Source organism: Enterococcus sp. AZ196, assembly GCF_050498845.1.
In the GTDB taxonomy this organism is placed as follows: domain Bacteria; phylum Bacillota; class Bacilli; order Lactobacillales; family Enterococcaceae; genus Enterococcus_A; species Enterococcus_A murrayae.
The window spans coordinates 1,755,001-2,216,373 of the sequence record NZ_JBIPAM010000001.1; the positions used below are offsets into that span (position 1 = coordinate 1,755,001).

383 protein-coding genes, 2 rRNA genes, 1 other RNA gene, 6 pseudogenes, 2 riboswitches and 1 other annotated feature (2 of these 395 cut by a window edge) are annotated in these 461,373 nt (G+C 40.2%); of the genes and pseudogenes, 91 read left to right on the top strand and 301 right to left on the bottom strand.

Annotated elements, in window-relative coordinates; translation table 11 throughout:
* From IGI67_RS08575 to IGI67_RS08590, 4 genes are all read right to left on the bottom strand, one after another.
* A 23S ribosomal RNA gene (locus IGI67_RS08575) occupies positions 1 to 473 on the bottom strand; it reaches 2,440 nt to the left of the window's first position.
* 244 nt (positions 474 to 717) lie between these two features.
* Positions 718 to 2,276, bottom strand: a 16S ribosomal RNA gene (locus IGI67_RS08580).
* Together the 16S and 23S rRNA genes form the textbook arrangement of a ribosomal RNA operon.
* A 355-nt stretch (positions 2,277 to 2,631) precedes the next feature.
* Positions 2,632 to 2,994 (bottom strand): hypothetical protein, encoded by a 363-nt coding sequence (locus tag IGI67_RS08585; protein WP_347401827.1) that lies wholly within the window; start codon positions 2,992 to 2,994, stop codon positions 2,632 to 2,634.
* 79 nt (positions 2,995 to 3,073) lie between these two features.
* Positions 3,074 to 3,460 carry a CvfD/Ygs/GSP13 family RNA-binding post-transcriptional regulator gene (locus IGI67_RS08590; protein WP_207110828.1) on the bottom strand — a complete coding sequence of 129 codons (387 nt, stop codon included), beginning with the start codon at positions 3,458 to 3,460 and terminating at the stop codon, positions 3,074 to 3,076.
* Between the two features lie 77 nt (positions 3,461 to 3,537).
* On the opposite strand from IGI67_RS08590, the gene IGI67_RS08595 reads away from it, so the two are divergent.
* The gene (locus IGI67_RS08595; RefSeq protein ID WP_429957417.1) at positions 3,538 to 4,704 is read left to right on the top strand and encodes a MalY/PatB family protein; all 1,167 of its coding nucleotides are present in this window, start codon (positions 3,538 to 3,540) and stop codon (positions 4,702 to 4,704) included.
* Between the two features lie 26 nt (positions 4,705 to 4,730).
* Here the strand turns inward: IGI67_RS08595 and IGI67_RS08600 are convergent, their stop codons facing one another.
* The gene (locus IGI67_RS08600; protein ID WP_207110830.1) at positions 4,731 to 5,318 is read right to left on the bottom strand and encodes a peptidylprolyl isomerase; all 588 of its coding nucleotides are present in this window, start codon (positions 5,316 to 5,318) and stop codon (positions 4,731 to 4,733) included.
* Between the two features lie 130 nt (positions 5,319 to 5,448).
* Between IGI67_RS08600 and IGI67_RS08605 the strand changes: the two genes are divergently transcribed.
* Together IGI67_RS08605 and IGI67_RS08610 are read left to right on the top strand one after the other, a co-directional pair.
* The gene (locus IGI67_RS08605; RefSeq protein ID WP_429957418.1) at positions 5,449 to 6,432 is read left to right on the top strand and encodes an NAD(P)/FAD-dependent oxidoreductase; all 984 of its coding nucleotides are present in this window, start codon (positions 5,449 to 5,451) and stop codon (positions 6,430 to 6,432) included.
* A gap of 18 nt (positions 6,433 to 6,450) precedes the next feature.
* On the top strand, positions 6,451 to 6,960 hold the full coding sequence (locus IGI67_RS08610) for a phosphatidylglycerophosphatase A family protein (protein ID WP_207110832.1): 510 nt from the start codon (positions 6,451 to 6,453) through the stop codon (positions 6,958 to 6,960).
* Between the two features lie 18 nt (positions 6,961 to 6,978).
* Here IGI67_RS08610 and IGI67_RS08615 read toward each other — a convergent pair whose 3' ends face one another.
* The 4 genes from IGI67_RS08615 to IGI67_RS08630 are packed head-to-tail and all read right to left on the bottom strand — an operon-like array spanning position 6,979 to position 10,413.
* Entirely contained in the window at positions 6,979 to 7,614 is a 636-nt protein-coding gene (locus tag IGI67_RS08615) for a TIGR01906 family membrane protein (protein ID WP_429957419.1), read from the bottom strand.
* The gene (locus IGI67_RS08620) at positions 7,604 to 8,374 is read right to left on the bottom strand and encodes a TIGR01457 family HAD-type hydrolase (protein WP_207109900.1); all 771 of its coding nucleotides are present in this window, start codon (positions 8,372 to 8,374) and stop codon (positions 7,604 to 7,606) included. The genes IGI67_RS08615 and IGI67_RS08620 overlap by 11 nt, the downstream gene beginning before the upstream one ends.
* Positions 8,375 to 8,378: 4 nt before the next feature.
* The gene (locus tag IGI67_RS08625; protein WP_207109899.1) at positions 8,379 to 8,999 is read right to left on the bottom strand and encodes a YutD family protein; all 621 of its coding nucleotides are present in this window, start codon (positions 8,997 to 8,999) and stop codon (positions 8,379 to 8,381) included.
* Positions 9,000 to 9,033: 34 nt separating this feature from the next.
* Positions 9,034 to 10,413, bottom strand: coding sequence for a bifunctional metallophosphatase/5'-nucleotidase (locus IGI67_RS08630; protein WP_429957420.1), 1,380 nt, complete (start codon positions 10,411 to 10,413; stop codon positions 9,034 to 9,036).
* Between the two features lie 95 nt (positions 10,414 to 10,508).
* Here IGI67_RS08630 and IGI67_RS08635 point away from each other — a divergent pair, with 95 nt between their 5' ends.
* A complete protein-coding gene (locus IGI67_RS08635; RefSeq protein WP_429957421.1) occupies positions 10,509 to 10,988 on the top strand; it encodes a methylated-DNA--[protein]-cysteine S-methyltransferase in 480 nt (159 codons plus the stop codon).
* A gap of 45 nt (positions 10,989 to 11,033) precedes the next feature.
* Here the strand turns inward: IGI67_RS08635 and IGI67_RS08640 are convergent, their stop codons facing one another.
* The 17 genes from IGI67_RS08640 to IGI67_RS08720 all read right to left on the bottom strand — a co-directional run bounded on the left by IGI67_RS08640 (position 11,034) and on the right by IGI67_RS08720 (position 27,975).
* The gene (locus IGI67_RS08640) at positions 11,034 to 11,528 is read right to left on the bottom strand and encodes an LURP-one-related/scramblase family protein (protein WP_429957422.1); all 495 of its coding nucleotides are present in this window, start codon (positions 11,526 to 11,528) and stop codon (positions 11,034 to 11,036) included.
* A gap of 11 nt (positions 11,529 to 11,539) precedes the next feature.
* Entirely contained in the window at positions 11,540 to 12,409 is an 870-nt protein-coding gene (locus IGI67_RS08645) for an SPFH domain-containing protein (protein ID WP_429957423.1), read from the bottom strand.
* Positions 12,410 to 12,658: 249 nt separating this feature from the next.
* Positions 12,659 to 12,859, bottom strand: coding sequence for a cold-shock protein (locus tag IGI67_RS08650; protein ID WP_090407834.1), 201 nt, complete (start codon positions 12,857 to 12,859; stop codon positions 12,659 to 12,661).
* A gap of 330 nt (positions 12,860 to 13,189) precedes the next feature.
* An RNA gene (gene ffs, locus IGI67_RS08655) (signal recognition particle sRNA small type) lies at positions 13,190 to 13,273 on the bottom strand.
* A gap of 26 nt (positions 13,274 to 13,299) precedes the next feature.
* Positions 13,300 to 13,803 carry a tRNA adenosine(34) deaminase TadA gene (gene tadA, locus IGI67_RS08660; protein WP_429957424.1) on the bottom strand — a complete coding sequence of 168 codons (504 nt, stop codon included), beginning with the start codon at positions 13,801 to 13,803 and terminating at the stop codon, positions 13,300 to 13,302.
* Between the two features lie 92 nt (positions 13,804 to 13,895).
* Positions 13,896 to 14,231 (bottom strand): hypothetical protein, encoded by a 336-nt coding sequence (locus tag IGI67_RS08665; RefSeq protein WP_207109893.1) that lies wholly within the window; start codon positions 14,229 to 14,231, stop codon positions 13,896 to 13,898.
* Between the two features lie 175 nt (positions 14,232 to 14,406).
* Entirely contained in the window at positions 14,407 to 16,047 is a 1,641-nt protein-coding gene (locus IGI67_RS08670) for an SWIM zinc finger family protein (protein WP_429957425.1), read from the bottom strand.
* 144 nt (positions 16,048 to 16,191) lie between these two features.
* Positions 16,192 to 16,902, bottom strand: coding sequence for a zinc metallopeptidase (locus tag IGI67_RS08675; protein WP_429957426.1), 711 nt, complete (start codon positions 16,900 to 16,902; stop codon positions 16,192 to 16,194).
* A gap of 223 nt (positions 16,903 to 17,125) precedes the next feature.
* The gene (locus IGI67_RS08680; protein WP_207109890.1) at positions 17,126 to 17,449 is read right to left on the bottom strand and encodes a zinc ribbon domain-containing protein YjdM; all 324 of its coding nucleotides are present in this window, start codon (positions 17,447 to 17,449) and stop codon (positions 17,126 to 17,128) included.
* A 219-nt stretch (positions 17,450 to 17,668) separates the two neighbouring features.
* Positions 17,669 to 18,658, bottom strand: coding sequence for a hypothetical protein (locus IGI67_RS08685; protein WP_429957427.1), 990 nt, complete (start codon positions 18,656 to 18,658; stop codon positions 17,669 to 17,671).
* Between the two features lie 344 nt (positions 18,659 to 19,002).
* Complete coding sequence (nagE, locus tag IGI67_RS08690; RefSeq protein ID WP_429957428.1) at positions 19,003 to 20,961, bottom strand: N-acetylglucosamine-specific PTS transporter subunit IIBC; 1,959 nt, start codon at positions 20,959 to 20,961, stop codon at positions 19,003 to 19,005.
* 3 nt (positions 20,962 to 20,964) lie between these two features.
* Positions 20,965 to 21,816 (bottom strand): PRD domain-containing protein, encoded by an 852-nt coding sequence (locus IGI67_RS08695; protein WP_207109887.1) that lies wholly within the window; start codon positions 21,814 to 21,816, stop codon positions 20,965 to 20,967.
* Between the two features lie 201 nt (positions 21,817 to 22,017).
* Positions 22,018 to 22,974, bottom strand: coding sequence for a DHH family phosphoesterase (locus tag IGI67_RS08700; RefSeq protein ID WP_429957429.1), 957 nt, complete (start codon positions 22,972 to 22,974; stop codon positions 22,018 to 22,020).
* A 14-nt stretch (positions 22,975 to 22,988) separates the two neighbouring features.
* Positions 22,989 to 24,320: a DRTGG domain-containing protein gene (locus tag IGI67_RS08705; protein WP_207109885.1), complete on the bottom strand. Its 1,332-nt coding sequence runs from the start codon at positions 24,318 to 24,320 to the stop codon at positions 22,989 to 22,991.
* Between the two features lie 344 nt (positions 24,321 to 24,664).
* Complete coding sequence (locus IGI67_RS08710) at positions 24,665 to 24,871, bottom strand: hypothetical protein (RefSeq protein ID WP_207109883.1); 207 nt, start codon at positions 24,869 to 24,871, stop codon at positions 24,665 to 24,667.
* Positions 24,872 to 24,995: 124 nt separating this feature from the next.
* Positions 24,996 to 26,675, bottom strand: coding sequence for a ribonuclease J (locus IGI67_RS08715; RefSeq protein ID WP_207109882.1), 1,680 nt, complete (start codon positions 26,673 to 26,675; stop codon positions 24,996 to 24,998).
* Between the two features lie 253 nt (positions 26,676 to 26,928).
* Positions 26,929 to 27,975 carry an aspartate-semialdehyde dehydrogenase gene (locus tag IGI67_RS08720; RefSeq protein WP_429957430.1) on the bottom strand — a complete coding sequence of 349 codons (1,047 nt, stop codon included), beginning with the start codon at positions 27,973 to 27,975 and terminating at the stop codon, positions 26,929 to 26,931.
* A 297-nt stretch (positions 27,976 to 28,272) separates the two neighbouring features.
* On the opposite strand from IGI67_RS08720, the gene IGI67_RS08725 reads away from it, so the two are divergent.
* Entirely contained in the window at positions 28,273 to 29,091 is an 819-nt protein-coding gene (locus IGI67_RS08725) for a hypothetical protein (protein WP_429957431.1), read from the top strand.
* Between the two features lie 299 nt (positions 29,092 to 29,390).
* Here IGI67_RS08725 and IGI67_RS08730 read toward each other — a convergent pair whose 3' ends face one another.
* From IGI67_RS08730 to IGI67_RS08740, 3 genes are read right to left on the bottom strand one after another with little or no spacing between them, the layout of a single operon-like run.
* The gene (locus IGI67_RS08730) at positions 29,391 to 30,587 is read right to left on the bottom strand and encodes an MFS transporter (RefSeq protein ID WP_207109879.1); all 1,197 of its coding nucleotides are present in this window, start codon (positions 30,585 to 30,587) and stop codon (positions 29,391 to 29,393) included.
* A gap of 15 nt (positions 30,588 to 30,602) precedes the next feature.
* Complete coding sequence (locus IGI67_RS08735; RefSeq protein ID WP_429957432.1) at positions 30,603 to 30,890, bottom strand: hypothetical protein; 288 nt, start codon at positions 30,888 to 30,890, stop codon at positions 30,603 to 30,605.
* The gene (locus IGI67_RS08740) at positions 30,887 to 31,066 is read right to left on the bottom strand and encodes a hypothetical protein (RefSeq protein ID WP_429957433.1); all 180 of its coding nucleotides are present in this window, start codon (positions 31,064 to 31,066) and stop codon (positions 30,887 to 30,889) included. The genes IGI67_RS08735 and IGI67_RS08740 overlap by 4 nt, the downstream gene beginning before the upstream one ends.
* A 196-nt stretch (positions 31,067 to 31,262) precedes the next feature.
* Between IGI67_RS08740 and IGI67_RS08745 the strand changes: the two genes are divergently transcribed.
* Positions 31,263 to 31,958, top strand: coding sequence for a Crp/Fnr family transcriptional regulator (locus IGI67_RS08745; RefSeq protein ID WP_429958623.1), 696 nt, complete (start codon positions 31,263 to 31,265; stop codon positions 31,956 to 31,958).
* A gap of 39 nt (positions 31,959 to 31,997) precedes the next feature.
* On the opposite strand, the gene IGI67_RS08750 is transcribed toward IGI67_RS08745, so the two are convergent.
* A complete protein-coding gene (locus IGI67_RS08750) occupies positions 31,998 to 33,407 on the bottom strand; it encodes a L,D-transpeptidase family protein (RefSeq protein ID WP_429957434.1) in 1,410 nt (469 codons plus the stop codon).
* A 176-nt stretch (positions 33,408 to 33,583) separates the two neighbouring features.
* Entirely contained in the window at positions 33,584 to 35,881 is a 2,298-nt protein-coding gene (gene pflB / locus IGI67_RS08755) for a formate C-acetyltransferase (protein WP_242550422.1), read from the bottom strand.
* 651 nt (positions 35,882 to 36,532) lie between these two features.
* On the opposite strand from pflB, the gene IGI67_RS08760 reads away from it, so the two are divergent.
* Positions 36,533 to 37,996 carry a helix-turn-helix domain-containing protein gene (locus IGI67_RS08760; RefSeq protein ID WP_429957435.1) on the top strand — a complete coding sequence of 488 codons (1,464 nt, stop codon included), beginning with the start codon at positions 36,533 to 36,535 and terminating at the stop codon, positions 37,994 to 37,996.
* 19 nt (positions 37,997 to 38,015) lie between these two features.
* On the opposite strand, the gene IGI67_RS08765 is transcribed toward IGI67_RS08760, so the two are convergent.
* The 6 genes from IGI67_RS08765 to IGI67_RS08790 all read right to left on the bottom strand — a co-directional run bounded on the left by IGI67_RS08765 (position 38,016) and on the right by IGI67_RS08790 (position 46,486).
* A complete protein-coding gene (locus IGI67_RS08765) occupies positions 38,016 to 39,416 on the bottom strand; it encodes a glutamate decarboxylase (protein WP_429957436.1) in 1,401 nt (466 codons plus the stop codon).
* A 33-nt stretch (positions 39,417 to 39,449) separates the two neighbouring features.
* Positions 39,450 to 40,961: a glutamate:gamma-aminobutyrate antiporter gene (gadC, locus tag IGI67_RS08770; RefSeq protein WP_429957437.1), complete on the bottom strand. Its 1,512-nt coding sequence runs from the start codon at positions 40,959 to 40,961 to the stop codon at positions 39,450 to 39,452.
* 246 nt (positions 40,962 to 41,207) lie between these two features.
* Positions 41,208 to 41,906, bottom strand: a complete 699-nt coding sequence (locus IGI67_RS08775; RefSeq protein ID WP_207109873.1) for a helix-turn-helix domain-containing protein — start codon at positions 41,904 to 41,906, stop codon at positions 41,208 to 41,210.
* A 68-nt stretch (positions 41,907 to 41,974) separates the two neighbouring features.
* Positions 41,975 to 42,628, bottom strand: coding sequence for a hypothetical protein (locus tag IGI67_RS08780; RefSeq protein WP_207109872.1), 654 nt, complete (start codon positions 42,626 to 42,628; stop codon positions 41,975 to 41,977).
* A gap of 1,411 nt (positions 42,629 to 44,039) precedes the next feature.
* Positions 44,040 to 44,744 carry a helix-turn-helix domain-containing protein gene (locus IGI67_RS08785; RefSeq protein WP_207107734.1) on the bottom strand — a complete coding sequence of 235 codons (705 nt, stop codon included), beginning with the start codon at positions 44,742 to 44,744 and terminating at the stop codon, positions 44,040 to 44,042.
* 428 nt (positions 44,745 to 45,172) lie between these two features.
* Positions 45,173 to 46,486: an NCS2 family permease gene (locus IGI67_RS08790; RefSeq protein WP_429957438.1), complete on the bottom strand. Its 1,314-nt coding sequence runs from the start codon at positions 46,484 to 46,486 to the stop codon at positions 45,173 to 45,175.
* A 346-nt stretch (positions 46,487 to 46,832) separates the two neighbouring features.
* Here IGI67_RS08790 and IGI67_RS08795 point away from each other — a divergent pair, with 346 nt between their 5' ends.
* The gene (locus IGI67_RS08795) at positions 46,833 to 47,744 is read left to right on the top strand and encodes a UbiA family prenyltransferase (RefSeq protein WP_429957439.1); all 912 of its coding nucleotides are present in this window, start codon (positions 46,833 to 46,835) and stop codon (positions 47,742 to 47,744) included.
* Positions 47,745 to 47,791: 47 nt separating this feature from the next.
* On the opposite strand, the gene IGI67_RS08800 is transcribed toward IGI67_RS08795, so the two are convergent.
* The 9 genes from IGI67_RS08800 to IGI67_RS08840 form a co-directional block, all read right to left on the bottom strand.
* Complete coding sequence (locus IGI67_RS08800) at positions 47,792 to 48,568, bottom strand: DeoR/GlpR family DNA-binding transcription regulator (protein WP_429957440.1); 777 nt, start codon at positions 48,566 to 48,568, stop codon at positions 47,792 to 47,794.
* Between the two features lie 68 nt (positions 48,569 to 48,636).
* Complete coding sequence (locus tag IGI67_RS08805; RefSeq protein ID WP_429957441.1) at positions 48,637 to 49,683, bottom strand: alcohol dehydrogenase catalytic domain-containing protein; 1,047 nt, start codon at positions 49,681 to 49,683, stop codon at positions 48,637 to 48,639.
* Positions 49,684 to 50,706 (bottom strand): Gfo/Idh/MocA family oxidoreductase, encoded by a 1,023-nt coding sequence (locus IGI67_RS08810; protein WP_429957442.1) that lies wholly within the window; start codon positions 50,704 to 50,706, stop codon positions 49,684 to 49,686.
* An 8-nt stretch (positions 50,707 to 50,714) separates the two neighbouring features.
* Entirely contained in the window at positions 50,715 to 52,091 is a 1,377-nt protein-coding gene (locus IGI67_RS08815; RefSeq protein WP_429957443.1) for a PTS fructose transporter subunit IIC, read from the bottom strand.
* A 15-nt stretch (positions 52,092 to 52,106) separates the two neighbouring features.
* Complete coding sequence (locus tag IGI67_RS08820) at positions 52,107 to 52,553, bottom strand: PTS sugar transporter subunit IIA (protein WP_207107741.1); 447 nt, start codon at positions 52,551 to 52,553, stop codon at positions 52,107 to 52,109.
* Positions 52,553 to 53,236: a deoxyribose-phosphate aldolase gene (deoC, locus tag IGI67_RS08825; RefSeq protein ID WP_429957444.1), complete on the bottom strand. Its 684-nt coding sequence runs from the start codon at positions 53,234 to 53,236 to the stop codon at positions 52,553 to 52,555. The genes IGI67_RS08820 and deoC overlap by 1 nt, the downstream gene beginning before the upstream one ends.
* A gap of 189 nt (positions 53,237 to 53,425) precedes the next feature.
* On the bottom strand, positions 53,426 to 53,725 hold the full coding sequence (locus IGI67_RS08830; protein WP_429957445.1) for a rhodanese-like domain-containing protein: 300 nt from the start codon (positions 53,723 to 53,725) through the stop codon (positions 53,426 to 53,428).
* Positions 53,718 to 55,367: an FAD-dependent oxidoreductase gene (locus IGI67_RS08835; RefSeq protein WP_429957446.1), complete on the bottom strand. Its 1,650-nt coding sequence runs from the start codon at positions 55,365 to 55,367 to the stop codon at positions 53,718 to 53,720. The genes IGI67_RS08830 and IGI67_RS08835 overlap by 8 nt, the downstream gene beginning before the upstream one ends.
* Position 55,368: 1 nt before the next feature.
* On the bottom strand, positions 55,369 to 55,680 hold the full coding sequence (locus IGI67_RS08840) for a rhodanese-like domain-containing protein (RefSeq protein ID WP_429957447.1): 312 nt from the start codon (positions 55,678 to 55,680) through the stop codon (positions 55,369 to 55,371).
* Positions 55,681 to 55,857: 177 nt separating this feature from the next.
* On the opposite strand from IGI67_RS08840, the gene IGI67_RS08845 reads away from it, so the two are divergent.
* Genes IGI67_RS08845 through IGI67_RS08855 form a run of 3 tightly spaced genes read left to right on the top strand, consistent with a single transcriptional unit; the run spans position 55,858 to position 56,700 of the window.
* The gene (locus IGI67_RS08845; protein ID WP_207107746.1) at positions 55,858 to 56,118 is read left to right on the top strand and encodes a metal-sensitive transcriptional regulator; all 261 of its coding nucleotides are present in this window, start codon (positions 55,858 to 55,860) and stop codon (positions 56,116 to 56,118) included.
* A gap of 9 nt (positions 56,119 to 56,127) precedes the next feature.
* Positions 56,128 to 56,442, top strand: a complete 315-nt coding sequence (locus tag IGI67_RS08850; RefSeq protein WP_207107747.1) for a DsrE family protein — start codon at positions 56,128 to 56,130, stop codon at positions 56,440 to 56,442.
* Between the two features lie 45 nt (positions 56,443 to 56,487).
* Positions 56,488 to 56,700: a hypothetical protein gene (locus IGI67_RS08855; RefSeq protein WP_429957448.1), complete on the top strand. Its 213-nt coding sequence runs from the start codon at positions 56,488 to 56,490 to the stop codon at positions 56,698 to 56,700.
* A 111-nt stretch (positions 56,701 to 56,811) separates the two neighbouring features.
* Here the strand turns inward: IGI67_RS08855 and IGI67_RS08860 are convergent, their stop codons facing one another.
* The 5 genes from IGI67_RS08860 to IGI67_RS08880 all read right to left on the bottom strand — a co-directional run bounded on the left by IGI67_RS08860 (position 56,812) and on the right by IGI67_RS08880 (position 61,426).
* A complete protein-coding gene (locus IGI67_RS08860) occupies positions 56,812 to 57,126 on the bottom strand; it encodes a PTS lactose/cellobiose transporter subunit IIA (protein WP_207110121.1) in 315 nt (104 codons plus the stop codon).
* A gap of 35 nt (positions 57,127 to 57,161) precedes the next feature.
* Positions 57,162 to 57,482 (bottom strand): PTS sugar transporter subunit IIB, encoded by a 321-nt coding sequence (locus IGI67_RS08865; protein WP_207110122.1) that lies wholly within the window; start codon positions 57,480 to 57,482, stop codon positions 57,162 to 57,164.
* 79 nt (positions 57,483 to 57,561) lie between these two features.
* Positions 57,562 to 58,992 (bottom strand): 6-phospho-beta-glucosidase, encoded by a 1,431-nt coding sequence (locus IGI67_RS08870; RefSeq protein ID WP_429957449.1) that lies wholly within the window; start codon positions 58,990 to 58,992, stop codon positions 57,562 to 57,564.
* A gap of 27 nt (positions 58,993 to 59,019) precedes the next feature.
* Positions 59,020 to 60,375, bottom strand: a complete 1,356-nt coding sequence (locus tag IGI67_RS08875; RefSeq protein WP_207110124.1) for a PTS sugar transporter subunit IIC — start codon at positions 60,373 to 60,375, stop codon at positions 59,020 to 59,022.
* 292 nt (positions 60,376 to 60,667) lie between these two features.
* Positions 60,668 to 61,426, bottom strand: coding sequence for a MurR/RpiR family transcriptional regulator (locus tag IGI67_RS08880; RefSeq protein ID WP_207110125.1), 759 nt, complete (start codon positions 61,424 to 61,426; stop codon positions 60,668 to 60,670).
* A 138-nt stretch (positions 61,427 to 61,564) separates the two neighbouring features.
* Here IGI67_RS08880 and IGI67_RS08885 point away from each other — a divergent pair, with 138 nt between their 5' ends.
* The gene (locus IGI67_RS08885) at positions 61,565 to 62,185 is read left to right on the top strand and encodes a GyrI-like domain-containing protein (protein ID WP_429957450.1); all 621 of its coding nucleotides are present in this window, start codon (positions 61,565 to 61,567) and stop codon (positions 62,183 to 62,185) included.
* A gap of 27 nt (positions 62,186 to 62,212) precedes the next feature.
* On the opposite strand, the gene IGI67_RS08890 is transcribed toward IGI67_RS08885, so the two are convergent.
* The 8 genes from IGI67_RS08890 to IGI67_RS08925 form a co-directional block, all read right to left on the bottom strand.
* Positions 62,213 to 63,289, bottom strand: a complete 1,077-nt coding sequence (locus IGI67_RS08890) for a hypothetical protein (protein WP_429957451.1) — start codon at positions 63,287 to 63,289, stop codon at positions 62,213 to 62,215.
* A gap of 19 nt (positions 63,290 to 63,308) precedes the next feature.
* Positions 63,309 to 63,575 (bottom strand): rRNA processing protein, encoded by a 267-nt coding sequence (locus IGI67_RS08895; RefSeq protein WP_429957452.1) that lies wholly within the window; start codon positions 63,573 to 63,575, stop codon positions 63,309 to 63,311.
* A 61-nt stretch (positions 63,576 to 63,636) separates the two neighbouring features.
* Positions 63,637 to 65,286: a hypothetical protein gene (locus IGI67_RS08900; RefSeq protein WP_429957453.1), complete on the bottom strand. Its 1,650-nt coding sequence runs from the start codon at positions 65,284 to 65,286 to the stop codon at positions 63,637 to 63,639.
* A 179-nt stretch (positions 65,287 to 65,465) separates the two neighbouring features.
* Positions 65,466 to 66,662, bottom strand: a complete 1,197-nt coding sequence (locus IGI67_RS08905) for an MFS transporter (RefSeq protein WP_207110130.1) — start codon at positions 66,660 to 66,662, stop codon at positions 65,466 to 65,468.
* Positions 66,663 to 66,943: 281 nt separating this feature from the next.
* Complete coding sequence (locus tag IGI67_RS08910) at positions 66,944 to 67,600, bottom strand: methionine ABC transporter permease (protein WP_429957454.1); 657 nt, start codon at positions 67,598 to 67,600, stop codon at positions 66,944 to 66,946.
* A complete protein-coding gene (locus IGI67_RS08915) occupies positions 67,593 to 68,567 on the bottom strand; it encodes a methionine ABC transporter ATP-binding protein (RefSeq protein WP_429957455.1) in 975 nt (324 codons plus the stop codon). Before IGI67_RS08915 ends, IGI67_RS08910 begins: the two co-directional genes overlap by 8 nt.
* Before the next feature lie 11 nt (positions 68,568 to 68,578).
* Positions 68,579 to 69,379: a DUF169 domain-containing protein gene (locus tag IGI67_RS08920; RefSeq protein ID WP_429957456.1), complete on the bottom strand. Its 801-nt coding sequence runs from the start codon at positions 69,377 to 69,379 to the stop codon at positions 68,579 to 68,581.
* A complete protein-coding gene (locus IGI67_RS08925; protein WP_429957457.1) occupies positions 69,372 to 70,184 on the bottom strand; it encodes a MetQ/NlpA family ABC transporter substrate-binding protein in 813 nt (270 codons plus the stop codon). Before IGI67_RS08925 ends, IGI67_RS08920 begins: the two co-directional genes overlap by 8 nt.
* A gap of 681 nt (positions 70,185 to 70,865) precedes the next feature.
* Here IGI67_RS08925 and IGI67_RS08930 point away from each other — a divergent pair.
* The gene (locus IGI67_RS08930) at positions 70,866 to 71,753 is read left to right on the top strand and encodes a LysR family transcriptional regulator (protein ID WP_207110135.1); all 888 of its coding nucleotides are present in this window, start codon (positions 70,866 to 70,868) and stop codon (positions 71,751 to 71,753) included.
* 115 nt (positions 71,754 to 71,868) lie between these two features.
* Positions 71,869 to 71,995: riboswitch (cobalamin riboswitch) on the bottom strand.
* Positions 71,996 to 72,024: 29 nt separating this feature from the next.
* Here the strand turns inward: IGI67_RS08930 and IGI67_RS08935 are convergent.
* From IGI67_RS08935 to orr, 8 genes are read right to left on the bottom strand one after another with little or no spacing between them, the layout of a single operon-like run.
* Positions 72,025 to 73,422: a GlmL-related ornithine degradation protein gene (locus IGI67_RS08935; protein WP_429957458.1), complete on the bottom strand. Its 1,398-nt coding sequence runs from the start codon at positions 73,420 to 73,422 to the stop codon at positions 72,025 to 72,027.
* Entirely contained in the window at positions 73,422 to 75,647 is a 2,226-nt protein-coding gene (oraE, locus tag IGI67_RS08940) for a D-ornithine 4,5-aminomutase subunit OraE (protein ID WP_207110137.1), read from the bottom strand. The genes IGI67_RS08935 and oraE overlap by 1 nt, the downstream gene beginning before the upstream one ends.
* A gap of 1 nt (position 75,648) precedes the next feature.
* On the bottom strand, positions 75,649 to 76,020 hold the full coding sequence (locus IGI67_RS08945; protein WP_207110138.1) for a D-ornithine 4,5-aminomutase subunit OraS: 372 nt from the start codon (positions 76,018 to 76,020) through the stop codon (positions 75,649 to 75,651).
* A 12-nt stretch (positions 76,021 to 76,032) separates the two neighbouring features.
* Positions 76,033 to 77,433 carry a 2-amino-4-oxopentanoate thiolase subunit OrtB gene (gene ortB / locus IGI67_RS08950; protein ID WP_207110139.1) on the bottom strand — a complete coding sequence of 467 codons (1,401 nt, stop codon included), beginning with the start codon at positions 77,431 to 77,433 and terminating at the stop codon, positions 76,033 to 76,035.
* Positions 77,433 to 77,732: a 2-amino-4-oxopentanoate thiolase subunit OrtA gene (gene ortA / locus IGI67_RS08955; RefSeq protein ID WP_429957459.1), complete on the bottom strand. Its 300-nt coding sequence runs from the start codon at positions 77,730 to 77,732 to the stop codon at positions 77,433 to 77,435. The genes ortB and ortA overlap by 1 nt, the downstream gene beginning before the upstream one ends.
* Positions 77,733 to 77,754: 22 nt before the next feature.
* Positions 77,755 to 78,810, bottom strand: a complete 1,056-nt coding sequence (ord, locus tag IGI67_RS08960) for a 2,4-diaminopentanoate dehydrogenase (RefSeq protein ID WP_207110141.1) — start codon at positions 78,808 to 78,810, stop codon at positions 77,755 to 77,757.
* 45 nt (positions 78,811 to 78,855) lie between these two features.
* Positions 78,856 to 80,271, bottom strand: a complete 1,416-nt coding sequence (locus IGI67_RS08965) for an amino acid permease (protein WP_207110142.1) — start codon at positions 80,269 to 80,271, stop codon at positions 78,856 to 78,858.
* A gap of 14 nt (positions 80,272 to 80,285) precedes the next feature.
* Positions 80,286 to 81,362 carry an ornithine racemase Orr gene (gene orr / locus IGI67_RS08970; protein WP_429957460.1) on the bottom strand — a complete coding sequence of 359 codons (1,077 nt, stop codon included), beginning with the start codon at positions 81,360 to 81,362 and terminating at the stop codon, positions 80,286 to 80,288.
* Positions 81,363 to 81,607: 245 nt separating this feature from the next.
* Here orr and IGI67_RS08975 point away from each other — a divergent pair, with 245 nt between their 5' ends.
* The 3 genes from IGI67_RS08975 to IGI67_RS08985 all read left to right on the top strand — a co-directional run bounded on the left by IGI67_RS08975 (position 81,608) and on the right by IGI67_RS08985 (position 83,333).
* Entirely contained in the window at positions 81,608 to 82,177 is a 570-nt protein-coding gene (locus IGI67_RS08975) for a cob(I)yrinic acid a,c-diamide adenosyltransferase (RefSeq protein ID WP_207110144.1), read from the top strand.
* Positions 82,145 to 82,284: riboswitch (cobalamin riboswitch) on the top strand. Its footprint overlaps the gene before it by 33 nt.
* Positions 82,285 to 82,378: 94 nt before the next feature.
* Positions 82,379 to 82,786 carry a DUF4430 domain-containing protein gene (locus IGI67_RS08980; protein WP_429957461.1) on the top strand — a complete coding sequence of 136 codons (408 nt, stop codon included), beginning with the start codon at positions 82,379 to 82,381 and terminating at the stop codon, positions 82,784 to 82,786.
* Positions 82,749 to 83,333, top strand: coding sequence for an ECF transporter S component (locus tag IGI67_RS08985; protein WP_429957462.1), 585 nt, complete (start codon positions 82,749 to 82,751; stop codon positions 83,331 to 83,333). Before IGI67_RS08980 ends, IGI67_RS08985 begins: the two co-directional genes overlap by 38 nt.
* 111 nt (positions 83,334 to 83,444) lie before the next feature.
* Here IGI67_RS08985 and IGI67_RS08990 read toward each other — a convergent pair whose 3' ends face one another.
* The 13 genes and pseudogenes from IGI67_RS08990 to IGI67_RS09050 all read right to left on the bottom strand — a co-directional run bounded on the left by IGI67_RS08990 (position 83,445) and on the right by IGI67_RS09050 (position 105,852).
* Positions 83,445 to 86,579 carry a 5'-nucleotidase C-terminal domain-containing protein gene (locus IGI67_RS08990; RefSeq protein WP_429957463.1) on the bottom strand — a complete coding sequence of 1,045 codons (3,135 nt, stop codon included), beginning with the start codon at positions 86,577 to 86,579 and terminating at the stop codon, positions 83,445 to 83,447.
* A gap of 234 nt (positions 86,580 to 86,813) precedes the next feature.
* Entirely contained in the window at positions 86,814 to 87,602 is a 789-nt protein-coding gene (locus tag IGI67_RS08995; protein ID WP_429957464.1) for a helix-turn-helix domain-containing protein, read from the bottom strand.
* 106 nt (positions 87,603 to 87,708) lie between these two features.
* The gene (locus tag IGI67_RS09000; protein WP_429957465.1) at positions 87,709 to 88,812 is read right to left on the bottom strand and encodes a hypothetical protein; all 1,104 of its coding nucleotides are present in this window, start codon (positions 88,810 to 88,812) and stop codon (positions 87,709 to 87,711) included.
* 23 nt (positions 88,813 to 88,835) lie between these two features.
* Positions 88,836 to 89,576: a hypothetical protein gene (locus IGI67_RS09005; protein WP_429957466.1), complete on the bottom strand. Its 741-nt coding sequence runs from the start codon at positions 89,574 to 89,576 to the stop codon at positions 88,836 to 88,838.
* A 42-nt stretch (positions 89,577 to 89,618) separates the two neighbouring features.
* Entirely contained in the window at positions 89,619 to 91,223 is a 1,605-nt protein-coding gene (locus IGI67_RS09010; protein WP_429957467.1) for a hypothetical protein, read from the bottom strand.
* Positions 91,223 to 91,996 (bottom strand): hypothetical protein, encoded by a 774-nt coding sequence (locus IGI67_RS09015; protein ID WP_429957468.1) that lies wholly within the window; start codon positions 91,994 to 91,996, stop codon positions 91,223 to 91,225. The genes IGI67_RS09010 and IGI67_RS09015 overlap by 1 nt, the downstream gene beginning before the upstream one ends.
* Before the next feature lie 28 nt (positions 91,997 to 92,024).
* The gene (gene lepB, locus IGI67_RS09020) at positions 92,025 to 92,603 is read right to left on the bottom strand and encodes a signal peptidase I (RefSeq protein WP_429957469.1); all 579 of its coding nucleotides are present in this window, start codon (positions 92,601 to 92,603) and stop codon (positions 92,025 to 92,027) included.
* 114 nt (positions 92,604 to 92,717) lie between these two features.
* Positions 92,718 to 94,899: pseudogene (locus IGI67_RS09025) on the bottom strand (glucosaminidase domain-containing protein).
* A gap of 55 nt (positions 94,900 to 94,954) precedes the next feature.
* A complete protein-coding gene (locus IGI67_RS09030; RefSeq protein ID WP_429957470.1) occupies positions 94,955 to 96,724 on the bottom strand; it encodes a class C sortase in 1,770 nt (589 codons plus the stop codon).
* 69 nt (positions 96,725 to 96,793) lie between these two features.
* Positions 96,794 to 97,501, bottom strand: coding sequence for a pilin N-terminal domain-containing protein (locus IGI67_RS09035; protein WP_429957471.1), 708 nt, complete (start codon positions 97,499 to 97,501; stop codon positions 96,794 to 96,796).
* A 2-nt stretch (positions 97,502 to 97,503) separates the two neighbouring features.
* Positions 97,504 to 102,246 (bottom strand): SpaA isopeptide-forming pilin-related protein, encoded by a 4,743-nt coding sequence (locus IGI67_RS09040; protein ID WP_429957472.1) that lies wholly within the window; start codon positions 102,244 to 102,246, stop codon positions 97,504 to 97,506.
* A gap of 158 nt (positions 102,247 to 102,404) precedes the next feature.
* Positions 102,405 to 104,234: a SpaH/EbpB family LPXTG-anchored major pilin gene (locus tag IGI67_RS09045; RefSeq protein ID WP_429957473.1), complete on the bottom strand. Its 1,830-nt coding sequence runs from the start codon at positions 104,232 to 104,234 to the stop codon at positions 102,405 to 102,407.
* Positions 104,235 to 104,748: 514 nt separating this feature from the next.
* On the bottom strand, positions 104,749 to 105,852 hold the full coding sequence (locus IGI67_RS09050) for a tyrosine-type recombinase/integrase (RefSeq protein ID WP_429957474.1): 1,104 nt from the start codon (positions 105,850 to 105,852) through the stop codon (positions 104,749 to 104,751).
* Between the two features lie 558 nt (positions 105,853 to 106,410).
* Here IGI67_RS09050 and IGI67_RS09055 point away from each other — a divergent pair.
* From IGI67_RS09055 to IGI67_RS09080, 6 genes are all read left to right on the top strand, one after another.
* A complete protein-coding gene (locus IGI67_RS09055) occupies positions 106,411 to 107,127 on the top strand; it encodes a hypothetical protein (protein WP_429957475.1) in 717 nt (238 codons plus the stop codon).
* 291 nt (positions 107,128 to 107,418) lie between these two features.
* Positions 107,419 to 107,628, top strand: a complete 210-nt coding sequence (locus IGI67_RS09060) for a hypothetical protein (RefSeq protein WP_429957476.1) — start codon at positions 107,419 to 107,421, stop codon at positions 107,626 to 107,628.
* A gap of 19 nt (positions 107,629 to 107,647) precedes the next feature.
* A complete protein-coding gene (locus tag IGI67_RS09065) occupies positions 107,648 to 107,860 on the top strand; it encodes a DUF2922 family protein (RefSeq protein ID WP_429957477.1) in 213 nt (70 codons plus the stop codon).
* A gap of 65 nt (positions 107,861 to 107,925) precedes the next feature.
* Positions 107,926 to 108,309 (top strand): hypothetical protein, encoded by a 384-nt coding sequence (locus IGI67_RS09070; protein WP_429957478.1) that lies wholly within the window; start codon positions 107,926 to 107,928, stop codon positions 108,307 to 108,309.
* A gap of 49 nt (positions 108,310 to 108,358) precedes the next feature.
* On the top strand, positions 108,359 to 109,045 hold the full coding sequence (locus tag IGI67_RS09075) for a DUF2922 domain-containing protein (RefSeq protein ID WP_429957479.1): 687 nt from the start codon (positions 108,359 to 108,361) through the stop codon (positions 109,043 to 109,045).
* Between the two features lie 100 nt (positions 109,046 to 109,145).
* Positions 109,146 to 109,238, top strand: coding sequence for a type I toxin-antitoxin system Fst family toxin (locus IGI67_RS09080; RefSeq protein ID WP_178981148.1), 93 nt, complete (start codon positions 109,146 to 109,148; stop codon positions 109,236 to 109,238).
* A gap of 261 nt (positions 109,239 to 109,499) precedes the next feature.
* Here IGI67_RS09080 and IGI67_RS09085 read toward each other — a convergent pair whose 3' ends face one another.
* Positions 109,500 to 109,979, bottom strand: coding sequence for a hypothetical protein (locus IGI67_RS09085; RefSeq protein WP_429957480.1), 480 nt, complete (start codon positions 109,977 to 109,979; stop codon positions 109,500 to 109,502).
* Between the two features lie 192 nt (positions 109,980 to 110,171).
* On the bottom strand, positions 110,172 to 110,657 hold the full coding sequence (locus tag IGI67_RS09090; RefSeq protein WP_429957481.1) for a hypothetical protein: 486 nt from the start codon (positions 110,655 to 110,657) through the stop codon (positions 110,172 to 110,174).
* A 560-nt stretch (positions 110,658 to 111,217) separates the two neighbouring features.
* On the opposite strand from IGI67_RS09090, the gene IGI67_RS09095 reads away from it, so the two are divergent.
* Positions 111,218 to 112,414, top strand: coding sequence for an IS110 family transposase (locus IGI67_RS09095; protein ID WP_207110030.1), 1,197 nt, complete (start codon positions 111,218 to 111,220; stop codon positions 112,412 to 112,414).
* A 177-nt stretch (positions 112,415 to 112,591) separates the two neighbouring features.
* Here the strand turns inward: IGI67_RS09095 and IGI67_RS09100 are convergent, their stop codons facing one another.
* The 12 genes from IGI67_RS09100 to IGI67_RS09155 form a co-directional block, all read right to left on the bottom strand.
* Positions 112,592 to 113,134 carry a hypothetical protein gene (locus tag IGI67_RS09100; protein ID WP_429957482.1) on the bottom strand — a complete coding sequence of 181 codons (543 nt, stop codon included), beginning with the start codon at positions 113,132 to 113,134 and terminating at the stop codon, positions 112,592 to 112,594.
* A 181-nt stretch (positions 113,135 to 113,315) separates the two neighbouring features.
* Positions 113,316 to 113,657, bottom strand: a complete 342-nt coding sequence (locus IGI67_RS09105) for a DUF2185 domain-containing protein (protein ID WP_429957483.1) — start codon at positions 113,655 to 113,657, stop codon at positions 113,316 to 113,318.
* A gap of 118 nt (positions 113,658 to 113,775) precedes the next feature.
* Entirely contained in the window at positions 113,776 to 114,228 is a 453-nt protein-coding gene (locus tag IGI67_RS09110; protein WP_429957484.1) for a hypothetical protein, read from the bottom strand.
* Between the two features lie 10 nt (positions 114,229 to 114,238).
* Complete coding sequence (locus tag IGI67_RS09115) at positions 114,239 to 114,667, bottom strand: DNA/RNA non-specific endonuclease (RefSeq protein WP_429957485.1); 429 nt, start codon at positions 114,665 to 114,667, stop codon at positions 114,239 to 114,241.
* Between the two features lie 232 nt (positions 114,668 to 114,899).
* Positions 114,900 to 115,499, bottom strand: a complete 600-nt coding sequence (locus IGI67_RS09120; protein WP_429957486.1) for a hypothetical protein — start codon at positions 115,497 to 115,499, stop codon at positions 114,900 to 114,902.
* A gap of 1 nt (position 115,500) precedes the next feature.
* Positions 115,501 to 117,057, bottom strand: coding sequence for a T7SS effector LXG polymorphic toxin (locus tag IGI67_RS09125; protein ID WP_429957487.1), 1,557 nt, complete (start codon positions 117,055 to 117,057; stop codon positions 115,501 to 115,503).
* Complete coding sequence (locus tag IGI67_RS09130) at positions 117,047 to 117,406, bottom strand: DUF3958 family protein (protein WP_429957488.1); 360 nt, start codon at positions 117,404 to 117,406, stop codon at positions 117,047 to 117,049. The genes IGI67_RS09125 and IGI67_RS09130 overlap by 11 nt, the downstream gene beginning before the upstream one ends.
* Complete coding sequence (locus tag IGI67_RS09135) at positions 117,406 to 117,684, bottom strand: TIGR04197 family type VII secretion effector (RefSeq protein ID WP_207110360.1); 279 nt, start codon at positions 117,682 to 117,684, stop codon at positions 117,406 to 117,408. The genes IGI67_RS09130 and IGI67_RS09135 overlap by 1 nt, the downstream gene beginning before the upstream one ends.
* Before the next feature lie 63 nt (positions 117,685 to 117,747).
* The gene (locus IGI67_RS09140) at positions 117,748 to 118,044 is read right to left on the bottom strand and encodes a WXG100 family type VII secretion target (RefSeq protein ID WP_010742512.1); all 297 of its coding nucleotides are present in this window, start codon (positions 118,042 to 118,044) and stop codon (positions 117,748 to 117,750) included.
* Positions 118,045 to 118,658: 614 nt separating this feature from the next.
* On the bottom strand, positions 118,659 to 120,491 hold the full coding sequence (locus IGI67_RS09145) for a DUF4365 domain-containing protein (RefSeq protein WP_429957489.1): 1,833 nt from the start codon (positions 120,489 to 120,491) through the stop codon (positions 118,659 to 118,661).
* Positions 120,492 to 120,941: 450 nt separating this feature from the next.
* A complete protein-coding gene (locus IGI67_RS09150) occupies positions 120,942 to 121,430 on the bottom strand; it encodes a rhodanese-like domain-containing protein (protein WP_207109175.1) in 489 nt (162 codons plus the stop codon).
* 434 nt (positions 121,431 to 121,864) lie between these two features.
* Entirely contained in the window at positions 121,865 to 122,791 is a 927-nt protein-coding gene (locus IGI67_RS09155) for an FAD:protein FMN transferase (protein WP_429957490.1), read from the bottom strand.
* Between the two features lie 146 nt (positions 122,792 to 122,937).
* On the opposite strand from IGI67_RS09155, the gene IGI67_RS09160 reads away from it, so the two are divergent.
* The 3 genes from IGI67_RS09160 to IGI67_RS09170 are packed head-to-tail and all read left to right on the top strand — an operon-like array spanning position 122,938 to position 125,763.
* A complete protein-coding gene (locus IGI67_RS09160; protein ID WP_429957491.1) occupies positions 122,938 to 123,924 on the top strand; it encodes an ornithine cyclodeaminase family protein in 987 nt (328 codons plus the stop codon).
* A gap of 45 nt (positions 123,925 to 123,969) precedes the next feature.
* On the top strand, positions 123,970 to 124,182 hold the full coding sequence (locus IGI67_RS09165; RefSeq protein ID WP_429957492.1) for a tautomerase family protein: 213 nt from the start codon (positions 123,970 to 123,972) through the stop codon (positions 124,180 to 124,182).
* 12 nt (positions 124,183 to 124,194) lie between these two features.
* A complete protein-coding gene (locus IGI67_RS09170; RefSeq protein ID WP_429957493.1) occupies positions 124,195 to 125,763 on the top strand; it encodes an L-serine ammonia-lyase, iron-sulfur-dependent, subunit alpha in 1,569 nt (522 codons plus the stop codon).
* 219 nt (positions 125,764 to 125,982) lie between these two features.
* On the opposite strand, the gene IGI67_RS09175 is transcribed toward IGI67_RS09170, so the two are convergent.
* Entirely contained in the window at positions 125,983 to 126,522 is a 540-nt protein-coding gene (locus IGI67_RS09175) for a prolyl-tRNA synthetase associated domain-containing protein (RefSeq protein WP_429958624.1), read from the bottom strand.
* A gap of 137 nt (positions 126,523 to 126,659) precedes the next feature.
* On the opposite strand from IGI67_RS09175, the gene IGI67_RS09180 reads away from it, so the two are divergent.
* Together IGI67_RS09180 and IGI67_RS09185 are read left to right on the top strand one after the other, a co-directional pair.
* Positions 126,660 to 127,526, top strand: coding sequence for a LysR family transcriptional regulator (locus IGI67_RS09180; protein ID WP_429957494.1), 867 nt, complete (start codon positions 126,660 to 126,662; stop codon positions 127,524 to 127,526).
* 120 nt (positions 127,527 to 127,646) lie between these two features.
* A complete protein-coding gene (locus IGI67_RS09185) occupies positions 127,647 to 128,522 on the top strand; it encodes a sulfite exporter TauE/SafE family protein (RefSeq protein ID WP_207109169.1) in 876 nt (291 codons plus the stop codon).
* A 68-nt stretch (positions 128,523 to 128,590) separates the two neighbouring features.
* Here IGI67_RS09185 and IGI67_RS09190 read toward each other — a convergent pair whose 3' ends face one another.
* The 6 genes from IGI67_RS09190 to IGI67_RS09215 form a co-directional block, all read right to left on the bottom strand.
* A complete protein-coding gene (locus tag IGI67_RS09190; RefSeq protein WP_207109168.1) occupies positions 128,591 to 129,016 on the bottom strand; it encodes a phosphate-starvation-inducible PsiE family protein in 426 nt (141 codons plus the stop codon).
* Positions 129,017 to 129,184: 168 nt separating this feature from the next.
* On the bottom strand, positions 129,185 to 130,063 hold the full coding sequence (gene scrK / locus IGI67_RS09195) for a fructokinase ScrK (RefSeq protein WP_429957495.1): 879 nt from the start codon (positions 130,061 to 130,063) through the stop codon (positions 129,185 to 129,187).
* A 26-nt stretch (positions 130,064 to 130,089) separates the two neighbouring features.
* Positions 130,090 to 132,765, bottom strand: coding sequence for a mannosylglycerate hydrolase (mngB, locus tag IGI67_RS09200; RefSeq protein WP_429957496.1), 2,676 nt, complete (start codon positions 132,763 to 132,765; stop codon positions 130,090 to 130,092).
* Between the two features lie 345 nt (positions 132,766 to 133,110).
* On the bottom strand, positions 133,111 to 134,211 hold the full coding sequence (locus IGI67_RS09205; protein WP_207109165.1) for a PTS fructose transporter subunit IIC: 1,101 nt from the start codon (positions 134,209 to 134,211) through the stop codon (positions 133,111 to 133,113).
* A gap of 18 nt (positions 134,212 to 134,229) precedes the next feature.
* Positions 134,230 to 134,553 carry a PTS fructose transporter subunit IIB gene (locus tag IGI67_RS09210; protein ID WP_010746876.1) on the bottom strand — a complete coding sequence of 108 codons (324 nt, stop codon included), beginning with the start codon at positions 134,551 to 134,553 and terminating at the stop codon, positions 134,230 to 134,232.
* On the bottom strand, positions 134,550 to 135,011 hold the full coding sequence (locus IGI67_RS09215; protein ID WP_429957497.1) for a PTS sugar transporter subunit IIA: 462 nt from the start codon (positions 135,009 to 135,011) through the stop codon (positions 134,550 to 134,552). Before IGI67_RS09215 ends, IGI67_RS09210 begins: the two co-directional genes overlap by 4 nt.
* 254 nt (positions 135,012 to 135,265) lie before the next feature.
* Between IGI67_RS09215 and IGI67_RS09220 the strand changes: the two genes are divergently transcribed.
* Positions 135,266 to 137,200 (top strand): BglG family transcription antiterminator, encoded by a 1,935-nt coding sequence (locus IGI67_RS09220; protein WP_429957498.1) that lies wholly within the window; start codon positions 135,266 to 135,268, stop codon positions 137,198 to 137,200.
* A gap of 142 nt (positions 137,201 to 137,342) precedes the next feature.
* The gene (locus tag IGI67_RS09225) at positions 137,343 to 137,675 is read left to right on the top strand and encodes a hypothetical protein (protein WP_429957499.1); all 333 of its coding nucleotides are present in this window, start codon (positions 137,343 to 137,345) and stop codon (positions 137,673 to 137,675) included.
* Positions 137,676 to 137,744: 69 nt separating this feature from the next.
* Here IGI67_RS09225 and IGI67_RS09230 read toward each other — a convergent pair whose 3' ends face one another.
* Positions 137,745 to 139,163, bottom strand: coding sequence for a glycoside hydrolase family 1 protein (locus IGI67_RS09230; protein WP_429957500.1), 1,419 nt, complete (start codon positions 139,161 to 139,163; stop codon positions 137,745 to 137,747).
* A gap of 222 nt (positions 139,164 to 139,385) precedes the next feature.
* On the opposite strand from IGI67_RS09230, the gene IGI67_RS09235 reads away from it, so the two are divergent.
* A complete protein-coding gene (locus IGI67_RS09235; RefSeq protein WP_207109160.1) occupies positions 139,386 to 140,099 on the top strand; it encodes a GntR family transcriptional regulator in 714 nt (237 codons plus the stop codon).
* A gap of 333 nt (positions 140,100 to 140,432) precedes the next feature.
* Positions 140,433 to 141,728, top strand: coding sequence for a PTS sugar transporter subunit IIC (locus IGI67_RS09240; RefSeq protein WP_242550370.1), 1,296 nt, complete (start codon positions 140,433 to 140,435; stop codon positions 141,726 to 141,728).
* 76 nt (positions 141,729 to 141,804) lie between these two features.
* Here the strand turns inward: IGI67_RS09240 and IGI67_RS09245 are convergent, their stop codons facing one another.
* Positions 141,805 to 142,956 carry a hypothetical protein gene (locus tag IGI67_RS09245; RefSeq protein ID WP_207109158.1) on the bottom strand — a complete coding sequence of 384 codons (1,152 nt, stop codon included), beginning with the start codon at positions 142,954 to 142,956 and terminating at the stop codon, positions 141,805 to 141,807.
* A gap of 332 nt (positions 142,957 to 143,288) precedes the next feature.
* Between IGI67_RS09245 and IGI67_RS09250 the strand changes: the two genes are divergently transcribed.
* Positions 143,289 to 143,855, top strand: coding sequence for a hypothetical protein (locus IGI67_RS09250; protein WP_429957501.1), 567 nt, complete (start codon positions 143,289 to 143,291; stop codon positions 143,853 to 143,855).
* A gap of 133 nt (positions 143,856 to 143,988) precedes the next feature.
* On the opposite strand, the gene IGI67_RS09255 is transcribed toward IGI67_RS09250, so the two are convergent.
* From IGI67_RS09255 to IGI67_RS09315, 13 genes are all read right to left on the bottom strand, one after another.
* Complete coding sequence (locus IGI67_RS09255) at positions 143,989 to 144,870, bottom strand: IS3 family transposase (RefSeq protein WP_429956747.1); 882 nt, start codon at positions 144,868 to 144,870, stop codon at positions 143,989 to 143,991.
* Between the two features lie 17 nt (positions 144,871 to 144,887).
* Positions 144,888 to 145,571 carry a transposase gene (locus IGI67_RS09260; RefSeq protein WP_429956748.1) on the bottom strand — a complete coding sequence of 228 codons (684 nt, stop codon included), beginning with the start codon at positions 145,569 to 145,571 and terminating at the stop codon, positions 144,888 to 144,890.
* An 85-nt stretch (positions 145,572 to 145,656) separates the two neighbouring features.
* Complete coding sequence (locus IGI67_RS09265) at positions 145,657 to 146,448, bottom strand: MerR family transcriptional regulator (RefSeq protein ID WP_429957502.1); 792 nt, start codon at positions 146,446 to 146,448, stop codon at positions 145,657 to 145,659.
* A gap of 72 nt (positions 146,449 to 146,520) precedes the next feature.
* Positions 146,521 to 147,744 carry a glycosyltransferase gene (locus IGI67_RS09270; protein WP_429957503.1) on the bottom strand — a complete coding sequence of 408 codons (1,224 nt, stop codon included), beginning with the start codon at positions 147,742 to 147,744 and terminating at the stop codon, positions 146,521 to 146,523.
* A 13-nt stretch (positions 147,745 to 147,757) separates the two neighbouring features.
* Positions 147,758 to 148,450: an aspartate/glutamate racemase family protein gene (locus IGI67_RS09275; RefSeq protein ID WP_429957504.1), complete on the bottom strand. Its 693-nt coding sequence runs from the start codon at positions 148,448 to 148,450 to the stop codon at positions 147,758 to 147,760.
* Between the two features lie 59 nt (positions 148,451 to 148,509).
* Positions 148,510 to 149,334, bottom strand: a complete 825-nt coding sequence (locus IGI67_RS09280; RefSeq protein ID WP_429957505.1) for a class I SAM-dependent methyltransferase — start codon at positions 149,332 to 149,334, stop codon at positions 148,510 to 148,512.
* 276 nt (positions 149,335 to 149,610) lie between these two features.
* Positions 149,611 to 150,720, bottom strand: coding sequence for a hypothetical protein (locus IGI67_RS09285; protein ID WP_429957506.1), 1,110 nt, complete (start codon positions 150,718 to 150,720; stop codon positions 149,611 to 149,613).
* A 272-nt stretch (positions 150,721 to 150,992) separates the two neighbouring features.
* Positions 150,993 to 151,922, bottom strand: coding sequence for a nitronate monooxygenase (locus IGI67_RS09290; RefSeq protein WP_429957507.1), 930 nt, complete (start codon positions 151,920 to 151,922; stop codon positions 150,993 to 150,995).
* 15 nt (positions 151,923 to 151,937) lie between these two features.
* Positions 151,938 to 153,554 carry an HAL/PAL/TAL family ammonia-lyase gene (locus IGI67_RS09295; protein WP_429957508.1) on the bottom strand — a complete coding sequence of 539 codons (1,617 nt, stop codon included), beginning with the start codon at positions 153,552 to 153,554 and terminating at the stop codon, positions 151,938 to 151,940.
* A gap of 103 nt (positions 153,555 to 153,657) precedes the next feature.
* Entirely contained in the window at positions 153,658 to 154,896 is a 1,239-nt protein-coding gene (locus IGI67_RS09300; protein WP_207109149.1) for an L-lactate MFS transporter, read from the bottom strand.
* Entirely contained in the window at positions 154,883 to 156,457 is a 1,575-nt protein-coding gene (locus tag IGI67_RS09305; protein ID WP_429957509.1) for an acyl CoA:acetate/3-ketoacid CoA transferase, read from the bottom strand. Before IGI67_RS09305 ends, IGI67_RS09300 begins: the two co-directional genes overlap by 14 nt.
* A 206-nt stretch (positions 156,458 to 156,663) precedes the next feature.
* A complete protein-coding gene (locus IGI67_RS09310; protein WP_429957510.1) occupies positions 156,664 to 158,016 on the bottom strand; it encodes a sigma-54 interaction domain-containing protein in 1,353 nt (450 codons plus the stop codon).
* Positions 158,017 to 158,267: 251 nt separating this feature from the next.
* A complete protein-coding gene (locus IGI67_RS09315; RefSeq protein ID WP_429957511.1) occupies positions 158,268 to 159,005 on the bottom strand; it encodes an AAA family ATPase in 738 nt (245 codons plus the stop codon).
* A gap of 122 nt (positions 159,006 to 159,127) precedes the next feature.
* On the opposite strand from IGI67_RS09315, the gene IGI67_RS09320 reads away from it, so the two are divergent.
* Positions 159,128 to 159,928, top strand: a complete 801-nt coding sequence (locus IGI67_RS09320; protein ID WP_429957512.1) for a hypothetical protein — start codon at positions 159,128 to 159,130, stop codon at positions 159,926 to 159,928.
* 56 nt (positions 159,929 to 159,984) lie between these two features.
* On the opposite strand, the gene IGI67_RS09325 is transcribed toward IGI67_RS09320, so the two are convergent.
* The 13 genes from IGI67_RS09325 to IGI67_RS09385 form a co-directional block, all read right to left on the bottom strand.
* Positions 159,985 to 160,287: a DUF2089 family protein gene (locus tag IGI67_RS09325; protein WP_429957513.1), complete on the bottom strand. Its 303-nt coding sequence runs from the start codon at positions 160,285 to 160,287 to the stop codon at positions 159,985 to 159,987.
* A 30-nt stretch (positions 160,288 to 160,317) separates the two neighbouring features.
* Positions 160,318 to 165,804, bottom strand: coding sequence for a Spy0128 family protein (locus tag IGI67_RS09330; protein WP_429957514.1), 5,487 nt, complete (start codon positions 165,802 to 165,804; stop codon positions 160,318 to 160,320).
* A 15-nt stretch (positions 165,805 to 165,819) separates the two neighbouring features.
* A complete protein-coding gene (locus IGI67_RS09335; RefSeq protein WP_429957515.1) occupies positions 165,820 to 166,359 on the bottom strand; it encodes a hypothetical protein in 540 nt (179 codons plus the stop codon).
* Positions 166,352 to 167,791 (bottom strand): helix-turn-helix domain-containing protein, encoded by a 1,440-nt coding sequence (locus IGI67_RS09340; protein ID WP_429957516.1) that lies wholly within the window; start codon positions 167,789 to 167,791, stop codon positions 166,352 to 166,354. Before IGI67_RS09340 ends, IGI67_RS09335 begins: the two co-directional genes overlap by 8 nt.
* 335 nt (positions 167,792 to 168,126) lie before the next feature.
* The gene (locus IGI67_RS09345) at positions 168,127 to 168,312 is read right to left on the bottom strand and encodes a hypothetical protein (protein WP_429957517.1); all 186 of its coding nucleotides are present in this window, start codon (positions 168,310 to 168,312) and stop codon (positions 168,127 to 168,129) included.
* Positions 168,313 to 168,457: 145 nt separating this feature from the next.
* Positions 168,458 to 168,817 (bottom strand): hypothetical protein, encoded by a 360-nt coding sequence (locus IGI67_RS09350; RefSeq protein ID WP_429957518.1) that lies wholly within the window; start codon positions 168,815 to 168,817, stop codon positions 168,458 to 168,460.
* A 129-nt stretch (positions 168,818 to 168,946) separates the two neighbouring features.
* Complete coding sequence (locus tag IGI67_RS09355; protein WP_207109138.1) at positions 168,947 to 169,609, bottom strand: TetR/AcrR family transcriptional regulator; 663 nt, start codon at positions 169,607 to 169,609, stop codon at positions 168,947 to 168,949.
* 99 nt (positions 169,610 to 169,708) lie between these two features.
* Entirely contained in the window at positions 169,709 to 170,539 is an 831-nt protein-coding gene (gene msrA / locus IGI67_RS09360; protein ID WP_429957519.1) for a peptide-methionine (S)-S-oxide reductase MsrA, read from the bottom strand.
* A 129-nt stretch (positions 170,540 to 170,668) separates the two neighbouring features.
* Positions 170,669 to 172,888: a beta-glucosidase BglX gene (gene bglX, locus IGI67_RS09365; protein ID WP_207109136.1), complete on the bottom strand. Its 2,220-nt coding sequence runs from the start codon at positions 172,886 to 172,888 to the stop codon at positions 170,669 to 170,671.
* The gene (locus IGI67_RS09370) at positions 172,888 to 174,165 is read right to left on the bottom strand and encodes a PTS sugar transporter subunit IIC (protein ID WP_429957520.1); all 1,278 of its coding nucleotides are present in this window, start codon (positions 174,163 to 174,165) and stop codon (positions 172,888 to 172,890) included. Before IGI67_RS09370 ends, bglX begins: the two co-directional genes overlap by 1 nt.
* Positions 174,166 to 174,261: 96 nt before the next feature.
* Positions 174,262 to 175,095 (bottom strand): AraC family transcriptional regulator, encoded by an 834-nt coding sequence (locus IGI67_RS09375; protein WP_429957521.1) that lies wholly within the window; start codon positions 175,093 to 175,095, stop codon positions 174,262 to 174,264.
* A 152-nt stretch (positions 175,096 to 175,247) separates the two neighbouring features.
* Positions 175,248 to 177,347 carry an FtsX-like permease family protein gene (locus tag IGI67_RS09380; RefSeq protein ID WP_429957522.1) on the bottom strand — a complete coding sequence of 700 codons (2,100 nt, stop codon included), beginning with the start codon at positions 177,345 to 177,347 and terminating at the stop codon, positions 175,248 to 175,250.
* The gene (locus IGI67_RS09385) at positions 177,328 to 178,089 is read right to left on the bottom strand and encodes an ABC transporter ATP-binding protein (protein WP_429957523.1); all 762 of its coding nucleotides are present in this window, start codon (positions 178,087 to 178,089) and stop codon (positions 177,328 to 177,330) included. Before IGI67_RS09385 ends, IGI67_RS09380 begins: the two co-directional genes overlap by 20 nt.
* 146 nt (positions 178,090 to 178,235) lie before the next feature.
* Between IGI67_RS09385 and IGI67_RS09390 the strand changes: the two genes are divergently transcribed.
* Both IGI67_RS09390 and IGI67_RS09395 read left to right on the top strand, forming a co-directional pair.
* The gene (locus tag IGI67_RS09390) at positions 178,236 to 178,928 is read left to right on the top strand and encodes a LytR/AlgR family response regulator transcription factor (RefSeq protein ID WP_429957524.1); all 693 of its coding nucleotides are present in this window, start codon (positions 178,236 to 178,238) and stop codon (positions 178,926 to 178,928) included.
* Between the two features lie 8 nt (positions 178,929 to 178,936).
* On the top strand, positions 178,937 to 180,196 hold the full coding sequence (locus IGI67_RS09395; protein ID WP_429957525.1) for an ATP-binding protein: 1,260 nt from the start codon (positions 178,937 to 178,939) through the stop codon (positions 180,194 to 180,196).
* A 45-nt stretch (positions 180,197 to 180,241) separates the two neighbouring features.
* On the opposite strand, the gene IGI67_RS09400 is transcribed toward IGI67_RS09395, so the two are convergent.
* The 12 genes and pseudogenes from IGI67_RS09400 to IGI67_RS09455 all read right to left on the bottom strand — a co-directional run bounded on the left by IGI67_RS09400 (position 180,242) and on the right by IGI67_RS09455 (position 196,292).
* Complete coding sequence (locus IGI67_RS09400; protein WP_429957526.1) at positions 180,242 to 181,213, bottom strand: diaminopimelate dehydrogenase; 972 nt, start codon at positions 181,211 to 181,213, stop codon at positions 180,242 to 180,244.
* A 204-nt stretch (positions 181,214 to 181,417) separates the two neighbouring features.
* Positions 181,418 to 183,190, bottom strand: coding sequence for an oleate hydratase (locus IGI67_RS09405; RefSeq protein WP_429957527.1), 1,773 nt, complete (start codon positions 183,188 to 183,190; stop codon positions 181,418 to 181,420).
* Between the two features lie 268 nt (positions 183,191 to 183,458).
* Complete coding sequence (locus IGI67_RS09410; RefSeq protein ID WP_429957528.1) at positions 183,459 to 184,550, bottom strand: hypothetical protein; 1,092 nt, start codon at positions 184,548 to 184,550, stop codon at positions 183,459 to 183,461.
* A 305-nt stretch (positions 184,551 to 184,855) separates the two neighbouring features.
* Positions 184,856 to 185,611, bottom strand: coding sequence for a type I methionyl aminopeptidase (gene map / locus IGI67_RS09415; RefSeq protein WP_429957529.1), 756 nt, complete (start codon positions 185,609 to 185,611; stop codon positions 184,856 to 184,858).
* Positions 185,612 to 185,700: 89 nt separating this feature from the next.
* Positions 185,701 to 186,363, bottom strand: a complete 663-nt coding sequence (locus IGI67_RS09420) for an endonuclease III domain-containing protein (protein ID WP_429957530.1) — start codon at positions 186,361 to 186,363, stop codon at positions 185,701 to 185,703.
* 50 nt (positions 186,364 to 186,413) lie between these two features.
* Positions 186,414 to 187,043: a CatA-like O-acetyltransferase gene (locus tag IGI67_RS09425; RefSeq protein ID WP_429957531.1), complete on the bottom strand. Its 630-nt coding sequence runs from the start codon at positions 187,041 to 187,043 to the stop codon at positions 186,414 to 186,416.
* A 109-nt stretch (positions 187,044 to 187,152) separates the two neighbouring features.
* Entirely contained in the window at positions 187,153 to 191,961 is a 4,809-nt protein-coding gene (locus IGI67_RS09430) for a SpaA isopeptide-forming pilin-related protein (protein WP_429957532.1), read from the bottom strand.
* Between the two features lie 460 nt (positions 191,962 to 192,421).
* A pseudogene (locus tag IGI67_RS09435) lies at positions 192,422 to 193,279 on the bottom strand (PTS system mannose/fructose/sorbose family transporter subunit IID).
* Positions 193,279 to 194,046 carry a PTS mannose/fructose/sorbose/N-acetylgalactosamine transporter subunit IIC gene (locus IGI67_RS09440; protein WP_207110403.1) on the bottom strand — a complete coding sequence of 256 codons (768 nt, stop codon included), beginning with the start codon at positions 194,044 to 194,046 and terminating at the stop codon, positions 193,279 to 193,281. Before IGI67_RS09440 ends, IGI67_RS09435 begins: the two are co-directional and overlap by 1 nt.
* 26 nt (positions 194,047 to 194,072) lie before the next feature.
* Entirely contained in the window at positions 194,073 to 194,546 is a 474-nt protein-coding gene (locus IGI67_RS09445) for a PTS sugar transporter subunit IIB (RefSeq protein WP_207110404.1), read from the bottom strand.
* A gap of 202 nt (positions 194,547 to 194,748) precedes the next feature.
* Entirely contained in the window at positions 194,749 to 195,180 is a 432-nt protein-coding gene (locus tag IGI67_RS09450) for a PTS sugar transporter subunit IIA (protein ID WP_207110405.1), read from the bottom strand.
* A 38-nt stretch (positions 195,181 to 195,218) separates the two neighbouring features.
* Positions 195,219 to 196,292, bottom strand: a complete 1,074-nt coding sequence (locus tag IGI67_RS09455) for an alcohol dehydrogenase catalytic domain-containing protein (RefSeq protein WP_207110406.1) — start codon at positions 196,290 to 196,292, stop codon at positions 195,219 to 195,221.
* 382 nt (positions 196,293 to 196,674) lie between these two features.
* On the opposite strand from IGI67_RS09455, the gene IGI67_RS09460 reads away from it, so the two are divergent.
* Positions 196,675 to 197,448, top strand: coding sequence for a DeoR/GlpR family DNA-binding transcription regulator (locus IGI67_RS09460; RefSeq protein WP_429957533.1), 774 nt, complete (start codon positions 196,675 to 196,677; stop codon positions 197,446 to 197,448).
* A 65-nt stretch (positions 197,449 to 197,513) separates the two neighbouring features.
* On the opposite strand, the gene IGI67_RS09465 is transcribed toward IGI67_RS09460, so the two are convergent.
* Positions 197,514 to 198,026, bottom strand: coding sequence for a DNA-3-methyladenine glycosylase I (locus IGI67_RS09465; RefSeq protein WP_429958625.1), 513 nt, complete (start codon positions 198,024 to 198,026; stop codon positions 197,514 to 197,516).
* 68 nt (positions 198,027 to 198,094) lie between these two features.
* Complete coding sequence (locus IGI67_RS09470; protein WP_207110409.1) at positions 198,095 to 198,451, bottom strand: VOC family protein; 357 nt, start codon at positions 198,449 to 198,451, stop codon at positions 198,095 to 198,097.
* Positions 198,452 to 198,862: 411 nt separating this feature from the next.
* On the opposite strand from IGI67_RS09470, the gene IGI67_RS09475 reads away from it, so the two are divergent.
* Positions 198,863 to 200,329, top strand: a complete 1,467-nt coding sequence (locus tag IGI67_RS09475; protein ID WP_429957534.1) for a helix-turn-helix domain-containing protein — start codon at positions 198,863 to 198,865, stop codon at positions 200,327 to 200,329.
* A gap of 41 nt (positions 200,330 to 200,370) precedes the next feature.
* On the opposite strand, the gene IGI67_RS09480 is transcribed toward IGI67_RS09475, so the two are convergent.
* Positions 200,371 to 201,072: a DUF975 family protein gene (locus tag IGI67_RS09480; protein ID WP_207110411.1), complete on the bottom strand. Its 702-nt coding sequence runs from the start codon at positions 201,070 to 201,072 to the stop codon at positions 200,371 to 200,373.
* Positions 201,073 to 201,154: 82 nt separating this feature from the next.
* The gene (locus IGI67_RS09485; RefSeq protein WP_207110412.1) at positions 201,155 to 202,021 is read right to left on the bottom strand and encodes a LysR family transcriptional regulator; all 867 of its coding nucleotides are present in this window, start codon (positions 202,019 to 202,021) and stop codon (positions 201,155 to 201,157) included.
* 107 nt (positions 202,022 to 202,128) lie between these two features.
* On the opposite strand from IGI67_RS09485, the gene IGI67_RS09490 reads away from it, so the two are divergent.
* Together IGI67_RS09490 and IGI67_RS09495 are read left to right on the top strand one after the other, a co-directional pair.
* On the top strand, positions 202,129 to 202,692 hold the full coding sequence (locus IGI67_RS09490) for a chromate transporter (RefSeq protein WP_429957535.1): 564 nt from the start codon (positions 202,129 to 202,131) through the stop codon (positions 202,690 to 202,692).
* Positions 202,692 to 203,240 carry a chromate transporter gene (locus IGI67_RS09495; RefSeq protein WP_429957536.1) on the top strand — a complete coding sequence of 183 codons (549 nt, stop codon included), beginning with the start codon at positions 202,692 to 202,694 and terminating at the stop codon, positions 203,238 to 203,240. Before IGI67_RS09490 ends, IGI67_RS09495 begins: the two co-directional genes overlap by 1 nt.
* A gap of 396 nt (positions 203,241 to 203,636) precedes the next feature.
* Here IGI67_RS09495 and IGI67_RS09500 read toward each other — a convergent pair whose 3' ends face one another.
* From IGI67_RS09500 to IGI67_RS09540, 9 genes are all read right to left on the bottom strand, one after another.
* Positions 203,637 to 212,774, bottom strand: coding sequence for an InlB B-repeat-containing protein (locus IGI67_RS09500; RefSeq protein ID WP_429957537.1), 9,138 nt, complete (start codon positions 212,772 to 212,774; stop codon positions 203,637 to 203,639).
* A 273-nt stretch (positions 212,775 to 213,047) separates the two neighbouring features.
* Complete coding sequence (locus IGI67_RS09505; RefSeq protein WP_429957538.1) at positions 213,048 to 213,758, bottom strand: winged helix-turn-helix domain-containing protein; 711 nt, start codon at positions 213,756 to 213,758, stop codon at positions 213,048 to 213,050.
* Positions 213,759 to 213,804: 46 nt separating this feature from the next.
* The gene (locus IGI67_RS09510) at positions 213,805 to 214,218 is read right to left on the bottom strand and encodes a hypothetical protein (RefSeq protein ID WP_429957539.1); all 414 of its coding nucleotides are present in this window, start codon (positions 214,216 to 214,218) and stop codon (positions 213,805 to 213,807) included.
* 2 nt (positions 214,219 to 214,220) lie between these two features.
* Positions 214,221 to 214,676, bottom strand: a complete 456-nt coding sequence (locus tag IGI67_RS09515) for a LytTR family DNA-binding domain-containing protein (protein ID WP_429957540.1) — start codon at positions 214,674 to 214,676, stop codon at positions 214,221 to 214,223.
* Between the two features lie 54 nt (positions 214,677 to 214,730).
* Positions 214,731 to 215,819: a class C sortase gene (locus tag IGI67_RS09520; protein WP_429957541.1), complete on the bottom strand. Its 1,089-nt coding sequence runs from the start codon at positions 215,817 to 215,819 to the stop codon at positions 214,731 to 214,733.
* An 83-nt stretch (positions 215,820 to 215,902) separates the two neighbouring features.
* The gene (locus IGI67_RS09525) at positions 215,903 to 217,612 is read right to left on the bottom strand and encodes a SpaH/EbpB family LPXTG-anchored major pilin (RefSeq protein WP_429957542.1); all 1,710 of its coding nucleotides are present in this window, start codon (positions 217,610 to 217,612) and stop codon (positions 215,903 to 215,905) included.
* A gap of 112 nt (positions 217,613 to 217,724) precedes the next feature.
* Entirely contained in the window at positions 217,725 to 219,296 is a 1,572-nt protein-coding gene (locus tag IGI67_RS09530) for a SpaA isopeptide-forming pilin-related protein (RefSeq protein WP_429957543.1), read from the bottom strand.
* Entirely contained in the window at positions 219,293 to 222,682 is a 3,390-nt protein-coding gene (locus tag IGI67_RS09535) for a SpaA isopeptide-forming pilin-related protein (RefSeq protein ID WP_429957544.1), read from the bottom strand. The genes IGI67_RS09530 and IGI67_RS09535 overlap by 4 nt, the downstream gene beginning before the upstream one ends.
* Positions 222,683 to 223,155: 473 nt before the next feature.
* Positions 223,156 to 224,814, bottom strand: a complete 1,659-nt coding sequence (locus IGI67_RS09540; RefSeq protein WP_429957545.1) for a MutS-related protein — start codon at positions 224,812 to 224,814, stop codon at positions 223,156 to 223,158.
* Between the two features lie 334 nt (positions 224,815 to 225,148).
* On the opposite strand from IGI67_RS09540, the gene IGI67_RS09545 reads away from it, so the two are divergent.
* On the top strand, positions 225,149 to 226,066 hold the full coding sequence (locus IGI67_RS09545) for an ABC transporter ATP-binding protein (protein ID WP_429957546.1): 918 nt from the start codon (positions 225,149 to 225,151) through the stop codon (positions 226,064 to 226,066).
* Entirely contained in the window at positions 226,059 to 226,829 is a 771-nt protein-coding gene (locus IGI67_RS09550) for an ABC transporter permease (RefSeq protein WP_207110423.1), read from the top strand. The genes IGI67_RS09545 and IGI67_RS09550 overlap by 8 nt, the downstream gene beginning before the upstream one ends.
* 37 nt (positions 226,830 to 226,866) lie before the next feature.
* Here the strand turns inward: IGI67_RS09550 and IGI67_RS09555 are convergent, their stop codons facing one another.
* The 17 genes from IGI67_RS09555 to IGI67_RS09635 all read right to left on the bottom strand — a co-directional run bounded on the left by IGI67_RS09555 (position 226,867) and on the right by IGI67_RS09635 (position 243,709).
* Entirely contained in the window at positions 226,867 to 227,493 is a 627-nt protein-coding gene (locus IGI67_RS09555; RefSeq protein ID WP_429957547.1) for a Type 1 glutamine amidotransferase-like domain-containing protein, read from the bottom strand.
* A gap of 89 nt (positions 227,494 to 227,582) precedes the next feature.
* Complete coding sequence (gene truA, locus IGI67_RS09560) at positions 227,583 to 228,320, bottom strand: tRNA pseudouridine(38-40) synthase TruA (protein ID WP_429957548.1); 738 nt, start codon at positions 228,318 to 228,320, stop codon at positions 227,583 to 227,585.
* Between the two features lie 122 nt (positions 228,321 to 228,442).
* Positions 228,443 to 229,630, bottom strand: a complete 1,188-nt coding sequence (locus IGI67_RS09565) for a MalY/PatB family protein (protein ID WP_429957549.1) — start codon at positions 229,628 to 229,630, stop codon at positions 228,443 to 228,445.
* Positions 229,623 to 230,690 carry a M24 family metallopeptidase gene (locus IGI67_RS09570; protein ID WP_429957550.1) on the bottom strand — a complete coding sequence of 356 codons (1,068 nt, stop codon included), beginning with the start codon at positions 230,688 to 230,690 and terminating at the stop codon, positions 229,623 to 229,625. Before IGI67_RS09570 ends, IGI67_RS09565 begins: the two co-directional genes overlap by 8 nt.
* 16 nt (positions 230,691 to 230,706) lie before the next feature.
* The gene (locus IGI67_RS09575; RefSeq protein WP_207110428.1) at positions 230,707 to 232,032 is read right to left on the bottom strand and encodes a PTS sugar transporter subunit IIC; all 1,326 of its coding nucleotides are present in this window, start codon (positions 232,030 to 232,032) and stop codon (positions 230,707 to 230,709) included.
* A 24-nt stretch (positions 232,033 to 232,056) separates the two neighbouring features.
* Positions 232,057 to 232,398, bottom strand: coding sequence for a PTS sugar transporter subunit IIB (locus IGI67_RS09580; protein ID WP_207110429.1), 342 nt, complete (start codon positions 232,396 to 232,398; stop codon positions 232,057 to 232,059).
* 28 nt (positions 232,399 to 232,426) lie between these two features.
* Positions 232,427 to 232,732 (bottom strand): PTS lactose/cellobiose transporter subunit IIA, encoded by a 306-nt coding sequence (locus tag IGI67_RS09585; protein ID WP_207110430.1) that lies wholly within the window; start codon positions 232,730 to 232,732, stop codon positions 232,427 to 232,429.
* A 15-nt stretch (positions 232,733 to 232,747) separates the two neighbouring features.
* A complete protein-coding gene (ypdE, locus tag IGI67_RS09590) occupies positions 232,748 to 233,788 on the bottom strand; it encodes an aminopeptidase (protein ID WP_429957551.1) in 1,041 nt (346 codons plus the stop codon).
* Positions 233,778 to 235,643, bottom strand: a complete 1,866-nt coding sequence (locus tag IGI67_RS09595) for a BglG family transcription antiterminator (protein ID WP_429957552.1) — start codon at positions 235,641 to 235,643, stop codon at positions 233,778 to 233,780. The genes ypdE and IGI67_RS09595 overlap by 11 nt, the downstream gene beginning before the upstream one ends.
* A gap of 508 nt (positions 235,644 to 236,151) precedes the next feature.
* Positions 236,152 to 236,661, bottom strand: coding sequence for a DinB family protein (locus IGI67_RS09600; RefSeq protein WP_429957553.1), 510 nt, complete (start codon positions 236,659 to 236,661; stop codon positions 236,152 to 236,154).
* A gap of 97 nt (positions 236,662 to 236,758) precedes the next feature.
* The gene (locus tag IGI67_RS09605) at positions 236,759 to 237,109 is read right to left on the bottom strand and encodes a hypothetical protein (protein ID WP_207110434.1); all 351 of its coding nucleotides are present in this window, start codon (positions 237,107 to 237,109) and stop codon (positions 236,759 to 236,761) included.
* Between the two features lie 4 nt (positions 237,110 to 237,113).
* A complete protein-coding gene (locus tag IGI67_RS09610) occupies positions 237,114 to 238,727 on the bottom strand; it encodes an FAD-dependent oxidoreductase (RefSeq protein WP_429957554.1) in 1,614 nt (537 codons plus the stop codon).
* Between the two features lie 224 nt (positions 238,728 to 238,951).
* On the bottom strand, positions 238,952 to 239,368 hold the full coding sequence (locus tag IGI67_RS09615) for a hypothetical protein (protein ID WP_429957555.1): 417 nt from the start codon (positions 239,366 to 239,368) through the stop codon (positions 238,952 to 238,954).
* A gap of 165 nt (positions 239,369 to 239,533) precedes the next feature.
* On the bottom strand, positions 239,534 to 239,920 hold the full coding sequence (locus IGI67_RS09620; RefSeq protein ID WP_207110437.1) for a C-GCAxxG-C-C family protein: 387 nt from the start codon (positions 239,918 to 239,920) through the stop codon (positions 239,534 to 239,536).
* 27 nt (positions 239,921 to 239,947) lie between these two features.
* Positions 239,948 to 240,385: a GNAT family N-acetyltransferase gene (locus IGI67_RS09625; RefSeq protein WP_207110438.1), complete on the bottom strand. Its 438-nt coding sequence runs from the start codon at positions 240,383 to 240,385 to the stop codon at positions 239,948 to 239,950.
* Between the two features lie 28 nt (positions 240,386 to 240,413).
* Complete coding sequence (locus IGI67_RS09630) at positions 240,414 to 242,561, bottom strand: ATP-dependent helicase (protein WP_207110439.1); 2,148 nt, start codon at positions 242,559 to 242,561, stop codon at positions 240,414 to 240,416.
* Between the two features lie 131 nt (positions 242,562 to 242,692).
* On the bottom strand, positions 242,693 to 243,709 hold the full coding sequence (locus tag IGI67_RS09635; protein ID WP_429957556.1) for a PocR ligand-binding domain-containing protein: 1,017 nt from the start codon (positions 243,707 to 243,709) through the stop codon (positions 242,693 to 242,695).
* A 170-nt stretch (positions 243,710 to 243,879) separates the two neighbouring features.
* On the opposite strand from IGI67_RS09635, the gene IGI67_RS09640 reads away from it, so the two are divergent.
* From IGI67_RS09640 to dhaL, 4 genes are read left to right on the top strand one after another with little or no spacing between them, the layout of a single operon-like run.
* A complete protein-coding gene (locus IGI67_RS09640; protein ID WP_207110441.1) occupies positions 243,880 to 245,016 on the top strand; it encodes a glycerol dehydrogenase in 1,137 nt (378 codons plus the stop codon).
* 41 nt (positions 245,017 to 245,057) lie between these two features.
* Positions 245,058 to 245,456: a dihydroxyacetone kinase phosphoryl donor subunit DhaM gene (dhaM, locus tag IGI67_RS09645; RefSeq protein ID WP_207110442.1), complete on the top strand. Its 399-nt coding sequence runs from the start codon at positions 245,058 to 245,060 to the stop codon at positions 245,454 to 245,456.
* A gap of 1 nt (position 245,457) precedes the next feature.
* Entirely contained in the window at positions 245,458 to 246,441 is a 984-nt protein-coding gene (dhaK, locus tag IGI67_RS09650; protein ID WP_429957557.1) for a dihydroxyacetone kinase subunit DhaK, read from the top strand.
* 30 nt (positions 246,442 to 246,471) lie between these two features.
* The gene (gene dhaL, locus IGI67_RS09655) at positions 246,472 to 247,068 is read left to right on the top strand and encodes a dihydroxyacetone kinase subunit DhaL (RefSeq protein WP_207110444.1); all 597 of its coding nucleotides are present in this window, start codon (positions 246,472 to 246,474) and stop codon (positions 247,066 to 247,068) included.
* Positions 247,069 to 247,271: 203 nt separating this feature from the next.
* Here dhaL and IGI67_RS09660 read toward each other — a convergent pair whose 3' ends face one another.
* Entirely contained in the window at positions 247,272 to 248,624 is a 1,353-nt protein-coding gene (locus tag IGI67_RS09660; protein ID WP_207110445.1) for a PcsB-like coiled-coil domain-containing protein, read from the bottom strand.
* Positions 248,625 to 249,085: 461 nt separating this feature from the next.
* Between IGI67_RS09660 and ypfJ the strand changes: the two genes are divergently transcribed.
* Complete coding sequence (gene ypfJ, locus IGI67_RS09665) at positions 249,086 to 249,982, top strand: KPN_02809 family neutral zinc metallopeptidase (RefSeq protein WP_429957558.1); 897 nt, start codon at positions 249,086 to 249,088, stop codon at positions 249,980 to 249,982.
* Between the two features lie 130 nt (positions 249,983 to 250,112).
* Here the strand turns inward: ypfJ and IGI67_RS09670 are convergent, their stop codons facing one another.
* The 3 genes from IGI67_RS09670 to IGI67_RS09680 form a co-directional block, all read right to left on the bottom strand.
* A complete protein-coding gene (locus tag IGI67_RS09670; RefSeq protein ID WP_429957559.1) occupies positions 250,113 to 258,104 on the bottom strand; it encodes a VaFE repeat-containing surface-anchored protein in 7,992 nt (2,663 codons plus the stop codon).
* A gap of 100 nt (positions 258,105 to 258,204) precedes the next feature.
* Positions 258,205 to 258,912, bottom strand: coding sequence for a helix-turn-helix domain-containing protein (locus IGI67_RS09675; protein WP_429957560.1), 708 nt, complete (start codon positions 258,910 to 258,912; stop codon positions 258,205 to 258,207).
* Positions 258,913 to 259,405: 493 nt separating this feature from the next.
* The gene (locus IGI67_RS09680) at positions 259,406 to 260,302 is read right to left on the bottom strand and encodes a glycerate kinase family protein (protein WP_429958626.1); all 897 of its coding nucleotides are present in this window, start codon (positions 260,300 to 260,302) and stop codon (positions 259,406 to 259,408) included.
* Between the two features lie 182 nt (positions 260,303 to 260,484).
* Here IGI67_RS09680 and IGI67_RS09685 point away from each other — a divergent pair, with 182 nt between their 5' ends.
* The gene (locus tag IGI67_RS09685; protein ID WP_207108639.1) at positions 260,485 to 260,652 is read left to right on the top strand and encodes a hypothetical protein; all 168 of its coding nucleotides are present in this window, start codon (positions 260,485 to 260,487) and stop codon (positions 260,650 to 260,652) included.
* A 274-nt stretch (positions 260,653 to 260,926) separates the two neighbouring features.
* On the opposite strand, the gene IGI67_RS09690 is transcribed toward IGI67_RS09685, so the two are convergent.
* The 21 genes from IGI67_RS09690 to IGI67_RS09790 form a co-directional block, all read right to left on the bottom strand.
* A complete protein-coding gene (locus tag IGI67_RS09690; protein WP_429957561.1) occupies positions 260,927 to 261,733 on the bottom strand; it encodes a DUF4931 domain-containing protein in 807 nt (268 codons plus the stop codon).
* 208 nt (positions 261,734 to 261,941) lie between these two features.
* Positions 261,942 to 265,472, bottom strand: coding sequence for a SpaA isopeptide-forming pilin-related protein (locus IGI67_RS09695; RefSeq protein WP_429957562.1), 3,531 nt, complete (start codon positions 265,470 to 265,472; stop codon positions 261,942 to 261,944).
* Between the two features lie 324 nt (positions 265,473 to 265,796).
* Complete coding sequence (locus IGI67_RS09700) at positions 265,797 to 266,267, bottom strand: PTS sugar transporter subunit IIA (protein ID WP_429957563.1); 471 nt, start codon at positions 266,265 to 266,267, stop codon at positions 265,797 to 265,799.
* 256 nt (positions 266,268 to 266,523) lie between these two features.
* Complete coding sequence (locus IGI67_RS09705) at positions 266,524 to 267,984, bottom strand: glycoside hydrolase family 1 protein (RefSeq protein ID WP_429957564.1); 1,461 nt, start codon at positions 267,982 to 267,984, stop codon at positions 266,524 to 266,526.
* Position 267,985: 1 nt separating this feature from the next.
* On the bottom strand, positions 267,986 to 269,362 hold the full coding sequence (locus IGI67_RS09710) for a PTS transporter subunit EIIC (protein ID WP_429957565.1): 1,377 nt from the start codon (positions 269,360 to 269,362) through the stop codon (positions 267,986 to 267,988).
* Positions 269,363 to 269,454: 92 nt separating this feature from the next.
* Positions 269,455 to 270,231 carry a MurR/RpiR family transcriptional regulator gene (locus tag IGI67_RS09715; RefSeq protein ID WP_429957566.1) on the bottom strand — a complete coding sequence of 259 codons (777 nt, stop codon included), beginning with the start codon at positions 270,229 to 270,231 and terminating at the stop codon, positions 269,455 to 269,457.
* Between the two features lie 288 nt (positions 270,232 to 270,519).
* Entirely contained in the window at positions 270,520 to 270,741 is a 222-nt protein-coding gene (locus IGI67_RS09720; RefSeq protein ID WP_429957567.1) for a hypothetical protein, read from the bottom strand.
* A gap of 183 nt (positions 270,742 to 270,924) precedes the next feature.
* Positions 270,925 to 271,284: a hypothetical protein gene (locus IGI67_RS09725; protein ID WP_429957568.1), complete on the bottom strand. Its 360-nt coding sequence runs from the start codon at positions 271,282 to 271,284 to the stop codon at positions 270,925 to 270,927.
* Positions 271,285 to 271,639: 355 nt separating this feature from the next.
* The gene (locus IGI67_RS09730; protein ID WP_429957569.1) at positions 271,640 to 272,032 is read right to left on the bottom strand and encodes a hypothetical protein; all 393 of its coding nucleotides are present in this window, start codon (positions 272,030 to 272,032) and stop codon (positions 271,640 to 271,642) included.
* Between the two features lie 12 nt (positions 272,033 to 272,044).
* Positions 272,045 to 272,320 carry a deaminase domain-containing protein gene (locus tag IGI67_RS09735; protein ID WP_429958627.1) on the bottom strand — a complete coding sequence of 92 codons (276 nt, stop codon included), beginning with the start codon at positions 272,318 to 272,320 and terminating at the stop codon, positions 272,045 to 272,047.
* Positions 272,321 to 272,753: 433 nt separating this feature from the next.
* Complete coding sequence (gene fic / locus IGI67_RS09740) at positions 272,754 to 273,413, bottom strand: protein adenylyltransferase Fic (RefSeq protein ID WP_429957570.1); 660 nt, start codon at positions 273,411 to 273,413, stop codon at positions 272,754 to 272,756.
* A 233-nt stretch (positions 273,414 to 273,646) separates the two neighbouring features.
* Positions 273,647 to 276,385: a Spaf_1101 family AAA-like ATPase gene (locus IGI67_RS09745; protein WP_429957571.1), complete on the bottom strand. Its 2,739-nt coding sequence runs from the start codon at positions 276,383 to 276,385 to the stop codon at positions 273,647 to 273,649.
* 366 nt (positions 276,386 to 276,751) lie between these two features.
* Complete coding sequence (locus tag IGI67_RS09750; protein WP_429957572.1) at positions 276,752 to 279,151, bottom strand: restriction endonuclease; 2,400 nt, start codon at positions 279,149 to 279,151, stop codon at positions 276,752 to 276,754.
* 165 nt (positions 279,152 to 279,316) lie between these two features.
* A complete protein-coding gene (locus tag IGI67_RS09755) occupies positions 279,317 to 279,580 on the bottom strand; it encodes a transposase (protein ID WP_429957573.1) in 264 nt (87 codons plus the stop codon).
* 147 nt (positions 279,581 to 279,727) lie between these two features.
* Positions 279,728 to 279,928: a transposase gene (locus tag IGI67_RS09760; protein WP_429958628.1), complete on the bottom strand. Its 201-nt coding sequence runs from the start codon at positions 279,926 to 279,928 to the stop codon at positions 279,728 to 279,730.
* A complete protein-coding gene (locus IGI67_RS09765) occupies positions 279,831 to 280,184 on the bottom strand; it encodes a hypothetical protein (RefSeq protein WP_429958668.1) in 354 nt (117 codons plus the stop codon). Before IGI67_RS09765 ends, IGI67_RS09760 begins: the two co-directional genes overlap by 98 nt.
* A 460-nt stretch (positions 280,185 to 280,644) precedes the next feature.
* Positions 280,645 to 281,313 (bottom strand): Fic family protein, encoded by a 669-nt coding sequence (locus IGI67_RS09770; protein ID WP_429957574.1) that lies wholly within the window; start codon positions 281,311 to 281,313, stop codon positions 280,645 to 280,647.
* Positions 281,314 to 281,394: 81 nt separating this feature from the next.
* Positions 281,395 to 281,586, bottom strand: a complete 192-nt coding sequence (locus IGI67_RS09775; protein WP_429957575.1) for a hypothetical protein — start codon at positions 281,584 to 281,586, stop codon at positions 281,395 to 281,397.
* A 29-nt stretch (positions 281,587 to 281,615) separates the two neighbouring features.
* Complete coding sequence (locus IGI67_RS09780) at positions 281,616 to 282,230, bottom strand: zinc ribbon domain-containing protein (protein ID WP_429957576.1); 615 nt, start codon at positions 282,228 to 282,230, stop codon at positions 281,616 to 281,618.
* Positions 282,231 to 282,289: 59 nt separating this feature from the next.
* Positions 282,290 to 282,592 carry a DUF960 family protein gene (locus IGI67_RS09785; RefSeq protein ID WP_429957577.1) on the bottom strand — a complete coding sequence of 101 codons (303 nt, stop codon included), beginning with the start codon at positions 282,590 to 282,592 and terminating at the stop codon, positions 282,290 to 282,292.
* A gap of 208 nt (positions 282,593 to 282,800) precedes the next feature.
* Positions 282,801 to 283,283, bottom strand: coding sequence for an N-acetyltransferase family protein (locus IGI67_RS09790; protein WP_429957578.1), 483 nt, complete (start codon positions 283,281 to 283,283; stop codon positions 282,801 to 282,803).
* A gap of 701 nt (positions 283,284 to 283,984) precedes the next feature.
* Between IGI67_RS09790 and IGI67_RS09795 the strand changes: the two genes are divergently transcribed.
* Positions 283,985 to 284,650, top strand: a complete 666-nt coding sequence (locus tag IGI67_RS09795) for a CPBP family intramembrane glutamic endopeptidase (protein WP_429957579.1) — start codon at positions 283,985 to 283,987, stop codon at positions 284,648 to 284,650.
* Positions 284,651 to 285,434: 784 nt separating this feature from the next.
* Here IGI67_RS09795 and IGI67_RS09800 read toward each other — a convergent pair.
* From IGI67_RS09800 to rlmH, 4 genes are all read right to left on the bottom strand, one after another.
* On the bottom strand, positions 285,435 to 286,271 hold the full coding sequence (locus IGI67_RS09800; RefSeq protein WP_429957580.1) for an LPXTG cell wall anchor domain-containing protein: 837 nt from the start codon (positions 286,269 to 286,271) through the stop codon (positions 285,435 to 285,437).
* A 350-nt stretch (positions 286,272 to 286,621) separates the two neighbouring features.
* The gene (locus IGI67_RS09805; protein ID WP_429957581.1) at positions 286,622 to 287,482 is read right to left on the bottom strand and encodes a helix-turn-helix domain-containing protein; all 861 of its coding nucleotides are present in this window, start codon (positions 287,480 to 287,482) and stop codon (positions 286,622 to 286,624) included.
* A gap of 247 nt (positions 287,483 to 287,729) precedes the next feature.
* Positions 287,730 to 288,116, bottom strand: coding sequence for a hypothetical protein (locus tag IGI67_RS09810; RefSeq protein WP_429957582.1), 387 nt, complete (start codon positions 288,114 to 288,116; stop codon positions 287,730 to 287,732).
* 128 nt (positions 288,117 to 288,244) lie between these two features.
* Positions 288,245 to 288,724, bottom strand: a complete 480-nt coding sequence (gene rlmH, locus IGI67_RS09815; protein WP_429957583.1) for a 23S rRNA (pseudouridine(1915)-N(3))-methyltransferase RlmH — start codon at positions 288,722 to 288,724, stop codon at positions 288,245 to 288,247.
* Between the two features lie 446 nt (positions 288,725 to 289,170).
* On the opposite strand from rlmH, the gene IGI67_RS09820 reads away from it, so the two are divergent.
* Positions 289,171 to 290,472 carry a S1C family serine protease gene (locus tag IGI67_RS09820; RefSeq protein ID WP_207108624.1) on the top strand — a complete coding sequence of 434 codons (1,302 nt, stop codon included), beginning with the start codon at positions 289,171 to 289,173 and terminating at the stop codon, positions 290,470 to 290,472.
* Positions 290,473 to 290,588: 116 nt separating this feature from the next.
* Here the strand turns inward: IGI67_RS09820 and ytpR are convergent, their stop codons facing one another.
* From ytpR to IGI67_RS09835, 3 genes are all read right to left on the bottom strand, one after another.
* On the bottom strand, positions 290,589 to 291,200 hold the full coding sequence (gene ytpR / locus IGI67_RS09825) for a YtpR family tRNA-binding protein (protein WP_429957584.1): 612 nt from the start codon (positions 291,198 to 291,200) through the stop codon (positions 290,589 to 290,591).
* Positions 291,201 to 291,309: 109 nt separating this feature from the next.
* Complete coding sequence (locus IGI67_RS09830; RefSeq protein WP_207108622.1) at positions 291,310 to 291,765, bottom strand: universal stress protein; 456 nt, start codon at positions 291,763 to 291,765, stop codon at positions 291,310 to 291,312.
* A 9-nt stretch (positions 291,766 to 291,774) separates the two neighbouring features.
* Complete coding sequence (locus IGI67_RS09835) at positions 291,775 to 292,092, bottom strand: thioredoxin family protein (protein ID WP_207108621.1); 318 nt, start codon at positions 292,090 to 292,092, stop codon at positions 291,775 to 291,777.
* A gap of 263 nt (positions 292,093 to 292,355) precedes the next feature.
* On the opposite strand from IGI67_RS09835, the gene IGI67_RS09840 reads away from it, so the two are divergent.
* Positions 292,356 to 292,691 (top strand): hypothetical protein, encoded by a 336-nt coding sequence (locus tag IGI67_RS09840; RefSeq protein ID WP_429957585.1) that lies wholly within the window; start codon positions 292,356 to 292,358, stop codon positions 292,689 to 292,691.
* Between the two features lie 71 nt (positions 292,692 to 292,762).
* Here IGI67_RS09840 and IGI67_RS09845 read toward each other — a convergent pair whose 3' ends face one another.
* Both IGI67_RS09845 and pepV read right to left on the bottom strand, forming a co-directional pair.
* On the bottom strand, positions 292,763 to 293,683 hold the full coding sequence (locus IGI67_RS09845) for a nucleoside hydrolase (RefSeq protein WP_429957586.1): 921 nt from the start codon (positions 293,681 to 293,683) through the stop codon (positions 292,763 to 292,765).
* Between the two features lie 140 nt (positions 293,684 to 293,823).
* Positions 293,824 to 295,236 (bottom strand): dipeptidase PepV, encoded by a 1,413-nt coding sequence (gene pepV, locus IGI67_RS09850; protein ID WP_429957587.1) that lies wholly within the window; start codon positions 295,234 to 295,236, stop codon positions 293,824 to 293,826.
* Between the two features lie 250 nt (positions 295,237 to 295,486).
* Between pepV and IGI67_RS09855 the strand changes: the two genes are divergently transcribed.
* On the top strand, positions 295,487 to 296,326 hold the full coding sequence (locus IGI67_RS09855; RefSeq protein WP_429957588.1) for an NAD(P)H-hydrate dehydratase: 840 nt from the start codon (positions 295,487 to 295,489) through the stop codon (positions 296,324 to 296,326).
* A 2-nt stretch (positions 296,327 to 296,328) separates the two neighbouring features.
* Positions 296,329 to 296,760, top strand: a complete 432-nt coding sequence (locus tag IGI67_RS09860; RefSeq protein ID WP_429957589.1) for an acyl-CoA thioesterase — start codon at positions 296,329 to 296,331, stop codon at positions 296,758 to 296,760.
* Positions 296,761 to 296,805: 45 nt separating this feature from the next.
* Here the strand turns inward: IGI67_RS09860 and IGI67_RS09865 are convergent, their stop codons facing one another.
* The 3 genes from IGI67_RS09865 to IGI67_RS09875 all read right to left on the bottom strand — a co-directional run bounded on the left by IGI67_RS09865 (position 296,806) and on the right by IGI67_RS09875 (position 300,769).
* The gene (locus IGI67_RS09865; protein ID WP_207108615.1) at positions 296,806 to 298,155 is read right to left on the bottom strand and encodes an APC family permease; all 1,350 of its coding nucleotides are present in this window, start codon (positions 298,153 to 298,155) and stop codon (positions 296,806 to 296,808) included.
* Positions 298,156 to 298,538: 383 nt separating this feature from the next.
* Entirely contained in the window at positions 298,539 to 299,540 is a 1,002-nt protein-coding gene (locus IGI67_RS09870) for an NAD-dependent epimerase/dehydratase family protein (RefSeq protein WP_207108614.1), read from the bottom strand.
* A gap of 35 nt (positions 299,541 to 299,575) precedes the next feature.
* Positions 299,576 to 300,769, bottom strand: coding sequence for a glycine C-acetyltransferase (locus tag IGI67_RS09875; protein WP_429957590.1), 1,194 nt, complete (start codon positions 300,767 to 300,769; stop codon positions 299,576 to 299,578).
* Between the two features lie 801 nt (positions 300,770 to 301,570).
* On the opposite strand from IGI67_RS09875, the gene IGI67_RS09880 reads away from it, so the two are divergent.
* The gene (locus IGI67_RS09880) at positions 301,571 to 302,617 is read left to right on the top strand and encodes a hypothetical protein (protein WP_429957591.1); all 1,047 of its coding nucleotides are present in this window, start codon (positions 301,571 to 301,573) and stop codon (positions 302,615 to 302,617) included.
* A 156-nt stretch (positions 302,618 to 302,773) separates the two neighbouring features.
* Here the strand turns inward: IGI67_RS09880 and IGI67_RS09885 are convergent, their stop codons facing one another.
* From IGI67_RS09885 to IGI67_RS09920, 8 genes are read right to left on the bottom strand one after another with little or no spacing between them, the layout of a single operon-like run.
* The gene (locus IGI67_RS09885; protein WP_429957592.1) at positions 302,774 to 303,082 is read right to left on the bottom strand and encodes a DUF2089 family protein; all 309 of its coding nucleotides are present in this window, start codon (positions 303,080 to 303,082) and stop codon (positions 302,774 to 302,776) included.
* Positions 303,083 to 303,101: 19 nt separating this feature from the next.
* Positions 303,102 to 305,861, bottom strand: coding sequence for an LPXTG cell wall anchor domain-containing protein (locus tag IGI67_RS09890; protein ID WP_429957593.1), 2,760 nt, complete (start codon positions 305,859 to 305,861; stop codon positions 303,102 to 303,104).
* An 11-nt stretch (positions 305,862 to 305,872) separates the two neighbouring features.
* On the bottom strand, positions 305,873 to 306,772 hold the full coding sequence (locus IGI67_RS09895; RefSeq protein WP_429957594.1) for a peptidyl-prolyl cis-trans isomerase: 900 nt from the start codon (positions 306,770 to 306,772) through the stop codon (positions 305,873 to 305,875).
* Complete coding sequence (locus tag IGI67_RS09900; RefSeq protein ID WP_429957595.1) at positions 306,753 to 307,988, bottom strand: class C sortase; 1,236 nt, start codon at positions 307,986 to 307,988, stop codon at positions 306,753 to 306,755. Before IGI67_RS09900 ends, IGI67_RS09895 begins: the two co-directional genes overlap by 20 nt.
* A complete protein-coding gene (locus IGI67_RS09905) occupies positions 307,963 to 308,100 on the bottom strand; it encodes a hypothetical protein (RefSeq protein ID WP_429957596.1) in 138 nt (45 codons plus the stop codon). Before IGI67_RS09905 ends, IGI67_RS09900 begins: the two co-directional genes overlap by 26 nt.
* Before the next feature lie 21 nt (positions 308,101 to 308,121).
* On the bottom strand, positions 308,122 to 309,984 hold the full coding sequence (locus IGI67_RS09910) for a SpaH/EbpB family LPXTG-anchored major pilin (protein ID WP_429957597.1): 1,863 nt from the start codon (positions 309,982 to 309,984) through the stop codon (positions 308,122 to 308,124).
* Positions 309,985 to 310,002: 18 nt separating this feature from the next.
* Complete coding sequence (locus IGI67_RS09915; protein WP_429957598.1) at positions 310,003 to 311,568, bottom strand: isopeptide-forming domain-containing fimbrial protein; 1,566 nt, start codon at positions 311,566 to 311,568, stop codon at positions 310,003 to 310,005.
* A gap of 1 nt (position 311,569) precedes the next feature.
* The gene (locus IGI67_RS09920; protein ID WP_429957599.1) at positions 311,570 to 314,599 is read right to left on the bottom strand and encodes a hypothetical protein; all 3,030 of its coding nucleotides are present in this window, start codon (positions 314,597 to 314,599) and stop codon (positions 311,570 to 311,572) included.
* A gap of 415 nt (positions 314,600 to 315,014) precedes the next feature.
* Here IGI67_RS09920 and IGI67_RS09925 point away from each other — a divergent pair, with 415 nt between their 5' ends.
* Positions 315,015 to 316,505 carry a GHKL domain-containing protein gene (locus tag IGI67_RS09925; RefSeq protein WP_429957600.1) on the top strand — a complete coding sequence of 497 codons (1,491 nt, stop codon included), beginning with the start codon at positions 315,015 to 315,017 and terminating at the stop codon, positions 316,503 to 316,505.
* Positions 316,495 to 317,253 (top strand): LytR/AlgR family response regulator transcription factor, encoded by a 759-nt coding sequence (locus IGI67_RS09930; protein ID WP_429957601.1) that lies wholly within the window; start codon positions 316,495 to 316,497, stop codon positions 317,251 to 317,253. The genes IGI67_RS09925 and IGI67_RS09930 overlap by 11 nt, the downstream gene beginning before the upstream one ends.
* A 48-nt stretch (positions 317,254 to 317,301) precedes the next feature.
* On the opposite strand, the gene IGI67_RS09935 is transcribed toward IGI67_RS09930, so the two are convergent.
* Both IGI67_RS09935 and IGI67_RS09940 read right to left on the bottom strand, forming a co-directional pair.
* The gene (locus tag IGI67_RS09935; RefSeq protein WP_429957602.1) at positions 317,302 to 320,769 is read right to left on the bottom strand and encodes a MucBP domain-containing protein; all 3,468 of its coding nucleotides are present in this window, start codon (positions 320,767 to 320,769) and stop codon (positions 317,302 to 317,304) included.
* Positions 320,770 to 321,288: 519 nt separating this feature from the next.
* Positions 321,289 to 322,215 carry an aldo/keto reductase gene (locus IGI67_RS09940; RefSeq protein WP_429957603.1) on the bottom strand — a complete coding sequence of 309 codons (927 nt, stop codon included), beginning with the start codon at positions 322,213 to 322,215 and terminating at the stop codon, positions 321,289 to 321,291.
* Positions 322,216 to 322,384: 169 nt separating this feature from the next.
* Here IGI67_RS09940 and IGI67_RS09945 point away from each other — a divergent pair, with 169 nt between their 5' ends.
* Positions 322,385 to 323,833: a helix-turn-helix domain-containing protein gene (locus tag IGI67_RS09945; protein ID WP_429957604.1), complete on the top strand. Its 1,449-nt coding sequence runs from the start codon at positions 322,385 to 322,387 to the stop codon at positions 323,831 to 323,833.
* Between the two features lie 9 nt (positions 323,834 to 323,842).
* Here the strand turns inward: IGI67_RS09945 and IGI67_RS09950 are convergent, their stop codons facing one another.
* Together IGI67_RS09950 and IGI67_RS09955 are read right to left on the bottom strand one after the other, a co-directional pair.
* On the bottom strand, positions 323,843 to 326,395 hold the full coding sequence (locus tag IGI67_RS09950; protein WP_429957605.1) for an HAD-IC family P-type ATPase: 2,553 nt from the start codon (positions 326,393 to 326,395) through the stop codon (positions 323,843 to 323,845).
* A 156-nt stretch (positions 326,396 to 326,551) separates the two neighbouring features.
* Positions 326,552 to 326,680 (bottom strand): hypothetical protein, encoded by a 129-nt coding sequence (locus IGI67_RS09955; RefSeq protein WP_010747051.1) that lies wholly within the window; start codon positions 326,678 to 326,680, stop codon positions 326,552 to 326,554.
* Positions 326,681 to 327,378: 698 nt separating this feature from the next.
* Between IGI67_RS09955 and IGI67_RS09960 the strand changes: the two are divergent.
* A pseudogene (locus tag IGI67_RS09960) lies at positions 327,379 to 327,531 on the top strand (IS110 family transposase); the annotation flags it as partial.
* A gap of 328 nt (positions 327,532 to 327,859) precedes the next feature.
* Here the strand turns inward: IGI67_RS09960 and IGI67_RS09965 are convergent.
* The 27 genes from IGI67_RS09965 to IGI67_RS10095 form a co-directional block, all read right to left on the bottom strand.
* Positions 327,860 to 328,813: an LCP family protein gene (locus IGI67_RS09965; RefSeq protein ID WP_429957606.1), complete on the bottom strand. Its 954-nt coding sequence runs from the start codon at positions 328,811 to 328,813 to the stop codon at positions 327,860 to 327,862.
* Between the two features lie 56 nt (positions 328,814 to 328,869).
* A complete protein-coding gene (locus tag IGI67_RS09970; RefSeq protein ID WP_429957607.1) occupies positions 328,870 to 330,288 on the bottom strand; it encodes a lipopolysaccharide biosynthesis protein in 1,419 nt (472 codons plus the stop codon).
* A gap of 8 nt (positions 330,289 to 330,296) precedes the next feature.
* A complete protein-coding gene (locus tag IGI67_RS09975) occupies positions 330,297 to 331,661 on the bottom strand; it encodes an O-antigen polymerase (protein ID WP_429957608.1) in 1,365 nt (454 codons plus the stop codon).
* Between the two features lie 25 nt (positions 331,662 to 331,686).
* Positions 331,687 to 332,577 (bottom strand): glycosyltransferase, encoded by an 891-nt coding sequence (locus IGI67_RS09980; protein WP_429957609.1) that lies wholly within the window; start codon positions 332,575 to 332,577, stop codon positions 331,687 to 331,689.
* Positions 332,578 to 332,751: 174 nt separating this feature from the next.
* The gene (locus tag IGI67_RS09985; RefSeq protein WP_429957610.1) at positions 332,752 to 333,576 is read right to left on the bottom strand and encodes a LicD family protein; all 825 of its coding nucleotides are present in this window, start codon (positions 333,574 to 333,576) and stop codon (positions 332,752 to 332,754) included.
* Positions 333,577 to 333,710: 134 nt separating this feature from the next.
* Positions 333,711 to 334,901, bottom strand: a complete 1,191-nt coding sequence (gene cps2T / locus IGI67_RS09990) for a beta 1-4 rhamnosyltransferase Cps2T (protein ID WP_429957611.1) — start codon at positions 334,899 to 334,901, stop codon at positions 333,711 to 333,713.
* An 11-nt stretch (positions 334,902 to 334,912) separates the two neighbouring features.
* Positions 334,913 to 335,629 carry a sugar transferase gene (locus tag IGI67_RS09995; protein ID WP_429957612.1) on the bottom strand — a complete coding sequence of 239 codons (717 nt, stop codon included), beginning with the start codon at positions 335,627 to 335,629 and terminating at the stop codon, positions 334,913 to 334,915.
* A 36-nt stretch (positions 335,630 to 335,665) separates the two neighbouring features.
* A complete protein-coding gene (locus tag IGI67_RS10000; RefSeq protein ID WP_429957613.1) occupies positions 335,666 to 336,433 on the bottom strand; it encodes a tyrosine-protein phosphatase in 768 nt (255 codons plus the stop codon).
* Positions 336,430 to 337,197, bottom strand: coding sequence for a CpsD/CapB family tyrosine-protein kinase (locus IGI67_RS10005; protein ID WP_429957614.1), 768 nt, complete (start codon positions 337,195 to 337,197; stop codon positions 336,430 to 336,432). Before IGI67_RS10005 ends, IGI67_RS10000 begins: the two co-directional genes overlap by 4 nt.
* Positions 337,198 to 337,212: 15 nt before the next feature.
* The gene (locus IGI67_RS10010; RefSeq protein WP_429957615.1) at positions 337,213 to 338,001 is read right to left on the bottom strand and encodes a YveK family protein; all 789 of its coding nucleotides are present in this window, start codon (positions 337,999 to 338,001) and stop codon (positions 337,213 to 337,215) included.
* Positions 338,002 to 338,078: 77 nt separating this feature from the next.
* Entirely contained in the window at positions 338,079 to 338,834 is a 756-nt protein-coding gene (locus tag IGI67_RS10015) for a helix-turn-helix domain-containing protein (protein ID WP_429957616.1), read from the bottom strand.
* A 131-nt stretch (positions 338,835 to 338,965) separates the two neighbouring features.
* Entirely contained in the window at positions 338,966 to 340,066 is a 1,101-nt protein-coding gene (locus IGI67_RS10020; protein WP_429957617.1) for a hypothetical protein, read from the bottom strand.
* Positions 340,067 to 340,098: 32 nt separating this feature from the next.
* Complete coding sequence (locus tag IGI67_RS10025; RefSeq protein WP_429957618.1) at positions 340,099 to 340,839, bottom strand: hypothetical protein; 741 nt, start codon at positions 340,837 to 340,839, stop codon at positions 340,099 to 340,101.
* A 121-nt stretch (positions 340,840 to 340,960) separates the two neighbouring features.
* Positions 340,961 to 342,691, bottom strand: coding sequence for a hypothetical protein (locus IGI67_RS10030; RefSeq protein ID WP_429957619.1), 1,731 nt, complete (start codon positions 342,689 to 342,691; stop codon positions 340,961 to 340,963).
* Positions 342,691 to 343,470 (bottom strand): hypothetical protein, encoded by a 780-nt coding sequence (locus IGI67_RS10035; protein WP_429957620.1) that lies wholly within the window; start codon positions 343,468 to 343,470, stop codon positions 342,691 to 342,693. The genes IGI67_RS10030 and IGI67_RS10035 overlap by 1 nt, the downstream gene beginning before the upstream one ends.
* Before the next feature lie 28 nt (positions 343,471 to 343,498).
* Positions 343,499 to 344,074 (bottom strand): signal peptidase I, encoded by a 576-nt coding sequence (lepB, locus tag IGI67_RS10040; RefSeq protein WP_429957621.1) that lies wholly within the window; start codon positions 344,072 to 344,074, stop codon positions 343,499 to 343,501.
* 92 nt (positions 344,075 to 344,166) lie between these two features.
* Entirely contained in the window at positions 344,167 to 346,464 is a 2,298-nt protein-coding gene (locus IGI67_RS10045; RefSeq protein ID WP_429957622.1) for a glucosaminidase domain-containing protein, read from the bottom strand.
* An 18-nt stretch (positions 346,465 to 346,482) separates the two neighbouring features.
* Positions 346,483 to 348,237, bottom strand: a complete 1,755-nt coding sequence (locus IGI67_RS10050) for a class C sortase (protein WP_429958629.1) — start codon at positions 348,235 to 348,237, stop codon at positions 346,483 to 346,485.
* A gap of 117 nt (positions 348,238 to 348,354) precedes the next feature.
* Positions 348,355 to 349,059 carry a pilin N-terminal domain-containing protein gene (locus tag IGI67_RS10055; protein WP_429957623.1) on the bottom strand — a complete coding sequence of 235 codons (705 nt, stop codon included), beginning with the start codon at positions 349,057 to 349,059 and terminating at the stop codon, positions 348,355 to 348,357.
* Positions 349,060 to 354,078 carry a SpaA isopeptide-forming pilin-related protein gene (locus tag IGI67_RS10060; RefSeq protein ID WP_429957624.1) on the bottom strand — a complete coding sequence of 1,673 codons (5,019 nt, stop codon included), beginning with the start codon at positions 354,076 to 354,078 and terminating at the stop codon, positions 349,060 to 349,062.
* Between the two features lie 173 nt (positions 354,079 to 354,251).
* A complete protein-coding gene (locus IGI67_RS10065; protein ID WP_429957625.1) occupies positions 354,252 to 356,063 on the bottom strand; it encodes a SpaH/EbpB family LPXTG-anchored major pilin in 1,812 nt (603 codons plus the stop codon).
* A gap of 602 nt (positions 356,064 to 356,665) precedes the next feature.
* On the bottom strand, positions 356,666 to 357,778 hold the full coding sequence (locus tag IGI67_RS10070) for a tyrosine-type recombinase/integrase (protein ID WP_429957626.1): 1,113 nt from the start codon (positions 357,776 to 357,778) through the stop codon (positions 356,666 to 356,668).
* Between the two features lie 418 nt (positions 357,779 to 358,196).
* Positions 358,197 to 358,898 carry a hypothetical protein gene (locus IGI67_RS10075; RefSeq protein WP_429957627.1) on the bottom strand — a complete coding sequence of 234 codons (702 nt, stop codon included), beginning with the start codon at positions 358,896 to 358,898 and terminating at the stop codon, positions 358,197 to 358,199.
* Positions 358,899 to 360,638: 1,740 nt separating this feature from the next.
* Positions 360,639 to 361,793: a C39 family peptidase gene (locus IGI67_RS10080; RefSeq protein WP_429958630.1), complete on the bottom strand. Its 1,155-nt coding sequence runs from the start codon at positions 361,791 to 361,793 to the stop codon at positions 360,639 to 360,641.
* 427 nt (positions 361,794 to 362,220) lie between these two features.
* Positions 362,221 to 362,676, bottom strand: a complete 456-nt coding sequence (locus tag IGI67_RS10085) for a hypothetical protein (RefSeq protein WP_429957628.1) — start codon at positions 362,674 to 362,676, stop codon at positions 362,221 to 362,223.
* Between the two features lie 19 nt (positions 362,677 to 362,695).
* A complete protein-coding gene (locus IGI67_RS10090; RefSeq protein WP_429958631.1) occupies positions 362,696 to 362,935 on the bottom strand; it encodes a peptidoglycan amidohydrolase family protein in 240 nt (79 codons plus the stop codon).
* A 75-nt stretch (positions 362,936 to 363,010) separates the two neighbouring features.
* A complete protein-coding gene (locus IGI67_RS10095; RefSeq protein WP_429957629.1) occupies positions 363,011 to 363,193 on the bottom strand; it encodes a hypothetical protein in 183 nt (60 codons plus the stop codon).
* 1,698 nt (positions 363,194 to 364,891) lie between these two features.
* Here IGI67_RS10095 and IGI67_RS10100 point away from each other — a divergent pair.
* From IGI67_RS10100 to IGI67_RS10110, 3 genes are all read left to right on the top strand, one after another.
* Positions 364,892 to 365,515, top strand: a complete 624-nt coding sequence (locus tag IGI67_RS10100) for a hypothetical protein (protein WP_429957630.1) — start codon at positions 364,892 to 364,894, stop codon at positions 365,513 to 365,515.
* A gap of 1,777 nt (positions 365,516 to 367,292) precedes the next feature.
* The gene (locus IGI67_RS10105; RefSeq protein ID WP_429957631.1) at positions 367,293 to 368,786 is read left to right on the top strand and encodes a helix-turn-helix domain-containing protein; all 1,494 of its coding nucleotides are present in this window, start codon (positions 367,293 to 367,295) and stop codon (positions 368,784 to 368,786) included.
* A 530-nt stretch (positions 368,787 to 369,316) separates the two neighbouring features.
* On the top strand, positions 369,317 to 370,525 hold the full coding sequence (locus IGI67_RS10110; protein ID WP_429957632.1) for an LPXTG cell wall anchor domain-containing protein: 1,209 nt from the start codon (positions 369,317 to 369,319) through the stop codon (positions 370,523 to 370,525).
* A gap of 419 nt (positions 370,526 to 370,944) precedes the next feature.
* On the opposite strand, the gene IGI67_RS10115 is transcribed toward IGI67_RS10110, so the two are convergent.
* A complete protein-coding gene (locus IGI67_RS10115; protein WP_429957633.1) occupies positions 370,945 to 371,379 on the bottom strand; it encodes a transposase in 435 nt (144 codons plus the stop codon).
* Between the two features lie 119 nt (positions 371,380 to 371,498).
* On the opposite strand from IGI67_RS10115, the pseudogene istA (IGI67_RS10120) reads away from it, so the two are divergent.
* Positions 371,499 to 372,710: pseudogene (istA, locus tag IGI67_RS10120) on the top strand (IS21 family transposase).
* A gap of 8 nt (positions 372,711 to 372,718) precedes the next feature.
* Positions 372,719 to 373,513: an IS21-like element helper ATPase IstB gene (gene istB / locus IGI67_RS10125; RefSeq protein WP_429957634.1), complete on the top strand. Its 795-nt coding sequence runs from the start codon at positions 372,719 to 372,721 to the stop codon at positions 373,511 to 373,513.
* Positions 373,514 to 373,534: 21 nt separating this feature from the next.
* Here the strand turns inward: istB (IGI67_RS10125) and IGI67_RS10130 are convergent, their stop codons facing one another.
* Both IGI67_RS10130 and IGI67_RS10135 read right to left on the bottom strand, forming a co-directional pair.
* Positions 373,535 to 374,392: a transposase gene (locus IGI67_RS10130; protein ID WP_429958632.1), complete on the bottom strand. Its 858-nt coding sequence runs from the start codon at positions 374,390 to 374,392 to the stop codon at positions 373,535 to 373,537.
* Positions 374,383 to 374,820, bottom strand: coding sequence for a transposase family protein (locus IGI67_RS10135; protein WP_429957635.1), 438 nt, complete (start codon positions 374,818 to 374,820; stop codon positions 374,383 to 374,385). Before IGI67_RS10135 ends, IGI67_RS10130 begins: the two co-directional genes overlap by 10 nt.
* Before the next feature lie 168 nt (positions 374,821 to 374,988).
* Between IGI67_RS10135 and istA (IGI67_RS10140) the strand changes: the two genes are divergently transcribed.
* From istA (IGI67_RS10140) to IGI67_RS10160, 5 genes and pseudogenes are all read left to right on the top strand, one after another.
* The gene (gene istA, locus IGI67_RS10140; protein WP_429957636.1) at positions 374,989 to 376,443 is read left to right on the top strand and encodes an IS21 family transposase; all 1,455 of its coding nucleotides are present in this window, start codon (positions 374,989 to 374,991) and stop codon (positions 376,441 to 376,443) included.
* Positions 376,440 to 376,763 carry an ATP-binding protein gene (locus tag IGI67_RS10145; protein ID WP_429957637.1) on the top strand — a complete coding sequence of 108 codons (324 nt, stop codon included), beginning with the start codon at positions 376,440 to 376,442 and terminating at the stop codon, positions 376,761 to 376,763. The genes istA (IGI67_RS10140) and IGI67_RS10145 overlap by 4 nt, the downstream gene beginning before the upstream one ends.
* A gap of 82 nt (positions 376,764 to 376,845) precedes the next feature.
* Positions 376,846 to 378,125: pseudogene (gene istA, locus IGI67_RS10150) on the top strand (IS21 family transposase).
* A 127-nt stretch (positions 378,126 to 378,252) separates the two neighbouring features.
* Positions 378,253 to 378,873, top strand: coding sequence for an IS21-like element helper ATPase IstB (istB, locus tag IGI67_RS10155; protein WP_429958633.1), 621 nt, complete (start codon positions 378,253 to 378,255; stop codon positions 378,871 to 378,873).
* A gap of 98 nt (positions 378,874 to 378,971) precedes the next feature.
* Positions 378,972 to 379,280 carry an ATP-binding protein gene (locus IGI67_RS10160; RefSeq protein ID WP_429958634.1) on the top strand — a complete coding sequence of 103 codons (309 nt, stop codon included), beginning with the start codon at positions 378,972 to 378,974 and terminating at the stop codon, positions 379,278 to 379,280.
* Here IGI67_RS10160 and IGI67_RS10165 read toward each other — a convergent pair.
* From IGI67_RS10165 to IGI67_RS10180, 4 genes and pseudogenes are all read right to left on the bottom strand, one after another.
* Positions 379,245 to 379,640 (bottom strand): annotated as a pseudogene (locus tag IGI67_RS10165) (IS66 family transposase); the annotation flags it as partial. The gene IGI67_RS10160 and the pseudogene IGI67_RS10165 overlap by 36 nt on opposite strands.
* A gap of 324 nt (positions 379,641 to 379,964) precedes the next feature.
* Complete coding sequence (locus IGI67_RS10170; protein WP_429957638.1) at positions 379,965 to 380,165, bottom strand: hypothetical protein; 201 nt, start codon at positions 380,163 to 380,165, stop codon at positions 379,965 to 379,967.
* The gene (locus tag IGI67_RS10175) at positions 380,141 to 380,287 is read right to left on the bottom strand and encodes a hypothetical protein (RefSeq protein ID WP_429958635.1); all 147 of its coding nucleotides are present in this window, start codon (positions 380,285 to 380,287) and stop codon (positions 380,141 to 380,143) included. The genes IGI67_RS10170 and IGI67_RS10175 overlap by 25 nt, the downstream gene beginning before the upstream one ends.
* Before the next feature lie 913 nt (positions 380,288 to 381,200).
* On the bottom strand, positions 381,201 to 381,461 hold the full coding sequence (locus tag IGI67_RS10180; RefSeq protein WP_429957639.1) for a DNA-binding protein: 261 nt from the start codon (positions 381,459 to 381,461) through the stop codon (positions 381,201 to 381,203).
* Between the two features lie 195 nt (positions 381,462 to 381,656).
* Here IGI67_RS10180 and IGI67_RS10185 point away from each other — a divergent pair, with 195 nt between their 5' ends.
* Complete coding sequence (locus IGI67_RS10185) at positions 381,657 to 382,178, top strand: helix-turn-helix domain-containing protein (RefSeq protein ID WP_429957640.1); 522 nt, start codon at positions 381,657 to 381,659, stop codon at positions 382,176 to 382,178.
* A 47-nt stretch (positions 382,179 to 382,225) separates the two neighbouring features.
* On the top strand, positions 382,226 to 383,434 hold the full coding sequence (locus tag IGI67_RS10190) for a tyrosine-type recombinase/integrase (protein WP_429957641.1): 1,209 nt from the start codon (positions 382,226 to 382,228) through the stop codon (positions 383,432 to 383,434).
* A 41-nt stretch (positions 383,435 to 383,475) separates the two neighbouring features.
* Here IGI67_RS10190 and rplT read toward each other — a convergent pair whose 3' ends face one another.
* The 3 genes from rplT to infC all read right to left on the bottom strand — a co-directional run bounded on the left by rplT (position 383,476) and on the right by infC (position 384,692).
* Positions 383,476 to 383,832 (bottom strand): 50S ribosomal protein L20, encoded by a 357-nt coding sequence (rplT, locus tag IGI67_RS10195; RefSeq protein ID WP_429957642.1) that lies wholly within the window; start codon positions 383,830 to 383,832, stop codon positions 383,476 to 383,478.
* A gap of 61 nt (positions 383,833 to 383,893) precedes the next feature.
* On the bottom strand, positions 383,894 to 384,094 hold the full coding sequence (gene rpmI, locus IGI67_RS10200) for a 50S ribosomal protein L35 (RefSeq protein WP_010747119.1): 201 nt from the start codon (positions 384,092 to 384,094) through the stop codon (positions 383,894 to 383,896).
* Between the two features lie 73 nt (positions 384,095 to 384,167).
* Positions 384,168 to 384,692, bottom strand: a complete 525-nt coding sequence (gene infC / locus IGI67_RS10205; protein WP_207110783.1) for a translation initiation factor IF-3 — start codon at positions 384,690 to 384,692, stop codon at positions 384,168 to 384,170.
* Positions 384,693 to 384,721: 29 nt separating this feature from the next.
* Positions 384,722 to 384,851: a sequence feature (ribosomal protein L20 leader region), on the bottom strand.
* A 134-nt stretch (positions 384,852 to 384,985) separates the two neighbouring features.
* Between infC and IGI67_RS10210 the strand changes: the two genes are divergently transcribed.
* Positions 384,986 to 386,020, top strand: a complete 1,035-nt coding sequence (locus IGI67_RS10210) for an FUSC family protein (RefSeq protein WP_429957643.1) — start codon at positions 384,986 to 384,988, stop codon at positions 386,018 to 386,020.
* A 191-nt stretch (positions 386,021 to 386,211) separates the two neighbouring features.
* On the top strand, positions 386,212 to 387,021 hold the full coding sequence (locus tag IGI67_RS10215; RefSeq protein ID WP_429957644.1) for a Cof-type HAD-IIB family hydrolase: 810 nt from the start codon (positions 386,212 to 386,214) through the stop codon (positions 387,019 to 387,021).
* Between the two features lie 89 nt (positions 387,022 to 387,110).
* On the opposite strand, the gene IGI67_RS10220 is transcribed toward IGI67_RS10215, so the two are convergent.
* Both IGI67_RS10220 and IGI67_RS10225 read right to left on the bottom strand, forming a co-directional pair.
* Positions 387,111 to 388,016, bottom strand: a complete 906-nt coding sequence (locus IGI67_RS10220; RefSeq protein ID WP_429957645.1) for a magnesium transporter CorA family protein — start codon at positions 388,014 to 388,016, stop codon at positions 387,111 to 387,113.
* Positions 388,017 to 388,167: 151 nt separating this feature from the next.
* Entirely contained in the window at positions 388,168 to 388,824 is a 657-nt protein-coding gene (locus IGI67_RS10225) for a deoxynucleoside kinase (protein ID WP_207107554.1), read from the bottom strand.
* 400 nt (positions 388,825 to 389,224) lie between these two features.
* Between IGI67_RS10225 and mvk the strand changes: the two genes are divergently transcribed.
* Genes mvk through fni form a run of 4 tightly spaced genes read left to right on the top strand, consistent with a single transcriptional unit; the run spans position 389,225 to position 393,270 of the window.
* Positions 389,225 to 390,166, top strand: a complete 942-nt coding sequence (mvk, locus tag IGI67_RS10230; RefSeq protein ID WP_429957646.1) for a mevalonate kinase — start codon at positions 389,225 to 389,227, stop codon at positions 390,164 to 390,166.
* A complete protein-coding gene (gene mvaD, locus IGI67_RS10235) occupies positions 390,159 to 391,148 on the top strand; it encodes a diphosphomevalonate decarboxylase (protein ID WP_429957647.1) in 990 nt (329 codons plus the stop codon). The genes mvk and mvaD overlap by 8 nt, the downstream gene beginning before the upstream one ends.
* Complete coding sequence (locus tag IGI67_RS10240) at positions 391,149 to 392,237, top strand: phosphomevalonate kinase (protein WP_429957648.1); 1,089 nt, start codon at positions 391,149 to 391,151, stop codon at positions 392,235 to 392,237.
* Positions 392,227 to 393,270 carry a type 2 isopentenyl-diphosphate Delta-isomerase gene (gene fni / locus IGI67_RS10245; RefSeq protein WP_429957649.1) on the top strand — a complete coding sequence of 348 codons (1,044 nt, stop codon included), beginning with the start codon at positions 392,227 to 392,229 and terminating at the stop codon, positions 393,268 to 393,270. Before IGI67_RS10240 ends, fni begins: the two co-directional genes overlap by 11 nt.
* A 79-nt stretch (positions 393,271 to 393,349) precedes the next feature.
* Here the strand turns inward: fni and IGI67_RS10250 are convergent, their stop codons facing one another.
* From IGI67_RS10250 to tgt, 5 genes are all read right to left on the bottom strand, one after another.
* A complete protein-coding gene (locus IGI67_RS10250) occupies positions 393,350 to 393,823 on the bottom strand; it encodes a hypothetical protein (protein ID WP_429957650.1) in 474 nt (157 codons plus the stop codon).
* Between the two features lie 249 nt (positions 393,824 to 394,072).
* Positions 394,073 to 396,673 carry a bifunctional acetaldehyde-CoA/alcohol dehydrogenase gene (gene adhE, locus IGI67_RS10255; protein ID WP_207107540.1) on the bottom strand — a complete coding sequence of 867 codons (2,601 nt, stop codon included), beginning with the start codon at positions 396,671 to 396,673 and terminating at the stop codon, positions 394,073 to 394,075.
* Positions 396,674 to 396,938: 265 nt separating this feature from the next.
* A complete protein-coding gene (locus tag IGI67_RS10260; RefSeq protein WP_429957651.1) occupies positions 396,939 to 398,546 on the bottom strand; it encodes an MSCRAMM family protein in 1,608 nt (535 codons plus the stop codon).
* 280 nt (positions 398,547 to 398,826) lie between these two features.
* Entirely contained in the window at positions 398,827 to 399,192 is a 366-nt protein-coding gene (gene yajC, locus IGI67_RS10265; protein WP_207107538.1) for a preprotein translocase subunit YajC, read from the bottom strand.
* Positions 399,193 to 399,278: 86 nt separating this feature from the next.
* Complete coding sequence (tgt, locus tag IGI67_RS10270; protein ID WP_207107537.1) at positions 399,279 to 400,424, bottom strand: tRNA guanosine(34) transglycosylase Tgt; 1,146 nt, start codon at positions 400,422 to 400,424, stop codon at positions 399,279 to 399,281.
* A gap of 402 nt (positions 400,425 to 400,826) precedes the next feature.
* Between tgt and adhE (IGI67_RS10275) the strand changes: the two genes are divergently transcribed.
* On the top strand, positions 400,827 to 403,430 hold the full coding sequence (gene adhE, locus IGI67_RS10275; protein WP_429957652.1) for a bifunctional acetaldehyde-CoA/alcohol dehydrogenase: 2,604 nt from the start codon (positions 400,827 to 400,829) through the stop codon (positions 403,428 to 403,430).
* A gap of 75 nt (positions 403,431 to 403,505) precedes the next feature.
* On the opposite strand, the gene IGI67_RS10280 is transcribed toward adhE (IGI67_RS10275), so the two are convergent.
* Positions 403,506 to 406,148: a cation-translocating P-type ATPase gene (locus IGI67_RS10280; RefSeq protein ID WP_429957653.1), complete on the bottom strand. Its 2,643-nt coding sequence runs from the start codon at positions 406,146 to 406,148 to the stop codon at positions 403,506 to 403,508.
* 615 nt (positions 406,149 to 406,763) lie between these two features.
* On the bottom strand, positions 406,764 to 407,795 hold the full coding sequence (queA, locus tag IGI67_RS10285; protein ID WP_429957654.1) for a tRNA preQ1(34) S-adenosylmethionine ribosyltransferase-isomerase QueA: 1,032 nt from the start codon (positions 407,793 to 407,795) through the stop codon (positions 406,764 to 406,766).
* Between the two features lie 465 nt (positions 407,796 to 408,260).
* Here queA and IGI67_RS10290 point away from each other — a divergent pair, with 465 nt between their 5' ends.
* From IGI67_RS10290 to IGI67_RS10305, 4 genes are read left to right on the top strand one after another with little or no spacing between them, the layout of a single operon-like run.
* Complete coding sequence (locus tag IGI67_RS10290; RefSeq protein ID WP_207107533.1) at positions 408,261 to 409,433, top strand: betaine/proline/choline family ABC transporter ATP-binding protein; 1,173 nt, start codon at positions 408,261 to 408,263, stop codon at positions 409,431 to 409,433.
* Positions 409,434 to 409,435: 2 nt separating this feature from the next.
* On the top strand, positions 409,436 to 410,071 hold the full coding sequence (locus tag IGI67_RS10295; RefSeq protein WP_207107532.1) for an ABC transporter permease: 636 nt from the start codon (positions 409,436 to 409,438) through the stop codon (positions 410,069 to 410,071).
* A 3-nt stretch (positions 410,072 to 410,074) separates the two neighbouring features.
* Positions 410,075 to 410,992, top strand: a complete 918-nt coding sequence (locus tag IGI67_RS10300) for an osmoprotectant ABC transporter substrate-binding protein (RefSeq protein WP_207107531.1) — start codon at positions 410,075 to 410,077, stop codon at positions 410,990 to 410,992.
* A gap of 7 nt (positions 410,993 to 410,999) precedes the next feature.
* On the top strand, positions 411,000 to 411,662 hold the full coding sequence (locus tag IGI67_RS10305) for an ABC transporter permease (RefSeq protein WP_207107530.1): 663 nt from the start codon (positions 411,000 to 411,002) through the stop codon (positions 411,660 to 411,662).
* A gap of 45 nt (positions 411,663 to 411,707) precedes the next feature.
* Here IGI67_RS10305 and IGI67_RS10310 read toward each other — a convergent pair whose 3' ends face one another.
* Both IGI67_RS10310 and IGI67_RS10315 read right to left on the bottom strand, forming a co-directional pair.
* A complete protein-coding gene (locus IGI67_RS10310) occupies positions 411,708 to 413,126 on the bottom strand; it encodes a glycoside hydrolase family 1 protein (protein WP_429957655.1) in 1,419 nt (472 codons plus the stop codon).
* A gap of 17 nt (positions 413,127 to 413,143) precedes the next feature.
* Complete coding sequence (locus IGI67_RS10315; protein WP_207107528.1) at positions 413,144 to 414,454, bottom strand: PTS sugar transporter subunit IIC; 1,311 nt, start codon at positions 414,452 to 414,454, stop codon at positions 413,144 to 413,146.
* A gap of 234 nt (positions 414,455 to 414,688) precedes the next feature.
* Between IGI67_RS10315 and IGI67_RS10320 the strand changes: the two genes are divergently transcribed.
* Positions 414,689 to 415,414 (top strand): GntR family transcriptional regulator, encoded by a 726-nt coding sequence (locus IGI67_RS10320; protein ID WP_207107527.1) that lies wholly within the window; start codon positions 414,689 to 414,691, stop codon positions 415,412 to 415,414.
* 141 nt (positions 415,415 to 415,555) lie between these two features.
* Here IGI67_RS10320 and IGI67_RS10325 read toward each other — a convergent pair whose 3' ends face one another.
* From IGI67_RS10325 to IGI67_RS10350, 6 genes are all read right to left on the bottom strand, one after another.
* A complete protein-coding gene (locus IGI67_RS10325) occupies positions 415,556 to 416,491 on the bottom strand; it encodes a sugar-binding transcriptional regulator (protein WP_207107526.1) in 936 nt (311 codons plus the stop codon).
* Between the two features lie 40 nt (positions 416,492 to 416,531).
* Positions 416,532 to 417,338: a Cof-type HAD-IIB family hydrolase gene (locus tag IGI67_RS10330; protein WP_207107525.1), complete on the bottom strand. Its 807-nt coding sequence runs from the start codon at positions 417,336 to 417,338 to the stop codon at positions 416,532 to 416,534.
* A 53-nt stretch (positions 417,339 to 417,391) separates the two neighbouring features.
* The gene (locus tag IGI67_RS10335; protein ID WP_207107524.1) at positions 417,392 to 417,697 is read right to left on the bottom strand and encodes a PTS sugar transporter subunit IIB; all 306 of its coding nucleotides are present in this window, start codon (positions 417,695 to 417,697) and stop codon (positions 417,392 to 417,394) included.
* Positions 417,698 to 417,764: 67 nt separating this feature from the next.
* Positions 417,765 to 418,229 (bottom strand): PTS sugar transporter subunit IIA, encoded by a 465-nt coding sequence (locus IGI67_RS10340; RefSeq protein ID WP_207107523.1) that lies wholly within the window; start codon positions 418,227 to 418,229, stop codon positions 417,765 to 417,767.
* A gap of 14 nt (positions 418,230 to 418,243) precedes the next feature.
* Positions 418,244 to 419,284, bottom strand: coding sequence for a zinc-dependent alcohol dehydrogenase (locus IGI67_RS10345; protein ID WP_207107522.1), 1,041 nt, complete (start codon positions 419,282 to 419,284; stop codon positions 418,244 to 418,246).
* Positions 419,281 to 420,684: a PTS transporter subunit IIC gene (locus tag IGI67_RS10350; RefSeq protein ID WP_207107521.1), complete on the bottom strand. Its 1,404-nt coding sequence runs from the start codon at positions 420,682 to 420,684 to the stop codon at positions 419,281 to 419,283. The genes IGI67_RS10345 and IGI67_RS10350 overlap by 4 nt, the downstream gene beginning before the upstream one ends.
* 212 nt (positions 420,685 to 420,896) lie before the next feature.
* Here IGI67_RS10350 and IGI67_RS10355 point away from each other — a divergent pair, with 212 nt between their 5' ends.
* From IGI67_RS10355 to IGI67_RS10365, 3 genes are read left to right on the top strand one after another with little or no spacing between them, the layout of a single operon-like run.
* Entirely contained in the window at positions 420,897 to 421,550 is a 654-nt protein-coding gene (locus tag IGI67_RS10355; RefSeq protein WP_207107520.1) for an L-ribulose-5-phosphate 4-epimerase, read from the top strand.
* A 29-nt stretch (positions 421,551 to 421,579) separates the two neighbouring features.
* The gene (locus tag IGI67_RS10360) at positions 421,580 to 422,485 is read left to right on the top strand and encodes a transketolase (RefSeq protein WP_207107519.1); all 906 of its coding nucleotides are present in this window, start codon (positions 421,580 to 421,582) and stop codon (positions 422,483 to 422,485) included.
* A gap of 24 nt (positions 422,486 to 422,509) precedes the next feature.
* Positions 422,510 to 423,499, top strand: coding sequence for a transketolase family protein (locus IGI67_RS10365; protein WP_207107518.1), 990 nt, complete (start codon positions 422,510 to 422,512; stop codon positions 423,497 to 423,499).
* A 118-nt stretch (positions 423,500 to 423,617) separates the two neighbouring features.
* Here the strand turns inward: IGI67_RS10365 and IGI67_RS10370 are convergent, their stop codons facing one another.
* Complete coding sequence (locus IGI67_RS10370; protein WP_429957656.1) at positions 423,618 to 424,658, bottom strand: 2-hydroxyacid dehydrogenase; 1,041 nt, start codon at positions 424,656 to 424,658, stop codon at positions 423,618 to 423,620.
* 32 nt (positions 424,659 to 424,690) lie between these two features.
* Positions 424,691 to 425,332, bottom strand: a complete 642-nt coding sequence (locus IGI67_RS10375; RefSeq protein WP_429957657.1) for an L-fuculose-phosphate aldolase — start codon at positions 425,330 to 425,332, stop codon at positions 424,691 to 424,693.
* Positions 425,333 to 425,596: 264 nt separating this feature from the next.
* Between IGI67_RS10375 and IGI67_RS10380 the strand changes: the two genes are divergently transcribed.
* Both IGI67_RS10380 and IGI67_RS10385 read left to right on the top strand, forming a co-directional pair.
* The gene (locus IGI67_RS10380) at positions 425,597 to 426,604 is read left to right on the top strand and encodes a DUF4947 domain-containing protein (RefSeq protein WP_429957658.1); all 1,008 of its coding nucleotides are present in this window, start codon (positions 425,597 to 425,599) and stop codon (positions 426,602 to 426,604) included.
* The gene (locus tag IGI67_RS10385) at positions 426,555 to 427,184 is read left to right on the top strand and encodes a hypothetical protein (RefSeq protein ID WP_207107514.1); all 630 of its coding nucleotides are present in this window, start codon (positions 426,555 to 426,557) and stop codon (positions 427,182 to 427,184) included. Before IGI67_RS10380 ends, IGI67_RS10385 begins: the two co-directional genes overlap by 50 nt.
* A gap of 50 nt (positions 427,185 to 427,234) precedes the next feature.
* On the opposite strand, the gene IGI67_RS10390 is transcribed toward IGI67_RS10385, so the two are convergent.
* The 11 genes from IGI67_RS10390 to IGI67_RS10440 form a co-directional block, all read right to left on the bottom strand.
* Complete coding sequence (locus IGI67_RS10390; RefSeq protein WP_207107513.1) at positions 427,235 to 429,076, bottom strand: ABC transporter ATP-binding protein; 1,842 nt, start codon at positions 429,074 to 429,076, stop codon at positions 427,235 to 427,237.
* A gap of 15 nt (positions 429,077 to 429,091) precedes the next feature.
* Complete coding sequence (locus IGI67_RS10395) at positions 429,092 to 431,473, bottom strand: ATP-binding cassette domain-containing protein (RefSeq protein ID WP_207107512.1); 2,382 nt, start codon at positions 431,471 to 431,473, stop codon at positions 429,092 to 429,094.
* Entirely contained in the window at positions 431,473 to 431,919 is a 447-nt protein-coding gene (locus tag IGI67_RS10400; protein WP_207107511.1) for a MarR family winged helix-turn-helix transcriptional regulator, read from the bottom strand. The genes IGI67_RS10395 and IGI67_RS10400 overlap by 1 nt, the downstream gene beginning before the upstream one ends.
* Before the next feature lie 227 nt (positions 431,920 to 432,146).
* A complete protein-coding gene (locus tag IGI67_RS10405) occupies positions 432,147 to 433,970 on the bottom strand; it encodes an APC family permease (protein ID WP_429957659.1) in 1,824 nt (607 codons plus the stop codon).
* A gap of 330 nt (positions 433,971 to 434,300) precedes the next feature.
* Positions 434,301 to 437,036 carry a YhgE/Pip family protein gene (locus tag IGI67_RS10410; RefSeq protein WP_429957660.1) on the bottom strand — a complete coding sequence of 912 codons (2,736 nt, stop codon included), beginning with the start codon at positions 437,034 to 437,036 and terminating at the stop codon, positions 434,301 to 434,303.
* A 154-nt stretch (positions 437,037 to 437,190) separates the two neighbouring features.
* Positions 437,191 to 437,508, bottom strand: coding sequence for a hypothetical protein (locus IGI67_RS10415; protein ID WP_429957661.1), 318 nt, complete (start codon positions 437,506 to 437,508; stop codon positions 437,191 to 437,193).
* Between the two features lies 1 nt (position 437,509).
* A complete protein-coding gene (locus tag IGI67_RS10420; RefSeq protein ID WP_429957662.1) occupies positions 437,510 to 438,442 on the bottom strand; it encodes an NADP-dependent oxidoreductase in 933 nt (310 codons plus the stop codon).
* Between the two features lie 2 nt (positions 438,443 to 438,444).
* Positions 438,445 to 438,903 (bottom strand): GNAT family N-acetyltransferase, encoded by a 459-nt coding sequence (locus tag IGI67_RS10425; protein WP_207107506.1) that lies wholly within the window; start codon positions 438,901 to 438,903, stop codon positions 438,445 to 438,447.
* A gap of 232 nt (positions 438,904 to 439,135) precedes the next feature.
* Complete coding sequence (locus IGI67_RS10430; protein ID WP_429957663.1) at positions 439,136 to 441,016, bottom strand: ABC transporter ATP-binding protein; 1,881 nt, start codon at positions 441,014 to 441,016, stop codon at positions 439,136 to 439,138.
* Positions 441,006 to 442,745 carry an ABC transporter ATP-binding protein gene (locus IGI67_RS10435; RefSeq protein WP_207107504.1) on the bottom strand — a complete coding sequence of 580 codons (1,740 nt, stop codon included), beginning with the start codon at positions 442,743 to 442,745 and terminating at the stop codon, positions 441,006 to 441,008. The genes IGI67_RS10430 and IGI67_RS10435 overlap by 11 nt, the downstream gene beginning before the upstream one ends.
* A 119-nt stretch (positions 442,746 to 442,864) precedes the next feature.
* Positions 442,865 to 444,319, bottom strand: a complete 1,455-nt coding sequence (locus IGI67_RS10440; protein ID WP_429957664.1) for a helix-turn-helix domain-containing protein — start codon at positions 444,317 to 444,319, stop codon at positions 442,865 to 442,867.
* Between the two features lie 243 nt (positions 444,320 to 444,562).
* On the opposite strand from IGI67_RS10440, the gene IGI67_RS10445 reads away from it, so the two are divergent.
* Positions 444,563 to 445,570 (top strand): class F sortase, encoded by a 1,008-nt coding sequence (locus IGI67_RS10445; protein WP_429957665.1) that lies wholly within the window; start codon positions 444,563 to 444,565, stop codon positions 445,568 to 445,570.
* A 27-nt stretch (positions 445,571 to 445,597) separates the two neighbouring features.
* On the opposite strand, the gene IGI67_RS10450 is transcribed toward IGI67_RS10445, so the two are convergent.
* From IGI67_RS10450 to IGI67_RS10500, 11 genes are all read right to left on the bottom strand, one after another.
* Positions 445,598 to 445,807, bottom strand: coding sequence for a hypothetical protein (locus tag IGI67_RS10450; RefSeq protein WP_429957666.1), 210 nt, complete (start codon positions 445,805 to 445,807; stop codon positions 445,598 to 445,600).
* A complete protein-coding gene (locus tag IGI67_RS10455) occupies positions 445,791 to 446,090 on the bottom strand; it encodes a helix-turn-helix domain-containing protein (protein ID WP_429957667.1) in 300 nt (99 codons plus the stop codon). Before IGI67_RS10455 ends, IGI67_RS10450 begins: the two co-directional genes overlap by 17 nt.
* 292 nt (positions 446,091 to 446,382) lie before the next feature.
* Entirely contained in the window at positions 446,383 to 446,754 is a 372-nt protein-coding gene (locus tag IGI67_RS10460; protein ID WP_010747167.1) for a type II toxin-antitoxin system PemK/MazF family toxin, read from the bottom strand.
* 191 nt (positions 446,755 to 446,945) lie between these two features.
* Complete coding sequence (gene alr, locus IGI67_RS10465; RefSeq protein WP_429957668.1) at positions 446,946 to 448,073, bottom strand: alanine racemase; 1,128 nt, start codon at positions 448,071 to 448,073, stop codon at positions 446,946 to 446,948.
* Positions 448,074 to 448,092: 19 nt separating this feature from the next.
* Positions 448,093 to 448,443 carry a holo-ACP synthase gene (gene acpS, locus IGI67_RS10470; RefSeq protein WP_016179518.1) on the bottom strand — a complete coding sequence of 117 codons (351 nt, stop codon included), beginning with the start codon at positions 448,441 to 448,443 and terminating at the stop codon, positions 448,093 to 448,095.
* 148 nt (positions 448,444 to 448,591) lie between these two features.
* Positions 448,592 to 450,139: a degradosome RNA helicase CshA gene (gene cshA / locus IGI67_RS10475; RefSeq protein ID WP_429957669.1), complete on the bottom strand. Its 1,548-nt coding sequence runs from the start codon at positions 450,137 to 450,139 to the stop codon at positions 448,592 to 448,594.
* Positions 450,140 to 450,469: 330 nt separating this feature from the next.
* Positions 450,470 to 451,825, bottom strand: a complete 1,356-nt coding sequence (locus tag IGI67_RS10480; RefSeq protein WP_207107497.1) for a UDP-N-acetylmuramoyl-tripeptide--D-alanyl-D-alanine ligase — start codon at positions 451,823 to 451,825, stop codon at positions 450,470 to 450,472.
* Between the two features lie 161 nt (positions 451,826 to 451,986).
* Entirely contained in the window at positions 451,987 to 453,051 is a 1,065-nt protein-coding gene (locus IGI67_RS10485; RefSeq protein ID WP_207107496.1) for a D-alanine--D-alanine ligase, read from the bottom strand.
* A gap of 113 nt (positions 453,052 to 453,164) precedes the next feature.
* Entirely contained in the window at positions 453,165 to 453,602 is a 438-nt protein-coding gene (locus IGI67_RS10490; RefSeq protein WP_207107495.1) for a YaiI/YqxD family protein, read from the bottom strand.
* Positions 453,586 to 454,935 (bottom strand): hypothetical protein, encoded by a 1,350-nt coding sequence (locus IGI67_RS10495; protein WP_429957670.1) that lies wholly within the window; start codon positions 454,933 to 454,935, stop codon positions 453,586 to 453,588. Before IGI67_RS10495 ends, IGI67_RS10490 begins: the two co-directional genes overlap by 17 nt.
* Positions 454,936 to 454,949: 14 nt before the next feature.
* Positions 454,950 to 455,849 carry a metallophosphoesterase gene (locus IGI67_RS10500; RefSeq protein ID WP_429957671.1) on the bottom strand — a complete coding sequence of 300 codons (900 nt, stop codon included), beginning with the start codon at positions 455,847 to 455,849 and terminating at the stop codon, positions 454,950 to 454,952.
* Between the two features lie 134 nt (positions 455,850 to 455,983).
* On the opposite strand from IGI67_RS10500, the gene IGI67_RS10505 reads away from it, so the two are divergent.
* Positions 455,984 to 456,385 (top strand): hypothetical protein, encoded by a 402-nt coding sequence (locus tag IGI67_RS10505; RefSeq protein WP_207107493.1) that lies wholly within the window; start codon positions 455,984 to 455,986, stop codon positions 456,383 to 456,385.
* The gene (locus tag IGI67_RS10510; RefSeq protein ID WP_429957672.1) at positions 456,385 to 456,930 is read left to right on the top strand and encodes a TIGR00730 family Rossman fold protein; all 546 of its coding nucleotides are present in this window, start codon (positions 456,385 to 456,387) and stop codon (positions 456,928 to 456,930) included. Before IGI67_RS10505 ends, IGI67_RS10510 begins: the two co-directional genes overlap by 1 nt.
* Positions 456,931 to 456,959: 29 nt before the next feature.
* Here IGI67_RS10510 and gshAB read toward each other — a convergent pair whose 3' ends face one another.
* On the bottom strand, positions 456,960 to 459,221 hold the full coding sequence (gene gshAB / locus IGI67_RS10515; protein ID WP_429957673.1) for a bifunctional glutamate--cysteine ligase GshA/glutathione synthetase GshB: 2,262 nt from the start codon (positions 459,219 to 459,221) through the stop codon (positions 456,960 to 456,962).
* Between the two features lie 174 nt (positions 459,222 to 459,395).
* On the opposite strand from gshAB, the gene IGI67_RS10520 reads away from it, so the two are divergent.
* A complete protein-coding gene (locus IGI67_RS10520) occupies positions 459,396 to 459,602 on the top strand; it encodes a hypothetical protein (protein ID WP_429957674.1) in 207 nt (68 codons plus the stop codon).
* 24 nt (positions 459,603 to 459,626) lie between these two features.
* Here the strand turns inward: IGI67_RS10520 and ftsY are convergent, their stop codons facing one another.
* Positions 459,627 to 460,979: a signal recognition particle-docking protein FtsY gene (gene ftsY, locus IGI67_RS10525; RefSeq protein ID WP_429957675.1), complete on the bottom strand. Its 1,353-nt coding sequence runs from the start codon at positions 460,977 to 460,979 to the stop codon at positions 459,627 to 459,629.
* A 17-nt stretch (positions 460,980 to 460,996) separates the two neighbouring features.
* Positions 460,997 to 461,373: the 3' portion of a Cof-type HAD-IIB family hydrolase gene (locus IGI67_RS10530; RefSeq protein ID WP_429957676.1), read on the bottom strand. Its footprint extends 439 nt past the window's final position; 377 of the gene's 816 nt are visible here — the last part of the coding sequence; its start codon lies beyond the right edge, outside the window; its stop codon occupies positions 460,997 to 460,999.

A 461,373-nucleotide genomic window follows, 5' to 3' on the forward strand; every position in this document is an offset into this window, starting at 1 on the left:
AGTATTTAGCCTTGGGAGATGGTCCTCCCGGATTCCGACGGAATTCCTCGTGTTCCGCCGTACTCAGGATCCTCCTAGGTGCCAGTCAAATTTTGTCTACGGGGCTTTTACCCTTTCCAGCAGACCTTTCCAGGTCCTTCGACTATCTCACTGAACTACCATATTGGAGTCCTACAACCCCAAGAGGCAAGCCTCTTGGTTTGGGCTTTTCCCGTTTCGCTCGCCGCTACTCAGGGAATCGATTTTTCTTTCTCTTCCTGCAGGTACTTAGATGTTTCAGTTCTCTGCGTCTACCTCTAATCAGCTATGTATTCACTGAAAAGTAACATCCTATAAAAGATGCTGGGTTTCCCCATTCGGAAATCTCCGGATCAAAGCTTACTTACAGCTCCCCGAAGCATATCGGTGTTAGTCCCGTCCTTCATCGGCTCCTAGTGCCAAGGCATCCACCGTGCGCCCTTATTCACTTAACCTTATCCTAACTTGCGTTAGGGGTTTGATTGTTTCATCTAGCGATAGACTTCCCAATCAGAAAAAAATAAGCAATTGAACGTATTAAAAAACTCATTCAACGCGGTGTTCTCGGTTTGTTTAAAATTATGTTTCTGTATCCAGTTTTCAATGAACGATTTGAGAGTAGACCTCTCAAAACTGAACGAATAAAAGCAAGCCTGTGTAGTTTCCGTAACGTTCATCTTAGATGAACTGATTCCTTAGAAAGGAGGTGATCCAGCCGCACCTTCCGATACGGCTACCTTGTTACGACTTCACCCCAATCATCTATCCCACCTTAGGCGGCTGGCTCCAAAAGGTTACCTCACCGACTTCGGGTGTTACAAACTCTCGTGGTGTGACGGGCGGTGTGTACAAGGCCCGGGAACGTATTCACCGCGGCGTGCTGATCCGCGATTACTAGCGATTCCGGCTTCATGTAGGCGAGTTGCAGCCTACAATCCGAACTGAGAGAAGCTTTAAGAGATTAGCTTAGCCTCGCGACTTCGCGACTCGTTGTACTTCCCATTGTAGCACGTGTGTAGCCCAGGTCATAAGGGGCATGATGATTTGACGTCATCCCCACCTTCCTCCGGTTTGTCACCGGCAGTCTCGCTAGAGTGCCCAACTAAATGATGGCAACTAACAATAAGGGTTGCGCTCGTTGCGGGACTTAACCCAACATCTCACGACACGAGCTGACGACAACCATGCACCACCTGTCACTTTGCCCCCGAAGGGGAAGCTCTATCTCTAGAGTGGTCAAAGGATGTCAAGACCTGGTAAGGTTCTTCGCGTTGCTTCGAATTAAACCACATGCTCCACCGCTTGTGCGGGCCCCCGTCAATTCCTTTGAGTTTCAACCTTGCGGTCGTACTCCCCAGGCGGAGTGCTTAATGCGTTAGCTGCAGCACTGAAGGGCGGAAACCCTCCAACACTTAGCACTCATCGTTTACGGCGTGGACTACCAGGGTATCTAATCCTGTTTGCTCCCCACGCTTTCGAGCCTCAGCGTCAGTTACAGACCAGAGAGCCGCCTTCGCCACTGGTGTTCCTCCATATATCTACGCATTTCACCGCTACACATGGAATTCCACTCTCCTCTTCTGCACTCAAGTTTCCCAGTTTCCAATGACCCTCCCCGGTTGAGCCGGGGGCTTTCACATCAGACTTAAGAAACCGCCTGCGCTCGCTTTACGCCCAATAAATCCGGACAACGCTTGCCACCTACGTATTACCGCGGCTGCTGGCACGTAGTTAGCCGTGGCTTTCTGGTTAGATACCGTCAAGGGATGAACATTTTACTCTCATCCTTGTTCTTCTCTAACAACAGAGTTTTACGATCCGAAAACCTTCTTCACTCACGCGGCGTTGCTCGGTCAGACTTTCGTCCATTGCCGAAGATTCCCTACTGCTGCCTCCCGTAGGAGTTTGGGCCGTGTCTCAGTCCCAATGTGGCCGATCACCCTCTCAGGTCGGCTATGCATCGTTGCCTTGGTGAGCCGTTACCTCACCAACTAGCTAATGCACCGCGGGTCCATCCATCAGTGACGCAAAAGCGCCTTTCAAACCGAAACCATGCGGTTTCGATTGTTATACGGTATTAGCACCTGTTTCCAAGTGTTATCCCCTTCTGATGGGCAGGTTACCCACGTGTTACTCACCCGTTCGCCACTCCTTTTCTTTCGGTGGAGCAAGCTCCGGTGAAAGAAAAAGCGTTCGACTTGCATGTATTAGGCACGCCGCCAGCGTTCGTCCTGAGCCAGGATCAAACTCTCATATAAAGTGTTTGAAACAGTCGTTAAACTGTTAAGCTCAATTGTATTAATTGACTTGCTAGCATATTGCTTGCTATGTTGTTTGTTTCTATTAAATAGAAACGCCCTACACATTTGGTTTGTTTTATTCGTTCAGTTTTCAAAGGTCTACATTGTTTGTTGCTTTGTTTCAGCAACTTTTATATCTTAACAGGTTGCCAAGTGAATGTCAATGGTTTTTTTGAAGTTTTTTAAAACTCAAATCACATTGTTCGTCTTTAGCTGTATCAGCAACGTTTATTAATTTACCACTTATTCAATCATCGGTCAACTATTTTTTTCAAAAAAAAAGAACTTATTTTCATAAGCTCCTTTTTAATACTTATTCAAATAATGGTACACCTTCGATTTCGATTGTTCCAAGGATTTTTCTTACGCTATCAGGACTTTCCCAAGCGAATCCTTCTGGTAATTCAGTAGCTGTCTCACCAGTCATTTCAAACACATAAAGAGGTAAACTAGCCCCATGTGATTGTGTGTTGGTTAATTCGACTAATCGAATATCATCAACGTTAATATGTAGTGTAGCCTTTAAAAAATTCAAGAAACTAGCTAAAACGGTGTTTTCGGCTTTGGTATCAGTGCGTGCAAATTCCTTATCGTTTCCTATTTCGTGGACTAAAAAACGTTTTGATCCATCTTCTAAATGCAACATGATTGTTCCAGACACTTGTTTTGTCACAATTTTCACCTCTGTAAAAGCTAATCGTAAATCGACCTCATTGTAACATGTTTTCTGAAAAAAAGATATTCTTTGCATAAACCTATGATAAATTTTCAACGCGCTCTTTCAAAAGAAAATCGACTGCTTCATCCGTCCACTTTGGCATATTCTTCTCCAACGAACGGAATCCAATATTTTTGTTGCGATTTGTAAAGTAGCGTTTCCGATGATAAGGCACTTCTGCAGGATGCTCTGCCAGTGTTCGTAAAGACAAACTGATTTTCTTCGTATACTCATCAATATCAATGATCTGAACATTCACCACTTGACCAATTTCTAAAAAGCTATGGATGTTCTTTGTATACCCCGATTGAACCTCCGAAATATGAACTAACCCCTGTGTCTGATCATCTAACGAGATAAACGCACCATAGGGCTGAATCCCTGTGACTCTTCCTTCAATAATATCTCCAATTTTATATTCCATTCGTTTCCCTCTTTTCGCATGTTTTATTATACTGTATTTATAAATAAAATTGAAGCTAGCAAGTAGGAGGAAGAAGAATGTCAAAATTTGAACAACCAATTGATCGTCTAGGCACCAATAGCGTAAAGTGGGATACTATTCTCCAAATGTATCATGAGAAGGAACTGTTGCCATTGTGGATTGCCGATATGGATTTCAAAGCACCAGCAGGCGTATTACAAGCGTATCAAAAATTATTGGATCACGGAATATTAGGCTATGCAGATACACCAGAAGGTCTTTACACAGCCATTATTGATTGGGAAAAAAAGCATCACTGCCTCACCTTAGAAAAAGACGATATTCTTTTCTTCTCAGGTGTGTTAGCTGGGATAGCAACCGCAGTTCAAGCATTTACCCAGCCGAACGATGCCATCTTGATCCATGATCCAGTCTATCCTCCTTTCTCAACTATTATCACAACTAACCAGCGTCAATTGATCCGCAGCTCGTTAATCGAAAAGAACGGGCGTTTCGAAATGGACTTTGCAGATATCGAGGAAAAATTCAAGCAGCACAAGGTAAAAGTCATGATCTTGTGTAATCCCCACAATCCCGGCGGTCGTGTCTGGTTAAAGGATGAGCTGCTTCAGCTAGGAGAGCTTTGCCGAAAATACAAGGTTCTTATCTTCAGCGATGAAATCCATCAGGATCTAGTTTTCGCGCCAAATAAAATGACTTCCTTCTTTGAGGCGGGAGAAAATTTCAGTGATTTTAGTTTGCAATTTACTTCTATGACTAAAACCTTTAATCTAGCCGGAATCAAAAATTCGATCGTCCTAGTAAAAAACGAGCAGTTGCGCAAACAGTTGGTTCACAAGCAAGAACAAAACTTTCAACAGGAGATTAATACATTTGGCTTGGTTGGTATGGAGGCTGCATACAATACTGGCGAAGAATGGTTGGCGGAGCTATTGCCCTATATCCAATCGAACATCGAGTACACAATGCTATTTTTCAAAGAACATTTGCCAAATGTACACATCATGAGTCCGGAAGGAACCTATTTATTATGGCTGGATTTTTCAGAATACAAACTTTCTGACGAAGAGCTTGAAGAACGCTTAGTTCATGGAGGAAAAGTGGTTTTAAACGCGGGAATTAGTTACGGTCCGAGCGGCAAACAGCATATGCGCCTAAACGTTGCTTGCCCGCAAGCAACTCTTTCAGAAGGGTTAAAACGAATCGCTAATGCATTAAAATAAAAAATACGGCCCGCGGGCCGTATTTTTTATTCTGAGATCTCAATTGATTCGATTACTATATCGTGAACAGGTTTGTCTTGTGCTCCGCGTTTAGCAGCAGCGATGTCATCTACGACATCCATTCCTTCAGTCACATGACCAAAAACCGTATGACGGAAATCTAACCACGGTGTTCCGCCTTGTTTGTAGGTTTCGATAATTTCGCCTGGGAACCCAGCTTCTTCTAATTGTGCCATCATATTAGCAGGAACGTTTTGATTGTTTACGATGAAAAACTGGCTGCCGTTAGAGTTTGGTCCAGCATTTGCCATTGACAAGGCGCCACGCAAATTGAACAGGTTCCGTGAAAATTCATCTTCAAATTTTTCACCATAAATACTTTCGCCGCCCATTCCAGTACCAGTTGGGTCTCCGCCTTGAATCATGAAATCAGGAATGACACGGTGGAAAATTACGCCATCGTAATACCCCTTCTTCGCTAATTCAACAAAGTTTTTAACTGTTTTAGGTGCTTCTTCCGGAAACAATTGAACTTTGATGTCGCCCATATTTGTTTTAATCGTTGCTTTAGGTCCTTTTTCTTCGGTTAAGTTTAATTGTGGAAATTGAGTCACTTCAAAATCCTCCTTTATTTTTTGCTGTGTCCATCATAACAAACTTTTCTGATTTTGCCACCTCCCCAAACTAAGCGTTTCTTTCTCTCTCATTTATTTGTTACAATCGATAGAAAGAAAGGGTGTTGATATGGAGATTTTTGATATTACCATCATAGGTGCAGGGCCTGTCGGTATGTTTGCAGCTTTTTATGCTGGAATTCGCCAAGCCAAAACAAAGTTGATCGATAGTTTGCCTCAACTGGGCGGACAATTAACAACACTTTATCCTGAGAAAAATATTTATGACATTCCCGGGTTCCCCATTGTTAAGGCGGCGGACCTCGTTGGCAACCTAGAGAAACAGCTACGAAGTTTTTCACACACCTATTGTTTGGATGAAGAAGTTTTGGAATTAAAGCAGCATGATGACTACCTGGAGCTGATAACCAATAAGGATAGTCACTACACTAAAGCAGTTATACTGGCTATCGGCAATGGCTCGTTCCAGCCAAGACGTCTGCAGATCGATGGTGCAGATGCTTTTGAAAATTATGGAATTGATTACTATATAAATGATTTGATGAAATATGCCGGAAAAAAAGTCGCCATTGCAGGCGGCGGTGATTCTGCGATTGATTGGGCATTAATGTTAGAACCAATCGCTGCGGAAGTTTCGATCATCCATCGCCGGGATAATTTTCGCGGCCATGAGCATAGTGTCCAAAAGTTGAAGGAGTCCTCAGTAAATATCTACACCCCCTACCTCTTAAAAGAGCTGCATGGGGAAAAAGATTTAGAGGACGTGACTTTACAAAAGGCGAAAAGTGATGAGACAATTACATTGAACGTGGATTACTTGATCGTCAACTACGGCTTTTCTTCTTCATTGGATCATTTACGGTCTTGGGGATTGGAAAGCACACGACAAGCGATCCTTGTTGAATCGGACATGCGCACATCGATTCCTGGTGTCTATGCCTGCGGAGATATCACTACCTATGATGGCAAAGTGAAATTGATCGCTACTGGGATGGGCGAAGCCCCCACCGCTGTCAATAATGCTTTGCACTATATAAATCCTAAAAACCGCACACAGCCTGGACACAGCACGAGCCTATTTCCACAAATATAAGTTTAACGGAGGTACGATATGGTATTCGAAACAACCGCTCTTGAACAAAAAGCCCGAGAACTCTTGGAAGAACGCGGCGTTACTATTCGAGATATCGCAGAACTGGTCTTCTTTTTACAAAAAGACTATATTGACAAGTTAGATATTGAATTATGTATCCACAGCGTCAATCGTGTGTTGACTAAACGCGAAGTTCACAACGCGATCATAACTGGGATCGAACTGGATAAGCTGGCTGAACAAAAGAAGCTGGATTATCCCTTGCAAAATATCCTGGAAGAAGACGAAGGCCTGTACGGCATCGATGAGATTATGGCACTTTCCATCGTGAATGTTTATGGCTCAATCGGCTTCACGAATTACGGCTACATCGACAAAGTGAAGCCGGGTATATTGAAAAAGCTTAACGAGCATGACGGTGTACACGTCCACACCTTCTTAGATGATCTTGTTGGCGCAATCGCCGCTTCAGCTGCTAGTCGATTAGCCCACGAGCATCCCCGCAAACTAGATTCTATCGTCAAATAAGAGCATTAAAAAAAGAGCTTACCGCTCTTTTTTTAATGCTCTTTTGCCAATATAAATCGGTAAGAGATAAAAAATTTCTAGTAAAACAAAAAATAAAATAAAACAATGAAGGAAAAATGTCTCCGGCAAGACGTTTATGATCGGATCAGTCGCTGGATTAAAAATCCATGCGTCATTGTTGAAAAAAACACCATGAAAAAGAACGAAAAATCGATCAAAATTCACCGCCATTAAAAACGCGACCACGATCGGAACCGCAACACCTATACGAAACGGTTGAACCATCGTCCACAATCGCTGCTGTTTCACTAGGTGGCGCACATAAAAGATACTAGGTACCATCGTCGCTAGTAACAGGCCATAGTTCAAAAGAAATAATTTCTTCACTTCATAAAAATGCAGTGCTCCGCTAACTGAAACCGGAAAATCATCCATTTTGAGTGTTTCTACCCATGGCAGATTCAAGTAACGCATTAATTGATCAAAATTATGCAGCAGCTCTTTCGTTGAAAGCGTCGTATAGTCCAACAACTCTAAATGTCCGATATCAAACTGATAAAGCCAGCGAGCATTGATTGTCATTGTAATCGCTAATGTAAGCAGCGTTACAATCAAACAAATCAAGCCGATTCGCTCTAGCCATTTATTTTTCATCAAAGCTCCATTCATCTAGTGAATCTACAAGATACGTTGGCGGCACAGGTAGCGTTGGAACATCAGCTTTTTGTGTGAAGCCAGATAAAACTAAGAGAGAATCAATAGCATTATTGATCCCTGCCAAGATATCCGTCGTGTAATTATCCCCCACCATCAAGACATCCGATTTTTCCAGACCTAAAATTTCCACCGCTTTATCCATAATAATTGCTTCAGGCTTGCCGATATAGACCGCTTTTTGTTGCGTAGAGGCTTCTACCATCGCAATCACTGAACCTGCTCCTGGTAACAAGCCGCGTTCAGTAGGGATATTTTTATCTGGATTCGTTCCAATAAACATGGCGCCCTTTTGAATCGCTAATGTTGCTGTGACAAACTTCTCGTATGTAACCTCTGTATCTAAACCAATTACGACATAATCTGGGCTTTCCTCATCCCAAACATACCCGGCAGACAAAATAGGATCGATCAGACCAGGTTCTCCGATGACGTAAACCTTTTTGCCTTTGGAAGCAGCATTCATATAATCAATCGTTGCTAGCGTTGCTGTGTAGACAGTTTCCGGGCTTACATGAATAGAAAACTCATCCGATAATCGATTCGCTACTGTCTCAGGTGTTTTCGTTGTATTGTTAGTCAAAAATAAAAATGGAAGCCCCCGTGCTTGCAGCTGTTCAACAAAACGGCGGCCGGCTGGGATCGGTTCACTGCCGCGATAGATCGTTCCATCTAAATCAATTAAATATCCTTTGTACATCTTACTACTCTTCCCTTTGACGAATCACGAAGCGTTCGTCCTTTTCTTTTGTTTTTGCAGGAATTTCTTTTTTCGGCTGACGGTTTTTGATGATTGGTTTTTTCTTCGGCTTATCCGTCACAAGCTCTTTCTTCTCTTCAATGTATGCTTGCGGCTTATCCTTACGCTTACGCTTGCGTTTTTTACGATTTTGCTGCCGCTTGCCTCCTGTTCGTTCCAACACAAAATAGGCACATCCAAAGTTACAATACTCATACAAGTAATCTTCTAATGTGTCAATCCGTTGTTCCGGCAAGCTTTTTCGATCATCTTCACGGAAAAAACCTTTAAGGCGCAACTGGTCATAGCCCCAATCACCGACGATGTAATCATAGCGTGTCAAGACCTCACTAAAGCGTTCACCTAAACGTTCGGCATCAAAGCCTTCACGATAATTTCTAACTAAGCGATATTGGCGTTCACCAATCAAAAGATTACTATCATCAACAAATACGACGGGTTCTCCTTTTGTCTTTTCTTCAGCGGGGTTCTCAACGATTTCATCTAAAACCTCAGTCAACTCTTCAGTGACTGTTTTTTCTGGATTGTTGTTCTTTTCTTTTCTATCTCTTTTTTCTTTTGCCATCGTTTCACCACCTGTTTGCTATTATACCTTGTTTTTATTTGATTGGATAGTGAGTGTGGAGATAGTCTCCTAAAACACTGCGAATAAAATCTGGAAATAAAAATTCATAGCGACCAGCGATTTCAATCGTTGGAAAGAAAGGAACAAACATGAAATGATCCACTGTCGCTATCGTATAATCCAGCTCAGGGTCGATCGGCTCGCCAAGCCAGCGAACTTGGTGATTGACTCGATCATACTCGATTCCATCATAAACAAGGTGACCAAAAATCTTGCCGCGGAACCCCATCCCTATTACAGGAAAATTGATGAGAAAATGTCGGTTCTTTTCCATCTCTAGAATCAGCCGAATCAGATTATCCCCATCTAGTGTAACCTTGATTAAGTGCATTGGATGCGGCAATGCCGTATGAAGCTGATCTTGATTGACAATTCCTGCTGGCACATCAGTCAAAAACAGACCCGAATTTAAAACGGCTGCTTCTGTGCCCGCCGCTTCTTTTACAGCAGACAAGGTGTAGTCGATCATCGGATGTTCTGCCTGCAGATCTGTACTCAATGTAAAGGGAACATCTGCTACTTTTTTCTCCGCCAATAATCGATGCCCTTCTTGCAGGTAATCTTTGATTTCTTCCTGATCCTCTGGCAAGGCCAGCATTTTTTCAGTAGGAAAAGTATGAGCAGTTGTTTGGAGAATTCGATGGTTTTCATCTACCGTCACATGGACTTCACCAACGTAATAGCCATATTTTCCCGCGGCTGCTAATTGAACATTCCCTATTTTTTCGCCATCCTCGAACAAATGATGCGTATGGGAACCTAAGATGACGTCAATTTCCGGCAGCTCCCGAGCGATTCGCCGATCAACGCTGATCCCTAGATGACTCAGCAAAACTAAAACATCAACCTTTTGACGCAGCTCCGCCACAAGCTCCGGTAAGATATCCATCACTTGACGAATGTCCCAGCCATTAGGACTATAGGTCAACGGGAAAGGCGCGGTGAACGCCAACAGGCCTACTTTGGTTCCTTGATCTGTCGTGATGATTTTAGACTGTTGCGCCCATTCAGGCGGCTGCAACGTTTGCTTATCAAAAAGATTGTCCAATAAAACATCAAAATTCGCTTGATCGTATAAATGGTTTAACTCAGCTTTTGAATTTCCGACCCCTTCATTATTACCGATAGTTGCCGCATCATAATGAATTTGGTTCATCAGCTGGACATTTGCTTGACCATTCGTGGCTTCTGTTAACGGGTGCCAGCGATCGACAAAATCTCCTAAATCAATAGTGATTACCCTTTTTTCTGCAGTCTCTTCTTGTTTTCGATTCAACAGAAAGCGGCGAATCTTCGGCCAATTTTCCAAATGAGAGTGGAGATCATTCGTATGTAAAAGAATAATTTTTTCCATTATTCTACCTCTTTTCAACTCTTCTTGTTCCATCTATAGTAACATATAGCTTAACAAGGCTGAACGAACTCGTTCGCTGAAAAGCAGGTGAAATCATGAAATTTGAATCAACTCTCGGAACCATTTGGTTAGATGCCAACCAATCAGCATTGAGCCGTATATCGTATACCCCGCTCGCTGAAAATCCGTTAGCCAATCAGAAGATCCTTCAAACAGCAAAGCATCAACTCGTAGAATTTTTAGCTGGTGAACGGAAAACTTTCGATATTCCTTATGTTTTTGAGATCGGAACAGATTTCCAGCAGGAAGTGTGGCAGGCATTGGCGGAAATTCCTTATGGTGAAACATGCAGCTACCTTGATATTGCTGAAAAAATCCAACGAAAAAAGGCGGTCCGAGCAATCGGGCAAGCAAATCGAAATAACCCGTTGCCGATTCTCATTCCCTGTCATCGAGTGATCGGAAAAAATGGCAAACTCGTTGGCTATTCAGGCTCAAGCGATGAAGGTCTAAAACTGAAGGAACAATTACTCGCAATAGAAAACCCTATGCTCCAAGAAATAACTCTTTTCTAAAAAAAATACTGTCGTTGACTTTTTCCAGTCAACGACAGTATTTTTTTAGCTGGATGACGATGCCGAAGCTGCTTCATCTTCTTTCACACAATCAATCGCAATCACTAAAGAGATAATTAATTCTTCTAACGTTTCATTCAAAATAGTAATCTCATACGTATCTCCCCATGATATCCAGCGTTTATTTATATCTGCAACCTTCTGTCCTTTTTGCAACACTTCAAAATCCATATCCCACCAGTTGCCGTTGACCGTCAAATCCGCGGCAGAAATTGAATATTTCGCCTTAAAGAAACTTAGTTGCTTTGAAATCTCAATCGTCTCTTCCCCATTCATCTCAACAAAGAATTTCGGCAAAAGACTAATAACTTTCTTCGTGATTCGGCTGATTTCGTGGCCGCGTTCATCTTCAATCGAAAAGGTTTTAGGAATCTTCATAAAACTGCCTTTGACAAAATAGCGCGGCTGCTGCTCCTCATCCATCACAGTAAATTTTTCACCGATACTAAAAACCTTTTGTTTTATATACAGTTTTTTCATCGCGACTCCTCCTATTTTTCTGATAGATCTCCTGTATTTATTACGGGCTGTGTTCCTTTATCCGTAATGATCGAAACCAATAAATTGTTAATAAGCTGAACTTTACGATCATCAGTAAAATGAATGTTCTGCCCATTTTCAATTTGTTCAAGCGCCATCTGGGTCATAGTCACTGCACCTTCAACAATCGTCTGCCTAGCAGATAATATCGCTTTCGCTTGTTGCCGCTGCAGCATTGCATTCGCGATCTCCGTTGCATAAGCTAAGTGATTTAACCGCGTTTCAATCACTTCTACTCCAGCCATCGCCAACCGTTCTTGCAGTTCCGTTGCTAATTCTTCAGAAACCTCAGTCGTGTTGCCCCGCAGCGTCAAATCATCGTCATTGAAGGTATCATAAGGATATTGAGTCGCAATATGTCGGATCGCTGTCTCGCTTTGAATCTCTACAAAATCCAAATAATAATCAACATCAAACAGCGCTTTGGCAGTATCCACTACACGAAAAACCACGACTGCTGAAATTTCAACAGGATTCCCATCTGAGTCATTCACCTTCAAAAGTGAACTATTAAAATTCCGTACCTTCAGTGATACAGGAATCTTGCGTGTTAATGGCGTCGTAATAAACAACCCGTTTTCTTTAATCGTTCCAAGATATTTACCAAAAAACAGAACCGCTTTTGCCCTGTTGGGTCCAACGATTGTTAAGGAGCTTAAAAACAAAACGCCCACGATCCATAAAACAATGCCCAAGAAAATCAACCCGAAACTACGTGATTCGTTTCCAATAAAAACCGCCCAAATACCAAGTCCAAAAAGGACAATCAATCCAACTAAACCTAAATAACCATTAATATGAAAGGCTTTCTTCTCCTTCATCGCTGCACCTCCAAAATCTTCTACCCTCAGTGTACGCCTATTTTGTAAGAGCTTCAATTAATAGTCACTACGCGAAACTTCAATAAAAAAAAGCTCGCGGTTCAATTGTCTGGTTCTATTTGAATAAAACCAAAAAAGGAAACGCCAAAGCGTTTCCTTAAAGTGATTTGATCGAAACAACACGATTTGACGAAGAGCAAAAAAAAACCGCCCCTAGGAGGAGACGGTAGATAAATCAACTAATTTTTATTAAGCTTTTTGGATGTTTGTAGCTTGAGGTCCACGTTGGCCTTCTTCAACATCGAAAGTCACTGCTTGACCTTCTTCTAAAGTTTTGAAGCCGTCGCCTTGGATAGCTGAGAAATGAGCAAATACATCATTGCCATCTTCACCTGTAATAAATCCAAAACCTTTGTCTGCATTAAACCATTTTACTGTACCGTTATTCATGTATGTTTCCTCCTGATACGTATCAAAGTACGTTTTTTTTTGCAATTAATTGTTGATAGTAAAAGGAGTTCAATACGTTTAAATATATACAGTCCAAATCACATTTCAAAATCGATTACTGATATACTATACCATCTATCGGAGAAAAAAGCACGCAAAATAATCAACAATATTATTTAATATTAATGAAGGCCTACACTAGCAACCAAGAAAATCAAGAAAACCAAGGCCAATATAGGGGCGAAATTGAACGAAAAAGGCAAATAGCGTTTGCCCCTTTTGGATTCAGACAAATAAAAAAGCAAGCTCTCAGGCTTGCTGTTACGCAGTTTATATCAGACACATGCCGGATCCCACTTAGTGCTGCTTCCTTCCAGACCTGACACAATTCACAGGCCCGGCATTGTCCTGCCTTTCGGCAAAAAATAGTATAACAAATTCTACTCGTTTTGACTAGTCTTTTTTTTCCGTGCCCGAATCGCTCGAAAGAAATTGGTCAATAGCATCCCACATTCCTCTTCCAGAATGCCTCCCTCGACATAAGCCCGATGATTGAAGCGCTCGTCTGTTAGTAAATTCATCAATGTGCCTGCTGTTCCGCCTTTCGGATCATAGGCCCCAAAATAGACCTCTTCCACCCGCGATAAAATCATGCCCCCGCTGCACATCGGACAAGGCTCCAGCGTTACAAACAGCTGACATTCCTCCAAACGCCAGCTATCCAAATACTGACACGCCTCTCGGATAGCAAACATTTCGGCATGACTCGTTGCGTCCTGACTATGCTCCCGCAGATTATGCCCCCGTCCGATAATCTCGCCATGATAAACGATGACCGCACCAATCGGAACCTCGGCAAGCGCTTCTGCTTTTTTTGCTTCAGCAATCGCTGCTTGCATGAAAAAAAGCTTTTCTTCTTCTGTTAACTGACTTTCTCGCTCCATTTTGTTCCTCACTCATTTAACTGTATTTCTAATCAACTTACTTTAGCATAACTTTTTCAACAAAAAAAGATGCGCCATCGCTGGCACATCAATTACATTACTTTATCTACAAAATCCATCAATCGGTCTTTCAAATCCTCGGTCGTATCTTTGATGGAATCACCATAGACCGATACGCGCTTTTTTCCGCTTTTGATCTTGTCTAAAATACCCATAATATTATCTAAATCTTCATCTGACAGCTTATCTACAATTGCAAGCAATGTTTCACTGCCGTCAAACTTATCACTGACGAAACGTTTTACTTTGCAACGATTTGATACATGACGAGCCTTTTCAATCAGCTTCCCAGAAGCAACGACAGCTGTGGCTGTACTCGCTGCAACAATCACGCCTACTCCGATTTTGACCTTGGTCGATCTTTTCATAGTATCAGCTCCTTATTCGTATTAATGAGCTAATTTCTCTCACGAAAAATTAGACTGTCATCCTTAATTCCATCATACCACACACTCAAAATTATCAGTAATAAGAACTACCGAGAAATGAAAGCGAAATCTTTATGGTTAGATAAACATACAAATCGAACTATTTACATGTTTGCTAAACGCGTTCAAGCTCTTCTAACAGGGCAGGTCGTCTCGGATAAGTCGTCTTCAGCTCCTGGACAAAATCTGTCAGTACCTTTTTACCATCTGGTATCTTCTTCATGTCTTGCAGCAAATAAACAATGTCGCGGTATTTTTTGCGGCTAGAAGATTCATGCAGCACACCACGAATCTCTTTTTTGTATTTCTCCAGCAAACGTTCAGGATAACGGTCCTTCAAGATGACCAGATAAGATTGCGTTTTATAAAGCATAAAGGACTTCTCAACTTCTTCCATCAGCAGGTCGTAGCACTGCTCTTCTACGTACAGATCATCCAGTACGACCTCTCCCGCAAGTTTATTAAAGATTTTATCCCGGATCGGTCGCCACTCATCTGTCGAATACAGCTGTTTCAACTCGCGAAAAGTCTCCAAGCTGCCTGGATCGTCTTCATAAATCAAGTGATACAACTGCTCTACATAAGCCTCTTTTTCTCCTAATTGCAAATAAAGATTTTTTAACTGAATACTGTACTCACTGACCAATCCGCGATACTCTTTGTCCAAAATGATACTTTCCTTTAATACTTCGATCGCTCGATAAAAATTTTTCTGGTCAATGCAGCGCTTAATATACCTTTGCCGGATCTCATTATGGTTCCACATACTTCGATAAAAGGCCTCGATTTCTTCATCTGGTTTTCCCAGCTGCTCCAATAATTCAGCCTTTATTATCCCCCAAGAAGCAAGCGAGTAATCCCTGATAAACTCATTCTGTTTGGCCGCCTCTTCAAGCATTTCTTCAACGCGTTGCAGCTTTTGTTCTGCAAAGTTCAGCTCTTGAAACTCTTCTGCGATGATTTGTTGAATGAGCTCTAATAAAAAATCATGCTCCAGCTCAGCCAACTGACGTGAAAACCAAATAAACATGTCATTCTTCGTATCTGGATCAACCAGCGAAAGAATCCGCTGCCAGATCTCATAGCATTCATTTCCTAAAAAAACGATCTCCCCATTGGAATCATCGATTTCCACCTCACCAATCGTTTGAAAAACAGCGTTCGTTAAATCGAAGGCTTCGTGATACCGCTCTTCATCAATCAACGACTGAACCTCGGCATCCAAAAACGCAGATAGATCAGCAGCAAAGCCAAAAGCATGATCATAATTAATGTAATCAGAATAATCTGTATAGCGATCCACGATCTGATTTACTTGAAAAAACGGATCAGCCGTATTACTGGTAATTCCACTTTTCTGAATCCTGCCCATGAAACGTTGTGCCAAACTCTGATCCTGCTGCAAGCTTTCCAGCAGAAACGCACGCAAGGTCACTTCATCGGCTGCCGCAATAGCTTTTTCCAGCTCAGATTTTGAAAAGACCGACACCTCTTTTGCCGCCCCATTTTCCCAAGCAAAAAAGACTGCCGCCATATGCTTGCAGGTATTCAGATCAGCGGCATAAGGACATTCACAGAACAAGCCTAAGTTATCCTCTTCGCTCAAATCAAGCTCGACCTCGTAATCCTGAGTGCCTGTTACGATTGCGGATAGGACACCAGCTTCATCAATCACGTTAGTAACATGCCCCATCTGATAATAATCCAATCCCCGCTCCAATATCCGCGGTTCAAATAAACTTTGCCATTCCATCATAGGTCTTCCTCCTCTACATCAACTTTTTATCTGTTTTTCTGTCAAAAATCCTTCTCCACTCCCATTATAAAAGAAAAACCTGCAGACATCCTCCCTTTTAGAGAGTTTGTCTGCAGGTTGAAAGAACCGGCGTATTGCCAATACTTAATTTCGATTGCGATTACCGAACAGCAGGATCAACCGCAGCAATTGCAGGAAGGTTGCCAGCGCTGCCGCTACATAAGTCAACGCAGCCGCAAACAGCACTTTCCGAGCCGCCGCCAATTCATCCTCCTCCAACATATTCCCCTCGCGTAAAATACTTAGCGCCCGTCGTGACGCATCAAATTCCACCGGTAAAGTCACCAGTTGAAAAACTAGGGCCAATGAAAAGGCTAAGATCCCGATATTGATCAAGGTTTGGTTCCAGCTCATAAAGACACCCAGCAGGATCAAAGGAAAAGAAAGGGTCGACCCGATATTGGCCACCGGCACGATCGCCGCCCGCATCCGCAGCGGAATATAATTTTTCGCATCTTGGACGGCATGCCCGCATTCATGGGCCGCCACACCAATCGCTGCCACCGAAGTGGATTGTGCAGTCGCTTCGGACAAGCTCAATATTTTATTCCCACTGTTGTAATTATCCGTTAAATCACCAGCGATCTGTTGAACGCCGACGTCATTGATCCCTTGATTACGTAAAATATATTCCGCTGCTTGTGTTCCTGTGACGCCTTTACTGCTGCGGAACTCATCATATTTACGAAAGGTCGAATTGACATAAGCAGATGCCAGCCCAGAGATGACCAGCCCGGCAATCACTAATAAAAACGTGGGATCTAGAAAATTATAAGGCATTCCATACCCATACATAGACATTCTCCTTTTTCGCTATCCTTGATTCTAAAGACTTCTATCAGCCAGCCAATCTTCGCCCGCTTTAAAAAAAGTCACACATCTGTTTCCAACAAACTTGTGAACATGAAATAGTTCGTCTTTAATCAAGGCGGCTGTTTAAAATAATCCGTTTCCTAAGCATAGTTTAGCACGAAAGGCATGAATTTTTTATGAAAACAACTCTAAAAATCTCTCTAGCTTATAACTTCTTTACAAATTCAGATTTTAATTTCATCGGACCAAAGCCATCGACTTTGCAGTCAATATTATGATCCCCTTCAACTAAGCGAATATTTTTCACTTTGGTTCCTTGCTTGATGGCGCCTGACGCACCCTTAACTTTTAAATCCTTGATCACAGTAACACTGTCGCCTTCTTGAAGCAGGTTGCCGTTACTATCTTTGACGACCAATCCTTCCTCGACCTCATCACCTTCAGACCATTCATGACCGCATTCAGGGCAAACAAATAAGCCGCGATCCTCATAAGTATATTCTGATTGACACATTGGACAATTTGGCATAATCTTCCTCCACTAAAATTATTTTCTAAACACTAAGTTTAGCGGAAACACCGTGACTTGAAAAGTCCTACTCAAAGAAAACATCAGCGATGACGTCCGCCTGAGTTCTTTCTGATCAACCATTGAACCTCCAAAGCGCCATTATCCCATACTAAAAAGACCTGATTGTCTGTTTTTTTCAATCACGCTGTCCTTCTTTTTTGCCTGTTCGTTATACTGCTATTTCTTCCTTTTCTGTAGATAGTTCTTTTTCCTTCTTTCGATTCGTCGTTTCTCGCGCTCTTCTTCTATTTGTTCGGCGGTTTTACCATAACGCATGTAGGTGGTGTCCGATTTTTGCGAGATAGCGGCTGATTTTTTTGCCTTTTTCTCCGAAGAAGTCGCTGTGGCCGATTTCATTACACTGCCGTCCTTTTGCGGTGCCGTGGTTTGTTTCGTTAATAGCGCTTCTTCAGGGGCGTTCCGATTCGAATCAACGCTTTTCTTCGGTGCTCCCCCAGTATTTGTATCATTAAAAGCGAGTGCTTCTCCGCTTGTATCCTCAGTGGAAGCGGCTTTCTCCATCAATACTTGCCCTGACTCCTCCGCTATTTCTACGCGAGTGTCATAGGACGTTGTGCTGATTTTTCCTGAACCTTCATAATTGATGAACTTGACGAATTTTCGCACACCGTTTGTTTCAAAAATCGTCAAGGTTGTCAAAATCTGTAAAATATTCGCAATCACGAGCCTAGTTTTATTGGGATCGGTTTCGCGAATCGTCAACTTGTGGCGTTTGCCATTAATATCTTCAAAGAAGGACTCCACAATATAGATGTGATCCGCCTGGCGAATGTCCAGTGTAGCTTCTTCGGTTAAGTAGTCTTTATAGGCACGAGCTTCTTTAGTACAGGCCAAATAATCTGCTTCATTAGAAAACAGGCGATTGAGAATGGTTTCCCAATCGTTTTTACAATATTCTTCAAAATATGGAGCGTACCGACGCAGCATATCATTAGGCTCTGACGTTAAGAACAGTTCTCGCATCAATGCTTGAAGCGTCTCTGAAATCGTGCGGGAACAAATGGCGCTCCGCACAAGAACAGCCACAAGATATTCAACAACCTCTAAAACATTTTGACTCTGTTCATACCGTTTGATTATTCTCTTCTCAAGATTCTCCCACTTCATCAAAAAGAGCTGTCTTTGACCCAATTTCGCTACATCCATTTTTCCTACCCCCGAGTTAAACTATATTAGTATTAAAAAGTAATCGTTTTCATTTTATAAGAATATAATACCGATAAATAACGTTATTGTAAATAGATGAAAGAAAATTCTTTTTCTTTATAAAAAACAAAGGAAATGAATTGTACTATCAATAAGCCTTTAAATCCATTTCTGTAATAACAAAAAACATTTCACACCACCTTTTACAACCGTCATTAAATAACTTAACATGAGAAACTGTTCAATCATTCAGCAAAAAAAGTACTTATTCTGCAAACACTTTGTTAATCGCAGTGATTTAACAAAAAAAGGGCCGTGTCGCAAAGACACAGCCCATTAATTCTTTATTTACTTGTTAATTCACCAATCGTTTCATTCGCTTGAACATCCTTTTGCTCAGCCAATTCAAACTTATCGACTTTATCCATATTGGTCAATGCCACGATCATATCCGTCTTCTTACCTGCTGCAACGACAGCTTCCAAGTCGACCTTCGCAATCATTTGTCCACGCCCAACTTGTTGTCCAGCGGTCACATAAACAGTAAACGGCTTGCCGCCTAGATCTACGGTATCCAGTCCCATGTGCAACAGCACTTCGATGCCAGTAGGAGTGGTAATCCCCACTGCATGTTTCGTAGGAAAGACATTCGAAATCGTTCCTGCCACAGGAGAGAAGATTTCACCAGAAGTTGGCAATACAGCATACCCGTCTCCCATCATTTTTTCTGAGAAAACATCATCAGAAACTTCAGTGATCGGCACCAAACGTCCTTGCGCTACTGCAAATAAATCCTGCGATTTAGGTGCTTCTTCTACCACGGTTTGATCAACAACTGGCTGCTTTCTGCTGTTGCCTCCTTGTAATCGGTTCATCTCATCGGCAACGAATTGTACTTCGGTTCCGACGATTACTTGGATGTTTTTATCGTCTATTACCTTTAATCCAGGAACACCGGTTGCTTTAATCTTGCTTTGATTAACCGTTCCGGTATCCTTGACCTGTAATCGCAAGCGAGTCGTACAATTATCAATTGCTGTTACATTTGCAGCTCCGCCTAACGCGTCATATATCTTTTGCGCCATCACAGCATGCTTACTATCACCAGCTGTAGCGATATCCGGCATTTCCTCACCGTCATCTTCTTCACGCCCTGGAGTCATCAAATTAAATTTGGTGATGACAAAACGGAATGTCACATAGTAGATGACCGCCATAACAAGACCTAAGAGAATCAGCATGTACGGTTTATTGGCAATTGGAACCCGCAAACTTAAGAAGAAATCAATAAATCCAGCACTAAAGTTAAATCCAGCAGTCCATTGGAAAGTCGCTGCAATAAACATAGAGATACCTGTTAAAATCGCATGAACAACATACAATGGCCACGCAACAAACATAAATGAAAACTCAAGCGGCTCTGTAACACCTGTAAAGAATGACGCAAAAGCGGCTGCAATCATTAAAGAAGCAGTAATTTTTTTCTTTTCAGGTCGGGCGCTATGATAGATTGCCAACGCTCCAGCTGGTAAACCAAACATCATAACTGGGAAGAAGCCTGCTTGATAACGACCGGTAATTCCTTTGACCCCTTCACTTGCCCAGAATTTACCAATATCATCAATCCCAGCCAAGTTAAACCAGAACACATTATTCAATGCATGGTGCAGACCAGTTGGAATCAATAATCGGTTAAAGAGACCATATAAGCCAGCTCCTAATGGCCCCATACCGGAAATCATTTCACCAAAGCTTACCAAAGCGTTATAAACTGGCGGCCATACGAAAATCAAACCTGCTGAGATCGCTGCCATTAGACCGGCTGTTACGATTGGTACGAGCCGCTTCCCACTAAAGAAAGAGAGCGCCATTGGCAGTTTTACACCACTGAAGCGGTTATACATAGCTGCCGCTACTAGTCCGGCTAAAATCCCTACGAATACATTTTTAAAATTGATTGCTCCAAAAGCAATGTTCACGTCTTCTACGGCTACTTTCGTAAACATAGCCACCGCATCACTATTGACCAAAGTCATCGGAGTCAAGAAGGCTACTAAACCGGACAAAGCTGCTGCTCCGTCTTTATCTTTAGACATCCCTAGTGCTAAACCAACTGCGAACAACACCCCTAAATTATCTAAGATCGTTCCGCCTGCTTTAATCAAGAAGGCTGCCAATAAATTATTGCCGCCCCATCCGCTTGGATCGATCCAATAACCAATTCCCATAAATAAAGCCGCTACCGGCAAGGTCGCTACTGGCAACATTAATGAACGTCCCATGCGCTGCATATATGCTTTCATATTTTATTCTTCTCCTTCATGTTCTTTCATTTTTCGCAATCGTTCTACATGAATCGCGACATAGCCCAACTCTTCTGTAGTGATCGCTAACTGATAGTGCTTCATCAAAAAGACCCGAATTTTCTTTGCGACTTGATAACTCTCGGGATACTTGCTTCGGACCATTTCAATAATGTCCTGATCCAAAACAGCATAACGTTGATTCTGATACCGTTGCAGTAACAGACGCAGATGATTTGCAAGACGAGAGTAATCCAAAGCCATTTCCTGCGAATGGATATTTATCTCTAGCTCTTGTTCAATCAAATGAATCACATCGGAAATAATCGTCACTTCTCTGATACTGTCATGATTATTATTTTTTCCCGTACGAGCACTATGGATATGGATTGCGATATAACCAGCTTCATCATAGCCATAAGGAATCTCTAGTGTTCGATTCAAGTAATCAACTGCCCATTGCGCAATGCCGAATTCTTCGCTATAGAGGATCTCGATCTCGCTTAACAGCTTGTTGCGAATCACGATTCCATTAGCGATGTTTTGGGCGGCAAAGGCGATATGATCCGTCAAAGAAATAAAGATGTGCTCATTGAGCTTCTCCATCAGGACAGTCTCCGCATGGTCAACAATCGCTTCGGCAGCAAAAAAATAGGATTCATTTATTTGATTTAATAAGGTCTGTAACTTTTGCTGCCCTTCCGGCTCCATCACAAACAAACGCTCGATCTCACGTGAAAAAAGCAGATCATTTCTTTGCTTATTGAAGCCGACACCTTTACCGATGGCGATCTTTTCTTCTCCGCGATCGTCGACAAGCACTGCATTTTGATTCAATATCTTTTTGATTTTCATATGTTTTCCTCATTCTGCAGAATATTCAACTGTTCCGACTAGTTTATTGGCCAAATAAAAAGGGCATGAAAAGAAGCACAAGGAAGCTCCTTGCGTTTCTTTTCATGCCTAGTATGATCTAGTCACATGAAACAGTATTTGTTAACAATTTGAATTGTATAGACCGATGAAGGCTTTGTCAATACTTTTTATCAGTTATTTTCAAACAATTTCATTTTTTTGATATTTTTCACATAACACTTGGAGCTCACGATAGATTTCTTGACACATCGCTTGGTCCTTTGCATTGGCTCCGCTAGCTAACGGATGACCCCCGCCATGATAGCGTTTAGCTACTTCATTGATGACCGGACCTTTGGAACGAAGTCGAACTCGGTAGTAGCCTTCAGGTTGTTCCACAAACACTGCCCAAGCCAGCACGACATCGATCGTACCAGGCAATGGCACAAGCGCAGCAGTATCAGAATCCTTGATCCCATATTTTTTTAAGATCGCCTGATCTAAAAATACGTAACCCGCTCCATTTTCATCAATCTGTAAGTTTTGATATAAATAGCCGGAAAGCTTGGCTACATCCAACGTTATCTGTTCAAGCTCACGATTCAATTTTACAGCATCAAACCCATAGTCCAACAACTTCGCAGCTACTTGCAAAGTATGAGAGGTCGTAGCCGGATATAAAAAGCGGCCAGTATCACCAACGATTCCTCCATATAACAAACGCGCAGCATTTTCCGTCAGTGTTAAATTCTCCGCAAAAGCAAAGTCAGCGATGATTTCACTGCAGCTGCTGGCCTCCGTATTGACCCAAAGCAGATCACCATAAGGATCATCATTGGGATGGTGGTCAATCTTGATCAGCTTATCTCCCAAGCTATAACGCTCACCACTGATCCGCGGCGCATTCGCTGTATCCGTTACGATTACTAAAGCACCTCGGTATAACTCGTCAGGGATTTTATCCATTTTAGCTAGAAAAGCTAAATCCTCTACTGGGCCTCCGACTTGGTAGATTTCCTTTTTCGGAAAATTTGCCCGTAGGATCTCCGCCAACCCGCATTGAGAACCTAATGCATCTGGATCAGGTCGCATATGACGATGGATAATGATCCGATCATATTGTTTTATCATCTGTAAAATTTCATTTGTAATTGTCATGCTGTTTCCTCTTTCTAAGAACGCTCCATCACTTGGCAGACCACGATCGCTTTAGCTACGATCACATTGTCGATATACACTTCCAAATCAACTTTGGCCGAGCGTCGCCCCAGTTCTAATGTTTTCGAATGTATTTCAATTTCGCTTTCCAATTGAATCAAGCGTAAATAATGCAGATTCATTTGTTCAATCAATGTATTTCGGCGTTGATCCATCAGGATACTTCGTTGGGCCACATTCGCTACGATCTCGCTCAGTACACCGAATGAAATCGTTCCAACACTATTGACCATCTGTGGCGTAACCTCAAACTTGAAGTAAGGATTTTCCAACAACTGATCCTCTCGGTCTGTGTCAATCGTTACAATATCACCGACGATTTGATCAGAGATCGTGTTAGACATTTGCGGCTGGCGCTGCACCAGCTGCATTGCCTTCATGACATCTTGTCGACTGACCATTCCCACCAGCGAAAGATCGTCCTTCACCACCGGCATCATTTCAAGCCCATCCCAAATCATTTGATGGCTGACAGAAGCCACGCTCATACTTTGTTTAACCACATTCGGATCACGAGTCATGACGCGGTCAATCATTTGATTTTCAGCTTTTCCTAAAACATCCTTGGCCGTTACGACCCCTAAAACGCGCATACTTTTATTCACAACAGGAAAACGTGAATGTCCCGTTTCATGAGAAAGACGATGGTATTCGGAAATTGTATCCCCCGCCTCTAAATAGACCGTTTTTTCCAGCGGCATGTAGATATCACTAACCTGCATAATATCTTTTTTGATCAGCTGGTCGCTCAATGCTCGATTGATCATAGTAGCCACGGTAAAGGAATCATAGGTCGTACTCAAAACAGGCAGACCTAAATCATCAGCCAGCTTAGCAATCTCAGGTGTGGTATCAAAGCCACCAGTAATCAACACAGCGGCACCATCCTGCAACGCTAACTTTTGTGCGCCTTCGCGGTTTCCGATGATCAATAATGACCCTGGCGTAATGTAACGGCGCATTGCCTCTTCTGTCATAGCACCAATTACAAACTTGTTTAAATCCTTATCTAATCCATTCGAACCGCCTAGAACTTCTCCTTCAATGATGCGGACAACTTCACCAAAGGTTAATCTCTCAATATTTTTTTTCAATTTGCGTTCGATTCGAATCGTTCCCACTCGTTGAATCGTCGATACCAATCCAATATTTTCCGCGTCTTTGATCGCGCGATACGCAGTTCCCTCACTGACACTCAGATTCTTGGCAATACTGCGGACAGAGATGCGCTCTCCCACTGGCAAATTTTCAATATGCTCTAAAATTAAATCATGTTTTGTCGCCATAGTTTCCTCCCGTTAAAGCATTTATCTATCGTATTAGTACAGCTTAGCAAAACCAGTATAACAGAGTACCTAAAAAAAAAGAAGTCAACCGTTACCATTCACGTAACAATCAGCTTCTTTTGTACTAATGATTTTTCAAATTATGGTCTTTTTCTAAAACGCACAAGAGAAATTACTAGAGCAATCATACAGATCGCTAAAGAGGCCACGAAGGTCACGCGCATGCCAAAAATGAAAATATCCGGCCGGCCATCATTAAAAGACCTCCTTCCAATTCAAAAATAGACCATAGCTATTTTAAAGGATATTCTAAAAAAAAAGCAAACCAAAATAAAAACGAGAGATTATTCTCCCGTTTCCTTATCATATTTCCCATCTTCACGATCTTCAAAAGTCATGAAATAGCCATTTGTAATTCTCTTTTCATAAATATGGTGACAATTAGGACATTCCACTGGCATTGCTTCTTTGGGATGTTCTTGCACATTCAACACCTCATCGACAAAAAAATGGATGCCGCAATTTGGACACTTTAATGGTTTTTCCAACATCTGACCAGCCCTCTCTACATTTACTACTAGTACAATAATACTCCTTTTTAACAAAAAAATAGAGTAGTAAGTATCAAAAAAAGCATCTCGAATCAAAAAATGACCAGAGATGCTTTCCGTGTAATTATTTGCGACGTCCCCGACGTTGATTCGCCTCCATGATAACTGGAAGGATCACTGGACGACGTTTGGTTTGTTCAAACAGATAGCGACTCAGCTGATCGCGGATATCTTGTTTTAATTTGCTCCATTCAAAATCGTCAGAATGTAGATGTTTTTCTACGATCTCACTAGTCGTTTCAGCACTTTCTTTGATCAAATCACGGCTGGCCTTGATGTAAACAAATCCGCGAGAAGTAATCTGAGGGGCTGACACGATTTTTTTCTGTTTACGATCGATCGTTACCACAATGACAAAGATCCCATCATCCGACAGTACCTTCCGATCGCGTAAAACAATATTGCCAATATCACCGACACCGATACCATCGATCATGATATTGTCTGCTGGAACACTACCTGCTGCACTCATGTGTTTATTTTTATATTCCAACACATCTCCGCGTCCAGTGATAAAAATATCTTTGTAGGGGATGCCCATCTCATTTGCTAAGCTGGCATGAGCAGCTAACTGACGGTATTCGCCCTGTACTGGAACAAAATATTTCGGCGACATAAAGTTCATCATCATTTGCAGATCCCGAGGGTTAGCATGGCCGGATACGCGTAAATTTTCGGAGATGCTTTTCACAACGCCGCCTGCACGATAAATCATGTCCTCTGTTTTCGCTACAGTCGTTTCCATCGCGATCGTTGGTGTTGTTGTGATGTAAACTAAATCCCCATCTTCGATCTTTAGATTACGATGGGAGCGATTCGCCATTTTTTGCAATGACTTGATTGGCTCGCCCATACGTCCTGTCTCTAAAATGATCAATTCCTCAGGAGAGTATTTCTTCATTTCCTTGATCGTAACCAGGATGTCTTCAGGTACTTCTAATTTATTCAAGCGCATCGCAGTTTTTATGATGCGATCCAAATCCTGTCCGGTCAACACTACTTTGCGTCCAGCCTTTTCCGCTGCATTCAAAATCTGCTGCACACGCTGAAGGTTGCTGGCCACACTAGCAACAATGATTCGTCCATCCCATTCATTGATCGTATCGTAAACCTCGCTGGCAATTTCGCGTTCAGAAGCAACTTGAATTGGATTTTCAGCATTGGATGAGGAGCTCATCAAAGCCAGAACGCCCTCCGAACCAATCTCAGCTAGACGACGATAATTTGTCGCATACATTGGAATTGCAGTCGGATCAAATTTGAAATCTCCCGTATAAACCACGTGGCCTTCATCTGTTTTCAAGCTAATTCCGACAGAATCCGGAATCGTATGAGTCGTTCGGAAGAAGCTGATAACTGCGGTACCAAAATCTATCTCAGTATGCTCATCAATCACATGGAAATCCTTAAATCCCTTGCTTTCTTCATTTTGGCTTACATTTAATTTGGCCAGCTCAATCGTCAGTTCTGTTCCGAAGACCGGTACAGCTACCTCAGATACTAAATAAGGCAGCGCTCCAATCGCATCCGCATGTCCATGAGTCAAGAAGACCCCCGCTACGCGCTCTGCGTTTTCAATTAAATAGGTAAAATCAGGAATCACGACATCGATCCCCAGCAATTCATTTTCTGGATATTTCAGCCCGCAATCTAGGACAAAAATATCATTATCCACTTCAACTGCATACATGTTTTTACCATTTTCACGTACTCCGCTGAAGGGAATTATTTTGACTGTACTCAAAAAATCCACCTCTCTAGTTTATTTATCTATTGTTTCAGCTTACTCAGACCCCGTATTCAGTACGGTCTGTGCCTATACTCAATAGCTATTATACATGATTTTTTCTGAAAAACCATTGATGAGAAATGAATCGTCCCTCTTCCGTTAAAAGAATCGTCCTTTTTGCAGAGTCCCTTTCCCAGAATTCAAATAAAAGTAAGCTGACAGCTGTAATAAACAAAAAAAAGCGTGAATCTCTCACGCTTTCCAAGATTTATTCAAATAGATTCATGTCATACATCGTCTCCGCAATTTGCAAGGAGTTCCAAGCGGCCCCTTTTAATAAGTTATCGGAAACGACCCAAAGATGGATGCCTTTTTCCTCATCTGGATCTTTACGTATGCGCCCAACAAATGTTCCTTTTTTACCAACACTATTTAAAGCCTGCGGATAAATTTGTTGACTCGGATCATCTTCCAATACTGCTCCAGGAGCGTCAGCGATTAAAGCCTGGATCTCCGCTACCGTTGCCGCTTTTTCTGTTTCGATGTAGACAGATTCAGAATGTCCGCTCATCACTGGAATCCGCACACAAGTCGCAGAAACCTTGATCGTGTCGTCTTCCATGATTTTCTTTGTCTCATTAATCATTTTCCATTCTTCATTCGTATAGCCCTCATCAGAAAATACATCAATCTGAGGCAACGCATTGAATGCCAATGGGTAATGCTTTTCGTCACCGCCGCACGGTAGAATATCTGCCTTCCATTCATTGACCGGTTTTTCAGCTAAAAAGTCCCGCGTCTGCTGCTTCAATTCTTCCATGGCTTGATTCCCAGCACCTGATACTGCCTGATAAGTTGAGACAATCACCCGCGTCAAACCATAGGCTTTTCGAATCGGCTCTAAAGCCACCATCATCTGAATTGTTGAACAGTTTGGATTGGCGATGATGCCCTGATGATTACGCAAAGCTGCTGCATTCACCTCTGGCACCACTAATGGCACATCAGGGTCCATGCGAAAATGACTGGTATTATCTACGACGACCGCTCCGCGTTTTACCGCTTCCGGTGCAAACTTAGCAGATATCCCGCCGCCAGCTGAGAATAAAGCAAGATTTATTCCTTCAAACGAATCAGGTACTAATTCTTCGATCGTTTTCGTCTCACCTTTAAATGAAAGCTGCTTTCCAGCTGAGCGCTTTGACGCTAAAAATTTTACAGTACCTAGTGGCAAAGAACTATTTTCTAATAGTTTGATCATTTGTGTCCCTACCGCGCCAGTAGCGCCGACTATTGCAACATTCATTTCTCTCATCGTAATCACTCTTTCATTTCATAGTATTTTAACAGTTTATCATATTCGTTACGAAACGCAAGCCATCTTCCATTTTTCGTTGTCATTCAAATTATTAAAACTTTCGACACAAAACACATCTTATTTTTCAATAATTACTACCTTCTAAATAATTGATATAACACAGATAAAACAAAAGTTCTAATCAAAATATGGTAAAATATTTTAAAAAAACGAAGATTATTGAATATTTTTATTGTGATTTTCTAATAAAAGCTTTAGAATTAATATGGAAGCGTTATTCACAGGAGGGCGATCATGGAAGTTAACGGGTTTATCATTAAGCAAGCACGCGAAGATGCTGGTTTACCACGTGACACTTTTACTACTATTTGTTCATCCGCTGACTTGGAGCAGATTGAAGCGAAAAATGAGGGCACACTGGAAATTATTTTAGATATTTGTGCGAAATTAGAAATACCTTATCACCAAGTTTTTCCAGAGACCATTCTTTTAACGGAAATCTCTCTATTGAACATTGTTCGTTGTCTGCATTTACGTCAAGAGTTTTCTAGCGTTTTATTTTTGTTGGATACTTATGGAAAGAAAATTACTTATGATAATGCACGAATCGTTGGTCACCTGATGTATTTCCGAGCCTACGCAAATCTGTTCGGCATTCGTGATACTCAAAAAGCCGTACACTATTTTCAACGAGCCTATACTTTTTTGCACGATGAAAAACGCTACGAACTACTAGTACTTAAGGGATTAGCTACTTGTTATCAAGCAAACGAAGAAAAAAAGCGCGCACGCATCTTTTTTGAACGCGCTGAACAATTGGAGGAAAAAATGAATACTCAATTACAGTTAGGTCCATCTTATTATCAGGCAGCTTGTTTCTACGCTGATCGCGGAAACCAAGAGAAAGCCAATGCCCTTTGCGATGAAGGCATTCAAACCTTATTGGAAGTGAACATGATTACCGGCTTGGAAGATTTATTTTTTGAAAAGGCCGTCATTCAAGAAAATATGAAGGAACAAATTGAGCTTTTAAAGCAAGCCGACTACTACGCCAACTTAAACGATAATCGCACTCTAAAAGAATTGATTAATCAAAAACTGACAAGTATCTAATAAGAAAGGCTTCGCGAACTCGCTCAGCTTTTGAGCACCAAGTAGGTACTGTTCCACATCAGCTCCAAAGTACGATCGCTGTGTCTCACAGCAATAAGACCAAAATATTTCTAAATTGCTTCTCAAATTTCGAAATATTTTTGCTTATTGCCGATAAAGCTAGTTCGTGAAGCCGGACATGGATATACCTGCTACAAAGCGATTTATTTATGTGAAAATTTTATACTTTCTTTATAGTCAAAAAGAGACACAAGAGAAGCTAAACCCGCTTAGCCTATCTTGTGTCTTTTTATTATGAGCTACGCCTTCGCTTCAATTGATTTCTTTGGTCGATAAAAAACCATGTATAAAGCAGCTACGATTAACGGAATCACAGCGCAGAAAATATAGATATGTTGATAAGAGCCTAAAATCCCTTTGATCGCGCCCAACAAGTAAGGGCCGACTCCTAGACCTAAATCAAGACCAATGAAGTAGGTAGAAAGAGCTACGCCGATTCGAGCTGTCTCCACTAATTTCAATGTGACTGCTTGTCCATTTGCCATAAATGTCCCATAGCCTAATCCAACAAAAGCGCCGGCAATCAATAAGACAACTGCGTTCCCAGTGAAGGCTAAAAGCAGTAACCCGATCGTCAGGCAAATAAAACTAGGATACATCACAGCATTTTCACCATGCTTATCAAAAATTTTCCCTGACATTGGTCGTGTGACAGTAACTACTAATGCGTAAACGACAAAGAAGAAGGCCCCTGCTGTTACTAAATGCAATTGATCTGCATAAATAGATAGGAAGCCTAAGACACTTGAATACGCGATTCCGATCAGAAAGGCGATACCGGCAATAAACAGCACTTTGAATTCAATAAAGCTTTCTAAACTAAACGTATTGATTTTTGCTCGATGTTCCTCTGTTAAAACAATATTATCAACGTTGAATTTAAAACAGGCCGCCGCCGTGACAAGGGCTAAGATGACAGCCAAAACAATAATCGCTTTAAACCCAACTAACGGTAGCAGAAGTAAGCCGATAAACGGGCCAATCGCTGCAGCTAAGCTCGTACTCAATCCGTAATAATTGATGCCTTCACCATATTTTGCTTCTGGAATATACGCCGTGACAATTGCATTAGCCGCTGTCGAAACAGCACCATAACCAAAGCCATTTAAAAAGCGCACACCATCTAGAATAAAGATATTACTGCTGATCAAATAGGCCGCCGTCGTCACCAAATAGAATAGCGCGCCGTAACGCAATACTGCCCGACGACCAAATAATTCTAATTTTTTCCCGATATATAAACGTGCAAACAGTGTACCGATAATGTAAATTCCTACCGCAAATCCTGCTTGTGCGGTTGAAGCCCCTAAACTTTGTGTCGCATATTTAGCTGTAATCACGACAAAACAGTAATAAACTAAAAATACGACAAAATTGATAATTGTAATTGTGACAAAACCTTTATTGAATAATTTCTCTTCTTCCTTAATTTTCATTACCCACTCTCATTATTATGCGATGCTCTCGTTTAATTTCTTCAAATCAGAAATTTTTTCCGCGACCTTATTATAGTTAGACGGGTATCGATCCACCGCTTGACTGATAAATAAATCCCGCGTATGGTCAAACGCCGCCAAAAAGTCTACTAGTGCTTGATCATTTTCCTGCATATCATCTTTTCTCAGCATCAAAGCATTCTGATAAGCATCATTTAGAAAAACCAATACGGCCTCTTTTTCAAACCGTACCTTGTAAGCTGATTCCAATCGTTCGATTATTGCGCATGTCCATTTGTTCATAAATAATCACTCCTTTTTCGTATGAAAGAATTTATTTTTCCAAGTTCAGGAAAAACAGGCTTGCTTCTCAAGTCGTATTTCAGCCAACCAAATGCTTGAACTTCAACTCCTTTAAACTTCTTAGCTCTTATTTCTACAAAACAGAAAAAGTTGGTCTGAAATCTTCTTGCTTCCAAAATTTCTACTCACTAGAGCATTTGGTATGTTTGACTTACCTGATTGATTATACGGATTTAAAAAAAGGAAGAAATCAACTTTAATAATTAGAAATGGCATTGAAAATCTTTAGTAAAAAAGAGCATTAACATTTGTTAGTATCTTTTTTAAACATACTTTTGACCAAAATGAGTGCCCATGTATGATAAAATAGCAATGAAAATTTCAGCAAACCACGGAAGGAACAAAGTAAAATTGGACAATACAGCTTTAACAAACTACTTAGAACAAAAAAAATTTCCTATCGTAACGAAAGAGTATAAGAAATATCTACTCTACGAGGGGATTCAGGATCACCATGTATACATTTTGAAAAGCGGCGTCATCAAAACCAGCGTTATTTCAAAAGATGGTCGTGAATTCAATTTGGAATACATCAATGATCTTGAAGTAGTCTCATTGTTAAAGGATGAATATTCTCAATTTATCGATGCCCCCTTTAACATTCGTGTTGAATCCGAGAAGGCCGAACTTTATCAAATCGATCGGGTCGAATTTTGGAAAGACATCAATCAAAATTTTGAATTACAAATCTACGTCAAAAACTATTACCGCGAGCGATTACTCAAATCGATGAAAAGAACCCAACAAATGCTGATGAATGGGAAATTTGGTGCCGTATGTACTCAGATTTACGACCTGTATGACAAATTTGGTATCGAATTTCAAGGAGGCGTCTTAATTGATTTTGTCGTAACCAATGAAGAGATTGCCCATTTTTGCGGCATCAATGCTGCCAGCAGCGTCAGCCGTATCATGCACGACTTGAAAAGCTGCGGCGCGATCAAAATGATTGATCGGAAAATCTTTATTAAAAACATCGAGTTGATTAAGGACAATATTATTTTCTAAAACAAAAGATCCAGCCAATACTCGATCGGCTGGATCTTTTTAAATTTCTGTTCCATATTCTACTGGTTTATCGAACTCTCCCGGTGCGTCATCATAAATATGACCATAAATGAAGACCGGCATACCAACATAACTATAGTCATAGATTTTGGCCACTTCTGCTTTTGGCGTATTCACACAGCCATAACTTCCTAAATCCGTTCGATAAGCTCCAGGCTGGCCAAAATATTGCAATTTATGATCTGTATCATGCAGGCCGATTTCTGTAATTGTCTGTCCATAGCTCAACAGCGGGAGCCAATACGCCACAGGCACACTATACATGCCGTCCCCAGTCGTCAAAACGCCGCTTAGATCAACATTTCGCCGCTTGTCCATAATCGTATGAAATCCAGGAACAGTCGCAGTCCCTTTGTCATACCTGCCCGTGATTACGTCTGTCTCAACGACTAGCTTGCCTTTGTCAAAGCAGTACATTTTTTGATTATCCAAATCAACTTCGATATAATTTTTTTTCACATGAAGCGGCTGCTTTTTCGTCTCGCCTTTTAAAATGAGCGGAATCATTTTAGTGTCGGACGTTTTCAATTCTTTAGCAATTTTTTTTGCTGATTGTTTGATATCGATGAACCAGCCGTAATTCCCGACATTTTTATAGCGTAAATGCTGTCCGTGAACATTGGTAAAATCGACTGGCTGGTAGATCGTAGAATATTCTCGCTCCAAGTCCGCTACCCACTCTGCAATCAACTCTGGATCAAATTCCCCTTGATCATCAACCGAGGACGCTAACATTTGCTCTGTCAGCGGAATCGTTTTTTTGTTCAGCTTCAACGTGATACCGCGTTTTCTAACTTCTTCCAGCTTCTGAGGAATTTTTTGTTTCTCTAAATCTTGCGCTGTGATTTCCGGTTCACGATAAAAATCGGTTAAATCATACTCCGTCTGCAACGTTCCCTTTTCAAACGCTTCGCAAAGTTCTTTCCGAATTCGAGCGGAATCAATCACATTCCCGCTCTTCTCCGGTTCAATCCGAAATTTTTTATCCTCATAAATAATCCTAGCATCTTTGGCTTCTTTCCCTCCAAGAAAAGAAGCACGATTGATCGCTTGGACTAAATTTTGTTTCGCCTTCTTTTTAAGAGGCAAACTAAATTCTCCTCTGCGAATATTTTTCTTCAAATATTCTGTTTGAACTTTATAAGGAGAAGAAATTTGTAGTTTAACTGTTTGATTCTCCCCTACCATTTTGATCTCAACTCGTTGTGTTTCCTGACGAATTTTTTGTGCGGCCTGACTAACCGACAATCCGCCGACAGCGACATTCGCAACAGTTGAACCAAAATAAAAATGCGAACCGAAATATAAATAAATCAACATAAAAAAGGTCATTGCCCCCGCAACAATACCAACAATCCGCAGCACTACTTGATTTTCATGCTCCTTCAACCCCTATCACCCACTTTATCAAGCCAAATAATTACTCACATTATAAATCAAATAACTAATTATTTATTCTAAAACCATAATTATTAATATTTTTTAACATTTTTGGTTAAATTGACAAAAAAAGGACTCTGAAACTCAACTATGAGCTTCAGAATCCTTTAATAACAGAATTATCTTTACATTTTTGTGTGGTCCGTACGTGAAATAACGTCACGACGTTGTTCAGGTGTTAAGTCACGGAATTTCACGGCATAACCAGATACACGAATCGTAAAGTTCGCATATTTTGGATTGTCGATGTCTTTATCCATTTCTTCTAGCAATTCACGACCAAAGACGTTGACATTCAAGTGGTAGCCGCCTTTATCAAAGTAGCCATCTAATACTTGACGTAAGTTATCCACTTGCATTGCTTCATCATCCGTACGTCCTAAAGCTCCTGGATTAATCGTTTGTGTATCAGAGATTCCATCTTGTGCACAAGAGTAATTCAACTTAGCTGTTGAATTTAATGAAGCCAATAGTCCATTTTTCTCACCCAAGAATTTACCATCTTGATAGCTTGGGTTTGCTCCTGGTGCTAATGGTTTGCCTGCGCGACGTCCATCTGGTGTGTTACCCGTATTTTTTCCGTAAACAACGTTGGAAGTGATCGTCAACAATGACAATGTTGGCGTTGAATCACGGTAAGTGTGCTGACGTTTGATTTGAGTCATGAAGTACTCAAGGATCCAGTTTGCCATATCATCTGCTTCATCGTTGTCATTTCCATAAGTTGGGAATTCATTTTGTGGAACGTAGTCGATTGCTAAGCCATCTTCGTCACGAATAACTTTGACATTTCCGTGTTTGATCGCCATCAATGAATCTGCCGCATGAGAAATACCTGCAATCCCTGTCGCAAAAGTACGTTTCAAGTCAGTATCCATCAATGCCAATTGTGGCGCTTCATATGCGTATTTATCGTGCATGTAATGAATAACATTTAAAGTATTCACATATAATTCTGCTAACCAATCCAAAACATCCTTGTAGCTGTCCATAAATTGATCAAAATCAATACTGTCGCCTTCTAGTGGACGGAAACGCGGACCAACTTGCATCTTCGTCATTTCATCGACACCGCCGTTGATCGCGTAAAGAACTGCTTTTGCCAAGTTAGCGCGAGCACCGAAGAATTGCATGTCTTTACCAATAACAGTAGCAGATACACAACATGCGATGGCTGAATCATCTGAACCCCAGTATTGACGTAATAAGTCATCATTTTCCAATTGGATCGAAGAACTTTGTTTAGCAACTTTCGCCGCATAAGTCCGGAAGCCTTCTGGTAAATGAGAAGAGTACAAAACAGTCAAGTTTGGCTCTGGAGATGGCCCCATGTTTGTCAATGTGTGCAGGATTCGGAAATCGTTCTTCGTTACTAATGATGAACCATCCATGTTCATACCCGCTAATGATAAAGTAGCCCAAATTGGATAACCAGAGAATAATTGATTGTACTCAGGTGTCCGAGCAAATTTCACCATACGCAATTTCATAATCAAGTGGTCGATCATTTCTTGTGCTTCGAATTCAGTAATCACACCGCGGTCTAAGTCACGTTGGATATAAATATCTAAGAAGGCAGAAATACGGCCGATTGACATTGCAGCACCATTTTGTGATTTAATTGCTGCAAGATAGCCGAAGTATAACCATTGAATCGCTTCTTGTGCGTTGCTGGCAGGTTTTGAAATATCATAGCCATAGCTTGCTGCCATTTCTTTCATATCTGCTAAAGCACGGTATTGTTCAGATACTTCTTCACGTAATTGGATTACGTCGTTTGTCATTACTTTACTTCCGACATTTTTCCAATCTTTTTTCTTTTCTTTCATCAAGAAATCAATTCCGTATAATGCCACACGACGATAATCGCCGATAATGCGTCCACGGCCGTATGCATCCGGTAAACCTGTGATAATTTTATTTTTACGAGCTAAACGCATTTCATCTGTATATGCATCAAAAACACCTTGGTTATGCGTTTTACGCCATTTGTTAAAGATGAATGACATCTCATCATCCACTTCAAATCCATTAGATTCCAACGCTTTGTTGGCCATGTTGATTCCGCCAAAAGGCATAAAAGCTTGCTTCAAAGGGACATCCGTTTGCAAACCAACGATTTTCTCTTCTTCTTTGATTAAATAGCCAGGCTCATGAGAAGTGATTGTCGCAGGAATATCATTATCCATGTCATATACGCCGTTTTTCTTGTGCTGTACTTCGAAAAGCTCTTGTAATTTATCCCATAGCTTTTCAGTACTTGGTGCCGCATCTTCCAAGAAGCTGTCGTCACCTGTATATTCTGTGTAGTTGCGTTTGATAAAGTCCAAGGTATTAACCTCATGTTGCCAGCGACCTTCGTTAAAACCTTCCCAAGGATTTTGAGTTTGTTCTACAGTTTTTTTGATTGTTGTAGTTTCCATATGCGCACTCCTTTGTTAAATAGTTTCACAATAATTTAAAATGATTATAACAAAGGAATCTGTTTTAAGAAAGGGCTTTTTTGCTTCTTTTCTCTCCAAATCCTTTTAAAATAATGATAATTTTCTTATCCTTAATAATTATCTGTTACAGTTTTCACTATAACAGATGATGTAATTGATAATGACAGTTTTTACTTGATATCCATGTTTGCTCACCAATATACAATTCCCGTTCATTTATTCAGTGAAAAACAGAAGACTGATACAGACTGGCTTGTGAAAAAAAATCTCCCCTCAAACTCTCATAATAGGAAAAGATTTATTTGAAAAAAATTTTTATCTCATTATTCTAGTAGCTCTTTTTAATTCAAAATAGAATACTTTTGTCGTTATCCTATAATCACTATTACTATTCGATATTTTTATCTTTTCTGCCATCTGGGGATTTGATTCACTAAAATAGTTCTTAAATAAAAATAATTTAATTTATTTTAAAATCATTATCAAAATGTCTTTTTAGCATTCTTCCTAATTATTTTATCTATCTGTCTAAAAAAATGGCGAGTTAGCTCTGTTCAAAATACTTAAATGAGTTAAGTTGGTATACAATATCAACCATATGTATTTTATTATTAATAATGGAGGGACCTTATGTTAGAAAGATATATTGAGAAAAATATTTTTCGCCAAGTTTACCTTTGTCAGCAATTGTATCAAAAGAAAGAAATTGACCTGCAGACAATGGCTAAACGATTGAAGGTCTGCACGATTACAATCAATAATGATCTTCTGGTTTTGAACGAACTCTTTAACCAAGAAATCACTACATTCAAAAAAAATAGAAATATCTGTAAAGTTTCCTTTGATCCGACTTATCCATTATTAGAGTTAACCCAACGAATTTATCGTCGCTCTGATTTCTTACGGGTATTGAATGATTTCCTAATCGGAAATACTCACTGGTCGGAAATTGCTGAAAAGGAATTTCTTTCTACTAGTAAAATTTATCAGATTCGAGCGAACATTTTTTCTTTTAGCGAAGAACTAGGATGCTTACAGCAAAATCATTCCTTCGCATTCTCTGAAAAAGATCTTCGAAACTTATTTTTGGCTATCGCAAGATATACTGGGGATCGTTCGGCAATTCCCTTTAATAAAGTGATCGCCGCTGCGGCAGAAAAATTAATTGACTACGTAGAAGAACATTTTTTTGCTCGCTACTATCCGACCAATGAACGAGAGCTTATTATCTTGGGGATTCAATTGAGCAACCAGCGAGCCAGACACTTCCCTATTCTTTTTTCCGAAAAAGAAAAAGCGAGTGCACGACAAACACCGCTGTTCAAACTATTACGCGAAGGAATTAAAAACTTAGATGCCACTATTTGTGCAAATGAGGATGAATTATTTTATATTTACTCTCTTTTCAACGCAAGAAACTATCTTTGTAATAATTTGGAACTACTGCAAAAGGATTTTGAGGTCGTCTATCAGAATCATATCCAGCGATACCCTGCAATCGAGGAACTGCTTCAAGAATTGCGCTTTTCTCTAAGTATTTCTCCAGAAAATGAGCTTCTCTTAAAAAAGGCCTTTTTACCTTTTATTCGCTCTACTTGGGCGGACATGCAGCTTTTCCAGCCCGACTTGATTTACCTATTAGACAAGGAGCAACAAACGCTCTACCAAACAATTCAAACAATCTTAGAAAAATGGTCTGCTGCCTGTCAAACGACCATCCACTGGAATACTAATCTAATTCGTAAAATGACTTTGATACTTGATTTGCTGCTCAGAAATACCTTCGATGAAAAAATTGAGTTGTATATCGTCGCTCCTTCTGACTTCAACTTTTTATATTACCGAAAACAACTGGAGTCTCTCCTGGATGATCATTTTGTTATCAGTAATATGATTTATAATACGTTGAACGAAGTCGTTGACGATGTGTTTTTCTGTTCAAAACGAGTGATAGTCTGTGATATGGCTCTATATCAGACAGATTTAGGCAGTGAGAATACTTTAATTTTCCCTGTGTCTCTCAAAACAATCGATGAGACCTGTAATGAAATCAACCAAATCGTTCGACCAAATGAAAAAGGCCTGAAAGAATAAGTTTCTTCCAGGCTTCATTTTAGTGAGTAAATCCATACGTCTTGATCTCTTTTTTTTCATGATAAACTAAATATGCTTGATTCAAGGCATCAATCGCTTCTTGCATGTCTTGGATGTAGTCACATGCCATATTCATTCCAAAATCGGCTCGGATCACCAGACGTTGTATAATTTCCTGATCCAAGTTTTTAGGGAGTGGGTAAGCCGGAACTTGCCACCCCTTCATCAAAAGACGATCTGCCAAATCATATAATGTCCATTCATGATTCGTGTCTTCTTTTAATTTGTAGCAAACGATCGGTAGCTGCGAGCCGTCATTAACGATTTCAAACAAACCTGTTTCCTCGATCGCTTTTGCCAAATACAGCGCTACCTTATGTGTCCGTTCATGAATTGATTTATAGCCATCAAAGCCATAACGTACAAAATTGTAGTATTGACCAATCAGTTGCGCCGCACTGTGAGAGAAGTTGATTGCCATTGTTGGCAGCTCACCACCTAGATAGCTGACTTTAAAGATCAATTCTTTGGGCAAATACTGCTGATCGCGCCACAAGACCCAACCAACACCAGGGTAGACCAAACCATATTTATGGCCTGAGGAATTGATTGAAATGACATTTTTTAATCGAAAATCCCAGACTAGATTGGGTTCGGTAAAAGGTGCGTAGAAACCTCCTGAAGCTGCGTCCACGTGGATGTAAACCTTATAATCTGTTTGTCTGTTATATTCTTCAACTAAATCATTCAACCCACTGATATCATCATATCGACCCGTGTAAGTAATCCCCATGATACCAACAATTCCAATTGTATATTCATCAACATAATCCATTACTTTATTTAAATTAATCGACATATGCTCTTTATCTAGAGGGACTTCACGCATTTCAATATCCCAATAAACACAAAATTTTTCCCAGCAAACTTGATAGCCGGAAGAAATGACCAAGTTAGGTTTTTTCGCACTGATATCCAATCCCAGCTTTTCTGCACGCTTCCGCCAGGCGAACTTCATTGCCATACCTCCCAGCATACACGCTTCTGAAGAACCAATCGTTGAAGTCCCCATAAATTTCTCGTTCTCACTTGCATTCCAAAGATCAGCTATCATGTTCACGCATCGATTTTCAATTTCAGTCGTACGAGGATATTCTGACTTATCAATAGCATTTTTTTCTAGCGTTTGACTCATCAATTTGACTGCTTCCGGCTCCATGTAGGTTTGACAAAATGTCGCTAAGTTTAATCGTGCATTCCCTTCATCAAGCATTTCATCTTGGACCAACTGGTATGCTACTCGAGGCTCAATTGATTCTTGATTCAGTTTGTATTTAGGTAAATCGACCTGTTCACTTTCTGAACCAAATATTGGTTCTAAATACTCTGCTTCATCGCGATTTTCTTTTCCATATAACATGTATATTCCTCCTAATTGCTTCATTTGTTTTAGTTAATGCTTTAATGTGTATTCTTCCTTTTGAACGATTTCATGTTCCCCACGAGTTGATGGGTAGATCGCCGTATTCATATCTCCTGCTTTCATATGAACAGGGTTCTCTAATTCTTTTTGTCCATGCTTGTCGTGTAACTCGTAAATTACAAACGGCATAATCACTGTGATAACAAAACTGATCAATAGAATCACTTGGTAGGTTCGGTCCTCACCCTTTGCGATCGATGCGGGCGGAACAAAAGAAATCAATAAAGCAAAAATTGATAATAGTAGTCCAACACCAGCAATAATTGTTTTTCCAATCGTTTTTCCAGGTACATTGTACGTTCGATCTAATTCTTTCTTTTTGTAGACTAAGACGAAATAGCCGATAAAGAATAAAAGATATCCGACTAAATAAATAACTACAGTTAATGAGATCGCTACTAAGAAAGATAGGTTATTGCCACCGCCGCCAAAAGTCAACACCGCACCCCAAATGGTGACGATCACTCCTTGAACCATAATCAACGGTACAGGCACTCCATGCTTATTGGTTTTACGAAAGAAGCTGGGTAATAAACCACGTTGTGCCGCAGCAAACATACCGCGAGATGGGCCAACTACCCACGAACTTACTTCACCCATCACTCCAAAAGCAATCATCAAGGCAATGACTTTGACCAACCACCCCAAGTGTCTGTTAAAATGCAGAATTAATGATTGGAAGGTTTGTATCACTCCAGCGCTTAAAGACAATTCTTTTTGGGGAATCACGGCAGCTACAGAAAAGCCGCCGATCGCATCCAAGGCGATCGCTAAGATAACCAATAGGATCATGGCCAATGGATAATTCTTTTTCGGATTTTCCAACTCATTGATATGTGAGGCGGAAGCTTCGACACCCATGTAAGCTAAGACAAATGATACAAACACTACTAATGTCGATAATTGTGAAAAATCTGGTATAAACGCTTTTTTGCTAATAGCAATTTCAATCGGGTTGCCACCAATGAAATAGGCGATCGCTAAACCAAACAGAATCACAGAAGGGATCAAAATTCCAAGTACAAATCCCGCTTTTGCGATCTTAGCCGTTCGTTGAGTTCCTCCTAATTGTGAGAAGGTTAAGCTCCAGAAAATGACTAATAGACCAATATATTTCATCAACGGATCTGTATTTAATGCCTGGAAATCCACCACATAGGATAATGCTCCCAAAATGAAATAAATCATGGTGACAAATCCAACGGTAATTTGGAACCATTGAAAAAAGATGGCCGCAAAGCCGAAACGTTCACCTAACGTTTGGCTAACCCAACTGAATATACCGCCATTTTGCCAACCTTCTACGGTAGACATCTCGGCTGCACACAAGGCCACTGGTAAAAACCATAAAATTCCACCTAGAAGTAAAAAGAAAACCAGATGCAACTTCGAAGTAGCAAACGTTGGATACTCATAAACCGTTAAGACCATTGAAGCTGTTAAAGCAAAAAAACCGAACAATGATAATTTTTTCTGATTCATAGAACCGCTTCTTTCCCTTTTCTTTAATTATTTTGCGGAAGGAATGTTTCAGGGATAAATATGATAGATCATTTCAGGCACCTCTTTTCTTACACGGAGAAGTATAAATAGTTTCCTCCAAACTTTTTTCCTAATTTTTTTCTTTCACCTATCGATAAACTAAAAAAATATGGAAGTTTAGCCGCAAAAAAAAGCGCTAGTTTTCCTATTTTAGGAGAAAACTAGCACTTTTTTTGCTTATTACAGCTACATACTATATTCCTTAATATGTTCATTCATTAGTCCGTTAGGCACATCATGAAGGCGATAACCATTCCCCCAGTAAGTGATAATGCGGACATTATCAATATGAGCATGAGCAATTTTTTTACGAATATTTCCAACTGCTGTCGACATTTGAACCAAACGCGACTTGCTGACTTCGTTATTCCAAACTTTGTTGCACAGCTCATCTCTGGAAATAATCTTTCCGCTGCCCTCTGCTAATGCACCGATGATTTTCTTTTCGATATTATTTAATGAACTGTAGAAGAGAACTAAGTCCTGCTTCTTCATCTCCGATTGTCTAACCAATCCTTTTGAGATAGACTCTTTTTGACCCTCACGTTTGTCGCTGAGCAATAAGAACTCTCTCAGTTCAGTCAATGTGCAATCAATCGATAAGCAATGATTTTCGTCGATGTTTGGTACTGGTTCATCCGTGCGCCGCAAATAGTGCATATCTTTTTCAATGACGATTGGTAAAATTTCGTTGAACTCCTGATTAGTCAACGTCTCACTAAAAATGACAATGTCAAAAAGAGACAAAATATCTTCAAAATAATTAGGCTTATCTACATCAAAAAATTCTTTTAAGACAAATACTTCGTAATCTAAACGTTGTAATTCGTTTTGAAATTCTTGTTCAATGATAATATTTCTGGTTAGAATGATCACTTTTTTCATCTTTACTCACTCCAGTCTTTAGTAACTTCTGCTTTTTGCACCTTTAATCTCAAAAAACTCAACCGCCTTTATTTTTCCAAGCAATTTAGACCATACCTCAAATCCTTAACAACTTGCTGCGGCAGATTGTGCTCAAACTTTAAAATCCCTTGCAATTGCTCTTTTAAATCCGTTTCAATATGTCGTGCTTGGTCTTCCGCCTGTTGGATGATCCTTCGGCTTAATGCCGTCGCTTCCAACAATGTATCTGCAGCATCTGCTTTTACAAACAATTCAAGAGCAGCGTTTTCTTCCTTTTGGAACAGGTAGTTAAATAATTGCTCATTTTTATCGTGTTCGTACATATACTGCTCTAATAATCGGTCATATTTTTCTTGTAGCTCGTCACTTTCCACCTTTTTTTCAGTAGCAGCAGTACATTTCTTCGTTTCCTGTTGAACCATTTCTTTTCGGATTATGAAGCGTCGCCTCTCTAAATTATCCTTATTATGAAAGATCACCTTTTCTCTTGGGAAAACTGCTTCAACATTATCAAGCTGCCTTGTTACTTCCTTCAAACGATAGCGATACGCCGAGACTTTTTCTTCCAGCGCTCCACGAATACCTTCCAGCTTATCCACCTGATTCAAAAGCTCGCTGTTCTGTTTCTCTAATACGTCAACTTTGACGGACAATTGTACTTCGGTATTATCATTTAATTTAGAAACATCAAAATTTTTCAAGCTGTTTCATCTCTCTTCTTTGTGATTAAGATCAAAAGATTTTTGCTTCCATATGTATGATTTTTGACTTATTATGTAAAACTTTCTATTTATGCCTGAGCAAGTATCATCCATTAATGAAATCATTAGAAGCTTATCTTCTATTTACTATCCATTGATTTTTGCGCTATTTTTATTCGCCTCACCTCCGTATACTGATCAAATAGATCTTTTAGAAAAAAATAGATGCGTCCTATATTTTCGCTTCACTTTCGAATGTCGAATTAATTATTATCAATTTGAATTTGCTGATAGCAAAGAATGCTCATTTATAGGTTAAACATCCCACTACAGTAACTTTTGTTATGCAATCACCAAAGCGCTCCAATCTCTTTCTAATCCAAAAAGAATAAAAATTATTTTTATTTTAAATAAATAATTTTTATGTTTTATTATACATCTATTTTTAAAAAATTATAAAATATTTTTTATAATAAATCAACAGTATATTAACTTTTATACAAACCTTTTTTTAAAATGATTTTTGCATAACGAAATTTTTAACCATTTCCACATTTCTAAAAATTGTTTCCAAGCAAAATCTTAGTCGGTCAAAAACTTCAATAAAAATAGCTACATAATAATAATTATCTGGAGATAATCAACTCGTTACTTTTAATGTTAGAAGAAAATGCCGTTCTATTTTCAGACGGTTAAAAGTAAAATCCCCTTCCTGAATGTTCAAAATCTTCCTCACATTTTTAATCTATTTATCGAGAGAAAATAATAACGCGCTCAAAATCAAAACATATAATAATTAAATATTTATACAAATTCATCTATTTTTATTCAAATGATGAATCGTCCCTTTTCTATTAAGCTAGTTATTTTTCAGATTGATCTCTTTTCAACACCTTTTGTATTTATTCTAATCTACAAAAATTATTCCAATATAATAAAAATATAGCTTGTCATTTTAAGTCGATAAATAGCTGATTCATGCTATTTTATCTCATTCGAAGTTCTTGAATTACTTGATAATAATTATTCTCTCATTGTTATATAAGAGGTTCTGACATCACCTTAATCCACTTCAAATAGCCATAAAAAAAGTCATTTTCCATTATCCAAGATGTATTATTTGTATTATTCTGACTATAATTAGTGCATTAATATAAGCCGTTCTCTTAAAGTCATTGACCACTTCCTATCGATCCATGCCAAGACAAAAAAGACTTCGCGAACTCGCTCAGCTTATTGCCGATAAAGCTAGTTCGTGAAGCCGGACATAGATAGTCCTGCTGCAAAGCTACTTATTCATTTGAAAATTTTATACTTCCTTTATGAGCAAAAAAGCGATTTTCGTTTCCTAATGTAGAAACGAAAATCGCTTTGATTTCTATAGATACTGTTAGAATATATCTACTGGCTATTAATGAATGATGAAATCTTGTTTTTCAACAAAATCATTTTCTAAGTACTCGAAAAAAGTTTTGTTTAAGCGATATCCTTGTCCCCAAACGGTCTGGATCGCTTCATCTCCAAAATTATTCTCCAACTTTTCATTTACTTTTGAAACAACTTTTGAAAGACTCGCTAAAACCGATTTAGTTGGCTCCTTCTCCCAAATCTGGCGACTGATTTCTTCTCGAGGCACCGTGCGATCTCCTGCTTGAATCAAATAATAAACAATTTCTTTTTGCTTCAGCTTCAAATTCAATTCTGACAATTTTTGTTTGACCGTCACCTGTTGAACATGAACCGCATCTTTTGTTGCAAAGTTTGACAACTCGGCGATCAATAAAATTTCGCGTAATCTTTCTAAATCAGAATTTACTGGAATACATGCATCAAAAAGAGACGCATTTGGTTCATCATAACCGCCCCCAATTGTACGACGGAAAACTTTCATATTTCCTTGAGGTAAAAGCTTGATTACTTCAGACACATCGATATCATAAAGTGTCTCACTGAAAATAATCCCTTCAAACTGAGTAAAGAAACTCTTGTCGAAGGAATTTCTACTTAGTTTTGTCATCAAGCTGCTAGAACAATAAACTTCATTTCCTAACTGTTTTAATTGTCGTTCAAAATTTTCTTCGTATAATGGAACCTTGGTCAAAAGTAATAATTGCATACCTTACATCCTCCTTAAAATTACATACTCCAACTAAAAGCTTTTTTCTAACTAACAGTGCCCCATTACCCTCGAATGGATCTAATCACTTAATAAACAGCGGAAATTAATTGGAAATATCATTAATTGTGGCAAAACAAAAAAATAATTATATGGTTTAATTATATTATACAGTTAATTTTAGGTCAATTTTTAATTTTATATAATAAAAACATAGGCAGCTGCCTTTTATGGCCAAAATAACAACCATTAAATCCTATAAATAGCCATTAATGCCGTTTAACGAGCGTGCAAAATAGAGAAAACACTTTGTCAACACATCATTTAAATCCTTGCGCAGCGATTCAGGACATTAAAATAATTTTTTTAAACAACGAAAAAATAAAAAAAAATTGCCCATTTCAAATGAATCGAAATGAGCAATCGTTTTATTTTACATTTAATATCCACATAAATCCGATAAAGACAAAGAACAACCCATACATGATTGGAGAAACTTCTTTGCCACGTTTAGCAGCAATCATCGTGATTGGATAGAAAATGAAGCCCAGCGCGATCCCATCGGAAATACTGTAGGTTAATGGCATCCCAATCAAAATCAAAAATGACGGAATTGCAATCTCTAGTTGATCCCATTTGATTTGGCGCAGAGATTGAGCCATTAGTACCCCCACAATAATCAATGCTGGTGCTGTCACCTGTGATGTAACGACAGACAACAATGGTGAGAAAAATAAACCAAAGATAAAGAATACACCTGTCGTTATTGCAGTCAAACCTGAACGACCACCGACAGCAATTCCAGCAGAAGATTCCACATATGCTCCTACCGGGGATGTTCCTAATAACGAACCAGCCAGCATAGCCGTAGAATCCGAAGCCAAAGCTTTACCTACACGCGGCATTTTATTATCTTTCATGAAACCTGCTTGATTAGCTAAACCAACTAAGGTTCCTGCAGTATCAAAAAACGTGACTAATAAGAAGGTCAAGACAACGACCCAAAGCTGGATCGTATTGATATCTTTTACATGGTTTAATGCAACCAGAAACGTTGGCTTCAAGCTAGGAGCTGCAGAAATAATTTGAGTGGGTGCATGGATCAACCCAGTTGCTAAGCCCAACAAAGTTGTTGCAACCATACCGATAAAAATCCCGCCAGGAACTCGGCGTACCATCAGAATCGCTGTCACAATCAAGCCAAAAACCGTTAGCCAAGTCGTTCCGACACTCATCGAACCTAAACCAACAAGCGTTGATTTATTGGCAACGATAATGCCGCCTTCGCTCAGTCCTAGAAAAGCGATGAATAAACCGATCCCCCCAGAGATAGCAAATTTTAAATCCGCTGGAATCGCATCAATAATCATTTCCCGCAATTTGAAAATAGTGATCAAAATAAATATCAATGAAGCAACAAATACTCCAGCTAAAGCCGTTTCCCATCGAATTCCCATACCGATACAAACAGAATAAGCAAAAAAGGCATTTATCCCTAAAGCCGGTGCGGTCGCAATCGGATAACGAGCAAGTACTCCCATTAAAATACAGCCTAGTGCACTTGCTAAAGCAGTCGCAGTAAATACAGCACCTTCATTCATTCCTGAAGCGCCTAACACACTGGGATTGACAAATAGAATATAAGCCATCGAAATAAAGGTGGTGAAGCCCGCCAGAATCTCTCTTCTTACAGTGGTGTTTAATTTTTCAAGTTCAAAATAGGCATTTATTTTCCCTCTCATAGTGCTCCCCCTACAATCTAAATTGTTCGTAAAATAATAGCATGTTTTTTCAAACAACGAGGATAATCATATAATAAACAAGAAAATAAGTAAACAATAATGTGCAGCTGCATCTAAACCCGAACATTAACAAAAATCCCACTATTCTTTATAGCAGCCCTTTCTCTTAAACTAAACAAACTATTGGACAAATCCCCCAATCCTCGCTATTTTTGAGAAGGACTGCCTGGTTGCCACCAAGGTGATTTTTTGTCGAATGTTACTCGCGGGAAAACTCATGCCTTATCTGTAAAGAAATGAGAAGAGTATCTATAGTAAGAATGAACACATTAAAAGGAGAATTATTTTGAAACAACTAACCTTTAAACAATTTTGGGAATTATCTGAGATCTATACTGCACCATTAAATCTTTTTATTATTTTACTGGGATATGCCATTGCGAAATTCCAATTTAACAGTCTGCCCGGACCGGACCTTTTTCTATTTGTTTTAATCATCGTGATGTTCCATGTCACAGTAAATATTTTTAACCATTATATGGACTATCGAAATGCTTCTGATGAAAATTATAAGCAGCAGACGAATATCATTGGGCGCGATCATTTAGATTTGCACTTTGTAAGGAATTTCTACTTATTTAATTTGGGGATCTCCTTCCTATTAGGATTGCTGTTGGTATGGCGAACGAATTGGGTGATTGGTGTTTTAGGAGTGATCGGCTTTTACATCGGCTTATTTTACTCCTATGGCCGGCGACCGTTGAACAGCCTGCCAATCGCAGAAGCTTTAACAGGTACCGCCAGCGGATTCTTTATTCCGGTTGTAAGCTATTATCTCGCTATCTATCAAACGCATATCATTACCTTAGCTATGATCGGTAAAGTTTTCTTGATCAGCTTGCCGCTAGTATTGATGATGTTCAATAATTTACTGGCGAATAATACGTGTGATTTGGAAGAGGACATCGAAAATCATCGGAAGACACTGGTTTATTATTTAGGCAAGCCCTTAGCGGTCAAGGTCTTATCGAATGTTTATGTTTTCAGCTTTGTCTGGCTATTCGTTCTGGTTATTTCTGGTTTGGCACCTTGGACCGTGCTGTTTTTAATCTTCCTATTTCCTAAAAATTGGCAAAGTCTCAAAAAATATCGTGCGCTTCAAGATAAGAAAACAACTTTCCCAATCGTACTAAAGGCCATGTCTGTAATCATGGTTCTTTATCCCATCCTTTATTTTATCGGAGCATTTTTCGCATAAGAAAAAGCCTGTTTAACTTCCTTTGAGGAAATTAAACAGGCTTTGTTTTATACGATCAAAAAATTGATATTCAACGTATCAAAATCCGTCTGCTGTTCTCTTGTAATATGTGAGTCTGTAATCAAATAATCACATTCATCAGGTTTCGCAAACTGTTTAAAGCTGCGCTGATTGATTTTGTCGGACTCACATAATACGATTTTAATCCGGCTAATGTTGAGTAAACTTTTCTTCATTTCTGCCGTTTCATAATTAGGCGTCGAATATCCGTATTCCTTATCAAAAGAGGTAGTTCCTAAAATGACTTTATCCACGGAAAAACCAACTAACCCAAGCGCAACAGAACTTCCCGACACATATGGATAGCCGTTGCGAATCGCACCGCCAATGACATGCACCTGATAATTCGTCTTTTCGCTCAATAATAAGGCGATTTCCAAGTCATAAGTCAAAATGGTCAAACGCTTCAAAGAACTATTGATCAATTTTTCAGCAAAAGCACGGCAAGAAGTTCCCGTATCAATCGCCAAAATGTCATTTTCTTCAATCAATCGAACCGCTCTATCGGCGATGCGATATTTTTCAGTCGTAAACTCGCGGCTCTTAGGTATTATTTCCACACTGCGCTGAAAATCACGCTTAATAACTCCGCCGTGCGTACGTGTCACCAATCCTTCATTCTCAAGTTCCCGCAGATCATTTCGGATCGTCGAACCGGTTACCTTGAAAATATCCGCAAGTTCTGCAACCTGCATTCGATTTTTTTCATTGACTATATTAACGATTGATTGTTTTCTCTCTTCTGCATACAATTGATCATCCATCTTTTATCACCTTTTTGTGTTTTGTTTCATTATAAAAGAAACTGAAAATGTAAGCAATCAAACTAAAATTATTCGTTAAAAACAATCACATTTTTTAATCCAACAGCATTCTTGGCATTTTCCAAAGCCTCATCGAAGCCATCAATTGAGTAACGTTTAGTAATCAGCTCTTTTAATGGAATTCTACCGCTGGCAACTAGTTGCGCCGATAGTCGATACCCTTTCAGACTAGCACGAGTACAGCCGAAGACCCTTAATTGCTTATAATGAAGGATATTGGTGTTCAATTTAACCTCTTCTTTTTCTTTCGGCAGTCCGCCAAAGAAAAGACAACGGCCATTCATCGCCATATAGTTGAAGCTTGCTTCTTGTGCTTGTGGGGCTGGTGCAGCAATGATGCATAGATCCACACCCTTATTATTTGTTTCAGTAAAAATTTTTTCCTTTAGATCTTTCGAAGTCAATGGAATCAAATCGGGAATCATTTGCTTAGCATCTGCCAAACGAGCTTCTGACAAATCATTCATCATGACTTTGCCAGCACCTCTTGCCCTAGCCAGCATAGCGTGCATGATCCCGATTGGTCCTGAGCCAATTATCAAGACATTATCTCCCGGTTTATTTCCAGCAATTTCTTGACCATTAAACACACAGCTGAAAGGTTCAATCAGTGCCGCTTCTTCATAAGACAATTCATCAGGAATCAAGGATATGTTTCCTTGGCGAACGGCTTTCTCCGGAATTACTAAGTATTCTGCAAAACCACCCGGTAAATTGATACCAAAGGCTTCATAAATTTCACATAAATGTGTGTTTCCACTAACACATTGGTCACAAATTCCGCACCCCATATTCGGAGCGATTGCTACTCGCATTCCTTCTTTATAAAAATCAACCGCCGAGCCTACTTCGACGATGTCGCCAGAGATTTCATGTCCCAATGTTAAAGGCGTTTCTTCACTTGCTGTCGGATAACCATTCTTATACATTCGAACATCTGTCCCGCATATTGAAGCCGCTTTGACTTTGACCAGTACTTCCTTTTCAGTTATTTCAGGTTTTGACACTTCCTTTAATTGAATCTTTTCTTTACCTAATAATTGGATTGCTTTCATTTATCCTTCCACCTCAACAATTCTATTTTCCAGAAGAGAGATCAATCCTGCATTGACTAACCGGACCGACATCAAACCATCATAGCCGGTGCACTGAGGCGGCGTATCATTCAATATACAATCAATAAATGCTTGATCTTCAGCTACATAGGCTTCTCTAAACAAATACATCCAGCTATGCATCGTTGGCTGCGTCAATTGTTGATTGCTAGTAGCCACCACAATATTGTGCTTCCCCTGATCTCCAACTAAAATACTGCCTTTTGTTCCAAGAATCTCCGTACGTGCGTCATACCCGTATTGAACATACTGAGCACCATCGATCAGCCCAAGCTTGCCATCCGTAAATTTCAAATTCATCGCTACCGTATCGTAATATTCAGGAAACTCATCCCTTACTTCAGGCGAACGATAATTACCGCCATTCGCATAGATGCTGCTCACTTCACTACCGGTTAGCCACCGCAAGGTATCTAGATCATGACTATTTACCTCGCCGATCGGCCCATTACTCTTATGAATATCAAACATCCATGGTTTAGGCTCACTTGGACCATGAGTCAATGATTTTACCAGTACGACTTCTCCAATCGCTCCAGAATCCACGACTTTCTTTGCTTCTTGGAAACTGGCATCGAAGCGGCGCATAAAGCCAACCTGCAGCTTTACCTGATTTTCTTCTGCAGCTTTGATCATCTCCAAACATTCTGTTTCATCCATCGCCAACGGTTTTTCACAAAGAATATGCTTTTTAGCAGCGGCGGCGGCCAGCGCGATCTCTTTGTGGTAGGCCGTTGGTGTGACGATTACGACTGCATCGATCTCAGGATTTTGCAAAGCTTCCTGATAATCTTCATAAATGTATTGACAGTCCACTTCCCTTTGAGCCAATTCCAAGCTTTCTTTTGACGGATCACATAAAGCGATCAACTTAGCATTTTCAATTCGGCGGGCGAAATTTTTCCCATGAATCATTCCTGCCCTGCCGGTCCCTATCAAACAAATTCTAATCAATTCTGTCATGCCAATCATTACTCCTTAGCTGCTTGTTTCTTCTGTGAAAATACCTTTACTGCTGTTACTAAAAATCCGCTGACCGCTGTCCCGATCGCTAGCGCTAAAACATATAGCAAGACATTTTCTACTGCTCCTGGGATCAAGAAGACAAAGAAGCCGCCATGAGGAACCGCGATCCCGCACTTGAAGATCATCGATAGCGCTCCAGTAATCGCTGAACCGACCGTGACTGATGCCAACACGCGAAGCGGATCTGCCGCTGCAAAAGGAATCGCTCCTTCAGAAATGAAGGATAGTCCTAAGACCCAAGCAGATTTTCCTGCTTCCCGTTCTTCCTTGCTGTATAAATTTTTCCCCAGTACCGTTGATGACAAAGCCATCGCTAACGGCGGTACCATCCCGGAAACCATTACTGCCGCCATTACCATACTTGTTTCTCCTGCACCTAGGTTGGTCAATGAGGCAACCCCGAAGAAGTATGCCGCTTTCCCTATCGGACCTGCCAAATCAATCGCCATCATTCCGCCTAAAAGCAAACCAAGCAATACAGAGTTCATACCGGATAAACTATTCAGCCAATTTGTGATACCCTCGTTTAATGCCGTGATGGGAATACCCACGATAAATTTCATTACAAGACCAACAAATAAAACCGAAACGACTGGCAGAATCAAAACAGGCAGTAAACCCGAAAAGGCTGACGGTAATTTCAATACTTTTTTCAACCAATGAACGGTATAGCCCGCTAAAAAACCGCCTAGTAAAGCTCCTAAGAATCCTGCATTCATTGATGAAGCAATCATCCCTGCGACCATTCCTGGAACGAGCCCTGGTCTATCTGCAATCGAGAAAGCGACGTAACCGCCTAAGATCGGCCACATCAAGTCCATCGCAATCCCGCCTAGTTCATTGATTGCTGAAGCTAGCTCACCTTTGGCATTAATCCCACCGAACGCAAAAGCTAACGCTATACAAATCCCTCCCGCTACAACAAAAGGAATCATGTAAGAAACGCCGGTCATCAAATGACTATAAATCCCGCTTTTCTCTGCTTTAGCTTCTGACTTAACTTCTGTCGCAGTCGAATATATCGCTGCATTTGGAGCACGATCAAATAAATCATCTGGATGATCGATCGCCTCAGTAACATCCACTTCCAACAAACGTTTTCCATTAAATCGATCCTTATTTACTGAAGTGCTCGCTGCGATAATAACTGCATCCGCCTCGGCGATCTCTTGTTCCGTTAGAACATTTTCCGAACCAATTGATCCCTGTGTTTCTACTTTAATTTCAATATTGCGTTTTTTGGCCGCAATCTCTAAATTCTCAGCTGCCATATAGGTGTGTGCGATCCCAGTTGAACAAGAAGTAATTCCCACAATTTTCATTTTTTTCACCCTTCCCTATTCAAAAATCTGATAGATTTCTTCTACATCAGTGACAGTCATTAACTTTTGACGGACATCCTCATGCATCAATTTACGAGATAATTTGCTAAGAATTCTCAGGTGTTCATCGTTGGATGTTTCTGGTACAGCAATTAGGAACATCAAATGAACAGGCTTGCCATCCATAGAGTCATACTGAATTCCTACATGACTGCGACCAAACGCAAGTGAAGGCTCAGTGACAGCTGCACTTTTCCCATGAGGAATTGCTACACCAAAACCAATCCCGGTTGTGCTTTCTTCCTCCCGCTTCGCCACAGCCTCCAAGTAAACGCTATCATTTGTTACAACACCTTTACGTATAAAGGTGTGGGCAAGTTCACTAATTGCAGCTTGTTTGTCTGTCGCTTTTAAATCAAAATCAATAAATGCTGGCTTCAATACATCACGAATTTCTGTCATTATCCTGCTCCTTGTAATTTTTTATATTCTTCTACAATTTTGATACCTGAACTTGTTCCTAAACGTTCAGCACCTGCTTCAACCATTTTTAATGCTGTAGCCAAATCACGAATACCACCAGCAGCCTTCACTTTTACTTCATCGCCTACGACTTTCTTCATCAATGCTACGTCTTCTACCGTCGCACCGCCTGTGCCAAATCCTGTTGATGTTTTAACAAAATCAGGTTTTACCTCCTTCGCGATTTCACAAACAGCAACTTTTTCTTCATCTGTCAAATAGCAATTTTCTAAAATAACTTTACTAATAATTCCGCCCTCATGAGCTGCATTCACAATTGCTTGCATTTCTTCTCGAATATACTCAATATCTCCTTCTTTCAATTTTCCGATATTGATAACATAGTCGATTTCATCTGCCCCATTTTTAATCGCGTCCTTCACTTCAAATACTTTTGTTTCAATCGTCGTTTGCCCTAACGGAAACCCAATTGCTGCTCCTACATGCACTTCACTGTCTTTCAAGAAATCTCGACACAACGCTACTGGATAAGAATTAATTGCTACCATTTTAAATCCGAAATCATTTGCTTCTTTACATAGCTGTTCAAACCCCGATTTGGTCGCATCAGCCTTCAATAGGGTATGATCGACCATATTCGCCAAATCTTTTAATTTAATCATTCGTTTACTCCTTTTTGTTTTTATTTACACTTTTATATTATCATTTACTTTCGTTTTGTCAATACATAAAAGATAAAAACCAAAAACAAAAGAACTTATCTTGCTTTAGGTCATTACATTACGTAAAAAAACACCAGTTCAGCTAAAACGAACTGGTGTCTCCTTTATTATTTTAAAAGCAAATGAAAATCAACGGGTCAAAGTCCCCGGCCAAGCTGATGTCCCACCTAAAATATTGGTGACTCTATAGCCCTGTCCGCTTAAAAAGGCGCATGCATTTTCAGAACGAGCTCCAGATTGACAAATCAAATAGTACTCTTTGTCAAGTTCAAGCTCATCCGCACTGTCTCCTAGAATGCTTAATGGCACGTTTTTTGCGTCAGGAACATGTCCCATTTGATATTCATAAGCTTCACGAACATCAATAATCGCCAAATCTTCTTGCTTTGTTAAAGGATAAAAATCCTTCATCGCAATCGAACTAGTCATAAATCAAATCCTCCGGTCTCACCGTTTTGTACAAGGCAAATGCGCCATCCAAATTCTTCACCTTCATACCATGTTGTTTTAGCAAACGCTCAGCTACATAGCTGCGTAATCCACTATGGCAGCTGACGATATAATTTTTCGCTGGATCCAGCTCAGATACTCTATCCCGTAATTGATTCAAAGGGATGTTGATGGCATCTGGAAAACGACCATTGGCCAGCTCTTCTGGATTCCGAACATCTAGCAGCTGACTGCCATTTTTCTGTTCCTCCTTCAAATCGTACCATTGGATCGAATCACTGATTCCCTCCGACAGATTGATTGCTGCATAGCCTAGCATATTGACTGGATCTTTTGCAGAACCAAATGGCGGAGCATACGTAAATTCTAACTCAGGCAAATCAAAAATCGTTAATCCACCCTTAATAGCTGTTGCTAAAATATCGATACGTTTATCAATTCCATTAGCTCCGACGCCTTGAGCGCCGTAAATTTTTCCAGTTTTTGGCTCAAACACTAATTTCAAGGTCAGATCACTTGCACCAGGATAGTAGCCAGCGTGGTCTTTTCCAGAAACATGGACCACTTGATAATCTACTCCCAATTGCTTCACTGCTCGTTCGCTCAACCCAGTCGCTGCAGCAGCAAGATCGAACACACGAACGATCGCCGTTCCAATACTTCCGCGATTTGTCCGTTTTAATCCAGCAATGATGTCTGCCACTTGACGTCCTTGACGATTTGCCGGTGAAGCAAGGGAAATCAACGCATCGCTTCCACTGACTTGCTGCTTGACCACGATAGCGTCACCCACTGCAAAAATATCCGCTGCACTTGTTTGGTAGTTCTCATCAACCAAGATACCCCCACCTAAGCCAACTTCTATCCCCGCTTGTTTGGCTAATGTATTTTCTGGTCGAACACCGACAGAAAGAATCGTTAAATCCGAAATCACTTCCTCACCATTAGTCAGCAGGATCTTCTGGCCTCGCTCACTGAAACTTTGAGCAGATTCGCCAGTGATTACGCGAATCCCCTTTTGGATCAACTCATTTTGTACAAAAGCAGCCATTTCTTCATCTAGCGGCGGTAAAACATGCGGGGCTTTTTCAATAACTGTGACCTCTAACCCGCGCGACTTCAGATTTTCTGCCATTTCAAGCCCAATAAAGCCCGCACCGATTACTGTTGCCTTCGCAGGCTGCTTTTCCAGAGCCAGCATGATTTGATCCAAATCAGGGACATTCCGCAAACTATAGACATTGGCTGCCTCAGCTAATCCAGCCATTTCTGGAATCAATGGTTTCGCGCCTGGTGACAAGATCAATTTATCGTAGCCTTCCTCAAAGCTTCCCTGCTCATTCTTAATAGTCACAGTTTTATTCTCTGGCGAAATACTTGTAACCTCATGGAAAGGACGAACATCCAAGTTGAAACGGCCTTTTAGTGATTCCGGTGTTTGAACTAAAAGAGACTCTCGGTCTGCAATTTCCCCAGAAATATAATAAGGCAGGCCGCAATTGGCAAACGAGACAAACGGTCCCTTTTCCAATACCACGATCTCTGCATCTTCCATTAAACGACGTAATCGTGTAGCCGCCGACATCCCACCAGCAACACCGCCAACAATAATAATTTTCATGCTACTTTCCTCCTCTAGTTGGCCCTTGCCAACGATTCATTCCGCCTTGAACATTGGTGGCCTCATAACCCTTTTCCTTTAATATCTTTGCTGCTTGCTTACTGCGCATTCCTGATTGGCAGATCACGTAAACTTCCTTTTCCTTCCCCTGATAACGATTGATTTTATTTAGAGGGTAGTTGACTGCTTTAGCAATATGCCCTCTACGGTATTCTTCGGGGGTTCGAACATCTAATAGTGTGATTGATTGTTCGAGCTTATCAGCCAAATCCTTTGTTGAAATCACTGGGGTCTTTTGAAATAGTTTAAACATTCGATGCACTCCTTATTTCTCTTTATATACCTCATAGGGTATTTTTATCATAAACAATCGAATACTGTCAATCATTCTGTTTACTCAGCAAAATCACCAAAAAACGATCTACTTGACGAACCATACCCTAGATAGGTATATTCTTCTTAAATAATGTAAAAAAGGAAGTTGATCAAAATGGAGATAGAGGAAAAAAAGATTCTCAACCGTTTAAAACGAACTGAGGGACAAATTCGTGGAGTGCAAAAAATGATCGATGATGAGAAGGAATGTATTGATATCATTACACAGCTGAGTGCTGTACGTTCCAGCATTGATCGTGTAATGGGCATGATCGTCGCTGAAAATCTAAAGAATTGCTTTGAACATCCGGATCAAAACCCTGAAGAACAAGCACAAAAGTTAGAGCAAGCAATCAATATGATCATTAAGAAATAAGGTGTAATAATGAAAGTCGTTTTCCATGTTGATGAACTAGAAAAATGGTCGGAAGCAGCCAATAATGTCAAAAACTTATTGAAAGAGCCCCATAAAATAGCTATTATTATTTTAATTAATGGGAAAGCGATCAATGGGTATCTTGCTCCGGAAAACCAAGCATTTATTGCGACTGAAGGGATTTCCTTTCACGCCTGCAACAATGCAATGAGAGCAAACAAGATCGCAGCAGAGCAGCTGCCGGGGAATGTCGTTGTCGTTCCTGCTGGTGTTTTAGATTTGATCAAACTGCAATCTGAAGGTTATGCGTATATCAAACCATGACCTCTAGCTATCTATGATCACGTTAAGCTGCTCAGGGAAGGGAGTATGAGTTTGAACACGATTGAAAATATCAATAAGAAGATGCATGTCACAGGTAGCTTGATTAATTTGAAAACGATCCAAGAAAATTTCGAAAAAATCAATACGAGAGACATTCATTCTGAAGAAGAGAAGCAAGAAATCATGGAGTTTCTAAATGCAATCGAAGCAGAGATCGTTTCTATTGAGGAAAAAATCGGATTTATTCGTCAGATGTGATCGATAAAATGGATTGGTCTATCCTCCCCGCTAATACGCCTTGTGGTTTAAAAAGCACCGTTCTTTACTTATAACTAACAAAAATCCCTCTCCAAATGAAGAGGGATTTCTTTATGCGCTCATTTTTCGATAAACATCAATGATCTCTTTAGCCAAATCAGTAAAAGCGATGGAAGTCATCAGATGATCTTGGCTGTGAACAGTCAGTAAATTCAACTTAAGCTGCTCTCCCTGTGCTTCCTTTGTTAATAGTCCTGTTTGCGAGTGATGCGCTTCAACCAATGATTCTTCCGCCTGCTTGATTTTCTCATCAGCTAGTTCAAAATCGCCGCCTTTGGCCTCTTGAATGGCTTCCATGGCATTGCTTTTAGCATTACCGCCATGAATAATCAATCCCATCACTGCTTCTAAATTTTCTTCCTGCATGTTATACCCATCCTTCATTTTTTCTTACGAATACGTTAGCTAGGGATCATAGCAACTGCTTGCCCAAGCACCTTCTCACCATTCATCATCCCGTAGTCTGTCATATTGATGACATCCACAGGAATTCCCAATGGCGCTAATTTTTCTTCGAACTGTTTTTGCATAAAACGCACCTGTGGTCCTAACAGGACGGTATCGATTTCACGCTCCTGCAGTTTATTTGTCGCATCCGCAGCAGCAATCGCAAAAATATCAACCGCTAATCCTTGATTTTCTGCCGCTTTTTGCATTTTAGTCACTAACATACTGGTGCTCATACCAGCGTTGCAAACTAGCATAATTGTCTTTTTACTCATCATTCCTGCCTCCAATTTCGAGCACTTTTTCATTCATTCAACTTTACGACCAAGTTCTTTGCGACGGTCAAATTAGTCCTTATAATGTTTCTCCGTTACTTGCGATTACCTGTTGGAACCAATGGAACGAATCTTTCTTACTTCGATCCAACGTTCCGGAGCCTTCATTGTCTTTATCGACATAAATGAAGCCGTAACGTTTTTTCATTTCGCCAGTTCCAGCAGAAACCAAATCAATGAATCCCCATGGTGTGTACCCCATCAAATCGATTCCATCATATATGACTGCTTCTTGCATTGCTTCAATATGCTCACGCAAGTAATCAATTCGATACTCATCATGAATCTCGCCATCTTCAGAAATCTCATCAATCGCCCCAAATCCATTCTCTACGATAAATAATGGCAGCTCATAGCGATCATTAAACCAGTTCATCGCATAGCGCAATCCGGTCGGATCGATTTGCCAGCCCCATTCTGAAGCCTTAACATAAGGATTTTCGACCAAATCATTGGCTTCGTCATAATCATAGGCAGGGCCTTTATCATGATCTTTAACTGCAAAAGACATGTAATAGCTAAAGCCGATGTAGTCAACGATTCCTTTCGTTAACTGCACTTCATCTTCATCCGTAATGTCCAACTGAAATGCCTTGCGCTCGAAGTACGCTTTCATATAGCTTGGATAACGTCCCTTGCAATGCACATCGGTAAACCAATAACGACGCTGCATCGCTACTGTCGCAGCCATCATATCAGAAGGACTGCAGGAGTAAGGATAGATCGGAACCATGGCGATCATACAGCCAATTTCAAAATCAGGATTGATCGTATGACCAATCTCGATCGCTTTAGCACTAGCCACCAACTCATAGTGAGCGGCTTGATACATGATTTTTTCCCGATCATCATCAGCTTCGAATTTCAAACCTGAATTGGTAAATGGCGCAAAATCTTCTTTATAGTTGGCCTGATTGTTGATTTCATTAAAGGTCATCCAATATTTTACTTTATCCTTGTAACGAGTGAAGCAGGCTTCAGAAAAACGCGCGAAGAAGTCGATCATTTTACGATTTCGCCAACCGCCATACTCAGTAACTAAATGGTAGGGCATCTCAAAATGTGACAATGTAATGACAGGCTCGATCCCGTATTTTAGACATTCGTCAAAAAGATCATCATAAAATTGCAGCCCCGCTTCATTCGGTTCCGTCTCATCTCCATTAGGAAAAATTCGAGTCCACGCAATTGACGTGCGAAAACATTTTAACCCAAGCTCTGCAAACAGCTTCACATCTTCTTTGTAGCGCCCATAAAAATCGATCGCTTCATGGTTGGGATAATTTTCTCCTTCTAGAACACCGTTAGTGATTCGACGTGGTACGCCATGAGCGCCGACAGTCATTACATCTGCCACACTCACACCCTTCCCGCCATCTTGCCAACCGCCTTCTAGCTGATGGGCGGCAACTGCGCCGCCCCATAAAAAATTCTCTTTAAAAATACTCATGGTCCTACCTCTTCATTTCTTTTTTGATTAAACTGTCGCTTGTCCTTCAGCTTTTTCATTTTTATTTTCTAAGTCTTTTTCGATCTGTTCCATGCTTTCACCTTGCTCTTGCAGGTAGTTCAATGAATCTACCTTGCGGACGAATGGTAAATAGATGAAGAAGCCGATGACTAAAACAACTGCTTGTAAAAGAGCGGTTCTCCAGCCGCCAACTAGAAATCCTGAGATAATCGGCGGTGTTGTCCAAGGTACTTGTACCGCAGTAAATAATGGCACAAGTCCTGTGTATAGTGAGAAGTATGTGATCACTCCTGAAATCATTGGCGTCAAGATAAATGGTAAAGCCATGATCGGATTCATTACAACGGGTGTAGCAAACAAGATCGGTTCGTTGATATTAAAGAATGCCGGCAGCAAGGCCAAGCGCCCTAATTGTTTGAACTGAGCAGAGCGAGCAAACATGACCATGTACATCACGATTCCGATCGTCATACCAGCACCTGTAACAGTCATGAATTGATCTAAAAATTGCTGCGTAACAATATGCCCGCCATTAGCAACAGTTAATTCTTTTCCTGCTTTTAAAATCGCTGTATTTTCCAATGAGTTCGCTGTCAGAATCGGTCCCATGATTCCACCGACTAACGTTGAACCGTGAACACCGAAGAACCATAAGAATGGTACTAGGAAACCAAGCATCATTGCTCCGCCAAAGGTGTCAGTGACTCCTTGCATCGGACTTTGAATAACTTTATAGATGGATTCAACCACAGTCGTATTGAGAAATTTATCAAAGAGTACGTAAACGATTAATGAAACGGTAGTGATTACCGCTGCCGGAATCAAAGCAGTGAATGAGTTCGCCACGTTTGCAGGTACTTGCTCTGGCAATTTGATGCGAATATCGCGTTTCAAGAACCAAGAGTAGGCCCAGCCCACAAATAAACCAACTAAAATGGCACTAATCATCCCTTGACCGCCTGTCCAAGTCTTATCGATGACATTGGTCACGATCGTATTTGTTTCTGCATTGGTTGCACTGGATTTCATCGTTAAAAGGAAAACCACTAAAGCAATCATTCCCGCTGGCAGTCCTTCAAATCCTTCTTCTTTCACATATGAATTAGCGATACCCATTACAGCAAAAATTGACATAATAGCAAATGACGCGCCAAATGCTTCATTAAAATAAACATCCAAGCCACTGCCAGCAACCCATTCAGAAACTGCTGGAATTGGGAAATTCGCTAAAAGCAAGAAAACAGAGCCGACGATCGTAAATGGCATGGTGTACAGCATCCCATTACGTAAAGCAGTAATAGCCTTTGTATTTACAAATTTTAAAATAGGGGGTAATAATTTCTCGTTAATAAAGTTATTCATAAATGATTCTCCTTATTCAATTTAATGTGTTCATTTTTCTTGCTTCTCCTCTTCTACTAATCCTTTATGAAGCAAAAAGTAGAATTGGTATCCAAAAACATGGTGCAGCGATGGCCATTCGCATTTTTTGTATCCGTTTACAGTTTCATCATAATGGATGCTGTCCCCGATTGGAATACTTCCGAAACAGTCAGAAACATGTTCCAATAAAAAAAACAAACTAACTGTTTTTTAGACAGCTAGTTTAGAATAGTTGATAGAATTTTTATGATCACCGAGCTTAATCTGCTAATTATCCCTTCGCATCATTTTCTCTCTGATAAGCCTGGTGCGCTAAAATTTCCAAAAGTGCGATGACCGGGACCTGTGTCGTTAAATTGATAGACTCCTCTGTCGGATCGGGGCCTGCGACCTCTGGCATGTAATAGGAAATATTAAAATCCGCCATTTGTGCGATTGTTGAATGCTGATCGTTGGTGATGCTCAATATCTTTGCCCCGTATCGCTTAAAGGATTCTATCTGCTTAATGATCTCGACTGTTTCACCAGAAACAGACAATGCGATCATCAATGTCGTATCCAAGCCTCTTGTTGGGACGGGAATAAAAGGATCTGTAATAGCGTAAGCATTAAATAGCAAATTAGAAAAATAGCGAGCGCCATAGGTCCCTAATGTACCGCTTGTTCCAATCCCGGAAAAGACAATATGCTTACTGTTCAATATCAGCTCGATCGCCGGATCAATCACCACATGGTAACTTTCATTGTTTACCTTTTTTAAAAAAGCATCAACATGCACATTCGCATCGTAAAAGGCTTCAAAGGATTGTCCCTGTCGTGAAAGGTTCTCTTTTAATGCATATTTAAACTCCGCATAGCCTGAATATCCAAGCTTATTTAAACAGCGCAGGATAGTCGACGTAGACACGTGACAGCTATCTGAAAGATCACGGATCGTCAAACCGCCTATTCGTTCCATATTTTCTACGATAAAGGTATAGACGAGCAACTCCAACTCGTTTAATTCTTTCACCTTTTGCGAATCAAACATCTGCTTTCAACTCCTAATGGTATTCGTACCCTCATTATCCCATAAAAATCAGAAATCACACAGCTTATCGATCATTTTTTGCGTTATTAAATAAAATCACGTAAACTGATTTTAATAACTACAGGGAGGTAGTATCCGATGAAGTACGAATGGCGCAAAGCTGAAAAACACGTTTATCTGCCAAAAAAAATTGACGTCCAAACAATCCCAAATTACAAATTCATTTGCCTTTCAGGAAATGGAAATCCTAACAGCGATTTATTCGCCCAGCAAATCAGTGCACTCTATGCCCTGTCCTATGCGCTTCGAATGAAGCTAAAAAAAGGAGAGCTAGGCGAGCCGTTTGAATACACCGTCTATCCCTTGGAGGGCGTCTGGACCTCTGAAAAAGATCCCGGTGATGGGCCAGTGAACAAAGACGAACTCATCTATCAAATCATGATTCGTCAACCTGATCGCCTCACAAAAGAAGACTTCCTAGCTGTCGTTGAACCGACCTTCCAAAAGAAACAAAATCCGCATATCAAAGAAGCAACCTTCATTGAATACGAAGAAGGTCCCGTAGTGCAAACGATCCATCTTGGGTCATATGATGAGGAACCAGCGACCTTCGCTAAAATCCACGAATTTATGGAGGAAAATAGTCTCACCCATGCGACTACGATGGGAAATTATATTCATCGGGAAATCTATTTATCTGATCCCCGTAAGGTCATTCCGGCGAAGCAAAAAACCCTATTGCGTTATAAACTCAAATAAAAAAAATCCGACACAAATCGGATTTTTTTATTTCTTCTGTTTTCGTTGAATCGCTTTTCGTATACCGATTCGATAGACTTTCGGTATCGCCAAGAAAAAATTCTGCGTGAACTGATATTGCTGATACTTTTCAATGAGAAAGACGATCAACTCCGCATTCCCGTATTTCTTTTGATGAAATATCTCAAAGCTGCGGATCTTCCGCTCCGCTTTATCGGGCTCCTTCAATACGAGTAAAAACGATAATAAATCATCAAAGTAGCGGACTTTTGCTTCTTCATAAGTCTCCCCACCGTGACGTTCTAATTGAATAAAATCAGTCAGCTTACGTCCCCAGAACCTTCGATCCAGATAAATAGAGGTTTGGATATCCTGTTGAAAGTCCCCTAAATAGGCTTCAAAGACTGTTTTATCTGCCAAGAAGTTCTTCTCCTGCCGATCAAAAACTTCTCGATCAACCTGATTGATTTCCGTGACCACGCTCAGATAGTCGCCAATAAACAGCGGCATCTGCGCTTCTCGAAACTGGACGACCCGTTCTGCTAGTTTTTGATTCAAGGGAAGCGGACGGCGGAGAGTGTTGTTTCGATAATAGGCAAAGACGTAACGCTGCCACAGATCTTCAGGAAAAGAAATCTCCTTTTCTGTCAGCCAAAGCAATTCATCCAAGGCCAAATCTACATGCGCAACACCCTTTTTGATTTCCTCTGCCACCTGCTGCGAAATCCCTAAATGATCCTTGAAATGCTGAATTCCTAGACGAATCTCCTGCTGCTTGCTCTTCGATTCAATCACGAACTGATATTTCAGCGGACGACCGCAGGCACATTTCAACTGACTATGGACTCCACGCTCGTATTCGTCATCGATATTCAATGCGACAAATTCCCAGTCCGATGTCTGCAAATACTGCTTCTGTAAAAACAGTGAGCGTACCTCGTATTTTCTCTGCTGATTGATCAGCGCTTGCTGCGCCTCCGTTAATTTTCCAAACAGCAGTTTACGTTCCGCATTCGAATAGGTCACATGACATTCCGTCGGATAATCATTTAACCCGTAGCTTCGCGGATACCAGTGCTCGTAAATCTCTAAATAATTATCCATCGCTTAACTCTTTCACTGCTTATTTCTTTCGATCAATCTTATCTTCAATTTCATGAATGATTTTTTTCGCTTCGTCTTTCAATGAAGTATGAGGTTCTTCCTCTTCCACCGCATTAGAGCCAGAGCGGGCAATCTCCTTTGGTTCGCCAGAATTACTGCCGGCCAGCACTTCCTGCTTATCCTCTGTTTCACTGGAATTTGTTCCAGCTAATGCAACGTCCTCATCTGTCTTAGGTGCCATCGAACCACGTAAACGACGATCTTTTTCGTTGTTATAGTTTGTCATTGTGCTTCATCCTTCCATTTCTTTTTTGTATTTTACCCGATAGTAGAAAAGATTGCCAAAATTAACCTGCATCCATGAAGAACCGATAAGCCCACCAGGATAACACCGCGAACCAGCTCAGCCCACAAAGAGCAAAAATCACTGTTACATAGCCTGGCGGATCATAGCGCAGACGAACAGTATTTCTTCCAATCTTTTGCTTGATTGTAGGTACACCAATAGTAGAAAGTGAAACTGGGGAAACCTCTCGATTCCCTTCCATTATTTTTGTATTTTGATAGACGATCACCGGCAGTTGGACATTCCCAGTTTTTTCCGCTTGCCAAGAAAGCTCCAGCTGATTCTTTTTGACCGTCTTCGTAACGTTTATTTGCGGTGTGAGAATCTGTTTTTCGTAGCTGACGTATTTATTTTTCGTATCTTCACGATAGATCGGTAAATAATCGGGGCTGGATTTTTCAACCAGCTTTAACGCTTTTTGCATGTCCTTATCATAAAAGCTTTGCCTTGCTTCCTTTTCAGAAGCACGGATAAAGGTATGCTTGCTGGTCAAAGTCTGTTGTCCCCATTGATTCAGATCATAAGTTAAAATCCGTAAATTCTGCCCGATACTGATCACACTGAATAAAGCCAAAACGATCGGAAGAAACTTCTTGTTCGCTAACTCACTGCTTAATGAGGCAATGAAGAAAAGAAATAGAACTGTGAATGGTGCAAAAAAACGAAACGGAAATTGGATCAACGATATTAGCGGCACCTCATGGGCAACGAGCCAATCCCACGGAACGACACTCGTTGAAAGTAGCAGGAAGATTCCGCTAAAAATCAAGAGCTGTTTCGTAAAACGCTGCACACTGCGCCAATACACAAGGCAAAGTAGAAAACCGATAATCAGCAATAGTCGTAAGCTCCCCGGATAGTGCAGCCAATAGGCTCCGCCCAAATCGATGGCCTTTTCACTCATTTGCGGATTGGTAAAGGGCATCTTCAAGCGATCCCCTGTGTTGATCAAGAGCAGACTGACCCAGACATTGATTGATAAGCAGCCGTATAAGCCCATCGCTTTTAGTAAATCAAGCAAAGCCTCGCCCCAGCGATTTCTCGCGTAGGAGATAAAAAATGGAAAGTAGATCAAGCCCAGCATCACAGCAGTCAGCATATGCACCTGCGTCATTAGAGCCATACTTGCAGCGATCTTAACGACCGGAAAATGACCATTTTTCAAATCCACCAGCGGGATCAAGCACAGGGGCAGCAGGCTGGTTCCCCAACTAGTAAAGCCCTGATTCAAGATCCAATAATTGATGCTATAGGTTGTCATAAAAATAATTGCCGCAAACAATGCTGGATTTTCTTTAATCTTGCCATAAGTCAGCAGTTTGAATAGCGAACAGCCGGCCACTAAAAGAACGATGAAATTCGACAACACCTGATAACGAAACCAGCTGCCTGCAAGCAAAACCAGTCCGCCCTGCAAATAGGAAAACAACGGTCCATACACTGCGTTGACGATTCGCCCCGACTGCTGAAAGCCGAAGATCGAAATAAAATAGCTGAAATTTCCGGTTTTCATTTGCTCCGCAGTCTCATAAAAGCGATTGTAATGGAATAGGGCATCCGCCCCTAAGATCAGCTTCTGGGTCCAAATTTGCGGAACAACAAAAAGACCAGCGATCACAAGAATAATCAGATAGTAACGATAACGTTTCATAATCGACCTCCTCGTTCATACGAATAAATACATCTCTCTCATCGTATATCAGTCTGTCATGCATAAAACAACTAGACTGACGTCATTATCGATTATTACAAACTTTACTCTATCCTATTTAAAAAAATAAACGAAGTAAAACGCCTATTCCCATTATGGAAATAGACGCTTTCTTAACTTTATTTTTCTACAGACAGCCAAACGATCAGCGTTCCGGCAAGCGAGATCACTGTCCCGATTAAAAGCATTGCCGAGACAGATAAAAAACTCAGCATCTGACCGCCGATAAAGGCGCCAAGAATGCCGCCCATCGTATTAGCAGTCGCCATCAAGGTCTGACCCTTGACTAAATCCTTTTGCGGAATGATCTGATTCGTATAGTAAACAGACGCCATCGTATGCATTGCAAATCCGACCATCTGCAAGCTCTGGGCCACATTGATTAAGAAGATACTGCCTGAAAATAGGATCAGTACCGCTTTGACTGAAAAAAAGAAGGCAGCAAACCGCATGAGCGAGTGAATCTTGAAGCGCCGCAGGACCCAGGTAAAGAAAAACATCGTCGGCAATTCACTAAGAGCTGCAACGGATAAAGAACCACCGGCATTCGCAGCTGTTCCGCCTAATGGCTGCATAATTTGGAACATGTAGCTGTTAATGATTGTATGATAAACAAATAATAATGAGACACCAAATAATAAAAACATAAAGCGTTTATATTTTTTAGTGAAGGCAAGCAGACCGATCGGTTCTTCTAACTGCTTTTCATGATGAGGCTCTGCAATCAAAGAATCGGAGTACTTTCCACCTTGCTTTCGTGTATCGATAAGCAGCGCCATCAAGGCGAAGAATAAAAAAATACCAATCAATAAATACAAAATGATCGTTGGTGAATAGCGCTCGATCAGCATCCCGGTCACAGACGCGGCCGCCGCAAAGGCCAATGAGCCCAGACCACGTGCCACACCAAAATTCAAGCCGTAACCGCGACTGATAAAAAACGTCCCAATAGCGATCGTCAACGGCTGCAAAAGTACGAGACACGCGTAGAGTAACGTATAAATAAATGCAACGATCAAAAATGCTTTCGGCAGTGCCAGCAAAATGCCCGAAAACAAAGTCAATAGGACCGCCATTCCAGCCGCCAGCTGCGACAAGCGAATCCGTATCATCCGATCAGCAAATGACGCCAAAAACGGCTGGACTACTGCGGCAAGTAAATTCGCCAATGACAAGACCATCCCAATCTGACCATTCGTAAAATCGCGAGACAACAAAAATACGGATGTAAAAGTCCCCAATACCGAAAACCCCATCCAGTAAGGAATCTGCATACTGATATATTGCAAATTCAATTTGATATGATTTGTCTCCATAGCCCCTCCTCAAAAAAGCGTTGTTGCCTCATTATACCTGATACCTATTTCAAAATCAGACGATTCTTGAAAAAAAGACCTGCTTTCTCGCTTTTTAGATGCAGGTCTTTTTCCGTTAAAGCAAGCTTTCGACTCTACCGTTCATTAAGAAATTCGTTTGTCGCGCTAAGCAGCGTAGACAACCATCCGTTTCACTTTTCATTGGTTTTATCAAATATACTTACTGTAAAACACGTGACTGACAAAATCAGAGCGCAAGGACGCCTGCGCTCTGATCGAAATCAACCTTTTGCTTTTTTATAACAGAGACTACCGATCCATTGAACGAGCTGCACAAAAACGATCAGTAGAACCACCGTGCTGTACATGATCGTGTTATCAAAATTTTGATACCCGTACGTGATCGCTACTGCTCCCAAACCGCCAGCACCAACAGTTCCCGCCATTGCCGTGTAACCCAACACGGAGATAATCGCTAAGGTCAAGCTTGAAATCATGCTGGGAAAAGCCTCCACCAGCATCACCTTGAAGATAATCTGCATATGTGTCGCACCGATTGATTTCGCTGCATCCAGAGTATAGGGATTAATCTCTAATAAATTATTTTCAAATAACCGCGCCACATACGGAGTCATTGCAAAGGTCAGAGGAACGATCGCTGCTGAGGTTCCAATCGTTGTCCCTACTAATGAACGAGTAAACGGCATCAAAGCCACCATCAAAATAATAAACGGAAAAGAGCGAATAATATTCACGACAAAATCCAACAAACGATAAACCCTTGCATTGGGCGACAACCCTTTTTTATTAGTAATTACTAAAACAACTGCCAAGGCAAAACCAATGATCGTGGCTATCATTGAAGAAACCAGCACCATGATCAGTGTACTGACTAAATTTGGCAGCAGTACCTGCGTGATCAAGACTGTATTACTCACGACCCTTCACCTCCTGACAAATAAAGTGCCCCTGCTCTGCAAGTGTCAGTAATTTCTCAATATCCTCTTTAGGTACTGATACTATCAGTGTTGTTAGGGTCTCCTCTTTAAATTGTTCAGTAGTTGCCTTCAGTAAATGCGGTGCTGCTACTCCCGCTTGCCGCAACATAGCCAAGAGATCCTCTTCCAGATGAGTGACTATTTTTACCAAACAATGATTCGCCTTCAGTTCGCCAAAATCTGTCTGCTGTTCTCCAGTGATCGTCTGCAATACTTCAGAATTATTGAGAAAAACCTGCTGAACAGTGTCTTCTTCTACGATTTTCCCCTTTTGTAAAATGGCCACACGATCACAGATCTTTTTCACCACCTCCATTTGATGGGTCACAACTACGATCGTCAGCCCCATTTTGCGGTTCAACTTCAGCAGCAGCTCCAAAATACCGTTAGTGATGTTGGGGTCTAGTGCCGAAGTTGCTTCATCACAAAGAAGAACCTCAGGATTCATGGTCAAAGCTCTGGCAATCGCCGCACGCTGCTTCTGTCCGCCAGACAGCTGTCGCGGCTTCATGTGCGCCTTGTCCGCGATTCCGACCTCTGCTAATAGCTCTTCTACCCGCTCCTTAATGGCCTCTTTAGAATAGCCGCTGCATTCTAGCGGCAGCGCAACATTCTTATAAATCGTTTTTTGTTCAATCAACGAATTTCCCTGAAAGATCATTCCGATTTTCTTCTTCATTTCTCGTAATTGCTTTTCTGTTAACTTCTCCAACGCCTGCGTACCGATCCTGATACTGCCCGATTGGCTTTGCTCCAACCCATTGATGCATCGCAGCAACGTTGATTTTCCAGCACCGCTGATCCCTAAGATTCCCATAATAGAGCCGGCGGGGATCGTCAGAGATATATTTTCTAGAATCGTTTGTTTGCCATAGCTTTTATTGATTTGATCGATAACTATCTCCATCTGCTCAACACCTAACGTTTTACGCCCTGATAAGCGCCTCTAAAATAATTATCTCTTTTGCGAACATCATAAAAATCCGGCACATCATCTTCTGCGATTTTTTTGATGATCTTGCGTTTCTTCTCCAATAGCTCCATCGGATTCAATGTTTCCTCTAGTCCTTCGATCACGGTTTCAAATTTCTCAAAAGGAATGCCGACACACAGCTCTTCATCCTTCCATCGTGCAACATACCGAGTACCGGAACACATCATTGAAATATTGATCAGACCGGTCTCATAAGGATAGGAGGTGCCCTCCTGACAGATCGCCTGCATCCCCGTCATCTTGATATTTTTCGCCTGTCCGTTAAAATATGCGTTGCCCTGCAATATCCGCATCGCATTAAACGGCGTCGTGATGATCAGAATGACATCCGGCGCACTTTTCCACGCGTCGATTGGTTCGACCGCAATGCCGTAAGAAGGCTCGCGGCAATAGACCATATCATCCGCAATGCCTTTACTCACCTCAATATCCTTATAAACACCCATTTTGGCATGCTTTTGTCCACTGGCGCTATATTCATCATTCTCGATCAGACCTAAGGCAGCCGCAGATGCGGGGCAGCCAAAATTGTCAATCGACATTTTGACGCTGACACCTTCTGTCGCTTGCTGAACCGCGCGGCAGTATGGAACTAATTTTGTTGTCGCTGGTGCATCATAGGCGTCAAAATCCTGCTGGCTTCGCAAGAAACTGATCCCTACGACTTTACGCGGCATTTCCAATAAATAGCTCAATCGCCGATCCAGCTCTTGAAAATTACTCATAGAAAGTAAACACTCCCTTGAAATGATCGTTGATGCCTTTTTTGCTCTCTTTTGTAGCAAGGGACTGATTGATAGCCTTTGCCCAATCCGTATCTTTGCTCTTGTCTTTTACGATCAAGCTGATAGGGAAATCCTCAGCATGCTGGTCGCGAATCAAATAGTCCTTGTAATCCTCTCCCGAGTTAAACATAAAGGTAAAGAAGCAGGTCGCCGCATCTAAATCTTCTAAGCTGCGCACTGTTTGCGCCTGCTCAATCTCAACAAACTTAAAGTTTTTCGGGTTATCAACGATATCTAAAGCCGTATAACCAGACTTCTTCTCATCATTCAATTTAATCAGGCCCGCATCCTGCATCATCAATAAAGAATTGTCACGGTTCATCGCGTCATTCATAATGGCAATCTGCGCGCCATCCGGCAATTCATCGATCTTATCATGTTTGCTAGAATATAAACCGATCCCCGTGTAATAAACATGAGGCTTCATCATTGCCAAATCGCCGCCCTTTTGTTCATTGAAGGATTTCATGAAAGGCTCGTGCTGTGCAAACGAAGCATCCACATTTCCATCTTGAACAGCTTGCAAGGCTTCTATATTATTTGAAAAGACGACGAATTCTGGGGTATAGCCTTCTGCTTCCATTGATTTTTTCGCAGCTTTTAGTGAGTTCTCAGATATTTGGTTACAGGCAATTTTGATATCCTTCTTCTCTTCTTTTTCCGTTGCAGAGTCTTTTTTCGAGCCACATGCTCCTAAAACAAAAACCGCCGCTAATACTGCTAGACCAATTCTAAACTTTTTCATATTCATTCTCCTCATCGTTTTTTATGTGCTGCAGATACTTCATGTGGTTGAGCGCACAAAAAAGAAACATACAAAGTTGTATGCTCCCCCGATCCATAGAAAATAAACGTAAAATCACGCACTAAAGACAGGAGGGAAATTTTGTTTACTCATTGACTTAGAGACTCTAAGTCCACATCTAACTCAAACTCACAGTTGATAAATAAACAAAACTTCCACCTCCCAAAAATTAAAAGCGTTATCATTAAGAGTATAGCGAAAAGGGAAACACTTCACAATGACTCTTCCAAAAAAAGAAAAAATACTAAAAAAACCGAATTCTCCTGTCAAAATCGGTAAGCATTTCTTTTCCTCTATCAGTCATCTATTGATTGAAAAAAATTTGAAAAAAAACTTTCTTGGAGTTTTTCCAACTATTTCTCTATTCCCTCGAGCAGAATAGTCTCTTTTATAAAGATTGATGAAATATCCATCAAATTTCCTCATCATTAATGTGATTATTTTCACTTTAATCATTAAAGATTAGTTTTTTTATTCGTTCCTCCGCGAGGGCTTCAATCACCTTCAGCTCCTATACAATAGGCTATATTTATATTATAATGGGAGTAATGTTAAAAATTATTTTTGTCGGTAGTGTTTTTTTGTGGGAATTATTTTCAGAAAATTATTTGGAGGGAGATTATGGAATTTCGAACACTGCAAACGTTCCAAGTTGTCGCTGAAGAACTAAACTTTACCAGAGCGGCTATCAAACTGAATTATTCACAGCCTACAGTCACCAAACACATCAGAAGTTTAGAAGAGCATCTAGGAACCAATTTATTAGAGAAACGTAGAGGAAAATATGTATTGACCTACGCAGGAGAGCAGCTATATAAGCGTGCTATCAATATCTTAAAAGAAGTGAATCTCATAGAAGGAATTCCGAGTGAGTACGGGAAGAATCATCTGATTCATCTGCAAGGTCACGATTACTATTGTTTTCGCTATTTTTTACCTGCAATTCGTCAAATAAGCAAGAAGAATCCGACTGTTTCTTTTGAATTGCATGGGTCCAGCAACGAAGAGACGATCAGTCAGCTATTGAAAAATGAGATCGATATAGGAATCATCTCAGGCAACATCGCATCCTCTGATTTACGGTATGAAACGATCGATTATGAAAGCGTTGTCTTATGTATCAACACCAACTATTATCGTCCCAACTTTCAGTTAGAGGATTATTTTGAACGCTATCCGATCGTTGTAGACCAATCCGAATATTATAACTACCATAACTCGTTTAAGCAATCGCTCAACACACCACAGATCATTGATTCTACTAGTGATGAGGTCGTACAAGAGGCTGTCTTACACAACAGTATGCTAGGCATCGTTCGAGTAGGAAGAATCCGCCATTTGATCGACTCAAAACAGATTTCAATCATTAAAGAACTATCCACCAATGAACCGGTGAATGTCGTGATCAATAAAGCAAGCAGCAACCATGAAAGTATTCAATATCTGTATTCTGTTATTCGTCAGCAAAGTCAGATTCACTCAAAGACCGCCAAAGTCCAGTGGATCTAAATTACTAAATAGGATTAAAAAGATTGGGGAATCTTTTTAAAACAAAAAAAAGCCGCTTTGTTGCGAGACAAAGCGGCTACTTTCATGGTTATATAGCCACTTTCTTACTCCCGAAAAAGTGATTGAGTACTCACGATGTTCCTGACTTGGACGTGTTCGTCCTTACAGTTGCGGGTACAGCGTTGGCTTTTCACCAACTTCCATCATAATCTTTACGATTATTTACATACTCAATTGTATTCATCTAGTATCAGTCTAACATAAAAGCGCTTTATTGAGAAGAAGTTAAAGCAGGATTTATCTCCTCTGTAATCAACGAGCAGCCCAATGACGCTTCTAGTAATTTTAATGCCGCATCCTCATATTTGCATGCTAAGACACCTAACGAGGACATAATGTAATCGTGGTCGATCAGGATCTTTGGGATACCTGTCGGCAATAATTTTGCTTCCGACTCTTCTTTTCGTATTTTTTTCAAGATATCTGGACCATTATCCAAGCGTGTTAAGGCTCCTCCCGTGCCGATTACATAGCGAATATTTGAGAGATCCTTTCCTTGAGCCAACGTATCTCTTCCAGAAGGGCCATAAACATAACGAATCGCACCGACATGGCGATCAACGGCGGTCATAACAGCGGCTTCAGCCAACCGTTTAACGAAGCTTTTCTCTGCATTATTTTTGGGAATCGAGTGATATTCTTGTCGTAAATTTGCTAGATCATGACCTTCCTTGATCAGCTGCTCTTCCCCTATGATTTCGATGACATGCTCCATATTTACGAACATCCCCAAATCGCCTTCAACCGTCCGTTTCGCCACTGGTTCAGGAGCGACCTGAATCTTTGAAATGGCCTCCGTGCCCTCCGTCACCGAGTAAACATCCGTCGTAGCACCGCCTACATCTACTACTAATACATCACCAATCTTGTCATATAGTAATTGACTGAGGTTCATCACTGCTGCTGGCGTCGGCGTGATTGTTTCATTGACTAAATCATGGATATGCTCCATCCCAGGTGCATGGACGATATGCTTCTCAAAAGCATTTTGAATTACTTTTCGAGTGGGCTCAACGTTTAATTCATCAATTTTTGGAAACACATTTTCGACAATATACACCTCTTGCTGACTGTTTTCAAAAATCAGCTTGATTTCCTCGTCGTTCTCGATATTTCCAGCATAGATTACCGGAATCGACAACCCTAAATCAACGATCCTTTCTGCATTGTCCAGTGCCGTTTCACGTTCGCCATAGTCAACGCCTCCAGCAATCAGAATAATATTGGGAGAGGAATCGGCTATTTTTTTCATATCCGTTCGACGCAGCTTGCCCGCTGTGACCATATGGACGATCGCTCCTGCTCCCAGTGCCGCCTCTTTTGCTGCACGAGCAGTCATGTCGAAAACTAATCCATGAACCGTCATTTTCAATCCGCCAGCCGCACTGGAGGTCGCAAACATTTCATCAAAGGTTAGACTATCGATTGCCAAACGTTCTTGTAAATCGTTGATACTATTTTCTAAACCGATCCGAACATCGCCCTCCAGCACAGTTGTTGCTGCCTGACCTTGTCCTAAGAAGACCGGCTGTTCACTATGGATACCTTGAAAAGCATTGACTACGGTTGTCGTAGAGCCGATTTCTGCTACTAAGATATCAATTTTCATTAGCCTTCTTCTCTTTCCATTTCTCTCCTGCGCTCAACTAACGCCGTTGCAACGTTCGCACCGTTACTTCCGCGGCCAAAGCCGGCATCCATTCCGTTTTGAACAGCGATCTCTGGAATCACTTGAGTACCGCCAGCCATAATCATGACTTTTTCACGAATCCCTTTCTCGATCGCTAACTCATGAATCCGTTTCATGTTGCGATAATGAATATCATCATGACTGATGATCGTTGAAGCCAAGATCGCATCGGCATTTAGTTCAATCGCTGCATCCACTAATTTTTCGACTGGCACACTAGTACCTAAGTAGTGAACTTCCATTCCGTACTTCTCGATTCCACCGTGCTTAATATCGATGATTTCACGCAATCCAACAGAATGCTCGTCCTCTCCTACTGTTCCAGCTACGAGTACCATTTTTTGGCGTTTTACTTCTTCTCGAATCTCATCATCTGAAAGGATTTTGGGCTCCTCAGGAATCGTCAATGTTGATTTATCGATCGTGAATGGCACACGTCCCTTTAGCTCGATCCGTGTTCCTTCGGCAGCCTGCATTACTTCCTTATTGATTACTTCGCAGTCCACCAGTCCCATCTTCTTGCCGATCTCCAGTGCCGCGAATTCAGCTACCCGTTTTGATTCTGGAATCATCATCGTCAGCAGAATAATACCATCGCCCTGCCACTCTGCTTCTGGCTTGATCAGATCATTTTCCCGCAGTTCTTTGTTTTCTTCTAAACGAACATTAACATTATCGTTTTCATCTAGTTCATCAATAAAAATAATCTTCTCTGGTTTTTCAAACGTCGAACCGTCAATTAGCTTGGCCGGCTCATCAACTGCTGTTTCGTCATATTGAGCGACATTATTATAGCCGTAGTGCGCAGTAACCGGCGCCAAATAATCCTCATCTCGTTCGTAAACCGTGTTGTCGCCAACCCCGCCATTGATTTTGCGGGAGATCCCGTCATCGTTTCGCTCTGGGTAATTGCCAGAATCAACGAAAAAGGCATCTTCAACCGCTTGGAAATAGCCGCCGGCTTCAATGATTCCCTCGAAGAACAGGACAGCTCGTTCTTTGATTTCACGTGCGGTTTCACGCAATGGTCCGTCATCAAGCAGCTTCACCATATCGCCAAAACCGTCTAATCCCTGAAATACTTGTTTAGCCGTATCTACAGCTTCAATATTGTAAATATGCCACGGAACATTCCGGCCCTCATCTGGTGTGATGGTGGACTGAATATCAGCGCTGGTCAATTTTGAGATCAGCAAGTTCAAGACATGCGTCACAGTCGCTTCACGGGTAGACGCTTCCATATATTTGGTATTTTGCTGCGCACGCATCCGATAATCGCTGAAGAATTCTCGTAATGCGACAGCATATGGCAAATCTAAATACATCGAAGGCGCAGGCGGTGCTGTCGGCGGTACCGTCGACAAACAAATATCTGCCTTTTCCATCCCTACCTTATGTGAAAAGATCGAATTGATCGCATGCTGAACCATCAATTCAGGCATTACCTTCCAGGCTTCCCGTGCAGTCGCATTGGCGTTATGAGCACCATCTATTTGAGCGATGCCGGCCCAAGCCATTACTTTTTTGGATTCGCAGGCATCCACAAAGGAACGAATCATATTGATATTACGGTATAAGACGTTGTATTGCGGATCTTGGTGAGCCCCGTTTACTCCTTCTTCAGCAAACATTACAGCCACCTCAGGACCAGCGATCCCAGATACATAGCTGTGGTAATTAATTGGACGTCCCACTTCATCCTCAATGGCATCCAACGCTTTTCTTTGTGCCCGCACCTGTTTTCGAGTAATCGGAATGCCGCCGATTCCTTGAGGCGTTCCTTCAATCAATCCTTCAAAATGGGATTGCCCTGCCGTACGAATAACCATTAAATGATCGGCTCCATGCCAAGCAGCCATTCGCATTCTGCGAACATCGTCCTCAAAACGGCCAGAAGCAATTTCCGTAGTAATCGAGGAGGTTCCTTGAGGATCGATATTGTCGAAATACTTCGCTGATGGTAGCGGAACATATTTCTTCAACGATTCTGCCATATCTTGATATTCAAAGCTGTGCATCTTATATCTTGGCACAGGCGTCCGCCACGTCCACCCGCGGCGTCTCGGATGATAATTGGCTAAATCATCCAAGATTTCGTGAATGTCTAATTTTTTATTTTCATCTAGCTTGATTTCTTTTGACATATTAGTTTGCCTCCTTGAAGATACGATCTACTTGATCCCAAAGTTCGCCGTCTGCTAGTTTTAAACCAGCGTCCCGGACGCTCAGTCCATTCTCTTTGGCAATGCGATAGACAATGTGTCCAGCGCCTTTGCCCATTAGTTCATGGGACAACACACGCTTCACGATTTCTGTCGCCTCAATTGAGGAAAAACCCATACGCAGCAAAACAGAGCGCTCAATGGAAGGAGAGGTATATTTTTTCCCCATCTCCAGCATCGGTTCAACCACTTCCTCGGCTAATTGCCAAAAACGGGCCTTCAATTCATCATCACTCAAAGATGCCAAGTGCTTTCTAGCCTCTTCAAACTTCACATTTTCTACTTTATTTTCCACTTCCGTCACCTCTTAGTTCAAATTTTCAATGATTTGTTGTACCTGTTCGACCGAGCCGTTGATCTCTTCGGCTAAATAATTCAGTTCGATCTCTGATAGCGGTTCTGTAGATGCTTTTAAGGCATTTTTTACAAGCGACTGTCTCAAATAGGACAGGTCGATATCATTCACCGAAATCTTATCTGGCGAAGAAGGCAAGACAATGGATTTACCAGGAATTTCCTCTTCTGGATCACCAAAATAGATATCGATCCCATTGTCTCTAGCAAAAGACAATTGCGGCTGAACACTTTTTCCAGCGCCGGTATATTCGGTCTCTTGAACCAAAATGATCTGATCCTCCGGCATTTCCTGAGCCAATACAAAAGCAACAGCCAAAGAAGTATTCCCTGCCGGACCTTTTTCCAGTCCTTCTAAGTTTGCTAAAGCCTCGGTTATGAAGAACACTTCTCCTTGACGAATTTTTACGTAGCGATCCATGTACCGCAATGGTCGTGCCGCCGATCTTGGAACATCCGAACGGTCGGGAGAAGTAGTAAATGGTACACCAAATCCAGTATGACCAGTGGTAAATGATTTGCGATTGAAATCTAAGTCTGAGGCCATGTGCAATCCCTGCAGATCCACACTAGCGCCAACGATTTTCGTTGTAGTATTTCCGGCTTTACGCATGCCTCGCGCAGTTCCTGTCAGATTCCCGCCGCCAGCATTGGTTGCGACAACGACATCCGGCTGCTGCCCCATCTGCTTGAATTGCTGAACAATCTCATAGCCTAAGGTTTCCACACCGGCAATACCGAATGGTGTATACAAGGAGGCATTAAAATACTGAGTCTTCTCGATCAATTTTAGAAATTGATAAAACAGCTCTGGGCCTACCGTTAACTGAACAACTTCTGCTCCTAAGGCCTCACACTTCCGAGCCTTTTCAACAATTTCCGGCTGACCAACACCTTTGGAATCAAAGCATTCTTGAACGACGATACATTTCAATCCTAATTTTGCCGCATGACAAGCGACTGCTGCGCCATAGTTCCCGCTAGTCGCTGTAACTACCCCTTTGTAGCCTAATTTTTTGGCGTGATAAACAGAGATGGCTGCACGTCGATCTTTAAAGCTTCCTGAAGCATTCGCTGCCTCATCCTTCACAAAGATACGAGCACCTTTTCCCTGCGGAGCATATTTTCGTGCAAGTTTGGTCAAGTTCTTTAGTTCAACGACTGGAGTATTACCTACTCCTAATGATCGTTGAATCTCAATCATCTCTTCCATTGAGTACGCGGCTTCTGACATCATTTTCTCGTAATCAAAAGCAATACCCAGCAGCTCAAAATCTTCGTAGTTGATTTTTAAGGAAGCCTCCATCAGTTCTCCGCGTCGTGCCATAACTGCTTGATAACTATCGTCTCTCACTACGCTTCACCTCCGAATAATTCCTGCTGCAGCATTTGATCGATTTCCAAGATTTCTGGCACAAATTTGCCAAAGCTATGGGTGAAAGCTGGTTCGACCTGAACCAGCTTTCCCGCCTCCAAACGACCCGTAATGGTCCTGATCTCAGCCTCTTCACCGATCTCGGCATCTGCTGTTAAAAAACCCTTAACCCACATTTCCAGCGGGACATTCTTCGTACTTTCTGGTACCTGCGGAGCACGTTCATTTGTTGTTAAAACGACCGAATGCACCTGTACCCAGCTTCCTTTTTTCGCCATATCTCATAATCCTTCCTTGTCTCTAAACGATTTTTGCCTCTTCATGGATCTGATCTCTAAAGTCGCCTAAAATGGCATGTGGAATCGGCAGATCGATCATGCTGACTAAGCCTGGACGAGCATTGATCGTTTGCGGGATCATATTGACACACATCGCGATCGTTCCCACACCGCCTTCGATTTCAGGTGAATTCACTAGATTTACCTGCGGGTTGCCGTCAATGATCACATAGTCACCGGTTTTGACTCCTACCTGCTCTGGCTCGATTTGTTGCGGATGATCCATCTCAATCAATTCTTTTCCATCTTTGATGCCGCTCGCCTTCATTGAAACACCTGCAACCGAGCCCGCCTTAGCTTCGCCATACGGAGCTTTACGGTCAACATCGGTAACGATCGCATCCATCGATTGGTTGATGGCATCCAGTTTTACTCCTAAAGCCTCTGCAATCATTGAAATCGATTCTGGGAAACCAACGTGTCCTGCTAGGCTGCCGTCCGCTTTGCCCTGTTCAAATTCTGCTACTGAAATACCGATTCCCTGTTCCTCCATTACGGCCTTGCCGAAAGGTGACAGAGAGTTCACTCGACGAGAGGTGATGTGATGAATGTCTTCGCAGGCACCTGTCATCACCAGCACCAGAACATCCATAATTAATCCTGGATTAATTCCTGTACCGAGGATCGATACGCCATTTTCCTTCGCTAGCTGGTCTAATTTTTCTGCTAGTTCTGGATTTTGAGCTTTTGGAAACGCCATTTCCTCCGCACTAGTGATCACATTAATCTTGTTTTCGACCACTTTCTTGATTTTATCGAAGGCCTTTGCTGTGAAGGAATCCGTACAAATCAGAACGATATCCGCTGCCTTTTCCTTGATGACTTCCTCTGCTGTGCTGATTTTTATATTTTCATTGTTGGGAAATTCTTCTCCCAGTACATCAAAGATTGGTTTTCCAACTTTCTGACCGATATCAATAGCGCCTACGACATCGACACCTGTTTTTTTCATCAGCATTTTTGCCATGCCGCTTCCCATGGCTCCCATTCCCCAAATAATGACTTTTACGTTTTTCAAGTTCGTTCCTCCTAATTATTTTCTACATAGTAATCGTTAAATGATTTATTCAACCGATTTATTCGGTGCCTTCTCTTTTTTCTTCGTATTTGCCCATAAGGTACTTCCGACAAATAATGCAATAAATACAGGTGCTCCCATAGTTAATGCGCCACGCTGCGTCGGATCTAATATCATCCCAGTAGCGACTAAGATACACAGAATGACTAATAATATGGGCACCACCGGAAACAGCGGAATGCGGAATTTCAAATCTGAAATAGTATTGCCGGCTGCTAAAAAGGCTTTTCGATGCTTCAACGCACATAAGCCGGTAATCGAATAAACGACCAATTCTGCTGCCCCAATAAACGAAGTTAGAAACAGATAGACAACGTCTGGTGAGATAAAGCTTGATGCGACTGCAAATACCGTGAATATCATCGTTACGATCAGCGCATTCATTGGTACTTTTCGTTTATTTACTGTCTTAACAAAGCCTGGTGCCTGTTCATAATGCCCCATGGACCATAATGTTCGAACCGCCGCAAATACGTGAGCATTGGCTGAAGATAAGGCTGATGTCACGACAACTAGGTTTATGATCATTTCTGCTGATGAAATCCCTAATTTGCCAAACACATACGCAAACGGACTGCCCATCAAATCTGCTTCGCGCCATGGCAAAACAGCGATCAAGACAAACAAGGTCAAGGCATAGCTGATAATGATACTCAAGGAGCTGATTTTGATGGCCCGCGGCAGGTTCTTCTCAGGATTTTCACTCTCGCCGGCTGCTGTCGCAAACATATCAGCCCCGCTGTATGCAAAAACGGCTGTCATCATCGACATCATTATTGGCTTAAAGCCTGTTGGAAACAGCCCGCCATCATTGGTGTAATTAGCTAAACCAACACCCTTGCCGCCAACACCTAAAATCATTCCCAAACCAACTAATACAAATACGACAATCAAGATTACTTTGATACTGCTGAAGAAGAAGGACGAGGAGCCGTATTCTTCATTTGAACGAGAATTTAAGAAAAATAGCAATAGACCAAACCCGACGATCCAGACCAGCGATGGTACCTGCGGAATAATATTTCCCATAATAATGGCAGAGGCCACGATTTGAGTGGGAACCGTCACTGCTAATTGCAGCCACTTCACCCAGCCAACTGTAAAACCTGCTCCATAGCCTAAAAACTGTGATGCATACGCCTGAACATTTCCTGCCACCGGAATTTGTACGAGCATCTCGCCCATGCTCAACATCATTAAGACCATGATTAGTGCCCCAAATCCATAGGCGATAAAGGTTCCGCCTGGACCAGATTGCTGAACAACATAACCTGTTCCTAAGAATAGCCCTGTTCCAATTGTTCCTCCGACACTCAGCATTGCCACGTGGTGGATCTTCATCCCACGTTTTAACGATCCTGAATCCGTTGCTGGATTCTCCTGCTGTTCCTTGCTTGACATCGTTTTCCCTCCTATTATCGAATAAACTCTTTTTTGACGTATTTACTAGTGAACGTGCTTAAGACTGAACCATAGGACATCGAAAATTCAATTTCATCGCCAACCTGATACTCCTGTTTCGTATGAGTGATATCTAAAAGCAAATGATCGGAGCTTGCGCCTAATAGCTCGATAGCTTTGTCTTTCGGAGCAATATCATCCAGTGCGACATCCTGCTGTCCGATCGCTACGATACATCGCTTCATGTTGCCCTTATCAACGTAATGCGGCTTTTTACCAAAAGCATCCACACCAATCTCGCCAACCGGATAAGAAGGCTTTTCCTTGATCTCGACAATCTCTGCTGCCAAGGTAAAAGCATCCTGATGCATTTGCTCATAATCAGCTCCATAGGCTGTCTCTCTTCCAAGTACAAAGCTTTCACCGATTCTCAAGTTATTGATTCCCTCGGGAAGAATATCTGTTGGTGAATCCAGCAAATACAAAGAACTGGAATTGCCGCCGGAGATCATCTCTAAAGACAGGTCAAAGCGCTGCTTGATTTCATTTTGGATCTCAATCAAATTACCTAAATTTTTCGAGCTGGGAATAATCGCGCCATAGCAGGTTAGATTGACGCCCAAGCCGTAAATTTGGATATTATCCATCTTCAGAACCTCTTGAATGCAGTCATACAGTTCCTCACGTTCAAAAAATCCTTCGCGCAAATCACCCAAATCAACCATCAAGACAATTCGATGCGTCTTCTTTTGCTTCGCGGCCTCCTGATCAAGCTGCCGGATCGTCGTCAGCTCAGAATTAAAACTAATATCCGCATATTGGATTACTTCAGTAACCTCGCTGATCATCGGCAGTCGAATCAGTACTTTTTGTTTTTTTGAGTTCTGATAGCTCATCAAATTCTCAATCCTTGAATCACCAAAATAAGTGATATCAGGGCATTCATCATACAAAGCGATTACCTGCGGATGTGCATTGAATACCTTTGTTACAGCCATGATCGAAAGTGCATGATCCGTTAATTTGGAAGCAATAAATGCAAGATTTTCTCTCAGCTTTGTCCGATCAACAACTATTCTCGGATTTTTCATAGCATTCGTCCTTTCTTTTTTCTAAAGCGCTTACAAAACAAATCATACGTTTTCTTTTAAACAAAAATTTCACGAATAAGCATAGTTACTATTCAAAAAGCGACTATTTTATCGTTTCTGCTCAATCATTTTCTGAGGGATACAAATTGGCATACTAAACATTCGTTTTTAGCATTTATTTTCCTACGGTTATCTGTTATTTTAGATGTGTACGCTTCCATTACTTTTAGAAAGGTCTTGTTGCAATGAAAGTCTATACTCGAAGTGGCGACAAAGGAAAAACCAGCGCTATTGGCCGTCCCCGTCTGATGAAAAATTCTCCACGTATCGAAGCCTATGGAGAAGTAGACGAATTAAACTCACTAATCGGTTTAATCATCAGTCAGCTAGATACAGAGCAGGAGATGTTCAAGAAATTAGCGGATGAACTCGTTGAGATTCAGCACTTATTGTTTGATGTAGGAACGGATCTGGCAAATTTAGAAAAAGATTTCCCCTTGCGTATCACAGCAGATGCGGCAAAATGGTTGGAAAATCAAATCGATTGGTATACTGAAAAGACACCGGCTATCGAGAAATTCATCTTGCCCGGTGGAAATCCCTTAGCATCCTGGCTTCATTACGCTCGAGCCGTCTGCCGGAAAGTCGAGCGCCGGATCGTTACATTGATGGAGCAAGAGGAGATCAATACTCATGCGTACGTCTTTATTAATCGTTTATCCGACTATCTTTTCATGATCGCGCGCTACACCAATACTCAAAAAAGCGAAACTGAGGTATTCTATCGTAATAGTGACCATGTTTTTAAAAATTAAATAGATTTCAATCAAGGATTAGGAAAAAGGTGAAATTCCTTTACAGCCCCTTTCTACTGTAAATGCTTTACGCAAAGTCAGACACTAATCTTGGTTGAGAAGAACAAGCAATATCAGGGTCGTTTGCTTCAAGCTTTTTTAGACGCCTTTTATTTCAGGGCGTCTTTTTTATTAATCCACAACAAAAGAGGAGAATCTCACATGAAGAAAAAAATTTTAGTCTTTACACTACTAGCGAGCCTATTGGCATTTAGCGGCTGCACAACAAAGGAAGCAGATTCAACTGATAAATCAACGACCAAGGAAGAAGTATCCAGCAGTAAAAAAGCCGAAGTGACATCCACGATTACTCTATTAGATGGAGACAAAGAGCTGTCGAAAAAAGAAATAGCTTTTAAGGATGGGGAAAAGTTATTTGATGTACTCGAGAAGAATTATGAGATTGAGGATGATGACGGAATGATCAGCTCGATCGACGGTCACGCCCAAGACGAAAAAAATAAAAAGTATTGGGTATTCACGATTAACGATGAGCAAGTAAATTCTGGCGCAAAAGATGTTGTGTTGAAGGATGGGGATCGTGTGGTGTTCAAGCTTGAACAATTCTAATAGCAAGGTCTATTCTATCTTTACACTAGGAGTCAAAGAATTGAGCCTGCTGTCAATGATGATCGCACTGTGCGTCGTCAGCCGTTCCTTTTTTCAATTTATTGTAAATGTTCAGCCCGTTACAGCAATATTGTTGATCATTACGATCTATTGGGGCGTTTATCAAGGATTGATCGTCAGTGTTCTCTCCATTCTAATCACCAATTTTTATATGGGTATGGGAATATGGACTGTTGCGCAAATTGTCACTTATTTTTTGATCATCTTTTTGACAGGCCTATTGAAGAAGCTGCCTGCATTCAAGAATAGCATCCTTGTACAAGCAATCTACGCAGGAATAACCGGTCTATTATTTGGTTTGTTTATTTCTGCTATTCAGGCGCCCTTTTTTGGCATCTCTGCTTTCTTGCCCTATTATCTAGCAGGCGTTCCCACGGACGTCATGCATGCGGTGGGGAATGTTGCGTTCTATTTATTGCTAACGCCGATTTTAAGAAAATTATTGACGCAAACGATACAAAGATGGCGAAGGGCAAGTAGTAAGTAACAGATAAAGAAAAACACAAAAGCACCGGCTCTTTTGAAAAAAAGAAGTCGGTGCTTTGTTTTTCAGCAGAAAAGCCGAATCCACAAGCGGATTCGGCCCTAACTCCATTCATTATCTTTTCTTGAAATAGATCCATCCGCTGGCGCCTAAAGTTACTATGCCCAGCAGGACCAAAATCGGTTGTTTGCCCTCACCCGTTTTCGGATAGATTTTTCCAATCGTACTATCGATCCAACCAGTGGTGCTTGGTGTTTGCGTGTTCACGTTTGAAGCAACGATCTTTCCAAGTACTGTCTTCTCAAACACTGCCCTGCCACCGCTTGGCCCTATGATAGTAACGATAACTTTTTGATCCTTTTTCACATCCAACTCTTTGACATCCAGAAGGATATTTCCATTTACATCTGATTTTCCTAATGCAAAATTCTCACTTTTTGCAATGGACACATCAATCGTCGCCTCTGCGATCGTCTTCCCTGTCAGCTGTGTATCCCCTTCATAAATATTCGCCAGCTTTGTTTCTTTCTTGATCTTTTCTGTTTCCGCATCTGCGGCCGGATTGGTTCCTGATTTTGCTGCAACTGTCTTCCAGAAACCTGCTGATCCGCCGTTTGGCCCTGTCACATTGACCACAACAGACTGTCCAGCCTGCAAATTCATATTTTGTACATCAATTTTGAACTTGCCCTCTGCATCAGAGGTTTGCGGAGCTTCGGCCTGCACAGCAATTTTTGCCTGCGGTACTGCTTCGGCTGCTTTCTCATTTCCAGCATCTGGAACAGCGACTTCAATCGTTGCATTTGGAATCGTCACACCAGATAAGTATGCATCGCCTTCATACAGTTCATCTAACTTAGTTTTTTCTTTAATCAATTTCGTTTCCGCTATGCTTGGATCAGGGACTGTTGTTGGTTCTGTCGATGAGTCCGACGTTGTGCTGCTTGTTGTTGGCTCAGTCGATGAATCTGACGTTGTGCTGCTTGTTGTCGGCTCTGTCGATGAATCTGACGTTGTGCTGCTTGTTGTCGGCTCTGTCGATGAATCTGATGTTGTGCTGCTTGTTGCCATCGCTAAAACCGTCATTGAAAATTCCGCTTTACCGCCATTTTCGCCTTCGATGCTCACTGTTAGCTTCTGGCCTTCTGTCAAGCCTAGCTGATCTATAGCAATCTTGATGTTTCCATCTTTATCAGCCGTTCCTTTCACCGGACCCATTGCGCGTGCCTTAGCTAGTGCAATCGTCACTTCACCGTTAGGGATCGTTTTTCCAGTGAAATAGCTGTCCCCTTCATGGTAATCAGCCAATTCGGTCTCTGCTTTTATCTTTTCAGTTTCTTCTGCCGCTGGATCGATTGCCGCTAACGTTTTGCGCCCTTCGATGGCAGCCGAAACTTTCTTGCCATTTGCTTCCAAATCTTCGATATACCCGATAAATGTTTCTGTATCAGGGTCTAAGGCACCAACCAGATTCGCATTGGTGAATTCAGAGAACCCATCGCCTCCGCCATATAGGAAGTCGTTGATGATCAATTTATAGGTTTCATTCGCCTTAAGCGCTGTGCCGTCTGATTTTGTTAACTCTTTAACCACATAAGGATGGTCTGCGTCACTGGCATCAGGATTTTTTTCTACTGTATATTTTAAACCAGAGACTTGAAGGAAATACTTACTGCTCTGCTGATTCAACACATTTTCGATTTGCTGTCCTGTCATTTCGACGATCTGCATGATATTCCCAAAGGGTTGAACAGCCTGCGCGGCGCCCCAAGTAATCGATGAGTCTGACTTCACCTTTAAATCATCTCGGATACCGCCGTTATTCGTCATGGCAAAATCAACCGGCTGTCCTTTTTTCTCAGCCATGTATACTTGCGCGTCTGTCACAAGATTACCGACAGGAGATTCTCCCATCTCGTTGGCTGTTCGAGTGATGTCTTCTGCTTTATCGGCCGTTCCGATTTTTTTGTCGGTCACTTCTTTCACGCGACTGTCCGCATCCGCGACAATTCCTTGTACCGCTGAGTCAGGTGTAATGCCATCAGCTGGAATCACTGGACTAACTGTTGCTTTTGGTGTGGTCGCAAAGTCTTGTGTAGTTGTATCGTATTCTCCCTGCAAATCGATATAACCTTTACCTTGTGAAGTTGATTGAACGATTCGGGTATTTCCAACAACCCCATTCGTATAGACATGATTATGTCCAGCAAAGAACGCATCCACGCTGTTATTCGGATTCGCTTGATTCACTTTGTTCATAATCTCAGCGGTCTCTCCACTGACACTTTCACCAGCGCCTTGGACAGATGGTGTATGACCAAGTACAACGATCGCATTCACTTTTTGATCAACTAACTCCTTGGAATACTTCGCGATTTCTTCCGCTGGATCAGTAAACGTATAATCCTTATGATGTTCAGCTAAAACCAAATTGGGAATCTCAGTCGTAACAACACCAATAAATCCGATGTTTATTGGTTCCGATTCAGTCCCAACATTTTTGATAATATACGGCCGCCAACCAAAAGGAATACTACCATTTTCCTCATGAACATTTGCGATGACGATATCAAAGCCGCCCATTAATTGTTCCTGGGGATAGTCTTTATTATACTGATTCACGATGTCATAGAAGCCTGAACCCTCATCTGGCTTCGTTCCAGTCAGAATACGATTAAACTCTCCTAATCCTTCATCAAATTCGTGGTTTCCTAACGTTCCAACGTCAAATTTCATTTGATTTAGAATTCGCATCGTTGGCTGATCCTGCAGCAAACCAGAATTGGCAGGACTTGCGCCCACCATGTCGCCGGCCTGGACACGAAGACTTTTCCCTTCATTATTATCAGCCAGAAACTTCGATTCTGCCTGATTGAAGTATCCGGCTAATAACGCTGCGGTTCCAGCGCCAGATATTTTTGAGCCGTCTGCACCATAGTAACTTCCCGTGGTACTCAACGCACCGTGAAAATCATTGATCCCCAACATTTGGATTGGAATAGTTGTTGCGTCCTTAGGTGCTTCTTCCTCAGCGGAACTGCTCTCAGTGGTGGCTTCTGCTGATTGACTGCTCGTATCCTCACTGCTTGCAACGCTGGTGGTGCTATCTATTGTTTTACTCGCTTGACTGCTTATCGAACTATTCAGCTCACTGGTGATCGTTTCCGCTGCCGCTAAGCCTGACGGCAAAGTAAAACCTAAAACTGTAAATAATGTTACCGCACTTTTTATGACACTCGACCTTTTCAAAAAATCATCTCCTTCAGTTTGAAACGCTTACAAATGAAATGATAACAATCCTTCACGAAATATTCAAACTTTATTCTCATTTTCTGCTATTTCAACAAAAAAAGACAGAAATTAACGTTAAAAAGAAATGAATTTTCAATCTCCGAACCGATTGAACCAACTCGAAAAGCGCCGAATCTGCAATCAGATACGACGCTCTATAGGGATTCTTTTAATCACTCATTTATATGGTCACTAGCCATTTGAAACGAGGGTATGAAGGGTATCGTTTTTATTGATGCGATCTAACAGCTCGGGATTGATCCGATAGCCTTTGCCCCATAACGTTTGGATCGCCTTATTGGTTAGATTCGTCGCTTCAAACTTGGTTTTGATGCGGGTAACCGTACTGGATAGTGAGGCCAAGTGCGACTTATTGACGTCTTCATTCCAAATTTGATGACAGATCGTTTCGCGGGTAACCACCTTGTTTCCCGCGTGAAGCAAGATAGACAGGATCCTCGTTTCTGTCGTGGACAGATGATGCAGGACTTCTAAAAATTGATAATTATCCTCTGGATTCGTGAGTCCCTTGTGCAGGACATTGGGACGAATCAAGGAGACTTTATCCGATAATTGTACGTAGTTCCTATTCTCATAGGCATGCTCGTTTTTCTGCTGCTTCAAATTAGACAAGCACTCCCGCAATTCATCAACGGAGTCCTCATTTGAGATGATCGCGTGAAGGAGCTCCTCTTCTAAATACTGATGATCCATTTCAGTCACCTTGGCTTCTACCTTTCGAATGATGCGGATGGGCTGCTTTCGCAACAGCGGCACGAGCTCCATTACTTCTGATTCACAAATCGTTTCACTCAAAATGACATACTGAAAAAAGTTGAAAAACTCCAACATCTCGACTTGCTGGCGGCTGGTTTCGAGCATCCGCGCGGAACAATACACTTCATAATTCAACGCCTGCAGCTTTTGCTGAATCTCCTGCTCAGCTAAAATATTTTTCGTCAGAATCAAGATTTGATTCATGCTAATCTCCCCTTTTTGGTTAAACCCTACTGATAATCAGGCTTCCTTCGACTATTGAAGCACTATGTATCTGGAGAAGGGCTGTTGCTGCCCTCCCCGATTGCGTTTACTGAAACTCTTTGCGAGCGATCACAGAGACCTTCGGATAGTCATAGCGTCCTTTGATTTCTTCTAAATCCGGCACATTACTCTGGGCCAATTGATCCACTCGGCTCTTCAGCTCTTCATAGATGCTCATGATTGTTTGACGGGATTCATCGACTTCACACGAGATTTCTTTGGCTCGATCATGGATCGTCTGCAGTTCTGCCTCTGAATCCTTGACGATGCGCTGGGCGTCCATCTTCGCCTTTTCCACCATCCGATTGGCCTGGCGGCGAGCGGAAATCAGGACTTCACCGATTTCATGCTGCGAATGGATCGCCTCTTGCTTCAACTGCTCGTTCTCGTTTTGAAGCGTCGCAAGCTGTTGTTGCAGCTTTTCGATGTGATCGCTTTCGATCACAGACTCCTGATGCTTCTGTTCCGCGATGACTTGCTGAACAAGCTCTTCCTTTTCCAGAATTTGTTGATCCTTGTCTGCGATCAATTGATCCAGCTGGACCACCAATTCTTCCTTTTTCTCCAGATCAGCAGCGAGCGTAGCCATTTCGCGCTCGATTTGCTGAACCGTCTCTTGATATTGGCGTTCGCCTTCTTTTTGACTCATGGCGAACGCATGAATCTGCTGCTTGGCCTCTTTCAGCTCCTCTTCGACGGTCTGATGATCTTCCAAAGCGGCTTTCAAGTTCGCTATCTCTTCCTCCGCCTGATCTAATTGTTCCTTCAAATAGCCCGTCTCTTTATTCTCTTGCAAGCGCTGGATCTCTTGCCGATTTCGTCGAATTTCAGATTCCAGGTCTTGGATCTGGCGACGATTCTCGGCCTTTTCCTCTCCTGTTCGCAGAAGCGCCTGCTTGTATTTGTCATTTTCCTTGAGTAAGCGCTGCTTCTCCAGTCCATGTTCCTTTTTGCCTTGTTCGATCAAGCCATCCTTTTCGGTGATTAACCGTTTCAGCTCCGCAAGCTCTTCACTTTGCTTTTTGGCCGGACCTTCCGCTGGGGGATTTGGTTGTTCGTCAATCATGATCTCTTCTTCTGGAACAGAATTGATTTCGTCGATGATATTCTTATTGAAAAACCAGCCATTCTTCTTTTGTTGTGCGTTCATACTGACTCCCACTCCTCTTTTTTTTACTCTTCTTCTTGGATCAATGAAAATTCTTCGTCGGCTTTCTCACGAGAAAATGTACAGCTATAGGTCTTTTTCTTGTTCTTATCATTCATCAGGTTCATCTGGAAGGTGATCTGGGTCAATTTGGAAATATCCTTCGCTTCCTTAGCGAAGGCTTTGACGTTGTCCTTGATTTGTTGACGATTCTCCTCACTGCCAGAATCACCAGCCAACGCGATATTCAGTGTCTGTGTCGGAATGTCCAACACGATCAAGGTGGTAGACAACCCGAAATACGGGCTCACCTTCGTGGATAGGTCACTCTCGATCTCGTATTGCTTCTCACGATTTTCGTCTGAGAATAGCTTCTCCCATGGATACTCCTTTAACCCGATACCCTTCGCCGGGTAAGCTTTGATAGGCATTTTGTTGATCAGTTGCTTCTGTTCTTTTTTTAACGTATACAGCTCGTCTTTTAACTGATTGGTTCGTTCCGTAACGACATGCAGCTGATCCTCCATTTGAAACAGTCCGTAGGTAGTCAACAACAGGCCTGCCGATAAAAAAAGCGTGAGGAATAACAAGGCTGACACGTGCTTTTCCTGTTCGACTTGTTTGACATATTCCAGCTTTCTCTGGAAGGATAACGGCGTATTCGGCGGTACCTGAAGCCGCTGCAGCTGCACCTTGATGATCATTCGTCGAAACCAAACAATGAGTATCAAGATGACCAGTGCGATACTTAGCCAATTTATGATCAAAATGTTCGTATCCCCTTTTCTCTCTCTAGTTTCGTTTCACTGCTAATCAAAATAATCGGACAGTTTCTGATCCTGTTTGTTTTTCTTTATCTCTTTTAACAGCGTTCCGTTCGATAAGGCCTCGACCTTAAATTCCAGATCATCATAGATCGAAAGCACATTCTTCCGTGATTCCGAGACTTCGATCAGAATTTTTTTCGCCCGGTTGCTGATGTTTTCTAATTCCAATTCCGCTGAGCTGATCATGTGCTTTGCTTCCACCTGTGCTTCTTCCACGGTACGGTTCGCCTGCTTCTTCGCTGAGATTAGTACCTCCCCGATTTCCTGTTGGGATTGCAGGACTTCTTTTTTGAGCTGCTCGTTCTTTTCCACCAGCTCATCGACTTGCTTCTTCGCTTGGATCAGCTCAAGACTTTCTTCATTGGCCTTTTGTTCTCGCAGCTTGCTTAATTCGATCTGCGCATCTGCCAAGCGACTCGCCAGCCGCTCTTTTTCAGCTTCCAGCTGCTCCAATACACTCGTCTTTTCTTCCAGCTTCGCAATCTCTTCGTGAGCATCGAACAGGGCGCTGTTAAGGGCTTCTTTCTCGGCTGCTAACTGCTCCATATTTTCAGTGGTTTCTTCTGAATCTTGTACATATTCCTCTGGCATTTGCCCTTGTTCCCCAACATCCATGTGTGATTCCTCCAATGCATTTTTAAGCTTTTGAGCGACTTGTTCCTTTAGCTGTTGAATCGTCTGCCGGTACTTGGCGTTGTCTTCTCTGAGACGTGTCAGCTCAGCGTCAATTTCTTGTTCCTTTTCCTCCAACAGTTCAAGCAAGGTGTCATTCTCCTCGCGAAGCTCGCTTAGTTTCGTTTCGCTCTTTTGATTGATGGTATGTAACTGTTGATAGTCTTGTTCCAATTCGCTGTACTGTACTTCCAGCTGCTGGACGACTTCTTTCGCGTTCGCTGCTTCTGTGCTGATCTGAGTCAGCTTTTTTTCTTTTTCACGATTTTCTGCCTGCGACTCCTGATACTTCTTTTGATACTCCTTAAGCTGTTGCGTCAGCTCCTTCAGATTCACTGCCGCGGCTTCTTTTTCTGCCTCTTCATTTCTGATTCGCTCCACCGTTGATTCGAATTCTTTTTCTTTCTCTTCTAATTGTTGCTGGAGCTGAGCGATCGTTGACTCGGTTTCTTTCTTTTCCTCATGGAGTTCGGTAAGCTTCGTCTGCCACTCCTCGTCTCGTTCACTCAATTCCTCTGACCGTCTCGTCTGTTCCAAGGCAAGCATTTCTTCCAACGCTTCCTTTTCAGCCTCTAATTGATGAATGCTGGTTTGCGCTTCTTCCTTTAACCGTGCTAGTTCTTCCTGCATCTGCTGGAGTGCTTGATGCGCAAGCATTTCTTCCGTTTCTTGTTGCTGCTCTTGTTCATCTGCGACAGATTCAGGCGGCTGCTTGGTGACAGCTTCCTGTTCCTGGATCAGCTCGTCTAAATCAGATTCAGACTGTTCTTCAGCCCCCAACTCAAACGGCTCATGAAGCCGATGGGTTTCGTTGTATCGTTCTTCCGCCTTCAACTCTTCTTCGGTAATATCGTTGATAAATTCCTTCAACGCATTCGTAGACAGCCATTTTCGTTTTTTCTTATTCTCTGCCATTAGCCTTTCTCACCATCATTCTTTAGATTCTGCTCGGAAACATTCTTTTTGTTGAACACACCCTCACCGTTTTCACGAAAATAGTTCACGCTATATACAACTTTTTTCTCTTTTCCAACGGATGCATTCATCCGAACATGAATAGCCGTCAGCTCAGATACTCCTTCTGCTTCCTTCGCAAAACGATCAATATTTTTTTGAATCGTTTCTTTACTGGCCTCGTCCTCCATTTGTCCCTTCAATTGAAGAGACATTGTTTTCGGCTCGGACAATGAAACACTCGTCTCGACAGAACCAAAATAAGGCATCGTCTGTCGGGTAATCTCGGCTTCCATTTGATTTTGCAGTGTTGAATCTTTCACTTCTGAAGCTAATTTATCCCACTCATACGTTTTTAGCCCGATCCCATCTTCTGGATAGTTCTTCAAGGGGATGCTTAGGATAAGTTGTTCCTGTCGGTGCTCCATCCCTTCGACACGCTTTTCTAATTGAATATTCTTTCTTTTTAGTTTCTGATGATCCTCCGCCAAAAGGAGAAATGAACCAATAAACAATACTAAGGCAACACCAGTCACTAGCGAGGTAAGCAGTAAGTAACGAATATGTCTCGCCTGTTCAAGCTTTCTTAAGTAGTTGACCTTTCGACGAAACAAAGGCGATTGATCCGGTTCCTTTTGAATCGCGGCGAATCGTAAGTCAAAGAGTAGTCGTACAATGGTTAGAATAATTGCTAAAACAATGAGGCCTACACTGAGTATTCCTAGTAGATACATGATGCTCTCTCCTCTAGCAGAACCTGCTTCATTCACTATCCGCCTGCTTTCTGATCAATGATGGAAGATGGAACTGCACCGTCCCCTCGATTTCCTTTTTGTAGACAAAGCCAAAGGTACGACTATCCTTCGACACATCGATATGGTCGCCCGTCGTGAAATACAGCCCTTTGGGAACCTTTGTTAACTCCTGAAACTCCTCGGCGACAGCCGGAGACAGCTGAAACGTGTAGGTCGTCTCAAAATCTCCCTGCTCGCCGATGTTCAGGACCATCCGATCATTGCGGATGAACATCGGATCTCCCGGCATGCCGATCACCCGCTTAACGAATTTGCCTTCTTCTCCTTTGACAGAAAAAGCGATCACGTCATAACGATGGATGGGATCACGCCTTTTGACCAAGACCATATCCTTTTCCGTCAGTGTCGGACTCATCGAGGTGCCGGAGATCGGATGAAAGCTGTATTCTCTGCGCACCAGCTGGCCTGAAATGAACAGGGTGACCAACAATAAGAGGGTCAAAATGGTGAGAACGAGACTTTTTGCGATCGACCGCTTTGGCGGATGGTCTTCATTTTTTAGTTGACGTGAACGAACAGTTGCCATAAGTTACGGTGCTCCTTTTTTTCTTATCTTATAATCGAATTGGCTCTCTTTCCGCTAATGTTTGTTAAGCCATCTTACTGAAGCAAGAAGTAAAGCCGATAAGCTGAACTTCTTTTACTTTGCTTTGATATAGGAAACTTGATCAGAAGTAGCCAATGCCGTGTCAATCACTCGATACGAAATCACTGTACCGCCATAAACATTGCCTTCTGAGATCAAAATGCCTTCTGGTCGAACGACTTCCACAAAGGCTACATGCCCATACCTCGGATCTGATCCAGCAACGCCCGGCTTGAAGGAGATCAACCACCCAGCTTTTGGTTTCTGGCTTACTTCATAACCGAGCGCTTTTCCTTTGGTTGCCCACTCGCCGCCGTTGCCCATATAGTCATCAACGGTTTTGCCTAATTGCTTCACCCGATTGAAGGCGTACCACGTACATTGTCCGACGGGATAAGAGCCAGAACTATTGTAATTCACACCGTTGTAGTCTGGGTATTTCATACGGCTGCGGTATTCCTCGGGAATTTCTTCTTTGCCTTTGATGAAGACGCCAGAACCAGCACCGTCCGTTTTCACCTGATCGTATTCAGTCAAATGGTATAACGCGATAATCGAGTTTAATTTTTGCCCATAGGTCGTATCCGTCGCGTAGGTTCCTGTTAATGCGTTCGTTGTGCGTAAATAATTCTTCGCTTCAGAACGCCATGCTTGCTGGTAATATCCCGCGTTGCCTGAAATGCCCCCGCGCAAGAGTTCTACATAATCCCCTAAGGACGCTGCGTAGTTTGGATACTTACGAAACGCTGAGTTGATGGAATACAAATCGCCATTTCCTCGATCCTCTTGAGTTGCCATCGATACGGATTGTCCTTGATAGGTTCCTTTAATCCCAAACAAGTTATGATTTGGAGATAAGGATAACGTGCTAGTCCCTGATCCACTTTCTATTAAGGCTTGCGCAATCATGACAGAGGCGAAGACATCGTACTCTTGACCTAACTTGCGAGCATCTTCCCCCAACGGTTTCAATGAAGTTCTTCGCACTATCGTTTTCAGTAAAATTCATAGAAGCTGGATATTCCGCCAGGACCTGTTCCCCATATTCGGTCAAGTTCGCTTCTGGTAACTCTTGAGCTAGAAGATCGTCTTCCAAATCAATCGACGCCACTATCACTTGACGCTGGGTTTCTTTTTCTGTCTGTTCTTCCGTTTCTTCATTAGAAGCTTCAGTTGAGGTACTCTCTTCTGCTTCCTCTGTTTCTTCCTCAATTTCTACATCATCAACCGTCAGGTAATAATCATCCCCGATGTAGATTCCAATCAATGTCGTTTTATCTTTTTTCTTCTGGTACAACAAGCTGCCCACACTGATTTCTTCCGGCAGTTCTTTTGGTGTCCCAGTAATTTCTTTTTCAAATAAATCATGGTATACATCCGTTGCTAATTGTTTCGCGTTGTAATCCTCTTCCTGTTTCGTTCCAAGCTTTTTAATGCCTTCATAAATCACTGCCGCATGGTTTTTATTTTCAAAGCTGCGAAGTAATGGCAGCTCAAAACCCTTCAAATCTGATTGAGCGACTTCCGTTGTTTTCAGTTCACTTGGCAGCTTCAGTGCACTCGTCTGCGAAAAGGCCTCTGGTGCAGTTGGCGCGACAAATGAATTTGCTTGAACACTTGTCGTATTGGGTGTCACTGGAGCTGCCGCGGCAGGTGTACTTGGCACAACAGGTGTTGGCGCAGGTGCGACTGGTTCCTCTTGACTTTGATTAGTCGAGGATTGCGCTGGCACCGAACTGCTTGGTGTTGACGTACTAGGTGTCGTCCCCTGACTTGGCTTCGTACTACTTGGTGTCGTACTGCTCGGTTTTGTGGTACTTGAAGTAGACGAACTCGTTGAAGGCTTCGTCGCACTTGATGTACCACTAGAAGAGTCCGCTGTCGAACTTGTTCCGGTCGATGGCGCTGTCGTGCTGCTCTCAGACGGCACCGATTCCGACGTTGCCGGAGGTACTGTTTCTGATGGAACAGACGGTTCTGGTAATTCTGACGACTCCGCTACAGGAACTTCGGGTTCTGCAACAGGGACTTCCTCAACGACTTCTGGCACGATCGCTTCAGTTACAGGCGCTTCGCTGCTCTCTGGAACAGACGGCACACTTTCTACGGTTCCTGTTTCTACTATTAAAGAGGATTCGTTGGTCAGCTCACCGGCCTTCAACACCCCACTGCGTATACTCGCTAGTCCGCCAATAAAGACGAGGACTCCGCATACCCCCACAACTACTTTTTTCATGCATTCATTTCCTTTCTCACTAGTAAGGATCGGCTTCTCTTAAAAGAGCGATCGACTATCGAATCAGACTGAAAAATAAAATTGGCAATAAGAAGAACAGAAACATCGGAACCATTGTTTGAAGCGGCTCTGATACGAATTTCGCTGCAATCAACATCGCGAACTGTTGAAAGGGTGTGACCCGCCGTTGCTTCAACACTTTTTTAGGTGCCTGCTGATCAGAGGCGGTCGCCTTCACGCCGACTGCCTTTAACAATTGTTTGTCGGCACTCTTGATCGGTTGGACATCCGATAATTTCCCTTGCACCACGCGCCGATAGATCGTCCCGATGTCCCCTTCACAGCGAAGAAGCGTCAACGTTTGTCGGCCATCTTCTGTTTTTTCTTCGATATAGGAAACCTCAGTCTCCTCGACCACCTGATTCAGCGACACATCATAGGTATAAATATCCTTAAAATCCGTAATATACATTTTGTCACCTAAGGCTAATTGTTTGATCCGATGAAGCAGGACATCTTGTTCAAAAATATTATGGGCCAACAGCACATAATTGCCTTTTCCTAATTGTTGATCTGCTCGGTAGGTCGCCGCTCCAGTTAATAGATTCTCATTGGCGAGCCCTGCTAACACAGGCAGATCAATCTCAACCTTTGGGATTTGAAGTTTTCCGATTCCCCAATTATTGGTCGTTTCGTAACTATTTCCTCGTGCCTGCGCATAACTAGCGACATTGACACTCGCGATTTGTTTCTCGGCATAATTCGCGCGATTGACTTTATCCAGATTGAACGTACTCAATTGTTCTTCCTGTCCCACGTCCACCGCGCCAAGAGAAGTATCCTCTTGCATCTGAACGTAGCCGTAAGCCGCAACAGCGAGCACCGTTAACATCGCGACAAAGATCAGGATAAAGTAGACCTTCGTCATGGTGAATAATCGGCGAAGCCGTTTCCGCGCTTTCATGGCAACCAACGGATCATCCGAACGGAAACGCTTGATGTGGTAGCGATAGATCGACACCAAAAGCAAGAACAACAAGAGATTGATCGCTAATGTAGCGAGCACTACATGCTGGTAGCTCCAAAGATTTCGTTTCTTCACCCGTTGTTTTTGTGCTTCCTTGTATGGGATCCGATGCCCATTGACAAGTAAACGATATGTATTGATCCCAGGCGGTGTACACGTCAATAAGGTCACGCGGTCTTTGCCCTTGACGATGTTGACTTTGTCCGATTCACTGGGCAAAATTTCTTCAAAGGAATCAATTTTGTACGCCAAGCGTTTGCCTAAAATATTGATATAAAAAAGATCGCCTTCTTGCAGATTCTTCACATCGGTAAACAAGATTTGATTCTTTACGCCGCTGTGCCCTGTGATCACAGAACGGGTATTTTTCCCGCCAATTGGAATCGAGGTGCCTTCCAAATGACCCAGACCTTTATCCAAGGTCTTAAAGGAGGTTCCATGATAAAAAGGCATCTTTTCGATATCAATCGCTGGAATATCGATCGTGCCCATCACGCCTGACTCATTTTGGATGATGCTTTTATAGGCGAGGGGTTCCGGCAACTTGCCCTGTTGCTTGTCAAAAATATAGGAATTGTAGCGCTTTGCCAGTTCGTACTGTTCCGCTTTTTCCTTTTTTGACATCTTCTTTAACGCATGGTCATAGGCCGTACTAGCGGAGCTTCGTTCGCGATTGGCTAAATAATTGCCGACGATCGGATACAACAACACCAGCACACCCGCCACGATCATAAAAATGGCAAAGCCCATTACTAAGCGGCTGCGTTTGGTTTGTTTTGGTTTTTCGGTTGTCTTCATGGCGTGTCATCCTTTACAAAAATCAGAAAAGAAAGAGTAACCCAAAAATCGCGAGTTACTCTTTCGTCCTTAAAAATCAAACTTCTTATTTTTCATCACTCGAAAGCCGATCAGAGCCATGATGAAAATGAAGCTTAAAACGAGTAGCAGCGAGTGATACGAACCAATATTTCCACTTGTCTGGGGGAGTCGTTCGTTGTTGGCAGCGGTGACTGCCTTTTTCCCGCCAGCCGTGCTTGGTAATTTATTCTTCGGATCGTCTTTGGCAGAGGCCGTCTTCACCCCTGATTTTGGGTAAAGATAGACATCGGATAAGGCTTCGCCTGTTCGTTGCGGCAGCGGTAATTCTAAAATCACCGGCGCCATCGTTTCACGCAGCTGTGCATGTTCCTTTTCGATCACTCGGTACATCCCTTGTGCCAAGCCGGAAAAACGTGCAGTTCCCGTGCCATCCGTCGTAACAGTGGTGGAAAAAGCGTCATCTCCGACGACGGCTTCAAACTCCGTCGTCCCTTGAACTGGTGAGACCCGAGTCACTTCATAGGTGATCCCAGCGAGAGGCTCCAGCTGGTTTCCCTTTGAATCCTTGATCTCCCCAGCTTTTGTCCCATCTAAAGGCAATTGATTGGTTAAGAGCTCGGGATCTTCCAGCTTGTATTTGATGATCGAGATGGAATAGCCTGTGGTCTCTTCAGCAGCGACGCTACTCGAAGCGCCTGCCGTCACTCCTCCCAACAGGAGAAGAAGGCTAAAAGCCGTTGTTAAGAATCGGTTCATTGTTATCCTTCTCCCTTCCTGCCAGGTTGCCGATAGTACCAATAAAGACCTCCCATTCCAAGTATCCCCAGAACGCTGACTACCATGATTACGATGACCATTGGACCAGTTCCACCAGTAAATGGAAGATTGGTTTTCTTGTCATCTTCTTGATAGACTTTGATCGTTTGATTGCCTTCTGTGATCGTGACCTTGATTGGCGTCTTGATCAATTCGTAGCCATTTGGTGCTTTGGTTTCGATCAAGGTATGTTCGCCTGGGAATAATTTGACGAAGCTCAGATTCCCGCTATCATCGGTCACTTCAGTCGCAAACGGACTAGACGCATCCCCTTCGTAGACCTCGAACTCCGCACCCTTCAACGGGGTACCCGTCGCTTTTTCGGATTCACTAAGTTCTCCGTCACTATTCCCATCAATGGCCGTTCCAGAGACATACTTGAACAGACGAATCGTGGATGGCCGAATCAAGCCAAGATTGACGTGTTTCACATGATTCTTCGCATCGTCGGCACCAAGTCCAGCCACATCACCAAGTACCAGCTGTTCAAACGCATCGGTCTTATAGGTTGTCTGATCTGCTTTGGAGTTCAGACTCTCATCACTGCCGGCCTCTTTCTTCGTCACTCGAACTTCCCGCTGAACCACTTTGTCTCCAATAATGAATTCAGCGATATACTTGCCTTCGGGTAAATTCTCAAACAGGTATTTCCCATTCGCATCTGTTTTCACCAAGGAATTTCCTGAAGCATCGATGAATTTCTCACCAGTCAAACTTTCTTTCACCAGTTCTTTTTGATAGGTAGGAACTTCGATACTCGTCCGATACAATTTCACCGGAATATCCTTGGCCCACTCTTCGGCACCACCAGCAGGTTTGTTTCCAATTAAGCCATCTAAGTTGTCGTCGTACCAAGCCACACCGGATAGATCACGGCCGTAAACGCGGACAGAACTTGGGACCCCTTGAACATGTTCACTCAAATGTGAGTTTAAAGAAGTCGTATTGACATATTTATCACCCGCTTCTTGTCCTCTTGGTCGTAATGTTAGAGAAAGCGACATGTCTTCTCCTGGATCCAACTTGTCATATTGCACCAAAATAGCTCTGGCATCTTTTAATACTGTCATATCTGACCCCAATGGTTTCCAACCACTACCACTTAAGTTCACTGAATTCGGATTGAACCCCGGATAATAATCAGGACTCTCAGTATAATAAATCTTTCCTTCGACGCCTCCTGGTAATTGTTTCACTTGTATCAGCGAATAACTTCCATGAAATTTGGTGTCTCGTCCATCAAGGTTGTATGGTAAGATATCCAAGATACGAACCCTATCCATAGCAATTGGCGAGTGGTTTTTGAAGGAAATCGTATACGTAAAATCTGTCGGATGAGTATCCGTTGGATTTGCTGGATCGATCTCATTCCCACTCTCGATATATGGCTTATCCACAACCTTATCTACAACAATGACACCAGAATTCGTAACAGTAAAATCTGTCGTACTGGTTCGGAATTTTTCTTCTGAAGTATCTCGAATATTATCATCATCTTCTAACCAAACATCCGCAATTACTTTTCCTTTTAAAGCCGCCACATTATTATCAAAGTTCAAAGCGGAAGAAATGATCGATGTATCAAAGATTACTTTCGGATTATAGGTACTGCCTTCAGCTGTATAATCCAATACCCATGTCAACGTCCATGTCCCATCTCCATTCTTCACTTTTGATGGGGGGGCAATTGGTTTTCCTTGATAATCTTTCGCACTGTCATCTATATACTGTGTCTCTTTTGGAATAGTAACTGCAAATTGAACTTTGTGATTATTCTCAGAGCCACTTTGAACTTTTCCTTCGACTGTCCACCTGACTGTTTCATCTGGTGCATACGTCTTTTCTTCGGTCGATATCGTTGGTCGAATGGTCATTGGTACGATGTACAGAGTATCTCCCCAACTTCCTGGTGGAGAATGAGGGTCTACTTTAATTCCTTCTTCGTCATACGTTGTCGGTTTATAATCAAGTGCGTCTATATTCGGACATTGACCAGTTTGTGTACTTTTATCTTCTGCTAGATAGAACGAATTGGTTAACAAAATATTAGGATTATTTGCTAAATCTTTTACACCCACTACCCCTGATACTTTCAAAGGCACATAAACTCCTAAATTGGCATTTCCTGCTATATCAGTAACTTCAAAAATTGATTTTACAGCAACTATTTCTCCATTTTTCAAAGCCTCCTCAACAGTTTCATACCAATTGTATTTAGATTCAAACTGTGAACTTGTCCTTAATTGAATATCAGGTACTTTATTTCCAACCCCATAATAAGTTTTTAAAAATTTGGCAGAATCATTTCCACTAGTTATATTTATTGCAGTTGTTCTTTTAGAATCAAAAACAAAACTATTTGCATTCCAACGTCCATATACAGTTGCAGTTTTTGCCACTGGGTCAGTAAGTGAGGCAAGAAATCCCCCCCATATATCATTGTTTTGAGAAGTTAAGCCGTCTCCAGCGCTTGCATAATCTCTATTGGATATTGGGTTAGAACTTAAGCCTTTTCTATTTTTATCTTGAAAAGCTGCATAATTATGGTACTTACCTGGCCATCTTCTCGCCCAAGGAAACACCTCTTTTTTATTGATTTCCTGATCATTTCCTTCATAAGTGACAGAAGAAACGCTTAATTCATAATCGATATGACCTGGAATCCCAACTTGCTTTTCTAAAAATTCATATGGAAAAATCATTTGCATTGCTACAACGGAAAATGGTAATACATTTTTTCCCAATGAAGTTCCCCCAGAAAACAGCCATTTGTTATCTCCGACACTGATGGGCACGTAGTCTTTATTTTCTATTTTTATTTTATGTTCATTAGAATCGTTTTCTACATTTAAGTTTCCCGTGTCATATATACCAATCTGAGTGCTATACGGTTGATCTGGAGGATAAGTTTTTCTAGTATACCCGACTGGTGCTGGTAACCCGCTTCTTTTTACCTCTTTGTATGTTGATTCATAGGAACTATACTTGGAAGTAAATTTTTTATTGGGCATTGTTGAACCAGTAAATCCATCATAGGCAATAACCTCCATTGGCTCTGTGTCTGTTCCAATATTTAAAGTTCTACGCTCATTTGTGTTTTCATTTACATAAGTCATTTTTTGACTAATCTCATATTCAATTCCACCTACTGGATAAGTCGATCCTTTTATAGAAGTAATATCCGCTCTATCAGGCAAAGGTTTTAATTGAACATATGCAGCTACATTTGTCACCATTGAATACGGTTGATCTGTAGTTCCAGTTGTTTTCTTAAAATTAGACATCATATCTTTATTCCAAACTAATTTAACATCTACTAACGGTTTCGCACTAACATAAACCGTATCATTCAAATCCGGTTTTATACTGCCATCAATTACTTGGTTTATTTCTTCCGTTCCACCACTTTTCAATGTTGCGCTTTCGATTATCACGGTGAACTTTGGTTTTAATTGGTCCTTATTTACCCCACCAAAGGTTTCAATTGTTTCTGTAAAAAAAGCTTGCCCAGTTGCTGAGTTAGGCATCGTTGCCCAAGAACTTCGAGTAGATTTTTTCGTTCCATCTCCTGTATCTGTCAAAGTTCCGTTTGAGAATTCTGCAGTTTGCCGAACTTGTCCAGAGGAATCCTTTCGCCAAGCATCTGGTAACTCCATATCCAGACGAACACGCACACCGCTATATTTATCATCCATATTGGAAATCCCAGCAGTCACTCGATAGCTCACTTGGTCAAAAGTCCGGACAATATCATCATCCCCATCCGTATCATAGCCAGGGCCAGCTGTTTTGTCCCATATATCATTTCCATTCTTATCTTGACCATCAGGGAGGCCAGTAGTTCTCCCAATTGTTACAGTGACCGGAAAAGGTTTGTCTTTACTTATTGCCTGCGGATCAATCTTTGCTTTTTCTGCAGCGGGGGCTTGTGTTTCCTCTGTGGTTTCTTCGTTTTCAGTATTCGTTACTTCTGCTGGTTCTTCCTGTTTCTCATCAGCCACTGGTTCAATGACTTCAGGAACTTCAGGCGGTGTCTCTGTCAACTGTTTCGTAGCTTTAAACACCACGATTGGTTGCTTCGTGTGCGTATCTGTTAAGGAACGCAAATTCACCGTTTGTTCCTTTTTGGTCTTGCGAGTGATGCGAATCTTTTGTACCTGTTCTTTTTCTAGCTCAAAATAGAAGCTTCCTTTGTCCTCTGTTTCGCGAACTTGGTAATAGGGAAGCCGTTGATTTATTTCCTCAGTTTCTTCTGTTGTTTCCGTTGGTTCGGTTGTCTTCGTTTTGTCTTCCTTTTTTGCTTCTTGACTGTCGCTTGTTTCCGTTGTTTTCAAGCGCTCTTTAAAGAGTTTTAGTGCGTGACTCTTTTTCACGTCAGAGGAAGCCAATTGAGGATACGTTGTTTCTTTTCCTTCTTCATCCAAAGGAACGATCGAAACGGTGTCATCATAAGGCAGTTCATAAATATCGGTTTCCTTTGCCTGTAGGGTCAGCTCAACGGTTTCTTTCTCCGTCGTCAAAGAATCGTTTTGAACCGCTTCATTTCCCACTGTTACACTGACCATTGAGTCAGGCGTTGATGCTTTTAGCGCTTTTCCTTGGTAATAGAAGAAAAGAACTCCTATTATCAACACGACAGGAAGAAGGAGGGGGACCATGCGTTTGAGTTGGTTCGGTTTTCTCATCGTCTTCCTTTCCTTTCCACCATCTCCTCAAGAGACGATATGTCAGCTATTAAACAAAAAGAACTGTTCAATAGATGGATACGAAGGATCGGCTCTTTACTAAGAGGACCCTTCGTAAACGGTATTCGTTGAAGTGATCGTCGCTGACGCATCCGTGCCTATGCTTGACGACGTTTCTTTTCAATCGTCATAGTCGCTGTACCAATCACGATCGCACCTAATGCAATGACGATCATCAAGGTCATGCCTGTGCCCCCTGTAAATGGCAGGTCGGTTTTCTTTTTATTAATAATATTCATTTCCACCACTGCATCATCAGCGGTATCTAATGTAACCGTGATTTCTTGCGGATCTTTGATCAATTCATAGCCGTCTGGTGCTTTTGTTTCCACTACCCAATACTTTTTAGAGATAAACGGATCACCATTGCCTGGATCAACTGCTGGCCAAGTATCTTCTGCAGGAATACTTGGGTCTTGTTTGCCATTACTATTAGTATCCGTAAACCATTCCAATTCTAGACCATTGAATTCTGCTTTTCCGTCCGCTCCAGAGATTGCTTTCAAATAAGTAACTCCAGTTGGTAAAGCAGGCGTACTTGTTCCATCGTCGTTCAATGTATACGAGTTGCCATCTGATGCTAAGTATTTCTTCGCATTCGCGTCAGCTTCACTCGTCGCAATATGGAATTCCGCTCCTGGTAAAATAGAAGTTTTATCTTCTTTCGTTTTCAAGATGTCAAAGCCGCCATCGTAATACTCTGGATTTTCTTCACTTGTTTCATGGAAAGGATCTTGTCCAGGTAGTAAGTAATCTACATCGTACTCATTGGCGATTGTTCCATTGAAGTCTTTATTCGTCGTCACTTTGTACACCACTTGCAAATGAGTATCCTCATCAAGGGTTACTTTCTTCATTCCCGCTTGTGTTAAGCTGACAATGACTTCTTTATCTGCTGTTTCTGTTAAATCTTCTACTTTATTTGGGGCTGTAATCTTCGTGCCGTCTAACGTCACTTCATATTCCACACCATTGGTTAATTTCACAGGTGAGCCTGTCTTGTCTAACACATAGACTTCTACATCTTGTAACAAAAGACGTTTGTCCAATGTATCCGTTACTTTGAAGTAGTTGGCATATAGGTCATACGGTAACTGGCTTGAACCAATCACTAAATCTTTGATCGTATCGTCGGCTGGATCTAACCAGTTGGTAATGGTCATTTCTTTGTCGATTTCACTATACAACCCAGAAGGTAATTTGGTCGTTGCTTCCCATGTAAAATCATTTCCGGCTTTGATGGAGTAGCCTTTTCCTTCTTCAATCGTCTTATCTAATTCTGTGTCTGTAACGATATTCTTCGGATGCACATGCACGTCATAGATTAATTTACTCGTATCGTCACGTTTTGTTTGTGGCAAGTGTACAAAGAATGGGTCCATCGGTTTACTGATTTTCTTCCCTGTTTCTCCAGTAGCAGGATCGGTATACGTGTATTTCCCTGAACTGTCTTTAATTTCACGAACTAAGTAAATCCCGTCGCCGGCTTTTCCTGTTCCTACATCAAAGGTTAAACTACTGTCTGCGGCTGTTTTGCCTTGTTGCGCAGTAAACGTTCCATCAATGGTGTAATCTCCTGCCACTTCTGTTTGTTTCAATGGGTCAGTTAAAGATACGCCGGTCTTAGGAATAACCCGAACTATCTCAAAATTCACATCTTGCATGACTTTTTTACCCGTTAAATCAGGCGCTGTCGCTGGATCTAAAGATTCCCCATCTCCACGTTCCCCTAATTCTGCGGTACTATTGATTTCATATTTCCAAATCGTGATCGAACGCTTCGACGTATTGTCAGATGCCGCGTTCCCACTAATATTTTGTGCCGGAGGTGCAGCAAATGCGACCGTTCCTAGTCCTGCTCCTGCAGATCCCAACATCGTTAACACACCCAAACTCAGTGCTGCTTTACTTATCCATTTCTTATTCATAATAAGCTCCTTTTCATTTTTGTTTTTTTGTGACAAATTCGCTAAAATAAAGGAAAGAAAAAAAGGTTGCCGCCACTTTTTCAATCACTTCTATTCCGATACAAGAGTATCTTCTTATTTTTACTCTCGGATCGGAGATTAATGAAACATTTGTATGTTTGTCCTTCGATAAACATACCTCCTTTCAAAATCAGTATTAAGTTAATTTTTTTCGTTAAAATCCCTAGTTTTCAACACATATGTAATCTATTTTCTTCTTAGTCTTACAAAAAACTAGAAAATCGCTAGACCCCTTGGTATAGAAAGGGTTCTAGCGATTTTTGACGAGAAACGACGGCGCACGCGTGTCTGTGAATTCGCCGTTAACCCTTTTTGTTTAAAAATAATTGCAAATAGTAATTAACGCTATTTCAAGCATAAAAACAGCTTATAAAGTAAGCGCTTACTTAGAGAAGAAATAAAGAATACACCAAAAATTGTCATTGTCATTTTTTGAAAATATTTTTCTATTATTTTAGCTAATTAATTGGGTCATTTCCTCAATGACGCGATACCGCTGCTCCAACATGGCATCGACATAGGTATCTAAAGTCATTTGTGTAGAGGCGTGACCTAAGAGCGCGCTCACAGAAGAGATGTCTTTATTGGCCTCCAAACAACGGGTCGCAAAGGTATGGCGTAATTGGTGAAAATGGACGTTCGCAAGCTTGGCTTTTTCTCGGATTCGATGGAAATGATAGGTCAATAAGCGCGGTTCACAAGGTTGACCGTTGGTTGTGAAGACAAAATTTCCTTTGGCTCGTTTCCGTTGCTGCAACAAGAGACTCCTTAATTTTTTACTGATAGGGATGACGCGAACAGACGCTTCTGTTTTTGAATCAGTCAAAATGAGCTGCGTTTTCTTCTGTGCTTCAATGGTTGGAATCCGTTGATACGTGTGCGTGACCGTAATCAGGTTGGTCTCAAAATCAATATCTGACCACTGCAAGGCCGCAATCTCCCCGATCCGCATGCCAGAATGCAAGGCTAAGAGAACTGGAATGCCATAGCCTTTCTTTTCCTTTGAGGCAATCGTCATCATTTTCTTTTGTTCTGTTAGTGTTAAGGCGCGCGTTTTCTTGTGCTTTGTTTTAGGTATTTTCAGCTCGGAAAAAGGGTTCGCATGGATCTTTCCGCGTTTTCTTGCCCGATTTAAACACTTGTTGAGAATCCGAAAGATCACCTGTACCGTTGAACGTGCTAGCTGCTGTTGCAGGTCTTTCAATAAGTGCTTCCCTGTTTCCAGAGTGAGTTCATTTAATGGCACTTCTTTGAGGGTTGGGTAGATATATTTTGTCAATTTGTAATGATAGCTGGATAGTGTCGAGGGTTTGACCTCTTCTTGGACTTCATTTAGCCATTCCCCTGCCCACTCTTCAAAGCTTTCAGCCGAGGTTCCTTGAATTTGTTGCAAGGATTGGTAATGAATTCGAAGCGGATAAAGCCTCTTTTTTACTTCTGAATAGCTTTTTCCATAAACATAGCCGTACTTGATCCTTCCATTCACTTTTCTGCCTTTGGGGAATCGTCCTTCCCACCGGCCATCTTTTCGTAGATAGATATTTTCTCCTTTACGCATACTAAAACTCCTCCCATTTTTGACGGCTTAACAGACGGCGTATATTTCTGTACTTTTTATTGTTTTTTACGTTCAAGTAAGAGAAAAAGTAACTACGACCTTGTTTGTTTTACCATTTTTCTTAAATATAATTATTTTTATGAATGATATTGCCTATTAATAATTAATAATATATAATTGCTTTATGAAACGTATTCGAAATAGCGAATAAATAAGTTAATCTCTTTTGTTTGCGTGAAGAACTTTCTAGTTTTTTGTAAGACTAAGTAATATTTTGAAGAAAAAATTAAATTTTTTAACCAAGTTAAATTTGAATAGAAACGATAAAGGCATCTTTCCACATGGGGAAAGATGCCTTTATATTATATGTTTGCATTATAATATTGTCATTACTATTAAAAAATAACCCTGTTGATTTTATTTATTTTCTTGTTTAAATAACATAGAAAACACATTTTTCTTTTTTATTTAAGCGCATTTGTCGAAAATAAATATTTTTTCTTTTTCTGTTTGTTGTATATTCTTTATAAAGCGCTTTTACAATTGAGGGAGGATATTATGATGAAGTACAGTCAACCAGTGGAGTATTTAGATGATAAGCAATGGTCCCCATTATGGGAGAAGTATTTGGCAAAGGCAGATGTTTTCGATCCGCTAAACGTCAATACAATCGATTGTGTGATGACTATTCCAGAAAGGGAGGGCGTCTTAGTTTTTTCTGAAAAGGACATTTACTACAGTCCCAATAGTGCACATACAACATTAGAACATTTTTCAACTGCCTATTTTTTTGCCGATTATACAGCCATGAGCACGTGTCTCAAATCTTTTGGGTGTTTCGGTCAGTATAAATCCCCTTGGATTTGTCCCTTCTTTGCCCTTTGTCCATTAGAAGGAGGACATCAAACGATCTGGATCAATCCGCTTAAAATCCACAAAGTTCAAGAGCTGCAGGGAGAGACCTATGCTTTTATGGATAACGGAACGGTGATTCTTTTGCCGCTTGCTCGGCGCAGCGTGATTGCTCGTGCAGAGATTACGTGTGCCGCTTTTGCCACCCTACGACGTGATTGCTTTCAATTTGTTCAGACGGGAGAACGACCGCTAGACTATCTAATGCTTCCAAATACACCGTTTTCTCACTCGTTAAGCAAGAGAGTTCGCCTAACAAAGTTTTCGATTCCCTTTGGTCACTTGATTCGTCGATATCGAAAAACTTATTGGCTACATGTCTATAAAAAGCTTGATGCGAACGATTTTACGCTACTCGACTAGCTTCACAAAGACCGGATGAACGTTCATCTGGTCTTTTTTTTCTTGTCTACTCGTTTGTTAAGAAGTCAAAACCTTACATTGTAACAAATAGCGGGATTCCTTTTCAAGTCGCAAAATTACACGTGACCCCTCAAATTTACCTGTTGACAGGCTATAAAGCCTATTCTTTCGTTTTAAACCTGCAAAATTGAGGGGTTGAGTGCAATTTTGCGGTTCGCATTCTTTTTCAAAATCGATTATCTTGTAGTCACCGGCCGGTACAAAAATACAAACACATGGAGGTATTACATTATGATTCAAAAGTTGAGTACAAAATTACAAGTGCAGCTCGCTGTCCCTGGTGTAGAGAAATTAAAGAAAGTCACGTTCCCAAATGTCGTAGACGAACCAAAGGAAGCGGAAATCATCGAACTAGGCGAGATCATGAGAGCGCTTGACCACGAAGACTCATTAGTAGACGGCGTGATCATCACTAGCCAATCACGAGTAACGAAGAATTAGGAAACGGAGGAAAATGGAAATGAAAAAATTAGTAGCAATCTTTAAAACCAGCACAGGACGTTCGCAAACATGGAGCTTCCCAACTCCCGGCGAAGGAAAAGCACCTGAAGAAATTCGAGGATTCTTGGAACGTCTGACGATGCTAAGCCTGTTTAAGAAGGACGACGAAAAGCTGTTCAACCAAGTCGTCAGCGCAAAGTACGTCGAAACTGTTGAAACGATTATTTTCTAATAGCAATCACTGGAGGAATGGCGGACTCCCCGCCTTCCTCTAATCATAAAAGGAGGATACGATCCATGAATGAGCAAACACTAACTTGCCGACAATTGTTCAATTTAACACCAAAAACACTAGAAAAACGAATTACTGAATACTATTACCAAACTCAAAATAGCAGCCTAACGATCAAATATATTTTGACGTTACGCGTGCGTTTTCAACTCGGTGCGGAGGAGTTTGCCTTCATTCTGAAGGATCTTGTCCGTGAGATTTTTATGAATACCAAAGCCACTCGTACTATGAAACGCTTCTTTTATTACTTCCAAGATTATTTCATGGCACCCGAATGGCGCTCATTAGCTGCAAGAGTATTTCCTGTCCGTAACTTTGGCGAAAAAGCCATGTCACTTGTCCGTTCTCTTATTGCAAAAGTACGTCCTACAGAAACCAACGAACCTTGATAAGTTTTTACCTACGCAAAAAAACTAATTTAGAAAGGAATGCAGAACAATGACCCATGATTTAGTCACGACCTTTACCAATGGTCTAGGCAAAGAGCACGACTGGACCTACAAAAATGTGAATGCCGATTTGCCTGTTGAACAGATCAAAGAAGCTTGCGAACTACTGACTCAATTGGATATTTTTGAAAAAAATGGCGTAAAACTATTTGATACTGTTGTCACGGCAAAGTTCGTCACCACGTACGAAACTGATATTTTTGATGTGGAGAATGATCCAGCAGCTCCTTCTGAGCAACCATGTAAAGAAGCTGCACCAAAAAATGATGGAGAGGATTCATCTAAAGAAGAAAAAACAGCTGAATCATCTTATAAAGAGGAAAAAATGACCGCCTCTTCAATTAAGCTGGAGGATTCTCCATTCACTCCTGTCAAAGCAGGAAGAAGCTATGACTATTTGTACAATTCCTCAAGAAATGCGCTTGAAGAAGCATTGAAAGGACCCGCAGAAACGAGAAGTAATCACACTTCATTAATACTAAAAAATCAGACAAGTGGATTAAAGCACACAATCGATGATAATGATTCTTCTGCCAGTGTCCCTGCAACCAATTCAGCAACGCAACTTGAGGAAACAGAACAACTCAGCACACGAAAAAGGTTTCTTGCCTGGCTCCGGCGAAGGAAAAATCGAAACAAGGATGACCCAGATAGTCAGCCGCATAAGCTAGAGTAGCTTGGTCAACTTCTGTCCTTTCACAATTGAATACCTTTTGCGTAGGTATACCCGCTCATGTCTGTCGTCGGCCTCCACTTTTGAGAGGAGGTGATGCACCTTGAGCGAGCTGATTCGATATGTCCTCGCTCCGCTCTTTGTGGGGCTGATCATCGCCCTCGTCAACCATTGGTTGAGTGGGCATGATCCATGACAACTGAACGATAAATCACCCCTGCGATCTTTGATCGCAAGGGTGTCTCTTTGGATTGCCCATAAATCAGGCTTTATTGATGATTAGCGTTTCATTTATCTAGATTTTTGAAATGGTATTATGCTTTCTCTCCGTTCGCTAGGAAGGAAGAAAAACATTCCTGAAATGAAGTTTAGAGTTATACTTAAGTTTTTCTACCATAAATACAGCTAGCTTTTTGTTAGCTATTGGCAAGTGATAATTTCAATCAGTAATTAACACCTATTGAATTTCCCAGTTTTCATATATTTCTTCAAATATTTGTTTATAGATTCTTATCGCATCTTTTTTATAAGCTATCGTTTGATCATTAGTTACTTCAGTATAGATTACTCCAGTCTTATCCAAATTTTTCTCAAACCAAAAACTACATACTCGCTCATTACTATCCGCATTAAACAATGCTACAGTTGTACTTCCTCCTTCAATATGTGGAGTAAATGAATAAGAAATACCATCTTCTATCTTTGTCATTGTATATAAGTCAGAACTTCTCGCTTTGTAAAACACTTCAATTCCTAATTCCTTCATAACTTCCGGATTAACACTCTTTACAAGAGCTCTCTGCTGTTTATATAAGGATTCCCCTTGTTTATGACTCAGATAGAAAGCATTCGCACTCTCATAATGCCATTTTCTATATCCTAGAAATCCTCCTAGAAATAAGAAGAAAATGTTCAGAACAATTTTCCTTTTTTTCATCCATTTACCTTTCAGTTCTCGTTCATAAAGCTTTCAAATAAAATATCTATTTTCCTTTCTCAACATCACCATTACCTAAATGTTTTGCTATCTCCCCAGCCCTATTTCCACTATTTTGCAAATCTTTTGAATATTGGTTCACTACTTGGCTCATAGATAAATTAGGTTGTGATTTCAATCAGTAATAAATATTTATTGAATTTCCCAGTTTTCATATACTGCTTTAAAGATATCTTTATAAATTCTCACTGCTTCATCTTCGTAATAATCAAAATTTTTCTTATCAGTACCACTTGCTCCAAATTTTGATTTCATTTTTTTATTTAACGCAAATGAGCATAAATTTTCTGATGTGCCTTTCTTATATATCGCTACGTTTACCTCTCCACTTTCCATATTTGGGAAAAAGGTATATTCTTTATCATTCTCAATTGTTGTAACAGCATATAAAATACTGCTTTTTTCTTGAGTTGTGAAGGTTAGTTCTAACTTCTTCATCAATTCCGGATTAATACTTTTCATAAATGCCTGCTGTTGCTTGTAAAAGGGGGCTTCATTTTTATAACTTAAATAGAACGCATTTGCTGTTTCATAATGCCATTTTCTATACCAAAAGAATGTTGCAGTCAGACATATCATTCCTAGCAAAAAAAACAAAGTCATTTTTTTCTTAATCATTTATTTACCCTTCAATTCATTCTCGTATATCTTCCAGAGATCATCCGCTGCTTTTTGTCCCCCTTTGATGTCGTTCTTATCCTTCAGTTGCAGAGCCAAATTACCTGGATCTGTAATAGGTTTATGGACTTCCTTATAAAAAATCTCTTTTTCCTTTTCAACATCACCATTATCTAAATGATTTGCCAGTTCTGCCGCACGATTTCCTCATTATGCGTATATTCGCTCAAAAATTCAGCAATCAAGTTCGAGATTTTCTATGATGTGTTCTCCAGCAGATATTCACCTTGTATATTTAAATTACTCAATTAATCAGCTATTCCGTTTTAATTAGCTGTTATTTTATCTATAATTGAGTTAGATGCTGTGGACTAGTATATTCACCACCAGATTCCTTTGGAATACTGTTTAATAGAGGCTCTAGCCACAGCTCTTTGTCAAATTGTTAATAAGTTTGTTAGCGCATGACATCAGTTCGTGACGCTTGATTGATCACAAGGTTACATAGGCAAAGAGTAAGTGGAGCACAGCGTAAATTTAATCTGTCAGGAGTGGTACTTATGTTGTACGTTGGAATAGATGTTGCCAAGCACAAACATGATTTAGCGGTCATTGATACTGAAGGAACGATTTTTGTCCGTCATCTTCAGATTGAAAACAACCGTGAAGGATTTACAAAACTTCAAATGACGCTTGCCAATCTGCAGAAAACAACTGGTGAAGACATCCAAATCGCCTTAGAAGATACCGGTCATTATTGCTTCAATATCCTACGCTTCCTTCGGACGCAGGGGTACCCAACCTACAGCTATAATCCGTACTTAATCAAAGAATTTGCCAAAAATCAAAGCTTGCGAAAAACCAAAACCGATAAAAAAGACGCCATGACGATCGCTCGAAAACTACGAACAGATTTTGATAAACAATCATTTAGTGCTAATCCTTCAATGATTGAGTTGAAGTATTTAACTCGACATACAGCCAGATTGAAAGAGGATTGTACTCGAAAAAAAGTAAACTACACACGCATTCTAGATATTCTCTTTCCAGAACTAGCACCTTCTTTGGGTTCTTCTTCTGCGAAACACCAATCCTATATATATGCAATCTTAAAAGAATATCCCTCTGCTAAAAAGCTAGGAAATGCACATTTAACGAAGCTGACTAATCTTATTTCAGCGCACTCAAAGGGCCACTTTGGAAAAGAACAGGCGGTCAAGCTCAAAGCGCTCGCGCAAGCCTCTATTGGTCAAGAGTCCCCCGCATTAGAATTTGAACTCCTTCAAACGATTGATGCCATCCAGTATCTTACAACTATGCGAGACAAAGCAGAGAAGGAAGTTGCTCGATTAATGAGTGAAATCGATTCGCCTATTTTAACGATCCCTGGCATTGGTTTTAAATTAGGGAGTGTCATTCTCGCCGAAATTCGGGATATTAAGAATTTTCGTTCGCCGAATCAGCTGCTTGCTTATGCAGGTGCAGAACCTTCCGTCTCCACTTCTGGAATGAATCAAACGGAAACTGGACGAATGGTCAAACGCGGATCTTCGCAATTACGCTGGGCATTGCATGAGTCCGCCAGGCTCATGTCTATTTGGTCGCCGTCTATGCGTGTCTACTTCCAGAAAAAACTAGCAGAAGGAAAACACTACAATGTCGCTATTAGCCATGTCGTAAGAAAACTGGTACGGATCATTTATCAACTACTGAAAGACAATAAACCCTATGAGGAGCAGAAAATGATTATTAACTGATCTTTTCAAAAATTCCCTTTGCCTAGGGTTTCTTTGTCATGCCTTCAAACCACATCCAAACTATGTTATTCAAAATTTTCATATTACGCTTGACTTAATATAGTTTGTCTATATATTGGAAACGAATATCTTTCCAATTTTTTTCTAAATGGCGAGCGAATCTTAATTTATAAAAAGCTACGTTTCTTTTTCTGCATGATATTGAGATAGAAACTCCTTGATTGAACTTGGAAGTTTCTGGTCTGTTAATTTAAGTTCTATCCATTCATAAGTGTATTTAGGTGGTGTATCACCTGTCACTATCTGTAATTCAAATTGTAAGACCTCATCTATTTTACGTATTTTTCCCCTTTCAAATGAGTAAAAACCACCGTCCTCCTTATCGGATTTAGCCCTCTCATAATACGATTTAACTATCTTTTTCTCTAAGTTTTCTTGCGAAGAAAAAGTAAGCCTAACCTCTTTGAAATCCTCGCCTAAGATAATCGTATGATTTGATTTCTTATATCTTCCTTCTAAAAAAGTGATCTCATATGATTCTCCATCACCAAAACTTTTTTCCGGTGTATACCCACTTAATCGAGCTACATAATGGCTATCATCTATAAACTTAATAAAAGATGCCTCCTTCTGAGAATCATCATCTTCTTTATAGCTATATACCTGATTAAACTCAATCTTTTCGATATACTCATCGCTTTGACATGCTGCTAATATCATCAGTAACACTGCACATGTAACTAGAAAATTTAGTATGGCTTTGATCTTCATATCTCTACGTCACACCCTAATAATAATCATTTTTTACTCAATAATTTTTCCTTCCAAGTTCTTTCAATTCTATAGTATTCATCCCATCGGAGTGTGAAGCTTTCAAATTGATAGATTATTCCAATCAGTTTTATCCTTTGAGAATTTCCTCAATACTCTGTTCCGTTTCACCTTTCAAATCATAAAAACCCACATGTACTTTTTCTTTGTATAGCCAACACAAATCTGTGCCATATGGTGCGTCGAAAATTTCCAATATAACTGGAGCGATCTTATGCATCGTACTAGCTCCAATTATTTCAAAATTATTCGAATTATTTACGTACTCATCATCATCATAAGCAGAATAAATATTCCATCCATTTAACTGTGCTATAGATAATCTTTCTCTAAATGTATATCGGATTGGTTTGCCAGCTATGACGTTTTTTGAAACAACAAAACCACCAAAATCAGAATTATTTATCTGCATTTTCAAACTCCTTCTTGTCTTTTCTTACAAAAATCGCTCTATTTTTTTGGGACTTCTTTACAAAATAAAGTGATACTAGATTAATTACACTAATATCACTTTATTTTACATACAATATTTATAAACCTTGTTTTATCTGCTGTAACCACTCATTAAAGATATCATACGAAGCTTTCTCGGTTTCAGTATAAACATTTTCATATTTATAATCCGCATCTAATGAATTATTTTTTATGTTATAAATCAATTTCATTTCTGTCGGTGCTGGTTTATTGTATTTGTCACATATCGCTATAATTTTTTTTAAATCTTCTACTCCAAATTTCAAAATTGCCCTTCTTCTATCAACACTATCATCTATTCTCATACCATACTTCGACAATATCTGGTTAACTTCATTTGTAGTAGCTATTTCTCTTTTTATTTCAAAAAAAATATTGAATGTTAAAGAATTATTCTCATTTGAAGCATAAATATATATGCAGTCTGCTTTTGATTCAATATATTCCAAACCTAAAGAAACCATATCTGATTGAACATCCATAAATTCATCTTCGAAAATTTTAGTCAAAACTTCCCTCCTAATTGTGTATAAACCCATAAAAGTCTATACCATATGTAGTATAGTTTATTTCAAAAGAAATCGACCGTAAGGAACCAAAATCATAATTTACCTTTATATCAACAGTAACTTTTTTACTCTGTTCAATTGCTTTAGCCCACGTATTTTCTAGCTTTTTATACGTACTTAAATTAACTTTTTGTGCTTGTGATACCAGATTATCTAGCTCACCAGAACCTCCAAACCTATCTCCAAACAAATACCCTGCATGATCTCTTGGTAGTTTATCAGGTGTTTTTAGGTTATGAGGCAACCTGCCTTCATGTGTTTTAAATTGTAAGTTATCTGTTGAAGCATGCTCCATTACCCACTTAGAATTAGTTTGATAATTATAACCATGTTCACCAGTTTTATATTTAATATTAGGTTTTAATTTTCCATCCGACAAATGGGCCCCATCTATAATTAGATCATCTATAGCCCCAGTGGCTTTCTCTGTGCTATAAATTAACCCTAAATGTAGAAAAAGAAACGACCAAACTCAATCGCTTCCTTTTTTCAACAATAAATTTTTTGTAATGATTAAGCTGTTGTTAGCTATTGGCAACTTGATTAGTGAGTTCGAGCTTACTATTCAAGGCTTTACTAACTGACGTCAATCAGATAGTAAAGTGCTTTTTTTAATTATAATTGTTGAAATACTCAATAATTATATTTTGCATAGCATCATTATTAATTGTATCATCACTAATAAAACTTAAAAACAAATCATAAACTTCTTGATTTTGATACTTAGATAGAAGTTTACAAATAGGCAACAACATTTCTGGTTCTATATTGTGATTATTTTGAAAATATTTAGCTAATACCTTGACTGATTTATCATTTATTTTATTTTCTATCACTTCAATAAATATAATTTTTTCATCACTTGAATAAACTTCTGATGTAATTAATTCAATAAGCTCATCCTCATTTAAATCCTCTTCAAAGATGTTTGATCGGCTCTTCTCTACATCATTTCTAGCTTTTTTGTCATCATTATAATAATTTTCTAAAAAAGTAGGATAATCAACTAGCTCATAAACTAATGAATTCATATCTTTAATATACGAACTAATATTTTCTTTGTAAATCTGAAAATCTGCAAGTTCATATATTGATAACCCTCCAAAATCATCAACTATTCTAATTTCATCTTCTTTTTTTATAAGAACTGGATAGAGTTTATTAAGAGTAATATCCCTATTTTCTTTGTTAGAAATTACTTTTACAATCATATTACCTAACCCCCTTTGGTATAAAATTATTATCCAAATCTATAATCCAAAAATCATCAGTAAGTCCATTCCTAATTTTAAGGTCTTTAGGAATTGGTACTTTCATTTTCACATCATAAAAACTAATTTCACCAGTTTTCAAATTCTTATAATAGTGAATCTTTCCTTTCCCCATTGACGTTTCATAACTATATGTTGACTCCATCTTTGCCCAGTCTGACATGGTACTCCCATTCTTAGTAAGTTCAGAAATTACCTTAGGATCTTTTAAATCTGAACCAGATATAATAGGTTTAGAGTTTTCGAGTATATCACCTTCCATTAACTCATTTTTATATTGTTGATATTGGGCACTATTTTTTGAGTTCTTTGGAACACCAGACCCGCTGACTTTCTTATACCCACCAACATTTTTACCATTCACTAGTGTTGCATTCTTAAACTTCTTATTGGATACCACATTAACCTTGGGTTTTACTTCCACCTCTATTGGTCCATTCGCCGTAGTAATTCGATAGATTCCATAAGCAAATCCCATTAGTCGCAACAATTCGGCGTAATCTGACTCCGCAAAATCCTGTATACCCTGAAGTCCCTGCACACCAATCTTCTGTAATCCAGTGTATTCTTTCCCAGAAAAATATTCTACCCCTTTACGCCAACTACCAGCAACTTTTTCTTCAAATCCATCAAGGGTAAGGATTTGGAACATGTTAGGATCAAGCTTGGCTCCCTTCATATTTAGAAATTCCAAAAGTTCTGGATTATTCACTTTTCTTCCCGATTTTGGATCTTCCAACAGCCACATTACTGTCGGTTTTCCATCAGAATCTCGACACGGAACTGCATAGATATTATATTTCTCTAGTTCTTTCATTTTTTCTTTTTCTGCCTGTTTTTTTGCTCGATCTTCATATCCGTTAATCTCACTAACCCAAGTCATTTCTTCTTGCCTCGGCACACTAAACGTCCCTGTACTCCCATTCCAACAAGTAGCTGCTTGGGCTGCTCCCGTATTAATTGCTGATTCTAGTGAAGCAATCTCTGAAAAGATTGATGGTGAAGAAGCATGAAATGCTTTTAGTTTTTTCAATTTCTTGTCTAATTTCTTCTTCGCTTTTTCTTGCCCTTCTTTTACATCCTTAACGCCCCTCAACACTGCTTTCATTAGCACTCCCATCTCCGGGGTAGCTGAGAGCGCTTGAATGATCGCATTCGCTGTATCAATCCCTTTTTGATACTGTTGAATCTGTTCTTCTAACTCGGATGATTTCAAGTCCCCACTATCGACTTGCGATTGATAGTCATCTGGAAACTTCTGACACGCTTTTGCGGTTGCCTCCGCTAAAAGCATCCCGCCTTTGGCCAAGGGCTGTAAAACAGCCGAAAAGTATTGTTTCGCTGAATCGTATGTTTTTCCCTGTAATTCGCCACTGCTCATGACAAATTGATTGATCGCCTGCTGCAGCTGTTGGTAGCCTTGGATTTGTTTTTGACACATCGCTTTGACACTGCTCGCCTGTGCTTGCGAACTGCCGACATACATATCAATGTTCATTGGGTTTCTCCTTGCTATGGATCATCTTTTTCTCTTTGATCAATGTTTGTTCTTGCTCTTCCAGCAATTGTTGCGTCCGTCTGATTTCTCGTTTTTCTTCTCCTAGTGCTTCCATCGTCTTTCCAGCATCCCGGGAAAAGAAAGAATACAATTCATCGAAATCACGACCGCCATCGTTCTTTCGGAAGGTTTCCCTTGTTTTTTGTAGTAGTTGTTGCGTCTGCCTGAAATACGTGCCGATACCATCATTCAAGCGATCTACTGAGCGTTGGCGTTCATACAGCTCTTCTTGCTTTTTCGTGAGGCTTTTTTGTTCACGTTTAATATCCTCTAATCGTTGTTCACTCATTAGATTTTCTTCCTTGTAAATAGTTCTTTTCCTGCTTGGTCGATCGCTTCAAAGTTCTTCGCCACACTGTTGATATTGCTTGAGGCGCTGTTGACGGCTGCCATCACCTTTTTTACGCCATTGATGGTTGACTTCACCGCTTTTTGGGCTGATTCATTTCCTGCGACGGTTGTTTGCGAATCACTTGTCGCTACACCGCCAGAGGTCAGGCTGTCTGCCGCACTTTTTAGCGCACTCGCTCGTTGTTGCGCCACGCCTAGATTACTTTTTACTGCCATTTCCTTCTTTTCTCCTTTTGAAAAAAGCACCAGCACACGATGTACTGATGCTCTGTTTTTCTATTAGTTTAAGCCGAATGATCCAGCATCTTGGCGGTCACGTTCTGCCACAGTGTCCGCATATTTGTTCAATTGTCCGTGGATGCTTTCCAGCAATTCTTCCATTTGTTTCACGTTGCCTTCTAACTGGTTATATTGTTCCAAGTAAGCGCGGAATGCTTCCCCTTGCCACTGTTGTGAGATCGTTTGGTTCATGGAATTGACCTTGCGGATCGCATCCTCAATTTGTGCGGAGGCCTGTTGGTAAACCTTCGCCTGTGATTTCAGCTGTTCGGGTGTGACTGTAATTGCTCCTGCCATTTGAAAATTCCTCCTAAAATATAAATGATTTTTACATCGATTGCTTAATCAGATAATGCGTGTTCTCTACTTAACTTAGCTTCTAAGTGATGCATCCAGCATTATTTTTCTTATTAGAAACCCAAGCGAATAGAAACACTTTATAATCATTATCGATTACTTCACTAAAAATATCATATTTTGATATAAAAGAGAATCTAAAATCACAAATAAAATTATTTAAAATCTCAAATGGTTAAATTTCGACCCTGAACGGTACTACTTATTACTTAATTTTAAGAAAAAATCAAGAAATCATTCGTTAACGAAAAGTGAAGAGGCATCGTATTTATAGATTCAATAGAGCACATTTTTGACGGCTGTTTTAAATATTTCAAAATACTATTTATATAGTATTAAATGAACGACTCAAGCCACTCGATGAAATAGTTGTCTGCGGTGCTTAGGGATAAAAACAATCGACTACTTACACCTTCTTCCCCCTTCACCTTGAGCCCCATCACTAAAAGCTCTTCTAAACCACAGCCACAGCTTGTAGTTTTGAAGCCTATAACAAATACACCTGCGATTTTTAGTCGCAGGTGTTAACATTGAAGTATTTTTAATGACCTCCATCAGCTAATCAGCAATCGGATCAACCGATCTTCATTGTAATCAGCGATTATCGCGGAAAAATCCTTAAGCAGCTCGCTTTCGCGAATTCTTTTTCCATCAAAGGAGCCTTTATACTGTCGGACGATCACCTGTAGGTTGCTGAAGATATTTGCCAAAAAGTAGCCCTCGCTAAGGGGTTCTTTTTCCTGTCCTTGTTGTATTTGGGTCAGATCTTCCAGCAAGTCATTCTTCTTCTTTTGGTACCAAGCCTTGACAGATTGACCGCCGATTGATAGTTCCGCTTGAACCAAGCGATCAAAGTTCTGCAGCAGGTCTTCAAAGGAGCTAGGTGTTATCGAGTAGAAATCCTTCTCTTTCATATACTCCGACAAGTAATAGAAGGTACTTGCCAGCTCAGAATTGCTGTTTGGATATTGCGTGAGTTTGTATTTTGGAACAAAGATTTTCTTTTCGATTTCTTCTTTGGTCAGCGTTTTGTACACTTTGATCAGCTTTGTTCCGAAGAGTCTTTTCTTCCTGACAGTAAATTCATTGGTAAGGAACTTAGGCAGCAGATCGTTGATAAAAAATGCGTAGGTATCCGCGACATTGTAGGGCTGATCCGGCTTCTCGCTATCTTCTGAATAATCGATATATTCCCAGATCACATTTACAACCAGCTTTTCACGATCAGCGGGTGATTGTTCATAGCTTCCATAAACATTGAACAGCTCTCTGCCTTGCTCGTCTTCTAGCCCAATACGATTATTGTCTTCAAACGGGGTAAAGATATATCCGTCATCATAGGAGCCGTTGCTTGTTTGGTATTGCTTCACATGTTCCCGAATGCGGTCCCACAAGTCTATATCAAGCTGCATCAATTTAAAATTCCTATGGCTTCCGCGATAGGGTTCAAAGGCAAAGGACTCTAATTTTTTTAGAAAAGCAGTGATTTTCTCGACGTATTTTCCGATGAATATATCGACGACTGCGCATAATTCCTCTACTTCATTCGGATACAAATAAGCAATACTGTTGCCGAAATCAGCAAAGTATTGATCCAGCTCCTCCAGATATAGCTTAATGAACTTCCGCATTCCCAGCTTTGCTTCCGTCTCTTTTCCGAAATAAAACAAATCTAATATTTCCTTATGGGAAAACTGGATGCCGTCTTCATTATTTTCCTGCTGCCGTGTGAAACGAATGCAGCAGTTTCCCTTTCCTTCTAAACCAGACTGATCAGGATACGAGGCGTTTAGCTGAACATTTTTATAGTTGATCTCTATAAAGTCCTCCGTCTCTTCAACGATCAATTCGTCTGAAAAATATTCTTCTTTAGAAAAAGTCTCGATATCCATGTTTATCCTTTCTATAGCTCCTGTGAACAGGTAATGATCAAATCGGTAAATACGTTCTAAAAAGGCTTTAGGCAGCTTTTGTCCTGCTTGCAGCAGATTCGTTTTTGGCATGGCGAGTACGATTGATTCATGTTTTTTAGATAACTCCCGAACTCGTTTAAACAGCTGTTCAAAAGGATCGACCCAATAAATCGCCCTATTTTCAGGATCAACGTAAAATAAAAAGGTTACGCACCTTTTCTTGAACCAACGCCGTACCGTCGATGTATCCAGCTGCAACAAAAATGCTTCTTCGTCCTCCGCTATCTTCTTCGCCGCTTTGTATTGAACGAAAAATTCTTTTCCTTCTGTTTCTTCCTCTGATGTATACAGGCATAAAAAATCAATACCAAAGCTGTCCTGCAGCTTGTTCACTGTACAGAGCTTTGATAGACGAGTATCTAATAACGCAACCGGATCTTCAATGGTTGGTATAGCTTTCATTTCTACTAACAACGATTTCCACCTCTTACTTCATACCGTTTCATTAAGGATCGATATTCTTTTCCAGCTAATTATCCCCATTAACAAAATAACATTTTTTATAACTTAAGTAAATGCTATATATAACTATAAAATCCTGTGTCTCCCCTATATAGAGCAAACAAATATACATCTGCAACTCATTATTTCATAACAAATAATACCGAAGTCGTGCATTCCAAGATAACTCACCTTATTTCTATATTTATTCTGTTATCTGGAGCTTAATATCGGCTTGGGCCGTTCATTTTTCATGATGTAGAAGATCTATGGAGATTGATTGGAAAGCAGTAAAGAAGGCCATAGAAATGGACGACTTCATCTCTATGGTCTTCCTATTCTATCTATCACGCCTGTTCATTGAAGGGAAATGCAGGCAAAAAAGAAGCTCTCCCATTAGGAAAGCTCCTTGAAATTCCATTATTAATCGGTCACCCAAAGCTTGCTGTCGTCTTTATATGGCCATTTCTTCGCACCGTTTTCAACGATGAACAGGCGTGACTCATCGATTCCTTCATCAATCAACAGCGAAATCGTCCGTTTGGCACCGCCACCGCCGCCTGGGCATACAACATAGATTGGATTGTCGCCTTCTTTGAAATCATCCGCGCTGTCAACGACAAGCTTCTCTAATTCCTCCGTATCTACTGGATAGGCAGGGACACTGATCGAATTTGGTAAATGCCCTTTGTCGTAGTCGGCTTCTGGCTGAATATCAATGATTTGATAATCGGTTGAATCCTCTGTCTCAACTACTTTTTTCATATCTTCAGGTGAGATCATTTGCCATTCGATATCGGCTTCCGCACGGTCTTTCTTTTCTTCTTTCTTGTCATCGTTTCCTGAACAGCCTGTCAATACTAATGCAAGCATTGCTAAAGCGATCAATAAGGCACTCATTCGTTTTTTCATTGTTTAAATCCTTCTTTCGGTTTCATTTTTTGTGTGGATTACTTGCTTGATGAGCTTTAGCTTTCCATCCATCAAAAAATTACCGCACAAATAGACATACACGCTTTGTATGTATGCTGTAAGAGCGTCGGGTTGTGTTTTAAATCACACAAATAGATTGTTTGAGGGAAAGAATGCTAAATACACTCGCTTAGAGACTCTAAGTAAAATTTGGCCTCATAGTCATAGTCGTTTTGCCATTTCTTCCACCTCCTGCGCACAATATAAGGGTTATCTCCTCCCAAAGTATATAGAAAAGAAAACGCTTTTTCAATAACATTTGGAAAATAGGACAGAACATTGTGAAATATTTTACATTGATTAGAAAGATTGGATAAAATCACAGAAATTTCCAATAAAAAAAAGACATGAGCGCTGCTTCTCATGCCTGTCCATCAGAGGTCGATTTTCTCCTTCAAGCCAGAGCTATAGGCCATCTGCTGGTCGGTAGTAATGATGATCCCATCGATTCCTTCAAGCTGATTAAGCTCGGCTAAAGCTTCGCGGGCATTCTTTCCAAATAACCGTGTGGTCCATATTTCACCGTCTAAGGATTTTTCAGAAACGATCGTCAAGCTGGCTAAATCGGTTTGCATCGGGTAACCTGTCCGGCTGTCGAAAATATGATGGTAGGTCTGCCCCTGCCATTCAAATTTTCGTTCGTAGATGCCAGAGGTCACGATGGATTCATTCTGTGCTTTTACTACAGCGACGTAATTTCCTCGCGGCAGGAAGGGATTTTGAATACCAATGCGCCAGCGGCCCTCTGCTCGCTGCGGGGCTGGTCCATAGGTCAGCACATTTCCGCCAAGATCAATGAAGGCGGCTTCGGCTTCGGCTGCTTTGAAATACGCGATGATCTTATCCGCAAAGTAGCCCTTTGCCAATGCCCCCAGGTCGATTGCCATACCTGCTTGCTCTAAATAGACTGTCCGCTGCTCCTCGTCTAATTGAATCGCTGACGGATCAATCAAAGGAAGCAGCTCTTGGATTTTTTCCGCAGAAGGATAGTTCGCATCCTGAAAACCGACTCGCCATTCCTGGATCAAGGGACCGATCGCAATATTCAATGCGCTGTCTGCTATCAGACTTTGTTCTTTGCCGATTGTTATCAGTTCAAATAACTCCTCATCCACCTTGACCGGCGCGATCCCTGCTTGATGATTGATCTTCATTAGTTCAGAGTCTTCTGCGTTGGCGCTGAAGCGCTGTTCAAAGTCCCGCAGCCGCTCCTCTGCTTCATCCAATAACGCCTCCGCTTTCGGATGCTGGAGCCAAAGCTTGATGACGGTTCCCATTAAGTGCAGTGTTCTTTCGCTCATGTGCCTGTTCCTTTCCTGATCTCTTATTAATCAGCTTAATAGATTTCTGATCAGAACAAAAGGAGAAATTCTGGAATTGCTTTGAAACCGTTCATGTAATCGCTTATACTTTTAATTGTGAAAGAAAAGTCGTGAAGGAGGATACTATGCTACTTTTATCTCGTGAGAACATCAAACAAATTTTTACTATGAAGGACGCCATCGAAGCGGACAAAACAGCCTTTCAGCTATTTAGTGAAGACAAAACGGAGGTGCCTTTGCGTACACAAATCGTTTCCGAAAAACAAAACGGCACCTTCCTATTCATGCCTTCCTACGTGCCTGATTTGGATGCGGCAGCCTTAAAGATCATCAATATTTTCCCAGACAATATCGACAAAGGGCTATCATCGGCTCCTGCGCAGGTTCTGCTGGTGGACGGCAAGACTGGTTATGTGAATGCCCTGCTAGATGGCGTAACAGTTACCCAATTCCGAACGGGAGCTGCTTCAGGTGTCGCTTTTGATATTTTAGGCCGCAAGGAGGCTAAAAAAGGCGCATTGATCGGAACTGGCGGACAGGCTGCAGCTCAATTGGAAGCGATGATCTGCGCTCGTGATTTGGAGACGGTCTATGTTTTTGATCAGAATCCAGAACGGACGAAAGTGTTCTCTGCGCAAATGAATGAAGAGCTGAAGGACTACGGTACGCAGATTTTACCAGCAGCAACATCTGATGAAGCTATCAGCGATGCGGATTTGATCATCACCGTTACACCTGCCACCTCTCCTGTTTTTGATGGCAGCAAGGTCAAAGCGGGTGCGACAGTCAGCTGTGTCGGCTCTTATCAGCCGCATATGCAGGAAATGGACCCGGTGATTTTAGAACGAGCAAGCAAGATTTATTTTGATTCAGAGGAAGCGGTGCTTTCCGAAGCGGGCGACATTTTGATTCCGCTAGAAGACGGCACGATTACCAAAGACGACTTCACTGGTGATATCGGTGAAGTATTAATGGGCAAAATCGGCGGTCGTGAAAATGACGAAGAGATCATCGTCTTCAAAACTGTTGGGATCGGTGCACAGGATTTGGTCACTGCTCAAAAAATCTATGAACGTGCTCTTGAAGAAAAAGTTGGAACAGAGTGGAATTAATGTATTAGCATCATAAACGAAAAAAATGAACAGGAGGAGTTATTCATGCCACATTTATCAGTCAGATTATATCCAGGTCGGTCAAAAGAAGTGAAACAGGAGTTTGCGGACAAGCTGCAGGCTTTTGTCGTAAAGGAGCTGGGCTGCGAACCAAACGTCGTGTCCGTTTCCTTCAAAGAAATCGAACCAGAGAAATGGAAAGACGTGATCGATGATGAAATTGCGGGTGAAGATGTGTATATCGAAGCGGATTTCTAAGGGGGAGCACGAATGAAAGAACATGCGAGTATTTTCAATGATGTACTAGGTCCGGTAATGATCGGGCCTTCAAGTTCTCATACTGCTGCTTCTGTCCGGATCGGTCGTGCTTTGCGTCAAATGGTTGCTGGGAAAATCACTTATTTTCAGGCTGACTTTGACCCAGAGGGCTCTTTGGCGGCAAGCTACATCACACAATGCTCCGACATCGGTTTAGTTGGCGGTTTGCTGGGGATGGACCCCACCGATAGCCGTCTCACTCGTGCGATCGCTATTGCCGAAGACGACGGCATGGAGATTGTTTTCCGCATTGTTCCTTATGAAAACGATCATCCCAATACCTATAAGATGACGATCAAAACCGATCTTGGCGAGGAGCTGGAGGTCGTTGCTCTTTCTGTCGGCGGCGGAATGATCGAGATTCCACAGATCAACCATTTTGCGGTCGAAGTCACTGGCGGCTTTTATGAAACACTGCTCTTCGGTGATGAGCTGAAGGTAACGGAAGCGGATTTGTCTGAAAAAATCAGTAAGCTTTGCTCTGCAGTCGTTAAACAGCAGGCTGGCAAAACCCTGCTGCATCTCAAAACGCAACAGGCCATTCCAGACAGTGAGAGGACTTGGTTGAATGAGCAGATGACGGTCGAGCGTTTCATTGCCTTTGATCCTGTGCTGCCAGTCATGTCGCAAAAAGAACCGGAGATGCTTTTTTCAACCGCTGAAGAGATGATTGCATTGGCGAAAAAGGAACAGCTGGATTTAGCCGATATGGCCCTGCGCTACGAAAGCCATCGCGGCAGTATTTCCGAAGAAGAGGTCTACAAAAAGGCCGAAGCGATTCTTGAGATCATGGAAAATGGGATCAAGGTCGGTCTGGCAGGTACCTCCTATGACGATCGGATGTTGGGCTCTCAGGCTCCAAAAATCCAAGTGAATCGAAAAAAATTAATCGGTAATGACCTGCCGGCAAAAATCATCGAAAACATCTCTGCTTTGATGGAAGTCAAAAGCTCGATGAATGTCTTTGTCGCGGCACCCACCGCAGGCTCCTGCGGCGCATTACCGGGTACCTTGATCGCAGTCAGCGATTACCAGAAAAAATCTCACGACGACTTAGTTCGAGCATTGTTAGCCGCCGGAATGATCGGTGTCTTCATCGCTGAATATGCCACGTTTGCCGCAGAGGTCGCCGGCTGTCAGGCCGAATGCGGCTCAGGAGCAGGAATGACCGCAGGTGCGTTGGTCCAACTAATGGGCGGCACGATCGAAGAGGCTGTCGATGCTGCTTCAATGGCCCTGCAAAATATTTTCGGTATGGTTTGTGATCCGATCGGTGTGCGTGTAGAGGTTCCTTGTCTTGGGAAGAATATGATGTGCGGCATGAATGCGCTTGGCGCTGCCAACATGGCATTGGCCGGCTATGATGTGGTCGTTCCATTAGATGAGACGATCGAAAGCTTTAACAAGGTCGGTCGAATGATCCCGCCTGAATTACGCTGTACCGGGCATGCCGGATTGGCTCAAACACCATCCGGTCTAGCGATCGCCGAACGCTTAGGCTGTCCGTTGGATTGCTGCTAGCTAAGATAAATAAACGTCACAGCTATTTCCTTTTAGGGTGAATAGCTGCGACGTTGTTTTGTTTTTTGTACGTTTAGCAAAGAACTTAGTCACGACTAACTTAGCTGCAACAAAGCTTGGCTAAACGTTTAAGAACTGGCAAGCAGCAACGAAAAAATCAGCATATAAGCGTCTCTGCTCACATACCGATTTAATTGTTGCTTTCAATAGATTGCCGTCTTACACCTCTATAATCTTCGGCTGCCGTTTTACATAAGGTAAAAATTTCTGCAGCACATCTTCGGTCTTCAGCTTCAAATAACCGGTTGTCGTGCCATCGCTGCAGCCATAATATTCCTGCTCACAAACCGCCTTATCCAAAACGAGCTGGACCTTATCCGCCTCCTTCAGCAAGCCGCTGAAAATAGTCGCCGCACCGATCTTTGTTCCCAGCATCGAGGCCATCTGCTCTGCCGATGCAAAAGAAACTCGGGCAATCTCTAAGGCTTGGCTGAATTCCTTAGATTTAAAGGGCTTATCACCGCAGGTCACGAATAGATAAAAATTCGTTTTTTGGCGATTACATAAGAATAGTGTCTTCACCATTTCCATATCTAATCGTTCATTGATCTGCTGGCAATCCTCCATCGTAATGACTTCGTCTGTCTCCACTCGTTGAAAAGCCATGTCCAATTCTTGCAGGGTTTGATAAACCTTTTCCTGCAGCGGCGTCTCAAAAGTCGCTGGTATTGTTGTATAAGCGTCACTTACTAAAACCATTTTACTCATTCCTATTCTTCATTTGTCTGTTTGCTGTTGAATAACTATTAGCAGTAATTTATCATAGAATCATAGATTACAAAAACGAATTTTTATCATGTTAAACATGACGAAAACAGATGCAAGGAGCAGCCGTTATGGATATGAACATTCAGAAATACATCGCCTTTGTAAAGACCGTTGAATTAGGCAGCTTTACCAAAGCGGCAAAGATTTTAAATTATTCCCAATCCGGCATCAGCCGAATGATCAATGATCTTGAACAGGAATGGGGAATCACTCTGCTGGAACGAAATCGAGCGGGCCTTCGACTGACCTCTGACGGAATGAATGTTTTGCCCTACGCTAAAGAGCTGGCAGAAAAATACCAAACTCTGCAAAACCAGCTGGCAGAGCTCGGGCATTTAGATACTGGCTTGATTCGTATCGGGACCTTCTCCAGTGTCGCTACTCATTGGCTGCCGGAGGCGATCAAAAGCTTTCAAACAGATTATCCCAAAATTGATTTTGAATTATTGCTGGGCGACTATGAGGAGATCGAGCAATGGATTGTCGATGGCCGCATTGATTTTGGCTTTTCCCGCTTGCCGGCTGCCCATGATTTGGAGGAATCATTTCTGCATGACGATGAACAGCTGGTCGTTTTGCCAAAGGGGCATCCTTTTTTAGCTAAAGAGCACATCAGTGTAACGGACTTAGAGGGACAGCCCTTCATTCTTTTGGAACGCGAAGGCACTTCAGATATTACTGAGCTGCTGGCTGCGGCTCAGGTTCAGCCGCAGATCAAATTTCGGACATGGGATGATTATTCGATTTTAGCGATGGTCGAAAAAGGCTTAGGAATCAGCATTTTGCCAAGCCTGATCCTGCAGCGGATCGCTTATCAGGTCGAAACCCGGCCATTAGCTGCGCCAGTCTATCGGAAAGTTGGCATTCTCTACCGCAACAAATCGCTGCTCTCTTTAGCCAGCCGAGAATTTCTCAAAAATTTTCTTGAATGTTGAACTATTAAGGGCTTATTTTCCGCCTTAATAGTTCAATGAATCACAAAAATTTCAAATTTTGTGGTTTTTCCTTTTTGTTTATTGTTATAATTATAAAAAAAAAGACCCACGGGAGGACTTATGGCACAGATTATTTTTTATGTTTTGATTGGTCTGATGATCTTTCAAGCAATCATGCTTGTACGCGATGTTGTGACCCATCGGGATGATTTAGGACCAGGAAATTGGCTGATCAGCGGGATCATTGGATTTATCGCTGACTTTGCGGACACGATCGGAATTGGGAGTTTTGCACTGACCACGATGATGTTGAACATCACAAAGCAAAACAATGATGACCGAAAATTACCGGGGATTTTAAATGTTGGACATGCGATCCCTGTATTGACTGAAGCTGTGATTTTCGTCACAGTTATCAAAGTAGATGCGCTGACGTTAGTATCCTTGATTTTGGCGGCGATCGTCGGCTCTTGGTTCGGCTCTAAATTCGTGACAAAATTATCGGAAACGGCCGTTCAGAAATGGATCGGCTGGGCGCTCCTGATCACCGCTGTTTTGATGCTGTTGCGTCAAACTGAAGTGATCGCATTATTAGGTAAAGGAAATACTGCAATGGGATTAACTGGTGCGAAACTAGTTGTCGGAATCATCGGTAATTTCTTATTTGGTGCGTTGATGACAGTCGGTGTTGGTTTGTACGCACCTTGTATGGCAATGGTCTACATGCTGGGAATGACACCCCTCGCTGCTTTTCCAATCATGATGTGTTCATGTGCGGGACTTCAACCAGTCGCAAGTATCAACTTTATTCGTGAAAAAGCCTATTCTAGAAAAATTGCGTTAGCGATCACGATCGGTGGTATTCCCGGCGTTATCATCGCTTCTCAATTCTTGATGAACTTAGACATTTCAATGGTCACTTATTTAGTTATTGTCATTATTTTTTATACCGGTATTCAATACATTCTGAAATCACGCAAAACTGCAACAGCGTAATGAATTTTTAGTTACGTTGAAGCATTAAAGAAGGACTCTATACCAGAATTCTGGTACGGAGTCCTTCTTTATTTTTCCATCCTGCCTTCACCCTTATGAAAGGCCTTGACCTTTTCCAAGATGAATAAAACACCCACTAGAACCAAAATGGAGATCGATAGCAGCAGAGAATTGGTTCCATTGCCATGAGCCAATAGCAGCTCCCGCAGGATTGCCGTGATACTGATCAAAATCAAGTAGCGTACCGGAATATGATGCCCTTCCTTGATATAGCGCAGCAGCATCAAAATGACTTCTAACAGAATAAAGAGTGTCGCGATTTCCTCGATCAATAGGGTCAGCTCGGAAACATTGTTTAATGGGATGACATGCAAAACAATATTGAAGATTCCCTCGCCCATAACGATCACTACGACGATTATCAATAAAGCCAATAAAATATCAACGATCGTGCTGATCGCCTTTTCAAATTTTAAAAAGTAATTTTCTTTCATCGCGTCTCCTCCATTCGATTTTTTTCATTTAAATTATAGCAATTCTTCAATCAAATCAGAAAAAATACGCCTAACTCGTGATAAGTCCTGCTTATTTTTTCGTATCGCAGGCGCTGAAATAGCAAAATAAAACAAGCCGCCAAAAACGATTGGCGGCTCTCATGCTATCTATGAATGTAATTTTACTTCTCTGGCTAAAGCTAAACAGCCGATCGTACCAGCGTTGTTACCAAGTGCCGGGGTCACGATATAGTCTTCCAAATCAGGTGTTTTCACATACTCATTGACTAATTCTTTGAAACGGGCGCGAACTTTTTTGACTAAGTGCTCCTGCTGCATCACACCGCCGCCAAAGATGATCACGTCTGGCGAAAACATCAAAGTCGTGTTGTATGCACATTGTGCGATGTAATCCGCCTCGATCTCCCAATATGGGTCGTCCTCGCTCAGGTCTTGCCCTTTGCGGCCTAACCGTTTTTCAATAGCTGGACCTGCTGCCATGCCCTCTAAGCAATGACCGTGGAAGGGACAGCTTCCTTCAAAATCGTCCTTTGGATTACGGCTTACCAGCACGTGACCCATTTCCGGATGGCTGAAGCCTTCAACGAAGTTCCCTTTTTGCAGGGCTCCGCCGCCGATACCTGTACCGATCGTATAGTATACAACGCTGTTGACCCCATCGCCGCGGCCCTTCACGTATTCGCCATAGCAGGCCGCATTTACGTCTGTTGTCCAGGCAATCGGTAAATCAAATTCTTTTTTCAGCGCACCGACAAAGTTATAATTCTGCCACGCTAATTTTGGTGTTGAAGTGATGTAGCCGTAAGTTTTTGAATCGCGATGAATATCGATCGGACCGAATGAACCGACACCGATACTGACTAGCTGATCTGCGTATTTCTTGAAGAATCCGATCACTAAACTCATCGTTTCATCGGGTGTCGTCGTTGGGTAGCTGACCCGATCTAGGATCTCTAGATCATTATTTCCCACTGAGCAAACAAATTTTGTACCGCCGGCTTCGATCCCGCCAAATAATTTTTCCACTAAGCTTCACTCACAATCATTTAGATTTATTCCACATACAGGGTCACGAATTTCGCGTGCCCGATGCTCTCAAGCTCTATTGTATCATTATTTATTGTCAGCGGTTCCTTTGTTTTTTCTTTCAAGTCAACTTTTTCTGCTCGTTTGATTGGGTGATTGAAGGTGATCGCGGCTTGGCCTGCTTCTGCTAATAATCCATTATAAAGACGCAGGATATAGCCTGGGCGATCTTCGGCTTTTTTTATGACACTTAGGGTTAAATTGCCTGTGATTTCTAAAAGGCTGAAATTTGCAGGCAAGGTTTGCGCGACATCACCCAAAGTGAAAATCAACCGAGAATTCAAAAACTCCGCATATTGATAGACTTCGATCGGGGTTACTGCCTGTTTCGCCAGCTGGGCCACATTTGCTTGATCAAAGCCTGCTGCAACATAAGCCACCGAAAAATCAAAGCTCATAGTCTTATGACATTGCGCATCCGGGGTCGCAATCACCGTTTCACCGGAAGCCCGGCCTGGACGGTACATCAGATTTTCTTTCCCCATAAAGCCATAGGTTCGGAAGATCGTTAGGCGAATCGTATCGAATTCTTCGCCAATGATTTCATACTCCCTCACACCCTTTGGCATGACCGCAACACCATGTGCTTCATCGAATAAACCGACAAATGATTGACATGTCTCGATCGCAATCGGCTGTTCGTTCCATTGCTCTTTGTTGGCTTCCCAAAGTGCCATTTCCTTTTCAAAGATCACTGGGCGCTGCAGCGTACCGAATTGCTGATCAGCGATCGAGAATTTCGAAGCGATCCCGGTATCAAATAGCACACACACACGATGACTATCGACTGCTTGATTTTCAACGGTCAGTTTGAAATCAATGATCGACGAGTTTTTCTTTAAGGCGAGTTCAAAAACGAGCGGCATATCCACAGAAACCTTTTTCTCCGCACGTTCAGTTAAATTTTTAGGAACCGTTAGTAAAAATTCTAGCTTTACGGAATGATAGATATCTGACTGCCGAATCGTGATTGTTGGTTCTGCATCCGCCGATGAAACCACAAAATCCTTAACAGGCGGCGAATAGTTGAAGGAGTCGCCATCATCGCCATTTTCTTCAATGATTCCTTGGTTCTTATAGAGAACCTCATTGGCTTTGTCCAAAATATCCAATGAGCCGTTTTTATTCATAGTGATACGATAATACTCATTTTCGATGGTTTTCTTTGAAAGATCTTGTAATGGTGCACTGCTGTCACCTTTGAGATCGAGCGTTAATTGCGTATAGCCGACACTTGGTACTTCGCTGGCTTCAATCGCGATTCTGGCTTTATAAACCTTTTCCGGCAGATAGATTTCCTTGACCGAATTCAGCACGTTGCCTTGATTCAAGACATACTCTGTTTGATCGATCAGCTCTAAAATCGTGTACGGCAGAGAATTCCTCGCTTGGTCAAGGAGCGCGAATTCTTTTTGCGGTAAATAGACTTCTGCTTCGATCACGCCTTCACGCGCGGTGTCATAAGTATTGAACAGCGTAAGCGTGATTTCCTGCGCTTGCGGATTATTGATTGCCGTCGCGATTTGACGCAGGGTCAGCTCCACTAAGTTCATAGAAATATCTCGTGCTTGCTTGTAGCGCATATAGACATCTTCGTTGGTCGTATCAGATACACAGGAGCCGATCGAATCATGGGCAGCATTTTCAAACATCAGCTTCCAAATTTCCTTGACCGTTTCTACTGGATACTCGAAGCCTAATTGCAGCGCCATCGTCAAAACAGGTTCCATCACATTCACCAGATAGTGCTGGATCTGAGTATTCATCGCCTTCAAATCAGGGCGGGAAGAGAAGATTGTCTTGTGGATACGCATCAATTTGCCATTGATCAATTCACCGGCGATTTCCTCCAGCTCAGGCTGACGAGCTTTCACTGCTTCGATATAGTTTTCGATCGTCGAAAATTGCAGTTCGTATTCATCTTGATAAAGCTGATTCATCTGATCGACCAGCTCTGGCAGGTTTTCTCTTACCGGCGCTTGGTCAAAGCCGTTCGGAAAGTAGACCTGATCCGTTGCACTGCGTCCCCAAGTCGTCTTAAAGGGTTCTTGGTGTAAGAACTCCGCTAAATCTGCTTCCCGTTCTGGGATCGCACCGCCAATGTAATAGCCGCTAGGAATTTGATAAACATTGACTACTGAACCATCCTCCCCGCGCCATTTATACTCCGTATGTGCCACATCATCATCACTCACACCACGCCAAAACATTGTGTCGCTGATACCGAACTCGCGATAAATCTGCGGCATACTAGCGGCTTGGCCAAAGGAATCCGGCACATAGCCGACATTCATATAATCGCCGAATTCTTCACAGATTTTCATCCCGTACAGCATATTGCGGACGATGCTTTCGCCTGAAATCACCAGCTGATCGGTTTGGGTATACCATGGTCCGATGATCAGCTTACCCTGCTTGACCAGTTTTTCGATCCTTGTTTTATCCTGCGGACGCCATTTCAGATAGTCATCCAGCAAAGATGCTTGGCCATCTAAAATGAAGCTCTCGTATGGATTCTCTTTTTCCAGCTGCTCCAAAACCTTTTTCAGATCGTGCATCAAATACACCTTTGAACGACTGGTGGTAAAATACCATTCCCGATCCCAATGACTGTGAGGTACGACGTGTACTGTTTTTTTCATACAAAAATCCCTCTCGTTTATTAAAATAATAAGAAAGGCTTCACGAACTCGTTCAGCTTTTCACCCGTTCTACTTCACGCTTTAGCGTGATTAGCGGAATGGTATGCATAACAACAGTCAGAAGCATTTTTCGCGATTTTTGAAAAATGATTTCCTACATTGGAGTTAGCTGAGCAACAAAATTTTCGCTTGTTGCCGAAAAAGCTAGTTCGTGAAACCGGACATCAAAACACTCATAATAATTATTTAACTTGTAAAGAATGTAGTTTCTCTATAGGGCACTCAACGTTTTTCACCGTCAGTGCCTATTCATTTTTTTCTTATCTGGTTTAGCAAAATTTTGGCTTAGTTTTCAAAGCTGATATCGATATCGTCTAATTCGATCTCTTCTGCTTTTTCTTCCTGTTTGTTGAAATTAACGAATAGTGGCGCAACAAATCCAATAAAGGCAGCCCCAATGAATAGCCCTAGCAAGTAAGCCCAGCCGTTCCCGACTGTAAAGAAGCCGTAGATTCCACCAACCGGCGGCATTTTTGCGTACATGCCAAATGCGATCCCTAGTCCAGAAGCAATCGCGCCTCCTAACATATTGATAGGAACTAATTTTAATGGATTAACCAGTGTGAAGGGAATGGCCCCTTCTGTAATCCCGATGAATCCCATGACAAAGTTGTTACGTCCTGCGTCTAGCAATTCCTTGTTGAAGCGTTTTTTATGGAAAACTGTCGCTAAGGCATACCCAAATGGAACTGCACAAATCGCTACGTTTACAATAATTGCTGGTAAATAGACGCCTTCTGCCAACAGCACATTTCCAGCCATCCATGCAGCTTTATTGACTGGTCCGCCTAAGTCAGAACCGATCATTGCCCCCATAATCATCGCAAGCAAGATCTTATTCACATCATTTTCGATCATGTTGCGGATCCAATCGACAAGACTAGTATTGATCCATGCCAGCGGTTCGGATAATAGTGCGCCCATTACGATCGCCACTGATAATGTGGCAATCAACGGCAGGATCACTAGCGGCATAACACCTGAGAAGGATTCCGGTAATTTGATCTTTTCTTTCGACCATTTTACTAAGTAACCAGCTAAAAATCCGGCAATTACAGCACCTAAGAAGCCGGCGTTTGTGCTCGTCGCAACCGCACCGCCGATAAACCCAGCGCCTAGCGCGGCTTTGTCTCCAATAGAATAAGCAATAAATCCAGCTAATACAGTATTGATCAAGCCGATCCCGGTCCAACCAACCTGTTCGATCAGATAAAGTGCGTGCTTGAAGCCCTCAGCTTCTGCATAGGGATCTAAACTCGTTATCCCCATGCCCAACGCGATCATTTTCGGGATCGCAACGACTAGAGACGCTCCAATAATCAACGGCAGTACAAAACTGATTCCACTCATCAGGTGGCCTTTTAAATCTGCTAGAACTTTCTTCATTATCCTTGCCCCTTTTCTTTAATTTGCCTGTCTTTGTTGAACAGCAGCGATACATTTTTTCAAAACAGCTTCTGGTGCTTTGATGCAGGTGTTGATATTCACTCGAAGCTGCGGTTTCCCCTCAAAACGTTCCAAACCGACGACCTTTTGATCTGTCGCCAACAGTAAAAAATCTGCCTCTTTTGCTTCTGCTGCGGTGATCTCATTGACTTGTCCCAATGACCCCTGCTGTTCGATTTTGACATCATAGCCCAATTTGGCCCCTGCTTTTTCTAAAGCTTTTGCTGCCATCGGTGTGTGTGCCAAGCCTGCCGGACATGCGGAAATTCCTACGATTTTCATATGATCCTCTCTCCAATCATTTCTTTTTTGATCAATTCGACTAATTTTGTTTTATCTTCTGATTGCTGAATCTGCTGAATGAACGTTGCTTCTAGCAAAGCCGTTGCTAAACGACTCAGCATTTCCAGATGGACTGTTCCTTCATCTTCTTTCGGAACCATCAAGGCAAAAACATTTTTTACCGCAGAATCATCGAAGGTCTCCCATTCAACTTCATGCTGTAAGCGGATGAATAATACTGCCGGTTCTAATACAGCCGTGGATTTTGCATGCGGAATCGCGAAGCCGTCTTGCAGTCCGGTAGAATATTCTGCTTCCCGTTCATTGAACGCTGCACAGGTTTCAGCCGCGTTCGCGACATACCCCGATTCATAAGCATACTTCGCAATGACTTCAAATAATTCTTCTTTCGAGGCGACCGCCACATCTAAAAGGATATTGTTTTCTTTAAAGTCCATATCGGAAGCTCCTTTCTTGTCATTTGAGTACCCATTCAGGATGACGAATGGGGTTGTGTTTCTCTTTACACGTTTACTTTACGATCCTCTGTCCTTCATGTAAACACTTCCAATTTCCAACTAATTTGGCAATCATTAGTAAAGCGTTTTCCAAAAGGATTGCCAACTATTTTGGAAAATTGCAGTACGGCGGAACGATTTCAATCTTTTCTTCTATATTGTATGATTGGGTTAAGTACCGGAGGTGAACCAAGGTGTCGAAGCTTGCTTATCAACGATTAGATGACCTATTAGAATTATTAGCCAAACAAACTGCACCGCTGCCGATGAAGGAGTTAGCCAAGAGCTTTTCGATTTCCGAGCGAACCGTGCGGACAGATATTGCCAATCTCAATGATCTATTAAGCAATGTTGGTGCCGCGATCACTCTTGTTCGAGGACAAGGATATTTGCTGACGGTTCATTCTAAGGAACAGTTCAACGATTGGTGGACAGAAAGTATGTCTTCCGCGGATTCCTTTTTAACCACCAGTGAAGAACGACAGGCCTATTTGCTCTTTCTTCTATTTAAAAATGAAAACCCTTTATCCTTGGATGACTTTTTGGATCAGCTGTTCATTAGTAAGAATACCTTTTATTCCTACTTGAAAACTGCCCGCGACAACTTGTTGACCTATCAATTAAAAATCGTCAATCGTCCGAACATTGGTTTTGAGATTTTAGGAAATGAATTTGCGAAACGGCAGGCAATCAGTGATTTGCTGATCGAAAAAGATTTGCAGGAGTACCTCATCGGCTTCACAGAGATGGAATTGGCTCTCTTTGATAATATCGACCTGGAGCTCTTACAAAAGTTGGAGTTGGATTCTCTTGCACCTTTGGAGTTATTGGATTCTGATTATTACCATAAAAATATCCTTTCTCACTTTGCGTTGGCGCTCAGCCGCTTTTTAGCGGGCCATGAAATGTCTGAGTTTCCTCTACGTGTGCCAAGCCTAAAGCAGCACGCTCAAAAGGCACTGCGTCATTTTATAGCTGAGCTTGACCAAGCGTTTGATGTCCAGTTAACAAATGAAGAAAAGGAATACTTTACCTATTATTTAGCTCTGAATGCGCCGCGGTTAGTTGAGACCGAAGCGACCAGTCATTCTTCCACCGAGACAGCCCAATCGATCGTCGCTGAGCTGCTTCAGGCCATCAAGGGGACATCGAATTTTGACTGGCTCGAAGATAAGATGCTGGTGGAGGACCTGACTTCTCATATCGAAGGCTTTATCAATATGAATTTAATGGAAGCACGACGCAGCAATCCTTTGCTGGCTACCATCAAAAAGTCCTTTCCGCAGGCTTATGATCTATGCCTGACTCATTTAGAAATATTGGGCAAAAAACACGGATTGTATTTCTCACAGGATGAAGTCGGCTATATCGCCCTCCATATCGCAGGTGCAATGGAAAGGAACTCCAGCAGCAATCATCGGAAATATCGAGTGATCCTTGTTTGCGGAACCGGCCGTGCCATGAGCCGCATCATTGAGGCCAAGATTAATAAGTACTATCAAGAAACCATCGAGGTAGTGGATCGTCTTTCCTATGTAGAGCTGCAGCAGTGTGATCTAGCAGCTGTTGATTTTGTCATCACGACAGTGCCGCTGGAGCAATTGAGTATTCCTCACATTTACATTAATATGGCAAAATTAGATAAAGAAATCGTTAAAATCGAACCCTTTATAGAAAATTTTAAAGGAGCGAAAAGCGAGATCTATTCTTTATTTCATAAAGAGTTTTATCTTCATGAGGACAGTGAAAGCAAAGAGCAGCTGCTCAAAAAAATAACTCAGCATTTGGTTCAAAAAAATTTCGTTCCAGAGGATTTTCATGACAGCATTATGAAACGAGAAGCGATCAATCAAACGAATATCAATGAATGGCTGGCGATCCCTCACCCTATGTCCTTATCAGCTAAACGTTCCGCTGTATCTGTAGCCGTCATTCCTAATGGCGTGGATTGGGGCAGCGGCGATCTGGTAAAATTCGTCTTTCTATTTGCCATCAGTAAAGAGGATTACGAAGACACTGAAGAAATTTACAGCCTGCTCTTGGAATTAATGGAACGAGAAGATATTCAACAGGCGATCCTGCAGCAAAGCGACTATCAAAGCTTTTTAACCCATATCAAGCAATTATAAAAGGAGCTGGGAAAATTCCCAACTCCTCGATTTTAAAAGGATAAAACTGCTTTTGATATTTGAAATAGCCGGACCTGCTGGTTAGAATAAGGCTACGTATAAAATCCCTGTTTTCCCAGCTTTTCTAAAGGAGGAACTTCTTATGAAGAAAGCATTGCTGATTGTCCACCACTATAAACCGGAAAAGGATAAGCTTTGGGGCTCTCTTGCAACGGATTACGCCACTTCCGATATGATCAAAAATATCGCGGACTTATTTCCGGATCATGACTGGCGCCCTGCTACGATAGCCGAAGCTAGGCAGATACTGCGGAAGTTTGATATTGATAGACTGCTTTTAGTTCCAATGCTGAAGGAGTATGCTGAAGAGCTGGATGCCTACCCAGATGTCCATGTTGACTGCCTGACTCCTGATATCTACGGCAAAATAAGCAAGCCGCCTTTTGCCTTCCTTAGAAAAGAGTATTTAAATTGATACGTCTTATTATGATTCTAAAAACGCTAAATAAAGCAATCAGTCTGAAAAGATTGATTGCTTTATTTGTTATACTAGCCGATCAACATCATACTCAAAGCCGTTCTGGTCGCTGAGCCGTTTATAAAACTCTCCGCTTTTCTTGATTGTCCGCTTTTGTGTCGGCAGGTCAAGTGAAACTAGGCCGTAGCGATTCTTATACGCGTTGATCCATGACCAACAATCAATGAAGGTCCACAGATGATAGCCCTTGATATTACAGCCATCATTGATTGCTTTCCAAAGATACGCTAAATGATCTTGAATATACTCGATGCGGTAATCATCGATCACCTGCCCCGTCTCATCCATGAAGCGCTCTTCATTTGCCACACCCATTCCATTCTCCGAGATGAAGGATTCGATATTTCCATAATTTTCTTTAATATCCATACACAGATCGTGAATGCCCTTTTCATAGATTTCCCAGCCGCGGTATTCATTCATCCGACGACCCGACATCACATGATTTTCGAAGAACCAGTCAGGTAAAAATGGCCCTTCTGGATTAATAGCTGTTAAGCGGGCTTTTACACGGCGCGGTTCATAATAGTTCAACCCTAAGATTTGAGCGGTATTCTCTTTGATACAAGCCAAGTCTGCTTCTGTATAATCCGCTGGCAGCTGGTCATGATCCCGTAAAAGTGCCACCAGCTTTTCTGGATACTCCCCTTTAACCATCGGATCGAGAAAGCTCCGCACATAAAATAGATCCGCAATCTCTGCCGCCTTCACATCGGCAGGATTCTGGCTTCGCGGGAATGTTGGACTCAAATTTAAAATGACCCCGATTTTACTGTCTAACTGATGCTTTTTGTGTGCCGCGATCGCCTTGGCGTGAGCCAAGATAGTAAAATGAGCAGCCTGTGCTCCGCGTTTAAAATCAATGATATTAGGATAATGGAAGTCTTCTAAATAGGAACCCAAGATCGGCCCTAACGGTTCATTAAAGGTGAACCAATGATACACCAGATCACCAAACGCTTTAAAACAAGTATCGGCAAAGTGCACATACGCCTCCACGACTTCTCTTGATTCCCAGCCGCCCTTATCCTGTAAGACTGCAGGCATATCAAAATGATACAGGTTTGCGAATACCTTAATACCGTTTTCGTTCATCTCGGTAAATAGCTCACGATAAAATGCGATCGCCTTTGGATTGGCTTCACCTATACCATCTGCTGGAAACATCCGTGCCCAAGAGATCGAGACCCGAAATGAATTATGCCCCGTTTGTTTCATCAGCTGTACATCCTCTTTATACCGATGGATATGATCGGTCGTCGTCTCTGAACTGATGCCTTGATAAAAACGATAGGGCTGCTCTTTATACCAACGCTCCCACACAGTCTCTGCTTTTCCTGTTTCACCGCGACCTTCTGCTTGTTCCGCTGACCAAGCAGAGCCCCACCAAAAATCCTTTGGAAATGTTAATTGTTGTTTATTCATTGTATCCTCCTTTATCTTGAGTGGATTCATTTTTCTAAAAAGTTGACGCTTTCTTGAATGCCATTTCATCATACCATCGCTCTTCGAAAAATGGAATAGTTTTTATTTTAAAAATATATATCTTTAAAACTTATTTATTCTTTTACCGGGAAAAGCATTGCTAAAACATGGGAAAAGTATATAATTATTTATATCTTTAATTGCTTGTTCAAGGAGGTAGCGATGAGAAAGAATGCCAAATATATGGAAGTCTATTTAGACGTAAAAAGAAAAGTGGAGGATGGTACTTATGCCATCGGAGAAAAGTTGCCGACCGGTCCTGAACTGGCGAAACAGTATAACACTAGTAAGCTAACTGTTAAAAAAGGGTTGGATATGCTCGTTTCTGAAGGGGTTCTTCATAGCCGGAGCGGCTTTGGTACAGAGGTTTTACGAAAGCCTATCGATAATTCAAAAGTATTCGGTCCTAGCGAAGGCTTAATGAGTGTAGTTGGTGAGGACCACGTTGATTCTGAGATCCATACATTTTCGATTGAACTGCCTTCAAAAAAAGTGGCTGAGAAATTGCAGCTGGATGAGAAGGAATACGTCTACAATATCGTCCGCAGCCGTTTTGTTGATCAGCAGCCGTACTCATTGGAACAGACTTTTATGCCCCTATCCATTATCCCTGGATTGGAACCAAAGCATCTAAAAAAATCCGTTTATTCCTATATTCGCGAGGAGCTGCACTTAGAGATCAACGCCTCTCATGTTTGGATGAAAGGAGTGCTGGCAACGGAGTTTGATGCCAAAATCCTAGGAATAGATATCGGAGATTTTATGATCGAGATTGAAAAGAGTGTCTCGCTTGCAAACGGCACACCTTTTGAATACTCCATCACGCGACATCTGTATCAAGACTTTATTTTTGAAGCTGTGTTTGTTGAGAATTAAGCACTAGAGCTGGAAAATTCAGCTCTTTTTTTATTGCCCATTGAACAAAGATATATATTTTTTAAAAAAGGTATTTACTTTTTACAGAATCCGTTTTATTATGTAACCAAGGAAAGTGCTTACAAGCAATAATCTATTTAGGAGACCATTTTAGCTTTTCACAGAATACGGAAGGAACACCCAAAAAGTATTTAATACAAGAAAAGGAGAAGATACTTTAGTTTGAATGGCAGCTAATTGGAAAATGAGCACATTAAATGGAAAAAGGAGAATCTAACCGTGGAGAAAACAAATAAAAAGGAACAGCTCTTTGAACGTTTTGGTATTATCGCGATGAAGCTAGGCAATCAAATCCATATGCGGACACTGCGTGATGCATTTGCTACTTTCATGCCCTTTATGATGCTGGCCGGATTCGTTACTCTGATTAACTACGTTATCCTCGAACCGACTGGGTTCATGGGAAAAATCATTGATCCTGCCACTTTGATGAAGGTCCAAGAAATCGGGATGTCGATCGCCAACGGCACGTTGAGTATCACCACACTGCTAGTCGTTGCTGCAGTTTCTTATCATATGTGTGTCAGCAGAAATTATACAAATCATATCGCAGCAGTTTTAGTGTCGATCTCAACATTCATCGTTTTGACACCGATGAAAACAATGTTCACACCCGAAAATGCAAAGAAAGCCATCGAGGTCACAGGCGTTATACCTGGCTCACATACTGGTGCTTCTGGCATGTTCGTCGGCATTTTTGTTGGTCTCTTGGCCACTGAACTATTTATCAAATTATCGACCAATGAAAAATTACAGATCAAGTTATCGGGAAATATCCCGCCGGCTGTGTTGAAATCATTCAACGTATTGATCCCAATCATGATCACCGTCACAGTATTTGCGATTCTTTCATTTGGTGTAAACCAGCTCTTCAACATGGATGTGAATGGTCTGATCACTAAAGCGATCACAGGCCCATTGAGCCACATCACTACTGGCTTGCCTGGCTTCGTCTTGATCACTTCGATCGCGAACCTGTTCTTTGGCTTCGGTATCCACCAAGCGGTTATCTCTGGTTCACTGCTTGACCCATTCCTGTTGCAAAATATGCAGGAAAATATGGCGGCGTATGCCAACCATGAACAAATTCCTCACATTATCAATATGGCCTTTAAGGATACATTCGCTGTAATGGGCGGCTCGGGAAATACGATCGCTTTATTAATTGCAATCTTCATTTTTAGCCGTCGAAAAGATTACAAGGATTTCGCTAAATTGTCCGTCACTCCAGCCCTATTTAATATCAGTGAACCGATCATCTTTGGTCTGCCGATCGTGTTTAATCTAAGCTTGATCATTCCCTTTGTCCTAGCTCCGATCTTCTCATTGGTTACGGCTTATTTTGCAACAGCCGCAGGATTGATCAATCATGTCGTTGTTCAAATACCTTGGACCACGCCACCGGTCATCTCAGGATTCTTAGCAACCGGAGGCGATTGGCGCGCAGCAGTACTGCAAATTATTATCATCGCAGTAAGTGTGTTTATCTATCTGCCTTTCCTACGCATTGATGAACACGTAACAGCTAAAATGGCTCAAACCGAAACGGATGCTAAAACGATCAGCTAATAAACAAAAAGGCAGGCAAAACTGATGAAGAATCAGTTTTGCCTGCCTCTTGTTTTATTCTTCTAGTATTTTAGGTTTAATACGCACCAGAAACAGAGCCGCTTGAATGATCATAGTTAGTATTCGCAAATGATGGTCTGCCGCTCTTCGTCACATCTTTGCCGTCTCTCAAAACCTTTAAATTACGAATTTTGACTGGTGTATTGGTCGTATCATGTAAGATATAGGCCCCACCGCCTGCTGTCAAGCTCGTTTTGTACTGACCGACTAGCGTATTGTTAACGAATGTTTGCATATAACCTGAAGCGAAATACTTCACTCGCAGGTGAACTGTTTGACCATTAGCAATTCGTGGCGCATTGGTGTTGACTGAATAGTATTGCTGGCCATACACACCCGCGTTAGCCGGGAAGTTGATATTGGTCGTGTTGATTCTTCCTTGGGCAAAATTAGCATCCGAGCCTGCTTGATAGTGCAGCCCTACCCCAACTTGACCGCAGGCTTTGCCATTTCCCGCCACAACAAACTGCATTTCATAGTCGCTCTTATTTCCAGTCATTGTAACATTTGCTGAAAAATCGATTGTTGCATTCCCACTTAAATTGGCTTGATCAAAAGGTTTATTTGAATACAATAAACGATATGAACCAGAAACACCCTGCTCAACACCGCCAAGTCCAGTGATATTTACATCCACTTTTCTTGGAGCGACTCCGGAGCCGGAGTTATTATTTCCTGCCTGACTTGAGGTAGAATAGAAGCCCACTCCTTCATAACGCCAGCCGACTTTTACTAAATGATTTTTTTCACTAGCATGCAATGTGTAATGATGGGTTCCGGTCTTTGCATTAGGATTGTATAAGCGATAAACCGGAACGGAGCCTCCAGACTGCCATGCGACACCTTCATAACGCCAACCAACTTTTACTAAGTGGTTCTTCTCATTTGCATTAACAGTATAATGGTGATCACCGCCATTATTTGGATTATACAAACGATAAACAGCCGCTCCTTTCGCAGGTGTTTCCCAGGCGGTTCCTTCATTTCGCCAGCCAACCTTTACCAAATGATTACGTTCATTTGTATTTGCTGTGTAATGATGCTCACCTGAGTTGGGATTATAAACTCTTAACAAAGTAGCAGCTGCAACATCCTCAGCATGGACAAATAGCGCGCATCCCAGCAGTAAAGCGACTGCGACAAAAACACTTGATAAATACTTTTTCATTCTCATTTCCTCCTAAATCCTTATTCGATCAGCCCAGTATACTTTTTTTGATTTCCGACAATCCGCATGTTCCTTGTTCGTCTCAACTTAACAACCCGTTCATTTTAATTAAATATATTTATAATAGTTTGGCGTTCCAACTATTTGTTAAATCCTTAATATTAAGATTAGCGCTTTCATTAATAATGATTATACACATTTTTCAAGACCTATTCTAGCTATAGACGTTACCGACGAAAAAGGCAGACATAGTCAAAAATGAGTCGGAAGTCTGATATCAGGGAAAAATAAAGACTGTTATACTTTAGAAAAGAGCACGAGGAGAAAAACAAATGACGAGGTTGGATAAAACGATGACTATTGGCAGAAAATTCTTTTGGATTTTATTCTTTTTAGCATTTGCGATAACAGCAGTTACAAATTTGGCTATTGATCAGCAATTTACTTGGTTTCGAATTGTCGGGAGCAGTTTGATTTTTGGAGGTACCTTACTAGATGCACTGCTTTTTAGTAAGAATGCCCGCGTGATTCATTCTGTTTCGGTCTTTACATTTTTGATTGTCCCTTACTTTATGGTACTTGAGCGAACGATCAATGATTACTTTGTAGATGCACCTGTTTACTGGTTACTGCCGATTGGTCTGCCAATCGCGCTGACGTGGATCGCCTACTTTTGGATCAATATCGGGATTCGAAAACTTTTACATTGGAACATGGGCTCATGCTTAGGTGTCGCTTCGCTAACAGCAATTCCAGCAGTCCTTATAACCAACATTGTCACTAATCAAACAGGTGTATTCGATGTGCTTGAGATGAGCTTTATTACAATCGTCACTCTCTTGGCTTGTGGCGGATTGGGACTGATTACCGGACTCTTTATGCGTAAACGAAATCACTAAAAAAAGGGCGGCCAGCTGTTGATTTGGTGGGCACCCCGTCAATAGGACAATGAAATATTTAAAGAGTTTATGAGCTGCTTTTCGGTTAGCGAAAGGCAGCTTTTTTCTATTTGAAGAAGCGTCTAAACAATCATTAAGCTGCTTCGTAGTATTGGTTGTGGTATTCCATCGGTGTTAAGATGTGCAGTTTTCGTTGATAGCGACCATTGTTATAGTAGTCGATATAAGAATCGATCATTGTCATCAATTCGTCGCGACTGATAAATTTTCTGCCGTAATACTGTTCGCGTTTGAGAATCCCCCAAAAGCCTTCCATTGGTCCGTTATCAATACATTTTCCTACTCGAGACATGCTTTGCGTCATTTCTGCTTTAACGATTTTCTTGTAAAAATTCACATGGGTATATTGAAAGCCGCGATCACTATGAAAGAGCGGATGAGCGTCTGGTTCAAGGGCAACTGCTTGATCGAAGGTATCAAAAACAAGGTTCAAGTCATTCGTATCCCGAATCACGTAAGAGACGATACGACGATCATACAAATCTAAAATGGCGCTTAGATAAAGTTTCTTCACTTCAGGTCCCACATAATATTTGAACTCCGTGACATCGGTCAGCCATTTTTGATTCGGCGCTTCAGCAGTAAACTTCCGATCTAGGATATTCTCGGCAACATGATAGGGTTGGTTCGCACGTTTCGTGATACTGTTGGCTGAATGTTTAATCGTTGACTGAATGCCTTCGTGTCGGCAGATCCGCAAGACGCGTTTGTCATTTACATGGATATCATGTTCTCGATTCAGTGTATTATTTATACTGCGATAGCCTTTTTCTGGATGGTCGTCATGAATCGTTCGGATTACTTTGGCTAATTCCATATTTTCCACTGTTCGTTCGCTATACGGATGTTTGATCCAACGAAGATAAGCAGAACGGGTAACCTGTAAAAGTTTACACATTGGGAGAATGGCATAGCCTTTTTCCTCGTGAAGCTCTTTGATTGCTTCGTAAGACACGATTTTTCGGACTTGTCCTAGTGATCCCTCCTTTCTAATTCCCTGACTTTTTTTAATAAATCAATCTCCATCTGTTGGTCCTTTACTTGTTCTTCCAGTTGGGCGATTTTGATCTGCGCTTCTTCTTCAGGCGTTCGGCTAACTTGCTTGGCTTTGCGTCGCCCTCGCCGATCTTCTAAACCAGCTTTGCCTTTTTCTTCATATCGTTTGACCCATTGGTATAAATTGGCATAGTTCACTTGGTACTTAACAGCTGTCCCGCTATAATCATACTCATTGGCAATACAATAGAGGACCATTTCGATTCGTTCATCTAGACTGAATTTTTTTGTTTGTCTCACTTTACTTCCACCACTTTCTGATTTGAAGTCTCCATGAGTATTATATATCCTAATCCAGTCTCGAAGTTGCCTTTCACTTCTTAAACCATATTTTTGAGCAACTTGATCAAGGCCTCTGTTACCATCTAAGTAATCCCGAACAGCTGTCAATTTTAGATCTTTAGAATAATGCTTATTTTTCTTGGTAGCGAGCAATCCAGTTGGTCCTTCATTTTCATAGAGAATACACCACCTGCGAATCGTTCTAATGCTTACTTGAGCTTTCTGAGCAGCTTGGCTTCTACTAATCTCTCCATTTAAACACTGTTCAACAATAGCCACTCGTTCTACTGGAGTCCCTGACATCTTTCTTTTTCCCATACTAAAAACCCCTAACTAAGATTTAATTGTTTCTTTGTCCTAGTTAGGGGTAGCATATCAATTAAGCTGGCCGCCTTTTTAGTCCTTATTTAGCTTTTATCGGAAAATAAATATCCACTTCATTTTCAGCTGCGGGGACCTCACTTGGGTTCGTCAAATAGATTTCAAAAACAGCATCAGTGATTTCATGCTCGTTGTCATCGATCCATTTCGCGGCTTCCGCATAAGCAGCAGGCAGCCCTTGATAGTTTCCGTGAAAATGATATTTCACACAGCGCTCCGCATGTAGCTGGCGTGTTCGTAACTCTTCCTCCAAAATCGGGATCGCAATCTCAACATCATAATTTTCAGGCGTATATTCAGGACTGTGATACAAAGTCAATGGTGCATAGGCAGGTGTGGCCTTTTCTTCGTTTACTTTTTGATAGACGGCTGCCATTAATTGATCAAAGTCTTTGATATTCAGCGTTTTTCTGACTGAGATGATATTCCATACAACATTTTCAACGATTTCGATTGGCGGCTCTTGATTAAACATAAAACTTCCTCCTTCAGCTAAAGCTGCGATGTCTGTTTCAATAGCTGTCTGAATGGAGTGGTAAGTCGTTATTTTTTGCTGGATTTCTTGACGCTTTTCAGTCATTCGTTCAAGCAGATACAAGTCGTCCTCTAAAGCCAAACGAATCTCAGCTAAACGAAACTCGTATTGCTTCAGCTTTTGAATTTTAAAAGCGGTCAATAACTGAGTGCTCGTGTAATAACGATACCCGTTATTGGGATCCACGGCTTCTGGTTTCAGCAAATCAATCTCATCATAATAACGCAGTGTTTTCGGCGTAATATGACTCGCTCGAGAAAACTGACTGATACTTAGCATTTCATTCCCCCCATTCTTCTATTGAACAGCTTTAGTTTAAGGGTTCCAGCAGCTGGAAAGTCAAGCTGTCTACTAAAGGTAATCGTGTTTGATTTCTTCTGCGGCCCTCTTTGCCCCATTTACCGCCTTCATCAGCACTTTCATTTCTTGTGCTTTTTCTCTGATTTTTTGGGAACGAACTTTTCTAATGCATTCCTCCAGTTGAGGAGCAATCTTCTTTGGGCTCAAAGCAACAGCATTGCCAAAGGTTTCACAGTAGGCGACATTGACTTCCTGTTCATATTGCAGCCCGATCCCAATAAATGGTCTGCCGGAGGAACAGGCGGTTTGGACGGTTCCCTCACCGCCGTGAATCACAGAAAAATCCACCAGCTCAGAAACCTCCAAAGCCGGCAGCCAATCAAATACATGAATATTGCTTGCCACGGCAGTATCTTGTACGTAATTTCTGATGGGGGCGATCACTTCGATATCTGTCTGCTCAAAGTACTTCAGCACCGTTTCAATCAATGAACGATTGCCGGAGCTTCCCATGGCAAAATAAACGACTGCTTTTTTTCTTTCACGCGCACGTTTGACCACTTGTAGAACTTCAGCCGGAATTTCATACGGCAAACGAGCAAAAATCGGACCAACCGATCGATAGTTGCCTGGAAACTCCAGCTCCTCAGTAAAGGCCGGATGAGTGGTTATCAAATTCAAGTCACCGTCCAGCAGATCTAATGTGTATTTAGGTAATGCCAGTTGGTAGCTGCGAGCCGCCTTCTTGAAGGCTCCTGGTTTCCACGTTAGATGTTTCGATACCTTGATGAACGCCTTCCAAAGTGCAGCCGCCGGCAGATAGCTTTTATCCAGCTGACTTGGACGCACACATACCGCTTCATTATTGAAATACGGCCGTGACATCGCGATTGGTTTGACATAAACCAAAGGAATCTCAGCAATGCGGGCAGATAAAAAAATCGTCACATTACTGCCAGTCACGATCACACTGGGTGCCAGCTCCTTGATCACTGTCAGTTCACTCGCGATACGTTCAGCCACTAGCTCAGAGGTAAAGGGATTTTTCAAGCTCTTCCCTTGATCAAACTTCATGATTGCTGCTTCTTGCTGCACGGTTAGCTTAGGACTCAGTAAAGAAACTGCGAAGCGCTCTTCTTTGATTAGTTCAAGATACGTTTCGGAAAATCCGCAGAAAACACAATGGTAGTCCTGCCGTAAAACCTTGGCGATTTCAATCATACGTGTCGTTTCCGCTAAATTAAAGGTTGCTGGCGCAAAAAGAATTGTCTTCATCAAAACGCCTCGTTCAATCTGCCAAAGCTCGTTCGACTGCCTTCTGGGAATGGATTTCGGTCGTATCAAACACCGGAATAGTCACATCCGCTTGCTGGATCAACAGACCAATCTCTGTACAGCCCAAAATGACTCCTTCTGCACCTGCTTCGATCGCTTGATTGATCACCGTAATAAATTGTTCCTTGGACTCAGCCAAAATTTTGCCATGACACAATTCGTCAAAAATAATCTGATTCACGCTCTCAATGTCTGCGTCCTTAGGAATCCATACATCGATTCCGCTATCTATGATTTTCTGTTTATAAAACTGTTGCGTCATGGTATATTTCGTCCCTAAAAGAGCGACTTTTTTGATTTTTTTAGACCGCAGCTCCGCAATCGTCGCATCAGCGATATGCAGGATCGGGATTGATAAATAGTCCGCGATTTGCGGGGCAACCTTGTGCATCGTATTCGTACAGATTAACAGAAAATCAGCCCCTGCTTGTTCCAAGCGCTGTGCCTCCTTGCCAAGGATCTCACCGCTCTTTTCCCATTCATTTTCCACCTGACATTTTTCAATCTCCTCAAAATCAACACTTGCCAATTTGATTTTTGCGGAGTGCAGTCCGCCTAATTGTTGATTGACCAGTTCATTGATCCGGGTATAATAAGTCACCGTACTTTCCCAGCTCATTCCTCCTAATAATCCAATCGTTTTCATCCTTCCACCTCTTCCTGCTTGATTATTTCTCCATTATAGCAAGAAACAGGTGTCCGCTCCTATTTTTCGACGACCAAACAAAGTGTTTCTGATTCAGCTGTATACGAAGTCCCGCGAAGATCGCCAAAAGCTTCACTGCCAGCAAAACCACACGCACTCAATTCTGCTAAAAGCTCGTCAGCCGCAAAAACCGTTTCCCAGATAAAAAATTCCTTGACCGCTTCGGGATACAGTAAATAATGCTGGTCCAAGTAGGTGTTCGTTCCTGGATATCTTTTCTGTGCGGATAAATGCAGACAAGCTTCCTTCGTCCAAAAATTATTTTCTTCCAGCTGCCAAGTCTTTGCAGCCTCAAAGCTTTTATATTTCTCTGGAGTAAAGACATCAAAAATGAAGCGTCCGCCCTTTTTCAACGCCCGATTTACCTTCTTAAACAGACGCTTTCGGTCCTCTGGTGAAAAAACACCTAGATCACAATAAATCAGAACAATCACATCGTATTGTTCACTGCCTAAATCTTCTGCCAAATAATTTCCGCATTGATAATCGATATCGTATTTTTTCCCATCCGCTGATTCCTGCGCATAAGCGATACTCAATTCTGAAAAATCAATTCCTTTTACGTGATATCCCGCTTCAAAAAATTTCTCCGCGTAGATTCCAGGGCCGCACCCCAGATCCAATAACTGCGGAAAATCCTGTGCCGGGCATTTTTTTGTCAGCCACTCCATCGAGCGCTTGATATATTCAGCATTTCTAGTAGCGCCATCAAATTCGGTATCCAAGTGAGCGGCTAACATTTGTGGTGCTAAATGGTCATCCAGCCAAATCGAATCTTGACTTTGGCTAAATATCGGTACATTTCTCTTAATTTTGTTGATCATTTTATATTCCTCTTTCCGACTGACGACAATCCAACAGGCAACAAAAAAACGTGGAAAATTTCTGCACAACAAATAAACTGGCTTTTCTCGCGAAAATTTTCAGTTTATTTGATGTCAGAATACTTTTCCACGTTTCACTAAATTACTTCAGTTGCGTAATGAGTAGTGCGCCGGACCAAAATCGCCTCTTGTCTTTTTTCATGTGATTGTCGTCAGTAATAGTTTAGCATAAATCCATAAACAGGATCAATCACCCGAAATGATTGATCCTGCTATTTATGTGGCCATCTGCCCCGCTTGTTCTAATGCTTCTTCAAGCTGTTTATATTGTTCCTCAGACAAATATGGTTTATAGGTACTCTTGAACTGCTCGATTTGCTGTTGTGATAACTGACTTCCATTGCGTCTAATCACTTCCAGCAGATCGTTGAAATCCTCTTCAGAGATCATCGTGCTGCTTTTTTGAGCATCTTCAATGATTTTTTGGAACTCCTCCATCGAGACCGTATCGGCTGCTTTTGGCAATTTGATCTTTCTATCTGATTTCTTCGCTTGATTATTCACTGTCATATCCAGCTTAACTGTCATGTCCTTATTTTTGACCGCAAGCTTCATAACGCTTTTTTGCGTGTGCTTTTTCGTGTTTAAAGTAATCGTCTGCTTATAGCCAGTTACATCCTTAAGCTTTTTCTCTAGCTTTTCAGCATCCTTCTTTTCCTCTTTGTCGCCATTTTCTTTTGCGTATTTGACAAAGTTCTGAACATCCTTCTTAGTGAAAGTCCGTTTGATCGTATCCTCCTGCTTCTCAAAGGAATCTGGGTCTAAGGTATTCAGGTAGTCACTGAACAGCTGTGAATTGAGGGTTCCGCTAAGGGTATCTGCATCTGTCTTAGCATCGCCTTTTTCTTTTGATTTTTTTTGATCATCAAACAGGTATTTTCCCTTTAAATCATCAAATTGCTTCGCTTCAACTGGAACATCTGGATTGAAGGCTTTGATTGTATTTACCAATTCCGGTATAAAATCAGTACTTATATAAAGAGATGGCCGTTTCCCATCGACGTACAGCTCAATAGGGAACTTCTCTCCCAGACCATCAATCGATAAATCCATCGCCAACAATTTTTTCTTGAAATCGATCTGATAATTTCCTGACATTTTCGTCCCGCTGATCATTTTTTCTATCTTATAAATCGACGTACGCGTTTGTTTATCCGCATCCTCGCCTTCAATTGCTACCCTATCGATCACAGCCGAATATTCCCCCGCATTCATATCCCCCTGCTTTGCTAACTCTTCAGAAAATTCCTTCTGTGTCTGCTTTTTACATCCAGTAAAAAAGACTAGAGCTACCGCCAAAACCATAATCACTCGAAACTTTTTCATCTTACCAATCTCCTTCTATAAAAAATGAAACCCTTTTTATGCATATTCTTAATCTCATCATATAGATAAGGATTCTTGAACACAAATTTTTTTGATTATATGGTTTAATAAATTTGAATGTGAAAACTATTCCTGCTTCCTTTAAATTGACCCAAGAAAAAAAGAATAATTTCATTATCTGACTGTTGCAAAAGTTCTCCTTACCTCAATAAAGTCACGACACAAAACCCGTTAAGACAATATCTTAACGGGTTTTGTGCTGAGTTAATAATTTATCCAAATTGCAAAGCATTGATCGTTTGTTCTGCATCACTCAAAATATCAGAAATAATTTGTTTAGCTGGTTTTATTTGATTGATCAAACCTGAGGCTTGGCCAGCCATAACCGATCCATTTTCAATATCTCCTGCGGCAGCTTTTCGTGCGGAGCCCATGGTCAATTCTTCTAATTGTTCTCTAGGCATGTTTTCTTTCTCCCATTGAATATACTGATTGATCATTTTATTTTTCAAGCTGCGAACCGGTGCGCCGCCGTTTCTGCCTGTCACAGCTGTGTCCATTTCTTCGGCATTCACTATAAATTCTTTGACGTTATGAGGAATTGGACACTCCTCTGCCAGCATAAAGGCCGTACCCATTTGAAGTCCTTGAGCGCCTAATGCATAGGCAGCAGCCATTCCTTTCCCGTTTGCAATTCCTCCAGCTGCTATGACAGGGATATTAACAGCTTCAACTACTTGAGGTAATAGAACCATCGTTGAAAGCTCCCCGATATGACCACCTGCTTCAGAACCTTCAGCGACCACCGCATCGACCCCCAAGTCCTCCATTTTCTTGGCAAGCTTTGCACTTGGAATAACTGGAATCACCTTAATATTTGCTTCTTTAAAATCCTTCATATATTTCTTCGGCGTCCCAGCACCAGTTGTCACGATTTTTACACCTTGTTCAATCACGACCTTCACCATATCAGGAACATTCGGTGCCATCAACATAATATTTACAGCGAATGGTTTATCGGTCAATTTCTTACAATTGATTATTTCCTCACGTAACTGCTCCTCGCTCATTCCACCAGATGCGATGATTCCCAAACCTCCTGCGTTTGAAACTGCTGCAGCTAATTGGTATTTTGAAACCTGTGCCATGGCACCTTGAAAAATTGGGTATTGGATTCCTAAAAGCTCTGTGATTTTCTTCATGATTACTTTCCCTTCTTAATTTAAAATTTTCTCTTTCGTTTTGTTAGAGGCATAATTCTCTAAAAAGACTTTTGATGCTTCCATATCAATTGTAAAAATTCGATCTTGTTCAACAAATGATACATGCTCACGATACGCAGCGAAAAAAGATTTGGTCGCAATACCTAAAGTCAATGACTCTTCTTTTAGTCGCAAATCAACAGCCTGACTTGCATGCATCATTTCAACTCCATAGATGTAATTAAGGCTTTCGTTGATTTCCAATAGGCGTTGTGCGGCTTGCAAACAGTTCGTCCCAGTATCTTCAACACCTCCAGCAACAGGTTGGACATTCAAAGATATTGGATTCGCTAATGCGACGATCTCCCCATGCAAGGCAACGATCGGCACATGCAGAGAACCAAAACCATGCCCTTTATTTTCAGGAACAGTCAGAAAACGCGGCAATCCTGTAAATTCTGCCTCCTCTAAACGCAGACAACGTTGGATCACATTGTGAGAAACATGGCCTAGAGCTATACTTAAACGTTGCACCGCTAGAGAAATCGGCAACGATTCAAAGTTTGCTGACGGGAATATTCCTCCAAAAATATTTTCTGCTTCCACAAAATACTGTGCGATTTGATCGAATTCTCTATACTCTTCACTAGCCCCTTCGATCACACTTGGATTATCATCTGAACTGTTGATTTGAATAAATAGCAGCTCCTCCAAATCACTTAATGCGCGCTCCGCTTCGGATAATGTATAGACCGTCGTTCGATATGAAAGCGGGTCCTGCAGCGGACGACTTCTATTTCGCTGCCACAAATAAGAGCCGTTCAGAGCGTCACGCATTTTTTCCGCAGTCTCTGCCAGCATAGGGAACGGACGAACACCTATCGGCTGTGGCAGGATTGGGGCGATGTTGCCATTCAAACCTTCTAAACTTAACCCAAAAACCAAAGGACTAACATCTAACGTTTGTCTAACATTATGAGCACCTTCAAGAGCATAAGCTGTCGAAATACTATTATTAGATAAAATGGCTAGCCCATCTTTACCAACAGGAACCAATGCTGCTAAACCATTCACGTCCAGCACCTTCGCTCCGTCAACAATCTCTCCTTGATAATCCGCTCGCCATTCCCCCATCATCACGAGCCCTACATGACAGGCCAGCATGATGTCGGCTTCTCCCATACTTCCACGACTTGGAATACAAGGAGTAATCCCGCGATTCAAAAATTCAATATACAGCTCAACCACTCTAAACTGAACTGCCGATTGTCCATTCAACATCGCATTTAAGCGTATAACCATGGATAAGCGAACCAAGTGATTCGGAATCCATTTCCCAATACCGGCTGAATGCGACCGCAGCATTGACCGATTAAATTCTTCTGATGCTGCTAAAACCTCTGGAGACAACTCGCCGTCCGCATCGAATAATTTTTGATCTTTATTTAATCCAACCCCAACAGTTAGTCCATAGACCGGCGTACCTGAAACTGCTCCTGCCATTAACAACTCGTAGGAATTTTTTACCCTTTGTGCTGCTTCATCAGTAATTTTGACTTCAGCATCTTCTTTTGCAACTAACCAAGCAGCTTCTAGTGTCAAATTTGACCCATCTAATACGATTGTTTCCATTTTTTCACTCCTATTCCTTTAAGGATATTCTTTAAAATTGCCTGCCATATTTTGCTGCAGCTAAAACCCAGTAAAGGATTTTCTTCACCCATTTCAGCAGCATTTACTTTTTATCGTCTTCAAGTTTTTTATTGATTTGTTTTAGAGAGAAGGCTAGGCCAAACCCAATTACTGCAACAACAATTCCTGCAATGAACGCTGACGTGAAATCTCCGCTGTTTGCTTGTCCGATAAAGGCTGTCAAACGAGGTGCTACGAAAGCAGCGATAGAGAAACCTAGAAAGACAAAGCCATAGTTCACTCCCTGATATTTCGAACCAAAATTTTCAATCGTCAATGGTGACATCAAAGCAGCGACACCGCCTTCACAAAGTCCTAAACCAATCAAACCAATCCCAAACCCAACAGTCGCCTTAATAAAGGCCAAACTCATCAAAGAAAGAGCAATAAAGAAAAAAACTAACATGAAGGTATTAATTCGCGTTAATTTATCTGAAAGTGCCCCCCAGATAACCCGCCCTATACAGTTAGACATAGCATACAAACTAACAAAGGTCGCTGCAACCATTGGTGTCAAATCAAACATATTTTGACCAATATCAGCTGCATTAGAAGAGATCACCAACCCTGAGAAGCAGCCAGTTGCATACAATAGCGCAACAATATAAAAACGCAGGGTCTTGATCATGCCTTTCCAATCATAATTCACTTCGACAGTCGCCGTTGCTTCATCCACAGAATCTGCTGTTGAATCCTCGATAGGAGCATTTTTAATCAATGCTGAACAAATCAATGAAAAAACTAAGAAAATAGCGCCTAACTGAATAAATGTATTCCGAACACCGCCTTGTTCAATCAACCAGCTGCCTAGTGGTGCAAAAATCATCGTCCCAGCACCAATCCCCGTGATTACAATCCCAGAACACAACCCTCTTTTATCTGGGAAAAAACGCTGTGAGTTGTTTACACAAGCAATATAACCGAGATTCAACCCGAATCCCCCCATTAATCCGTAGGTTATATACAGTTGCCACAGCTGAGTAGAAAGTCCTGCCAAGGCAAAAGATGCCGCTAATAATAATGAACTAAACAAGATCAACTCTCGGGACTTGCCGTTATCAGAAATCCTTCCGCCAATAATAATCGGCAAAGGAGATATACCAACAGCAATCGTAAAAGCAATCATCACATCGGGAACTGACCACCCATTTGCTGCTGCCAATGGTGTAGAGAACACACTAAAAGCATAGATCCCACCTTGACAAATAATAATTCCGACTGAAGCAAATAAAACTACCCAACGATTTACTTTAACTTTTGCAATATCTTTAGTTTGTTCCATGATCTTCCTCCATTAATTTTGCTAATTGACCCCAATTTTCCATAAATAACTCCGCAGGCATTTCTTTCAATGCCCCTGATACTTGCACTTCAAAATCCATTTGATCCAATACATCCTTCTTCAAATCAACCCCAGGCGCTATTTCACTCAAGATGAGCTGGCCATCTTGTAAGACGAAAACAGCCCGCTCGGTGACAAATAATACCTCTTGCTTGGTTTTAGTTGCGTAATGTCCATTAAATGTAATTTGATTTACTGCCTTGACAAATTTTTTATGCTTCCCTTCCTGCAGTATGGTCAATCGACCATTTTCCACAACTGTTTTTAGCCCACCAGCAGTAAAAGTTCCGGCAAAAACCAATTTTTTAGCTGTCTGGGAAATATTGATAAACCCTCCGCAGCCAATGACTTGACTACCCAACTTGCTGACATTGACATTCCCCATTTGATCCACTTCCGCCAATCCTAAAACGGATAGGTCCAAGCCGCCGCCATCATAAAAATCAAACTGTTCATGATGATCAATAATCATTTCGCTATTGTATGCATGCCCGAAATCCTCCAGACCTGCAGGAATGCCGCCTATCGTTCCGGCTTCTGTTGTCAAAATAATCTGATCATCTATCGCTTCTTCTGCTGCAACAATCGAAACATTCACTGGAATTCCAACTCCTAGATTTAAAACGGTGCCCTTTTGTAATTCCATCGCTGCTCGACGCGCAATTACTTTGCGATTATCCAGAGGTAGTTTAGGAACACTTCCAAGCGGAATCTTTACTTCACCACTAAACGCCGGATTGTACGCTGTCGTTCCAGTTTGAAAATGATTTTCAGGTTCTGAAACTACCACGTAATCCACTAAAATACCCGGTACTTTTACGTCTTTCGGATGCAGCGTACCATTTTTCACTACACGTTCAACTTGAACGATTACTTTTCCGCCACTATTATGAACTGCTTGCGCAATCGGCAAAACCTCCATGTGTAGACCTTCTTTTTCCAAAGTCACATTGCCATTCTCATCTGCAAAGGTTCCTCGTATCAATCCGACTTGTAATGGAAAAGCCGGATAAAACATCCACTCCTCTCCCAATAATTGGATAATTTCAACTAAATCTTCCGTTGTGGCCTCATTCATTTTCCCACCTTCTTGCCGAGGATCAATGTACGTTTCTAAACCAATCTTGGTAATCAAGCCTGGTCTTTTCGCAGCAATTTCTCGATACAGCTGCGCTAAAACACCTTGGGGAAAATTATAGGCTTCGCAGTCATTTGCCTGAATCATCTCAGAAAGTTTGGGAGAAGAAGCTTTGACGATTCCTCCGATCCATCTTTTTAACAAGCCTTTGTGGGAAAGATGGGACATTCCTTTTTCTTTTCGATCCCCCCAACAGCTGGAATGAATGACCGTCAGTGCTTGAGGACTTCCGGTTTTAATAAATCGCTCCTCAAGCGCTAGCGCCACTTCTTCATTTGCACAAGCCAATTCGAAACCGCTAATTGCTATAGCATCATTGTCCTTAATTAACAAAGCAGCTTCTTCTTTGGTGATTATTTTCACTTTGATATTCTCCTTTCATATCCTGTATTAAAAACACTTATTTTCTTCTTTCAGCTAAAAAACTTATTTATAGTGAAATCAATCACATTAGCTTCTACTTTTACATTAGCAATTGCTGTGCCAAAAAATAAACCTTGTGTTTTAAACAAAAAAAAGAAAGAATAGTCGTCAAAGTGTAATGGAATATTACACTTTGACGACTATTCCTATCCTTCTGTATCTTTTCTTTCCAATTTTAGATCTCGTATTTTTTTATAGATTAAAGGACGACTTACCTGACTCTCTTCTGCCGTCTTGCTGATGTTGTATCGATGTTTTTCTAACTGATAGCGAAAATAGATTGTTTCGACATAATCAACAAACTCTTGATAAGAATATACCTCCGCCAATGCCTCTAGCCGATCCTCTTCTACTTTTTTTTCATCAGTATTTTCTTGCAAAGCTAACGGTAATTCTGCTGTGACGACGAGATACTCAATATAATTTTTCAGTTCACGAGCATTCCCTAACCACTGAGAAGTCATCAGATGATGTAGATGAGACTTCGTTAGCTTTACATCTGCATCATATTTCTTATTGAAAGATGCTAAAAAATGATTAGCCAAAGCCAAGATATCTTTTTTTCGTTCTCTTAGAGGTGGTATCGTGACAGGAATCGCATTGATCCGATAATAGAGATCCCGGCGAAATTTCCCCTGTTCTACCAGTTCGAACATGTCTTGGTTTGAAGCAGAAATCAATCTGAAACTGACAGGAATTTCCTCCACACCGCCGACTCTGCGAAGACTCATCGTTTCCAAAACTCGCAAAAGCTTCGCCTGCAACTCTAGCGGCATCTCTGAAATCTCATCTAAAAATAGAGTCCCACCATCAGCTGCTTCAACCAATCCTTGCTTGCTTTTTTCTGCTCCAGTAAAGGTTCCTTTTTCATAACCGAAAAATTCAGATTCAAAAAGACTCTCAGGAATTGCCGCACAATTGACTGCAACAAACTTATTTGCTGCGACCGTACTATGCTGATGAATAAAATTGGCAACAACCTCTTTACCAACCCCTGATTCTCCCAATAACAGTATTCTGCTGTTATACGCCGCCACTTGTTTGCACACCCTTATGATCCGTTTCATTTCATTGCTTTCAGCAATTATCGGTGTTACTAGTTCAACTGGTTCATCCTCGCTGGCTGATGCTTGAGAAGCGGCTCTACTGGAAAGCTCTTCAAACTCTTCTTGAGATAATGGTTCAGACTTAGTGACCACTAAATGTAACGTACCGTCTGGATAAAAGATTGGTGTTGCTTTTGATAATATTCGATAGCCTGCTTGTGTCGTTAACATTACCTCAGAGTTTTCACCCGATTTCAATGTTTCAATCGTTGCGGAAGCGTTATAGACCTCACTGGCAACTAAGTCGTAAACGTTTGAGTTTAGCAGCTCTGACAAAGAAAGTCCTAGTGTCATCGCAGTAAAGTCATTTGCCAGCAGAATATTTCCTTCACCATCGGTAACAAACAACGTCGTTATATCATCCGACATCAGCTTCGTTAAGGTTTGGCTCATAGTTTCACTCCTTCCTTACCTTTTTTTGTTTGATTTCAATTTATCTATAATCATTGTGACAAAAATCACATATTCAGATTCAATACAAATGGTACTATATCATGGTTTCATTTCGGCGTCTATTTAACTTTTTATTTCTGCTGTAATCAATGTACTGTTTATTAAAAAAAAAAAGCATTTATTCCATAGAATAAGCGCTCTTTTTACTCTCATCACAACCCGAAAACGATTGATAATAAAAACGAAGCTCTTCACTCAAGCAAATAATGCAGCAGTCGTTTCGGATCATCATAAAAGAGCTTGCTTTCCTGAAAAGCGATCGTTTCCTCCAACGGCAGTTTTTCTAAGCCTGCTTCAGAAAATTGATAGATCGCAGCGTTCGGGTATGCCATTAGAATCGGCGAATGGGTGGCGATAATCAGCTGACTTCCAGCTTTAACCAACCGATGGATTTCCTGCAGCAGTGTGTACTGTCGGCTTGTAGCCAATCCTGCTTCCGGCTCGTCCAACAAATAAAAGCCTTCTTTGCCAAAGCGATTTTCGATGATGGATAATAATCCCTCTCCATGCGAACGAGTATGCAGGGACTTTCCGCCATAAGAAGCAAAAGCTAGATCGCCATCATCCTCCGCCATGGATTCTATTTCCGAGGCAACATTATAATACGTCTCTGAACGCAGGAAAAATTTTGTTTTAGGAAGATTTCCTTTTCTAACCAAGCGGATAGACTCGTGTAAATCAGAGTGGCTCTCCGTCGTATGGAAATGAAAATTTTGACTGCCGCCTTCTGGATTTATCCCATACGCGACTGCGATCGCTTCTAGGATCGTCGATTTACCAGTGCCATTATCTCCAGATAAAAAAGTGACTGGCTGTTCAAATGACAGACCCCCTCTATTCAGAATTTCTTGAACAGCAAAAACGCCAAAGGGATAGGTTAATTGCTTTTTCTCTAGCGGCTCCATCAACTTTAGTTCATGAACAAACATCGCATCCTCCTTATTTTTGTCCTAATTACCTTCTATTTTACATGGTACAGCAAGTAAAAAATAGCTATGATTGTTGATATGGTATGATGTTTTTAGCAGAAGCATAAAAGGAGGAAGCATCAATGGGCAACCGTTGCTATTTGACAACTGAAACAACCCAGATTTTCGAATCAAATAATAGCCTGCCGACATTTTGGCTCATGGGCTTATCGTCAGAGCACTTGGTCCTGCTTTCTCAACAGCTCGAAACCTATGAACTAGCTGAAACGCTCTCGCAGAAGGAATTCGAACGTCGTTTAGCGGAAAAGCAATTCGGTGTGATTGACGTATCCTTCGAAGATTTCCTGCAAAATCTTGATTTTCACTCAGAATATCTTTCAGCCGTCTACCCAGACCTGCTTCCGCTCTATCACGATTTCCAAGAGCTGATTGCTGAAGAAAGCAGCTACTCTGATAATTTGGAGCTCATTTACCTAGACTATCTTCTCTTTTTGGAGGACACAGCTGATTTACTCGCAGCATTTATAGAATTATTTGAGGCAATGAATTCTTTTGAAGAGACAAGCTGGATCAATGAGGAGGATATTTTAGGTTCGACGATTGGCTACGATGACTTTTCCAATCACCATGGCCACTATTTAAGTGTAAAATATCAACCCGACAATCGCAGCGCGGATGAAGAGCCGCCGCTCTCAACTAAGGCAAGCTTGTTTTATCAACTCATTAAGAGTGGTTTCTTTTTTACGCTTTCTTTCATTCTGGCTATAGGCAGCATTTGGATGATTCTGGATTCAATGACACGCATTGCTGGTGTTGCCGGCGGTCTGCTGTTTGGTATGGGAACTGTGATTTTTGGCGGAAATTTGAGACATGATTTGAAATCCTTACGAGAAAGAAAAGGAATAGAAAAAATCAACGATTAATTGATAAGCACCACAAAGAAGAGTTCCTCCGTATCAGTGGAAGAACTCTTCTTTGTTTATTCCGTAATCAGACAGTTCAATGATTTCCCATATTCTTTCACGACTGTTTCAGCAATTTCTTGATCGATCTTTCCTTCTTTTTCAAGTTGATGGATCAAGCGGATAATCTTATCATTCTCTTTGCGTTCGCCAACGCGAATTTTCTGAATAAGCTTATCCAACTGCTTACGTATGGTTGGATAACTCGTTGAGTAAATGGATGCTAATTTTTTTATTGATCCGGATGAAAGGATGAAGCACTTTACAAACTCAAGTTCCTCATCATTCAAATCTGAAATCCAACTTGGCTCCTCATTCATTCTCATAACTCCCTTCTTTTCTACCATTAACTAGACTTTTTTTCTTTTCCCGAAAGCGACTAATCCGACCATCGCTAAGAAAAATAATCCTAGAATAACTAAACCTTTACTGTGGACACTTCCTGTTGAAGGCAAGCGTTTGGAAACAGTTGTATTATTTCGATAAGTGGTTTGAACATTGGTGCTGGTGGAATCCCCTGTCTCAGGCAACCCAATAGGATCATTTTGCTGGCTGATCTCTTTTTTACTTGGTTGACTATTTTTTACAGAGAAATCAATCGGTGTTTCATCTATCTGGTATCCTTTTGGTGCTTTTGTTTCAATCAATTGATAATTTCCATCAGTCAAGTTTTTGATGATTATAGATCCGTCTTCACCAGTAACGATTTTTTCTTTTCCTGCTACGGTCTTTCCTTTAGGATCAACTAACTTGAACTCCGCACCAGCCAATGTTTTTCCAGTTTTACTATCGATTTTCTTCAATAAAATCTCACCCGTTGGTATTTTCTTTTCTGGAGTATACGAGTTCTTGAAGATCGGAATATCTCCAGTTTTGACGTTTTCATAAACCGCTGTAGCTTCTAGTTTTCCAGATTTTTCTTCAACGGTCACAACTACTTTATATTGTGTGTCATCGTAAGTTATACCCATTTCTTTTTCTGACGGGATTACTTCCGAGATTGTGTACTCATATGTGCCCACTTTGTCGTAATTGATTTCTGTGAATTCGACTTTTCCTTGACCGTTGTTTTTAACTGTCTCATCTACGTTATCGCCTTTCAACTTAAAGGTGAACTCATTCTCTTTCAACGTACGACCGCTTAACTCTTTTTGAGCCTCTAGTTTGATACTTGTTGGCAATGCTTTATAGGTATTTTCGAAGATTGGTACTTCACCAGCTTGAACATTTTCGTAAACCGCTGCGGCTTCTAGTTTTCCAGATTTTTCTTCAACGGTCACAACTACTTTGTATTGTGTATCATCGTAGGTTATACCCATTTCTTTTTCTGATGGGATTACTTCCGAGATTGTGTACTCGTACGTGCCCGCTTTGTCGTAATTGATTTGATCAAACAAGACTTTACCATCTTTATCGTTCTTCTTCGTTTGATCGATACCATCTGCACCTTTTAAGTTAAAGCTGAATTCGTCAGCTTTTAATGATCGGCCGCTTAATTCTTTCTTCGCTTCTAATTGAATGCTCCCTGGTAATGCTTTATACGTGTTCTTGAAGACTGGTACCTCGCCAGTTTTTACGTTTTCGTAAACCGCTGTGGCTTCTAGTTTTCCAGATTTTTCTTCAACAGTAACCGTCACTTTGTATTTCGTCTTGTCATAGGTCATGCCGTTTTCTTTATCTGTCGGCAGAACTTCAGAAATTGTGTACTCATATGTTCCGGCTTTGTCGTAATTGATTTCTGTGAATTCGACTTTCCCTTGACCGTTGTTTTTAACCGTCTCGTCTACGTTTTCGCCTTTCAAGTTAAAGCTAAAGTCGTTCTCTTTCAACGTACGACCGCTTAACTCTTTTTGAGCCTCTAGTTTGATACTTGTTGGCAATGCTTTATAGATATTTTTGAAGACTGGCACCTCGCCGGCCTGAACGTTTTCGTAAACCGCTGTAGCTTCTAATTTTCCAGCTTTTTCTTCAACAGTAACCGTTACCTTGTACTTCGTCTCATCATAGGTCATGCCGGGGACTTTTTCTGACGGTAGAACTTCGGAGATCGTGTACTCATGGACACCTTCTTCTGTATAGCTGATTTCATCAAATAGAACCTTGCCATCGGCAGCGTTTTTCTTTGTTTGATCAATGCCTTCGCCTGTCAGCTTGAAGCTGAATTCATCTGCTTGTAACGTACGACCTGTCAGTTTCTTCTTTGCTTCTAACGAAATTTTTGTTTCTAGCTGATTTGTAGCGCTTTTGTTTTCCAGTGTAAAGGTATGGTTGACCTGATCTTTAGAAATGATAATCTCATGTTTTGTCTCATCCTTCACATAGCCATCCGGTGCTTTACTTTCTACTATGACGTAGGTTCCATAACGTAAATTCGAGAGATGATCAACTTCAACGCCATCTTCAATAATTTTGTCGCCTTTTACTTCAATATCAGAAAACATCAATGTAAGATTTCCTTGACTATCTTTCCGGTAAAGATCGAAAAAGGCGGAGCTTGCGGTGATTAATTGATTGCTCTCATCTACTTTTTTAAATTTCAATGACCCGTTTTTCCCACTTGAAGTTCCTTCGCCATCAGTAGACTTAATCGTTACAGATGTCGTCGTTTCATGGAATTGAATATCTTTTCCAAATAAGGAGGCGCTATTTTTGACGATTTCATTATTTTGAATTCCCGGATCAAGCAGCGTCTGATAGTCGATAATATAGGGTGTATCAATTGAATCACCTAAATCGATCGTCAAGGTTTGTGTTCCTTCTATAGAATCTGAAGTAACGGTCGGCTTCTTGTCCTCAGCGAACTCAATCGCAGGTCCGTCCTTAACAAAAGTTTCTGAACCGTTGTCTTTCGCTTTATACACCTTTACCACTACATTTTTATCTGCATCATAGACAAATGATTGTTCATTGATGCTGACGGTATCAGTTACCGTCGGATTGATGATCTTGTGACTATCTTTATTTAAAACAACCGACCAATTGATTAATCGATAGTCATCTCCAGTAGCTTGAGTCCCCTTTTTAGTGATCCATGAATCCTTATCACTTTTTTCGACCATTCCTTCAACTACTAAAGGTTTCGTGTCTTTCACAGTCATGGTCGCTACATTTTTATATTTAGGAATCTCATCTGAAGCTTCAGCCGAAACAAAAATCGCAAAGGTACTCTTCGTGTCTTTTGATAAAGTAATGACAGGAACTCCGTCGACTAACTCATACTTGTAGTCAACATCCTTTTCCCATTTTCTGCCTAAGCTAGCTACTTCAACTTTATTTTTTTCGATGTTCACATCATAGATTACTAGCTCCTTAAGTGTCTGACCTTCTCCTAAGGCTTCTTTAATCGTTGTATCTTTTGGAATTGTTGTTTTCCAAGTATTGAACAAGGCGGTCCAATAAACACTATTTTCACCAGCCGTTGTTTCACTAAACGGGTTGGCATGAGAAAAAGCCGAAGTGACTTCTCCACCTTGTTCAAGGTATTTTCCGTATTTCACCCCGTTATAGGCGAACTTAATATCGACCCATGTGGCGACTTCAGCACCATCGGTATGTGTTCTTCCATCTTCACCCTCATATGTGATTATGGCGCTGTTGTCAAAGCGCAATATCGCTCCTGTTTCGAACTGCTGTTGCTTATCCACAAAATAATGGGTGGAATAGTCGATCGTAATTTGATTATCCGTTGTGCTGTAGCTGCCGATCAGTTTAATAATGAAGCCAGTAGAATACTCTGAATCACCATCGATTTTCTCTAATACATAATCACTATTTCTATTTAAAAGCTTATCTGTTGTTCCATCATTCGCTGTGACCTTTAAAGTAGATTCGATCAATTGAAGGGCACTCTTATTGGTTCCTGCCAGCGTTGCGAATTTATCTGTGATCACAGCATTTTTCATAGAAATTCGATTTTTATTAAAAACCACTTGCCAGCCAATCGTATTGTTAGAAAAATCCTTGTCGAGTGCTTTTTTCTCTACTCCAAGCGTCCCATCGACAGTCGGCTTTTCTCCACCAGAAACCACTTCACTTTGCGTTCCATCAATTATCATCGCCGTATTCATTAGATCCGTGTTTATTGGTGTAGGTACTTCAAAGCTTTGGGTGGAATAGGTAACTTTGTATACTCCCTTTTCCTCAAATTTCAAGGTAAAGTGTACATATTCCCCATCCTTCTTCTTAAAATCAGCCGAATCTTCGGAGAAAGACCATTTATCAGTCAAAACTGCCTTTCCATCTTGATCATATTTATAGACCTTGATACTGTCTTTTATTAGATAATGGTTCGCCGTATTCGGATCGCCATACCGGGAATACATCCAATCCTTAAGCTCACCGTCAGCATTCGTATAAGTAGCCTTGACCTCCCAGTTGAATTTCCCCGTGTTCAAGTCATAGTCCGTACAGTATTTATAATTATCCTTGTCAATAAAAGACACACTAGCTTCAGATGAGTTTGAAATAAAGTTATCACCAGTAATGGTTGCCTTGTTTAAAAACTCTTTCTTTTCTTTATCGGCTACTTTCATCTTTAGGATTATCTTCACTGGTTGATTCATAATCCCCGAACCGAATTTATAAACATAATCATCCTTATCTTGCCATGCATTGATGAAGCTTACTGGAGCGAGCTCCCATTCATCGTTATCATTCATGACATAATATTGATGGAACCAGACAGTTAATCCTTCCGGCAGGTGGTCTCTTACTATTACATTTCTCAAATCACGTCTGTCCTCATTCAGTGTAATTGTCCATGTAACGGTATTATCCGCTTCGATAATTCCTTTTTTATTAAGGTCCGCCTTCACTACAGGTATCGTGATCGTGATCTCGTCATCAGCGTCATCCGTAATATTTGTTGGTATCTCAACGATTTCTGTATCCGTTTCAAGCTTCAGTTCTGTTTTTAGGTCAATCGTTCCTTGACGTTCACTCAAGTTTTCTGGCTTATCATTGAAGGTGACTGTCAAAAGACCATCTAAGCCTAATGTAAATGAGCCTAAAACATCTCCACCATCATTCTTCAATATATCTGTCACTATATTATGGACAGAAAAATAATCGGGCAATTGATAGGTGTAATGGTCCCCATCTTTAATTAGCACATCGTTGTCTAAAATCCAGTCAAAATGAATGTTGATATTCGCGTCTTTTACTGCTGGGTTCGTTTCACTGAATTCATTTCCTTCGAGGTCAGTGATTTTGATATTGTTAAATAGGTCAACACCGCGAGCATTCAAATTTGGCTCATGAGCTCTTGGCTGAAGCTCTTTGGTTTCTTTGACCTGATTCAGCGGGTCATCCTCAGGAGCTGATTTTTTAGCATAATACAAAGTACGGTGAATGTTGTTGCCAAAATCAATAGTTTCTGTTTCTAGATCTTCTGTTGTGGGTTCAGCATTTAATTCCAACAGACCTTCGTAAAATTTCACACTGGTAAAATCCGGTGCGCGGCCGTCGTCTGTTTCCTGATAGTTTTTAGTGAATTGGAGAATCAATTGTTGATTCATAACTTGGTAATTCCCCATCTCTCCCAAGCTGCCAGATTGTTCTGGAAAATTTAGATTATCCGGCAGGTCGACAGCAACCATCGTTCCTTCTTCGATCAATGCGGCCTGGGCCAATGACCAATTCAATTTTGTTTTTATTGTTTCTTTGGGCTTTATACGAGTGTCTTCTGTGATTTCCTGATCGTCTGAATTGGTCATCAGCGCATCGTTGATGACCACACTCGCTTCTTCCGTCGTCTCTGCAAAGATCGACAGTGGAAAAATACCAATCATCATTCCGCAAATCGCTGCTAACGACCATAATTTTTTTAATCGATTCATCCTTTTCATCCCCTATCAAAAAGTAATATATTCTTGTTTGTTGGTTTCAGTCATTTTAGTGCCGTATAAAATCGTTCCCGACATATTTGCCAGCATCCGAACAAGCTCCCGCTCTCCCTTTTTATCAGAAGGCGGTTCTGCAAATGGAAGGGCACTGATTTTTTGTTCGATCGTTTCTAAAACGTCCCTGCTGCTTTTCTTGGTTGATTGTTTTGCAGCCTGTTTATTTGTTTTTGGCAGATTTCCATTGGCCTTTGACTGCTCTGTTTCTTTTGTTCGAACAGCTGGGGCCGTTTCAGCAGAATCGTTTGTACTGTCTTCTTGAGCTTGCTCCGGTTCAACGATTTCATTGGTTTCGGACGCTTCATCTGCTGCTTCGATTCGATCATTTGAAACAATCAACGTATTGCCTGTTTCCGAAAGATCAAAGGCCAGCACCGCTTGTTCTTCTCTTACCTGAGCAATCAATTTCTCACTGCTGTATAAGATCGGCGCATTGGATTGATAAAACATCATCGACGGTAGCGCAAGAGCGATCAATAAACTTCTATTCATAGGCGCCTCCTTTAACAGTCAATAACAAATGGCCAAACTCCGCCCAATCCTCTGGTGTCGGCGGACGCTTCCAGATCATTTGGTGACAAGGAAGCGTATCGATCAGAAAATCAGATAGATAGATTTGTGTTTTTGTGCTTAATTTCTCTTCATAGCAGATGTTCATGCTTTGTAATGAACTCAGCATCGTTTGGATGTATTCGTTGTAGCTGCTGCCATGGGAGAAATCGATGCAGATGAATACTGGGTCCTCCAGCTCTTCAACTGAAATCTGCGTAATCAGGAAGAACAAATAATCGTAATACAGCTTGTTTCGCTCTTGATCCGAATGAAACAGTCCGCGGTGAGCAATTTTTTCAATGAAGTCTTGGATCATTTCATCCAGCTTGGGATTGATTTCTTGGAAGTAGCGGCGTTGGATTTTAGTCACAAATGTTGTTTCGCGAAAATGATAGATCAGCCATCTGCGATTGATTCTGAGTAATCCGTCAACCAATGCCGTGTCTTCTTTTAATCGATGGATTTCAAAACGTGAATGCTCAGCCAAATAGTGTAAAAACTCATCGACCAACCTTCCTGCCTGCTGTATCTCCTGTCCCTCAATAAATGTCAACTCTTGCCTTAAATCGACTTCCATCATTTGACAAAAAAGCAATAAAGCAGCAATCTCACCCTGCATTTCTTTGGGAGTCAGAGAAAAATGACCCTCCAACCATTTAATAAGATAATCTGTAGCCGCATTCTCTTCATATTCGATGTATACCTGATCTATGGGATGACTTTTTCCCATGCGAATCAACGCGACACTGACGAAAAAAAGCAGTTTGTGTTCTTTTGTTTTTGGAAGCGAAAGATTTAAATAGTGCTCCAAATGGCGAAAGACCTCCTTCGCCTGCTTTTGGATTTCCTCATCAAAGGGACTTGCCAATCCGTTAAACATTTCATAGTACAGCCCAAACAGAAAGCTTCGAATCGCGCATTCATTTCCAATTAATTGATTTTTCTTCAGCTGAAATCCTTCAGCTGCTAGTTGATCCTTCAAACGTTTAGACAAGCGATAGGTACTTGAACGGCTCACATGCAGCTCTTCGATTTGCTTGTCCAAGCTCGTCTCTTTTGTCACATAGCGATGAAAAATTTGATAAGACAGACTTCGTTCCACTAAACAGATCCGCATCTTTTTAACGATCGCATGGGTTAAGTCATGTACCTCTATTTCACCTGTCTCAAGAAGTTTCACCGTCGCCTCAAAATGATTTTCCTCCAGCTCCTCCTGAAGCTCCTGTAAATATTTTTCCAGTTTGTAACGAGAAATCTCAAGAATATCCCCCAGTTGATCAATTGAACAGTAAGCATTTTTATTTAATTCTAAATATTGAAGTAGATACCATTTATAGCGATCATCATCCATCAATAAATCGTTAGACTGCATCTCTCGCTCCTTCCAAATTAAGATTGTTAATCATTAATTTTATTTAATTATATTCTTTAGTTAAACGTATTTTAATTACTGAAATAACGTATTTGTCCTTATATTTTTGCTTTATCGAAAAAAAAAGAGACTTGCTCATCACAAATCACTTTCAAACTATAATTTAATATTAACATATTATTAATTAATGTAAAAAAATAAATGAATTTTGAAGAATTTAGCTGATTATATACATCAATTCTCAATTGTATTGCAAAATTAAGTTTCCACTCGTCTTTAAAACCTTTTTATCGATAAAACTATAACAAAAAAAACAGAGGCTCAGCCTCTGTTTTTTATACGATCATTCTGCCCTTGCTTAGTAAAACAATCAATAATCCTACCATTGCACCCAAGCAAGCTCCCTGAAGCAGAGAGATAGCCACATACCAACCATTAATGATTTTTTTCCTTGCGAGAACGTTCATCACAAATGATAGAATCAATCCTGCAATCGCCAAACCTAACAACACTTTTAACATTCTATTCGCTCCTTCCGTCTTCCATAACTTAATATACTCAAAAATAGCTGTCTATTTCTCAGATCGAAACTATTTTTTCGAGTCGTTCAGATTATTTCAGTAAAAGGAGATTCTTTTGCTTCATTCGAAAGTATTGTTTCCTATTTTAAAACGCGCGCTTCGCCATGGCTGCATATTTTTTCAATATGCTTCCGCAGATGAAAGATAGAGCGATAAAGATTATACCTACCAGAAAGCCAACGAAAATCTGCGGAAATCCGGTCAAGGTTACGAACAATACATTAAATGGGATATGGGTGAGCCCAAAAAGATTTAACAAAGTGATCGCCGGCAAACCGATACCGATCAGTCCAAAAGCGCCTGACAACACCGATAAAATCGGTACAATAAACATTCCTGAGAAGACTACGGCGATTCCGCCAACTATTTTTTCCATCATATTTTTTTCCTTTCGATTTCCGCCATTTACACCATACACATTTCTTTCATTCATTTTTTGTTCCATTTTGAACACTCCTTTTGATTTTTTTATAATTTATTCGCTTCATATTTTTAATAAAACGAAGATTGCCATCTTAAATACCGAACGACGGTATGTATAACTTTAAAATAAAACTGCCACTGAAGGCAGTACTTATTTTTTTTGTTCGTAGATTTCACGAAACTGTTCTAAACGTTTAATCGCTTCGGCATCAAAAACTTCGATCCCTAGCTTAGCCATCATTTCTTGAAACAGAGCGAAACGGTTCGCTACACTGCTTGAATCACCATCGTGGATCAGCGGTGTCAGCCAAATATTGATCAGCAGCAAGATCACCTCTGCCAATTCTTTGGGATACTCTGTTTGGATCGAGCCGTCAGCGATTCCCTCTTCAATGATCGGCTGAACGTAATGCGGCGCTGATTCTTTGAAGATTCCTTCTAACTGCATCACCAGCATCTGAGGATTTTTAAGAAAATCCGGTGCGATCTCAAACATATCGTCTTGACGTGGATTTTGCAGAGCGGAAGCAAAAAGTGCCTGCAGCTTTTGCAATCCAGTCATATTTTTATCCTTTTCGAGCCGTTTGAGATGCTCTAATTCATTCTCATTATTTTGATAAAGCTTATCCATCACGCCATCTAAAATGTCTTCCTTTGATTTAAAGTGATGGTAGATCGCTCCTTTGGACAAGCCGCCGAGATTATTGACGATATCTTGAATCGAAGTATGCTCATAGCCTTTTTCTAAAAACAACTGTCTCGATACCTCTAGAATCTTGTTGACTGTTTCCTCCGGGTATTTATTACGAGCCATAAGTGTGACCCCCTTATTCATACATTCGGTTGGTATGTATACACTATAATCGCTATCAGCAGGATTGTCAACTCTTTTTGAAGCGATTCTTCAAATGTTTTATTTCTTGCGGTGCAGTCCCTCGCGCAATTTTCCTTTTAGGTGCTGATACATTAAAAATTGCTGACGTTCTCGTTTGATTGCTTTGTAACGCTTCGGCTGCTTTTTATAGAATTCCTGATGATAATTTTCCGCTGGCCAAAAAGGCCCCGCCGCTCTAATTTCTGTAACGATCGGCTTGCTATATCTGTTGGAATCAATTGCAGCCTGCTTCTTCCTCTCGGCAATCTTTTTTTGTTCTTCATCCGCAACAAATATTACTGGACGATACTGTGCCCCGCGATCTTGAAATTGACCAAAGGCATCTGTGGGATCCGTCATTTGCCAATAAAGGTCAATCAATTCCTGATAGCTGACCCTGCGCGTATCAAAAATGATCTCCACTGCCTCAACATGCCCTGTGGCACCACTGCTTACTCGGTCGTAGCTGGGATGCTCTAACTCACCTCCTGTATAGCCGGATAAAACAGAAATAATTCCTGGCTGAGATTCGAAGGGCTCCACCATACACCAAAAACAGCCGCCTGCAAAAATTGCCCGCTCCTGATACGCTGGATCAGCCACAACATGCTGCTCCTTCACATGTTCCTCAGAGACTGCTGTGTTTCCAGTGATTTCCTGATAGAAATCTGCCACATCCGGTGTTAAATTATTTCGCAAAGCCAACGGACGCAGCTCAGCTTCCAGCTTTGCTAATTGTTCTTTGAAATTTTTCTGCTGACCTAACGCGTTTTTAGTCGTCGTTAATAAGTAGCGTTCCCATTCACGAGTACTTGGATTCAAAATCAGATTATACATCTTCTTTAGTACTTCCTCTTCAGAAACTGACATGCGCCTCACTCCTTTCGCTGATCCTTCTCCAAAATTTACCTGCAATTTACCATAATTCTGCCGAATAATCGAATAGTTGGATTGGAAAAAAAGAAGAACCACAACATAGCTGCGGCCCTTCTTCTAAAATTAAAGTAATTCAAATACTGCTTGCTGTGTGTCATTGGCATTTCTGCCGACAAAAACATTAAAGGTGCCTGCTTCGGTTCCAAATTGCATATTCTTCATATAGTAATACAAGTCCTCACGCTGAAGAGCAAACACAACAGTCTTTTCTTCATGTGGCAGCAGGTTTATTTTTTCGTATTTTTTCAGCTCTTTGATTGGTCGAACGACCGAGCCGGTAACATCTTGAATGTACAGCTGAACAGTCTCAAGACATTCGTAATCAGAACGGTTTTTCAGCTTGATAGAAACGGTCAAGTGATCAGTCATTTTCTTTGAACTTACTGTCAGTTCCTCATAGTCTACCCTTCCGTAGCTTAGCCCGAACCCGAATGGAAAGAGCGGCTCATTCGGGCTATCTAAGTACTTGGTAACAAATCGGCCTCTATGAGTACTGCTGTTCAGCGGACGACCCGTTTTGAACTCATTGTAATACATTGGTAATTGGCCGACATTTTCCGGGAAACCCATACTGAGCCTTCCAGATGGATTGACCTTACCGAACAGAATATCAACAAGGGCATTTCCGCCTTCAGTCCCTGGGAACCAGGCTTGCAGAATCGCATCCATCTGCTCGACCTCTTTGGTAAATGTTAGCGGACGACCGCTGATGGCGATCAAAATATTCTTTTTACCTAACTCGGTCATTTTCTCTATGAACTCTTTTTGGATGAGAGGCAAGGAAATATCCGTACGGCTGCCTGCTTCACCACTTTGCATCGTGTGTTCACCCATTGCGTAAATGATGATATCCGCGTCCTTACCTGCTTCGAGTGCTTTATTTAATGCTGCTTCTCGTTCATTGTCCGTCATTCCTAATGAATGAATCTGCTCCTTCGTTGCCCCGAACTCTCCTAAGAACTGATAATCTGCCAACAAGCCGCAACCTTTTTCATAAGAAAATGTTTCCTTCGCTAATTCTTTTTCAAGGGCCTCCTTGATTGAAACAACGTCCGTGCTTTTGCCATGGACTGCCCATAATCCGATCAAATCCTGTTCATCGCCGTAGGGGCCAACCAATAGAATTTTGTTTTTATTTGCCTCTAATGGAAGCAGCTCCCCTTTATTTTGTAATAGGACGATCGATTCTTGTGCGACTTTTCGAGCCAAGCTTCTATTTTCTTTTGTTAGTAGCGTTTGCTGTTCCTGTTCGACTGTACTGCCGCGATAAGGATCTTCAAACAGACCTAAATCATTTTTCAATTTCAGAACTCGCCAGACTGCTGCATCCACCAACTCAGGATCAATGGCCCCATCAGTGACTAACGATTCCAATTCATTTGCATAGCAGCCTGTTTTCATATCGATATCGTTTGTTGCCTTCATCGCTAGAGCAGTTGCTTCCCGTTCATCTTTTGCTACACCATGTGCAATCAATTCTTGCACAGCTGCGTAATCAGAGATGATCACCCCATCAAAGCCCCATTCTTCTCGCAAAATTTCTTTTAATAGAAATTCATTGCCTGTTGCGGGCATGCCATCATAGGTATTAAAGGAGGTCATGACCAATTTTGCCCCTGCATCGACTGCCGACTTGTACCCGCTTAAATAATCTTGTCTTAAACGGCGTTCGCTCATATCTACGGTGTTATATTCTCTTCCTGCTTCCGCAGCTCCATAGGCAGCAAAATGCTTCACACAAGAGGCGATCCCTTCAAACTCTCTACCGGACTCCTGTTGCAAACCGCGAACCATCGCCGCTGCAAAATCGGCATTCAGCTGCGGATCTTCTCCTGTTGATTCTAGGCAGCGTCCCCAGCGAGCGTCACGAACTAAATCGACCATCGGGGCATAGGTAACGTGAGCACCCGCAGATCGTGATTCTCGGGCAATCACACCGTAAGCCTCCTCGATCAGTTTAGGATTCCATGTGGCGCCTAGACCTAATGGAATAGGAAAAATCGTGCGATAGCCATAGATGATATCGGCCATAAATAGTAAGGGGATTTTATGTCGGCTATTTTGCAGATATCTCTCTTGAATAACTCGGATCGTTTCCGCGCCGGTTACATTTAAGACCGAACCGACAACATCAATCGTTTCCTGAGTAATGCCTAACTTCTTTTTGGGACCGACTGCTAACTCCTCACTATGAAAAAAGTCACCAGACAATTGGACTAATTGACCAACTTTTTCTGTCCAAGTCAACGAATCTAACAGCTCTCTTAATTTTATTTCTTGCATTAGTCTTTAGCTCCTTCAGCTGCTTGTTCTTCTTTATAGGTACGCAAGTCTAATCGTTTAAACCACGGATACCATAAAACCGGCGACAAGATTAATTGGATGAATAATTGTAATAAGATGATCGAGATACTTCCTTCAACTGCGGCATGGAAACCGATCGGCAAACCAAAGATCGCTTGAACCCCCATAAATTTGGCGACGATTCCAAGCTTTGTCAGTACATAAGCCAACGTCAATGCGATCGCGTTATTGGTAATAAATGGAAAAGCCAAATCAAAATTCAATACTAAGGGGGTTCCAAAAATAACCGGCTCAGTTATCCCAAACATTGCTGGCACAATCGATATCTTGCCGACTTGGCGATACTGTTTACTTTTTGCCCGCAGCATCAAAAGAACTAGTCCTAAGCCTAAGCCGCTCCAAGTAATGATATTAAAGAATGCCAATCCTACAATGTTCGGTGGTGTTAAGCCCGCCTGAACAGCATTCAAGTTTTCCAGGTCCATCGCTAGCCACAATGGAGTAACTAGCGGCAGAATCACATTTGTTCCATGGATTCCAAAGAACCACAGCACTTGCTGCAGCAGACTCAATAGAATCATCACTGCAATTGAACCGCCCACCCCCTTCAACGGTTCTTGAATGATGCTGTAAACAAATTGATGCATACTGCCAAACGCTGTCAAACTAAACAATAAATCAACAATTGCAAATAAAAGTCCAATCAGGATCGTTGGGATCAATGCTTCGAAGGTTTTGGTCACCATTGGCGGAACACCTGCCGGCATTTTGATCGTCCAGCCGCGATGCTTGATCGCTAAATATAAACGAGCACTTACGACTCCGACGATCAAAGCAGAGAACACGCCCTGTGCCCCCAGCCAATTCGTTGGAATGCCCATCGAATCATCCGCCATTTTGCCTAAAGGAGTAATGATCAGAAAACCAATCAGCGAAATAATTGAAGCAGAGATCGGATCTTCCTCCTCATCTAGCTTTTTCACTAAATGATAAGCAATCAGGACAGCAATATAAACCGCTAGTGCGCCGAGAGTCATCGTATTTACTTTGGATAGCAGCTCAGTCAACTTATCCAGCTTCGCAAGTGCTGGTACCATCCCCATCAAAACAACGATCAATACCGACATTGAACCAATAAAAAGCGGGCCTAAAGTTGCCATCATTGCGCCGGAAATCGCTTGTAAATAGGGATTGGTCCCCAGCTTATCGAACCAAGGGTTCAATTTGTTAAACAGCTTTGTGATTTTTTCTTTCAATGTTGCTCCTCCTCATCAAACGATTGTTATAACGCTTTCATTATAGAGTCGATAGTCGCTCCAAGTCGTTCCGCTTTTTTACGACAAAGTGGAAATTTAATTACTTTTTTTTAGAAATTGCTTACGAAATTTTTGCGGCGACATGCCAAATTTATTACGAAAAACATTGTAAAAAGTTTTATTCGTAGCAAACCCATTATTCAACCCGATTTCCAGAATCGTCTTATCCGTATCGCGCATTTCTTTGTAAGCTGCATCCAACCGAATAGAATTGAGATATTCGGTAAAAGTGATCCCCATAAACTTTTTATAAAAGCGGGAAAAATAAGACGGATTGTAATTGAAAATCTTCGCCACCTCTTCGATCATTAAATTTTGAGCGTAGTGATCCTGAATGTATTGATTGACTACTTTCATCTTTTCCAAATATTTAAAGGACTTGATTTCATAAATATTCGTGCTGGAAAATGTATTACTTTCGCAAAGAACCGCTAATAACTCATAGATTTTGGCTTTCACATATAAATGATTCACTAATTCATTCGAAGAAAAATTCTGATAAATAAACAGTAAGCATTCTAGTGCCTCCGAATTTTTCTGTTCCGGTATAGCTTTGAACAGAAATTTCTTCAAATACTGCTCCTCGGTGATTCTTTGCAGATACTCCAAAGGAACCTGAATCACTAAACATTCGCCTAACACTGGACTTCTTGTTGAATGAACATGATTCGAATTGATAATAATGAATTCCTTTGCTTTCAAATGATAGGTCTGGCCAGCAAAGATGACTTCCAACTCGCCAGAAAAACAAAAAAGCAGCTCAAGACTTTCATGCCAATGAGGAGGAATCAGACGATCCGATGATTTCGAATGAAATGAAAATATTTTATACGGGTAATTATCTGTTGGTGAGATTTTTTCATATTTCATATTATTGCCTCGTTTTCTTGATTTTTCTTACTTGTAACGTACCCAATTCGCTAAAATTAAGCAAAAGAAAAACTCAAGGAATGACCAATTTGGTTTTTCCTCGAGTTATTCATTTTAATTGAAATTAGAAATATTTCAATCCAGTACTGACATTAAACCTGCAATATTTTCTTGATTTTACGGAAGGAAACATAGTATATGATCACTTGATAGAGAACAACTAGCATCAGCAGTACACTGTCCATCATCAGAGCATTCATTTCATTGCTGGTAAATTGATTATCATTTGTGCCGAACATCAACAGGGTAAACCCATAGATCAAGATTGCGGCTAAAACGGTTGGTAAAATAAATAATTTATTCAACTGACTGAGTACACATTTTCGAATGTAATGATTATTCGCACCTAAGCGTTTCAAATCTTCAAACAACTGCTGATTTGATAAGCCGATCGTAATGCTTCGTGTATACGAGATCACGCCGACTGCGGCTAGGCAAATGATCGCCACAAAAATGAAGACCAAAAAGTAAACAGCAACACTTTGGAAAAAGGTATTTTCCACAAGTACTTTCATCGCAGGATAATATTTCCAGTCATCCATCAGCGACATGTTGCTAGGCGAAAGCTTGATCTTTCTATCATAATCATACTGCTGATTATTTGCTTTGGCTTTGGCAGATTGATAGGCATCATAGGGATTCAGGACCGCCATTTTAGGAGATGCCTTCTCAATAAATTCTTGATAAACAGCTTGAGCAAATGGATAAGAAGCTTCCACATCGGTCACATTAAACAGAATTTGCTTCGTTTGATTCTCCTTGGTCAGGTTCGTTCTGATTTTTTGGTAGTCCTGATCATTTAACACATACCGGCGACTGCCTTTGCTGACCAGCTGCTGACAGCGTGCAACTCCTTTGAATTTAATTGAAAGCTCTTCTTTTGTGACGGGATTTGTTACTAGATCCACATCGTCATCCTTTTCAAAAAAACTCTCCGCTTCTTCTGCCCCTTTCACTCGGTAATAATGACCTTGAGGAATCGTAAGATCGCTTTGGGTTTCCCGATTAAAGGTAGACGCATCGATAAAATCGGCTAAACGATGATCCTTTGAGTAATCTTCAATTAATTTGCCGTCATCACTCCAATCACGTTCCACACCACTAACTAACAATTCTGAAAAAATAATCTCCTGATATTCTTTGATTGTGACATCGTGTTTTCTGGCTAACCGATAAATATCCTGCTGGTTCACTTCATCTTCTGAAAGATTATAATGCAGCTCGTAGTCCACCGGACTGTTTGAAATAGCATTCGTCGCACTAGCTAATTGCGGCGGATAGAAACTTGCAAATAGACTGGCCGTCAGCAGTAAAGCGATAATACTCATGTTTCGTACAGTTTGCCGCCCTTGAAACTTCATCATATTAGAAGCGATCAGGTCATTATAGTATTTTTGCGGATTTCTTCCCCGTTTACTCTTCATAATGGCATAAGTCATAATACGATAGATCCCAATCAATGAAAGCAGATAGGTGACATTCCATAAACCAGGAAGCAATATCTCTATAGTATTTGACACAAGCTTAGGGACTACAAACCCTAAAAATATCCCGACGACCAATAGAACAATCCCAGACAGCCCGTACTTAGCCGTCACTGGCCGCAATGGTTCATTCTTATGCTGATGGTATAAAATTTCCATCATGTCTGTTCGGCGAACAAACTGGTACAACTGGAATAGAACTGGGAGCATCGAAACAAGACCAAAAAGCAACCCGATCATGATTCCCTCAAAGGTTAGTCCCAGTGACATCTCACCTAAATTTACTAAGATCAATCGAAAAAGCTGCCAAATCAGAAAGGCCACCCCGATACCAAGGACGACTCCAACCAAAATACAGCTGAGCATCAATTGCAGCATCTCAACCGTCAGCTTTTGAGAGAGATATTTTTTCTTTGCTCCTAAAGCTAAAAACACCCCTGTCTCTCTGCTTTTGTATTTTAAAAACAAATTGGCTGCATACATAATAAATATCAAACAGCCTATAATCGCGATGGCAAAAATCATCATGACCTGCTTGCGGCTGTCTCCTCCGACTGGAAGCGTCTGCTGAACGATTGTACTGTAGAGCATCACAGCATAGGAGGTGATCAACAGGACGGAAAAGGTCATACAAAAGATAAACTGCAGGTAATTGCGTTGATTATACTTGCGCAGCTTCTTCAAAAGATCAGACATGGACAGCTTCATCAGGATTCCCCTCCAATTCCTTAAGTATATCAAGCAATTCATCAAAAAATTGCTGTCTTGTTCCTGTCCGTTTTAATTCAGTGAAGATATTGCCATCTTTCATAACTAGGACACGATCACAGTAGCTCGCCGAAAAAGTATCGTGGGTAACCATAAAAATAGTCGCACCCAAAGTGCGCTTCGCTTCAATAAACGCTTCGATTACAGTATCACGAGATTTACTGTCAAGGTTGCCGGTGGGTTCATCGGCTAGTAAAATCAAGGGGTCATTCATTAAGGCTCTAGCTACTGCCGTCCGCTGTTTTTGCCCGCCAGAGATTTCTACTGGATACTTATTAGCAATCCCGTCGATCCCGAATAATTTGAGCAGCTTAGTAACCTTTTGCTCCATTGGACGATACGGTGCTTGTGTGATTACTTTCGGGACACAAACATTTTCAAAAATCGTTAGGCCGTCTAGCAGCATAAAATCTTGGAAGACAAAGCCTAATTTCTTATTCCGCACTTCAGCCATCGCTTCCTCATCCAGCTTAGCCAATAACGTATTATCTAAACGAATCTCTCCTTTTTCATAAGGGATAAAACAGGAGATACAATTCAATAAGGTCGTTTTCCCGCTTCCTGATGGCCCCATTACCGCCACGAATTCACTTTCTGCGATTTCAAAGGAAACATCCTTTAAGACATCATACTGGACCCCACCAGTATTAAAGCTTTTGTATAAATGATCAACTGTTAACATTTTCTTCTCCTCCTTGTTTTCTATACCCTTATTCTAAGAAAATCAGCGGAGCTTCCCTATGGATTATCTTGTCATTCTTGACCCATTTATCGTCATTTTTGACAATCTTTTAATGATATAATGGATAAAAAACGGAGGTTAGCTGAATGTTGCAGGTTGTTTGTTGTGATGATGAAAAAGAAATGCGCAAAGCTCTGATAAAAATACTCGAGCCAGAATTGCAGCTGCAAGGCCTAGAGTATCAGTTTAGTGAGTTTTCTTCGGGGGAAGAATTGCTTAGCAGCCAGCTGGAGACGATCGATCTCCTGTTTTTAGATATTGAAATGAAGAACCTAGATGGGATCGAAACAGCGAAGCAGTTGCGGAAAGTCAATCAACGGGCTGTAATCATCTTTATTACGGCTTTTGCAGATTTTGTCTTTCAAGGATATGAAGTCCGAGCATTAAACTATCTATTGAAGCCCTATGGGGAGAAAAAAATCATTGAGGTGCTGCAGAAGGCTTTGGAGGAGCTGGAAACAGAGCAGCAGAAATATTTTGTCATTGAAAAAAAATCAGGCGTAACGAGAGTCCCGCTGAAGGATATTTGCTATTTTGCCAGCAACCGCCGCATGTTGCAGGTGGTGACCACGAAAAATACTAGTACCTTTTATGGAAAATTGAATGATCTAGCTTTGCCGGATCAATTCCTTAGAATCCATAATCGCTATTTGGTTAATTTGAATTACGTGGAGCACGTAGAGTCTGCGTTTCTTTATTGCCATCAGGAGCAGTTGCCGATTAGTCGAAAATATCGTCAGTCTCTCATGGTCAACTTTGCTAAAAATATGTTAGGTTAGGTGATTTTATGTTTTTAATCGATGTCGTTCTTATCAATTTTCTCGGTCTATTCGGAACGTATTTTCTCTATCAATTAATTGAACAGTTTATTCCGCCTAAAGACAATCGACTGCTTCAGCTGCTGCTTTTCTTTATCATCTTTTGCAGTATTACATTGCCTATTTATCCTAACGATTTGCTCAGCGTATTCGTCATGTTTTTACTTTTTCTCCTTTCCCTGCTGCTCCTTTTAAAAGGACCTGTCATCCATAAAATTTCTTTAGTGCTCTCTTTATATCCTTTTATCGTTTCACTCAATTTTTTATTGGAGGATATCGGGTTAAAGATTTGGCAGGCAAATGGCGAAGGGGTTGTTTTAGATTATTTGCTGCATGGAGCAGCACACCTTTTAAGAGGGCTTGTTTGGTTTGCTATGTATCAGTTCTTTCGTTATGCAATTCCTTACTCAAAGACCCAGATTACAACCAAATTATGGCTGATTATTGATTTTATTTGCTTGACGCCCTTAATAGCCATGATCAGCTTTATTGCCTTCACCCCCGCAATTACTTGGCGTGTATATCCCGCATCTCTTGCTTGTATCCTGACCAGCTTCTGCAGCTTGTATATGACTGGTCATGTCGCCAAAAGCTTTCGTTACAAGCTGGAGAATCAAAATTTACAGCTGCAAAAAGATTATTATCAAGAACTGGAAGGGAATCAAAAACAGCTGCGGAAAATCCATCATGATATGAACAATCATTTTAGCGTCATGCTGAATTTGATTCGTGAGGAGCAGCCTGAAAAAGCAGAAAGCTATTTGACAAGCTTAACCGAGCAGCACATTCTCGCTAATCATATTTTTTGTAAAAACAGTATCGTCAATGCCGTTTTGAATGCGAAATATCAATTGATGCAGGACTATCAAATAAAGTGTTCCTTACAGTTAGATATCGATACTCTGATAACAATCGACGATATCGATTTGTGTTCCCTCTTTGGCAATACCTTAGACAATGCGATCGAAGCGGCTAGGCAAACAACCAATAAAGAGATTACAATGAAAGCTAGATACTATAACGGCTTTTTCAGCTACGAGATCATCAACACAAAGAAGCATCAACTTAAAAACCGCGGTTCCCGCTTCTTTTCAACCAAAGCTCAGCCGCAGAAGCACGGAATCGGGCTGCAAGCCGTCCGCTCCATCGTTGAAAGCTATGACGGTACATTGGACATCAGCTACGATGATGAGCAGTTTTCTTTAGTTGTGCTAATCAGTGATATCTAAAAAAGCGAAGAGAGACCTATCAAAATAGGCTCCTTCGCTTTTTGATTACAGTAATTCTTTTCTTAATGCCGCATCATCGATCGGTGATAAGTATTTCGGTGCGATATCTAATACAGTAAAGGCGCCGAATTGTTTCTCCTTGGCCAAGCGAGCACATGCTCTAGCATAAGCAACCAAAACACTGGCAGTAAACTCAGGATTGCTTTCCAATTGCAGATTGTACTCGATTACCTGCTTCGTATCCTCATGCGTTTTTCCTGTTCGCAGGACGGTTCCGCCATGGGGCATCGCATGGTGATCCCGTTTTAACTCTTCTTCTGAGATGAAATGAACGATCGTATCGTATTCATCAAAGTAATTTGGCATTGTCACGATTTCTTCCTTGATTGCTTCTTCATCGGCCTTTTCTTCTAGGACCACGAAACATTCACGCAAATGCTTGTCTCGCGTCGTCAACGTCATTTCTTCGCCGGCTTTTAATTTTTCGATCACTTCGCTCTTAGGAATCGTGTATTGGATCGCATCAGCAACCCCTTCGATTCGCCGCAATGCATCGGAGTGTCCTTGGCTGACGCCCTTGCCCCAAAAAGTATAGGTTTCTCCTTCAGGCAAAATACTTTGCGCGTATAAACGATTCAAGCTGAACAAGCCGGGATCCCAGCCGGTCGAAATAACCGAAACCGTTTGATTGTCCTTCGCTGCTTGATCGACGTTGGCGAAATGTTCAGGAATTTTCGCATGGGTATCAAAACTATCGATCGTGTTAAAGCTTTTAGTAATAGCCGGTGTTTGGATTGGCAGGTCCGTAGCAGAGCCGCCGCATAGAATACAAACATCGATCTTTCCTTTTTGCGCTTCTAATTCATCCAATACATAGACTGGCGCCCCATCCGTTTCAACACTAGCAGGATCTCTTCTTGAAAACACCCCTACTAACTCCATATCTGCATTTTGCTTCAGCGCTCGCTCAACACCGCGCCCTAAATTTCCATATCCGACAATCGCTATCTTGATCATTCAGTATCCCCCTAATTCTTATTTATTAGAATTATACTATAAAAAGAAGAGTGAGATTAAAAAAAACTCATCAAGCAGAAGACTTCTTACCATTCACTAGGTCCCCCAGACTTAATTATTCTTCTAGCTGGAGGACCGACACAATAAAAAACTGCAGACATTGAGCTTGTCTGCAGTCTTATGAAAAGTTTTTCTTCGCTATTTTTATAATAAATGATTGTCCTTCAGCACATCGCCGATATAGGTGTGCTCAACTTTTTTTACAAAATGCTCCAGCACTTTTTTCTCAACATACGGCATATCCATTTCGGAAAGCTTCTTGCGGTCGCTTAAATAATAGACAGAGTTCGCTAATGTCCTAATATCATACGCCGACGCAAAAACTTCTGGAACACCACGTTCGATATCTAAGAAGGAGTAAACAGCCTCCATCGCTGTCCGAACAGAGTATTCCGTAGTAAAGACGGTGTCTCGTTTGGTTTCAGCAAAGTTTCCAATAAAGGCTAAGTTTTCCGAGCCGTTAGGAATGACTACTGGACGGTCGCCAGGCTCCCGCAACATAAAGTATGACGTAATAAACGGCATATAAACAGGAATGACGTTACACGATTCTTCAGAAAATTTCTTGATATCGTCTTCCGGCACACCTAAATGATACATCAATTCCTGTACGATTTCTTGACCGCTGCATTGTTCGATCGGCTTCTTGATATAATTTCCCGGTGTATTTGATAATAGACCATAGACCCAAGTGATTGTTTGCTGATCCTTTTGTTCTTTGAAATGAGGCTGGCGGTGGGTCGCAAAGCTCATTAACCAATTGGAATCTTTGATTGTAATGATTCCCCCGGTTACGATTTTTCCAGTCCGCAGCTTCCGTTGCGTCAGTCTTGAAATATAAGGTTCAATATCAAAATTTTCCCATGTAACTGTTGCAGAAACAAACCAGCTTTCATCCGGCAAGTTGTCGCAAAAGACTTCTGGGTGACCGAACGCATCAGACTGCTTCGCTAAATTCTTCCATAAGTTCCAGCTGCCGCCCAACTCATGAGTAATCGGTGCCGCGGTATGATGATCGCCTTCTGTTGAGCTTTCAGTGATCGAGCCATTCGTAACGAAGACGAAATCATTTTTGGTTAAGTTGATTTCTTCGGCTTTGCCTGAACGAGTCAGCAACAATTTCTTCGCGACCTTTTTATCTGCTGTCACGTCAACTTGAATGTTATCGATCTTCGTTTCATATTGAAAATCGACTCCGTGATCCTTCAAGAATGCTAGTAATGGTTTTACTAACGATTCATATTGGTTATAGCGGGTAAATTTCAACGCAGTAAAGTCCGGCAACCCTTTGATGTGATGGATAAACCGCATAACATAGCGGCGCATTTCGATCGCTGAATGCCATTTTTCAAAAGCGAACATCGAACACCAATACAGCCAAAAGTTTGAAGCGAAAAATTCCTCCCCAAAAACATCCTCGATCTTCTTGCCAATCAATTGGTCTTCTGAGGTCATAAACAGATCGACTAGTTCTTTTTGCGCTTTTTTTGATAAAGTGAAATCGCCATCGTCGGCCGCACGTTCGCCGCGATTATGAATGATCCGGCAGTTTGATGAGTTGGGATCATCATGGTCCAACCAATAAAATTCATCTAAGACTGACGCATCTTCGACTTCCAAAGACGGTACTGAGCGGAATAAATCCCATAGGCATTCAAAATGATTCTCCATTTCACGCCCACCCCGAGTCACAAAACCATCGTGGGGGATGAATTTCCCGTCCAGTGAGCCGCCGGACAAAGAAAGCTCCTCAAAGATGTGGATTCGGTCGCCTTTCATTTGACCATCTCTAATCAAAAAAACGGCTGCCGCTAGTCCAGCCAATCCTGCACCGACGATATAAGCACTCTTCTCATCAACGCCCGCAGGTTTTCTCGGTCTAGCAAATGCTTCGTAGTTTCCATTCGTGTATCTCATGTTGTTCCCCTCCTCTGATAATCTACTGTCAGCATACCAGCAGGAAAAAAATATGAACAATGAGACGCTTTCAATCAATCAAAAAGTTAGACTATTTTGCAGATTTGTCTAAAAAAATCGGCAGAAATATTTTTTTCCGTAGAAAAATCGTCTAGCTTCTTTTGACTATTTAAGCTTCAAACCTGTTTTTATCCATACTAAAGAAGCTTGATTGACTCACCTTTTTTCAATCATGCCATTGCTTGGATTAATCGGAGTCGCTGCTCAATTACTTCCGCTTTTTCCTTTTCTTCTTTTTACCGTTCTTCCTGTCGGCTTCTCGTTGCAGGCGTTTGTTTTCCCGTTCCTCTTCTATCTGCGCCTCGCTTTTGCCATAGCGCATGTAGGAGGTGTCTGGTCTTTTCGGCAATTCCGCCGTTTTGTTCGGCTTTTTCTTTGTGGCCGGCTGGAGATTTTCTTGCCCTTTCTTTCCATCTGATGTCGGGGAACTCATTGGTGGAGCTGAGTCATTTCCATTTGTTTCTGGTACTGAATCGCGAGTATCGTCCTGCGCTTCTGAGTGCAATTCTTCCCTATGAGCTTGGGTATGATGGGTTTCACAGTCAGCCGGTAATAGTTGACCTGTTTCTTTTTTGTTTGCGATGCTTTGAACGAACTGCTTTTGCTCCTTTTCCTGCTGTGGTGCTTGGGCTGCGGCTTCCGTCACGTTCTTCGTCTGTGACGCTTGAGCCGCTTTCTTCTCCTTGCGACTATTGTGAGCAGACGCGATAGTCAGCCCCGGTGTCTTGTAGCTGACATACTCAACGAATTTTCTTACGCCGGCATTTTCAAAAACCGTCAAGAGCGACAAGGTCCGCAAAATATTCACGGTCTGCTCCTCACTTTTGGTCGGATCTGTGTCAGGAATCGTCAGTTTGTGCTTTTTTCCTTCGGCGTCTTCAAACACCGATTCCACATGATAAATAAGGTCCTCTCTGTGATTTTTAAGAGTCCCTTCGTTTTCTAAATAGTTATTATAAAAGCGTGCTTCTTCGGTATTGGCGAAATAATTCGACTCATTCTTGAAGAGTTTCTTTATGAGTCCCTTCCATTCGCTTCCGCTAAAGCAACGCTTGAAAAACGGACTATAGCGACGCATTGTGTCATTCGGCTCGGCGGTCAGATAAACCTCTCGAATCAACTCCTTTAGCTGCTCCGTAATGATTCCCTGACTAAGAGAATTTCGTACAAGAATAGCCACCATAAACTGAATCAAACGCTCATTATTTTTAGTACTGGCGTAAAAATCCTGCACCCTTTTCGTCAAACTCTCCTTTTTCATCAAAAATATTTGTCTCGAACCCAATTTCACCGCGTCCATATTTCCAATCCCCCATCCCCGAAAAAACGTTTTCATTTTTTTATAATTTAATAATAACCATTAACTAAAAAAATTGTAAATAGAAAAAACGAACAATTATTTTAATAAAAAATAAACTATTTGAATGGAGTTATTTAATTAGAAAATAGAAACTCTTCATAGCTAACAAGAAAGGCTTCGCGAAGCCGGACATGGATAGACCTGCTGCAAAGCTACTTATTCATTTGAAAATTTCATACTTCACTTCCTTTATGATTAAAAAAAGAGAATGCGGAGAATCTTTTCCGCTTTCTCTTTCTGTAAAACTATTCAGCAGCTTGTTCCGTCATGATTATCGGTCCGTCTTTAGTGATTGCGATTGAGTGCTCATACTGCGCGCAATAGCTGCCGTCTAAGGTACGAGCCGTCCAACCATTGCCATCAATACCAGCTTCCCATGTTCCCGTTGTGATCATCGGCTCGATCGTAATCGTCATTCCTTCTTTTAGACGCGGTCCCTTGCCTGCTGTTCCAAAATGCGGGAAAAAGGGTTCTTCATGAATCGTTGGGCCAATGCCATGTGCCAGAAAATCCTGCACGACCCCATAACCTTTGCCTTCCGCGTATGTTTGGATCGCGTGACCAATATCGCCTACTCGCTTACCCGCTTGTGCTTGTGCGATGCCAATCATCAAAGCCTCTTTCGTCACGTCCATCAATGCCTGATGTTCTGGAGTGACTTCGCCAACTGCATATGTCCAGCAGCTGTCAGAGATTGCTCCATGATAGTCGACACAAAAGTCGACCTTCAGGACATCGCCGGATTTTAAACGGTAATTGGAGGGGAAGCCATGACAGATTTCATCATTCACACTTGTACAAGTCGCATACTCATACCCCTCAAAGCCAATCTGGGCAGCAGTCGCCCCTGCTGCTTCAATCTTTTCTTGAACAAATTGGTTGATTTCTTTCGTAGTGATTCCTGGAACGATGATCTCTCGTAATTGCTGATGGATCCCTGCTAAAATAGCTCCGGACTCCTTCATTTGTTCGATCTCTCTATTTGATTTCAATGTGACCATTTGCTTGCTCCTATTATTGTTTTTTCTTCTATATAACATAACACTGAAAATTTATACCACGAATCGTCTTCGAAGGAAAGTGAAAATACCTACTCTTCACTAAGCGTTGGTCGCCTTAACTTTAGCTTAAATTCTCTCAAGGGACCGTTCTGCCAACTCTCATCATTTTTCAAATATACTTGACCATAGTCGATGATCCAGCCATGAAGATTTTGCGCCTTGAGCGTGTCCATCGTCTCAGGCCAGATGATTTTGCTTTTCAATTGCCGATAACCGGCAGAAGCAAAACCAAATTTTTCAAACAGCCGTTGCGCGTATTTATCCGCAATAAAGGTCGAATGGTCAAAAACATATACTAACAAGGCATCCGCCGTCTCCTCACCGATTCCCTTGATTGCCAATAACTCTTTTCGCAACGTCAAAAAATCCTTGTCTGCCGCCTGCGTCAAATCAAAGTGATAGCCTTCCAGCCAAGTCAACAGCGCGATGATTGTGTTCGACTTTCCTTTGTAAAAACCGCTTGGACGAATCAGCGCCTGCAGCTGCTCCATGTCTAACGCCAAAACATTTTCTGGTAAAAATTGAGTAGCTTCATTTAAATTTGCCAAAGCATAATCCACATTTCGCCAATTCGTATTTTGAACCAATACCGCCCCTAATAGAATTTCCCATTTATTATCCGTGTCCCACCAGCGTTTATGTGTCATAACTTGACTAAACGCTTCGTATAATTCTTCAATATTAGTAATCATTTTTTCCCTCAGCAATCATTCAAATTTGCTTCTTCTCGTCATTCATTATATTAGAAAGCATCCAAATAAGCTTGCAGCGCATCCGCTAATTTTCCAATATGAAGCCCATCTACAAAGGAATGATGCGCCTGTACGGAAAAAGGCAGGAGGGTACGGCCATCACGTTGAAAATATTTTCCCCAGTCGATCAAAGGAGTCGCGTTGTCTTTCTTCCCAGAATTCGTATGGGAGATATGTGTAAAGGACACCCATGGCATAGGTGAAAATTGGAAGACATCGGTTCCTAATGGACCTGTGAAGTATTCCTTCTGCTCCTCTGCTGTTTTCGCTGCAGCAGCCAGATACGCTTCAAGGGTTGCCTTCATTGGAACATTTACGACTTTGAACAGCTCCGTTTCTTTGTCAAGGTACGTAAATGCCGTATCGATTTGATCGTATAGAACCACGTCGCCATCGACGAATCGGTAACGAAACTCTTCAATTTGATTGGCACAAACAGTTACACTGTAGATCATTGCAAAAGTGAAGGAATAATGCTGCGCTCGAATTTCATTCAAGAAATGCGTGATATCCAATTCAAAGCTCACACAAAAGGCCGGCTCCACACTCTCTCTAAATACCCTGCAATGCATCGCGCGCTTCCAGTTTTCTTCGTCTATCTTGACATACTTATTACTCATTTCGACACCCTCCTCATTTTTTTCTAATTTTCTTATACTTATAAAATACAATGAACGGCCAAACAAAACAAATCCGGCTAGTCTATGAACTAGCCGGATCGAGTATTCGTTATTTTTTGCGTTTAAAGTAGACTACTCCTCCCAAGATAACCAAGATTACAATACCAACGACAACTAGGAGCGTTGATTTTTGTTCACCGGTTTTAGGAAGATACGTGTGATTGCGCCCATTAAGAGTAGTGGACGGAAGTGTTCGTGAAGTATTCTGAGTCTTTCCACTTGCTGCTTGCTTTACATTTTCTTTTTTGACGGTAACCAGCTTCTTCGCCTCTGTCACTTGGAAAGTCACTGGTTTTGCATCCAAGACATAGCCTGGTGGCGCTTTTGTCTCAACAAACTGGTACTTTCCAGGTTTTAAGCCTGTCACAGCAAGCGCTCCTGCTTCATCCATCTTCAAGTTCGCTTTTAAGAGCTTGCCGTTTTCATCCTGTAAAGCGAAGACTGCTTCTGCTAAACCTTCGCCGCTGGTACTGTCGACCTTTTTCAATACTGCTGCAGCAGGAAGCCCTTTATTGGTTTTCTTTACCTGTACAGGTACCAGTTGATCCGATTTGATCATAAAGGCTACTGGGTCTGTATCCAGCTGATAACCTGCAGGCGCTTTTGTTTCGACCAGCTGATACGCCCCTGGTGCCAAATCCTTCACTGCTAAACGGCCATTATCATCTGTGCTCATTTTATCCGTCGGGATTGTTTTTCCCTCTTGTGTTTGTAAAATGAATTCTGCTCCTGACAATGGCTGCTGGGTTGCTTCATCGATTTTTTCTAAAACAACACCACGCTTAATTGCTTGATTGGTCTTCGTTAATTCAAGCGTTTCTGCTTGCTCCTTGATCGTAAACGTGACCGGCCGTGAATCCTTCACGTATCCTGTCGGCGCCTCTGTTTCTACTAGCTGGTAGCTTCCAGCAGTCAGTGCTTCAAGCAATAGTTTTCCAGATTTGTCAGTAACCAGATCAGTCTGTAAAACTTTCCCTTGCTCGTCCTGTAATTCAAAGGTCGCTCCCGATAAAGCTTCGCCGGTTGATTCGTCTATTTTACTCAAAACGACCGAGCCAGTCTTTACCGGTGATTTCGTATTGGTTTTTTCCACTTCAGCAGCCTTTTCTTGGGCTTTTGTTATAGTGAATTCGACTGGGGTTGGATCTGTTTGATAATTCGTCGGAGCTTTTGTTTCGACAAATTGATACTCGCCTGGTGCTAGATTATTTACTTCTACTTTCCCTTCACCATCAGTGATCAACTCGTCTTTTACAATTTTTCCAGCATTATCCTGTAATTGGAAAACCGCCCCTTTTAAGGCCGCCTTCGATTGTTCATCGACTTTTTTCAGGATTACAGAGCCTGTTGACAGGCTGTTGGTTTTCTTAAGGTTAACGATCTGTCCTTGACGCTCAGTAATCGAAAATTTAACCGGTGTTTCATCCAGCTTGTACCCTGCAGGAGCTTCTGTTTCGATAAATTGATACTCGCCAATCGGCAGGTCCTTCACTGTAAAACGACCATCTGAGCCAGTTTCATGGCCTTCGCTGATTTTTTCGCCACCTGCTTTTTCTAGGCGGAATTTGGCTCCCGACAATACTTCATTCGTCTTTTTATCCATTTTGGTCAACTCAACACTGTTCGGAACGGTTTCTTGATTCACTACTTTTATTGTATCCATACCCTCGGTCAGTGTGAGTGCCTTGCCGTTTTTATACTCAGGATTGATCTCATAGCCATTAGGCGCTTTGCTTTCTCTTAACAGATAATTCCCCAACGGCAGCCCAGTGAAGGTCACCTTGCCAGTATCATCGGTATCAGCTTTTAATCCTGTTTCCGTTCCATCTTCTTTGAGGATTTCAAAGGTAGCACCGGCCAGCTCTTTGCCTTTTGCATCCACCTTCAATACAGATAAATCCGCAGTCTTCACTACACCGGTTCCGCTTCCGCTGGTAAAGCTCAGATTAACCGCTGTATTGGCTTGGCGATAATAAGAATTCAATGCGCCATAGCTTGACGAATTTACTTGAGAAAGGTTTTTGACGCCGCCTGGAAACTCACTGACTGTATCATATTCCACTTTAATATTATCTTCTGCTTTATAATCAGAAAAAACAATTTTGAAGGTATTCTCCGTGATAATCAATCGATAATGATCGGTACTAATCTTTTCACCCGTTGCAGCATTGGTAACTACAAAAGATGTTGGGTCATAGGCGGCATTAGTGGTCCCTTGTGTCAAACTATCAATAATTTCAGGGTCCTGAACTGGCAGATCAGCAGAAATATTTCTAGTGGTCACAGTCCAATTCGCTACATTCTCCTTGACTGGATCTTTCGCAACCGATTTTTGCAGCGCGTTCTCATAGTTGTAAACGTAAAGTCCGGCTTTATATTCTGCTGGTGCTTTATCATCATAGGTTGCTTTTGCTACATTGTTCACCTGTTGATAGACATACCAGTCTCGTTTGATCCGCGTCTTGTACTTCACATAAACACGCTTGGAGCCTAACTTGCCAAATTCTAAATTGATCTGATTGTTCTGCGTATCGATCTTTGTCGGATAGACGTCTGAACCCTCAGGTGCCAGATTATAATCATTCGTTAAATAGCGCGTCATATTATCAATCATCGATTGGCTCGTGACCTCTTCAAAACGCAGTGAACCCGGAACAAGCTCTGTTCCAGCAGGCAAACTGTCTTCCATCTTCGTCAAATTGAATGTCGCTCCTGTTGCGTTCAAAAAGACCAACCAGTTTTGATGTAAATAATTTCCTGTTTTTTCTGTATTTGTTCCGAGCTTCGCGCCGCCCGTATAGTAGGGGTCAACAAAGGTTCCTTTGGCTTCGTACTCAATCACTCCAGGGACATCGCCATAGTTTAATGTTGCTTTATTCTTGATTTCTGTTCTTTGCTGATCTGTATCGATCTTCGTTTTGATCGTGATCACTAAGGGGTCCTTCAACTCGTTATATTCGCCAAGAAAATCGATCCGCACACCACCATTAAAACTATCTGGTGCACCGTTAACATTTGGCTGCGCACCAACTGGTGAACCATTTTCATCAAATTTGGTTATTTTGTAGTCTTGATTTTCAATTAGAGGGACGGATTCAGTATCAGAGATTTTTTTATTGATCGTCAGCCCCGTGTAATCCTTGACTGCACCGATAAAGTAATCATGCACGACTGGTTTTTTCATCGTGTATTTTTCAGCATTAACTGTAATAGTCCATTCCATTGTTCGATTGAAGATATCGATCGTTCCTGCTTCCTTCGATAATAAATTTGGAATCAGACTCACTTGAGCTTCTTTGGTGACTGTGCCATTCGTTACCTTATTCTTGATGACACGTTCAGTCGGATCAGTGATTTTGGTCGAATACCTAATCACATACGCCTGTTGGGTATTGGCTTTAGGCGTGAAGGTCAGCGAACCAGAGCTGTCAGGTGAAACAGCAAAATCGCCGGCTCCGTCCCCCTGAGAAACTACCTCATAGCTGTTTCCGCTGGTATAATTAAAGCCGACCTTTTCAATACTGATCGAACCAGCCACCAGCTCGACTCCTTGGTCTGTTAAATCTGTGATCAGCTGAGAAGCGGTAGTCAGCGGCTGTTCATTAAAATTATACTTGAGCTCCCAATCGATCGCTCCGGTATCCTGATTGATTTTCCCCTTAGCCTCTAGCGGCTGCAGGGTCACAAATGCTTTACTCGTACTAGAAGAGCTTAGCTGCGTGTTGTTCTCATAGGTATAAGAGTAGGGATAAAAATAGTTATACTCATTTCCTGCAATCGACTCATCAACATAGTTCTTTCCATCAATTCCAGAGACTACAGACTCCGCAATCACTGCTTTTTTCCCAATAGACCTAAGCAGTTTAATTTCTGCGCTGGCACGAGTTGTACCAGCATTCTTATAGACGATCTCGTAATCGGTGTCTTTGGTCAATAATGTTTTGCTGCCCACTAAGGAACCATTAAAGTCAACATCGCTGGAATACACCTTTATCGAGTCAAAGCTGATTCTGCTGGTACTGTTATATGCTTCGATTTGATACATCCGATTGGTATTGTCTACTCGATCTAAGTTGAAAACCGAGCTGATTTCAGATTTCTTGGGGTTCAATGTGTCCATTGTTACAGCAGTACTGCTTTTTCCAGAATCAACACTCGAGGTCACCTCTATGGAAAAGATCGTCGGTGTCGGCGCTGTATCAAAAACGACTTTTTGATTTTCTTCATCAATGTTTGTCACTTTCTCTAATGACGTGATCAAGGTCAAATCATAGACTTCTGAGGAGACATTGTCTTCTAAAAAAGTAATCGTCAATTCCTTCGTTGCCGCGCTGATTGACCATTTTGCTGAAGTCATCGGACTGAAATCACCAGACAGATCCTTTGCAATCGCTACTTGAGCGGGCAATTGGGTGGTAAAGGTATCACCAGTCTGATAATTTTTATTAGAGAATGAAAATTTCAACGACAGCTTCACCCCTGTCATATTCGGCAGAGTATCATTCGGCTGAACCTCATCTCCATTGATTTTATACATTTTTACTGAACTGAAAATATTGTCAGTAATCGCTGTACGCGCCTGCTTTCTTTCCGTCTCCTGCTTTTCTGTTTCCCCTGATGCTTTTATCGCTGTTGCAGAAGTTGCTGTTGTACTGCTGTTTTCAGCTGCTGGTGGTTTGCTGCTGGAATCCTCAGACACAGCAGAATCGGGAATTTTCTTTGAGGAGGAGGCGACTTCCTTCTTCTCCGATGACTGTACTGTTGATTCGGTGGAACCCTGCCCGTAGGCAAAGACCGGACTAAGCGTCTGTAAGACAAGCAACGCAACTAATCCAATCACTATTAATTTATTTTTCATAACCACTAACACCTTTCCTGATTTATTAATCTCCGAAAACGATACCGAAAGCCCAAAACGATTATCTTTTCGTTACATCAGATACTTTTATTTTTATTTTATTATATAAATAATTTAAAAATAACTGATATCAATTAATAAATTATAGGACAATGTTAATTGTAAAACAACAGCAAAAAATGATTTTTTATCTTTCAACTTTTGACCAGTCTGCCCAGCTGCTCTTTAAGTTAGAAGGGTACTGCTCAATAGTAAAGCTAAAAGCCAGGAATCGCTAAAGCTGCTTCCTCAGTGTTTCTCTTACAGATTCAAAAAAGATGCTCAAGGAAGCCGCATCTTCTTGTTAATTATATAGTTACTTCTTACCGCTCAAAATCAATTACGCTTCGCAGGGGCTTTTTTATGCAAACGAAAAAACCGACATTAGAAAAATACGTTTCTTTCTAACGTCGGTCTCTGCTTATATCGAATTCACGATCAAACCGATTGCGGCTAAAATCGCACCGCCAACAATTTGGATTACCAATACTTTGGTTGGCGTATATTTTTTATGTTTCAGTAAATAGTAGGTCAGCAGTGTCACTCCCAGCGGCAGTATCCCTTTGACTAAAGCATCCAGCACGTCTGTCTGAATCGATAGGTTTTCTTTTCCGCTTAGATGAACACTTAACGGCGTAGCGATCTTAACAAAGTTTGCCGCCAACGAACCGATAACGATTGCCCCCAAGGTTTGCGAGAAGGTCATGATATACGACAGGCGGCCGCCAGCCATCATCTTTTGGATTCCTTCCTTGCCTTGTTCATATCCTTGGATCCACAAGAAGTATGCGATAACCGTCATAATGATCCAATGCAGCGCAAAGAATAAAACAGGACCCATAAAAATATTTCCTTTAGCACCAAATGGCAATGTGAATGAAAGCAGAATCGGGATCAAGGTCCCTTGCCATAAAGTATCACCGATCCCCGCCAGAGGCCCCATCAATCCAGTCTTCAATCCATTGATCGTTTGGTCGCTGATATCAGCACCAGATGCTCGTTCCTCCTCCATTGCAATAGTCATAGCCAAGATTGGCCCGCCGAAGGAAGGCTCTGTATTAAAAAATTGCATATGACGCTCTAAGGCGGATTTCATTTCATCCTCGTCCTTGCCATACAATTTTTTCAAAATCGGACTAAAGGCATGAACGACACCCGTCGCTTGAAGGCGTTCATAGTTGTAGTTTGCGTGGGAAAAGAACGTCCAGCGTCAGAAAGCCTTAACGACATCTCTTTTGGTTAACAGCTTCTCTTTTTTTATTTCTGCAGTCTGCTCCATTAAGCTAATCCTCCATTCTTATCTTTCAAGTACAACTCAGTGAAGACATAACCGATGATTCCAGCAAATACGGCGATCGGCACAGATGGCAGGCCAGAATAGATCGCCAGCATAAAGCCGAAAGTAAAGAACAGCAGGGTGCCCTTTCCATTCATCGCCCGCAAGTTCATCGCGATCCCCAACGCTGGTAAAATACCGCCGATAGCTGAAAGAACATCTAACGGACGACCACTTAATGCATCAACAATTCCTTCTACTGCATCGGCACCAAGATAAGCGGCTAACGCAACAGGCACTACAGTAATCAAAAGTAAAAATAATTGCGGTGGAACGATATGAAGCCAATTGATTCGATCAATCTTTCCTTCTTCGGCTGCTTTATCCGCCATATGGACAAAAGTGATATCTACCGTCATATGAGCAACCCAAATCAAGGTCCCCAATAAACCAATCGGTACAGCCAAGGTTACGGCAACTGCTGGTTCTACCTTCGCAGCCATCGCTAAAGCGGTTCCAAGAGTTCCCGCAAGTGCCGGGTCCATAGCAACCGTCCCTCCTGCTGAGATAAATGCCAGATACGGCAGGTTGATCGCCGCTCCGATGATACAGCCTTGAACCGGATCACCCAAAATCAATCCCACAACTGTCCCATTCACTAACGGACGCATCCAGCCGTGAGTACCAACCAACGAAAGCCAAGGCGTTCCGTTGATACCAAGATAATAAACGACACCGATTAAAATTGCTTGGATTAGACTAATTTTCATTTTTCCACTTCCTTCACTGAATTTTTTTATAGCAACCCTTCAATTGCTTGTGATCCCTGATCTGGAATGACATGAATCTTCATTTTTACATTTTTGGCAACAATATTTCTGAAGGTTTCTTTTTCCTCCTCCGACGCCGAAATATTTTTATAAAATGTTTTTCGATCTTTTCTAGCACCCATCCCGCCAATAATGATCTCATCAAACATCACACCATTTTCAATCAGCTGCCAATAGGTCTGAGGCTCTTTTGCCAAAACAATGATCCTGTGACCATCTGGAATAGCTGTTAATAATTTTGCGCCATCCTCAACGCCAAAAATAGACAATTTGATCCCATTAGGCACCGCCATCGACATGATTGATTTGGTGAATTCATCTCCTGCCGTTGCATCATCCACAATGACGATGTGGTTTCCTCCTGTAAATTGCAGCCAGGCAGTCATTACCTGTCCATGGATCAAACGATCATCAATTCTTGCTAAAACGATTTCTCCCATGTGTAAACACTCCTATTCTTTTTTGTCTGAATTTTTCTAACGTAAAATGCTATGGATCGTCATTCGTAGGCGATTCCTCTAAGCTGCTTTCGCTGATATGAAATGTTAACTTCACCAATCGGCTCCACTTTCGTTTTTCTAGGTAATTATCCGAAAGCTGGATCGGCTTGCAGAAAGAGGAACCCGCATCCTACTCTTCTTTTTATTTGTTCGAACTTTCTTTCATTCTTGCCATTTCCTCTAAAAATTCCTTGATGCCATCTTTTCCAGCAGACATCGCTGCTTGATACATTGTTTCTAGGTCTGCTCCAATCATTCGTTGATTAAAAGCTTCGATGAGCATTGGCAAATTGACCCCCGAAATCAGCCGATAGCTGTGATCCTTCAATTTGTTAAAGCATAGCGCCGCTTGGTTATAAGGACTTGCTGAAAATAAATCAACTAACACTAAAACGCCGTCTCCTTTATCTAACTGACAAATCCCACTTTGAATCTTTTCACTAAATTCGACAATATCATCACCGTGCTTTAAGCCTAATGTTTGATAGCCATCCTGCTCGCCCATGATCAGGCTTAAACTGTCCATCAGTCCTGTTGCCATTTCCCCATGGGTAACGATCAGTATTCCTGTCATTGTTTCCACCTCGTTCCTTTTTCTTTGGTCGTTAGCATTTACCAATGGAAATGCATGACTGTTTTATTCCAGCCTGGATTTTCTACGAATTTTTCCATGACCTTTCTAAAGTCTTCTCCTGTTGAAACCTCAACGATTTGTTCCGGCAATATCTTACTTAAGGCCGCGCGATATTCCGGTTTTTTCATTCCCGCAACAACCGCTTCAAAGTCAAGTGTCGATGACCGGCTGCTTCCATGAGCAGTAATTCCTTTTTCTAAAATATCTCGTGTATCAATAGGGACCAGCTCTTCTGTTACCCCCATAAAAATGATATCAGCCAATGAATCCGCAATTTCGATCGCTTGGTTCAAGGCACTTTCGCTGAATTTTCCTCCAGTACACTCGATCAGGACATCGAACTTCTCCTTTGATTCGGCAAAGTTATACGTCAAAACATTCTCCGTTCGAGCAAAGTCGAAATGCGCAAGCTTGTCATCTGCCGCTCCAAAAACAACGAATCGTTCTGCATCAACACCGTATAAATATTTCAGCATGACCGCAGTAAAATAGCCCACCGGTCCGTCACCAAAAAGTGCTACTCGCGTTTCTGGCTTCTTTAATTTGTCTTCTACATGACTGATCGCATGATGAGAAACAGAGGACAACTCCGCCAATACAGCAATTTCATTCGGGATCTCAGCAGGTATCCGCACCAAGCATTCTTCAGGATGCACTAAACGACTTTGAGCCATTCCGTCATAGCCGCTGCCTAAAAAGGCATTTCCCTTTGAATAATTTTCAGGGACATTCGGTTTTTGATCGATTTCGGGGTGTAAAATCTGTCCCGGTATATTAGGTACGACCACCACACGGTCGCCTACTGAAAATTTATCTGAACGTGTTTCCCGTACAACGCCTATTCCCTCATGCAATAAGGCCATCGGTAATTTTTTCGCCAGGGCCTCTGGTCTGCGGAGCCCGGCAAAATATCTTAGATCCGCGTGACAGATACTTGCGTACGTTGGTTCAACCGCCACCCAATTTTCTGGGATCTCTCTTATTTTATGAACTTCTTCAATTGTCCCTGGTTCAACAAGACTAAAAACTCTTGATTCAACCGATTGTTCCATCTCATCTTCCTCCTCATTTCCAAGCGCTCGTTAATACTCTTTATCGCTCGTTTACGAGTATAGCATCGCAAAACATATTTGTAAACGCTTTATTTTTAAAATATCACTCACTTTCCTCCAATTCCGCGAAATAGAACAACTTTCAAACAAGATAAAAAACACTCCTTTAGCCTACATTTGTGCTTTTTCTGTTTATTTCTCACGTCATACTATGGACGGCAAGTTTTTCTGAAGCATGAGCTCGAATACGCTCGTTAATGCTCGTTGTGAGACAATATATATTGACACTTCCGCTGATTTTCCATAGACTGAATGGTGATAGCACCTTTCATAAGTGATGATTGCACATAAATTTGCTTAGAAAGCGAGAGGGTGAAGTAAAATGCTGACAGGCGAGCGAAGAATAAAATTATTAGAAACAATTGAGAACAAACAGTTTATTTCTGTTTCCCAACTATCTGAAATTTTTCAGGTGCACGAAACAACCATCAGAAGAGATCTAGACGAATTGGAATCACAAGGACTCGTAGTAAGAATTCATGGCGGGGTAGTTCCCGCGAGTATCAAAAATGATGAGCCCGTTTTTGAAGATCGCGCCACAGAGAATATGCTTGAAAAGACCCGTATCGGAAAGCATGCGGCTAAATATGTAAAAAGCGGTGAAGCCATCATTCTGGATTCAGGGACTACTACCTTGCAAATCGCAAAAACATTGAATGAGATGCCTCAGCTGCAAGACATAACGATCATCACCAATGACGTTAATATTGCCTCTGTTCTGCGTTCTAACCGAAATATTACGACCATCGTGACCGGAGGAACCCTTTTCCATGACAGTTTTATGCTGAATGGACAGATTGCCAACGAGTCGCTGCAGCAGCTAAGTGTTGATAAGGCCTTTATCGCCACTCCAGCGCTCAATGTCGAAAAAGGACTGACTCATTTTAACGAATTGTTGATTGCGACCAAAAAAAATATGATCGATGCGGCTGCCAAAAAAATCGTCGTAACAGATCATACGAAAATTGGTCGCCGCGCCTTATATACCTTCCTCCCCATTGATCAAATCGATTTGCTGATTACCGATAATCAAACGGATAAGAAGCTGATTGACGAGATGTATAAAAATGGGATCCAACGAATAGAACACGTGTAACAAAAAGAACAGCCAACTTTGTATTTAGGTACAAAATTGGCTGTTCTTTTTATTTTTATATAGAATTAATCCGTATTCCAGACACGATCCTGCATGATACCTGCTGCTTTAAGGAACATACAGGTAACGATCGGTCCAACAAAAGTAAATCCTCTTTTTTTCATATCCTTAGCGATCATGGTAGCTTCCGGTAACGTATTAGGAACTTCATCCGCCTGCTCATACTCATGAACGATTGGTACGCCGCCTACAAAATCCCAAAGATAATCAGCAAAGCTGTCATAGTCTTCAAGCAGTGTGACGATTGCTCGCGCATTTTGTACTACTGCTTTGATTTTTCGTCGATTGCGAATCATTTCTGGATCTTCTGCAATTCTTTCGATATCCTCTGGAAAGAAAGCTGCTACCTTGCGAAAATCCATCCCGCAAAAATTTTTCTCAAACACCTCACGCTTCCCCGCAGCTGCCTGCCAGCTTAATCCGGCTTGAAAAACACCGACCGTCAGCAGCAGAAACAGCATTCGGTCATCACGCGTTGGTTTTCCCCATCGCTCACTGTACCAGTATGACTTTTTCACCATTCATGCACCGCCTTTGCTGCCTTCATCATAACAAAAAAAGGCCGGCCTTTCAGCCGACACTTCCTCTAAGCTTCTTTGTGACAAACAGCTTCAATATTGTACCCATCCGGATCAAAAACAAATGCCCCATAGTAATTCTCATGATAATGCGGCCGTAATCCTGGCGCGCCATTATCTGCTCCGCCAGCCTTTATGGCTGCTTGATAAAACTGATCAACGGAGGCTCGTTCCTTTGCTCCAAATGCTAGATGAACCTTACTTGGTTCGTTTTTTACGATCCAGAGATCTCCGCCATCGGCACCAAAGCATACGCCATGCGCCATCTCAATTTTCACCTGATACCCCAACGGCTTCAACGCTTCTTCATAAAAGGCCTTGCTTTTTGCTAAATCAGACACACCAATACTCAAATGATCAATCATATATTGCACCATCCCTTCACTATATTACTCTCAGTATAGCGTAAAAAAAGAGCGCTACCAACCTAATTTTCTACGAATCAAATGAACACTATTAAGCCAGCTCTTCCTCCCTTTAATAGGTATCGTTACTTTCTCCTTAAAAATAACTATCCATATTTTGAACGGATCATAATTTTTTTGGTACAGGTAAGAGAACAACGAACATTTGAGGCTTCTAGCAAAGCTTTTTCAGTAAAAAACCGTTCAAACAGAACTGTTTTTCATCAATTGATCAATTATTCGCAGTGATTGACGAATTTTCAAAGTCAATCGATGCATGGTCTTAATATTCAGTGAATGTGGGCTATGCTAAAATCAACTTATAAATAACTTTTGTGAGAAATGAGATTTCTATAGAAAGGCGTGAAGCGCATGTTTAGAGAACTGTTTTTGACCAATCAGCAGCAGAAAAAAATCCAGTTTTTCAAGCGGATGGAAGGGTATCCTGAAGGTGAGTATTCCGTCCACACCCTCAGCCATAAATTCGACTGCAATTATCAACCCTTTTTGCAGATGCTGCGTGAGCTCAATGACACCCTTATCGAGCTTAAGGAAAAACCGCTATTTATTCAAGCTTCAAAAATTTATTGGAAAAGCGATCCTGAACGGTCAAATCGATTTCTGATTTCCCAGGTTAGATATTCCGTTCCTTATCGCTTTATAGCGACCTCCTTATTCCAGCCCGAGAAAAAACTTTCAGACTTCAGCAAAGAAAATTACGTCAGCGAGTCCACGACCTTACGCAGAATGCGGCCGCTGATCGATTATCTGACCGAATGCAATATCCAGCTCAATTTTTCAAAAATGACGCTGTCTGGTCACGAAGCCGTGATTCGCTTATTCTACATCAAAGCACTTTGGGCTGCTTCATTAGGAGAAGATTTAACAAAAGACGAGCTAGATTTTACTGCTGAAGATCATTTACTCAGAGAATTATTGTCCCTGTTCCCTTTGCATCTTCATCCTAAGTTGCTCCGCCTGATGCTGCTTGTCTGTCGCCTGCGAAATGAGCAAAAGAATTTTTTAAACGAGGCACCCTTTGATGATTTGCTATTCTCACAAACAACTCCGCTGCTTGAACGCTATCTGTCCAATCTTCTAGAATCACCTGTGCAGATCAAACGAAATGTAGAATTTTTCAATTACCTATTCTATTACTATCCCTATTCGGTCAAAAAGGATGCCCATAAGCTCAATCCATTAATGCTTTATTACGCGAAAAATGTGGAAGAACGCGATCCCTTATGCTTGGCTATCGACAGCTTTTATCGCTATTGTGCAAAAGAGCTGTTACAAAATCTATTAGACGAGCACGAAGAAAAAATATTACTGAATAACATTGCTCGTACCTTTTTGGGCTACTCGATTCAAAAGAAAAAAATCCCGATGCTTTTTGAAACAGGCAATAAGGAACAGTTTCTGCAATCGGAGCTGTATCGCGAGTTATATCCAGCTGTCAAAAAAGCGATCCAAAAATTAAGCCGCCGCAGAAAGCTCGAATGGCTGACGGCAGTCAATGAGTCGCTCTCAAGGACCTTGTGCTTGAACCTGCTGCCGCTTTTTAGCGCGAATAATGAAAAAATCCGTGTCGGGCTAGTTTCCATCCCGAACTATCTCTATTTACAGCATGTCGTTAAATTTCTGAACAATCTAAACTTCATAGAAATTGTTTTTCAGCCGCAGCCAGATGAACCGATCGATCTCTTTATTACGACATTCAAAGAACTGCTGCCGTCACAAAATAGTGACTACTATCTAATCAATATCCTGAACGCCGATTATAAATCGGATCTTTTGCCGCGTTTGTTGGCGATCCAAAATAAGAAGAAATTTGCATAAGAAAACGTCTGGCTCAATCTTCATTGAGCTCAGACGTTTTTTTAGATATTGGCTTGCAAATCTTCGTAGAAAGCCGCTTTAGTAGCCGAAATATAAGGGGCTACCCATAAGTAGGCGATCCCTAGGGTCAATGCAATGACAATGTACCAGCCGATAAACGTAAGGTCCAGCCAAAACAAGCGTCCCTTATGCCCATCCATCAAGCGACGACTGGCCGTGATCGTATCCAGTACTTTCGGCTTTTCACCCGTTTGCTGGATTTGATCATAATAGATAAAATAGCTTTGGGAATAGGCATACGCTTTTACGATCCCAGGAATAATAAATAGAAATGTCCATAAAGTAGTAAAAATATTGGTAAGCAATGCTAATAGGATAACACCGCCGATAAACACGCCTTGAAACCCGCGAAACGCATCCTTCAATGGTTCAATATGAGTTCGTTCCCCTCTTATTAAATCCAAATACGTCCAAGAAATCCCACTCATAAACAGTGCGCTGATAATTGAAGAAACCAGACTCGTTCCCCCACCGCTCGCATTGTTTTGTTGATACTCTGAAACAGAAGAAATCATATTATCGCCTGATCCATGAATAAAGAACCAGATAACCCCTGATAATACGACAAAAAACAACACCGCTACCGTCAATAATGTCGGAATCAAGTTTAAGATGACGGCCTGTCCCCATTTTCCTCTCAGCGCATTCTTTGCCTCTGCCTTTAATTCAGCAGTCGTTTTCATAACCCAATAACCCCTTTCTGTTCAATATTCTAATATATGGTGACTATTTTAGAAAGTCTTTTGAATAAACTTGTACAATTACTCATTCTATCGGATGCAGCATTTTCCAAAAATCAGCCAACATCCTTGGTTGGTAACGGCTCTTGCGAACTAAAACCGTAATATCATTGGTCAGCTGCCAATCATCGATCTTGATTTCTTTCAAGCTGCCCTGCAAAAGCTCTTCCTTGACCAATCGATAAGGCAGCACAGACAGACCAAAGCCCGCTTTAAGCGCTGAAATCAACGCCTGCGAATCAATGCTTTCCCAAGCTGGAAACAGCTTAAACCCCTGTAAAACAGCGACTGATTCAAAGGCCTCACGTACCGCACTTCCTCGTTCTCGCAATAATAGCGGCCGCTGGATAAGCTCTTCAAAACTGAGCTGAGACTCTTTGGCATCGGCAGCCGCAACCACACACAAGCGATAATCTGCAATTTTTTTAGATTCAAAAGCTGGCTGCAGGATATGCCCTTCGATAAAGGCCAAATCTACTTCCCCGCGTTCTAAACGAGCGATAGAATCAGAAGCCGGAAAAACTTGGACATTGAAGCTGGCCGCTGGATATTTTTCAGTAAATCTGCGCAGCAGCTGCGGCAATTCAGTTTGCGCATAGGTGATGCAGGAAGCAATTTTTAGCGGCGGCTGTTTTTCTAAATTCGGCAGATGGGCTTCTACTGACTCAAACCCCTCGATAAGCGGCTGAATTTCACGTAGAAATAGCTCACCGGCAGGAGTCATTTCTACACCGCGATGCAGCCGTTCAAAAAGCTGGGTGCCCGCTTCATCCTCTAAGTCCTTTACTGCATGAGACACCGCCGATTGCGTCAGATATAGATTATTCGCTGCTCTCGTAAAATTTTTTGTCCTCGCGATCTCACGAAAAATGACACACTGCTTAAAGTTCATCAGTAACCTCCCATGAATTCTATTCATACTTGTATGGTAATACTATCATTTCACACATGCCAAACCAACCTTTATACTAGAAGAAAAGCAAACAGAAGGGGGATTCCATGACAAAATTAAAATTTTACTCATGGTTAGCAGGTATAAATTTATTTATCAGCGCCTTTACATTCGGTGGCGGCTACGTGGTCGTTCCGATGATTCGTAAATACTATGTGGAAAAAAAGGCCTTGTTTACCAACGACGAACTAATGGAGATGGCTGCTGTCGCACAGTCTTCTCCCGGGGCCATCGCTATCAACCTCAGTGTACTCGCCGGAAAAAAAGTTGCTGGCATGTTAGGCGTGTTCATCGGAGCCATCTGCTCCATCATCCCTCCCCTAGTGATCTTGGGATTGATCTCAAATTGGTATGCAGCTTTTGCCGCCAATCAAACAGTCATGGCCGTATTAAAAGGGATGCAGGCTTGCGTGACCGCATTGATCATCGATATAGTGATCGATATGTATCAGCTGATTCGACAAGAACACTCAAAATTACTAAGCGCACTGGTTCCCTTTGCCTTTATTGCGAATGTCTTTTTTAATTTGAATGTCATCTATATTCTGTTGTTCAGCATCGGGAGTTGTCTGGTGTACACATACTATCAGCAGAAGAAAGAGGGGCAATAATGCAATTATTTGGGACTTTTCTAAAAATCGGTTTGTTTAGTATCGGCGGCGGCTATGCCATCATTCCGCTGATCCAAGAACAGGTCGTTTACCAGCAGGAGTGGCTGAGCGAGCAGGTTTTCGCCGATATTATTACGATCTCGCAGATGACGCCTGGACCATTGGCGGTCAACACCTCAACCTTTGTCGGTATGCAGATTAATGGGATCTACGGCGCCCTTGTGGCAACAATCGGTTGTATTCTCGGCGGCTGCATCATTTCAATCTGCTTGTACCAATTCTTTCAAAAATATCAAGAATCCATTTTTGTTTCTGCGGCATTAAAGAGCCTGAAAGCCTCATCGGTTGGTTTGATCATGTCCGCCGGCTTTACGATTCTAACGATGACTTTTTTTGGAACATCTGAATTATCCCGCAGCCTGTTTTCTCGTTTTGATTGGCAAGCGGCAATATTATTCGCCACAGCATTGATGATCTTGCGAAGATTCAAGCCCAATCCAATTTTTCTGATGTGTCTGGCAGGAATCGTTGGTTTTCTTATTTATTAAAAGCCCAAAAGGGTCATTCGTAATGCGTTACATAAATTCTTTCCAGTTTTATGGGATTCGTGCATTAAGCCTAGTACAATTTAGTTGATGGAGGTAATCTTTCACGATGCGGAGGCATATTTCCTTGGAAGAATTGCTTTTATCATTAGACGCTAATTGACATGTTGAGAACTGTTAATTAACAAAGAAGAAAAGCCTCTTTGCTATTTCTTCAAATCCTACCTTGCACAGTGCCCACTGAATATCTTCTGTGAAAGAAAACTTTAAAAATGCCCCTCTATTAAGTTGGTGGAAAATCTCTGAGATAACTTTCCAGCAGTCAAATATGCATTACTCATAAATATAACAAAAGGTCCTTCCCACTCATAGTTAGTGGGAAGTGACCTCTTTTTAATCTTATTTCAATTTTTTACGTTTCAGTACAGCGAAGGCTGCAAGTCCTACGAATACAAACCCTGTAAATAACAGATACGGAGATTGAACTGAACCTGTTTCTGGAAGAGATTTCTGTTTTGAAGCATTGCCAATACTGGATTGGTTGCCTCCAAAAATTCCGTTACTATATCCTCCACTATAGTTATTGCTCGTTGTTGCACCATTTTTCTTCCACTTCGCATACAAAGTGATATCACTTGTCGCTAGTGTAGCGAAGTCATATGCTTGAGTCAATTCCTCATCTGTGTACCAGCCCTCAAAGGTATATCCTTCCTTACTTGGAGCTGTTGGTTGTGTAAACGGTGTATTTGCCTTAACTGTCTCTGATTCCGTTTTACTACCACCATTTGTTTCATATGTTACCGTATATTCTTTTTCTACATTTTGTACCCATTTTGCATACAAGACAAGGTTCCCAGTTGCTGGTGTAGCGAAATCATAGGCTTTCGTTAACTCATTATCCGTATACCAGCCTTCGAAAGTATAGCCTGATCGACTTGGATCATTTGGCTTCGTGAACGGATTGCCTTTCTTAACTGTTTCTGATGCAACTTTACTTCCACCATTCACTTCATATGATACTGTGTATTTCGTCTCCACATTTTGTACCCATTTCGCATACAAGACTAAGTTTTCTGTCGCTGGTGTATTGAAGTCATACGCTTTTGTTAATTCTTTATCCGTATACCAACCAGCAAAAGTATAGCTTTCCCGACCTGGATCTTTCGGCTTCGCAAACAGTTCACCTTTCTTAACTGTTTCTGATGCAACTTTACTTCCACCATTCACTTCATACGTTACCATATACTCTGTTTCCACATTTTTTAACCATTTTGCATACAAGACCAGATTTTCAGTCACTGGTGTATTGAAATCATACGCTTCAGTTAATTCTTTATCTTTATACCAGCCTTCAAAAGTATAGCCTGCCCGACTTGGCTCTTCTGGCTTCGTGATCAGTTCGCCACTATTGACGATTTCTGACTCAATCTCACCGCCGCCATTCGTCTGATAATCGACTTGGTAAGTTTCTTGCTTCCAAAGTGCGTAGATGATTGTATCTTCAGAAATTTCCTTCGTGAAGTCAAACTCTTCCAATCCATTTGGATCTTTATACCAACCAGTAAAGATATATCCAGGTCTTGTCGGATCAGCCGGTGCGACAACACAATCGCCTTCCAATATCATTTGATCATCAAGCGGATCACCACCACCTGTATCAAAAGTTACTCTATACTCTTCAAGTTTTTCCCATTTAGCATAGATTGACAAATTGGCAGAAATTGTTTCATTGTCAAAATCAAATACCTTGGTATGTTGAGCATCTTTGTACCAACCAGCAAATTTATATCCAGGTTTTGTCGGATCAAGTGGGCGAGCTAGTTTCTCTCCATCTTGTACTTCTTGCTTAATTGGTGCTTCGCCATTGTCCAGTTCAAAAGTAACTTGATGACTTGGAATTGTAATATCTTCCTGCTTCCATTTAGCATAAAGCGTTACATTTTCAGTAATCGTTTCATTTGTAAAATCAAACAGAGTTAAGAACGTTTGCTCCTTATACCAGCCTTCAAAAATATAACCTGCTTTCGTTGGCTCCGTTGGCTCCGTTGCTTTACTACCGTCTTCGATCGTTTGTTTTGCGACAACGGAACCGCCATTACTGTCGAAGATAACATCAAACTTCTCTTTCGCTTTGACTTTCCAGCCTGCATAGATTGTCGTCGCTTCCGTGATCGTTTCTTTATCGAAATCGAATACCTCTTTACAGTCTACATCTTTGTACCAACCGGTAAAGTCGTAACCCGCTTTCGTTGGATCTGTTGGCTTACTTACTTTCGAGCCGTCTTCTACTGTTTGTTTCGGTATTGCAGAACCACCGTCCGTTTCGAAGGTTACTTCGAATTTCTCTTTCGCTTTGGCCTTCCAGCCGGCATAGATTGTAGTAGCTTCCGTGATCGTTTCTTTATCGAAATCGAACGCTTCTTTACAGTCGGCATCTTTGTACCAACCGGTAAAGTCGTAACCCGCTTTTGTTGGATCTGATGGCTTGCTTGCTTTCGAGCCGTCTTCTACTGTCTGTTTCGGTATTGCCGAACCACCGTCTGTTTCGAAGGTTACTTCAAACTTCTCTTTCGCTTTTTCTTTCCAACCGGCATAGATTGTAGTAGCTTTCGTAATTACCTCGGTATCGAAATCGAACGCTTCTTTACAGTCCGCATCTTTGTACCAGCCAGTAAAGTCGTAGCCTGCTTTCGTTGGGTCTGTTGGCTTGCTTGCTTTCGAGCCGTCTTCTACTGTCTGTTTCGATATTGCAGAACCGCCGTCTGTTTCGAAGGTTACTTCAAACTTCTCTTTCGCTTTTTCTTTCCAGCCGGCATAGATTGTGGTAGCTTCTGTGATCGTTTCTTTATCAAAATTGAACACTTCTTTACAGTCGGCGTCTTTGTACCAACCGGTAAAGTCGTAACCCGCTTTCGTTGGATCTGTTGGTTTACTTGCTTTCGTGCCGTCTTCTACTGTCTGTTTCGCAACGGATGAACCACCGTCCGTTTCAAACGTCACATCGTATTTTTCTTTCGCTTTTTCTTTCCAGCCTGCGTAGATGGTCGTCGCTTCCGTGATCGTTTCTTTATCGAAATCGAACGTTTCTTTACAGTCCGCATCTTTGTACCAACCGGTAAAGTCATAACCCGCTTTCGTTGGATCTGTTGGCTTGCTTGCTTTACTTCCATCTTCTACTGTCTGTTTCGCAACGGATGAACCACCGTCCGTTTCGAAGGTTACTTCAAACTTCTCTTTCGCTTTTTCTTTCCAACCGGCATAGATTGTAGTAGCTTTCGTAATTACCTCGGTATCGAAATCGAATGCCTCTTTACAGTCCGCATCTTTGTACCAGCCAGTAAAATCGTAGCCCGCTTTCGTTGGATCTGTTGGTTTACTTACTTTCGAACCTTCTTCAACTGTTTGTTTCGATACCGCTGAGCCGCCATCGGTGTCGAAGACCACTTCGAATTTCTCTTTCGCTTTTTCCTTCCAGCCTGCGTAGATGGTTGTCGCTTCCGTGATCGTTTCTTTATCGAAATCGAATGCCTCTTTACAGTCTACATCTTTGTACCAGCCAGTAAAATCGTAGCCCGCTTTCGTTGGATCTGTTGGCTTGCTTGCTTTCGATCCGTCTTCTACTGTCTGTTTCGGTATTGCAGAACCACCGTCTGTTTCGAAGGTTACTTCGAATTTCTCTTTCGCTTTTTCCTTCCATCCAGCGTATATCGTGGTTGCTTTCGTGATCGTTTCTTTATCGAAATCGAACGCTTCTTTACAGTCGGCATCCTTATACCAACCTGTGAAATCATAACCTGCTTTCGTTGGATCTGTTGGCTTACTTACTTTCGATCCGTCTTCTACTGTTTGTTTTGTGACGGATGAGCCGCCATCCGTTTCGAAGGATACTTCGAATTTTTCTTTTGCTTTAGCTTTCCATCCAGCGTATATCGTGGTTGCTTTCGTGATCGTTTCTTTATCGAAATCGAATGCCTCTTTACATTCCACATCTTTGTACCAACCGGTAAAGTCGTAACCCGCTTTTGTTGGATCTGTTGGCTTGCTTGCTTTTGCGCCATCTTCTACTGTTTGTTTTGTGACCGTTGAGCCGCCATCCGTTTCGAAGGTCACTTCGAATTTCTCTTTCGCCTTTTCTTTCCAACCTGCATAGATTGTAGTAGCTTTCGTAATTACCTCGGTATCGAAATCGAACGCTTCTTTACATTCCGCATCTTTGTACCAGCCTGTAAAGTCGTAGCCCGCTTTCGTTGGGTCTGTTGGCTTACTTGCTTTCGAGCCGTCTTCTACTGTTTGTTTTGTGACCGTTGAGCCGCCGTCCGTTTCGAAGGTTACTTCGAATTTCTCTTTCGCTTTGGCCTTCCAGCCGGCATAGATTGTAGTAGCTTTCGTGATCGTTTCTTTATCGAAGTCAAAGGCTTCTTTACAGTCCGCATCTTTGTACCAGCCTGTAAAGTCGTAGCCTGCTTTCGTTGGGTCTGTTGGCTTACTTGCTTTACTTCCATCTTCTACTGTCTGTTTCGGTACTGCGGAACCGCCATCGGTATTGAAGGTTACTTCGAACTTCTCTTTCCATCCAGCATAAATCGTCGTGGCTTTCGAAATCATTTCTTTATCAAAGTCGAATTTTTCCGTACAGCCTGAATCCTTATACCAGCCTGTAAAGTCATAACCTGCTTTCGTTGGATCTGTTGGTTTGCTTGCCTTAGATCCGTCTTCTACTGTCTGTTTCGGTATTGCAGAACCGCCGTCTGTTTCAAACGTTACTTCAAACTTCTCTTTCGCTTTGGCCTTCCAACCTGCATAGATCGTTGTCGCCTTCGTGATCGTTTCTTTATCAAAATCAAAGGCTTCTTTACACTCGGCATCCTTATACCAACCTGTAAAGTCATAGCCCGCTTTCGTTGGATCAGTTGGTTTCGTTGCTTTCGAGCCGTCTTCTACTGTCTGTTTCGTGACTGCTGATCCGCCATCAGTATTGAACGTTACTTCAAATTTCTCTTTCGCTTTCCAGCTAGCATAAATCGTCGTATCTTCCGTAATCGTCTCTTTATCAAAATCAAAAGCTTCTTTATATTCAGCATCCTTATACCAGCCAGTAAAGTCATAGCCCGCTTTCGTTGGGTCAGCTGGTTTGCTTGCTTTTTGATCTTTTTCGATTGTTTGGCTGGCAACCGCACTGCCGCCTTGGGTATCGAAATCAACCGTGAAGCTGTCTTCCGTCACAGCTTCCCAAGCTGGCCACATGATCATATTGCCTGTAATCGTGATTTTCTCACCGGGTTTATAGATTCTGCCGCTAGATTCCCCTCTGTTTGTCCAGCCAATAAACTTGTAGCCCTCTCGTACCAATGTATTGCGATCCATGATTTCCACCACACTATTTTTCAGATATGGTGATTTTTCGTCAACGGGAATCGCTCCTCCGGTTGCATTGGTATTTCGATAAACAATAGTACATTCTTTGCTTTCTATCGGAACTTCCTTCCATTGTGCGTATAGAACGGTATCTTCTTTGATTCTAAATGTGCCGCCTACACTATAGGCTGTTCCTTTGCCGTCTTTTTGAGTATTCCAGCCATTGAATGTATAGCCAGCTTTTTCTAGGTTGCCCGCTGCCAAAACCTTGACGCTGGCATTATTATTGTAAGGTGATTTCTCATCGACGGGCGCCGTTCCCCCGGTATTTCCATTGCCATCATAGGTCATAGTCCGTGGTTCGCCTTCTGGGTCACCTCCTGCACTGCCATCTTCTTCCCACTGCGGATAGAAGATCATATTGGCTTTCAAGGTGATTTTTTGCCCAGGCTTATAAAGCTTTCCTCCGGCTTCCAAGCGATTGGTCCAGCCAACAAATTTATAGCCATCCTTTGCCATATCGCCACAATCTAGGATGGTGGCTTCATCGCCGTGCTTGTAGGGTGATTTCTCATCGACAGGCGCGGTGCCTTGCTCATCTAGATTCCTTCGATAGAGAACCGTCGTATCTGTGCCGTTTGGTTCAACCTTTTCCCATTGGGCATACAAGGTTAAATCCTCTTTGATTTGAGTGACCACGTTTGCCTTATAGCTCTTTCCACTGCCGTCAGGCTTGCTATTCCACTCCTTGAACACATGACCTTTCTTGTACAAATCAGCATAATCCAGTATCGTAATTTGGTCGTCAATTCCATATGGCGCTTTATCATCCACTGGCGCGGTGCCATCATCATTGCCGTTCCCATCATAGGTTACCGCAAGTTCTTTTACCCAATACGCGTATAAAACGATATCGTCCGTAACATCGATGGTTTGTCCTTCTTTATAAACGGCTCCAGTATAATCTTTTTTCGTACACCAGCCGCGGAAGACATAGCCTGGCTTTTTCAAACCGTTGGAGCCTTTTACCGTTGCTTTGGTATTCTTCAAGTATGGATTTTCATCATCAACCGGCGGTGTGCCTTCTGCCTGGTCGTTGCCATCATAAGTTACCTTTAGACCTTTGCCCCACTGCGCATAGAGCACGGTATCGTCAATGATCTTAAATTTATCCCCCGCCTTATACGCCTTTCCACTACCATCTGCTTTGGTATTCCAGCCAACAAAAAGATTGTCCTTTTTCTCCAAATCGCCAGGCTCCAAAATGGTCACTTCACTGCTTAACTCATAAGGCGATTTCTTGTCTAATGGCTTCGTTCCTTTGGTATTGCCATTGCCATCATAGGTCAATTTGTATTGCTTGGTGCTGTCACGCCATTGCGCATACAGCACGGTATCGCGTACGATCAGCATTTTGTCCTTTGGTTGATACATCGTTCCGCTGCCATCGGCTTTGGTATTCCAGCCGACGAATTTTTTACCCGCTTTTTCAAGGGTTCCGGCATCCTTCAAAACAGCGTTGCTCTTCTTCTCGTAAGGTGAATCGCTATCTGTTGGTACGCTTCCTTTGTCATTTCCATTCCCAGCATACGTGAGCGTGTGTGTCTCGGTCTGAACAGCATTCGGTAAGCTAAGGTGCCAGATGCCCCCGCCAAAGGTTGTCGTATACATTTTTGATGGATCACGTGTGTCTTCCATCACCCGGGTCGGAACCATGTGCTGGAACTCATCAAGCTTTATCCAGTCATCAAATTCCGTATCCACTCCTTTATAGGAAACAAAAACTTCCCCGCCAACGGTATTGCAAAGATAAAGGACATTATCGTTCCGACTATCTACTTGCAAATCATAAACGTTCGCTGTCGATGGATAAATCATTTTCCATGTTTTGCCATCATCTTGAGAAACCCAGCCGCCGCCGTAATCTCTCTTTCCTCGATCGCCGTTTACCGAAGCCGCGCGACCGGCACCGTAGATATTTCCTTTAGAGTCAACGGAAAGTCCGTTAAATACTGCCACATAATCATGGCCTTTGCGGTTCGGCTGCATTCCTTCAGTCGGCATGGAGGCTATTTTTTTCCATTCCTTTGCATCGCGTTCGAGGTAATAAACGGGGCCATCATCCGGATGATAGTCGATTAATGCTAGCTGCTGCTCATACGTTCCTGGTGCGGCGCCGCCAGTCGGTGCGAAGATGACATACAGACGTGAATAATCCGGTGTCCATTTCAAACGCCAAGGTGTTTGCTGTTTCGCATCCCCCATGCCGTCAATGAATTTCCGCCACGTTTGACCGCCGTCTTCTGATTTGTAGACACCGTATCCCATACAAGCCGCATAGACCACCCGCTTGTCTGCCTCTTTCGGACTGTTAGGATCGACTACGATATCTGTGACTACCGCTCTGTCTGGCAGCCCGGACGTCCCGTCGTTGTCCCGAATCGGCTGCTCACCTAAAGCGCCAGAAACATCCCAGCTTGAACCGCCATTTGTCGAACGAGCGACACCGCCAGTGAAGGACTCGTATTTTCGATTGGCATTTTCCTTTGTGGCATCTGCTAGGAGAATGACCCGGCGAACATAGGAACCGATATTCATATCATGAATCCCTGAAAAAGTAGCAAAGCAAAGGCCTTCAATATCCGGGTCAAAGGTAAATGAGTAGCACGAATTTGAATAATAAGGCTGAGACGGAATCCCATTATTTTGCGATCGTCTCCAGGATACGCCCCCATCCTTTGATTCAAATAAGCCAACATCTGAGTAGCTCATAAAGAGATGATTCGGATCAAATGGATCAACATCGACATCCCAGCTGGTAATCTGATCGATCCCTCTGGTTGATCCAAACTGGGTATCGGCATCAAAGTCACTATTGGTATCTTTCCAGGTTTTACCGCCATCTTTCGTAATATAGGCATTCCCGTGGTTGGTATTCACCGCGACATTCGGATTGGTTTTCGACACGGTCAAGCCCGTTTTGACACTGTTCCAGCCTAATGTCGAAGAGTTGCTTCCAAAAAACTCTGTCCAGTTATGTCCGGTAATATTGCCGGTATCCCAGCCTTTGAGACTGGTTGTCCAGGTCTTCCCTCGATCCTCAGAAACAGCGATTCCAGAGCCTAAAGTAAAGTACTTCCCATTCGTCGTCGAAAAACTCATATAAACCTTGTCGCCATTCACCGCGACCCCGGCTAATTCTCGATCGTTTCCGATATCAGGGTCAGAAAAGTTTTTCGAGATACTCTCCCAGTTTTTACAATCCGTAGACCGTAGCAATTCTTTATACTTATACTCTTCTTCACCTTTTGCGTTCAGCGTTACATCTGTCTCGATCAGATAATAGTTCGTTGTTTTCGTTTTTTCATCATAGTACCAATCCGCAGTCCTTGATGTAATCGTAGAAAGAGTCTCAATTTTGCCAGAACCATTATCTACAACCTTATAGATCCCATCACTAGTCATCACCGTGATTTCCCGCTCATTTTCTGGAGAGTCTGGATGAATATACAGCTTCATATACTTTTCAAAGCTGTTAATGGAATACCGATGATGGGTAAACTTCCCTTCAGGAAACTCAGCTACCGTCGACCAAGTATTCCCGCCATCGACTGATTTTTGAATCGTGGCGTTCATGGTTTTTCCACGAGTTCCTTCATAGCCGCCTTTAGAAATGTAGTACAAGGTATTCTTATCCTTCGGGTCTACCGTTAACCCCATCACACGGTGCGTCGGCGCCTGCTCTGGATCATTAAGCGCCACTTCGGCACCCTCTTGAAGTCCTGAAATCAACCCTTTTACATTGCTTTCAGGCGGATACAGTCGTTCATAGCTCTGACCCTTATCATGGGAGATATAGATATGCTCATGGTAAGCATAAACAATATTTTCATCATGAGGGTTAAACGAATACTTTACACTCCCCAATAAATTCCGTTGAACAAAGCTTTCGCCCCCATCGATTGACGAGAAGCTCCCCGACATGTCTGTGTTCATGACGATATTGTTATCGTCTGATGGATTGATCTGGGCATTAAATAACCCTCCGCCTCCACCTGGCCCAACTGTTGGATTACTACTCGCCGCCGCTTCGGCCGTCACCATACCAAAATTAGGTACAAACGAACCTAATATCATTATGATTGTTAAAATTGATGTTGCTACCCGTTGCTTTTTATTCATAATTTCTCCTCCCGAATTTAACCGAAAATATTCATTTCTACTTATTTATCACCAAAAAGATATGATTATATAAGAAGAACATCATGTTTTAAGTATATCATCGAGTTTTTTTTAATATATGTCTCTTATTACTCATATAACGCTTATTATTCTATTATTTTCACCACTTATTCACTATTTCATTCATGTAAAAAAGTAAGCGTCATATACCAAGGTATATGACGCTTACAGTCATTCTCGTTTGATGATAATTTTTTTTGGGAGAAAGCAAGTTTACGAAAGCAGCCGTTCTTGTTCACGTTCCTGTTCGTAATATTCTAAGGCGGTATTGGTAAGTAAATAACCCTCGCCCCAAGAAGTTTGAACCGTTTCTCCTGCTATTCCGTCTTTTTGGAAAGCGATCCGTAATTTCTTAATAAGGATCGAAAGCTGTGCTAAACGAGATTTCGTTGCACCGTCCTTCCAAAGATAGTCACAGAGAGCTTCTCGCGAAATGACTTTGCCGTTTGCTTGATAAAGCTTTTCCAATGCTCGTCGTTCTAGTTTTGATAAAGAGAGTGTTCCAGTAGTTTGGATAGCTGATTCTTCGCCGATTCGATTCCCAACCAGTGAAAGAATCGCTTCCTGTGATACTGGACGTTTTTCCCAGCGGCAAAGGGTTTCTCGAAGTTCTTCGACAGTCGCTGTTTCACTGATCCAACCATCAATGCCTTCTATTTGTTTTTCGGGTTCCTTTTCAAGCTTGCGTAAAATAGTTTTTGACTCTGGCAATACTGCCAAGATTTGCTGCATCTCATTTTCAGAGATCGTTTCGCTAAGAATGACATAATCAAAATAGTTGATCAACGGCAGTTTTCTAGTCTGCTGGGTCATTAAATAAAGCATATTGGAGCAGCAGAAAACTTCATAATTTAAACGCTGAAGCTTTTTTTGAAGCTCCTTCTCCACTAAAATATTTTTTGTTAAAAGTAATATAGATATCATTTCTCCACCTCTTCTTTGGCGTAAGTTTGTCGAAAAACATTTATTTCTAATCTTTCTTTTGAAATTTTTTCTTTAACTGTTTATTCATTTGTTCTGTCATTTTTACACTGACACTGAATAAAATAGCTTTTCCAATAAAAAAGCCGACGACCATGGTGACAAAGACCCACTTCATAAGTACTAAAGGAGTATTCCAGGCAAAAAACTGATTACAAAAGATAAAGGCTGAAAAGATAATGCCAAGATAAGTTGCTTGGATCCAAAAAATTCCTAGCAAATCCACTAAAGGATCAATATAGAAGATGCCGCATCCGACGCCTAATACTAATGAAAAGATCAGAACGGATAGTACATTTTCATTCGTTAGTTCTGCGCCGGTGAAGAGTGCAAACATAATACTCAAGGTAAATATGAACGTAAAGATGATAGTCAATTCCCGAATAACAACCCATTTATTCATACTCACTCCTCCATCCCCAATTGATTCTTCAGATTTCTAACATAATTTCTTGAAATAGAGATCTTTTCATCATTCTTCAACTTCACTATCAGCCGTCCATTAAAGGTAGGACTGATTAATTCAATCTTCTCAATATTAAGAATAACTGATTTGGAGACTCGAATATACTGTGTATCTTTATATTTTTCTTCTAACTGATAGAGTTTCTCTTTGATCTCAAAGACCTCATCTTTAGTATATAAAAAGACCTTCTTCTCTACAGCTTCAAAATAATAGACATCCTTTAATTTTATTTTATGCAGCTGTTCGTCCTTATTTACCCATAAAAAAGCATTTTTCGCTTGTAGAGAATTAATTAATCGCAGCAAATCATCATCTAATGACTTTACCTTTAGGACAAGTTCTTCCTCTCCCTGGTCAATAATATCCACTTTGATTTTGATAGAAAAACCTCCCAACCTTCCCAGAATATTATACATAAAAAATAAATAATATGCTTTTAATTATTAATGTTATTTATTTTTATATGAAAAATTCGCTTGATTGATTTTGTCTATCCATAGAAAATACTGATCATTTTCTCCTTTCAATACATAGTTTCCTCCTCTTACATCATATCTAACCAGCTTTAAATCCTCATCCGGCCGCAATACAATCGGCTTCTTTTTTATAAGTACAGGTTTATTACTTTTTTTATAATATAGTTTATATTCATCCTGCTGCTTCCCGTGCATTAAAATGTTGTAACTGCGATGACTGATAATCTGCTTTTTGATTCGCCGCCAGAACAGATAAATGATTCCTGCGAGTAGAAGAAGTCCTAAAGCAATGACTACAAACAGCAGCCATTTTTGTTTTTTCTTTAAAGCGGTTAACTCCTGCCCAGCTTTATCCGGCACTTTCGTTCGTTCACCAGTTACTAATAAGCGATGAGAATTGACCATATAAGGCGTACATGTAAGTAATGTCACTAGATCTTTGCCTTCTTCGATTCGTAATTGCTCGGTTTCCTCCGGCTTGACTACTTGAACCTTCATCACTTTATAAGCAAATCTATTTCCGCCGATCTCAATATAGAAAAAATCCTTCTTTTTTAGCTTAGGCAAATCGGTAAAAAATTTCGCATTCGACAGTCCACGATGGGCAGAAATCACGGAATGAGTATTTTTTCCTCCGATTGGATAGGACGTTCCTTCCAGCAAAGAAGCGCCGCGTTCGAGAAAAAACTCACTAGTTCGATCGAAAATCGGTAAACGAACATCGATCTTAGGAATCGAGATCGTACCAAGCGTATGATCCGATAAATAATCAGGATTTTTAGAAAAATCCTTTTCCTCTTCTTTTCCAGAAAAAGGATCGCCGCCTGCATTGATTCCTTCTAAAGCCAATTTCGCATTTTTTTCCAACATTCTCTTTTGAGACGCTGCTAAATGTTCCTGATCTTCTCGATTGGCCTTTTCCTGTGCCTTTTCGATAATTTGTTGATCAATATAGGACATGACGGTATTTCCGATAAAAGGATACGCGATGGCTCCAATCCCAAATATTAAAACCAGCATCATAAGGACATCGATGATGATTTTTCTCTGCCATTTTTTCATTGAGCCACTCCCTTAATTGCAAAAACCGAGACTCAAATCGCAATGAATTGATATCCCGGTCTTTGATAGATCAGCTGTTTGCTTTATTCTTCAACTGTTTCTTTGTTGCGTAAGAAGTATGCACCTACCGCAAGCACTGCTACAGCGCCGATTGCGATAATCGCGTAGATACCATTTCCTCCTGTGCCTGGTAAAGTACCTTTGCGTTTGTTTTCTACTTTAGTTTCAGCGTCAACTAGGATCGTTGATGTGTAAGTGCCATAGTCAACAGTGAAAGGAATATCTGAGGTTAATGCTACATAATTATCATTTGGTGTTTTTGTTTCCTCTAACCAATATTGAACTAATGGTTTGCCAACAGTCGCTGGATGTGACGGATCACCAATTGATGAACTTCCAGGTTTTGTTTCTAGTGGCAAAGCAGTACCAGCAGCGTCATGACTAACTGTTCCTTCAAGGCCTTCAACAGTGAACAATCCGCCACCTGCAGAAGTCAATACAAGTGCATCAGCCTTGTTTGTTGACCAGCGAGAAGGAGACGATGTCGTTGCTTGAGCGATCATGTACTCAGTCACGCCATTATTTTTACGTTTCACGATGAATTCTGCACCATCTAAAGAAGTGTCGTTGTCCTGATCAACTTTTTTAAAACGACGCCCATAAGTGATTACGTCATCGCCAGTCCATGGTAATGTTTGTAAGCCATCTGACGGATTATTTTCATATTGCAGCGTTGCTTGGTTATCAATCCATTCATCTGGTGTCGTATTTTCATCTAAATACATACGATATTTGAAGACTAATTTCTTACCAGCATATTTTCCAAGTTTTACCACATCTGGTGTTTGTTTCGTTAAGCTATTATCAGTGTTGAAGAATACATGGAAGATATTGTCGTAGCCAGTTTTGATTGGCGTGCCACCTGGCTCCTCTACGACTGAGAAATCAACATCGTTGATTGGTGTCAAAGTAACGCCGTCGCTCTCAACCACATGTAAACCTTGGTTATCTAAATAATGCAAGTTCGTTTGTGCTTCATCACGTAGGAAAAATTGTGTATAACGATAGACTGGATTTAATGGATCATTATTTGCTAGCCCGTCGATCCCTACTGGTATTTCAAAAGTGATTTTGTATTCAATCGGCTCACCGACAGTAAAATCATCTTTCTCTTCTTTTTCCTTCACTACGCTAATATCATCTGTTTGAGCATTTTTTGGATACAAGAAAAGTTCAGTTAAAGCTGTATTTGTAGGTGTGCCATCCGTATTCATTTTATAGACTGGGAAAATCACGACCATGTTGTCAGCTTTTGCTGTAACATTGCTTGGTGCTGACGTTTCTACAAAAAGATAAACCGCATCTTTTTCAACAGAGTTCACCGTGACCTTGTCTGGCAATGTAAATTTCACATGACCAGAGGCATCGGTAGTTTTTTCAGTACCGACAGCAGTCAAACCAGCCGCACCAGCAGTTGCAATTTCGTCACGCAACTTGTTGACATCCCAAGTTGGGTTAGCTTTCGCTAAATCATAGAATGTTTTCGTTGCATCATAAACTGTAAATCCTACATCTTTTAATGGACGTCCGCCTTGAGCAGTATGCCAAGTCTCGTCTTTTTCACCAGTATTTTGGCGATCTGCGGGCACTGTATCATATGCCCCTTTATAGATATTTACATCTACGTCTGTGGGTGCCGCTTCTGCGATAAGACCATTGCCTAATCCGGCAAAACTGCTGGCCATGAAGATAAGAACACCCAATAAACCCCAAATTTTTCTTTTAATTTTCATGCCTGATACTCCTTTTTTTCATTTTAATATATTTATTTTTTCTTCAAAAAAACAAATCCAATTCCCAAGCCGTACAGCATTCCATTAACAGCTTCCTGTATTTATGGTTTAGCTAGGCTCGCTTCCTTTTTCTTATAACGATTACTGAGAAAAGAACACAGATAAAACCAATCGCCAACAGATAAACTGATTGCGTCATCCCTGTTTGCGGCAACCGTCGATTAGGCAGATTGTAAGAAATCACATTGCTCGTGCCAGTAGATGGCAATTCCTTGTTCTCGCCTTTTTTATTAACGATCTTCAACGGTTCTTTGGTTCCACTGCTGACTTCATTGATCTCAAAATCAATAAAATGATTTTCTGGTAAAAAGTACCCCTCTGGTGCTTTTGTTTCTAATAAGGAGTAGCTGCCATACGGCATTCCCTCTAGCTCAAAGACACCTTGATCATTGGAAGTCAAAAGCAACAGCTCATCGGTATGCTTATTGCCATATTCGGCTGTAACCCATTTCTTTTGTTTCGTTAAATAATGCATCTCTTTGTTCACAACAACAAAGCTGGCATCCTTCAGCACATCCCCAGATTTTTCATCAACCTTTTGGAAGCTTTTCCTGCCAACAACACGCTGGTTGTAAACGATCGGTAGTTTATCCTTTTCTGATAGTGCTCCAACCTCGGTTCCATTGATCAAAATCGGCTGCTGCGGATCTTTAGGGATTTCAACCGAAATTCGGCGGGCCTGTTCAGAAATCTCATAGCCGTCAATCGTCGCAACTTCCTCAAAAAGATAGCTGCCGCTTTTCAGCCCTAGATTGGGTCTAACGATCCCCTCTTGGTCAGAAAGTATTTTTTTCACTCGCTCATCCTTCAACGGTGAATTCTTGATTTCCTTTTCAGAAAGCCAATCGCTGACAGAACCTGCAGTCGTTCTCAAATAGAATTTTTCACCATTCTCATTCTTCGATAATACGAAGCTGGCGCCAGCTAACGGCTTCGTTGTTCCATCCGTTTCCTTCGCCATTTTGACAAAGTATGGTTCACGAATATACGCTCTGTTTTTGGTGTAAACATGTGTTGTTCCTGAAGCAAACAAACCACTGTCTAGGACCAGATAACTAGATAGTCCGGCATGATCGACAGGCAAACTGTCGCCGCTGTCTAACTCAACAATGAGGTAGACTTGCTGCTTATCAGTCGACAATGTGACCGATAACAAACCATCTTCAGTCACTGTGTTCCCGCTGCTGTCAGTATAGCTTCCTCTGGCTGTCTCTTTGGTTTGAACAAAATGGACTTTCGGATAACGGGCCTGAATAGCAGCGAGATCCGTATGAGTAGGCGTTGCCAATATTTCCAGTTCATTGCGTAACAGATTGACTTCATCAGCAATGTACTCTTTTGCTTGATCGAAGGACAGACTCTTATCTGTCATCACATGCTGGCGAAGGTGCTCTCCAACTTCGAAAATTGCAAAGGTTGAACCATTGACTCCATACGAATCTTTTAACAGATCCGCATTACCTAATGCTCCGCCTTGATTGATCTGACTAGGTACTTCTTGATTTACAAATAGACGTTTATGGAGATGGACTTGTGTTTCTGCTCCTACCACATCAGTCGGATGTGTCCATACAAGCCCGGCCATGCAGATCAAAAGCAGAGAAAGAACGTGTTTCAATTTCATCGTCCATCACCTGCCTTTTTTTGCTTGAATCGCTCATTGGCAAAATAGCTGATGACGATCGCAAATGAAATGGCCGCTAGACTGATCATCAAGGTATGACCGTTGCCACCGGTTTCAGGCAAGGTACCTTTTGGTTGGTTTTCCACCGTCACTACATTCGCAGTTGCCAACTGTCCGCCAGTGATCGTGAATTTTATTGTTGTCGATAGCTGTACATACCCCGTTGGTGCTTGGGTTTCAACAAAATAATAGTCGCCTTCCGGCATGCCGGTTATCACTAATTCCCCGACAGGTGTTACGACGTTTTCCAGCTGGAAGTTCCAGACTGAGCCCGTCTTCACTGCTTTATAGGTTCCTTTAGCTGCGGTACCATCGCCGACCTCCAACTCTTCCGGTGCGACCCAAGTAGTTCCAGCCTTGTCGGTAGCTACTTTAAATTTTGCGCCTTTTAAATTCTTATCGTTCGTCGCATCTTTTTTCTCCAGCGTCACACCGCCCTCAGCTCGTTCATTGGTTATGTCATAGGTGATAGTGACACCATCATCAGTGATATCCTTGATCGCCGTTTTGCCGTCGCCAACAATCTTATAGCCGTCAGGTGCTTTTGTTTCTTTCATATAGTACTTTCCTAAAGGCAATCCTGTGATGGTGATTTCTCCTTTAGTTCCGGTACTTTCAACAAATTCGTATTTTTTACTTGTCGTATTGTACTTGTAGACATAATCCTTACCTGTCTCAAATTTGGTCCCCATCTTTGTCTCGGTGGTATCTGGATTGACTAGGTACAATTCGAATTCAGCGCCGTCTAATTTCTCGCCGTCCGTATTTTTCTTCGTCAGTTTTAGGCTTCCGACCTTTTGCCGGTTTTCCCTCGTTACACTGACCGTATCACCATCAGCGGTAATTTCCGCTAGACCAGATTTCCCATTATCGTCGTAAGTATAACCATCTGGCGGAGTTTCTTCCTGAAAGTAATACTCTCCGATTGGCAACCCGTCAACGATGATTTTCCCTTTTTGACCGGGTGTTCCAGTATCTTCTTTTAGCTCATATACTTTGGTTGTACTGTTGTATTGATAAAGGTAATTCTTGCCTGATTCCAATAAAAACTGCGGTGTGATAAACTCGTCGCCATTTTTCTTACGCAGCGTGAATTTGGCGCCGTCTAATTTTTCACCAGTATCTGCATCCTCCTTAACTAAAGTGATTTTTCCTTTAGCTAATTGGTTATAGGCACTGACAGCCACGCCTTCTTCCGCATTTTTATTGATCGTAAAGTAATACTTTCCAGGTTCATTTTTTCCATCTGGTGGAATGATATCCAACTTATCCGTATACCGCGGATCGGGATTATTCAGTTCGACCAAACAATAATTTCCATCAGTTAAACCCTCGTAGAGCAAGACTCCATTACTATCGGTTTTCTTTTTTCCGCCTGTGATTGTGACATAGGTATTTGAACCGGGGGAATCTTCTTTTCTTAATTCGAACTCAACGTCCTTTAGAATCACTTGGGTGTCCTTGTCCATCTTCTTCAAGCGAAATGTGGTTGGTGGTACGCGGGTTGCACCACCGCCCCAGTTGCTGACAGTAACTTTACTTGCGTCACTTTCTTCACCAGCCGTATTGGTTTCCCAATAAACCGTCGCTTTATTTTCAATGACCGAACCTTCACCTAAAGTTGTTGAACAGGTAATTCTTGTTACGAGTGCAAAGGGATAATTATCATGGGTTTGATCACTGTCAACGCTGAAATATTTTTCATACGCTTCTTTCGTCTTCTCGCCTCGGGAAGCCGTCATCTTCCCACTCGTTACAGCAGCATCAATCAACTCCCATATTCGCTCTTTGGTACTTTTGGCCGCATTTCCAAATAGCAGCAGCCCATTACTTCTGTCATTCGTTAGATTGGGCAAGTCTTTAAAATTCATCACTAGCAAATTGTCAGAGGTAACCCCATAACAAGGATAAGTATGGCTTTCGATCCGACTCTCAAAGTCTGCATCTGATTCTGAGCCGCCTTGTGTGAGCTTCTCTAAAGGCTGACTAGTATTTGTATTGGTCGCACTTAACAACTGGAACGAGCCAAGGTTGTCCGAAGTCATTTTTCCATTCTCATCTGCTGCATAAATGTTCATATACATGGAATATTCTTCTAATGTCAATGTTGGATCCAGCTGATCTTTTAAGACGACCTTTTTATACAGCTCAGGACTGTCATCCTCGAAAGCCTTTTTGTAATTATCCATCATAATCGGAATGTTCCAATAGACCCTGTTACTGTTATTAGTGGCCCCACCATTTTTGGTAATTGGCTTTTGATCACCAATCGGGTTTCCTGGAAAAGATTCAGATGGCTTGGGATCAATTTCAATTGGATAACTACCTGTTTCGGTATTCCCTGTTGAACCACCGCTACTTTCTTTACTCGCTGTTCCATAAGCTGTCGCAAAACAATCATCTAAGCCGTTCCAGCCTTTTTCTACCGCATCATTGAAGGTGATCTTTAAGTATTTTTTACCTTCTTTCGTTTCTAATGTCATGTCACCGATCTTTTCACCAGAGTTTTCGTAGAACGGCACACTGTTACTAACAGTAGAAAAATTGAAGTATTCTTCTGGTAACGCAATGTAGATATAATCGCCATCCTTTAAATTAGCAGATGACGGAACTGTAAATGTATAGTCGAAGTAGACACCATCGCCAACCTTTATTGTCGGTTGCGGCTCTTGTTTTACTCCGTCCTTTACAATGTAAACAACCTGATCGCCGCTTCTTTTGATATAAATATTGTTTAACTTCATATCATTGATTGCACTGGTTTTGTCAGTAGCTGCAAGTGGTGCGATTCCACCGCCTAATGTGTTTACTTTCTGACTGCTTTCAGAATTCTTCTTTTTAGCAGCACTTTTTTTACCAGTTTCTTCTTGCTTCAAGTTCAGATGGAACTCGTGTTCATTAAAAAAGTTCAATGTTACTTGTGATAGTGAACGTACATGATCAGCTAGTTTAAATTCAAAATTCACTTCTTCAATCGATGCCTGCTGATCACTGTCGTTAACAATCTTCAATTGATTGTTCTCAATTGAAACGTTGATTTCTTTATTGTGATAAAGTTTTTGGTCATTCGTTGTGATTTCTTTGGGAAGATCAAACGTCTCTTTCTTGTTTTCTGCAATTGTCAAATCAAAGTGTGAAACGATTGACGCATCGGGCACAACTTCTTGGGCAAGCGCTCCTCCTTCAATATCAGTCAGCTGGAAATTTTTTACACTGCCGCTTTCTGCAGTTTGCAAATTTTCAGCGATTGTTTGAAGCGGAAAACTAGACAAGACCATCAGCAAGATCGAAAGAATCGACCACCAATGCTTTTTGAATTTGCTCATAATACCCTCCTTTCACTTGTGACTTTTTTCTTCCTTTTAATTGGCTATCCCCTCCGCTTCATCTCTGATGCATTTATTTCAAAGCGAATTAAATAATTTTGATCATTCATAAGAACACTCAATCTTCAGCTTATGGAAATAAACGTAAAAAAATCATTTTGAAATCATTTTTATTATATTTCTACTATTTTTATGTGACAATATTTTTGGAACAAGATGCATCACAACAGAATAAGAGGTTAAAATTAAGTACTAAAATTTTTCTTTTTTAATTAAAATTAATATTTAATTCTTAATTTATTTATCATTAATACAAAAACATTTTCATTTACATAGAATTCTAATTATTTTGATGAATAGTAAAATAATTTATACACTTGTCACGAAAATAATAAAACTAAACAATTGGAAATAAATGATCCCGACATATAAAAAACCGCATCCAATAAAATTGGATACGGCTTTACGCTCAATTATAGTTTTGTCCATTCTCCGGTCATTCGATATTTTTCAGCATAATCCTCAGCTTGTGAGACGATTTTCGGATCATATTGGCAATAGGCTAACAATTTTATAGCATTGCTGCCAGTAGTTACCCCCTCACGCAAGGTATAATCAAACGAGATATACTCGTTTGTAATCACTTCGCGAAAATGATAGTTTTCGTAGCGTTCGCTTAAAATTCGACTCAGCTCTACATCGTGTGTTGCTAAACAAATAAAACAATCCAAACCGGAAAATTCATTTAAGATGGTCGATGCAGCAGCAATACGTTCCACCATGTTGGTTCCCTTGAACATCTCATCCATAAAAATCATGGCATACTCCTTCGATTCAGCGATTTTCAAGAGACGTTTCAGTGACTTTATTTCAGCCATGTAAAAGCTGGCTCCCGTGACGATATCATCTTTAAGATTCATCGAGCTATAAACATGACACGGCTTGAAGGTATAGCTTTTTGCCAAGCAGGTGTTAAAAAGCTGGCCAAGAATCGCATTGACTGCCAAGGTTCGAGCAAAAGTGGATTTTCCACTCGCGTTTGAACCAGTAATCAAAAGCTTATTGCCAATACTATGTGTATTAGCCACAGGTTCTTTCAGTAACGGATGAACGATCTCCTCAAATTCCACCTTCTTCTTATTACGAAACGTCGGATGACAATAATCGGACAAGCTCTCTCGATACGATGCGATCGAAATACAAAGTTCGATATAGCCAATCGTTTCATATAGCTCCAACGCTTCAGTACGATACTTTTTAAACAACTTGACCATCGCATTGTAGGCATAGGCGTATAAAGAAAAGTATGCAGTAACAATCAGCATCAAACTGTTTGATGAACGAGATACTTGAACGAGATAATCTGCCAAAGCTGTAATATTTTTAAAGACTTTAAGGTTTTCACGAAGCTGCTCTGTTTCTTTTTTGAATCCAGGGAGTTCTAGGCTTACCATTAACTTTGCCGCCCGAATCATTCGTGTAAACATCCCTAAAGCTTCAAAGGCTTGATAAATTTTTCGCAACACGATAGAAAATAGAACAATCCCCAAACAAAAGCTGAGGCAGACCGCTAAAATACCATAAGCACTATCAATAGTCAGCCCAATCAAACTCCCAATACTCAGTATCGTCACTAAAATAACCGGCAGCATGGATACTTGAGGAAAATTACTTGGTTCTATCAACAGATCAATCAACTGATTATTCGTCCTTCGTCCAATTCGATAAAAGGCAAACTGCAGCCGTTCACGCGCTTGGCTATCCGTACTGATATTTTGAACAGCTTCTTCAAAATGACTCAAATCCGGATTCTTTTGTTTTCTAAAAAAGTAATAGCTGTATTCATCTCCAATACTCGACTGTGTATTTTTTATCCGCTTAAACAACTCGTCCATAGTTAAATCTGCCCAAGTAATATCATCAATCATTTGTTCATTGTTTTTCCTGTAATGGTAAAACTTTTTCATACTAGTATAATCTCGTTCATCTAACTTCCACTCCGGAACTTTCCCATATTCCGCTCTAATCTGCGCTTGGACTTTTTGCTTCCAACGAGTCAAAAAATAAACATACAGCAGAAAAAAGAGACCCAGAACCCCTAAAATGACTCCATAAACCCCGATATCTCCCAAAAAATGACCCTCACATTCTTTTTGTCTCATTTTACCATCTAACTCAGTAATCACGAATGCTCTTTTTCTTATTAATAAGGATAAATAGAAAATATTCAATTGATTTTAAGTAATTGAAATACTCCTCTATTAACGTAACCCTCCCAAAAAAACGACTGCTGCTTTTTTGTTAAATGATTTCAGAATTTAATTGAGCTTTTCGGGTTTGTGATCATCAAAATGAATGATAGAATAAAGAATCGGACTAAACTAGGAAGGCAAATAGGGAAAATCGAGTAATTATTTTCAATTAAAAAATTACTACTTTAAACAAAATAAGGAGAACTAAATCATAATGACCAATGCACTTGAAATAAAGAATTTGAAAAAAGTATATGCCACTGGTGTGGAGGCCTTGAAGGGAATCGACTTAACCGTAGAAGAAGGCGATTTTTATGCCCTATTAGGACCAAACGGTGCTGGAAAATCCACGACGATTGGGATCATCACTTCACTAGTCAACAAAACATCCGGCAACGTCAAAGTTTTCGGCTATGATTTGGACAAAGAGCTAGTGATGGCAAAACAACAAATCGGTTTAGTGCCTCAGGAGTTCAACTTCAATCCGTTTGAAACAGTTCAGCAGATTGTCGTTAATCAAGCAGGCTACTATGGAGTCCCGCGGAAAGAAGCACTAGTCCGCAGTGAAAAATATTTGAAGCAATCAGATCTGTGGGAGAAGCGTGATGTCCGTGCTCGAATGCTTTCTGGCGGGATGAAACGCCGCTTGATGATTGCCCGTGCACTGATGCACGAGCCTAAATTGCTGATTCTAGATGAACCAACAGCTGGTGTGGATATTGAGCTACGCCGAGAAATGTGGACCTTCTTAAGAGAGCTTAATGCAAATGGCACGACGATTATTTTGACAACTCACTATTTAGAGGAAGCTGAGATGCTCTGTCGTAATATAGGGATTATTCAATCTGGAGAATTGATTGAAAATACCAGCATGAAATCACTGCTGGCAAAACTACAGTTCGAAACGTTTATTTTTGACCTGGCTCCTTATGACAAAAAGCCTACGATCAACGGCTTCAAGTATACTTTTGAAGACAGTCAAACCTTAGAAGTAGAGGTCGTGCGCGATCAAGGGATCAATGAATTATTCGAACAACTAACGAACCAAGGGATCAAAGTACTTTCTATGCGGAATAAATCCAACCGCCTAGAAGAACTATTCCTAAAAATCACGGAGGAAAATCATGTCTAATCTATATTTCACTGCCCTAAAAAGCTTGGCAGTCAAAGAAACAAATCGCTATCTAAGGATCTGGGTACAGACTTTGGTACCGCCGGTTATTACCACATCCTTATACTTTGTCATTTTTGGAAATCTAATTGGTGGACGTATCGGGGACATGGCTGGTTTTTCTTACATGGAATTTATCGTTCCTGGATTAATCATGATGTCGGCCATTACCAGTTCCTACGCTAACGTTTCATCCTCTTTCTTCTCGCAGAAATTCCAGAAGAACATCGAAGAAATTCTAGTCGCACCGGTACCCACTCATATTATCATCTGGGGCTTTGTGACTGGCGGGGTTGGTCGAAGCGTCTTAGTGGGCTCACTAGTTACTGTTATTTCGCTATTTTTCGTTCCGCTTCATGTGTACTCATGGGCGATCGTTGTCATTACCTTACTGATGACTGCTATTCTGTTCTCGTTAGCAGGTTTATTGAATGGTATTTTTGCACAATCCTTTGACGACGTTTCCATCGTACCAACATTTGTCCTGCAGCCATTAACTTACCTTGGCGGTGTTTTTTACGCCATTTCAATGTTGCCGCCATTTTGGCAGGCTGTCTCAAAAATCAATCCGATCGTTTACATGATCTCCGGTTTTCGTTACGGCTTCCTTGGTGTCATGGATGTATCGATCGTCGTATCAATGTCTATCTTAGTATTATTCATCGTAGTCCTTTACAGCGTTTGCTGGTATTTGATTGATCGCGGACGCGGATTGAGGAGTTAGCAAAGAAGAGCTGATTTAGCGGAAATTTCACGCTAAATCAGCTCTTTTTATTGCTATTTTCCAGTATTTCTACATCATCATTCTTAATCCAAAGCGCCTGCCGATCGTTGATTATCGCTAACTCCTTGTCCTTTTCATTTTCTCGAACCATCGTTTCCGACGCTTCCTTAAACTCGCGACTCTGATAATGAGGGACGACATTAAAATCAACCAAGCCTAAACCTTTGTAATCCGTTAATTCAGGTGCTTTCGTAGGATCGTCCATCACCGTCGAATAGCCAATATCCGGACAAGCCACGATTGCTCCTGCTGATTCACCAATATAAAGCTTGCCCCTTTCAACCTCTTTAATAATCAGCTGATCCGCTCCTGATCTGCGCAATTCTTGTAAAAGATAGAAGGTATTTCCACCGGCTATGTAGATCATGTCATTTTTGGCTAACGTAGCTTTGATTTGTTCATGAGAGGCCGTACGAATGTCCAGCTCTTCCACCTTCATACCATTGAAGCGCAAAGCCCACTTGCCGATTTTTACAAAAAAGCCCAGCTTCTCCACCTTGCTGGCTATCGGAATAAAGGTGACCGTTTTTCCTTTAACCTCTTCCACAGATTTCAATAAATGCGAAACATTTTGGAACATCGAAGCTAAAAACAGTTTCTTCATGACGATCCCACCCTTCAGTTATTATTATAAGCCATCTAGGAGCATGAAAAAAACTGATCTTGGATAACATATCCAAAACCAGCTTTCGATTAATAATAAACTTCATCCAAGAACAGACCTTGTGCCGGAGCCGTCTCCCCCGCGTCCGCCCGAACTTTATTTTCCAGTACCTCATCAATTACGGATAACGGCAGTTTTCCAGAACCGATCGCTAAAATCGTCCCCATCAAGATCCGCACCATCTTATGCAAGAAGCCATTACCCACAAAAATAAAACGCAGCATACTTCCCTCTTGTTCAATTGAAATCTTATCAATCGTCCGAGTCGTTGATTTCTTGGTCTTTTTCAAAGCAGAAAAACCGATAAAATCATGGGTACCCAGCAATTTATCACAGGCCGCCTGCATCTTCGCTACATCTAATTTTTCCGGCACATTAAAACTATGATACCGTTCAAAAGCTGTCGGAATCGGATCATTCCAGACATAATAGCTGTATTGCTTGCCCTTTACATTGTAGCGAGCATGAAATCGTTCCGGCATTTCCTCCACCTTTTTCACCACGATATCTCCTGGTAGGTAACGATTGAAAAACGACAGCATTTCTCCACGAGCCATTTCTGAATTCGTTTTGAAATTCGCCACCTGTCCTTTAGCATGCGCGCCCGCATCCGTCCGACCAGAGCCAATGATCTCGATTTTTTCACCTGTCATTTGGTTGATGACACTTTCGATTTTCCCTTGGATCGTTTTATCCGAATCCCCTAACCGTTGCCAGCCGAGATACCTTTTTCCATCGTATTCGATCGTTAATTTGATATTTCTCATTCAATTTTCCTCCTCATTCACTGCACACTGAATCAATGTACCACAGAACGCTGAGATGCTCTAGTAGAGAGGGCAAAAAGAGAGCTGGAACATTGGATAAAATGCGCCAGCTTTCATTTAATTTAAACGTATTCCATCATATTCATATATTCTCTCTTAATACGATTCAATGCCTCCAGCAATAAATCCCGCGGCATCCCGATACTCAATCGAACAAACCCTTCACCGTCCTGAACAAAGTAACTTCCAACCACCATTGTTAAGTTCGCGCGATGGAAAAATTCGGTCATCTCTGCTTCGTTCTTGAACCATTCTCGTACATCAATCCAAGCTAAGAAGGAGGATTCGGCTGGCATCACCTTCGCTTCAGGAATTTCTGAGAAGAAATCATAAATCAGCTGCATATTTCCTTCCACATAATCGATCATTTCATCCAACCATGCTTCACTCTCATTATAAGCTGCCACGATCGCAGGCACTGCGAAGACATGCGGAGAGGTAATCGAATTTCTTTTTAGCTGTTCCAACAAAGTTTCTCGAATCATCTGGTTCGGCATTACAACGTACGAAGTCTTCAATCCCCCTAAATTAAATCCTTTATTCGGCGAGAGACACAAAACACTGTGCTGCGAGATTTCTGGATGCGCATTCCAAATCGACGTAAATTTTTGTCCTTTATAGACGATATCCCGATGAATCTCATCGCAAACTAGCAGCACATTATGCCGAATACACAAATCTGCTAATTGGAAAAGCTCCTCCTTCGTCCAAATACGTCCAGAAGGATTTTGCGGACTGCAAAAAATAAACAGCTTAATGTCATTTTCGCTCATCTGCTGCTCCATATCGTCAAAATCAAGATAATAGCGATTGCCGCGATTGATCAACGAGCTGCAAAACAATTCCCGCTCATTATTTACAACCGCTTCAGCAAACGGATCATAAGCAGGTGTGTTAATCAAAACTCCTTGGCCCTTTTCTGTAAAGGCCTGTACGATATAATGCAACGTCGAAACCGTCCCAAAGGTCAGCTTGATCCATTCTTTTTCGATATAAGTGTCATACCGTCGCTGATTCCAATCAATCACGGCGTCATAGAATTCATCAGGTACATAAGAATAGCTATAATCCCCAATGCTTGCTCGCTTTATCAAAGCTGCTTGGATCGCTGGAGCGACTTCGAAATCAATATCAGCTAAGTCCATAGGTATCGCGTCTTCATCTAGCCCGAATTTCTCTTTCAATACCTGATTGCTCCATTTTCGCGCGTTTCCTTGCTTACGATCAATGATCTTATCCAAATTATACATAGCACTCACCTATGCTCACCAAATCTTTCGTGGTTTGATTCAGTGCAACACCAATACCGTTTTGGATCACGACATCATCCTCAATGCGAACACCGCCAAGTCCCGGCAAATAAATTCCTGGTTCTACACTCATCACCATGTTTTCTTTTAAGATCATTTGACTCTTCGGATTCAAGATCGGCACATCGCCGCCCATACCGATACCGTGGCCTAGGCCGTGACTAAAGTATTCACCATAACCAGCTTCGGTAATGATTTTTCGAGCAACTGCATCGACTTCTTGTCCGGTTACACCTGCGCGAATAAAATCAGCGGCCGCTTGCTGTGCTTCTTTTACGACCTGATAGATGGTTTTCAATTCTTGGCTAGGTTCACCTAACGTAATGGTCCGAGTCATATCTGATTGATAATCATCTAAGACGATTCCAAAATCGATCGTAATAAAATCGCCCGTTTCAAAAGCACGTCGTGTCGGTCGACCATGGGGCAGCGCACTGCGAGGTCCACTGGCAACGATGGGATCAAAAGCCATCGCAGCTGCACCCTTTTTCAATGAAAGATAATGGATTAAAGCTCCCAGCTCATTCTCACACATGCCAACCTTTATTTCTGGTAATAACTCTGCAAAAATTTCATCTGTCATTAGACAAGCATTTCTAATCAATTGAATTTCTTCAGCCGATTTGATTGCGCGTAGTTCTTGAATTTGGCTTGACCAAATCTCTACTTTATAGCCTTCCGAAAACTGGCAATATTCTTGGATAGACAAACCGTTTGGTTCGATCGCCAGATTTTTAATGTTTTGCTGATTCAGCCAACTGAACATTTTTGGCAAATAACTGCCTTGCGGAACTTCAAAATTTTCAAAACCTTCTGTTAAATCTTTTATTTCTTGCCGATAACGTCCATCAAAAAACTGTACTTGTGAAGAAGGAGTGACAACTAAATAGATGCCACTGCCTCCTAATGAACCAAAATATTTCTTGTTCTCGCGATTTTTGATGATGATTGCATCCTTGCCTGATTCTTTTAACAGCTGCTGCAATTTCTTAATCCTCATCTGCTACACTCCAATTCTAGAAGTCCAGATCTAAGCCATCCAAAATATCCGTATCCCCTTGGTCAAAGATATTTTTCTGTTCTTTTTTCTTCGCTTCATCTTTCAACTCGTTTCGTTCCATCACCTTAAAGAAGGGAACATAGATTGCGACTGCAAGGACTAATTGCAGAGCATTGACTAAGATTGTCCGCCAGTCTCCATTCGTCAAAAATCCTTCTAAGAAAACTCCCACATATGGCGGATCAAAGATCGGTTTATTGATCAATCCCCAATGCATGAAGAACATCGGCAACGTACCAATGATCGCTCCGCCGAATACATGTGGGATAAACATCAATGGATTCAAAATGATCGGTGCCCCAAACAAGATGGGCTCATTAATCCCAAACAAAGCAGGGAACAAGGACACTTTCCCGATTTGACGGTAGCGTTTTGATTTTGAAACCAGACAGGCCACAATACAACCAATCGAAATGCCGCATCCTGTGAATCCAAAGAATGCGCTAGATGCTCCAGCAGTATAGAAATGCGGAATGGGCTGCCCCGCTTGAAAAGCAGAAATATTTTCGGCAATAAAAGCAACCATGATCGGACGAGTAATCGGACTGAAAACAGACGAATGAATTCCAAAGAAGAAAATCAAGCATATACAGAAATTCAAAGCCAATACAGACCACGGATTGTCCATCGAACCAACCAATGGGGATAAGAAACGAGTCAGGATCGTTGGCGGTAATTCACCAGATGTTTGCATCAAAGCAAAGCGGCCAAGAATAAAGGTACCGCCAACAATCAATGTTACTGGAATAAGTTCAAATGATTTTGAGACAAAATCCGGTACCCCTTCCGGCATTCGAATGGTCAGATTGCGCTTTTTACAAAATTGATACAATTCCACAGTGATCAAGGCCACAAACATTGCAGTAAAAAGTCCTTTCGCACCAAAGTTAGTAATATCTAACAGGCCATTTTCATCAAACGTCGCCGTCATAAACAAAAAACCGAAAAGTGATAAGGTCACTGCACCTGGAATGTATAGTTTGTAATGATTTCCTAAATTGTAAGAAATTGCGGCACAAGCATAAAGTCCGATCAAGCCAGTCGACAATGTCACTGGCAAGTTAAACAGCTCTGCATTGCTCAAAATAAATTTACTAAATGCGTTGGATTCTCCCAGCATATTTGGCAATGCAGGCAAGATAGCAAAGAAGCTTCCTAAAATAGTGAAGGGGGTCATAGCAACCATCCCAGCTTTGATAGCACTCAAATGTCGTTGGTTATCGACCTTGTGAGCTAATGGGACGAAGAAACGGTTCATAAAAGCCTCAAATTTTGCGAACATAATATTTCTCCTCTTCTATTTGGTTTATACTGTTTGCTTAGCTAGCTGATGTTTTTTATGAGTGACTAAAGCCAGTTTCATTACAGTTGCGCCATCCATTTGTCCATACACATCTTTATCAATCACTGCATAAGGAATATCTCGCGGCTCCAGAATGGATTTGATGAAGTCGATTTTGTGAGTGATTTGCGGTCCAACTAAGACGATATCCCAGCCATCGATTTGACTTTCAATTGAATCAGCTGGTATCGCAGTAAAATCAAAGTCCTCATCCTTTAATTTTGCGCTTTGTTGCACTACCTTGCGCATATTTTGCATCAGCATATTTGTAGAGAATCCTCCAGCACAGCATAGTAAAATTTTCATAACTCATTTCCCCTTTTCTCTATTTTTATTATTGTAAGACTGAGATTAATGTTTCGATCAAATCGCGCGCTAATTGACTAGTCATGTAATGATCCTGTGCATGGACCATCAGTAAGCCAACATTTGATGATTCTATCTCCTCATTCAGTTCACGACTAATCAATTCCGTCTGAATATTATGAGCTTCTAAATCTAAATCGCGTGACTCTGCAATTAGTCCTTTTGCTCTATCGAAATCTTTGGTTTTGACACATTTTAATGCTTCGAAAGCTTTGGCTTTGCTTTCGCCAGCGATTGAGATCAATTGGACGATTTCTTGTTCTTCTTTTGTCATGTTGTTCTATCCCCTTTAAATGAAATCCGCCACGCGGTGATACGTTGCTTCCGTGAAATCTTTGATTAAGCCTTCATACAGATCAATCATTTGTTGAACATCTTGTTTATTTACGATCGAATAAGCACAATGACCATAGCGGACTGGTAAAATCGTCACAACAGTCGGTTTTCCTTCATTTACTTTATGCGCTTCGCCGCCATCGGTACCGCCGGAATTAAACATATCCAGCTGCAACGGAATATTTCCTTTTTTTGCAGTTTCCTTAACGTAATGAACCATTTCTAGATTTGGAGCCAACGTTCGGTCAAAATGTGTCAGGATCGGACCCTTGCCGATTTGGCGCTGATTGGTGTGATCACGGACAAATTCAGTACTGAAGGTTGCCACATCAATAACAAAAACGACATCTGGATTCATCATTTGTACAGCTGTCTTCGCCCCTCGGATGCCCACTTCTTCGCTGCTGGTATTAGCAAAATGGATGGTTAATGGCAATTCCTCCGCGGCTAATCTTTTCATCAACTCGCCCATTACAAAGCAAGCTAACCGGTCGTCAAATGCTTTTCCAGCATAGATATCCTTAACAGCAAATTCTTCGAACTCAGTGGCATAGCATCCCATATTACCAACCTCAATACCCAAAGCAGCCACTTCCTCCGCACTCGTTGCCCCAATATCGCAGTAAAGGTTGTCTGTCTTGCCCTCACGATAGTCGCCGTTGACGATGCCGTTTATTTTTCTTCCATCAAAGGTCGTGATCCGAATTTTTTGCAGATGCTGAGCCAGCGGCTTCACTCCGCCTACGACCATTAAATGAATTAGGCCTAAATCACTAATGCTTCGAACCATAAAACCAACTTCATCCATATGTCCGCAGATCATAATACTTTTGGGACTTTTTCCCTTTTTGGTAAAAATCAGGCTGCCAAGTCCATCTGTTCTTTTTTTGTAGGGCAGTTCTCCCAGCTCGGTTAAAATCGTTTGGCGGACCTCCCTTTCATTACTGGCTATTCCGTCAGCGTTGGAAAGTTTTTTCAAAAAATCAATGTTCACTCAAATTCCTTCTTCCTAAAACTCGTTTTAATGTATAGTAAAATTCGTGATAATCTTTACTTTCGACTAATGCATTGATTGCTGCTGGATGATTCATCAACTTGCTTAACTCTTTCGAGATGATTTGATGAATCTCTAGTTGCTCCGCCTTTAGTGAAACCATAAAAATAATCTTTGCTGTTCGTTCAGTCTTACCTGCTCCTTCAGGCAATAAGCAAACCGCGACTCGATTTTCTTTGCCCGACATAACCAATGGATGAGGGATAGCAATCCCATTCTGATAAATCGTCGATAAATAGTTTTCTCGTTCCATCAAAGATTCCTTGTAGCCTGCAAAACCAACTTGCTCCTCTACCTGATCAGCTAAATCCATCAAAATATCAGGATAGTCTCGATAGTTATCAATCCGAAACAACAACTCGGAAAATAATTCAAAAAACGCTCGTTCAACTGAAAAATTTTCTTCATTCTTTAATAGGTTAAGATTTTCACTCACCTCTAGATAATCAAGCTCACTTTGAATCTCACTCATTAAGATGATTGGACAATCGACCTCGATCGTTAATTCAATAATCGAAAAGATCAAATCGGGATAATAGGCTTGAACGTTCTCCATTTCAAACATTGAAAACGTTTGAATCTTCGCTCGCGGAAAAATTCGCTTCAATTTCATTTCTACCAGGTAAGCCATCCCACCACCAGACGAACAAACTACTGCGATCCGATAGATATTTTCAATCAATTTCTGCTGCCATTTGTGATAGGGGACTGTCATGTGAGTCGCCAGATAACCAATTTCATCAGAAGCGATTTTCAGCTCAAATTTTTCCTCCAGCCATTTTGAAAAAAGCACTGCGAAATTAAAAATCATAGGATAGTCCTTACTGATAACCTCTAAGTAAGGGTTACTGAAGTTCACTTCCTTGCGTGAACGCTCGATCAATGCCGCGACATGTAGATAGACGAGATCAATGAATTCTTGATCGGTAGAAAAATGAGTATTTTGCTGCTGGTCCATTTGTTGGAAAAAGCTGCTGATCTCCTTCTTCAGTAATTGCTTGTTGCTCAGGATTTCGAGCTTCTTCGTTTTGGCTAGCAGACTAGCTTCAAAGTACTCATGAACCTCCTTTTGAACAGGAACCGACAAGCTTGTTTCCAAAAGAACTTCCGTTAAAAAGGACTTAGGAATGTCATCCTGCACAGTCCTTCTATTGATCAATAATAGTAAATACAGCTCCTCTTCCAGCCTTCGAAATTCCACGTAATCGATCTCCCAATTATGCTTGCCGATCAAATGATAGAGACTATCTTTCAGCTGCTGCTGTTGTTCAAGAAGGATTGCTGCTTCCAGCTTTTCCAGTAATTTCGCATTGCCTCGCTGATAGCGATCTAAAAGCAATAACAGCCGGTTCTTCAATTCGCTGATAATACGAATACCATAATGAGCTTTCCGTTCCAAACTCAAAGAACTGCCCTTAAGATATAGCTCAAGCTTGGAAAGATCCTTTTTAATCTGGCTCCCGCTGACTGACAGCTCCTCACTCAATTGTTTGACTGTCTGATAATTTTCATCAATCAACAATAAACTCAATAAGGACTCAAGACGATCCTTTTGCATTTCAATCACTGTCTCAGTAAAACCTCTCAAATACGAAGAAAATTTTTCCTCATCTGAAACAATCAGCCGATAGCCCAGCTTAGCAGATCTTTCAATCACAAAGCCTTGTTGTAATTCTGATAGTCCTTGCAGATCATTACGGATTGTTCTGGATGAAACACCAATCTTTTTGGCTAACTGATCGATTTTTAAGTAGTCATTTGCCCTTAACGCTGTCAGTATTTGTACCTCTCTCATCCACACCGCTCCTTTCTTCTTAATGAAGACTCTTTATTAACAAATTGTCTATCCTCACGATGTCCAGCAATCGCAAAAAAATTTTCTCTGCTTGCTTATCCATAGACAAAGAAATTAAATTAGCGTCTTTGCAAGCGCAATCATTTACATACACAGTATAAGAAACCCCTTTCAATTAGAAAAGTTGAACTTTTTCCACCTAACAGTGCAAAACGTATCTGTTTAAAAAATAAGCTTTTTAATCACTAGTGCCGCGACACGGTGGATGCTTTAAGAATTGTATCAACCCTCATTTACTATCACAATAAAAATGATAAGTTTAATAGATTACAAATCCGCAAAAGCAGTAAGCAAATAGAATACGTTTATTTTTTCTCTTTGAAAACAATGCCGAAAAAAGATCAACCATCACAATAGATGGTCGATCTTTCTCATTTCCTTTATACATTAGCAAAAAACTTCCTAAAAAAGCAGTCCTCTCATTACGAAAGAACTGCTCATCCAAAAACTATTTTCCTAGTACCAATCGTCTAGTATAGACAGCTTGACCCGAATGCATCACGGCATCATCAATAGCCGAAATAATCCGTACTTGACGTGTGACTGGCGGATCCCAGTTCGTATCAATCACCTCAGCAAGGCTGCCCTCATCGAGTTTGTCTAGATACTGCTTCGTAAATTCAACACTGGCAGACAAGTAATCACGCACCAATTGACGATCCGTTACAATAACTTTCGCTGCTTCTTCTGGTGTATGCCGATAATCTTCTGTATCATCTGGTAAATCTAAGGCAAATTTTTCTGACCATCCAGCACTTGTCCATAAATATTCCGTTCCATTTAAATCAGAGATTTGCATGTCTAATTCACGCGCTGTATGCCACATCAGCCAAATCACCGATTTGATCAAAGGCGCCGGCATCTCATTCGCTTCTTCTGTCGTCATCTGAGCAAAGGTATCCTCAAATCGTTCTTGCGCACGATCCAGCATTTCCATTGCAAATTGTGTATTCTCCATCTTGTGAGCCCTCCAATTCTTATTGTTGTACTCCTTTTTTCAAAAAAACGAACTTCATTTCTTCCTTCACTTTACTACGGTGATTTTTCAAGTGCAACTATTCAGGAGCCGAATATAAGTAAACGAAATCATTCACCACTTGTTCGGCTTCGTCTATCTGGTCGAAGTGAAAATGTAATTTTTGTTCAGAAAAAGGAACCACCAAATCATTTAGGTCGCGTTGCAGCTTAATTTTATTCTTTGGTAAGAAGCTATGGGTGAACTGATCCAAATCAATGTTTGGTTGAATCACCAGCGCTCCCGCCGAATAAAAAACTACAGGAATTCCATCAACAGTTTCTAACAATGTAAAATTCATCAACTCTTCTTCTGAAAGTTGAGAATCAATATACGCTTGTAAAATCAAAAATTGCTGCGCATGGTTAAATACTTGTTTAAACTCATTCATCACGTTACTCCTCTATCAAAATCGCTGGAATCCCTAAACCAGCCAAAATACGAGCCGAGGTATAGGTATTCAGACCTTTTCTAAAGGTAATATAAACTTTACGATCGCTCGGAATTTCACCGATTCGATCACGCAGCTCATTCATCGGAATATTCTTGGTCGCTTCGATGCTGCCAGACGTTGCTTTATTGGGTTCACGAATATCTAAAAAGAAGGCATTTTTAAGATCTTCTGCCGGAATATCCGCTGCCTTGATTGTTTCTACAACATTGGTCATTTGGTTGATTGCTACATATCCAGCAATATTCAATGGATCGCGTGTCGTTGAATACGGCGGCGAGTATGGCAGCTCCAAATCTGGCAAATCAAAAACAGTTAGATTTCCAGTAATCGCGACCGATAATTCCCCCATACGTTTGTCCACGCCTTTTTCTCCAACCGCTTGACCGCCTAAAATTTTCCCAGTTGCTGCATCGAAAATAATTTTAAGATTTAATCGCGTTGCTCCTGGGTAGAAATTCGCGTGATCAAATGGTGTCACAAATACTGACTTATAATTCGTAATGCCAGCAGCCTTCAATGCGTGTTCAGTCATACCGGCATAGCTTGCGGTGTAATCAAAAATTTTCGCTACACCCGCACCTATATAGCCGCGATAGCGCATTGGCGTACCATTAATCATATCCGCCAACATATGACCTTGACGATTAGCCGCACTCGATAGCATGCTCGATGTGGCTAATCCTGTAACCACACTCGTTGTCTTGATAATATCGCCAATCGCATAAATATCCGATACATTTGTTTCTAATTGATCATTGACGACGATTTGTCCGTCTTCAGACAATTCAATCCCTGCTGTTTTTGCCACTTCATTATTTGGCGCCACTCCTGTCGCAAAAATAATCATGTCTGGCTCAAGAGTCTTGCCATCAGATAAAAGTACTTCTTTACCCGCTTGGCGAATTTCTGCCACGTGACTATTCAAATGAATATGCAGCCCATTTTCGATCAACTTATCATAGATCAAATCGGCAATTTCCTCATCATATGGAAAAGCTACTTGCGGCAGCTGATCAACAAGTGTCACCTCCATTCCACGATGCTTAAAGTTTTCAGCCAATTCCAGTCCCATCACTCCGGCGCCTAAAACCAATACCTTTCTAGGCGCCTGTTCATCGATAAATGTTTTGATCTCAGCAGCATCTGTTACACTCCGCAATACAAATCCATTCTCTGCCTGTTCCGCTCCCTTGATCGGCGGCAAAGTCGGCCGCGCCCCTGCGGAAATAACTAATTTATCATAATCAGTCGTTGTTTCTTCGTCAGTCTTTATATCTTTGACGACTAGCTGCTTTTTATCTGGATCAATCGCCTGTACCTCGTGTGTCGTAAAGACATCGATATTGTTTTTCACCTTCAAAATTTCCGGTGTCCGTTCGATCAAAGAATCTAAGTCTTCAATCACCCCGCCTAAATAATACGGCAGCGCACAGCTAGCGTAGGAAATATTCTCTCCACGTTCATAAATCACGATCTCGTGCTCTTCATCCAAGCGACGCAACCGCGTGGCAAATGAAGGACCGCCTGCTACTCCGCCGATAACAACAATTTTCATGGTAAGCTCCCCTTTTTATATTGAGTTCAAGCCTATTTTCAACGCGTGTCTCATTTTATTAGGTCCATCTTATATGCAATACGCCCAATTTTTAGACACTAAAATTAGAAGTATGACCTCTTTCTTGATAGTACTATTTTTACAAAATACCAGCAAAGAATTGTTCTCCCAGAGATTTTTTAAATAAAAAAGATCAATCACCTCATTCGATGATTGATCTTCAACTATTTTTTCTTTAGTTCCCTTAAACTTGTTGTTTTACCATTGCTTACTACTTTCAATTTCAATTGTTTACGACCCGTTCTGATTGCATGGTATTCGATTTTATTTCCATCATCGGTCATTACGACTCGCTTTTTGTTTGAATTGACAGCAACTTTCGCATGTTTTAAAACAGTAGTACCGTTACATTTGATTATCCAGTCAGTAAACTCAGCATTTTGTGCTTTGAACGAATAGCCGGTCGATTGGTTCGTCCAACCACCCTGGAGCCAAGCAGAATTATTGGGCATTACTCTGTTCACAATCGTCAAAAGCATTAGAACTGCAAGAAGCATTAATCCACTGGCAATTTGCTTTTTCCATTTGAACAAGTAATTCACAAGATTTTCTTTGATTTCTGAAATAGTTGAAATACTCATCTTATGTATACCGCCTCCAATAATCGTATAATCATACATTTTCTCTAGATAGTGAAAATCGTAACATAATGCTTTTGAGTTTACAAATCCTTTTTAACCATTTTCATTTTTAAATATGAATAGAAAAGGATCAGTCATCTTCTCTAATGGCTGACCCGCGTCTCATTATTCAACTAAAGTGTCTTCAATAATCGCTACAGCTGCTTGAACATAGTCAACACATGGCTTTCTACCTAGCAGCTTTGTGCAATACAATGAACCGCACTTTCCCTCAAACGCTTGTGTCATTTCAACTAAAAATCTTCCGGCCTCATCATCTTTACATTTAGCAGGATCAGCCCTGTCTGGCGTTCCTTTTAAATAATTAGCTACCATGTACGCACCGGCTAATGCACCGCATAATCCTTGGTAATTCCCTCCGCCATAGTCGCTAGCAAGGCTGTTGGCATGATCCAGCCCTACTCCTATTTCTTTGCAATAGGCCCCTACGATCGCTTGACAACAGTTACAGCCCGCTTGAAAATATGTCATTGCCTGCTCTTGATGATCCATGCTCTCCCATCCCTTCGACACACTGACTTAAATTCTTTTCACCAATGTAATACAAGGTACGCCATCTTCTTCATAAAGCTCCCCATCTCTGAGATAACCTAATTTTTCATAAAATACTGCCGCAGTCAATTCCGCATGAATCCAAATCTGCTTAAACTCTTTCTCCAAGGCCAAATTCTCTAAAGCTCTGATTACTTGGCTACCCAAGTGTTTTCCTCGGTAGCCATCTATTGTCGCTACACGGCCAATGCGTGCAATTCCAGCAGCTTCTGTTAGCAGGCGAGCGGTGGCAACTGGCAGTGAGCCGGCGAAAAGGACACAATAAACCGTATCAGCTGTATCATTTTGATCAAACTCTTCTGACAATGCGAGAGCTCTTTCCAAAACAAAGACCTTCATACGAACATAGCAGCTGGCCGCTCGTAAATATTGCGCATTGCCTATCTCTAATCTTAAATCCAGCATGAGTCCTCCTCGTTTCTTCATTATTATACTATTTTTCTTGATACTCTTTAAGAGGCAGACCTGCCTCTTTTAGAAACGGCGAGGCAGCAGTCGTTTTATTATTGACTGTCTTAGGAAAGGTGACATAAAGGTTCTCTTTTGCACGCGTAATTGCAACATACATTAATCGCCGCTGCTCTTCTAACGTTGTTGGCGGAGCTGCCTCGCCTTTTGCTTTTTGCAAATCACAGTCAGCTTTTTTGACAGTATGGTGGTTTGGCAGCGCATCTTGATAAACACCTTTGACAAAAATATTTTTCTTTCCCAGTCCTTTGCTAGCATGGATCGACAATAAATAAACAGCATTCAATTTTTCCTGATTATAGTCATTCAACCGTTTTTTCATCCCTTGATTTTGTTGACTGGTTTGTTGAAACGCCTCTAGAAGACCGGGCCAATCGCCTGCTGCGGATAATTCTTTCTGCAGCCAATCAGCTTCTTCATCACTCAAATCCTTTTTGAATTTTGGTGTCGTTAATAACGCAGCGGCAAACGCAGCAAGATCCAGTTGCTGCCGTTGATAAAACAAATAAATTTGCTTAAAGAATTCCTTCGCCTGATCCTGGGATGCCTGCGAGAGCTTTCGTTCACTGATTAAAAAAGCGATGAGCTCGTTGATTTTGAATTTATTTTTGCTGAATAACTCCTCGCTGAATTTAGCGCTGACATCAAATTTGATATAGTGAAAAAAGGCATATTGTTGAATGATTTTTTTCAATGCCTCATTTTTCTGCTGCATGGATGTTGCTGACGCCAGCATTTCTAACTGCTGGAAAAGCGTTTTAAACAATGGTAGTCCAAAAATCCCTAACAAATCATCATTGGAGGGTGTGACAAACGGGACGTTCTGCTTTTCTAATTGTTTCAACAATGAACGTAATTGTACACGTGTTGGAAATAAAACCATCGTATCGCGATAATCAGGGCTCCCGTCAGCTAGAGGTGTTTTCCGTGCCAGGCTTTGGATTTTCTGTCCAATCCAGGCGGCTTCAGCCTCGTCATCAGGAAAACCAATGCCATAGCAATCATGAACCGTCGTTGTTTTGTTGGCAGTCATAACTTTTTCTAACCGATCATGCGCATTGTAGTGAATCAATCGGTTTCCCGCCTCCACAATTGGTGCGTCTGAACGATAATTGGTCATTAATTGCAAGGTGGTTTGTTGGTACTCTTGTTCAAATTCTTTGATATAACTAGGCTCTGCTCCACGAAAATAATAAATACTTTGATCATCATCGCCAACAATGATCAGCTTACCTGAATTTATCTGCTCAGACTGTTTATCTGGCGGACAAATCAATGCGACGATTTGCTTTTGCAATGGATTGATATCTTGAAACTCGTCGATAAAAATGTAACGATATTTTTCCTGTAAAAAATGACGAGCTGATTCATCCTTTTCCAAGATCTGCTTTAAATTAAACAGCATGTCATCAAAATTGATAAACTGCTGAACTCTTTTCAACTTTTCTAATTCAGCTAAAAACTGCTGAAATACCTTACTCAATTGCTGATTTGGAAGAATCTCTTCTTTATCAAAATATTTTGCAATAAAATTAACCATCTCTTGATCAGAATAACCCATATTTCTCCAGTAGCTAATCCGTGAAGCGATCGTTCGATCTTCAAATTTATCAAAATTATATAACCGATATTTTTTGATCAATTGATTTATTGCTTGATAATAGTGCTCCTCATTGACCTCAGCTTCGATTCCCCACTGCTTCGCCGAGGGGATTTGGCGCACCAAATCATTATATTCTGCATTAAACCAGCTATGGAACGTTTGAACGTTGATCCGAGCATAGCCGCCTAAGTATTGATTGACACGTGCCTCCATTTCCATTTTCGCTTTGCGGGAAAAGGTACACATCATAATCGTCTTTGGGTCAACTGCTTTTTCTAGTACTAAATAGGCCGCTTTCGCGCAAATCGTCTGTGTCTTTCCACTTCCCGCACCAGCAATGATTCGTAAATGCGTCTGCATTGGAAAACGAATTGCCCTTAGTTGTTCTTCACTGAAAGAATGGCCACCATTTTTAACGATCAATTGTTCCAGGGTATCTCTGTCTTGTGTTTCGTTTGTTTCTCGTTCAATTAAATCAGATTTTATGTAATTTGAAAGCTTCGTAAGCATGAATAAACGATTCCCTTCTATGTAAAAAATCATACCTGTCCATTATAACGGAATCATTCATTTTTGATAGTAAATAATAAAAAGACTCTCTCTAATTGAAAGAGTCCTATCTGATAGCTTTTACTCAACAGCTATTCTGTTCGCATTTTCTCTTTTCGATAATTCAATGGCGTAACGCCCGTAATTTTTTTAAAGCTTCGAACAAAATAACTGGGCTCAACAAACCCAAGTGCATCACTGATTTCACTAATCGCCCAATTTGTCGTTTCCAACAGTTGTTCTGCCCAATAAACTTTTAACCTGCCATATATTTTACTGAACGGTTCACCAAACTCCGCCTTTAATAAACGGCTCAGGTAACTCGGCGAGACATTGGTCACAGCCGCCAAAGTTTTTAGATCAATATGACGCTCTTTATTCTCAAACACTAGATCGATCGCTGGCTGCAGCAGCTTATTTTTGGCTAAATACACGCCGTTAGACTCTTGCAGACGGTTTTCTAACTTTGTATATTGGATATCTTTTTGTACGAACTCTAAATCTAACACATCCTCGTTAAATGATGTCTTCTGTTTTGAAAGACGTAAAGTTTGTTTATACGCTTTGATCAGATAATCCTTTTTGATCGCCTCACTAACGATGTATTCACTAATTTTCTCCAGCATTTCCGCTGATTTTTTCAAGTTCTCTTGACTAAATCGCGGATAGTGATCGATCAACTCCTGATGTTGCTTTTTGAATGTTTTCAAATAGAGTTGATCCTCTAATTGCAACACTTGCTCCAACTCTTCCTGCCCTTCAGCTAATAAAATCTCCCCAGCCATAATAGCTCCTACATAGCGATTGTCAATCATAATGGGAATCGCCATATCGACAATATTAAAATGGCAGCGATAAAAAAATGGTTGCCCTGTTCGAACCGCTTCAAGCCCGCCTCGCGAATCACACTTTTCACAGTAAACAGAAAGCTCCGGATGATTACGAACCAATTGACAAAACGGTTTCACTTCACTATGTCGCGTAATCGGTTTTCCTCGATAATCCACCAAAATAATAGCTAAATGCGTGGCGATCGCAATACTTTCTTGAACCGCCTCCCATTTGTTCAAATCCAAAACCTGTTCAATATCAAATTGTGTATTACTCACACGATCACCTCTCCATTGCATTATAGAACTTTCTTGTAAAATCACAAAATAATCCTATTTAACAAAATAGTTCAATTGATTTCTGCAAGAAAGCGGTAACATAGTTCAATGCTTTTCCTGTGAGAACGCTTTATGATTACCTTGTACTTAAAACTAAGGAGGTTTCACCCATGAGAAAAGCATTAATTTTACCAACTAAATACGTTCAAGGAGAAGACGAGTTACTAAACTTAGGCTATTTTGTTGCAACATTCGGTAAGAGCGCGTTGCTGATCGCCAATCCTGATGATGTCGAACGTGTCCGCCCGCAGCTTGATGCGACAGCGAAGAGATTCAACATTTCATTTGTTGAAGGCGGATTCAATGGCGAGGTGACCCGAGATGAGACCCAACGTTTGCAGGCGATCGCTAAAGAGAAGCAAACCGATTGTATTATTGGATTGGGCGGCGGAAAAGCAATTGATGCCTCAAAGGTCGTTGCTGAAGGCGAGCGATTGATCATCGTACCTACGATTGCAGCTCAAGACGCACCAACTTCACATTCGGCTGTACTTTACCATGCTGATGGCTCTTTTGACGACTATGCTTATTTCAAGCAAAGCCCTAGCGTCGTGCTGGTAGATACTAAAGTCATCGCCAAAGCACCTACTCGATTCCTAGTTGCAGGTATGGGAGATGCATTATCCACCTATTTTGAAGCTCGTGCCACCCATAATTCCTATTCACGAGTAAATGCAAGCCTGCCAATGGGATCTCGTGAAGGGTTGACTCCTCCTGCCAGCGGTACTTATGCGGCATTAGCGATGGCTAAGCTTTGTTGGGAACACCTGCAAGAGGATGGGTTAAATGCAAAAATAGCCTGTGACGCTAACCTCGTAACAGAAGCATTAAATAAAATCGTAGAAACGAACATCTTGCTATCTGGTTTAGGTTTTGAAAGCGGCGGATTAGCTGCAGCTCATGCAATCCACAATGGGATGACTGTTCTTTCAGGAACTCATCATTACCTTCACGGAGAAAAAGTAGCCTTTGCGACTTTAGCACAGCTAGTTTTAGAAAACGCAGAAACAGCTGAAATAAATGCTGTGATGGATTTCATGGCAGCGATTGGCCTACCACTTACCTTAGCCGATCTTGGTGTCGAATCAATCACCTTTGAAGAAGCCTTAGAAGTAGCCAAAATTGCTTCAATCTCAGAAGAATCGATTCATTCAATGCCGTTTCCAATTGTTGAAGAAGAAGTTGCCAATGCCATCATCGTTGCTGATCGAATCGGCCAAGCCTACAAAGATGCTCATCAAAAATAACCCATTTACAGATTGATCAAAAAAACGAAAGGAGCAGTTTGATGAACAAAGCAATTTTACTAATTTCTCATAGTCAAAAAATTACAGATGGAATCAAGGAAATGATCGAACAGATGGCTCAAAGCGAATCGCTTCAAATCATTTCTTTAGGCGGCACTTCCGATGGTGAATTAGGAAGTGATCCGACCAAAATCGTCGAAGCAGTTAACAAAGCGAAGTCAGTCGATAAATTCTTCGTTTTCGCCGATCTAGGCAGCGCCGTTTTAAGTGCTGAACTAGCCTTTGATATGTTAGAGGAGGATCAACAGGCTAAGTATGTTTTGGTTGATGCCCCATTAGTTGAAGGCGCATTCGCTGCTGGAATTACCGCGAGCGTTTCCGATGACGTCGAACATATTTTAGCAGAAGCAAAAAATGCTCCTATGAAGGGTTGGAATTAAAATGAAAAAAATCATCAATGAGCCAAAAGACAGTATCGAAGAAATGCTTACTGGTATCGTCAAAAGCTACCCTGAGCTCGTCCATCGAATCGGTGATTCTCGGGTTATTGCAAAAAATACCACCGCTAAACAGGTAGGACTTGTCTCTGGCGGCGGCAGTGGACATGAGCCGGCTCATGCAGGTTTTGTCGGCAACGGAATGTTGAGTGCCGCTGTCTTAGGTGATGTATTTACTTCACCCACACCCGATCAAATCGAAATAGCCATCAATGAAGCAAATCAAGGCGAGGGAGTCCTATTGATCGTTAAAAACTATACTGGGGATATTTTGAACTTTGAAATGGCTAAGGATTTAGCAGAGATGAACGATATTCCTGTTGAGATCGTTGTAGTAGATGATGATATCGCAGTAGAAGACAGTACCTACACAGCTGGTAAACGCGGAGTAGCAGGCACTGTCTTGGTCCATAAAATTCTTGGAGCTAATGCTAAAAACGGAGCAAGTCTAAACGAGCTAAAGGCACTAGGCGATCGTGTCGTTTCATCTACGAAAACAATCGGCGTTGCCTTAAAAGCGGCAACAGTTCCAGAAGTTGGCAAACCGGGCTTTTCACTCGCTGAAGATGAAATTGAATTTGGTGTCGGCATTCATGGTGAACCAGGTTACCGCAGAGAAAAATTACAGCCTTCGAAAGCACTAGCTAAAGAACTTGTTGGAAAGCTGATTCATGCTTACGATCAAAAGCCCAAAAAAATTGGTGTCTTAGTCAATGGGATGGGCGGCACACCATTAATGGAACAGTTTATCTTTATCAATGATGTTTTGAATTTGCTGATTGAAGAAAATATCCAGGTTTCTTTCCATAAAGTCGGCAATTACATGACCTCTATTGATATGCAGGGGGTATCACTGACTTTCATTGATTTAACAGATGAGACTTGGCAAAAAGCTTTATCGGCCGATGTCTCAACAATCTCTTGGTAAAAAGAATAGCTATTAAAGGAGTAGGAAAGAATGAGAGTAACAGTGAAAGAAATTCAAGCTTGGTTATCAGACTTTGGTAAATCTATCGAAGAAAATAAAGACTATCTAAGCGAATTAGACACACCAATTGGTGACGGTGATCATGGAAATAATATGAACCGAGGTATGAGTGAATATAGGAGTGCCTTTGAAGCAAAACAGCCAAGTACAATTAGCGATACCTTCAAGGTTCTTTCCATGGCATTGATCTCTAAAGTTGGAGGCGCTTCTGGTCCCTTATATGGTTCAGCTTTTATGAGTTTAACTAAAGCGACAAAAGATATTACAGAAATTACTAGTGAGAAACAATTAGGTGAATTGTTAGAAGCAGGGTTAATAGGTATTCAATCTCGTGGAAAAGCAACCCCTGGAGATAAGACCATGGTGGATGTCTGGTACCCCGTTGTCCAAGAATTAAAAAAAGCGGCTTTGTCAAAAGATAGCATCAAAGCAGCTGAACAACACACAAGCGAACTACAAGCTAAAAAAGGGCGCGCTTCCTATTTAGGAGAACGTTCGATTGGCCATGTTGATCCCGGTGCCGCCTCTAGTGCACTGCTTTTTCAAGACTTGCTAACTTATTTATAATTCTAGTTATTGCTTCTCGATTTGAAAAATTCTAGTTAGCAATCTCTTTCTATTCGAAAGGCTTCGCGAACTCGCTCAGCTTATTATCGATAAAGCTAGTCCGTGAAGCCGGTTATCGTTAAAGCGGTTGATTCAATTTTTTCCCTTTTTTGAAATTCAAAAAAAGAGTTTCCGAAAAAATCGGAAACTCTTTTGCTTATTTCTTATGGGTGAATATATTGTAAGCCGGCTGCGCTTAATGTCGCAGTATTTGGTCCAGTCGGTGATGGGAATCCCATACCGCCTTGAGTTATAGTGATTGTATTATTTGAAGCATTGTATGATTGAACATAAGCAACGTGTCCGTATGAAGGGTCCGCATTCCATGTTCCAACTGATTGACCTTGCGCAAAGACAACGATCGAACCAGCTGCTGGTGAGCCGTCTACTTGGAAACCATCAGCTGCTGCTGATGCGCCCCACTGGCATCCGTTCCCCCAATAAGTGCCAGCCCAAGGTGCAACATTTTTAACATACCATGTACATTGTCCTACTGCATACATATTACCAGAACCTGTGTGATCCACTTTGTTTCCGCCTGTCCCTGTTGATGGTGCAGGTGTTGGCGCTGGTGTATTTGTATCATTGGCTGAACTTGTTGTCTCAGTTTTTGATTCTGTCGTTGCAGAAGATGACGTTGAACTTTCTTCACTCGTACTTGATGATGCAGTAGAAGTTGAGCTTTCAGCTGCCTCTTTGGCTTGCTCTGCTTGTTCTTGAGCTGCTTTAGCTTGAGATTCTTCGAAAGCTTTTTGAGCTTTTTCCGCTTCTTTGGCTTGGCGTGCTTCTTCAGCTTTACGAGCCTTTTCAGCATCCTGCTGTTGTTTCAAGACACGGGCTTGTTCTGCTTTTGCTTCTTCTTGTTGTTTCTTCAATTTAGATTTATCTTGTTCAGCTGTTGCTTGTTCTGCAGCATAGTTTGCTTTCACAACATTCAATTCAGCTTGTTTGTTAGCAATCTCATTTTTTTGTGCTTCCAATTCCTTTTGGTTCGTTTGAATTTCAGCAACTTTCGTTTCATTGTCTTTGACTTTTTCTTCAACCGCTTTTTCGTCGGCTTTTTGCTGTTCCATCAAAGAATGGTTTGCTTTGACCATTGTTGACATCGCTTGAACTCGGCCAATTACATCTGATAATGAGTCTGCTTCTAAAACAGCTGAAACATAATTAGAAGCTTGTCCCTTCACCTGTGTATCACGGGCTTGGTTCTTGATTACTTCGTTACGTTTTGCGATACGTACTTTCAAAGTAGCGATTTTTTCTTGCAACTTCATTGTATCTTTATTTAATTGATCTTGCTTTGCTTCTAAGTCTTTGACTTTTCCGCTGACTGTAGCAATTTCACCTGTTAATTCATCAATTTGTGTTTGAACATCCGATTGTTTTCCTTGCAAATCACTAATTTTTTGATCTTTTTCTTGGATTTGTTGATCGTAGTTATCGGCTAAAGCAATACTTGGTACTGCTGATACAGCGATTGTACAAACTAACAATGCTGATAATAAACTCTTTTTCACTAATTATTCCTCCGGCTATTATGTTGATTTAGAATGATAGATCGCATAACGTCAGAAGTAATTTTAACACAGTGATATATCATGCATATAAAAGAAATGTTACAAATACATTTCAATAATATTTTTTAAATTATTGAATAAACATCGAATAGCCTTGATTTATCAACATTTAGATGCCAATTCTGACTGAAAACGCTCGATTCTTTTTTACCCAAATATTTTATAAACTATCAAAATAGTGAAAATAAATACAAAGATAAAAGTAAAACTTATCAAGTTCACATTAAATATTTCAACAGATTCTCTCGCATTAAAATAACAATTCTTATAATTCAATCGATTGAATACTATCCGCCCTACTTAAAAAAGGCTTATTCTCCAAAGTAGTTATTGATCATAATTTTTGGTTCTATCGGGCTTTTCGAATAAAATAAACTTGAGAGAAAAAGGGGGAAAGTATTATGCGTTGGCGAGGAGATCGGCAAAGTTCAAATGTCGAGGATCGATCAGGCAGCAGCGGCCGTCCGACAGGGAAAATGGCTGCTGGTGGAGGTATCGGCATTTTTTTGATTGCTATTATTGTTTTCTTTATCTCAGGCGGTGATTTAAGTACAGTGACCGATACTTTGGGTGGCGGTATTACCCCTGCAGCCTATGAAACAAAAAATGTTTCTTCAAAAGAGTACACGGATCAAAAAGAATTTGCGGCGGTTGTTTTTGCCCATTTGGAAGATTATTGGAATGATGAATTCGAACAACTTAACGAATCCTATCAAAATCCGAAGCTTGTGCTATTCACTGATAGTGTTCATTCTGCTTGTGGACAGGCTAGTTCACAGGTCGGACCATTTTATTGCCCTGCAGATCAAAATGTATACTTGGACTTGAGCTTCGCTGATGAGCTATCTAATAAATATGGTGCAACAGGGGACTATGCCATGGCTTACGTTATCGCTCATGAAGTTGGGCATCACGTCCAAAACGAGCTAGGTATCTCTGCACAGTTGGATAAGATAAGACAGCATGTTTCTGAATCTGAATACAATCAATATAGCGTTCGTTTGGAATTGCAGGCCGATTATCTAGCTGGCTGCTTTTCAAAATACTTAGCGGGGGAAACCTACCAAGGCCAACCGATTTTGGAAGAAGGAGACATTGAAGAGGCGATCGCTGCAGCGAACGCGATTGGAGATGATACCTTGCAAAAGGAATATCAGGGCTATGTAGTACCGGATAGCTTTACTCATGGTTCTAGCCAGCAACGAATCAATTGGTTCAAACGCGGCTTGAAATATGGTGATTTGAATCATGGAGATACTTTTAATGAAAAGAATTTGGATTTAGCTACCGCAGCCTAAAATTTATTTTTCATTGAAAAAGCCCATTCAGCTCAATTCACACCTTTTAGAACGATAAAAAGCCCCGCTCAAAAATATTTTTGAGCGGGGTACTTTTTCGTTTGGAATAACTCACGTCGAACTTCGAGAATTAAACTTGTTTCTTTCTATAGAAATACAATGCACCTGCTAGAACAACGATAACAAATCCGATATATGGTAGAATCTTCAATACTTGTTCACCAGTCTGCGGTAAAGTCCCCCCGCCGCTAGTTCCGTATGATGATCCACCCGACAAGTTGCCACCATCAGTAAAGGTGTCCCCCTTAGTAGACGGCAGGTCAGGATTCGTCTTCTTAACTGTCACGGTTTGCGCCTCATCATTAATGTCTTCATGAGAACCGATCAAATTGCCCTTCGCGTCAAATAATTTTTCGAAGGCTACCAGTGTTAAGTCATTCGACAATAGGCTGCGACGGAAAGTGAAACGCATCTCGACCGTTCCAGTGCCCGTGTCACTTGCTACAAAAGTTGATTGACTCTCTACTTCACGCCCCATGACAGTGAAAGGTGCGTTTGCTTCTTTCATCATCAATTTCCCGCGAACAGTATAGCTTTCACCTGGAATTAGATTTTCATAGAAGATGATATCATGGATAATAACGTCTTCATCACTATCTTTACTGATTTCAGCTGCTTGCGTCCCAACTTTTGGATAATGAACGGACTGATCTTTGTCCTCCATATCCGTGTGAGCTGCTACCTCTTTTTTGTCTTGATACAAGGTTTCAAAAACAACGACAGTTTTACCAGCTAAATCACCCTTCGTGATCTTAAATTCCAACTCAATAGTACCATCGCGTTTCGTTGCTTTAAATGTCTTTTCTGCATGAACCTCGTTGCCATCACGAGTTAAGAATGGCTTGTTGGTCGCTTTATCCATCAAGACACCTTTCACCGTGTATTCTTTGCCTACAATCAGGTTTTTGTAGCTAACCTCATCAACTACTGTTACTTCATCATCAGCAAAGCCTTCATTCGTACCTGAGTCCTTATCTTTTGCTTTTGTTGAAACCTGCGGCTGACGAACAGTTTGATCCTCATCTTCAAGATCTTCGTGAACGCCAACCAATTTTCCTTCCGCATTGTAAAGTTTTTCGAAGACAACCAACACTGTTTCTTCGTTAATTTCATTGCGTGGGAAAATGAATTCAACCTCAATCGTACCCGAACCTGTTTCAGAAGTCGTAAAGGTTGCCTTACTTGTTACTTCTTTTTCAGCAACAATAAATGGTTTGCCAGTTGATTTATCCATTAAGACACCTTCAACGGTATACTCCTTACCAGGAACAAGGTTTTCATAGGAAACGATATCTTTGATTTTTACATCTTTATCCGTACTTCCCGTTGTTTGAGAAGCTTGTGTCCCAACCTTCGGATAAGTGACTGTTTGAGCTTCATCTTCGATATCTGTATGGGCTGCCACTTCTTTTTCATCATGGTAAAGTGTTTCGAAGACAACCACTGTTTTTCCTGCTAGATCGCCGCGTTTGATAACAAATTCCAAATCGATCGTACCATTTGATTTTTCTGCTTTAAAGGTCTTCTCTGCACGAACCTCATCACCTTCACGAGTCAAGAATGGTTTTCCGGTTGCTTTGTCCATCAAGACACCTTTAACGGTATAGTTTTGACCAACATTTAAATGCTGGTAAGAAACGGTATCCACGATCGTCACTCGTTCGTTGGCAAGACCTTCATTCATTTCAGTATCTTTGTCAATCGCATCTGTCTCTAATTCAACTTCTGGTTTGACTTCGACCGTCTGATCTTTATCATTGATATCTTCATGAGTACCAACGAGTTTATCAGCCGAATTGTAAAGTTTTTCAAAGACGACTAGATTCTTAGGATCTTCTAAGGCTTTACGACTGAATGCAAACTCAACTTCTACTGTACCCGTACCTTTTTTATTTGCTGTAAAAGTCGCTTCACCAGTGATTTCCTTGTTATCTACCTTGAAGGCTTCACCTGTTTCTTTATCCATCAAGACACCAGTGACTTTATATTCTTTACCTGGCACTAGATTGTCATAAGAAACGATATCCTTAATCTTCACAGTATCTCCGTGAATACTTGTTTCAGAGGCTTTTGTTCCGACATCAGGATAGTTGACGGATTGATCTTTATCATTAATGTCCGTATGTGAACCAACTTCTTTATCTTCGTGGTAAAGTTTTTCAAAGACAACGACTGTTTTACCAGCCAGATCCCCCTTCGTTACCACAAACTCAAGATCGATCGTGCCATTTTGTTTTTCTGCTGTAAAGGTTCTTTCAGCATGAACTTCTTTGCCTTCGGTTGTCAGGAATGGTTTCCCCGTTGCCTTGTCCATCAAGACACCTTTAACCGTGTATTCCTGACCAACATTTAAGTTTCTGTATTCAACAGTGTCAATGATGCGGACCTCTTCTTTCGCAAGTCCTTCATTCATTTCAGTATCTTTATCAACCGCTGTTGTTTCTACTTCAACTTCGGGCTTCACTTCAACCGTTTGTTCTTTGTCATTGATGTCTTCGTGAGTACCAACTAGGACACCTTTAACACCATAAAGTTTTTCAAAGACGACTAGTTCTTGGTTTTCCTTCAACGCATTACGATTGAAGGTGAATTTTACCTTAACCGTTCCTGAACCTGTTTTGCTTGCATGGAAGGTTGTTGAACCAACAACTTCTGCTTTATTTACTAAGAAAGGTTTGCCAGTCGCTTTGTCCATTAAGACACCGTCAACTTTGTATTGTTGCCCCGGCTTCAAGTTTTCATACGTTACAGTATCTTCAAGCACGATGGTGTCACCATGAATCGAAGTTTCCGCTGCTTTCGTACCAACCTTCGGATAATTGACTGATTGGTCCTCATCCTCGATATCGGTATGTGAGCCCACTTCGACATCTTCATGATAAAGAGTTTCAAAGACGACAACTGTTTTGCCTGCTAAATCACCTTTTGTTACCACGAATTCAAGATTGATCGTGCCATTTTTCTTCTCAGCGGTAAAGGTTTTTTCAGCATGAACTTCTTTACCTTCAGTTGTTAAGAATGGTTGATTCGTTTTCTTATCCATCAAGACACCCTTAACGGTGTATTCTTTACCGATTTGAAGATTTTTGTAAGAAACGGTATCAACAATGATTACTTCTTCTTTTGCTAATCCTTCATTTTGTTCCGTATCTTTGTCGATAGCTTTCGTTTCCACTTCTGGGAAATCGACTGTTTGGTCATCATCATTGATATCGGTATGAGAAGCAATTTCTTTTTCTCCTAGATACAATGTTTCAAAAACGACGACTGATTTACCAGCTAAATCACCTTTTGTAATCTTAAATTCAAGGTCGATCGTACCATTCTGTTTTTCAGCTGTAAAAGTTTTCTCTGCTGAAACGGTTTTACCATCTGTTGTCTTAAATGGCTGATTTGTTCCCTTATCCATCAAGATACCTTTGACAGTGTAATTTTTACCTACAATCAAGTTCTTGTAAGAAACTGTATCAACGATCGTTACTTCTTCCTTCGCATTTCCTTGATTCATGCCGGTTTCTTGGTCTTTTGCAGATGTTTTCACTTCTGCAGGAGGCTGTACCGGCACCGTCTGGTCTTCGTCATCGATATCTTCGTGAGTCGCAACAACTTTTCCAGTAGCGCCATACAGACGTTCAAAGACTACCAGTTCTTTATTGTCCTTCAACGCACTGCGATCAAAGGTAAATGTTACTTTAACTGTTCCCTTACCTGAATCTGGTGCTTTAAAGGTTGTTTCGCCGGTCACTTCTTTACCATCAACTAGGAATACATTTCCTGTTGATTTATCCATCAATTTACCTTTAACAGTGTATTCTTTTCCTGGAATTAAATTTTCATATGACACATTATCCTCGATAACTACTTTATCACCGTGTATACTAGACTCAGCGGCTTTCGTACCGACTTTAGGATAAGAAACGGTTTGGTCATCGTCTTCTATGTCAGTATGGGAGCCCACTTCTTTGTCTTGGTTGTATAGTTTCTCAAAGACTACAACTGTTTTACCAGCCAAATCTCCTTTTGTTACTACAAACTCCAATTCGATCGTGCCATTTTTCTTCTCAGCAATAAATTTCTTCTCAGCATGGACTTCCTGACCTTCGGCGGTTAAGAATGGCTGCCCAGTTGCTTTATCCATCAATACACCTTTAACGGTATACTCACGGCCAACAATCAGATTTTTGTAACTCACTTCATCTTTGATCGTTACTTTTTCTGCTGCGTTTCCTTCATTCGTTCCTGTACCAGCATCACTGGCGTTTGTTTCCAATTCAGGATAATTTACTGTTTGATCTTTATCAGTAATCTCCTCGTGAACCGCGACTTCTTTTTCACCTTCGTAAAGCTTCTCAAACACGACTACCGTTTTTCCGCGCATGTCTGTTTTCTTCACGACAAATTCTAAAGCGATCGTGCCATTTTCTTTATCTGCTAAGAATGTTTTTTCAGCGGTTACCTTCTTGCCTTCAGAATCAACAAATGCTTGGCCTGTTGATTTATCCATCAAGACACCCTTAACAGTATATTCGCGTCCTACTACTAAATCCTTATAAGAAACGGTATCGATGATTGTCATCTCTTCTTTCGGCTGACTGTTTTCATCTACCGCATTTCCTTCATTGATTTCAGAATCTTTGTCCTTCGCACTTGTTCCAATTTCAATTTTAGGTCGAACAATCACGTTTTCCGTCTCTTCACCTTTTTTACCAGTGTGAACTAAATTCCCTTTGTCGTCATACAATTTCTCCACATATCCATATGATCCGACTTCTTTTGGTGTAAATGTTCCTGATTTGTATTCACCAGAAGCACTGACTTTGATCTTATCAGAAGTCCAGACAATATCTGCTGCTGTCGCGTTTTCAGCAGTACTAAAATCATTGATCTTATCGGAGAATTTGTATAAATCAACGATTACATAGTACCCATCTGGAACAGTCGTCTCTAAAATCACCGTGTCATAGATTGGTTCTCCTAGATAAGTGTCATTACTAGACGCCTTCGTATGAATATTTAGCTTGTGTACATTAAAAACTTCTCCAGGATCGCCGTGTTTTCCTTCATAGATAACTTTATTGGTTTTAGTATCAACAACCTTTGCGACCCAGCCGTATGTTCCTTCGTCGGTTACTCGAACATCCTCTAAGCCGTAACCTTTAGCGTTTGATTTATATTCGCCATACTTTTTGATTGGCATTCCTTTAGAAGATTTAGCGATTTCCTTAGGTTGTGAATAATCAAAATCATTGGCTTTGTCACTGTACTTATATAGTGTGAAGGTTACTTCTGCATTGTCACTTGTCAAGGACTTGTTCACATGCAAACTGTCATACACAGGAATATTAGAAAAAACATTTTCTTCATTTACTTGAGTATAGAACTCTTCCTCACTACCTGATGGGACATGAACCGTTTCAGAAGGAATACCGTAATCTGTTTGGAATTTAGCCAAACGTCCTGAATCGGAGCCGCCAGTAACAACGATCGTATACCATCCTGCTTTATCAAAAGCTTTAAACTCAGTTGTCCGTAATTCACCAGAGATTAGCGGTGCTTTTACAACATCAAAAATTTCTGCACCAGCAGGGATTTTATCATCTCGAATGGGTTTTGTTGGACTGTAGTACATGGTGAAAGTAGCAGTCAGCTCTTCAGCCGTTTCGCCGCCAGTTCCCCAACCATTCGGCAAATTGTAGTCCCCATTCTTATCTGGGTCACGATCTTTACCAATCAATTCAGGATTTTTGCTGCTCCAATCATTCAAATTGCCTTTGCCATCGATTGACAGCCCCCACATTCCAGGAAGATCCAGCACTTTGATCGTGTCGTAAATTTGAGCACCAACTGTACCTGAAGCATCTGAAACGGTTGTTTCAATATTTGGTACCCACGGAACAACAACATACTCATCCTTGCTGCCAAAGTTCGAATGCCATTCTTCCGTATAGGTTGTAGATGTGATTTCTTCTACCCACACGTACCATCCTTTTTCTGTTACCTCAATCTCAGGCGTAGTAAACGTACCGTTTCCATTGATTGTTGTTGAAACAGATCCAGCAACTTTTGACCCTGCCGGCACGGTTGTTTTTCCACCTTCATGTTGATTGGGACTTTGAATAAAGTCTGGCTTAGTCAAGTAAGGACCATATAAGGTACTCTTAACAACTAACTCATGGCCATCTTTGTTTCCAGAAACCGTTAATTTATCAGCAACTTTCCCACCTTTTGGTGATAATTGCGCTACGGTTGTTTCCGTTTTTACCTCTGGTTTCCATTTAGTGATCGTTTTTTCATTGTCGTCATTAAACGGTGCTTGAAAACCTTTCGTAAAATGCTCTTGATTTGCTTGATCTGCCACAACAACTTTCAATACTGGATAATAAAAACCTGGTCCAGTTGATTTGTGTTGAGATGTGACAGTGTAATCCCCGGCTGCGGTTACGGTTTGAGTATCGCTGCCGATATAAGAAATATCTCCCGGCAAGCTATTTACATCAAGCTTTTGCGTACCATAGTCGATTACTGAGTAATACCAATCAATTTGGAATTTCACTGGAACCTTATTATTCGTCCCGATAATCGTTGGCCAATTTCCTTCAGCCAAAGAAATACTCACTTTATCTGCTAGGTTTTCGCCTTCTTTGATTTGCACCTTAGAAACCGTTGTTCCTTGAACTGCAAACTTTTCAATGACTTTGGTTTTTTCGTTCTCTTCATTAAATTGCGCTTGGAAACCTTTTTCAAAAGCATCCGGTGTATTCTGATTGCTCTTAATTAGTTTTAAAACAGGATAATAGAATCCTTGTTTGTCGGCGACGTTTGCCGAAGGTACCTCTCTTGCACCCGGAGCATTTACCGTGAATGTATCCGTGTGAGGTAATTTTGTTACATCTCCAGGTAAACTATTTACATCAATTTTTTGATTTCCATAATCTGTTGGCGAATAATACCAGTCAATTTCAAATGAAGCCGGGACTGGCGTTTCAGTATTAACAATATTCGGCCAAGGCTTGTTTCCTTCCACACTAATCGATACTTGATCAGATAACTGTTGTCCGATTTGCACATCTTGTTTAGAAACAGTTGTTCCGATTGGCGTGAACTTTTCTTGCACTTTTGTAAACTCAATCTTGGCTGACGCTTCTTTACTTAGCCCAGTAGCAGTATAGGCAGTTATCATATTCTGACTGTCTGCCCAAGCATAACGCTGCATTTGGTGGCCAGGAAGTTTAGTCACTTTTGCCGTAATGTTCAAGGGATTGCCAGCTGGTCCTTGGTTCGCTGTATAGTTGTCTAATTCAGCAATACTGTTTAAGGTAATTGTTCCAGAACCTGCTCCACCGGACTTAGGTACAAATTGTCCTCCTGTCATACTCATTTCTAACTTGCCGCCAAACAGACGCAAATCAACATTTTTCATCTCTTTACCTGCTGCTGATTTAAGCGATAAGTTCATATTAGCTTTCTTTTGACCCGCAACTTCAGTTAGATTTAGTGATAATGTATATGGTCCATAATAATCATTAGCCAATGCCCTGATTTCATCATTCTTCTTTTTAGTCGCAACAGCTTCTGCATCACCACTAGTTAATCGACTGTTAAATTTTGTTAAAAAATCAGCTCTAGTTGCTGAAGATGATTCCAACTCGGTATGGGTAAAATATGACATCGCTGCATGGTTCGTATGGTCTGGCATCGGCGCAGCAACTAATACGTGATACATAAATGCCCCTATGGCTGCTGCATTAGACGAATCTACTGACTTACTAGCATTTGTAAAATTAGATGATGGGCTTACATATTTCCCTGACTCTGTACAAAACATGAACTTATTCCCCATCGGTTCATTTCCGCCTGTAGCATAGGAAATAGTCCGTACATCTCCTGCACCACCTTCAAACATATAACCGTAAGCATTTTGCCCATAGCCAGTATTCCCGCTTGCCGGTTTTGCCTCAACGATCATAGACAGACCATTGACACCCAATGACGACAGCACCATAAAAATGGTCGCTGTTACTCGAGTCATTTTGCCAAGAATTTTTGTGATTCTTGTTTTCATTCTCGTACACTCCTTTTCTTTTTCGCTCCTTTTTTCATCAATAATTTTCTTGCTTGCTGCCCGTTAAGCGTCACCTCCCTAATGTTTTTAAACTCTCTGCCTAATTCTCAACTTCAGCCGCTTGTTTTTCTGGAAGATCGTTTTCAAAATAATCAAAAAACTCCTTTTTTAATCGATAGCCTTGCCCCCATACCGTTTGAATTGCTCCATGTCCACATTCATATTCCAGCTTTTCATTTACTTTGGAGACCACCTTTGACAAGCTCGCTAAAACAGACTTATTTGGTTCTTTGTTCCAAATTTGGCGACTGATTTCCTCCCTAGATACTGTTCGATTGCCAGATTGGATCAAATAATCGACTATTTCTTTTTGCTTTAATTTTAAATTCAAATCAGACAGTTTTTGCTTCACACTCATTTTCTGAGCATATTCCTCCTTTTGAAATGCTAAGCGAGAAATTTCAGCAATTAATAAAAGCTCTCGTAATCTTTCCAAGTTTGAGTTTACAGGAATCAAGCCATCAAAATTTGACTCCATCGCTTCATCGCGACGAATTTCAACGACACGGCGAAAAAATTTGAATCGGCCATATTGCATTTTCTGGATCAATTCCTCTACTTCTTTGTCATATAACGATTCACTAAAAATGATTCCGTCAAATTGTAATAAAAATTGCTTGTTAAACCCCTCTTTTTTTAGTGCGGCAATTAAATTATTTGAGCAGTAAACCTCATTTCCTAGTTGTTTTAATTGGGTTTCGAAGGCTTCCTCATAAGAAGGAACCTTGGTTAAAATCAATAACTGCATCATTTTCTCCTTTCTTCATGCTATATTTATGATTGATTCTCTTTAAAAATCATTCGACAAAATAAGCATTTTTATGCTAATTAGATTAACAATTACAAAATATAAAAATATTTTTATAAAATAATTATATTATATAGTTAATTTAAGGTCAAATTATCATTTTAAGTCATTTTTAAATTAATTATTTTTCACCCTTACTTATTATTCTGAGTTATATCTATATAAACCTCATAAGAAAAACAATCTATATCAACGGTAAATGATCGGCAGATTACAAAAAAATAACAGAAAAGCCCTCCTACTTAACAAGGAAATTGGCGAATAGAAGCTTGCTGGCAAGAAAAAAAGAATTTTAACTGATAGAAATATCCCTATTTCTCCTAAATCACCCAACATATCTAGCTAGCTAAAGGATTAAAATTATTCGACTACTTTTTTTCATAAAAAAAAAGACACTCTCCTTCTGAGAATGCCTCGTTCTTGCTATGTATTTTTACTTTATACACAGTACACGTACAATATTTTCAACTAGCTGCTCTAAATTTTCTTCGCCCTTTTTTAAGGCGTCCTCCAATGAACTAGGCTTGGATAAGATACTAAAAATCGCAGTCATTCCTTCTTCGTATAGTGTCTCGACATGTTCACCCATGTGACCAGCGCAAGCAAAAACCGGCTTTTGATGTTTTTCCGCCAGCTTCGCAACTCCATAAGGTGCTTTGCCAAATTTCGTTTGATAGTCTATACTGCCCTCGCCTGTAAAAACATAGTCGGCTTTAACAATCATTTCCTCCAAATGTGTCAACTCGATTACTAACTCAATCCCCGATCGCATCTTTGCCCCAGTAAAGACCAAAAGACCTGCTCCTAATCCACCAGCTGCCCCAGCACCAGGATGATTCTTGATATCTATGCCTAACTCCTTTTTTATAACCTGCGCATAATGAACAAGATTTTCCTCTAGTTTTTCGACAAGGCCAGCTGTTGCTCCTTTCTGCGGAGCGAAAACTACAGATGCTCCATTCGGTCCAGTCAACGGATTCGTTACGTCACTAGCAATAATAATTTCAGTATCCGCGATGCGCGGATCGATCGTCGTTACATCAATTTTTGCTAATTTCGACAATGCGCCGCCGCCAACAGGAAGTTCGTTATTTTCCTTATCCAGTAAGCGAATACCTAATGCCTGTGCCATACCAGCACCGCCATCATTGGTGGCACTGCCGTCAACTAATGCATCAACCGTCCCTTCCCCTCCATCCGCCATTGGGACATGATGTATTTCTGCCTTAGGCAATACTTTTCGAATCCCGCGTTCCATTGCCTCGCAAGCTTTTTTTGCACTCATACTTTCTTTAAAGGAATCTGGTGCTAGTACAAAGACTTTTTCCATCAAGTGCTTTCACCTCCAGTGATCTTGATTCGTTTAGTTAAAGTATCACTTAAAACAGGTCTGCTAAGCAAGCCAAATGAGCTGTCTCTGATGAAGTTTTCCTTAATTATTAGGCAGATAAATTGCTTTCATTTTTTTACCCTGTATACTATGAAGCTAAAATAAAAAAAGCAGGTGATCTTATGTATGTTGTCAAAGTCCTACATGGTTACATTGGTAAAGAAGGTCAGCGCACCCGTGAAAAAGACCCTGAGAAGCTTTGGTTATTCCAAAATAAACAAGAGTCGGACCAGTTCGCAGCGAAAATAGGTGGCCGCAGTAAGCATGTGTCAAAAATAAGAAAAGATTGAACGATCAAAGTGTAGTCAGGACTGACTGCACTTTTTTTAGGAAATCCTTCACCAAAATCGACAATTTAAACTGAAGCTTTGTGATCTAGTATTGAAGTTGGTCAAATTACTAAACATTAAGATAACATCGCAGCTAAAGCTTAACTCAGAATAGTTCAAACAAATTCTTAATGATTGCACAGATACATTTATTTTCTATATAAAGCAAGCAGCAATCAGACTAGATTTGATTGCTGCTTTTAGGACTTTCTTTTATAAATAAAAATCAAAACGCTTAATTCATAGGATTCTTTTCAGTCTCGTTTAAAGTCAAAAATGCTTTTAACTCTCCTCCAAGCTTGCTTAAATGATCATCACTAAAGGTTTGCGACAGGCGGTAGCCCACAAAGTAAGGCGAATCAATAAATCTTGGTACTACCTTTGCGATCAGCTTTCCCTCTCTTTCAAAGAAAAAGAGATTAAAGCTATCGCAGCGTCCTTGAAAATAGCGCTGTAAAACGTAACAAACAAGCTGCTGCAAATAATCTGCGAATAGCTCCGTATTTTCATCCCGTTCAGCAAGCAGATTGATCTCTAAAAAGCCCATTGTTGGATACTTAGATAGAGTAACTGAAATATTTTTATACTCTAGCACGAGAACGCCCTCAAACGTTTCCTTCTGAATCTGGCTCTCTCCATCCAGATTTTCTAATCCCACGATCTGCATATGCGGGTGCTTTAAAGAGCCTCCTGATAATGGTCCATGATTTTTATAAAACAAGACAGATTGATAACGCGAATCGTTTTTCATCTGCTTCCAGCATTTTAACGCAAACTGAATCAGATGGCGATTTTCTTCTTTTGTATAGGTAGAAATATCGCTGTTATGAGCCTTGCTTTCAATAATCAAGGTTTGCGAAGTATCGTTTAAGGTGGGATATTTGTTTTTGATCCAGAGAAACTCTCCCTCTTTAGCCAGAATATTCTCTTTTTCCGCGTAATCACAAAATGGACAGCCTGCTATCTCAGCTTTCATATGTCGCGGTTTTCCTTGTGCTGCCACATGAGAAAAAATTAGCGGCATTTCATTTTTTTCTATCATTAATAAAAACTCCTTCGTCTAAAGTATAATTCTTTGAACGAGTTGAGGCTACTTTTTTATCATAGAGAAGAAAAGAACCAAATGAATCGTAGCGAAAAATCATATCAGAATAAACATTCCTTGTTTGTCAAAATGATAAGTAAAAAGGAGTCTGTGGCATATACTGGTGCCGCAGTCTCCTTTTATTTATTTCTTGGTTATTTCGAGATTAGCGTCTTTGTTTCCTTTCTTTTTGTCTATAGAATAGGTAGCTAGCAGAAAACAATAAACCTATACCAGCCATCATTATTAGAGGTTCAGGCTCATCATTTGTTTTAGGATAGGCTGTTTTGCTGTGAATCTTAGATTTAGATTCATCGCCTCTTTTATTAGCATAGCCTTGATTTCTATCCTTATTGTTTGATACCTGAGTACCTGAGACCTTCTTATTTACCATATTCAACATCAAAAGCTGTGAGTGGTTCTCCTTATTGATCGTAAATACGACTGGTGTTCGGTCTAATTCATAGCCATTTAGACTCTTCTTTTCAACAAATTGATACGTACCAAACGCTAGATCCTTTACAAAGATCCGTCCAAATTTATCTGTTTTATAGGTATCCACTACTGTTCCATCTCTTTTTTCTAGAGTAAAGACTACTCCAGCCAAAACTTTCCCAGTATCCTTGTCTCGCTTTTCTAGAGAAACTTGTCCCAAATCACTCTTCTTTTTATAATTCTTTATCGTGAGACTATTCTTATCCGTTTGATCATTGGTTACAAATACATGATGAATAGCTCCATCAAGCTGATAACCAGCTGGGGCCTTGATTTCAATCACCTCATATTTTCCTAATGGCAAGTTATTGAAATAGGCTTCACCGCTTTCATTTGTTCCAGCTTTTTGTCTGAATTCTCGTTCGTGATCATTACGAATAGCAAACTCAGCTCCGGCCAGAGGCGTCCCATCCTCGTCAACCTTAATAATTTTTGCGCTGCCTAATTGTTCCTCTGTCTTTTTGTTTTCCCATTTCGAAATCACTATGGGGGCTTGTTCATTATAGCCAACGTTGATTTTTTTCACTAAATTTGTGGTGCTGTATCCGTCTGGAGCTTTCAGCTCTCTGACTTCATAAATCCCTTGAGCCAGATCATCAAAACGAATTTCCCCCTGATTATTTGTGATCTTTTCTAAATACTCCTTTTGGCCTAGCGCTCGAATACCGAATGTTGCTCCGCTCAAAGGCAATCCTGTATTTTTGTCAGTCTTTTCAATTTTCAGGCTTCCCTTTTTCGTGATCTCCGTTTTTTGATTCGTCCAATTGCCAATATTTAAGTCTTGACCACCCTCACTGATTTTCACTACCAGCGGCCGCGGTGTCAATTCATAGCCAGCTAAAGTCGTTAGTTCCGCTACGGTATAATAAGCACCCGGCTTCAAATCAGTAAATGTAACGATCCCCTGCTCATCCGTTTTCTTCTTTATAAATTCTCGCTGACCAAATTCTCTGACACCAAACTCTACACCTGTTAACGGCTCGCCTGTTGATGCATCAATTTTTGTTAGTTGGATACTGCCACTTTTTTCTTTCTTTGGCTCATTGGTTAGTTCAATTGACTCTTTCTTTTCATGATTTCCAACATAGATGATGTGCGGCTGTCCATCAATTTGATAGCCATCAGGGGAAGTCAATTCAACAAGCTCATAATAGCCGGGAGTTAATTTATTGAAATCAGCTCTGCCATCTTCGTCTGTAGTTTCTTTAATAAATTCATGCTGCCGCAAGCCTCTAAGTCCAAAGACTGCTCCCGATAACTCTTCATGGTTTGTTCCATCCGTTTTATGAACTTCAATCCCAGCCGCAGCAACTTCACTTTTTGTATCCTCGGCTTCTAGGGTGACTTCAGGAGTATTTTCATCAATCGTAACCTTATGAACTGTTGGAGATAGTTCGTATCCTGCTGGTGCCTTTGTCTCGACGATCTCATATTCCCCATAATCCAACCCGCTGAACGAAAGATTCCCATCTGCTCCAGTTAATTGAACATCAATGAACTTTGATGCAGCTTTTTTTCTGATACCAAACTCAGCTCCCGCAAGCGGCCCGTTCGTTTCACTGTCTCGCTTATGTAAACTGACTGCTCCTTCTTTCTCCTGCTCGATTTCCGGCAGCCAAGGATTGTAAAAGTTATGAATTTCCATTCCATCTCGTTGATGAAGATTCTTAACAAATACATACCCATTGATACTGCCGGAATGATACACCACTGTAGCATTCGGCGCGATGATACTCCCTATCGTAAAGCTGTGGTAATAATTTTTTCCATTGTCTTTTCCATAGTTGTCTGCTCCGCTGTCGCTTATCCCGGACTTCGTTGTATCAGGATATGTACCGTCATCCTCTAGATAATTTGTAATACTTTTAGCATTGGGAAAGTAAAAAGATACCTTGCTGGCTAACTGACTATAGGTTCCTGCGTCCTGCTGACTCGCTCCTGCCAAACTAGTACCGTTCATTACGACTTTTTCTGCCGCAGAGTCCACAATGATTTGTTTGTACTGTTCCCCCTTTAAGTATTCCTCCGGGATAGACAAGGTCTTGAGCTCTAATGGGGTCTTCTCATCGGTCAGCTTCAAGATAAGAACCTGCGGATCTAAAGCTGAGGCGATCAACTTGATTCCAGAGCCTTCGTAAACAGTCTTGCCAAGATGTGTGGTAAGCTCCTCTAACTTAGTTACCATTTGATTTTCCTGCGACTGCAATCGAGCGAAAGTGCTATCAATCACACTGTCGTCTGCTTTATACGCAACAGCAGAAAACCACTCTCCTAAGTTCTTATAAATCCAATCAGTCATATTGGAGCGGCCCACTAGCCAGCCTTGTGTCTTGCCATTCGTTGTTCGGTTTTCAACAACCGGTTTCACCCATTCACTGGTGGCACGATTATCGATCTTTCCTCCAATCAAAACATTCACATATTGGTCCTCTCTGATTGGCTCTCCGATGGTTGTATTGTTTTCCCGAAAAGAAGCACCATAGGTAAATGTTTGCAGGTCATCTGGAAAGAGACTATCCCCTTTAACTGCTATAGCTCCTTCAGTATCAGCCATATTGGCAGAATGCTGTCCTGTTAAATAGGCATTATAGTCCCAAAGATTTCCAAGCTTAGCTGCATCACTTTCAGAGAGCTGATGTAACGTTGCCCCTCTAGCTGCACCGATCTTTTCATTTCCACTAGGTGCTTGCTTTGAGAAACCTTCAGCGCTCGATGAATCACTAGTTCTTTTTTGAGTTTGGCTATCCCTCGTACTCGAAGCTTGTATATCTGCAGAATCTGCTGCTCCAGAAATAGTTGAACTTACGATCGGCTGCGTGCTGCTAGTTGCGGTCGCCTCCAAAATATTCACAGTCATCGATTTACTTTCTAAAATTTGATTCTCAAAAGTTCTATTAGCGGTTATCGTATATTTTCCCGCTTTGTTTGCTTTATATTTATAGACTGCAATATCCTCAGTTGATTTTTCTTTTGTCAAACTTAGACCAGTGTTAGGTGTGATTTCGACTGTAACCTGTTCAGGATTGCTGGCTGAAATCGTCAAATCACCCTGATCGCCGACTCTGGCGGGTTGTGGTTTAAAGGTCAGGTCCATTGTTTCATCCGCCGCCGCTTGATTCTCCGAAAAAGCAGAAAAAATGAAGGGCAGCAATAGCATCCCGACAAAAAATAATTTCCCTAGTCTTTTTATCATTTTAAACATGTCTATTCCTCCTTTGGTGGGAGTATATAGCCAGGCTAATAATCTTTCAAGAGATTGATACTGCTGCAAAAATACGTTCAAAAAGAACACTTTTTTTCCTTTCTATTGCTCTTTTTTTACTTTATTTTTACTGCTATAAAAGCCAAGACAAACTACATTCAGATTTTCAAAAAATAAAAATAACAAAAAGCCAACAGAGTTTCCCGCTGTTGACTTTTTGGATCTATCCATTTAAAAAAAAGGAATAAAGTCCACTGGTATTCTTTTGATACAACAAACACCTGCTTCTTTCTTATCAGCTTATATAATGGCCAATATCCAAGCTTATTTAATAGTCATTATCACCGATTCTCCAGCAATCAGCTCCTTTGCTTCCGTACCAACTTCTAATGAAAAGCTTTTTGTATTCGTCACGATTACCATGACAGTATCCTTTAGTCCTGCCTCTTTTATTATTTGTGGATCAAACTTCAGTAACTCCGTCCCCTTCTTCACCTGGTCTCCCTCACTCACTAAAGTAGAAAAGCCCTGATTTTTCAATGAAACCGTATCGATTCCCACATGAATCAATAGCTCGCAGCCATTCTTTAAACGCAAACCCATGGCATGTCGCATGTTTGGACTTGCACTGATGATCTCTGCATCGACGGGAGCTACAATCGTTCCTCCTGTCGGTATGATCCCACAGCCCTGTCCCATCATGCCACTTGAGAATACTTCATCCTCTACCTCTGTTAAATCAACGAATCTTCCTTCAACAGGTGCATAAATCTCCCTTTTTTTATTCCAAAACATCTTGTTTCTCCCTTCCCTTTTACTGCTGTAAATGTAAATGCTTTCAGCCTTAAAAGCAATATGAGCGCCAAGTTATGGACCTGAGTCCATAAAGTGGAACAGCTTTTACGCAGGTTTAAGTGGTCAAAAAATAGTTGCTTTACAAGCAAAACAAACGGGACGCAATCAATTTGCATCTCGTTTGTTCACCCGCAGGCTCAGTAAATATAGTTTCGCATATCCTTCGAATAAAAAGAGCGGTCCATGGCAAAATAAATTAGTCTAATTTTTCACCATTACATGCGATAACCTTTTTATACCAAAAGAATGAATCTTTCTTATATCGATCGTAAGTCCCATTCCCCAAATCATCCGCATCTACATAGATCAGGCCATATCGCTTTTTAAATTCTCCAGTCCCAGCTGATACAATATCAATTGCACTCCAGCAGGCATAGCCTATCAAATCAACGCCATCTTCAATTGCTTGAGCCATAGCCTTGAAGTGTTCTCTCATGTACTCAATTCGATGTGTATCATGAATCGCCCCATCCTCTTCCATAGTCTCATAAGCACCTATTCCATTTTCAACAATCATCAAAGGCTTTTCATAGCGAGCATAATACTCATTGAGCAACCATCTCAACCCTTGCGGATCAATTGTCCATCCCCATTCTGTCGCTTCCAATAATGGATTTTGCATGCCAAAATCAGTTGATCCTTCATGCTTCTCCAACTCATCGGTTGAACAATCTGTGCGATAGTAACTAAAGCTGATGAAATCAACCGTTCCATTTTCTAAGACTCTGTAGTCCTCTTCAGGAATAGAAAGATTGATGTCATTTTCTTTCCAATATCGATTCGCCCAATAGGGATACTTGCCTTTACACATGACATCCATACAGTAATAATTCCAAATTTCCATATCTCGTTGAGCAGCCGCTACATCTCCAGGCTTACATGACAATGGATAAAAGGCAAAGCCGCACATCATGCAACCTACTTCATTATTCGAATCAATTTCATGGGCTAGTTGAACAACCTTCGCACTGGCAACAAATTCATGATGAAGTGCTTGAAAACGCTTGTTGATATCTTCTGCAGTTGCATCGGCATCATGCATAACGATTTGTCTATGTTTCGGTAAGATTCCGGAGGTAATTAATTCTCCGTATGAAATAGTTCCAAAGTTGATTTCATTATGTGTCAGCCAGCGAGTAACCAATCCCTTGTATTCCGTCAAAATTGTTTCAGCGTATCTTAAAAATAAGTCAATGACTTCTCGATTCGCCCAGCCGCCATATTTAACACAGATATTCCATGGAATATCATAGTGAGTCATTGTGACAGTAGGTTCAATATTATGTGAACGGCATTTTTCAAATAATCTTCTATAGTAATCCAATCCCACTTGATTTGGTTTTTCATCATCCCCATTCGGGAAAATGCGTGACCAGTTAATTGATAAGCGATAGGTTTTAAAGCCCATTTCCGCGAATAATTCAATGTCTTCTTCAAAACGATCATACTGCATACAGCCTTTATGACTTGGATAAAAATGCTGTTCTGGATCGATCGAATCAGTTACTTTACGGGGATGTTCACGATCGCCATTAGTACAATGATCAAGTACTGAGGCACCCTTTCCATCTTTATCCCAAGCGCCTTCACACTGCGTCGCAGCGGTAGCTCCTCCCCATAAGAACCCTTTTGGAAATACATAGTTATTTGTCTTCATATTATTCCTCCACTCTTTCTTTGATTCCTATAATTCTCGTTGCAATAAAGGCACTGACAAAAGCTAGCAGCATGGTTCCAACAGCCATAATCAGATTTGTGTGAGTCCCATCCGGATTAATAAAAGCAACAATGCTTGCTACACCGGGCGAAACAAAAGCATATTCCGCGACATGGGTAAATCCAGCAAATAGACCGCCAATACCGCCACCAATAGCAGCACTTATAAACGGCTTTTGGTAAGGGATCAACACCCCAAAAATAGCCGGCTCTGTGATTCCAAAAACCGCTGTTAATCCCGATGAAAAGGCCATTGCTCTTGTATCTTTCTCCTTCAGCAAAGTCATCGCAGCTATCGCAGCGCCTCCAATTGCCAAGTTTCCGGCCAACATTCCCGGCATAATAAAATTCTCAAAGCCATTTTCGGAAAAGGCAAGAAAGATCGCCGCATACAATCCTGTCCCGGTTCCTGTAAACACTAAAAGGGCACATACTGCTCCAATCACTCCTACAGAAAGCCAACCAAGATTGACATTCAGCCAAACCAGCCCTGCACCAATCCACTGCCCTAGCCAGGTTCCGATCGGGGCTAAGCAGATTAACGTTACTGGAACAGTGATAATCATAGTCAACAATGGAACAAAGAAAAATTTTATTTCCTTAGGAATATATTTATCTAAAGGCTTGTAAATCACGGCCATAAATAAAACACCAAAAATGACAGGTAAAATAGTACTGCCGTAATTTGCAGTAGTTATTGGCACTCCGAGAAAATCTAATTTTTCTACTCCGTTAAGATCGGGGGAAACCAATATTGCTCCCAATAAAGAACCCAGCATTGGATTGATAGTAAGTTTTTTCGCCGCATTGTAGCCAATAAATATCGGTAGGAAAGTAAAGGCAGCAGAATAAATCGCATTAAAAACTGTATAAGTCCCAGTGTCCGTCGATAGATTAAAAAAGGTCTTGCACATCACCAGAACGGCACTCATCATTCCTCCTGCTACTATAATTGGCAGCGTTGGCAAGACTGTTCCGGCAATAAAATCAGTAGCAATCAAATAGTAATTTTTTTTCTCTTTTTTCTGCTGCTCAGTATTTTTACCAGCTTGCTCTTCCTTGTTAACGCTTCCAAAATCTCCCAACTTACTAAACTCTAAGTACACAGAGCTTACATTGGTACCAATAATCACTTGGTACTCGTTTTCATTTTTAACTAATCCCAAAACACCTTTTATTTTCTTTACGTCAGCTTCATTGACCTTTTCTTCATTTTTGATAGTTAGACGCAGCCTGGTAGCACAATGAGTTGCAACTGAGATGTTCGTTTCGCCGCCAAAGCTTGACAAAATTTCTCTACTTAATTCTTTATCCGACATAAAAATCCCTCCTTATTGTGGCTTCTATCTGCAGATAGTAATTTCGAATTCAGTTATAGTCTAACAAATGTGGTCAAAAAAAAAGGGGCAGATTATGTCCCCTTTTTTACTTGCCTTTGATATTCATGATATACGACATCCAAATAATACTCGATGGCTAGGGTGTGATAGACTGTTTTTGAGGAAGGCGAGCCAACCTCTCCCATTGGAAGGATCAAATCAAAATTACTCAACATGTTCGAATCTTCGATAGAGGTCATGATGGCTTTTCTACACTCTAATTGATTGATCAAATCATTCATTTGATAAATGAAGCTGCCTAATACTGAGATAACGATAACTAAATCGTCGGGATCGATCCTCTTGAGTACCTTGCTGTCAGAAAAGTTATAGGAAACGATCCGAACCATCTTACCGGAAAAAATCATCTCCTTTTGAAACTCTAAACACCTTGCTCCATAAATATCCGAAACCAGAAAAACAATCTCTCTAGACTCAATAATAGCTTCGACAACCTCCTCAACTTCTCCGCCAATTCTATTTCTAAGATGGGTTGTCATTTGAGTGATCTGATTGGCTAAATACTCTGGGTAATTGCTCTTTTCTTCAAATTGAAGATAGTAATCGTATTGCTCATGATCTTTTTTAAGATGACGAAAATTATCAAAACCAATAAACTTAGCAAATCTGCGGATAGAGGTTCTAGTCACAAAGCATTCATCCGCCGCATCAAAAATATTGATTTCATCTAATCTGTCAAAGTGTTTTAAAAAATACTTCGCTATAATCACCTTTGAATCATCTTCATCGTAATTATTAATAATCCCTAAAAGAGAATTCAACAGTCCATATTTATTTAAATCATTCATATTTTTCACCCTATCTTCAGCTATCGATATAGTAAAACTGTCTGCAAGGTCACTATCCTAGGTTATTCATGTCAACTATTCTAGTGAACTGCATCCATCCAATTGTTCTTCATATGACCATTTCCCCTTGCTGTCCTAATGATAATTATATAGGCAAAGTTGAAAAATAATAAGACATTAGAGTAAATTTGTCTTTTCAGCTATCAAACGGTGTGGAACTATCACTACTCTGCTATCCTCCGAATAAATGCCTAAAAATGCACACAATTAAGTGATCTTTCAGAGAACCTAAAAATAAGAGGCCAAAACTAGATAAGTTTCTGACTCTTTGCGGTATGCTTTTCTCGATAAGTAAAAAACACAAGGCTCAACTTTAAAAACAGTTGAGCCTTGTGTTTCTTTTATCTGGTTAAAGTTCATTGTTCTTGAAAAATCAAGATTTTGCCAAATCCAATCTAATCCTATCTCTTCAGCAAAAGGGATAGAGCTATTTTGGCGAATGTCATTCAATCCGTTTGTCTTATATTCGTTAATTGAATTTTCAATGTATTTTTGATACTAGTTATGATCTCTACAAAAAAGGAGACGAATACTTTCGTCTCCTGAATCTTTCATAAAATGTCTTGCTTTTTTTAGCTATGATTCAAACTATATCAGAAGAAGGTACTGATCATTTCTCCTTTAAGAACTCTCTTAATTTGGTAATTCTTCTAACTCTTTTTCCAATCTCTTAATTTCGTCGTTCACTAGATCAATGGATTTTTGAGTTTCAGAAGCTGCCTTTGCTAACTCTGATTGTATTTCAGGCGAGTCGTCTTGTTCAACCAAATTTTTTGTATCATTCGCCAATTTTTCCATGTCGACTATTGTTTCTCGACACCGCTGAATGTCTGCAATAATCTTTTCTCTTTTTTCGGCTATTTCCTCACGAGACATAGAACTTGATGACTGAGTAGTCGTCTCTGTCTTATTTTCGACAGACTTTGTCTGATTAGTACACCCTGTCAAAAATACTCCCCAAACCAATAATCCCAAAAGCACTAATTTTTTCATTTTATTCTCCCTTTTAACTTTATATCAAAGTCCATCATACCAATAAATATCCTCTAATTAAATAACTTTGTGAAACCAATCGACTAATTGCGGGTCAACGTCAATACCTGTATTGGTTCGTAGTTCCTATTTTTTCTCGTCATGATTACGCACTTCTTTCGATCATTTTTTTCCTACTTATCATCTAATTATTTATCGTTAGTATTCCGCTGGTAACATAATCTGATGCGTTTAATCGTCTTTAATCGATGATTGGGCCTCATAGGAATAATATATAAGTATTTTTTTAATCGTTACTGAAACTTCAATAGCTTGTCTATCCAATTAGCTAGGAATCTTTTTTGATTCTAATTTTTTATGGTTTTTGATTGAGAATATAATCAATCCTAGACCTAACATCTACACTAGTTTCTACGACATCAAACTCTTCTTTGTTTTTGATAAGATAGACTTCAAAATCCTGTTTCAATTGATTAAATTGAACGTTTTCTGGATCAAACAAATCATCGAAGTTAAAATCTAATTTTTCATATAAAAAATCAGGCAATCCTTTTCTAGCTATTCCTTCAAGAGCCAGAATAATCAAGTAAGAATATTTTATTGTCTTACTTTTATTTATATTCTGCCACTCTTCTTCAATAATTTTTGCACTAGCTTGTGTAAATGTAAATCCATCTACATTTATATATTCATCTAAATCTAGTTTAATAGCTTCTATTATCTCTTCATGTGTTGGCAATTCTCTCATTAACAAAGTATCTCATTTCAATGTATTATTTGTGAATATGTTTATTTTAATATTTTGAAATTTTCCCCTAAATTCTAATACTATATTCGTACAACTTTGACAACAATCTAATTCCGAAAAAATATTGATCTCACCTTCTAATTTTAGATCTTTTATTCTAGAAGCAATAGCTTCTGTGTCATTGTATCTAGAATAACCATCATTTACATAATTCTTAAAAATTCTATCTTTCTCTGATGGAGCAAGTGAAAAATCAGCTATATATCCTAAAGAACTCTTCGAATGAATTTGGCTATGTGCTCTAAATTTCTTTACGGATCAACGATAATACCCGTATCATTTAGTCCTGCATTTTCTCCCGAAAAGCCTATGATATCAGTACAAATCAGTACATTGGTCACTTGTGATACGGCTCCGCGTATCGTAAGTGAATGATATTTACACAACTCTTTGTTAGGAACATCTGAAAATAAAAACCACCATTATAATGCCTGATACACAACTTATAATGGTGGTTTATTAGTATTACTTTCATTTGAAAAAGTTGTTCGGTCGTGCTTTTCAGACCACTCTTTGCTTACACCCATTGGTTATTACTTGGATACTTCTGATCCATAAACGTCCTTACTCTTTAATCAGAGTATTTTGATTTAAAGCACCTTCTATTTTCTCAACTTACTAATAGAGGCTAATTCAGTTACCCCATTCAAGATATCCGATATCATAGATCCTCTGTTTTAAATTCAGTATAACCTTCATAGTAATAACTAGCATCAATCCCCTTAAAGAAGGTTTCGTGATCATCAATTTTGTCAGTTAAGGCTGGTTTCAACAGTTCTTTGATTGGAAGATCATTTACAGGACTCATGATCATTGCTGAAAGATATTTGTCTTTGTCTACTTCATTCCAGTCTACAACTTTGCCTATTTCTTTCTTCAATATCTGATCCAGCCATATTCTAGTAGCTCGACCGTTTCCTTCTCTAAAAGGATGAGCAATATTCATCTCTACGTATTTTTCAATAATCTGTTCGTAATTGTTTTGATCAAGCTTTTCAATTTCTACCAAGGCAGGTTTAAGATAGAGCACAGGAGCGAACCTAAACTGACCCTTTGCTATATCAACATTTCGAGTTTTACCTGCAAAATCATAAATATCTTGAAATAAATATTGGTGAACTTGAGACAGTCCTTTAAAAGTACCTATTTCAAAGGAATCAATTACCCTATTTTCTACAAGTTCTTTTGCTCTGATTTTAGTTGTTTTTTCTTCCACTCTAGCAAGTTCTGCTTGATTATCTATACCGAGCAGGTTCTTTAATATAGCCACAAAAATTTCTCCCCTCCAAATAACTATTATTTTGATTAAATCCACAAACATTTGCATAACTACCGTTCATTGATTTATTAATTGGATCTGTATAATCTAAATAACAAACTAAATCTCTTATATCTTACTTCATGTTCTACTTTTTAAATGCTAAATTAAAATTAGCTAGATCAGTATTTTTGCTATTTTTTATAATTAATCAAGCCCCCCTAAGTCTATTTCAAATATAAAACTGGACAAAGTAGTTATTATTATTGATCTAACATAAAGTTTAAAAATAGTAATCAATTTTCAGTGTTCGGATCAATATTAGAAATGACTTTTAGTATTTTTTCCAACTGTCTCATATTTGCATTACCAGTCTTTTCTTCAAGTACTTCAACAATTTGCTCAACTAAAGAATTACTCTCGTATATTTTCCTCGTGGGATCATTCCATTCAGTACTAACATTTTTCCGAAGAATAGCGCTATATAGATAAACCTTATCAATAAAGGCTGCATTTCCTCCCTCAAGAATGTTCACTACCTGTCTCACAATTTTCTTATCAGCCATATATCCATTGACAGCCGGCCATCCTTTATCGTTATCTGATTCCATAACGATAACCTGCTCTGAACCGCTATTCATTACAATTGTTGAATTGTGTGAAGCAAGAATAACTTGCCGTTTTAATTTCAGTTGACGCAAATCCTTCACTAAATTTTTATAGATATATGGATTATCCAAATTATCCTCAGGCTGATCTACAATAAAAGGCGCATCATCTTTTGTAAACTCACTAAAGGTAAGAACAAATGATAGAATGGCAACTACTTTTTGACCCATTGATAAATCGGTGATGTTTCTAAAATTTTTGCCGCTAGTATTGATATGTTCACGGTTATTAATGTTGAATTCTAATTCAAAGCAGTCACTCTCTTTTACGTAATTTTTGAGAAAGTTTCGCATGTAGTTTAGTCCAGTTTCTTCAAATAGAACATCACGAACCTCTTCAAAAAACGAAATTCTATTATCCACGTTATCAACAAATTTACGATTGCTTTCAATAATTTTTTGAGTTCTATTTTCAAAGTAAGTATTTAAGTTTGCAGCTTTCTCTAAAATAGCGAACTCCTTATTCCAGAAAAGCTCTAATACTTTAAAAGGGTCTCCAATTTCAATTGTTAATTTATTTAGATAAGCAGATAAATTTTGATGTTTTATAGCATATCTCTTAAAAAATCTTTGGTTTGCATAATGATTTACGCCCAAAGTTGAAATCCATTCAAAGTGAGTATCATTCATAGATTTATGGGAAAAAATTACTTTCAATTTATCCTCTTGTTGACAATTATAATCCAGTAATATTTGTTCAATATTTTTCTTTCTCTTTTCAAGAATATCGGGTATAGTCATATATTTTTCAAGCACGCCTTGAAAACCATCTTTAAAAGTACTAATCCCTCTAACTTTCTTGATTTTTTTGTAATCATAGATTGTACTTTGAATGAATTTTGTCATATACGATTGATTTCCAGCTATATTAACTAATTCATTAATTGTAAATTTCCTTGTATAAAGTTTATCTAGTACCTGCTTAGTTTTGGTTACTTCAGTTGCAATCTTTCCATCAAAAGTAAAAACTTGGACTCTATCACTTATCGAGGTTTTTCTTAATACTTTCTCGTAAACTTCTGGATTCTCTTGACGATCAAACTGAGAGTGATCATTACGATATCCAAATAAGTTTCCCAAAAATTCTTTATTGCTTTCTTTAAAGCTAGAGAAGAAGAAAATATAATAATCTTCCCCTTCATGATGGTAAACCACACAACAGGTTCCTTGATTTAATATTTTTGATAATTCGCTTCTGCTATCTACAACTTGAGAGGTAACGTAGCCAATTATATTTAGTATTGTACTTTTACCGGAACCACGCCCTCCGATTATTGAATTGAAGTTAGGTGAAAATTTTAAAATCATACTGTCCTGATCTTTTCCCCGTAAAAATTCACGTCCTTCAACATAGAGTGCCTTGATAAATTTACTTGGATTTTTTACATGCTCATAAGATACTGATAGATCGAAATCTTTTAACGCTGCGTCTATAGCATTAAAATCCATAATATCACCCTTAACATAAAAAAACTTTTCATTAAGTTCTTCTACTGTGTGAGCATCGTTATCGATCACATAATTAAAAGGTCGCTTAGTTATTCCACGAATGCGATTTCTCGTAGCTTCAATTTGGTTGGTGTCCGTAACACCAATAATCGAAAATAAACTTGAATTGAATAGTTGTGTTTTATACGTTCTTGTTAAAAAATTGGCTTTAAATATATCAGAACTATTAATATGAGCAATATACCCAATTGCACCAATCTGACCAAAATGTTCAAACACATCATAGGTCATCCTTATTGTTCCGTCGGCGGGTGATATAATATTTTCTCTCATCCACTTTCTCATTGCACTTATTTGACTCTGGTTTCCTTGGTTTAGTATGCCAACAACATGATTTTTATCAGAACAAGATATCTCTATACCAAGCTCAACTCTAGTTCTCACTTCATAATCTGGTCGCTCTCTTCTTAATATTCGAATGGCTTTTTGAAGCTTCGCATGTCCTAAAAGTGTATTGTGATCACATACTAAAACAAGTTCAATACCTTGTTTTAAAATACAATGACCTAAAATTAAAAATGAAAGAAACTCATCTGCATTAGTATAAGTATCAACCTCCAATAACTTTTTAAAATCAGAAATTTCATACTCGTCGTTCAAAATCAAATCGTAGTGTTTAGCAATCTTCAACAGCTCTGAAGATGTAAACTCTCTCCATGACTTTATTTCTTTTTCACGTTTAATTCCGAGTAATTCCATTGTCTCTTCATTTATCAACTTAAAATCATGTGACTCTGGTGTGTGCACATGAAAAACAGTTTTCCTAAATTGTCCACCTGCATTGGATTCACTGATTGTTTTATAAAGTTCCGAAATTACGTCCTTTGATTTTACAGGTTTTTTTTCTAATTTTTCCATTTTAATAGGCCATCCTTTTCAGTATCTTATAGACGAAAGCACAGCATATTGAATACTAAAATAATGCTGAATATCTCAAAAAAGCGAAAATACGTACCCGTATTACAAACAGGATTATACTGATAGAATTGTCTGTATAATTCATCTAACTGATCGGCTATTTTTTCTGATTCAATTTTCTGCTGTATTCAGATTCATCTGAAAAGAAAGTATTTCTTTCTCGATTGTTCATTTGTACACTCTAATTCAGTAATAATAAATTCATAAAATGAATAGAAATCTGCTATTAAAATTTCTCTTTAGTTAACCATTTATTCTGAAAACGAATCCAATGTGCTTGGATCAGTTACCTCATTGAGCACATTGTTATATATCTCGTATAGGACGTTGAAAAATTGAATCAACTTTACTCATTGAATAAGAAGTATCAGATTTCATCTTTGCTCTTTCTATAACCCATTGATCATCATCATAATCTACATCATTAGCATCAATATGCATATTTAAAATATCATCGCCTGAAACATTTACAATATCACAGTCGTCAATTACCATTTCAATTTTCTGTAAATCAATAAATTCTAGGTCACTCAAATTGGATAAAACCATTTCATACAAGTATGCTTTAATTTTCTCATGGGCATCATTTTCAATTCCATTAGTATCAAACTCAAACTCTCCCTCAGCATAGACATCAGTATTGTTGTTAATAATTTCATCTATTTCCATACTATCTATAATTTCTAGCATTTGAAGATCGTCTACATAATCCTGAGTACAATCTTCTGCCGCCTCTTGAAAAATTTTGACATAGTCCTTTATGTTTCCTAAATTTAAAAGTATCTTATCATGCAATTTTTTCCACAGAAACTGTATTATTGTGTTTAACTCATCTAATGGAAATTTTTTCAGGAAGTTTTTGGTCAATTGTGGACTAGAGAATACTTGATCCAAATCATAAAACGTGTAGAATTCATGACTACTTAATATTTCGATGAAAAAGTTGGTCGACAATCGCGGCGAGACATATTTTGAATCTATATTAGATACTTCAGGATAAATCATAAAATTATGAACATGCTCTTGATATGTCTTTTCAGTGAAACCTACATAACAACAATAATATCCGATAATAAAACTTTTCTCTCTAGAATTGCTAAATGATAAGTTTAATATTTCTTTGCTTTCGATTCTTTTAGAAATTTCCCGACTCAATTCATTTTGATCTGGAAAACATCGGAATAACTGATCAAAGAAAACAATTGATTTTCTTATCTCCTTTAATTCAAGTAAGTTAGAATAGAAGACTTGATTTATATAATCGTTAACCGAAGGATTTATCACCGTAATCAACTTTTCTCCGTTGCTTTCAACAATTGTGATAAGTGAGCCATTCAATCTACGAATGGCGTTCTCAAAATTTTTTGCACTAGTGTCTATACCATTAATAAGTGATATTCTGCTTTCAAAAGCTGCCTTTAATAAATTATTCTCAACAAACGTATCGGTTAAGGAAAATAATATAAACATAAAGTGACGATCTAAAAAATCATGCCTTTTTTCGAATTCTTCTTCCCAAATACTGTCAGGAAAATTTAGTTTTTCAACTATTTTCGAAAAATACTGGTTAGGATCGAACTCCAAATAGAAAGATTTTCTCGTGATATACTCGATAATTCGAGGTGTATAATTTTTATGTCTTATAAGTTTAAGATAACGATAATCCAGTCTAATATTTTCGAAATATTCGCTTGGTAATTTGCATGCGTAAAAATGATTATATAAAATTCGAGCCTTATCCAGTTCACTCAACTCATCCATATTAATCAAATACTTCTTTATCACTTTTTGATCATTTATCTTATCAAAATCAACCGAGCGAATTCTTGCTTCATTCAATATTGTCAACCTAGAATTGAGAATAAGTAATTTATTCGGATGCATTTGAACATATTGAATAAGAGCCACGAGCTCACTTTCAATGGAATTTTTCATATTAAAATAGTATTGTCCCAAACAGTCATTCAATAAGATGATTTCTTTTAGATCAGGATCAGCACTAAGCGATCGCTTTATGTCTGACAAATCTCCATTCGTCGTGTATCTCGCTCTGTATCCCTCGCTAACCTTTTTTAAAAGAATCATTTTTGATGTAATAGTTTTTCCAACACCAGGAGCTCCTACCAACATGATAATCCTATTTCGTTCAAGAAAACCTAGACTTTTCTCAAATGCCTCGGTCTGTACATAAATATCTTTTTCATACTCAATAGTTGCAAAAAGAGACTCACAATCAATAAACAAATTTCTATTAAACATCTCTGAGAGAATATTTGATGATTGCAACCACAATTTAAAATGCTTGTTTACAATATCTTGATTTTTTCCCTGCTGTAGAAATGATTCTATTTCTCTTAAAGTAACGATATTTTTAGTTGAATCCATGTAATCCTTAAACATTTCAAAAATCTGAAGAATATTTCCTTCAGTCAATTCCTTACTGATACAAAGATAGTATTGTTTAGGATTACTTATTCTAACCTTCTCTATCTCATTTTTTAAAGATGATTTTAACGTGGGAAACGTGCTTTTACTATAGTGCTTTACTTGTACTACAATATTTCGTAACTCTGGCTTATCACTTAAATCTACTCCGCCGTCTCGACCTCTCGAATAAGATCTAAGTTCAACATCCAATAAGCGCTCCATTATATCTTTACAAAGTTCTTCAAACTCAACATCATTTAAACTCAAATAATTTAGCATAAGTCTTCTCCAATTATTGTTAGCCTTTTCATTTATTTCATTATACATTAAAAATAAATTAACAAATGAAAACCTTGAGCTTCCCTATCTTGTTAATCCCAAACTAGACGTGTCTGAAAACTTATTACAGAGTTAGTTTGAAGATGACCACTACATAAACAAACGCTAAAATGAGTTTGCCAAATTGTCATATCGTGTAGCGACACGACGGAAGTGTTTGATTTTGTTGAAGAAACACTCCACTAGATGGCGTTCTTTGTACAAGCACCAATCGACTTTCCATGGCTTTTTGGCATTTTCTCTAGGTGGAATTGTATAGGTCCCACCTTGGGAAGAAATCCACTCACGAATTGGCTCTGATCCATACGCCTTATCTCCTAAAATATTGCTTCCTGCAACTTCAATTTGTTCTAACAATTGGATTATCATGCGTTTGGCCTCCAGTCAAAAGAAAGGTCAATGGATTTCCTAAGCCATCTACCAATGTATGGATTTTCGTTGTCCTGCCGCCACGACTCTTTCCAATATGCTGGTTCATTTTGCTCAATTTGGCGTTTTTTTAGCCACTGCACTGTGTTAATGAGCTTTCATTGATGTAGAGTCGATGCTAATATTTTCAAAATCTGGTTCCACTTGAAGAACTTGAAAGATTGCTATTAATAAACCATTCTCTCTCCAATTACAAAAGCGGGTGTAGATAGTTTTCCAAGACCCGTATCGGTATTCTGGTAAATCGCGCCAGGCGGCACCGATGCAAGCAATCCAAAGAATTATAATCGTTAATCGCATCTGAGTCTAATTGATATTTTGAATAAAACTTTCCTAAAAATAGAAGAGGTTTCCGTATTAAAAATATTAAATGAATTAATCTCATCATCCAAGAATTTGATTCAATCATTTGCCTAATATTAAATACCTCAATAATATCCTCCAACGTCATATTTGACTCAAGATCAATATGATTAATGTATTTAAGAATTTCCTCTTGATTTTTATTTGCATACCCATTTCCATAATACTTCATACGCTCCACTATGCTCACTTCCACCAGATTAATTGATTCTCTACTAATTCGTCCTATATTTAATGACAACCGATCTCACAATATAATACATATTGTCCCCAAAAAATATTTATCATTAACAACAATATACATGAATCGATAACAGTTCACATATATACTTAAAAATTATCCGACTTCCTATGCATTGAAAGATTTTAACAGGAACAATGATTGGCTGAAACAAACTAGAATTGGGTATAATTCTGATATTCTTGCTGCTTTGAAAGGTTTTAACATTAATTATAATGATGATAACACCCAACTTAATGAGTAACATGAGAGTTCTTATGAATCGATTTTTTTTCATTCAATTGTTACGCCCCTCCGTAACGATTACCCTAGCTATTCAAAATATCTAATGCTTAGTTATGCCTAAGATAACAATGAATGTTAAAAAAGCTGTACCCATCATCTAGGTACAGCTTTCCTATTAAAACTCAGTGATACGTTCACGTTCAAAATCCAGTGACTCACTGAATAAGTTCGCAAGGGATTTAATATTCTGATCCCCTAGATATTCCATGTATTGCCCACGCCATTCTTTTCGGGTAACAACAGGCACTCCTAAATATTTCATACTCAGATACATCAAGACCATTCGTCCTGTCCGCCCATTTCCATCAGAGAAAGGATGAATTCGCTCAAACTGAATATGTGTGTCTGCTAGCACTTCTAAAATTTGTCGTTCGTCAACCTCTAAATCCAATCGGTAGTTTGTGTTGTCAACCCACTGATTCATTAAAAATGGTGTCTCCATCGGTGTAGCCGTTTTGAATTCTGCCCCACGTATCGCATTTTGCTGTATTTTAAATTGACCTTTGTCGTGTTGTAAACGATCTGTTAGTAATGAATGGATTTGTTTAATTTCTTCTATATTTAGGGGCTGGTTCCCATCTAACAGTTCAATTAAATAGTCAAATGCTTGCTTATGATTTTCAATTTCATAAAATTCACGAATACTCTTGCTATTACTGGGGAGGGTTCCTTCTAAAATTATTGATACAGTCTGTGGTAAACTAATCGTATTTCCTTCTATCCCACTGGAATGATAGGCCATTCGGACCAGTACATCCTCTAGATAATCTTGAGAAATATCCATGTCTTTTTTCTCCTCTTCAGTGCTTATGTCCTACCATTATACAATAAATTAACGATTCAAAACACTTGCCAAATTTTCCGACTATATTACTATTCGATAGGGTGTTTTGGTTACAAAAGAAGCCGCATCTTTGTCAGATACGACTTCTTGGTATAGTTCATTCAGTTGACCAACTATCTTTTGATCAAACTTCATATAGATTTTGATATCATTCTCAGTCTTTTTATCAAATAAGATTTTATCAATGAAGATTCGGTAAATCTCCTTAACCACTTTTTTCTTGCTATGGTCTAGCAACCGATCTAATGAAGCAATAATTTGTTGAACATTTTCAACTTCGATTTTTGATCCTTGTGATACAAGATACTTAAAATTTCATTTTCTCGTTGTGTATGCAACGAGATTTTAGAAGTGAGCTCATTAATGCGATCAATGAGATTATCATGTAAATCAGGACTGTCCTCCAAGGCTAGTTGCAATCGTTCGAGCTTAGGAGCTAAGTCTAATTTTTCAAAAGCGATAACCGCAAGCTCTTGTTCCAGTGGAGCAACTTGTTCTTGTAATTCCTGATTCATGTCCTTTACCAAAGAGTCAAGTATCTCTGGTACTTGAACGATTTCTTTTAGTCGTGCTGCAACAAACTCTTCAGCGTACTCCTTTCGAATTGAATTGGCGTGACAGCCTTTCTTTGCACCTTTTTTTAGAAATTCTGAACAAGAGTAATAATGAAGAACCCTCTTTTTCATTGGTACTTCCCCTGTCTCTGGATCAATTTCAATTTCTGCATCCTCATCTATAATCATGTTTGTTACATTATTGGCTGCCATCGGTGCACCACACTCTGGGCAACGCAGCAATCCTGTAAGTACGTTTTCGCCAGAAAGATTCCACCTTGGTCGATTCTTCTCAGAAACCAAACGAGCTTGAACAGCTTGATAAGTAACTTCATCAATGATCGGTTCATGTTCACCCTTAACTAAAATAGGATTAGTATTCTTCCCTTTTCTTCGTTTAACTTCTTCACTTGAAAATTTGTTAAATCCTTAGTGATTCGACATTCATGGTAATCAATAAAGAACGGTTTCTCCTGACGATGGATAATCGTGAGAGTTCCTCGATGATCATCACGATTGAACTCGAATATTTGTAGATAATCCATTTGATTCTCTGATTGCTTTCCTTTTTCATCAATTAACTGCCAACAACGTAGCTGTATTTCTTTTGGCACTTGCTCATTCACACCTCTAGTGACATAACGATTTTCTTTGGTATTGAACATTGCTTATTCCTCCTAAACACAAAAATGACCCAATCATCCGGTCAGATGATTGGGCCTCATAGGAATAATATATATTTGTAACTTCGATTGCTTCAAAGATATTTATGTAGAAATAGTGACTTAATTCATACTTGTTCTTTTAGTCAATATGATTTATGACCAAGGTGTATTAGGTTATGATGCATTCAGAACAAGTGCTTCAAGATCCTCAGCTCGTAGATTCTTGCCCAGCAAGTTTCTCTAATTCCTTTCCCGATACACGCAAAACAATCCAATCATCTTGCTGCTTTGCTCCTATATGTTCATAGAAGTCTAGACTTGACGTATTGTTTTTCAGACACCACCATTGAAGGCGTTGACCACCTATTTCAACAGCAATTTGAGCTAATTTTTTGATCAACGCTTTGCCGGCACCACTCCCACGATAAGAAGGACGAACATATAAGTCTTCTAGATATACTCCACCACGTCCGATAAAAGTCGAATAATTGATAAAATATAAAGCAAAGCCAATTACTTCCGACTTATCCTTCGCCAGTATAACTTGAGCTTGGTGTTGTACAAATAGTGATTCAGTTAAATCCTCTTCTGTTGCTGTCACTTCATCTAACAGACCTTCATATTCGGCTAATTCCTTAATCATTTTTAAGATGACTGAAACTTCGCCTTGTTTAGCTGCTACAATTTCCAATGCGTTTCTCCCTCACATATCTATAATTAAGTGTTCCATGATAGAACCAGTGTTCTAATCATACGACAAGTGAATCATACTGCCAAATTTGAGCACTTAATAACGCATCAATATAAGTGCCACACAAGGGGACTTTTAAAGTTAATATGATACTGTTTTTATAGAGCGAGCACAGCTGCCAAAATCTCAGAGTAAGATTTTGATGACCGTTTTCATATCATCAAAGACACTTTGGGCTACTATAAGATGCTTCCGATCTTTGTCTTATACAAAATGTTCTTATCCATTTTGATGGTATTTAAATCTAAAAATAGGTCCTACATATACGACCTATTGTATAAAATAACTTCAAATCCATATACTAAGAAAAAGTAGAAAGATCTCCACCTGTTACACCTTTTGTTAAATATCCTAGTATGCGTTCATTTGTTAAACATATTAAATAGAAAAGCGAGGTCTTCTGCATGAATAAAGGAAGAAAAAACTGTTAGAGTATTATTCTAATCGATTCATTGAAGCTTTAAGTACGCTACAATTTATGCCTTATTTTTACCAGCGAGTAAAAATAAGAGTAGAAAGAACCATTTCTGGTAGCAATTCAAAATACGACGATTGACTTCAGAAGATACCATACGAATAAAAAAAGATATCTGTTCAAAAATATAAAGATATAGAAATTGCTCACTAAAGGAGAACAAAAAATGAAAACATTTAGTAAACAACTACCTAATAAAAATCCTAATCTAAAAAAAGTAATCATCGCATCTCTTATTAACGTATTTGGCTTTCTTTTTCTAACTAATTTCACCAAAATAACGAATATTCCGTATGTCTCTTTTTTTGGACTTCTCACTTTTGGATTAGTTGCATTTTATTTGGCTTTTGGATTAGATAGCATAAAAATACTTTTCCAAAGACCAAAACACCCAATTCGGAATATTCTGATTTACTTAACTCTGGCACTGATAATTGGGTTTGCTACATCTTTAGTATTGAAAGCCTTGATCCCAACTTTACAGGGGAACCCTGAAAATGGACGTCCCATATGGTTTTACTTTTTAATTATGCCTTTTGCCTTGCTCGGGGAAGAAGTCTTCTCTCTATTTTGGTATGAACTAGCATCTATCAAGTTTAGCCCTCTATTGTCGAGCCTTATTAGTGCTACTATTTTTGGATTGATGCATTTTTCAACCTATTTCGATGGATCAGCAATAACGACTCTAGTTCATGTATTATTGCTACAATCCGTCAGTCGTATAATATTCAACCGAGCCTATCAAAAATCAGGATCTATATGGTGTAGTTTTGGTGTTCACTATATCTTAGACTTAATCCTGTTCATGTTCCCCATTTTATTCCAACGATAATTAGGATTTTCTAAAAAGAAGAATCTTTAATGACGCTGAATTATTTGTCTGTTGATTACCTTACTTTTCCCCTTGTTACCAAAATAAGTTTCAAGTGATTAGTAATTCAAAGCCGTGAATATCTTAAACACCAAGAAAAAAACTTACTAAATACAGTGATATGCTCTCTAGAAAGTAGAAAAGGAAAAAATCCAAATCTACTTTATAGGGAGTTTTGTATGTCTAAAAGAAGGATACATTCTGTAGAAGAAAAATACTATATAATCTTATATTATAGAGATTCTTAAAGGGTCAAAACATGACTAAGTTTGCAAAAAAAGGTGAATTTCACGTTACTCCACTGGAGGAACGATAGTCTCAATAACCCCAAAACATTGACTAAAAAGTACAAAACCACCTGTCCAGAGCCTATAGAGATTCATCGCCAATAATCTAAACTACACATAAACATTTTAAAGGATATGTTGTTTCTTACTACCAGGTCTATTCTTAAGTAAGGAAATACCAGCAACACGGAGAAGATGTACTAAAAGACAACCGTATACAAAGTTCTTAACAAAAGAAGAACAGTTGAAATTACCCATTGCGATTTTCTCCACCCTTCCACTATCAATAAAGTATTATGCTTTAGTTTCTTTTTGCTGCATATTGCCCCACTCTCCTCGAAATAGAAAAAAGCCCTGAGAATACAAATGTATTCCCAGAGCAGGCTTACCAAATAGTTACACCCTGTATTCAGATCGATAATGAAGTACTACCGATATCGTTTCTATTAAAACTATATTTACGAATGGACCTTTCTTCTCTTAATTACTACTAATACGTGAATACCTATCAGAATCATTCCCAGGATTGATAATAATTTATTCATACTATTTTCACTTCCAGTTTTTGGTAATAGAGCGGCAGAACTATTCAGTTGATTATCTTTATTTGAATTTAACCCATTTAGCGATGTTAAAGTAGCCGCTTTTTGATAGCTTGCAGGTCTGTCATTCGTCTCAGTATCTATGCTGTCTTTGGGAATCTGTTGCTCCGTTGTTCCTACGTTTAGTGTGTTTAGTGGTTCAGGGACTGGCTCTGGTATCGAATTTGTTGATTTCGGTGGCTCCATTTTTCCTACCTTTGGTGTTGTTTGTGCCTCTGGGTCAGGATCTGGTATCGAATTTGTTGATTTCAGTGGCTCCATTTTTCCTACCTTTGGTGTTGTTAGTACCTCTGGGTCAGACTCTGGTATCGGATCTGTTGATTTTGGTGGCTCCATTTTTCCTACCTTTGGTGTTGTTTGTGCCTCTGGGTCAGACTCTGGTATCGGATCTGTTGATTTCGGTGGCTCCGTTGTTCCTACCTTTGGTGTTGTTTGTGGTTCAGCAGTTGGAGTAAATTGCGGTATATTTGTTGGTATCTCATCAGGAGTCAGAATAAACTTACCGGCTTCGCTATACCAAAATTCTCCATCAGCGTGAAACACATGACCTTGGTCTGTTATCGCAACATGCATATCGTTATATTTCACATGTTCACCAGCTAATGTATCCGCATATGCTGGGATTGTGTATGTGACAGCTAGTCCTAATACTATCAGTGGTTTATATAAATTTAGTATACTTTTTTTCTTCATCTGAATAACTCAGCCTTCCATAATTTTATATTCGATTTTTTGATACTTTTTTCCTTTTTGTTCAACTGAATATTTCTCGTTTTTTGATTCTCCTTCACAATAATATTTGTATTGACAACAGCCTCATCGGGACCGAGTGTGTCTAGCGCTCAGCCAAACATTGCCGTTTTTTTAATCTTTCATATTGGTAAGGAGAAAACTTCTTTATTATTGAATCTTTTTCATTATCAAAAGGCTATTCTTTTCTCTGAAATACAGTATATGCAATATCTCTTAACATACAAAAAAAGTCCTATAAATAGGACTTAAGGAATCTTACTAACGAATATAATATAGGGCTAATATAATTTTTATTCGTTATGAAGCAAATAACTTAGTTCTGTAGCGATCGCTTTTTGACCAAGTGAACTAATAAGATCCAGATATTTTTGAGCCTTTAGTTTGCTTTCAAAAGAGCCTCCCTTTTTCAGCTCTATAATATTGGAAAAAAAATCTGCTACTACACGATGAAAAAATTCTTTGTACTCCGAACTTAACATTTTTAATTGAACTGTTAAAACTTCAGCGTAATCGAGATAATCATTTTTGATTGCTTGGACAATTAAATTTAAAAGCATTGCGCAAAATATTTCACGACCTTTATCATATTCAATGTACAGCGTTAAGGATTTTGATAAATTTTTAAACAGGGGAAGGTGCTTCTCGAAATTTAAGAATTCAATTGTATTCCCAAATAGTTGTACTTCCTGTAATGTCCATGTCTCAATTTCCATTAAATAATCTTGAATCAAATCTCTATCCTCTTTTAAAATCACATCTGGTCGAAAAGAACCTGTTGAAAGAATACTGTCTATCATGTTAATCCGACACCTTACTTCAGCCTGCCTGACTTTACTTACAATATCGTTGTGACTACTCAATTCCTCTAAAAGAAGTTTGAGATTACCTAAGTCATGAGAATTTGAATATTTTGAAAGACGATAAATATAATCAGCATAAGGATTTAGTAGATAACCTCGATTTATAAATAGAAACTCATCAATATCCATAGATAAACGATCTAACACTTCAATTAACAGCAGTGATGAAAGACTGTGTCTTCCTTTTTCAAATTCAATGGCATATGATTTTGAAATAATCCCTGTATATATTTCTTTTTGAGAAAAACCTTTTTTCATTCTAAGTTCACGTACTTTAACACCAAACTCCATAGGACACCTCCTAATAAAAGTAACTTATGTTTTTACCTGAAAAATCCGTATTCAGTAAAATTACATTTACAAGAATCAATTTTTCATTGGCTTCATACTTTATAATATATAATATATCATTCTTACTGACTTAGTCTTACTAAATACACACAGCTAAAAAACCGACAAAATCTTGATCTGAGATTTTGTCGGCTACCTTATATCATTTGAGTTATTTTAGGTTCGGGCTCAATTATTCGATATTACTTTATTCACACTTCTCTAGTCGCTCAATAGCCTTTTCGCCAAGATGCCAGTTCATATAACTATTTATGTCTTGAATCGAATCAATCACTCTACCCCTATGCTCACTGCAATTTTCCAATAATCCCAACAGGATTGGTTTAACAATGTGCTTTTCTAATTTACCTTTTGTACGAGCAGTATAAGCAAATCCTAATGCACTATTTGCTCGAACTCGCTCATCAGAAAGGTTTGATAACTCAACACATATATTTTGTGCTGTTTTCCAATCCGCATGGTATTCTCCAACTGAAAACGGCAATATCATTAGCTCCTCTATGCTCCCTAACTGCAAAATTCTTTTAATTTCCTTGTCATCGACTACTGGCAAAGGTTGGTAAACTCTTTTCATGTTTGAACTACCTCCTCTTCTAGACTCTACCCCTAAATTTCTTTACGGATCAACGATCACACCCGTATCATTTAGTCCTGCATTTTCTCCCGAAAAGCCTATGATATCAATACAAATCAGTAAATTGATTACTTGTGATAAGGCTCATTTTGATTGATCCGAAATGCTCGATAGATTTGTTCCACTAAAATCAGGCGCATCAATTGATGTGGATATGTCATTTTGCCGAAGGAGATTTGTGCGTTGCTGCGGTTTAGAACCTGATCGCTAAGACCGAGTGAGCCGCCAATGACAAAAACAAACCGGCTTTTCCCGCTGATTTGCAGCTTCTCTAATGTAGCGGCGAAGTCTTCGCTGCTGGGATTTTTTCCATTGATTGCAAGAGCAAAGACGTATTCGCCATCCTTGATCTTGGCGAGGATGCGGTCGCCTTCTTTCTCTTTGACTTGGATCATTTCAGCATCGCTTAGTTTTTCGGGTGCCTTCTCGTCGGGTACCTCGACTAATGTGATCTTGCAATATTTTGATAAACGCTTCGTATATTCACTGATTCCTTGGACAAGATACTTTTCTTTTAGTTTTCCTACAGAAATAATTTTGATATTCATGTTTTTCCACCTTTTTTATTTTTAAGAGTTACTTTTCTTCTTTAAATAGTCGTCATCTTATTTTTAACTAAAGGTTTTCCACTGGTTAAAAATGGAAGAAATCGATATGCGGGCTTTTTTCCACGAAGTTATGCACACTAATCACAGGTTTATCCACAGATCAAGGAGGCATTATTCCCTTTTTACAGGTATTCTTACATACAAACATATGTTTTCCACCGAGTTATCCACTTTATCCACATTTGTGTGGATAAAAAACTTCAAACAATTAACAAACTTTTTCCTTAGTTTTCCACTAGCGATGTGGAAAACCAGCTTTTTTATCATTTATCTACATTTTCCTCCGAAACTTTTTCATAAAAAAGTCAAATCGCTGTAGTAGACTTAGCTTATACAAAAATACTATACTCAATATAACTTAATTTATAGTAGAGGTGGAGGAAAATATGATAAGAAAAGATATTACCCCAACACCCAAAAAGTCACCTGGTTTTTTTAGACGGTTTGGGATTAGTTTATTAGGCGGTGTGCTCGGTGCCGTTTTAACATTTGGAATTTTTTATGTAGCGAATGGTTCGCTGCTTTCCCCAAATAACCAAAATGCGAGTGGTTCGCCAAGTGCCGGCAATACAAAAGTCAGCAATATGAAGGTTGATGTGAATTCTGATATTACCGAAGCGGCCAGCAAAGTACAAGATGCAGTCGTTTCTGTTATCAACTTGCAGAAACAGCAATCACAAAGCGGCTTAGGCGGCTTCTCTGATATTTTCGGCAATGGAAATGACGACCAGCAATCGCAGGATGATAATGGTCAGCTTGAGGAAGCTTCAGAAGGTTCTGGGGTTATTTACAAGCTTGAAGGCAAAACAGCCTATATCGTAACAAATAATCACGTTGTGGAAAAACAAGATGGGCTCGAAGTACTATTAAAAGACGGCTCGAAAGTTAAAGCAACCTTGGTTGGAACAGATCCTTATACTGACTTGGCTGTTTTAAAAGTGGAATCTGATAAAGTAGCCAACATCAAACCAGCTACCTTTGGTGATTCCAGCAGCTTGAAGGTTGGTGAACCAGCGATTGCATTAGGTTCTCCGCTAGGTTCTCAATATGCAAACTCTGTTACTTCTGGAATCATCTCTTCCTTGAACCGCCAAGTAGTCAACCAAAATGATGAAGGCCAAACGGTCAACATCAATGCGATTCAAACAGATGCTGCGATTAACCCAGGTAACTCTGGCGGTCCGCTAGTTAATATGGCTGGACAGGTAGTTGGAATCAACTCAAGTAAGATTGTTCAAACAGAATCAAATGTCAGCGTTGAAGGTATTGGTTTTGCTATTCCAAGTAACGATGTTGTAAATGTTATCAATCAACTAGAAAAAGATGGAAAAGTCATTCGTCCAGCGCTAGGTATCACGATGGCTAATCTTTCTGATCTGTCAACGGAACAAGTTAGTGAGATTGTTAAGGTGCCAAGCTCTGTTACTCAAGGTGTCGTTATCGGCAGTGTCCAATCGTCTACCCCAGCTGATCAAGCGGGCTTGAAAAAATATGATGTAATTACAAAAATTGATGATACAGACGTTTCGTCAGGTGTCGAATTGCAATCTGAATTGTATAAACACAAAGTTGGCGATACTGTGAAAATTACTTACTATCGTCAAGACAAGAAAAATACTGTTTCAGTTAAATTGAGCATTGATGCAAATTCATTGAAATCAAACTCACAACAGAAAAGTAACCAATAGGAACAATGGGAAGAGCTGCTGAAGAATCACTTCAGCAGCTCTTCTATTTATCTGTCTATAAATAAAAAAAAGCGCCACTTTAAAAATCCATCTGGATGTTAAAGTGATGCTTCTTTCTATTTGCCAACTTGAAATTTTTCGCCAACCTTAGCATCTTCATCTAAAACTAAGATGCCTTTTTTCTCAGGTGCATTAGGCAAGTGCAGCTCTTTCGCTGAACAAATCATCCCAAAGCTTTCTACACCACGCAAGCTGCCCGGCCAAATCATCATACCGTCTGGCATCATAGCACCTGGTTTGGCTACAACGACCTTTTGTCCAGCCTCAATATTCGGCGCGCCGCAAACGATTTGCAATGTTTCACCGCCATCAATCTCTGTTTCTGTGATATGCAGGTGGTCTGAATCCGGGTGATCTACACACGTTTTTACATAGCCCACTACAAATTTTGGTGAGATATCCGCAACTAAGCGTTCTTCAAATCCAGCCAGCTTTAATTGCTCATTCAATACTTCAATCTCTGTTTCTGTCAGCTCTACTTGACCATTGCCGTGAAGCGCTAGATAGTCAGAAACATTGAAAAAGTTCCAGGCTACTGTTGTACCATCAGTCGTTTGGATACGTGCAACGGCACCTTTTCTTTCAGTCTTGTTTTCTTTGTTTTCATCGTTTTTGACGATTACCATTAATGTATCGCCAACATTTTGTTTATTATACGCAAAAATCACGTTTTTACCTCCAGTCGTCGTCCTCTCGTATCTTAACAAATCTAATGGGACTTTTGCATGAGATTTTTTTCATCTTTTTTCTCAAATAAAAAGCTGGTCAAGCCAGCTTTTATTCGGCACTTGGATGAACGATCAAAACATCACACAACGCTTCCTTGATCACATAGCTGGCAACACTGCCAGTCATAAAGCGTTCAACCGCGTTTAATCCAGATTGTCCGACCATCACTAAATCAATGTCGTATTTTTCAGGCAAGGTTTTTGCCATAGCTTCTTTCGCTGAGCCATAAGCGATGATTCCTTCGATCTTTGTATAACCAAAATCTTTTCCAATTGCCTTGCACTGATTGATCAGCTCTTTGGCGTCTGCGGCTAGCTGATCCATGATGTTTTCGTTCAATGGTGAATAACTCATGAACGTATAGATTTGATGATCGATCACATTTGCGACATAAACGGTACCTTGATTTCGTTTAGCGACGGCTAATGCTTTTTTGAATGCTTCCATCGCTTGATCGCTGCCATCGATTCCCACTAAGATATTTTGATATGATTGTGTGAACATAAGGATCTCCTACCCTTCCACTCGTTGCAAAAAGCCAGCGATTTCGTCCTTGGTTTTACGGTTTTTATTGACCAATCGGCCTAATTCTTCCCCATCATTTACTACGACAAAACTAGGGATTCCAAAGATATTCCACTCTGCTGCCACATCGATATACTCATCACGATCCACTTGAATAAATTTAAACTGCGGAAATTCTGCTTCGATCTCCGGCATCTGAGGCTTGATGAAATGGCAATCACCACACCAGTCCGCAGTAAAGAAAAACACATTCTTCCCTTTTTGTGCATAATCGGCTAACTCTTCAATACTTTTTGGAATAATCATTCCGTCACGACCTTTTCATTTACTACCTTGATTATACACTTTTCGTTCTTTTTGAGAAAGAAGGTCACTCGGTTAGAACCAAATCTGATAATCTCGTCAGACTTTCCATTTTTATGAGAAATAATGACATATCCTTTTCAAATTTGATTGTAACAATGGTAGAATAAGGCGTAGACTAAATCGATTCGTTGTCCGTTTTATTTATAGTTTAGCGGAAAACGGACTACCGTATTAAAAATAGGACTAACAAGGAGGAGGGTACTATGGAGAAGGCTAAAAAATTCGCACAAGGCCTTGCCGTCGGCTCATCAATCGGCTTAGCTGCGGGTATCGCTGCGAACCATTATTATCGAAAAAAACAAAAAATGTCCCCAGATAAAGTTTTAGATCAAATCAAAGAAGCTTTTTTGAAGGAAGGTCCCATCGAAGGGTCTTGGATTTCCTTTGATACGGAGCACAAGCAAAAATTTGCGATCACGATGGATGTTCTTTCGGGCGGAATCACTCGAACAGAAGACAATCAGTTGGTGGCCTATGAATTTACAGCAGATGCCAAGACTGGTGCTGTTTTAAGTATTGATCGCGTCATCAGTGAATAGAAATAGCGTATGCCAATAAATCGGCATACGCTATTTTAATACCCAAAGGGAAAGTATCAAAACAGGTCTTCTTATTTTGCAGTCCTTGCCAGAGTATCAATAAACCATTGCTCAAACAGCTGTGCTTCGACGTTGACGGCTACTTCTGCATTTGCCGGCAGGCTTAGATAATTGTTAAGGTCGATCAACGAGGCGCCATAAGTGTAGGTCGCCGCTGTCTCGATCTCAACTCTCGTTTCAGCCAGCTCAAATATCTCCGGCTTCAAAATTAAAGCGATCGCCAGCGCATCATACATATTTAAACCCGCTTCAAAGCTGCCGCTGCGATATTTCGTAAACAATTGATAAATCATTTCTCCAATTTCCCCGTAGCTTTTGATTTTGGCCGCAACCTTAGGCATGATCTTTGCTTGATCACCCACTTCTAGTGGTGCTACTCGAATAGGCACGCCGCTATTGAAAACAATCTTGGCCGCTTCAGGATCGGCCGCAAAATTAAACTCAGACAACACTCCGTAATTTCCTCGTCCTAAGCTGCCGCCCATCACAACGATTTGCTCGATCTTCGCTAGATCTTGCGGATAGAGATGAATAAACAGAGCAAGGTCCGTTAATGGCCCAATTCCGACCAGCGTAGTCTTCTCTTCCTGCTCCACCACCTCATGCATAGCCTCGACTGCTGTCTGGGTATTATCTGTAAAAATGGTCGGATCAGGAAACTTGTAACCGTCCATTCCTGACTCTCCATGAATCTCGCTTGCATTGATCGGTTCTCTTAAAAGCGGCCGCGAGCTTCCCAGTACGATTTTAGGCTTCTTTTGGTAGAGAGTTAACAGCTTTTCGGTATTGGCCTTTGTGTTTTCTATACTGACATTTCCAAAAATCGGACAAATCAGCTTTACCTCCAGCTCCTCGCTAAAAAGGGCTAGCGCGATTGCTACTGCATCATCAATCCCTGGATCTGTACTTAAAATAATTGGTCTCTTCTTCATTTAATCCCTCTCCCTATTATCTACTGCTTTCTCAAAAAGCATACAACAGGAATCTCATTTATGCCAATCCTGATCAGCGCTTCTTTTTTACAAGAAAAACCCCCACAATCACAAATTGTGGGGGGCGTTTCATTGTCTGCTTACTTAACTAAACGATAAATTGCATCTGCATAAATCACTGCAGAATTCAAAATGTCTTCTACTGACATGTATTCATTGGCTTGGTGCATGGTATCTTCAAAGCCTGGGAATTGTGCACCGTAGGCAACACCGCGTTCTAATAGACGTCCAAATGTTCCGCCGCCGATGACCATTTCTTCCCCTTTGATACCTGTATGTTCTTCAAAAGTATCCAACAATGTAGATACCAATGGATCATCTACCGGTACATAGTGAGGGGTCATATGGTGTCCGCCTTGAGTCACTTTCACGGCTGAGCCAAATAATTCTTCTAATTTTGCCTTGATCTCTTCTGCTGTCGTGCCTTTAGGATAACGGAAGTTCAAGGTAATACGGTTGTCGTTGTCTTGACCATCCTTGAAGCTGAAGATTCCAGCATTCATGGTCAATTCGCCCATTTTTTCATTGTTGAAATCAACACCTAATTTCTTTCCGTAAACATCTTCATGGATGTAGTTTGCGCTGTTTTCAATAAAGGCCTTCGCACCTTTGTCGAAGTCATAATTGTTTAAGAACACTGCCAAGAATGTACCAGCATTCGTACCTAGCTGAGGACTAGCACCATGAGCAGCTTTTCCATCTAGATGCAGTGTAACTGTTGAACCAGATACGTCTGCTTTTCCGCTGACTGGATTGTTTTCTACATAGTCTGCGAAGTCTTTTGCTAATTTTTCAGCAGCGTCTGCGTCTGCAACCTTTACTTCTGCCACAGCATTGCCGGGAACCATGTTTTCACGTAAACCAGCTTCGAAGCTTACTAATACGTAAGAAGTTCCGTTAGTACCGTCAAAATGAGGAATCATAGTTACATTCCCTTTTTCACCGTTGATGATTGGGAAGTAGGCATCTGGTGAGAAACCAAAGTCCGGTTTTTCTTCATGTTCAAAGTAATAATCCATATCTCCCCAGCCGCTTTCTTCGTCAGTACCGAAGACAAAACGGATTTTTTTAGAGATTGGCAGGCCTAATTCTTTAATGATTTTTACCGCATAGTAAGCCGCAACTGATGGGCCTTTGTCATCGCTTGAACCACGGGCATACAATTTGCCGTCGCGAATTTCTGGTTCGTAAGGATCTGAATCCCAACCGTCACCAGCAGGTACCACATCTAAGTGACCAAAGATTCCTAAGGTTTCGTCCCCGTCACCGTAATCAAAATGGCCGGCATAGTTGTCGACATTTTTGGTTGTAAAGCCATCACGTTCTGCGATCTCAAGCATTTTTTCTAATGCTTCGACCGGACCAGGTCCGAATGGTGCTTCTTTGGTTGCTTTGTCGTCTTCACGTTCACTTTTAATGCGCAATAAAGTGAATAGATCCGCTAATAGATCATCTTTACGTGCTTCGACCTCTTTTTTAAAATCGATTGTCATTGAAAGATTCCTCCCTATTCGTTTTAAAGAATGAATTATCCTGTCCTTCTCTTCTTAGTAACCTGCGAAAAGTTGAACTGACATCCTTTAATTAAACCACTATAATGATAGCACTCTATTCCATAGAATAAAAATGAAAACTCTTTAAGAAATACTGGTACAGTCTCTTCATTTTCCCTTATAATGTTACTCATAACGACTTCTATCTTCTTTTTTTATAAAAATGTAGAGAAGGAAAGCAGGTGCCTAGATGGTTCAGTTAAATGAAGAAATATTACATAAAGTGATTACAAAACGACCGGAGATTTCCCATAAAGGAACCTTTGGGCGAGTCGTTTTGATCGGCGGCAATCAGCAATATGGCGGTGCGATTATTATGAGTGCCGAGGCCTGCATTAAAAGCGGCGCGGGGCTTACCACCGTCATCACTGCGAAGGAAAATCACAGTGCTCTCCACGCACGATTACCTGAAGCAATGGTAGTCGATTTTTCTGAGACAAAATTAATCTATCAGGTGCTGGATAAGGCTGATGTGATCTTAATCGGACCCGGTCTTGGCTTAGCAAAGGAAATGGCGTTGCTGCTGAAGGGAATCTTGAATAATCAGCAGGCCGAACAATGGTTGGTGATCGATGGATCGGCCATCACTTTGTTCAGTGATTACAAGCTATCCCTGAAATTCCCTGCTCAAACGACCTTCACTCCTCATTTAGCAGAGTGGGCCCATTTGAGCGGACTGAGTTTTGTCCAGCAGACCAATGAAAACAATCGCGCCAAACAAGCACTTTTAGGCGCCAAGATCGTTTTGAAGAGTCACCGTACCACGATCTATGATGACGCCGTCGCCTATTATCAAAATCCGCTTGGGAATCCAGGTATGGCGACTGGTGGTATGGGAGATACCTTAGCAGGCATGATTAGCGGTTTTTTGGCTCAGTTTGAAAAAAACACCGATACAATCGCTGCCGCAGTCTATCTTCATAGTCTGATCGGTGATGATCTAGCAAAGGATAATTATGTTGTCCTGCCCACCTCTATTAGCGAGTCACTGCCTCGCTACATGAAAAAATTTGCAACGGAAAGGAACTAATCATGGAAAAATATCCCGGTTATCTTCGCAAGCCTTTTTATTATGAAACAGACAAGATGGGCATCATCCACCATTCGAATTACATTCGGTGGTTTGAGGAAGCTCGCGTTGACGCATTGGCCTTTATGAATTGTCCATTTGAAAAAATTGAAGCAGACGGCATCATGATCCCAGTTTTAGGTGTCAGCTGCGAATACAAAGAAATGGTTCGCTTCGGCGATGAGGTCTTGATTAAACCAGTCGTTGCCAAATATACCGGTACACGCTTTGATTTTGAATACCGTGTTTATAATGGAGATCGACTAGTCACGACAGGCGCCAGCCAGCACTGCTTCATGTCCTATGAGACCAATCGTTTGGTGCAGCTGCGTAAGACACACCCCGCCCTGCACGAATTATTTTTGGATTACTACGAATCAACAAAAGAAGAATGATAAAAAGCACGTCCATGATGTTTGGACGTGCTTTTTAGATACTGATTAGTTATATTTCTTCTTCAAATAGATGTAGAAAGGAATCCCTAAAGCGGTGATGGCGATACCGATCATCGCTAATTGGAATTGATTAATCAATGTCATTACTAGAATGAACACTCCGCCAATGATCGCAACGATTGGGATGATTGGATAAAGCGGTACTTTGTAAGGTCGAACCAAATCTGGCTCTGTTTTTCTTAATTTGATAACCGCGATAAATACTAAAGTGTAGAAGATCCAGATAACAAATACCAGCATATCTGTCAGCATATCGAAGCCGCCGACCATCATCATGCCGATAGCAATTACTAATTCTAAAATACCAGCAATGTAAGGGACGTGATTTTTGTTTAGCTTCACTAATTTGTCAGAGAATGGCAATTGTTTTTCAAGTCCCATTGTGTAAGGAAGACGCATCCCTGTCATCGTGTAGCCATTGATCGTTCCATATACTGAGATCAAAATACCGATAGTAACTAATTTTCCGCCCATGCCGCCGAAAATTCTTCCAGCAACCATACTAGCCGCATTTTCGTTACCTGCAAGAGCAGAGATGTCCAATGTACGCAGGAAGGCAAATTGAACCAATAGATAAACAGCCATGATTCCTAAGATTCCGCCAGCGATGGCACGAGGCAAATCACGAGCTGGTTTTTTCAATTCGCCGGCGATGTTTCCGACGTGGATCCAACCATCATAAGCGAACATGGTTGCTAAAAGTCCGGCACCTAATGCTGGAGCGAAGCCGCCAACTGCTGGACCTGCTTGCACTGGGAACAAGCTGACAGATACATCTCCTTGTCGCATCAGACCGAAGATAACGATTAATGCTAGAGGAACCAGCTTACAGACTAGAGTAATTGATTGGAACATTCCGCCAGCCTTTGAACCTAGGAAGTTGATCAACATGATCGACGCTGCTGCGACAATTGCGATTGGAATGATTGTTGCATCACTCATGCCGAATAGGTTCTTAAATTGAGTGGCAAAAATAATTGCTAAAGCTGCTACGTTCGCCGGAAAGTAGATCACTACTTGTGCCCAGCCAAGTAAAAAGCTCCAAAATTCCCCATACGCACGTTCAATGTAGCGCAGCATCCCGCCAGTTTCGGGAATCGCTGCAGCTAATTCCGCGCCAGTTAATCCCGCACAGACACTAATTAATCCGCCTAAGAACCAAGACAGCATGTGTAAGCTGGTTGACCCTGTTACTGCAGCTACGCTGGCTGCTTTAAAGAATACCCCTGCACCAATTACAGTACCCATTACTGTTGAAAGGGCCGGGAAGAACGTCATCGTTCGTTTTAGTTCACCTTTTTGTGAACCCACGAGTTCTTGTTGGTCGACTGCCATAATTTTTCCTCCTGAATTCTATTAATGAATTTATTTTTTAGAAAAATAAATTTGCTATTCATACTCACGTACCGTTCTGCTATCTTTTCCTCCTTCATAAATAGGATAACGGCTTACTATCATAATCACGGCGAAAACAGAACGCCTATCCTTGCTGCGAAGTGACTGTTCATTCACATCATAACTTGATTTTTAAGACAAACAATTGAAGTTATTACATAAGAGAAATAGAACAAAAAATTGCGGTATACCAGGTATTTAATAACTTCTCCCACTTGTTCGGACATTATTTTAACATGGAGAAAGAAAAAGGGAAACGTTATTTTAAACATTTCCTTTTTTCTTATTTCCTCCTCATGTTCTACTAAGAAATCCCTGCTATTTTATGAATTCACTTTATCAAAGGACACTTTAGTTTCGATGCCCTCAGTCTTAAATTTCGCTGATAATTTTTCTAACATTTCATCGGTCATTTTATCTAAATCAAAGCTTGGACTGAAGTCCCACTCTTTACGAGCATCACTGTCGTCGATAGAATTTGGCCAAGTATTAGCGATTCCTTGACGAACTGGATCTACGTCATAGTTCAATTCAAAGTCAGGTATACGACGGCGAATCGATGCGGCGATTTGTTCTGGTTCAAAGGACATCGCTGTGATGTTAAATGAATTGCGGTGCTCTAAACGATCCGCATCTGCGTTCATTAATTTCACGATTCCTTCGATCGCATCATCCATATACATCATGTCCATGTAAGTGCCTTTGTCGATAAATGAAGTGTAGGATTTGTTTTTTAATGCTTCATAGTAAATATCTACTGCGTAATCGGTTGTGCCGCCGCCTGGTTCAACCTTATATGAGATCAAGCCTGGGAAGCGCACGGAACGAGTATCGACACCATATTTTGAATGGTAGTAATTCTCTAATAATTCGCCTGCTACTTTTGTCACGCCATACATGGTCGTAGGATGCATCACAGTATCCTGAGGAGTATTATCCGGCTCTGCATCTGGTCCATAAGCCGCAATCGATGACGGTGCAAAGAATTTGGTTTCTGGTCCGATTTCACGAGCAACTTCTAATGCGTTCATTAAACCAGTCATGTTCAAATTCCAAGCAAACGCTGGACGTTTTTCAGCTGTAGCAGAAAGCAAAGCTGCTAAATGGATGATCGTATCTACTTCATACCGTTTGGCAACATCTAAAAAGCTTTCGTAATCGGTTACATCTAATTCTTCAAATTGACCATTTTCAACGACCGGGCTGCCTTCTATTGTACGAATATCTGTTGAGATGACATTGTTAACACCTAGATCATTGCGAAGTCTTTCTGTTAATTCTGAACCAATTTGTCCTAATGCGCCTGTAATCAATACTTTTTTCATGGATGTGACTTCCTCTCTATCTCTTAATTTGATTTTTATTTGATGATTCCTAGCTCTTTACCTACTTTTTCGTACACCGTGATTGCATCATCCAGCATTTCTTTAGTGTGACCTGCGTTTGGCATGTTCCGAACACGGCCTGTTCCTAATGGCACTGTTGGGTAAACGATTGGTTTCACGTAAACACCGTTTTCCAACAATTTCTTAGAAAATTCTTGGGCTAATTTTTCATCACCGACAATAACGGGGGTGATCGGCGTTTCTGATTTTCCAATATCGTAACCAATCCGTTTTAATTCTGATTTGAAGTAATTGGCATTGTCCCAAAGCGTATCAACATATTCAGGATGCTCTTCAATCAAATCGATTGCTTTGATACATGCGCCTGCTGCTCCTGGTGTTAAGGATGTCGAGAATAGGAACGGACGTGCTTGTGATTTCAACCAAGTGATCAATTGTTTTGTTCCGGCTACGTAGCCGCCCACAACGCCGATGCCTTTAGATAAGGTCCCCATTTGGAAATCGATATGGTCTTGCATGTTAAAATGTTTGACTGTGCCGTGCCCTTGGCCCATAACGCCAGTTCCGTGAGCATCATCCACATAAGTGATAACATTGTATTTTTCACAAATTTCAACGATTTCTGGAATCTTCGCTACGTCGCCGTCCATTGAAAAGACCCCGTCAGTAATATACATGACTTTGTTGTATTCGCCGCTTTCAGTTGCTGCTTTTGCTTTAGCTTCTAAATCTTCCATGTCTTGGTGGTTAACGCGGATGATCTTCGCACCAGATAACCGGCAGCCATCAATGATTGACGCATGGTTCAATTCATCTGATAAAATCGCATCGCCTTTTTTCATAACTGCTGAAATAGCACCCATATTGCAGTTAAATCCTGATTGGAAAGCGATCGCCGCTTCTGTTCCTTTGAATTCAGCGATTTTTTCTTCTAATTTTTGGTGAATGTCTAAAGTTCCGTTGATCGTCCGAACCGCTCCTGCTCCTGCACCATAATGCTTCGTTGCTTCCACATCCGCATCGATCAGCTCAGGGCGAGTAGCAAATCCTAGATAGTTGTTAGAGGCAAGGTTGATCATTTTCTGATCATTAACTGTAATGATTGGACCATTGCTTCCTTCTAACACATCGATTGTATTGAACAATCCTTTTTCTTTTAGATCTTCCAAGTTCGTTTCAAGAAATTGGTCAAGAACTTTTGAACTCATAACGATTCTCCTCCATATTGATTATTGCGCAATTAAACATTGTTATTTTTTAGCTTTTAAAAAGTAACCAGCTTGTCTATTTGTTTGCGCTTTCCTTCTTTACACCCTTAGTCTAGCGGCGTTTGATAACGTTTACAACTTTAATACTCGACAATTCTTTGAATTATAATAGAAGTTAGAATCTTTCTAATCAATTTTATTTAATAATCAATTATTTAGTTTTTGAATCGAGAATCCCTGACTACTCCTTCCATCAAATCCAACGTGTCCTTTTTCACAATAAAACAAATGATAAATAGAAATGATTTCAAAAACCTTTATATGACGATTTTAATTTTCGGTTTTCGGCAAGATACTTTTCTCACAAACGAGGCCGTGTATTTTTATAAAAAACGAATAGTGTGACTTTTTTATCCCTAGTCCTGTTTCTAATCATATCCAAATAAAACGTGTAACCATTTTCATATAAAACCGAGATTTTAGATTTTTTGAGCGATTTTGTCAAAAATAAGAGGAAATTTCGTAAAAAAAAGACGTGAAATGATCCATAAAAAAAATAGGCTCTGAATAAAGTCGATTTTTCCTTTACACAGAAATCCTCAGCGAAATTGCTAAAATAAGGTGTTATTTTCAAGAGTATCAGCGAGTTCCCTTCACTAATCATTACTAGATAGGAAGCTTTCCAACAAAATACTTTATTTTTTTTTACAAAATTGGGTTCGTATTTTAAGCCACTTAGCGGTAAGATAATTTTGTGGATTACTAGAAAACGTATACAATGCTGATGAGGAGCGATTAGACATGCAAAAAAATAGACAGACTAAACCATTGACCGAGCGCCAGATTTTTACGATGAAGCGTGACACCCTAGAGCAGAGATTAATCAGCTATTTCGACTATTCTCAAAATAGTTCCGCTATCATTGAGTACGCCATTGCGATCATGGTAAGAAACTCATTGATTCTAAGCGACTATTCGTTCATGGCTCAGTCTTTAATTCGTGAATTATTTCTGACCGCTGCACCTAGCGATGTAATGCGTAGATACTGCCTTTATTTTGAGAACTACTTTGAAGATGGGAAGGAATGGCAAAAAGTAAAGGAGCGCTTGTTTAAGAATCAAGCGGAATTTCAACAATTTACCGAGGAAGCTCGTTTATATAGGAAGCTTTTGGACACCCCTGGCGCTGGCGAACGTAAGAATCCGGACCTTACGCTTCGTTGGGTATCCGTATTTGAAGATGCTGCGGGTAAAAAGCATCGAATGACATTGCGGGATGCAGATGAAACAAAGACAAAAGCAGAAGTCTCGAAGATTTTAGAAATTCTGACTACTTTGAGTATTTTCAAAAAGGCGGATGGTGTGAGACGTTTCGTCAATTTTGTCAAAATTAGCCGCCCTGGAACAATAGAGACTCTTGAAGAAGAGGAACTGGCGCAAAAGCTGCAGGAGGAGTCTGTCCAAATCATAGATACTTTTTCACCTGAGCCTATAGAAATCGTTGTTCCAACCGGTATTACACCCAGTGATTTAAGCGAAGTAGAAGTATTGGCTCTAGTTCAAGTGGCTCATCCAGATGTAGTCAGTTTAGCTAATATTCAAGTAGTGTTTATTGAAGAAGATCTGACAATGCAGGAACCAGCCGAAACGACACCTATTCTCAAGGATTCTATGAAGCAAAACTCTCATGGCCCTGATTCCATTTCTGACATTAAAACACAGGACAATGTCGCAGGAACTGATCTACCCAATACTAAAAAACGCAAGCGCAGCAAACCGCTCACCAATAAAGAAGCTTACAAATTCAACTTGATCAGTAATTGGCGGGCAAGACACGCTCAAAATTGATAAAGGGAATAGAAAATTTCATACTATCTGATAGGCTTATTTGTCATACCGATTTTTCACTAAAAAGAGCGCGCATCATTAATGATAAAAAAACTCCTGAATGAGAGATGAACTCTTACATTCAGGAGAACGAGATAGTTTAAATTCAGCTTACCATCAATCTATAATCAAACAATTTAATGATTTACTGTATTCTAAAACGACGGTTTTTGCGATATCTTGATCAATCTTTCCTTCTTCTTCTAACTGATTAATCAATTTTACGACTGTGTCATTATCTTTTCTTTCATTGATTTGGATCTTTTGTATCAGTTTATCCAAACGTTTTCGAATAGTTGGATAACTAGTGGAGTAGGTCTTTGACAAATCCTTGATTGAACCAGAAGATAGAATAAAATTTTTGATAAACGCCACTTCCTCTTGCGTCAATTCTGAGAACCAACGTGGTGTATTGTTTTCCTCCATTTTTTTCACCTCATTTCTGCTAATTTATATATCGAGATCTTTTAATCAATAGAAGACTTCCGATGATTAATAACATTCCTAACAAAATCAATCCTTCATTGACCGAACTTCCTGTGTTTGGAAGAACTTTTTTCGTTGATCCATCTTTATTGTAAGTTTGTACCGAATTCACTCTTGTTCCGCCACCAGTTGGAGTACCGCCGTTGTTTCCTCCATTATTAGTAGCACTGCCACCTAAATTGCCTTTGGATGGATCTTTTTTGTCCTCTTTATTCTTCGACTCATCTTTGTCCTTATCCGATGATTTGTCTGTAGAAGAACTACTGCTTGACGGTTCCGTGCTACTTGATGGTTCTGTCGTACTTGATGGTTCTATCGTGCTTGATGGCTCCGTTGTGCTTGACGGCTCTGTGGTACTCGATGGTTCTGTCGTACTTGACGGTTCCGTCGTGCTTGATGGCTCAGTCGTACTTGATGGTTCTGTTGTACTCGATGGCTCCGTCGTACTTGACGGTTCGGTCGTACTTGACGGTTCCGTCGTACTTGACGGTTCCGTCGTACTTGATGGTTCCGTCGTGCTCGATGGTTCAGTTGTACTCGATGGTTCAGTTGTGCTGGATGGCTCCGTCGTGCTCGATGGTTCCGTTGTACTTGACGGTTCCGTCGTGCTTGACGGTTCGGTTGTACTTGATGGCTCCGTCGTACTCGATGGCTCAGTGGTACTTGACGGTTCCGTCGTGCTTGATGGCTCTGTTGTGCTTGACGGTTCCGTCGTGCTCGATGGTTCGGTTGTACTTGATGGCTCCGTTGTGCTTGACGGTTCTGTCGTACTTGATGGCTCAGTGGTACTTGATGGTTCGGTTGTACTTGATGGTTCTGTCGTGCTCGATGGTTCGGTCGTGCTTGACGGTTCGGTTGTACTTGATGGCTCCGTCGTGCTCGATGGCTCCGTTGTTGAGCTTGGTACAGGTGGTGTTTCCCCAGAATACTCATGCGCGCCAATATCCGTTTGACCATCTATTAACCCATTACCAAAGTAATCTCGTCCACCATTATCTGAAATAGTAGTACCAGCGTTGATTGCTGGAGAATTCGCCGATAATTGGTAACCAGCCACACTGTTTAAACCAAAACCTCCAGCTCCAGGTGCTACCATCACTTGTCCTTCTATGACCTCATCTTCTGTTACCCCTCGTTCATGTTGCGGTGAAAGCGAAACTGCATTATAAGCACCCGTTAATTCTACGGAAGGATTTTTGACGATAATTGGGTTCGCTTCGTTGTTTGGTACATTTGTATAACCATAATAAAGATTATGGTCATATTTGATTGTCGCCGGATGTTCTTCACCGTAATGTGCCGGCTGCCAATAAGGTGTAGTATTAACACCTTCATTATAAAAAATATTATTCTTCATCCGAACGTAGCCTGGTTCCTCTTGACTCATCACAGTCACATCTAAACCATCACCAGTATAGAAGGTATTATTATAGACATTCGCAGTCTCTTCTTCTGTGATTCCAGGATAACGCGGATCATTGTAATCTGGATTCAAGCTATTGGAAACAAGGAATAAATGCTTCCGGTCATTCTGACTAATATTATAGCGAATCAAACTATCGAAATTTTTCGCCGAGCAGATCAGCATAAAGCCGCCTTCATTATCATGACTGTAATTGTATTGATAGATTGTCCCAGTTCCAGAATCACAGTCATAAGCTTCCCCGTCATAATTATCGACAGTATTGAAGGCTTCGTTAAATTGGAAATTCGGGAAATAGCATAGCCATGGCCAAATACCAGCATTCACCTGCCACGTTCCATTTTCTTTACTAGTCAGATCCCATTTAGAGTGACTAAAACTTGCGGTATCTGAGACGTTGTATTGGATCAATGGTTTGTGACAGAATTGCGGAACGATCGCATCCCCACCGCTTTGTTTTACATAATTGTTTTCTATTAAAACGTTGGTATGTCCATATTGCTGGATCGCGCTTTCTTCGATCGTTACTGCTTCAGTTTCTGGCGTAATAATATCTCCATAGGTTGTAGCTCCTACTGATATACCGGTACGAGTAACATTTTCAACATGACAGTTGGTTACAGAAATATTATGGAATCGTGTAACTTCTCCAGCAGGTGTACCAGAGACCGTAAAAAATATTCCGCCATTTCCTATATCCTTCGCGTTCCAACTGCCGTTTACGTCCCTAACAGTCAGATTGTCTACATGAATATCTTGTGTTAAGCCATTATTTTTCGCTAGAACATACAGCCCAACACGATCTTTATTAGACATATTATTCATGTCCTCGCCTGGAGCGATATTCGTTATTGTTAAATCACGAATGATCCAATGGCTGGCATTATATAGAGTAAATGCAGAGGAAATATTTTTATTTCCAATTTGGGAAACACGCCCTGCACCATTACCATTGATCGTCGCTTTACCACCTGTGTCGCCGTAACTTTCAATTGTTATCGGAGCCCCATCGTTCCCTTCTCCATTGACGTTCCCTTCTAAGAAAAGGATGTCATTGAATACACTTTCTTCATGAAGTCGGATCGTATCTCCTGGTTCAAATTTTGTTTTTTCTACCTTATCTAATGTTTGCCAAGCATCATTAGGTGATGTTCCTGAATTATTATCATTTCCCCTTGTTGCATCCACATAATAAACTGCGCCAGCGGCTTCAACTTCTTGATGAAACATGCCGAAAAACATAGGGACAACCAATGTCAGCACTCCTAAAACTGACAATAACCGATTTCTTTTCATTTTTTCCTCCCTTATTTCAAATCAACCTTTGCCTGTTCAACCCACTTTTTCAAACTTTCTTGATACTTTTTCTTTTCGAGCTTTATTTTGATTTTTTCTTTTACGTCAGAAATTGGCTGGATATTTCCGGCTTCATCGGAGATACAATAATAGATCAAACTATCCTTTGAGCCTTTAAATATTTCACTCCATGTGCCGGCTTTTAGCTCGTTGACAGTAGTGACCTCTTCATTTCGGTATTTAATCCAATCACGTAGATTTGATTCATTGAGCGAAATTTTTTCGTAGATGCAGTCTGGGTTTTCAGACAATTGCTCCTCCGTAATTTTCTTTTGCTTTAATTGTGTAAGCTTTTCTTGGTTTGCTCGAATACGATAGAGTTCTTTCGAATGGATCGTTTTGAACTCTTCTTTGGAATTGTTATAGTATTCCTTCACTTGCTTATCCGATACGTCATTAGTCGTTTGCTTCTTAAGCTCGTTGACCGTAATACTTAGTGTATATACGTAAAAAGTTTCTTCAGTATAGTTTCTTAGACCATAGATTACTTGTTTGTTTTTTACCTTCTTTTCTTGTTCTTTATTCCTTTTTTTCATTTCCTTTACCAATGCAGGGTAATCATCAATAGTATCTAACTTTCTCTTTTTCGCTTGCTGTAATTGAACCTTATCTTCAACAATTTGCTGCTTCAGCTTCTTCTCTTCCAAACTGGGGTACACTTTCTGATAAAATGCATACTCCTCATTTGAAATCTTTTGCCCATTGACCTTCATGACCCACTGAGAATTATGCCACCACGCGACTCCTAGCAAACCCACGACTAGAATAATAACGATGATCAGCTTTTTTTGATGTTTCTTTATCAAGGGAATCCATTTATCCCAATCAAATTTATTCAACCACTTTTTCATTCGTAAATTCTCCTAAAACAAGTATTCGTTCAGTTTGCTTGATCGTAATTTTCTTTGATTTTTTTCGTAAGCTAAAATAGCGGTCATGAAGCTTTTTCACTTTGGTACGAGCAATGATTGAAGATTCACCAGCAAACTTCACTCCATAAACCTTGCCGAAAATCTCAGGAAAACGAACGTGCCCTTCACTATCAGACCAAACGCGCACTTCTTTGCCATCGATAACGACGATCCGCTTCCCTCTGTGACCAGTCAGCAGAACTTCTTTATTCACCGCCGGCTGGCGCGTTTTATCATCAATGAGATAGAAACTCAATTGGTAGGTTCGTTTCTCAATCAATGCGGTACGGATAATCCGATAAATCAACCAGATCAAGAATAAAGCACCTAAAATGACAGAGGTCAAAACCATCAGTTGCTTCAGTTTTTTCCGATCATCAACGGACTCTTTATCCTTAGACATTTTTTTCGTATACGGAATTCGATGTCCTCGAACCAATAAACGATGGGAATTCACGCCATACGGTGTACAGGTCATCAGCGTGACATAATCCATCCCATCAACGATCAATAGATCCTTTGTATCCGTGGGTTCAATGACCTTGACCTGATCGATCTCATAAGCATGTGTTTCGTTCAAGAATTCGATAAAAAATGAGTCTTGCTCCTTCAGCTTAGGTAAATCCGTGAACAGCTTCGCCTTTTTCAATCCTCTATGGGAGGAAATCACGCTATGCTTACTCGGACCTCCTTGTATCGAAGAAGTTCCTTCCAATATGGTCGCTCCCTTAGATAAGAAAAAATCATTTGTTTTATCAAAAACCGGGAGCTTGACATCAATTTTTGGAATGACGATCGTCCCTACTGTATGTTCTTTTACATAGGATGTCTTTGGCTCAACCTTCTTTTCTTTTTGTCTGCGGGCTTCAGAAAAGGGCTCGCCATCCGAACCAGGATTCTTCTCTTGCTGGGCTTTTTTATCTTGTTCAGCCATTCTTTTTTTGATTTTTTCAACCTCGACCTTGTTCTTCTGAGAAGCTTTCTCCTGATAACTCTGAACAATTTTTTGATCCAAATAATCATTGATGCTTTGACTCAAAAGCGGATACAGCAGCAACGAAAGTCCAAAAAGAAAACAAATCAGTAAAATCAAGCGCTGAATCATAACCGCCGTTGATTTTGACTTTTTCTCATCCTTTGTCATTTTCTTCGCCATCGCTACCATCTCCATCTCGCATTTGAATTATTCCTACAGTCAAAAAATTCTCTTTGTTATCATTCACTGAAAAGTAAAGACAGTATCGGGAACTCCCGATTACTGTCTTCATGAAGCGTTCACTCCAATTGGATTATGCTTCTTTACGTTGAGAACGCAGATAAATTACGCCCACTACAGCCATTACTGCAATACCTGCCGCCATCATTAAGTAGATACCTGATCCACCAGTTGAAGGCAAGCTACCTTTTTGTTTATTAACAACTTCTTCTGCTGAACCTGAATTTAACGGGTCTGTTGTATCAAAAGAGTTTTGCGTAACGATAAATGAAACTCTGTCCCCTAATAACACATACTTATCATTTGGTGCTTTTGTTTCTTCTAAATAGTACGTACCGTTTTCTAGGCCTTTGATGATTACATAACCTTGCGCATTTGAAGTAAAGGTTGTTGCTCCTGCTTCGGTAGCTACCCACGAAATCTCGCCATTTGCTCCGACCTTCAGATATTTCGCTGAATCACTATCTGCATCACGTACGACAAATTCAGCACCTGCTAAAGCTTCATTGTTATTAGAACCATCGATCTTCACAAAGTTGTATCCACCAGTGTAAACTTCACTACCAGATCCTTCATCTGTATCGTGATCAGTTGTGACTTCCGCCGTATTATTCACTTCTACTCCAGGAGCTACTGTATTTAGCAATTCCATCTTGTACGTCATTGTTAAAGTTGCATTTGGAGCCATTTTAGCAATCCCGCCTGTGGTAAATTTCACTGTGAATTCACCTGGTGTCGCTTCATCCAAAGTATAATCCGCTGGCGAAGCAAAAGTTGTCGTACCATCAGTTAATGCTAATGTAGTATTGTCTAGTTTCAAATGTGTTCCATGTGTATCTTTGATTTCATATTTCACATAGCGCGGTGCATCATTCACGCCGTCGCCATCAGAGTCGATTTGGTCTCTGATCCCGTTTGGAATCACTGTCTCAACTTTATAGTTGATCTTGTCGCCAACGTTCACTGAACCGCCAGTATTGGTCTTCTTCACATCGATATCATCATTTTCAATCGCGTCTGTTCCTGTGAAGGATTTAGATTTATGCGTAGCGTCTAAAGTGAATTGTTGATTGATCGCACCATTTTGAATAACATAGCCTGGTTTTACTGTTACCTCAGTTAAATAGTAAGTGCCATACAACAAACGGTCCTCAGAAAATTTACCGTCCGCACCTGTCGTAAATTTATGTGCATCGGCTAGATTCGTTGACCATGTTGGTGTATCTGAAGCATCAAAACCACTTAAATATTCCGTACCAGTTGCGTTATAGACACCTTTACGATGAATAACGAATTCTACATCTTCCAAAGGAATCTTTTTGCCTTCATCATCTTTCAAATTAGAGATTTTCTCTACTTCAACGCCGGCTGTTTCTACGATGTTCTTCGGATATAAATGAATCTCAGTTAATGGAGTTGTTCCATCTGATTTTGTTAAAGGCAAAGCAACAACCATATTGTCTGCTGCTGTTACCCCAGCCATTGGTGTTTCAACGATGACGTAGACAGCATTTTTTCCGCCTACTTTATCAGCCAAACCAGTGAAAGTAAGATCACCGACAGAGCCTGTTGTTGCAGTAGTACCGGACTTAACTACGGTCGCAGCGCTGTAATTTGCAGCTTTAACAGTTGCTAATGCTTCTTCCATCGTGTACTTTTTAGTCGTACTTGGATTTGTTGTGTTCAACAATGTGTAGAAATCAGCAGTTACATCATAAACCTTGAACTCTACACCACCGAAGCCAGCTGCACCATTGAACTCACTCATCAGCTCCCCGGTATTTTGAATCTCAGTTTGAGTATTGCTGAAACGCTTTTTGTGTAAGGTGATGTCCACTGTCCCTGCTGCTTCAGCTGTTAGTGAAGATCCCAAGCCTAAAGCTATTGGAACGACCATGACAACTGCTGCTAAAAAAACCAATAATTTCTTCTTCATTACTTTTCCTCCGTAATTTTATTCTTTTTGTTGTCTATTTTTGAAAACATAAATGGCTGTGGCTAGTAAAACCAGCGCGCCACCTAGAATCCCTACATTTAGTAACTCCTCACCGGTACTTGGTAAATTGCGAGTAATACGATTGGTTATTGTATTGGGCGAATCATTCTGAACCCCATTGTTTGTTGTGTTACTTTTCGTCGTCCCACCGCCAGTATTCGGCAATTTGCTGTTTAAGACCTCTAATGTTCCTGTTGTTTCCCCTGCCAGATAGGTATCTTTTTCTATCTTGAAATCAATTGATTTATCTAATAGACGATAGCCATCAGGTGCGATAATCTCTTCTAGCTGATACTCTCCATAAGCCAGACCTTTGATCTCGAAAGCGCCTTCTTGATTAGATTCTAGGATCAATAAATCTTCGTCCTTATCTGGTTTTTCTGACTTTTTCCAACCATAGCTCTTCGTTAAATAGCGATCCTCCTGATCCTTCACAACGAAAGACGCGGCTTTCAATTTCTGCTTCCGATCTTGTGAATCCACTTTGACAAAACGATAGCCGCCTGTCAGAACTTCCTTAGAAGTACTGCTTTGCTCCCCAGCATTCACCGAATCGTGATAACGCAAGACTGCTTTGTTGAAAAATGGCGTGTCTGGTTTAGCCCCTTGCTTGATACTTAAGGTATAGGAAACATTGATTTTCTTGATTCCTACTAATTTAGTCGGAACAAAATCAATTACGAAGCCATTGTCTTTTGCTGTCACTTTGTAAGCTGATTCTTTGAGCTTCTTACCATTTTTATCCGTTAGTTGAAGCGAAGTCGTGTCCGCAAGCAATGCTGGATCAGGCGTATCGATGACTTGGAAAGAATCATATTGCGCGATGCCCGTCGGTACAGTCACTTCGATCTGATACTTGATTGCTTCGCCATAAGAGAAATCCGGCTGCTTCTCAGCCAATTCTTTCTCGATGGCCGGCTCTACTGGCTCCTCACGCAAGCTGTCATTCTTGGAATAGAGGTGCAACGGATCAGTATTCTCTTCACCAGTCAGTTCGTCAACCACCGGGAAATGGAAAATCAAATTATCACTTGGATCAGCGCTATCGACTGACGCTGTCTCAACAAAAAGGTAGCTTGCATCATGGGCAAGGTTCTTTCTCGCCAAAGATAGCTTCAATACGCCATCCATTTCCTTCATTTGACCGTTTTGGTCTGGTACCATCGCCCGCTCAGTCTTTCCTTTGGCTACGACGTTCATTCCCAAATGATCTGGAACTGCCTGACCGAGTGATAACCCGCCGATTTGTTCCTTCGTCACAGCTTTCGCTTTTTCTAACGCCTCTTCATGGGAAGTCGAATGGGTTCTGACAAAATGAGTAATGTCTACCACCGTGAATTCTGCGCCATTGACTCCCTGCTTTTCAGTCAGCATATCCCTCGCGGTAACGCCCGCCTTCGTCGCTTGCTTATGGAAATAAACCGTTTGTGTTTCCGAAGCGTGTGCGGCTGGCGCGAAAATCAAGTTCACGGTAATCATAGCGATCAGTGTCAGACAAGAGAATAAAATAGAAGATTTCTTCATTTTAAGCACCTGCCTTTCTGCGGTATTCAATGATTCCGGCAGTAATAGCAACCAAAGCAATCAGCAGACTAGCTACTACAAGCTGTTGCGTGTAGCCTTCTCCGCCCGTCTCAGGCAGCGGCACTTTTCCTCGCCGGTTCTCAACATGAACCGCTAACGATTGACCTGTATTGAATTGAGCAGTAAATTGATTGGTCTCCGTTCCATCCTGATTTAGATAAGTGATGGCATAACCAGTGTCCTCCACTTCCTTCAATTGATAAGTTTCGCCATTTGTCAGCACGCTTGTCCAGTCAGTGATTTTTGTTGCTGGATTATCTGAGTCCGTATAAAAGACGATCGGAACCTCTGTATCCTTTTGATCGACTTCTGCTCTTCCGTAAGCTACTATCTGCTTGGCGCTATTCAACAGTTCAAACTTAAAGGTCTCTCCATCAAATACACCATCACCCGTTACTTTTTTCGTCGCGCCAAAATCAAAGGTATCTTGGTTCTCAACATTCAGCGTGATTTTTTTCGTAACATCGTTATAGGTGACTTGGAACTCGTTACTATCCGTTCCAGTACCTCCCGAATAAATCGGTTTGTAATGCTGGGTTTGCGTTTCGATCAGCTGATAGGTTTTGTCTTCCCGTAAAATCTTCGCCCAATCTGTGATTTTGTTTGCGGGATCGTAATCACTGCTGGTGAAGAATTCGATCGCGTGATCTTGTCCCTTTTGCGCAACGGTCACTTTCCCATAAGCCACGACTGGTTTGCCAGCTGATGTAATATCCTTCAACTCAAATTCATAAGTCTTATTTGGTGTCAGTGCACCTGAGCCTTCCACTTTCTTGTTTGCCTCAAACTCTAACGTATCTTTATTATCGACAGTAAAACTGATCTTCCCGCCATTCTCATAATCAGCGGTATAAGTGTTGCCTTCCACTGATTCATCATCAGCAGGTGTTTTCGTATGATAGGTAACTTCATAGCCTTGACTATCAACCTCCACCAGTTCATACGTCACACCATCTTCTAAAATGACGTACTCCGTTCCGTTGATCTCCATTTTCTGCCAACTGGTAATTTCCTGTGTATACGTGTTATCTGTATAGAAGGTGATCGGCTTGCTGATATTCTTACCCTCTGTCTTAGTGATCGTGGTTTTCCCAAAGGCGACTACGCCGTCATCACGTGTATCTCGAAGCTCAAAGTGGAATTCCCTGTCCTCGGCTAAATCACCGATCCCGGAGATTTTCTTCTCCGCTTCTAAATCGATCAATTCCTTGTTAACGATAATGAATCGCCAGCGATGATCTTGCTTGCTGTCATACTTAAACTGATTGGTCTCATTTCCCTTCGTGTCTTGTATGTGGACTTCGTAGCCATCTGAGTTAATCTCTTCAATGTAGTACCAACGCCCATCCACTAGGAATTTACTCCAATGATTCGGATCGTTTTTATCGACATTTTCTATAGGAGTCGTGTATTCCTTATCCCGGTAGAATACAACCTCGACCTCGCGTCCTTTATGTGTGACGACCTCTTTCGTTTTTCCGTAAGCGACGACTGTGCCGTAACGATCAGCGATTTTGAATTCAAAAACTTTTCCTTCTGCTAATTCTCTTTCATCATCACCAGAGACTTTTTTGTAGGCTTTTAAGAAATCCGCCTCAATATTTCCCCAGATGGCATCGAAATCTGTTTCTGTCCGTGTATCTTCTGAATCATTGTCGTTATAAAGGAAGCTTAAATCATTTTTATATTTTCCAGAGCCATATTCAGGCACGTCGACATCAACGAAAAAGGCTACATCATATGCGGTGATCGCCCCGTTTGAAGGACTTTTTTCGCTCTGACCATAAATGTCATGAAGCTGCGCCTTTTGCTCACTAGTTAATGATTTATCCGCGTCAATTGCGTCATGAATATCAGCCTCTCCAAAATCAGTGTAGTGAGCGCTCAACTCATCATAGTAGTGGTTAGAGCCAGGCATCGTACCAAAGGCTACTAGTACTGTCTCCGTGTCATCTGCATGTTTATAAACACCGTAAGCTCTCTGACCGCCATTCGAATCGGGGTAAGCTTGAACAAAATCTTGGAACTCTTGATAACTTTGCCCTTCCGTTGGTTCAAGTTTTAGAAAGGCGTTGCCGTTTCCTTCTTTTTCAATGACAAAGTCGGAAAAGTTAACCTTCTGGCCCTCTCCTTCAATGTTGGCACCAATCTGGCGATCCCCCATTCGTGAGCCAGCTGCATCCGTTGTAATAATGTAAGTTGGTACCGTTACCCATAATGAATCTTCTCTAAAATGTGTACCTGGAACTAAGTGGTCAACAAGCAAGCCGTTCGCTTTATCAACAATCTTTGTTGTTCCTTGATCTTTTGTATAGTTGTCAAAAACTGCTCCATAATCCAGATAGTTCACACGCAAGGACCAAGCCAGAGCATTTTGCCCATTTACTTGTTTCCCTTCCTTATGAAGGTATTTGTTCTCATCAGGAAATGGTCGATCTTCTGATGGATACACTGTTGGGTCAGGTCCTGGTGTAATCTCTAATAGCGGACCTTTGCCATTACCTCCACCATCTATATCCTCTCCCACTCTTCTTGCTGTGGCTCTTAAGTCTAATTCACCATTGTAAAGACGCTGAGCATCCACAGCTGCTTCACAAATTGTAAAAACAATTTTATTCCCTTGAATCTCGTAGCTCAGATAAGGATCAGATTTATCTTCTCCTAATACGCCAGATTCCCAATGGTAAGAAAATAAGTAGGAATCAGGTATAGTAATTTCAAAGGTATCTCCTACCTGTGTCCCTTCTGGTAAAGGATCGATCTCAAACTCCATATGGATAGCCAATTGTTGCCCCGTCTCAAGAGATGTTCCTCCGCCAGGTTTTTTTTCTGCTGTGTATGCAGTAATTTCCAGTTTATCCTGCAATGCAGCTGTTACAGCTTTCCCTGAATCCAGACCTAAAAAAGCTATAATATAAGTACTAAGTATTAATAACATCGCAGAAATTATCTTAATTTTATGTTTCTTCACACTTACCTCCCCTATCCTACTTTCAAAATATTTCATTTGTAATATAAAAATATTATAAATTATCATTAGATCAATTATACAAATATTCATGAACAGCAAAATAGATGATTAAACGCTAGTTCAAACGAAAAAAAACGACGTTCATGCAAGATAATCGTCGTTTCCTTCCGGTTCTTATTCATCATTATTTATCATTTTTATCAAATTAATATCTCTAATTTTATTGCATAATAAAATTAACCTTCCTCTAAAAAAACATATAATATTTTAGCTTTATCGAATATAAACTCGTAAAAAACATACTCATTTCAGCCTAATTGTTATACAATAAGAATGATATATTATTATTTTTTTGTAACGCTAATATAAACAAGTGATTAATCGACTACTTACTTATAATAGAAGGGACATCTGTATGATTTATTTTTACAGTGAAGCAATGTCTAAAGAAACAATGTTTATAACGCTCTTTTTTCAAATGACTCCCGCTTTGATCGTATACACTGGAACACTTAAATATCTTTTTCCAACCAAAGTTTCTTGGAGGACAATACTTTTATTGACATTGCCTACTTATAACCTAGGCTGGATCTTTAATAGTATTGTTGATTATTACTTTCACGATGTTTTAGCGGTTCATAATATTTTTAGCATTATTTGCCAAGCGTTTATGATGCTGCTTTTATACCTTGTTTTTTATCGCGGAGAGCGAATGTTTCTGATTGATTTTCTGCTTGTAACTGGAGGAACCATCCTGCTGGCCAGCATTTTCGAATACCTGCGCTTTTTCTTAATGAATGCAGTAAACTCACCATTCGTCTCAATTTATACAATTAATTGGTACTTTTTAATTTTCTTGTTTTTATTGCCTTTACAAAAAAAATTATTAAATCGAATCCATTTTTATTTGACAGAGCCATCGCTGTCATTTCTTATTTTGCTTTGGACAGTTTTGATCGCTATGATCTTTTTCTTCATGTTTGTTCAAGTATCTTCGATTAGTGGGCCTGATAAATATTCTAATCATACTTCGGTCATCTTTTTAGCAGAAAATTATATTGGAAAATCGCTGGTTAAATGGCTAGCACCTTCAGCATTTTTTATCATCGAACCGATTCATCATGTTTTTCTTTTAAGCTCTGTGCTTATTTTTATCAACATGACCGCTTTATGCGCCTTTTCTCTTTTGATTTTTTTAAACCAGCGAACCAAAAAAAAGTTGGATCAGCAAGAACAGTTAAAATTCGAGTTGACAAATTACATTAATAGTTTGGAAAATGTGACTCAAAATATTCGTAAGAATCATCACGATTTTAGCAATCTTCTTTTCTCTTTAGGCGGTTATATTTATCAAACACCGATCAATGAAGCAGAACTGAAAAAATACTTCGAGAGTATCACAAAAACCTTTGAGGAAGACTATCATTATTTCTTAGAAATATCAAAACTGAAAAATCTAGCTATTCCTGAATTGAAGACGCTGGTTTTTACCAAACTAATGACTGCTACTAAAAAAAATATATCCTTTGATATTGAAATCGAGCAGCCAATTGAAAATATTCCAATTGATCACCTATCATTATCCCGGATTTGCGGGATTTTAATCGACAATGCGCTAGAAGCAGCAGAAGAAAGTGAAGCACCGTTTGTTCGATTGGCTATTTTTGAAGAGAAAGAGTCCTATGTCTTGATTCTGCTAAATTCAACGAAAAGCGAGATGCTTCCTGCTTCTCTCTTAAAGAAAGAAAACTTCTCGACGAAAGGGAACAATCGTGGCTTGGGACTTTCAATTGTTCAAGCGATCATTCAAAGTCACTCCAATCAGCTGAGTTTGGAGACCACTCAGAAAGACCAAGAATTTTGTCAAACACTAATCATCAAAAAGGAGCGTATTCATGGCCATTAAAGTATATATTGCCGAAGATAACGAAAAACAACGACATATTTTAGAACAGACCATCACTAACTATCAACTTTTTTCCAATTGGGAATTAGAATTGACCTATAGCAGCGGAGCTGGAGATAAGCTATTAGAAAAAATTGATCGGCGAAATCAATGGAATATTTATTTTTTAGATATTAATTTGGATGAAGACGCTGGTTTATCCAACGGCTTCGCTTTAGCACAAGAGATTCGCAAATTCGATCCCCTCGGATTTATTGTTTTCATCACGGTGCGTTCGGAGCTAAGTTTTCTTACGTTTCAATATCGGGTGCAAGCATTGGACTTCATTATCAAAGATCCTGCAATGGATATTCGCGAACGCGTCCAAACATGTTTGAAGACGATCGAACAGCGGCTGGACTTGCTGACTACTAACCAAACGGTCAAATTGAATACCGGAAATGAAATCACTTCCTTTATCGTGGATGACATTCTTTATTTTTCAACAAATAAGGAACATGTTCTTTCCTTGCACACTAAAAACAATCAATACTTGATCTATCAAACAACCCTGAATAACTTAGAAGAGCAATTATCAGACAGCTTTTTACGTTGTCATCGCGGCTTCTTGATCAATAAGAAGAGTATCACCTCCATTGCGAAGGATTTCTCCTCGATCACTTCGGAAGATGGCGTTACTATTCCCGTTTCTGTCCGGAAAAAAAGACAGTTGAAATCACTGCAGTCAAAATTACTTTTTTGTTCCTAACTAAAAAAACTGCTGAATAGAGACTCTCTTCTCCACTCAGCAGCTGTCTTATTCGTTTATTCTTCTTTTTAAGAGAGTCATTCCGATAGAACCGGTTAACCCCAGACCGATCAGAGTCAGAACAAGCGAGCTTGTTCGTTCTTCCCCTGTGGCTGGCAATTTTTTTGCAGTGGCTTGCTGTCGACCAGTGTTTGGCAATGCTCTCGGTGTTACGTATGTCATTGTCCCTGTGTTGCTTTGGCCGCCGCCGACATTTGCTCCGCCATCTCCTGATCCCTCAGCGGGTGTAGCCTTTAGGTAGACATAGGTGATCGTCTGCTCTTCTGCCTGATAGATTCCTTGGGCATTTTTCGGTGTTTCTTTAACCTTCCAACCATCAATGGCTTTGGCAGTTGTTTCGTATTTTTCATCAATAACGCCGATCTTTTGTTCAGCAGGTGCTAGCTCTTTTCCTGCTTCGTCAACGTATTGAACCTTAATTGAGCTTTTATTCGTATAAATATAAGTGACGATTTGCGGAGTTAGGTCATATTTTCCAGCCGCATTGCCAGTGGTTTCTTTCAAGCGATAGCCTTTGAATACTTTTGCTTCAGTCTGGTACTCTGCGCCAATTTGACCGCTTAGCGTCAGCGGTTTAGCTAATGATTTGCCTTCATCGTTCAAGTAATTGACGATAACCATCCCTGCTTGCTTCTTGTAAATAACAGTAATGACCTGTTCAGCTTTTGTATATCTAGCTCCTGTATCCATAGCCAAACCTTTGATTTCCTTCAATTGAAAACCAGCAATGTCCTTATTCAGCTTTTCAAGCGGCAACGGTGTTCCTACCGGCTGTTCATCCGTATAATTTTCAGCCAGCTCATTGCCTGCTTCGTCGTGATAACGAATGGTCACTTTGCCTTTTATAGCTTCATAGACGTACGTAACCTTCGTAATACCATCAACATATTTTCCTGTTTCACTACCTCTCACTTCTTTGAGTTTATAGTCGTCAATCTCTTTTGGCGTAGTAGTATACTCTTCACCGATCTCAGCAAGGGTCACGTCACTATTTAAAAGCGGATGACCAGCTTCATCTTGATATTCTACAATCAGAACCCCTTTTTCTACTCCGGTTCCCTTCTTCGCATAGATTACCGTCACTTCCTGGTTTTGAAGCATATACTTTCCACTGATACTTCCGACAATCCCTTTCACTGTATAGCCATCAAAAAGCTTCACTTCAGCCGTATAGATCGCATCCACATCACCTGTCAGCTCAACATCCGGACACAATGGATTTTGCTCCTCGTCCTGATAATGAACGATGACCTTTCCTTGCTCCGCTGGAATTTTTGTATAAACATAGATTACTTGGGTAATCCCGGACACATATTTACCAGCTGACGCCCCTTTTATTTCTTTAAATGTATAACCGTCGATATTCTTTTGCGTGGTAGTATAATCACTGCCGATCTCTCCCATTGACATCTCATCGCCAGCCAATGGTTTCCCTGACTCATCTTGATATTGAACAAGCACGGTTCCTTTTTCTTTGACAGCTTTCGTATAAATCAATGTAATTTCCTTAGGCTCGTCACTAAAGATACCCGTGATAGAATCACCCTCTTTGACCCCGGAAAAAACGTAATCATCGATTTGCTTGATCTGTGCATGATAAGACGTTCCCAAGTCACCAGTCAAGGTTTCATCAGGACTGATCTGAACTAGCTGTTTGTTTTCATCGTAGGTCATATAATGCACGATCACAGGCTCAGATTTTTTCCAAATCGCGTAAAGTGTCTCGTTACCTTTCGGAATTGTGAGCGATTGTCCTGCAGCAAGATTAGCATCAGGGTCTTTCGCATCCTTATCTTTTGACCACCCCGCAAATTGATAGCCATCACGTGTTGCTTTTAAATCTGCGCCAGCTGGAATCGTTTGATTCAAGTCTTTATAGCCAACTTGATAATATGCTTCCGGTTGTGTTCCTTCATAATAAACAATGCCTTCATATTTCGGCAGTTCTGTTCCCAAGTCAAAAATCCCGCCGTTACTATCATACTTGATCCAATCGATTTCGACAGAACCTATATCAGCTTTTGCCGTCCGCGGCAACCCTCGCTGGTCTTCATTTACCGCTCGTAAGTTTTCTACCTGATCGTCCGCTAATTTTTCTGGCGCGATCGGCACTGTCGGTAGAATGATCGCATCGCTTGACGTACCCGCTTTGATTTTATTGTAGTTATCAACTAATCCAACGGGGGCTGAGCCAAAAACGTCCGCCATTGTTACTGTAGTAGCCGTTCCATTATCGTAACCAAGATTTGATTCAAGGTTTCCTGTTCCATCAACTTTGCCATCTGCAATATTGCTCTTGGTGGCTGAGCGTGCTTTATTTCCTGCAAATAAATTATTGGCATAGCGTCCCGCAGAATAATTCAAGCCATAGCCGGAGCTGCCAATGGCCCCACCATCATAGACTGCTGTATTTTCAACAAAACTATTATTAATATAATCAACCGCTGCTCTTCTTCCTTCAGTTATACCGCCATTAGCATAAATCTGGATCGCTCCGCCATTATTTGCTGAAAGATCCTGTCCTAGAGCTTTATTTTGATAGAACGTATTGTTCACAAATGTAGCAGCACTTGAAATGTTGTCATTCGTTTGAATCAAAATCGCTCCGCCATCATCTCCAGCGATGTTGCCGACAAATGAATTCCCGTCAAACAAAATGTCGGTCCCGTTGACTGTGTTGAAAAACGCAATGGCTCCGCCATCTGCTAATTTGGCTTTACCGCCGCCTGAAACATCTTCGACCGATTTGTTTCCTGCAAAATAATTATTCTTGAAGGTGAATTTTGCTGAGGCACTCGGTTGGAAGAAGTAAATCGCACCACCCTCACCACCGACATTTCCAGTTCCTGCCTGAAGTGTTTCATTGGCAATAAATTTAGTATTATAGACTTTAAAATTCGCCGAATAGCCTTTACAAGCGATTGCACCGCCTGAATAGCCAGAAGCATTGTTTACATTATTCGAAAATGTACAACTTTTTAATGTAGTATTTCCGCTAGTGTAAAAGGCGCTGCCGTCGTCGTATCCGCGAAAATTATTGACTACTGTATTCTCTAAAATAAACTCGCCCTTGTAGCCTGAGACGGATAATGCTCGAGCATTATTACCCAGTCCTTGCAAATTAAAGTTTTTCAGCGTTAGTGCAGAGCTCGCCGTCCCACTCCCTGCTCCATATGAAAATAATTGCTTCCCCGTAGTCGATTGGAGCGTCACACCTCCACCATCGATTTCAACCTGATAGGGCGACTCTGCTAATGCAATTGTTGCACCAATATCTGTCGGGAATGATCCTCCCAAAAGCACTGTTCTGTTTTCAGGCGCATTTCTTACTGCATCTTGTAATTCACTGATTGTATCGACGGTTATCTCATCCGCCGAAACTGTTTGACCCGCTGCTCCCAACAAAAAAATACTCATAGCGAAGCCAACGAAAATGATCCATTTATTCTTCTTCATTTTTAGATCCCCTTTATCTTCATTTATCGTTTCATCAATCAATAAAAAAACTTCAGTTTTTTTTCAAAGGTCTCTCTCCATTTCAAAGTCTTAATTAACTAAAAAATATCAGTTCCATAACTGTTATCAGATTAATTTGAAACTATCTATAATTACCAAAGTCTAATAAAAGACTAATAATCATTATTTAGATTGAATAAACAGATTATTTTTGATTTATTTATAATCATTGTAATTTATTCACAGAATAACTGCAACTGTTTTTTTATAGAAAAAAATTCAATAGAATTAAAAAACGTTTTTTATTTAAAATAACTTCTTCAATACTGAATTAAATAGATTATAAATAACTGTTCAAAAAAATATTTTTTCACTTATCAGGAAACTTTTTTTGTAAAAATTAATTACATAAGAAATATTTACAGAAAAAGCCCCCTTCAGAAATGGTTAAACCTTTCTGAAGGGAGCTTCAACTTTATGATTAAATTTTTTGGTGTACAAACAGTAGCTGCTGCTTACTTATGGTAAATCATTTCCTGCTGCGAAGTATACATCGTACCATTCTTGTTTCGTTAATGTCACATCGCCGCCTGCAGCACTTTCCTTAATTCGTGTTGGATTCATTGTACCTAAGATCACTTGCATGTTCGCTGGATGACGCAAAATCCAAGCAGTCGCGATCGCGTTTTTATTGGTTTCATATTTTTTCGCTAATTTATCTAACAACTCATTCAGCTCTGGGAACTTGTCATTGTCAACAAAGACGCCCTCAAAGAAGCCATATTGGAATGGCGACCAGGCCTGGATCGTTACCCCTTTACGACGAGAGAATTCTAACACACCGCCATCATGATCGAACGAACGCGTATCAGTCATATTTGTGTGCATTCCATAATCGATCATCCCTGTATGCATGATCGAAAATTGCAATTGATTGATCAATAATTTTTGATCAACATAGGATTGCAATAATTGAAATTGTTCCGGATTAAAATTCGATACACCAAAGTGGCGAACTTTTCCGCTTGCCTGCAGGAGATCAAAGGCTTCCGCGATTTCTTCCGGCTCCATCAATGGATCAGGACGATGCAATAGATAGCTATCCAAATAGTCGATTCCCATGCGGTCTAAAATCCCATCCACAGAATCTAGTAAATGTTGTTTCGAAAAATCATAACGCTTGTCATCCCCAGTGACGATGCCGCCTTTTGATTGAATAAAGAATTTGTCTCGAGAGATGTTGGCCTCTTTCAAAGCCGCACCGAAAATTAATTCTGATTTTCCATCACCGTACATATCCGCTGAATCGATAAAGTTGATATCACTTTCTAAAGCCGTCTCTAAAACTGTTGCTGCTTTTGATGACGTTAGCGCTGACATTCGCATGATCCCTAAAGCAATCGCCGAAGTTTCCCAATAGCTGCTGCCGATTTTTCGTTGTAACATTGTGTTCATCCTCTCTGATAAAACATTTTTTCTTACCTATAGAAGTATAGACTATTTCCTTCATAAAAAAAATCCCCAGCACTTAGAATCATCTCTGCTGATTGAGCTGGTTGTCGCTTGACCCAGCTGCTCTTTCTTCGTATGCTTGTTTTTAAAGGAGGGTTCCTATATGTACTCGATGCTGAAAAAAATCATTACTGAAAAAGATATATATCGTCAGATTTTACTTTTGGAACAGCTTCTTAATCATTCACAGCTAACAGCCAAGGAACTAGCAGAAAAAATCGGCACGACAGAACGAACCATTTTTTCAGATTTGCAGCTGATTCGCGGTTACCTGCCGGAGCATTGGGAATTGGACTCTGATAAAAGCGGCATTCGCTTGATTTCGATCGGAAATTCGCTGACCAACGATATTTGGGAAACATTTCTGCCGCAATCTGTCAGTCTGCAGCTGATCAAGCAATTGTTTTTTACAAAGGATTTAGCGGTTCAGCGTTTTCTTGATGAAACGGGTGTCTCTTATGAAACACTCAAACGACAACGCACAAAAATCAATCGTCAGCTGCAGCCTTTTAATATCAAAATTCATTTAACTTCATCACGTGCCTATTTAAGTGGCGAAGAAAGTGCCATCCGAATTTTTTATCATCGGCTGCTGCTGCCCTTCACCCATAATAATTACTTCTTTGAAGATTACTCGATCCACGAAGAGCATTATCTTCGTTTCTTGACGAAAGAACTGACAGAGGACTTATCTGTGGATACTGAACAGATTTTTGGCATTTGCTGGTTTTTTATCAACAGTATCCGAATCAAAGCGGGCTGTCCGATCGATGATTTCCATTTTGATGCAGCAGATCCTTTGTTTATTCTTTACGCGCCGCTTTTGAAGTCCCTATACGAAAAAGAAGGGGTGTATCTGCAAGACGAGGAAATCTTCTTTGCCTTTTTCTGCTTTTTGGAAAGCTGGAATTATAATAATCCTTTAGGGAAGCAGGTTTCAGACGTACTGGCTGAGGGTTATCCGCTGCTGCGGGAAAAAGCACAGCAAACCGTTCAAGCAATCGCTGATGAGCTCCACCTACAGGCATTGCTTCAGTCAAATTTACCAACAAATTTATTGCTGCTGCTATTAAAATATGCCGAGTCGCCTGCACTATCAAAGCAATTTCAGCTAGAATATCAAGAGCTGCTAGTTCAAAGAAATGAATCATACGCTATTTTGACTGAAAAAAGTATAGCGCTTTTTAATAGTCTGCCGCAATTTTCTGCCATCGGTGATACTACCTATTTCGTTAATCTCTTTTCTCTTTTAAGCCAACAGGCAATTTTTTCGATCCGGCCGCATCGAAAAACGATCTTCTTTATTTTTCAGAGCGAACCGGCCTGGAAAGCCTTCCTTCAACAAGAGCTGGCTGACCTTTTAGGCAAACGCGTCAACTTAGTCTCCCTCGAGGTTTCTCAACTGCAGGAAGAGATTCTTCAGACAGGGGATTTGATCCTTTCCAATATTCCGTTAGATTCGGTGCCTCTTCCAGTCGTTTACTTATCAACTATTCCAACAAAAAATGAGCTCAGTCAATTGACCGAACTCACTTCTCATTCGTACCTTTAGTCGAAGCGGCTAGTCCTTTTGGTAATGGCTAGCTGCTTTTTCTTTTCTCTGAACGACTCCTTTGCTGATCCGCTTCTCGATTTCAACCACTAAGAACAGCAAGAGTGCATTGCCAATGATTACTATTTGTTGCGTTAAGCTAAGCGCCGTCGTTCCGATCAGATGCTGGCCTAACGGTAGGAAAACAACTGCTAGTTGAAGCAGGAAGAGGATTGCTAGTGAAATGAATAGAAATTTATTTTCGAAAAAGCGACGATTGATCGCTGGATCGAGCATCTCACGACAATTGATCATGTATACAGCCTGTCCTAAAACGATGCTCTGTAACAGAATCGTTTGCTGCAGTGCTGCTCCTTCAAATTGCATGGACAAGAAGTACGCCGGAATCATAATCAGCAAGGAGACATATAGAATCCTAAAGAAGCTGTAGCCTGACAGAATTCCCATCTTCGTATCTCTCGGCGGACGAGTCATCGTGTCACCACTCGCCTTTTCAAACCCTAGCGCATAGGATAATGTGATTGTCGTTACCATGTTAACCCATAAAATTTGAATCGGTGTTAAAGGCAGTGGGCGATTCATCAGCAAAGCAAGTATGACGATCAGTCCCTGTGCTAATGCCGTTGGTAAAAAGAAATTAATCGTCTTTTGCAGATTATCAAAAATTCTCCGACCTTCCTTAACAGCTTTCACGATCGTGTAAAAATTATCGTCAGCTAACACCATATCCGCTGCTTGTTTACTTACCTCGCTGCCTTTTATCCCCATCGCGATACCAATATCGGCCTGTTTTAAAGCAGGCGCATCGTTCACTCCGTCACCGGTCATCCCTACAACTTCTTCTTTCTTCTGCAACGCGGTCACAATCCTAAGCTTATGATCCGGAGTTGTCCGAGCAAAGACGTCCACTTTACCAACTGCTTCGGCCAATGCGTCATCAGACATTCCATCAATATCAGCACCCTCTAATAGTTTAGCTGTATGCTTCAAACCAATTTGCTCACTGATCGCCTGTGCGGTTGCTTTATGATCCCCAGTGATCATCTTAACTGATATCCCAGCCTGTTGCGCCTGTTCAACCGCTCGAATGGCACTCTCTTTGGGCGGATCAATGATCCCAGCTAAACCAGCAAATGTTAGTCCTGACAACGACTCATGGGTTAATTCGGTTGAAGAGACCTTTTTATAACCGAAGCCGAGTACACGCTGCCCTTTGCTGGCTAATTCTAAGCCGCGCTTCTCCCACTGGTTCCTTGCTTCATTCGTTAAATCTGCTTTTTCCAATAATACCTCCGGAGCCCCTTTAACAAAAATCACTCGTCCCTCACCCTCATCATGCATTGTCGCCATGTATTTATAGCTTGAGCTGAAGGGGATTTTCGCCAGTACTGGTTTTAATTGCTGCTTTTCTTCCGCTACGTACTTCAATAATGCAAGCTCAGTCGGATTGCCGTGAATCTCTTCGATTTTCTGATCATCTTTTGTCTTTAACTCCTGACAGTTATTCATGATCTCTTTGACTACCGACAATTCTTCCGTCATGACTTCCTGTACTGTCATCTCATTTTTCGTAAGCGTTCCTGTTTTGTCAGAACAGATCACCGTCATTGAGCCTAGCGTTTCTACAGCCGGCATCCCTTTGATGATGGCATTCTCATCCGCCATTTCTTTGACACCCATTGAAAGGATCATCGTTAAGACAGCTGGCAGTCCCTCTGGAATCATTGCGACGATCAATGCGATACTCGCAGAAAACATCAGACTCCAATCCATCCCATATCTGAAGCTTGTAAAGAAGAGTAAAAATACGATCAGAGCCAAAATACCTCTAAAAATCTGTTTGTTCAGCTGATGCATTTTTTTGACTAACGGCGTCGTTTGTCCTTGGATTGATTGCAGTGCATGATTGATTTTACCGATCTCTGTTGCATCACCCGTTTCAACCACTATTCCTCTGGCTGATCCTGTTTGTACGAGTGTGCCGGAAAACGCCATGTTTAACTGATCACCGGCCATCGCCTCTTGTGAGATCCGCTCAACCTGCTTTTCAACAGCTTCTGATTCACCTGTCAGAATCGATTCCTCCACTGTTAAATCATGGACTTCGATCAGACGTAAATCTGCCGGAATGACATCGCCTGCTTTGAGGAGCACGACATCTCCCCGAACCAGTTCCTCTGAAGCCAGCTTGAGCGGCTGACCTTCATTTAGGACCGTTGCCTCTTGTCCCATCATTTGCTTTAAGCCATCTAATGATTCTTCCGCCTTGCGTTCTTGCCAGTACCCAACAAACCCATTGATGATCACCACTAAGAAAATAATTCCACCCTCAGCGATTTCTCCTGTCCCAAATTTCAAAAGAGCAGCAACGATCAAAACAATCATCAATAAATCGGTAAAATGTTTCGCAATTTTCCGCCATAGCTTGACCTGCTCCTTCTCCTCCATTTTGTTCGGTCCATTATTTTTCAAACGAGCTTCCCGTTCTTGTTTCGTTAATCCAGCTATTTGTGATTCGACTTTATGTAAAACATCTTCATTTGATAATTGATACCACTTCATATCCGTTCCTCCATTTCATTCATTTGATACCTTAAGTATACGGATATCTAACCATTCTTAAGGTCGATAATTTCATGGAGGTCTGAAATAATTGTGCTTTGCGCATAAAAAAAGCCCCACTCCAAAATCTGAAGTAAGGCTGCTTAATAATTAAATTTAGTGTAAAAAGTTTTGCAGATCATCGCCATATTCGTCGATCTTCTTCGTTGTCAAAATTGTTCCCGCTACTAAAACTCCGCCTACAATAAGGGTACTGGCAACCATAAACTTAAATAGTGATTTCATGCGATTCTCCTCCTAAGATTTTGGATGAATAAGAAAAGCAGCAGCTAGATCATCCACTTCACTTATTTCTATAGATTAACCATAGCACAAGTGATTGAATGTATCTCCTAATATGCTTACACTGGCATTTTCACCTTTTAGTAAACAAAAACCCCACTCAAACGAGCGGGGTTGATCAATCATTATTTGCTTAATGAATCTTTTGCTTGGTCACCGTAAGTTTATATTTCATTTTATTTTAACTTAGAAGATTTCACTATTGGTACAATATTCCTACTTAATTTACACATCAGTGTGTATAACTATTTTTCAACTAATTCTGGGTCAAATCTGGGTCATTTGACTTATCATCTCTTTAAAAAATTCACTTAGCGTGAGGCACTATAGAAACTAATTTTTTAGTACTATACTATTTTCTGAAGCATCGAAGACGTATTTTTTTATCGTTTTTCGTTGCTTCAGTAACTTTTATTCTCATTTATTTTTTTTCAATGACTGTCTATTTAAATGATAGATTCGTTTTTTTATAACCGAGTAAACAACGTGTTAAATAGAAAAATAATTTTAGAATTAAGTTAGTCATAAAACCATTCAGCACATTTTGAAAATTCAACTCTACTTTTCCATTTTCATACACAGCTTGAAACTAATTTCTTTCCGTTGATTATGGGACGGAACTACTACATACCATACCAACATACAAAAAATTTCATCAGCATTATAAAGAGATCCCAAAACATCAACACAAACGAGTATTCGTCTTAATCGCAAGAAAATTTACGCATCTGGTGCATACGCTACTACGTAACCATCAACTCTACACGCCATCAAGGAGCGTGATAGATAAATAGCAAGTTGCTATTTATAAACATCTTTGAAACAACCTGAAAAACCATTGAATTTTGATCGGGTTTAGTCAAGTGCGCTTCAAAATAGGTTACTCAATATATATATATTCTCAATTTTTATCTTGGATTATTACCATTAGCCTTTTAAATTCGTATTAACCAGAATACTCAATCAGATCATTTTTCAAAGTTCTACTGATAATTAACCAAATCGATTATTACAAACGCTAGAGACCCACCCACCCGATATAATCATTAATGATCGTTTTGTCTCAGTAGACGAGTTGACTATCACTCTTACCTATCATGTTCAAACGTCTTCTTTTTGAAACTAGTTCATCATCGTTAGAATCTTTTTATGAACCCGTGTTACTTCTTCTTCTGAAACTCGTTGATACGAAATGCCTTCTTGTGTGAATCCTTCACCTTTCAACTGTTCCGATTCAATCTTGTTGAATGCTCCTTGGTAGTCCTGCATCAATCGTTTCATTTCATCAAACGTTAAATCCGTCTTCACGTTCGCTCCAAGTGTATTTAGAATGGCTTGCGAACGAGTGAGTCCTTTAATACTCAGCGCTTTCTTTGCTACCCCTTTGAGGAGTTCCTGTTGCCGTTGTTGACGACCATAATCCCCATTGGGATCGTCGTACCGCATTCGGGAATATTTCAACGCGGTTTCCCCAGTTAACTCTTGATGCCCTCTTGGAAAGGTTTTTCCATCATACGTAAATTCAAATGAATTCGTTACTTCAATGCCGCCAACCGCATCCACTAAATTTTGAATCCCCTGCATATTGATTGTCATATAATACATGATAGGCACATCCAAGAGCTCTTCAACGGTGTCCATGGCCATTGAAGCCCCACCAAAGGCATACGCATGATTGATTTTATCTTTTGTTGAATGACCAATGATTTCTGCGTACGTATCTCGTGGCAGACTCACCAATAAACTCTGCTTCTTCTTTGGATTCACTGCAGCGACCATCATTGTATCGGATCGGCCTTTTTCTACACGTCCCAAATTGCCTGTATCAACACCCAATAATAAAATAGTGAAGGGATCCTTCTTTGCGATGAACTCTTGCTGATCCGTCGAATCCTTCTTCCGCTCAACTGACTCATACGTTTGTTCTGCCGTAAACTTTGCGTCGCGATAGATTTTTGCCCCCATACCAACAATTGCCAGTACAACAACTAGAAATACTCCTAATAAAATAAAAAATAGCCTCTTCAAACGCCGGACTCGTTTCCCATGGTGGGAATAATGGTTTCGTTTCATCATTTCAATTCGATCCTTTCGCTGATATTAGTCGCTTATCTGTTATTCGGACTACCGCGCTACGCCCTTGCAAGCTTCACTAGTCGTCTCGCATTGTTTAAAAATAGAGAACGGTCATAAAGCGCATACGCAAAAAAGCAAAGACTATAACAAATAAAACTCGTCATTTCCCGCAAGCAAATATTTCCAATAATAAAAACAGTCGTTAATGACCATTCGATCAGTAACGATTTTATACTCTTCAGCGTTATCGTTTGTGCTAAGAAAAGCTCCCCAATCACACAACGAATCGCTGAACTAAGAACAATCACCCCTACCACTCCTAACAAGTTCTTCCAATAAAAGGTCATCACATAGGAGCCAATAAGAGAAAAGGAAAAGGCCCATATATTGGCATAAAGAATCCATTTCTCTTTTCGAATCGTTTTCAAATACGTCGTAATCAGTAGAGTCATCCGACCTTCAAACAGAATCATCGGAAATAGAATCCCCATGAATAGAAAACTCTGTTTGTATGCAGGTAGCCAACCTTCTAAAATCCACTTCAACGGATAATACGTAAGAAGAGTCCCATAAGATATCGGCACAAAAACAGCCCGAAGGGTTAAATATAATTCTCCCAATTTTTTGGGATTTGTTCGTCGCAGCATCGGAAATAAAACCACACCTACCGCATTGATAAATGTCATGAACATATTCGAAATACCTAGAGTCAACGATAACTTTCCAAAGGTTTCAACCGACCATTGAATTTCGATCATGATTCTAGATACCCCAATAATAAACATTCCCATAATATTGCTGATCATGAGGTTGCTGCCAATCTTGATATTTTGAAAAATTTCTGGTTGAATAGCTGGAAACCGTAAGGGTTTATGGAGAAAAAGATCTTTCAGCTTATAGAATCCCCAAACCGTCACACAAAGGCGCGCTAGAATATCCAGTAAAATCAATAAGAGGTAGTCTCTTCCACCAAATAAGAGATAGAGACTTAGGAAGACCAAGTAAACATACCGGTCATTTCGAGACACCTGGGCATACTCTTTGATTCGATTGGTTGATTGAAGGATATAAAGCATGAAGGTCGTACAATTTCTAATCACTGAAGCTAGTGCTGTAAATAACAGAATGGGAACCTTTGGTTCCGAAATGGGCAATAACCAAATCGTCACGCCAAAAATTAGAGATAAACTGCATTCAAAGAAAAAGAAATACCAAAACTGGCTTCCAAGTCCGGATTTGTCCAGTTCATGGTACTCTTTTCCACCAATCTTCAAATAGATGCCATCCAACCACCCCAAATGAAAAAGGCCTACATAAGAGGTATAAAAGACATAAAGCTGCCAGTAACTATAATCCTTCACCCCAATAAATTTGGGAACAAACAAGTTTAATAAAACTGAGATCGTCAATACCAGAAAATTAGCCGTAACAGTATAATGAATATTTTTTAATAGATGCTTTGTTTTCGTATTCAAAGGTACCCTCACTTTTTCATCATTTTTAAAGCAGAAGATTCATTCTCAAGCTGTTCGGGGTATCCTATCTTTACCTTTCTCCGTTTCAAGGAAAAATCGAATAAAAAGAAGTAGATCACCTTGATGAGTACGAGAGTCATGACCGTTCCTAATGAAATCAAACCGATCGCATAATTCTCGATCGAAGCCAGAACAATCCAATAAAAAAGATAGCCATAACAGAGGATCGAATAATTAGTCTTTGGGCCTAGTGTTTTCTGTTTAAAAGAGGAGTACCATACAGAGAATAGAAGAATCACCACAAATACCATTAAACACATTCCAAATAGACCGAAGTCATGATAAGGTCGCCGAAAGAACGTATAAATATTGCCTTGTGTAATCCCTAGTTGCCGCATTTCAAGGTGCACACTTCGTGTGTAAGTAGTTATTCCAAACCGGTTGAGGAAAGAATAAACCGCCGGAAAGGTCTCCGCGCCAAAATGTTTTTCAACAACTAAAGGACGTTCAGTTAAGTACTGATTAAAGTGCTGAATCGATCCTCCTGCATAAGTCGAAATGTATTGAAAAAAAGTACGTGTGGTTTCTCGACCAATAAAACTCGCCGCAAAGTAAAAGAACCCCAGCGTAATTGGCAAAATCACCACAATCTTTCTCATATACCGAAAAGACAGCTTTTTTGGCGACCAACCAGAACGATATTGCAACAGAATATAACTAATCACAACTGAAAAAGCCACCCACCGTAACAGTTCTTGACGCCCCGATCCCATTAGGACGCGAATCGCGAAAAGAAGGATCGGAAAAAGATAAAAAAAATAGTTCCTCAACTTGACTTTTTTTGACAACGCATTTTGAATAAATGCAAAGGTAAACACATAGCCGATGGCATCAGAAGTTTTTACAAACAGACTCACCAAGCCACTGATTGAAGCCTCGGCAGTATAAGACGTCGCATTACGAAAATGCCACAAGAGATTGGCCCCATCGACATACCCACTGATGACTGCTAAACGCTTAATCTCCTTGTAGTATAAAAACAGAGCTGCAAATTGAAGGAGTAGAATGAGGAAGACCTTCCATTTTTCAACCATCAATACCTGCAATTCTTGTTCCTTTCCAATCGAGCGTGAATAAAAGAGGAAGACTAAGTAATCTGCCGTAATGGCAAGTAAAAATCCAAGTACTAGGATGCCAAGCGTCTTTGGCAAATAGTCAATCTGCCAATTGAAAACGTTTAATAAGGCAAAAAAAGTACTTAGGGCAAAAACAGATAGAAAAACGACCGAAGGTCTGAATAAGTCATACTGCATGAGATGAAAAACGAGTAAAATCAAAAAAATCTCGATAATAAATAAAATAGCGATCAGCACATGCTTTCCTCCAATTTTCTAATACTTACTCCAAAAAGGCGTTTTCTGTTTCATCTTTTACCATCAAAGCATGAAATGCCGCCAACGAATCCCGAATCGTCTCATTCATAAACGTTGTTCTCTGAATATCTGATTGAAAGGACTGATTCGTCGAGACATTATGGTGATGCAACACTTGCAGTCGAGGCGTATACATCGTTTTAAGATGGTTTTTTTGACATAGATAGTCAAGGATCTCCGTCTCATAATACATAAAGGTTCCCTTGAAAAACGCATGGTCTCGTTGTTGAATAAAAGCTTCGGAGAAAACTAAACAGGAGCCGTGTAATGGGACATCATAGTAAGTGTTTCGATGGTCGATTCGGTTTTTCTTAATTCTCTGGTTGTAAACAAAGCGTTTTAACACGTTTACTCGTTTGACCCGACATTTGACTTTCGTTAACGTTTTTTGCGAACATTTCTTTTCATAACTTTGCAACAATCCCGCTATCTCATTCAACGTGTAGTGTGTTAATCGCTTCGGACTTTGATGAATATTCAACGAGGTCGCATAGACATCTGGACCCAAAACGGCGTACTGTTCCGCTTTATAAAGCTCTTTTGCCGTAAGAATAAAGTCCTGTTGAGTAATTTGAATATCATTGTTCATAATGACAATGCTTTCGGGATTATACAGTTTTTTCGCATACAGATACCCAATGTTGTTTCCTTTCGCAAATCCACCATTTTCAGGTAAAACGATCACATCAATAGATGGAACCGCTGAATAAATTTGTTCCAACTCTTTTCCTGAGCCATTTGGTGACGCATTATCGACGATAATGATTCGTTTTTCTCCGATCAGCTGTAGAATACTGTTCACACATAAAATCGTCTCTTCTTTGACTAGGTAATGCAGCACGACAAAACAAAACATAGAAAACCCTCCAAAAATTATTCGTATAAGTGAATCCTTTCTCACTATTGACTGAACAGTCAACTGGAATTTGAGTATACACCGCGACCTTTATTTAAAGGAAAACACCACAGCTAAAAAACTCGGATTCTTCTCTTTCATTCATTGATCGTTTTCATTTACTATTTTAGGAAACTATTTAATATGTTTTCTTGCTAATTGTTCCGTAATATCTGGGGTATACGTCAGATAATTTTCTCCATATAGCTGTTTCAAATAAGCATCATCATTCTCGGGGACGAGAAATGACTGGTTCTCAAAAGCACGTTCGTGCCCTTTCCCCCACCACTCCTTCGGGAGTATTTCTTTTTTGTACAAGGAGCCCGTGATCGTGCCTATCTCCCTTGACTGTTCAATGGGATATTTAGTATACAAACGATCCAACCGCTCATAGATCCCCACCTGCGAATAGAGACGGTGGATTCGAATTCGTTTTAAAAAGCGCAAGACTTTTTTCTTTGTTGAATCATGCATATCTACCGTATCTTCGATTCCCATCGTCCATACCCCTGCAAGTGCACGATAGATATAGACCCATGCATAATAGATGGCTTTTAAAGGAGCAGCATTGGGACTGCCATCAATTGGAAGAATATCGATCACACTTAATCCCAAGTGATTATTTTTCGGTAGCCCTTCTTGCTTTCGTATTGCCTCTTTTAACAATACCCTTGGGAAATAACAATGAATCTCTGGATTGTGTTTATAGCTGATCACATCAAATTTTTCTGACCACTCATTTGTGGCTGTTAGTTCAATCAATCGATCATAATCTTTTCTAAAAATGGCGATATCTGCATCATCATCCCATGGAACAAACCCGCTGTATTTTACTGCCCCCATGACACTTCCACCTCGTAAAAAGAAATCCATGCCATGTCTTTGACAAAATGTACGTAATTCTATTAATGCCTCTAATTCCAACAATTGGAGTCTCCTTAACTGATTCTCCTCCACCATTCACTCGCTCCTCTTAACTTACTCCTACAAATAGACTACTTATTTCCTAGTAGTGTTTCACCGTTTCCTTCGGAAACAGCTAGCGTTTTAAATCCCCCCTACACGTACTCATTGTTCCCAATCAATTTCATAAATCACCGATTATTCATCAATAATGCTTCATAAGAAGAAATGATCCTCTCCCACGAAAATTCAGATGAAATATGATCCGGATGTTTCAGCCCTTTAAGGGTCAATATTTCTTCAATCGGTGAATCCAGATCTGTAATCGTTTTGTGTAAGGCACTCTCTTTTTTCCAGTACACGGCAGAACCTCTACCTACTTCTCGATTGAAGCCCACATCTAACAAAAGATTCAATTTTGTTAGTCCCATCGCTTCCAACAAAGACGGATTGGTCCCCCCTACCTCATGACCATGGAGATAAGCAAACGCATTCTCTCGGATGTATTTTAGTAGTTCTTGGTTATAGACGGTACCAACAAATTTAATTCTCGGATCGGTTTCAAAATTTGTCGCTCTTCGCAAATGGTCATAGAATTTATTTTGTTCAACATTCGTAATTAGAACCAAGTCCTTTGTCGTCTCAGATTTCATAAATTCACGAATCATCGTTTCATAATTATTTTCTGGCACAAACCGACCGACAACTAAATAGTATTCCCGTAGGGAAATATCCTTTTCTTGATACCAGTCGCAAACTTCAGAATGGGTGTCATTTAATGTAGATTTTTCTAAATCCGTTCCGTAAGCAAGATAGGTCGTCTGTGGTTTGTAAGAAGCATACGTCTCATGAATCGATTTCTCGATGGTTTGACTATCACAGATCAGTAGATCGGCATGTTTTACCATCAACCGTTCGGAATATTTCCAGTACCTCCGAACAGGATACGACCACTTCGCTCGCCGCCATTCGTGCCCATCCGGATTGACAAATAAGCGTCCTCCAAGAGCCGTGATCCTCTTTTTCATGCGACCGATAAAAGGACCGATTCGACAAGCGAGAACATAGAAAATAGGCTGTTCATCTTGATTGATTTTTGCTAACTGTATCGCATAATTTAACGCCATGATATCGTAATAGATTGCTCGTGCTGGACCCATTTTGGGCACGTCAATAGTAAAGCACTTCGCGTGGTTATGCTCAAAGTGCTTTTGATGAATATCTGATTTTTCCGAATTTTCACGCATACAGGCGACATGGTATTGGATTCTTTTATCCACTTGATTCTTGGTCAACTGCTCCACAAAAGTTTCGAATCCCCCATAATGCGCAGGGATTCCCTTTGAACCTATAATATAAACATGCTGCTTCTCATCCTTCATTTAATGACTCCTTAATACGCGCCATCTGGCTTTATCATGACTCTAATAGTCTTCATGATAAGCCACATGTCATACCAGAAACTTCGTTTCTGAATGTACGCAATATCAAATGCGACCATTTCGTCAAAGTGAACCTCACTTCGCCCACTAACTTGCCACAAGCCTGAACATCCTGGTTTTACCAATAGTCGTTGTCGATCATAGGCGGTATAATGAATCACTTCTCTTTTTAAAGCTGGGCGTGGTCCAATCAAACTCATCTCCCCTTTTATGACATTGACCAACTGTGGAAACTCATCCAAGCTTGTCCGCCGAATAAATTTTCCAAATTCAGTCACCCGGGGATCCTCCTTTATTTTGAACATCGGTCCTTCAACCTCATTTTTATCCAGAAGTTCTTCTAATCGTTTCTCCGCATCCCCATGCATCGAACGAAATTTGTACATTGTAAAAGGTTTGCCGTCTTGACCCATACGTTCTTGTGTAAAAATCACAGGTTGATCTGGATCTTCTCGATAGATTTTAAGTCCCACCCATAACATGATTGGTGAAAGAAAAACGAGTCCCATCGCACTAAAGACTACGTCCATGAATCGCTTGAAAAATACATAGAAGCTTCTTTTTTGTAGCTCCGATTGATCGCGCCCATTTAGTTGGAAGTGCCTTCGATCGTCATATGTACGGTTTTTTAACCTTCCTATATAGCCAAAATCATTTTCATTCTTCATCCCTAACTCCTCCAACAAATCGTAATCATTCAAAATTTATGAATACAATACACTCGATGATTCCTTGATTGCTCGATAATTCGGTCGATCCACTGGATCGCCATTCACTAAATCTTTAGCCATTTTTTGCATAGCCACAACCGTTTCAGAACCACAAATTTTCTGAATCTCATCGTATGCCTCTTTCAATAGAAATGCCCGAGAACTCACATTGTGTGCATCGGACGCAACCATAAACCCCATTTGATGTTCTAACAATTGTTTGGAGGCGTATTGAATTTCCTTACCAAAAGCACCGACAATGCTTGGAGCTGTCAACTGCGTTAATGCGCCCATCTTTAAAAATGGCAATAAACGGTTTGGATCCTTTCGGAAAACAAGATTTCGCTCTGGGTGAGCAATCACTGGAATATGCCCACGCTTGATCAATTGATAAAAAATGCCCTCGATATGAAGTGGAAGCTCTTTTGTTGGCAACTCTAACAAAAGATACCTATCTGTTACATCGATAAATAAGACACTTTCCTTTCCGATCTCTGATAAAAGTACTTCCGTCAATCGAACCTCCTGACCTTCAAGTAGGGTCAAAGGAAGGTGTCGTTGATCGAGCTCTTTTTGAAGCTTGTCCACTGCTTCAATCACAGAATCCGCAGGATTCATAAACTTTCCATTAAGATGATGCGGGGTACACATTAAATGAGTGATCCCTTGATCAATGGCTTGTTGCGCCATATCAAGGCTCTCTTCAACGGTTCGTGCGCCATCATCTAAGCCAGGCAGAATATGGCTATGTAAGTCGATCATTTTCCTTTCTTCGTTCCTTCCGTTCCATAGTAATACGCTTCGTCTTTTTGGTTGATCCCGTTATAAACGATTCCGATCACTTTCGCCTTGACCATACCTAATAATTTTCTTGCTTCTAACAGGTTTTGCTTTTTGGTCACCCGCTCACGCACAACTAAAATCGTACCATCGACAAGGGAAGACAAAATTTGCGCATCGGTCACCATCACTACCGGTGGCATATCAAAAATTACCAGATCAAATGATTCCGAAAGAATCTCAATCAGTTCCTTCATTCGATTAGAGCTTAATAATTCCGAAGGGTTTGGTGGCGTTGGGCCGCTTGGCATCAAATACAGATCCTCAACACTTGTTGCCACCAAACGACTCCCCACTTGTGCATGACCTTGGGTCATGTAGACATTCTCTAGTTCCGTCTCTGATAAGAAACTGCCACTCGTTGAATTTCTTTCTGCTAAATAATTGCTTAATCCGTTAACATTTGGTATGCCAAAGCTCAAGGCTACATTGGGCCTTCTTAAATCAGCATCTACCAACACTACCCGATTGCCTGCATTGGCAAAGACAATCGCTAAATTTGCAGCCGTTGTTGTTTTCCCTTCAGAAGGCCCAGAAGACGTCACCACCAACGACTCAATTTTTTTATCCGCAGATGAAAATTCAATATTGGTTCGAATTTTTCGATATTGCTCGGCAGCTGTAGAAAATGGATTGAGGGCTGCCACCAAATCCACTGGGGTAATCGTTTGTTCCTTGTTTTCCATGCCACTGTTTACTCCTTATAAACGTTCTCGGTGTCGATTAGGAACCGTGCGAGTCGCAAGTGTTCGTTTTACATTTCCTTGCTCTGGCGTCATTGTTCCGCGGTTAGCAATAAGTTCATCTGGATCGATTTCAGAAACAGCACCTAGAATCGGAAAATCCAAGTTCTCTGACACAAACCGTCGATCTTTCACTGTGTCATCCAACAATTCTGAAATGAAAGCACCAACGACGCCTACTATTACGCCTAATAGCGCACCAATTAAGAGGTTCAACAGGTTATTGGGAAAAACAGATTCCGTAGGAATCACCCCTTTAGAAGTGATGGTTACTTTGGTTACTTCCAATACCTCTTCAGCGATTTCTTGGAAAGTCGTTGCTGTCACATTTGCAATTGTCGCCGCTTTTCTTGGTTCCGAAGAGGTCGCAATGATTTGAAACATCTGTGAATTTTGCGTTTGTTCGACTTCGATCATCTCTTTTAACTCTTTATTGCTATAGGTATATTGATACTCTTCTTGCAGATTCTTCTGTACAGCATCAATGACAATATCCCCCTTGATCATGTCCTTATAGGTATTAACCATTAAAACATTGCCATTAATATCATTTTGTAAATTGCCATTCCCATTTTCTGCCTGTTTATTCTGAACAATCATTTGCGCTGAAGAATCGTACTTTGGTGTTAGTAAGAAAAAGGTCGTAATCGCTGCGATCACGATCCCTACAATTGTCGTACCCAAAATCATTCGTAGGTTCTTTTTTAAAATCTGAAACAATTCATTTAAACGAAGTGTGTCTTCCATCTACTTTCCCTCTCGGGAAACGATCATTCTTTTCTCGACCGTTTCGCAACTATTTTTTCACTTAGGAATTTCCATTATTAGAAATCAACCTGTTTGAGTAACCAGTCTTCACTCTTTAATAACTCGAGTAAATTTAAATCAAGCTGATAGCCTCGTCCCCAAAAAGTTTGAATCGCCGATTGTCCCAAATTGACCTTTGAAAATTTCATTTTTAGTCTCGACGTAATGGAGGAAAGAGAGGCTAATTTCGAGCTACTTATCGCTTCACCCCAAACCTTTTGACACATTTCGTCCCTTGTCACCACACGATCTTCACTCTGCATAAGAACAGAGAGTACCTTTAATTCGTTTTTTGACAATCGATGTACAATGGAACGAATTTCTCGTTTGTCTATATACGGCTTTTTCCCTATCGTTCCCTTTGCTTCTGTAATCATTTTTTGATTCGCCGTACCAGTCCTCGACGCTGTTTTCAAATGAAATAGCCGTTCTCTTATCTCATCCATTGAATCACTAGTCGCAATCACACCCGAGACAAGCCCTTGCTTGTAATAGTCTGCTTTTTTTACCGTCTCTTCATTTTCGACTTTTCGAATAATATGGTCGGAGTATGTTTTCAAAACGGGACTCAATGCATCGACTTCGGATTCACAAATCGATTCACTCAAGATAATGTATTGAAAGAAATGCAACACATCTAACCCTTTTCTACGCTCGTTGCAATAGTCAAAAATTTTAGTTGAACTATAGACTTCATAATTCAAGGATTGCAATTTTCTTTGAATTTCTTGTTCAGCTAAAATATTTCTGGTTAAAATCAATACTTGATTCATTTTTTTCTCTCCTTTAGATACGTATCCATCCTGGTTCAATCATTTATCAGCAGGAAATTCATGGATACGGTAAAGAGAGCAGAGAAGCAGGGGAACATCACATTGCTTGCACCGCTCTCTCAAATTTATTCTTAGTAATCTTTCCGAGTCATCACAGAAACTTTTGGATACTCATACTGTTTTTTGATTTCTTCTAAATCAGGAACATTATTATGTGCTAAATGATCCACACGGCTTTTCAACTCTTCGTAGATACTTAGAATCGCCTGACGGGATTCATCTACCTCATACGACACTTCTTTGGCACGCTCTTGAATCGTCTGCAATTCATTTTCTGAATCTTGGATAATCCGTTGAGCATCAATCTTCGCTTTTTCTACCATTCGCGTCGCTTGTTTCCTAGCAGAAATTAGCACCTCTCCGATTTCATGTTGGGAATGAACCGACTCTTGCTTCATTTGATCATTTTCTTTTTGCAGTGTCATAATTTGGTGTTGAAGCTCTGTCACCAATTCTCCTTCGATCACCGCATTTTGATGGTTCTGATCGTCGATCAGACGTCTCATTTGTTCCTCTTTTTCTCGGATTTGTTGCTCCTTCGTAAAGACTGACTGATTCAATTGAGTGATTTGTTCTTCTTTACTCGTCAACTCGGCAGTTAACTGACTCAACTGTGTTTCAAGCGTTTGGACTTTCTCAAAGCGGTGCAGCTCTTCTTCTTTTTGGTTCAACATCAATTCATGGTATTGCTGCTTGGCTTCTTTTAATTCAATTTCTATCTCTTTGTATTTTTCCAGTGACTCTTTTAATGAGGTGACTTCCCCATTGGCCTTTTCCAATTGGATCTTAAGCTCTCCGGAGTTATTCTCTTCTGTCAATCGCTGAATTTCTTGACGATTCCGCCGGACTTCGTTTTCCAAATCCTGTACTTGACGACGATTATCCGCCTTCTCCTCACCTGTTCGCAAAATTGACTGTTTGTACTGCTCATTCTCACGGACTAAGCGTTGCTTCTCCAATTCATTGCCTTTCTTCAACTGTTCAATTTCTTCTTCTTTTTCCGCTAATTCTTTTTTTAATTTCTCAAGTTCAGCGGAAGGCTTCTTTCCTTGTGGTGTCGACTTGGTCGGTGCTTCCTCGTCATACATCACTTGTTCCTCCGGAACAGAATTGATTTCATCAATAATATTCTTATTAAAGAACCAACCGTTCTTTTTTTGTTGTGTATGCATGTTATCCTCTCTCCTATCGTTGTTCTCTTTAGTTACTCATCTTCTTGAATCAATTTGAATTCTTCCTCCGGATTGTCCCGTGAGAAAGTGCAGCTATAGGTCTTTTTCTTATTCTTGTCATTCATCAAATTCATTTGGAACGTGATCTGTGTCAATTTTGAAACATCCTTTGCTTCTTTTGCGAAAGCCTTAATATTTTCTTTGATCTGTTGGCGGTTGTCTTCGCTTCCAGAGTCCCCAGCTAACGCAATATTTAATGTCTGACTTGGAATATCTAACACGATCAAGGTCGTCGATAACCCAAAGTACGGACTTACTTTCGTCGATAAATCACTTTCTATTTCGTACTGCCGCTCACGGTTTTCTTCAGAGAATAGTTCTTCCCACGGATAATCCTTTAAGCCGATTCCTTTTGCCGGATAGGCCTTGATTGGCATTTTTGTAATCAGTTGTTTCTGCTCCTTTTTCAGTGTATACAACTCATCTTTGAGTTGATTGCTGCGGTCTGTGACAACATGTAACTGCTCTTCCACTTGAAAAAGACCGTAGGTCGTTAGTAATAACCCCATAGCCAGAAATATGGCCAAGATCAATAATGCTGACACGTGTTTTTCTTGTTCTGCTTGTTTCACATAATCCAACTTCCGTTGGAAGGAGACTGGGGTATTTGGCGGCAAATGCAGCCGCTGTAACTGCACCTTGATAATCATTCGTCGAAACCAAACAATCAATATGACAATGACCAGTCCCACGCTAATCCAATTTATGATCAAACGTCCTCTATCCTCTCTCTTTGGTTTCGTTGTCTCATGGGTGACTCCCCTTCGGACGAATCGTTAGGAACACCTGAGGTGTTTTCCATACGCATTTTCTCTAAGCATGTCACCACTAGAATCAAAACAATCGATTGTTTTCTTCTTGTTTATTCTTTTTGATTTCTTTTAATAGTGTCCCGTTTGAGAGTGCCTCTACTTTAAATTCTAAATCGTCGTAAATAGACAGCACACTTTTTCTAGATTCAGAAACTTCGATCAAAATCTTTTTCGCTCGGTTACCAATGGTTTCCAGCTCTAGCTCTGCTGAATTGATCATATGCTTTGCTTCTGCTTGGGCCTCTTCAATTGTTCGATTCGCTTGTTTCTTGGCAGAGATTAGAACTTCTCCAATTTCTTGTTGCGATTGCACCACTTCTTTTTTCAGCTGTTCATTCTTATCAAGCAATTCTTCCACTTGTTTTTTTGTTTGAAGCAATTCCAAGCTTTCTTCTTCTGTTCGCTGTTCCCTTAAATCGGATAATTCTGCTTGAACATTTTCTAAACGTCGTTCCAGTGTTTCTTTTTCTGCCTCAAGCTCTTCTAAATGGGCCGTCTTTTCTTCAAATTTTGAAATCTCTTCGTGAGCATCGAACAAGGCACTATTGAGTGCCTCTTTTTCGGCAACTAATTGCGCCACTTCCTCTGTTTCCTCAGTCACTTCCTGATCAGTAGTTTCTTTTATCTCTTCTTGTGCTTGTCCTTGTTCGCCAGCTTCCATTTGCGTTTCCTCCATTGTTGTTTTAAACGATTCAGTTATTACAGAGCTTTCTGCTTCCATTCTTTCTTGATGGGCGTGCAGCTGTTGAGGTGTTTGTCTCTCTTCTTTTCTATCCTCAATCAGCACAAGCAATCTATCCTTTTCTTTTTGAAGTTCTGCAGTGGCTCTTTTTTCTACTTGATACGTATTATGTAACTGTTGATGCGTCTCTTCCAATACTCGTTTTTCAGATAGTAATCGTTGAATTTCTTCCTCTTGTTCCGTTACTCTTTCCAGCGTTTTCGTAAATCCTTCCAGCTTTTCTTGCATTTCAAGAGCCTCTCGTTGAAGCTGTTCCATTTTTTCTCGGTCATGAATAGCTGTTTGTTTAAGACGCGCCACTTCTTGTTCGTAGTCGTCATTTTTTTTTTGAGCTGACTGGTAGTCTTGTTTAAGCTCTTCGAGCTCACTTATTAATTCATCAATCGGAACACCTCTTTCTGCTTCCAACTCGTTTAACTTGCTCGTTAGTTCTTTCTGTTCTTGTTCCTTTTCTACTAACTGCTGTTGAAGCGTATCTAATGTTTTCTCGATCGTTACCTTCTCTGTTTCTGCTTCTTCCAATCGATGTTTCCAATGCTCATTTTGTTCATTCAATTCATCTTCTAAGCGAATTCGTTCAAAATCGAGTTTCTCTTTTAATTCTTCTTTTTCGCTTTCCAATTCTTGGACATGGATCGCTCGTTCCCTTTTTAAGAGTTCTAATTCTCCTTCGAGACGGTTGATTGTTTCTAACAGTTCCCCCTCTTTTTTTGCCGTTGGGCCATCTTCCTTTTCATCATTCTCGATCTGAACGTGTTGAATCTGTTCTTCTAATGCATGGATACGTTCTTGATTCTTATGATTGATTTTGATCCATTCATCTCGCTCTCTTATCAACTGATCCCGTTGAAAAAGAGTGCGATTCAGTCTTTCTTGTACGTCCAACGGATCTGTTTGGGTATCTAGCTTTTCATTGAAGCGTTCTTCTGCCTGCAATTCTTCTTCTGAGATTTCATTGATAAATTCTTTCAACGCATCGGTTGAAAGCCAACGTCTCTTTTTCTCTGCCATTAGCCTTTCCCACCATCATTCTTAAGATTCTGTTCGGAAACATTCATTTTTTTGAATCCCTCTTCCGATTTTTCACGTGAATAAGTGACACTGTAGATTACTTTTTTTGTCTCACCAATAGAAGTGACCATTCGGACATGGACCTCTGTTAATTCAGGAATTGCTTCTGCTTCCTTTGCAAAGGCATCAATATTTTCTTTGATCGTTTCTTTGCTTGTATCATCTTCTGTTTGGCTCTTCAGTTGAAGTGAGACTGTTTTAGGAACAGCTAAGGAAACCGTCGGTTCCAACGCACCAAAGTATGGACTCGTTTCTTTGGAAAGATCGGATTCAATCTGTTTTTGCATGGTTGAATCTTTACTTTCTCCTGTTAGCTTTTTCCAGTCATAGTCTTTTAATCCGATTCCTTTTTCTGGATAACTCCTCAACGGAATACTTGCAACTAATTGGTGTTGTTGCTGCTCCAATACTTCGATCCGATCCGTCAGTTTAGTCGTTTGCTTTTTCAGCTTTTGATTCGTGTCCGCAAGGATCACTATGGCACTCACGACAATAATTACTGTGACGCCAAGAAACAAGCAACCACGAATCAACGAACGAATATGCTTTTCTTGTTCGAGCTTCTTCACATAAGCCATCTTTCGTTGAAACAAGGAGGACTGTTCCTCCTCTTTTTGAATAGCTGAAAAGCGTCTATCCAGGTTGAGGCGCAGCAGCATCAAAATAACCACCGCAATGGCAAGCATGCCACTCACTATTTCCAAAATTTCTACTATCATGTTCTTTCCCCCAGCAGGTTTTTCTTTCTCATTCCGTTTCCGCCTGCTTTTTCAATAAGGACGGGAGGTGAAATTGAACCGTTCCTTCAACATCTTTTTTATGAACAAATCCAAAGGTTCGACTATCTTTCGAGACATCAATATGGTCTCCTGTTGTAAAATAATACCCTTCGGGAATCTTTGTTAACTCTTGAAATTCTTCCGCTACAGCTGGGGCTAATTGAAAGGTGTAAGTCGTTTCAAAATCCCCATGCGAACCAATACTTAAAACCATTCGATCATTGCGAATGAACATGCGATCACCGGGCAGTCCAATGACTCGCTTGACAAATTTTCCGCTTTCTCCTTTAACGGAAAAAGCAATCACGTCATACCGCAAGATAGAGTCTTTTCTTTTTACTAATACCATGTCTTTTTCTGATAATGCTGGAAGCATGGACGTTCCTGAAATTGGGTGAAAACTATACTCTTTACGTACGAGCATGCCAGAGCCGATCAATGCAATCAGCACGAATAACGTTAATATCGTGAGTATCAGACTTTTTGCGATCGAGCGCTGGGGCAGTTTTTCTGCCTTTTCTTGACGTGATCGAACAGTTGCCATAAGTTACGGTGCTCCTTATACACTAGATTGTCAGAAAACCTCCGACTGGTTACACTTTTCTCAATTCGACAGTTAAAGCTTTTTTGAAACCACTATTTCGCCTTGATATAGGAAACTTGATCCGAAGTTGCAAGATTGTTATCGATCACTCGATAAGAAATTATGGTTCCACCATAAACATTTCCTTCGGAAATTAGGATCCCTTCTGGTCGAACGACCTCGACAAAGGCTACGTGACCATACCGAGCATCAGAACCTGCGACTCCTGGTTTAAAAGAGATCAACCAACCCGCTTTTGGTTTTTGACTGACTTCATAACCTAGGGATTTTCCCTTACTTGCCCATTGCCCGCCATTGCCCATGTAATCATCCACCGTTTTTCCCAGTTGATTGACACGATTAAAGGCATACCACGTACATTGGCCGACAGGATAAGAGCCTGAAGCATTATAATCCACCCCGTTATAGTCTGGATATTTCATCCGACTACGGTATTCTTCGGGTATCTCATCTTTCCCTTTGATGAACACCCCAGAATTCTTTTCAACCTTCGGTTGATCGTATTGTGTCAAATGGTACAGCGCGATAATAGAATTCAATTTCTTACCATAAGTGGTGTCCGTAGCATAGGTTCCAGTCAAAGCATCTGTTGTCCGAAGGTAATTCTTCGCTTTTGAACGCCAGGTTTTTTCATAATAATTGGTATTTCCTAATATACCGCCACGCAATAATTCCACATAATCACCCAAGGACGCCGCAAAGTTTGGATACTTTCGAAAGGCCGAGTTGATCGAATACAACTCTCCATTTCCACGATCTTCTTGTGTAGCCATTGAAACCGATTGTCCTTGATACGCGCCTTTTACACCGAATAAGTTGTGATTTGGTGGTAAGGATAAGCCACTTGTGCCTGAACCACTTTCTAATAGGGCTTGTGCAATCATGACTGAGGCGAATACGTCGTATTCTTGACCCAATTTCTGTGCATCTTCGCCAACTTTTTCAATAAAGTTTTTCGCACCATCATTTTCAGTGATGTTCATAGCTGCTGGGTAGTCGTTTAATACACCTTCACCATATTTTGTCAGTGTCACTTCTGAAACCTCTTGAACCAATAGGTCCTCATCTAAATCAATAGATTCCACTACAACTTGACGCTGTGTTTTCTTTTCCTCATTTTCTTCAGCATCCGTTGTTTTTGATTCTTCGGGCGTTTGTTTTTTTGCCTTCTTTGATTTCCTTGTCTTTTTCTTGCTTTTAACGTTAGTGTCCTTTTTAGATATTTTTTCTCTCGTAAGGGTTTCGCTAGTTTCCTTCTCTGTTTCTGTCGTCGTTGCTTCTTCATCCACTTCGACATCATCCACAGATAAGTAATAGTCTTCTCCAATATAAATACCTAGCAAGACCGTTTGGTCTTTCTCTTTTTTATATAATAAAGTGCCAATTTGAAGCTCCTCTGGCATTTTCTTCGGTGTACCCCTAGGTTCTATTGCGTACAGTTCTTTGTATAGAGAAATTGCCAATTGATTGACATCATAGGTTTCTTCTTGTTCAACACCGACTTGTTTGATTCCTTCGTAGATCAATGCACCATGGGCCTTTTCTTTCAGGCTACTTAATAGCGGTAACTCGAATCCTTTTAAATCAGATTGTGCCACTTCTGTAGTTTTCAATTCACTAGGTAAATTCAAGGTACTTGTTTCCGAAAAAGCCTCTGGAACAGGTGTCGTAAACGTTGGGTTTGCTTGAACACTTGAAACATTTGGTGATACAGTTGTTGCTGCAGCCGGTGACTCAGGTACCTTCGGTACTGGTGCAGGCGTCACTGGTTGTGTTGGCTCACCTACAGAAGGACTTGTTGATGGTGGCGTCGGTACTCCACGGCTCGGTGTTGTTTCGCTCGGTTTCGTCACACTTGGTTTTGTGCTACTTGGTGTTGTCGTACTTGGCTGCGTTGGTTTTACCGAGCTTGTTGACCCAGTATTAGAAGTGCTGCTTGAGTTCGACGAACTACTAGAAGTGCTTGAACTTATAGACGGAACCGTTGTACTTGAACTGGGTGAAGTGCTGCTCGTACTGCTTTCAGAAGGAATCTCTTCTGATGAAACACTCGTTTCTGGATTCACGGGTTGTCCCTCTGGGCGACTTGATTCAACCACTGAGGTTTCTGGTTCGACGTCTATGGTAGGCACCTCATTTTCTACCGCTTCTTCCTCAATTGGAGGCACACTACTTTCAGAAATAGAAGAGACACTTTCTGTTGTTTCCGTCTCTATAACTGCCGAAGAATCTTTATTTAATTCCCCGGCTTTTAATGCACCGCTTCGTAAGCTTGCAACACCACCGATCACTATCAAAACACCACAAATTCCCACAACTATTTTTTTCATGAATGGTTTCCTCTCTTTTTAAATAAAACTGAAGAATAGAATTGGTAATAAGAAAAGCAAGAACAATGGTACAACCGTCTGCATCGGGTCTGAAATGATTTTGGCTGCCAATGTCATACTCACCCTATCGGGTTCAGATACAGGATCTTTCTTGACAAGCGTGCCATCAATTTTTCCCTCTTCTCGTTTAAGGTTCATTTGTTTGAATAAGCCTTCATCGGCATCACGTAAGGGTTGAACACTTTTGAGGCTTCCTTGAACAAGACGTCGATAGATTGTACCAATATCGCCTTCACAGCGAAGAAGCGTCAATTTTGCGATCCCATTTTTAGGCTCCTTTTCGACATAAGAAACCTCCGTTTCTTCAATGATCTTGTTCAAAGAAACCTCATAGACAAAGACGTTTTTGAAATCTGTTGTATAAATTAATTGCCCTTTTTTTAAATCTTGGATTCGATGAAGTAGCACATCCTTATCAAAGATATTATGAGCTAGCACAACGTAGTTCCCGCGTCCCAATTGCTGATCCGACCGATAGGTCGCCGCTCCTGTCAGAAGGTTTTCATTTGCCATTCCTGCCAGGATCGGCAGATCAATCGATACATCGGGAATCACAATCTTTCCAATTCCCCAATTATTGGTGGTTGTTTGAACCACAGACTTTGCTTTGGCGTAGTCAGAGATTTTCACACTCGCTATTTGTTTCTCTCCATAGTTTGCTTCATCAATTTTATCGATGTTGTACGCATTGAGTTCCTCTTTTTGCCCAATATTTACTGCCGCTGATGCTGGTTCTTCTTCCATATGCAGGTATCCATAAATTGCTGTACACAATACAGCGACCATACTGATGAATAGAAGAATGAAAAGCGTTTTCGTCACAAAGAACAATCTTCGTAAGTTTCTCCTTGCCCGTTGGGCAATGATTGGATCCTCCGATCGGAATCGCTTGATAAAGCGTCGATATAAGAGCATCAATAAGACAAAGATCGCGACATTCAAACCAAGAGTAGCTAAAACAACGTTTTGATAGCTCCATTGATTACGCTTCTTCACTTTTCGTTGAACCGCAGCTTTGTAACTTACTCGATGTCCAGTCACTAACAACCGGAAAGTATTGATTCCTGGTGGCGTGCAGGTCAGTAATGTAACCTTATCCTTCCCTTTGCGAATCTTCACTTTATCCACATCGCTTGGTAATATCTCTTCAAAAGAATCAATTTCATATGCCAAGCGTTTACCTAAAATATTGATAAAAAACAAATCGCCTTCTTTTAAATTGCGGATGTCCGTAAAGAGCACTTGGTTCTTTACACCACTATGTCCCGTAATTACAGAATGCGTATTTTTTCCTCCAACCGGAATGGATGTAGGTTCAAAGTGCCCCAATCCTTTTTCTAATGTTTTAAAGGAAGTGCCATGAAAAAAAGGCATTTGTTTGATATCAATGGAAGGAATGTCTACCGTTCCCATAACATCTCCTTGTTTCATGATCTTGTTATAGACAACCGGTTCCCCTTTGGGGAGTCCTTCTTGTTTCGCATAGATGTATTTGTTGTAGGCTTTCGCAAGATTCCATTGCTTTTCTTTTTCTTCAGTAGACATCTTCTTCATGATGTCATCGTATTCAGCAACCGCTGCACTACGTTCACGATTGGCTAAGTAGTTCCCAACGATTGGATAAAGCAGAGTTAGCACACCACCGACAATCATGATGATCGCAAAAATTTTCAAAAAGGAATGTTTCCTTTTTTTTACTTTAGTTTTCTTCATGATCGTTCCTGCGCCTTCTTTCATCGGGTCTATTCCATTCATAGTGAGAAAGAAAGAATCTAGGATACTCGTACTTGCGCATCCTGGATTCTTTCTTCAATGTTGATGCATTATTGGTTAAAATACGTCTTTTTTCCGGTGGATACTAATCATCCCAACACCACCCATAGCAACAATCATGGCTAATATCCATAAAAGTACTTGTGCTGTTCCGATGTTCCCACTGGTTTGGGGTAATTTCTTAATTTCTTCTGGTTGAGAACCGTTGGTTCCCCTCACTCCTTTTTTCTCTCCTGGGCCAGGTGTTGGTAAGACACTTGATTTCGGATAGATATACACTTCATTTAAAGGTTCGCCAGTCTGTTGAGGAAATGGCAATTCGACGATCACAGGTTCCATCACATCTTTAAGCTGTGCATGTTCCTTCTCTACGATTTTGTACATTCCTTGTGCCAAGTTACCTGCATGAGCAAGTCCCTGACCATCCGTCGTTACCGTAGTTTGAAACGCGCCATCCCCTTGAACAGGTTCAAAACCAGAAACGTTGCCTTGCATAGGTGTTACACGGGTAATCTCATATGAAATGCCACTTAGAGGCTCCAAATTCTTTCCATCCGCATCTTTGACTTGATCCGCTTTTGTCCCATCCAGTGGCAACGTATTCTCCACCTTTGTAAAATCTTCGATCTTATATTTCTGGATGAAAATATTGTAGCCGTCTGATGATATCGGTGTTTCCTCAGTTGCAAAAACTGGTAATACTGAACCAAAGCTCAGTGAGAAAGCAAACAAACAGAATAACAAACGATGTATTTTTTTCATTTAGCTTCCTCTCCTTACTTTGATAGGTCGAAAGTGCAGATAGACACCCGCCATACCGACAACTAATAAAATCGCAGACGAAATCAAAATGATTCTCATCGCTTTTGTCCCACCGGTAAATGGCAACTTCGTTTGTCCTTTATCGGAGACATGTACTTTCACAATAGAGTTATAAGTTGGTACCTTCACTTTTATTGGATTTTTTAACAACTCAAACCCATCCGGTGCTTTTGTTTCCACAATGGTATAGTCTCCTGGTGGGAGACCTCCAAACTCTAGCCAACCATTCGCATCAGTTGCTACAGGACCAGCTATTTTATCTGAAGCATTCGTACTGTCTCCTTCATAAAGATCAAATTCAGCACCTTGTAATGGACGACCAGAAGCTTCTATTTCCGCTTCACTCAACTTTCCATTTCCATCACTATCGACTGCAGTTCCCTCTTCATATTTGAAAAGTCTAATTTTAGATAGTGGTGTTAGCCCCGCATTCACATCTGTAATATGATGAATATTATCTGTTCCCAGCAACGAAGATGTTGGTAAATCATTCAGTTCTGGTTGGTTATATTCTGGTGTCTTATAGTCGTTAGGATCCGCTTTCGAGTTCTTTGTGTCATCACTACCAACCAGTTTTTTAGTTACAATGACAATTTTTCGAACGACGAGATCGCCAACCATGAATTCAGCCACGTATTCACCCTCTGGGAGATTTGAGAATTTGTACTTCCCAGCAGCATCCGTCTTAATCAAAGAATTTCCTGAAGTGTCGACAAATGCTTCACCAGTCAAACTTTTTTCAACCAGCTCATCAGCATAGTTTGGTTTCTTTTGACTTGTTCTATACAGTTTTACTGGAATGTTTTCGACAGGATTTTCCCCTGCATCAATCAACCCATTATAATCGTTGTCATACCAAACATATCCTGTAAGATCACGACCATAGACTCTTGTCCAAACTGCTTGAGAATTTACCTGCAATTTAAAATCAGAGTTCATTTGCGCATTATTTACTAATACATCACCAGCTTTTTGATTCTTCGGCTGAATGGTAACTGTTAATTTGACCTTCTCATCTACAGCAAGCTTAGGTACCGAGACGAGTATCGCCTTAGCATCTTTCACTTTGCTTATCGGATCAATCCCTGGTTTATACGTAGTCCATCCAGAAATGGTATTCGGATCCGTGTCGTATGGCATTGAAGAATTTGAGAAAGTGATTGTTGAGCTAGGTCCTGTCATTTTGATATCAGTGACCGTATAATCGCCACTGAACTTTGTCCCACGACCATCATTGTCAAAAGGAAGTACATCTAATAACTTTCCATCAACGATGTTATCTAAACTTTCGTTTAATAGCGTTACATCATAAGTAATTGACGTATCCTCAGGCACTGCAGTAGGTGCAGTGTTTCCAACTTCTATTAGCGGTTTATCTGCACTTTTGCTTAGAACAACTTGTTGCATTCGTTGAACCATAAAGGAATCTAATGACGAACGGATGTTTTCTGAAGACTCATCTCTATCTCGTAAATCATTGGTTGCCCAAACATCACCTAAAGTTTTTACAGTTAAATTATTCGTATACCCGGTGTTTAAATATGACAACTTCGTCTGGTCTAACCCACAAGTAAAATGAGTTTCAATTCCTTCTCCTAACCTTTTTCCTGGAAAAGTCCATTTCAGAGTAGTTGTTCCATCAGGATTGTTTGTTACCTGTAATTTATCTTCAATTGAATCTCCATTGGAATCTTTAGATGGTCCAATATAATTCATCCCTTTTGGAAGAGTAGTGGTTAATGAAGCATCAACTGTATTTTGATGTGAGCCACCTAATACTCCGCTTACTTTTACATTCACATTTTCATTAGATTGATATAGACTTTTTTCAACTTCTGTTTTAGTTGTAATTGACATTTTTTTTACATATGCGGATTCTCCAAGATGGTTCCAATATTCCATGGGGTAACTTAATGGTGTTCCAGTACTAGAAAACTGAGTAGGTTTATATACTCCCGTTCCAGTAATAGAACCATTACCGGTTTTCCCTGCAGTTCCATCTTTATAAGATTCATATAACACATTACCTTCTTTATCGAAGAATCTTTGAGAGCCCAGAAAGACTATACGATTCCCTGCTGGTGTCTCATCACCACCGGTAGCCGTAACAACCACTGGCACAATTGCAAATTTTTCCATAGATGAATTCACTGGAGTAGAATCATATTTACCAATGTATAAAACTGCACTTATATCCCCATAAGCTTCAGCCTCTTCAGGCGTGTCATACCAATTATATAAATCCTTATCCAGATCCATTTTCTTTATTTTCATTGTATAAGGTGGAGTGTCTCCAAGCTTAGCTGGCTTAGCTACACCGTATTTATACTCCGCAGAATTATTTTCAGTAGTGTAATAATAATGGGATGGTTTTTGAGTTTTATCATATTTGAATGCAGTTGAATCCCACATAAATAAATGCTCACTGCCTGCAGACTTTTCTGCTTGCGTATAACCGGTTATTTGTCCCAATACACTAAACCAGACTCTACTACCCGTAGATATTTGAGCATTTCCATAATTTCGGTAAGCTCCGAGGTATCTTTCTGTTCCGGGATTTGCATTATCAATTTTAATTGTCGTATCCTTTACTGTGTAAAGACCGTCGACTTGCTCTGTCATAATGACTGATGCTGCAGTATATGATCCAGGAACTGCAACTAGACTAGGATAAGTAATACTTGACGAATTCGAATTCGTAAACCTATTTCCTGAGCTATCTTCATATGAGACTGAATCTACCTTTAAAGTCATGTCATACCGTGACCAACCATTTGCTCTGGCTGCATTCTCCGTTTTCTGTTTATCCCAGCTAAAAATTAATTCTAGGCTGGAAAAACTTTTATCCGTAGCCGACGGACTTCTCTCCCCTGACATTAAATAAGTATAAGGATTGTATGTTGGTGAGTAGTTCTCATTTTTTACAGATCCATTTCTTGTAACAGTAAAATCCCCAGAATTGTAGACACCTATTTCTGATTTATCATTAACTAAAGGTTGAGAATTGAATATTCTGTGTGTCATGGCATGGGGGGCTGACAATGGACGTGTAAATTGACTAATATCTACATTTCTTCCGCCTGCTGTTGTTTGCCAGGGCGCTGTGGTTCTGTCCTTGACTGCTGGAGCATAAGATTCTACATATAACGGATTGATAGCCGTGGACGGTATTGTTACTGGGGTCGCAGCACCTTTTTGATAGGTTCCTCCATATTTAACATCAAAGTTGATAGGTCCGCTTGGAAATGTAGATCCACGATAATCACCAGTAGCTCTTTCGTCAAGTTTCTTTAAGGTAGTTACAGCAGCAACATCATATGCATTTTCCATTGGTAAAGTTGAACTCAGTACTGTATTTTTTTGAATTTGACCTCGAACTAATTCAACTGAAATCGAAGGTCTTGCTGAAACTTTAGTACCTCGCACTGATAAACCAGATAGTTTGCTACTATCATAGACCTTATTTATTTTCTCGATTTCTCCAGTGTCTTCATTCTTTGCCTCAACAATTTTAAGTTCAAATGTTGGAGTAATCAGGGTTCCATGGGCAGGCCCGAATATATTTAGGGTTATTGGAACAAATACTTGTCCTGTATCGCTAATAACGGATTCCATTTGACCTTTCGAATATTGATCTCCGTTTCCATTTGGTATATCTCTATTACTCCCATTAGCAATTGCTCCAATATTTACAAAAGTTCCGTTAATATTTTTAAAAGCTTCAGTGAGTGTACTGTCTACTTCGTATTTTATATTTGAATACTTAGTTTTTGTATTTTCATTTTGGATGGAAAATGATACCAAATATATTATCTGATCAAAAGAACGTACAATATCATTTTGACTGTCCAAATCATGTCCCGGATTGTTATCTAAATCAAAAGAATCTGTTCCAGTTTTCACGACAACTTTTGCATCTCGAATACCAATAGTGCCATTTGATGTGGCCTTCGGAGACTTCAATTTTGTATCGACTAAAAATTTTGGAGATCGCAAAGAATCTTTTTCACTGTATTCTACAGCCTCAAGTTCTTTTAAGGTTTTCTTTGTATTTTCAGTTGAAACAGAAACTATCTTTTCATTCTTCTCCACTTTTACAGCTTTTTGTTTTTCAATAATTTCTTTTTTAGTTAGGTCTTTGTTTTTTTCCCTTCCTATTTTTTCCTCAGTTGTATCTTCAGTTTTAATTTCTAGTTTGTTTATTTCACTCTTTTTTGTTGAGGCCTTTTTCTTTTCTGTTAAAGCCTTTGTTTCTTCTGTTGTTATTTGGTCTTTTTTTAATGAGACACTAGACTCATGAGTACTCTCTTTTGACTTGGAAATTACAGATGAAGATGTGCTTCTTGTCTGCTTTGACACTTCTAACGTACTTGAAGCTTGAGAGTTTATTTCTTCTGAATTGTTGAATTTCAAAAGCACTTGCTCTCTTTCCGAATTTGATGCATCCATGATGTTTACATCCACACTTTGAGAAGTGTTCCGCTGTATCTTTATCAATTGATCTTGGCCTTTTTTCAAGTACACATACAACAAACCAGAACCTTCTTTTTTTAATACACGAACACATTTCGGTTTTTCAGTCATTTCCTCATCTTGTAGCCATTTATCAAAGGTTTTAGTAAACTCATCTTTTTTAAAGACTGCTGACGATTGCTGTTCAATGCTCAATTCCTTTTTTTCTTCACTGAGTGGCTCGATTGAAGCATTTTCATCAAACGGAATTTCTGCTATTATATTTTCTTTTGCCTCTATTGTTACTTCAACTGACTCTTTCTCTGTTTGTAACTTTTCTTCATCTCCGGTCACATCTTTCCCATCAATGCTCACTTTTACAAACTCATCTGCTGTGAATGCTTTTAATAAGTCCCCTTTGGGAACCACTATAATCAATAGTCCAATCAGAAATAGTATAGGAAGAAGGATAGTGACTACTTTCTGTGCTTTTGGATTTTTTCGCATCGTCTTCCTTTCCTTTCCACCATCAAAGTATGTATGTTTTATAAGATGGTGTCTCTATTTCAATCCATTTGTTGAAACCTTATAAAACACGCGTTCTCCTTTAAACACAGGTTTACTAAGGACGAATATCATCCTTAGTAAATTATGTGTTAGAAAATCATCTTATTTTTTCGTTACACCGCACGGCGTTTTTTATCAATTGCAATTGCTGCTGTACCGATAGTGATTGCTCCAATGGCAATAATTACGATTAGCATTGTGCCAGTGCCACCGGTAAATGGTAATTTGGTTTTTGGTTCATTGACTACGGTAATTTCAGGTGCATTATTTTCATGTGTATCCAATGTTACGGTTACTTTTTTCGGATCTTTCAATAATTCAAATCCATCTGGAGATTTTGTTTCGACAATCCAGTAGTCCTTTTTGATATCAGCACGATCCCATGTTGCCTCTGAAGGGATACTTGGTTCTTGTTCGCCGTTCCCATTTGAATCAGTAAACCAATCTAATTTCAGTCCATCAAATTGTGCGTTACCTGATGCGTCTGAAGTTGAAGTTAGGTAATCTACGCCTGCAGGTAAAGTATCCGCTGCAGGGGTTCCACCAGGTCCAGCAGTTTTTCTATACGTTTTGCCATCACTTGCCAAGAAAATATTATCTTCCGCATCTTGTTCTGTTAGCGCAATATGGAACTCTGCTCCAGAAAGGTCTGCTCCAGATTTATCAGTCTTTTTAATGTCAAATCCACCATTGTAGTATTCTGGTTCATCACTCGTGTCTTTTACTGGCTCTTGTCCAGGGATCAAGTAATCGACATCATATTTATTTGTAATTACACCATTGAAATCTTCTTCTACCGTTGTCTTATAGACCACTCGGATATGTGTATCTTCATCATTGGTAACTCTCTTCATTCCATCTTGAGTTAAATCAACTTCAACTTTCTTAGCGGCTCCTGCAGTCATATTTGTTACAGGATGGGCTGCTACAGCTGTTCCGTTTAAGCTCACTTTATAATCAGTTCCAATTGTAAGATCCTTCCATGTCGTACCATCCTTATCTAACACTTGGATAACGATGTCTTTTAACAACAAGTTAGTATTCAGATCATCGGTTACTGTAAAGTAGTCCGCAAATAAATCATACGGTGCCGCAGGTGACGCGGTAATATTCAAGTCAGCGATTGGATTACCATCCTTGTCATGACGATTTGTAATGGTCATATCTTTGGTAATCTCGCTATACAAACCATCAGGAAGTTTTGTCGTCGCTTCCCATTGAAAATCTTGTCCAGCTTTGATTGAGTATCCTTTACCACCTTGAACCGTCTTATCCAAATCTGTATCTGTCACGATATTTTTAGGATGAACATGTACATCGTAGATCAATTTAGAGGTATCATCACGTTTTGTTTGTGGTAACCAAACAAAGAATGGATCCATTGGTTTATTGATTTTTTTGTCAGTCTCTCCAGTCACCGGATCAGTATAAGTGTACTCGCCATTCCCATCTTTGATTTCTCTTACTAAATAAATACCATCTGCTGCTTTTCCCGTCCCAACATCAAATGTCAAACTGCCGTCTGCAGCCGTTTTACCTGTTTGTCTAGTAAATGTTGGATCAATCGTATAGGCTCCACCAGCTTCTGTTTGTTGCAATGGATCGGTTAAATCCACTCCTGCTGCTGGAATTACTCGAACGATTTCAAAGTTTACATCTTGCATAACTTTCTTTCCTTGTAAATCAGGTGCAACCGCTGGGTCTAATGATTCTCCATCTCCACGCTCTCCTAGTTCCGAAGCGCTATTGATTTCGTACTTCCAAATTGTAATAGAACGTTTAGAAGTATTATCTGATACTGCGTTCCCACTAATATTTTGTGTAGGTGGCGCCGCAAAAGCAACTGTTGTACCAGCACCTGCAGCTCCTAACATTGTCAGCACACCCAAAGTCATTGCTGTTTTACTTATCCATTTTCTTTTCATAATTTGCTCCTTTATTTGTGTAGTTTTGGTCATCTTCGTTGAAATCAAAAATAAGTGAAATGATGATTGCCGCATTCCTTCACTTATTTCCCAATACTCAACTGGGGTGTTTCGTGTCTCATTTGGTATTGGAGACGATCTAACTGCTTGTATGTCTGTCTATCGATAAACATACCTCCTTTCAAAGGGCACTCATCCGTTGAGTCAACTCTCTTTTTCTCTTACGTGAGCATTCATTAATTTTTTCCAATGGAAAAACAAATCTACTGATTTTTATCGATAAATCATGATAAAATAGCTAAATCTGACGAGAAAAAGAAGCCCTGCGGGTTTCTTGGAATTACTGAGTCTAAGAAAAGTTCGATAATCGGGAGTAAATCAATGTTTAGAAACATACTTGACGGTGAATTGACGGAAAATAACTTTTTTTCCTCCGTTTCTAAATCTGAGATTTCTCTCATATCTACTCGAATGGAAGAATTTTTGAAGGGAAATGGTCGAAACATATCAAAAAAAGAAGATGCATAAATGAAGCGCTTTCTTTGGAAAGACAAAAAAAGGGGGAGGCTAGGGAGTAATAACGTTTGTTTTTTTAATGATTGTTAGGCAAATTGTTGTTCCATTTTGGCTATCAACTGTTCTCGTTGCTCGAACAACGAGTCCACATAGATATCCAAGGTCGTCTTGGCTGAAGAGTGACCCAATAAGGAACTGATCGAAGCAATATCCCCTTGTACTTCCATACAGCGGGTCGCAAAGGTATGACGCAATTGATGGAAGTGCACCCGGCCAATCGCTGCTTTTTTTGCAATTTGTTGAAAATGATAACCCAATAAACGTGGTTCTGCGGGACGTCCGTTCTTCGTAAAGAGATGTGACTCTCCTAAATGCTGCGCTTTCCACTTTTTCAATAAACGAATGAGTTTACTAGACAGTGGAACACAACGTTGCGAAGCAGACGTTTTTGTCTCTCCTAAAACCAACGATGTCTTTCTGCCATTGGCTGATGGCAATTGAACGCGTTGGTAGGTACTTTCTACGTAGAGTTTTCGCTTAGAAAAGTCGATATTTTCCCAAGTTAATGCAGCGATTTCTCCAATACGAAGGCCAGTATGCAACGCAAGCAGGGTAGGCAAGCCCTCTGGGGCTTTGTTTGCGGCTTTTTCTAATCGCCTTTGTTCACTTGCAGACAGGGCATTGATCTTTGTTCGTTTGACTTTGGGCAAGATGATCGTATCGCAAATATCTTCTAGTAAATACCCCTTCTTGTGGGCGCTCCCTAGAGCTCTATTGACCACTTGAAAGATACTTTTTATCGTCGAAGCAGATAACTGATCGTCTTCTTTCCAGCGAACGATTAATTCGCGAATGGTGTCATTCGTACATTCAGACAGTCTTTTTCCTCCTATGTGTGGCAACACATAGCGCTGGATTTTGTACTGATAGGTGGCATACGTTGAAGGCTTCAACTCTTCTTTACGAAATGCTAACCAGTCTGTGGTCCATGAAGCAATCGTAGGATCCATCAATGATCGCTGTTTCTTGCGTGAAGGCTCGGTCTGTTTTAAAGGAAGCAACGCTTGACGGACCTCCTTATAGGTATATGCATAGATATATCCGTAATGAATGGTTCCGTCGGAACGATACCCTCGAATGTATCGTCCCTCCCAGCGGCCATCTTTTCGTTTATAAATATTTTCTCCTCGTCGACTCATAATTGTTCATTCCTCTCCAAATAATTTTGACGGCGAAATTGACGGTGAATAAAAACAAAGGGATAAATAATAATTTCGGTCAAAAAATAGAGTTATTTTCCTATGAATTTCTCAAAAAAAGAGCTTCATTAACTTGACATTGTAGTTTAAAATGATTATTGTTAATCTATAGTGAGAATTAAACGTTATTTCAAGTAAATAAAGGCAAAAATTTATCCAGTTTCTTAGACTCAGTAATTCTAAGAAACTGGATAAATCCGTGTCAGTACTTATTCAGTTGACGTTTTGTAGTATATAAGAAATTTACCAAAAAAAATCTTCATATTATTAGTTATAAAAAAAATATTGTGAATATTCTTAAAAAAATAAGCTTCCTTTCTAAACAAAAGGAAGCTTTTTATATTCCCCTTTTCATTTTTTAAATATCTACAGTGTCAGAAATCAATAAGGCAGTTGACCCTTTTTCACTTGTTTGTTCTTCTTCAATTTCTGCTTGGAGTTGAGCCGCATCTCCTATTTTTTCAGTAATCAAAAGTAAAAGCTGACATATGTTCTCTTCCGTTCTTATTTTTTTCTCTACGATCGCTTGGCACAAGTAATAAATTTGATACGTTTGTTCAAATAACAGAAGGTATGGTTCAGCCTGAGCAACTTCTTTTTCAAGTAATCGTGAATTGATTTGTGAGAACAGCTGATGATAAGCCACAAATTCTAAATGATACACCGAGGTCGCAAACAAATCCCGAACCTTTCGATTTTCTATCAGTAAATGAGCAAGTTTATCCGACCCCTCTCGGATTTCTCTTTCTAATTTCAATAAAACAATCCTATTATGTTGGTATTCTGCTTTCACTTTGAAAAAGAAAGTCATTGTACGTTGTGTTTCCTTCAATCGTTCACGATACTTCGCAAATTGACTAATCACCAATGCCGTGGATACTGAAAAGAAACAGCCAAAAAATGCGGAAGAGGCGTTGATATAGGATTGAATAATATCAATGTTCCGATTAAAAAGAGTATCATTGAAGTATATGAAAAAGACACTTGTCAATGCAAGAATCTCTCCACTTACCATTACAGCCAAATAGAGAACTATTAATTTTTTTCTTTCTGAAATCATTCTCACCCTTTCACTTTTAAATCAGTGACCTTCTTTTATCGTTTTTTGTCACTCATTCGTTTTAAACAAGGATATAAATTCACTAATAGGAATTCATGACACTCGTTTTTTACTTTTTTGATTATATCAGTTTTTGTTTCTTTGATAAAGAAATAAAAATTATTTCTATTATTAAACAGCAGGAAAAAGATATAAGAAATGATACAATATGGGTAACATTTTATAATGAATTGTAATATAGAATGTTGATTCGAATTCTTTTGATCCATACTATGAATAAACCCTTAGCAAGAATTCATTACTTCATCATTTTTATAGAGGTATAATAGCGTTGTCAAAAGAAGTGATGGCACTTTCTTTTGATGTCCTCCTTTTACAGACACTTCCTTCAAATCGAAAGAAATGATTTGTGAAATCTTTATCCAAACCTTTTCTACCTGAACCGTTGATAAATCCGACGGTTCATTTTATATAGATTGATTGTCCCAGCAAATGTTTCACTAAAGTAATTTTATATATTACGTTTCTCTCACAGTACTTTACTTCAACCTTCTCTTTCCCTACAATGAGACCAGATTATTTTAGGAGCGTTTTACAATGGTTTTGATTGCAAAATTAGTCTTTTGGATTCCTGTCTGTCTGTACCTAGGAGTCTTTTTCATATACGATAACAGATGGACACGTAGAAAGACTATCCTTGCTATTCCATCCGTATTCATTTATTATTTTATGTTATGCATCTTCAACTTTAAGCATGGAAACAATCTGTATCAACTTTTTGGCTATGGGGCTGGTTTTGTCGCTTCAGTCTTGGTTTTTATCCTGATTGGGTTTTACTTTTTAAAATGAATGATAATCTAGTGTTTTCTAATTACACTAATTTAAAATCTTTGTATCTTCTTATAGTGTAATTAGAAATGTATTTGATGAATTCATTCGGTAGGTATTTTTCTTGGTCAGAGATACACTCAAAATAATAACGAAAGGTATGAAGTGTATTATTCACCATCATTGATTAATCCGCTTCATAAATAGTGATATCATGCAGCAGATCCTTACTTTGTTTGATTCCTTAAGTACAACAGGAATCATCATTTTTATTCTTCTTAGCTTCATAATCACGCTGGGAATAGCGATACTCATTTTTTCTTTTTGGAAAGGAACCAAAAAGTAGAGGCTGTGATATAAGTAAAAAAATAACTTCTAATTCCAAAACAAGGAATCTGAAGTCATCTTTTTGTTTTATAATTATAAAGCATCGTTTTCACAGTATTTCATATTTCATTCTAGAATTTTAAACAAATGATTTAATTTATCAATATTTTTTACTTACATCTAATTTAATAAAAGTGACTTGTGTCTCAGTATCTTTATTTCTAATTTACCAAATACAAAGAAAATTCAATTGTTTACAGTAACTTGTTTCTTTCATACTCTTGCTACACCTCGTACTGAAATACATAAGAAAAGTGGCAGCAAACTTTTCATTCAATTAGGAGCTGCGCTTTTCTATCTTTGTAGGTGTTAGTTGCTAAGTGTCTCCCCCGTCTATACTTGAGCTATCAAGTGAAACGGAGGTGGTTCTTTCAAAAACAAAAATGACATCGTTCCTAAAAAAACCAAATAACTTAAGTCCAGTATAAGACTTAGGCTATTTGGTGTGCAGGTACCTAGTGATTAGACACTTACAATAATTATTTTAACGACTTCTTTGATTTAATAACCCTTAACCTCAATTAGCTACCTCACCACTACCGCATATTTTCTAGCATTATAGATATTTTCAAATGTTGTGCGGCTTAACCAGTAAGAACCACTGATTGGATCAGAAACATGCACTTGGTTCCCAGCTTTATTATAGCCATCTAAAGTCACTGCATGGTTATTATTAGCAGCAGGACCAAAGTTCCAGTTTCCCCAACGGATCGGTTGAAAATTGATTGTCACCCAGGTTACAACTGGGTTTCCATTCTTAACCTCATTAATTAACGTGTTTACAGAACTACCAGAAACATTCTGAACATTCCCATATTTTTTGCCCCAAGTTGTTAGTGGCGCCGGGTAAATAGCAGAGTATGTCCATGCATTTTCAATAAATGGAGAACCTACAAAGCCATTATTGGGATTTCCATTCGGTGATTTCGGTATTGTATTAAGAAAAGAGCGCAAACTCCAATTCGTAATTTTACCTTTATACTGCAACGCCTGAAGCAACGATGCCCCCTCGCATCCGCTAGGAGCACCCAACGCATACTGATTGTAATTCTTTACTCCTAGGAGTCGGTAATCTTCGTAGCTTTGCTGCCCATTTCCTACCGCATACCACGCAATCCCTTCATAACGCCAACCTACTTTTTTCAAATGATCCCGTTCAGATGCTGTGGTCGTATAATGATGGGTCCCTGTTCTCGCATTTGGATTATATAGTCTATACAAAGGGATTCCTGTTTTGGGCGAATACCATGAAACCCCCTCATATCTCCACCCTTTTTTCTTCAAATGATCTCGCTCATTTGCATTAAGTGTATAATGATGGTCTCCAGCATTCGGATTATACAATCGATACACGGGATTTCCTGAAGCTGGAGCAACCCAACCGATTCCCTCATAGCGCCAACCTACTTTCCGTAAATTGTCTCGTTCACCAGTTGTTTGGGTATAGAAATGTTCCCCGCTATTCGGGTTATAGAGCCGGTACAACTGAATGGTTGAAGAAGCAGCTCGGAAAACACGTGAACCGTCTTGGTTCACTTCTTCTTTCGGCGCCTGCGTAGCGTTCGCTTCCTCCTGTCCCTCTTTTACTGGCGGTTCCAATTCAACCACTTCACCATTTATTTCTGCTGTCTGTTTTTCTTGTGATTCTGGTTTTTGTTGAACCACTTCTTGTTCCGACATTCCGGTACTACCTTCTTGATCTTCTGAAACCTTTTCTGAAGATGATTGTATTTCAAACCCTTCACCTGATGATGGCGCCCTACTGGTAACAACTGGTTCCGATCGTTGTGTGCCTTCTTCTTCTGCAAGTACACCATAAGGTGCTGAAATCGCAAAGAGTGCCATTATACAAGCTAAATTAATCCTATTTTTTTTCATTCTTAACATCCTTTTTATGTAATATGTTTCTGCTTCATCGTAACATAAACATAACTAACTTCAAGAAAAAGATATAAAAAAAGCTATTTTTTATTGACAGAAATTGTTTCGCCACGATGGATATAAGAAATTATCATCTGAAATATATTTCTTCTTAAATTGATAGAATAAATAAAAAGATACATTGCTCGTACTTCAGAGAAAACTGAGTATTCTCTGTCTAGTCTTCTTAACCAAATAAACCACTCTTTTTCCAACCACACTGTTTAAGATAATTCCGAATCGCTTTTTTTATTTGAGAAGTGTCCAATTCGGATTTCACAACACCAATATCTCCCTCTTTTTGATTCTGCCCAATGCTAAAAGAAATCGATTTTTGTTTCATCTTTCCTTTAAAAACAGACTTTTCCATTCCAATACCGATCTTACCGTCATTAAATGTCACTTTTGAAGAGCGTTCATTTTTTTTATCTTTCTCTTTCCATTTTCCAGAGTCTTTCAAAATAACTATAAATTCATATTCTCGATCTTCTTCAGAGATAGTATTCGTCGCAAAAAAGCGTGCATCCATCCATTTCCAGCTTCCAATGATAGCGTCTCCTTCCACACGAACTACCCATGGTTGATTTTCAGAATTTAATGCAGTTGTAGCATCAGACAATATTTTTTCTTTCGTCCATTGCATCGATCATTTCCTCCATATCCTATTCACTAATTCTAGTTTTAACAAATTCTATGAATCTTTTTTTAATGAATCTGAACCAATAACATGAATTCTCCGTCCGATTCAAAATAACCGTTTCGGAAATGCCATTGTCTGTATAGTTACAATGAATATTCCTGCTGTTACTTGTCTCTATACCTGTATGCCCAAATCCACCAGCTGAATTCCCTTTTATTCCAGCAATGAATAAATTTCCTTTTCTCTTTTGACTTCGAGAGATTGCTTTAAAGAGTCCACTTTAAGTGAAAATAAGGTGTCCGTATTACCAATCTAACATAATCTCCTTCCGACTTTTCTATCCTAAGGTGTACCAAGAAATACATTCATAGCACCATCCACCTCGTTTCAATATAGTAATTTCATTCGTGTTCCATATGAAATGGTGCTCTCCAGAGTTTGGGTTATACACTCTATACATAGAAATTTTTATTACGGCTGTAAGTACTGAATTTAACAACTTGTTTTTTCTGATCCTCATTTCTCGAAACTCTTGATGGTAAGTTTTGCCTTTTTGTGATATTACTACCTACATCGTTATTATTCCTCGTTTTTTCAAGTAGGCTTAATACTCTCCAAGTCATTTTCAACAGTTACTGAATCCGATGTATCTTCAGAATTTTCCAATTGATCAACAGTTGATTCAGAAGCGCGTATTTCACTATTTTCTAAGTCATCTATATCTTCTACTAAGCTCTTCCTCTCTGTTTGTCTTGATCTGTTACTTGTGCGCCTTCTTCAATCATGACTCAGCTGCTTGAACTGGTCGCCCATATGCCAACTACGGTGACGCACTTAGCAATCCAAAAAATACATTGGCAACACCACCCATGATTTTTTCTTATACATCTTAAATCACTTTCTCACCATTTCCCAACTCCTAATCATTAATAATAATTATTATTTAATCATAAAAAGAATTAATAAGAAAGAGGTTTAAATAAAAAAAGCATAATCGCAACTAAAATGAACTTCTAAAAAGACAGTATATATTTTATAAAAACGAATATAGTCATTTTTAAAGATGAAAAACTAATTTATGTATAAAGATTAAGAAAACAGAGAGAACCTTGAAAAAAATCCACGTTCCCCCTGTTTTATAATACCTGTATTCATTTGTCTCAATTCTATACTCATCTATACTCACGAAAAAATGGTAATACGAAAATTTCATTTTTTTTTGACCAATGATACTTTCTGTTAATTGAGCATCGGAGGAATCAGTATTCTTTTGATTGACTATACTCTACATTTATATTCTATTCACATTAATCATTCCTCTAGCTATTTAAACTAAACATAACTTTTAGACCGCATTACGATGTCCTAAACTCATATATTATAAAGTTGGTAATTAGTGCAGAATTAATTCTATCACATTCTTACTTCTCAGTTTTTATCTTAAAACGGAAATTATTCTAAACTAAAAATTTCTGATAGACACGATTAACTCATACAACCTATGTATACCAGAGAATAATTTGGGAAGATCCACCCTGCCGAACTCTGCAATTTAACATCCAAAAGAAAAACAGGTCAATAAGAAGTGGTTAATAACGAGAGTATTATCAGCAACAAAGATGCGCTCATCAATGTTTGGAGCACAAGGTCGGATTATTATTCGATAATCTAACTAAAATAATTTAAGCAATTCCGGCTTATTTTCTAACCTTGGCTTGATTTTCTCATACGATCTAGTATAATATCTGATTTTAGTTCTGAGAAAAAATAAATTATTTAGTAGGTACCCTTTTTTTTATTCACCCGATTCTTTTTTACGGATTAATGGATGTTAAAAAAGCGAGATCCGCCTTTTAAACTAACGGTAAGGGACCTGCCAAATTTTAATTAATATTCGGTTAGATTACCACCTCGTCGATAGGAATTTCAGGTGCGCTCATTGAATATGTGATGTGTTGTTCGATAAACAGATCATGATAGATAAGAGAACTTTGTTGCCTACCTCGATCGTAGTGAAGTACAACACACAATTCCCCTTTGTTAATTTCTAATGGATGGACGACAATTTCTTTTTTTCATATGTGAATCTACCACTTTGATATTCTCTTAACGTACAGTTGAAACAGCGGTACCTTCAAATGCGGCAGCTAGGGATTACACAAGGCAATATTTATACGTTCTTTCGACGACCTTATCATGATTTCGGTCTATTCGGAATGTGTTTGATGGCCTTTCTGGATATGTGAAAGTTTCTGAATCGCAACCTGAAAAGTCTATAGAATCTTTGCCTAACGGTGATACTGTTACTACCTATACTACAACAGTAACTTATCACAAAATTGCAAATACAGAGAAGCAGTCAATCATCAATGTAGATGAAGATGGAAATATTCTGAGTGACTTAGAAGGATACTTCAAAATTAAAGAATCTGAAATAGTAAAAACATCGAAGAGCTTCCTAATGGTGATACGATTGCCACGTTCACTACAACAATTACCTATCATAAAATCCAAAATATTGAAAAATATGTCACAAAAAATGTTGATGAATACGGAGAAGCGTTATCTGACCTCACAGGATATGAAAAAATCTCAGAATTACAGCCAACAAAAAACAGTTGAAACATTGCCCAATGGGGATATTGTTACGACATATACTACAATAGTTACTTTTAAAAAAACCTCGTCAAAAGATCCTATTATAGATAGTATTAAGTCTGCAAATGATCCAGATATTAAAGAAATAGAAAACCAAGTTGTTAATAACGATACTAGAGTTTCTATAGAACAAGCGGATAAATTGGTCAATATTAATTTGTCTAAAGAGGTGAGAGGTGGCTAAGTACTTCGAAAAAAAGGTTCAAGAAGAACAAGAGAACTATGGTGATGCAAAAGTAAGTATTACGAAAGATTAAGCCGCATTTCGTGAATTAGGTGAACGAGCAGTTGAAGTGACTTATAACTTTTCACATACTCGACCAACAAGTATTAATCCTGATAGTATTTATGTAATTAATCGCGAATCTGGATCTCCAAAAATGGATCTTTGGACTGAGAATATTTCCCATGCATATATTCCTATTTCATCTGTCCAAGAGGATTCAAATATTCTTGCACAACTCATTGCTAAAAAATCTTCAACCAATATATTGAGAAGGAGCTAGATGCTGCTAGATTGGGAGTTCCTGGAGTAGCCGGACATTACCGAAATATCATTCAGTCCAGTTTTTCCGACATGGCACTCGCCATCTTTATTTTTGAGGATTTAGAATTTCCCGGTTATTATAAATTTTCGAGTACCGTGAGTACAGGACCATCTTCAATCATGAAATAATTGAATCTCCAAAAAAGACTATTAGAACAGATAACTCAAAGATCCAGATGACAAGTTTATAAGATGGTCATCTGGATCTTTTTTATTTGAGATATCAAAAAACTTTTGCAATCAAGGTCAAATTGGATAGGATAAAGCTATTTCTTGAAATAAGTTAGTTCATTATTCCATATTCTACGTTGGAGAAAGAATATCTGATACGTCCATGCCCAAATTTTATGATCAAAGGTTTCAATAGCAATTAATATTAAAAGTATTTACTGGATTTAGATTTCTTGCACAAATAAATCGATAAAAATTACTTTTTGGTTTAAAATAAAAAATAGAGGGCTTCTTTCTGTTTCCAAGCTTCTCATTTACTTTGGAATCACTTACCATTTCAGATTCTAAATTGTTGGTGTTAATAAACAGCTGGATTATTTTCAAAAAAACGATATCTTATCAAATTTTACCCATACGGAATATTCTTTACGAAAAAACAATTATTTAATAACCATTTTTGATATATTAATAATAGAGTGTGTTTTAAATGTAGGAGCTAAAAAATTTGATTGATGATTTTGTTTACTGGGCTAACACCCATGTAGATTTTAATTTCAATAGTTACAATCTTAGCAGCCATAGCATCTGTCGTCGAAGTGGTAAAAGTGATAATATTACATAAAAAAAGTAACGATGATAACCTTTTAAGCAAAATAAATTTTTAAGAGCAGAGGTGATAAAATGAGAGGCTCACTCTCCAATGATAGAAGAGTCTATTTTTTTGAGTCCCCATCTTTGAAACAGGGCGGAAACGGACTAACTCTCAGTCAGCTAAGGTCAGTGTTTATAAAGAACTTCTTAAACAACCATAGAGCCATGTACACGAAAGAGAGCTATACTTTAGAAAAAGAACAGCGAAGTATCAGCATTTTTAGAAAAGATGGAAAATTACTTTCAGAAGACGAAATTTTAAAACTTGATATTATTGTCCCTCAGATTTTTGAAGTATATTAACAATATTTAGAATTATTGGTTGAGCATGCTTTAATAAATATATAGAGAGACTCCCACTAAACTTTTCTACTAGTACTGAACACTGAAATTTAGACGCTTTCTTGAAGTTTGAAGAAAAAAAACAAATTTGATTAACCAATATAACAATTTTTTGCGCTAAGAATAATCCTGGTAAACATACAATATGATCAATTAAGCTTGAACGAACGTTCTTTAAGAAAATTAATATACGTAATTAATCTCGTATTTGTTGCAACTTGCATATGATTTTGTTTGGGAGGCAATTTTTATGATACTTGAACAATTATTAGACTTTGAAAGTCAATCATTGCTTTCAATTTATAATTATTTAAGCGGTTCGCCAGATTTCCATGGAGTAAATGAAATTTCAGAGGCAATAGGGTTTGAGAAACGAACTACTGAAAAATATTTGGATCGTTTAGAGGATTTAGCAACAAAAGTTTCTAAGAAAACAGGTAATTCCCCAGTATTAGTTTCTGAAAAAAAATATAGATTAATTCAAGATAACTATGACTTAGCCCAAGAACTCCTATTAAAAATTTATCACCTATCTTTCAAAATAAATATCCTAGAAGACTTATTGTTAAATAGAAAGACACAGATTTCTGATTTAGAGTTTAAGTACAACTTAAGTTACTCTTCAATTAAGAAAAATATCTATGAACTAAGAAACATGTTACTCAACTATGAACTTCATCTACAGATACGTAAAAAAGAACTTATACTTTCTGGGCTTGAACCAACTATTCGTATCTTCTTTTTGGATTTTTTTTGGAAGGTTTATAATGGTTATATACACGTTTTTAATATAAAGCACACAACTGAAAAAGAATTCTTGATTGAAAAGTTAAACTTGATGTTGTCAGATAAGCTTGATCCAATTACTAAAATTCAATATGATTATCTCGTTGATATAACATTACTTCGCTATTTTTCAGGTCATAGAATTCAAGAAAAAGAGTTACCTAATGAATCTGTACTAATTGGTAGTGAATTTGCTAGAAACTTACAGTTATCATCTAAAAAAATAACCTCTATCTATTCCAATTTTGAAGATGAATTATACTTCATGCTGTTATTTTTGCAGTCCAAATTAGCTTTCTTTAGAAATACTAGATTCTTTAATTTGATAAAAAGTAGTCATGAAAAGTTCAACTCAAATATCTACGAGGCCAACCAATTTTTCTTTCATAATATTGGGCTAATTTTTTCTCACTTTAACTTTGATTATGATAAGTTGGAAAAAGAGTTATATGTGATTCATACGCGTTTGTTGCTTATGAATTTTTATCATTGCGTTCCCGTTGGAGAAGATTATCATCTATACCCAGACGATATAAGTGTAGTAATGGATAACATCCGAGTAAAACTGGAAAAGCTAAATTCCAGAAACGATCTTATCTACTCAAATCTGGAATACTCAATATTCCTGTATGCTGTACTGAGCATTGAAAACGAATTCATGACAACCAAAGATTTATTTATATTCATTGATGATTCTAATGGGGAATTTAATACCCTTTCTCTAAAGAATTTCCTTTTTGAAAGTACAAGAGCGATTGTTAAATTAAATTTTATCTCCTCCAACTGCTTTCTTCTAATGGACAGTTCAGTTGACCTTATAATAAGTACCAATAGATTTTTTCGGTTGAATAATAAGGGAATTTGCCCCATTCTTTATTTAGAATGTAAAGACAAATACCAAGATTTGAGATCATTTCAAACAACTATCCTAGAACTTATAGTAAGGAATAGAAACTAATCCCATATAATAACTTTGAAATGGCGAACCGTTTATCATATATTTTCTATAATTCAATTTAGATTGGAAATGTACTATCATCCGTCAATTTATTCCAATCTGATATTTACTAAAACCGTCAAATAATCCCAACCTTTTGAAAAAAACATTTCCTTCAGCTTCCGCCTTTTCCTGCAAATTAATTTAACACTAAATACAAAAAGAAACCCCTCCTGCCCTTCAAAGGTTGAGGAGGGGTTTCTGAGATCACAAAATTGCGAATTCTATTTTAGATTGGAATAGAAATAAGTAAGTTTCAAAATAATTTATCAAAATGATTTACTCCTCTAAATAATTAGACCAGTTGACTTTCGTTACTTTATTCCAACTATTGGAGCTGCAAAATCAATGGATAAACTGATTATTTTGCATATAAATGGCTTTTTTTAATAAATAAAATATATCAAAAGCATTATTTTATTATCGATAGTGACTTTTAACGTAACTAATGATATATTAAAAGAGTATTTATCAAAAAAACGGAGGCGACTATGAAAAAATATCTAAGAATATCCTATAAGACTTGTTTGTTACTGGTTCTCATCTTATCTAGTTCACATGTAGTATACGCTGAAAATACATCTGAATTAGAAAATATAAACAATACAAGAATCTCAGATTCTTCTACAGCACCGATTGACTCTGATTCAGAACAAACTATTCCAAGTTCGGAAGCCACTCTTGGAAGCTCGGAATCTTCAACAGTAACAGTAATTGATAATAACACACTAGAATCAAAGGAAGCTTCTCCCGAAAAAAACGAAGTGACTACTAATTCGTCTTCATCTGATTTCACGGCTTCTAGCAAAGAAAACAATAACGATTCTAAGAAAGAAGAAATACCTTCTCTCAAAGAAAATAAGACAACCGCTCAGAATCAGAGCAATGTCATTGAAACTTCTACATCTAGCGAAATTTCTAATAACGGTGGCTCATCTTTTTCTAGCAAGAATGACTTAAAATCATCTGCTAATAAAACTAGCATAGACAACGCTCTAGCTGCTGCAAAAGTTACTTTGAATGAGACATATGATAATGAATACTTGTCTAAAGAAGATATTGCTAAATTTGAAAAAGAATTGAAGTCTTATAAAACTGTAGCTGAAATAGAAGAAGCCACCAAAAAGTTTATTTTGAAAAGCACCTACAAGTATACTGAAGAGTTTTTATTATTTCTGAAAGATGAACAGTTTATTACTCAAAAAGATATTGATCAACTTTTACTTAAAATATCTAAAGCAAAGACATCCGAAGAAATCGAATCAATTATGGGAGAATATCTGATTGATAGCGGTCTATTTGATTGGTTTGAAGCATTTGAAAACTCGAGTCAAAAAATTGAAGATTGGGTGTCAAAAGGACTTATGACTGAAGAAAATAGCGAGTACTATCTAACACAGCTTTACTCCTGTTCAACTGTTGAAGAAATGGAACAATTACTTCTTCAAATACAGGAAAGTCTTTCTGCTCAAACTCTAAATACATCAGTAATCACACAAAACAAAGCTAGCACCAAATCTTTAAAAAATTCGAGTACTGAGAAAACAAAGACTCCTATAAAAAGCATTAGATATCAGAATTATGTAAAAGAACAATTACCCAAAACCGGTGATTCAGATAATAATTATGCTACTCTAGGTATCATCTTCACAGGGATTTCCTCAATTTTCTTTTTTAGAAGAAACAAGTTTAAATTTTAATATTTACTAAATAGAATATTGAACTCCTTCCTTAATAAACCATTAAGAAAGATCAGGCTGCAGATAAAGTCCATTTTATGGATGATATCTGCGGTCCTTTTTTTGATAGACTTATGAGAATAAATGTAAGCGTCAGATAGTAATGCGCATTAAAAAGCCCATCAATCATCCCGTATACTTGAGGAAGATTGATGGGCGTGCTTTTTTTTATTAATAGTTAGCTTGCCACTTTCTTTAAACTTCATGTTTCCAAGGCAAATAAGCTGCCAGCGCAGGTTTTGTTAAACTTGGTAGGTTGGGGATATTTTCTTGGGTCTAAGCCATTTTCTACAGCTGTTCGTAGAATGCTCAGAATGATTCCTGTTGATTGCGCCCCTTTTTCGCTGTTTATGCTAGTTTAAAATGGGTTCTTTCCCACTTTAGTTGACTTCCCTTAAAAGTATTTTCTTTCTTAAAAGATCGAAGCTATTTCTTCCAAACATAATTCGTTTTACTAACTTTGTTTTATTCACACTGCCTTCCGCAAGTCCATTGCTATAAACATATTTTACTGCATTGAAAACAGCGGTATGATCCCCTTTGATCCCAGTCAGAAAGGAATCCATGCTATATAATTTTGAGCTTTCTAGAATTTGAAGCCATTTAGTGAAGCTAGGAACATCCAATTCTCTAAAAATTCTTTGTAACTGGTAAAAAAGGGACAGACAACTGCCTAATAGAGGGTAATCAGCTATTAGTTGTACTAAATGTTTTTGATTCAAATTTCCATCTAGATGCGGCTGGTAAAGCAGGTGAATAATCCTACTTCTTGGAATCACCGTTCTGCCTGTTTGGGCAATCTTTAGTTGATGCACTAAATTTCTAATTGCTGATGTGAATCCCGACAGTAAAATGTAAGAAAATGCCGACGAGAAAAATGGTGTTTTTCTTACATTTTTTAGTACACTGATTTAAAAACAATCCGGAGGATTTTATGCGATCAGATGTACATGAAGGAGTTCAAATTTATATTATGAGTGATATTAAACCTAATTTTACCCACTTAGCCCGACAGTTCGAATGTGATCCGCGTACTGTCAAACGTTACTACGAAAACGATCTATCTAAAAAGAAAGCCGTACCTAAAAAACGCCCGAGCAAATTAGATCCTTTTCGATCAATTATTCAAGAGAAAGTAGAACTAGGCTGTTCTGCGTCAGCGATTTATCGCTTTATTAAGAAGAAAGGTTATGAAGGGAAAGATTCTATTCTAAGAGATTACTGCAGTCAATTACGAAAAACACACATTCAGAAAGCGACAATCCGAATTGAAACACAGCCAGGTTTGTCTGCACAAGTTGACTGGAAAGAAGATCTTGTCCTTTATAATCGTTCGGGTCAACGGTTCCAAATCAATTTATTTTTATATGTTCTAGGCTTTTCACGTTGGAAGTATATCGAGTTAACGCTAGACAGAAAACAAGATACACTACTTCGTTGTTTGAACAATGCCGTTCTCTCTTCTGAAGGAATCCCGCATGAAATCTGGTTTGATAATATGCGCACTGTCGTTGATCAAAGTAGAACTCAGTTTAGAAAGGTGACTTGGAACCAAAGGTTCTATGAATACAGTAAAGACGCAGGATTTAAACCAATTGCTTGTCGACCATATCGACCGCAAACAAAAGGAAAAGTGGAAGCCTTAGCCCGAACGGTCGAGCAGCTAAAAGTATACAACGGTGAATTTGATACATTGGATGATTTAATCGATCTTGTTTTTGAATTCAATGAAGAGCTGAACAAAGAAACCTCTCAAGCAATTGATGGCCCACCAATACTGAAATTTACTGCACACGAAAAAGAGCACTTATTGCCCTTTGATTCAAAATTACTAACGACCTACACACAAGATGTCCTCTCTCGTAAGGTATCTAAAGAATCGCTCGTGATTTATCAAAAGAATAAGTACTCTGTACCCGTTCGCTATATCGGCAAGACAGTTTCTCTCCAAGCTGTTGCCGGCGAACTTACTATTCATTATAACGGTGAATGCATTCAAAGACATCTTTTAAGTCAGAAAAAATTTAATTATGATTCAGATGATATGTAGGAGATTTTAAAATCTGATGTTTATCGAACAAAATCGGATGAAGAAATTGTACACTATGTTCAAGAAAATTTGAAACTCTACGACGAGTTCTATTAGGAGGCACCATGTCACAATACCAAGAGTTACTAGAGAATCTAACAACGTTAAAGCTAGATCAAATCAAAGAATATCTCCCTCGCTTTTTAGAATCTGAAAGAACAAAAGAACTATCCACAATCGATATTCTTTATTCATTAACGGAACGGGAATTAGCGTTTAGAAAACAACGGGCAGAAAAAATGAATATCAAAACGTCCCACTTTCCCTATGAAAAACGAATGTCCGATTTTGACTTTGATTATCAGCCAAGTGTGAACAAACGGCAACTGTTGGACTTATCCAGTCTGCATTTTATGGAACGACAAGAGAACATTTTATTTATCGGTAGCAGCGGTGTTGGAAAAACACATTTAGCAACGGCAATCGGTATGGAAGCTTGTCGTCAACGAATCAGCACCTATTTTATTACGTGTAATGAACTGATTCAGCGATTGACCAAAGCCTATCAAGAAAACCGGCACGAAGCATTAATAAAAAATTACTGCCGATATAAACTGCTCATTATCGACGAAATTGGTTATTTACCGATTTCAGAGGTTGGCGCAAATCTCTTTTTTCAGTTAATCACAAGGAGATATGAAACGAAATCGACGATTATTACAACCAATATCCCATTATCAAAATGGGGAGCAGTATTCTCAGACCCAACATTAGCAAATGCCATATTGGACCGATTGGTCCACCACTCCCAACTAATAAAGATTACCGGGAGGTCTTATCGAATGAAAGACTATTTGCTTGATAAGGATGTCCTTCAGGCAACTACAGATGAGAAAAGCAAGAGAATCGGTAAAAACTAGCATATTCTCACCGGCAAAAAATTACATTTGAAAATCGGGATTGACAGCTGACTCGGAACCTGTGTATCCCTGCCCCTTAATAGCATGAAAGATGCTTCTGGCAGTGTAGCCTTCCTGGTAAAGTTGATTAATTTCCTTTTTAAACCGCTTAGTTTTGTCTCTTGGCCTTTCTCTTTTCTGAATCAGGGTCTCATCATCCAGACTGATTTCAACATATTTTTTAATGGTCCTGCGATTGAGACTGAAAATCTCACTTAATCGTCTCATACTTATGCCGTTGGCATATTGCCTTTTAACTTGTTTTATTAATTTTCGCTTTTGATCGCGACGTTCTATTTGTTGCTTTTCCATTTTCGTCATGAACAGCTTATTTAGTTCTTTGTTAGAGAGTGAAAGATATTTCTCTACTGTTCGATTGTCCATTCTGAGTTCTTTACCTATCTGGTTAATTGAATAATTCTCTGACTGAAATAATTTTTTTGCCATGAATATTTTTTCTTTTAATGACAAATAAGGCTTTAATCCATTCACATTTTCCGGGACAACAACAGGAATGTTACTTGGGAGTACTTGCTTAAGAAATTTTTTTAGGTATTCAGAAAAATTCTTTATTATGTGAAAACGGTCGCTTATCTGTACGGCAGTTGGATGGCTTTCTGCAATTGCATTCTTAAAAGTACGAGAACCATCTCGACAGACAATTTCCAAGTTAGGAAAAGTTTCTAACCACCTTTTAACATCATCAAAATCTCGGGAGGGAATAAGATCGACGATCTTATGAGATTCTAAGTCAACCATGATCGTTCCGTAAGTGTGTCTCCTTTTGATCGCAAAGTCATCGATACAAACTTTGGTAAACTTATCTTTGTTTATTCGAATTTCTTTTTTTTAATCATTCGGCAGATCGTACTTTTACTGATATCTATTTTTTCCTTTTTTAACTGTTTAGATGCATTCTTCGAACTAATTTCTAGGGACAGGGATAGAATTTTATCCTCTAATCGTATTGTTTTACGTGCATGATTTTTAGCAAACAACAATGGAAAAGTGAAAGTAGTATAGCGGCAATTTTCATTTTCACAAAAGAATTTCTGAATAGTGAGAACAATAACAGTCTCGTATATTGAGACAGGAAGGTCTCTAAACGTTCTTTTGTAAGTAGAGTGGACTCGAGAACTCCCCATTTTGCAGTAAGGGCAACTAGCTTGAGTTCTTTCAAGTTTTCCGTAAATCATTAGTTTGTTCTCAATAATTTTATGATTAAGATAGATAATTTCTGAATCCAGAGATTTAATGATTTGTTCCATAGTATTCTCCCAGTTTTCGTCTAATGTAACACAATTCAACTAGAGTGGGAAAGAACCTTGAAAGTGCACCACTTACTTTAGGTCGGATGGTTGAAAACTACACCACTAATAACTCACAATAAGTAAAGAATCAATATACTTATTGGAGGTCTTGGAGTGATAACTTTTATGGATAAATTAACAATCATTCGTCTGCTAGAAGGTGGCCGTTCTCAACGTTCTGTTGCAAAAGAATTAGGTCTCAATCGAAAAACGGTTGGCCGTTACTGGCGGCAATATCAAGCAGCACAAAGAGTATTGGAACAAGATCCTGCCAATCCGATAAAAAAGGAGCAGTTAACAGCTCCACCGACTTATCAAACAAACAATAGGCAGCCTAGAAAATATACGCCTGAAATCGACCAACGGGTCGAAGAAATACTCGCATTTGATCAATTAAAAGCGAAGCAACTGGGGCCTCATAAACAACGATTGACAACTGTAGCTATTCACGAAATGTTGGTATCAGAAGGTTTTGATATCGGACAGAGTACATTACGCCCGTATATTCGAGAAAAGCTCCGGGCTAAAAAGGAAGCTTATATCAAGCAACTTTATCCGTTGGGATATCGAACCGAGTTTGATTTTGGCGAAGTAAAATGTCTGATCAACCAACAAAAGAGAACATTGACACTCGCAGTATTCTCTTGTCCAGCTTCTGGTTATCGCTGGGGAAAGCTCTATGAATCTGCCAATCAACAGGTTTTCTTGGATGCCCATATTTGTTTCTTTGAACAACTTCAAGGCGTTTACTCTACAGTTGTTTATGACAATATGCGAAACGTAGTGAAACGCTTTGTCGGCCGGCACGAGAAGGAACTCAATGACGAGTTAGTGAAAATGGCTCTTTATTATCGCTTTGAACCAGTGGTGACCAATCCCTTCAGTGGCCATAAAAAAGGTCATGTAGGGAAAAGTGTACAGGTCTTACGGCGAAAAGCGTTCACAAAACAGTATGAGTTTGAATCAATCGGACATGCCCAAAGACATTTAGACCAAGCCTTACTTGAATTAAACGTCGAGTCAACGATCGCAGTGGAGCAGGATCAATTACAGCTATTACGAGGATTTTATGACTACGGTATTACCACGAAACAAACAGTAGACAAGTATAGTTTCGTCCATGTGAATGGCAACTATTACTCAGTTCCAGATTATTTGGTTGGACAGAAAGTAATCGTGAAACGTTATCTCAACGAGCTGAAAATCGTTGGATCCAGTCAAATTATCGCGACACACTCTATTCAGGAGGGAGAAAAGCAGTACTCGATCGATATTCGTCATTATTTAACGACTTTTTTACGAAAACCTAAGTCGTTGGAACACTCACTTGTTTTGAAGAAGACGCCGAAGCTTCGACGCTGTTTTCTTCAGTATTATCAAAAAACACCACGCAGATTTCTTCAATTTATTGAAAATCATTTAAGTATCTCTTTGGATCAATTGATCATTCAATTAGAAGAAGAAGCGTTTAAAGACCATAAGGTCTTTAAAACACCGCCTAGTCGAGCGGTAAACGAAGCGAGAAACCAGTTACAGGAATATAATGTGATCCACCAAGTGAGAAAGGCGGCCAATAAATGATCGAAGCATATGCCAAACAATTAAAACTACCCTATCTGAAGAAAAACTATTCAACGTTACTTCAACAAGCAATTGATCTGGATCAAAGCTTCGAGGAATTTCTTACACAGCTGCTTATGTTAGAGATTGAGCAGAGACAAAATAATCGGATCCAAACACTGATTCGCCAATCAAAATTGTCAAGTAAAGTGACGTTTGATGATTACATGGATAGCCATTTAGAAGTAAAAATGAAGAAACAAATCAAAGAGCTGAAAACGTTACGATTTATTGATCAAAAAGAGAATCTGATTTTAATGGGTAATCCTGGTTACAAATGAGAAAATGAAGATGTCCTAAATCGCGAGAATAAGGATGTACATATTTAAGAAAATTCCTCATACTCTTTTTGAGGTGATCGTTATGGAATTTGAAATGAATATTGATACTACTTTTGAGGTAAAGTCACTTAGTGACTTACCACGTTTAGGAGAAGTGATGAAAGAGTTGAAACTCAAAATTAACAAAAGTAAATTAGCAAGAGATCTTGGGAAAGATCGACGTACCGTTGAAAAATATCTTAATGGGTTTATTCCAAAAACAAAAAGAGATAAACCATCAAAGATTGATCCTTATTATGAAGTAATTGCATCCTTGCTTTCTGAGGAATGCCCACAAGAATTCTATTATATGCGGGTTTTATGGCAATATTTGACAGATAATCATGGATTGGTTTGTGAAAGCTCGACCTTCAGGAAATATATCAATAATATTGAAGAGTTTCGATCCTACTTTAAAGATGGCAAACGTCTAAGTACTCCGGGGACACCAAGATTTGAAACGATTCCAGGAAAACAGGCGCAGCTTGATTGGAAAGAGAGTATACGATATCAAACAGTTGATGGCGAACTTATCGATGTTAATGTCGCAGTCCTAGTCCTCTCTAATTCAAGATTTAGAACCTTTCAACTAACTCTTTCGAAAACTCAGGATGTTCTATTCTCTTTTTTGACAAATACATTTGAAAAATTAGGAGGCGTCCCTGAAGAAATAGTAACTGATAACATGAAATCTGTTATGGATGATGCTCGAACAGAAAATTATTCCGGAAAGATCAATATAAAGTTCGCTCAGTTCGCACAGGATTTCGGATTTAAAGTGAAACCTTGTATTTCAGCTAGGCCTCGTACAAAAGGAAAAGTTGAATCCCAGATGAAGCTACTTGACGAAATTCATGCATACCAAGAAAATTCACTATTATTGAGCTAGCAAAATATGTCGAGGAACTCTGCAATCGTGTTAATAGACAAATCCATCAAGGAACGGGGAAAATACCATTGATTGAATTTGAAAAAGAAAAGAGCCATCTGACAACCCTACCAGCAAGTAGTATCAGAGACTCTTACAAAATTACACACAAAACTGTCAAAGTAAATGCTTCAAATATGATTAGTTACAAATCCAGTCAATATTCTGTTCCATCAGGATATTATGGAAAAAAAGTATCTATTCAAATTATTGACAATCAGTTATGGGTTTATTTTAACATGAAAATTATCGCTCAACACGTCATTTCCTCAAGAAAATTGAATTATCGTTCAAGTCATTATAGAGAAGCCCTTGAGGGCTCCACGAATAAGTTCTTAGATATTGATGAATTGGCGAGACAAAATTTACAAATAATTGGGGAGGTCTTTGAATAATGGGTGAATCAGCATACAATCACGTAGAAGCCAATTTGGATTATTTGAGATTACGGCAGATGTCCCTTCATTTGAGCGATATATCAAAAAAAGTGTAACAAACGATTTAACGTTTATAGAGGCTCTTCTGGAGCTAACTCAAAAAGAGGTAGATATAAAAGAAATTAGTGCTGCTAATTCAATGATATTAACAGCGAATTTTCCGCATAATAAACGAATCGATGATTTCGATTTTAACTTTCAAACATCCGTAAATCAGTCCCAAATTGAGGAACTCATAGGTCATCAATTTATTGACCGCCTGGAAAACGTCGTTTTCCTTGGACCTAGCGGCGTAGGGAAAACGCATCTAGCGACTTCTATTGGGATTGAGAGTGCTAGAAAGCGAATTAGCACCTATTTTGTAAAATGTCATGATTTAATACAAAATTTAAAGAAGGCAAGAAATGAAAGCCGACTAGAATCACGACTCAAATTTTATTCAAGTAAAAAACTGCTAATCATCGATGAAATAGGCTATTTGCCAATTTCGGTGGATGACGCTAAATTATTTTTCCAGCTAATTGATAGAAGATATGAAAAGAAAAGTACCCTTCTAACAACAAATATGCCCTTCAAGGATTGGGGAGAGGTTTTCTTAGATCCCAAAATTGCGAACGCTATTTTAGACAGAGTATTGCATCACGCTCATGTGGTCCAGATAACCGGAAACTCCTATAGAATTAAGGATTACCTTGAGGAGATTTAGGCGTATTTTTGTACATGTCAATTTTCGCGAAAATTGACATCTTTATATTGACATTTATACCTGGTGTTGGAAAAACACATTTAGCAACTGTTCTCGGAATGGAAGCTTGTCTGGCTGGAAAAAGTGTCCTCTTTACGAATATCCCTAACTTGGTCATCGAACTAAAAGAATCCATGAGTGCGAACCAGCTGAATTTTTATAAGCGTCGGTTTGGTAAATACGACTTGGTTATTCTGGACGAATTAGGTTATGTTTCATTTGACCAAATAGGAAGCGAAATACTGTTTAATCTTCTCTCGAATCGGACGAATGCCGGCTCTATGATTATTACGACGAACATGTGCCCAGCAGTAAACATTCTTGATGCCAGACATTTTTCCATAAGCTGCGTAGGCATCACTATGTAGATAGCCAGTAAAGTGTGTAAGAAAATTCTGAGGGATTTCATGTTTGCGCGATAATTCATGTTGGTAAAGAACAATGGGATAGCTTTCTGCTTTTCCTGAAGTATACAGCCAATAATAGGTCGTGGCTTTTGGAACGTCTAAGACATTGTAGTGCGTCTCATCCACATGAATGTCTTAGACGTTCTGTAAGGTTTCTTTTAATAGTTGATACAGTGGCGACAAGACATAGTCTGTCGCCAGAAGATACCAATGTGAAATTTTCTGGCGATCCAATGGAAAGCCAAAGGTTTTCCATTCGTTCTCTTGACGATAGGCAGGCACTTTCTTGACATACTTTTCAACGATTGTCTGAGCCACCATTGTGGAACTTCCAAAAATGTTATTGATTAGTAGTTTTGGGACGCTGACTTTCTTAATTGGTGTCGTTCCATTGTCTTTTTCACATGTGCAACACTTGTACGCATGTTGATGAAACAATTTTTTTTCAATGTGAGCAGGAATAAATAAAGGTCCTTCACGAACGACGGTGGAGCCAATTTCAGTTATGTGAGTACCGCAGGCATCACAAAGACAGTCTTCGCTCTCCAAATAATAGTGAAGATGGTTTGCGGGTAAGTGGGAAAGCGACAAGGCTTTTTTCCCTTTTGTCTTTTTCCGTCTAAAACTTTTTACCTCAATCAATTCCTAGCTTTCCTGACCAGCCTGCTCTGGTTCCTTAAAAGAATCTGTATCAAAGAGATTTGTTTGTCCATCAATCGATGGCATATCTTCTTTCTTTCGCCAATACATCTGGCGCTGCAGCGCAAATAGCTGTCCTTGAAGATACTGATTTTGTTCAAGGACGAGTTCAAATTGTTCCGTTAATTCTTGATTATTCTTTTCCATTGATTCAAAGTGGTTTCGTCTAAACGCTTACGGAAATTGAGCATTAATGTCGCGTTAAAAAGACGTTCATATTGATAAGTCGGCACTCCGCCAAAAAATTGTAGACACGGATTTTCTTGAATCTGAAGTACCGTTTCCTTATCACTGTAGCCGTACTCTTTTTTGGGTGATTAAAACGCCCAATGCTGTGCGCAACGATTTTGTGACATCTCCCTTCTTATCCCAAATTTTTTTTGCATACTCCTTTTCCAACTCTGATCAAGGAATCCGTTTCGCTTTTTTGACCCAGCAATTTTCGGGATTCATTTTCAAACCGAAAAGTTGGTTGAAATCTTCAAAAGCCTCCAAAAGGAATAGAAGTTCATGGTTTTCAGTGCTATATCTAAAAAATACCTACATTAAGTTTAATAGATAGTAGTGGGCAATACTGGTAGATCAATATTTTATAAGTAATCGGTAGATATTGTAAAACACTCAAAAATGCATCACAGTTGGAAATAGTGAATTTCAATTAACCAGAACCCATTTTAATTGATCTAATCATAAATTAATTTTCAATCCATAATTGGTTGACAAAATCGCACTTTTTCAGTTTGAGTGTGCGCCTAAGAAAAAAGGCTTAGTACCAAGCTTTATTCCCTCTTTTTTCTTCGATTTTTGTCTTCACTACCCCCCTGTTAGAATACGGGGGTCATGGCTTGTCGAGCTGCCCTCGACAAGCCTATTTTTTTGCATTTGTTGCTTGAAACTGACCCAAAACCGTACTCTTTCTCAACGTTGTAACGTCTATGCTTGAGTCTTAGTCGAGGAGACCTCGACTGAGACTCTGCATTCACCGCTGGGCGCGTTAGCGCCCAGCTCTCACAAGGAGACCTTGTTCGCTCTGCACATGGACGAACAACTTTGGAAAGCGTTTCAACCCAGCAACAAATAAAAAAATAGTTTCGTTTGTGCTGCCAGATTAAACACGTGATTATTCAGTTGCCCACTCTAGCCATCTTTCACTGCCCTTTTGTTCAATGCGTCCCACACAAATTATTTTTGATAGCCTAATAACCATTTTCGAACAGCGCTCTTGCTATAAAGAACCATTCCTGAGTCTAAACGAATTTCTGGACACCCGTGAATCACCCACTCTTTTAATGTGTTGACACTGACATCAAAATATTGTGCACAGTACTTCTGTTTTACTATGTCATGCTCCTCTCTTGCGTTTTCCAACGCTTCTTTGGTCAACGCATAAACACGACTGTAGGTCTCTTTCTCCCAGCTCAACAATGTCTCTTCGATCGTCATACAATCCCTCCATATTTAGTTTTCAAAGACCACTTAAACATTCGTTATGTAAACTTTCTTAATTCCAGTTCCATCCTATACCCATTTTTATAATATGTCAATAAGTTTTTTTATTTTTATTATATAAACTTTTTAGTTTATTTATATTGAATTCACAGTTTATGAGAGTATACTAAAGTCAAAGAGGTGAAGAGAATGATTGAAAACTTTGGTAGAAATATTGCCAGATTAAGAAAAGAACAACATCTTTCCCAAGAAGAATTAGCGGATCGAATCGGTCTTCAGAAACAAACAATCTCCAATATTGAACGGGGAATACGCTACCCAACGTTTGAAACGCTAGAGAAATTAAGAAAGGTGTTGAATGCGGGACCAATAGAACTTTTTGGAACAGAAGAAGAAGTCGCATTAGAAGAGACTACAAAAGTCTTAGAGCGGATCGATGAAAATGAAGATAAGATTGAACGGATGGTGAGGTTTTCAAAAGCCTTCAACGAACAATATGTCCACGAAATCAATGAGGTCTATGAGAAGGCAGAAGCTATTCAACGATTATTTACAAAACAGCCAAAACTTGATGAAGAGGGCTTTCCGATTACAACAAAAGATGACGAAATCATTTGGGAACCCGCCTTCTTCGATACCCTCCCGTTTGATCAATTAGACGAGGTCATAAACAAAATAGACTATATTAAAAAGAATCAAGATTTACTGTAATTTTCTTTCTTATGTGCCCCACGCTATATACCGAGAGGAAAATTGAAATGTCAACAATAAAAAAATATAAGAAAAAAAATGGATCTACTGCTTATATGTTTAAAAAATACCTGGGAATAGATCCTTTGACTGGTAAACAGATAGAAACGACAAGACGTGGCTTCTCATCAATACGGCAAGCAAGAACAGCATATGCCCGATTAAGCATCACAGATACAGAAAATATATCGAAAAGTTCTTCCAAAAATCGTACTTATAAAGAACTTTTTGAAGAATGGTTTGTATTAATCTACAAGAACAGAGTTAAAGAAAGTACCTATTGGAATACACATCTTGTATTTGAAAAACATATACTACCTGAAATCGGTAATTATCGAATACAAAATATCAGTGTAACTAACTGTCAAAAGCATGCAAATAAATGGGCAAATCTTTCTCCAAATCGCTACTATCGCTTTATTAATTATGCCAGTATGATTTTTAAATATGCGATTTCTATTGATGAAATATCATCTAATCCTATGGAAAATATTGTTATGCCTGTGCCACAGGATAATATAAAAGAGTTTGAGCGATTAAACTTCTACAATAGGAATGAATTGCTACAATTCCTTAATATACTAAAACTGGAGTTTCCATTAAAAAGATACGTTTTCTTTTCTTTACTCGCATATACAGGCATGCGGAAAGGTGAAGCACTTGCTCTAACTTGGTCTGATATTGATATGAAGAACAGAGCTTTAACAATTAGTAAAACTCTAGCTGTTGGGAAAAATGGAAAATTACTAATTCAAAAGCCAAAAACAAAAGCTAGCAATAGAAAGATTAGCCTCGATATTGATACAGTCAAATTATTAAATATTTGGGAAGTCGAACAAAGGAATGAAAATCGTAAACTGAACTACAGTTTAAATGATAAGAAACAACTGGTGTTTTCTAATGAAAGTAACAACAGTTTGATGAATCCCAGAGCTCCTCAAACATGGCTGGCTACTCTTTATAAACATCATAAAGATTTGCAGAAAATTACTCCACATGGTTTTAGACACACCCATGCCTCGTTACTATTTGATGCAGGTGCAACAATGAAACAAGTACAATCTCGTCTAGGTCATAGTAATATTAAAACTACAATGAATGTATATACTCATGTTACTGAAGAATCAAGAGAAGAGACGGCATTAATCTTTAATGATTATATGAAAAATGGAAAAAGTCTGGGTCAATCTCTGGGTCAAAAGAAAAACCCCGCTTAACAAAGCGGGGAACCATCATTATATCAGTATTAATTTAATCTTTACTTGATTGCATCTTTTGCTTGGTCAGCTAGTGCAGTGAAAGCAGCTGCATCGTTAACTGCTAAGTCAGCTAACATTTTGCGGTTGATTTCGATACCGGCAACTTTAAGACCGTGCATTAATTTTGAGTAGCTCAAGCCGTTCATACGTGCTGCAGCGTTGATACGTGCAATCCACAATTTGCGGAAGTCGCGTTTCTTTTGACGACGATCGCGGTATGCGTAGTTGTATGAATTCATTACTTGTTCTTTAGCTGTTTTAAATAGAGTGTGTTTAGAACCGTAGTAACCTTTAGCTAGTTTTAGTGTCTTTTTACGACGTTTACGAGTTACAGTTCCACCTTTAACACGTGCCATGTTTAATTCCTCCTAATAAATAAATCATTGAATTTTTTAAGTTGTAAAGCGGGTTGCGCAATTATTTCATGCGTGCCAATTGTTGGCGGATACGTTTGTAATCGCCTTTTGATACCATAGACGCTTTACGTAATTGACGACGTTGTTTTTTCGTTTTTCCGTGGAAACGGTGACTTGTGAACGCGCGGAAACGTTTCAAACCGCCTTTACCAGTGCGTTTTACGCGTTTTGCTAAACCGCGATGTGTTTTTTGTTTTGGCATGACTAAATTTCCTCCTACTTTTCATTTCGCATACTCTTTAACTAGAGTCAAAGAAGCATTCTCAAAATTATTGCTAGTCTTTCTTCTCTTTCGGTGCAAGCACTAAGAACATGCTACGTCCGTCCATCTTCGCTTTTTGTTCCACTGTTGCGATATCATCAGTTTCTTCAGCTAAGCGATTAAGAACTTTCTGACCAATTTCTTTGTGGGTAATGGCACGGCCCTTGAAACGGATCGAAGCTTTCACTTTGTCACCTTTTTCTAGGAATTTACGTGCGTTACGAAGTTTTGTATTAAAGTCGTTCAAGTCGATCGTTGGACTAAGCCGAACTTCTTTAATGTTGATCACTTTTTGCTTCTTGCGCGCTTCACGTTCTTTTTTCTGTAATTCGAAGCGGTATTTTCCATAGTCCATAATACGTGCTACAGGTGGTTTGGCACCAGGAGCTACTAGGACTACATCAAGGTTTGCTTGTTCAGCAATCTTTAAGGCTTCTACTTTCGATTTAACACCTAGTTGTTCGCCGTCTTGTCCGATCAAACGTACTTCACGTGCACGAATGCCGTCGTTAACCATCATATCCTTTGCTATGGTCATTCACCTCCAAATTTTTTGAGAGAAAAAAAAGCGAATAAAAAAAACGAGTTCTTTACGAACCCGCACGTAGTTCGACTCATCCTAAAAGATCAGTCATTAACTATCTAGCCCAGCGAGATGTTCGCGTAAGGCGAGAAGCGGGTGCTTCTGCTTTCATTTCTCAACTTTAACAGTATACAAGCTATTCTATAAAATGTCAACTTATTATTTCCCTTTTCTGATTGTTTTCAGAAACTTTCTATTGAACTTCCTTTAGTTTGTATGCTAACGTATAAGATGAAGGAAGTGATACTATGGAACATTCTTTTTTCAAAGAATTGATTCATTACAATAAACCAAAGGAGTCACCGTTACGCTTAATCGGTGCCGGCCTTTGTATGATCAGTGTTTTATTCACCGGCTACTTATCCCACCAGCTAGCTATTTCTAGTTTCGGTTCTTTAGGCATTTTCACCTTTCTCTATTATCAAAGACTCCCGTTAAAACAATTAATGGTACGCCTGTCTGTCGTCGGCAGTTTTTTGACCGCGGCAAACTTTCTCGGTATGCTTTCGACCCATGCCGCTTGGACTGCACCGATCGTGGTTGCTGTTGTCGGTTTTATAGGAAGATTCTTTTTCCGACTATATGGAATTGCTAAACCAGGTCCTTTCTTTATCGTTATGGTTACAGCCATGGGCGCGAGCACAAAGATTTCCCTTGCGAAAATCCCAATGATGAGCGGCTATTTTTTCATTGGTGTTCTTTTCTCTTTAGCGGTCGCTTTCGCAGTCCATTTTGTAGAAACTGAGCCTTTGCCTGAAAAAAATACAGAAAAAACACTGAAATCGCGAATCGATCATGATCCCGCTGTGGTCATTGATAGTCTTCTATACAGTGGGATTCTTTTTTTTGCTGTCTATCTCAGCATCGGCTTGCAGCTAAAAAATCCCTATTGGCTAGTTGTCTCATGCGCCTCTATTTTACAAGGAGATAATCTTCGAGCTATGGCCCATCGCAATATCCAACGAATTTTCGGTACAATCGTAGGTCTCATCATTGCAGCCGGTCTGCTGAATTTGCCGCTATCCATTTTTGAAACATTGCTGCTGATCACAGCATTATTTGTGACAGTCGAATATTTTGTGAAACGCAATTATGCAATCGCACAATTTTTTACCACCCCAATGGCATTGATGCTCTCGATGCTCGTTAGACAACAATATCTTTACTCACTGATTCAATTCCGTTTTCTGGGGATCGTAATCGGCAGCTTACTAGGGCTTCTAGCTGGGTGGCTTATGAGTACTAGTCTGACGTTTTATACTCGTAAATTTCATTCAAACTAACTAGGATGTTCAAGAAAGGCTTCACAAACTAGCTTATTGCTCAAAAGCTAGTTCGTGAAGCCGGACATGGATATGCTGCAAAGTGATTTATTCCTGTGAAAATTTTATGCTTTCTTTATAGTTCAGAAAACCGAGTGGCGCCACTCGGTTTTTGCTATAATGAGGACATGAAAACTGAAGGAGGCACTTCTATGTACCGTTTGATTGCTTGCGACTTGGATGAAACCTTGTTAGACAAAGCTCGTCATGTTTCAAAAAGGACGCAAGAAACCATAAAAATGGCCGAAGCTAAAGGGGGCGTTTTTGCTCCAGCAACAGGCCGCGGCTTCTATTCGATCAAGCAAACCTTGGAAGAATTAGAGGCAGCAAATAAAGCAAACCATTATATGATCGGGTTTAACGGCGGAGTGGTCGTTGAAAATCAGGGGCCTGCGATCATCAAAGATTTCCCTATGCCCTTTGAGATTTTGAAACGCTTATTTGAATTTGGTTCAAATTATGATGTAGCGATCCACCTATATACATTTGACCAGACCTATGTTTATCATAGCAATCCAGAGGAAGACGCGTATTTAACAACGATCCCCCATGAAAAACGCTTCGAGGACGATCTTCGTTTTCTAGAGGATCAAGTCTGCTACAAAGCCCTATTCCAAAATTTGGACCGCGGGTATTTAGAAAAATTGGAGCAAGAAATGCCTGCTGACCTCCACGATCTATTGGAAATCAGCTACTCGTCTAACCGTTACATTGAGTTCAATCCTAAAGGAGTCAATAAAGGGGCCGCTTTGCAGACCTTGGCCGATCATCTGAATATTCCTATGAATGAAACGATCGCTATCGGTGACAACACCAATGATTTAGCGATGATCCATGCAGCAGAATTAGGTATCGCTGTAGCGAATGCTGTTCCTTCGGTCAAAGAAGCGGCACAGCACACGACGATCGCAGATCACGAACAAAGTGCCATAGCTGAAGTCATCGAAACCTTTATTCTATAAACAAAGCCGACCGCTCCTGTCTCTATCAAAACCGATAGAAACAGGAGCGGTCGTTTTTAATTTATTAAGTATTTTTCGGCTCAGCCTCTTTATCGTATTCTGCGCCATAAAATTAAGATTAACCAGATAGATAATCCCAGACTAATAATCAAGGTTATGAGCCAACCAACTTCGGAATGAGTAAATGGCAAGGGCATATTCATCCCGAAAAAACCCGTTACGATCGTTGGGATCGTCAATAATAATGACCAGATCGTTAAGATTTTCATTGTATCATTCAGATTATTATTCAATAAATTATTGTAGGTACCGGATAACTGATCCAAAATCTCACTGGACAATTTTGTCATCTCTACAGCCTGCTTAGCCTCGATCAAGGCATCATCCAGTTCTTCTTTTTCCTTGTCAGTAAAGCTGGAGAAAATCGTTTGCGCTTTTATTTGCTCCAGTAAAACTGCATTTTGCTTAGTACCAGTCACTAAATAGACCAAGCCAATCTCTAAATCCGAAAGTGCCAATAAATTCTTATTCGTCGTTTTTTCCCGCAGCCTTTTGTTCAATTGGATTCGTTGACTATCGACTTCCTCTACCAAAGGAAAATAATAATCAGAAACCAAAAATAGTGTGTGAAACAACAAGCTCGCAGTACTTTGATTTGGTTCACTGGATAAAATGTTCTCAATCACATTCTCAACATAAGAGGTCCGCTCATTCACAAAAGAAAAAAAGTAATGATCCTTCAAAATAAAGGCCATCGGACTCGTTTCATAATGATTGTCTTTCTTCAAAAGATTCGGCACATTAAAAATCAAGAGCAGGGCTTTTTCCATCGGATCATATTCTACCCGTGCTCGTTCATTATCATCAAGCGCATACGTCAGCATCTCGTCACTGATCGCGAAGCTAGCTCTCAACTGCTTTATCTCATGGGGTTGGGTAGTATCTACATTGATCCACGAACACATTTCTTGATTAAATGTTTGTCTGCTGTCCATCAGAAACCTCCTGGTGCTAATTCAGTCTAATCCCAGTCCAGTATAACAAAAACTTTCGAGCTATATTATTCCAAACACCAGATACAAATCCTTTTGGCAATTATTCCTAAAAATAATAAAAAAAGCACGCAAAAATTTGCATGCTCAGCAATTACTCAACAGGAACACCTTGGACTTCGAGAATCTTTTCATCGATCATCCGAATAACTTCATCACGTGCTTCCGCATCATCCACAAAGTTCAACCGATCACCGTCGATTTGAATCTTAGGACTCTCATTGTACTCTTCATACCATTGATCATAGCGACTGTTTAATTCTTTATAATAATCATATAAGGTTGGATCAAATTCTAATTGTTCATATTCACGTCCGCGTTTTTGAATCCGCTCCATCATTGTTTTAAAAGAAACACGGATGTGGACTAACAAATCAGGATGCTTTTTGTGAGCGGCATAAGGCAGCTCTTGCATCATGTTCGCCAATAATTCATCATAGACCTTCACTTCAGTCTCAGTTGCTCGACCAAGATCAGCATTCAAATGGAACAATAAGGAGTCCTCATAGATTGAACGATCCAAGACATTATTGTCATCCTGCATCGCTTTTTTGATACTGTCAAAACGTTTATTTAAGAAATAAATCTGCAATAAAAAAGCATATTGCTCTGGATCAGCATAAAACAGCGGCAATACCTCATTATCATCGATTGATTCGTAAAAAGCCTGACTACCTAAATGTTCTGACAACATTGCCGTCAAACTTGATTTTCCTGCTCCAATGGTTCCTGCTAATACGATCACGCTCATAAACCCCCAACTCGCTTCATACAAAATATAGTGCGTATTTTTCAACTTATCTAATATACCCCCAATATCTTGTACCGTCAAACGAAATACTTCTAGAATAAGTCCTTTTTTTCTTCTAAGGAATGTTTAAAAAATCGTTGATTTTCAAAAACTTTTCAGTCGTTTCGTTTACTTGTCGTCATTCTCTGAGTAAAATGAGAAAGAGACTTAGATGAATAGTTGCTATTAAGTAAAAAAATCAGCCCCTGTTTATTCAGGTGGAATACCAAAAACGTATTGCTTTCGCTAGAAAAACAATTGCTTTAGAATCATTATTAGACAGCAATGAACCGCGCGTTAGTAATCACATGTATTTTCTTTGGGAAAATAATTACTCTAAAACGAAATAGGGGTTTTTTTAATGAAATCGATTGGCACGGGTTATGCCAGCGGGAAAATCATATTAATGGGAGAACATTCGGTTGTCTATGGAGAACCGGCGATCGCCTTCCCATTTTCCGGAACAGGTATCCAAGCGACGATTCGCGCAAATAAATTAGAGTCCTGGATCGAATCCAGCTTCTTTCACGGACCGCTTTCAGAAGCTCCAAACACGATGCGAAACGTTACAGTCCTGCTTTGGTATTTAGTTAAACACTTTAGAATTCCAGAACCATTTTATTTGAAAATAGAAAGCTCCATCCCGGCAGAACGCGGAATGGGCTCAAGTGCAGCAGTTGCTGTCGCTATAACACGTGCTGTCTTTGATTGGATGGAAGAACCGGCAACACAGGAGAAGGTTCTGCATTTTGTAAACCAAGCCGAAGCAGTTGCTCACGGAAACCCTAGCGGCATCGATGCAACAACAATCAGCGGCACTGAACCAATCCTTTATCAAAAAGGAATCGGCTTCCAGCCTTTCCAATTAAATATGGATGCTTTTTTAGTCGTTGCCGATACAGGCATCAAGGGACAAACACGCAAAGCAGTCAAAGATATTGCAAAATTAATGGAGCTGCGTCCCTATGAAACGAACAAACAAATGCGAATGTTAGGCAAGCTGACTAACCAGGCGCAACGGGCAATTTCACAAAATCGTCCGCAAATTTTAGGTGACTGCATGAATCAGGCTCAAAGCTTACTGCGGTTATTAGGAACCAGCAACCGTCATCTAGACCATTTGATCGAAACAGCCTTAGAAAATCACGCCTTAGGGGCTAAATTAACTGGCGGAGGTCGTGGCGGTTGTATGATCGCGTTGGCCGAAGACGAAAAAAGCGGGCGTCAGCTGCAACAGATCTTGTTAGATGCTGGCGCGCGCAATACTTGGATCGAAGGGTTAGGTGTGTACGCACATGTTTAGCGGCAAAGCTCGAGCTTATACCAATATCGCCTTAATTAAATATTGGGGCAAAGAAAATCAAGATTTGATCATTCCAATGAATAACAGTTTATCACTGACCTTGGATGCTTTTTACACAGAAACATGCGTAACTTTTTCAGAGGACATAACGGAAGACCTCTTCTATCTAGATCATCAATTGCAAGATTCGAAAGCGACCCTCAAAGTGAGTCGCTTTCTTGATTTAGTGCGGTCAAAAGCAGACTGCTCCTTGCACGCAGTTGTCAAAAGTCAGAACTTTGTCCCTACTGCAGCTGGTTTAGCTTCCTCTGCCAGCGGCCTAGCTGCTTTGGCTGGAGCTGCCAGCGCAGCGCTAAATTTGACCCTTTCACCAGAAGAGTTATCCCGCTTGGCTCGTCGCGGCTCCGGTTCAGCCTGCCGCAGCATTTACGGCGGCTTTGCAGAATGGCAAAAAGGGGACTCTGACGAGACTTCTTATGCGACAAGCATTCCCAGTGATGGTTTCGAAAATGACTTAAGCATGGTTTTCGTAGTCGTTAATGATGCTCAAAAAGATATCTCCAGTCGTGACGGTATGCAGCGAACAGTTGAAACCTCCGCTTTTTACAATGGCTGGCTGCAAACCATATCACAGGATTTAGCAAAAGCCAAAAAAGCCATCGCAACCAAAGATTTTACAGCTCTTGGAGAAGTGACCGAAGCCAGCGCCTTGAAAATGCATGGAACAACATTGGCGGCAACGCCGCCCTTTACCTACTGGTCTGCAGAAAGTATGAAGGCCATGAATCTTGTTCGTCACTTTAGAGAGAACGGCTTGCCTTGCTACTTCACGATGGATGCTGGACCAAATGTCAAAATTTTGGTTGAACGGAAAAATGAAGCAGCTCTATTAAACGCCTTAAAGGATCAGTTTAATGCACAACAGATTGTTGTCGCTCATGCTGGACCCAAAATTGAAATTTTGACAGAGGAGGAAGCATAAATGATCGAAGCGACTGCACCAGGGAAATTATACATTGCCGGCGAATATGCGGTAGTGGAACCGGGACACCCGGCGATCATCGTTGCGATTGATCAATTCATTTCAGTCTCTATCGGCCCCGCAAAAAAAAGCGGAAGCATTCAATCAGCTCAATACAGCGACATGCCGATTCGTTGGACACGACGAAAAAATGAATTAGTATTAGATATTCGCGACAATCCCTTCCATTATATTTTAGCGGCGATTCATTTCACTGAAAAATTCGCTCAAGAAAAAGGAAAGAAACTCGCTTTCTTCGACCTGAAAGTAACCAGTGAGCTAGACAACTCTAATGGCCGAAAATACGGATTAGGCTCCAGTGGTGCGGTGACCGTTGCTACAGTTAAAGCACTAAACGCGTTTTATGAACTAAACCTTTCACAGCTAGAATTATTTAAATTGGCCACCCTTGCTCATTTAAATGTCCAAGGTAATGGCTCTTGCGGCGATATCGCAGCAAGCTGTTACGGCGGCTGGTTAGCTTTTTCAACCTTTGATCACGACTGGGTATTAAATAAATTGGCCACTGAAAAAATGACCACCTTGATTGAAAGTGATTGGCCAAACCTGCAAATTGAACCTTTGCAAGTACCAGAAGATTTACGGTTGCTGATTGGTTGGACTGGCAGCCCAGCTTCAACTTCTGATCTCGTGGATCAAGTGCATCAATCTCGAAACGAAAAGAAAACTTCTTATGAAAATTTTTTAAGCGACAGTAAAGCCTGTGTTGATCAGATGATCCAAGGCTTCAAACACAATGATATCGCCTTGATCCAAAAAATGATTCGCAAAAATCGAAGCTTGCTCAATCAATTAACTAGCCTGAGCAACGTTTCGATTGAAACGGAAGAATTAAAACGATTGAATGATCTTGCCGAAAAATATGGCGGTGCCGCAAAATCTTCTGGTGCCGGCGGAGGCGATTGCGGGATCGTAATCGTCGACAAGCGTGCGGGGATCTTACCTTTAATGAGTTCTTGGGAAAAAGCCGGTATTACACCATTGCCCTTACACGTCTATCATCTTACGGAGGATCGCCATGAATCGTAAAGATGAACATGTTTCTCTAGCACGAGCCTTTCATCAAAAACCGAAGGAAAATGACTTCGATGCCATTCACTTAATGCATTCTTCTTTGGTAAACACTCGATCAGAAGATATTGATCTAAGTACGGAAATTCTTGGGTTAAAGCTCAGCGTTCCCTTTTATATCAATGCAATGACTGGGGGCAGCGAAAAGACTAAAAAAATCAACCATGATTTAGCCATCATTGCTCGTGAAACGAACTTAATGATGGCCACAGGTTCAGTCAGTGCAGCTCTAAAAGATCCTAATGTTGCGGACTCTTATACAGTCGTTCGTGAAGTGAATCCTAACGGCTTGATCTTAGGCAATATGGGGGCCGGCAGAACAAGTGACGATGCAAAGAAAATTGTTGACCTGCTCCAAGCAGACGGGATGCAGATTCACCTAAATGTCCCCCAAGAACTTGTGATGCCCGAAGGCGATCGTGATTTTCATGAATGGTCTAAAAATATCGAAGAAACGATTCAACAATTAACCGTTCCTGTAATCGTTAAAGAAGTCGGCTTTGGTATGAACAGAGAGACTATACAGCAATTACAAGAGTTGAATGTCAAGGCTGTTGATGTATCCGGACGCGGCGGCACAAGCTTCTCTCAAATCGAAAACGCCCGCCGGAAAAAACGAGAGCTGAATTATCTAGATGACTGGGGCCAATCAACTGTCATCTCGCTTTTAGAAGCTCAAAAATTCGATGATTTGACGATTTTAGCTTCTGGCGGAATACGCGATGCTTATGATATTTTTAAGGCTCTTTGCTTAGGAGCAAAAGCCGTTGGGATCTCTGCCACAATCCTAGATGAGCTAATCAGTCATGGGATCGACGGTGCAGTCGAAATGATTGAAGACTGGAAAACCCAGCTTCAGCGTTTATACTTGATGACCGATAAATCCACAACTGCTGATTTAATCCACAATCCAATCATTCTTTCCGGTTCACCAAGAGATTGGTGCCAAGCTCGAGGAATTGATTATAAGAAATTAGCAGTACGCCACTAACCAAAAACTTGAAACAGCAAATAAGCGGGTGAGATCATTCGATCTCACCCGCTTATTTGCTGGTCCTTCAGCTGTATTTTTATCTTCTAAGCAACCGTTGAAGCCAATTTTTCTTTTCACCGATTCGGATGTTTCCACTGATTTTCTTGGCATCTAGCATGGATTGGAAAAAAATATTGTCTTGCAGCAGCAGTTGATTAATAACCTGCAAACGTCTTAGATGTTTTTTCTGATTTTCATCAATTTTCAAATCTTCTGGTAAATTTTTAGTTACCTCAAGTCGAGCATAGTCTCTTTGAACAAGCTTCATTAATTCATATTGCTGTGTCAAAAGACGATTGATTTGTTTGATTTCAGGCAATGTCACAGAAACTTTAGAATCCGAGGGAGCCAACCGATTCAACGCAGCAACATAATCCTGCATATCTAACATAAAAATATGGTTTGATTTACTTGCCATTAATTTCTTTTCATTCGCTAAATAGTCGATTAGTGCACCTAATCGTGCATTTGATTCACCTAGTTCTTTTATCTCTCGTTTCAGTTTCTCCATGCCTTCGTACCCTTCCTCTTATCCTAATTCTAGTCTATCGTTTTTCACAGACTATAACAATCAAAGAGGTTCATTTTATCTAAAAAAATTGAATGTTTTAAATGAAAACAATTGAAATTATTTTTTTCTAAAAAATATGTAAATTTTCTCTGAATACTCGTGAATCATACTTATTCACTGCAATCAGCTATCCAGACTTGCTCAAATTATTAAAAAAGAGCCCTCATAATGAGGACTCTTACTTTCGCTTTAAGCTTTGTAATCGTAAGCAGTTACGATGATTTCTTTCAACTCGCTGATCAATGGTTCTTTCGGATTAGCTGTTGTACATTGGTCTTCGTAAGCTAACTCAGCCATGCGATCCACGGTAGAATCTAATGTTGCTTGAGTCACGCCTTGTGCCTTCAAGTTCATTTCGATACCGCAAGTTACACCTAAATCATAGATAGCAGTAATCAATGCTTCTACTAATTCCGCAGTCGTGTTGCCTTTCAGACCTAAGAACTTCGCGATATCAGCGTAGTCTGTGTCTGCACGGAAGTAGTCATATTTAGGGAACATTGCATGTTTTTGAGGATCTTTGGCATTGTAACGGATGATATGAGGCAATAGAATTGCATTCGTACGTCCGTGAGGAATACCATATTCTCCACCGATCTTATGTGCTACTGAGTGACAAATTCCCAAGAATGCGTTCGCGAATGCCATACCAGCCATAGCTGAAGCGTTATGCATTTTTTCACGAGCTTCTGGATCAGCTGTTTTTACTGATTTCTCAAGATTTTCAAAGACGATCTTAATTGCTTGTAAGCTTAGGCCACGTGTATAGTCAGATGCCATAACCGATACATAAGACTCGATCGCATGTGTTAATACGTCCATACCAGTATCAGCAGTTACTGAAGCAGGAACAGTCAGAACGAATTGTGGGTCAACGATTGCCACATCTGGTGTCAATGCATAGTCTGCTAATGGGTATTTCACGTGTGTTTCACTGTCGGTAATAACAGCAAATGGTGTTACTTCGGCACCTGTACCAGAAGTAGTTGGGATACATACTAATTTTGCTTTTTCAGGTTTTGCAATTCCGTAAGTCCGTTTGCGGATATCCAAGAATTTTTGTTTCGCGCCGAAGAATGAAGTATCTGGGTGTTCAAAGAACATCCACATGCCTTTCGCCGCATCCATTGCAGAACCACCACCAAGAGCAATTACTGTATCTGGTTGGAAATCATTAAACATTTCTAAACCTTTATAAACGGTATTAGTTGAAGGGTTAGGCTCTACATCTGAGAAGACTTCAACCTTCACGTCGTTTTTACGACGACCTAATACTTCGCGAACGATGTCTGCATAACCAAATTGAACCATTCCTGGGTCACAAACTAACATTACACGCTCAACGTTTTCCATTTTTGTCAAATACAATAGAGAGTTCTTTTCGAAAAAGATTTTTGGTGGTAATTTAAACCATTGCATATTATTTCTCCGTTTCGCTATAGTTTTAACATTGATTAAGTTAATAGCAGATACGTTCTTAGATACTGAGTTCTTACCGTATGAACCACAACCAAGAGTCAATGATGGGATCATTTCATTATAGATATCACCGATACCGCCTTCAGCAGATGGTGAATTTACTAAAATACGGCAAGCTTTCATACGCAAACCAAATTTCACTTGTAAGTCTTCATCTTCAGTATGGATAACAGCTGTATGTCCTAGTCCGCCTAATTCAAGCATCCCTTGGCAAAGATCAAATCCGTGAACGTGATCATTCGCTTTGATCATTGCTAAAACTGGAGACAATTTTTCACGAGACAATGGATAGTCAGCACCAACACCATCTAATTCTGCAATCAGAATTTTTGTGCCTGCAGGAACTTTGATACCTGCACGTTGTGCGATATCTTCAGCTGAATGACCAACAATCGCAGGATTAACTGCATATTTGCCTTCGTTCATTACAGCGTCTTCTAATCTCTTCAATTCTGCTTTCTTCACTACATATACTTGGTGTGCTTGGAATTCTGCTTTCACTTCTTCGTAGACTTCTTTGTCAACGATGACTGCTTGTTCAGAAGCACAAATCATACCATTATCAAATGATTTTGATACGATCAAATCATTTACTGCACGTTTGATTTTTGCCGTTTTTTCAATGTATGAAGGTACGTTACCAGCACCTACACCTAAAGCTGGTTTACCAGTAGAGTATGCTGATTTAACCATTCCTGGTCCGCCAGTCGCAAGAACGATTGCCACGCCTGGATGATTCATTAACATTGATGTTGCGTCGATCGATGGCTTTTCGATCCATTGGATACAGTTTTCAGGAGCGCCTGCTGCGATTGCAGCATCACGAACGATACGTGCAGCTTCAGCTGAACATTTTTGAGCACTTGGGTGGAATGCAAATACGATTGGATTCCCTGTTTTCAATGCGATCATTGCTTTGAAGATCGTCGTAGAAGTTGGGTTAGTTGTTGGAGTTACCCCACAAACAACACCGACAGGACCGGCAACTTCGATTAAGCCTTTTTGCTTATCTTCACCGATTACGCCAACTGTTTTATCATGTTTGATGCTGTTCCAGATATATTCTGATGCATACATGTTTTTGATTGCTTTATCTTCGACAATCCCACGACCGGTTTCTTCAACCGCCATTTTTGCCAACATCATGTGTTTGTCTAGTGCTGCCATTGCCATTTCGTGAACGATATGGTCAACTTTTTCTTGATCGAAATCTTCCATTTCTTTCAGAGCAACATTTGCTTTTGCCGCTAATTCATCAATCACTTGCTCAACGCTGATTGCGTCTTTTTCCTTTTCAATCGCTTTAGCCATGTGTATCCTCCTAAAAATTTTTGTGTTACTTTTCACATACACATCATACAACACCAATAAACGTTTGTAAATAGTTTTTGTGATTTTTTTCACACCAAATATATTTATTAACAAATGCCATCATATCAACACTTAGAGAACATCTGTTTTTATGGTATTTTGAACTCATAAAAACGGTGCCAAAGAACTTTTTTCACAATTGTTTTTAGTAAAATAGTAAAAGAAGAAGCTGATCAGCAGAAAATTGCCGATCAGCCTCGTTTTTTTATCTTCTTTTTCGATACAACAGCATAACTCCTAGCAAACTATAGCCTAACACTGAAAGTAATCCACTTTCTATTGTCCCTGTTTTAGGATACTGCTTTTTTATGGAAGAAGATGTGGTTTTGCTTGTTTGTTCGTTGCTGGATTCTTTCGTTGTCTTTATTTCTTCCGAGGATGTCTGACTTACTGTAGACGTGTTCCCTTTTTTCGTATTCTCCTTTGTTAAGGTTATTACTTTTTTCTTCTTAGAGAAAGTAAAATTTATCGGTTCGCTGTCCAGCTCGTATCCTTCTGGCGCGCTCCTCTCTATCAAGGAATACTTTCCTATTGGCAAAGGATTAATGTGAAGCAGACCACTTTCATCCGTAATCAGTTTCCTGCGAAGATACATTTTTTCACCTTGTTCATTGTTTAATTCAAATTCAGCACCTTGAAGTTTTTCCCCTGTTACTGAATCTATCTTAGTTAAATTGATTCCCTCCTCATTAGACCTCTCAGCAGTCTTTTCAGCAGAGGAAAAGGTTGCGGTCTTTTTAGGCGCCGTTTGATCAGCTCTTTGATTTGCGTCTGCGTCTCCAATCACGATCTGTTTGTCTTCGTTTTTAATCTGAGGGATTACTCTTCTAGGCACTTGCGCTAAATTATCCAAGAGCTGCTCCTTCAATGCTGTTTGATTGAATATCGTAAAACGGACCGTTTGATGATTTTCTATTTGATAATCATACTGGCCGCCTTCTCCGATACCACCAGTGATTACTGTTAGATACTCGGGATTAGGTATTTCACGAAGCAAGTAGCTATGATTATCCTTTAGAATCGAATACCATCCTGTCGCACCAATATTTCCTTCAATTTTTTCTAAATAGCTTCCTTGAATTGTTTTACCTTTATAAAACACAATTTTGACTCTCTCACCTTTTTGAACTATTTTTCTTTCTGTGATTCCGTAAGCGATAGGTTGCTTTAAATTTGCTTTATCAACGATTACATATTCAAAATTTCTAGAATCTGTCAAACTGCCGACACCCGCTATCTGGGTCTCTGCTTGGATCCGTTCAGCAGCTTTGGGATTGAGCTCGGTGATTTTCAATTTTGGTATGTTCGCTGCTCCATTCCCGCCAGCACTGATTCCCTCACCTGCTTTTATCGCTCTCATCTTAATTGCTAATTTGAAGTTTTTCAGCTCTATTTGATCAGCGCCATTTTCATTAATAATTACTCTAAAATGATCTCCCATTAAAGAAACTTGTCCAATGACCTCCTCAGTCTCAGGTTCTTTCAGCTGTATCGGCGAACGTTGCTCCTCCGCTTGAAAATAGCGTGCATCTGGCAAAGTAATGATAAATGTATCTCCTGAACTGATTTCATCCATTTCTTCTTGAGCGATTTTCAAAGAATAACTCACATGAATGCTATCATTCACCTGAATAGCGTTTTCCTCTGAAAGCTTGCTTCCATCAGCCCTTATCAGTTCCATTCCCAGAATACTTATCTTATCTGTAATATCTTTTGCACCTGACGAGACTATCGGACGTACCATGACAACAGCGATCATACACGTACACATCAGGAAAAGAATCATACAGATAGCCACTCTATTTTTCTTCATTTCTTCCCCTCCAGTACCATCCTTTTCAGTTAAACACTCAACGATACTTTACTTCAGCTACTATTCTTGTTTTGCTACATCTATTCCATAAAATACTGCTCTTTTTATTTTCTCAAAATATTTATTAAAACAGAGGTGATTCTTGAAACTTTATATGCCTAATTTTTTACTCACACTAAGGAATCTGGTTTTTAAACGACATGCTGATTCATTATGACCACAAAAAAAGGCGCGTATAAATACGCACCTTCCTTAGACAATTTTAAGTAAGCTATCGCTCCTACTTATCGTCGGTTTTATCTTCTGGTTTTTCTTCAGTTACTTCTTCAGCAGCAATTGTTTCAGGCTCAACAACTTCTGTTTCCACAGGAGCGGCTGTCGGACCTACACCAGATTTGACAGTTCTAATTGAAGAGCGGTCAAATACTAAGAAAATACCTTCACAGTCCAAGGTAACCGTCTTGTCGCTATTGTTGATTTCAGAGATTACACCGTGCAATCCGCCAATAGTTACGACCCCATCTCCTACTTTCATTGCATCTAATAAACTTTGACGCTCTTGCTGTTGTTTTTTCTGAGAACGGTTCATCATAAAGAACATCCCTAGCATCAACACAAGTAAGATAATCATTGAAAAGTTTCCCATTTTTAAATTTCCCCTCGCAATCTTAGTAATTCCACTTTTAACTGTAACAAAGTTTCCATTCTTACACTAGCGTTTTTATCTATCCTTTAAAAACTTTTTGCGTTTTGCTTGTTAAATCCGTATTCCTCGAAAAACGCTTGACGAAATTCCAATAAATTATCATCCATGATCGCTTGACGAACTTGTTTCATTAAATTGATCAAAAAGTATAGATTATGATAAGAGGTTAAGCGAATTCCAAAGGTCTCATCACAATGAATCAAGTGGCGAATATAAGCACGCGTGTAATTGCGGCAAGTATAGCAATCACATTTTTCATCTAACGGACGGAAATCATGAGCATACTTCGCATTTTTAACGACTAAACGCCCTGCAGATGTCATGCAGGTTCCGTTACGAGCAATACGTGTAGGTAATACACAATCAAACATATCAACACCGCGAATCACGCCATCAATCAATGAGTCAGCTGCCCCAACTCCCATTAAGTACCGAGGTTTGTTTTCTGGAATCAACGGAGTCGTGAACTCTAAGACGCGATTCATCTCTTCTTTTGGTTCTCCTACGGAAAGTCCGCCAATAGAATAGCCTGGAAAATCCATGCTAACTAAATCCTTGGCACTCTGACGGCGCAAATCCTCAAATCCGGCTCCTTGGATGATACCAAATAAGCCTTGTGTTGTGGGGTTAGCATGAGCTTTTAAGCCACGTTCGGCCCAACGAGATGTGCGTTCAACAGATTTTTTAACATAATCATAGCTTTCATCAAATGGCGGACACTCATCAAAGCTCATCATAATATCTGAGCCTAATTTGTTCTGAATATCAATCGCTTTTTCTGGCGACAAAAACATTTTTGAGCCATTTAAGTGATTTTTAAAATGAACGCCCTCTTCGACGATATTTCGCATATCTGCTAAAGAAAAGACTTGGAAACCGCCAGAATCAGTTAAGATCGGCTGATCCCAGTTCATAAACTTGTGCAAACCGCCTGCTTCAGCAACTAAATCCTCTCCAGGACGCAGCCAAAGATGGTAGGTATTACTCAAGATGATACCAGCACCCATTTCTTTTAATTCCTCAGGCGACATTGTTTTTACAGTCGCTAGTGTTCCCACCGGCATGAACATTGGTGTCGGGAACGTCCCATGGGGCGTAATAATCTCTCCAAGACGTGCTCCTGTATGTTTTTCTTTCTTTATTAAGCGATAAGAAATGGCAGGTTCTGTCATTTAATTTCCTACTTTCTTCTATATATGTATGTGTTTGCAACTTGTATCATGATACTGGTTTTAACCTGCTTTTGCAACTTTCTATTGAGGGTTTAAGACTTCTGTAAATTAAGAAGACTCTTACTTGTTCAACAAAATACAAAGACAGCATTTTTTCATTATTTTCAAATAAATAAATCATCAATACATTTTACTGTTCAGTAATTTTTATAATTTCAAAATACCAGCTTTGTCCACAAAGACTATACCAAAACAGAATAACTAGAATAGTCCAATAAGTTATATCATTTAATTTTCACTTATAAAAAGCATTGTGAAATAAATATTTATTAAAATAAAGCGTTTACATGTCCGGGTATACCAATTACGATGAATGTGTTAAAAAATATTAGGAGGGAAAAAATGGTTAAAGCAACTGACGAGAAAAAGAAAGAATCAATCGATGTTGAAGCCATGATCAATGAGCTAGCAACAAAGGGAAACGAGGCTTTAAAAGTTTTAGCACGCTTTGATCAAGAAAAAGTGGACCAAATTGTTCACGAAATGGCGATGGCCGCACTAGACAAGCATATGCTGTTGGCTAAGATGGCGGTAGAAGAAACCGGTCGCGGAATTATTGAAGACAAGGCGATCAAAAATATGTACGCTTCTGAATATATTTGGAACAATATCAAACAAGATAAGACCGCCGGGGTGATCTATGAGGACAAGCAAAAACATCTTGTTCAAATAGCTGAACCAGTAGGCGTTATTTGCGGTGTAACACCTACGACCAATCCAACATCGACTACTGTTTTTAAATCACTCATCGCGATCAAGACTCGGAATCCAATCGTCTTCGCCTTTCACCCAAGTGCGCAAAAGTGTTCTGCTGAAGCTGCTCGGATCGTACGAGATGCAGCAATCGCAGCAGGCGCTCCAGAAAACTGTATCCAATGGATTGAGCAGCCTTCGCTTGATGCAACCCAAGGCTTAATGAATCATCCAGGCATTGCGATCGTTCTAGCAACAGGCGGCGGAGCCATGGTGAAATCAGCTTACTCAACCGGAAAACCCGCTCTAGGTGTAGGTCCAGGAAACGTTCCATCATACATTGAAAAAACAGCCAATATAAAACGGGCAGTCAACGACTTACTTGTTTCAAAAACATTTGATAACGGTATGATTTGTGCCTCTGAACAGGCGGTGATCGTCGATAAGGAAATCTATGAAGAGGTGAAAAAGGAATTTCAGGCACATCAAGTGTACTTTGTTAAGAAAAACGAACTACGCCAGTTAGAAGCTGTCGTAATGAATGAAGGTAAATATGCCGTTAATCCCAAAATCGTCGGCCTATCTGCAAAAGCGATCGCTGATCTAGCCGGTATCGGCGTTCCAGAAGGAACAAAAATGTTAATAGCTGAGATTGATGGCGTCGGTCCTGATTATCCATTATCTCGTGAAAAATTATCTCCTGTTCTAGCAATGATTAAATCGAATAATACCGGGCACGGTCTTGATTTATCTGAAGCAATGTTAGAATTAGGCGGTTTGGGGCATACCGCAGTCATCCATACAGAAGATGCCAATGTTGAGTTGGATTTCAGTCTCCGTATGAAAGCCTGCCGGATCTTGATCAACTCCCCATCATCTGAAGGCGGTATCGGAGACATTTACAACGAGTTAATTCCATCACTCACATTGGGATGCGGTTCTTACGGAAAGAACTCTGTTTCTCATAACGTATCTGCCCTTGATTTGATCAATATCAAAACTGTAGCGAAACGGAGAAAAAACATGCAATGGTTTAAGCTTCCACCAAAAATCTATTTTGAAAAAAACTCTTTGTTGTATTTGGCTCAAATGGAAAATGTGGAACGCGTCATGCTTGTTTGTGATCCAGGAATGGTCCAATTTGGCTATGCCGATATTGTCAGAGAAGCTCTTGGAAGACGCAAAAATGATGTGAAGGTGGAGGTATTCTCTGACGTTGAACCAAATCCTTCAACTAATACCGTTTATAAAGGTTTGGAAATGATCATTAACTTCCAACCAGATACAATTATCGCCCTCGGTGGAGGATCTGCAATGGATGCAGCGAAAGGTATGTGGATGTTCTTTGAACACCCAGACACATCATTCTTTGGCGCGAAGCAAAAGTTCTTAGATATCCGTAAACGAACTTACGGTATCAAGCCGCCGGAAAAAACACAATTAGTCTGTATTCCAACAACTTCGGGTACAGGTGCTGAGGTTACGCCATTTGCCGTTATTACTGACAGTGAAACACACGTGAAATATCCTTTAGCCGATTATGCGTTGACACCAAATGTAGCGATTATTGATCCACAGTTTGTCCTGACATTGCCATCTTCAATCGCTGCTGACACTGGCATGGACGTGCTGACTCATGCAATCGAATCCTACGTCTCAGTAATGGCTTCAGATTATACTCGCGGATTAAGTTTGCAAGCAATCCAAATCGTCTTTGATTATTTAGAAAAATCTGTAAAAAATGGCGATGAGGAATCTCGTGAGAAGATGCATAATGCTTCTGCTATGGCTGGTATGGCGTTCGCCAATGCCTTCCTAGGTATCTGTCACTCCATCGCTCATAAGATTGGCGGTGAATATGGGATTCCTCATGGACGTACGAATGCAATCCTATTGCCGCATATCATCCGTTACAATGCCAAAGATCCGCAAAAGCATGCGATGTTCCCTAAATACGACTACTTCCGTGCTGATTCAGATTATGCGAATATCGCGAAATTCCTAGGTCTAAAAGGAAAAACAACGGCTGAATTAGTTGAAGCTTTAGCTGCTGCTGTATATGAGCTAGGCGTATCGGTCGGTATCGACATGAGTTTAAAAGCTCAAGGTGTGACACAGGAAAAACTAGCTTCAACAGTTGACCGAATGGCTGAACTAGCTTACGAAGACCAATGTACGACAGCAAACCCTAAGGAACCATTAATTAGTGAACTAAAAGAAATAATCGTTACTTGTTACGATTACCAACCGTAAATAATAGATGGCAAAAAACCTTCGATGATTGCGTTGAATCATCGAAGGTTTTTTTATTCACGGCTTGAATATGCTTTAAATATTTTCTGGATCTACTTCTGGCGCTTTATGGAATTTAATCAACTCATTCACGATGATTGGTACAATCGAAAGCAAGATTGCAATAATCCAATGATTCATACTGATTGGCACTAAATAAAATAATTCTTGGGTTTGTGGAATCAAAGCAATTGCCGTCGTAATACCCAAAGCTAACCAAGCCATTTGGGCCAATGATTTATTCGTTGCCAAATCAATTTTGAAAATAGATTTGCTGCTTCGTACATTAAAAACATGAAGGATAGAAGAATATGCTAAGACTAAGAATGCTACAGTTTGCCCGACTTCTGAGCTTGGTGGTGTAAAGTAGCTAATGTGCTCAACAAATGCTCCTACGTAAAAACCAAGCAAAGTAACTACCGTAAAGACTGCTGCATTCAAGCCAATCTTTTTCCACAATCCGCGCGCAAAGATGCCTTCATCACGAGGGATCGGGGTTTCATCCATGATACCAGCCTCTGCCGGTTCTCTCCCTAAAGCAAAACCTGGCAGTCCATCCGCTACTACATTCACAAACAATAGTTGAACTGCAGTAAATGGCGCGCCCCAACCTAGCAGCATCGCAATGACTACGATAAAAATTTCTGAAATATTACAGCTCAATAAAAAGTTGATCGCTTTGCGTATTCCCTGGTAAACGGAGCGCCCACGTGCTACTGCATCAACGATCGTCGCAAAATTGTCATCGGTCAGCACCATATCAGCAGCACCTTTTGCTACGTCCGTCCCAGTAATCCCCATAGCACAACCAACGTCGCTTGCCTTTAAAGCTGGCGCATCATTGACTCCATCACCTGTCATAGCTACAACTGCACCTGTACGCTGCCAAGATTTAACGATACGAATTTTATCTTCTGGCGTCACTCGCGCATAAACAGATAAATCTTTAACGCGGCCGTCTAACTCGTCATCGCTCATTTTTTGCAACTGGGCACCAGAAATTGCCTCTTTACGGCTCTTCATGATTCCTAATTCTTTCGCAATAGCTCCGGCAGTAACTACATGGTCGCCGGTAATCATCACTGTTTTGATGCCTGCCTTTTTAGCACGTGCAATCGCCGCCTTTGATTCTGGACGCGGCGGATCGATCATACCAATCAGCCCCATCAAACGCAGATTTTTTTCCAACGCTTCTGGAGTGATTTCCTTTGGTTCTTCTTCATGGATAGCATAGCCCACAGCAATAACTCGCAAGGCTTTCTTCCCAAATCGATCATTGACAATAGCGGCCTGATCAACATCTCCATAATGGAATTTTGGCAATAATACATCAAAAGCGCCTTTAGTAATAGAGATAAATTTCTTTCCACGCTTATGTACAGTCGTCATCATTTTTCGATCAGAATCGAAAGGAATCTCACCAATTCTCGGATATTTTTCTTCCAGCTCAGCTTTTGTATGATAATTTTCTTCTACCGCGCGAACGATCGCCGCCTCTGTGGGATTTCCCTTGATCTCTAACTCATTGTCATCATTCTCCACCATAACATCGGTACACAAAGCAGCAATGCTTAGAACCTCCATCGCTTCTTCTGTCATACCTTCCTCAGTATCAACAACAGAATCCCCGTGAGTCCAAACTCGACGAACACGCATTTTATTCTGCGTCAATGTGCCAGTTTTATCGGAACAAATTACATTTGCTGATCCTAATGTTTCTACGGCTGGTAATCTGCGAATAATCGCATTTTTCTGCGCCATCTTCTGCACACCATAGGCTAATGTCAAGGTTACAATAACAGTCAATGTTTCAGGAACAGCAGCAACCGCCAAGGAAATCGCAGTGATAAACATGTCTAACATTGGTTCGCCTTGCATCTCTCCAATGAAAAACACAAAAGCCGCAGCTGCCAAAGCGATCAAACTAATTCGTTTTCCTAACTGATTTAATCGTTTTTGCAGAGGTGTTTTTTGGTTTTCATCACTATTTAAAAGACCAGCAATTTTTCCCATTTCAGTTTTCATGCCTGTCGCGGTAACAATCGCCTTTCCGCGACCATTTACTACCGTTGACCCTTTGTACAGCATATTTAGACGATCACCTAAAGCGGCTCCATCCTCACCTATGTATTCAGGATCCTTCATAACCGGTTCGCTTTCACCTGTCAAGGCAGATTCCTCTACTCGTAATTGTGAAGCTTCTATGATCCTGGCATCTGCAGTAATCATTGAACCCGATTCGAGCAGTAATGTATCTCCCGGCACCAGTTCTTCCGCATCGATCTCCTCTTGCTTTCCATCCCGCATGACAGTGGCTGTCTGCTTATTCATATCTTGCAGCGCCGATAATGCTTTTTCTGCATTTCCTTCCTGCACGATAGCCAAAACTGAATTGATTACAACGATCGCGATAATTAAAAAGCTTTCGAAATAATCCCCATGATCAGTCGCTATTGCAGTATAAAGAGAAATAACTGCTGCAACCAATAAGATGATCGTCGTGAAATCTGTCAGACTATGAAAGAACTTTTTTGTCAGCGATTCCTTCGCAGCCTCTTCAAACTTATTTTTACCGTTATTTTTTATTTGATCCTTCACTTTCATCCCCGTCAAACCATTAGTCGAATCGGCATCATATTCACTAATCACGGTATCTACTTTCTCTTTGTAGGGTTCCATCCCACTCCTCCTTTTGTTATAAAAAAACTGTCTATATTTTTACTATAACACAGAAAAGTAGATGAACTCAAAGCATACACCTTGTCTTTTCGTCAAAAAGAAACAAATTTGAACATTCAAAATAACTAGGTGTAATCGCTTCCAAATTAGATTCAAGTGTGCTATATTATAGATACAAGGAAGGAGGAACTTAGATCATTCGAAGGATTTCTCGATAAGAAAGTAGAAAAAAGTAAACAGTAAAATTGTTAGTAATACAGGATTCACCAAAAAGTTGTCAAGAGTGTACGTGTGAAGTATTTCCTTATAAATAGTGAATGCGTATCCGAGGTTGAGTAGTACATCAAACACACAAGTAAAAAGATACGTAAGTAAGAAAAGTTTCTTAAAACTGAATAAAAGTGAAAACGTAGTAAAAACAAATATTTATGTTTATAGTCAAGAAATTCATGTAATACTTTGCATGTATCATAAAAAGTAATATAAATTCGAATGAACTAATCCTTCCGATATTCTAAGAGCCAGGCAATCGAGAGCCTGGCTTTTTTGTTTGCACTCGATTTGACCATCATTACAAAGAAAAGTCAACGAAATATTCCGTTGACTTTCCTTCTGCTATTTTACAAACATTGCATCGCCAAAACTAAAAAAACGATAGCGTTCTTCAATTGCATGCTGATAAGCAGCTAATGTCTTTTCACGTCCAGCAAAGGCACTCACTAACATCACCAAAGTGGATTTTGGCAAATGAAAGTTTGTTGAAAAGTCTTGGACAATTTTAAACTCATAGCCAGGTGTGATAAAAATATCTGTCCAGCCACTATCCGCTCGAATCTCACCATCAAATTTTGTCCCAATGGTTTCTAACGTACGAATTGACGTGGTTCCAACAGCAATGATTTTTCCGCCATTATCACGGACCTCATTCAGTTGCGTTGCGGCCTCCTCCGTCAAACGGTAAAATTCACTGTGCATCTGATGTTCCGAAATATTATCCACACTGACTGGACGAAATGTGCCTAATCCGACATGCAGTGTCAGGTAGACGAGCTTCACACCTTTAGCAGCGATTTTCTCTAATAACTCTGGTGTAAAGTGTAAACCGGCAGTTGGCGCCGCTGCGGAACCATTCTCCTTCGCGTAAACCGTTTGATAGCGTTCAGGATCTTCCAAGCGTTCCTTTATATAAGGCGGTAACGGCATTTCACCTAATGACTCAAGATTTTCTAAAAAGATTCCTTCATAAGAAAATTCTACGATCCGTCCACCGTGTTCCAGTTCCTTCTTCACTTCTGCTCGCAATCGACCGTCACCAAAAACGATCTGAGTACCTACCTTAGCCCGGCGCGCAGGCTTAATCAATGTTTCCCATTCGTCCCCTTGCGTGTTGTTTAATAATAGTACTTCTAAATGGCCTCCGGTTTCTGGCTTCTCGCCATACAAACGAGCCGGTAAAACTCGTGTGTCATTCATCACTAAAGCATCCCCAGAATGCAATTCATCAATGATCTCATCAAAATGTTTATCTGCAATTTGACCAGTTTCCCGATCTAAAACCAATAAACGCGAACTATCACGCTTTTCTAGAGGGGTTTGGGCAATTAATTCTTCTGGCAAATCGAAATCAAAATCTTCTGTAGTTAACATAGCTTCTCCTCTTTTCCTCGGCTATTCTATCATGGGAAGCATACAAAGAAAAGTCTGTTGCTGTTCATTCAAGCTTGCCATCAAATTAAAAAAGTTCTCATTTTTAGGAAAATTTTCCTGTGAATCTATAAAATCGTTTTTTTAATTCTTCTATTTCTACCACTACATGTAAAATTAGGTGATAAAAGATTAATATAAAAGTTATTTTATCCTCCTTAAAAAGAAGCATACTTTTTTTGAAAATGACTACAAACGAGCGACTCATTTGCTTTTTAAACTCTTCTTGTAGCATACTAAAATTATAAGTCTGTTAAATTTTTTACATTTAAGATACCAAAATCCCATTTAAATGATGAATTTCGTGAAATCATACTATGGATATCGACTTTTTTGAGTAAATGACCGTCCGTCCAGCTTTCGCGTTAGTAAAATTTGACAGACAAAACAGGAATAGGAGTGCAAAAAATGATTGAGTTTGACCACGTTTCTAAGATTTATAATGGAAACAAAGTAGCAGTTGAAGACATCAACCTCTCTTTTGATAAAGGAGAATTCATTTGTTTGATTGGTACCAGCGGCAGCGGAAAAACAACGACCATGCGAATGATCAATCGAATGATCGATCCGACAAAGGGAACGATCAAGATTAACGGTGAAGACATCCAAAAGAAAAATCCCGTTGAATTACGTCGTCAGATTGGTTACGTCATTCAAAATATCGGACTAATGCCACATATGACGATCCGCGATAACATTACTCTTGTACAGCGTTTGCTAAAAATAGACAAAGAAGAACAAAACAAAACGGCAGAAAAAATGATCGATTTAGTCGAGCTGCCGCGCGATATGCTTGATCGTTATCCTCATGAATTATCAGGTGGACAACAGCAGCGAATCGGTGTCGTTCGTGCACTTGCTGCTGACCAAGATGTCATTTTGATGGATGAACCTTTTGGTGCTCTTGATCCAATCACCCGTGACTCTTTGCAGGATCTTGTGAAAGACTTACAAGAACGTTTAGGCAAAACCATCGTTTTCGTTACTCATGACATGGACGAAGCGCTGAAATTAGCTAACCGAATCGCTATCATGGACAATGGGAAAGTGATTCAATTTGATACACCAGAAAATATCTTACAGCATCCAGCAAATGAGTTTGTAGAAGAACTTTTAGGCGAAGATCGTCTGCTGCAGGCAAAACCGGATACAACAACGGTTGGCGAAATCATGATGCATACTGCCGTTTCAATTACACCGGAAAAGAGCTTGCAAAATGCAATTCGCTTGATGCGGGAAAAACGGGTAGATACATTATTAGTAGTAGATGAGGACAATGTCTTAAAAGGCTTTGTAGATGTTGAAACGATTGATCGTGAGCGTCGGCGTGGGAAAGCTACCAGCATCGGTGATATTATCAATCCGAAAGTCTTCTATGTAAAAGAGGCTGCTTTAGTACGTGATAGTTTGCAGCGGATTCTAAAACGCGGAGTAAAATATGTCCCTGTAGTAGATGACAGCAATCATCTTGTCGGTATCTTAACGAGAGTGTCACTAGTGGATATCATCTATGATGTGCTTTGGGGCGAGGAAGATACTTTCGGAGATGCAGCTGAGAGCATAACCAGTGAGGAGGCGTAATCATGCAAGCATTCATCAATGAATATGGTGGGCAAATGCTGACAAAGAGCGCTGAACATTTATATATATCTGCCATTGCTTTAGGTCTTGGGATTTTAGTCGCCGTTCCTTTAGGCATCGTCCTAACGCGACTGCCGAAAATCGCAAACTTCGTGATTGGAATTGCCAGCGTTTTACAAACAGTTCCTTCACTAGCATTATTGGCCTTAATGATCCCTTTCTTTGGAGTAGGAAAATTTCCTGCGATTATTGCCCTGTTCATTTATTCACTATTACCAATTCTGCGAAATACTTTTATCGGAATGAAGAATGTCGATCGGAATTATCGTGACGTCGCTAAAGGAATGGGAATGACTAATCTGCAATCAATCTTTACTGTCGAATTGCCAATTGCCATTCCAACGATTATGGCTGGGATTCGTTTGGCTGCTGTATATGTTATCGCATGGGCAACTCTAGCTTCCTACATTGGAGCAGGCGGCCTAGGTGATTTAATTTTCAGTGGATTAAACAACTTCCAACCGCCTTTGATTCTTGCTGGAACTGTGCCTGTCATCTTAATGGCGTTGATTGTTGACCTATTATTAGGTTTCTTAGAAGACCGTATGACTCCAGCAGCACTGAGGGGGGAGGAGTAAAGCATGAAAAAAATAAAAATGCTCGCCTTACTTGGCCTGTCGCTTCTATTTTTGAGCAGCTGTTCTTTTCCTGGTCTAGCTTCTAACGATAGTGAAAATACAATCGGGATCACCGGAGGAATTACTTCTGAGACACAAATTTTGGCAAACATTGTTTCAGGAATGGTCAAGCATTACACAGACTTAGATACGACAATTATCAATAATCTGGCAACTACGACCATCAATCATCAAGCTATGATGAACCAGGATGCGTCAATTTCGGCTGCCCGTTATACCGGAACGGATTTAACGACTACTTTGGGGCTGCCAGCAGAAAAAGACCCTAAAAAGGCTTTTGATACAGTTAAAACAGAATTTGAAAAACGATATCATCAAACCTGGTTTTCTTCCTATGGCTTTGATAACACCTATGTTTTTCTAGTTCGTAAAGACACTGCTGAAAAATACAACTTGAAAAAGGTCAGTGATTTGAAAAAGCATGCCGGCGAATTAAAAGCAGGTGTTGATACTGCTTGGATCACGCGCGAAGGTGATGGCTATGATGGGTTTAAAGAGACCTATGGATTTGAATTCTCATCGATCCTACCAATGCAGATCGGCTTGGTATATGATGCCGTTGATGCGGGAAAAATGGATATTGTTCTAGGGTATTCGACCGATGGACGGATTGCCAGCTATGATCTTGTCATGTTAGAAGATGATCTACATTTCTTTCCGCCTTATGATGCCGCAGCCATTGCCTCTGATGAGGTCTTGAAGAAGAATCCTAAGATCCGTACAGCTTTGAAACGGTTAGAAGGAACTATTACTACGAAAGAAATGCAGAAACTGAACTATCGTGCCGATAATGATTTAGTAGAGCCTTCTGTTATTGCCGAAGAATTTCTAAAACAACACAATTATTTCGAAAAGGAGTGAGCCGAAAATGGAAAACATGAATACGTTCCAACAATTTATTGATTATTTCCAAACAAATGGTGCCTATGTTTTCAGTCAATTTGTGCGTCACTTCCTGATTTCGATCTATGGGGTGCTGTTTGCAGCAATCGTGGGGATTCCAATCGGTATCTTCATTTCAAAACATTATAAATTGGCTAACTGGGTGATTCGAATTGCTAACGTTATTCAAACAATTCCTTCCCTAGCTATGATCTCGATTTTAATGATCGGTTTGGGATTAGGTGTCAATGTTGTCATTTTAACAGTCTTTCTGTATTCATTACTGCCGATCATCAAAAATACCTATACTGGGATGCGTCAGGTTGACAAAAATGCCTTAGACGTTGGTACCGGAATGGGAATGACGTCATGGCAGCGCCTATATATGATTGAGCTGCCACTTTCCGTATCGGTCATCATGGCTGGTATTCGAAATGCCTTAGTAGTTGCTATTGGTATTACAGCAATTGGAGCATTTGTTGGTGCAGGCGGTTTAGGCGATATCATTATCCGCGGAACCAACGCAACAGACGGCACTTCCTTGATTTTAGCTGGGGCATTACCTACAGCTTTAATGGCGATTATGACTGACTGGATTTTAGGAATCGTAGAACGTAAATTAGATCCAGCTACTAAAACAAGTAAATAAAAAAAATCTTCAAATCATCTAACCATGATTTGAAGATTTTTTCGTTTATTTAAACACGGCTATATCATCAATGAACAATTTCCGTTCATCAATTAACGAGCGATACCAAAATGCTGATTTTTTTAACGATCGTGTTCGCTGCTTATCTAATTCAATCCGAACTAGTCCATAGCGATTTTTAAAAGCGTTCATTGGGGAAACGCAATCGGTAAACGCCCACAGCATGTATCCTTCACATGTCGAGCCATCTTCAACGCCTCGCAGCAAATGATAAAGATGCTGTGAAATGAAGTCGATCCGATAATCGTCCTGTACGATACCTTCCTTATTTTTGTATAATTCCTCCTGCTCTCGTCCCATCCCATTTTCCGTAATCAGCCACGGTATTGCCCGATAATTATTTTTTAGATACATCGACATATCGTACATAATCTCCGGATAAATTTCCCAGCCACGTGAGTTATTCATTCGCTTTCCAGGTAGATCGAATGATTCATAATATTTTTCTGGATGGAACGGAGTTTGATCATTCCATTTATATCTAGGCGCTCGCACTCGTTTAGGATAATATTGATTGATCCCAAGGAAATCAACAGGATTGTTCTTAATGACCGCAAGTTCCTCAGCGGTCGGATCAAAATAAATTCCATGCTCTTTACAGATATCGATCAATTCTTCAGAATATTCTCCATTGATCATTGGATCAAAAAAAATTCGATTAAAAAATAAATCATACATTTTTGCCGCATTCTGATCTTCTGGGGAACTGGAGCGTGGATAAACCATTTCTGGATTCAAGATACAACCTATCCGTCCGCCGTTTTGTTTTTTATGATAAAGTTCAACTGCTCTAGCAGTCGCCAAAGCTTTATGATAATTCCACAGCATCCATTTTTTGGTATTCTGCTCATGCGGCCAGCGAACAGCGTCTAAATAGCATCTCGTCTGTACAACGATTGGTTCATTAAATGTAAACCAATTTTTTACTCGATCACCATAGCGCTCAAAAGCGATTTGTGCATATTGGACATAAAGCTCTAAAACATGCTTAGAAGACCAGCCGTCATATTTATCCATCAAGTATTTTGGAACTTCATAATGTTCCAAACAGATCATTGGCTCAACTCCTGCTTCAATCTGTTGATCAATAACCGTGTCAATGTGTTTTGCATATTCCTCATCTACGATTAAATTCTCGTAATCCGTAAAAAATCGTGACCAGTTAATTGACGTTCTGTAGTGGGTTAAGTGAATTTCTTTCATCAAGGCAATATCTTTATCATAATTTTCTATGAAATTTGTCGCTACCCCCGGACCGTACCCTTCATGCCATACAAATCGTTCATTTTTATACCAGCTATCAATAAAGGAATCTTGCCCTTCCCTCTTGCCTTTCCAACCTTCTGTTTGCCATGCAGATGATGCTGCTCCAATCACAAAATCTTTCGGTATTGAAATTTCCATTATTTTTCCTCCTGCTATTAGGCGGCCTCTGAAGCTGCTCTATTTGATATTTTTACAAATGGTAAATAGATCAAAATCGATACGATAATACAAATAATTTGCGTTATTACGGCCCCAATATCACCAGCGGTTGCAAGGTAGGCGTTCACGATCGGCGGCATAGGCCAAGGAACCATGACCACTGCCTTCGCAGCAAACCCCAATGATGTCGCAATATAACCGATTGTTCCCGTTATTAAAGGCGTCGCAATAAAAGGAATTGCTAAAATAGGATTTAACATAATAGGCATGCCGAATATAACTGGCTCATTTATATTGAAAAGCCCTGGAGCGAAGGACAGCTTCGTGATTTCTCGCATGTCATCACGTTTGCCTACAAGAAAAATCGCAATCAAGAGACCGATCGTTACTCCTGATCCTCCCATACTCATATACATGTCCCAGAATGGCATGGTAATAATATTGGGAATCTCCTTACCTGCTTCAAAAGCCTCTGTATTCACAGCAATCGCGGCCAGCAGCAAAGGTTCTCGGACTGGTTTCACCATTTGATTTCCGTGTATTCCGATTACCCAAAATACTTGAGCGATAAACATCAACAGCAGGATTCCCGGTAATCCTTGGACGATTCCTTCTAACGGTCGCTGAACGATATTATAAATAATGTCATAGGCATACATACCAGTCACAGCTTTTATGGCAAATCCTATTGTCGCAATACCCGATACCGTTAATATTGTAGGAAACAACGCTGAAAAACTTTCCGACACATTTCCCGGTACCGTATCCGGCATCTTTAATTTGAGACGTTCCTGCCGACCTAACCAGCAATACAGCTCTATCGAAGCAATGGCTACAAACATTCCCAGAAAAAGACCTTTAGTATCTGTATATTGTTTTGCCAGAACATTCTCTGCTATAACATTGATATTATCTGCATTTACAAATTCATATACGAAAGGATTGACGGATAGATAACTCATTACCGCAATCACTCCTGGAAAAACACCTCTCACATTGTTTAGCTTAGCTAATTCAATGCCGATAAGAAAAACTGCATAAATTGTTAAAAAACTTAATGTAACATAGCTAACAGCGGATGATATGGGCTTTAATTCTGCTAAAAAGCCCAATGCGCTGATTTTTGCCAATCCATTCTCATTATCAAAAATCATTGCTGAAAATAAGGTGCCGAATGCCCCAGTTATGATGACAGGAATCAATGAAGCAAAAGCATTCTTGATTACCATGATGTAGCGAAGCGAATTTACTTTCGTTGCAAAATTTCCAAGGACCTCAGTCAGTTTCCCCATAAAACCATTTTCCATAATACTCCTCCTCGCGAATGTCGCTCTCTTTCCTTAGTGGTTTTCAACTATGATATACTCTTCTTACAACTTACGATAAAAGTTGTGGATCAGAGCAATTCAATGCATTTGCAATCGATTACATTGCTAATCTAATACAGCTTTATAGATTTGTAAACTCAAACTCATTTTTTCGAAAAAGTTGTAAACCTCTATCTTTTCAAATCATATTTTTATCTTTTTAAGGAGAAGAAAATGGCATTTTATCAAGATATCGCGGTTGATTTACGGAAAAAAATTATTGATGGTGTTTATCCAAAAGAATCCAGACTGCCGAATCAAGCAGAATTGGCAAAACTTTATCAGACGAGCCGAGTAACGATTCAAAAATCCTTGAAAATTTTGCAGCTAGAAGGGTTGATAGAAGGTAAACAAGGTTCTGGTTCTTTTGTAAAAGGTCCTGAATCTGTTTATGATTATGACGCTAGTATTTATGGCGGCATGACAAAAAAGCTCGGCCATTTAGGTCAGCTAGACAGCAAAATTATCTCATTCGATGTGACCTTTCCAAGTGAAAAGGAACAAGAAAAATTGAAGATCAGTAAAAATGATCCAGTCTATGATATTATTCGTCTACGCATGCTTGATGGTGAACCCTTAGCCATTGAATACACCGTTATGCCGGTACTGCTGATTCCCGGGATAACCGAAGAAATCTTAAAAAAATCGATCTACCAATACATTCAAGAAAACTTGCATTTAACATTCGGTCAATCTCATCGCAGGATCAAAGCAGACAAACCGGATCACTATGACATTGAGTATCTTCATTGCCAAAGCGATGATCCAGTTCTAGAAATCGAACAAACCGTCTACTTAGCAAACGACACCCCCTTTGAATATTCACAGACAAGACATCGGTATGACAAAGGAGACATCACCATCGTAAACCAATCAAGCAGACACAATTATCAGTTGTAAAGTTTTTATTTAACAAATTTATCTCAATAAATAAAACCCTTTTTCTTCAATTTAAAGAAAAAGGGTTTTAACTATTCTGGATATTTTATGAAACAATATAGCGGTCATTTTCCCACGATTACGGACACACTCTAATTAATACTAGCTGCTCAGCAATTCATAGCCAACTTCTTCATCACAGATCAGAACATTAATCAATTTTCCATTAATCGCCCCTAATGTTGCCGTTGCTCGTTTCTTCGAACAAACTGCTCCGATACTGATTGGCGCTAAGCGTAACGAGTCCAAGCCGCTAGAAATCGGAAATTGATTGCGGTATTGGATTTCTTTTCCTTCAATATCAAAGGCCCGGCCAATCATCGTTCCTACAGCACCTTCAGCAACCAAATCGTTGAGATCGCGGTTATCTAAAATGCCTGAGGAAACTAAAGTATTGCGTGTTGTTTCAATATTTCCAATTCCGCTAAATGCTACATCGATTTTTCGACCAAGCGAAATATTCAAATCAATTTGCGGCTGTGCCAATAATTCTTCTTGCAGTTTCCGCGAATTAACAAAAGCAGGTGCATTAAAAAATTCATGCCGACCATCTAACTTCTGCGCCAATCGAAAAACCAATTCATTTCCATCCATGACAGTCCGGTTGGGTCCCAAGCTTCCAGTCAATTGGACCACATGAACATTTTTTAACTCATGATCCGGGAAATTCTTCACCATTTTTTCAACGGTTGCTCCCCATGAGATCCCAAGTATTTTCTCATTGGCCAATACACCGTTGATATAATCTGCAGAAGCCTTTCCCACGTTGTCTAAATCATAGTCATATTCGCCTAATCCTTTCACAACGATGACTTCCAACAGATCAAACTTTTCTTTTAACTGCATCATCAGTGTGTTATTGCGCTCGAAAGGTGCTTCGATCGAGATTTTGACAATCTGTTTTTCTCGTGCTTCCTCCAGCATTCTGGAAATGGATGGACGTGATACCCCAATTATTTTCGCAATATCATTTTGGTTCATCCTATCTAAATAATACAGTTCTGCTACTTTTAATAATGTAGAAATATCATTCGCCATTTTTTCCTCCTAGTTCAAATACTGGTCAGACATCCTATAGTCATGTAATAAAATTATCGATAATCTCCAACGCCTTTACTACGCCGTCTTCATCATTCGTTGGGCAGTGCCACCGAGCCGCCTGCTTTAATTCGGTTGTGGCATTTCCCATAGCGATCGATTGTGAAAATCGTTTAAACGACGAGAGATCATTTCCATTATCGCCAACAACAAACACCTGTTTATCAGAAATACCATAATAGTTAGCCAGTTCAGCTAAAGCATTCCCCTTGCTAACATTTTTCTTAGCAAATTCAATCATGGTCGGGTATCCTTGAACACATGAATAATGCTGAGAAAAACGCTGCTCTATCTTCCTTTTATTCTGTTTAATTATATCGGGGTTATCACAAATAAGCAATTTGGAATATTTATCTATTGGATCAAGTTCGCTAATTGGACAAACTCGCAGTTGATTATTGGTTAAAAAACAAAATTCCAATGTGCCAAGATTTATAACTGGAAATGCAGTGGTCGCTCCGCAGTCATTCACCGCAATGCAGGTTAATCCATTTTTACGGCAATAATCTGTCAGCTCTCGATACACTTCAACATCAAGCAGTTCCTCCGTAAGCTTCTGTCCGCGGCCATTTTGAATAACCGCACCATTCGACGTAATATGATAATCATCCGCGATACCTGTGCTTTGAGCATGGGGCAATACCCCTGACATTGGACGGCCAGAACAAAAAGCAAATCGATACCCTGCACATTCTGTTCTTTGTCGAATCGCCTCCATAACCTTTTCCGTTAGCTTTCCGTTAGAATCGAGTGCTGTACCATCAAGATCTAAAGCAATTAAAATCATCAGGATTTCCTTTCAAAAAAAGACTGGACATTCCTATCCAGCCTTCCAAAATATTATTTTCCCATCTCTTTTAAGGCCTTCAGTGCTGCTTCTAAAAATGTCTCTTCGTCTAAACCTGTCAGTAACCCAACAGAATTTATTTGTGGTATCCCTTCAGCATCTGCCGGATCAATCGGACTAGTAAAAGCGACTAAATCAATATCTCCATTCGCAACTGCTCCTTTAACCATTCCAGGATTCACCTCTTGAATCTCTACCTCATACCCATGCTCCTCGAGCAATTCTACAATCCGCTCGCCAACCATGGCAGAACTAACCGTGCCAGAGCCGCACACAGATAAAACTTTAATCTCTGTCATCTCTAAACCTCCTATTTTCAGTTATTACTTTCTATTATAGTATAACGCTTACATCAAATACTGCTTTTTAAAATTTAATTTTGCTCGTTACCGCTAAGACCTCATCTGGTGTCTTAGCCAAGCTGATCGCATCCAAGTCTTCTCTAGTTTTAAAGACACTCATTAATTGACGCAACAAAGCCAACTGCTTCTTCGGGTGCTCCATCGCTAATGGGAAAAAGATCCTACTTTGTAGTTTGATATCTGGGCTTCCCATCATAGAAACTTCAATCGGTTCTTTCGTAATAACCACTCCCATCCCCGGTCGTAAAACATGTTCAGGATCGGTATGAGGAATTGCGATGTTATGACCATCCGCAGCTAAGCCCGTCGGAAACGTTTTTTCTCTGGCTATCACTGCGTCAACATATGATGGTTTGACAATCTGTGCTTTTTCGAACTCCACACCAATCAATTGAATGACTTCTTCAAATGAATGGACATCTTGATCGAGTAAAATACAATTTCTTTCAACGAGATTTTTTTCTTCCATCGCTATCCCTCACCTTATTGTTTGTTCGGCTGTAAAACTACCTTGATTTCATTACCTGCCATCACTTGCTCTATCGCTTCTTCCCATTTGTCTAATGGATAGATTTTCGTGATCAAGCGCTCAGCATCTATTTTGCCTTCTCTCATCAACTCTAACGTTAAATGCCAAGTAGACGGTTTTTGCGATCGAGACCCAATCACATTCATCTCTCTTTGCACAATTGAATTCATGTCCAATTCATTTAAATTTTTAGAAAAGACACCCATTTGCACTAATGTTCCTTTTTGTTTTAAATAATCAAAAACGTTCTTGATCGCCGGTGCTGCACCGGAGCATTCAAAGCAGTAATCTGCTCCCTTTCCACCAGTGACCTCTTTAATGACTGCTGCTGCATCTTCTTTCAACGAATCAATCACACGATCTGCACCTAGTTCCTTCGCTGTTTTCAAACGCTCTGTATCTTGAGTGATTCCTATGACGATCACTTTTGCTCCCACACTCTTTAGTACCTGACTTAAGCATAACCCAATTGGACCAGGTCCTACAATAACTGCTACGTCATTTTTTTCAACCTGAGCTTTTTCTAGACTGGCATGAACCCCACAGGCAATTGGTTCAGTGATTGACGCCGCCAATAAACTGATTCTTTCATCTAATATATGAACACTTTCCTCACGCGTCAGCACGTATTCAGCAAAACTGCCGTTCACTTGACTGCCCAGTCCTTTTCGATTCAAACAAAGATTGTATTCCTTATTTGCACATGATTCACATTCCCCACAAGTATCAAAAGTCGTTTCGCTGGTAACCAAATCACCAACCTGTACGTTTGTCACCTCTTCACCAATCGCGTCGACTATACCTGAAAACTCATGACCTAATACCAAAGGAGTTTTCAATCGGTCATATTCTCCTTTGAACCCATGGATATCTGTTCCGCAGATTCCGGTGTAGCTTACTTTGATTAAAACTTCTTTTCCTTTAGGGACAGGCTTTTCGATCTCTAACAACTGCATTTTGTTGTAGCCCGGCTCCGTTTTGACTAACGCCTTCATGCAACCACCTTTTCTTTAGGAGTGTCGTTCTTTTCACCTTCCAAGAAGCTCCAAACAGCTTGTTTGTTTTTCTTGAACAATACGTACATTGCTAAATAAAGGACAATAACGATTCCCATCCATAAAAAGTTTCCTGACAAGAACGCTAAGAAAATCAAAGCCATCACTGGATTATATAAAATCCCAAAACTAGTAATCATCATCGCCCCTTCTGGAATGTTGACTCCAACTTGAGCTGCAACCTCCGTAAAATAAGGAGCTGTTAGGGTACAAACATAAAGTCCAATTGTAAACCAGATAATCCCTGAAATAACGCCCTTAAAAATATTTCCTTTCGAAATACAAATAATCATTTCCACCATGTATGGCAAAGCAATCAAATCAACTAACGGCAATGCTTCATTGCCAGGTAAAACCATAGCCAGCAAGACCATGATAGGGATCAAAATCAACCCCGTCATCAATGTTGCCGGTTCGCCATATCCTACGGCATCATTCACTGACAGCATCCATTCGCGGTTCTTCCCGCTGCCTTTTGCCGTTTTCTTACTAGCATTTGTCAAGCTGGTAAATGCTGAGGCGAAGATACTCGCAACCCGTGGGAAGACTGCCATCACAGCTGATACCGCTAATCCCATGGTAAAAACACTGCCCCAACCATCTAAAGTATTTAGCGTGTTCAAATTCCCCATGATCCCGATCAACAGCCCAAGAAACAGTCCTAAAGTGATGGGTTCCCCTAGAAATCCTAATTTTTTCTTCAATGTTGCCGGATCCCAATTGATTTTACCAGCACCTAGTTTATCCAATATCCAGTTCATTACAATCGCATATGGCACGGAAGTCACATGATGCGGTGCAGTTAAGGTCGTCCCTGGCAAATTGTAATAATTCGCCCATCGTTTCGCGATGACTTCCCCGAGCAGCATCACATACAAGTTCTGAACGATCATGCAGGCCATTGCCAGTGCCATGTTGTCAGTAATCAGATAAATCATTGAACCCCAAACCATGAAAGAATAATTATTCCACATATCACTCGGCATAAATACATCGGTCCATTTTACTAAGAATAATGCCACTTGCAAGACCAATCCTACTACTAAGAAGATCACACCCACTTGAGTAGAGTAAGCAATAACGGAAGTCGCTTGCCAGCCTGTATCAAACACTGGCAATTTAACACCTGTTTGCTCAACCATATTATTGATAACGGGCGTAACAATTGGAACAAATGAATTGACGATCAAATTGAATCCTGTCAATCCAATACCAGCATTCAAAGCCGACTGAAAGGCCTTCTTAGGTTTGACCTTTAAAAATAAGGCCACAATGAACAACATCACTGGTACAACAACCGCCGCACCAAATGAACTTAAGATATTTTGTAACAACTCCACAATAATTCCTCCTTTATTGAACTTTTTTTCACTTGTTAGAACTTATGAAAAGTATCGCATGGGTTTTTATATCTGTCAATACTTTTTTGGAAACGATTACACCAGTTAAAAACTAACTTATTCAGTTACATTGAAAAAAATAGGGTTATTGGTATATTGACAATTGTTCTCATAGATGAAATAATGTAAAAAACAATATTGGAGGTATCGTTATGCTTGAACAATTGAAAGAGTCTGTTTGCAAAGATAATAAAGCGCTTCCTAAAAATGGATTGGTTTTATGGACGAGCGGAAATGTCAGCGCAAAAGATCCAGAAACTGAATATGTGGTCATCAAACCAAGCGGTATTCATTTTGATGATTTAACTCCGAATGACATGATTGTTGTAGATTTAGCCGGCAATGTGATTGAAGGTGAGTTGGCACCGTCAGTCGATACTGAATCTCATTTGTATGTATACAATCATTGTCCGGAAATTTTGGGGATTACTCATACACATTCCCCATATGCTACTGCTTTTTCAATCGCTGGAGAACCACTGCCAATCTATACAACAACTTCTGCCGCTGTTTTCGGCAGAGAAATTCCTTTATCTGAAATCGCCGCTGTTGGCGAGAAAGCCATTGGTGCTGAAATCGTACGATGCTACAAAGAAACAAAATGCCCAGCGATTCTATTAAGAAACCATGGCGTCTTTACCGTGGGAAAATCTGCTACGAACTCACTTAAAAATGCTGTCATCCTTGAAGAAACCGCTCAAAGCGTCTATTACGCACGAACACTAAATGCAGCACTTAAACCATTAGAACCCTCATATACTTCAGAGGTATATGATTTTTATCAAAATAATTACGGTCAAAAATAACTATATTAATATGAAAAAGGAGTTTTATTATGGCAAACAATTATACGATCGCTGATGTAGAAAAAGCCGCAAAGAACATTCGTAAACACGTATTAAAACTGACGATTGAAAGAAATGGCTGTTATCTATCACAGGCATGTTCTTCGGCAGAACTTTTCGCTACTCTTTACTTGCGTGTGCTTAATTTAAGCGAGAGCAAAGCACCTCGCCTACCGGAAAAATTTCCAGGGACCCCTTCTAAGGAGAATATGGATTATATTCAAGGGGCAGAATACCATGGCTCATTAAAAGCACCCTATGACCGTTTCTTTATTTCACCTGCACATTATGCGGCTCCTGTCTATGCGGCTTTGATCGAAGCGAACCGTTTAGACGAAAAAGCCTTAGAAATGTTTAATCGGGACGGCTATTCAATGGAGATGATCGGAGCCAATCACACCCCAGGCTTTGAAAACGCAGCGGGAACATTGGATCAAGCAATCAGTGTCGCTGGCGGAACGGCACATGCACGAAAACTGCGCGGCGAAGAAGGACGCGTATTCGTTATGATGTCCGATGGCGAGATGCAAGAGGGCCAATTATGGGAAGCCATTCAAGCTGCTGCTTTTTATGAATTGGACAATCTAGTTTTATTGGTTGATATCAACGGTCAGCAAGTCGAAGGAGAAACCAAGAAGGTCATGAACATCGAGCCTTTAGAAAATCGCTTCACTGCTTTTGGTGCAAAAGCGGTCTCTGTAAACGGCCACGACATCCAGGCTATCGAGGAAGCCGCCAAACAAGGAGAAAAGAACAAGCCTTTAGTGATTCTTTGCTACACTGACCCGACTCAAGGTATCCCATACTTAAATGAAAGAAAACCGATCCTGCATTTTGTTCGTTTAAAACAAGGGGAAGAAATCGATAAATATACCAAGTTCTACAATGAAATGTAGGCAAAACTAGAAAGGAGTTTTATTATGAAAATCGAATCAGATGTTCATTCAAAAAATATGATTAAATTCGCTCAAGAAAACGAGGATGTTTTAGTTTTATCTGCCGATCTAGGGACCTCCTGCGAGGTAAAGGAATTTCCAAAAGTTTTCCCTGAAAAGTATCTATCTATGGGGATTGCTGAACAAAATATGCTAAGCTGGGCTGCTGGATTAGCTAGAGAAGGTTTTCGACCATTTTTACACACTTTCGCGGTTTTTCTTTATCGCAGACCGTTAGATCAATTAGAAATGTCGATCGCTTATCCTAATCTCCCTGTTTCACTTTTAGGCTTTGTACCTGGTATCACTACTCCTGGTGGTGTTACCCATCAATCCATTGAAGATGTAGGTATTTTGCGAACTATTCCAAATATGACCATTTTTGATTGTGGGGACGCGACTGATGTTGAATCCGCATTGAATATCTGTAAAGAGGTCAATGGACCGATTTATGTCAGAATGCTTCGCGGACAAATGCCGCGTCTGTTCTCTCCTGACAAACCCACTGAGTTCAATAAAGGCCGCGTCATTTCAGAGGGTGAAGATATCGCCTTGTTCTCAAGCAGTATCTGTACTGAAGAAGCGATGCGAGCAACGCAATGGCTGGAAAAACATGGCGTTTCTGTTCAACATGTTCATATCACAACACTGAAACCATTTACTGACCCCTTAGTAGTGGAATCCATTGAAAAAGTAAAACATGGAGTAGTTACCATGGAAAACCATGTGACTATCGGCGGTCTTGGCACTGCAGTCGGTGAAGTAATGCTAGAGCATCAGCTCCATAAACAATTAATAAAAGTTGGAATCAATGACGAGTGGACTCATGGTGCGTCAAAACCATACCTACTGAAAAAATATGGACTAGATGCCGCTTCTCTAATCAGAGCAGTAGAAAAAATCTTAGACAAAGACCTTGGCTTCAACGAAGAAGAATTGGAAGAAATTCGCTTAGAAGATTACGACCGTGTGTAAGAAAAGCATGTTGCCGATAAAACGAATTCACTAAAGCGTCATTTTGCAAAAATGATATACTTTTAATGAAGCACTCCAAAAAAGCGCCCCTGAGAACTAATTTCTCAGGAGCGCTTTTTTAGATGATAAATTCACTTTTTCCCGTTTTTAAATACTCTTTTACCGTTCGTGCCAACAAAAAAGGGGAGTTAGGAATCGCGTCTACAGTATCTCCAGCAATATGCGAGGTAATAACTAAATTATCCAACTCGAGTAAAGGATCATCCGGATGAATCGGTTCCTCCCACACCACATCGATCGCCGCCCCAGTAATTTCTCGTTTCCGCAACGCTGCAACAAAGGCCTCTTTATCAAGAATCCCTGGCCGGGCAGTATTGATTAAATAAGCACTGGGCTTCATCAGTGCCAACAATTCCTTATTCACCAAATTCTCCGTCGCTGGCGTTACCCGCATATGCAAAGAAACAATATCTGCTTCTGCAAACAGTTCATTTAAAGAAACAAATTGTACATTCAGCCCCGATTCCAAAAGCGTTTCTTGATCAATAAACGGATCATAGGCAAGTACTTTAACACCAAGTTTTATCAAACGCTGTGCAACCATTTTCCCAATATGTCCCAAGCCTACCAGCCCCACTGTTTGTGCAGAAAGCGTTGTTCGAGAGGCATCATTGGGAAAACTTTTAGGCCACTTTCCTTGCATGACTGCCGCATGAGAAAGAGCAATATTTCTAGTCACCGTGTACATCAATCCAATCGCATAGTCTGCAACTGGTTCGGCGTTTCGAATAACATGAATAATCGGAATGTTTTTATCCTTCGCCAAGCTTACATTGATATGTTCTACCCCACCGCGACATGTCCCTATCATTTTTAACTTCTTTGCCATATTCAGCAGCTCACCTGATATGGGTGCTACATGGACAAATAAGTACTCCGCGTCTGGCAGTTCCTCCATCATTCCTTCTGGAAGTTCAATTCCTTCCGGACCGTTCTCCTCAATCAGCTTTAACTTTCTTTGGAATTCCTCTGGTGAATCCGTTGTATGCCATTCTAAGGCAACGATCTCTAACGGCTCTGGCAATCCCATCGTCTCAACCGCCCTTTTCAATGTGTCTGACGAAACAAATGTATCACCAACAACAATTATTTTGCTCATTTTTCTACTCCTCTCTCACTATCAAAATCAACTCATTGCCCATAATTTGGAAATTGCTCATGTACCCTTGCCATGTCTGCTTTATCTAATATCACTGGTTTTCCTAATAATGAAGCTCCTACGTGCAGCCCTGCCAACCGTTCAATCTCAGTCGCCACCGAAAAAGCCTCCTTTAGTGTGGGCCCACAAGTCAACAAACCATGATTTGCTAAAAAGCACGCATAACGATCCTGCATCGCTTCAAATGCATACTCAGCCAACTTCTCCGTTCCAAAAGTTGCATATTTGGAACAACGTACATCATCGCCTCCTGCAACCGCTATCATATAATTGCTTGCCGGTAAATCTCTACGACAAGTTGCAAGGATCGAACTAAAAGTTGAATGGGCATGTACAACTGCACGAATCTCATCTCCACGCATTTGATAATTAATCAAATGCATCTGCCATTCACTTGAAGGCTTGCGATTTCCTTCAATGACTTCTCCTTCAAGATTCAGTAAAACAATATCTGCCTCAATCATCTCAAAATAATCGATCCCACTTGGTGTAATAGCCATCAGCTGTTTTTTGGGATCATATAAACTGAGATTCCCACCAGTGCCAGCTGTTAAACCTGTTGAAATCAGCTTCTTTCCGTATTCAACTAGCAGCTTCTTTTCTTCCTCTAGCATGTAACATAACTCCTTTTTGAAATTTTGTTCTAAAATAAGAAATTATTCTCTATTAAAAACCTATCATTTTATCTATAAATAGTCAATCCAGAACAAACTTAACTATATCGGAAATTATGTTCCGGATATCCAGCTGCTCAGCTCATAAACTTCCAGTCAATAATTCAATCTCTCCCTTTCTCCTAGGTTTGCCCCATGGTATCATTTATTAAAGTTATTCAATAGATAACTTGTGCGAAATAAAAACTTAGGGTAGGGAGAAAAATGAAGGGGTTAGTTTGTAAGTATTGCGGAGGAAACCGCTTTAAAAAAACCAGAGAAGGCTATGAATGCACGTATTGTCATACTGTTTATGAACTTGAAAGTGAGAATGAGCTTGGGCAGAATACTGCTCTTCGCAAGAAACCGCCTATCATACGGATTACTTTGCTGGTTATTTTCATTCTTTTTTTAACCAGCAGCATTCTCATATCTGCCTCAAGAGAGAAAGCGTCAGTAAAAAAGAATCCTTCTTTCAACATTACCAAAAACAATAGCTCAAAAAAATCTGGTTATTCAGCTGGCCAATTGAGCAATCCAGAAAGAAATATTCGAATTGCGGAACTTTCTTTAAATCAGAAAGCAATCGAACAGGCCAAAGCATCTATCAAAGAGTATGGTGGAGAAAATACAAAAGAATTCGAGGCGCGATTGATCAAGGCCCAAACAGAACACGATTCTGCAAAAAACAATAGAACTAAAACACCGCCTAAAGCGGATATGATTATCGAAAATCCCAATTCAGAATTCGCGGTAACAACCTATTACCGCGAGGCAGGGTTTCTAACTGCTTTCGGACCAGATTTCAATCAATACTCCGCTTCAGATATTATACGGATTTGGGGACAACCAGATGAAATCATTACTGACTCTGAACAAATCCGGAAAAATCTGGCACTTGAATTTGATAAAGAGGATAATCCAGTAAACCATGAGGCCAAGATGCTGAGGGAACAATGGCTGCAGGGGCAGCTAACTTGGAGGGAAGTCAGAACTTTTATTGCGATAAATCAAGATAGCACCTATGGAGATTACTCGAAGCAATTCGTCTACGAGAAACAGGGAAAACCGAACGTCTATTTCTCAAATAATCAAATAGAATATGTAACACCAATCGTGCGCTATGTTTCCTTTACGCGACTGCCTGAAAAATACCCGCGGGCAGGTTTAGGAAAGTACCCAGATGACTTCCCTGAAAACTATGGATCGGATGGACTTTATCATGAAAAATAAAGAGTGTATAAATTGTGGAAGTACTAAATTCCATCAAGTTGAAAATGACTGGAAATGTGATTATTGCGGCACGCTTTATCTGACTCCGAAGAAAAATACCGTACCACCATCAAACAAGGAACAGTCTGGAACTCAAAAAAATAGAAGGCGGCTCCTACTGGGTATGGTGCTTGCAGTCATCTTCTTTGCTGCACCATTAGGTTATCTAAAAGTCAAACTTACCCGTGCGGTTAAAACTTCCTACGAACCAATCAAACCCGGCACGGTGAGTTCGTCAGCGGAAAATGCGTTTCCTGGCGAATGGACCCAAAGTGTGTATGAATCAGTAAAAGTCGCAACAAAAAATTATGACGATGACAATGAAAGCTATTCTTTCACAGGCGGCTCGAGCTATGAAGAATTAGAAAAACTTGTCGGCGTTCCCGATACAGTAATTAGTTGGGAAAAAGAAAATTATGGCATGCCACCAAGAGCGATGGCGACTTGGAATAGAACTAAGGATGGGGACTACATGCCACATTCGGTCACTGTTACTTACGAAAAGAAAAGCAAGATGATCACTGATAAAGATCATCACTAACAAAAAGAAGAGGATCGGACATCTTAAAAAGATGCCTGATCCTCTTCTTTTTATTCTGGTAGTTCTTCAAATTGTGAGTTATACAGTGCCGCGTAAAGTCCATTTTGAGCCAATAATTCTTCGTGGCTTCCTTGCTCTTTGATATCTCCGCCTTGCATATAAAGAATCTTATCTGCGTCTTTGATTGTTGATAATCGGTGAGCGATAACAAAGGATGTCCGTCCAGCCATCAAATTGTTCATAGCTTCTTGAATCAAACCTTCCGTCCGCGTATCAACAGATGACGTTGCTTCATCTAGAATCAAAATTGGTTTGTCCGCTAAAATCGCACGAGCGATCGTCAACAATTGTTTTTGTCCTTGTGAGATATTAGAAGACTCTTCATTTAATTCCATATCATAGCCGCCAGGCAATGTTTTAATGAAGTGATCTACATGGGCGGCTTTCGCAGCTGCGTAAACTTCTTCATCTGTAGCATCTAAACGTCCATAGCGCAAGTTATCCATAATCGAGCCTTTAAATAGCCATGTATCTTGCAAGACCATCCCAATATTTTTACGCAAATCAGCACGATTGAAGTCTTTGATATTATGACCATCAATCTTGATCGCACCGGAATTAACATCGTAAAAACGCATCAACAATTTAACCATTGTCGTTTTCCCTGCACCAGTTGGTCCAACAATCGCAACGGTCTGACCCGGATCAACATGAGAGGTAAAGTCTTGAATGACGATCTTGTCTGGTGTGTAGCCAAATTGAACGTGATCAAAATCAACCATCCCTTTAGCTTTATCGATTTGAACAGGATTTTCAGCCATTTGGTCTTCTTCGTCTTCCGCTAAGAATTCAAAGACCCGTTCAGCCGCTGCAGCCATTGATTGCAGCATATTTGATACTTGGGCAAGTTGGGCGATTGGTTGGGTTAAGTTACGAACGTATTGGATGAACGCTTGAATATCCCCAACAGTGATCGCGCCATTATATGCCATGACCCCACCAGCAATTGCTACTCCAACGTAGCCTAAGTTACCAACAAAGTTCATAATCGGCTGCATCAATCCAGATAAAAATTGTGATTTCCAAGCTGATTTAAAGAGAACATCATTTTGTTCTTTGAAGTCCTTCAATGAGTTTTCTTCATCATTGAATAAGCGAACGATCGTATAACCACCGATCGTTTCCTCCACTTTACCATTGATCACCCCAAGATATTCTTGTTGTGTCTTGAAGTATTTTTGTGAGTTCTTCACAACGATCATAATCAGCAGTAATGAGATCGGCACGATCAAAATCGCGATTCCCGTCATTTTCACTGAGATCGAAAGCATCATGACGATAACACCAATAATTGTAAAGGTTGAAGTGATCAATTGAGTCAAACTTTGATTCAAGGATTGTCCTAAAGTATCCACGTCATTAGTGATTCGTGACAAGACCTCACCAGTCGTGCGGCTTTCAAAATAGTTCATCGGCATGCGATCGATTTTTTCAGAAATCTCTTTACGCATCCGATAAGTGATTTTTTGTGAAATCGTCGACATGATCCAGCCCTGGATGATCCCGAATAAGGAAGCAACCACATAAAGACCTAACATGAAGAGCAGGATACCGCCGATTTTTTCAAAATTGATATCGCCAGTTCCTTGATACTTCTTAATCAATCCATTAAATAATTCAGTAATCGCTTTTGATAGAATTTTTGGTCCCCAAATATTGAAAATCGTTGAGGCCATCGCAAAAATCATTACAAAGAAAACCGCGATTTTATATGCGCCAAGATACGATACTAACTTTTTGATCGTACCTTTAAAGTCTTTGGCTTTTTCTACTGGCGCAGCCATATGTCCAGGTCCGCCACCACGAGGGCGATTTTGTTTTTGTTCTGCCATTCTTCTCGCTCCTCCTTAATCCGCTTCTTCTATGCCTAATTCAGCATTGCTTAATTGTGACTGAGCAATTTCTTGATAGACAGCTGATGATTCCATCAATTCCTCATGGCGTCCTTGAGCAACGACCCGACCTTCATCCAACACGATGATATTATCCGCGTGCAGAATCGTTGAGATCTTTTGTGCCACGATGATTTGGGTTACATCCTTGACATTTTCTGCTAAGGCTTTCCGCAAGGCCACATCCGTCTTGTTATCCAACGCTGAGAAGGAATCATCAAAAATCAAGATCTTCGGATTTTTCGCTAATGCTCGGGCGATTGATAATCGTTGCTTTTGTCCGCCAGAGACATTCGTCCCCCCTTGGGAAATTGTACGTTCAAAGCCTTTTTCATTCGCATTGATGAACTCATTCGCTTGTGCGATCTCAGCAGCTTTTTTCATTTGTTCATCCGAGATATTTGCATCACCAAACTTAATATTTGAAGCAATATCACCTGAGAACAGGACTCCTTTTTGTGGTACAAAGCCCATGATTTCATGGAGTTTATGCATGCTCATCTCACGTATGTCGATACCGTCGATCGTGATTCGTCCACCAGTCACATCGAATAACCGTGGAATCAGGTTGACGATCGTCGACTTACCAGAACCGGTCGAACCAATCAAGGCCGTCGTTTCACCTGGCTTAGCTACAAAATTGATATGGTGTAAAACATCTGCATCCGCATCGCCATAACGGAATTGGACACCCTCAAATTTTACTTCGCCTTTAAAGTTATGGTCGTCTTTTGGCTGCTCTGGATCTTTGATCGAAGGTTCCGTGTTCAATACTTCATCCACACGTCCAGCAGCGACATTTGCTCGCGGTAAAATAATTGATACCATCGACAACATCATAAAGGCCATAACAATTTGCATCGTGTACGTAATGAAGGCCATCATGTCCCCGACTTGCAATTGACCATTATCCATATTATGTCCGCCGACCCAAACGATCAAGACAGAGATACCATTCATCAACAGCATCATGATCGGCATCATCAGAGACATCGCACGGTTCACAAACATTTGTGTTTTCATCAAGTTCGTATTGGCCACATCGAAACGTTCTTCTTCATATTTTTCACGAGAGAACGCACGAATAACTGGCAGCCCCGTGATGATTTCACGAGAAACCAAGTTCACACGGTCAACTAAGTTTTGTAGAGCTTTAAATTTCGGCATTGTTGTAACCAGCAAGGTCAAGACTAAAACTAAAACGGCGGCTACAGCTACACCGACGATCCAGCCCATCCCTGTGCCTGTTTTATATACTCTATAAACACCGCCAATACCTAGGATCGGAGCGTATAAAACGATTCGCATGATCATAACGATCCCCATTTGGATTTGTTGGATGTCATTTGTATTCCGAGTAATCAATGAAGCCGGTGAGAATTTCTCCATTTCATTGTTTGAAAATTCCAAGGTCCGTTCATACTGTCCGACCCGCAAGTTCTTACCAACTGTCGCAGCAACTAACGAAGCAATCAAGCCAACGATGATGGCAGCTACTGCAGATAGTAGTGTCAAACCGATCATTTTCGCTCCTGTTTGGATCATATAATCTGTTTGGATCTTCTTTGTATTCACATTTAGTGCTTTGTATTCAGCTAAGGTCAATTGAATTCCCACTGTTTTCAATGAGTCTTCACCGAGATCGCCTAAGCTTTCCTTCGTAGCCTTCCGAGCTGCTTTAACTTTTTCCGGCATGGCATCGTTCTTAGCCTTAATCGAATCCCCGATTTTTTGAGCTTCCGCACCTTTGGCCTGTGCCTCTGCAGCTAATCTTTGGGCTTCTGCCCCTTTGGCCGCAGCAGTAGCTCCATCCGTTGCGGTCGCCGCCTCTTGTCCAGCTGCTTGAGCCTGCTCGCCTAATGTTTTCGCTTCTTGTCCCAAGGCTTGAGCTCTGGCAGCATCCTTCGAGATTGCTGTATAATCATTGATAACCTCTTTTGCTTCTTTCGCATTATTAGAATCTTTTGAGCGAGTAGAAGCAATCATCATCATTGGCAGATTGAAGATTTTTGCTAGCTCATCTTTCGTCATGCCTTCTTGAAGATCTAATTTATAAATATCAACTTTTTTACCATCAACGGTTTGAGTTGCTTCCTTATAATTATCTTTGATGGTTTGCTTCTCTTTGTCGGTCATGAATATTTCAATTCCTTGAAGCGTTGATTTTCTGATTTTATCTGGAGTCGACTGTTCAAGCCCTCCTTGTTGAATACCGATATCAACGATATCCGATGTTAAACTCGGCAAGCTCAGGTCACTAGACGCTTGCACAAATAAAAGTAAAAATACGGCGATGATCGCATACCAGTATTTACCAAGATATTTAAAAATCTTCACTATTGATCACCTTCCCCTTCCATGGATAATTTTTGAGAATAGTCGACAAACTTAGCAGTTAATTCGAGGTATTTTTTGGTGTCTTCTTCTCCCATAAGTTCAAATACTCGAATAATTTTATTTCGCATCTCCAGCTTTTCAGCCTTCGCTGCTTTTTTTCCGCATTCTGTTAAACTGACATTAATTCGGCGTCGATCATCAGGGTCCATTGTCCGGCTAATTAATCCACGTTTTTCTAAATTCCCTAAAACAGCGGCAATTCGAGCGGTTGATAAATTTAGAGTATCGGCCAAATGCTTTGGATTAGTAGGCTCACCTAAGCGATCAAGTACCTTAATAACGATATTAGCTCCCTTACTGCTTTTTTCCATCCTGCTGAATGCCCCATGGCGATTTTGAACCATCAGCTGCATCAGTTCACGTTCAGCCTCTTCTGCAAATGTCATCAGACTTCTCCTCCTTTCAAAAAATAACTTCCGTTTCATTAATACCTAATAGTGTTAGTAATTAATGCTGTTTGATATTACCTCTAATAGGAATGAAAATCAACCCTTTTTGCTCAAAAAACAAATGAATACGTTTTAACTATTACTTCCTTTGACTTTTTTTAAAAAAAGTCCCAAAGACATAAAAAAGAGCGTACCTGACTAGCAGTACACTCCTATAAAAAAACTTATTTTTTCAAATGATAATTGTAAGTACTAATGATAATATCATCGCGATAGGACAACCGGAAACGCAATCGCAAAGCTGTCTGGTTATGCAAGGATCGTTTCCATGTTCTGTTAGGAACAAATTCCGGAATCAGAACCGTCGTCGTATAGTTATGCTGTTTAGCATTTTTACTTACGCGATCCACATACCGACTGACCGGGTTAACGATTGAGCGATATGGCGAGCGAACGACTGAAAAGCGCACATCTGGAAATTTTTCACGAAATTCATGCCTAATCTCCCGTTCCTTCTCTTCATTTTCCTCTAAAGAAACATGCATCGCAATCACGTAATCGCCAATCGAACGCGCATAATTGATCGCCCCGATATTTACTTGCGTCACATTTCCCACTAGTACAATAACTGTATTTCCAGCATAATCATGTAATTCCACATCATCCGCCAAACGTAGCTGCTCTGCAACGTTTTTATAATGAGTGTGGACTTTATAGAAAGCAAAGATCAAAATCGGCATAATAATGAAGAAGGGCCAAATATCCGGCAAACGATAAATAAACAGGATTAAAACAATGGAGAAGGAAATCAATGCACCAATAATATTTGCAATAGATTTTCTGATCCAATGGTGCCCCTCTTTGTGCCATTTCAAAACCATACCTGTTTGCGATAAGGTAAATGGGATGAAGACACCAACTGAATATAATGGAATCAAACGTTCTGTTGAACCTTGGAAGATCAATAGTAAGACAATCGAGCCCAAAGCTAAGGTGATAATCCCGTTAGAGTAACCTAAACGATCCCCGCGATCTTGATAACGATGAGGCAAGAATTTATCTTTAGCCAAGTTATACGCCAAAACAGGAAAGGCTGAAAAACCTGTATTAGCCGCTACTGCTAAAATCAGAGCCGTTACGAACTGCAGGAGATAATACATGATTCCTTTACCAAAAACTGCTTCGCCAACCTGTGACAAGACAGTCACTTCCGCTGTTGGAACGATTCCGAACCAATAGTTTAAGAATGTGATTCCTGTAAAGAAGAAACCGAGAATCAAGCCCATCATCGCTAATGTACCAGCCGCATTTTTTGCTCGCGGTTTTTTAAAGAAAGGCACAGCATTACTTATAGCTTCTACCCCCGTCAACGAAGAGGAGCCCGATGAAAATGCACGTAGCAGCAATGCAATGGAAATGCCAGGTATTACTGCTCCCACTTGAGCTGTTGCATGCATAGGGACTGCTCCGGAGATGATTTTCACCAAACCAACAATAATCAAGATCGTGATAACAGCAATAAAGCTGTAGACCGGTACCATCAATAATCCAGCACTTTCACGCAGGCCGCGTAAATTCATCAGCATCAATAATAAAACAATAATGACAGAAATCAGGACGCGATGATGATACAGGGCCGGAATCGCTGATGCAATAGCCTCAGCTCCAGCTGATACAGACACAGCAACAGTCAGCATATAATCCACCAGAAGCGAGCCTCCAGCGATCAAGCCAGCATTCTTCCCTAAATTCTCACTGCTGACGACATAGGCGCCGCCTCCATGAGGATAGGCATGAATAATTTGACGATAAGATAAAATCAATGACGCTAATAAAATCAATACTACGAATGCGATTGGCAACGAATACCAAATCGCTGCTGCCGATAAGGTGACCAAAACGACTACGATCTGTTCTGTTCCATAGGCAACAGAAGATAACGCATCTGAAGAAAGCATCGCCAAAGCCGCAAAGCGCGACAAGTTTTGATCATCATTTTCAGACGATTTCAACGGCCGACCAACCAGCAAGCGTTTAAGATAATCCACTAGACTCACTCCTTGTTCTTATTAATAAGTAGCCTTTAAAAAATACAAACAAGCGAAATATTACTCGCACTCCATGCAAATGTCAATGATTTTTTCAACGACTTTTTACCTCCTCAGTAAAACACGAAAACAGGCAAAACAACAGTAATACGCTGTTGTCTTGCCTGTCCTATTTTACAAGTTTTGCATTTAGCAATTAATTGGCGTTGAGTCCAATTTTAAAGTCTATCAGATTTACGTTGCAAAGTGGTTGGAAAAATCGTATGGAGACTAACGCTCAAAACCATTCTCACACTTTTCGAAAAATGACTCCTTAACAAACAAGGTAGCTTAATGGAAAATTTTGCTTTCGTGAGCAACTTTTGTAAGCTTCGTCAAATGAGGCTGTAAAACTGGATATGCCCAAGTACCTAAGATCCCAAATACAACAAAAAGTACGATCATAATAATGATATCCCCTGTTGCGTTTGGCCAATAAATTCCACCAGCACTTTCACGCAGTAAGTTAACTGCATGGGTAAATGGCAGCCACGGATTCACTGCTTGGAAGAATTTCCCAGAAACTTGGATCGGATAGTTCCCACCACCGCCGGAGATAGAAAGTACGAGAATAATAATCGCTATCCCTTTTCCGACAGTTCCAAACAGCGCTACAAGTGTGTAAACGATCATCATAAAGGCTAATGCCACTAAGACAGCAAAAAGTACGCTGTAGACTGGATTTTTCACATAAACACCTAATAAAAAGATATTTCCAAGCGTTACAATCAATGCTTGACCAATACTTACGACTAAGTAAGTAAGCATCCGTGCACCAAATTGTTCACGTTTAGTGTATTTACCGCGATCTTTCTTATCCAAGAAAAATTCTGTCGTTGTAACACTCGAGAATAATACGGCCCCTACCCACAGACATAAGGCTGTATAGAATGGCGTGCTAGCTGAGCCATTATTGGCTATTGGATACATCGTATTGGTTTGCAAGTCAACTGGGGTTGTGAAGAAATCACTTTCCTTTTGCGCGTCCAGCTTCAATAATTTCAGGACTTGACCGAAGTCAATCGTCTTATCACCTTGCTGAATAGCATTCGCTGCTTTTTGAATCCCGCTGCGCAATGACGGATAATCATTTTGAATTAAATCAGTCGCAAGATCCAATGCCTTTTCAACTTCTGGCATTTTATCGTTCGCCATTTTCAGACTGCCAGTCAAATCTTTTTTCACACCAGGCCAATCATTTTGCATAAAGTCTGCAGCTAAACCCAACTTTTGTTCAACAACGGGCAGCTCATTATTGTAAAGATCTGCACCTGTATTGATACCATTGACAATGTCATTCATGTGACCATTTAATAGGACATTGGCATCATGAACTTCTTGACCAATCGCTGGCATTTGTTTTTGATATTTTTCTAAGAAGGTGATCGCGGTACTGACAGTCCCTTCTGTCGAGTTTAATAATGAAGCAAAATCGATTTGCTGTGCTTGATTCAAGACACCCTGAGCAGTAGTAATCGTATTGATCAATTGATCGAGGATTGTGCTGACGGTTTTTCCGATTTGTTCAACGTTGATACCTTTAACAAAATTAGCTATATTACCCGCAGCAGCATCAATTTCATTTAGGTACGCTTTAGCTTCGTCAGTACTGCCGTTTTGAACCAAATCATTTAGATGTCCAAAGCGATTGCTTAAATCTCCTAAGAAATTCTTCGCGTCACCAAGCTGACCAATAATTGTTGCTAAGTTTTGACTTGCTTCCGTATTACCATTATCGTCTGCGGTCTTCTTCAAGTCATTCAAAAACTGAGTCAATTTATCAATAGCCGTTTGCTGATCAGCCAAATTACTTTGAAAATCACTAATAATCGCCGCAATATGCGCCTTTTCATCGGGAGTCAATTCTTCTTTATCTAGTAAAGAAGAAAGATCACTAGTAATTGACTGAGTTGTTGTCGCCACTTGCCCAATCGATTCCAACGTAATTTGAACACTATTTGAAATACTTGGTACAGCGGATTTCAATTGTTCAGCGCCGTTTTTAGTCGTCGCAGCAAAATCAGACGCTTGATTTCCAAGCTTTTGAATATCTGGTAAGATCGTTTGGACTTGATGAATAATATTCAGACCTTGCTTAGCTTCAGCAATACCATCATTCATAGTTTTCTCAATTTGAGCAAAATCGCTGTCGACTTGTGCAATTTGATTTCCTGCTTGCTGGATTTCTGGGATTTTTTGCTGCAAGGTCAAAATGACGCTCGCTTGTTTTTTGATCTCCGGCATTTTCTGATTTAAGGTGATCAACTTTTGACCCATTTCATCAACTTGCGGCAGGTATGCTTGTATTTCATTTGCCTTCGCCAATTTTTCCTTCAGCTCAGGCAATTTCCCGTGAACTTCTACGACCTCTTGTGTGTACTTATCAATATCATCTAAATGATCATTCGTCGTTAAAATAAGATTCTTGACCTTATTAATGCTGACTAAATTCTCATCAATGTTGTAACCAATCTCGTTAAATACCTTCAATAATGTCGAGCTGGCCGTTTTAATGAATTCTTGGCTGATCTCCTGTTGGATCGACCCAGCACCTTTATCCGTTATTTTCGGTGCGATTGCATTAATTTTTTGATTCAAATAATATTCGATCTTTGGTTTTTGAATATCACCAGAAGTAAAACTCAATAGATTCTTTGAGAATTCTTTCGGTAAATAGATCCCTGCATAATATTTACCTGACTTCACCCCTTCGACAACTTGCTTCTTTGAATCAACAAAACGCCAGCCTAGCTGTTTATTCTTATGCAGATTTTTGATTACTTCATTTCCGATTTCAACATCCTTATCTTGAAATTTCGCACCTGTATCGGCACTGTATACAGCAATCGGCAATTCACCTGTATTTGAATATGGATCCCACAATGCCTTGATATTGAACCAAGCATAAAGGGATGGGATGATGACTAATGCTGCCATCAGAAAAATGGCGATCGGATTTTTGAAAATTCGACGCCAATCTAATTTGAAAAGACTCCATGTGTGTTTAAGAGATTGAAAAACTTTCATTGATTTCACCTACTATTTTTTCTCGCTGAACTACTGTAGCACGGAATTTCGGCCAATTTCAATTCTTGCGAGTGTCTGAAATCACCTTTTTTGACATTCCTAGCAATTTGTCACAATTGTATCCCTTTTCACCTATGAAATACTAAAGAAATGCTTAAAGACTAAGGTTTTTTATCCTTATAAAGCGATCCAAGAGCTGATCTGTCAACTCCTCAAGTTTATCGGGGGCATCGTCTTTCGATAAATTTAAAATAGGCGTTACTTCTAAATCTTGCAGGCGAAGCGGCTGAACTTGTTCCTTTTCTTGCTTAAGAGTCACTTCCGGGTGCGGATTTTTATCACCGCAAGGTCCAGCTACTAAATAGGCAATTTGATAGCCGCCCTCAATTTCACGTAAACGATAGTACCCATCCGCTAAGTCTTCAGTCCCATCAAAATTCTTCTTTACTAATAACCATTTTTGCTGATCCATTCTATCGCTCCTTTTTAATAATGATTTTTCCAGCAGCAGGGTGTCCCTCTAATTTTTCGTGTCCGGCAATGACACTGGCTAACGTAAATGGCAATACCTCTGCAATCGTTAAGTGAATAGTATCTGCCAATTCCGTCAAAGCAGTCAATGCGTCAAAATCAGAGTAATCTTTTGACGGCCCGAAAGATAGATAATTGCCTGGCTTTTTTTGTTCACTTGGCAAATCATTCAACGCCACAAAGTTACCGCCTGCTTTCATAATTTTCATCCCTGCTTCACCAGCACGACCGCCCTTGGTCGCATCAATCACTGAATCTGCCTGATCAGCGAAAATTTTCCCCGCATCTTCTTCATCGTAAGCAACGAACTGATCCGCACCGAGTTGTCGAACCAATGTTTCATTGCGTTTAGAGGCGGAAGCTAAGACTGTTTTCCCTTGTTTCTTTAAAAATTGAACGAGCAGCGAACCAACTGCCCCTGAAGCACCTTGAACCATAACTGTGCCTCCAATCGTATCACCTAACAAATGCGTCACCAAGTTATATGCTGTCAGCCAAGGTGTCACTGCGCCTGCCGCAACCTCCCATGACATAGATACTGGTTTTCTTACGATTTTCTTTCCAGGAACAACAACTTCTTCTCCATAAGTACCGCCAACTGCATGAACGATTACTTCATCGCCAACTTTTACATGCGTGATTTTACTGCCAACTTCTGTAACGATTCCTGCACCGTCGTTACCTAATACATAAGGAAATTTTAGTGTCCGAAAATCACGCATCGCTCCTTGACGCAAAGCGACATCATATGGATTGATCGCAAACGCGGTGAGCTCCACTCTTACATGTGTATCATCCATCAAACGCGGCTCTGCCTCAATTTCGATCAATACATCACTGGCTGGTCCATAATCCTTTATTGCAAATCGTTTCATCTTTATTCATCCTCTCTGCTAAATATCATTGGCTGAAACCGGATCCCCGAGACCGTCTCTTCTTTTCCATTAAGCTGAAACCCTAATTTTTCATACACTGATACAGCATAAGGAGAAGAATTGACTGTCACTTGCTTCAGTGATAACTCTGACAGCATCTCTTGGTACATTTTCTTTGCGATGCCCTGACGATGATAAGCCGAATCGACAAAAAGCAGCGCGACATGGTCAGGCAGACGAACAGCTAATATACCTACGATTTGCTGATCCTGTTTTCCACACCAAAGCTGTACCTGTTTCGCTGAAAGCTCCTTTTCAAGTTCCTCATTCAAATAGGTCAAAAAATGGGCAACGCCTTCATCAGAATAATCGGGTGCCTCAAACGTCATAAAAACTTTTTTGATCATTTTTTTAGCTTGGGGTAATTCTGATAAATTCAGCCGTGAAATTTTAATCGTCATAGCTTTTCACCCTCTCCAAAAGTCTTTATTTTATTGTAGCGATTATCTTGAACTTGTTCCAATTAAACGGCTGAAACTTCAACTAAAAGATGATTTTCTCAAATCGTTCCTTTTATTTTTATAAAAAAATAGTTGATTTTTTGTTTCAGAACGGTTTTCAACTGGTAGTTGATTCTTTGCAAGGCAGTAAAAAAGGTGTGCCACGACATCGGGCACACCTTCAATACGTTTATTAATCTAACTCAACTTTTCCAGTATATAGTTGATAGTACATTCCATGTTCAGCTAGTAGGCTTTCGTGGTCTCCTCGTTCAATGATTCGACCATGATCCATCACCATAATGACATCAGAATTTTGAATCGTTGACAATCGATGGGCAATCACAAATACTGTACGTCCTTCCATCAAACGATCCATCCCTGTTTGCACGATACTTTCAGTTCGAGTATCGATACTCGAGGTTGCTTCATCCATGATCATAACAGGAGGATCAGCGATCGCTGCCCGAGCAATCGCAAGCAACTGGCGCTGTCCCTGTGACAAGCCTTCACCATCACCAGTAATTACTGTATCGTATTTTTCTGGTAGATGCTGAATAAAAGTATCCGCATTTGATAATTTTGCGGCTTGATAAACCTCTTCATCCGTTGCACTTAAGTTGCCGTAACGAATATTCTCTTTGACCGTTCCCGTAAATAAATGCGTGTCTTGCAAAACAATCCCTAAAGACGAACGAAGAGAAGCCTTTTTAATTTTTTTGACATTGACTCCATCATAACGAATCTTGCCTTCTTGAATATCATAGAAGCGATTGATTAAATTTGTAATCGTTGTTTTCCCGGCACCAGTTGCACCAACAAATGCTACTTTTTGGCCTGGCTCAGCATATAAGTTAATATCATGCAGGACTAGTTGCTCATCGTTGTAGCCAAAATTGACGTCTTCAAAACGAACATCTCCAGTTAATTGAACATAGGAGGTAGTTCCATCTTCATGAGGATGTTTCCATGCCCAGATGCCCGTCCGTTCTTTAGTTTCAATCAGTTTTCCATCCACTTCTTTGACATTCACTAAAGTCACGTAGCCATCATCCACTTCAGATTCTTCATCCAATAGTTGGAAGATACGATCAGCACCAGCCAATGCCATAATAACAAAATTGATTTGTTGGGAAATTTGACTGATAGGTCCATTCAAGGAACGACTCAATTGCAAGAAGGATGCGATCATCCCTACTGTCAAAGCGGAAACACCATAAACAGCAAATAACCCTCCAATAATCGCTACTAGAACGTATTGAATATTTAACAGATTCATCATGATCGGCATCAAGGTATTTGCCGTAGCATTGGCTTTCGTAGCACTTTCCTGCAGCTGATTATTGATTACATCGAATTCCTTCATTGCTGTTTCTTCATGGTTGAAGACCTTCACTACTTTCTGGCCATGCATCATTTCTTCGATGTAGCCATTGACCTTCCCGAGAGAACGCTGCTGCTCCCCAAAATAGCGCCCGCTGCGGTTAGTAATAAAGCGGAGCATCACGAGCATCAATGAGACCGAAACGATGACGAAGCAAGTCAAAGGGACGCTCAATGAGAACATCGCGATAAAAACTGAGACAAAAGTCACCAGTGCCATCATCAAGTTTGGAATACTCTGTGAAATCATTTGACGCAGCGTATCCGTGTCATTCGTAAAATGACTCATGATGTCCCCGTCTGCATTTGAATCAAAATAACGAAGCGGCAATGTCTCTAAATGATTAAACATCTGATCGCGAATTTTCTTCTGTGTCCCCTCAGATACCTTCACCATGATCAAATTATAAGAAAGTGTCCCAATAATTCCGACAACATAGATCAATGCCATCGTTACGATCGCTTTTAACAAACCAGTAAAATTCGGATTGCTTTGTCCAATCAGCGGTGTGATGTAATCATCGATCACAACTTGCAAGAACAGCGATCCTCGTACATTTGCAAAAGCACTAATCAGGATCATGAAAAAGACGATTACCAATTGAACTTTGTGTTCTTTCGCCATGATTTTCAATAAGCGCTTGATGGTTTTCATTGGGTTGGATTTGGCTGCAGGCATTTTATTCATCATGATCACCAAATCCTTTCTGTTGAGAGTCAAAGACTTCTTGATAAATCAAATTATTTGCTAACAACTCATCATGTGTTCCGATTCCATTTATTTTTCCGTCATCTAATACAATAATACGGTCCGCATCTTGGATGGAACTGATCCGCTGCGAGATGATAAAGGTCGTTGTTCCAGGAATCTCATTAGTCAGCCCTTCGCGAATTGCTCGATCTGTTTTCGTATCCACAGCACTAGTCGAATCATCCAAAATCAAAATCTTCGGCTTCTTCAATAACGCACGAGCAATCGTCAATCGTTGTTTCTGTCCACCGGAAACATTATTCCCGCCTTCAGAAATCATCGTGTCATATTTATTAGGGAACTCTTGAATAAAGGAATCTGCCTGTGCAATCGTTGCAGCATGAATAACTTCTTCTTCCGTTGCTTTTTCATCGCCCCACCGAAGATTTTCTGTGATTGTTCCACTGAATAAAACATTATTTTGTAAAACCATCCCAACTTGATCACGTAATGCTTCCAAGTCATAGCTTCGCACATCGTGACCGCCAACTTTGATTTCGCCATGGGTCACATCATACAATCTAGGAATCAGCTGCACCAGACTAGATTTTGAACTTCCGGTCCCACCGACGATTCCAATCACTTCGCCTGAAGCAATTTTCAAATCGATATTTTCCAGTACTAATTTGTCCATATCATCCTTGTAGCTGAAGCAGACATTTTGAAATTCTACCGAACCATCTGGTACTTCCGTCAATGGATTCTCGCCATTTTTCAAATCACTTTCTTCATTAAGCACTTCTGTGATTCGCTCAGCGGATGTACGAGCGATCATCAATTGGACAAAGGTCATCGACATCATCATCAAGCTCATCAAAATCTGCATCGTATAATTGAACATACTGACTAGTTCACCCGTCGTCAGATTTCCTTTATTTACGATCAACTCTGCACCTAACCAAGAAAGCAGCAGCATACACGCATAAACTGCGACCTGCAGAAGCGGCATATTGAAAGCAACAATTCTCTGCGCTTTCGTAAAATTATCAAAAACCATTTTTGATACGCGGCTGAATTTTTCTTCTTCATGCTCTTCCCGCACATAGGATTTCACCACACGAATTCCCTGCAGGTTTTCGTGTACAACATTGTTCAGACGATCATATGTCCGGAATACTTTTTCGAACAATGGGTGGGCAAACCGAATGATCAGGCCAAGACCCACGATCATAATCGGTACGATCACTAAATAAATCATTGATAGTTCCCGATTGATATGAAATGTCATCACTAAAGAAAAGATCAAGATCAATGGCGACCGCACCAAAATCCGGATCACCATTTGATAGGCATTCTGCACGTTCGTCACATCTGTTGTTAAACGGGTAATCAGACTCGAACTTGAAAAGCGGTCAATATTCGAGAAAGAAAAACTCTGAATCCGTTCAAATAGATTGTGACGTAAATTTTTTGCAAAGCCTGCCGAAGCAATTGCTGCCGTCCGTCCCCCTAAAGTTCCCATAGCAAGTGCAAACAATGCACACAAAAATAGTAGGCCGCCATAACGCAAAATCGTATTCGTATCACTTTTTTCGATCCCTTGGTCGATCAAGCCTGCCATGATTAAGGGCATGATCACATCCATTAGTACCTCTCCCATTGTAAATAACGGGGTCTGTAAACTCTGCTTCTTATATTCACCGACATTTGCCAGTAATTGTTTTAACATGTACTCACGTCCTTCCATTCTTTCATTAATGATTGCTTACTATAGTATAGAGATTTTTTCGCAAAAGTTCTAATAAATTCACCCCTTTTTCATAAAAAAGAAGACTCAGAGCGAGTCTTCTAATGAATATTTTTGATAAAGGAGCCGATCGATGATAAATCACTCTCCGTCAAAAAATCATCGACAATTTTTAAATTCCCATAAGAATAATCTTTTATCGGATAGTTAGCAATCACCAGATCGTACTTTTTGAAACTCTCGTCAGGAGAAAAATCCAATATCGATCCCTGATGCGCCTCGATCCCCACAAGATAATAAAAACGGTTTCTAATCAATTCCGCGAGCATCTCTGCATGACTTATCCCCGAATCACTCACTACTAAAATCTGTACCTTAGCAGAATGAACATCCAGTGAATGTGCCAGCCCTTCCCATTCTTTAAATAGAATCGTCAAAACAGCAAAATAAAACTGACTAAACCAAGGATCACCATGCGTTCGTTCCATACGTAACAGTAATTGATGAACATACTTCGTGAAGTGGGGATATTGTTGTTTTGCATTTCTTGAAAAATATGCTGCCGAATCGAATAGAATTGAGCGTGGATACGGACATACTTGGTAAGCGGCCTGAAGCTGCAGTAATTTTTGTAAAATCTTTTTCCTTCGTTCCTCTGTCAATGTCAGCTCATGAACCAGTTCCAACTCCCTTAAAAAACTTTCTAAATATCTCAACGTGATCTGGCAGCTAGGTTCAAAGCGTGTAATGAAACAAGAACAAAATAAACTATTCGCCACTTCGTAATACCATTGATTTGTCACATTATATTGGGTGCCGTAAACTATTCGATCTGCTGCTGGCCGCAGAGTCAAAATTTTATCAATCAACGCTTGATTTAGATTCATTTTCTCATTTTCAGTTAAAACAAACCCTTGAGAAGTCCGAACAATAATCACTGCCAATAAATAGCTGCTTTCCAAAATTTCCCGATCATTATAAACAATGTCAAAAGAGCGATTCGCATTTCTTATAAAATCGATCACTCGTTCATGTTCGAGATCAAAGGGCCATTCATTTAAGCCATATTTTTCTAGCAATAATTGAACATAAAAGACACGCACCCAGCGTTCATTTTTAGCGGTAATCCGAAAAGGCCTGCGTTCTAAAACCAAACCTTTTTCTTTTAAGACCTTATCAATCTGCTTAATCATTCGATAAAAAGTAGCCTCGCTAATATACAACTCATTGATCCAATAATCCATATCTTCATTCGGTTGAAAGAAAATCCGCTCTAAAAATGTAAATGCTTCAGATTCTTCCATTAAATTCCGTGCCAATTGCCGTGTTTTGTTGTGAAGCGCATCGTTCAACCGCAAACCATTTGTACGGGAATACTCTACACCGACGTGCTCGCCCCAATGTTCATTGATTGCTTCTACATCAGATAGGATTGTTTTCATCGAACAATCTAACAGATCTGCAATCATTTCTGGATTCTGCCATCCAATCAAATCTCGTAAAACACCAATAATGGCTAATCGTCGTTGTGTTGTATTTTTTAATAGTCTCCGCACAAAAGTACCCTCCTAAGCCAGTTGTCACTAATCTTCAAATCCGATAATAAATTTTAAGTTTTTGGATTATAACATTCCTTGGTCATTATATCATAAAATAACTCTATGAAAACGGAAAAATATTGATATTTATTTAACTAAAATTCACAAATAACATTCGCATTTAACAATTACGTTATTTTTATTCCCCATTATTGTTTCCTACTTTATCCTTTAGACAAATAAGAAAAAGGAGGGATTTTCTTGAAACCATCAAGAAGAAAAAAAATCTTACTTTCCCTTGTTATTGTAAGTCTCCTATTATTATTTGGTCCGCTCATTTTTTCTTCTATCTCTAATGCCCAAGCTGAAAAGGAGGAAAGCTACGAAAAACAAGTAAAAATCTATGGTGATGACGAAATCACGATTACCGCGAATGATTCATTTCATCCAAAACAGTATTACAAAGCTGTGGCTGATGATTTTCAACCTGTTCAGATGAACTACACTACTATCAATACAAGTAAGCCAGGTCGCCACTCCTTGGTTTTGACCGCCAAAAATAAAAAAGATTATGACAAACGAACCGTTTGGATTATCGTTGAAAAAGAAAAAAAGAATAAAGTTGCAAAAGCAGAAAGTAAAACTTCTCTCAACCAGCCACCTGCCTCCTCGACTTCAGAAGAAACTCTAGCAGAACAACCTAAGCAATCAGCTACTCAAGAATCCATTTCCTCCACAGAAACACAACAAGCACCAATAGAAAATACACAAGAATCCATGACACAACAAGAAACCCCACAACCTGTTCCAGAAGAACCACAACCCGCAGCTGCTCCTCCTGTTCAGCAACAGCCAGCATTACAACCCAATCAGATTTCTTTCCATGGCCAATCTTTGCCTTACCAAAATGCTGGGCAAGGTAGTGGGCAAGGAATCATCAATAGCGGCGCAATTGCTGCAACTTGGGGAGGTAATCCGACACAATCCGGCACAGACAATCAAAATACCCATTTTATTGGGCACAACCCCGGGATTTTTTCACCAATCTTATCGCTTAGCGGTGGCGATGCCATTACAGTTACTGATAGCGCAGGCAATGCAACAACCTATATAGTGACTGGCTTGACTCAAGTTGACGACAGCGGGAGAGATATTGCTTCTGGCTTAGATAATTGGGACCAGATTACATCTGCTGGCGGCGGAGAACGAATCACTTTGCAAACTTGTCTTGGCGATACAGTCAATCTAATCGTTTATGCTCAGGCATAAAAATAGGCTGGCACCTTTTGTGTCAGCCTATTTTGTGTTTAGCCGCTTCAAACCATAGCGAACAATATGAGCGATGATCATTGTGGAGAAAATAATACCGGTACTGATTTTCAGCCACATTGGAATATATCCTGGAGGTGCCCCTATACCAACCAATCCGCTAATTGCCAGTAAACAAACTCCACCTAAATTATACGTAATCAAAAGCAGCTTATTGATCTTATGGATTCTTTCCATAACTCTTTTCTCCTTTCATAGTAGGCACTCCATATTGATTTCTAAAATTCTGCGAGTCTGCTAGATAATCTAAAAGACTAGGTTTGGCCTGACCCAAAAGAGCATCAATACTTTTTCGATATATTTTACTAAGAGCGATCAGCTGATCATAATCAGGCGCGCTCTTATTCAGTTCCCACTTGGAAATAGTTTGTGGGGTAACGTGCAGAAGTTCAGCAATTTGTTTTTGACTCATTCCTTTTCTTTGACGAAAATATCTAAGCTGTTCACCAATCTCAACCATCGTTCGCCCACCTTCATCTTGCTGTTTTTCTTTATCTATATTATACAATAGAAAAATTCTGGTTTACTACGGATTGTAGATGGACAATTCGTTGAAGTGAAAAAAAAGGACGCAACGAATCGTTGCGTCCTTGATAACTCGCTAAATTTTATTTCTAGTAAAAAACCAACAAAACAAATTGCTTGATAGTATCTTTCAACTTTCTGCGTTTCCTCTTATGACGAAAAATATTAAAAAAAACTCTAATGAGCGATGCTGTTTTATGAAACTGATAAATCAACAGTACTGATTTTTATGTAAGATTCGATGTGACAGCAGACATCGTTTCGATTCCGACACTGATTCGTAAAGCAGCATCGACTTCTGCCATCAAACAGCGATCTAAGTGGCAGACTTTTTCCTTCAAACGTGATTTGTCGATCGTACGAATCTGCTCTAATAAAATGACTGAATCCCGCTCGATTCCGGTACCATTTGACTTGATCCCTATATGTGTGGGTAATTTGGGCTTTGCCATTTTTGCTGTGATCGCAGCAATAATGATTGTTGGACTAAAATGATTGCCCAAATTATTTTGGATCACCAATACCGGACGAATCCCTCCCTGTTCAGAACCAATGACTGGCGATAAATCCGCGAAATAGATATCACCACGTTTAACCATAATAATCTCCTTACTCCTTTTAATGTAGTCATTTCTCCATTGAAAAATGCCCCGATGTTCATGCCATATATCACTTCTCTAAACACTTCTTGCCTTGATTCAAAATATCTCATGATGTTTGTTCAATAAAAATCTATTTCAAAAGAGAGACTAAACGCCTTGTAAAAATCCAGAAATCTCTTTATTAATAGTTACTCTTGATAAATTCTTGGCACACGTTCCGAAAGCATACAACAAACTTCATAATGAATCGTTCCTAAATGATCCGCCACATCTTGCATCGTAATCTCTTGTCCATTATTCTTACCAATCAATGTGACTTTTGTTCCAACCTTAAATTCACGCGGCAGACGAATCATCAATTGATCCATACAGACACGACCGACAATTTCACAGAACTCCCCTTCGACTAACAATGAAAACCCCTGCATCTTCCGCAACCAGCCATCTGCATAACCGATTGGAATAGTGCCAATCCATTCTTTTTCTGGCGTATCATAGGTTTTCCCGTAACCTACACCTTCACCAGCTGCCAGTTCTTTGACTTGAATCAACTCAGAAACTAATTCCATTGCCGGTTTTAATGGGTACACTTCTGGCAATTCATGACCTGAAGGGTTCAATCCATACATTCCAACTCCGTAACGAATCATATTGCCCGGCATTTCTTTATCATGCCACAATGCTGTTGCGCTATTGCTTGAATGAATATAACGAGGCAAACGATCCAACACAGCGATCATCTCGTTGAATCGATCCGCTTGCTTATACCAGTAAGAAGCATCCTTTTCATCTGCCGTTGCAAAATGAGTAAATAAACCTTCCCAAATCATATTTGGAGAAGCTTCAATAATCTCCGCTGCTTCTTTGACCTCTTCTGGAGTTAGAAAACCAATGCGTCCCATGCCAGTATCTGCTTTAATGTGTACTTTTATCGGCGCTGTTGTCTCTTCTAAATCCCTCAGTACTTCCTGCGCTTCTATTAGCCATTCTTTTGTGGCTACAGTGATAGATAGATCATAATCTACCACAAGTGACAGATAGCTCGGGAAGACCACACTCAGTACCAATATCGGTTCGGTGATTCCTGCCTCTCGCAATTCAATCGCTTCGTCTAATGTCGCTACACAAAAACCAGCAGCCCCCACAGATAAAGCCATTTGTGCAGCAGCAATCGCCCCATGACCATACCCATCTGCTTTAACTACAGCAAATAATTCAGTTTCTTCCGGCAATCGTTCAATTTCATTTTTAATATTCTCTCTCAATGCTTTCCTATGTATAATCGCGCGCGTAGGTCGATGATAAGTTACAACCATAAACTAAGTGTCCTTCTTTCTATTCCTCTAGCAAGACCTGTGCGATCGCTAGTTCCTCTGTGTGGGTCAAGCTAACAAAAACTTTTCCCTGATGAGGTGATTTTGTAAAGGCGGGTGCACCATTATCATCTCGTAAAATCTCTAAATCCTGAAAACTGACTTTTCCGATGCCGGTTCCCCAGGCCTTAGAAAAAGCTTCTTTGCATGCATACCGTCCTGCTAGAAATTCTACCTGACGATGAGGAGAATGGCTAGCAAAAAGGGTCTGTTCCGCCGGAGTCAGTATTCGTTCCACAAAATGCGGACGACGCTCAATGATTTTTGCGACTCGTTCAAGCTCAGTCGCATCGATCCCGATTCCTTTTATCATCCTCTCAACCCTTTCAAGTAACATCTTTATTTTACCAAAGACTTATTTAAATGCTACGATTTTTTTTTAATAATCGAAGCAAACTTCTTTATATCAAGAAAAAAGCCATCAATCAAAAAGATCAATGGCCTTGATAGTTATGCGCGAACTAGTCGTTTGTATTTGTGCGAATGACAAATCCGCGTTTTTTGTCGTTATTCCGATTGGTATTTTTGTTGTTACTGCGTTGTTTGTTGCCGCCGTAATTTTTGTTTTTATTATTGTTGCGATCACGATCTTTACGGTAGTTATCTTTACCACGACCGCCGCCACGGTTGTTTCCACCGCCGCGTTTACCGCCGCCACGATTGAAGCCGCCTTTTTTATTTGAAGGCAATGGACGTTCTGGTGTGATTTTCACAGGAACAGCATCTGAAGGGTCTTTAGCTGTTGTCTTCAACAACAACGCCGTAAGCTCCTCTGGTGAATAGGCAGCTAATAATTCTTGAGCTGCTTCCTTGTATTTTTCCAAGCTATCAGAATTCTCTTCCATTTCGCTTTGGATTTGTTCCATCGCCGCACCTAATTGACCTTTGAAAGCTTCCTTTTCGGTTGGCGGACGCATTGGATTCATACGTTTTTTCGTCAAGTTTTCGATGACATGTAAATAGCCCATTTCGTTTGGAGTAACGAAGGTCACTGACATACCACCTTTACCAGCACGGCCAGTACGACCGATACGGTGAACATAGCTTTCTGGATCTTGCGGAATATCGTAGTTGTAAACGTGCGTAACACCTGAAATATCTAATCCACGAGCAGCAACGTCTGTCGCTACCAAGATGTCAAGATCACCTTTTTTGAATGAACGTAATACGCTCATCCGTTTTTGTTGTGAGAGATCGCCATGGATGCCTTCAGCTTTGTAGCCGCGAGCTTCTAATCCACGCGCTAATTCATCAACACGACGTTTTGTACGTCCAAAGACAATCGCCAAATCTGGTGTTTGTACATCGAATAGACGTGTCATCACATCAAATTTTTCGTAATCTTTTGCCCGTACATAGTATTGATCAATCAAATCAGCCGTCATTTCTTTGGCTTTGATCTTCACATGTTCAGGTTCTTTCATAAATTTCACGCCGATTTTTTTGATTGCATCGGGCATCGTTGCTGAGAACAACAATGTCTGGCGTTCTGCAGGGACTTTACTGATGATTTTTTCGATATCTTCCAAGAATCCCATGTTCAACATTTCGTCTGCTTCATCTAAGACAAGTGTTTCCACAGTTTCTAATTTCAATGTGTGGCGGTTGATATGATCCAGCATCCGTCCTGGTGTTCCTACGACGATATGCGGACGATCTTTCAAACCACGAATTTGACGGCCAATATCTGCGCCCCCATATACGGCCTGCACACGAATTTTCTTGTCGCGGCCTAAGCGGTATAATTCTTCCTGCGTTTGGATCGCCAGTTCACGTGTTGGCGCAATGACTAGTCCTTGTAAAACATTTTTCGTTGTATCGATCTTATTTAGCATCGGTAAGCCGAATGCGGCAGTTTTACCAGTACCCGTTTGTGCTTGTCCAATTACGTCTTTTCCGGCTAATGCCAAAGGAATAGTTTGTTCTTGGATCGGTGTTGCTTCTTCAAAACCTGAGCGTTCGATCGCTACTAATAGTTCTGGTGATAATTTTAACTCTTTGAATTTCAAATGATATCCTCCTAATGTCTGTTGACCTTATCATTTAGAGCGTATGGTTTGGTATCGGCGTTCGGACTGCAACTGTCCCTCTAGTTGCCATCCTTGGCGATACTACCGAAAAACCGCTCCGCGAAGTCAGGCGGAAGGATCATCTCTCACAAAAAGTGGTTGAGACATTGTTCAACTGAAAAATGCCCCAACCGCTTCTCAAAAATAATTGGTAAGCCAGCGAGTATTCACTAGCGAATCTTTAATTTATTGGATGACTCATTCAATCATTACTTCATTTCTCGGCAATGGCTCATTTTAGCACATCATTTCATTTTCTGCAAGTTTTCACTATTTCTGCAATCCTTCAACGACATCAATCAACCCCATACCGTTGCTGCCTTTCAAAACAATACTGTCATTTGCTTGCAAACTATTCTTGACTGCCTCTATCATTTGCTGCTTATCATTTTTACTAAAATAATGAACCGCCAATGACGGGTAACGATCGGCTAAAGCAACCTTCAGACCTTTTATTTCATCGCCATATAAATAAATTTCTTGAAAGTCATGATCATTAATATGTTCTACCATATTCGCATGAAGAGCATATGACTCCGCCCCCAATTCCAGCATATCTGCCAAAACTGCCACACGACGTCCTTCTGTCGGTAATTTTGCAAAAGTATCTAATACCAAACCCATCGCCGTGGGATTAGCATTGTAGACATCACTCAAAATATCCGCACCATTTCCAGCCTTCAACCATTGTGTCCGATTTTGTGTGACCTGGACATAAGCCAAACCTTGAAAAATTTCATCAATACTTACATCGAACCACCGACCGATTGCCATCGCAATCAGTGCGTTTTGCACATTGTAGCTGCCAGGCAGAGGGATTTGGTAGCCATTATCATCAACAGAGAAAACTGTCGCCCCTTTATTCTCGTTTAAAATGGTAGCAGACAGATCACCTTGTTTAATGCCAAATGTTTCCACAGTTTGTGATAATGAGTTTGTACGTTCTTCTAGTAGAGGTTCATCCGCAGGGATAATCAGCAAGCCATCCGACGCTAAACCAGTCGTAATTTCCATCTTAGCGTCCGCGATTTTTTCTCGTGAACCTAAGTTTTCAATGTGCGCTTCTCCGATGATCGTGATCGCTGCGACGTCAGGTTCGGCCAGCTCTGATAAAATACTGATTTCTCCTGCATGGTCCATCCCCATTTCCAGAATCAATTTTTCCGTTCCTTCTGGCATGTGTAAAATTGTATATGGCAAACCAATATCATTATTATAGTTGCCTTGTGTTTTATACGTCCGAAACTTTTGGCTAAGGACCGATTCAGTCATATCCTTTGTCGTGGTTTTCCCATTCGAGCCTGTAATAGCTATCACATCTGGATTTTCCTCTAATAGGTAGTAGCTGGCTAGCGCTTGAAAAGCTAACAATGTGTTTTTAACTAAAATCACTGCAATACCTTCTGGCGCAGTCGCTGGATCATTACTCCAAAGCGTTGCAGTTGCTCCATTTTCGATTGCTTTCGCTACAAACTCATGGCCATCATTTGTTCCTTGTAATGGGACAAACAAATCGCCGGCTTCAATTTTTCGTGAATCGAATTCGACACCAGTAACGGTCACCTCATTTTCCGCCAATACTTCACCTTGAACGGCCTTGCTGATGATTGTCGTTGTAAAATTCATGGTGTTCCTCCCAAATTTTTGTTTCTGACTACAGTAAAATACACTCATCCATCGTCTGATTGATGATCATTTGATATGCCGGACGTTAAAAGGAACTTGAGACATCCTCCGTAGAGAATCATGTCTCAAGCCCTGCTGCTCGTTTGCTAAACAGAGGCCCTCTATTTAAAAGCCGCTTGCTGTTCGTAACGCTTCGTACCTAATTGAATCAATTCTTCAATTAAATCACCATACTTCAAGCCCATATTTTCCCATAATAAAGGATACATACTAAACTCAGTGAAGCCAGGCATCGTATTCAATTCATTCAAGAACAATTCATTTTTATTCGTCAAGAAAAAGTCGATTCGACTAAGTCCTGAACCGCCCAACATCGTATATGCAGACTTAGCGTAGTCTCGAGCTTTTTGCATCACTTCTTCAGGAATGTCTGCTGGGATCGCCATCTGAATCGTATTGTCGATATACTTAGCATTGTAATCATAGAAAGCCTCTTCTTTTACGATTTCACCAGGCAGAGTTGTCCGCACATCATCGTTACCTAAAACAGCAACTTCAATTTCACGAGCATCAATTCCTTGTTCAACCAAAGCGCGTGAATCATAACGATACGCTTCTTGAAGGGCATTTTGTAATTCTTCCCGATTTTCTGCTCGTGTGATTCCGACACTTGAGCCCATATTAGCTGGCTTGATAAACATCGGATACAATAATGTACCTTCGCATTTATCAAAGATTTGCTTTGGATTTTCTTTCCATTGGTTCTTTAAAACTGGAACATATGGAACTTGCGGAATTCCGGCTGCCTGCAGGATGTATTTAGTCATAATTTTGTCCATCGCGCATGCACTTGTCATTACGCCTGCACCCACATATGGCATATCCAATGTTTCTAAAAAGCCTTGGATCGTTCCGTCTTCTCCATTTGGTCCGTGCAGGACTGGAAAGACAATCGCGTTGTCTTCTTTGATATCGCCAGGAGCAATCACTTTTCCGCTGAACCCTTCAACTTCATGTCCAGCCGTATCCCAAGTTAGACGCAACGTTTCATCTGTTTCTGGTGCTTCCGTTAACAATGGACCTTTTACCCATTGACCGGTTTTATCAATGTAAATAAGTTGTACTTGATAATAGTCAAAATATACCGCAGAAATAACTGAAAAAGCCGATAAAATTGCTACATCGTGTTCTGGACTTTTCCCACCATAAAGTAAAATAATTTTCAACTGAGTATCCTCCATTACTTTCTGATCCCTAACATTTTAGCACAAAAATCAAAATCCCCAAAAAGAAATTTTACAATTATTACAATGCATGTTGTTTCAGATTACATCAAAGACTATGGAATCAGGCTTTCCAACACGTCCTTAAAATGTGCACGATCTTCATTCGTAAAAGGCTTCGGGCCTTTCGTACGCTGTTTTGCCTGACGCATCTTACTACCGATAAAACGTTGAGTCAACAACGCGTCAATATTCATCTGTGTATATTCCATACCCGTTTGATGTAAAACATGTGCCGCTTTGGCCAAGGTCAAAGAAGCCAAGCCATAATCCTGTGTAATCAAAATATCCTCTGATTGAATGACTGAAACAATTTTAAAATCAGCTGAATCTGCACCACGATCAACATAGATAAATTCTACAAAATCCGGGTACTCCTTTTTTGAATAATGATCGATACTCGTTACGATTACCACTGGTATCCCATGTTCTTCTGCGACTGCAATCGCTGTGTCCTTTACCGGCGAGCCGTCGCCATCAATGATTAAACGCATGTTTTCCTATCCTTCCAATCAACCAAAGCCCAATTAATAGAATAATGATTGAGATAAATTTAACTATGTCCATTGTTGCAAGGATTTCTGCTGTGTGCAAGTTGCGCAATAAAAAAATATCTTTGACTGGTAAATTTTTTAACTGTAATGTGACGAGCAGCAAAAACATCAAAATAAATTGATGCGTGATACTTCCCTTATTGGATGTCGAATACTTTGCAGTGAGACGCTGCTGCGCTTCGATGCTCTCTGTTTGATAATACAAACGGTTCAGCCATGCACTGGTTCCTTTTTGGAAGAAAGTCAAAACAAAAATCGCAAATGGGAACAGTGGTCGGATACTTAATAATAATAACCCGGCAGCTAATCCAACAAGTTGAACAATCAAATCATTCTTAAAGGATTGACGAAGCTTGCCCGCTAAAACTAACGAACTAATTACTCCCAATAGGTAAGGCAAAAATAAATACATTCCTTGAGAAGCAGCACCTTTATAGACTGCAACATAAAAAGCACCAAAAAGGAAAATAAAATTTCCCAGCATTCCATTAAGGAAGGTCAAAGCATTTTGCCAAGCAGGCAGCTTCCAATGATTTTTTACTTGGTTAACCACAACGATAGCCGCCATGAAAATACCCGTGAATAAGAGGATCGCGTTATTCACCAAAGATTCACTGAACAGTAGTCGCCCGCTTCGCAATAAAAAGAGTGCGATAAAAAACAAAATGAACCAAACCAATTCCGAGATAGAAAAAACATGCTTCGTTAACTCCTTGAAGTCCATTTCGTAATGCGGATAATGCTTGACGGTATGATACCCACAAACAAAATAAAGTGTGATGATACTTGGTACAATCACGACTTGAACTGAAAAAGTCAGTGTCGTTCCAAAAAATAGTGGAAATAAAACGAGTAAGGCCACTAAATATTGCCGACTGCTCATCGTTTGAAAGCCTTTAGACTTTTCAAAAAAGTTCACGCTCGTATTTGCTGGAGGCAGCCAAGCAGCACTTAGTCCTAAAAAGATACTGCCGAATAAATAAAATGTAAAATGTAAAGCTCCGATCAAGGTCAGAAATGAACCGATGCCACCAACTAATAATGAAACCATCAACAACGTATATTGATCGATGGAGCGATACAATCCACGAATCAAAAAAATCCCAGTCACCCGAAACGTATAAAATAAAACAAAAGGCAACACTGTGACAGACTGTCGCGGATCTATCAAATGCATAAATAATAAATAAGGAATGACAATCATCGTATTCGCTAAAACAAACGGTGTTGTCTGAGTAAACTGTCGTAAAAATTTTTTTATCGCTTCAATCAAAATGGTCTCCTCCACTAATAAGAAATCAAAGTCATTGCTTGTCGAAATTCTTCAAGCAAATGTTCCTCTTTATAAGCGGCAAATTCTGCTTGATGCTTACTCAATAAACTACGCATTTTCATTGGAATAAAAACTTCGGCTAATTGATTGTCTAAAACAAACTTCCGAGTGATGCCCCATTCATAATAATATCCTAAGGGACGGCAGCTATAAATCGTATCACCGATTATTTGATCTTCAAATCGTCGATGAGTGTGACCAAACACCACATGCTTAACGTTAGGATATTGATCCAATAATTCACCAAATGCTCTCGACCCTAAAAAGGCATTCAGCTTATTCCAGATTTGATATTTACCACTTAAATGAACGATAAATTCTTCTTTTGGCACAAAGTGTGTCACTAAAATGACTTGATAATTTTTGCGCGCCAAATCATCCAATATATTGCGTAATTGTCGTAAAATTTCTTGATCAACCGTTTGATCATCCGAAAAACGTTCGATGATCCGGTCAAACCAATATATATTTTTAATCGAGCGAATTTGCCGCGGGTCTTTTAATTCAGAAAACCCATAATCATACCATCCATTAAAGCCCAATAACACAGTTTCTTGATTAAGAGGCAAATAGCGAAGATTCAAAAAATGGCTGTCAGGATAGTGTTCAATCATCTGCTCTCCTTTAACATTACCCATCTCATGGTTTCCAAGATTGAATGTCGTCGGCACCCCGCGCTGACGAAAGAAACGATTGACCGTCAACGCTTGGTCGATCTTATTAGCCGTATCACCAGCAAAATGCAGTCGTGTCACCTCTTGTTCACGCAGCAGGGATAAAAGTTTAGTTAATTCTTTTTCGCCGAAGTGATTGATATCTGCATGCAGATCTGTAATCACAGCTAATTTTCCCATCTCACCGCCTCCTTCCCGTCTACTTTACACAAATCATCACAATAATGCGAGTCAAATGCTGAATCCATTCGTAGGATTTTTTACGTCTGTGCTATACTTATTTTAAAAGAAGGAATTTTAAGGAGGAGTTTATAATGGTCACCTATCAAAATCTCCAAACCGATTTATTGCAAGCGCTTGATTTGCATATTGATATCTTAAAAGAAGTCGATGATATCAAAACTGAAGAGATCCCTGCGTTTTTATTTATGATGCGCAGCCTTGGCTTCATGTTGGACCGCGCTGCCTTAGTTTTAGCTAGCGCTGATGACGAAGAGATGTACTATATGATGTTCCAATACTATAGTCTATTGAAGGAATTAAAATTAAATTTGGCCATGAACCATCCTTATGCCAAACTTCAAGAAGAACCCCTAATCGAAACTGTAAACAATTTCCCCGACACCTATGAAAAAGAAATGAAGATTTGGTGGGAAGAAAAAACCGGTTTGACCGTTGAATCAACGAAACAGACGCTCGACTTGGAAGAAATCTGATGCGAATCGCTGTATATTGCGGAGCACACCTTGGAGCTGATCCACTCTACCAGGAGACCGCAAAAAAATTAGGCCATTGGATTGTAGAAAAAAATCACGAACTTATTTATGGCGGAAGTAAACTTGGCTTGATGGGTGTTATAGCTGACAGTGTTCTGGAAAATGGCGGTGTAGTTATTGGTATCATGCCTAAATTTTTGCAAGATCGTGAACGCCTCCACACCGGTTTGACCCATATGATCACTGTGAATGACTTGGACGAACGAAAAAAGGCCATGATGCAGCAGGCGGATGTTTGTATAGCATTACCAGGCGGTATTGGAACATTAGAAGAAATTGCTGAAGCTTACTCTTGGGCACGTGTTGGCCAAAACAATAGCCCTTGCATCTTCTTTGATGTCAAAAGCTATTATTCTCCGTTACAAAAATTCTTTGATCAGATGGTAGAGCAAAAATTTTTATCCTACGAGGATCGTCAATTGGTTCTATTTACCGAATCACTAGCTGAAATGGATACATTTATAAAAAATCACCACAAAAAATGACCTACGCGATAGCAGCGCAGGTCATTTTTTTAGATATTCATTTCAGGATACAAGAAGCGCAGAACGTCCAATGTTAAACGACGGCTTTTTCCAATATAAGGATAAATATGCATGTGCATCATTGGATTAAAGTTGGCCTCGATAATCCCATAGTCCTCATGTACTTCATAGGGTTTGTCTTTATCCGGAATAATTAAATCAATACCGCTGATGCTGGCTCCTAAAACTTCAACTGCATCGATCGCTAATTGTTTATAGCTTTCATGAATGTCATCTGTAACGTCAATGGAATCACCGCCAGTAGATACATTTGAATTTTCTCGCAAGAAGACTTGCTGATCCTTTTCAGGAACACTGTCAATGCGCAGCCCTTGCTCCTTCAGCATCAATTGTTCTAAATCACCCAACTGGATTTTTTCCAATGGTGATCGATGATTCAGTCCACGCAGAGGGTCCGCATTCTTTTCAGCTACTAGCTCCTCAATCGTTCGTTCGCCGTCCCCTATAACATTAGCAGGGGTTCGCAGCAAGACCGCCTTGACTTGGTGATCGATTACGAAGAAGCGGTATTCAGTTCCCGGCAAAAACTCTTCAATGATAACCTCATCATCCTCCGCAAAAGCAATCGCCAGTCCAGCGTTGAAATCAGTCATTGATGTTTCACCTTTGAAGATAGTGATGCCCAAGCCGTAATTCGTTGATTTGGGCTTAATCACGAAAGCTTTTTGAGCAAAACGTGGATAGGCTTTTTTCGCTGCTTCAATCGAGCTAAATGTTTCGCCATCCGGCACACGAAAACCAGCCCGCGCTAAAACGAGTTTAGTGACTGTTTTATTCGCCATCAGCAAAGGTGCTATATAAGTATCTTTGCTAGTCATATTTCCATTCTTTACTAATTCTTGATGATCGCCATGCTGCAGCTTTACAAACTGATCCTGTCGATCCAAGACCTCGGTCTCAATTCCCTTCTGAATGGCGTCAAACAATAAGTTTTGCGTCGATAACTCCATTTCCTGAAAACCAGCCAATTGATAAGGACGGGCCCAAGCTTGGTCATAAAACTTGCGTCCTAATTTCGTTGCTGCTACGTCTTGTCCTTCGGTTTCATCTAAAGCGAGTACTCTCGCCGCTAAAGTTTCTTCTGGTCGATCTAGCCAAACTTGATATTTCTTAAGTAAATCTGCACCGTCTAATTCTAGTTCATCAGCCATTAGATGCATTTCAGTAAAAATCCTTTGTCCTTCTGCTAAATGAGCGGTCGGTTTTGCTGGATGTTCTAATGAAACCTCATCACTAATGCGATTGCCTTCCGCTACCCACTCATCAGCCGGTAATTTCTCATCAGTCCATAGCAAATAAAGCATAAACAAATGAATAAACTCGATCTCATCAGCATCAATTCCGACACGGTCAAAGGGATTCAAATCAATATTTCGCAACTCCACATAACGGATGCCCGTATGAAAAAGATCCGCAACCTTTTTTCCACCACGCATACGAATCGGTGCGTAAAATTCTTTTTCTTCCGATAATCGCCCCTGTGCAACATTTTCTGCTAAATCCTCGCTGTAGCGGGTCAGTGTTTCATAAGACACTTGTACATCCGGTTTATTAACATACCCATAATGACTAGTACGAATGCTCCGTACAGGTTCCTTGGGACGATTCTCGCTATCAAAGTAGCGGTCCTCACTTAGCGGGCTAGCTCCAAACAAGTATGTTAACAGCCAACGATAGCGTAAAAAATTACGCGCGATCTTCATGTATAAACGGGTCTTGAAATCCTCCATAGATGCTTCTTCTGTTTGTGTTAAAAACAGCTGCCTTACTAAGTCTAATCCATATTCAAAATTGAAATGAATCCCGCTCACCATTTGTTTCCGCTTCCCGTACTCACGTGCTAAGTAACGCCGATATAAGACATCTGCATGTCGTTCTAACTTCGCGATCTGAATAGCTTCTTCTTTTTCAGGAAGTATTGGCGGCATGGATAAAGGCCACATCATTTCATCCTTCGGCATACTTCGTTGTGCAACATCATGAATCGCCTCTAAATAAGCCAACACTTCATTGACTGATTCAGCGACTGGGGTAATCAATTCTAATTGTGTTTCAGAAAAATCTGTTTGAATATAAGGATGAAAATTCCGATTTCCCACAAGGGTTGGATGATCCGTCTGTACAAGCTCCCCATTGAGGGTAACCCGTTGACTTTCTTTTTCGATCCCATAGCGTGCTTGCAGCAAAAAAGGTTTAACCTTTTCTTGTGCCATCATTTTTTTTGTATTCATTTGTCCATAGTCCTCCCAGCTACATTATATAGAAGAATATCCAGAAACAGAACGGAAATGCTTGAAAAAGGGATAGCGTTTTTAATGGCATTATGATTAAATAATGGTAATAACATTTTTAATTTAAATATAGCTTTAAATTGCTAGTCTATTAAGAGAATGGAGGCCTCGCCTATGGTGAAAAACGATCATCAATTGATAAGCAATACATCTCATTTGCTTCAAGAAACAGAGTTAGAAGAATTCGTTGTATTACGTCCTCATCACCAGCACCAGTTTCATTGCGACGAGGTTCACCGAATAATGGATGCTAATGCTCGACAAAGCAATATCAGCCTGCATGTCCCACCTTATTTTCAAAATAAGCAAAAGAACTGTTGAGAAAAAAACTCAACAGTTCTTTTTTTACTCTTCTTTCAGCAATCCTTTAAATAATCCCACAGCAAAATCATTTGGATCAAATGCCTCAAGGTCATTAAGCCCTTCACCCAAACCAACAAGTTTTACTGGCAGATGCAGCTCGTTTCTGATCGCCAGAACAATTCCACCTTTTGCAGTTCCATCTAGTTTCGTTAGGACTAACCCTGTGACGTCCGTTGTTTCTTTAAATTGACGCGCTTGTACTAATGCATTTTGCCCTGTTGTCGCATCAACAACTAATAATACCTCATGTGGTGCCGTTGGAAACTCGCGCTTAATTACTCGTTTGATTTTTTCCAACTCATTCATCAAATTCACTTTATTTTGCAAGCGTCCTGCTGTATCGATCAGTAAAATGTCATAGTTTTCTTTTTTGGCTTTATCTACTGCATCGAAAACCACAGCCGCCGGATCCCCGCCAGCATTGCCGCGAACAACCTCTACACCAGAGCGTTGTCCCCAAACGACTAATTGGTCAATTGCTCCCGCGCGGAACGTATCAGCTGCTGCTAATAAAACTTTCTTTCCTTCGTTTTTATACTGATTTGCCAGCTTTCCGATACTGGTCGTTTTTCCAGTACCGTTAACACCAACAAATAGAATTACACTCAAACCATCAGTTTGCAGGTTGATTTTATTATTTTCATTAATACCTTCTGCCTCATAGATTTCTACCAGTTTTTCAATGATAACATTTTGGACTTGGGCAGGCTTCTTAGCATTTTTCAATTTGACCTCTTGTCGTAGAGAATCCGTCAGTTTAATAGCGGTATCAAAGCCGACATCAGCTCCTATCAACGTTTCTTCCAGTTCCTCGAAGAACTCTTCATCTACTCGACGGAAACGAGCAAATAATTCATTCATCCGTTCTCCAAAAGACTTGCGTGTCTTTTCTAAACCTTTGTCATACTTTTCCTGAACCGTTTCTTCCGTTTGTGCAGATTCTGCTGGAATAATGACTTCTGGTTCAACTACAGTCGAATCAGCTTCGTCTTCGGTTGCTTCTTTGCTGTCTTCCGTCTGCTCATCTGATAGTTCTTCGCTGATCGTTAACAAATCATCCGCTTGTTCGACATTCTCTGTGTTATCCGCTTCATCCGCAGATAACTCCTCCTGTGACTGACTATCCAGCTCCTCCGTTGCTAGCTCCTGTGATTCTTCAACCACCTCTTCGTCTTCAGCCGCCTCATCCTCAACGGGCGTTTCGACTAATTCTTTCGTTTCCGTCTCGTCTCCGGCATCAGAAGCTACTTTATCTTCAACGACCTCTTCTTGTTTTTCAGTTTCTTCGTTTTGTTCACCGGTAAAGGCCTTTTTTATGCGGTCAAATAATCCCATTTAAAATCCCCCCTTATTTAGTTCAATTCATCAAACACGAATTTTTGGATAGCATGGGCAACGCCGTCAGCTTGATTGGTTCTAGTCACAAAATTAGCGGCAGATTTAACACCCTCAGTAGCATTTTCCATCGCTACCCCCATACCTGCGTAAGTGATCATTGATAAATCATTTGCTTCGTCACCTAAAGCCATCATTTCATGTGCTTCAATTCCAAGGTGCTCTCCTAGCACTGAAAGACCAAATGCTTTTGTCACACCTCGAGGCATAAATTCTAATAAATTTGGTCTAGTTTTAAAAATTTCAAAGTGTTCGTATTCTTCCGGAGAAATCAAGGCAATCTGCTGATCTAAATATTCCGCGTCAACAGCTGAAACAACCTTGTTATATAACG

Excerpts from the sequence above, each read along its gene's own strand:
- IGI67_RS09235 (WP_207109160.1), top strand. The coding sequence starts at position 139,386 with ATGAGAAAGAATGCCAAATATATGGAAGTCTATTTAGACGTAAAAAGA.
- lepB (WP_429957469.1), bottom strand. The coding sequence starts at position 92,603 with ATGGCAACTGTTCGTTCACGTCAACTAAAAAATGAAGACCATCCGCCA.
- IGI67_RS10305 (WP_207107530.1), top strand. The coding sequence starts at position 411,000 with ATGGAAAACATGAATACGTTCCAACAATTTATTGATTATTTCCAAACA.
- IGI67_RS09640 (WP_207110441.1), top strand. The coding sequence starts at position 243,880 with ATGAGAAAAGCATTAATTTTACCAACTAAATACGTTCAAGGAGAAGAC.
- IGI67_RS08790 (WP_429957438.1), bottom strand. The coding sequence starts at position 46,486 with ATGAGAGGGAAAATAAATGCCTATTTTGAACTTGAAAAATTAAACACC.
- IGI67_RS09135 (WP_207110360.1), bottom strand. The coding sequence starts at position 117,684 with ATGGCAGTAAAAAGTAATCTAGGCGTGGCGCAACAACGAGCGAGTGCG.
- IGI67_RS09450 (WP_207110405.1), bottom strand. The coding sequence starts at position 195,180 with ATGACAGGAATACTGATCGTTACCCATGGGGAAATGGCAACAGGACTG.
- IGI67_RS09525 (WP_429957542.1), bottom strand. The coding sequence starts at position 217,612 with ATGAAAATTAAAAGAAAAATTTGGGGTTTATTGGGTGTTCTTATCTTC.
- IGI67_RS10180 (WP_429957639.1), bottom strand. The coding sequence starts at position 381,461 with ATGACGATCGAAGAGACATTGTTGAGCTGGGAGAAAGAGACCTACAGT.
- dhaM (WP_207110442.1), top strand. The coding sequence starts at position 245,058 with ATGAACAAAGCAATTTTACTAATTTCTCATAGTCAAAAAATTACAGAT.
- IGI67_RS09210 (WP_010746876.1), bottom strand. The coding sequence starts at position 134,553 with ATGAAAATCGTAGGAATTTCCGCATGTCCGGCAGGCTTGGCACACACA.
- lepB (WP_429957621.1), bottom strand. The coding sequence starts at position 344,074 with ATGGCAACTGTTCGATCACGTCAAGAAAAGGCAGAAAAACTGCCCCAG.
- IGI67_RS08935 (WP_429957458.1), bottom strand. The coding sequence starts at position 73,422 with ATGAAAATTGATATCTTAGTAGCAGAAATCGGCTCTACGACAACCGTA.
- IGI67_RS09575 (WP_207110428.1), bottom strand. The coding sequence starts at position 232,032 with ATGTTCGCAAAATTTGAGGCTTTTATGAACCGTTTCTTCGTCCCATTA.
- IGI67_RS09490 (WP_429957535.1), top strand. The coding sequence starts at position 202,129 with ATGACAAAATTAAAATTTTACTCATGGTTAGCAGGTATAAATTTATTT.
- IGI67_RS09595 (WP_429957552.1), bottom strand. The coding sequence starts at position 235,643 with ATGAGAGAGGTACAAATACTGACAGCGTTAAGGGCAAATGACTACTTA.
- IGI67_RS09190 (WP_207109168.1), bottom strand. The coding sequence starts at position 129,016 with ATGAAAGAAAATTACTTTTTAAAATTTGAAAAGGCGATCAGCACGATC.
- IGI67_RS09105 (WP_429957483.1), bottom strand. The coding sequence starts at position 113,657 with ATGCAGATAAATAATTCTGATTTTGGTGGTTTTGTTGTTTCAAAAAAC.
- IGI67_RS08805 (WP_429957441.1), bottom strand. The coding sequence starts at position 49,683 with ATGAAAGCAATCCAATTATTAGGTAAAGAAAAGATTCAATTAAAGGAA.
- IGI67_RS09950 (WP_429957605.1), bottom strand. The coding sequence starts at position 326,395 with ATGAAGTGGTATCAATTATCAAATGAAGATGTTTTACATAAAGTCGAA.
- IGI67_RS09730 (WP_429957569.1), bottom strand. The coding sequence starts at position 272,032 with ATGAGAGAATTGCCAACACATGAAGAGATAATAGAAGCTATTAAACTA.
- IGI67_RS09260 (WP_429956748.1), bottom strand. The coding sequence starts at position 145,571 with ATGGGAAAAAGAAAGATGTCAGGGACTCCAGTAGAACGAGTGGCTATT.
- IGI67_RS08775 (WP_207109873.1), bottom strand. The coding sequence starts at position 41,906 with ATGAAAAAAGTGATCATTCTAACCAGAAATATTATCATTGAACAAGAA.
- IGI67_RS09535 (WP_429957544.1), bottom strand. The coding sequence starts at position 222,682 with ATGAGCAAATTCAAAAAGCATTGGTGGTCGATTCTTTCGATCTTGCTG.
- IGI67_RS08895 (WP_429957452.1), bottom strand. The coding sequence starts at position 63,575 with ATGACAAACTATAACAACGAAAAAGATCGTCGTTTACGTGGTTCGATG.
- IGI67_RS10425 (WP_207107506.1), bottom strand. The coding sequence starts at position 438,903 with ATGACGATTAAAATTTCACGGCTGAATTTATCAGAATTACCCCAAGCT.
- IGI67_RS08725 (WP_429957431.1), top strand. The coding sequence starts at position 28,273 with ATGGAAGTTAACGGGTTTATCATTAAGCAAGCACGCGAAGATGCTGGT.
- IGI67_RS08880 (WP_207110125.1), bottom strand. The coding sequence starts at position 61,426 with ATGTTTGATTCGCAAAAGGTGAAAGAATTAAACGAGTTGGAGTTGCTC.
- IGI67_RS09945 (WP_429957604.1), top strand. The coding sequence starts at position 322,385 with ATGTACTCGATGCTGAAAAAAATCATTACTGAAAAAGATATATATCGT.
- IGI67_RS08645 (WP_429957423.1), bottom strand. The coding sequence starts at position 12,409 with ATGAAGGAGAAGAAAGCCTTTCATATTAATGGTTATTTAGGTTTAGTT.
- IGI67_RS09565 (WP_429957549.1), bottom strand. The coding sequence starts at position 229,630 with ATGTATAATTTGGATAAGATCATTGATCGTAAGCAAGGAAACGCGCGA.
- IGI67_RS09895 (WP_429957594.1), bottom strand. The coding sequence starts at position 306,772 with ATGAAAAAGTGGTTGAATAAATTTGATTGGGATAAATGGATTCCCTTG.
- IGI67_RS09165 (WP_429957492.1), top strand. The coding sequence starts at position 123,970 with ATGCCACATTTATCAGTCAGATTATATCCAGGTCGGTCAAAAGAAGTG.
- IGI67_RS09870 (WP_207108614.1), bottom strand. The coding sequence starts at position 299,540 with ATGAAAAAAGTATTGATTACAGGCGCATTAGGACAAATTGGTTCAGAA.
- IGI67_RS09585 (WP_207110430.1), bottom strand. The coding sequence starts at position 232,732 with ATGACAAAAGAAGAACAAGAAATCGTCCAATTGATCTCAATCGCTGGC.
- IGI67_RS09215 (WP_429957497.1), bottom strand. The coding sequence starts at position 135,011 with ATGGACTTTAAAGAAAACAATATCCTTTTAGATGTGGCGGTCGCCTCG.
- IGI67_RS08625 (WP_207109899.1), bottom strand. The coding sequence starts at position 8,999 with ATGGCAAAAGAAAAAAGAGATAGAAAAGAAAAGAACAACAATCCAGAA.
- IGI67_RS09160 (WP_429957491.1), top strand. The coding sequence starts at position 122,938 with ATGCTACTTTTATCTCGTGAGAACATCAAACAAATTTTTACTATGAAG.
- IGI67_RS10455 (WP_429957667.1), bottom strand. The coding sequence starts at position 446,090 with ATGGTTGAGATTGGTGAACAGCTTAGATATTTTCGTCAAAGAAAAGGA.
- mvaD (WP_429957647.1), top strand. The coding sequence starts at position 390,159 with ATGTTTAGCGGCAAAGCTCGAGCTTATACCAATATCGCCTTAATTAAA.
- nagE (WP_429957428.1), bottom strand. The coding sequence starts at position 20,961 with ATGAAAGCATATATGCAGCGCATGGGACGTTCATTAATGTTGCCAGTA.
- IGI67_RS10355 (WP_207107520.1), top strand. The coding sequence starts at position 420,897 with ATGCTTGAACAATTGAAAGAGTCTGTTTGCAAAGATAATAAAGCGCTT.
- IGI67_RS09630 (WP_207110439.1), bottom strand. The coding sequence starts at position 242,561 with ATGCTTACGAAGCTTTCAAATTACATAAAATCTGATTTAATTGAACGA.
- IGI67_RS09810 (WP_429957582.1), bottom strand. The coding sequence starts at position 288,116 with ATGAAAAGAGTTTACCAACCTTTGCCAGTAGTCGATGACAAGGAAATT.
- IGI67_RS09940 (WP_429957603.1), bottom strand. The coding sequence starts at position 322,215 with ATGTTACAACGAAAAATCGGCAGCAGCTATTGGGAAACTTCGGCGATT.
- IGI67_RS09555 (WP_429957547.1), bottom strand. The coding sequence starts at position 227,493 with ATGAAGAAACTGTTTTTAGCTTCGATGTTCCAAAATGTTTCGCATTTA.
- IGI67_RS09240 (WP_242550370.1), top strand. The coding sequence starts at position 140,433 with ATGAAGCTAGGCAATCAAATCCATATGCGGACACTGCGTGATGCATTT.
- IGI67_RS10380 (WP_429957658.1), top strand. The coding sequence starts at position 425,597 with ATGAAGGGGTTAGTTTGTAAGTATTGCGGAGGAAACCGCTTTAAAAAA.
- IGI67_RS09610 (WP_429957554.1), bottom strand. The coding sequence starts at position 238,727 with ATGAAAATTGTTGTTATCGGCGGAGTAGCAGGCGGTCCTTCATTTGCC.
- IGI67_RS08665 (WP_207109893.1), bottom strand. The coding sequence starts at position 14,231 with ATGAAAAGATCGACCAAGGTCAAAATCGGAGTAGGCGTGATTGTTGCA.
- adhE (WP_207107540.1), bottom strand. The coding sequence starts at position 396,673 with ATGGCTAAAGCGATTGAAAAGGAAAAAGACGCAATCAGCGTTGAGCAA.
- IGI67_RS09875 (WP_429957590.1), bottom strand. The coding sequence starts at position 300,769 with ATGAGTTCAAAAGTTCTTGACCAATTTCTTGAAACGAACTTGGAAGAT.
- IGI67_RS10045 (WP_429957622.1), bottom strand. The coding sequence starts at position 346,464 with ATGAAAAAAATAGTTGTGGGAATTTGTGGTGTTTTGATAGTGATCGGT.
- IGI67_RS10490 (WP_207107495.1), bottom strand. The coding sequence starts at position 453,602 with ATGCGTTTAATCATTGATGGCGACGGCTCGCCGGTAAAGGACACAGCG.
- IGI67_RS09770 (WP_429957574.1), bottom strand. The coding sequence starts at position 281,313 with ATGGATATTTCTCAAGATTATCTAGAGGATGTACTGGTCCGAATGGCC.
- IGI67_RS08635 (WP_429957421.1), top strand. The coding sequence starts at position 10,509 with ATGAAATTTGAATCAACTCTCGGAACCATTTGGTTAGATGCCAACCAA.
- IGI67_RS09570 (WP_429957550.1), bottom strand. The coding sequence starts at position 230,690 with ATGAGGATTAAGAAATTGCAGCAGCTGTTAAAAGAATCAGGCAAGGAT.
- IGI67_RS10315 (WP_207107528.1), bottom strand. The coding sequence starts at position 414,454 with ATGGAAAATGGTTTTATGGGGAAACTGACTGAGGTCCTTGGAAATTTT.
- IGI67_RS09375 (WP_429957521.1), bottom strand. The coding sequence starts at position 175,095 with ATGAAATATGAAAAAATCTCACCAACAGATAATTACCCGTATAAAATA.
- IGI67_RS08890 (WP_429957451.1), bottom strand. The coding sequence starts at position 63,289 with ATGGATAATTATTTAGAGATTTACGAGCACTGGTATCCGCGAAGCTAC.
- IGI67_RS08870 (WP_429957449.1), bottom strand. The coding sequence starts at position 58,992 with ATGAGTATTTTTAAAGAGAATTTTTTATGGGGCGGCGCAGTTGCCGCC.
- IGI67_RS09910 (WP_429957597.1), bottom strand. The coding sequence starts at position 309,984 with ATGAAGAAGAAATTATTGGTTTTTTTAGCAGCAGTTGTCATGGTCGTT.
- bglX (WP_207109136.1), bottom strand. The coding sequence starts at position 172,888 with ATGCAAGAAATAAAATTAAGAGAGCTGTTAGATTCGTTGACTTGGACA.
- gshAB (WP_429957673.1), bottom strand. The coding sequence starts at position 459,221 with ATGAATACAAAAAAAATGATGGCACAAGAAAAGGTTAAACCTTTTTTG.
- IGI67_RS10020 (WP_429957617.1), bottom strand. The coding sequence starts at position 340,066 with ATGCATACACAACAAAAAAAGAACGGTTGGTTCTTTAATAAGAATATT.
- IGI67_RS10390 (WP_207107513.1), bottom strand. The coding sequence starts at position 429,076 with ATGGCAGAACAAAAACAAAATCGCCCTCGTGGTGGCGGACCTGGACAT.
- ypfJ (WP_429957558.1), top strand. The coding sequence starts at position 249,086 with ATGCGTTGGCGAGGAGATCGGCAAAGTTCAAATGTCGAGGATCGATCA.
- IGI67_RS09880 (WP_429957591.1), top strand. The coding sequence starts at position 301,571 with ATGCAAAAAAATAGACAGACTAAACCATTGACCGAGCGCCAGATTTTT.
- IGI67_RS09085 (WP_429957480.1), bottom strand. The coding sequence starts at position 109,979 with ATGAAAAAAAGGAAAATTGTTCTGAACATTTTCTTCTTATTTCTAGGA.
- IGI67_RS09250 (WP_429957501.1), top strand. The coding sequence starts at position 143,289 with ATGACGAGGTTGGATAAAACGATGACTATTGGCAGAAAATTCTTTTGG.
- IGI67_RS09460 (WP_429957533.1), top strand. The coding sequence starts at position 196,675 with ATGCTGACAGGCGAGCGAAGAATAAAATTATTAGAAACAATTGAGAAC.
- IGI67_RS08850 (WP_207107747.1), top strand. The coding sequence starts at position 56,128 with ATGAAAGTCGTTTTCCATGTTGATGAACTAGAAAAATGGTCGGAAGCA.
- IGI67_RS10075 (WP_429957627.1), bottom strand. The coding sequence starts at position 358,898 with ATGATTTCAGAAAGAAAAAAATTAATAGTTCTCTATTTGGCTGTAATG.
- pepV (WP_429957587.1), bottom strand. The coding sequence starts at position 295,236 with ATGACAATCGATTTTAAAAAAGAGGTCGAAGCACGTAAAGATGATCTA.
- IGI67_RS09070 (WP_429957478.1), top strand. The coding sequence starts at position 107,926 with ATGAATGAGCAAACACTAACTTGCCGACAATTGTTCAATTTAACACCA.
- IGI67_RS10340 (WP_207107523.1), bottom strand. The coding sequence starts at position 418,229 with ATGGAAGAAAAAAATCTCGTTGAAAGAAATTGTATTTTACTCGATCAA.
- IGI67_RS09350 (WP_429957518.1), bottom strand. The coding sequence starts at position 168,817 with ATGGAACAAAAAATGAATGAAAGAAATGTGTATGGTGTAAATGGCGGA.
- IGI67_RS09290 (WP_429957507.1), bottom strand. The coding sequence starts at position 151,922 with ATGAAGAAAATCACAGAGCTTTTAGGAATCCAATACCCAATTTTTCAA.
- IGI67_RS09045 (WP_429957473.1), bottom strand. The coding sequence starts at position 104,234 with ATGAATAAGAAATGGATAAGTAAAGCAGCACTGAGTTTGGGTGTGTTA.
- IGI67_RS09280 (WP_429957505.1), bottom strand. The coding sequence starts at position 149,334 with ATGATCAACAAAATTAAGAGAAATGTACCGATATTTAGCCAAAGTCAA.
- istB (WP_429957634.1), top strand. The coding sequence starts at position 372,719 with ATGTCACAATACCAAGAGTTACTAGAGAATCTAACAACGTTAAAGCTA.
- IGI67_RS10375 (WP_429957657.1), bottom strand. The coding sequence starts at position 425,332 with ATGCTAGAGGAAGAAAAGAAGCTGCTAGTTGAATACGGAAAGAAGCTG.
- IGI67_RS09265 (WP_429957502.1), bottom strand. The coding sequence starts at position 146,448 with ATGCTAAGTATCAGTCAGTTTTCTCGAGCGAGTCATATTACGCCGAAA.
- IGI67_RS09140 (WP_010742512.1), bottom strand. The coding sequence starts at position 118,044 with ATGGCAGGAGCAATTACAGTCACACCCGAACAGCTGAAATCACAGGCG.
- IGI67_RS08590 (WP_207110828.1), bottom strand. The coding sequence starts at position 3,460 with ATGGAATATAAAATTGGAGATATTATTGAAGGAAGAGTCACAGGGATT.
- IGI67_RS08610 (WP_207110832.1), top strand. The coding sequence starts at position 6,451 with ATGGTATTCGAAACAACCGCTCTTGAACAAAAAGCCCGAGAACTCTTG.
- IGI67_RS10290 (WP_207107533.1), top strand. The coding sequence starts at position 408,261 with ATGATTGAGTTTGACCACGTTTCTAAGATTTATAATGGAAACAAAGTA.
- IGI67_RS09030 (WP_429957470.1), bottom strand. The coding sequence starts at position 96,724 with ATGAAGACAACCGAAAAACCAAAACAAACCAAACGCAGCCGCTTAGTA.
- IGI67_RS09505 (WP_429957538.1), bottom strand. The coding sequence starts at position 213,758 with ATGATATCTATATTACTTTTAACAAAAAATATTTTAGTGGAGAAGGAG.
- IGI67_RS09130 (WP_429957488.1), bottom strand. The coding sequence starts at position 117,406 with ATGAGTGAACAACGATTAGAGGATATTAAACGTGAACAAAAAAGCCTC.
- IGI67_RS10410 (WP_429957660.1), bottom strand. The coding sequence starts at position 437,036 with ATGAAAGTTTTTCAATCTCTTAAACACACATGGAGTCTTTTCAAATTA.
- IGI67_RS08785 (WP_207107734.1), bottom strand. The coding sequence starts at position 44,744 with ATGCAATTATTACTTTTGACCAAGGTTCCATTATACGAAGAAAATTTT.
- IGI67_RS10320 (WP_207107527.1), top strand. The coding sequence starts at position 414,689 with ATGGCATTTTATCAAGATATCGCGGTTGATTTACGGAAAAAAATTATT.
- tgt (WP_207107537.1), bottom strand. The coding sequence starts at position 400,424 with ATGACAGAACCTGCCATTTCTTATCGCTTAATAAAGAAAGAAAAACAT.
- IGI67_RS09685 (WP_207108639.1), top strand. The coding sequence starts at position 260,485 with ATGTATGTTGTCAAAGTCCTACATGGTTACATTGGTAAAGAAGGTCAG.
- IGI67_RS09040 (WP_429957472.1), bottom strand. The coding sequence starts at position 102,246 with ATGAGAAAACCGAACCAACTCAAACGCATGGTCCCCCTCCTTCTTCCT.
- IGI67_RS08710 (WP_207109883.1), bottom strand. The coding sequence starts at position 24,871 with ATGTTGGAAAAACCATTAAAGTGTCCAAATTGCGGCATCCATTTTTTT.
- map (WP_429957529.1), bottom strand. The coding sequence starts at position 185,611 with ATGGTCACATTGAAATCAAATAGAGAGATCGAACAAATGAAGGAGTCC.
- IGI67_RS09325 (WP_429957513.1), bottom strand. The coding sequence starts at position 160,287 with ATGAATGAGGAGCCAAGTTGGATTTCAGATTTGAATGATGAGGAACTT.
- IGI67_RS09615 (WP_429957555.1), bottom strand. The coding sequence starts at position 239,368 with ATGAGTATTTCAACTATTTCAGAAATCAAAGAAAATCTTGTGAATTAC.
- IGI67_RS09155 (WP_429957490.1), bottom strand. The coding sequence starts at position 122,791 with ATGAGCGAAAGAACACTGCACTTAATGGGAACCGTCATCAAGCTTTGG.
- IGI67_RS09010 (WP_429957467.1), bottom strand. The coding sequence starts at position 91,223 with ATGGCAGAGAATAAGAAAAAACGAAAATGGCTGTCTACGAATGCGTTG.
- IGI67_RS08720 (WP_429957430.1), bottom strand. The coding sequence starts at position 27,975 with ATGAGAGAAATGAATGTTGCAATAGTCGGCGCTACTGGCGCGGTAGGG.
- IGI67_RS09820 (WP_207108624.1), top strand. The coding sequence starts at position 289,171 with ATGATAAGAAAAGATATTACCCCAACACCCAAAAAGTCACCTGGTTTT.
- IGI67_RS09670 (WP_429957559.1), bottom strand. The coding sequence starts at position 258,104 with ATGAAAACAAGAATCACAAAAATTCTTGGCAAAATGACTCGAGTAACA.
- IGI67_RS09170 (WP_429957493.1), top strand. The coding sequence starts at position 124,195 with ATGAAAGAACATGCGAGTATTTTCAATGATGTACTAGGTCCGGTAATG.
- IGI67_RS10015 (WP_429957616.1), bottom strand. The coding sequence starts at position 338,834 with ATGAATCAAGTATTGATTTTAACCAGAAATATTTTAGCTGAACAAGAA.
- IGI67_RS08830 (WP_429957445.1), bottom strand. The coding sequence starts at position 53,725 with ATGACTAGTTCGATTGCGATGAAGGATTTTTATCCTTTAACAAAGCAA.
- IGI67_RS09935 (WP_429957602.1), bottom strand. The coding sequence starts at position 320,769 with ATGAAGAAGAATAAATGGATCATTTTCGTTGGCTTCGCTATGAGTATT.
- IGI67_RS10505 (WP_207107493.1), top strand. The coding sequence starts at position 455,984 with ATGGTCACCTATCAAAATCTCCAAACCGATTTATTGCAAGCGCTTGAT.
- IGI67_RS09245 (WP_207109158.1), bottom strand. The coding sequence starts at position 142,956 with ATGAAAAAGTATTTATCAAGTGTTTTTGTCGCAGTCGCTTTACTGCTG.
- IGI67_RS09925 (WP_429957600.1), top strand. The coding sequence starts at position 315,015 with ATGATTTATTTTTACAGTGAAGCAATGTCTAAAGAAACAATGTTTATA.
- IGI67_RS09420 (WP_429957530.1), bottom strand. The coding sequence starts at position 186,363 with ATGATTACTAATATTGAAGAATTATACGAAGCGTTTAGTCAAGTTATG.
- IGI67_RS08675 (WP_429957426.1), bottom strand. The coding sequence starts at position 16,902 with ATGTATGGGTATGGAATGCCTTATAATTTTCTAGATCCCACGTTTTTA.
- IGI67_RS09965 (WP_429957606.1), bottom strand. The coding sequence starts at position 328,813 with ATGATGAAACGAAACCATTATTCCCACCATGGGAAACGAGTCCGGCGT.
- IGI67_RS10070 (WP_429957626.1), bottom strand. The coding sequence starts at position 357,778 with ATGAGTCGACGAGGAGAAAATATTTATAAACGAAAAGATGGCCGCTGG.
- IGI67_RS09955 (WP_010747051.1), bottom strand. The coding sequence starts at position 326,680 with ATGAAATCACTATTTAAGTTTATGGTTGCCAGTACCCTTATTGTAGGC.
- IGI67_RS10310 (WP_429957655.1), bottom strand. The coding sequence starts at position 413,126 with ATGGAAATTTCAATACCGAAAGATTTTGTGATTGGAGCAGCATCATCT.
- IGI67_RS08705 (WP_207109885.1), bottom strand. The coding sequence starts at position 24,320 with ATGGCGACAAAACATGATTTAATTTTAGAGCATATTGAAAATTTGCCA.
- IGI67_RS08925 (WP_429957457.1), bottom strand. The coding sequence starts at position 70,184 with ATGAAAAAGTTTAGAATTGGTCTAGCAGTATTAGCGGCGGTTTTTGTT.
- IGI67_RS08980 (WP_429957461.1), top strand. The coding sequence starts at position 82,379 with ATGAAGAAAAAAATTTTAGTCTTTACACTACTAGCGAGCCTATTGGCA.
- IGI67_RS09345 (WP_429957517.1), bottom strand. The coding sequence starts at position 168,312 with ATGTTAAAAGTGTTGTTAGGTTTGGCGATTGCAGGATTGATTCTATCA.
- IGI67_RS10325 (WP_207107526.1), bottom strand. The coding sequence starts at position 416,491 with ATGGCGAATGATATTTCTACATTATTAAAAGTAGCAGAACTGTATTAT.
- IGI67_RS08670 (WP_429957425.1), bottom strand. The coding sequence starts at position 16,047 with ATGATGGAATGGCAAAGTTTATTTGAACCGCGGATATTGGAGCGGGGA.
- deoC (WP_429957444.1), bottom strand. The coding sequence starts at position 53,236 with ATGATTAAATTAAAAGATTTGGCGAATATGGTCGATCATACCCTATTG.
- IGI67_RS08985 (WP_429957462.1), top strand. The coding sequence starts at position 82,749 with ATGGGGATCGTGTGGTGTTCAAGCTTGAACAATTCTAATAGCAAGGTC.
- pflB (WP_242550422.1), bottom strand. The coding sequence starts at position 35,881 with ATGGAAACTACAACAATCAAAAAAACTGTAGAACAAACTCAAAATCCT.
- alr (WP_429957668.1), bottom strand. The coding sequence starts at position 448,073 with ATGGTTGTAACTTATCATCGACCTACGCGCGCGATTATACATAGGAAA.
- IGI67_RS09800 (WP_429957580.1), bottom strand. The coding sequence starts at position 286,271 with ATGAAGAAAAAAAGTATACTAAATTTATATAAACCACTGATAGTATTA.
- IGI67_RS08760 (WP_429957435.1), top strand. The coding sequence starts at position 36,533 with ATGTTAGAAAGATATATTGAGAAAAATATTTTTCGCCAAGTTTACCTT.
- IGI67_RS10190 (WP_429957641.1), top strand. The coding sequence starts at position 382,226 with ATGTCAACAATAAAAAAATATAAGAAAAAAAATGGATCTACTGCTTAT.
- IGI67_RS10415 (WP_429957661.1), bottom strand. The coding sequence starts at position 437,508 with ATGGATCAGCAAAAATGGTTATTAGTAAAGAAGAATTTTGATGGGACT.
- IGI67_RS09445 (WP_207110404.1), bottom strand. The coding sequence starts at position 194,546 with ATGGGAGAAATCGTTTTAGCAAGAATTGATGATCGTTTGATCCATGGA.
- IGI67_RS09390 (WP_429957524.1), top strand. The coding sequence starts at position 178,236 with ATGTTGCAGGTTGTTTGTTGTGATGATGAAAAAGAAATGCGCAAAGCT.
- IGI67_RS10365 (WP_207107518.1), top strand. The coding sequence starts at position 422,510 with ATGAAAATCGAATCAGATGTTCATTCAAAAAATATGATTAAATTCGCT.
- rlmH (WP_429957583.1), bottom strand. The coding sequence starts at position 288,724 with ATGAATATCAAAATTATTTCTGTAGGAAAACTAAAAGAAAAGTATCTT.
- IGI67_RS09320 (WP_429957512.1), top strand. The coding sequence starts at position 159,128 with ATGGGCAACCGTTGCTATTTGACAACTGAAACAACCCAGATTTTCGAA.
- IGI67_RS09530 (WP_429957543.1), bottom strand. The coding sequence starts at position 219,296 with ATGAAATTGAAACACGTTCTTTCTCTGCTTTTGATCTGCATGGCCGGG.
- rpmI (WP_010747119.1), bottom strand. The coding sequence starts at position 384,094 with ATGCCAAAACAAAAAACACATCGCGGTTTAGCAAAACGCGTAAAACGC.
- IGI67_RS09400 (WP_429957526.1), bottom strand. The coding sequence starts at position 181,213 with ATGATCAAGATAGCGATTGTCGGATATGGAAATTTAGGGCGCGGTGTT.
- IGI67_RS08695 (WP_207109887.1), bottom strand. The coding sequence starts at position 21,816 with ATGAAAATCAAAAAGATATTGAATCAAAATGCAGTGCTTGTCGACGAT.
- IGI67_RS09355 (WP_207109138.1), bottom strand. The coding sequence starts at position 169,609 with ATGGCTCGTAATAAATACCCGGAGGAAACAGTCAACAAGATTCTAGAG.
- IGI67_RS09695 (WP_429957562.1), bottom strand. The coding sequence starts at position 265,472 with ATGTTTAAAATGATAAAAAGACTAGGGAAATTATTTTTTGTCGGGATG.
- IGI67_RS09185 (WP_207109169.1), top strand. The coding sequence starts at position 127,647 with ATGGCACAGATTATTTTTTATGTTTTGATTGGTCTGATGATCTTTCAA.
- IGI67_RS09315 (WP_429957511.1), bottom strand. The coding sequence starts at position 159,005 with ATGTTTGTTCATGAACTAAAGTTGATGGAGCCGCTAGAGAAAAAGCAA.
- IGI67_RS10420 (WP_429957662.1), bottom strand. The coding sequence starts at position 438,442 with ATGAAACGATTTGCAATAAAGGATTATGGACCAGCCAGTGATGTATTG.
- IGI67_RS09700 (WP_429957563.1), bottom strand. The coding sequence starts at position 266,267 with ATGTTTTGGAATAAAAAAAGGGAGATTTATGCACCTGTTGAAGGAAGA.
- IGI67_RS10105 (WP_429957631.1), top strand. The coding sequence starts at position 367,293 with ATGATACTTGAACAATTATTAGACTTTGAAAGTCAATCATTGCTTTCA.
- fni (WP_429957649.1), top strand. The coding sequence starts at position 392,227 with ATGAATCGTAAAGATGAACATGTTTCTCTAGCACGAGCCTTTCATCAA.
- IGI67_RS08930 (WP_207110135.1), top strand. The coding sequence starts at position 70,866 with ATGGAATTTCGAACACTGCAAACGTTCCAAGTTGTCGCTGAAGAACTA.
- IGI67_RS09830 (WP_207108622.1), bottom strand. The coding sequence starts at position 291,765 with ATGTTCACACAATCATATCAAAATATCTTAGTGGGAATCGATGGCAGC.
- IGI67_RS10110 (WP_429957632.1), top strand. The coding sequence starts at position 369,317 with ATGAAAAAATATCTAAGAATATCCTATAAGACTTGTTTGTTACTGGTT.
- msrA (WP_429957519.1), bottom strand. The coding sequence starts at position 170,539 with ATGTCAGTTTCTGAAGAGGAAGTACTAAAGAAGATGTATAATCTGATT.
- IGI67_RS10060 (WP_429957624.1), bottom strand. The coding sequence starts at position 354,078 with ATGCGAAAAAATCCAAAAGCACAGAAAGTAGTCACTATCCTTCTTCCT.
- IGI67_RS10240 (WP_429957648.1), top strand. The coding sequence starts at position 391,149 with ATGATCGAAGCGACTGCACCAGGGAAATTATACATTGCCGGCGAATAT.
- IGI67_RS10210 (WP_429957643.1), top strand. The coding sequence starts at position 384,986 with ATGGAACATTCTTTTTTCAAAGAATTGATTCATTACAATAAACCAAAG.
- IGI67_RS08630 (WP_429957420.1), bottom strand. The coding sequence starts at position 10,413 with ATGGAAAAAATTATTCTTTTACATACGAATGATCTCCACTCTCATTTG.
- IGI67_RS10250 (WP_429957650.1), bottom strand. The coding sequence starts at position 393,823 with ATGGAGAAACTGAAACGAGAGATAAAAGAACTAGGTGAATCAAATGCA.
- IGI67_RS09275 (WP_429957504.1), bottom strand. The coding sequence starts at position 148,450 with ATGAAAACGATTGGATTATTAGGAGGAATGAGCTGGGAAAGTACGGTG.
- IGI67_RS08860 (WP_207110121.1), bottom strand. The coding sequence starts at position 57,126 with ATGCAGGAAGAAAATTTAGAAGCAGTGATGGGATTGATTATTCATGGC.
- IGI67_RS09840 (WP_429957585.1), top strand. The coding sequence starts at position 292,356 with ATGGAGAAGGCTAAAAAATTCGCACAAGGCCTTGCCGTCGGCTCATCA.
- IGI67_RS10430 (WP_429957663.1), bottom strand. The coding sequence starts at position 441,016 with ATGATGAATAAAATGCCTGCAGCCAAATCCAACCCAATGAAAACCATC.
- IGI67_RS10005 (WP_429957614.1), bottom strand. The coding sequence starts at position 337,197 with ATGGAAAACAAGGAACAAACGATTACCCCAGTGGATTTGGTGGCAGCC.
- ortA (WP_429957459.1), bottom strand. The coding sequence starts at position 77,732 with ATGGCGAAAAAAGGAAGCTGGGTACAGGTGCATTCGGTCGTTTTAACA.
- IGI67_RS09510 (WP_429957539.1), bottom strand. The coding sequence starts at position 214,218 with ATGAATAAATGGGTTGTTATTCGGGAATTGACTATCATCTTTACGTTC.
- IGI67_RS09230 (WP_429957500.1), bottom strand. The coding sequence starts at position 139,163 with ATGAATAAACAACAATTAACATTTCCAAAGGATTTTTGGTGGGGCTCT.
- IGI67_RS10295 (WP_207107532.1), top strand. The coding sequence starts at position 409,436 with ATGCAAGCATTCATCAATGAATATGGTGGGCAAATGCTGACAAAGAGC.
- orr (WP_429957460.1), bottom strand. The coding sequence starts at position 81,362 with ATGAAAAATCCGAGAATAGTTGTTGATCGGACAAAGCTGAGAGAAAAT.
- yajC (WP_207107538.1), bottom strand. The coding sequence starts at position 399,192 with ATGGGAAACTTTTCAATGATTATCTTACTTGTGTTGATGCTAGGGATG.
- IGI67_RS09900 (WP_429957595.1), bottom strand. The coding sequence starts at position 307,988 with ATGGCGAAGAAAATGACAAAGGATGAGAAAAAGTCAAAATCAACGGCG.
- IGI67_RS10160 (WP_429958634.1), top strand. The coding sequence starts at position 378,972 with ATGGAAGCTTGTCTGGCTGGAAAAAGTGTCCTCTTTACGAATATCCCT.
- IGI67_RS09705 (WP_429957564.1), bottom strand. The coding sequence starts at position 267,984 with ATGAAGACAAATAACTATGTATTTCCAAAAGGGTTCTTATGGGGAGGA.
- oraE (WP_207110137.1), bottom strand. The coding sequence starts at position 75,647 with ATGTCAAAAGAAATCAAGCTAGATGAAAATAAAAAATTAGACATTCAC.
- IGI67_RS10385 (WP_207107514.1), top strand. The coding sequence starts at position 426,555 with ATGACTTCCCTGAAAACTATGGATCGGATGGACTTTATCATGAAAAAT.
- IGI67_RS10225 (WP_207107554.1), bottom strand. The coding sequence starts at position 388,824 with ATGAGCGTGATCGTATTAGCAGGAACCATTGGAGCAGGAAAATCAAGT.
- IGI67_RS08810 (WP_429957442.1), bottom strand. The coding sequence starts at position 50,706 with ATGACAGAATTGATTAGAATTTGTTTGATAGGGACCGGCAGGGCAGGA.
- IGI67_RS08965 (WP_207110142.1), bottom strand. The coding sequence starts at position 80,271 with ATGTCAAGCAAGGAACAGCAGGAGAATCCAGCAACGGATTCAGGATCG.
- IGI67_RS08900 (WP_429957453.1), bottom strand. The coding sequence starts at position 65,286 with ATGAAACGTTATCGTTACTATCTGATTATTCTTGTGATCGCTGGTCTT.
- IGI67_RS10220 (WP_429957645.1), bottom strand. The coding sequence starts at position 388,016 with ATGGACAGCAGACAAACATTTAATCAAGAAATGTGTTCGTGGATCAAT.
- IGI67_RS09335 (WP_429957515.1), bottom strand. The coding sequence starts at position 166,359 with ATGAATAGAAGTTTATTGATCGCTCTTGCGCTACCGTCGATGATGTTT.
- IGI67_RS09000 (WP_429957465.1), bottom strand. The coding sequence starts at position 88,812 with ATGAACGCACAACAAAAGAAGAATGGCTGGTTTTTCAATAAGAATATC.
- IGI67_RS09015 (WP_429957468.1), bottom strand. The coding sequence starts at position 91,996 with ATGTATCTACTAGGAATACTCAGTGTAGGCCTCATTGTTTTAGCAATT.
- IGI67_RS09625 (WP_207110438.1), bottom strand. The coding sequence starts at position 240,385 with ATGCTGGATTTAAGATTAGAGATAGGCAATGCGCAATATTTACGAGCG.
- IGI67_RS08815 (WP_429957443.1), bottom strand. The coding sequence starts at position 52,091 with ATGAAAATTGTGGGAATTACTTCTTGTTCAACTGGGATCGCACACACC.
- IGI67_RS09805 (WP_429957581.1), bottom strand. The coding sequence starts at position 287,482 with ATGGAGTTTGGTGTTAAAGTACGTGAACTTAGAATGAAAAAAGGTTTT.
- IGI67_RS08845 (WP_207107746.1), top strand. The coding sequence starts at position 55,858 with ATGGAGATAGAGGAAAAAAAGATTCTCAACCGTTTAAAACGAACTGAG.
- IGI67_RS08745 (WP_429958623.1), top strand. The coding sequence starts at position 31,263 with ATGAAAATTTCAGCAAACCACGGAAGGAACAAAGTAAAATTGGACAAT.
- IGI67_RS09180 (WP_429957494.1), top strand. The coding sequence starts at position 126,660 with ATGGATATGAACATTCAGAAATACATCGCCTTTGTAAAGACCGTTGAA.
- IGI67_RS09835 (WP_207108621.1), bottom strand. The coding sequence starts at position 292,092 with ATGATTATTCCAAAAAGTATTGAAGAGTTAGCCGATTATGCACAAAAA.
- IGI67_RS09120 (WP_429957486.1), bottom strand. The coding sequence starts at position 115,499 with ATGATTGTAAAAGTAATTTCTAACAAAGAAAATAGGGATATTACTCTT.
- IGI67_RS08615 (WP_429957419.1), bottom strand. The coding sequence starts at position 7,614 with ATGAAAAATAAATGGCTAGAGCGAATCGGCTTGATTTGTTTGATTGTA.
- IGI67_RS09055 (WP_429957475.1), top strand. The coding sequence starts at position 106,411 with ATGATGAAGTACAGTCAACCAGTGGAGTATTTAGATGATAAGCAATGG.
- IGI67_RS10360 (WP_207107519.1), top strand. The coding sequence starts at position 421,580 with ATGGCAAACAATTATACGATCGCTGATGTAGAAAAAGCCGCAAAGAAC.
- IGI67_RS10460 (WP_010747167.1), bottom strand. The coding sequence starts at position 446,754 with ATGGTTAAACGTGGTGATATCTATTTCGCGGATTTATCGCCAGTCATT.
- IGI67_RS09905 (WP_429957596.1), bottom strand. The coding sequence starts at position 308,100 with ATGAAGACAGTAATCGGGAGTTCCCGATACTGTCTTTACTTTTCAGTG.
- IGI67_RS09440 (WP_207110403.1), bottom strand. The coding sequence starts at position 194,046 with ATGAAAATTAGTCTAATCCAAGCAATTTTAATCGGTGTCGTTTATTAT.
- IGI67_RS09430 (WP_429957532.1), bottom strand. The coding sequence starts at position 191,961 with ATGAAAAATAAATTAATAGTGATTGGATTAGTTGCGTTGCTTGTCTTA.
- IGI67_RS08640 (WP_429957422.1), bottom strand. The coding sequence starts at position 11,528 with ATGAAAAAACTGTATATAAAACAAAAGGTTTTTAGTATCGGTGAAAAA.
- IGI67_RS10145 (WP_429957637.1), top strand. The coding sequence starts at position 376,440 with ATGATCGAAGCATATGCCAAACAATTAAAACTACCCTATCTGAAGAAA.
- IGI67_RS08730 (WP_207109879.1), bottom strand. The coding sequence starts at position 30,587 with ATGAAAATTAAGGAAGAAGAGAAATTATTCAATAAAGGTTTTGTCACA.
- IGI67_RS10335 (WP_207107524.1), bottom strand. The coding sequence starts at position 417,697 with ATGACAGAGATTAAAGTTTTATCTGTGTGCGGCTCTGGCACGGTTAGT.
- IGI67_RS09060 (WP_429957476.1), top strand. The coding sequence starts at position 107,419 with ATGATTCAAAAGTTGAGTACAAAATTACAAGTGCAGCTCGCTGTCCCT.
- IGI67_RS09075 (WP_429957479.1), top strand. The coding sequence starts at position 108,359 with ATGACCCATGATTTAGTCACGACCTTTACCAATGGTCTAGGCAAAGAG.
- IGI67_RS10095 (WP_429957629.1), bottom strand. The coding sequence starts at position 363,193 with ATGAGGATCAGAAAAAACAAGTTGTTAAATTCAGTACTTACAGCCGTA.
- IGI67_RS09175 (WP_429958624.1), bottom strand. The coding sequence starts at position 126,522 with ATGGTTTTAGTAAGTGACGCTTATACAACAATACCAGCGACTTTTGAG.
- IGI67_RS08885 (WP_429957450.1), top strand. The coding sequence starts at position 61,565 with ATGAAGTACGAATGGCGCAAAGCTGAAAAACACGTTTATCTGCCAAAA.
- IGI67_RS09545 (WP_429957546.1), top strand. The coding sequence starts at position 225,149 with ATGACCAATGCACTTGAAATAAAGAATTTGAAAAAAGTATATGCCACT.
- IGI67_RS10345 (WP_207107522.1), bottom strand. The coding sequence starts at position 419,284 with ATGAAGGCGTTAGTCAAAACGGAGCCGGGCTACAACAAAATGCAGTTG.
- IGI67_RS09095 (WP_207110030.1), top strand. The coding sequence starts at position 111,218 with ATGTTGTACGTTGGAATAGATGTTGCCAAGCACAAACATGATTTAGCG.
- IGI67_RS08915 (WP_429957455.1), bottom strand. The coding sequence starts at position 68,567 with ATGGAGATAGTTATCGATCAAATCAATAAAAGCTATGGCAAACAAACG.
- IGI67_RS09050 (WP_429957474.1), bottom strand. The coding sequence starts at position 105,852 with ATGCGTAAAGGAGAAAATATCTATCTACGAAAAGATGGCCGGTGGGAA.
- IGI67_RS09710 (WP_429957565.1), bottom strand. The coding sequence starts at position 269,362 with ATGTCGGATAAAGAATTAAGTAGAGAAATTTTGTCAAGCTTTGGCGGC.
- IGI67_RS09455 (WP_207110406.1), bottom strand. The coding sequence starts at position 196,292 with ATGGAACAATCGGTTGAATCAAGAGTTTTTAGTCTTGTTGAACCAGGG.
- IGI67_RS09930 (WP_429957601.1), top strand. The coding sequence starts at position 316,495 with ATGGCCATTAAAGTATATATTGCCGAAGATAACGAAAAACAACGACAT.
- IGI67_RS10370 (WP_429957656.1), bottom strand. The coding sequence starts at position 424,658 with ATGAGCAAAATAATTGTTGTTGGTGATACATTTGTTTCGTCAGACACA.
- IGI67_RS10030 (WP_429957619.1), bottom strand. The coding sequence starts at position 342,691 with ATGGCAGAGAAAAAGAGACGTTGGCTTTCAACCGATGCGTTGAAAGAA.
- gadC (WP_429957437.1), bottom strand. The coding sequence starts at position 40,961 with ATGAATCAGAAAAAATTATCATTGTTCGGTTTTTTTGCTTTAACAGCT.
- IGI67_RS09795 (WP_429957579.1), top strand. The coding sequence starts at position 283,985 with ATGAAAACATTTAGTAAACAACTACCTAATAAAAATCCTAATCTAAAA.
- IGI67_RS08855 (WP_429957448.1), top strand. The coding sequence starts at position 56,488 with ATGAGTTTGAACACGATTGAAAATATCAATAAGAAGATGCATGTCACA.
- IGI67_RS09885 (WP_429957592.1), bottom strand. The coding sequence starts at position 303,082 with ATGGAGGAAAACAATACACCACGTTGGTTCTCAGAATTGACGCAAGAG.
- istA (WP_429957636.1), top strand. The coding sequence starts at position 374,989 with ATGGATAAATTAACAATCATTCGTCTGCTAGAAGGTGGCCGTTCTCAA.
- IGI67_RS08995 (WP_429957464.1), bottom strand. The coding sequence starts at position 87,602 with ATGAATCAAATCTTGATTCTGACGAAAAATATTTTAGCTGAGCAGGAG.
- IGI67_RS09300 (WP_207109149.1), bottom strand. The coding sequence starts at position 154,896 with ATGGAACAAACTAAAGATATTGCAAAAGTTAAAGTAAATCGTTGGGTA.
- rplT (WP_429957642.1), bottom strand. The coding sequence starts at position 383,832 with ATGGCACGTGTTAAAGGTGGAACTGTAACTCGTAAACGTCGTAAAAAG.
- IGI67_RS09580 (WP_207110429.1), bottom strand. The coding sequence starts at position 232,398 with ATGAAAATTTTACTATGCTGTGCTGGAGGATTCTCTACAAATATGCTG.
- IGI67_RS08700 (WP_429957429.1), bottom strand. The coding sequence starts at position 22,974 with ATGACAATTACAAATGAAATTTTACAGATGATAAAACAATATGATCGG.
- IGI67_RS10185 (WP_429957640.1), top strand. The coding sequence starts at position 381,657 with ATGATTGAAAACTTTGGTAGAAATATTGCCAGATTAAGAAAAGAACAA.
- IGI67_RS10055 (WP_429957623.1), bottom strand. The coding sequence starts at position 349,059 with ATGAAAAAAATACATCGTTTGTTATTCTGTTTGTTTGCTTTCTCACTG.
- IGI67_RS08680 (WP_207109890.1), bottom strand. The coding sequence starts at position 17,449 with ATGCCAAATTGTCCAATGTGTCAATCAGAATATACTTATGAGGATCGC.
- IGI67_RS10135 (WP_429957635.1), bottom strand. The coding sequence starts at position 374,820 with ATGGAACAAATCATTAAATCTCTGGATTCAGAAATTATCTATCTTAAT.
- dhaL (WP_207110444.1), top strand. The coding sequence starts at position 246,472 with ATGAGAGTAACAGTGAAAGAAATTCAAGCTTGGTTATCAGACTTTGGT.
- IGI67_RS09065 (WP_429957477.1), top strand. The coding sequence starts at position 107,648 with ATGAAAAAATTAGTAGCAATCTTTAAAACCAGCACAGGACGTTCGCAA.
- IGI67_RS09745 (WP_429957571.1), bottom strand. The coding sequence starts at position 276,385 with ATGGAAAAATTAGAAAAAAAACCTGTAAAATCAAAGGACGTAATTTCG.
- IGI67_RS10050 (WP_429958629.1), bottom strand. The coding sequence starts at position 348,237 with ATGAAGAAAACTAAAGTAAAAAAAAGGAAACATTCCTTTTTGAAAATT.
- IGI67_RS09675 (WP_429957560.1), bottom strand. The coding sequence starts at position 258,912 with ATGCAGTTATTGATTTTAACCAAGGTTCCTTCTTATGAGGAAGCCTTC.
- acpS (WP_016179518.1), bottom strand. The coding sequence starts at position 448,443 with ATGATAAAAGGAATCGGGATCGATGCGACTGAGCTTGAACGAGTCGCA.
- IGI67_RS09090 (WP_429957481.1), bottom strand. The coding sequence starts at position 110,657 with ATGATTAAGAAAAAAATGACTTTGTTTTTTTTGCTAGGAATGATATGT.
- fic (WP_429957570.1), bottom strand. The coding sequence starts at position 273,413 with ATGTTTGTGGATTTAATCAAAATAATAGTTATTTGGAGGGGAGAAATT.
- IGI67_RS09890 (WP_429957593.1), bottom strand. The coding sequence starts at position 305,861 with ATGAAAAGAAATCGGTTATTGTCAGTTTTAGGAGTGCTGACATTGGTT.
- IGI67_RS10065 (WP_429957625.1), bottom strand. The coding sequence starts at position 356,063 with ATGAAAAGAAAATGGATAAGTAAAACAGCAATGACTTTGGGTGTGCTG.
- IGI67_RS09295 (WP_429957508.1), bottom strand. The coding sequence starts at position 153,554 with ATGGAAACAATCGTATTAGATGGGTCAAATTTGACACTAGAAGCTGCT.
- infC (WP_207110783.1), bottom strand. The coding sequence starts at position 384,692 with ATGACCATAGCAAAGGATATGATGGTTAACGACGGCATTCGTGCACGT.
- IGI67_RS09620 (WP_207110437.1), bottom strand. The coding sequence starts at position 239,920 with ATGGATCATCAAGAGCAGGCAATGACATATTTTCAAGCGGGCTGTAAC.
- IGI67_RS10500 (WP_429957671.1), bottom strand. The coding sequence starts at position 455,849 with ATGGGAAAATTAGCTGTGATTACAGATCTGCATGCAGATATCAATCAC.
- IGI67_RS09340 (WP_429957516.1), bottom strand. The coding sequence starts at position 167,791 with ATGCAGTCTAACGATTTATTGATGGATGATGATCGCTATAAATGGTAT.
- IGI67_RS09980 (WP_429957609.1), bottom strand. The coding sequence starts at position 332,577 with ATGTTTTGTTTTGTCGTGCTGCATTACCTAGTCAAAGAAGAGACGATT.
- IGI67_RS10085 (WP_429957628.1), bottom strand. The coding sequence starts at position 362,676 with ATGCAATGGACGAAAGAAAAAATATTGTCTGATGCTACAACTGCATTA.
- IGI67_RS09330 (WP_429957514.1), bottom strand. The coding sequence starts at position 165,804 with ATGAATCGATTAAAAAAATTATGGTCGTTAGCAGCGATTTGCGGAATG.
- IGI67_RS08800 (WP_429957440.1), bottom strand. The coding sequence starts at position 48,568 with ATGGATGATCAATTGTATGCAGAAGAGAGAAAACAATCAATCGTTAAT.
- IGI67_RS10450 (WP_429957666.1), bottom strand. The coding sequence starts at position 445,807 with ATGGAAAGAATCCATAAGATCAATAAGCTGCTTTTGATTACGTATAAT.
- IGI67_RS08905 (WP_207110130.1), bottom strand. The coding sequence starts at position 66,662 with ATGGAGACAAATCATATCAAATTGAATTTGCAATATATCAGTATGCAG.
- IGI67_RS10520 (WP_429957674.1), top strand. The coding sequence starts at position 459,396 with ATGGTGAAAAACGATCATCAATTGATAAGCAATACATCTCATTTGCTT.
- IGI67_RS09600 (WP_429957553.1), bottom strand. The coding sequence starts at position 236,661 with ATGGAGAATACACAATTTGCAATGGAAATGCTGGATCGTGCGCAAGAA.
- IGI67_RS09405 (WP_429957527.1), bottom strand. The coding sequence starts at position 183,190 with ATGAGATACACGAATGGAAACTACGAAGCATTTGCTAGACCGAGAAAA.
- truA (WP_429957548.1), bottom strand. The coding sequence starts at position 228,320 with ATGAGAAATATCAAATTAACGATCGAATACGATGGAAAAAGGTATCTC.
- IGI67_RS08765 (WP_429957436.1), bottom strand. The coding sequence starts at position 39,416 with ATGTTATATGGAAAAGAAAATCGCGATGAAGCAGAGTATTTAGAACCA.
- IGI67_RS09690 (WP_429957561.1), bottom strand. The coding sequence starts at position 261,733 with ATGATAGAAAAAAATGAAATGCCGCTAATTTTTTCTCATGTGGCAGCA.
- IGI67_RS08735 (WP_429957432.1), bottom strand. The coding sequence starts at position 30,890 with ATGAACAAATGGACATGCGCAATAATCGAACGATTGGAATCAGCTTAC.
- IGI67_RS08975 (WP_207110144.1), top strand. The coding sequence starts at position 81,608 with ATGAAAGTCTATACTCGAAGTGGCGACAAAGGAAAAACCAGCGCTATT.
- IGI67_RS10080 (WP_429958630.1), bottom strand. The coding sequence starts at position 361,793 with ATGTCGGAACAAGAAGTGGTTCAACAAAAACCAGAATCACAAGAAAAA.
- IGI67_RS08875 (WP_207110124.1), bottom strand. The coding sequence starts at position 60,375 with ATGAATAACTTTATTAACGAGAAATTATTACCCCCTATTTTAAAATTT.
- IGI67_RS09985 (WP_429957610.1), bottom strand. The coding sequence starts at position 333,576 with ATGGTGGAGGAGAATCAGTTAAGGAGACTCCAATTGTTGGAATTAGAG.
- IGI67_RS09205 (WP_207109165.1), bottom strand. The coding sequence starts at position 134,211 with ATGAAGAAAGTTCTAGCAGATTTAAAAGGCCACCTGATGAGTGGAATC.
- IGI67_RS09845 (WP_429957586.1), bottom strand. The coding sequence starts at position 293,683 with ATGAAGAAGAGACCAATTATTTTAAGTACAGATCCAGGGATTGATGAT.
- IGI67_RS09380 (WP_429957522.1), bottom strand. The coding sequence starts at position 177,347 with ATGAAGCTGTCCATGTCTGATCTTTTGAAGAAGCTGCGCAAGTATAAT.
- IGI67_RS09425 (WP_429957531.1), bottom strand. The coding sequence starts at position 187,043 with ATGAGTAATAAGTATGTCAAGATAGACGAAGAAAACTGGAAGCGCGCG.
- IGI67_RS10510 (WP_429957672.1), top strand. The coding sequence starts at position 456,385 with ATGCGAATCGCTGTATATTGCGGAGCACACCTTGGAGCTGATCCACTC.
- IGI67_RS09310 (WP_429957510.1), bottom strand. The coding sequence starts at position 158,016 with ATGAGCCAAACCTTAACGAAGCTGATGTCGGATGATATAACGACGTTG.
- IGI67_RS09100 (WP_429957482.1), bottom strand. The coding sequence starts at position 113,134 with ATGATATTAGCAGCATGTCAAAGCGATGAGTATATCGAAAAGATTGAG.
- mvk (WP_429957646.1), top strand. The coding sequence starts at position 389,225 with ATGAAATCGATTGGCACGGGTTATGCCAGCGGGAAAATCATATTAATG.
- IGI67_RS09495 (WP_429957536.1), top strand. The coding sequence starts at position 202,692 with ATGCAATTATTTGGGACTTTTCTAAAAATCGGTTTGTTTAGTATCGGC.
- IGI67_RS10300 (WP_207107531.1), top strand. The coding sequence starts at position 410,075 with ATGAAAAAAATAAAAATGCTCGCCTTACTTGGCCTGTCGCTTCTATTT.
- IGI67_RS10260 (WP_429957651.1), bottom strand. The coding sequence starts at position 398,546 with ATGAAGAAAAATAGAGTGGCTATCTGTATGATTCTTTTCCTGATGTGT.
- IGI67_RS08685 (WP_429957427.1), bottom strand. The coding sequence starts at position 18,658 with ATGGATGTAGCGAAATTGGGTCAAAGACAGCTCTTTTTGATGAAGTGG.
- dhaK (WP_429957557.1), top strand. The coding sequence starts at position 245,458 with ATGAAAAAAATCATCAATGAGCCAAAAGACAGTATCGAAGAAATGCTT.
- IGI67_RS10170 (WP_429957638.1), bottom strand. The coding sequence starts at position 380,165 with ATGGAAAAGAATAATCAAGAATTAACGGAACAATTTGAACTCGTCCTT.
- IGI67_RS08820 (WP_207107741.1), bottom strand. The coding sequence starts at position 52,553 with ATGACAGAAATTCGTGATGTATTGAAGCCAGCATTTATTGATTTTGAT.
- IGI67_RS09225 (WP_429957499.1), top strand. The coding sequence starts at position 137,343 with ATGAAGAAAGCATTGCTGATTGTCCACCACTATAAACCGGAAAAGGAT.
- IGI67_RS09125 (WP_429957487.1), bottom strand. The coding sequence starts at position 117,057 with ATGAACATTGATATGTATGTCGGCAGTTCGCAAGCACAGGCGAGCAGT.
- IGI67_RS09520 (WP_429957541.1), bottom strand. The coding sequence starts at position 215,819 with ATGAAAAAATGGCAGAGAAAAATCATCATCGATGTCCTTATGATGCTG.
- cps2T (WP_429957611.1), bottom strand. The coding sequence starts at position 334,901 with ATGAAGGATGAGAAGCAGCATGTTTATATTATAGGTTCAAAGGGAATC.
- IGI67_RS09750 (WP_429957572.1), bottom strand. The coding sequence starts at position 279,151 with ATGCTAAATTATTTGAGTTTAAATGATGTTGAGTTTGAAGAACTTTGT.
- IGI67_RS08920 (WP_429957456.1), bottom strand. The coding sequence starts at position 69,379 with ATGAGTAATTTTCAAGAGCTGGATCGGCGATTGAGCTATTTATTGGAA.
- IGI67_RS10330 (WP_207107525.1), bottom strand. The coding sequence starts at position 417,338 with ATGATTTTAATTGCTTTAGATCTTGATGGTACAGCACTCGATTCTAAC.
- IGI67_RS08840 (WP_429957447.1), bottom strand. The coding sequence starts at position 55,680 with ATGTTTAAACTATTTCAAAAGACCCCAGTGATTTCAACAAAGGATTTG.
- IGI67_RS08865 (WP_207110122.1), bottom strand. The coding sequence starts at position 57,482 with ATGAGTAAAAAGACAATTATGCTAGTTTGCAACGCTGGTATGAGCACC.
- IGI67_RS09995 (WP_429957612.1), bottom strand. The coding sequence starts at position 335,629 with ATGAAGAATGAAAATGATTTTGGCTATATAGGAAGGTTAAAAAACCGT.
- IGI67_RS09865 (WP_207108615.1), bottom strand. The coding sequence starts at position 298,155 with ATGGCAGTCGACCAACAAGAACTCGTGGGTTCACAAAAAGGTGAACTA.
- IGI67_RS08650 (WP_090407834.1), bottom strand. The coding sequence starts at position 12,859 with ATGAATAACGGTACAGTAAAATGGTTTAATGCAGACAAAGGTTTTGGA.
- IGI67_RS10010 (WP_429957615.1), bottom strand. The coding sequence starts at position 338,001 with ATGGAAGACACACTTCGTTTAAATGAATTGTTTCAGATTTTAAAAAAG.
- IGI67_RS09785 (WP_429957577.1), bottom strand. The coding sequence starts at position 282,592 with ATGTTCAATACCAAAGAAAATCGTTATGTCACTAGAGGTGTGAATGAG.
- IGI67_RS09150 (WP_207109175.1), bottom strand. The coding sequence starts at position 121,430 with ATGAAAAAACGAATGAGTGCCTTATTGATCGCTTTAGCAATGCTTGCA.
- IGI67_RS09550 (WP_207110423.1), top strand. The coding sequence starts at position 226,059 with ATGTCTAATCTATATTTCACTGCCCTAAAAAGCTTGGCAGTCAAAGAA.
- ftsY (WP_429957675.1), bottom strand. The coding sequence starts at position 460,979 with ATGGGATTATTTGACCGCATAAAAAAGGCCTTTACCGGTGAACAAAAC.
- IGI67_RS10400 (WP_207107511.1), bottom strand. The coding sequence starts at position 431,919 with ATGACATTTGCAGAAGAGGCTGAACGTGAACTGATGCAGCTGATGGTT.
- tadA (WP_429957424.1), bottom strand. The coding sequence starts at position 13,803 with ATGGAGCGAGAAAGTCAGTTAACAGAAGAAGAAAAGCTTTTTTTCATG.
- IGI67_RS08620 (WP_207109900.1), bottom strand. The coding sequence starts at position 8,374 with ATGTACAAAGGATATTTAATTGATTTAGATGGAACGATCTATCGCGGC.
- IGI67_RS09485 (WP_207110412.1), bottom strand. The coding sequence starts at position 202,021 with ATGAACTTTAAGCAGTGTGTCATTTTTCGTGAGATCGCGAGGACAAAA.
- IGI67_RS09395 (WP_429957525.1), top strand. The coding sequence starts at position 178,937 with ATGTTTTTAATCGATGTCGTTCTTATCAATTTTCTCGGTCTATTCGGA.
- IGI67_RS09855 (WP_429957588.1), top strand. The coding sequence starts at position 295,487 with ATGGTTCAGTTAAATGAAGAAATATTACATAAAGTGATTACAAAACGA.
- IGI67_RS09410 (WP_429957528.1), bottom strand. The coding sequence starts at position 184,550 with ATGGACGCGGTGAAATTGGGTTCGAGACAAATATTTTTGATGAAAAAG.
- IGI67_RS10435 (WP_207107504.1), bottom strand. The coding sequence starts at position 442,745 with ATGTTAAAACAATTACTGGCAAATGTCGGTGAATATAAGAAGCAGAGT.
- IGI67_RS08595 (WP_429957417.1), top strand. The coding sequence starts at position 3,538 with ATGTCAAAATTTGAACAACCAATTGATCGTCTAGGCACCAATAGCGTA.
- IGI67_RS09500 (WP_429957537.1), bottom strand. The coding sequence starts at position 212,774 with ATGAATAAAAAGCAACGGGTAGCAACATCAATTTTAACAATCATAATG.
- IGI67_RS10000 (WP_429957613.1), bottom strand. The coding sequence starts at position 336,433 with ATGATCGACTTACATAGCCATATTCTGCCTGGCTTAGATGATGGCGCA.
- IGI67_RS09470 (WP_207110409.1), bottom strand. The coding sequence starts at position 198,451 with ATGATTGATCATTTGAGTATTGGTGTGTCTGATTTAGCAAAAAGCAAG.
- IGI67_RS10280 (WP_429957653.1), bottom strand. The coding sequence starts at position 406,148 with ATGGAACCCTACAAAGAGAAAGTAGATACCGTGATTAGTGAATATGAT.
- IGI67_RS09480 (WP_207110411.1), bottom strand. The coding sequence starts at position 201,072 with ATGAAAACGACTGCTGAATTAAAGGCAGAGGCAAAGAATGCGCTGAGA.
- adhE (WP_429957652.1), top strand. The coding sequence starts at position 400,827 with ATGGTTAAAGCAACTGACGAGAAAAAGAAAGAATCAATCGATGTTGAA.
- mngB (WP_429957496.1), bottom strand. The coding sequence starts at position 132,765 with ATGAAAAAAACAGTACACGTCGTACCTCACAGTCATTGGGATCGGGAA.
- IGI67_RS09915 (WP_429957598.1), bottom strand. The coding sequence starts at position 311,568 with ATGAAGAAATCTTCTATTTTATTCTCTTGTCTGACACTGATCGCTATG.
- IGI67_RS09860 (WP_429957589.1), top strand. The coding sequence starts at position 296,329 with ATGGAAAAATATCCCGGTTATCTTCGCAAGCCTTTTTATTATGAAACA.
- IGI67_RS09715 (WP_429957566.1), bottom strand. The coding sequence starts at position 270,231 with ATGAATGATTTAAATAAATATGGACTGTTGAATTCTCTTTTAGGGATT.
- IGI67_RS10215 (WP_429957644.1), top strand. The coding sequence starts at position 386,212 with ATGTACCGTTTGATTGCTTGCGACTTGGATGAAACCTTGTTAGACAAA.
- IGI67_RS10035 (WP_429957620.1), bottom strand. The coding sequence starts at position 343,470 with ATGATAGTAGAAATTTTGGAAATAGTGAGTGGCATGCTTGCCATTGCG.
- IGI67_RS10480 (WP_207107497.1), bottom strand. The coding sequence starts at position 451,825 with ATGAATTTTACAACGACAATCATCAGCAAGGCCGTTCAAGGTGAAGTA.
- IGI67_RS08605 (WP_429957418.1), top strand. The coding sequence starts at position 5,449 with ATGGAGATTTTTGATATTACCATCATAGGTGCAGGGCCTGTCGGTATG.
- IGI67_RS09755 (WP_429957573.1), bottom strand. The coding sequence starts at position 279,580 with ATGATAATCCAATTGTTAGAACAAATTGAAGTTGCAGGAAGCAATATT.
- IGI67_RS09475 (WP_429957534.1), top strand. The coding sequence starts at position 198,863 with ATGTTTAGAGAACTGTTTTTGACCAATCAGCAGCAGAAAAAAATCCAG.
- queA (WP_429957654.1), bottom strand. The coding sequence starts at position 407,795 with ATGTTAACTACAGAAGATTTTGATTTCGATTTGCCAGAAGAATTAATT.
- IGI67_RS09285 (WP_429957506.1), bottom strand. The coding sequence starts at position 150,720 with ATGAAAAAGTTTCGAGTGATTATGGTTTTGGCGGTAGCTCTAGTCTTT.
- IGI67_RS09680 (WP_429958626.1), bottom strand. The coding sequence starts at position 260,302 with ATGGAAAAAGTCTTTGTACTAGCACCAGATTCCTTTAAAGAAAGTATG.
- IGI67_RS09035 (WP_429957471.1), bottom strand. The coding sequence starts at position 97,501 with ATGAACCGATTCTTAACAACGGCTTTTAGCCTTCTTCTCCTGTTGGGA.
- IGI67_RS09605 (WP_207110434.1), bottom strand. The coding sequence starts at position 237,109 with ATGAATGAGTTTAAACAAGTATTTAACCATGCGCAGCAATTTTTGATT.
- IGI67_RS09725 (WP_429957568.1), bottom strand. The coding sequence starts at position 271,284 with ATGAAAAAATTAGTGCTTTTGGGATTATTGGTTTGGGGAGTATTTTTG.
- IGI67_RS09385 (WP_429957523.1), bottom strand. The coding sequence starts at position 178,089 with ATGTTAACAGTTGATCATTTATACAAAAGCTTTAATACTGGTGGGGTC.
- IGI67_RS08835 (WP_429957446.1), bottom strand. The coding sequence starts at position 55,367 with ATGAAAATTATTATTGTTGGCGGTGTTGCTGGTGGGATGTCGGCGGCT.
- IGI67_RS09270 (WP_429957503.1), bottom strand. The coding sequence starts at position 147,744 with ATGAAGACAATTCTTTTTGCGCCAGCAACCTTTAATTTAGCGGAAACG.